Source organism: Chelatococcus sp. CO-6 (assembly GCF_001271345.1).
Lineage (GTDB): Bacteria > Pseudomonadota > Alphaproteobacteria > Rhizobiales > Beijerinckiaceae > Chelatococcus_A > Chelatococcus_A caeni.
The window spans coordinates 1-449461 of the sequence record NZ_CP012398.1 but is presented as its reverse complement, the minus strand read 5'-3'; the positions used below and the strand labels follow the sequence as shown (position 1 = coordinate 449461).

General features: G+C 68.6%; 441 protein-coding genes, 9 tRNA genes, 2 other RNA genes, 2 pseudogenes and 1 riboswitch (1 of these 455 cut by a window edge). Of the genes and pseudogenes, 283 read left to right on the top strand and 171 right to left on the bottom strand.

The annotated features are described in order from the left end of the window. Positions 1-580 carry the 3' portion of a protein-methionine-sulfoxide reductase catalytic subunit MsrP gene (gene msrP / locus AL346_RS02240; protein ID WP_026014813.1) on the top strand. It extends 368 nt beyond the left edge of the window, so only the last 580 of its 948 coding nucleotides appear in the window; its start codon lies off the left edge, out of view; its stop codon occupies positions 578-580. A gap of 119 nt (positions 581-699) precedes the next feature. Then, positions 700-1095, top strand: coding sequence for a hypothetical protein (locus AL346_RS02235; RefSeq protein WP_019400401.1), 396 nt, complete (start codon positions 700-702; stop codon positions 1093-1095). 621 nt (positions 1096-1716) lie between these two features. On the opposite strand, the gene AL346_RS02230 is transcribed toward AL346_RS02235, so the two are convergent. From AL346_RS02230 to AL346_RS02220, 3 genes are all read right to left on the bottom strand, one after another. Continuing rightward, entirely contained in the window at positions 1717-2607 is an 891-nt protein-coding gene (locus AL346_RS02230; RefSeq protein ID WP_019400402.1) for a LysR family transcriptional regulator, read from the bottom strand. A 73-nt stretch (positions 2608-2680) separates the two neighbouring features. Then, on the bottom strand, positions 2681-3643 hold the full coding sequence (gene trxB / locus AL346_RS02225) for a thioredoxin-disulfide reductase (RefSeq protein WP_019400403.1): 963 nt from the start codon (positions 3641-3643) through the stop codon (positions 2681-2683). Positions 3644-3669: 26 nt separating this feature from the next. Further along, positions 3670-4674, bottom strand: a complete 1005-nt coding sequence (locus tag AL346_RS02220; protein ID WP_019400404.1) for a mitochondrial fission ELM1 family protein — start codon at positions 4672-4674, stop codon at positions 3670-3672. Positions 4675-4788: 114 nt separating this feature from the next. Between AL346_RS02220 and AL346_RS02215 the strand changes: the two genes are divergently transcribed. Then, positions 4789-5271, top strand: coding sequence for an Lrp/AsnC family transcriptional regulator (locus AL346_RS02215; protein WP_019400405.1), 483 nt, complete (start codon positions 4789-4791; stop codon positions 5269-5271). Between the two features lie 445 nt (positions 5272-5716). Here AL346_RS02215 and AL346_RS02210 read toward each other — a convergent pair whose 3' ends face one another. From AL346_RS02210 to carA, 4 genes are all read right to left on the bottom strand, one after another. Further along, on the bottom strand, positions 5717-6271 hold the full coding sequence (locus AL346_RS02210) for a hypothetical protein (RefSeq protein WP_019400406.1): 555 nt from the start codon (positions 6269-6271) through the stop codon (positions 5717-5719). 20 nt (positions 6272-6291) lie between these two features. After that, the gene (greA, locus tag AL346_RS02205) at positions 6292-6765 is read right to left on the bottom strand and encodes a transcription elongation factor GreA (RefSeq protein WP_019400407.1); all 474 of its coding nucleotides are present in this window, start codon (positions 6763-6765) and stop codon (positions 6292-6294) included. Between the two features lie 95 nt (positions 6766-6860). Further along, positions 6861-10187 (bottom strand): carbamoyl-phosphate synthase large subunit, encoded by a 3327-nt coding sequence (carB, locus tag AL346_RS02200; protein ID WP_019400408.1) that lies wholly within the window; start codon positions 10185-10187, stop codon positions 6861-6863. A 377-nt stretch (positions 10188-10564) separates the two neighbouring features. Next, positions 10565-11773 (bottom strand): glutamine-hydrolyzing carbamoyl-phosphate synthase small subunit, encoded by a 1209-nt coding sequence (gene carA / locus AL346_RS02195; RefSeq protein WP_026014814.1) that lies wholly within the window; start codon positions 11771-11773, stop codon positions 10565-10567. Between the two features lie 166 nt (positions 11774-11939). On the opposite strand from carA, the gene AL346_RS02190 reads away from it, so the two are divergent. After that, the gene (locus tag AL346_RS02190; protein ID WP_019400410.1) at positions 11940-12392 is read left to right on the top strand and encodes a GatB/YqeY domain-containing protein; all 453 of its coding nucleotides are present in this window, start codon (positions 11940-11942) and stop codon (positions 12390-12392) included. Positions 12393-12396: 4 nt separating this feature from the next. Here AL346_RS02190 and AL346_RS02185 read toward each other — a convergent pair whose 3' ends face one another. Then, positions 12397-12618, bottom strand: coding sequence for a hypothetical protein (locus AL346_RS02185; RefSeq protein WP_019400411.1), 222 nt, complete (start codon positions 12616-12618; stop codon positions 12397-12399). A gap of 213 nt (positions 12619-12831) precedes the next feature. Here AL346_RS02185 and dnaG point away from each other — a divergent pair, with 213 nt between their 5' ends. From dnaG to AL346_RS02170, 3 genes are all read left to right on the top strand, one after another. Beyond that, positions 12832-14796 carry a DNA primase gene (gene dnaG / locus AL346_RS02180; protein WP_053193212.1) on the top strand — a complete coding sequence of 655 codons (1965 nt, stop codon included), beginning with the start codon at positions 12832-12834 and terminating at the stop codon, positions 14794-14796. A 208-nt stretch (positions 14797-15004) separates the two neighbouring features. Continuing rightward, entirely contained in the window at positions 15005-16999 is a 1995-nt protein-coding gene (gene rpoD / locus AL346_RS02175) for an RNA polymerase sigma factor RpoD (protein ID WP_019401671.1), read from the top strand. A gap of 174 nt (positions 17000-17173) precedes the next feature. Then, the gene (locus AL346_RS02170; RefSeq protein WP_019401670.1) at positions 17174-18565 is read left to right on the top strand and encodes an adenylate/guanylate cyclase domain-containing protein; all 1392 of its coding nucleotides are present in this window, start codon (positions 17174-17176) and stop codon (positions 18563-18565) included. Between the two features lie 4 nt (positions 18566-18569). Here the strand turns inward: AL346_RS02170 and AL346_RS02165 are convergent, their stop codons facing one another. Continuing rightward, complete coding sequence (locus AL346_RS02165) at positions 18570-18875, bottom strand: AzlD family protein (protein WP_019401669.1); 306 nt, start codon at positions 18873-18875, stop codon at positions 18570-18572. Continuing rightward, positions 18868-19584: an AzlC family ABC transporter permease gene (locus AL346_RS02160; protein WP_019401668.1), complete on the bottom strand. Its 717-nt coding sequence runs from the start codon at positions 19582-19584 to the stop codon at positions 18868-18870. The genes AL346_RS02165 and AL346_RS02160 overlap by 8 nt, the downstream gene beginning before the upstream one ends. A 215-nt stretch (positions 19585-19799) precedes the next feature. On the opposite strand from AL346_RS02160, the gene AL346_RS02155 reads away from it, so the two are divergent. Continuing rightward, positions 19800-21458: a Tad domain-containing protein gene (locus tag AL346_RS02155; protein WP_019401667.1), complete on the top strand. Its 1659-nt coding sequence runs from the start codon at positions 19800-19802 to the stop codon at positions 21456-21458. A gap of 142 nt (positions 21459-21600) precedes the next feature. Continuing rightward, positions 21601-21676, top strand: a tRNA-Ile gene (locus AL346_RS02150). A gap of 57 nt (positions 21677-21733) precedes the next feature. Here the strand turns inward: AL346_RS02150 and AL346_RS02145 are convergent. Together AL346_RS02145 and AL346_RS02140 are read right to left on the bottom strand one after the other, a co-directional pair. Further along, positions 21734-22156: a RidA family protein gene (locus AL346_RS02145; protein WP_019401666.1), complete on the bottom strand. Its 423-nt coding sequence runs from the start codon at positions 22154-22156 to the stop codon at positions 21734-21736. A 78-nt stretch (positions 22157-22234) separates the two neighbouring features. After that, the gene (locus AL346_RS02140; RefSeq protein WP_019401665.1) at positions 22235-23083 is read right to left on the bottom strand and encodes an SDR family oxidoreductase; all 849 of its coding nucleotides are present in this window, start codon (positions 23081-23083) and stop codon (positions 22235-22237) included. Between the two features lie 97 nt (positions 23084-23180). On the opposite strand from AL346_RS02140, the gene AL346_RS02135 reads away from it, so the two are divergent. Then, positions 23181-24083, top strand: a complete 903-nt coding sequence (locus tag AL346_RS02135) for a LysR family transcriptional regulator (RefSeq protein ID WP_019401664.1) — start codon at positions 23181-23183, stop codon at positions 24081-24083. A gap of 20 nt (positions 24084-24103) precedes the next feature. On the opposite strand, the gene lpdA is transcribed toward AL346_RS02135, so the two are convergent. The 5 genes from lpdA to AL346_RS02110 all read right to left on the bottom strand — a co-directional run bounded on the left by lpdA (position 24104) and on the right by AL346_RS02110 (position 29708). Then, complete coding sequence (gene lpdA / locus AL346_RS02130) at positions 24104-25498, bottom strand: dihydrolipoyl dehydrogenase (protein ID WP_019401663.1); 1395 nt, start codon at positions 25496-25498, stop codon at positions 24104-24106. Between the two features lie 8 nt (positions 25499-25506). Then, positions 25507-26799 (bottom strand): dihydrolipoamide acetyltransferase family protein, encoded by a 1293-nt coding sequence (locus tag AL346_RS02125; protein ID WP_053193209.1) that lies wholly within the window; start codon positions 26797-26799, stop codon positions 25507-25509. Beyond that, complete coding sequence (locus AL346_RS02120) at positions 26800-27813, bottom strand: alpha-ketoacid dehydrogenase subunit beta (protein ID WP_019404513.1); 1014 nt, start codon at positions 27811-27813, stop codon at positions 26800-26802. It abuts the gene before it with no gap. A gap of 3 nt (positions 27814-27816) precedes the next feature. Further along, positions 27817-29049, bottom strand: a complete 1233-nt coding sequence (locus tag AL346_RS02115; RefSeq protein ID WP_026015544.1) for a 3-methyl-2-oxobutanoate dehydrogenase (2-methylpropanoyl-transferring) subunit alpha — start codon at positions 29047-29049, stop codon at positions 27817-27819. 224 nt (positions 29050-29273) lie between these two features. Next, positions 29274-29708 carry an EF-hand domain-containing protein gene (locus tag AL346_RS02110; protein WP_019404511.1) on the bottom strand — a complete coding sequence of 145 codons (435 nt, stop codon included), beginning with the start codon at positions 29706-29708 and terminating at the stop codon, positions 29274-29276. A 243-nt stretch (positions 29709-29951) separates the two neighbouring features. Here AL346_RS02110 and AL346_RS02105 point away from each other — a divergent pair, with 243 nt between their 5' ends. Next, positions 29952-31151 carry an MFS transporter gene (locus AL346_RS02105; RefSeq protein WP_019404510.1) on the top strand — a complete coding sequence of 400 codons (1200 nt, stop codon included), beginning with the start codon at positions 29952-29954 and terminating at the stop codon, positions 31149-31151. Between the two features lie 75 nt (positions 31152-31226). Here AL346_RS02105 and AL346_RS02100 read toward each other — a convergent pair whose 3' ends face one another. Beyond that, positions 31227-32123: a polysaccharide deacetylase family protein gene (locus tag AL346_RS02100; RefSeq protein ID WP_019404509.1), complete on the bottom strand. Its 897-nt coding sequence runs from the start codon at positions 32121-32123 to the stop codon at positions 31227-31229. A gap of 137 nt (positions 32124-32260) precedes the next feature. Here AL346_RS02100 and AL346_RS02095 point away from each other — a divergent pair, with 137 nt between their 5' ends. Beyond that, positions 32261-33142, top strand: a complete 882-nt coding sequence (locus AL346_RS02095; RefSeq protein WP_019404508.1) for a LysR family transcriptional regulator — start codon at positions 32261-32263, stop codon at positions 33140-33142. Positions 33143-33148: 6 nt separating this feature from the next. On the opposite strand, the gene AL346_RS02090 is transcribed toward AL346_RS02095, so the two are convergent. The 4 genes from AL346_RS02090 to AL346_RS02075 all read right to left on the bottom strand — a co-directional run bounded on the left by AL346_RS02090 (position 33149) and on the right by AL346_RS02075 (position 39194). Continuing rightward, positions 33149-34705, bottom strand: a complete 1557-nt coding sequence (locus AL346_RS02090; protein WP_019404507.1) for a SpoVR family protein — start codon at positions 34703-34705, stop codon at positions 33149-33151. A 12-nt stretch (positions 34706-34717) separates the two neighbouring features. Continuing rightward, positions 34718-36031 carry a YeaH/YhbH family protein gene (locus tag AL346_RS02085; RefSeq protein ID WP_019404506.1) on the bottom strand — a complete coding sequence of 438 codons (1314 nt, stop codon included), beginning with the start codon at positions 36029-36031 and terminating at the stop codon, positions 34718-34720. Between the two features lie 24 nt (positions 36032-36055). Continuing rightward, a complete protein-coding gene (locus AL346_RS02080; RefSeq protein ID WP_026015543.1) occupies positions 36056-38005 on the bottom strand; it encodes a PrkA family serine protein kinase in 1950 nt (649 codons plus the stop codon). 265 nt (positions 38006-38270) lie between these two features. Next, positions 38271-39194 (bottom strand): AEC family transporter, encoded by a 924-nt coding sequence (locus AL346_RS02075; RefSeq protein WP_019404504.1) that lies wholly within the window; start codon positions 39192-39194, stop codon positions 38271-38273. Between the two features lie 253 nt (positions 39195-39447). Here AL346_RS02075 and AL346_RS02070 point away from each other — a divergent pair, with 253 nt between their 5' ends. Next, positions 39448-40152: a glutathione S-transferase N-terminal domain-containing protein gene (locus AL346_RS02070; RefSeq protein ID WP_019404503.1), complete on the top strand. Its 705-nt coding sequence runs from the start codon at positions 39448-39450 to the stop codon at positions 40150-40152. A 66-nt stretch (positions 40153-40218) separates the two neighbouring features. Further along, a complete protein-coding gene (locus AL346_RS02065) occupies positions 40219-40695 on the top strand; it encodes a pyridoxamine 5'-phosphate oxidase family protein (protein ID WP_019404502.1) in 477 nt (158 codons plus the stop codon). Between the two features lie 17 nt (positions 40696-40712). Here the strand turns inward: AL346_RS02065 and AL346_RS02060 are convergent, their stop codons facing one another. Beyond that, the gene (locus AL346_RS02060) at positions 40713-41624 is read right to left on the bottom strand and encodes a LysR family transcriptional regulator (protein ID WP_019404501.1); all 912 of its coding nucleotides are present in this window, start codon (positions 41622-41624) and stop codon (positions 40713-40715) included. 104 nt (positions 41625-41728) lie between these two features. On the opposite strand from AL346_RS02060, the gene AL346_RS02055 reads away from it, so the two are divergent. After that, a complete protein-coding gene (locus AL346_RS02055) occupies positions 41729-42595 on the top strand; it encodes an SDR family NAD(P)-dependent oxidoreductase (RefSeq protein ID WP_082312396.1) in 867 nt (288 codons plus the stop codon). 3 nt (positions 42596-42598) lie between these two features. Here the strand turns inward: AL346_RS02055 and AL346_RS02050 are convergent, their stop codons facing one another. The 3 genes from AL346_RS02050 to AL346_RS02040 form a co-directional block, all read right to left on the bottom strand. Next, positions 42599-43552 carry an amidoligase family protein gene (locus AL346_RS02050; protein WP_053193206.1) on the bottom strand — a complete coding sequence of 318 codons (954 nt, stop codon included), beginning with the start codon at positions 43550-43552 and terminating at the stop codon, positions 42599-42601. A 59-nt stretch (positions 43553-43611) separates the two neighbouring features. Further along, complete coding sequence (locus AL346_RS02045) at positions 43612-44787, bottom strand: lytic murein transglycosylase (protein ID WP_019404498.1); 1176 nt, start codon at positions 44785-44787, stop codon at positions 43612-43614. 74 nt (positions 44788-44861) lie between these two features. Continuing rightward, positions 44862-46094: a benzoate/H(+) symporter BenE family transporter gene (locus AL346_RS02040; protein ID WP_019404497.1), complete on the bottom strand. Its 1233-nt coding sequence runs from the start codon at positions 46092-46094 to the stop codon at positions 44862-44864. A 93-nt stretch (positions 46095-46187) separates the two neighbouring features. Between AL346_RS02040 and AL346_RS02035 the strand changes: the two genes are divergently transcribed. Both AL346_RS02035 and AL346_RS02030 read left to right on the top strand, forming a co-directional pair. Then, positions 46188-46907, top strand: coding sequence for a GntR family transcriptional regulator (locus tag AL346_RS02035; RefSeq protein ID WP_245303217.1), 720 nt, complete (start codon positions 46188-46190; stop codon positions 46905-46907). Between the two features lie 76 nt (positions 46908-46983). Continuing rightward, a complete protein-coding gene (locus AL346_RS02030; RefSeq protein WP_053193203.1) occupies positions 46984-48795 on the top strand; it encodes an ABC-F family ATP-binding cassette domain-containing protein in 1812 nt (603 codons plus the stop codon). Positions 48796-48827: 32 nt separating this feature from the next. Here AL346_RS02030 and AL346_RS02025 read toward each other — a convergent pair whose 3' ends face one another. After that, complete coding sequence (locus tag AL346_RS02025) at positions 48828-49265, bottom strand: VOC family protein (RefSeq protein ID WP_019404494.1); 438 nt, start codon at positions 49263-49265, stop codon at positions 48828-48830. Between the two features lie 230 nt (positions 49266-49495). On the opposite strand from AL346_RS02025, the gene AL346_RS02020 reads away from it, so the two are divergent. Continuing rightward, positions 49496-51388, top strand: coding sequence for a heavy metal translocating P-type ATPase (locus AL346_RS02020; protein WP_053194008.1), 1893 nt, complete (start codon positions 49496-49498; stop codon positions 51386-51388). On the opposite strand, the gene AL346_RS02015 is transcribed toward AL346_RS02020, so the two are convergent. Beyond that, positions 51383-51931 carry a MarR family winged helix-turn-helix transcriptional regulator gene (locus AL346_RS02015; RefSeq protein ID WP_245258928.1) on the bottom strand — a complete coding sequence of 183 codons (549 nt, stop codon included), beginning with the start codon at positions 51929-51931 and terminating at the stop codon, positions 51383-51385. The genes AL346_RS02020 and AL346_RS02015 overlap by 6 nt on opposite strands. 117 nt (positions 51932-52048) lie before the next feature. Here AL346_RS02015 and AL346_RS02010 point away from each other — a divergent pair, with 117 nt between their 5' ends. The 9 genes from AL346_RS02010 to AL346_RS24915 all read left to right on the top strand — a co-directional run bounded on the left by AL346_RS02010 (position 52049) and on the right by AL346_RS24915 (position 65928). After that, entirely contained in the window at positions 52049-53824 is a 1776-nt protein-coding gene (locus AL346_RS02010; protein ID WP_026015348.1) for an N-acetylglutaminylglutamine amidotransferase, read from the top strand. A 14-nt stretch (positions 53825-53838) separates the two neighbouring features. Further along, positions 53839-55647: an N-acetylglutaminylglutamine synthetase gene (gene ngg, locus AL346_RS02005; RefSeq protein WP_156332659.1), complete on the top strand. Its 1809-nt coding sequence runs from the start codon at positions 53839-53841 to the stop codon at positions 55645-55647. Next, entirely contained in the window at positions 55635-56804 is a 1170-nt protein-coding gene (locus AL346_RS02000) for an osmoprotectant NAGGN system M42 family peptidase (RefSeq protein WP_019403438.1), read from the top strand. The genes ngg and AL346_RS02000 overlap by 13 nt, the downstream gene beginning before the upstream one ends. A 117-nt stretch (positions 56805-56921) precedes the next feature. Continuing rightward, the gene (locus AL346_RS01995) at positions 56922-57554 is read left to right on the top strand and encodes a 2-dehydro-3-deoxy-6-phosphogalactonate aldolase (protein ID WP_019403437.1); all 633 of its coding nucleotides are present in this window, start codon (positions 56922-56924) and stop codon (positions 57552-57554) included. Positions 57555-57892: 338 nt separating this feature from the next. After that, positions 57893-59224: a hypothetical protein gene (locus tag AL346_RS01990; protein ID WP_053193199.1), complete on the top strand. Its 1332-nt coding sequence runs from the start codon at positions 57893-57895 to the stop codon at positions 59222-59224. An 87-nt stretch (positions 59225-59311) separates the two neighbouring features. After that, the gene (locus AL346_RS01985; RefSeq protein ID WP_019403435.1) at positions 59312-61108 is read left to right on the top strand and encodes a hypothetical protein; all 1797 of its coding nucleotides are present in this window, start codon (positions 59312-59314) and stop codon (positions 61106-61108) included. A 115-nt stretch (positions 61109-61223) separates the two neighbouring features. Next, positions 61224-63215, top strand: coding sequence for a type I secretion system permease/ATPase (locus AL346_RS01980; protein WP_156332658.1), 1992 nt, complete (start codon positions 61224-61226; stop codon positions 63213-63215). 24 nt (positions 63216-63239) lie between these two features. Beyond that, the gene (locus AL346_RS01975) at positions 63240-64577 is read left to right on the top strand and encodes an HlyD family type I secretion periplasmic adaptor subunit (RefSeq protein ID WP_019403433.1); all 1338 of its coding nucleotides are present in this window, start codon (positions 63240-63242) and stop codon (positions 64575-64577) included. Positions 64578-64824: 247 nt separating this feature from the next. Beyond that, entirely contained in the window at positions 64825-65928 is a 1104-nt protein-coding gene (locus AL346_RS24915) for a helix-turn-helix transcriptional regulator (protein WP_183317069.1), read from the top strand. A 12-nt stretch (positions 65929-65940) separates the two neighbouring features. On the opposite strand, the gene AL346_RS01965 is transcribed toward AL346_RS24915, so the two are convergent. After that, positions 65941-66396 (bottom strand): Lrp/AsnC family transcriptional regulator, encoded by a 456-nt coding sequence (locus AL346_RS01965; protein ID WP_019403431.1) that lies wholly within the window; start codon positions 66394-66396, stop codon positions 65941-65943. Between the two features lie 165 nt (positions 66397-66561). Here AL346_RS01965 and AL346_RS01960 point away from each other — a divergent pair, with 165 nt between their 5' ends. Then, the gene (locus tag AL346_RS01960) at positions 66562-67815 is read left to right on the top strand and encodes a D-amino acid dehydrogenase (protein WP_019403430.1); all 1254 of its coding nucleotides are present in this window, start codon (positions 66562-66564) and stop codon (positions 67813-67815) included. An 11-nt stretch (positions 67816-67826) separates the two neighbouring features. Here AL346_RS01960 and AL346_RS01955 read toward each other — a convergent pair whose 3' ends face one another. Both AL346_RS01955 and AL346_RS01950 read right to left on the bottom strand, forming a co-directional pair. Further along, a complete protein-coding gene (locus AL346_RS01955; protein ID WP_040405065.1) occupies positions 67827-68282 on the bottom strand; it encodes an NUDIX hydrolase in 456 nt (151 codons plus the stop codon). 310 nt (positions 68283-68592) lie between these two features. Further along, on the bottom strand, positions 68593-69321 hold the full coding sequence (locus AL346_RS01950; protein WP_019403428.1) for an SGNH/GDSL hydrolase family protein: 729 nt from the start codon (positions 69319-69321) through the stop codon (positions 68593-68595). Between the two features lie 381 nt (positions 69322-69702). Here AL346_RS01950 and AL346_RS01945 point away from each other — a divergent pair, with 381 nt between their 5' ends. Together AL346_RS01945 and AL346_RS01940 are read left to right on the top strand one after the other, a co-directional pair. Then, positions 69703-71169 (top strand): AMP nucleosidase, encoded by a 1467-nt coding sequence (locus AL346_RS01945; protein WP_026015347.1) that lies wholly within the window; start codon positions 69703-69705, stop codon positions 71167-71169. A gap of 90 nt (positions 71170-71259) precedes the next feature. Further along, the gene (locus AL346_RS01940; protein ID WP_053193193.1) at positions 71260-71964 is read left to right on the top strand and encodes a B3/4 domain-containing protein; all 705 of its coding nucleotides are present in this window, start codon (positions 71260-71262) and stop codon (positions 71962-71964) included. Between the two features lie 5 nt (positions 71965-71969). Here AL346_RS01940 and AL346_RS01935 read toward each other — a convergent pair whose 3' ends face one another. Continuing rightward, positions 71970-72818 carry a LysR family transcriptional regulator gene (locus AL346_RS01935; protein ID WP_019403425.1) on the bottom strand — a complete coding sequence of 283 codons (849 nt, stop codon included), beginning with the start codon at positions 72816-72818 and terminating at the stop codon, positions 71970-71972. A 112-nt stretch (positions 72819-72930) separates the two neighbouring features. Between AL346_RS01935 and AL346_RS01930 the strand changes: the two genes are divergently transcribed. The 4 genes from AL346_RS01930 to metH all read left to right on the top strand — a co-directional run bounded on the left by AL346_RS01930 (position 72931) and on the right by metH (position 79401). Then, positions 72931-73350 carry a 4-oxalocrotonate tautomerase family protein gene (locus AL346_RS01930; protein WP_019403424.1) on the top strand — a complete coding sequence of 140 codons (420 nt, stop codon included), beginning with the start codon at positions 72931-72933 and terminating at the stop codon, positions 73348-73350. A gap of 345 nt (positions 73351-73695) precedes the next feature. Beyond that, positions 73696-74709, top strand: coding sequence for a metalloregulator ArsR/SmtB family transcription factor (locus AL346_RS01925; RefSeq protein ID WP_019403423.1), 1014 nt, complete (start codon positions 73696-73698; stop codon positions 74707-74709). Continuing rightward, complete coding sequence (gene metF, locus AL346_RS01920) at positions 74709-75635, top strand: methylenetetrahydrofolate reductase [NAD(P)H] (protein ID WP_040405059.1); 927 nt, start codon at positions 74709-74711, stop codon at positions 75633-75635. The genes AL346_RS01925 and metF overlap by 1 nt, the downstream gene beginning before the upstream one ends. 22 nt (positions 75636-75657) lie before the next feature. Next, the gene (gene metH / locus AL346_RS01915; RefSeq protein WP_019403421.1) at positions 75658-79401 is read left to right on the top strand and encodes a methionine synthase; all 3744 of its coding nucleotides are present in this window, start codon (positions 75658-75660) and stop codon (positions 79399-79401) included. Positions 79402-79593: 192 nt separating this feature from the next. Here the strand turns inward: metH and AL346_RS01910 are convergent, their stop codons facing one another. From AL346_RS01910 to AL346_RS01900, 3 genes are all read right to left on the bottom strand, one after another. After that, positions 79594-80382 carry an N-acetylmuramoyl-L-alanine amidase gene (locus AL346_RS01910; protein ID WP_019403420.1) on the bottom strand — a complete coding sequence of 263 codons (789 nt, stop codon included), beginning with the start codon at positions 80380-80382 and terminating at the stop codon, positions 79594-79596. After that, positions 80379-81134, bottom strand: coding sequence for a molecular chaperone DjiA (locus AL346_RS01905; RefSeq protein WP_019403419.1), 756 nt, complete (start codon positions 81132-81134; stop codon positions 80379-80381). Before AL346_RS01905 ends, AL346_RS01910 begins: the two co-directional genes overlap by 4 nt. A gap of 187 nt (positions 81135-81321) precedes the next feature. Then, on the bottom strand, positions 81322-81591 hold the full coding sequence (locus AL346_RS01900; protein WP_019403418.1) for a hypothetical protein: 270 nt from the start codon (positions 81589-81591) through the stop codon (positions 81322-81324). 327 nt (positions 81592-81918) lie between these two features. On the opposite strand from AL346_RS01900, the gene AL346_RS01895 reads away from it, so the two are divergent. The 22 genes from AL346_RS01895 (at position 81919) to recN (ending at position 107379) form a co-directional block, all read left to right on the top strand. Continuing rightward, a complete protein-coding gene (locus AL346_RS01895; protein ID WP_082312593.1) occupies positions 81919-82479 on the top strand; it encodes a lytic transglycosylase domain-containing protein in 561 nt (186 codons plus the stop codon). 124 nt (positions 82480-82603) lie between these two features. Then, on the top strand, positions 82604-83314 hold the full coding sequence (locus AL346_RS01890) for a lytic transglycosylase domain-containing protein (RefSeq protein WP_245258927.1): 711 nt from the start codon (positions 82604-82606) through the stop codon (positions 83312-83314). 95 nt (positions 83315-83409) lie between these two features. Next, an RNA gene (rnpB, locus tag AL346_RS20490) (RNase P RNA component class A) lies at positions 83410-83809 on the top strand. A gap of 523 nt (positions 83810-84332) precedes the next feature. Then, positions 84333-84839 carry a division/cell wall cluster transcriptional repressor MraZ gene (gene mraZ, locus AL346_RS01885; RefSeq protein ID WP_019403415.1) on the top strand — a complete coding sequence of 169 codons (507 nt, stop codon included), beginning with the start codon at positions 84333-84335 and terminating at the stop codon, positions 84837-84839. Beyond that, positions 84839-85879, top strand: a complete 1041-nt coding sequence (gene rsmH, locus AL346_RS01880; RefSeq protein WP_040405074.1) for a 16S rRNA (cytosine(1402)-N(4))-methyltransferase RsmH — start codon at positions 84839-84841, stop codon at positions 85877-85879. The genes mraZ and rsmH overlap by 1 nt, the downstream gene beginning before the upstream one ends. Continuing rightward, a complete protein-coding gene (locus AL346_RS01875) occupies positions 85876-86268 on the top strand; it encodes a hypothetical protein (protein ID WP_019403413.1) in 393 nt (130 codons plus the stop codon). Before rsmH ends, AL346_RS01875 begins: the two co-directional genes overlap by 4 nt. Then, positions 86268-88049: a penicillin-binding protein 2 gene (locus AL346_RS01870; RefSeq protein WP_019403412.1), complete on the top strand. Its 1782-nt coding sequence runs from the start codon at positions 86268-86270 to the stop codon at positions 88047-88049. Before AL346_RS01875 ends, AL346_RS01870 begins: the two co-directional genes overlap by 1 nt. Further along, positions 88046-89524: a UDP-N-acetylmuramoyl-L-alanyl-D-glutamate--2,6-diaminopimelate ligase gene (locus tag AL346_RS01865; protein ID WP_019403411.1), complete on the top strand. Its 1479-nt coding sequence runs from the start codon at positions 88046-88048 to the stop codon at positions 89522-89524. Before AL346_RS01870 ends, AL346_RS01865 begins: the two co-directional genes overlap by 4 nt. Further along, a complete protein-coding gene (locus AL346_RS01860) occupies positions 89521-90954 on the top strand; it encodes a UDP-N-acetylmuramoylalanyl-D-glutamyl-2,6-diaminopimelate--D-alanyl-D-alanine ligase (RefSeq protein WP_053193191.1) in 1434 nt (477 codons plus the stop codon). The genes AL346_RS01865 and AL346_RS01860 overlap by 4 nt, the downstream gene beginning before the upstream one ends. A gap of 17 nt (positions 90955-90971) precedes the next feature. Beyond that, a complete protein-coding gene (mraY, locus tag AL346_RS01855) occupies positions 90972-92078 on the top strand; it encodes a phospho-N-acetylmuramoyl-pentapeptide-transferase (RefSeq protein ID WP_019403409.1) in 1107 nt (368 codons plus the stop codon). A gap of 4 nt (positions 92079-92082) precedes the next feature. Continuing rightward, complete coding sequence (gene murD / locus AL346_RS01850) at positions 92083-93498, top strand: UDP-N-acetylmuramoyl-L-alanine--D-glutamate ligase (protein WP_053193189.1); 1416 nt, start codon at positions 92083-92085, stop codon at positions 93496-93498. 3 nt (positions 93499-93501) lie between these two features. Beyond that, positions 93502-94650: an FtsW/RodA/SpoVE family cell cycle protein gene (locus AL346_RS01845; protein WP_019403407.1), complete on the top strand. Its 1149-nt coding sequence runs from the start codon at positions 93502-93504 to the stop codon at positions 94648-94650. Beyond that, positions 94647-95783, top strand: a complete 1137-nt coding sequence (gene murG, locus AL346_RS01840; RefSeq protein WP_019403406.1) for an undecaprenyldiphospho-muramoylpentapeptide beta-N-acetylglucosaminyltransferase — start codon at positions 94647-94649, stop codon at positions 95781-95783. The genes AL346_RS01845 and murG overlap by 4 nt, the downstream gene beginning before the upstream one ends. Then, positions 95780-97189 carry a UDP-N-acetylmuramate--L-alanine ligase gene (gene murC / locus AL346_RS01835; protein WP_019403405.1) on the top strand — a complete coding sequence of 470 codons (1410 nt, stop codon included), beginning with the start codon at positions 95780-95782 and terminating at the stop codon, positions 97187-97189. Before murG ends, murC begins: the two co-directional genes overlap by 4 nt. Before the next feature lie 40 nt (positions 97190-97229). After that, positions 97230-98147, top strand: a complete 918-nt coding sequence (gene murB / locus AL346_RS01830; RefSeq protein ID WP_019403404.1) for a UDP-N-acetylmuramate dehydrogenase — start codon at positions 97230-97232, stop codon at positions 98145-98147. Positions 98148-98221: 74 nt separating this feature from the next. After that, positions 98222-99145 carry a D-alanine--D-alanine ligase gene (locus AL346_RS01825; protein WP_019403403.1) on the top strand — a complete coding sequence of 308 codons (924 nt, stop codon included), beginning with the start codon at positions 98222-98224 and terminating at the stop codon, positions 99143-99145. A 41-nt stretch (positions 99146-99186) separates the two neighbouring features. Next, a complete protein-coding gene (locus AL346_RS01820; protein ID WP_019403402.1) occupies positions 99187-100089 on the top strand; it encodes a cell division protein FtsQ/DivIB in 903 nt (300 codons plus the stop codon). Next, on the top strand, positions 100086-101423 hold the full coding sequence (gene ftsA, locus AL346_RS01815; protein WP_019403401.1) for a cell division protein FtsA: 1338 nt from the start codon (positions 100086-100088) through the stop codon (positions 101421-101423). The genes AL346_RS01820 and ftsA overlap by 4 nt, the downstream gene beginning before the upstream one ends. 90 nt (positions 101424-101513) lie before the next feature. Next, entirely contained in the window at positions 101514-103373 is a 1860-nt protein-coding gene (gene ftsZ / locus AL346_RS01810) for a cell division protein FtsZ (RefSeq protein WP_053193188.1), read from the top strand. A 286-nt stretch (positions 103374-103659) separates the two neighbouring features. Then, positions 103660-104607: a UDP-3-O-acyl-N-acetylglucosamine deacetylase gene (lpxC, locus tag AL346_RS01805; RefSeq protein ID WP_019401645.1), complete on the top strand. Its 948-nt coding sequence runs from the start codon at positions 103660-103662 to the stop codon at positions 104605-104607. Positions 104608-104828: 221 nt separating this feature from the next. Continuing rightward, complete coding sequence (locus tag AL346_RS01800; RefSeq protein ID WP_050996525.1) at positions 104829-105695, top strand: outer membrane protein assembly factor BamD; 867 nt, start codon at positions 104829-104831, stop codon at positions 105693-105695. 16 nt (positions 105696-105711) lie between these two features. Next, positions 105712-107379 carry a DNA repair protein RecN gene (gene recN / locus AL346_RS01795; protein WP_019401643.1) on the top strand — a complete coding sequence of 556 codons (1668 nt, stop codon included), beginning with the start codon at positions 105712-105714 and terminating at the stop codon, positions 107377-107379. Positions 107380-107425: 46 nt separating this feature from the next. Here the strand turns inward: recN and AL346_RS01790 are convergent, their stop codons facing one another. After that, positions 107426-108400, bottom strand: coding sequence for a quinone oxidoreductase (locus AL346_RS01790; RefSeq protein ID WP_019401642.1), 975 nt, complete (start codon positions 108398-108400; stop codon positions 107426-107428). Positions 108401-108510: 110 nt separating this feature from the next. Between AL346_RS01790 and AL346_RS01785 the strand changes: the two genes are divergently transcribed. The 3 genes from AL346_RS01785 (at position 108511) to AL346_RS01775 (ending at position 112958) form a co-directional block, all read left to right on the top strand. After that, positions 108511-109443, top strand: a complete 933-nt coding sequence (locus AL346_RS01785; RefSeq protein ID WP_053193181.1) for a LysR substrate-binding domain-containing protein — start codon at positions 108511-108513, stop codon at positions 109441-109443. A gap of 60 nt (positions 109444-109503) precedes the next feature. Then, a complete protein-coding gene (gene ligA, locus AL346_RS01780; protein ID WP_026015041.1) occupies positions 109504-111681 on the top strand; it encodes an NAD-dependent DNA ligase LigA in 2178 nt (725 codons plus the stop codon). Between the two features lie 359 nt (positions 111682-112040). Further along, positions 112041-112958 (top strand): 50S ribosomal protein L11 methyltransferase, encoded by a 918-nt coding sequence (locus AL346_RS01775; RefSeq protein ID WP_053193179.1) that lies wholly within the window; start codon positions 112041-112043, stop codon positions 112956-112958. Between the two features lie 10 nt (positions 112959-112968). Here the strand turns inward: AL346_RS01775 and AL346_RS25775 are convergent, their stop codons facing one another. Together AL346_RS25775 and AL346_RS01770 are read right to left on the bottom strand one after the other, a co-directional pair. After that, on the bottom strand, positions 112969-113091 hold the full coding sequence (locus tag AL346_RS25775) for a hypothetical protein (protein WP_019402720.1): 123 nt from the start codon (positions 113089-113091) through the stop codon (positions 112969-112971). Between the two features lie 47 nt (positions 113092-113138). Continuing rightward, on the bottom strand, positions 113139-113351 hold the full coding sequence (locus AL346_RS01770) for a hypothetical protein (protein ID WP_019402719.1): 213 nt from the start codon (positions 113349-113351) through the stop codon (positions 113139-113141). A gap of 258 nt (positions 113352-113609) precedes the next feature. On the opposite strand from AL346_RS01770, the gene AL346_RS01765 reads away from it, so the two are divergent. Beyond that, on the top strand, positions 113610-115436 hold the full coding sequence (locus tag AL346_RS01765; protein WP_019402718.1) for an aminopeptidase P family protein: 1827 nt from the start codon (positions 113610-113612) through the stop codon (positions 115434-115436). Positions 115437-115679: 243 nt separating this feature from the next. Here AL346_RS01765 and AL346_RS01760 read toward each other — a convergent pair whose 3' ends face one another. From AL346_RS01760 to AL346_RS01740, 5 genes are read right to left on the bottom strand one after another with little or no spacing between them, the layout of a single operon-like run. Further along, positions 115680-115982: an AzlD family protein gene (locus AL346_RS01760; RefSeq protein ID WP_019404387.1), complete on the bottom strand. Its 303-nt coding sequence runs from the start codon at positions 115980-115982 to the stop codon at positions 115680-115682. Then, a complete protein-coding gene (locus tag AL346_RS01755) occupies positions 115979-116710 on the bottom strand; it encodes an AzlC family ABC transporter permease (protein ID WP_019404388.1) in 732 nt (243 codons plus the stop codon). The genes AL346_RS01760 and AL346_RS01755 overlap by 4 nt, the downstream gene beginning before the upstream one ends. Further along, the gene (locus AL346_RS01750) at positions 116707-117570 is read right to left on the bottom strand and encodes an AraC family ligand binding domain-containing protein (protein ID WP_019404389.1); all 864 of its coding nucleotides are present in this window, start codon (positions 117568-117570) and stop codon (positions 116707-116709) included. The genes AL346_RS01755 and AL346_RS01750 overlap by 4 nt, the downstream gene beginning before the upstream one ends. A 60-nt stretch (positions 117571-117630) precedes the next feature. Continuing rightward, the gene (locus AL346_RS01745) at positions 117631-117933 is read right to left on the bottom strand and encodes an HlyU family transcriptional regulator (protein WP_026015517.1); all 303 of its coding nucleotides are present in this window, start codon (positions 117931-117933) and stop codon (positions 117631-117633) included. A gap of 15 nt (positions 117934-117948) precedes the next feature. Next, a complete protein-coding gene (locus AL346_RS01740) occupies positions 117949-120348 on the bottom strand; it encodes an ATP-dependent helicase (protein WP_053193176.1) in 2400 nt (799 codons plus the stop codon). A gap of 114 nt (positions 120349-120462) precedes the next feature. Here AL346_RS01740 and AL346_RS01735 point away from each other — a divergent pair, with 114 nt between their 5' ends. After that, positions 120463-120735 (top strand): hypothetical protein, encoded by a 273-nt coding sequence (locus AL346_RS01735; protein WP_019404392.1) that lies wholly within the window; start codon positions 120463-120465, stop codon positions 120733-120735. Positions 120736-120741: 6 nt separating this feature from the next. On the opposite strand, the gene AL346_RS01730 is transcribed toward AL346_RS01735, so the two are convergent. After that, positions 120742-121293: a thioesterase family protein gene (locus tag AL346_RS01730; protein WP_019404393.1), complete on the bottom strand. Its 552-nt coding sequence runs from the start codon at positions 121291-121293 to the stop codon at positions 120742-120744. A gap of 187 nt (positions 121294-121480) precedes the next feature. Here AL346_RS01730 and AL346_RS01725 point away from each other — a divergent pair, with 187 nt between their 5' ends. From AL346_RS01725 to AL346_RS01715, 3 genes are all read left to right on the top strand, one after another. Then, the gene (locus AL346_RS01725) at positions 121481-122899 is read left to right on the top strand and encodes an FAD-binding oxidoreductase (protein WP_019404394.1); all 1419 of its coding nucleotides are present in this window, start codon (positions 121481-121483) and stop codon (positions 122897-122899) included. 158 nt (positions 122900-123057) lie between these two features. Continuing rightward, entirely contained in the window at positions 123058-123621 is a 564-nt protein-coding gene (locus AL346_RS01720) for a toxin-activating lysine-acyltransferase (protein WP_019404395.1), read from the top strand. A gap of 127 nt (positions 123622-123748) precedes the next feature. Next, positions 123749-127519, top strand: coding sequence for an AsmA family protein (locus AL346_RS01715; protein ID WP_019404396.1), 3771 nt, complete (start codon positions 123749-123751; stop codon positions 127517-127519). Between the two features lie 6 nt (positions 127520-127525). Here the strand turns inward: AL346_RS01715 and AL346_RS01710 are convergent, their stop codons facing one another. From AL346_RS01710 to ssrA, 5 genes are all read right to left on the bottom strand, one after another. Further along, positions 127526-127762 (bottom strand): ribbon-helix-helix domain-containing protein, encoded by a 237-nt coding sequence (locus AL346_RS01710; RefSeq protein WP_019404397.1) that lies wholly within the window; start codon positions 127760-127762, stop codon positions 127526-127528. Further along, complete coding sequence (locus tag AL346_RS01705; RefSeq protein WP_019404398.1) at positions 127759-127950, bottom strand: DUF4169 family protein; 192 nt, start codon at positions 127948-127950, stop codon at positions 127759-127761. Before AL346_RS01705 ends, AL346_RS01710 begins: the two co-directional genes overlap by 4 nt. Before the next feature lie 10 nt (positions 127951-127960). Further along, a complete protein-coding gene (gene fumC / locus AL346_RS01700) occupies positions 127961-129388 on the bottom strand; it encodes a class II fumarate hydratase (protein WP_019404399.1) in 1428 nt (475 codons plus the stop codon). A gap of 88 nt (positions 129389-129476) precedes the next feature. Beyond that, positions 129477-130079 (bottom strand): SspB family protein, encoded by a 603-nt coding sequence (locus tag AL346_RS01695; protein ID WP_019404400.1) that lies wholly within the window; start codon positions 130077-130079, stop codon positions 129477-129479. 42 nt (positions 130080-130121) lie between these two features. Next, positions 130122-130477: a transfer-messenger RNA gene (ssrA, locus tag AL346_RS24455) on the bottom strand. Positions 130478-130958: 481 nt separating this feature from the next. On the opposite strand from ssrA, the gene AL346_RS01690 reads away from it, so the two are divergent. The 7 genes from AL346_RS01690 (at position 130959) to AL346_RS01660 (ending at position 136994) form a co-directional block, all read left to right on the top strand. Continuing rightward, positions 130959-131753 (top strand): thymidylate synthase, encoded by a 795-nt coding sequence (locus AL346_RS01690; RefSeq protein ID WP_019404401.1) that lies wholly within the window; start codon positions 130959-130961, stop codon positions 131751-131753. Positions 131754-131792: 39 nt separating this feature from the next. Continuing rightward, a complete protein-coding gene (locus AL346_RS01685) occupies positions 131793-132278 on the top strand; it encodes a GNAT family N-acetyltransferase (RefSeq protein ID WP_019404402.1) in 486 nt (161 codons plus the stop codon). After that, positions 132275-132838, top strand: coding sequence for a dihydrofolate reductase (locus AL346_RS01680; protein WP_019404403.1), 564 nt, complete (start codon positions 132275-132277; stop codon positions 132836-132838). Before AL346_RS01685 ends, AL346_RS01680 begins: the two co-directional genes overlap by 4 nt. Positions 132839-132962: 124 nt before the next feature. Further along, a complete protein-coding gene (hflK, locus tag AL346_RS01675) occupies positions 132963-134099 on the top strand; it encodes an FtsH protease activity modulator HflK (RefSeq protein ID WP_026015521.1) in 1137 nt (378 codons plus the stop codon). Beyond that, positions 134096-135058 (top strand): protease modulator HflC, encoded by a 963-nt coding sequence (gene hflC / locus AL346_RS01670; RefSeq protein ID WP_019404405.1) that lies wholly within the window; start codon positions 134096-134098, stop codon positions 135056-135058. Before hflK ends, hflC begins: the two co-directional genes overlap by 4 nt. A gap of 27 nt (positions 135059-135085) precedes the next feature. After that, complete coding sequence (locus tag AL346_RS01665; protein ID WP_019404406.1) at positions 135086-135280, top strand: DUF2065 domain-containing protein; 195 nt, start codon at positions 135086-135088, stop codon at positions 135278-135280. A gap of 229 nt (positions 135281-135509) precedes the next feature. After that, the gene (locus tag AL346_RS01660) at positions 135510-136994 is read left to right on the top strand and encodes a DegQ family serine endoprotease (protein ID WP_019404407.1); all 1485 of its coding nucleotides are present in this window, start codon (positions 135510-135512) and stop codon (positions 136992-136994) included. A gap of 61 nt (positions 136995-137055) precedes the next feature. On the opposite strand, the gene serB is transcribed toward AL346_RS01660, so the two are convergent. Beyond that, complete coding sequence (serB, locus tag AL346_RS01655; RefSeq protein WP_019404408.1) at positions 137056-137955, bottom strand: phosphoserine phosphatase SerB; 900 nt, start codon at positions 137953-137955, stop codon at positions 137056-137058. Positions 137956-137981: 26 nt separating this feature from the next. Here serB and miaA point away from each other — a divergent pair, with 26 nt between their 5' ends. The 5 genes from miaA (at position 137982) to AL346_RS01630 (ending at position 143572) form a co-directional block, all read left to right on the top strand. Continuing rightward, positions 137982-138923, top strand: coding sequence for a tRNA (adenosine(37)-N6)-dimethylallyltransferase MiaA (gene miaA / locus AL346_RS01650; protein ID WP_050996763.1), 942 nt, complete (start codon positions 137982-137984; stop codon positions 138921-138923). 212 nt (positions 138924-139135) lie between these two features. Continuing rightward, positions 139136-140896, top strand: a complete 1761-nt coding sequence (locus tag AL346_RS01645; protein ID WP_019404410.1) for an acetolactate synthase 3 large subunit — start codon at positions 139136-139138, stop codon at positions 140894-140896. A 142-nt stretch (positions 140897-141038) separates the two neighbouring features. Then, positions 141039-141731: a glutathione S-transferase family protein gene (locus tag AL346_RS01640; protein ID WP_019404411.1), complete on the top strand. Its 693-nt coding sequence runs from the start codon at positions 141039-141041 to the stop codon at positions 141729-141731. A 44-nt stretch (positions 141732-141775) separates the two neighbouring features. Further along, the gene (gene ilvN / locus AL346_RS01635) at positions 141776-142309 is read left to right on the top strand and encodes an acetolactate synthase small subunit (protein WP_019404412.1); all 534 of its coding nucleotides are present in this window, start codon (positions 141776-141778) and stop codon (positions 142307-142309) included. 18 nt (positions 142310-142327) lie between these two features. Continuing rightward, positions 142328-143572, top strand: a complete 1245-nt coding sequence (locus tag AL346_RS01630; protein WP_053193175.1) for a glycoside hydrolase family 5 protein — start codon at positions 142328-142330, stop codon at positions 143570-143572. Between the two features lie 3 nt (positions 143573-143575). On the opposite strand, the gene AL346_RS01625 is transcribed toward AL346_RS01630, so the two are convergent. After that, positions 143576-144121 (bottom strand): DUF924 family protein, encoded by a 546-nt coding sequence (locus AL346_RS01625; RefSeq protein ID WP_019404414.1) that lies wholly within the window; start codon positions 144119-144121, stop codon positions 143576-143578. A gap of 212 nt (positions 144122-144333) precedes the next feature. On the opposite strand from AL346_RS01625, the gene ilvC reads away from it, so the two are divergent. Continuing rightward, the gene (gene ilvC, locus AL346_RS01620) at positions 144334-145353 is read left to right on the top strand and encodes a ketol-acid reductoisomerase (RefSeq protein WP_019404415.1); all 1020 of its coding nucleotides are present in this window, start codon (positions 144334-144336) and stop codon (positions 145351-145353) included. Positions 145354-145522: 169 nt separating this feature from the next. On the opposite strand, the gene AL346_RS01615 is transcribed toward ilvC, so the two are convergent. Next, positions 145523-146053, bottom strand: coding sequence for a DedA family protein (locus tag AL346_RS01615; RefSeq protein WP_019404416.1), 531 nt, complete (start codon positions 146051-146053; stop codon positions 145523-145525). Between the two features lie 177 nt (positions 146054-146230). Here AL346_RS01615 and AL346_RS01610 point away from each other — a divergent pair, with 177 nt between their 5' ends. From AL346_RS01610 to AL346_RS01570, 9 genes are all read left to right on the top strand, one after another. Then, positions 146231-147067, top strand: coding sequence for an ABC transporter ATP-binding protein (locus AL346_RS01610; protein ID WP_026015525.1), 837 nt, complete (start codon positions 146231-146233; stop codon positions 147065-147067). Continuing rightward, positions 147064-147861 (top strand): ABC transporter permease, encoded by a 798-nt coding sequence (locus AL346_RS01605; protein WP_019404418.1) that lies wholly within the window; start codon positions 147064-147066, stop codon positions 147859-147861. Before AL346_RS01610 ends, AL346_RS01605 begins: the two co-directional genes overlap by 4 nt. Positions 147862-147958: 97 nt before the next feature. Further along, positions 147959-148975, top strand: coding sequence for an ABC transporter substrate-binding protein (locus AL346_RS01600; protein WP_019404419.1), 1017 nt, complete (start codon positions 147959-147961; stop codon positions 148973-148975). A gap of 26 nt (positions 148976-149001) precedes the next feature. Then, positions 149002-149193, top strand: a complete 192-nt coding sequence (locus AL346_RS01595; RefSeq protein ID WP_019404420.1) for a DUF6494 family protein — start codon at positions 149002-149004, stop codon at positions 149191-149193. Positions 149194-149372: 179 nt separating this feature from the next. Beyond that, positions 149373-150221, top strand: coding sequence for a pyridoxal kinase PdxY (gene pdxY, locus AL346_RS01590; protein WP_019404421.1), 849 nt, complete (start codon positions 149373-149375; stop codon positions 150219-150221). A 166-nt stretch (positions 150222-150387) separates the two neighbouring features. Continuing rightward, on the top strand, positions 150388-151512 hold the full coding sequence (locus AL346_RS01585; RefSeq protein WP_156332655.1) for an endonuclease/exonuclease/phosphatase family protein: 1125 nt from the start codon (positions 150388-150390) through the stop codon (positions 151510-151512). Positions 151513-151523: 11 nt separating this feature from the next. Next, positions 151524-152429 carry a PhzF family phenazine biosynthesis protein gene (locus AL346_RS01580; RefSeq protein WP_019404423.1) on the top strand — a complete coding sequence of 302 codons (906 nt, stop codon included), beginning with the start codon at positions 151524-151526 and terminating at the stop codon, positions 152427-152429. After that, positions 152426-153136, top strand: coding sequence for a hypothetical protein (locus AL346_RS01575; protein WP_019404424.1), 711 nt, complete (start codon positions 152426-152428; stop codon positions 153134-153136). Before AL346_RS01580 ends, AL346_RS01575 begins: the two co-directional genes overlap by 4 nt. 66 nt (positions 153137-153202) lie before the next feature. Continuing rightward, positions 153203-153739, top strand: coding sequence for a hypothetical protein (locus tag AL346_RS01570; RefSeq protein ID WP_197286592.1), 537 nt, complete (start codon positions 153203-153205; stop codon positions 153737-153739). Here the strand turns inward: AL346_RS01570 and AL346_RS01565 are convergent. After that, positions 153730-154062 (bottom strand): hypothetical protein, encoded by a 333-nt coding sequence (locus tag AL346_RS01565; protein ID WP_019404426.1) that lies wholly within the window; start codon positions 154060-154062, stop codon positions 153730-153732. The genes AL346_RS01570 and AL346_RS01565 overlap by 10 nt on opposite strands. Positions 154063-154508: 446 nt before the next feature. Between AL346_RS01565 and AL346_RS01560 the strand changes: the two genes are divergently transcribed. The 3 genes from AL346_RS01560 to AL346_RS01550 all read left to right on the top strand — a co-directional run bounded on the left by AL346_RS01560 (position 154509) and on the right by AL346_RS01550 (position 156915). Continuing rightward, entirely contained in the window at positions 154509-156077 is a 1569-nt protein-coding gene (locus AL346_RS01560) for a 2-isopropylmalate synthase (RefSeq protein ID WP_019404427.1), read from the top strand. 164 nt (positions 156078-156241) lie between these two features. Continuing rightward, positions 156242-156317: transfer RNA gene (locus tag AL346_RS01555), tRNA-Lys, on the top strand. Positions 156318-156600: 283 nt separating this feature from the next. Further along, on the top strand, positions 156601-156915 hold the full coding sequence (locus AL346_RS01550) for a BA14K family protein (RefSeq protein ID WP_157672279.1): 315 nt from the start codon (positions 156601-156603) through the stop codon (positions 156913-156915). A 97-nt stretch (positions 156916-157012) separates the two neighbouring features. Here AL346_RS01550 and AL346_RS01545 read toward each other — a convergent pair whose 3' ends face one another. The 3 genes from AL346_RS01545 to AL346_RS01535 form a co-directional block, all read right to left on the bottom strand. Then, positions 157013-157363, bottom strand: coding sequence for a hypothetical protein (locus AL346_RS01545; RefSeq protein ID WP_019404429.1), 351 nt, complete (start codon positions 157361-157363; stop codon positions 157013-157015). A gap of 347 nt (positions 157364-157710) precedes the next feature. After that, positions 157711-157950: a hypothetical protein gene (locus tag AL346_RS01540; protein WP_019404430.1), complete on the bottom strand. Its 240-nt coding sequence runs from the start codon at positions 157948-157950 to the stop codon at positions 157711-157713. An 83-nt stretch (positions 157951-158033) separates the two neighbouring features. Further along, positions 158034-158465: a cyclopropane-fatty-acyl-phospholipid synthase family protein gene (locus AL346_RS01535; protein ID WP_019404431.1), complete on the bottom strand. Its 432-nt coding sequence runs from the start codon at positions 158463-158465 to the stop codon at positions 158034-158036. A 258-nt stretch (positions 158466-158723) separates the two neighbouring features. On the opposite strand from AL346_RS01535, the gene AL346_RS01530 reads away from it, so the two are divergent. The 3 genes from AL346_RS01530 to AL346_RS01520 are packed head-to-tail and all read left to right on the top strand — an operon-like array spanning position 158724 to position 160864. Next, positions 158724-159497, top strand: a complete 774-nt coding sequence (locus AL346_RS01530) for an SDR family NAD(P)-dependent oxidoreductase (RefSeq protein WP_019404432.1) — start codon at positions 158724-158726, stop codon at positions 159495-159497. Positions 159498-159514: 17 nt separating this feature from the next. Then, the gene (locus tag AL346_RS01525; protein WP_019404433.1) at positions 159515-160054 is read left to right on the top strand and encodes a 2,4'-dihydroxyacetophenone dioxygenase family protein; all 540 of its coding nucleotides are present in this window, start codon (positions 159515-159517) and stop codon (positions 160052-160054) included. A 27-nt stretch (positions 160055-160081) separates the two neighbouring features. Beyond that, on the top strand, positions 160082-160864 hold the full coding sequence (locus AL346_RS01520; protein ID WP_019404434.1) for an SDR family oxidoreductase: 783 nt from the start codon (positions 160082-160084) through the stop codon (positions 160862-160864). A gap of 29 nt (positions 160865-160893) precedes the next feature. Here the strand turns inward: AL346_RS01520 and AL346_RS01515 are convergent, their stop codons facing one another. Next, positions 160894-161895 carry a UDP-glucuronic acid decarboxylase family protein gene (locus tag AL346_RS01515; RefSeq protein WP_053193174.1) on the bottom strand — a complete coding sequence of 334 codons (1002 nt, stop codon included), beginning with the start codon at positions 161893-161895 and terminating at the stop codon, positions 160894-160896. Positions 161896-162349: 454 nt separating this feature from the next. Between AL346_RS01515 and AL346_RS01510 the strand changes: the two genes are divergently transcribed. The 3 genes from AL346_RS01510 (at position 162350) to AL346_RS01500 (ending at position 164501) form a co-directional block, all read left to right on the top strand. Beyond that, on the top strand, positions 162350-163069 hold the full coding sequence (locus tag AL346_RS01510; protein WP_019401022.1) for a sugar transferase: 720 nt from the start codon (positions 162350-162352) through the stop codon (positions 163067-163069). Between the two features lie 189 nt (positions 163070-163258). After that, positions 163259-163699, top strand: coding sequence for a hypothetical protein (locus AL346_RS24910; protein WP_019401021.1), 441 nt, complete (start codon positions 163259-163261; stop codon positions 163697-163699). Continuing rightward, positions 163668-164501, top strand: a complete 834-nt coding sequence (locus AL346_RS01500; RefSeq protein ID WP_197286590.1) for a WecB/TagA/CpsF family glycosyltransferase — start codon at positions 163668-163670, stop codon at positions 164499-164501. Before AL346_RS24910 ends, AL346_RS01500 begins: the two co-directional genes overlap by 32 nt. Before the next feature lie 12 nt (positions 164502-164513). On the opposite strand, the gene AL346_RS01495 is transcribed toward AL346_RS01500, so the two are convergent. Beyond that, a complete protein-coding gene (locus AL346_RS01495) occupies positions 164514-165929 on the bottom strand; it encodes an O-antigen ligase (RefSeq protein ID WP_019401019.1) in 1416 nt (471 codons plus the stop codon). A gap of 173 nt (positions 165930-166102) precedes the next feature. On the opposite strand from AL346_RS01495, the gene AL346_RS01490 reads away from it, so the two are divergent. The 5 genes from AL346_RS01490 to AL346_RS01470 all read left to right on the top strand — a co-directional run bounded on the left by AL346_RS01490 (position 166103) and on the right by AL346_RS01470 (position 173139). Beyond that, positions 166103-167362 carry a glycosyltransferase gene (locus AL346_RS01490; RefSeq protein WP_019401018.1) on the top strand — a complete coding sequence of 420 codons (1260 nt, stop codon included), beginning with the start codon at positions 166103-166105 and terminating at the stop codon, positions 167360-167362. A 15-nt stretch (positions 167363-167377) separates the two neighbouring features. Next, positions 167378-168895 (top strand): hypothetical protein, encoded by a 1518-nt coding sequence (locus tag AL346_RS01485; RefSeq protein ID WP_197286589.1) that lies wholly within the window; start codon positions 167378-167380, stop codon positions 168893-168895. After that, the gene (locus AL346_RS01480; RefSeq protein ID WP_019401016.1) at positions 168892-169989 is read left to right on the top strand and encodes a glycosyltransferase family 4 protein; all 1098 of its coding nucleotides are present in this window, start codon (positions 168892-168894) and stop codon (positions 169987-169989) included. The genes AL346_RS01485 and AL346_RS01480 overlap by 4 nt, the downstream gene beginning before the upstream one ends. Beyond that, the gene (locus AL346_RS01475) at positions 169986-170771 is read left to right on the top strand and encodes a metallophosphoesterase (RefSeq protein ID WP_019401015.1); all 786 of its coding nucleotides are present in this window, start codon (positions 169986-169988) and stop codon (positions 170769-170771) included. The genes AL346_RS01480 and AL346_RS01475 overlap by 4 nt, the downstream gene beginning before the upstream one ends. Positions 170772-170997: 226 nt before the next feature. Further along, positions 170998-173139, top strand: coding sequence for an AAA family ATPase (locus AL346_RS01470; RefSeq protein WP_183317022.1), 2142 nt, complete (start codon positions 170998-171000; stop codon positions 173137-173139). A gap of 18 nt (positions 173140-173157) precedes the next feature. Here AL346_RS01470 and AL346_RS01465 read toward each other — a convergent pair whose 3' ends face one another. The 8 genes from AL346_RS01465 to AL346_RS01430 all read right to left on the bottom strand — a co-directional run bounded on the left by AL346_RS01465 (position 173158) and on the right by AL346_RS01430 (position 179716). Next, positions 173158-173709 (bottom strand): transglutaminase-like cysteine peptidase, encoded by a 552-nt coding sequence (locus AL346_RS01465; RefSeq protein ID WP_157672215.1) that lies wholly within the window; start codon positions 173707-173709, stop codon positions 173158-173160. 688 nt (positions 173710-174397) lie between these two features. Beyond that, on the bottom strand, positions 174398-174679 hold the full coding sequence (locus AL346_RS01460; RefSeq protein ID WP_019401012.1) for a hypothetical protein: 282 nt from the start codon (positions 174677-174679) through the stop codon (positions 174398-174400). Between the two features lie 103 nt (positions 174680-174782). After that, positions 174783-175673 carry a BadF/BadG/BcrA/BcrD ATPase family protein gene (locus tag AL346_RS01455; RefSeq protein WP_019401011.1) on the bottom strand — a complete coding sequence of 297 codons (891 nt, stop codon included), beginning with the start codon at positions 175671-175673 and terminating at the stop codon, positions 174783-174785. Positions 175674-175742: 69 nt separating this feature from the next. Then, positions 175743-176603, bottom strand: a complete 861-nt coding sequence (locus AL346_RS01450) for an extracellular solute-binding protein (RefSeq protein WP_019401010.1) — start codon at positions 176601-176603, stop codon at positions 175743-175745. 15 nt (positions 176604-176618) lie between these two features. Beyond that, positions 176619-177356: an ATP-binding cassette domain-containing protein gene (locus AL346_RS01445; protein WP_019401009.1), complete on the bottom strand. Its 738-nt coding sequence runs from the start codon at positions 177354-177356 to the stop codon at positions 176619-176621. 8 nt (positions 177357-177364) lie between these two features. Then, positions 177365-178069: an ABC transporter permease gene (locus tag AL346_RS01440; RefSeq protein ID WP_040403673.1), complete on the bottom strand. Its 705-nt coding sequence runs from the start codon at positions 178067-178069 to the stop codon at positions 177365-177367. A gap of 208 nt (positions 178070-178277) precedes the next feature. After that, positions 178278-178637 (bottom strand): winged helix-turn-helix domain-containing protein, encoded by a 360-nt coding sequence (locus tag AL346_RS01435; protein ID WP_019401007.1) that lies wholly within the window; start codon positions 178635-178637, stop codon positions 178278-178280. A gap of 41 nt (positions 178638-178678) precedes the next feature. Beyond that, positions 178679-179716, bottom strand: a complete 1038-nt coding sequence (locus AL346_RS01430) for a cysteine synthase A (RefSeq protein WP_019401006.1) — start codon at positions 179714-179716, stop codon at positions 178679-178681. 181 nt (positions 179717-179897) lie between these two features. Between AL346_RS01430 and uraH the strand changes: the two genes are divergently transcribed. From uraH to AL346_RS01380, 10 genes are all read left to right on the top strand, one after another. Next, entirely contained in the window at positions 179898-180254 is a 357-nt protein-coding gene (gene uraH / locus AL346_RS01425; protein ID WP_019401005.1) for a hydroxyisourate hydrolase, read from the top strand. Between the two features lie 58 nt (positions 180255-180312). Beyond that, positions 180313-180759 carry a peptidoglycan-binding protein LysM gene (lysM, locus tag AL346_RS01420; RefSeq protein ID WP_019401004.1) on the top strand — a complete coding sequence of 149 codons (447 nt, stop codon included), beginning with the start codon at positions 180313-180315 and terminating at the stop codon, positions 180757-180759. 148 nt (positions 180760-180907) lie between these two features. Then, entirely contained in the window at positions 180908-181225 is a 318-nt protein-coding gene (locus AL346_RS01415) for a rhodanese-like domain-containing protein (protein ID WP_019401003.1), read from the top strand. 330 nt (positions 181226-181555) lie between these two features. Next, positions 181556-182695: an efflux RND transporter periplasmic adaptor subunit gene (locus tag AL346_RS01410; RefSeq protein ID WP_026014929.1), complete on the top strand. Its 1140-nt coding sequence runs from the start codon at positions 181556-181558 to the stop codon at positions 182693-182695. Positions 182696-182759: 64 nt separating this feature from the next. After that, positions 182760-185954 (top strand): efflux RND transporter permease subunit, encoded by a 3195-nt coding sequence (locus AL346_RS01405; protein ID WP_053193168.1) that lies wholly within the window; start codon positions 182760-182762, stop codon positions 185952-185954. A 28-nt stretch (positions 185955-185982) separates the two neighbouring features. After that, positions 185983-188298 (top strand): xanthine dehydrogenase family protein molybdopterin-binding subunit, encoded by a 2316-nt coding sequence (locus AL346_RS01400; protein ID WP_019401000.1) that lies wholly within the window; start codon positions 185983-185985, stop codon positions 188296-188298. A 150-nt stretch (positions 188299-188448) separates the two neighbouring features. After that, positions 188449-188997 (top strand): GyrI-like domain-containing protein, encoded by a 549-nt coding sequence (locus AL346_RS01395; protein ID WP_082312388.1) that lies wholly within the window; start codon positions 188449-188451, stop codon positions 188995-188997. A 46-nt stretch (positions 188998-189043) separates the two neighbouring features. Further along, on the top strand, positions 189044-189469 hold the full coding sequence (locus tag AL346_RS25515) for a hypothetical protein (RefSeq protein WP_053193165.1): 426 nt from the start codon (positions 189044-189046) through the stop codon (positions 189467-189469). Further along, positions 189418-189720 (top strand): cytochrome c, encoded by a 303-nt coding sequence (locus AL346_RS24445; protein ID WP_245303231.1) that lies wholly within the window; start codon positions 189418-189420, stop codon positions 189718-189720. The genes AL346_RS25515 and AL346_RS24445 overlap by 52 nt, the downstream gene beginning before the upstream one ends. A 7-nt stretch (positions 189721-189727) precedes the next feature. Beyond that, the gene (locus AL346_RS01380) at positions 189728-190642 is read left to right on the top strand and encodes a cytochrome c (RefSeq protein ID WP_019400997.1); all 915 of its coding nucleotides are present in this window, start codon (positions 189728-189730) and stop codon (positions 190640-190642) included. 124 nt (positions 190643-190766) lie between these two features. Here AL346_RS01380 and AL346_RS01375 read toward each other — a convergent pair whose 3' ends face one another. The 6 genes from AL346_RS01375 to AL346_RS01350 all read right to left on the bottom strand — a co-directional run bounded on the left by AL346_RS01375 (position 190767) and on the right by AL346_RS01350 (position 195981). Then, positions 190767-191384: a helix-turn-helix domain-containing protein gene (locus tag AL346_RS01375; RefSeq protein ID WP_053193160.1), complete on the bottom strand. Its 618-nt coding sequence runs from the start codon at positions 191382-191384 to the stop codon at positions 190767-190769. A 119-nt stretch (positions 191385-191503) separates the two neighbouring features. After that, the gene (locus AL346_RS01370) at positions 191504-192607 is read right to left on the bottom strand and encodes a TRAP transporter substrate-binding protein (RefSeq protein WP_019400995.1); all 1104 of its coding nucleotides are present in this window, start codon (positions 192605-192607) and stop codon (positions 191504-191506) included. A gap of 2 nt (positions 192608-192609) precedes the next feature. Next, positions 192610-193413, bottom strand: a complete 804-nt coding sequence (gene thiD, locus AL346_RS01365) for a bifunctional hydroxymethylpyrimidine kinase/phosphomethylpyrimidine kinase (RefSeq protein WP_019400994.1) — start codon at positions 193411-193413, stop codon at positions 192610-192612. Between the two features lie 19 nt (positions 193414-193432). Then, entirely contained in the window at positions 193433-194107 is a 675-nt protein-coding gene (gene thiE / locus AL346_RS01360) for a thiamine phosphate synthase (protein ID WP_019400993.1), read from the bottom strand. Continuing rightward, positions 194104-194874: a hydroxyethylthiazole kinase gene (thiM, locus tag AL346_RS01355; RefSeq protein ID WP_026014928.1), complete on the bottom strand. Its 771-nt coding sequence runs from the start codon at positions 194872-194874 to the stop codon at positions 194104-194106. Before thiM ends, thiE begins: the two co-directional genes overlap by 4 nt. Positions 194875-194904: 30 nt before the next feature. Continuing rightward, positions 194905-195011: riboswitch (TPP riboswitch) on the bottom strand. A 40-nt stretch (positions 195012-195051) separates the two neighbouring features. Beyond that, the gene (locus AL346_RS01350; RefSeq protein WP_019400991.1) at positions 195052-195981 is read right to left on the bottom strand and encodes a DMT family transporter; all 930 of its coding nucleotides are present in this window, start codon (positions 195979-195981) and stop codon (positions 195052-195054) included. A gap of 173 nt (positions 195982-196154) precedes the next feature. On the opposite strand from AL346_RS01350, the gene AL346_RS01345 reads away from it, so the two are divergent. Then, on the top strand, positions 196155-196988 hold the full coding sequence (locus AL346_RS01345) for a UDP-2,3-diacylglucosamine diphosphatase (protein WP_050996488.1): 834 nt from the start codon (positions 196155-196157) through the stop codon (positions 196986-196988). Further along, the gene (locus AL346_RS01340) at positions 196988-198022 is read left to right on the top strand and encodes a glycosyltransferase family 1 protein (protein ID WP_026014926.1); all 1035 of its coding nucleotides are present in this window, start codon (positions 196988-196990) and stop codon (positions 198020-198022) included. The genes AL346_RS01345 and AL346_RS01340 overlap by 1 nt, the downstream gene beginning before the upstream one ends. An 8-nt stretch (positions 198023-198030) precedes the next feature. Here the strand turns inward: AL346_RS01340 and AL346_RS01335 are convergent, their stop codons facing one another. Continuing rightward, a complete protein-coding gene (locus AL346_RS01335; protein ID WP_019400988.1) occupies positions 198031-199032 on the bottom strand; it encodes a hypothetical protein in 1002 nt (333 codons plus the stop codon). A gap of 164 nt (positions 199033-199196) precedes the next feature. Here AL346_RS01335 and AL346_RS01330 point away from each other — a divergent pair, with 164 nt between their 5' ends. Continuing rightward, complete coding sequence (locus tag AL346_RS01330; RefSeq protein WP_053193158.1) at positions 199197-200381, top strand: MFS transporter; 1185 nt, start codon at positions 199197-199199, stop codon at positions 200379-200381. Here the strand turns inward: AL346_RS01330 and dgcA are convergent. Then, on the bottom strand, positions 200333-201328 hold the full coding sequence (dgcA, locus tag AL346_RS01325) for an N-acetyl-D-Glu racemase DgcA (RefSeq protein WP_019403565.1): 996 nt from the start codon (positions 201326-201328) through the stop codon (positions 200333-200335). The genes AL346_RS01330 and dgcA overlap by 49 nt on opposite strands. A 171-nt stretch (positions 201329-201499) precedes the next feature. On the opposite strand from dgcA, the gene AL346_RS01320 reads away from it, so the two are divergent. From AL346_RS01320 to AL346_RS01305, 4 genes are read left to right on the top strand one after another with little or no spacing between them, the layout of a single operon-like run. Continuing rightward, entirely contained in the window at positions 201500-202651 is a 1152-nt protein-coding gene (locus tag AL346_RS01320; protein WP_019403566.1) for an MlaE family lipid ABC transporter permease subunit, read from the top strand. A gap of 1 nt (position 202652) precedes the next feature. After that, on the top strand, positions 202653-203459 hold the full coding sequence (locus AL346_RS01315; RefSeq protein WP_019403567.1) for an ABC transporter ATP-binding protein: 807 nt from the start codon (positions 202653-202655) through the stop codon (positions 203457-203459). 19 nt (positions 203460-203478) lie between these two features. Continuing rightward, positions 203479-204591, top strand: coding sequence for an MlaD family protein (locus AL346_RS01310; protein WP_019403568.1), 1113 nt, complete (start codon positions 203479-203481; stop codon positions 204589-204591). 1 nt (position 204592) lies between these two features. After that, on the top strand, positions 204593-205207 hold the full coding sequence (locus AL346_RS01305) for an ABC-type transport auxiliary lipoprotein family protein (RefSeq protein ID WP_026015376.1): 615 nt from the start codon (positions 204593-204595) through the stop codon (positions 205205-205207). A gap of 59 nt (positions 205208-205266) precedes the next feature. Here the strand turns inward: AL346_RS01305 and AL346_RS01300 are convergent, their stop codons facing one another. The 4 genes from AL346_RS01300 to AL346_RS01285 form a co-directional block, all read right to left on the bottom strand. After that, a complete protein-coding gene (locus AL346_RS01300) occupies positions 205267-205665 on the bottom strand; it encodes a PRC-barrel domain-containing protein (RefSeq protein ID WP_019403570.1) in 399 nt (132 codons plus the stop codon). Positions 205666-205883: 218 nt separating this feature from the next. Further along, complete coding sequence (locus AL346_RS01295; protein ID WP_019403571.1) at positions 205884-206309, bottom strand: GNAT family N-acetyltransferase; 426 nt, start codon at positions 206307-206309, stop codon at positions 205884-205886. A 200-nt stretch (positions 206310-206509) separates the two neighbouring features. Continuing rightward, a complete protein-coding gene (locus AL346_RS01290) occupies positions 206510-207535 on the bottom strand; it encodes a hypothetical protein (RefSeq protein WP_026015377.1) in 1026 nt (341 codons plus the stop codon). Between the two features lie 190 nt (positions 207536-207725). Continuing rightward, on the bottom strand, positions 207726-213413 hold the full coding sequence (locus AL346_RS01285) for a hypothetical protein (protein WP_019403573.1): 5688 nt from the start codon (positions 213411-213413) through the stop codon (positions 207726-207728). Positions 213414-213746: 333 nt separating this feature from the next. Between AL346_RS01285 and AL346_RS01280 the strand changes: the two genes are divergently transcribed. Further along, positions 213747-214121, top strand: a complete 375-nt coding sequence (locus tag AL346_RS01280) for an Hpt domain-containing protein (protein ID WP_050996701.1) — start codon at positions 213747-213749, stop codon at positions 214119-214121. A gap of 91 nt (positions 214122-214212) precedes the next feature. Further along, entirely contained in the window at positions 214213-214533 is a 321-nt protein-coding gene (locus tag AL346_RS01275) for a 2Fe-2S iron-sulfur cluster-binding protein (protein ID WP_019403575.1), read from the top strand. Between the two features lie 12 nt (positions 214534-214545). On the opposite strand, the gene AL346_RS01270 is transcribed toward AL346_RS01275, so the two are convergent. After that, entirely contained in the window at positions 214546-215418 is an 873-nt protein-coding gene (locus tag AL346_RS01270) for a GyrI-like domain-containing protein (protein ID WP_019403576.1), read from the bottom strand. 219 nt (positions 215419-215637) lie between these two features. Between AL346_RS01270 and AL346_RS01265 the strand changes: the two genes are divergently transcribed. Further along, positions 215638-216081: a universal stress protein gene (locus AL346_RS01265; protein WP_019403577.1), complete on the top strand. Its 444-nt coding sequence runs from the start codon at positions 215638-215640 to the stop codon at positions 216079-216081. 13 nt (positions 216082-216094) lie between these two features. Here AL346_RS01265 and AL346_RS01260 read toward each other — a convergent pair whose 3' ends face one another. The 6 genes from AL346_RS01260 to AL346_RS01235 form a co-directional block, all read right to left on the bottom strand. Further along, entirely contained in the window at positions 216095-216700 is a 606-nt protein-coding gene (locus tag AL346_RS01260) for a hypothetical protein (RefSeq protein ID WP_019403578.1), read from the bottom strand. 354 nt (positions 216701-217054) lie between these two features. Continuing rightward, the gene (locus tag AL346_RS01255; RefSeq protein ID WP_019403579.1) at positions 217055-218230 is read right to left on the bottom strand and encodes a VWA domain-containing protein; all 1176 of its coding nucleotides are present in this window, start codon (positions 218228-218230) and stop codon (positions 217055-217057) included. Between the two features lie 224 nt (positions 218231-218454). Continuing rightward, complete coding sequence (locus AL346_RS01250) at positions 218455-219009, bottom strand: Spy/CpxP family protein refolding chaperone (RefSeq protein WP_019403580.1); 555 nt, start codon at positions 219007-219009, stop codon at positions 218455-218457. 244 nt (positions 219010-219253) lie between these two features. Further along, positions 219254-219640: a hypothetical protein gene (locus AL346_RS01245; protein ID WP_210289572.1), complete on the bottom strand. Its 387-nt coding sequence runs from the start codon at positions 219638-219640 to the stop codon at positions 219254-219256. 175 nt (positions 219641-219815) lie between these two features. Further along, positions 219816-221573: a cation:proton antiporter gene (locus AL346_RS01240; protein ID WP_026015379.1), complete on the bottom strand. Its 1758-nt coding sequence runs from the start codon at positions 221571-221573 to the stop codon at positions 219816-219818. Between the two features lie 522 nt (positions 221574-222095). Further along, the gene (locus tag AL346_RS01235) at positions 222096-223379 is read right to left on the bottom strand and encodes a cystathionine gamma-synthase family protein (protein ID WP_019403583.1); all 1284 of its coding nucleotides are present in this window, start codon (positions 223377-223379) and stop codon (positions 222096-222098) included. Between the two features lie 155 nt (positions 223380-223534). Here AL346_RS01235 and AL346_RS01230 point away from each other — a divergent pair, with 155 nt between their 5' ends. Together AL346_RS01230 and AL346_RS01225 are read left to right on the top strand one after the other, a co-directional pair. After that, the gene (locus tag AL346_RS01230) at positions 223535-224011 is read left to right on the top strand and encodes an Lrp/AsnC family transcriptional regulator (RefSeq protein WP_019403584.1); all 477 of its coding nucleotides are present in this window, start codon (positions 223535-223537) and stop codon (positions 224009-224011) included. Between the two features lie 516 nt (positions 224012-224527). After that, a complete protein-coding gene (locus tag AL346_RS01225; RefSeq protein WP_019401746.1) occupies positions 224528-225373 on the top strand; it encodes a MoxR family ATPase in 846 nt (281 codons plus the stop codon). A 356-nt stretch (positions 225374-225729) separates the two neighbouring features. Here the strand turns inward: AL346_RS01225 and AL346_RS01220 are convergent, their stop codons facing one another. Then, the gene (locus AL346_RS01220) at positions 225730-226413 is read right to left on the bottom strand and encodes a GntR family transcriptional regulator (RefSeq protein ID WP_019402972.1); all 684 of its coding nucleotides are present in this window, start codon (positions 226411-226413) and stop codon (positions 225730-225732) included. Positions 226414-226493: 80 nt separating this feature from the next. Here AL346_RS01220 and AL346_RS01215 point away from each other — a divergent pair, with 80 nt between their 5' ends. The 8 genes from AL346_RS01215 (at position 226494) to dksA (ending at position 234636) form a co-directional block, all read left to right on the top strand. After that, positions 226494-227423 (top strand): dihydrodipicolinate synthase family protein, encoded by a 930-nt coding sequence (locus AL346_RS01215; protein WP_019402971.1) that lies wholly within the window; start codon positions 226494-226496, stop codon positions 227421-227423. Positions 227424-227439: 16 nt separating this feature from the next. Beyond that, entirely contained in the window at positions 227440-228456 is a 1017-nt protein-coding gene (locus AL346_RS01210; RefSeq protein ID WP_019402970.1) for a 4-hydroxyproline epimerase, read from the top strand. Between the two features lie 59 nt (positions 228457-228515). After that, positions 228516-229043 carry a histidine phosphatase family protein gene (locus AL346_RS01205; protein ID WP_019402969.1) on the top strand — a complete coding sequence of 176 codons (528 nt, stop codon included), beginning with the start codon at positions 228516-228518 and terminating at the stop codon, positions 229041-229043. Between the two features lie 27 nt (positions 229044-229070). Next, positions 229071-230516: a YcjX family protein gene (locus AL346_RS01200; RefSeq protein ID WP_019402968.1), complete on the top strand. Its 1446-nt coding sequence runs from the start codon at positions 229071-229073 to the stop codon at positions 230514-230516. Positions 230517-230520: 4 nt separating this feature from the next. Then, positions 230521-231540: a YcjF family protein gene (locus tag AL346_RS01195; RefSeq protein ID WP_019402967.1), complete on the top strand. Its 1020-nt coding sequence runs from the start codon at positions 230521-230523 to the stop codon at positions 231538-231540. Positions 231541-231679: 139 nt separating this feature from the next. Further along, positions 231680-233053, top strand: a complete 1374-nt coding sequence (locus AL346_RS01190) for an MBOAT family protein (protein WP_053193143.1) — start codon at positions 231680-231682, stop codon at positions 233051-233053. Next, the gene (locus AL346_RS01185; RefSeq protein ID WP_040404825.1) at positions 233019-234047 is read left to right on the top strand and encodes a hypothetical protein; all 1029 of its coding nucleotides are present in this window, start codon (positions 233019-233021) and stop codon (positions 234045-234047) included. Before AL346_RS01190 ends, AL346_RS01185 begins: the two co-directional genes overlap by 35 nt. A 169-nt stretch (positions 234048-234216) precedes the next feature. Next, positions 234217-234636, top strand: a complete 420-nt coding sequence (gene dksA, locus AL346_RS01180; RefSeq protein WP_026015273.1) for an RNA polymerase-binding protein DksA — start codon at positions 234217-234219, stop codon at positions 234634-234636. Positions 234637-234653: 17 nt separating this feature from the next. On the opposite strand, the gene AL346_RS01175 is transcribed toward dksA, so the two are convergent. Next, positions 234654-235106, bottom strand: a complete 453-nt coding sequence (locus tag AL346_RS01175) for a helix-turn-helix domain-containing protein (RefSeq protein ID WP_019402964.1) — start codon at positions 235104-235106, stop codon at positions 234654-234656. Positions 235107-235189: 83 nt separating this feature from the next. On the opposite strand from AL346_RS01175, the gene AL346_RS01170 reads away from it, so the two are divergent. Next, positions 235190-235831 carry a glutathione S-transferase family protein gene (locus AL346_RS01170; RefSeq protein WP_019402963.1) on the top strand — a complete coding sequence of 214 codons (642 nt, stop codon included), beginning with the start codon at positions 235190-235192 and terminating at the stop codon, positions 235829-235831. Positions 235832-235906: 75 nt separating this feature from the next. Here AL346_RS01170 and AL346_RS01165 read toward each other — a convergent pair whose 3' ends face one another. After that, on the bottom strand, positions 235907-237400 hold the full coding sequence (locus AL346_RS01165) for a hypothetical protein (RefSeq protein ID WP_053193139.1): 1494 nt from the start codon (positions 237398-237400) through the stop codon (positions 235907-235909). Between the two features lie 353 nt (positions 237401-237753). Here AL346_RS01165 and cckA point away from each other — a divergent pair, with 353 nt between their 5' ends. From cckA to alaS, 3 genes are all read left to right on the top strand, one after another. Further along, a complete protein-coding gene (gene cckA / locus AL346_RS01160; protein WP_019401685.1) occupies positions 237754-240249 on the top strand; it encodes a cell cycle histidine kinase CckA in 2496 nt (831 codons plus the stop codon). Positions 240250-240383: 134 nt separating this feature from the next. Further along, positions 240384-241469 carry a recombinase RecA gene (recA, locus tag AL346_RS01155; RefSeq protein WP_026015050.1) on the top strand — a complete coding sequence of 362 codons (1086 nt, stop codon included), beginning with the start codon at positions 240384-240386 and terminating at the stop codon, positions 241467-241469. A gap of 338 nt (positions 241470-241807) precedes the next feature. Beyond that, positions 241808-244468, top strand: a complete 2661-nt coding sequence (gene alaS / locus AL346_RS01150; RefSeq protein ID WP_019401687.1) for an alanine--tRNA ligase — start codon at positions 241808-241810, stop codon at positions 244466-244468. 7 nt (positions 244469-244475) lie between these two features. Here alaS and AL346_RS01145 read toward each other — a convergent pair whose 3' ends face one another. Together AL346_RS01145 and AL346_RS01140 are read right to left on the bottom strand one after the other, a co-directional pair. Continuing rightward, the gene (locus tag AL346_RS01145; protein WP_019401688.1) at positions 244476-244949 is read right to left on the bottom strand and encodes a GFA family protein; all 474 of its coding nucleotides are present in this window, start codon (positions 244947-244949) and stop codon (positions 244476-244478) included. Positions 244950-245311: 362 nt separating this feature from the next. Then, entirely contained in the window at positions 245312-246526 is a 1215-nt protein-coding gene (locus AL346_RS01140) for an NADP-dependent isocitrate dehydrogenase (RefSeq protein ID WP_019401689.1), read from the bottom strand. Between the two features lie 201 nt (positions 246527-246727). On the opposite strand from AL346_RS01140, the gene AL346_RS01135 reads away from it, so the two are divergent. The 4 genes from AL346_RS01135 to AL346_RS01120 all read left to right on the top strand — a co-directional run bounded on the left by AL346_RS01135 (position 246728) and on the right by AL346_RS01120 (position 250239). Continuing rightward, entirely contained in the window at positions 246728-247516 is a 789-nt protein-coding gene (locus AL346_RS01135) for an RNA methyltransferase (RefSeq protein WP_019401690.1), read from the top strand. A gap of 270 nt (positions 247517-247786) precedes the next feature. After that, entirely contained in the window at positions 247787-248656 is an 870-nt protein-coding gene (gene murI, locus AL346_RS01130) for a glutamate racemase (RefSeq protein ID WP_019401691.1), read from the top strand. A 191-nt stretch (positions 248657-248847) separates the two neighbouring features. Continuing rightward, positions 248848-249465: a 30S ribosomal protein S4 gene (rpsD, locus tag AL346_RS01125; RefSeq protein WP_026015051.1), complete on the top strand. Its 618-nt coding sequence runs from the start codon at positions 248848-248850 to the stop codon at positions 249463-249465. Positions 249466-249546: 81 nt separating this feature from the next. Next, complete coding sequence (locus AL346_RS01120; RefSeq protein ID WP_019401693.1) at positions 249547-250239, top strand: hypothetical protein; 693 nt, start codon at positions 249547-249549, stop codon at positions 250237-250239. A 6-nt stretch (positions 250240-250245) separates the two neighbouring features. Here AL346_RS01120 and AL346_RS01115 read toward each other — a convergent pair whose 3' ends face one another. The 3 genes from AL346_RS01115 to rpe form a co-directional block, all read right to left on the bottom strand. Continuing rightward, positions 250246-250797, bottom strand: coding sequence for an alpha/beta hydrolase (locus tag AL346_RS01115; RefSeq protein WP_019401694.1), 552 nt, complete (start codon positions 250795-250797; stop codon positions 250246-250248). 109 nt (positions 250798-250906) lie between these two features. After that, positions 250907-252214 carry an adenylosuccinate lyase gene (gene purB, locus AL346_RS01110; protein WP_019401695.1) on the bottom strand — a complete coding sequence of 436 codons (1308 nt, stop codon included), beginning with the start codon at positions 252212-252214 and terminating at the stop codon, positions 250907-250909. A 28-nt stretch (positions 252215-252242) separates the two neighbouring features. Next, positions 252243-252926, bottom strand: a complete 684-nt coding sequence (gene rpe, locus AL346_RS01105) for a ribulose-phosphate 3-epimerase (protein ID WP_055457342.1) — start codon at positions 252924-252926, stop codon at positions 252243-252245. Between the two features lie 234 nt (positions 252927-253160). Between rpe and AL346_RS01100 the strand changes: the two genes are divergently transcribed. After that, complete coding sequence (locus AL346_RS01100) at positions 253161-254432, top strand: glycosyltransferase (protein WP_040404066.1); 1272 nt, start codon at positions 253161-253163, stop codon at positions 254430-254432. Between the two features lie 5 nt (positions 254433-254437). Here the strand turns inward: AL346_RS01100 and AL346_RS25875 are convergent, their stop codons facing one another. Continuing rightward, a complete protein-coding gene (locus tag AL346_RS25875; protein WP_156332652.1) occupies positions 254438-255409 on the bottom strand; it encodes a sodium:proton symporter in 972 nt (323 codons plus the stop codon). A 201-nt stretch (positions 255410-255610) separates the two neighbouring features. On the opposite strand from AL346_RS25875, the gene AL346_RS01090 reads away from it, so the two are divergent. Then, entirely contained in the window at positions 255611-256858 is a 1248-nt protein-coding gene (locus AL346_RS01090) for an FAD-dependent oxidoreductase (protein WP_019401699.1), read from the top strand. Here the strand turns inward: AL346_RS01090 and AL346_RS01085 are convergent. Beyond that, positions 256831-257847: a P1 family peptidase gene (locus AL346_RS01085; RefSeq protein WP_019401700.1), complete on the bottom strand. Its 1017-nt coding sequence runs from the start codon at positions 257845-257847 to the stop codon at positions 256831-256833. The two genes, AL346_RS01090 and AL346_RS01085, sit on opposite strands and share 28 nt — an antisense overlap. Positions 257848-257953: 106 nt before the next feature. Between AL346_RS01085 and AL346_RS01080 the strand changes: the two genes are divergently transcribed. Together AL346_RS01080 and AL346_RS01075 are read left to right on the top strand one after the other, a co-directional pair. Next, positions 257954-258682, top strand: a complete 729-nt coding sequence (locus AL346_RS01080; RefSeq protein ID WP_019401701.1) for a cytochrome c biogenesis CcdA family protein — start codon at positions 257954-257956, stop codon at positions 258680-258682. A gap of 94 nt (positions 258683-258776) precedes the next feature. After that, positions 258777-259247, top strand: a complete 471-nt coding sequence (locus tag AL346_RS01075) for a DUF1203 domain-containing protein (protein ID WP_053193134.1) — start codon at positions 258777-258779, stop codon at positions 259245-259247. A 60-nt stretch (positions 259248-259307) separates the two neighbouring features. Here the strand turns inward: AL346_RS01075 and AL346_RS01070 are convergent, their stop codons facing one another. The 6 genes from AL346_RS01070 to AL346_RS01045 form a co-directional block, all read right to left on the bottom strand. Next, the gene (locus AL346_RS01070; RefSeq protein WP_019401703.1) at positions 259308-260432 is read right to left on the bottom strand and encodes a branched-chain amino acid ABC transporter substrate-binding protein; all 1125 of its coding nucleotides are present in this window, start codon (positions 260430-260432) and stop codon (positions 259308-259310) included. Between the two features lie 116 nt (positions 260433-260548). Further along, positions 260549-260902, bottom strand: a complete 354-nt coding sequence (locus AL346_RS01065) for a DUF6867 family protein (protein ID WP_019401704.1) — start codon at positions 260900-260902, stop codon at positions 260549-260551. Between the two features lie 10 nt (positions 260903-260912). Further along, the gene (locus AL346_RS01060) at positions 260913-261683 is read right to left on the bottom strand and encodes an ABC transporter ATP-binding protein (protein WP_026015053.1); all 771 of its coding nucleotides are present in this window, start codon (positions 261681-261683) and stop codon (positions 260913-260915) included. Further along, positions 261680-262522 carry an ABC transporter ATP-binding protein gene (locus tag AL346_RS01055; RefSeq protein ID WP_019401706.1) on the bottom strand — a complete coding sequence of 281 codons (843 nt, stop codon included), beginning with the start codon at positions 262520-262522 and terminating at the stop codon, positions 261680-261682. The genes AL346_RS01060 and AL346_RS01055 overlap by 4 nt, the downstream gene beginning before the upstream one ends. Next, a complete protein-coding gene (gene livM, locus AL346_RS01050; RefSeq protein ID WP_019401707.1) occupies positions 262522-263925 on the bottom strand; it encodes a high-affinity branched-chain amino acid ABC transporter permease LivM in 1404 nt (467 codons plus the stop codon). Before livM ends, AL346_RS01055 begins: the two co-directional genes overlap by 1 nt. 14 nt (positions 263926-263939) lie before the next feature. Next, entirely contained in the window at positions 263940-264857 is a 918-nt protein-coding gene (locus AL346_RS01045) for a branched-chain amino acid ABC transporter permease (protein WP_019401708.1), read from the bottom strand. A 474-nt stretch (positions 264858-265331) separates the two neighbouring features. Here AL346_RS01045 and AL346_RS01040 point away from each other — a divergent pair, with 474 nt between their 5' ends. Both AL346_RS01040 and AL346_RS01035 read left to right on the top strand, forming a co-directional pair. Beyond that, a complete protein-coding gene (locus tag AL346_RS01040) occupies positions 265332-266063 on the top strand; it encodes a GntR family transcriptional regulator (RefSeq protein WP_019401709.1) in 732 nt (243 codons plus the stop codon). Positions 266064-266147: 84 nt separating this feature from the next. After that, on the top strand, positions 266148-266684 hold the full coding sequence (locus AL346_RS01035; RefSeq protein WP_019401710.1) for a flavin reductase: 537 nt from the start codon (positions 266148-266150) through the stop codon (positions 266682-266684). A gap of 5 nt (positions 266685-266689) precedes the next feature. Here the strand turns inward: AL346_RS01035 and pcaD are convergent, their stop codons facing one another. After that, the gene (gene pcaD, locus AL346_RS01030) at positions 266690-267469 is read right to left on the bottom strand and encodes a 3-oxoadipate enol-lactonase (RefSeq protein WP_019401711.1); all 780 of its coding nucleotides are present in this window, start codon (positions 267467-267469) and stop codon (positions 266690-266692) included. Between the two features lie 191 nt (positions 267470-267660). Between pcaD and AL346_RS01025 the strand changes: the two genes are divergently transcribed. From AL346_RS01025 to AL346_RS00965, 13 genes are all read left to right on the top strand, one after another. Beyond that, complete coding sequence (locus tag AL346_RS01025) at positions 267661-268119, top strand: carbon monoxide dehydrogenase subunit G (protein ID WP_019401712.1); 459 nt, start codon at positions 267661-267663, stop codon at positions 268117-268119. Between the two features lie 238 nt (positions 268120-268357). Continuing rightward, on the top strand, positions 268358-270583 hold the full coding sequence (locus tag AL346_RS01020; RefSeq protein WP_026015097.1) for a hypothetical protein: 2226 nt from the start codon (positions 268358-268360) through the stop codon (positions 270581-270583). A 293-nt stretch (positions 270584-270876) separates the two neighbouring features. Continuing rightward, positions 270877-271371 carry a (2Fe-2S)-binding protein gene (locus tag AL346_RS01015; protein ID WP_019401926.1) on the top strand — a complete coding sequence of 165 codons (495 nt, stop codon included), beginning with the start codon at positions 270877-270879 and terminating at the stop codon, positions 271369-271371. A gap of 114 nt (positions 271372-271485) precedes the next feature. Beyond that, positions 271486-273858: a xanthine dehydrogenase family protein molybdopterin-binding subunit gene (locus AL346_RS01010; protein ID WP_019401927.1), complete on the top strand. Its 2373-nt coding sequence runs from the start codon at positions 271486-271488 to the stop codon at positions 273856-273858. Positions 273859-273920: 62 nt separating this feature from the next. Then, on the top strand, positions 273921-274727 hold the full coding sequence (locus AL346_RS01005; RefSeq protein ID WP_019401928.1) for a xanthine dehydrogenase family protein subunit M: 807 nt from the start codon (positions 273921-273923) through the stop codon (positions 274725-274727). A gap of 816 nt (positions 274728-275543) precedes the next feature. Beyond that, positions 275544-276467: a MoxR family ATPase gene (locus AL346_RS01000; protein ID WP_053193132.1), complete on the top strand. Its 924-nt coding sequence runs from the start codon at positions 275544-275546 to the stop codon at positions 276465-276467. A 104-nt stretch (positions 276468-276571) separates the two neighbouring features. After that, entirely contained in the window at positions 276572-277786 is a 1215-nt protein-coding gene (locus AL346_RS00995; protein WP_019400497.1) for a VWA domain-containing protein, read from the top strand. A gap of 23 nt (positions 277787-277809) precedes the next feature. Beyond that, positions 277810-278133, top strand: coding sequence for an XdhC family protein (locus tag AL346_RS00990; RefSeq protein ID WP_019400496.1), 324 nt, complete (start codon positions 277810-277812; stop codon positions 278131-278133). Positions 278134-278158: 25 nt separating this feature from the next. After that, complete coding sequence (locus AL346_RS00985; RefSeq protein ID WP_019400495.1) at positions 278159-278788, top strand: LysE family translocator; 630 nt, start codon at positions 278159-278161, stop codon at positions 278786-278788. Between the two features lie 20 nt (positions 278789-278808). Further along, a complete protein-coding gene (locus tag AL346_RS00980) occupies positions 278809-279495 on the top strand; it encodes an XdhC family protein (RefSeq protein ID WP_019400494.1) in 687 nt (228 codons plus the stop codon). After that, positions 279492-280529 carry a molybdopterin-binding protein gene (locus AL346_RS25505; protein WP_019400493.1) on the top strand — a complete coding sequence of 346 codons (1038 nt, stop codon included), beginning with the start codon at positions 279492-279494 and terminating at the stop codon, positions 280527-280529. The genes AL346_RS00980 and AL346_RS25505 overlap by 4 nt, the downstream gene beginning before the upstream one ends. After that, a complete protein-coding gene (locus AL346_RS25500; RefSeq protein WP_019400492.1) occupies positions 280526-281122 on the top strand; it encodes an NTP transferase domain-containing protein in 597 nt (198 codons plus the stop codon). The genes AL346_RS25505 and AL346_RS25500 overlap by 4 nt, the downstream gene beginning before the upstream one ends. Before the next feature lie 78 nt (positions 281123-281200). Then, positions 281201-283414 (top strand): esterase-like activity of phytase family protein, encoded by a 2214-nt coding sequence (locus AL346_RS00965; protein WP_026014828.1) that lies wholly within the window; start codon positions 281201-281203, stop codon positions 283412-283414. Between the two features lie 68 nt (positions 283415-283482). Here the strand turns inward: AL346_RS00965 and AL346_RS00960 are convergent, their stop codons facing one another. The 3 genes from AL346_RS00960 to groES all read right to left on the bottom strand — a co-directional run bounded on the left by AL346_RS00960 (position 283483) and on the right by groES (position 286253). Continuing rightward, positions 283483-283866 (bottom strand): DoxX family protein, encoded by a 384-nt coding sequence (locus AL346_RS00960; RefSeq protein ID WP_019400490.1) that lies wholly within the window; start codon positions 283864-283866, stop codon positions 283483-283485. A gap of 367 nt (positions 283867-284233) precedes the next feature. Then, complete coding sequence (gene groL, locus AL346_RS00955; protein ID WP_053193130.1) at positions 284234-285874, bottom strand: chaperonin GroEL; 1641 nt, start codon at positions 285872-285874, stop codon at positions 284234-284236. Positions 285875-285938: 64 nt separating this feature from the next. Next, entirely contained in the window at positions 285939-286253 is a 315-nt protein-coding gene (gene groES / locus AL346_RS00950) for a co-chaperone GroES (protein WP_019401251.1), read from the bottom strand. 291 nt (positions 286254-286544) lie between these two features. On the opposite strand from groES, the gene AL346_RS00945 reads away from it, so the two are divergent. Further along, positions 286545-286814, top strand: a complete 270-nt coding sequence (locus AL346_RS00945) for an usg protein (protein WP_019401249.1) — start codon at positions 286545-286547, stop codon at positions 286812-286814. A 121-nt stretch (positions 286815-286935) separates the two neighbouring features. Next, positions 286936-287541, top strand: a complete 606-nt coding sequence (locus AL346_RS00940) for an exopolysaccharide biosynthesis protein (RefSeq protein ID WP_019401248.1) — start codon at positions 286936-286938, stop codon at positions 287539-287541. Positions 287542-287569: 28 nt separating this feature from the next. Here AL346_RS00940 and AL346_RS00935 read toward each other — a convergent pair whose 3' ends face one another. The 3 genes from AL346_RS00935 to map form a co-directional block, all read right to left on the bottom strand. Further along, a complete protein-coding gene (locus tag AL346_RS00935) occupies positions 287570-289747 on the bottom strand; it encodes a bifunctional diguanylate cyclase/phosphodiesterase (RefSeq protein ID WP_198301020.1) in 2178 nt (725 codons plus the stop codon). A gap of 97 nt (positions 289748-289844) precedes the next feature. Further along, the gene (gene radC, locus AL346_RS00930; protein WP_019401246.1) at positions 289845-290546 is read right to left on the bottom strand and encodes a DNA repair protein RadC; all 702 of its coding nucleotides are present in this window, start codon (positions 290544-290546) and stop codon (positions 289845-289847) included. Beyond that, a complete protein-coding gene (gene map, locus AL346_RS00925) occupies positions 290543-291370 on the bottom strand; it encodes a type I methionyl aminopeptidase (protein ID WP_019401245.1) in 828 nt (275 codons plus the stop codon). Before map ends, radC begins: the two co-directional genes overlap by 4 nt. A gap of 186 nt (positions 291371-291556) precedes the next feature. On the opposite strand from map, the gene AL346_RS00920 reads away from it, so the two are divergent. Then, positions 291557-292396 carry an FkbM family methyltransferase gene (locus AL346_RS00920; protein ID WP_019401243.1) on the top strand — a complete coding sequence of 280 codons (840 nt, stop codon included), beginning with the start codon at positions 291557-291559 and terminating at the stop codon, positions 292394-292396. A gap of 4 nt (positions 292397-292400) precedes the next feature. Here AL346_RS00920 and AL346_RS00915 read toward each other — a convergent pair whose 3' ends face one another. Beyond that, positions 292401-292745 carry a hypothetical protein gene (locus AL346_RS00915; protein WP_019401242.1) on the bottom strand — a complete coding sequence of 115 codons (345 nt, stop codon included), beginning with the start codon at positions 292743-292745 and terminating at the stop codon, positions 292401-292403. Positions 292746-292839: 94 nt separating this feature from the next. After that, positions 292840-293553, bottom strand: coding sequence for a DNA/RNA nuclease SfsA (gene sfsA / locus AL346_RS00910; RefSeq protein WP_019401241.1), 714 nt, complete (start codon positions 293551-293553; stop codon positions 292840-292842). 154 nt (positions 293554-293707) lie between these two features. Here sfsA and AL346_RS00905 point away from each other — a divergent pair, with 154 nt between their 5' ends. Both AL346_RS00905 and gpt read left to right on the top strand, forming a co-directional pair. Then, complete coding sequence (locus tag AL346_RS00905) at positions 293708-294454, top strand: competence/damage-inducible protein A (protein ID WP_019401240.1); 747 nt, start codon at positions 293708-293710, stop codon at positions 294452-294454. 24 nt (positions 294455-294478) lie between these two features. Continuing rightward, positions 294479-294985, top strand: coding sequence for a xanthine phosphoribosyltransferase (gene gpt / locus AL346_RS00900; protein ID WP_019401239.1), 507 nt, complete (start codon positions 294479-294481; stop codon positions 294983-294985). A gap of 3 nt (positions 294986-294988) precedes the next feature. Here gpt and cbiB read toward each other — a convergent pair whose 3' ends face one another. Continuing rightward, positions 294989-295969: an adenosylcobinamide-phosphate synthase CbiB gene (gene cbiB / locus AL346_RS00895; protein WP_019401238.1), complete on the bottom strand. Its 981-nt coding sequence runs from the start codon at positions 295967-295969 to the stop codon at positions 294989-294991. A 19-nt stretch (positions 295970-295988) separates the two neighbouring features. On the opposite strand from cbiB, the gene cobD reads away from it, so the two are divergent. The 4 genes from cobD to msrA all read left to right on the top strand — a co-directional run bounded on the left by cobD (position 295989) and on the right by msrA (position 298429). After that, positions 295989-297032: a threonine-phosphate decarboxylase CobD gene (cobD, locus tag AL346_RS00890; protein WP_245258855.1), complete on the top strand. Its 1044-nt coding sequence runs from the start codon at positions 295989-295991 to the stop codon at positions 297030-297032. A gap of 44 nt (positions 297033-297076) precedes the next feature. Continuing rightward, a tRNA-Leu gene (locus AL346_RS00885) sits at positions 297077-297161 on the top strand. 141 nt (positions 297162-297302) lie between these two features. Beyond that, positions 297303-297791 carry a peptide-methionine (R)-S-oxide reductase MsrB gene (gene msrB / locus AL346_RS00880; protein ID WP_026014974.1) on the top strand — a complete coding sequence of 163 codons (489 nt, stop codon included), beginning with the start codon at positions 297303-297305 and terminating at the stop codon, positions 297789-297791. A gap of 29 nt (positions 297792-297820) precedes the next feature. Next, positions 297821-298429: a peptide-methionine (S)-S-oxide reductase MsrA gene (msrA, locus tag AL346_RS00875; protein ID WP_019401235.1), complete on the top strand. Its 609-nt coding sequence runs from the start codon at positions 297821-297823 to the stop codon at positions 298427-298429. A 4-nt stretch (positions 298430-298433) separates the two neighbouring features. Here the strand turns inward: msrA and AL346_RS00870 are convergent, their stop codons facing one another. Both AL346_RS00870 and AL346_RS00865 read right to left on the bottom strand, forming a co-directional pair. Continuing rightward, complete coding sequence (locus AL346_RS00870) at positions 298434-299657, bottom strand: FAD-dependent monooxygenase (RefSeq protein WP_019401234.1); 1224 nt, start codon at positions 299655-299657, stop codon at positions 298434-298436. Positions 299658-299676: 19 nt separating this feature from the next. Beyond that, entirely contained in the window at positions 299677-299931 is a 255-nt protein-coding gene (locus tag AL346_RS00865; RefSeq protein WP_019401233.1) for a zinc-finger domain-containing protein, read from the bottom strand. Between the two features lie 206 nt (positions 299932-300137). Between AL346_RS00865 and AL346_RS00860 the strand changes: the two genes are divergently transcribed. Next, complete coding sequence (locus tag AL346_RS00860) at positions 300138-300908, top strand: alpha/beta fold hydrolase (RefSeq protein ID WP_019401232.1); 771 nt, start codon at positions 300138-300140, stop codon at positions 300906-300908. A gap of 149 nt (positions 300909-301057) precedes the next feature. On the opposite strand, the gene AL346_RS00855 is transcribed toward AL346_RS00860, so the two are convergent. After that, positions 301058-301489, bottom strand: a complete 432-nt coding sequence (locus tag AL346_RS00855; protein WP_019401231.1) for an NUDIX domain-containing protein — start codon at positions 301487-301489, stop codon at positions 301058-301060. Between the two features lie 13 nt (positions 301490-301502). After that, positions 301503-302303 (bottom strand): enoyl-CoA hydratase, encoded by an 801-nt coding sequence (locus tag AL346_RS00850; protein ID WP_019401230.1) that lies wholly within the window; start codon positions 302301-302303, stop codon positions 301503-301505. Positions 302304-302625: 322 nt separating this feature from the next. On the opposite strand from AL346_RS00850, the gene cysE reads away from it, so the two are divergent. After that, positions 302626-303465 carry a serine O-acetyltransferase gene (gene cysE, locus AL346_RS00845; protein WP_019401229.1) on the top strand — a complete coding sequence of 280 codons (840 nt, stop codon included), beginning with the start codon at positions 302626-302628 and terminating at the stop codon, positions 303463-303465. Positions 303466-303545: 80 nt separating this feature from the next. Then, the gene (locus AL346_RS00840) at positions 303546-303758 is read left to right on the top strand and encodes a DUF3126 family protein (RefSeq protein ID WP_019401228.1); all 213 of its coding nucleotides are present in this window, start codon (positions 303546-303548) and stop codon (positions 303756-303758) included. A 68-nt stretch (positions 303759-303826) separates the two neighbouring features. Here AL346_RS00840 and AL346_RS00835 read toward each other — a convergent pair whose 3' ends face one another. Continuing rightward, positions 303827-304498, bottom strand: coding sequence for a hypothetical protein (locus AL346_RS00835; RefSeq protein ID WP_053193127.1), 672 nt, complete (start codon positions 304496-304498; stop codon positions 303827-303829). 170 nt (positions 304499-304668) lie between these two features. Here AL346_RS00835 and AL346_RS00830 point away from each other — a divergent pair, with 170 nt between their 5' ends. Next, positions 304669-305199 carry a gamma carbonic anhydrase family protein gene (locus tag AL346_RS00830; RefSeq protein WP_019403258.1) on the top strand — a complete coding sequence of 177 codons (531 nt, stop codon included), beginning with the start codon at positions 304669-304671 and terminating at the stop codon, positions 305197-305199. A 6-nt stretch (positions 305200-305205) separates the two neighbouring features. Here AL346_RS00830 and recQ read toward each other — a convergent pair whose 3' ends face one another. From recQ to AL346_RS00805, 5 genes are all read right to left on the bottom strand, one after another. Then, positions 305206-307017 carry a DNA helicase RecQ gene (recQ, locus tag AL346_RS00825; RefSeq protein WP_019403257.1) on the bottom strand — a complete coding sequence of 604 codons (1812 nt, stop codon included), beginning with the start codon at positions 307015-307017 and terminating at the stop codon, positions 305206-305208. A gap of 86 nt (positions 307018-307103) precedes the next feature. Continuing rightward, positions 307104-307769: a transglutaminase-like cysteine peptidase gene (locus AL346_RS00820; protein ID WP_019403256.1), complete on the bottom strand. Its 666-nt coding sequence runs from the start codon at positions 307767-307769 to the stop codon at positions 307104-307106. A 149-nt stretch (positions 307770-307918) separates the two neighbouring features. Further along, entirely contained in the window at positions 307919-308533 is a 615-nt protein-coding gene (locus AL346_RS00815) for a transglutaminase-like cysteine peptidase (RefSeq protein ID WP_019403255.1), read from the bottom strand. Between the two features lie 392 nt (positions 308534-308925). Then, complete coding sequence (locus tag AL346_RS00810; protein WP_040404969.1) at positions 308926-309546, bottom strand: PilZ domain-containing protein; 621 nt, start codon at positions 309544-309546, stop codon at positions 308926-308928. A 170-nt stretch (positions 309547-309716) separates the two neighbouring features. Next, positions 309717-310307 (bottom strand): PAS domain-containing protein, encoded by a 591-nt coding sequence (locus AL346_RS00805; protein WP_026015320.1) that lies wholly within the window; start codon positions 310305-310307, stop codon positions 309717-309719. A 418-nt stretch (positions 310308-310725) separates the two neighbouring features. Between AL346_RS00805 and AL346_RS00800 the strand changes: the two genes are divergently transcribed. Together AL346_RS00800 and AL346_RS00795 are read left to right on the top strand one after the other, a co-directional pair. Next, positions 310726-311601, top strand: a complete 876-nt coding sequence (locus AL346_RS00800) for a rhomboid family intramembrane serine protease (RefSeq protein ID WP_019403252.1) — start codon at positions 310726-310728, stop codon at positions 311599-311601. Between the two features lie 133 nt (positions 311602-311734). Continuing rightward, the gene (locus AL346_RS00795) at positions 311735-312166 is read left to right on the top strand and encodes a CBS domain-containing protein (RefSeq protein WP_026015319.1); all 432 of its coding nucleotides are present in this window, start codon (positions 311735-311737) and stop codon (positions 312164-312166) included. A gap of 16 nt (positions 312167-312182) precedes the next feature. On the opposite strand, the gene AL346_RS00790 is transcribed toward AL346_RS00795, so the two are convergent. From AL346_RS00790 to folE, 3 genes are all read right to left on the bottom strand, one after another. Beyond that, positions 312183-313178 carry a patatin-like phospholipase family protein gene (locus AL346_RS00790; RefSeq protein WP_019403250.1) on the bottom strand — a complete coding sequence of 332 codons (996 nt, stop codon included), beginning with the start codon at positions 313176-313178 and terminating at the stop codon, positions 312183-312185. Between the two features lie 102 nt (positions 313179-313280). Then, entirely contained in the window at positions 313281-313706 is a 426-nt protein-coding gene (gene hisI / locus AL346_RS00785; protein ID WP_019403249.1) for a phosphoribosyl-AMP cyclohydrolase, read from the bottom strand. Positions 313707-313742: 36 nt separating this feature from the next. Then, positions 313743-314399 carry a GTP cyclohydrolase I FolE gene (folE, locus tag AL346_RS00780; protein WP_019403248.1) on the bottom strand — a complete coding sequence of 219 codons (657 nt, stop codon included), beginning with the start codon at positions 314397-314399 and terminating at the stop codon, positions 313743-313745. Between the two features lie 192 nt (positions 314400-314591). Between folE and AL346_RS00775 the strand changes: the two genes are divergently transcribed. Further along, entirely contained in the window at positions 314592-315047 is a 456-nt protein-coding gene (locus AL346_RS00775; protein WP_019403247.1) for an iron-sulfur cluster assembly scaffold protein, read from the top strand. Positions 315048-315072: 25 nt separating this feature from the next. Here AL346_RS00775 and AL346_RS00770 read toward each other — a convergent pair whose 3' ends face one another. Continuing rightward, the gene (locus AL346_RS00770) at positions 315073-315858 is read right to left on the bottom strand and encodes a MipA/OmpV family protein (protein WP_157672263.1); all 786 of its coding nucleotides are present in this window, start codon (positions 315856-315858) and stop codon (positions 315073-315075) included. Positions 315859-316051: 193 nt separating this feature from the next. Here AL346_RS00770 and yidD point away from each other — a divergent pair, with 193 nt between their 5' ends. After that, a complete protein-coding gene (gene yidD, locus AL346_RS00765; RefSeq protein WP_019403245.1) occupies positions 316052-316420 on the top strand; it encodes a membrane protein insertion efficiency factor YidD in 369 nt (122 codons plus the stop codon). Between the two features lie 52 nt (positions 316421-316472). Beyond that, positions 316473-318464, top strand: coding sequence for a threonine--tRNA ligase (thrS, locus tag AL346_RS00760; RefSeq protein WP_019403244.1), 1992 nt, complete (start codon positions 316473-316475; stop codon positions 318462-318464). A gap of 55 nt (positions 318465-318519) precedes the next feature. Here the strand turns inward: thrS and AL346_RS00755 are convergent, their stop codons facing one another. From AL346_RS00755 to AL346_RS00745, 3 genes are all read right to left on the bottom strand, one after another. Further along, a complete protein-coding gene (locus AL346_RS00755; protein ID WP_019403243.1) occupies positions 318520-318903 on the bottom strand; it encodes a type II toxin-antitoxin system VapC family toxin in 384 nt (127 codons plus the stop codon). Beyond that, positions 318900-319097, bottom strand: coding sequence for a type II toxin-antitoxin system VapB family antitoxin (locus tag AL346_RS00750; protein ID WP_019403242.1), 198 nt, complete (start codon positions 319095-319097; stop codon positions 318900-318902). Before AL346_RS00750 ends, AL346_RS00755 begins: the two co-directional genes overlap by 4 nt. A 97-nt stretch (positions 319098-319194) precedes the next feature. Then, positions 319195-320079 (bottom strand): hypothetical protein, encoded by an 885-nt coding sequence (locus AL346_RS00745; protein WP_019403241.1) that lies wholly within the window; start codon positions 320077-320079, stop codon positions 319195-319197. Positions 320080-320331: 252 nt separating this feature from the next. On the opposite strand from AL346_RS00745, the gene AL346_RS00740 reads away from it, so the two are divergent. Both AL346_RS00740 and AL346_RS00735 read left to right on the top strand, forming a co-directional pair. Next, the gene (locus AL346_RS00740) at positions 320332-320904 is read left to right on the top strand and encodes a nitroreductase (protein ID WP_019403240.1); all 573 of its coding nucleotides are present in this window, start codon (positions 320332-320334) and stop codon (positions 320902-320904) included. Positions 320905-320909: 5 nt separating this feature from the next. Then, positions 320910-321518, top strand: a complete 609-nt coding sequence (locus AL346_RS00735; RefSeq protein WP_019403239.1) for a flavin reductase family protein — start codon at positions 320910-320912, stop codon at positions 321516-321518. A gap of 97 nt (positions 321519-321615) precedes the next feature. Here AL346_RS00735 and AL346_RS00730 read toward each other — a convergent pair whose 3' ends face one another. Both AL346_RS00730 and AL346_RS00725 read right to left on the bottom strand, forming a co-directional pair. Then, entirely contained in the window at positions 321616-322491 is an 876-nt protein-coding gene (locus AL346_RS00730; RefSeq protein ID WP_026015318.1) for a CoA ester lyase, read from the bottom strand. A gap of 5 nt (positions 322492-322496) precedes the next feature. Continuing rightward, the gene (locus AL346_RS00725; RefSeq protein WP_019403237.1) at positions 322497-322988 is read right to left on the bottom strand and encodes a MaoC family dehydratase; all 492 of its coding nucleotides are present in this window, start codon (positions 322986-322988) and stop codon (positions 322497-322499) included. 190 nt (positions 322989-323178) lie between these two features. Between AL346_RS00725 and AL346_RS00720 the strand changes: the two genes are divergently transcribed. Continuing rightward, positions 323179-324402 (top strand): DUF2336 domain-containing protein, encoded by a 1224-nt coding sequence (locus AL346_RS00720; protein ID WP_019403236.1) that lies wholly within the window; start codon positions 323179-323181, stop codon positions 324400-324402. A 5-nt stretch (positions 324403-324407) separates the two neighbouring features. On the opposite strand, the gene AL346_RS00715 is transcribed toward AL346_RS00720, so the two are convergent. Then, positions 324408-325181: an NAD kinase gene (locus tag AL346_RS00715; RefSeq protein ID WP_019403235.1), complete on the bottom strand. Its 774-nt coding sequence runs from the start codon at positions 325179-325181 to the stop codon at positions 324408-324410. A 153-nt stretch (positions 325182-325334) separates the two neighbouring features. After that, positions 325335-326264 (bottom strand): MBL fold metallo-hydrolase, encoded by a 930-nt coding sequence (locus tag AL346_RS00710; protein WP_019403234.1) that lies wholly within the window; start codon positions 326262-326264, stop codon positions 325335-325337. 322 nt (positions 326265-326586) lie between these two features. Here AL346_RS00710 and AL346_RS00705 point away from each other — a divergent pair, with 322 nt between their 5' ends. Beyond that, on the top strand, positions 326587-326898 hold the full coding sequence (locus AL346_RS00705; RefSeq protein ID WP_019403233.1) for a hypothetical protein: 312 nt from the start codon (positions 326587-326589) through the stop codon (positions 326896-326898). Between the two features lie 65 nt (positions 326899-326963). Here the strand turns inward: AL346_RS00705 and infA are convergent, their stop codons facing one another. From infA to AL346_RS00690, 3 genes are all read right to left on the bottom strand, one after another. Continuing rightward, positions 326964-327242: a translation initiation factor IF-1 gene (infA, locus tag AL346_RS00700; RefSeq protein ID WP_019403232.1), complete on the bottom strand. Its 279-nt coding sequence runs from the start codon at positions 327240-327242 to the stop codon at positions 326964-326966. 633 nt (positions 327243-327875) lie between these two features. After that, complete coding sequence (locus AL346_RS00695) at positions 327876-328133, bottom strand: glycine zipper domain-containing protein (RefSeq protein WP_019403230.1); 258 nt, start codon at positions 328131-328133, stop codon at positions 327876-327878. Between the two features lie 198 nt (positions 328134-328331). After that, positions 328332-328538, bottom strand: coding sequence for a hypothetical protein (locus AL346_RS00690; protein WP_019403229.1), 207 nt, complete (start codon positions 328536-328538; stop codon positions 328332-328334). A gap of 114 nt (positions 328539-328652) precedes the next feature. Between AL346_RS00690 and AL346_RS00685 the strand changes: the two genes are divergently transcribed. The 3 genes from AL346_RS00685 (at position 328653) to AL346_RS00675 (ending at position 329782) form a co-directional block, all read left to right on the top strand. Further along, positions 328653-328728, top strand: a tRNA-Thr gene (locus tag AL346_RS00685). Positions 328729-328912: 184 nt separating this feature from the next. Next, positions 328913-329215, top strand: a complete 303-nt coding sequence (locus AL346_RS00680) for a hypothetical protein (protein WP_019403228.1) — start codon at positions 328913-328915, stop codon at positions 329213-329215. Positions 329216-329422: 207 nt separating this feature from the next. After that, on the top strand, positions 329423-329782 hold the full coding sequence (locus AL346_RS00675; protein ID WP_019403227.1) for a hypothetical protein: 360 nt from the start codon (positions 329423-329425) through the stop codon (positions 329780-329782). A gap of 84 nt (positions 329783-329866) precedes the next feature. Here AL346_RS00675 and AL346_RS00670 read toward each other — a convergent pair whose 3' ends face one another. Next, the gene (locus AL346_RS00670) at positions 329867-331540 is read right to left on the bottom strand and encodes an MFS transporter (RefSeq protein ID WP_026015314.1); all 1674 of its coding nucleotides are present in this window, start codon (positions 331538-331540) and stop codon (positions 329867-329869) included. A 335-nt stretch (positions 331541-331875) separates the two neighbouring features. Then, on the bottom strand, positions 331876-332742 hold the full coding sequence (locus AL346_RS00665; protein ID WP_019403225.1) for an RNA methyltransferase: 867 nt from the start codon (positions 332740-332742) through the stop codon (positions 331876-331878). Positions 332743-332937: 195 nt separating this feature from the next. On the opposite strand from AL346_RS00665, the gene AL346_RS00660 reads away from it, so the two are divergent. From AL346_RS00660 to AL346_RS00625, 8 genes are all read left to right on the top strand, one after another. After that, positions 332938-333022, top strand: a tRNA-Tyr gene (locus tag AL346_RS00660). A 19-nt stretch (positions 333023-333041) separates the two neighbouring features. Then, positions 333042-333115, top strand: a tRNA-Gly gene (locus tag AL346_RS00655). Between the two features lie 241 nt (positions 333116-333356). Continuing rightward, the gene (gene tuf, locus AL346_RS00650) at positions 333357-334547 is read left to right on the top strand and encodes an elongation factor Tu (RefSeq protein ID WP_053193117.1); all 1191 of its coding nucleotides are present in this window, start codon (positions 333357-333359) and stop codon (positions 334545-334547) included. A 206-nt stretch (positions 334548-334753) separates the two neighbouring features. Continuing rightward, positions 334754-334830: transfer RNA gene (locus AL346_RS00645), tRNA-Trp, on the top strand. Positions 334831-334993: 163 nt separating this feature from the next. Further along, positions 334994-335191, top strand: a complete 198-nt coding sequence (gene secE, locus AL346_RS00640) for a preprotein translocase subunit SecE (RefSeq protein WP_019400034.1) — start codon at positions 334994-334996, stop codon at positions 335189-335191. 12 nt (positions 335192-335203) lie between these two features. Further along, on the top strand, positions 335204-335737 hold the full coding sequence (nusG, locus tag AL346_RS00635; RefSeq protein WP_019400033.1) for a transcription termination/antitermination protein NusG: 534 nt from the start codon (positions 335204-335206) through the stop codon (positions 335735-335737). Between the two features lie 279 nt (positions 335738-336016). After that, on the top strand, positions 336017-336601 hold the full coding sequence (locus tag AL346_RS00630) for a DJ-1/PfpI family protein (protein ID WP_019400032.1): 585 nt from the start codon (positions 336017-336019) through the stop codon (positions 336599-336601). Between the two features lie 95 nt (positions 336602-336696). Next, positions 336697-337077 carry a ribbon-helix-helix domain-containing protein gene (locus AL346_RS00625; RefSeq protein WP_019400031.1) on the top strand — a complete coding sequence of 127 codons (381 nt, stop codon included), beginning with the start codon at positions 336697-336699 and terminating at the stop codon, positions 337075-337077. 47 nt (positions 337078-337124) lie between these two features. Here AL346_RS00625 and AL346_RS00620 read toward each other — a convergent pair whose 3' ends face one another. Then, the gene (locus AL346_RS00620; protein WP_082312381.1) at positions 337125-338963 is read right to left on the bottom strand and encodes an adenylate/guanylate cyclase domain-containing protein; all 1839 of its coding nucleotides are present in this window, start codon (positions 338961-338963) and stop codon (positions 337125-337127) included. A 310-nt stretch (positions 338964-339273) separates the two neighbouring features. Here AL346_RS00620 and rplK point away from each other — a divergent pair, with 310 nt between their 5' ends. The 43 genes from rplK (at position 339274) to AL346_RS00405 (ending at position 377846) form a co-directional block, all read left to right on the top strand. Continuing rightward, positions 339274-339702, top strand: coding sequence for a 50S ribosomal protein L11 (gene rplK, locus AL346_RS00615; protein WP_019400029.1), 429 nt, complete (start codon positions 339274-339276; stop codon positions 339700-339702). Positions 339703-339713: 11 nt separating this feature from the next. After that, entirely contained in the window at positions 339714-340412 is a 699-nt protein-coding gene (gene rplA, locus AL346_RS00610) for a 50S ribosomal protein L1 (protein ID WP_053193122.1), read from the top strand. A gap of 566 nt (positions 340413-340978) precedes the next feature. Next, the gene (rplJ, locus tag AL346_RS00605; protein ID WP_026014754.1) at positions 340979-341497 is read left to right on the top strand and encodes a 50S ribosomal protein L10; all 519 of its coding nucleotides are present in this window, start codon (positions 340979-340981) and stop codon (positions 341495-341497) included. Positions 341498-341545: 48 nt separating this feature from the next. Further along, positions 341546-341926, top strand: a complete 381-nt coding sequence (gene rplL / locus AL346_RS00600; RefSeq protein ID WP_019400026.1) for a 50S ribosomal protein L7/L12 — start codon at positions 341546-341548, stop codon at positions 341924-341926. Between the two features lie 279 nt (positions 341927-342205). After that, a complete protein-coding gene (gene rpoB / locus AL346_RS00595) occupies positions 342206-346327 on the top strand; it encodes a DNA-directed RNA polymerase subunit beta (protein WP_019400025.1) in 4122 nt (1373 codons plus the stop codon). A 176-nt stretch (positions 346328-346503) separates the two neighbouring features. After that, positions 346504-350697: a DNA-directed RNA polymerase subunit beta' gene (gene rpoC / locus AL346_RS00590; RefSeq protein ID WP_053193119.1), complete on the top strand. Its 4194-nt coding sequence runs from the start codon at positions 346504-346506 to the stop codon at positions 350695-350697. A 538-nt stretch (positions 350698-351235) separates the two neighbouring features. Beyond that, positions 351236-351607 (top strand): 30S ribosomal protein S12, encoded by a 372-nt coding sequence (gene rpsL, locus AL346_RS00585; RefSeq protein ID WP_019400023.1) that lies wholly within the window; start codon positions 351236-351238, stop codon positions 351605-351607. A gap of 39 nt (positions 351608-351646) precedes the next feature. Then, positions 351647-352117: a 30S ribosomal protein S7 gene (gene rpsG, locus AL346_RS00580; RefSeq protein ID WP_019400022.1), complete on the top strand. Its 471-nt coding sequence runs from the start codon at positions 351647-351649 to the stop codon at positions 352115-352117. Positions 352118-352146: 29 nt separating this feature from the next. After that, on the top strand, positions 352147-354222 hold the full coding sequence (fusA, locus tag AL346_RS00575) for an elongation factor G (RefSeq protein WP_019400021.1): 2076 nt from the start codon (positions 352147-352149) through the stop codon (positions 354220-354222). Positions 354223-354278: 56 nt separating this feature from the next. Continuing rightward, on the top strand, positions 354279-355469 hold the full coding sequence (tuf, locus tag AL346_RS00570) for an elongation factor Tu (RefSeq protein ID WP_053193117.1): 1191 nt from the start codon (positions 354279-354281) through the stop codon (positions 355467-355469). Between the two features lie 69 nt (positions 355470-355538). Continuing rightward, positions 355539-355847 carry a 30S ribosomal protein S10 gene (rpsJ, locus tag AL346_RS00565; RefSeq protein WP_019403824.1) on the top strand — a complete coding sequence of 103 codons (309 nt, stop codon included), beginning with the start codon at positions 355539-355541 and terminating at the stop codon, positions 355845-355847. Between the two features lie 46 nt (positions 355848-355893). Continuing rightward, the gene (gene rplC, locus AL346_RS00560; RefSeq protein ID WP_019403823.1) at positions 355894-356616 is read left to right on the top strand and encodes a 50S ribosomal protein L3; all 723 of its coding nucleotides are present in this window, start codon (positions 355894-355896) and stop codon (positions 356614-356616) included. Beyond that, positions 356616-357236 (top strand): 50S ribosomal protein L4, encoded by a 621-nt coding sequence (rplD, locus tag AL346_RS00555; protein WP_019403822.1) that lies wholly within the window; start codon positions 356616-356618, stop codon positions 357234-357236. Before rplC ends, rplD begins: the two co-directional genes overlap by 1 nt. Further along, positions 357233-357529 carry a 50S ribosomal protein L23 gene (locus tag AL346_RS00550; RefSeq protein WP_019403821.1) on the top strand — a complete coding sequence of 99 codons (297 nt, stop codon included), beginning with the start codon at positions 357233-357235 and terminating at the stop codon, positions 357527-357529. The genes rplD and AL346_RS00550 overlap by 4 nt, the downstream gene beginning before the upstream one ends. 20 nt (positions 357530-357549) lie before the next feature. Next, a complete protein-coding gene (gene rplB, locus AL346_RS00545; RefSeq protein WP_019403820.1) occupies positions 357550-358389 on the top strand; it encodes a 50S ribosomal protein L2 in 840 nt (279 codons plus the stop codon). A 10-nt stretch (positions 358390-358399) separates the two neighbouring features. Then, on the top strand, positions 358400-358678 hold the full coding sequence (gene rpsS, locus AL346_RS00540; RefSeq protein WP_019403819.1) for a 30S ribosomal protein S19: 279 nt from the start codon (positions 358400-358402) through the stop codon (positions 358676-358678). A 3-nt stretch (positions 358679-358681) separates the two neighbouring features. Then, positions 358682-359062 (top strand): 50S ribosomal protein L22, encoded by a 381-nt coding sequence (rplV, locus tag AL346_RS00535; protein ID WP_019403818.1) that lies wholly within the window; start codon positions 358682-358684, stop codon positions 359060-359062. Positions 359063-359072: 10 nt separating this feature from the next. Next, entirely contained in the window at positions 359073-359780 is a 708-nt protein-coding gene (rpsC, locus tag AL346_RS00530) for a 30S ribosomal protein S3 (protein WP_019403817.1), read from the top strand. A gap of 27 nt (positions 359781-359807) precedes the next feature. Then, positions 359808-360221 (top strand): 50S ribosomal protein L16, encoded by a 414-nt coding sequence (gene rplP / locus AL346_RS00525; RefSeq protein WP_019403816.1) that lies wholly within the window; start codon positions 359808-359810, stop codon positions 360219-360221. 11 nt (positions 360222-360232) lie between these two features. After that, on the top strand, positions 360233-360445 hold the full coding sequence (gene rpmC, locus AL346_RS00520) for a 50S ribosomal protein L29 (RefSeq protein ID WP_019403815.1): 213 nt from the start codon (positions 360233-360235) through the stop codon (positions 360443-360445). A 10-nt stretch (positions 360446-360455) separates the two neighbouring features. Next, positions 360456-360698, top strand: coding sequence for a 30S ribosomal protein S17 (gene rpsQ, locus AL346_RS00515; protein ID WP_019403814.1), 243 nt, complete (start codon positions 360456-360458; stop codon positions 360696-360698). A 219-nt stretch (positions 360699-360917) separates the two neighbouring features. Beyond that, on the top strand, positions 360918-361286 hold the full coding sequence (gene rplN / locus AL346_RS00510; protein ID WP_019403813.1) for a 50S ribosomal protein L14: 369 nt from the start codon (positions 360918-360920) through the stop codon (positions 361284-361286). Beyond that, positions 361286-361603 carry a 50S ribosomal protein L24 gene (rplX, locus tag AL346_RS00505; RefSeq protein WP_019403812.1) on the top strand — a complete coding sequence of 106 codons (318 nt, stop codon included), beginning with the start codon at positions 361286-361288 and terminating at the stop codon, positions 361601-361603. Before rplN ends, rplX begins: the two co-directional genes overlap by 1 nt. Further along, positions 361596-362168 (top strand): 50S ribosomal protein L5, encoded by a 573-nt coding sequence (gene rplE, locus AL346_RS00500; protein WP_019403811.1) that lies wholly within the window; start codon positions 361596-361598, stop codon positions 362166-362168. Before rplX ends, rplE begins: the two co-directional genes overlap by 8 nt. Positions 362169-362205: 37 nt before the next feature. Beyond that, positions 362206-362511, top strand: a complete 306-nt coding sequence (gene rpsN / locus AL346_RS00495) for a 30S ribosomal protein S14 (protein ID WP_019403810.1) — start codon at positions 362206-362208, stop codon at positions 362509-362511. 12 nt (positions 362512-362523) lie between these two features. Next, entirely contained in the window at positions 362524-362922 is a 399-nt protein-coding gene (rpsH, locus tag AL346_RS00490; protein ID WP_019403809.1) for a 30S ribosomal protein S8, read from the top strand. A gap of 36 nt (positions 362923-362958) precedes the next feature. Further along, positions 362959-363492: a 50S ribosomal protein L6 gene (gene rplF / locus AL346_RS00485; RefSeq protein WP_026015418.1), complete on the top strand. Its 534-nt coding sequence runs from the start codon at positions 362959-362961 to the stop codon at positions 363490-363492. A gap of 12 nt (positions 363493-363504) precedes the next feature. Then, positions 363505-363867 carry a 50S ribosomal protein L18 gene (rplR, locus tag AL346_RS00480; RefSeq protein ID WP_019403807.1) on the top strand — a complete coding sequence of 121 codons (363 nt, stop codon included), beginning with the start codon at positions 363505-363507 and terminating at the stop codon, positions 363865-363867. Between the two features lie 233 nt (positions 363868-364100). Beyond that, a complete protein-coding gene (gene rpsE / locus AL346_RS00475) occupies positions 364101-364664 on the top strand; it encodes a 30S ribosomal protein S5 (RefSeq protein WP_019403806.1) in 564 nt (187 codons plus the stop codon). A 14-nt stretch (positions 364665-364678) separates the two neighbouring features. Continuing rightward, positions 364679-364879, top strand: coding sequence for a 50S ribosomal protein L30 (gene rpmD, locus AL346_RS00470; protein WP_019403805.1), 201 nt, complete (start codon positions 364679-364681; stop codon positions 364877-364879). 13 nt (positions 364880-364892) lie between these two features. Then, entirely contained in the window at positions 364893-365369 is a 477-nt protein-coding gene (gene rplO, locus AL346_RS00465) for a 50S ribosomal protein L15 (RefSeq protein WP_019403804.1), read from the top strand. A gap of 87 nt (positions 365370-365456) precedes the next feature. Beyond that, positions 365457-366791 carry a preprotein translocase subunit SecY gene (gene secY, locus AL346_RS00460; protein WP_019403803.1) on the top strand — a complete coding sequence of 445 codons (1335 nt, stop codon included), beginning with the start codon at positions 365457-365459 and terminating at the stop codon, positions 366789-366791. Beyond that, entirely contained in the window at positions 366788-367372 is a 585-nt protein-coding gene (locus AL346_RS00455) for an adenylate kinase (RefSeq protein WP_019403802.1), read from the top strand. Before secY ends, AL346_RS00455 begins: the two co-directional genes overlap by 4 nt. A gap of 193 nt (positions 367373-367565) precedes the next feature. After that, positions 367566-367934 (top strand): 30S ribosomal protein S13, encoded by a 369-nt coding sequence (gene rpsM / locus AL346_RS00450; RefSeq protein ID WP_019403801.1) that lies wholly within the window; start codon positions 367566-367568, stop codon positions 367932-367934. A 99-nt stretch (positions 367935-368033) separates the two neighbouring features. After that, entirely contained in the window at positions 368034-368423 is a 390-nt protein-coding gene (gene rpsK, locus AL346_RS00445) for a 30S ribosomal protein S11 (RefSeq protein WP_019403800.1), read from the top strand. Positions 368424-368518: 95 nt separating this feature from the next. Further along, positions 368519-369535, top strand: coding sequence for a DNA-directed RNA polymerase subunit alpha (locus AL346_RS00440; protein ID WP_019403799.1), 1017 nt, complete (start codon positions 368519-368521; stop codon positions 369533-369535). Positions 369536-369663: 128 nt separating this feature from the next. After that, the gene (rplQ, locus tag AL346_RS00435; protein WP_019403798.1) at positions 369664-370089 is read left to right on the top strand and encodes a 50S ribosomal protein L17; all 426 of its coding nucleotides are present in this window, start codon (positions 369664-369666) and stop codon (positions 370087-370089) included. 192 nt (positions 370090-370281) lie between these two features. Next, positions 370282-371685, top strand: coding sequence for a DegQ family serine endoprotease (locus tag AL346_RS00430; RefSeq protein WP_019403797.1), 1404 nt, complete (start codon positions 370282-370284; stop codon positions 371683-371685). Between the two features lie 9 nt (positions 371686-371694). Continuing rightward, on the top strand, positions 371695-373002 hold the full coding sequence (locus AL346_RS00425) for a replication-associated recombination protein A (protein ID WP_053193114.1): 1308 nt from the start codon (positions 371695-371697) through the stop codon (positions 373000-373002). 73 nt (positions 373003-373075) lie between these two features. Beyond that, positions 373076-374359, top strand: coding sequence for an RluA family pseudouridine synthase (locus AL346_RS00420; RefSeq protein WP_019403795.1), 1284 nt, complete (start codon positions 373076-373078; stop codon positions 374357-374359). A 2-nt stretch (positions 374360-374361) separates the two neighbouring features. Then, positions 374362-375042 (top strand): HAD-IA family hydrolase, encoded by a 681-nt coding sequence (locus AL346_RS00415; protein ID WP_019403794.1) that lies wholly within the window; start codon positions 374362-374364, stop codon positions 375040-375042. Between the two features lie 98 nt (positions 375043-375140). After that, the gene (locus AL346_RS00410; RefSeq protein ID WP_019403793.1) at positions 375141-375932 is read left to right on the top strand and encodes an ATP12 family chaperone protein; all 792 of its coding nucleotides are present in this window, start codon (positions 375141-375143) and stop codon (positions 375930-375932) included. Positions 375933-376313: 381 nt separating this feature from the next. Beyond that, entirely contained in the window at positions 376314-377846 is a 1533-nt protein-coding gene (locus AL346_RS00405; RefSeq protein WP_019401744.1) for an acyl-CoA carboxylase subunit beta, read from the top strand. Between the two features lie 156 nt (positions 377847-378002). Here the strand turns inward: AL346_RS00405 and AL346_RS00400 are convergent, their stop codons facing one another. The 3 genes from AL346_RS00400 to AL346_RS00390 form a co-directional block, all read right to left on the bottom strand. Next, positions 378003-379259 (bottom strand): dipeptidase, encoded by a 1257-nt coding sequence (locus tag AL346_RS00400; RefSeq protein ID WP_019400965.1) that lies wholly within the window; start codon positions 379257-379259, stop codon positions 378003-378005. Positions 379260-379422: 163 nt separating this feature from the next. Then, positions 379423-380028 carry an alpha/beta hydrolase gene (locus tag AL346_RS00395; protein ID WP_019400964.1) on the bottom strand — a complete coding sequence of 202 codons (606 nt, stop codon included), beginning with the start codon at positions 380026-380028 and terminating at the stop codon, positions 379423-379425. Positions 380029-380090: 62 nt separating this feature from the next. After that, complete coding sequence (locus tag AL346_RS00390; RefSeq protein WP_019400963.1) at positions 380091-381023, bottom strand: ring-cleaving dioxygenase; 933 nt, start codon at positions 381021-381023, stop codon at positions 380091-380093. A gap of 291 nt (positions 381024-381314) precedes the next feature. On the opposite strand from AL346_RS00390, the gene AL346_RS00385 reads away from it, so the two are divergent. The 3 genes from AL346_RS00385 to AL346_RS00375 all read left to right on the top strand — a co-directional run bounded on the left by AL346_RS00385 (position 381315) and on the right by AL346_RS00375 (position 385205). Further along, positions 381315-381770 (top strand): hypothetical protein, encoded by a 456-nt coding sequence (locus tag AL346_RS00385; protein ID WP_019400962.1) that lies wholly within the window; start codon positions 381315-381317, stop codon positions 381768-381770. 59 nt (positions 381771-381829) lie between these two features. After that, the gene (locus AL346_RS00380) at positions 381830-383119 is read left to right on the top strand and encodes a DUF4010 domain-containing protein (RefSeq protein WP_053193111.1); all 1290 of its coding nucleotides are present in this window, start codon (positions 381830-381832) and stop codon (positions 383117-383119) included. Between the two features lie 82 nt (positions 383120-383201). Continuing rightward, positions 383202-385205: an acetyl/propionyl/methylcrotonyl-CoA carboxylase subunit alpha gene (locus AL346_RS00375; RefSeq protein WP_053193108.1), complete on the top strand. Its 2004-nt coding sequence runs from the start codon at positions 383202-383204 to the stop codon at positions 385203-385205. A gap of 39 nt (positions 385206-385244) precedes the next feature. On the opposite strand, the gene AL346_RS00370 is transcribed toward AL346_RS00375, so the two are convergent. After that, positions 385245-386354, bottom strand: coding sequence for a TIGR03808 family TAT-translocated repetitive protein (locus AL346_RS00370; RefSeq protein WP_245258848.1), 1110 nt, complete (start codon positions 386352-386354; stop codon positions 385245-385247). Between the two features lie 17 nt (positions 386355-386371). Further along, the gene (locus tag AL346_RS00365; RefSeq protein ID WP_019400958.1) at positions 386372-386644 is read right to left on the bottom strand and encodes a glycosyl hydrolase family 28-related protein; all 273 of its coding nucleotides are present in this window, start codon (positions 386642-386644) and stop codon (positions 386372-386374) included. Positions 386645-386799: 155 nt separating this feature from the next. On the opposite strand from AL346_RS00365, the gene AL346_RS00360 reads away from it, so the two are divergent. Further along, complete coding sequence (locus AL346_RS00360) at positions 386800-387102, top strand: acylphosphatase (RefSeq protein WP_019400957.1); 303 nt, start codon at positions 386800-386802, stop codon at positions 387100-387102. Positions 387103-387114: 12 nt separating this feature from the next. Here the strand turns inward: AL346_RS00360 and AL346_RS00355 are convergent, their stop codons facing one another. Continuing rightward, positions 387115-387693, bottom strand: coding sequence for a TlpA disulfide reductase family protein (locus tag AL346_RS00355; RefSeq protein ID WP_157672214.1), 579 nt, complete (start codon positions 387691-387693; stop codon positions 387115-387117). 136 nt (positions 387694-387829) lie between these two features. On the opposite strand from AL346_RS00355, the gene speB reads away from it, so the two are divergent. Further along, the gene (gene speB / locus AL346_RS00350; protein ID WP_019400955.1) at positions 387830-388792 is read left to right on the top strand and encodes an agmatinase; all 963 of its coding nucleotides are present in this window, start codon (positions 387830-387832) and stop codon (positions 388790-388792) included. A gap of 577 nt (positions 388793-389369) precedes the next feature. Further along, the gene (gene argC, locus AL346_RS00345; protein WP_019402973.1) at positions 389370-390347 is read left to right on the top strand and encodes an N-acetyl-gamma-glutamyl-phosphate reductase; all 978 of its coding nucleotides are present in this window, start codon (positions 389370-389372) and stop codon (positions 390345-390347) included. A gap of 61 nt (positions 390348-390408) precedes the next feature. On the opposite strand, the gene AL346_RS00340 is transcribed toward argC, so the two are convergent. Beyond that, positions 390409-391257 carry a fumarylacetoacetate hydrolase family protein gene (locus AL346_RS00340; RefSeq protein WP_053193106.1) on the bottom strand — a complete coding sequence of 283 codons (849 nt, stop codon included), beginning with the start codon at positions 391255-391257 and terminating at the stop codon, positions 390409-390411. Positions 391258-391693: 436 nt separating this feature from the next. On the opposite strand from AL346_RS00340, the gene AL346_RS00335 reads away from it, so the two are divergent. Continuing rightward, the gene (locus tag AL346_RS00335; RefSeq protein ID WP_026015275.1) at positions 391694-393001 is read left to right on the top strand and encodes an OmpP1/FadL family transporter; all 1308 of its coding nucleotides are present in this window, start codon (positions 391694-391696) and stop codon (positions 392999-393001) included. Between the two features lie 118 nt (positions 393002-393119). On the opposite strand, the gene AL346_RS00330 is transcribed toward AL346_RS00335, so the two are convergent. Further along, positions 393120-394922 carry an alpha/beta hydrolase gene (locus tag AL346_RS00330; RefSeq protein WP_019402976.1) on the bottom strand — a complete coding sequence of 601 codons (1803 nt, stop codon included), beginning with the start codon at positions 394920-394922 and terminating at the stop codon, positions 393120-393122. A gap of 171 nt (positions 394923-395093) precedes the next feature. Here AL346_RS00330 and AL346_RS00325 point away from each other — a divergent pair, with 171 nt between their 5' ends. The 7 genes from AL346_RS00325 (at position 395094) to AL346_RS00295 (ending at position 401901) form a co-directional block, all read left to right on the top strand. Beyond that, complete coding sequence (locus AL346_RS00325) at positions 395094-395456, top strand: hypothetical protein (protein WP_156332651.1); 363 nt, start codon at positions 395094-395096, stop codon at positions 395454-395456. A gap of 120 nt (positions 395457-395576) precedes the next feature. Next, entirely contained in the window at positions 395577-396794 is a 1218-nt protein-coding gene (locus AL346_RS00320) for an LL-diaminopimelate aminotransferase (protein ID WP_019402978.1), read from the top strand. A 54-nt stretch (positions 396795-396848) separates the two neighbouring features. Beyond that, positions 396849-398171, top strand: a complete 1323-nt coding sequence (locus AL346_RS00315; RefSeq protein WP_019402979.1) for a homoserine dehydrogenase — start codon at positions 396849-396851, stop codon at positions 398169-398171. 107 nt (positions 398172-398278) lie between these two features. After that, the gene (gene glpX / locus AL346_RS00310) at positions 398279-399274 is read left to right on the top strand and encodes a class II fructose-bisphosphatase (protein WP_019402980.1); all 996 of its coding nucleotides are present in this window, start codon (positions 398279-398281) and stop codon (positions 399272-399274) included. A gap of 48 nt (positions 399275-399322) precedes the next feature. Continuing rightward, positions 399323-399778 carry a GNAT family N-acetyltransferase gene (locus AL346_RS00305; protein WP_019402981.1) on the top strand — a complete coding sequence of 152 codons (456 nt, stop codon included), beginning with the start codon at positions 399323-399325 and terminating at the stop codon, positions 399776-399778. 194 nt (positions 399779-399972) lie between these two features. Beyond that, positions 399973-401739 carry a single-stranded-DNA-specific exonuclease RecJ gene (gene recJ, locus AL346_RS00300; RefSeq protein WP_245303242.1) on the top strand — a complete coding sequence of 589 codons (1767 nt, stop codon included), beginning with the start codon at positions 399973-399975 and terminating at the stop codon, positions 401737-401739. Positions 401740-401825: 86 nt separating this feature from the next. Next, a tRNA-Glu gene (locus tag AL346_RS00295) sits at positions 401826-401901 on the top strand. Between the two features lie 233 nt (positions 401902-402134). Here the strand turns inward: AL346_RS00295 and AL346_RS00290 are convergent. From AL346_RS00290 to AL346_RS00195, 21 genes are all read right to left on the bottom strand, one after another. Continuing rightward, entirely contained in the window at positions 402135-403445 is a 1311-nt protein-coding gene (locus AL346_RS00290; protein ID WP_026015278.1) for a TROVE domain-containing protein, read from the bottom strand. 281 nt (positions 403446-403726) lie between these two features. After that, positions 403727-403795 (bottom strand) — tRNA-Thr (locus tag AL346_RS24900). A 220-nt stretch (positions 403796-404015) separates the two neighbouring features. Further along, positions 404016-405311, bottom strand: a complete 1296-nt coding sequence (locus AL346_RS00285; protein WP_019402985.1) for a hypothetical protein — start codon at positions 405309-405311, stop codon at positions 404016-404018. Between the two features lie 42 nt (positions 405312-405353). Beyond that, on the bottom strand, positions 405354-407519 hold the full coding sequence (locus tag AL346_RS00280; RefSeq protein WP_019402986.1) for a DNA polymerase: 2166 nt from the start codon (positions 407517-407519) through the stop codon (positions 405354-405356). After that, positions 407516-408160, bottom strand: a complete 645-nt coding sequence (locus AL346_RS00275; RefSeq protein WP_019402987.1) for a hypothetical protein — start codon at positions 408158-408160, stop codon at positions 407516-407518. The genes AL346_RS00280 and AL346_RS00275 overlap by 4 nt, the downstream gene beginning before the upstream one ends. Beyond that, a complete protein-coding gene (locus AL346_RS00270) occupies positions 408148-408699 on the bottom strand; it encodes a hypothetical protein (protein ID WP_019402988.1) in 552 nt (183 codons plus the stop codon). The genes AL346_RS00275 and AL346_RS00270 overlap by 13 nt, the downstream gene beginning before the upstream one ends. A gap of 17 nt (positions 408700-408716) precedes the next feature. Continuing rightward, positions 408717-409349: a hypothetical protein gene (locus AL346_RS00265; protein ID WP_019402989.1), complete on the bottom strand. Its 633-nt coding sequence runs from the start codon at positions 409347-409349 to the stop codon at positions 408717-408719. A 52-nt stretch (positions 409350-409401) separates the two neighbouring features. Continuing rightward, complete coding sequence (locus AL346_RS00260; RefSeq protein WP_019402990.1) at positions 409402-409668, bottom strand: GapR family DNA-binding domain-containing protein; 267 nt, start codon at positions 409666-409668, stop codon at positions 409402-409404. After that, complete coding sequence (locus AL346_RS00255; protein ID WP_019402991.1) at positions 409665-409880, bottom strand: hypothetical protein; 216 nt, start codon at positions 409878-409880, stop codon at positions 409665-409667. Before AL346_RS00255 ends, AL346_RS00260 begins: the two co-directional genes overlap by 4 nt. Positions 409881-409903: 23 nt before the next feature. Further along, positions 409904-410500 (bottom strand): ssDNA-binding protein, encoded by a 597-nt coding sequence (locus AL346_RS00250; protein ID WP_019402992.1) that lies wholly within the window; start codon positions 410498-410500, stop codon positions 409904-409906. Between the two features lie 106 nt (positions 410501-410606). Beyond that, positions 410607-410876 carry a hypothetical protein gene (locus tag AL346_RS00245; protein ID WP_019402993.1) on the bottom strand — a complete coding sequence of 90 codons (270 nt, stop codon included), beginning with the start codon at positions 410874-410876 and terminating at the stop codon, positions 410607-410609. Beyond that, a complete protein-coding gene (locus AL346_RS00240; RefSeq protein ID WP_019402994.1) occupies positions 410877-412127 on the bottom strand; it encodes a DUF2800 domain-containing protein in 1251 nt (416 codons plus the stop codon). Positions 412128-412223: 96 nt separating this feature from the next. After that, positions 412224-412490: a hypothetical protein gene (locus AL346_RS00235; RefSeq protein WP_019402995.1), complete on the bottom strand. Its 267-nt coding sequence runs from the start codon at positions 412488-412490 to the stop codon at positions 412224-412226. Further along, a complete protein-coding gene (locus AL346_RS00230; protein ID WP_019402996.1) occupies positions 412483-412734 on the bottom strand; it encodes a hypothetical protein in 252 nt (83 codons plus the stop codon). Before AL346_RS00230 ends, AL346_RS00235 begins: the two co-directional genes overlap by 8 nt. Beyond that, complete coding sequence (locus tag AL346_RS00225; protein WP_026015281.1) at positions 412731-413291, bottom strand: hypothetical protein; 561 nt, start codon at positions 413289-413291, stop codon at positions 412731-412733. The genes AL346_RS00230 and AL346_RS00225 overlap by 4 nt, the downstream gene beginning before the upstream one ends. Before the next feature lie 31 nt (positions 413292-413322). After that, positions 413323-414609: a DEAD/DEAH box helicase gene (locus AL346_RS00220; RefSeq protein ID WP_197286585.1), complete on the bottom strand. Its 1287-nt coding sequence runs from the start codon at positions 414607-414609 to the stop codon at positions 413323-413325. A gap of 142 nt (positions 414610-414751) precedes the next feature. Then, positions 414752-415018 (bottom strand): hypothetical protein, encoded by a 267-nt coding sequence (locus tag AL346_RS00215; protein WP_019402998.1) that lies wholly within the window; start codon positions 415016-415018, stop codon positions 414752-414754. 39 nt (positions 415019-415057) lie between these two features. After that, positions 415058-415387, bottom strand: coding sequence for a hypothetical protein (locus tag AL346_RS00210; protein WP_019402999.1), 330 nt, complete (start codon positions 415385-415387; stop codon positions 415058-415060). A 15-nt stretch (positions 415388-415402) separates the two neighbouring features. Then, a complete protein-coding gene (locus AL346_RS00205; protein ID WP_019403000.1) occupies positions 415403-415891 on the bottom strand; it encodes a hypothetical protein in 489 nt (162 codons plus the stop codon). Continuing rightward, positions 415888-416640, bottom strand: coding sequence for a DUF6378 domain-containing protein (locus AL346_RS00200; protein ID WP_019403001.1), 753 nt, complete (start codon positions 416638-416640; stop codon positions 415888-415890). Before AL346_RS00200 ends, AL346_RS00205 begins: the two co-directional genes overlap by 4 nt. Positions 416641-416735: 95 nt before the next feature. Beyond that, positions 416736-416936 (bottom strand): hypothetical protein, encoded by a 201-nt coding sequence (locus AL346_RS00195; RefSeq protein ID WP_019403002.1) that lies wholly within the window; start codon positions 416934-416936, stop codon positions 416736-416738. Between the two features lie 459 nt (positions 416937-417395). Here AL346_RS00195 and AL346_RS00190 point away from each other — a divergent pair, with 459 nt between their 5' ends. The 8 genes from AL346_RS00190 to AL346_RS00155 all read left to right on the top strand — a co-directional run bounded on the left by AL346_RS00190 (position 417396) and on the right by AL346_RS00155 (position 422324). Further along, the gene (locus AL346_RS00190) at positions 417396-418250 is read left to right on the top strand and encodes a prohibitin family protein (protein WP_019403004.1); all 855 of its coding nucleotides are present in this window, start codon (positions 417396-417398) and stop codon (positions 418248-418250) included. 12 nt (positions 418251-418262) lie between these two features. Further along, positions 418263-418481: a hypothetical protein gene (locus AL346_RS00185; RefSeq protein WP_019403005.1), complete on the top strand. Its 219-nt coding sequence runs from the start codon at positions 418263-418265 to the stop codon at positions 418479-418481. Then, positions 418478-418747, top strand: coding sequence for a hypothetical protein (locus AL346_RS00180; protein ID WP_019403006.1), 270 nt, complete (start codon positions 418478-418480; stop codon positions 418745-418747). Before AL346_RS00185 ends, AL346_RS00180 begins: the two co-directional genes overlap by 4 nt. Then, positions 418740-419051 carry a hypothetical protein gene (locus tag AL346_RS00175; protein ID WP_019403007.1) on the top strand — a complete coding sequence of 104 codons (312 nt, stop codon included), beginning with the start codon at positions 418740-418742 and terminating at the stop codon, positions 419049-419051. The genes AL346_RS00180 and AL346_RS00175 overlap by 8 nt, the downstream gene beginning before the upstream one ends. A gap of 94 nt (positions 419052-419145) precedes the next feature. Continuing rightward, positions 419146-420141: a bifunctional DNA primase/polymerase gene (locus AL346_RS00170; protein ID WP_053193100.1), complete on the top strand. Its 996-nt coding sequence runs from the start codon at positions 419146-419148 to the stop codon at positions 420139-420141. Further along, positions 420108-421202, top strand: a complete 1095-nt coding sequence (locus AL346_RS00165; RefSeq protein WP_245303241.1) for an AAA family ATPase — start codon at positions 420108-420110, stop codon at positions 421200-421202. Before AL346_RS00170 ends, AL346_RS00165 begins: the two co-directional genes overlap by 34 nt. A gap of 195 nt (positions 421203-421397) precedes the next feature. Then, positions 421398-421916, top strand: coding sequence for a helix-turn-helix domain-containing protein (locus tag AL346_RS00160; RefSeq protein WP_156332650.1), 519 nt, complete (start codon positions 421398-421400; stop codon positions 421914-421916). Between the two features lie 42 nt (positions 421917-421958). Beyond that, complete coding sequence (locus AL346_RS00155) at positions 421959-422324, top strand: hypothetical protein (protein WP_019403010.1); 366 nt, start codon at positions 421959-421961, stop codon at positions 422322-422324. Between the two features lie 202 nt (positions 422325-422526). Here the strand turns inward: AL346_RS00155 and AL346_RS00150 are convergent, their stop codons facing one another. The 4 genes from AL346_RS00150 to AL346_RS00135 form a co-directional block, all read right to left on the bottom strand. Next, positions 422527-422898 carry a hypothetical protein gene (locus AL346_RS00150; protein WP_040404837.1) on the bottom strand — a complete coding sequence of 124 codons (372 nt, stop codon included), beginning with the start codon at positions 422896-422898 and terminating at the stop codon, positions 422527-422529. A 1-nt stretch (position 422899) separates the two neighbouring features. Further along, positions 422900-423217 carry a hypothetical protein gene (locus tag AL346_RS00145; protein ID WP_019403013.1) on the bottom strand — a complete coding sequence of 106 codons (318 nt, stop codon included), beginning with the start codon at positions 423215-423217 and terminating at the stop codon, positions 422900-422902. A gap of 69 nt (positions 423218-423286) precedes the next feature. Beyond that, on the bottom strand, positions 423287-423619 hold the full coding sequence (locus tag AL346_RS00140) for a hypothetical protein (RefSeq protein ID WP_019403014.1): 333 nt from the start codon (positions 423617-423619) through the stop codon (positions 423287-423289). Positions 423620-423705: 86 nt separating this feature from the next. Further along, positions 423706-424563 carry a DUF932 domain-containing protein gene (locus AL346_RS00135; RefSeq protein ID WP_053193094.1) on the bottom strand — a complete coding sequence of 286 codons (858 nt, stop codon included), beginning with the start codon at positions 424561-424563 and terminating at the stop codon, positions 423706-423708. A gap of 205 nt (positions 424564-424768) precedes the next feature. On the opposite strand from AL346_RS00135, the gene AL346_RS00130 reads away from it, so the two are divergent. From AL346_RS00130 to AL346_RS24895, 28 genes and pseudogenes are all read left to right on the top strand, one after another. Further along, complete coding sequence (locus AL346_RS00130) at positions 424769-425245, top strand: terminase small subunit (protein WP_082312375.1); 477 nt, start codon at positions 424769-424771, stop codon at positions 425243-425245. Positions 425246-425539: 294 nt separating this feature from the next. Further along, entirely contained in the window at positions 425540-425866 is a 327-nt protein-coding gene (locus AL346_RS00125; protein ID WP_019403017.1) for a hypothetical protein, read from the top strand. A 53-nt stretch (positions 425867-425919) separates the two neighbouring features. Further along, entirely contained in the window at positions 425920-426090 is a 171-nt protein-coding gene (locus AL346_RS00120; protein WP_156332649.1) for a hypothetical protein, read from the top strand. A 113-nt stretch (positions 426091-426203) separates the two neighbouring features. Then, positions 426204-426335: a hypothetical protein gene (locus tag AL346_RS25770; RefSeq protein WP_019403019.1), complete on the top strand. Its 132-nt coding sequence runs from the start codon at positions 426204-426206 to the stop codon at positions 426333-426335. A gap of 106 nt (positions 426336-426441) precedes the next feature. Continuing rightward, a complete protein-coding gene (locus tag AL346_RS00115; RefSeq protein ID WP_019403020.1) occupies positions 426442-427917 on the top strand; it encodes a phage tail protein in 1476 nt (491 codons plus the stop codon). Position 427918: 1 nt separating this feature from the next. Then, positions 427919-429385 carry a hypothetical protein gene (locus AL346_RS00110; RefSeq protein WP_026015282.1) on the top strand — a complete coding sequence of 489 codons (1467 nt, stop codon included), beginning with the start codon at positions 427919-427921 and terminating at the stop codon, positions 429383-429385. A gap of 5 nt (positions 429386-429390) precedes the next feature. Further along, on the top strand, positions 429391-429687 hold the full coding sequence (locus tag AL346_RS00105) for a DUF1515 domain-containing protein (protein ID WP_019403021.1): 297 nt from the start codon (positions 429391-429393) through the stop codon (positions 429685-429687). Further along, complete coding sequence (gene terL, locus AL346_RS00100; RefSeq protein ID WP_019403022.1) at positions 429684-431321, top strand: phage terminase large subunit; 1638 nt, start codon at positions 429684-429686, stop codon at positions 431319-431321. The genes AL346_RS00105 and terL overlap by 4 nt, the downstream gene beginning before the upstream one ends. Before the next feature lie 3 nt (positions 431322-431324). Then, complete coding sequence (locus AL346_RS00095) at positions 431325-433469, top strand: hypothetical protein (RefSeq protein WP_019403023.1); 2145 nt, start codon at positions 431325-431327, stop codon at positions 433467-433469. Between the two features lie 67 nt (positions 433470-433536). After that, positions 433537-434589 (top strand): hypothetical protein, encoded by a 1053-nt coding sequence (locus AL346_RS00090; protein WP_019403024.1) that lies wholly within the window; start codon positions 433537-433539, stop codon positions 434587-434589. Between the two features lie 28 nt (positions 434590-434617). Then, entirely contained in the window at positions 434618-435667 is a 1050-nt protein-coding gene (locus AL346_RS00085; RefSeq protein ID WP_040404846.1) for a phage major capsid protein, read from the top strand. Positions 435668-435692: 25 nt separating this feature from the next. Beyond that, positions 435693-436088: a hypothetical protein gene (locus AL346_RS00080; RefSeq protein WP_019403026.1), complete on the top strand. Its 396-nt coding sequence runs from the start codon at positions 435693-435695 to the stop codon at positions 436086-436088. Between the two features lie 48 nt (positions 436089-436136). After that, positions 436137-436550 carry a hypothetical protein gene (locus AL346_RS00075; protein ID WP_019403027.1) on the top strand — a complete coding sequence of 138 codons (414 nt, stop codon included), beginning with the start codon at positions 436137-436139 and terminating at the stop codon, positions 436548-436550. Positions 436551-436556: 6 nt separating this feature from the next. Then, a complete protein-coding gene (locus tag AL346_RS00070) occupies positions 436557-437291 on the top strand; it encodes a hypothetical protein (protein ID WP_019403028.1) in 735 nt (244 codons plus the stop codon). A 9-nt stretch (positions 437292-437300) separates the two neighbouring features. Then, on the top strand, positions 437301-439388 hold the full coding sequence (locus AL346_RS00065; RefSeq protein ID WP_019403029.1) for a hypothetical protein: 2088 nt from the start codon (positions 437301-437303) through the stop codon (positions 439386-439388). 35 nt (positions 439389-439423) lie between these two features. Continuing rightward, positions 439424-439870: a hypothetical protein gene (locus AL346_RS00060; protein ID WP_197286584.1), complete on the top strand. Its 447-nt coding sequence runs from the start codon at positions 439424-439426 to the stop codon at positions 439868-439870. Between the two features lie 105 nt (positions 439871-439975). Continuing rightward, positions 439976-440611 carry a hypothetical protein gene (locus tag AL346_RS00055; RefSeq protein ID WP_019403031.1) on the top strand — a complete coding sequence of 212 codons (636 nt, stop codon included), beginning with the start codon at positions 439976-439978 and terminating at the stop codon, positions 440609-440611. Positions 440612-440623: 12 nt separating this feature from the next. Then, positions 440624-441247, top strand: coding sequence for a hypothetical protein (locus AL346_RS00050; protein ID WP_019403032.1), 624 nt, complete (start codon positions 440624-440626; stop codon positions 441245-441247). A gap of 8 nt (positions 441248-441255) precedes the next feature. After that, positions 441256-442656 (top strand): hypothetical protein, encoded by a 1401-nt coding sequence (locus AL346_RS00045; RefSeq protein ID WP_019403033.1) that lies wholly within the window; start codon positions 441256-441258, stop codon positions 442654-442656. Further along, positions 442653-445643, top strand: coding sequence for a hypothetical protein (locus AL346_RS00040; RefSeq protein WP_020424491.1), 2991 nt, complete (start codon positions 442653-442655; stop codon positions 445641-445643). The genes AL346_RS00045 and AL346_RS00040 overlap by 4 nt, the downstream gene beginning before the upstream one ends. A gap of 2 nt (positions 445644-445645) precedes the next feature. Beyond that, positions 445646-446301, top strand: a pseudogene (locus AL346_RS00035) (lysozyme). Continuing rightward, positions 446298-446537 carry a hypothetical protein gene (locus tag AL346_RS00030; RefSeq protein ID WP_019403035.1) on the top strand — a complete coding sequence of 80 codons (240 nt, stop codon included), beginning with the start codon at positions 446298-446300 and terminating at the stop codon, positions 446535-446537. Before AL346_RS00035 ends, AL346_RS00030 begins: the two are co-directional and overlap by 4 nt. A gap of 144 nt (positions 446538-446681) precedes the next feature. After that, positions 446682-447317 carry a M15 family metallopeptidase gene (locus AL346_RS00025; RefSeq protein ID WP_019403037.1) on the top strand — a complete coding sequence of 212 codons (636 nt, stop codon included), beginning with the start codon at positions 446682-446684 and terminating at the stop codon, positions 447315-447317. 87 nt (positions 447318-447404) lie between these two features. Then, a complete protein-coding gene (locus tag AL346_RS24435) occupies positions 447405-447851 on the top strand; it encodes a helix-turn-helix domain-containing protein (protein WP_157672257.1) in 447 nt (148 codons plus the stop codon). Beyond that, positions 447832-447927 (top strand): annotated as a pseudogene (locus AL346_RS25915) (helix-turn-helix domain-containing protein); the annotation flags it as partial. The gene AL346_RS24435 and the pseudogene AL346_RS25915, both read left to right, overlap by 20 nt. Positions 447928-447989: 62 nt before the next feature. After that, positions 447990-448484, top strand: coding sequence for a hypothetical protein (locus AL346_RS25495; RefSeq protein ID WP_245303216.1), 495 nt, complete (start codon positions 447990-447992; stop codon positions 448482-448484). A gap of 31 nt (positions 448485-448515) precedes the next feature. After that, positions 448516-449154 (top strand): site-specific integrase, encoded by a 639-nt coding sequence (locus AL346_RS00005; RefSeq protein WP_082312373.1) that lies wholly within the window; start codon positions 448516-448518, stop codon positions 449152-449154. Then, positions 449129-449290, top strand: coding sequence for a hypothetical protein (locus tag AL346_RS24895; RefSeq protein ID WP_019403040.1), 162 nt, complete (start codon positions 449129-449131; stop codon positions 449288-449290). Before AL346_RS00005 ends, AL346_RS24895 begins: the two co-directional genes overlap by 26 nt. Positions 449291-449461 lie beyond the last annotated feature (171 nt).

The following is a 449461-nucleotide window of genomic DNA, read 5'->3' as shown; positions in this document are numbered from 1 at the left end:
CATGCCGCTGGAGGAGCGGCTCTATCGGCACCGCTGCGTCGAGGCCTGGGCCATGGCCGTGCCGTGGACCGGCTTTGCGCTCAGCGCCCTCGTGGAGCGCGCGCGCCCGCTCGGCTCGGCGAAATACGTCGTCATGCAGACCTTCCACGACCCGAAGATCGCCTCCGGTCAGCGACAGACGTGGTATCCGTGGCCCTACACCGAGGGCCTGACCATGGCCGAGGCGACGAACGAGCTCGCCTTCCTCGTCACCGGCGCCTACGGCAAGCCGCTGCCGAAGGTGATGGGGGCGCCGCTGCGCCTCGCCGTGCCGTGGAAATACGGCTTCAAGTCCATCAAGTCGATCAACCGCATCTCCTTCTCCGAGACGCGGCCGACGAGCTTCTGGGAGGCGCTGCAGCCCTCCGAGTACGGCTTCTGGGCGAATGTGAACCCGCAAGTGCCGCATCCGCGCTGGAGCCAGGCCGCGGAGGAAATGATCGGCACGGGCGAGATGTTCCCCACGCAGATCTACAACGGCTATGGCGAGTTCGTGGCCGGGCTCTATGGCGGCCTCGAGGGCGAAAGGCTCTTCCTCTAGGCGGAGCGCCATTACTCATGCATCTCGTGCAGAAACTGCGAGCGCCCCCGCGCGCGGTCCATGGTGCACGTGCGCATTCTGCCGTTTAAGGTGCGCACGGCTCATGCAGCGGGGAAGCCATGCCGTCCGGTTCACAGACATTCACCGCCACCTTGCGGCGCCCGCGGAAGCAGTTCTGGCGGGATGTCCTCATCTTCGCACTGCTCGGCCCGGTCTTCGGGCTGGTCACCGCCCTATGGGGCATTCCGCTGGCGTTCATTGCCACAGGGAGCCGCATCTTCCACGCTCCCGCGCCCGTCGATCTTGGCGTCCTCAAGTTCCTGCCGCTGGGCTATTATATCGGCCTTCTGCCGGCGCTGGTTGCGGGGTCGTCCATGCGGGGCTCAGCAGGCGAGGGATCCTGCCCCCGCTTCGCCTGGCCATCGTCGTCGTCGGTGTCGGGGCTGTCGCAGGCTATGTCGGCGTCGCCTTGGCGATCGGCGGCATCCGCGGTTTCAACGACTGGCTGGCGTTGAGTGCGGCGGCCGGTGCGGTCGCCGCCACCCTCTGCTTCGCCCTTTGCGAGTTCCTCGACCTGAAGCGGTTGCGGCGGGCAAGGTCACTATAGCCGGCGCGCAAGAAAAAAGGCCGGGTTCCTGAGGGAACCCGGCCTGAAGTCATGTCCGACCGAGGCCGGAACACTTCCAGAGGGGAACGGCCGAAATGGGCTCTACGCCGGGAGGAGGTGCGGAGCCCATCGCCTTCAGCCAAGAGTGATATGGGCCTTTGCCAGCGCTTCCGCAACGCAGCCGGGGACATGTCAGCCATGCATCCAGCGTCGGCATCGCGCAGCGGCGTGGCGCGCGAGGCGCCGGCCGCAAACGGCAAGAAAAAAGGCCGGGTTCCTGAGGGAACCCGGCCTAAGTCATGTCCGACCGAAGTCGGAACACTTCCAGAGGGGAACGGCCGAAATGAGCTCTACGCCGGGAGGAGGTGCGGAGCCCATCGCCTTCAGCCACGACTGATATCGGCCTTTTCCTGCCTTTTTGCAATGCAACATGGGGCATGTCAGCTATGCAGGTGCCGCATGTTTATGCAGGTCATATGTCATAATTCCGCTTTAAAAAGCTGAATATATCCCGCACCGATTCAGCAGCTCAGTAGGTCCAGCGCTGGGCCTTGCTGATCAGGAAGTCGCGGAAGACCTGCACCCGCGCAACGTTCTTCATCTCTTCCGGATAGACGAGATAGCTCTCCAGCGAGGGCATTTCCACATCGGTCAGGATCTGCACCAGACCGAGCCCCGGCTCGACGATGTAATCGGGCAGCACCGCGATGCCCGCGCCGCGCTCGACGGCCTTCTTCAACGCCGTGATATTGTTGACGACGAGATGGTAGGGGCGCGGATCCTTGGGATCGCGGCCCGCCGTCGCAAGCCAGTGCACCGCCAACAGGTAATGCGGCATCGAGCCGCCGAAGGACAAGATGCGGTGGTTGTCCAGGTCCACCAGCTTCTCCGGCTGTCCGAAGCGCTTGAGATATTCGGTGGACGCATAGACGTGGAAGTGCACCGTGAACAGGCGGCGCTGGATGAGGTCGCCCTGCACCGGCTGGCGCAGGCGGATGGCGACGTCGGCCTGGCGCATGGACAGGTCGAGCTCCTCGTCCGACAGGATGAGCTCCACCCGCACCTCGGGGTAATGGTCGAGGAACTCGCCGATGCGCGGCGTCAGCCAGTTGGTGCCGAGGCCGAGCGTCGTCGTCACGCGCAGGGTGCCCGACGGGCGCTCGCGCGACTCGGCGAGGCGCGCGCGCGTCGCGTCGAGCCGCATGGTCATGTCGCGCGCGGCGCGGAAGAGCAGCTCGCCCTGCTCGGTCAGGATGAGGCCCCGGGCATGGCGGTGGAAGAGCGGGGCCTTCAACTCGCGCTCGAGCGCGCTCACCTGCCGGCTGACGGCCGACTGGCTGAGTCCGAGATCATCGCCGGCACGCGTGAAGCTGCCTGCCTCGGCGACAGTGTAGAAAATCCTGATCTTGTCCCAATCCACGGCCGCCCCCGCTGGCCTTCCGCCTGTTGTGCCGGCAGCGCCCGGGGGGCCACCGTCGCGTTTCCTCGTTGATTTATTCGGCCGCTTCGCGCGTGGCCTCGCGGACCGTCAGCCAGCGCTCGGCGTCGAGTGCGGCCATGCAGCCGAGGCCGGCGGCCGTGACCGCCTGCCGGTAGACATCGTCGGTGACGTCGCCCGCGGCGAAGACACCCTCGATGTTCGTGCGCGTCGTGCCCGGCTCGGTCCTGATGTAGCCGCTCGGGCTCATGTCGAGCTGGCCGACGAACAGCTCGCTCGCCGGCTTGTGGCCGATGGCGATGAAGACGCCGTCGGTCCTGCGCTCGCTGACGGCGCCGGTCTTGACGTTCTTCAGGCGCACGTGGGTCACCGAGGCGGGCGTTCCCTCGCCGCAGATCTCCTCGAGCGCCGTGTCCCATACCAGCTCGATCCTGGGATGCTGGAACAGGCGATCCTGCAGGATGCGCTCGGCGCGCAGCTCGTCGCGGCGGTGAACCAGCGTGACCTTGGCGGCGATGTTGGCGAGATAGAGCGCCTCCTCCACGGCCGTGTTGCCGCCGCCGATGACGACGACCTCCTTGCCGCGGAAGAAGAAGCCGTCGCAGGTGGCACAGGCCGAGACGCCGAAGCCCTGGAAGGCCTCCTCCGACGGCAGGCCGAGCCACTTGGCCTGGGCGCCAGTGGCGATGATCAGCGCGTCGCAGCTGTAGGTGTCGCCGCCGTCGCCGGTGAGGCGGAAAGGCCGCTGCGACAGGTCGACGGCGCCGATGTAGTCGCTGACGATGCGCGTGCCGACATGTTCGGCCTGCAGACGCATCTGCTCCATCAGCCAGGGGCCCTGGATGACATCGGCAAAGCCCGGGTAGTTCTCGACGTCGGTCGTGATGGTGAGTTGGCCGCCCTGCTGCAGCCCCGTGACGAGAACGGGCTCCAGCATGGCGCGGGCAGCATAGATGGCAGCGGTATAGCCGGCCGGGCCGGAGCCCAGGATGAGGACCTTAGCATGCGTGTGCGTCATGGCGGACCGATCGACTGTTCGCCCTTTCAGGCGTCTGCGACAGGAGCGTCGCGGGGTGAAGAGAGGAAGCGCCTGCGATGGGCCTCGTAGGCCCGGGCGACAGCCTCTGCAATGCTCGGGGTTGAATCTAAGGGTTGGTATGCGCTTCCTTCAAGTCTCCCCCGAAAGGCGTGCACAATTCCTGCGCGCCTGAGACCTTCCAGCAACGCTTTGAGGCGCGGATGGCCGCCGCTCGGCTCGAAGACGAGCACCGGGCGGCCCGTGACCGCCGCCTCGCCGGCCATGTTGGTCGAATCGGCCGTGACGACGACCGCATCCGCAAGGGCGAGCATGGCGACATAGGGATTGTCGCCGCAGCCGTCCCACAGATAGACGTTCTCCTCCTCGGCGAGCTCGGCAAGCGCCGTGCGCAGCGCCGGCGGCGTGCGCCGCGAGGCCGTGATCATCAGCGAGACGCCGCTGGCCCGCAGCGATTTCAGCGCCGTGACGAAACCGGCGATGTCGGCGGGCGTGAAGGTGTGATGCCGGCTGTCGCCGCCGACGAGGACGGCCGCGCGCGGCAAGGGAAGGGCGGCGAGGCTTGCAGGCGGCGCGGCCCGCGCGGCGGTGATCCGCGCGGCCGAGATGCGGTGCGGCGGCGTCAGCGTCGCCATGACGTTCTCGCCGCGCAACCGGTCGTGCTCGCCGACCCAGATGAAATCGGCGGCGGAGGCCCCCGTGCGGGGATCCTTCAGGAAGACGGTGAAGGTGCGTCCGCCCGAAGCGTGCTTGACGTGGCGCAGATAGGGCACGGCGCGGCGGCCGGAGGCGATGACGAGGTCGGGAAAGGGCGGTGCGATAGGGCTCGCGGGCTGCCCGGACGCCTCGCGCGGATCGATGGGGCCCCACGGCATCAGCCAGGACCAGGGCGCGCGGGGGGCGATGCGGCGCAGCTGCGGCTCGATGCCGAGCGCGGCCGCGAGGCCGAGGCACTGGGTCTCGTCGCCCGCCTTGCCGTCGGTGAGGATCCAGGCGCTGTCAGCGTGCAACATCGTGAGACTCTCTTGCGAACTCGGCGCCCGAATCATACTAAATCAGGCGACCACCGTGCCCGTGCCTCGTCGCATGACGCAATCGTCCGGCACCTGCGAGAAGGATAATCGCGCTTGCGCGTGGAACTCGACGCGACGGACTGGAAGATCCTGAAGGAACTCCAGGCAGACGGCCGCATCACCAATGTGGAGCTGGCGCGCCGCGCCGGACTTTCCGCGCCTCCCTGCCTGCGCCGCGTGCGGGCGCTCGAGGAAGCCGGCATCATCCGGGGCTACCGGGCGATCCTCGACCAGCGGCGCCTGGGCTATGATGTCACCTGCTTCGCCATGGTCAATCTCGCGAGCCAGGCCGAGGCGGACCTCGAGGCCTTCGCCGCGCGCATCCGCCAGATGCCGCTGGTGCGCGAATGCTGGACCCTGTCGGGCGAGACGGACTTCCTCCTCAAATGCGTGGCGCCGGACCTGCGCTCCTTCCAGTCCTTCGTGCTGGAGCTGACGGCGATGCCGAACGTGCGCAACGTGCGCACGGCGCTGACGCTCGACCTCGTCAAGGACGAGCCGATCGTGCCGATGGCGGACGGATCGGGAGCGGGGTAGGGGCGGACCGGCTGGCCGGGCGTTTGGGTTATCAGCCGGTCGCGTCGGGACCGCTGGCCCGATTCTCACCGCCGCCGTGCCCACGCTTGTCGCGGGCATGACGGCCGAGAACGGCGTGCAGGCGTCATGGCCGGGCTTGTCTCGGCCATCCACGCCCTTCCGACCTCGCGCCAGCGCCGCGGCGTGGATGCCCGGGATAAGCGCGGGCATGACGGCTCATGGGGCTGGATGATCTTGTCACGCCATGCATTCGGTCAATGTCCAGACCGCTCACGGCAACCGTTTCCCACGTTCAATCAATGTCTTGAAGCCAGGCGAGGACGTCAATCGGACAGCCGGTACAAGCCCGGCCAAGACGGCGGGGATGTCGGACCGGCGCTGTGGGCGCCGTCTGATCGGCTCGACCGATGCGATGTCGTTGCGTAGGCCAAACAGGTGCGCGGGGCTACCGTCCGACGATCTTGCGCTTGACCCAGTCGGCATAGAGCTGGGCGATGGTGGCGGCGCGGCGCTGTTCGTTGTCGGCGAGATACCACGGGCCGGAATAGCTCGACGGCAGGGCGAAGAGGATCGGGTAGCGCGCCTCGATCTCGCCGCGGCGGCCGACGATGAGCGCCTCGCCGTCGAGATAGTCGCTGTCGGAGCCGCCCTCGGCGAAATCCGTGCCGTTGATGCGGATGGAGGTGCCGCCCGACCAGGCCGACAAGGTGAGGCTCTTGAGGCGCACGACGAGACGCGGCGCCGTGCGGTCGCGCGGAGCGAGCCGGTCGGCGAAGGCGCTCGCGAGCGCCTCCGACAGGCTGTCGCCGACGAGCGTCGCGAAGGGGCCCTGGCCTTGCGCGACGAGGGCCGAGATGTCGACCGAGATGGCCGAGAGGCGCAGCGCCTCGGCCTCGCCCGCCGGCAGCGGCGTCGTCCCCGGCGTGACGCAGGCGCCGAGCGCCAGCGTGCCGGCGAGCGCGGCCATGCCGAGGAGGTGACGACGCGACACCGTTGCCATGGAAGGCCTCCGAATCCGGATCAGCCGAAGCGGACGTTGATGATCTCGTATGACTTGCCGCCGCCGGGGGTCACCACCTCGACGCTGTCGCCGATGGACTTGCCGATGAGGGCGCGGGCAACCGGGGAGGTGACGGAGACGCGGCCGGAATGGACGTCCGCCTCGGGCTCGCCGACGATCTGGTAGACCTTCTCCTCCTCCGTGTCCTCGTCGACGAGGGTCACGGTGGCGCCGAACTTTACGGTGTGGCCATTGAGCTTGCTGAGGTCGATGACGTCGGCGCGCGACAGGAGGCTCTCGAGCTCCTGGATGCGGCCCTCGTTGAGGCTCTGCGCTTCCTTGGCGGCGTGATATTCCGCGTTCTCCGAGAGGTCGCCGAGCGCACGCGCCTCGGCGATCGCCTGGATGATGCGCGGACGCTCCTCCTGCTGGCGGCGCTTGAGCTCCGCTTCGAGGGCCGCATAGCCTGAGGCGGTCATCGGGATCTTTTCCATCGCGTACGTTCTCTCACAACAAAGATGCCGTCCGGGGCCGCAATCGTACCCCGTGACGCGTGATGAAACTCGACGTGTTGCGGCCTGCGTCTCGCCTAGGCGCTCTTCGAGCCGGCCGGCCAGTACTCCTGCAACGCTCGCACCTCGAGGTCGCCGGCGAGATAGGCCTTGATACCTTCGGCGGCGGCGGCCGCACCGGCAAGAGTGGTGTAATAGGGCACCTTATGCAAGAGGGCCGCGCGGCGCAGCTCGCGCGAGTCGTGCAGGGCCTGCGCGCCCTCCGTCGTGTTGAAGACGAGGTGGATCGAGCCGTTCTTGATGGCGTCGACGACGTTCGGCCGGCCTTCCAGAACCTTGTTGATACGCTCGGCCGCCACGCCCTTCTCGGCGAGGAAGCGCTGGGTGCCGCTCGTCGCCACCACGGTAAAGCCGAGGTCGGCGAGCGTCTGCACCACGGGCAGGATCCGGTCCTTGTCGGCGTCGCGGACGGAGACGAAGACCGTGCCGTCCTTCGGCACCTTGGTGCCGCCGCCGAGCTGGCTCTTGGCGAAGGCGACCCCGAAGGAGCGGTCGAGGCCGATGACCTCGCCGGTGGAGCGCATCTCCGGACCAAGCAGCACGTCGACGCCGGGGAAGCGGGCGAAGGGGAACACGGCCTCCTTCACGCCGATATGCGCCAGCTCCTTGGGCCTCAAGCCGAAATCGGCCAGCTTCTCGCCGGCCATGATGCGGGCCGCGATCTTGGCGATGGGCTCGCCGATGACCTTGGCGACGAAGGGCACCGTGCGCGAGGCGCGCGGATTGACCTCGAGCACGTAGATGTCGCCGTTCTTGATGGCGTACTGCACGTTCATGAGGCCGCCGACGTCGAGCGCGAGCGCGAGCGCCTTGGTCTGGCGCTCCAGCTCCTCCAGCGTCTCGGGCGAGAGCGAGCGCGGCGGCAGCGAGCAGGCCGAGTCGCCGGAGTGGATGCCGGCTTCCTCGATGTGCTCCATGATGCCCGCGATGAAGACGTCCTTGCCGTCGCAGAGGCAGTCGACGTCCACCTCGATGGCGTCCGAGAGGTAGCGGTCGAAGAGCAGCGGGTTCTTGCCGAGCAGGGTGTTGATCTGGCCGGTCTTGTCGTTGGGATAGCGCGCCTTGATGTCGTGCGGCACCAAGGCCGGCAGCGTGCCGAGCAGGTAGTCGCCGAAGGTGTCCTCGTCGCGGATGATGGCCATGGCGCGGCCGCCGAGCACGTAGGACGGGCGCACGACGAGCGGCAGGCCGACCTCGGCGGCGACGAGCCGGGCCTGCTCGACGGAATAGGCGATGCCGTTCTTCGGCTGCTTGAGGCCGAGCCGGTCGAGCAGGCGCTTGAAGCGGTCGCGGTCCTCGGCAAGGTCGATGGCATCGGGCGAGGTGCCGAGGATCGGCACCTTGTGCTCCTCCAGCGCGCGGGCGAGCTTCAGGGGCGTCTGCCCGCCGAACTGCACGATGACGCCGTGCAGGGTGCCGTTCTGCCGCTCGGTGTCGATGATCTCGATGACGTCCTCCGCCGTCAGCGGCTCGAAATAGAGCCGGTCGGAGGTGTCGTAGTCGGTCGAGACCGTCTCCGGGTTGCAGTTGACCATGATGGTCTCGTAGCCCGCATCGTCGAGGGCGAAGCAGGCATGGCAGCAGCAATAGTCGAACTCGATGCCCTGGCCGATGCGGTTCGGCCCGCCGCCGAGGATGACGACCTTCTTGGCGTCCGAGGGCTGCGCCTCGTCCGCCGGGGAGCCGGCGAAGGGCGCCGCATAGGTCGAGTACATATAGGCGGTGGGGGAGGCGAATTCGGCCGCGCAGGTGTCGATGCGCTTGAAGACCGGGCGCACGCCGAGCGAGCGGCGCAGGGCCTTGACCTCCTCCTCGCTCTTGCCGGCGAGGACGGCGAGGCGCGCATCCGAGAAGCCCATGGCCTTCAACTGCCGGAAGGCGCCGGGCGTCGTCGGCAGGCCGTACTTGCGGACCTTCGCCTCCGTCTCCACGATCCCCTGCATCTGCGCGATGAACCAGGGATCGATCTTGCAGGTCTCGTGGATCTGCTCGGCATCGACGCCCAGCCGCAGGGCCTGGGCGACGTTGAGGAGGCGCTCCGGCGTCGGCGTGCCGAGGGCGGCCTTGATGGCGTTCTTGTCGTCGCCCTGGCCGAGGCCGGGGATCTCGATCTCGTCGAGGCCGGTGAGGCCCGTCTCCAGCGAGCGCAGCGCCTTCTGCAGGCTCTCCTGGAAGGTGCGGCCGATGGCCATGGCCTCGCCGACCGACTTCATGGCCGTCGTCAGCACCGGCGCGGCGCCGGGGAACTTCTCGAAGGCGAAGCGCGGGATCTTGGTGACGACGTAGTCGATCGTCGGCTCGAAGGAGGCGGGCGTCGCCCCGCCGGTGATGTCGTTGGCGATCTCGTCGAGCGTGTAGCCGACCGCGAGCTTGGCCGCCACCTTGGCGATGGGGAAGCCGGTGGCCTTAGACGCCAGGGCCGACGAGCGCGAGACGCGCGGATTCATCTCGATCACGATCATGCGCCCGTTCGCCGGATTGACGGCGAACTGGACGTTGGAGCCGCCGGTCTCGACGCCGATCTCGCGCAGCACGGCGAGCGAGGCGTCGCGCATGATCTGGTATTCCTTGTCCGTCAGCGTCAGCGCCGGCGCCACCGTGATGGAATCGCCCGTGTGCACGCCCATCGGGTCGATGTTCTCGATGGAGCAGACGATGATGCAGTTGTCCGCCTTGTCGCGGACGACCTCCATCTCGTACTCCTTCCAGCCGAGCACGCTCTCCTCGATCAGCACCTCGTTCGTCGGGGAGGCGTCGATGCCGCGCTCGACGATGTCGATGAACTCTTCCTTGTTGTAGGCGATGCCGCCGCCGGTGCCGCCGAGCGTGAAGGAGGGGCGGATGATGGCCGGCAGGCCGATGTCGTCGAGGGCCTTCAAGGCATCGGCGAGATTGTCGATGTGGTGCGACTTCGGCGTGTCGAGGCCGATCTTGGTCATCGCCTCGCGGAAGAGCTCGCGGTCCTCGGCCTTGTCGATCGCCTCGGCGGTGGCGCCGATCATCTCGACGCCGAATTTCTCGAGCACGCCCATCTTCTTGAGCGACAGGGCGCAGTTGAGCGCCGTCTGGCCGCCCATGGTCGGCAGCAGGGCGTCGGGGCGCTCCTTCTCGATGATCTTCGCCACGATCTCGGGCGTGATCGGCTCGACATAGGTCGCGTCGGCGAGATCGGGATCGGTCATGATCGTCGCCGGGTTCGAATTGACGAGGATGATGCGGTAGCCTTCCGCCTTCAGCGCCTTGCAGGCCTGGGTGCCCGAATAGTCGAACTCGCACGCCTGTCCGATGACGATCGGCCCGGCGCCGATGATGAGGATCGAGGCGATGTCGGTGCGTTTGGGCATGCGTGTCGCTCGCGTCTTCGTCGTGACCTGGGGCGCCCGGCGGGACCGGCCGGGCACATAAAAAAAGGCCGCGCCATCGGCCTTCCATGAGAGCCGGAGCGCGTCCCCGTGTTTGCGTGGCGGGGAGCTTGCTCCGTCCACGTTCCGGCCCTCTTAGACGAGAATCGTCGACGTGGAAAGGGTTGTGCGCCCTGCGCATGGGTGCGCCCGTGCCGGGCGCTCACATGGCCGGCGCAGCGGGCGTTGCCGCAGGCGCCGCGGGGCCCTGATCGCGACCGGGACTAGCCGGCGCGCAGGGTGTGCGGCCGACGAGGCTCCCGAATCGCAGCCGGTGCGGCAATAATCCGTTCGCGGGGGCGCGCCGGGCGCCGGGGCCCTCAGGCCCGCTCGGCGCCGGGCTTGTGCCTGTCCATCATCTCGACGAAGCGGTCGAAGAGGTAATGGCTGTCCTGCGGGCCGGGCGAGGCTTCCGGGTGGTGCTGCACCGAGAAGGCGGGGCGGTCCTTCAGCGCGATGCCGCAATTGGAGCCGTCGAAGAGCGAGACATGCGTCTCCTCGGCGTTCTCCGGCAGGCTGTCGCGGTCGATGGCGAAGCCATGGTTCATGGACACGATCTCGACCTTGCCGGTCGTGTAATCCTTGACCGGATGGTTCGCGCCGTGGTGGCCCTGGTGCATCTTGGCCGTCTTCGCACCCACGGCGAGGCCGAGCATCTGGTGGCCGAGGCAGATGCCGAAGGTCGGCACCTTCCGGTCGAGCAGCGAGCGGATCAGCGGCACGGCATATTCACCGGTGGCGGCGGGGTCGCCCGGGCCGTTGGAGAGGAAGACGCCGTCGGGGGAGAGGGCGAGGACGTCCTCGGCGGTCGCCGTCGCCGGCACCACGGTGACCTTGCAGCCGCGCGCGGCGAGGAGGCGCAGGATGTTGCGCTTGACGCCGTAGTCCACCGCGACGACGTGGTGCCTGGCCTCTCCTTCGCGCCGGCCATAGCCCTCGCCGAGCACCCAGGTCGTCTCGTCCCATTCGTAGCGCTGCGTGGTGCCGACGAGGGGCACGAGGTCGAGCCCGTCCATCGACGGCACCTCGGCGGCGAGCTTCTTCAGGCGCTCGATGTCGAAATTGCCGGCGGGATCATGCGCGATGACGGCATTGGGCATGCCCTTCTCGCGGATGAGGGCGGTGAGCGCACGGGTGTCGATGCCGGAGAGGCCGACGATGCCGCGGGCCTTGAGCCAGGCGTCGAGATGGCGCGTCGCGCGCCAGTTCGAGGGCTCCGTCACGTCGGCGTGGACGATGATGCCGCGCACCTCGGCCGAGGCGGCCATGTTGACCGTCTCGATGTCCTCGTCGTTGACGCCGACATTGCCGATGTGGGGAAAGGTGAAGGTGATGATCTGCCCGGCGTAGGAGGGGTCCGTGAGGATTTCCTCGTAGCCCGTCATCGCCGTGTTGAAGCAGACCTCGCCGGTCGATTCGCCGGTTGCGCCGAGGCCGAAGCCTTCGAGCACGGTGCCGTCCGCCAGGACGAGGACAGCGGTTGCGCGCGGCTCTTGCCAACCGCCCGCCATTGCGTCGTCTTGCAGCATCGCCATGATCAGTTTAAGCCCTCGGCCGACGCCATCACGTCCGGCCATGAAAAACCGGGCCGGCCGCTTGCGGCCGTCCGCGCCACTGGCGGCGGAACCTAAGAAGCGCGGGCGCCGGCGTCAATGTACTTGTCGTGATGGAAGCCATAACAACGAGAGGATCGTCATGCGCGCACGCTTCACAGAGGCCATGAAGGAAGCCATGCGGGCGGGCGACAAGCCGCGGCTCGCGACCGTGCGGCTCATCCAGGCCGCCCTCAAGGACAAGGACATCGAGGCCCGCGGCGCCGGCCGCGGCGAGGCGAGCGAGGAGGAGATCCTCGCCATGCTGCAGAAGATGATCAAGCAGCGCCAGGAATCGGCCGAGATCTACGAGAAGGGCGGCCGGCCGGAACTCGCCGAGCAGGAGCGGGGCGAGATCGCCGTCATCACCTCCTTCCTGCCCCAGCAGATGGACGAGGCCGAGGTCGGCGCGGCGATTGACGCGGCCATCGCCGGGACCGGGGCCGCCGGCATCAAGGACATGGGCAAGGTGATCGGCGCCCTGAAGGCGAAATATGCCGGGCGCATGGATTTCGCCAAGGCGAGCGCGATGGTGAAGGCCAAGCTCGCGGGGTGAGCCGTCAGGCCTCGACGAGATCGAGCCTCTTCTCGATACGGTCGAGGCGGGCCTCGATACGGTCGATGCGGGACAACGAGGCGTATTGCTGCTTGAGCAGCCCGTATCGTTGCTCGAGAAGGCCGAGGCGCTGCTTGATCTCGCGATTGTCCTCGCGTAGCGCATCGACCTTCTCGTCGATGCGCCTCAGGTAGCGCAGGATGATGTTGTCCGGTTCCTCGGCCATGCCAAATTGTCGAGTGGTTGACGGGGCATGTCAATCGATCCCCGCCCGGGCGGGCGCCGCTGCGTGATACTCTGGCGAGCCGGTTGAACCCGGGCCCGGATTCGGAGAAGCCTGTGGATTGCGTTGATAAGCTCGTCCGCCAACTGCTTTGCGCCGGGGCGACACGCACGCGGTGCGCTTTCGGCTAGGATGCGTTAGAGCAAAGGCAGGACGATGCGTTTTCCGCCTTCCATCCTCGAGGAGATCAGGGCGCGGCTGCCGGTGACGGCGGTGGTGGGCAAGCGCGTGCGCCTCGTCAAGGCGGGGCGTGAGTGGAAGGGCCTGTCGCCCTTCAATGCCGAGAAGACGCCGTCCTTCTATGTCAACGACCAGAAGGGCTTCTATCACTGCTTCTCCTCCGGCAAGCACGGCGACATCTTCACCTTTCTCATGGAGGTCGACGGGCTCTCCTTCCCCGAGGCGGTGGAGCGGCTCGCGGCCGAGGCGGGCGTGACGCTGCCGAAGGTCTCGCGCGAGGCGGCTGCCGAGGAGGAGAAGCGCAAGAGCCTGCACGACGTGCTCGAGCTCGCCGCGTCTTTCTTCGAGGCGACGCTCGCCGCGCGCGAGGGGGCGAAGGCGCGGGACTATCTCGCCGGCCGCGGCCTCGGCCCCGACATCCAGCGGCGCTTCCGCATCGGCTATGCGCCGGCCGACCGCTTCGCGCTGCGCGACCACCTCGCGGCCAAGGGCGTGCCGTCGGAGATGATGGTCGAGGCCGGGCTGCTCGTGACGGGCGAGGACGTCGCCGTCCCCTACGACCGCTTCCGCGACCGGGTGATGTTTCCCATCGCGGACGTGCGCGGGCGGGTGATCGCCTTCGGCGGGCGGGCGATGAGCGCCGACATGCCGGCGAAATACCTCAACTCGCCCGAGACCCCGCTCTTCCACAAGGGGCGGCTCCTCTACAACCACCACCACGCCCGCAAGGCGGCGCACGACAGGGGCGCGGTCATCGCCGTCGAGGGCTATGTCGACGTCATCGCCTTGAGCGCAGCGGGCATCCATCACGCCGTCGCGCCGCTCGGCACGGCGCTGACGGAGGAGCAGCTCGCCCTCCTGTGGCGCATGGCCGACGAGCCGATCCTGTGCTTCGACGGCGACAAGGCCGGCCAGCGCGCCGCCTTCCGCGCCATCGACGTGGCGCTGCCGGCCCTGCAGCCGGGCAAGTCGCTGCGCTTCGCCCTCCTGCCGGAGGGGCAGGATCCGGACGACCTCGTGCGCAGCCGCGGGCCGGCGGCGATGGAGGCGGTGCTGGCGCAGGCGCGGCCCCTGTCGGACATGCTGTGGGCGCGCGAACTGGAGGCCGGGCCGCTCGACACGCCGGAGCGGCGGGCCGCGCTGGAGCGGCGCATCGGCGAGGTGCTCGGGCAGGTTCGGGACGAGGTGCTGCGGCGACATTATCGCGCAGATTTGATGGCGCGGCTCGGCGAGATGGCGCCCGCCGGCGCGATGCCGGCAGCGGCAGGCGGCCGTGGCGGTACCTGGCGCGGTCGCGACGGCGGGGGGCAGCGCGGCTACGGCCGCGCGCCCGGCAACTGGCGCGGCGGGGCGGGCCAGCGTGCCGCCGCCGCCTCCGTGCCTAAGGCGAGCCCATTGCTCGCCCGTCATCCGCTGTTCGCCGCCAGCGCACCCGCGGTTTCGCCGCGCGAGGCCTTGATCCTCATGACGCTGCTCGTGCATCCGCGCCTGCTCGAGGAGCATTGCGAGGCCATTGCGACGCTCGACTTTTCCGACGCGCAGGCGGCGCGTCTCAGGGCTGCGCTCGTCGATGCGGCGGCCGAGGGCACGAGCGACGGCGCTGCCATTTCCGCGCGGTTGGAGCGGGCGGGGCTCGGTCCCGTCATCGAGCAGTTCCGCCGTGCGGTGCGGCCCGGTGACGCCTGGGTACTTGAATCCGGCGCCGATTTGTCGGATGTGGAGAATGCCCTGCGTCAGGCCATCATCTTGCAAAGGCGCCGCCGCTCGCTACATAGCGAGTTGAAGGCGGCCGAGCGCGCATTGGCGCAGGACGACAGCGAGGCCAACCTCGTGCTGTTGTGCGATCTGCAGGCGCAGATAACATCGCTCGACGGTGCCGAGGCGGAGGTGGAGGCGGTCCGGACGCAGGCGGGAAACCTCGTACCGGGACGTAGCTCATGATGCGGGCCGCAGGCAAGATGCACCGGCCACGAAAGTTGTGGTCGACAGGTGAAGCCGGGAGATGGTTAACGGTTAGGCAAACGATCTTTGGCTTGATCGGCAGATGAGTGATTTGGGTGGCCCGGCCCGTGCCGGCGCTGCCTTTTCGTCTGTTGCAGCCGGAGAGCCTGCCGGGCGCGATGGACCGGGGCGAGTGGAGCAGTCAAATATGGCGACGAAAACGACGGAACGGGACGAGACGCAGGAAACGGCGGAAACGCAAACCGACAGCCCGCTGCTCGACCTGACCGACGCCGCTGTCAAGCGGATGATCAAGCTCGCCAAGAAGCGCGGCTACGTCACCTATGACGAGTTGAACGAGGTCCTGCCCTCGGAGGAGTTCTCCTCCGAGCAGATCGAGGACGTGCTCGCCCAGCTCAACGAGATGGGCATCAACGTCATCGAGTCGGAAGAGGCGGACGACGCCAACGCCGAGGGCGGCGAGACCGAGGAAGAGGAAGTCGACGGCGGCGACCTCGTCGAGGCGACGCGCTCGGCCCTGCCGGCCAAGGTCGAGACGAAGAGCGAGCCCGCCGAGCGCACCGACGATCCCGTGCGCATGTATCTGCGCGAGATGGGCTCCGTCGAGCTTCTCTCGCGCGAGGGCGAGATCGCCATCGCCAAGCGCATCGAGGCCGGCCGCGAGGCCATGATCGCCGGCCTGTGCGAAAGCCCGCTCACCTTCCAGGCCATCATCATCTGGCGCGACGAGCTCGTCGAGGGCCGCGTCCTGCTGCGCGACATCATCGACCTCGAGGCGACCTATGCCGACCCCGAGGGCAAGGGCACCCCGCGCGTCGCGGAGGACGGCGAGGACAGCGAGGAAACGGCCAGCGAGGACGAGAGCGCCATCGCCGAGGCCGAAGGCGACATGGACGAGGACGACATGGAGAACAACGTCTCCCTGTCGGCCATGGAGGCGGAGCTGAAGCCCCGCGTCCTCGAGACCTTCGACAGCATCGCCGAGAACTACAAGAAGCTGCGCCGCCTGCAGGACCAGGACATCGAGAACCGCCTGCAGAACCTCAAGCTGTCGCCGTCCCAGGAGCGCAAGTACAAGAAGCTCAAGGACGACATCATCGTCGACGTGAAGTCGCTGTCGCTCAACCAGAACCGCATCGATGCGCTGGTTGAGCAGCTCTACGACATCAACAAGCGGCTGATCGGCCTCGAGGGCCGGCTGATGCGCCTTGCCGAAAGCTATGGCGTGGCGCGCGAGGACTTCCTGCGCCAGCACCAGGGCGCCGAGCTCGACCCCAAGTGGGTGCTGCGCGTCTCCAAGCTCGGCACGCGCGGCTGGCGCGACTTCGTCGCCAACGAGAAGGACCGCATCAAGGACCTGCGCCAGGAGATCCAGACGCTCGCCTCCGAGACGGGGCTCGAGATCCTCGAGTTCCGCAAGATCGTCGCCATGGTGCAGAAGGGCGAGCGCGAGGCGCGCCAGGCGAAGAAGGAGATGATCGAGGCGAACCTGAGGCTCGTCATCTCCATCGCCAAGAAGTACACGAACCGCGGCCTGCAGTTCCTGGACCTCATCCAGGAGGGCAACATCGGCCTCATGAAGGCGGTCGACAAGTTCGAGTACCGGCGCGGCTACAAGTTCTCGACCTACGCCACCTGGTGGATCCGCCAGGCCATCACGCGCTCCATCGCGGACCAGGCGCGCACCATCCGCATCCCGGTGCACATGATCGAGACGATCAACAAGATCGTCCGCACCAGCCGGCAGATGCTGCACGAGATCGGCCGCGAGCCGACGCCGGAGGAGCTGGCCGAGAAGCTCGCCATGCCGCTCGAGAAGGTGCGCAAGGTGCTGAAGATCGCCAAGGAGCCGGTGTCGCTCGAGACGCCCATCGGCGACGAGGAGGACAGCCACCTCGGCGACTTCATCGAGGACAAGAACGCCGTCCTGCCCATCGACGCGGCGATCCAGTCCAACCTGCGCGAGACGACGACGCGCGTGCTCGCCTCGCTCACGCCGCGCGAGGAGCGCGTGCTCCGGATGCGCTTCGGCATCGGCATGAACACCGACCACACCCTCGAGGAGGTCGGCCAGCAGTTCTCGGTGACGCGCGAGCGCATCCGCCAGATCGAGGCCAAGGCGCTGCGCAAGCTCAAGCACCCGAGCCGCTCGCGCAAGCTGCGCAGCTTCCTCGACAACTGATCGTCCCGGACGGGAAGACAAGGGCGGCCGAAAGGCCGCCCTTCTTTTTTGAGCTTTTTTGAGCTTTCCGGCACGGCTGCTGTCGTGCCGAAAGATGCGCGCGGACATGGGGCGCGAGATTTTTCAGCTGCCCGCCTCTTGGCGCGGCCTGCGCACAATCACAATATAGGCGGAATGACCACCGAAGAGATCGCTTCAGCGGCGGCGTTGTCGCCCGCGCTCACCGATGCCGGCGTTCGTGTTCCGGGCAGCGCCGAGAGGATCCTGCCCGGTGCCGACGGCCGTGGCGTCGACGGCGCAGTCGCCCCCGTTCCGCAGCGGCGGGACGGCGATGGGAAGGACGGCGCCGCCGGGCCGTTCGACTGCCCGCAGTGCGACAGCACCTACATGCTCGCCGGCCAATTGTCGCCCGACGGCCTGAGGGCGAGCATCGCGCTGCGTGACTGGCTCTTGAGCGAGGCGCGGCAGATGCGCGATTCCGTCGCCATCGTCGCCGGCATGTGCGAGCGCATGCTGGCCGCCGGCCTGCCGATCGACCGGGTGTCGCTCACCATCAAGACCCTGCACTCGCTGCATGCCGCCATTTCGCGCACCTGGATCAAGGGGGCGGGCGTCACCCTGCAGGCGTTCCCCTACCGGGTTGAATCGCACGACGGCTATCTGCGCAGCCCCTTCTATGCCGTGCACCAGGCGCGCCGGCCGTTGCAATTGTGGCTGCCGAAGACCGCGGAGGACTGCTACGGCATCGTGCCGGAGCTGAAGGAGGCCGGCTACACGCACTATCTGTGCTTCCCGGTGTTCTTCGCCAACGGCGATGCGAACGGCATCGCCTTCGCCACCAAGTCCCCCGAAGGCTTCTCGCCTGAGCACCAGGCGCTGATCGAGGCCGTCATGCCGGCCATCGGCGCGGTGATGGAGATCACCGCCGGCTACATCACGCTCGGCCATGTGCTGCGCACCTATATCGGCGACGAGCCGCAGAAGCGCGTGCTGTCGGGAGACGTGCGGCGCGGGGAGGTGACGCGCATCCGTTCGGCCATCCTCTTCGCCGACATGCGCGGCTATACGCGCTTGACCTCGAATCTCGCGCCGGAGGAGACGGTCGACCTGCTCAACGGTTATTTCGACTGCCTCGTGCCGCCCATCGAGAGCGAGGGCGGGGAGGTGCTGAAATACATGGGCGACGGCCTGCTCGCCATCTTCCGCGACCGGGGGGACGACACGGGCGCGGCCGCCCAGTCGGCGCTCGATGCCGCCCAGGCGGGCCTTGCGCGTCTTGCGTCCGCCAATGATGCGGGCGAGCTGCGCGTCCGGCTCGCCGCCGGCATCGCCCTTCACCATGGCGAGGCCGCCTATGGCAATGTCGGCTCGGGCGACCGGCTGGATTTCACGGTCGTGGGACGGGACGTCAACGTGACGAGCCGCGTCGCCAAGCTCAACCGCCAGCTCGGCGAGCCCCTGCTGATGACGCGCGCCTTCGTCGAGCACCTGTGGGCCGATCCGCACCGGCTCGGCCATTACGAGCTCGACGGCCTGAGCGACGCGGTCGAGGTCTACCGGCCCTAAAAGATCAGAGCGGCAGGGCTCTCAGCAGGGCGGCGCAGGCGACGCCGGCCAGCATGGCGCCGACGGCGCTGCGCGTCAGCACCATCACCAGCCCCGCCGTCGCCACCGCCAGCATCGCCGTCGGCCCGCCCTTCACGGCCGCCGGCACCACCAGCGCCACGATGACCGACATGGCAAGATGGCGCAGGAAGGCCTCGATGCGCGGCGTGATCGGCACGAAGCTCATGATGACGACGCCGCCGATGCGGGTGAGGAGGGTGACCGCCGCCATGAGCGCGATGGCGAGGAGGGCGGTGGTCTCGTCAACCATGCCGGAGCGCCCCCGTGATGCCGCCGGCGAGCGCCCCTGCGACGACGTGCCAGCCGAAGGGCAGCACCCAGGCCCCGACGAGGGCGACGGCCGCCGCGACAATCCACGGCACGAGGTCCGGCAGGCCGCGCCACTGGCCGACGACGGCCGCCGTGAAGAACGAGATCATCAGGACGTCGAAGCCGAAACGGGTGAGGTCGCCGAGGTTGGCGCCGAGCACGGCACCGACCGCGGTGGCGAGGATCCAGGCGACCCACATGAGGAGCCCGCTGCCGAGAATGAGGCCGGCGTCGGTCTCGCCGCGCTGCAGGGCGCGGGTGGCCTGGGCCCAGTTGGGGTCGCTCAGCACGCTGAGGACCGCATAGCGCTTCGCCACCGGCAGGTGGAGCAACCAGGGAGCGAGCGCCGCGCCGAGCAGGATGTGGCGGGCGTTCACCGCAAAGACCGTCAGCGCCAGCATCAGATAGGGCATGGGCGAGGCCCACAGGTCGAGCGCGGCGAACTGCGAGGCGCCCGCGAAGACGAGCGCGCTCATGAGGACGGAGAGGGTGGCCGGCAGCCCCTTCTCGATGGCCGCGGCGCCGAAGGCGATGCCGAACGGGATGACGAAGATGGCGACCGGCGCGATCTCACGCGCGCCGTCGACGACCCCGCGCAGGGTCAGTGTCGCTGTTCGGGCCGTCCTTGCGGGCGCGCCGTGCGCGTTCATGACAGGTCCTTCCTGGTGCCGACCGCGAGAAGCCGGCATGGCTCGCCTCCTGTCAACCGGCCCGGGCGCTCGGCAGCTGCGCATCCGCCGCAGGGCCGAGGGGCGCCAACATCGCTAGCGCCGGGTTAAGCCGCTCGGCGAAACACGCGGGTCGGGCGAAACCAGCACTTTACGGCTCTGTGGCATCGTCATCCCGTTGCCATCGAGGTCCGCGGATGACGCCCGACAAGTCCAACCCGCTGCCGCTCCGGTTCTCGGCCGATCAGGGCGGCAACATCGCCATCTGGTTCGCGCTCGCCCTGCTGCCGCTCGTCTTTTCCGTGGGCGTCGCGGTCGATTATTCCCGGGCCGCCACCCTGCGCACCAAACTGCAGCGCGCGACGGACGCGACGATCGTGGCGATCGCCCCGCTCGCCTCGCAGAAATCGAAGGCGGAGCTGCTCACGATCGCGCAGACCTATTTCGACGCCATGATGCGGCCTGACCTGTCCAAGATGGGCGGTTCGGCGGCGCATATCGACGATATCTGGATCAGCAACGCCCAGACGGAGATGAAGCTCTACACCTCGGCGGCCTATCCGCCGATCATCATGAACATCGGGCGGCTCAGCAAGGAGGCGATCCCGATCAGCGCCTATACGCGCACCGTCATCTCCAACGACACCTTCGAGATCGCGCTCGTCATGGACAACTCGGGCTCGATGGGCGCGACCGTGGGCGGGCGCACCAAGATGGCGGCGACGAAGGACGCGGCGAAGAAGCTGGTCGATACGATGTACGCCAGCCCCGCCGTCGCCGAGCGCACCAAGATGTCGGTCGTGCCGTTCACGCTGTCCGTCAAGGTCGGCGCGCAATACTACAACAAGACCAACCCGTCTGCCTCGGCCCCATGGCTGGATCTCGGAGCGAAATCGTCGATCCATTGGGAGAACATCAAGCTCGATACGAGGCCGGGCGCCTGGAACCCGGCATCGCGCTTCGCGCTCTTCAAGGAGCTTGGCGTCGATTGGGCCGGATGTGTCGAAACGCGGCCCGGCGAGCACGGGGTCAAGGACACCCCCGTCAGCCAGAGCGACGGCAACAGCTATTTCGTGCCGCAATTCGCGCCGGACGAACCGGGGGTGAAGGACGGCACCACCACCATCTACAGCGGCCGCTTCTCGAACAGCTACATCGATGACAGCAGCAGCGCATGCCAGCCTTCGTCGCCGAGTTCCGAGGTCGATGCCCAGCAGCGGGTGTGCAAGTACCGTGGCTCAGCGTCCAAGCGCAGCAACTCCCGCGGCCCCAACGCGAGCTGCGACGCGCGCGAGCTGACCCGCCTGACCGGCACCGCGCAGACGATCCGCAGCGCCATCGACCAGATGAACGCCTCGGGCAACACCAATCTGTTCGAGGGCTTCATGTGGGGCTGGCGCACCATCTCGCCCAACACGCCTTTCGCCGAAGGTCGCCCCTATGGCACGGAGAACAACCGCAAGATCATCATCCTGATGACGGACGGCGACAATGTGTGGAACTCGGCGAGCAACACCCTGAACAGGTCGATCTACTCGCCCTTCGGCTACTATACGAACAACCGGCTGGCGACCAACGTGACGACCTCCGCCAAAGCCACCACCGTGATGGACGGCAAGACGCTGGAGGCCTGCACCAACGCCAAGGAGAAGGGCGTCATCGTCTATACGGTGGCCTTTTCCACGCCCAACGACCCCATCAGCAATGCCGGCCTTACGCTCCTGACCAACTGCGCATCCATCGACCCGACCGATTCGAGCCACCGGCTCGCCTATATCGCGGCGACGCCCGACGAGATCATCGCGGTCTTCGAAGAGATCGCGCGCAATATCGGGGCGCTGCGCATTGCCGAGTGAGGAGGGGCGGGCGATGAGAAGCAGCCGGCGGCGGGCGGTATTGTCAGCGCCCGTCGCCTATGCCATGGAAACCCGGCGCCGCGGGAACGTTTCTGTGCGATAGCTGTGCCATGAGACGCGTCGGCGGCGCCAAGTCCTTGATGGGCCAGTAGCTCAATGGTTAGAGCCGGCCGCTCATAACGGTCTGGTTGCAGGTTCGAGTCCTGCCTGGCCCACCATGTATTTCAAGTGCTTAGGCGCTGGGCCTGCGCCGCCAGCGAAATCTCCAACGAAACTCAATGCTCGTCCGCAGCCGGACCGCATGTCGTCGCAGGAATGCGGGCGATGACCTTGATCTCGAAGTCGAAGCCCGCGAGCCAGTTGACGCCGACTGCCGTCCAGTTCGGATAGGGCGGTGCGCCGATCTCCTCCGCCCGCACGGCCAGCACGGTCTCGATCTGTTCGTTCGGCCTCGTGTGGAAGGTGGTGACGTCGACGACGTCGTCGAAGCTGCATCCGGCCGCGGCGAGGACCGCGCGCAGATTGGCGAAGGCGAGCCGGACCTGGTCCTCGAACACGGGTTCCGGCGAGCCGTCCTCACGGCTTCCGACCTGGCCCGAGACGAAGAGAAGATCGCCGGAGCGAATGGCCGCCGAATAGCGGTGAACGTCATACAACGCATGGCGGTTGGCCGGGAAAATGGCGTCACGTCGAGGCATCTTGTGTTCCTTTCTGTCTTGGCAAGAGGGGGCGGCCGGAGCCGGTAGACGTTTGTTTGCGGAACTGCACGGGGCGGGTCACAGCCGCGCCAGCTCCTCTTCCGTGAAATCCGCTGTTTCCGCGATGTGCTTCTGCCGGTCGAGTTCGTCGATGCGTCCCGCGAGAGCCTTGCGGACGCCGGCATAGGCCTCGGCGCCGAGCACCAGCCGCTTCGGCAGGGGAGCGTCCTGGTCGGCAAGGCGGATCATCGCGTCCGTCATTCGGTCGGGGTCGCCCTTGATCACCCAGGACCCGTGCAGCGCCTCGCGGATGCGGTCGGCGGGCGTCCCCTCATAGGCTGCGAGCGGCCGCGTGCGGGCGAGATTGTCGCCGAAGCTGGTCCGGGCCGGCCCCGGTTCGACGAGGGTGAAGGCGATCCCGAAGGGAGCGACCTCCTGCGCCACCGATTCCACGAAGCCCTCGATGCCCCACTTGGTCGCGTGATAGAGGCTGAAGGCGGGGTAGGCGATCTGGCCGCCTTCGCTCGACACCTGCAGGATACGGCCGCCGCCCTGGCTGCGCAGATGCGGCAGGGCCGCCTGGATGAGCGTGATCGAGCCGATGAGATTGGTGTTGATGATGTCCCGGACCTGCGCGTCGCTCGCCTCTTCCGCTGCGCCGAGCAGACCATAGCCCGCGTTGCTGACGACGAGGTCGATGCGAGGGACCGTGCCGAAGGCGCGGTCGACCGCAGCGCGTACCGAGCCTGGATCCTTGAGGTCCATTGCGACGATGCGAAGTGTTTCGCGATGGCGGGCCCGCAGGTCGGCAAGCGCATCCTCGCTGCGGCTCGTGCCGATGACGCGGTCGCCCCTTGTCAGGGCCTTCTCGGCCAAGAGCCGACCGAGACCGGACGACACACCCGTTATGAGCCAGGTCTTCTGCATTTCTCACACCTCCTGATTGACAGAGGAGAAGATAGGGGGGCCGCATTGCGCGCATTAGCCGTTGAAATCGGCATGGGGTGATGCAAAATCCCCATCAATGCCCCGCCCGTCGCTCAATGATCTCACCGCCTTCGTGGCCGTTGCCACGCACCGCAGCTTCCGCCGCGCGGCGGACGAGCTCGGGACGGCGCCTTCCACACTGAGCCATGCGATGCGGGCGCTCGAGGAGCGCATGGGCGTGCGCCTTCTGAACCGCACGACGCGCAGTGTCTCGCCGACGGAGGCCGGCTTCCAGCTGCTCGCCCGGCTTCGGCCGGCGCTCGCCTCGCTCGACGAGGCGCTCGACAGCGTGGCGGACTTCCGGGGCAATGTCGCCGGAACCGTCCGCATCAACGCGCCGCGGCTCGCGGCAGGGCTGCTCGTGCGCGAGGTTCTCCCTCGGGTGGCGGAGCGCCACCCGGATGTGACCGTGGACGTCGTCGTCGAGGGGCGGCTCATCGATATCGTCTCGAGCGGCTTCGATGCCGGCGTGCGCCTGATCGGCTCCGTCCCCAGGGACATGGTCGCCGTGCCGTTTGCCCGTGCGCTGACATTCGTTTGCGTCGCGTCGCCCGCCTATCTCGACCGCTTCGGCGAGCCGGGAACCCCCGAGGACCTGCAACGCCACCATTGCATCGGCCACCGCATGCCCAGCGGCAAGCTCTACCGATGGGAGTTCGAACGCGCCGGCCAGGAACTCGTGATCGACGCGAACGGCCCCGTCGTCCTCGATGACGAGGAGCTGATGGTCGAAGCCGCCATCGAGGGGCTCGGCATCGCCTATGTGGCGGACTGGGCCGCCGAGACGGCGCTGTTGGACGGCCGGCTGCGCAAGGTCCTCACCGCATGGATGCCCGGTCCGGAAGAGATCGCGGTCTACTATCCCGGGCATCGCGCGGTGCCGCCGGCCCTGCGCGCCTTTCTCGACGTCGTCAAGAACCTGCGGAAGACAGAGCCCTAGCCGGTCAGTGAAGCAGCCGGCTAGGCATGCAACGCGTGGCCGAGCGCCTTGAGGGCCGCTTCCTGAAAAGCCTCGCCCTGCGTCGGGTGCGCGTGGATCGTGGCGGCCACGTCCTCGAGCCGCGCCCCCATCTCGATGGCGAGGCCGAAGGCCGTCGCGAGTTCGGACACGCCTTGGCCGACCGCCTGGATGCCGAGCACCAGGTGGTTGTCGGCGCGCGCGACGATGCGCACCAAGCCGTCCTCGGCGAGGCGCGTCATGGCGCGCCCGTTGGCGCTGAAGGGGAACTGGCCGATCTTGATCTCCCGGCCGCCGGCGCGCGCCTCTTCCGGCGACAGCCCGACCGCGACGATCTCGGGATCGGTGAAGCAGATGGCGGGGATGGCGCGGACATCCCAGGTGCGGCGCTTGCCGGCGACGATCTCGGCGACCATCTCGCCCTGGGCCATGGCGCGATGCGCAAGCATCGGCTCGCCGGTCACGTCGCCGATCGCGTAGATGCCGCGCATCGAGGTGCGGCACTGATCGTCGATGCGCGGGAAGCGGCCGGCCATGTCGAGGTCGATCTCCTCGAGGCCCCAGCCGTCGGTGACCGGGCGACGGCCGACCGCCACCAGCACCTTCTCGGCCGGGATGCGCTTCTCGCCGCTCGCGGTCTCGACGATGAGCGCATCCCCCTTGCCCGACAGGCCGCGCGCTTTGGTGCCGGTCAGCACCGAGACGCCGATCTCCTTCAGCCGCTTCACGACCGGCCGCGTCAGCTCGGCGTCGTAAAGCGGCAGGATCCGGGATTCCGCTTCCACCACGGTGACGGCGGTGCCGAGCTTGGCGAAGGCCATGCCCAGTTCGAGGCCGATATAGCCGCCGCCGATGACGACAAGCGTCCTGGGCAGCTTCGTCAGCGCTAACGCTTCGCTGGACGAGATCACCGGGCCGCCGAAGGGCAGGTCCGGCAGCGCGACCGGCTCTGAGCCGGTGGCGATGACGATCGCCTGCGCGCGGATGACCTGCACCCCCGTCTCCGTCTCCACGGCGACGGTCTTGCCGTCCCGGAAGCGGGCTCGGCCGTGGACAGACTTCACGCCGGCCTTCTTGAGGAGGTTCGCGACGCCGTTGTTGAGGCGGCCGACGATATGGTCCTTCCAGGCGATCGTCTTCCTGAGGTCGAGGGCCGGAGCGGAGACGGAGATGCCGAGCGGGGCCGAGGCGCTCGACCAATGGACGGCCTTCTCGAATTCCTCGGCCGCGTGGATCAGCGCCTTGGACGGGATGCAGCCGACGTTGAGGCAGGTGCCGCCGAGCCTGCCGCTCTCGACGATCACCGTATTGATCCCGAGCTGGCCGGCGCGAATCGCACAGACATAGCCGCCGGGACCGGCGCCGATCACGAGCAGCGAGCAAACGATCTCGTTCATCGTCTTCCTCAGCCTTCCACGAAGATCAGGGCGGGCGTCTCCAGGAGCGCCTTGATGCGCTGCACGAAGACGGCGGCGTTCCAGCCGTCGATGATGCGGTGGTCGAACGAGGACGACAGGTTCATGACCTTGCGCGGAACGAATTCCTTGCCGTCCCAGAGCGGCCGGACCGCCATCCTGTTGACGCCGACGATGGCGACCTCCGGCCGGTTGATCACCGGTGTCGTGGCGATGCCGCCGAGCGCGCCGAGGGAGGTGATGGTGATCGTCGAGCCGGCAAGCTCCTCGCGTGTCGCCGTACCCTTGCGTGCTGCTTCCGCGAGGCGGTTCAGCGCGGCTGCGCAGTCCCAGATGTCGCAGGCTTCCACATGCCGGACGACGGGGACCAGCAGGCCGGCCTCGGTCTGCGTCGCGATGCCGATATGGATCCCGCCGAAGCGGCGGACGAGCCCGGCCTCGTCCTCATAGTGGGCGTTGATCATCGGCTGCTCGCGAATGGCCGTGACCATGGCGCGCATGAGGAAGGGCAGGAGCGTCAGGCGCGGACGGTCGGCGCGCTTCTCGGCGTTGAGCTTGGTCCGCAGCTCCTCGAGCGCGGTGACGTCGACCTCTTCCACATAGGTGATCGGCACGATGCGGGCATGCGCGAGCTCCATGCGCTCCGCGATGCGCCGGCGCAGGCCGATGACCTTGATCTCCTCGACCGTATTGTCCGGCGCGAGCCTCGGCCGCGCGGTTCCGGCAGGCCCCTCGCGCAGGAAGGCGTCGATGTCCTCGTGCGTGATGCGGCCGGCGGGCCCCGTCCCCGGCACCTGGCGCAGGTCGATGCCGGCCTCCCGCGCACGGCCGCGCACCGCCGGCGAGGCGACCGGTTTCTCGCCCGAGGGCCTCGGGGCCGCTCCCATGGCGGGCGTGGCGCGCGCCGCGGGTGCCCGGGCGGGCTTCGGCTCCACCTCTTCCGCCACCGTCCCGGTCGCGGGCGGCCGGGACGGCTCCGGCTCAGCCGGCCGCACACCCGGGTCGGTCGATGCCGTTGCCGGCGCGTCGGTGTCGCCCTCACCCGGGGTCCTGAGCCGCACGAGCGGCGCGCCGACGGCCACCTTCTCGCCGATCTCCGCGCCGATCCATGCGACTTCGCCCTCGACGGGCGAGGGAATCTCGACCGTCGCCTTGTCGGTCATCACGGCGGCGAGCACCGCGTCCTCGCGCACCAGATCACCGACCTTCACGTGCCATTCGACGAGTTCCGCCTCCGCGATCCCCTCGCCGACGTCGGGCAGCTTGACGGTGCGTTCGCCCATTCAGGCCTCCATCGCTCGCACCAGCGCCTCGCCGACGCGGGCGGGGCCGGGGAAATAGTCCCATTCCTGGGCGTGGGGGTAGGGCGTGTCCCAGCCGGTGACGCGGCCGACCGGCGCCTCGAGGTGATAGAAGCAATGTTCCTGCACGAGGGCGGCGAGCTCCGCGCCGAAGCCGGAGGTCAGCGTCGCCTCGTGCACGATCACGCAACGCCCCGTCTTGCGGACCGACTCGACGATGCAATCGAGATCGAGCGGCAGCAGCGTCCGCAGGTCGATGATCTCGGCGTCGATGCCGGTCTCCTGCGCGGCGGCCTCCGCCACATAGACCATCGTGCCATAGGCGAGGACCGTGACGCTGCTGCCCTGCCGGCGCACCTCGGCCTTGCCGAGCGGGACGGTGAAATGGCCGGCGTCCACATCGCCGAGCGGATGCCTGGACCATGGCGTCACCGGCCGTTCGTGATGGCCGTCGAACGGGCCATTATAGAGCCGCTTCGGCTCCAGGAAGATGACCGGATCGGGGTCCTCGATCGCGGCGATCAGCAGCCCCTTGGCGTCGCGCGGGTTTGAGGGCACCACCACCTTCAGGCCGCAGACATGCGTGAAGAGCGCTTCGGGGCTCTGGCTGTGGGTCTGGCCGCCGAAGATGCCACCACCGGACGGCATGCGCACGACGATGGGACAGGTGAACTCGCCGTTCGAGCGGTAGCGGATGCGGGCCGCCTCCGAGACGATCTGGTCATAGGCCGGATAGACATAATCGGCGAACTGCACCTCGACGCATGGCCGGAGCCCGTAGGCCGCCATGCCGATGGCGGTGCCGACGATGCCGAGCTCGCTGATGGGCGTGTCGAAGCAGCGGGTCTTGCCGTATTTCTGCTGGAGGCCCGCCGTGCAGCGGAAGACGCCGCCGAAATAGCCGACATCCTCGCCGAAGACGACGACCTTGCCGTCCCGCTCCATGGATATGTCAATGGCCGAGCGGATGGCCTCGATCATGGTCATGCGCGGCATGGCTCAGACTCCGGCCTGATGGCGCTGGCGCCTCAGATGCGGCGGCATCTCGGCATAGACGCCCTCGAACATGTCGCGCACGGACGGCTTGCCGCCCGAATGCAGCGTGCCGTGCTTCTCGGCCTCCTTCTGCGCCACGATGACGCTGTCCATCACCTCGGCCTCCGCCTGCCTGTGCCGCTCCTCGCTCCAGGCGCCGCGCCGGACGAGGTGGTTCTTGAGCCGGATGACGGGATCGCCGAGCGGCCATGCCTCCGATTCGTCCTTGGGCCGGTAGGCCGACGGATCGTCCGAGGTGGAGTGAGCGCCGACGCGGTAGGTGACGTACTCGACGAGTGTGGGGCCGAGATTGCGTCGGGCGCGCTCGGCCGCCCATCTGGCAACGGCGTAGACGGCGAGATAGTCGTTGCCGTCGACCCGTAGCGCCGGGATGCCGAAGCCGAGGCCGCGCGCGGCGAATGTGCCGGCCCCGCCGCGCGCGATGCCCTGGAAGGTCGAGATGGCCCACTGGTTGTTGACGATGTTGAGCACGACCGGCGCCCGGTAGGTCGAGGCGAAGACGAGGGCGGCGTGGAAATCGCTCTCGGCGGTCGACCCGTCGCCGATCCAGCCCGCCGCGATCCGGGTGTCGTTGCTGATCGCCGACGCCATCGCCCAGCCGACGGCCTGCACGAACTGCGTCCCCAGATTGCCGGAGATCGAGAAGAAGCCGTGCTCCTTCGAGGAGTACATGATGGGGAGCTGCCGGCCCTTCAACGGATCGGCCTCGTTGGAGAAGATCTGGTTCATCATGTCGACCATCGGGTAGCCGCCCGCAATCAGGAGGCCGGCCTGCCGATAGGTCGGGAAATTCATGTCACCGGGCTCGAGCGCCTTGCGGAAGGCACAGCTCACGGCCTCCTCGCCCATGTGCTGCATGTAGAAGGAGGTCTTGCCCTGGCGCTGCGCCATCAGCATCCGGGCGTCGAAGGCACGCAGCGTCATCATGTGGCGCAGGCCCTCGAGCAGGGCTTCGTCGGAGAGCAGGCCGCTCCAGGGGCCGACCGCCTCGCCCTCCCGGTTCAGGACGCGAATGATCGAGAAGGCGAGGTCGCGAATGTCGCGCGGGTCGACGTCCACCGGCGGTCGCGGCACCGAGCCGGCCTTCGGGATCGGCACGTTGGAAAAGTCCGGCGTGCCGCCCGGCCGCACTTCCGGTTCGGGGACGTGCAGGCTGAGAGGGGGAAAGTCGTCCATCATGAAAGCCTATGTGCTTGCCGGGACTACCAGAACACGACCGTCGCGGACGCGATGCGCATGGCCGGGCCGCCCGGCCCGACCGAGGGATCGGCGGTGCCGCCCATGCGGGCGACGCAACTGCACGAGCGCCGCCCGCGCCGATCATCGACCGGATCGGGCGCAATTTCCACTGTTGCGTGCATCGGAGAGGAGCGACTGCGGACTGCGCAGACCCTGCGCCGTCAGTCGCAGACCGGCGTCGGCACGATATCGGGCGGAGGCGTCCGTTTCGATTCTGCGAGCGTCATCTGCCCGTCGTCACCGGCCAGCCATTTGAAGACGCGGTCGTTGTAGGTGCGCAGTTCCTCGCGCGACAGCTTGCCGTCGCCGTCGGCATCGATGCCCCTGAAGAAGCATCTGGCCACGGAGAGGGCGACGGGGGCCGGGAAGTCCTGGTCTGCGGCCAGCCACGCGGCATATTCCTTCACCGTCAGCGTGCCGTTGCCGTCGGCATCGATCGCCCGGAGCTCCGCCTCGTCCGCGGCGGCGTGCTCTTCATAGGTGATCACGCCGTCGCCATTCCGGTCGATCTCGGCAAAGCGTTCGTCCTGCGTCTGTGCCAGGGCACCGGACGAGAATGCGAGCACGAGCAGGATGGCGCAGGATGGACGGATCACGGCAAACCTCCGGGCAGGCGGATATCCGTCGTCCAGTAGGCAACAATGGCGGCGGCGTCCAGCCTGCCGATCAGATACGGCCTGTTCGGCTTCCACACTGTGCGTGCGGGTTCGCGGCCCCGGCGGCGGCGCCCTCCGGGGGGCTGACATCGTACCGTCGCTGGAAGGCCACTCGCGTGAAAGGTTGACATCAACAGATATAGGTTGATATCAACCATTCTCCTTCAACAGGATGCCGACCCCATGTCTTTCTATCGCTGGGTGCTCGTCGGGGCAGGGGCCCTGATGTCATGCGTCGCCGTCGGGGCGATGTTCTCGCTCGCCATCTTTCTCGACCCGATGGCGACGGAGACCGGCTGGTCGCGGTCCGGCCTGTCGAGCGCGATGACGCTCAACTTCCTCGTCATGGGTGTCGGCGGCTTCGCCTGGGGCGCGGCGAGCGACCGTTTCGGCACGCGCATCGTGGTGCTCATCGGGGCCGTGGTGCTCGGGCTGGGGCTCGTGCTGGCGAGCCGGGCGACATCGCTCGTCGGCTTCCAGCTCACCTACGGGCTTCTCGTCGGCGTCGCGGCCAGCGCCTTCTTTGCGCCGATGATCGCGGCCGTCTCCGGCTGGTTCGACGAGAACCGGAGCCTTGCCGTCTCGCTCGTCTCGGCCGGCATGGGCGTTGCGCCGATGACCATTTCGCCGCTCGCGCGCTGGCTGATCACGGCCTATGACTGGCGCACGGCGATGCTGCTCATCGGGCTGCTGGCCTGGGCGCTCCTGCTGCCTGCAGCGCTCCTCGTGCGCCGGCCGGCGGCGGACGCCGGTTCCGCAGGAGCCGCCGCATCTGCCGCGGGCGGGGGCGGCCCGTCGGTTGGCGCCGTGTTCCGCTCGCCGCAGTTCCTCGTCCTCGGCCTCACCTTCTTCGCCTGCTGCGCCGCCCATTCCGGGCCCATCTTCCACATGGTGAGCTATGCCATCGTCTGCGGCATCGCCCCGCTGGCGGCGGTGAGCATCTACAGCGTCGAAGGGCTGGCGGGGCTCGGCGGGCGTGTCCTGCTCGGCCTGCTCGGCGACCGCTACGGCGCCAAGCCCGTGCTCGTCGCGGGCCTCATGGTGCAGGCGCTCGCCATCGGCAGCTATACCTTCGTCAGTTCGCTCGGGGAGTTCTATGCGCTCGCCGTGATCTTCGGCACGGCCTATGGCGGGGTGATGCCGCTCTATGCGGTGCTGGCGCGGGATTATTTCGGCCAGCGCATCCTCGGCACCGTCTTCGGCGCCGCGACCATGCTGTCGAGCATCGGCATGGCCATCGGCCCGCTGTTCGGCGGCTGGGTGTTCGACACGTTCGGCAATTACGCCTGGCTGTTCATCGCCTCGAGCGGCCTCGGGCTGGCGGCCGTGGCGATCGCGCTCGCCTTCCCGTCGCCGCGCCGGGAGCGGCTGCAACTGGCCTGAGGTCGCTGGTGGGCGCTGCGGAGCGCCACCGCCCGGGGCAGGGTGGTGGCGCCTGTCGGGCTGCAAGAGTGTTCGTCAACGTGCCCGATGGTGCTGCGCGTACCAGTCGGCGATCTCGCTGCCGGTGGCGAGCCACACCTCCTGTCGCGAGGTGATGTGGGCGAGGGCCCTGTCGAAAGCGCGCATGCGGTGCGGATGGCCGATCAGGAACGGGTGCAGCGCGATGGCCATCACCCGGCCGGTCACGGCGCCATCCTCATAGAGCCCGTCGAACTGGTCGCGGATGGTCTGCGCGAAGTCCTCGCCCGTCTGGGCGCGCTCGATGAAGGCGGCGTAGTCGTTGATCTCGGCGGAATAGGGCAGCGACAGCATGGTGCCGCTCCTGACGCGCATGGGATAGGGCTGCTCGTCGTTGACCCAGTTGGCGACATAGCCGACCCCCGCCTCGGCGAGGAGGTCGAGCGTGCGGTGGGTTTCGCTCAGGCCCGGGCTCAGCCAGCCGCGTGGCCGCGTGCCCGTGGCCTCGGTGATGGTGTCGAGCACCGTCGTGACGAGGTGCCGCTCCTCCTCCTCGGACTGGGCGTTGATCATGGTGGAGTTGTTGGTGCCGTGCCCCATCCACTCCCAGCCGAGCGCCTTGCCGGCTTCCAGGATGCGCGGATAGTGCCCAACGACATCGGCGTTGAGGGCGGCCGTGCCGCGGATGCCGTGCCGCTCCATCACCTCCATCAGCCGCCAGATGCCGACGCGCACGCCATAGTCGCGCCAGGAATAGTTGAGGACGTCGGGCACGAAGGCGGTCGTGGCCGGCACGATCGCCGCGCCCGGCCGATCGAACAGGAAGTGTTCGATGTTCGGGATGACCCAGACGGCGACGCGCGCGCCGTGCGGCCAGCGCAGGGGCGGGCGGTCGACGATGGCCGAATAGGGGAAGCGGCCGTGTTCCTGCGGGATCGCTGCAGCCTGTGACATGGATGGTCTCCTTGCTCGTCTCGACCGATGCCGCGCATCGGCCGGTCGCAAGGGAGATAGAGCCGCTCGCGGAGGAGAAGAATTGGGCTCCAGTGATGAAGACATCGGACTAGAATGTCCGAAATCGAGGATCGTCCATGGACAGCCTGCACGCCTTCAACGCCTTCGTTCGCGCCGCCGAGGCGCGCAGCTTCACGGTCGCCGGCCGGCAGCTCGGCGTGTCCTCCTCCGCCATCGGCAAGGCGATCGCGCGGCTCGAGGAGAAGGTTGGCGTGCGCCTGCTGCATCGCTCGACGCGCGCGGTCACGCTGACGGCGGAGGGGGCGCTCTTCCTGGAGCGTTGCCGCCGCATCTTCAGCGAGATCGAGGCGGCGGAGCTGGAGCTGGCGCAGACGCAGGGCGCGCCGCGCGGCAAGCTGCGCGTCAGCCTCCCCATCGTCGGCATGCTGATGATGCCGACGCTCACGGCCTTCATGCAGGCCTATCCGGACATCGAGCTCGACCTCGACTTCACCGACCGGCTGGTCGACGTCGTGGAGGAGGGCTTCGACGTGGTGGTGCGGGCCGGTGCGGTGAGCGATTCCCGCCTGATGATGCGCGTCCTGGGCGGCTTCCGGCTCGGGCTCGTTGCCTCGCCCGGCTATCTTGCGCAAAGGGGCACGCCGCGCACGCCCGCGGATCTCGCCGGCCATGCCTGCCTGCACCATCGCTATGCGACGAGCGGCAAGCTCGAGCCCTGGCCGCTGCGGCGCGGCGCAGGGGATCCGGAAATTCCGGTAGCGGCCGTCGCCAACACCATCGAGCCGCTGATCGCGATGGTGGAGGCCGGACTCGGCATTGCCTGCCTGCCGGATTTCGCCATTCGCCCGCAGCTCGCCGAAGGGCGGCTCTGCGCGGTGCTCGCCGAGCACACGGAGCACGAAGGCACCTTCCGGCTGCTTTGGCCGTCGAGCCGTTACATGTCGCCCAAATTGCGCGTCTTCGTCGACTTCATGGCGCGACACCTCTTCGCGCAATGAGGTCGCCTATTCGGACAATTGCGCCGTCGAACGCTCGTAGCGGGTTTCGCCCGTCGCGGCATCGACGCCCGCGAGGCTGACGTCGTAGCCCCACAGCCGGCGCACGTGGCGCAACGTGGCATCGCGCTTCTCCTCCTCGAGGAGGACGCCGTTCTTGATGTAATGGGCGAGCCGCAGGTGCCGGTTACCGAGCAGGTCGACGTCGACCACCTGGATGTCGGGCAGGTTGGCGCCGGTCTCGTAATTGCGGGCGAGGGCGGTGCGCACGGCTTCATAGCCGCGCTCATTGTGGATGGACGTCACCTCGCAGAAATTGTCGCCCGCCCTGTCGGACAGCAGGAACAGCCGGAACTTCCGGATCAGCGCCGGGCTCAGATATTGCAGGATGAAGGATTCGTCCCGGTGGTTGGCCCAGGCGTCGATCAGCGTGGCGCGCCAGTCGCCGCTGCCGGCGAGATCGGGAAACCAGTCCCTGTCCTCCGCGGTCGGCTGCGTCGCGATGCGCTCGATGTCCTGCATCAGGGCAAAGCCCAAGGCATAGGGGTTGATGCCGGAAAAGCGCGGGTCGTCGAAATCGGGTTGGAAGACGACGTTGGAGTGGCTTTGCAAAACCTCCAGCATCGTGCCCTCGTTGATCTTCCCCTGATCATAGAGGCGGTTCATGATGAAGTAGTGGACGAAGGTGGCGCAGCCCTCGTTCATCACCTTCGTCTGGCGTTGTGGATAGAAATACTGGGCGATGACGCGCACGATGCGCAGGATCTCGCGTTGCCACGGCTCCAGGATGAGGCTGTTCTTCTCGAGGAAATAAAGAAGATTCTCCTCCGGCAGGTTGAGGGCCTTCTTGCGCTCTGCCGCGTCGCGCTCGGCCTTGGAGGCGCCGTCCTCGTCGCTGGCATCGGTCGAGGAGGGGAGTGTCCGCCACAGGTCGTTGTAGGTCTGCTCCTCGTATTCCAGCCGCTCGCGGGCGCGCTCGCGCTCCTTCTCCGAGGAGAGGCGCGGCGGGCGGCGGTAGCGGAAGACGCCCTGGTCCATGATGGCGTGGGCGGAATCGAGGATCTCCTCGACGGCGGCGGTGCCGTGGCGCTCCTCGCACTTCGTGACGTATTTCTTGGCGAATTCCATGTAGCCGAGGATGGCGTTGGCGTCGGTCCACTGCCGGAAGAGATAGTTGTTCTTGAAGAAGTGGTTGTGCCCGAAGGCCGCATGCGCCGTCACCAGGGCCTGGATGGCCATGGTGTTCTCCTCCATCAGGTAGCTGATGCAGGGATTGGAGTTGATGACGAGCTCGTAGGCGAGGCCGCGCAGCCCCTTGCGGTAGAGATGGTCCTCGAAGACGAAGCGCTTGCCGAAGGACCAGTGCTGGTACATCAGCGGCATGCCCACCGAGGAATAGGCGTCGAGCATCTGCTCGGAGGAAATGATCTCGATCTGGTTGGGGTAGACGTCGAGCCGGAGCTCCTCGAGAGCGATGGTCTCGATGGCGTCGTAGGTGCGCGAGAGGGTGGCGAAGTTCCAGTCGGAGCCGGAAAAGAGGAGCGGTGAGGCTGGCCGTTTCGTCATCCCGATCCCCGTTCACTTGCGCTGCTGCGTCGTGGGCTGGCGGGCGAAGAGCTTGCGGAAGACCGGGTAGATGTCAGCCGGCCGGGCGATCCGCGTCATCTGGAAGTTCGGCCATGCCTCGTTCACCGTGCGGTAGGCCCGCCAGAGCGAGGTGCCGTTGTCGGTCGCGCCGAAGATCTCGGTCTCGCGCTCGTCGATGATCTCGACATAGGCGTAGTACTGGCAAAGGCGCATCAGCGGCCCGTTGAGCAGGGACGAGCAGCGCTCGGAATCGCCGGCGATGTTGTCGCCGTCCGAGGCCTGGGCGGCGTAGATGTTCCAGTCCCGGGCCGGATAACGCTCCTCGATGATGCGCTGCATCTCCTCGAGGGCGGTCGAGACCACGGTGCCGCCGCTCTGGGTGGAATAGAAGAAGGTGTCCTCGTCGACCTCCCGCGCCTCGTCCGTGTGGCGGATGAAGACGATGTCGATGCGGTCGTAGCGGCGCTTGAGGAAGAGGTGCAGCAGCACGAAGAAGCGCTTGGCGAGGTCCTTCTCCCGCTCGCCCATGGAGCTCGACACGTCCATGAGGCAGAACATCACCGCATTGGCGTTCGGCAGCGGCTGCGGCTCGAAGCGGTTGTAGCGGATGTCGACGGGATCGACGTAAGGAATGCGCCGGCGCCGGCGTTCCAGCCGCTCCAGCTCTCCGTGCAGTTCCTCGAGCCGCTGGCCGCTGCCCGGCGCGGGAGGCGTGGCCTCGAGCGTCGCGATCTCCTTTGCGAGCGCCTCGATATCGGCGCGGCGCGGCCGGTGCAGGGCGATGCGGCGGCCGTAGCTGTTGCGCATGGTGCGCCCGACATTGATGTTCGTCGGCGCGCCGCTCGTCGCGAAGCCCGCCCGGCGCGGCTTGTAGGACACGGTCTCCTTCAGGGAGAGCTTGATCATGTCGGGCAGCTCGAGGTCCTCGAAGAACAGGTCGAGCACCTCCTCGCGCGAGAGCACGAACTGGAAGTCGTCCTCCGCCTGGCCGCGGCCAGCGCGGGAGCCGGCACCGCCTGCCCCTCCGCCGGGCTTCGGAATCCGATCGCCCGGCGTGAACTCCTTGTTTCCCGGCAGGATATATTGCCGCTGCCCGCTGGTGCGGGCGGGCTGGAAGGTCGGTTCATCCGTGCCGCGCGCGGGCATTGGCACGCCCTGCTCGGCATCGACATCCGCGATCTTGCCCGCCCTGATCCGCTCCTTGACGACCCGCTTCAGCTCTTCGTGGGCACGCCGCAGGAAGCGCCGCCTGTTCCCGAGGCTCTTGTCCTTCGGGTTGAGGCGGCGATCGATGAAGTTCGGCATCCGCTGACCTCGCCCATTGGCGCCTCATCCCGCCTTGTTGACACGCATGTACCAGTCGACGAGGCGCCGGACCTGCCGCCTGGTATAGCCACGGTCGACCATGCGATGCACGAACTCGTCGTGCTGCTTCTCCGTGGCGCTGTCCTTCTTGGAGCCGAAGCTGATCACCGGCAGCAGGTCCTCCACCTGGGCGAACATGCGCTTCTCGATGACCTCGCGCAGCTTCTCGTAGCTCGTCCACGCGGGATTGCGGCCGTGGTTCCTGGCCCGGGCGCGCAGCGTGAACTTGACCACCTCGTTGCGGAAGTCCTTCGGGTTGGCGATGCCTGCCGGTTTCTCGATCTGCGACAGCTCGCTGTCGAGGATCTCGCGGTTGAGGATCTGCCCCGTGTCGGGGTCCTTGAAGTCCTGGTTCTCCAGCCAGGCGTCGGCATAGGCGATATAGCGGTCGAACAGGTTCTGGCCGTATTCGCTGTAGGATTCGAGATAGGCCTTCTGGATCTCGTGGCCGATGAACTCGGCATAGCGCGAGGCGAGCTCGGATTTGATGAAGTCGAGATAGGCGGTCTCGGTCTCCTTCGGGAACTGCTCGCGCTTGATGGCCTGCTCGAGGATGTACATGAGATGGACGGGGTCGGCCGCGACCTCCTTGGTGTCGTAGTTGAAGGTCTCGGACAGGACCTTGAAGGCAAAGCGCGTGCTCACCCCGGTCATGCCCTCGTCGACGCCGGCGGCGTCGCGGTATTCCTGCACGGGTTTCGCCTTGGGGTCGATGTCCTTCAGGTTCTCGCCGTCATAGACCCGCATCTTGGTATAGAGCGGCGAGTTCTCGTGCTCCGCGAGCCGGGTCGAGACGGTGAAGCGGCTCAGGATCTCCAGAACCTCCGGTGCGCAGGGTGCCTTGGCAAGCGCGCTCTCGCGCAGCAGCTTGTCATAGATCTGCCGCTCCTCGGTCACGCGCAGGCAATAGGGCACCTTGACCACCAGGATGCGATCGAGGAAGGCCTCGTTGTTCTTGTTGTTCTTGAACTGCAGCCATTCCGATTCGTTGGAATGGGCGAGGACGATGCCCTGGTAGGGGAAGGCCCCGAAGTTCTCCGTGCCGTTGTAGTTGCCCTCCTGGGTCGCCGTCAGCAGCGGATGCAGCACCTTGATGGGGGCCTTGAACATCTCGACGAACTCGAGCAGCCCCTGCGTCGTGCGGTTGAGGCCGCCGCTGTAGGAATAGGCGTCAGGATCCGACTGGCTGTAGTTCTCGAGCTGGCGGATGTCGACCTTGCCGACGAGCGAGGATACGTCCTGGTTGTTCTCGTCGCCGGGCTCGGTCTTGGCGATGGCGATCTGTCGCAGGCGCGAGGGCATCAGCCTGACGACACTGAACTTCGAGATGTCGCCCCCGACCTCGTCGAGGCGCTTCGCCGCCCAGGGCGAGATGAGGCCGGTCAGGCGCCTTCGGGCGATGCCGTACTTGTCCTCCAGAAGGTCTGCCATGCGCTCGGGATGAAACAGGCCGAGCGGCGATTCGAAGATCGGGCTGACGGTGCCGTTGATCGCCAGCGTGTAGATGGGGCGTTGCTCCATCAACTTCTTCAACTGTTCGGCGAGCGACGATTTGCCGCCGCCGACAGGACCGAGCAGGTAGAGGATCTGCTTGCGTTCCTCGAGCCCCTGCGCGGCATAGCGAAAGTAGCCCACGATCCGCTCGATCGTGTCTTCCATGCCGTAGAAATCGGCGAAAGTCGGATAAATCTTGATCGTTCTGTTGGAGAATATCCGGCCGAGGCGTTCGTCGGCACTCGTATCGACGAGCGTCGGTTCTCCGATGGCATCAACCATCCGCTCCTGAGCGGTGGCGTACATGCTTTTGTCATCACGGCACGCGAGAAGATAGTCTTGGAGACTCATCTCCTCCTGCGCCGTACTTTTATAAATCTCCGAAAACAGATCGAAGACGTCCGATTCTCTCCTTTGCATAGTGCTCTCCCGCGGCAGGCCCGGTCATTGCGACGGGATGGCCATCGGCTCCTGCTCTCGGAGTGAACCATTTTGCGCACCCACGGTTCCCTTGGGGCAGAACCCTTTGGGAATGGGCACGACAGGCGCCCCAGCAGTCACCTTCGGGCTGTCACATCACACCTCCGGAACGATCGATTGCCGACTCACCTGAGAATAATATAGGGCTCCGCCGCCCTTCTGAAATTGTTCTCTTCCAGAATGTGATCGGAAGCCCTGCCGCCGATCAGGGGATGAGCGCCGTGAGGGCGAGTGCCGCCGGGATGGCGAAGGCTGCGAGCACGGTCTGCGTGGCCGTGATCCCGGCCATCAGCGGCGCGTCGCCGCCGAGCTGCCGGGCGAGGATGTAGGAGGAGGAGGCGGTCGGCAGCGCCTGGAACATCAGCGCGATGGTCGCAGCCGGTGCGCCGAGGCCGGTGAGCCGCACGGCCAGCAGCGTCACCATTGGCATGACAAGGAATTTCGCCACGGAAGAGGCGGCGACCGGGCCGATCCAGGAGCGGGCCGCGCCGAAGTCGAGCGCCGCGCCGACGCACAGGAGGCCGAGCGGCATGGAGGCGGCGCCGAGGGCGCGCAGCGCTGGCTCAATCCCGGCTGGCGGACGCACGCCGAGCCACTGCAGCAGAATTCCGCCGAGGCAGGCGACGACCAGTGGGTTCGTGACAATCAGCCGCAGGACGCCGAGGGCCGCGACCCGCGCCGTGCCGAACCGCGCGAAGACGAGAATGCACAGAAGATTGACCGTGGGCACGATGGCCGCATTGCACACGGCGGCCAGCGCGATGCCCGGCGCGCCGAAGATCCCGGCGGCGAGGCTCACCCCGATGTAGTTGTTGAAGCGGATGCTGCCCTGGAAGATCGAGGTGAAGGCGGCGCCGTCGGTGCGGAACAGGGGGCGGGCGAGGACGACGATGAGGGCCACCGTGACGGTGGCGCCGACGAGCACGAGCGCCAGTTCCCGCACGGGCAGGGCGTCAATGTCCGCCGTCGCGAGGCCGTTGAGGAACAGGGCCGGCAGGAGCACGAAATAGCAGAGCCGCTCGGCCTGCGGCCAGAAGGCCTCGGCGATGAAGCCGGAACGGCGCAGCCCGTAGCCGAGGGCGATCATGAGGGCCACGGGGATGAGGGCGAGTGCGACCGTGCCGGTCACGCGCGTCGCCCCCCGGGCAGCCGTTCACCGACCGGCGGGCGCGGCTGCCTCAGCGGAAAGACCGTCGGGGGCATCGTGATTCGTCCTCTACCCGTGCAATCGCGGATCACTGCGGATAGCGCCTGACGTGCCGGCCAGCAATTCCCTGCCGCGCATACGCCGGCGACCCTTCGCTCATGGCTGCGGCGGGGCTTGAGCGCCGTCGCCCATCGGCTACGGTTGCGGCCCATGCCCGCTGCCGTTGGAGCCGTCGATGCCGGATCTGTCCGCCTTCCCGATCACGAAACGCTGGCCCGCCGCTCACCCCGAGCGCCTGCAGCTCTATTCCGCGCCGACGCCGAACGGAGTGAAGGTATCCATCATGCTGGAGGAGACCGGGCTCCCCTACGAGGCGCACGCCATCGAGCTCGGCGCCGAGGGGACGCGGACGCCCGAATTCCTGTCGCTCAATCCCAACGGCAAGATCCCGGCGATCATCGATCCGGACGGCCCCGGCGGCGCACCGATCGGCCTGTTCGAATCCGGCGCGATCCTGCTCTATCTCGCCGAGAAGACCGGGCAGCTCCTGCCGCAGGATCCGGCGCGGCGCTGGGACACCATCGCGTGGGTCTTCTTCCAGATGGCCGCCGTCGGGCCGATGTTCGGGCAGGTCGGCTACTTCCACAAGTTCGCCGGCCGGGAGATCGCCGACAAGCGCCCGCTCGAGCGCTACGTCCATGAATCGAAGCGCCTGCTCGGTGTCCTCGAGGCCCGGCTCGACGGCCGCTCGTGGATCATGGGCGAGGACTACACCATCGCCGACATTTCCATGCTCGGCTGGGTGCGCAACCTCATCGGCTTCTACGGCGCAGGCGACCTCGTCGGCTTCAGCGGGCTGAAACATGTGCCGGCCTGGCTCGAGCGGGGCCTGGCGCGTCCCGCCGTGCAGAGGGGCCTCGAGATTCCGCGACGATCCTGATCCCGGCCGGAGGGAACTCACGCCCGCCGTCTCCGTTCGTCGGTCATCGCATGAAGGAGTTGAACGATGGCCGATGACGACGTTGCACGCGTATGGGACCTCGTGGAGAAGATCGGCTTCTGCATGCTCGCCACGCATGACGGCGAGGACATCCGCTCGCGCCCCATGGCGGCCTATCCGGACCGGGACGGGCAGGTGATCTATTTCCTCACCGACGCGGCCAGCTGGAAGGACGAGGACATCGACCGCGATCCCAACGTCGGGCTCGCCTTCGCCGATACGGACGGGCAGAAATACGTCTCCCTGACCGGGCGGGCGACCATCTCCAACGACCGCCGCAAGATCCATCAGCTGTGGTCGACGCCGGCCAAGGCCTGGTGGGACAGCCCGGATGATCCCTCCATCCGCGTCCTGATGGTGCGCCCGAAGGACGCCCAGTACTGGGATAGCCCGGGCACCGTCGTGAGCTACATCAAGATGGTCGCCGCGGCCGTCACCGATACCAGGCCGGCGATGGGGGACAACGCCAAGGTCCGGCTGTAGCCGCGGCTTCCGCGCCGCTAGGCCGGCCGCAGCACCTGGCGCGCGACATCGATGAAGGCGCGCAGCTTCGGCTGCGCCCCGGCCCGGCGCGGGAAATAGAGGAAGAGACCCGGACTGCGGGGCAGGAACGGCTGCAGCACCGGCACCAGCCGTCCGGTCCGGATCTCCGCCTCGGCGGCGATGTCGGCGACATAGGCGAGGCCGAGGCCGGCCGTGGCAAAGGCGACGAGCAGGGCGCCGTCGTTGACGAGGAGGCCGCCCGGCGGGTCGACCGTCACCGAGCGGCCCTCGCGCTCGAATTCCCAGCGGTAGACGGCACCCGATGTCGGAAACCGGTAGCGGATGGCCTCGTGCCGGGTCAGGTCTTCGGGCAGGTCCGGCGTGCCGCGGGCGGCGAGATAGGTAGGGCTCGCGACCACCGACCAGGCGATGTCGCGCGTGAGGCGCACCGCCACCATGTCGCGCTCCACGAATTCGCCGATGCGGATGCCGGCGTCATAGCCGCGGGCTGGCAGGTCGACCGTCGCGTCCTCGACGGAGATCTCGACGGACACCTTGGAATGGGTGCGCCGCAGGGCCGGGATCACCGGCTCGACGACGAGCGGCACGGCCATGCGGGGGACGGTGAGACGCAGCAGGCCGGCCGGTTCCTCGCCCATCTCCCCGACAGCCTCGATCGCCTGGGCGATCTCGGCCGCCGCCGGCCCGGCGCGGGCAAGCAGCGTGGCGCCGGCCTCGGTCAGGCCCACCCGCCGGGTGGTGCGCAGGAAGAGCGGTGTGCCGAGGCGCGCCTCGAACGCTTTCACAGCCTGGCTGACCGCTGCGGGCGACACGCCAAGCCGCGCGGCGGCAGCCGTGAAGCCGCCAGTCTCGGCGACGGCGAGGAAGGCGGCAAGGCCTGGGAAGGGATCGGACGAGGTCGCGGACATGGCAAGAATTATAAAGTACTGCTTAAAGGTGCACAAAGCAGATCCGGATTTTTCGTGATAATCCGCGGCGGTAGCCTTCTTCACGCCATAGCGAGGAGAGGGATATGGACAGTCGATCACAGGCGAGCAGGCTGCCACGGCGGCATGTGCTCGGCGGCATGCTGGCGGCCGGCGCGGTCGGAGGCACCGGCATTGCCGCGAGCTCCACGGCAGCAGAGGTCGCAGGCGTGCTGACAGGCAAGGTGGCGATCGTCACGGGCGGCACCTCTGGCATCGGAGCGGTGACGGTCGCCGCCCTTGCGGCGGCCGGCGTCCGGGTGGCCTTCAATGGCCGGCGGGAGGACCTCGGCCGCGTAGTCGAGCAGCGCGTGCGTGAGAGCGGGGGCGAGGCCGTCTATCTCAGGTCGGACGTGCGCGACGCCGGCCAGATGGAGCGGTTCGTCGCCGACACGGTGGCGCGCTACGGTCGTCTCGACATTGCCTTCAACAACGCGGGCATCGATCTGCCGCCGGCTCCGATCGCCCAAACCGACATTGCCGGCTTCGACGACCAGATCGCCACCAACCTGCGCGGGGTCTTCGTATCGATGAAATACGAGCTGCCCCATCTCGTGCGCGCGAAAGGGGCGATGATCAATATGGCGTCCATCGGCGGACGGCATGCCTTTCCCAACATCGTCGCCTATGGCGCCTCCAAGGCAGCGGTCATCCACATGACGCGCGCCGCCGCCCAGGAATATGGACGCGACGTGCGCATCAACGCCATTGCGCCGGGACCGATCGAGAGCCCGATGCTGGAGCGGGTGCGGCGCGACTGGAAGGTAACGACCGAGCAACTGGTCGCTCCCTACCCCATGCGGCGCGTCGGCACGGCGGAGGAAGTGGCCGCCCTGGTGCTGTTCCTGGCCAGCGATGAGAGTTCCTATGTGAGCGGCCACGTCATCGGCATCGACGGCGGCGACCTGCCGTGACGCTCACACATCCGCCGCGAGGACCGGCCTGCCGGCCAGCGCCGTCCGGCACGCGGCGTCGAGTGCAGCCGGGTCGGCGGCGAGCCGCTCGACAGCGACCCAGCGGTTCCAGTCCGCCGCGACGCTCCAGCCGGGCTCGCCGACACAGGCTAGCGGCAGGCGGTAGTGCAGCACCTCGCGCTTGCCGACCTTGTCGGTGAGGCGCGGGGCAATGCCCTCCGGATCGCGGTGCAGGAGGAGCGGCAGGAGATCGAGCGAGCGCCGGCGCGTCGGATTGTCGGCGAGATAGTCCTCGGCGAACGCCTCCTCATCGGGCCAGTAGTCCGGCGACAGTACCTTCTCGACATAGGCCGGCGGATAGGCGGGCGGCGCGAAGAGACGGGCGACGACGTCCGGGTGGGTATCGTCGCGCAATTGCGGTTCGAGAACGAGGAAGGCCTTGAGGAGACACGCCAGGGTGTGGGGGCCGAGATCCGGCAGGGCGATGTTGAAGTGCAAGCCGAGCGCGCCGAAGGGTGTGATGCCGCGCCCGCGGGCGCCGGCTTCCCGCAGGACGCCGACGGCATGATCGACGCGGTGCAACGCGTCGAGCCGCAGGGGAGCGGTGATCAGCTCGCGCGGCACGAAGGGCGAGAGGGCCGCACCGAGCCGCGCCGAAGCGGGCGGCGAAAGGCGGGGCAAGGGGTGCTGCTGCGCGCGGTGCGGATGGACGTGCTGGACGTCGAGCTCGACCGTGAGATCGCCGATGGCGCTCGCCTCGAGATGCCAGGCGTGGGCATCCTCCTCCCGCACCAGGCCGCCGAACGCGGCGGCGAGCGCATCGGCGGCGGCGCGGACCGGCAGCCCGATGAATTCCACTTCTACCCCGACCCTGCGCGGGCGGCCATCGGCCGTCAGCGGAACGGGCGGGGCATGGAAGCGGGGCTCGCGATCGTCCGAAGGGGCGAGGCTCTCCATTCTCCCGATGTGGGCATCGAAGCGGCCGCTCGCCAGAGGCCCTCGCGGTTGGTGGGTCTCTAGCGCCCGCCGAGCGCCCGGTAGATCCTGCTTCCGGCGCGGCCCGTCGGCGGCATGCCGAGGCGCCGTTCGGCGGCGGCGATCGCCTCGCGCGTCGCCGGGCCGATCTTCCCGTCCGCCTCGCCGATATCGTAGCCCTGCGCGATGAGGAGCTTCTGCAGCTGCAGGCGCTGCGCCCGCGACAGGCCCGGATCATCCGTCGGCCAGGGCGTGCGCAGCGGCGGGTAGCCGGCCATGCGATCGGCGAGGTGGGAAATGGCGAGGGCGTAGGATTCCGCCTGGTTGTAGGAATAGATGGCGTCGAAGTTGCGGAAGACGAGGAAGCCCGGGCCGTTGGGGCCCGCCGGCAGCAGCAAGCCGGCCTGCGCCCCGCCGGAGAGCGGCGAGCCGTCGGCGCGGGTAACGCCACGCTGCGCCCAGGTGGACAGCGGCGCCTTGTTGCGCCGGCCCGTGGGGCCGTTGTAGCCGGCCGGCACGCGCACCTCGAACATCCACGACTCGCCCTGGCGCCAGCCCGCCCGCTTGAGATAGTTGGCGGTGGAACCGAGCGCGTCGGCGACCGAACTGACGAGATCGCGGCGTCCGTCGCCGTCGAAGTCGACCGCGAGGCGCTGGTAGGTGGAGGGGATGAACTGCGTCTGGCCGAAGGCGCCGGCCCACGAGCCGTAGAGCTTGTCGAGCGAGAGGTCGCCGCGCTGGACGAGCTTGAGCGCCGCCATCAGCTCGCCCTTCCAGAAGCTCGTGCGCCGGTTGCTGGCACAGGTCAGCGTCGCGAGCGCATGCGGCAGGAAAGAGCTGCCCGCTTCCTGGCCGAAGTCGGTCTCGACCCCCCAGACGGCCGCGATGACGAAGCGGTCGACGCCGAACTGGCGCTCGGCGGCGCGCAGGATGTTGTCGTAGCGGCGCATCATGGCGCGCCCCTGGGTGACACGCTCCTCGTCGACGAGGAAGGCGAGATAGTCCCAGATCGGCGTCTTGAACTCGGGCTGGACCGTCGACAGACGCAGCACCTTCTCGTCCGGGGCGGAGATGTCGAGTGCGCGGTCGAGGATGGCGCGGCTGACGCCTTGCTGTGCCGCCTCCTGCTTCAGGCCGGCGACGCAGGACTGGAACGAGGCGGCCGCGGGGCTGGCCAGTGTCACGGCGAGTGCGGCCCCGAGCAGCATCGATCGCATGCGTCTTCCTCCTGTGCGTGTCCTGTCTCTTCGGCGGAGTCTAACCGATTCTTCGTCGGAGCCGACCCGCACGGTCAGCGGTGCCGCCGCATCAGCAGCATCAGGGCGCCGCCGGCGATGAGCGCCCAGAAGGCGGCGCCGATGCCGAGGAAGGCCGTGCCCGAGGCGGCGGTGACGAAGGTCACGATCGCCGGCAGGCGCTCGTTCTCGCCGGAGAGGGCGGCGACGAGCGCGCCGGCGAGGCTGGCGAGGAGGGCGAGGCCGGCCACCGCCTCGATGAGCAGCGGCGGCGAGGCGGCGATGAAGGCCGCGGCAAAGCCCGCGCCGAGGCCGAGCACGACATAGGTCGCACCGGCGACGGCCGCGGCGATGTAGCGCCGGCGTGGATCGGGATGGGCCTCGGGCCCGGCGCACAGGGCGGCCGTGATGGCGGCGAGGTTGACGAGATGGCCGCCGAAGAAGGCGATGACGCCGCTCGCGAGGCCGGTCGACACGAAGATCGGCTTCACGTCCGGCTGGTAGCCGTTGGTGCGCAGCACGGCGAGGCCGGGGATGTTCTGCGAGGCCATGGTGACGATGAAGAGCGGCAGGGCGATGCCGACGAGGGCGTCAAGCGTAAAGGCGGGCACGACAAAGACCGGCCGTGGCCAGATGTCGGCAAGCGCGCCGTCGGGGATCGGCGTCGCGAAGACGACGATGAGCGCGGTGACGACGACCGCGACCGGCACGGCATAGAGCCGGGCGACGCGCATCGTCACCGCCCAGGCGAGGATGATGGGCAGGGCGAGCAGCGGCATCGCGCCGACCGCGCGCACCGGCGCGAGGCACAGGTCCATGAGGACGCCGGCGAGCATGGCGCTCGCCAGCGACACGGGGATGGCGGCGACGGCGCGGCCGAAGGCGCGCCACAGGCCGGCGACCACGACGAGGCCCGCGGCGACGAGGAAGGCGCCCGTCGCGGCGGCATAGCCGCCGTGCATGGCTCCCGTGGCGACGAGGAGCGCCGCGCCGGGCGTCGACCAGGCGATGCTGATCGGCAGGCGCGTGCGCAGGGAGAGGAAGGCTCCGAGCAGCCCCTTGACGACGCAGAGTGCGAGGAGGCCAGAGGCGGCCTCGGCCGGCGTCGCGCCGGCGGCGGCAAAACCCTGCAACACGATGGCGAAGGACGAGGCAAAGCCGACCACGGCGGCGAGGGCGCCGGCGAAGACCGGTTGGACCGCAGAACCGCTCGCCGGCGCTGATGCGGCAGCAACGGAATGGACGGGTTCGACGCCGTCGCCGGCGGTGGTGGCGGTTTCGGTGCGCATGGCGGAGCTTCTGCGGCGATGGACTTTGCGGTTGAAGCGCGGGCCGGAGTATTGCTAAATTGGATCCAATCGACAAGTGGATATTGGATGCGAATGACGATGGACGGTGGACGACGCGCCGTGGCGGCTGAAGGGAGCGAGGCGGTTGCGGCCCTCGTGGCCGATGTCGGCCCGCGCTATCGCACCGCGACGGAGTTCGTGGAGGCGACCCTGCGCCAGGGCATCCTGAGCGGTCGGCTGTCCGGCGGCACGCCGCTCCGGCAGGAGGAGCTGGCGCGGCTCTTCAACGTCAGCCGCATGCCGGTGCGCGAGGCGCTGCGGCAGCTCGAAGCCCAGGCCCTCATCGATTTCGTGCCGCACAAGGGCGCCGTCGTCACCGACATCTCGGCCGAGGACGCCGCCGACAACTACGCCATCCGTCGGGCGCTCGAACCGGCGGCGCTCACCCTCTCCATTCCCCATCTCGACGCGCAGGACTTCGCGCGCGCCGAGGAGCTGATCACCGAGATGGATGCCGAGACGGAGCCCGGCCGCATGGGCGAGCTCAACCGGCGCTTCCACATGTCGCTCTATGCCCGCGCCGGGCGGCCGAGGCTGCTCGCGCTCACCGAGCAGCAGCTCGCCTCGGCCGACCGCTACGTGCGCTTCCACCTCGCCGCCAAGGGGCAGGAGCACATGGCCCAGGAGGACCACCTCGCGATGCTGGCGGCGGCGCGTGAGCGCGATGCGGCGCGGGCGGTTGCCGTCCTCCTCGGCCATCTCGACACGGCGGCGGTGACGATCGACGCCTTCTTCCGCGAGCGGGCCGGCTGACCGTCGCATTTGGCAGCGGCGCCCGGCTGCGCTAGATGGCGGGCGAACCATCCCGCGCCGAAAGCATTTGAGCACCATGGCCCCGCCGCTCCTGCAACTGACCGACATCCACCTGACCTTCGGCGGCACGCCGCTCCTGACGGGCGCCGAGCTCAGCGTCGGCGAGGGCGAGCGGCTCTGCCTCGTCGGCCGCAACGGCTCGGGCAAGTCGACGCTGCTCAAGATCGCCGCCGGGCTCGTGGAAGAGGACCGGGGCGAGCGCTTCGCCCAGCCCACGGCGACGATCCGCTACCTGCCGCAGGAGCCGGACCTGTCGGCCTTCGCGACGACGCTCGCCTATGTGGAGGCGGGGCTGGCGCCGGGCGACGAGGCCTATCGCGCGCGCTACCTCCTCGAGCAACTCGGCCTCACCGGCGAGGAGGCACCCGCTAACCTCTCGGGCGGGGAGGCGCGCCGGGCGGCGCTGGCGCGCGTGCTCGCGCCGGAGCCGGACATCCTCCTCCTCGACGAGCCGACCAACCACCTCGACCTGCCGGCCATCGAATGGCTGGAGAGCGAGCTCAAGGGCATGCGCTCGGCGCTGGTGCTCATCAGCCACGACCGGCGCTTCCTCGAAAGCCTGTCGCGCGCCACCGTCTGGCTCGACCGCGGCGTCACCCGGCGGCTCGACAAGGGCTTTGCCGCCTTCGAAGCCTGGCGCGACGAGGTGCTGGAGCAGGAGGAGCGCGAGCGCCACAAGCTCGACCGCAAGATCGCCATGGAGCTGGACTGGCTGCGCTACGGCGTCACCGCCCGGCGCAAGCGCAACCAGCGCCGCCTGGGCGAACTCGGTGCCATGCGCAGGGAGCGGCGCGAGCAGCGCCGCGTGCTCGGCAATGTCGACATGACGGTGAGCGAGGCGGAGCTGTCCGGCACCCTGGTCGTCGAGGCCAAGCACATCGCGAAGGCCTACGACGAGCGCCGCATCGTCGAGGACTTCTCCATCCGTATCTTCCGTGGCGAACGCGTCGCCATCGTCGGCGCGAATGGCGCCGGCAAGACGACGCTCGTCGAGATGCTGACCGGCCGGCTCGCGCCCGACGCAGGCACGGTGCGGCTCGGGGCGAACGTCGCCATGGCGCGGCTCGACCAGACGCGCTCGGCCCTCGACCCGGAGGCGAGCCTGACGGAGGTGCTGACCGACGGAGCGGGCGACAGCGTTGTCGTCAACGGGCAGTCGCGGCACGTCGTCAGCTACATGAAGGACTTCCTGTTCTCGCCGGAGCAGGCGCGCACGCCGGTCAAGGTGCTCTCCGGCGGCGAGCGGGCGCGGCTCTTGCTCGCCAAGGCCCTCGCCAGCCCCTCGAACCTCCTCGTGCTCGACGAGCCGACCAACGACCTCGACCTTGAAACCCTCGACCTCCTGCAGGAGATGCTGGCCGACTATGCCGGCACGGTCCTCCTCGTCAGCCACGATCGCGATTTCCTCGACCGGGCGGCGACATCCGTCCTGATGGCGGAGGGGCAGGGGCGCTTCGTCGAATATGCCGGCGGCTACAGCGACATGGTCGCCCAGCGCGGCAGCGGCGTCGGCGCGCGCGCGGTGGAGAAGGCGAAGGTCCAGAAGGCGCCGAAGCCGGCGGCCGAGAAAGCGGCGGCGCCGGCGCCCCGGAAGAAGCTGAGCTTCAAGGACAAGCACGCGCTGGTGACCCTGCCCGCCCGCATCACCGAACTGGAGAAGACGGTCGCCGAACTGGCCGGAAGGCTCTCCGACGAGGCGCTCTATGCCCGCGATCCTGACGGCTTCGCGCGGGTGAGCGCGAAGCTCGCCGAGGTGCAGGGCGAGCTCTCGGCGGCGGAGGAGCGCTGGCTGGAGCTGGAGATGCTGCGCGAGGAGCTGGAGGGCTAGACGGGGCGCAGGCCGACGACCTGCAGGCGCGCTCAGCTGAGTTCCTGGGCGAGTCCGATGAGAAGCCCTTCAGGCCCGCGGATGTAGCAGAGCCGATACGCGTCTTTGTACTGGACGACTTCACCGACGAGCTGCACGCCGCGGTTGCGAAGCTTTTCAAGCGTCTCGTCGATATCGTCCACGGCGAACATGACGCGGAGATAGCCTAGAGCGTTGACCGGAGCGGTCCGGTGATCCGCGGCCACAGGCGGCGAGAGGAAGCGGGATAGCTCGAGCCGGTTGTGGCCGTCCGGCGTGCGCATCATGGCAATCTCGACACGCTGACCGGCGAGCCCAGTGACACGTCCGGCCCATTCTCCTTCGATCGTGGCCCGCCCTTCGAGCGCGAGACCGAGCTCGCGAAAGAAATCGATTGCTCCGCCGAGGTCTTCGACGACGATTCCTACGTTGTCCATCCGTTTGAGCGCCATATGTGCAATCTACAAGGTGTGATCTGGGCCGTAAACTCATCGATCTGCTTTCCAGGTGAGCAAGCGGTTGATAGAGGGGGGCGGAAGGGAGCCCTGCGATGCGTGGCAGCTCTTCGCGGCTCGTCTCCCGATAGAAAGCTTGCGGTTCGGACGGTTTGCCGCGCTTGTCCTTGATGCATCGCGCTGCATAGTGGTGCTGCCGCGCCGTGCGGCGGTGCCGGGCCTTCGCCTTGTCCGAGAGCGTTGCCAGACTGCGTCCGTTCCTCGTGCTTCTCGCCGTGCTCGGGCTCGCCGGCGGGTTCGCGCTGCGCATGGCCGGCCATGGCGCGGCTGCGCCCTACGTCTGGGCGGCGGCGACGGCGCCGGTGCTCGCGGCGCTCGTCGTCGAGATCATCACCAGCCTGCGCCGCGGCGACGTCGGGCTCGACATCGTCGCCGCCTTGTCCATGTCGGGGGCGCTCGTTCTCGGCGAGACGCTCGCCGGCGCCGTCGTGGCGCTGATGTATGCCGGCGGGCAGTATCTCGAATTCTACGCGGAAGGCCGGGCCCGGCGGGAGATGCGGGCGCTGCTCTCGCGCGTGCCGCGCAGCGCCCTGCGCTACGACGGGGAGGGACGCATCACCGAGGTGCCGCTCGCCGACATCCACCCCGGCGAGCGCCTCCTGATCCGCCAGGGTGACGTGCTGCCGGTGGACGGGCGCGTCGTCGACGAGCCGGCGATGGTCGACCAGTCCGCCATCACGGGCGAATCCGTGCCGGTGCGGCTGTTGCCGGGGCGGGAGGCGCTGAGCGGCACGACGAATATCGGCGCCGCCTTCGATCTCCTCGTGCTGAGGCCGGCGGCCGAGAGCACCTATGCCGGCATCGTCCGCCTTGTCGAGGAGGCGCAGAAGGCCAAGGCGCCGATGGCGCGCCTCGCCGACCGCTATGCCATCGCATTCCTCGCCGTGACCGTGCTGCTCGCCGGCGCCGCCTGGCTCGTCAGCGGCGATCCGGTGCGGGCGCTCGCCGTGCTCGTCGTGGCGACGCCGTGCCCGCTCATCCTCGCCGTGCCCGTCGCGCTGGTCGCCGGCCTGTCGCAGGCGGCGCGGCATGGCGTGCTCATCAAGGGCGGCGGGGCGCTGGAAGCCCTGTCGCAGGCGCGCACCGCCGTGCTCGACAAGACGGGGACGCTGACCTTCGGCCGCGCCCGCCTCGTCGATGCTCGGGTCTTCGCCGGTGCGAACGGGGACGACGATGTCGATGCCGACGAGGCGCTGCGGCTCGCCGCCTCGCTCGACCAGGCCTCCGCGCATGTCGTCGCCGAGGCGCTGATCGAGGCGGCGGGGGAGCGCGGACTCACTCTGTCGGCCCCGCATGACGTGAGCGAGACGGCGGGGCGGGGGCTCGCGGGGCGGGTGGAGGGGCGGGCGGTCGCCGTCGGCAGCCTGTCCTATATCGGCGAATATCTCGACGGGGCCGTGCCGCCGATCGACGGGATGGACGGCAGCACGGCGGCTGTCGCCGTCGCGGTGGACGGACGCCTCGCGGTGGTGCTGCTGCTTGCCGATCTCCTGCGGCCGGATGCTGCGGGCCTGCTCGTCCGCCTCGAGCAGGAGGGTGTCTCCCGGCTCATCCTCGCCTCCGGCGACCGCAGCGACATCGTCGCCGAGATCGGCGCCGGCCTGCCGCTGGCGGAGGCCCGCGGCGACCTGTCCCCGCAGGACAAGCTCGCCATCGTGCGGCAGGAGCGCCGCAGCGCCACGGGTGCGGTCATGATGATCGGCGACGGCATCAACGATGCGCCGGCCCTCGCGGAGGCGGATGTCGGCATCGCTGTCGGCGCGCGCGGGGCGAGCGCCTCGGCGGAGGCGGCCAATGTCGTGCTGCTGGTGGAAGGGCTTGCGCCTGTGGCGGATGCGCTCGTCATCGCCCGGCGCTCGCGGCGCATCGCGCTTCAGAGCGTCTATGTCGGCATCGGCCTGTCGGGTCTCGGCATGCTCGCGGCCGCCGCCGGCTTCCTCGCGCCGGTGCAGGGGGCGCTGCTGCAGGAGGTGATCGACGTCGCCGCCATCATGAACGCGCTCAGGGCGCTCGCGCCGGCACCGGGCATGAGCGCGCCGGGGACGGCCAAGGGCTCATGAGCCGGTGGGCGCGGGCAGCACGCTTCCCGTCGCTTCCATCATGTCGGCGAGGTTGCGCACGGCGCTGACGAGACCGGCGCGTTCACCGGCGGGCAGGGCCGCGAGCATGGCCGCCGCCTCGTCGGGCAGGAGGGACGGGGCTGCCGCGAGCACGTCCCGCCCTGCCGGCGTCAGCCGGGTGTGGACGATGCGCCGGTCGACGACGTTGCGGTAGCGCTCGACGAGGCCGCGCCCCTCGAGCTTCTCCAGGGTCACGACGACGGTCGCCGGCGTCAAGTCGGCATAGCGGGAGAGGGCGTTCGTCGTCACCTCGCCGAGGTCGGCGACGCCTTGCAGGATGACGATCTGCGACGTGGTGAGGCCCACCGAGCGCGAGATCGCCTTCGAGCGCGTCTCCATCACATGCACGATGCGGCGGATGGCCTTCGACAGGGCCTGCAGGTCGTCCTGCGCCGGCAGGATGCGCATGGAACCACCGGCGCTCGATCCGGCTTCCCCCAGCCCGGAACCCACCGGGACTGTCTGACGTTCATCAACTTTCATGGCTTGCTCCGCCATTGATTTGACATCAAAACATTCGCCATGTAAAGATTAGATATCAAATTATCTATCGTGAGGCGCCGGCCTGAAGCGCCGGTCATCGGGGAGATCGACGGATCGATGTGCGGAATTTGTGGTGAGCTGAGGTTCGACGGACGCTCTGCGGACATCGCCATGCTGGAGCGGATGACGGGGGTGATGACACCGCGCGGCCCCGATTCCGGCGGCGTCGTGGCGCGCGGCCCGGTCGGCTTCGGCCACCGGCGCCTCAAGATCATCGATCTCACCAACAAGGCCGAACAGCCGATGGTCGACGCCGACCTCGGCCTGACGATTGCCTTCAACGGCTGCATCTACAACTACCCCGAACTGCGCGAGGAACTCGCCGGCCTCGGCTACCGCTTCTTCTCGCACGGCGACACCGAGGTGATCCTCAAGGCCTATCACGCCTGGGGCATCGATTGCGTCAAGCGCTTCAACGGCATGTTCGCCTTCGCCATCCACGAGCGCGACAGCGGCCGTGTCGTCCTGGCCCGCGATCGCTTCGGCATCAAGCCGCTCTATCTCGCCGAGGCGGACGGCGCGCTGCTGTTCGCCTCCTCGCTGCCGGCGCTGGTGGCGACGGGCAAGGTGGACGTGACGATCGACCGGGTGGCGCTGCAGCATTACATGACCTTCCACGCCGTGGTGCCGGCGCCGCGCACGATGCTCAAGGGCGTGCGCAAGCTGCCGCCCGCGACCGTGCGGGTGATCGAGCCGGACGGCGCGCAGAAGGACACCCAGTTCTGGCGCCTCGATTTCACGCGCACGCCCGCGGACGTCGCGCGCTCGGCCGAGGAGTGGCGCGACATGGTGCTCGCCTCCGTGCGGCAGGCCGTGAGGCGGCGCATGGTGGCGGACGTGCCGGTAGGCGTGCTGCTCTCGGGCGGCGTCGATTCCAGCGTCATCGTCGGCCTCCTTGCCGAGGAGGGGCAGAAGGGGCTGATGACCTTCTCCATCGGCTTCGAGGAGGCGAACGGCGAGAAGGGCGACGAGTTCGTCTATTCCGATCTCATCGCCCGGCACTACGACACCGACCACCACAAGATCTTCATCCCCTCCGCGCGCATGCTGGAGGCGCTGCCGGCGACCATCGGCGCCATGTCCGAGCCGATGGTGTCCTATGACAATGTCGGCTTCTTCCTCCTGTCGCAGGAGGTGGCGAAGCACATCAAGGTGGTGCAGTCGGGGCAGGGGGCGGACGAGATCTTCGGCGGCTATCACTGGTATCCGCCGCTCGCCAGCTCCAACGCGCCGGTCGACGACTATGCCCGCCATTTCTTCGACCGGGACAACGGGCGGCTCGGCACTCATCTCAATCCCGAGTGGCACCTGACGCGGGACGAGGCGCGCGCCTTCGTCGAAGAGCACTTCGCCATGCCCGGCGCGGACGATCCTGTCGACAAGGCGCTGAGGCTCGATTCCACCGTGATGCTGGTCGACGATCCGGTGAAGCGCGTCGACAACATGACGATGGCCTGGGGCCTTGAGGCGCGGGTGCCCTTCCTCGACTACGAGCTGGCGGAGCTCGCCGCGCGCATCCCGTCCGAGCACAAGCTCAGCCAGGGCGGCAAGGGCGTCCTCAAGGAGGCGGCGCGGCAGGTCATCCCGCACGAGGTCATCGACCGCAAGAAGGGCTATTTTCCGGTGCCGGCCCTCAAATACATCGAGGGGCCGACGCTCGAGATGGTGGAAGCCGCGCTCACCTCGCAGAAGGCGCGCGAGCGCGGCCTGTTCGACCAGCGCTATCTCGAACGGCTGTTCGCCGATCCCAAGAGCGCCATCACGCCCCTTCGGGGCTCCGAGCTGTGGCAGGTCGCCCTGCTCGAGATGTGGCTGCAGACGCACGGCCTTTGACCGGGGAGACAGGCATGACGGGTTCGACATCGCGGCGCGGGCGCGGCGCCTATGCCCACCGCCTCGAGCGCATGCGCAACCAGGCCATGGTGCCGCCCTTCGGCGAGGGGCGCGAGAGCGATACGCAACAGACGAAGACAGGGGCCGCGGTCGACTGCGGCTGGGGGCGCCTCCTCTTCGGCCAGACCTTCGAGAGTGCCGAGGCGCTGGTCGAGACGATGCGCGCCGAGGCGCCGGAGCGGCGCGACATCGCCGTCTACGTGCGCGACCCGCACGTGGTGCTGTCGCTTGCGCCGCAGGAGATGTTCCTCGATCCCTCGCACACCTACCGGCTCGACCTCGCGACCTACAAGACGGCGCGCCGGCGCCCGGCCGGCTTCTTCATCCGGCGCCTCGCCTCGGCCGCCGATGCCGATGCGGTCAACCGCATCTATGCGACGCGCGGCATGGTGCCGGTGCGGCCCGACTTCTTCTGGTCGCAGCGCGACAGCCGCGCCGTGACCTGCTTCGTCGTCGAGGACGAACTCACCGGCAACGTCATCGGCACGGTGATGGGCGTCGACCACGGCCGGGCCTTCGGCGATCCGGCCCGCGGCTCGTCGCTCTGGTGCCTCGCGGTCGATCCCCAGGCGACTCGGCCCGGCATCGGCGAGGCGCTGGTGCGCCACATCGTCGAATATTTCAAGGCGCGCGGCGCCGCCTTCACCGACCTGTCCGTGCTGCACGACAACGAGCAGGCCATCGCGCTCTACGAGAAGCTCGGCTTCTATCGCGTGCCGTTCTTCACCCTGAAGCGCAAGAACCAGATCAACGAGCGGCTGTTCGTCGGCCCCGGGCCCGAGGCGGAGCTCAACCCCTACGCCCGCATCATCGTCGACGAGGCGCGCCGCCGCGGCATCGACGTGCAGGTGACGGATGCGCCGGGCGGCTTCTTCCGCCTCTCCTACGGCGGGCGCACGGTGCATTGCCGCGAGAGCCTGTCCGAGCTGACGACCGGCGTCGCCATGTCCATCTGCGACGACAAGGCCGTTACCCGCCGGGTCGTCGAGCGGGCGGGGCTCACCGTTCCGGCGCAGATCGAGGCCGACGGCCGGGAGGCGCTGGAGGCCTTCCTCGCCGAGCATGGCTCGCTGGTCGTCAAGCCGGCGCGCGGCGAGCAGGGCCGGGGCATCGCCGTCGGCGTGGAGACGATGGAGCACCTCGAAGAGGCCATCGCGACGGCCAAGCTCTATTGCGACCGCGTGCTGGTGGAACAGCGCGTCGCCGGCGAGGACCTGCGCCTCGTCGTCATCGACTATCGTCTCGTCGCCGCCGCCGTACGGCGGCCGGCCCGGATCGTCGGGGACGGGCGCGCCACCATCCGCGAGCTGATCGAACGCCAGAGCCGCCGGCGCGCGGCGGCGACGGGCGGGGAATCCACCATCCCCCTCGATGCCGAGACGGAGCGCTGCGTGGCGGCGGCCGGCTACGGTCTCGACGATGTCGCTGACCAGGGCGAGGAGATCGCCGTGCGGCGCACCGCGAACCTGCACACCGGCGGCACCATCCACGACGTGACCGGCGAGGTGCACCCGCGCCTCGTCGCGGCGGCGGTGGCGGCGGCGCGGGCCATCGAGATCCCCGTCGTCGGCATCGACCTCATGGTGCGCTCGCCGCGCGAGCCCGACTATGCCTTCATCGAGGCGAACGAGCGGCCCGGCCTCGCCAACCACGAGCCGCAGCCCACGGCCGAGCGCTTCGTCGACCTGCTGTTCCCGCTCTCGGTGCCGGCGGCGGTGCGGCAGGCGGCGCTTCTCGACGGGCGGGACCGATGCAGCGCCTGACCATCGACACGGCCTATCTCGCCGCCGTGCTGGCACGGCTCCTGAACATCCCGAGCCCGACCGGCTACACCGATACGATCGTGCGCGAGGTCTGCCTGGAGATCGAGCGGCTCGGCCTGTCCTACGAGCTGACGCGCCGCGGCGCCATCCGCGCCGTCCTGCCGGGGCGTGAGAGCAAGCCGGCGCGGGCGCTCATCGCCCATGTCGACACGCTCGGTGCGCAGGTGAAGCGGCTGAAGGAGAACGGCCGGCTCGAGCTCGTGCCGATCGGCACCTGGTCGGCGCGTTTCGCCGAAGGCGCGCGCGCGACGATCTTTGCCGAGAAGGGCGCCTATCGCGGCACCATTCTGCCGCTCAAGGCCTCGGGCCACATCTTCAACGACGAGGTCGACAGCCAGCCCACCGGCTGGCCCTACGTGGAGCTGCGCGTCGACGCGCTGGCGCGCAACCCGCGCGACCTCGCCCATCTCGGCATCGACGCCGGCGACACGGTCGCCATCGACCCGCAGCCGGAGTTCCTGCACAACGGCTTCATCGTCTCGCGCCACCTCGACGACAAGGCCGGGGTCGCGATCCTTCTCGCCGCGCTCAAGGCCCTGAAGGCCGAAGGCGCCGAGCCGGAGGTGGACACCCACTGGGTCTTCACCATCGCGGAGGAGACGGGGGTCGGTGCCTCGGCGGCGCTCGCCAACGACGTCGCATCGATCGTCGCCATCGACAACGGGACGACGGGGCCGGGGCAGAATTCGGACGAGTTCGGCGTCACCATCGCCATGGCGGACCAGACCGGCCCGTTCGACTTCCACCTGACGCAGAAGCTGGTGCGCCTGTGCCGTGACAACGACATCCGCTACCAGAAGGACATCTTCCGCTTCTACAGGTCGGATTCCGCCTCGGCGGTGGTCGCGGGGCACGATGTGCGCGCGGCCCTCGTCACCTTCGGCATCGACGCCTCGCACGGCTACGAGCGCATCCACATGCACGCGCTGCGCTCCATCGCCGAGCTGCTGACGGCCTATGTGCTGAGCCCGGTCGAGATCCGTCGCGATGCCGAGGAGACGAGCCCGACGGTGCGCGGCTTCACCCGCCAGCCCATGGACGAGGCCGAGCAGGAGCCGGGGCTCGTCGATACCCCCGACCCGGGCGGAGAGTCGTGAGAGTGGAACGTCAGCGCATGAGCGGCCCGGCATGATCGGCATGGCTCGCGGCGCCGGTCTGCGCTAAACGGGGCGGCATGAAGCGGCAGATCCGCCGCCGGCCCCCGGGAGGAAGCGATGCGTCTCGTCGAAGCTCTGGCAACCCGCCCGCTCGTCGCCATTCTGCGCGGCGTGACGCCGGACGAGGCCGTCGCCGTCGGGCAGGTGCTGGTCGATGCGGGCTTTTCCATCGTCGAGGTTCCCCTCAACTCGCCCCAACCGCTCGACAGCATCGCGCGCCTCGCGCAGGCCTTCGGCGAGCGCGTGCTGATCGGCGCCGGTACGGTGACGACGACGGCGGAGGTCAAGGGCGTGGCGGAGGCGGGCGGGCGCATCATCGTCAGCCCCCATTTCGACGAGGCGGTGGTGACGATGGCGCTCGGGCGCGGGCTCGATGTCCTGCCCGGCTGCATGACGCCGTCGGAGATCTTCGCGGCGCGCCGGGCCGGTGCCGAGGCGGTGAAGATATTCCCGGCGGAAGTCGTCGGCATGGCGGGGGTCAAGGCGCTGCGCTCGGTCCTGCCGCGGGATCTGAAGATCTTGCCCGTCGGGGGCATCTCGCCGGAGAATATGGCCGAATTCGCGCGGGCCGGCGCCGACGGCTTCGGCATCGGCTCGGCCCTTTACAAGCCGGGCATGACGCTTGAGCAGATCGCCCGCGCGGGCGAACGCTTCGTGGCCGCGGGCGCGGCGGCCTTCGGCGCGAAGTAGCGCCGGTGCGGCCTTAATTTTTTCACGTCCGCTCGGATGCTTCTTCCTCGCGCGAGCGGGGCCGGCAGCGCATGGCTGCGCCGGGACCTTGAGCCGTTGCGCCGTTCCGGACCGTCTTGGATTCTTCTCCCCTGCTAATCGAAACGCATTAGTTGATAGGCTTCTCCTCCTCTCCGGGAATGACATACTCGCAGGGTTAAGAAGAAGCGACATAATGGCTTGGTTGAATCCTGCGGGGTTCGACAACCATGGTGCCATTCGTCGACGCTCAATGATCGCACCTGTCTCGTTTCCGTAGAGAAGTGTTCTGCGTTTCTATTCTGCGAGGGAGAGACGATATGCCCCTGAACGACAATGACACCTTTGAAGTCGACCAAAGTAACGGCTTGAACGATTCCGACTTCAACATGAACGTCGGCACGGCGAACCAGGTCGGCTTCTTCAATTTCGGCGGGGCCGCTCAGGGCATCAGCAGCGGCGGCAACGGGCAGAGCAACACGTCCTGGATCACCGACACCGGCGGCGCCGGCGGCTGGTTCAACGGAAACGACTATTATTCCGTCGACCAGGGCAACGAGATGCTCGACAGCGACGCCAATGCCAATGTCGGCACTCTCAACCAGGCCGGGCTGTTCAATTTCGGCGGCCTGTCGCAGACCACGACGAGCGGGGGCAACGGACAGTCCAACACGTCCGCCATTGAGGACGGTGGCTTCGCCGGCGGCTGGTTCAACAACAACGACGACTATCGCGTCGACCAGTTCAACGGCATGGCCGACAACGACGAGAACATGCAGGTCGGCAACATCGCCCAGATCGGCGGGCTGAACTTCGCCGGCGTCGGACAGAGCATCGACAGTGGTGGCAACGGCCAGAGCAACACCACCTGGATCGGCGACACCGGCTTCTCGTTCGGCCTCGGCAACGGCAACGACAGCTATTTGATCGGCCAGTCCAACAACATGTTCGACAACGATGCCAATGCCAACGGCGTGGGCATCTCCCAGTTCGGCGGCCTCAACATCGCCGGGGTGGGACAGAGCATCTCGAGCGGCGGCAACGGCCAGTCCAACACGTCCAATATCTCCGACTTCAGCCTCGGCTTCGGGGCCTTCAGCGACAACGACAGCTATGAGGTCAGCCAGTTCAACGGCCTCTACGACAACGACCAGAACATGAACCTGACCACCCTCCAGCAGGCCGGGTTCGGGAATGTCGCAGGCGTGGGCCAGAGCATCGTCAGTGGCGGCAACGGGCAGTCGAACACGTCCGACATCAGCGACTTTGGCCTCGGCTTCGGCGCCGGCAGCAACAATGACGAGTTCAACGTCGGCCAGCAGAACATCATGTTCGACAACGACATCAACACGAATGTCGGCGTGGTGGCTCAGCTCGGCTTCGGCAATGTCGCCGCGATCGACCAGAGCATCGACAGTGGCGGCAACGGCCAGAGCAACACGTCCTGGATCGGTGACACCGGCTTCGGCGGCTTCGGCAACAACAACGACAGCTACAGTGTCACCCAGGCCAATTACCTCATGGACAACGACAGCAACACCAACGCTGCCAGTGTCTCGCAGTCGTTCGCCTTCAACTTCGCCGGCTTCGACCAGGATATCGTCAGCGGCGGCAACGGCCAGAGCAACACGAGCGCGATCGACGACGCGTAGTCCGACGAACCGACGGATGCGGACGGGGTGCGGACCCGGCAGGCCAGCCGGGCCCGCACTGCCGGCGCCAGCGGAAGGGACGGGACGATGCCGGTCGATCGCATTACCGAGTTGCTGTGGAACTATCTCAGGGTGCCTGTCGCGCACGAGGGGGAGCAGCCGAGCGTGTCCCTCGCCTATGTGCGCGCCGACGGCGAGGAGCCGGAGGTGGTGCAGCTCGGCCCCGATCCCGTCTTCGCCGCCCGCATCGGCGAGCTCGATGCCGCGAGGGTGAGCAGCCTTCCGGTCGAGCCGGCGTTCCTGGGTGGCCTCCATCTTCTTGCCGGGACGGTCGATCTGCCGCATTCGTGGCTCGATATCCATGTCGGCGCCGGGAGCCTCACCGCTCAGGCGGCGGTGCAGGGCGGCGATGCCGGCGACGTCGGCGTCGGTGGCGCGGCCGGCGGCAACCATGGCGCGGGTTCGCTGGCGCCGTCCCCAACGCCCGCCACACCTCACAAGGCGCTCGTGGCCCACGGCACCGCCGCGCCGGTGGATGCCGAAGAGGATGCTGATACGCTGAGCAGCCGGCCCGACCTGCCCGACCTCACGGACGCGGAGGCGCAGCAGGTGGTGAAGAGCGGCCAGAACGTCCAGATCAACGAAGTCGTCATCGACGTGCCCGGCACGGTCGACAATGCCGCGAGCGGCAACCTGTCGACGTTCGGGCCGATCGGCGAGCTGTTCGAGACGCTGAGCAGCCAGCAATTTCTGCAGGGGTTCTCCGTCGACAGCCATCTCGGCGGTGCGCTGTCGCAGACGGCCGTTCTGCAGTTCAACGGCCTCGTCGACCGCGACGCCAACGTGCAGGCGGCGCGCCTTTCCATGGCCGAAGCGGGGCCCGACAGCGTCGGGACAGTGACCCAGCAGACGACGAGCGGGGGCAACAGCCTGAGCAACGAGGCCGTGCTGGTGTCCGGCAGCGACGGCTACGACCTCATCGTCGTCAGCGGCAATTACTACGAATACAACATCATCCTGCAGTTCAACCTGATCATCGACCGCGATCTCAACCAGGCTTTCGTGCAGGCGGTGATCGGCGATGGCGAGGCTTCGCAGCAGGTGCTGTCGAGCGGCGGCAATCTGCAGGTCAACGAGGCCGCCATCGTCGACACCAACAGCGGCGGCGGGTTGCAACTGATCGGCGGCGTCTACAGCGAGCATTTCATCGCGGTCCAGTCGTCGATCCTGTTCGACGGCGACGTCAACGCGCTCATCGCCCTGCTCGGACCCGAGGGGATTGCCGCGGCCGTCTCCGGCCAGTTCGTTTCCAGTGGCGGCAACGTCCAGATCAACATGGCGCGGTTCGGCTTCGAGGAGGGGGAGGGCGCCTGCGACGACGTGGCCGCGTGGCTCGACTTCCTGGCCAATCCCTTCGCCGGCGGCGCCTATGCCGTGCAACTCGTCGACGCCGACGGCAAGCCGATCAACGTGCTCTTCGTCGACGGCGACTTCCACGACATCAATCTCATCGTGCAGGTGAACATCATCGACGACAGCGACAGCAACATCGTCGATGCCACGGCGACCGGCGCGCACAACCTGTCCGGCGACGGCTTCGGCGCCTTCGACTTCGACCAGTTCGCCGGCTCCGGCAGCAACACGACCGTCAACCACGCCGTCATTCTCGACGACAACGGTGGCTTCGGCGCCCAGGTCGTGGCCGGCAACTACACCGAGTTCAACGTCATCGTGCAGCAGAACGTGCTCTTCGACGGAGACGCCAATGTAGTGACCCAGGTCGCTGGCGCCGTCGAACAGATGGCTCACGACGAACTGACGGAGGCGCTCGCCCACGCACCGGCGGCGGCGAGCGGCGACGCACTACACACGCTGACGGGCTGACCAGCGACGCGACACGGCATCAGACGAAGCCGGGAGGCGGCAGATGCGAGATCCGACGCGTGATGATACGACGGCCTCCGGCGCCGCTGCCGGGCGTCCACGGAATCTCGGCGACATGCCGAGACCATCCGAGGGAGAAGCCTTGCGGCTGCCGCGGGCCACCTGGCCGCCGGTCTTCACGACGGAGCGTCCGGGCGCTGCCTCCACGGCCCGCAAGGCCGCACCGGATGCCGGCGCCTCCCCGCAGAAGGCGCCGCCGCCGGTCGGTCTTGCCGGCCGGCAACAGGCGCGCGACCAGATCATTGCGCCGAAGCCCCTTGCCGGCGGCAAGGGAGGCGGTGCAGGCACGGGCAAGAGCACCAGCCGGCGTGCCTACCAGCCGCGGGCCGACGTCATCCGCAACGGCCTGCACGCATGCAGCCGCGGCATCCTGCAGGTCGGCGCCTTCTCCGTCGTCATCAACATCCTGATGCTGACGGTGCCGCTCTATCTCTTCCAGCTGTCGGACCGCGTCCTGACGAGCCGCAGCATCGACACGCTCGCCATGCTGTCGATCATCGCCGTCGGCGCGCTGACCCTGCTCGTCCTGCTCGACGCCCTGCGCCGCTTCGTCCTGACGCGCATCGCCGTGCAGCTCGAGAGCCTGCTCGGCGCTCCCGTGATGTCCGCTGCGCTGCGCTCGGCCGATGTCGGGGCGACGCGCGACATCCAGGCCCTGCGTGATCTGCAGCAGGTGCGCTCCTTCATCAACGGGCCGGTGATGCTCGTGATGTTCGATGCGCCGATGGCGCCCCTCTACTTCCTCGCCGTCTTCCTCATCCATCCGGCGCTCGGCGTCATCGCGACCGCCGCGGGCGTGGTGCTCTTCGGCATCGCCGTGCTCAACGAGCGCATGACGGCAAAGGAATATGGCGTTGCGGGCAATTTCGCCATGCGCGCCAACATCCAGGCCTCGGCCCAGGCGCGCAACGCGCAGGTCATCGGCGCGATGGGCATGCTGGAGGAGGCGATCCTGCTGTGGGGGCGGGAGAATGCCGCTTCCATGAAGGCGCAGGTCCACGCCAACGACCGCAACATCTATCTGGCCAGCGTGTCGCGCTACGTGCGGCTCGTGACGCAGATCGGCATCCTCGGCTGGGGCGCCTATCTCGCCGTGCAGGGCAGCGTCACCGGCGGCATGATGATCGCCGCCTCGCTCATCGCCAGCCGCGCTCTGGCGCCGATCGAGGGCGCCATCGACGGCTGGCGCGGCTTCGTGCAGGCGAAGTCCGCCTACCGGCGCGTCCGCTCGCTCCTCGACATGCCGGCGAACGACACCGAGCGCATGCTGCTGCCGAAGCCGGAAGGGCGGGTGCAAGCGGACAAACTGCTCTACATCCCGCCCGGCACGCGGCGCACGGTGCTCAACGGCGTCTCCTTCACGCTCGAGGCGGGGGATTCGCTCGCCGTCATCGGCCCCTCGGGCGGCGGCAAGTCGATGCTGGCGCGCATGCTCGTCGGCTGCATCGCGCCCACGGCCGGCAGCGTGCGCCTCGATTTCATGGACCTGCGCAACTGGGACCGGCGCCAGCTCGGCGAGAGCATCGGCTACCTGCCGCAGGACATCGAGCTCTTCCCCGGCACGATCAAGGCCAATATCGCCCGCATGCGGGAAGACGCCACCGACGAGGAGATCGCCAAGGCGGCCGCCCTCGCCGGCGTGCACGAGATGATCTCCGGCTTCCAGGACGGCTACGAGACGGAGATCGCGGTGGACGGCAGCCCGCTCTCGGGTGGGCAGAAGCAGCAGATCGCGCTCGCCCGGGCCTTCTTCGGCGAGCCGCGGCTCATCGTGCTCGACGAGCCCAACGCCAATCTCGACACCATGGGCGAGCGGGCACTCGCAGCGGCGCTCGCCCGCGCCAGGCGCCAGGGCATCACGGTCGTGCTCGTCACGCAGCGGCCTGCGGTCCTGCAGAGCGTCAGCAAGATCCTGATCCTGCGCGAGGGGCAGGTGGCGGCCTTCGGCGAGCGCGACCAGATCCTGCCGCGCCTCATGGCGCAGACGCAGGACGAGGCGCTCGCCGCCGCCCGGGCACCGGGCGTGCCGGCGCAGCCGCAGGCATAGGCCGGGGACATTCGGGAGGACACGATGCCCCATGCGATCATCACCGGTGAGGAGTGGTGCGAGGACGTGCCGCGCGCCACGCGCTGGCCGCTGCTGCTCGGCTCACTGGTCCTCGTCTTCGGGGTCTTCGGCTTCGGCGTCTGGGCGAGCGTCGCGCCCATCGACGGGGCGGTGGTCGCGTCCGGCACCTTCGTCGCCACGGGCCAGAACAAGATCATTCAGCACCTCGAGGGCGGCATCATCTCGAAGATCATGGTGCGGGAGGGCGACATCGTGGAAGCCGGGCAGCCGCTGGTGCTGCTCGACGACACCGACGCCAAGGCCAACCTGCGGCGCCTCACCCTCCGGCACGACCGCCTGCTCGCCATCCAGGCGCGGCTGGAGGCCGAGGTCGCCGGCGCGCAGGAGCTGCAGTTCGATCCCGATCTGCTCGCCCGCGCCGCCGATCCGGAGGTCGCGGCCATCCTCGAGGGCCAGAAGATCGAGTTCAAGGCACGGCGGGAGCGGGTGACGAGCGAGGTCGCCATCCTCGAACAGGGCATCGCCGCGTTGCGCGAGAACATCAACGGCGGGCGGGCGCAGCTTCGCGCGGTCCAGGTACAGCTCGGCCTCGTGGCGCAGGAGCTGGAGGGCAAGCGCGAGCTCCTGAAGAAGGGCTACGTCCGCAAGCCGGACGTGCTGGCGCTCGAACGCGCGCAGGCGGGCCTCGAGGGCCAGATCGGCCAGCTCACGGCCGGCATCAGCGACGCGCGCGAGCGCATCAGCCGCGAGCAGCAGAAGATCTCGCACGTGCGCTCCCAGCTCATCCAGTCGGCGACCGAGCAGTTGCGGAACACCCAGAGCGAGCTCGACGACGTGCGCGAGCGGACGCGGATGGCCGAAGGGGTCAGCGAGCGCGTGACGATCGAGGCGCCGGTGAAGGGCATCGTCGTCAAGCTCATGTTCCATACCGCCGGCGGCGTCGTTGCGCCCGGCAAGGACATCCTCGAGCTCCTGCCGGCCAACGACGAGCTCATCATCGAGGCACGCGTGCGCCCGCAGGACATCGACAGCCTGCACAGCGGCCAGACGGCCCTGGTGCGGCTCACCGCGTTGAACCAGCGCATCACGCCGATGATCCCGGGCGAAGTCGTCTACGTCTCGGCCGATGCGCTGCCGGATGAGCAGCGCGGCACGACCCACAGCAGCGCCTATATCGCCCGGATCTCCCTCGACAAGGCGGCGGCGTCCGAGCTGCCGAAGTTCCGGCCGACGCCGGGCATGCCGGCGGAGGTCTTCATCAAGACCGGCGAGCGGACGTTCTTCGCCTATCTGCTGCGGCCGCTGACCGACAGTTTCGTAAGGGCCTTCCGGGAGCGCTAGGGGGCGGCGGTCGAAAAAGCACCGTTACACGCGCAGGTATTGGCGAGCACATGAACGTTTCGCATTTGGAGAATTTTAATCAAAAATATTGCGAAAATTTTCTATTTAATGTAATTTCCCTGATGCTCGTCGCCGTTCTCGGGTTGGGGCGGGGGTAATTTTGTCCTGTTGAAGGTGAACGTCAGTAAACACCAAAACGGGGGCGTCGATGCATTCAAGCCAGACTTCAAGAGGCGGCCGGGAGGCCGTGGAGCGAAGATCGGCCGGGACGCTGCCGGAGGGCATGGCGGCACTGCCGCAGCCGTCGGCCGCGCGCGGCATGAAGCGCGGGCGCGAGATCGTCACCAGCATGGTCGACGTGTTCTGTCGCCTCTCGGGTGCGCGGAGCAGCATCGCCGCGCAGCTCAACGCGGCGAGCCGCACGGCGGCCCCGTTGCACGTGGCAGGGCCCGAGGCGAGCGCGATCGCGAGCCACTGCCAGGCCCTGCTTCAGCCGGTGGCGAGCGATGTCGGCGTCAGGGAATCCTCCCTGCTGAGCACCCCGTCGGACGGGCCGCTGGTCATCCTGGAGCGGTTTCTCGACGGGCGCCTCCTGACCGGCACCATGCGGATCGCCCCCGATCCGACGGCTTTCGCCCTCGCCTCGGTGTTGCTGCCGGCGCGGCAGGACCTCATCGTCCTCGAGCAGGAGCGCCGCGCCTTCGGGGCACTGCTCCAGGGGATCGCCGACACCTTGCGGGAGCAGGCGCTGCCGCCGCGCCCGCCGGGCGCCTTCATGAGCGCCGCGGTCGTCGACCGGTGCGTGCCCTGGGGCTACGTGGTGGTCGACGAGGAGGGCTTCATCCTCTTCGCCAACCAACGGGCGCGGGCGGCGATCGTCGCCGGCTGCGGCATCGAGGGCCGCGGCGGCCGTCTGCGGGCCCTGCGCTCGGTCGTGGACCGCACGCTCGCGGCCACCGTCAGCGAGATGGCCAAGGCCGCCCTCGCGGGCGCCACGCCCCCTTCGCGGGTCATCGCCGTTCCCAACGCCGACGGAGAATGCCGCTTCGCGCTCAAGATCGCGCCGTGCGGGCGTGGCGAGGGCACCGGCATGGGCACCGCCTATGTCTTCATCATCGACCTGAAGAGCCGGCTGCGCGCCAATCACGAGGAACTCGCCTGCCTGTTCTCGCTGTCGGACAAGGAATCGCGCTTTGCCGAGCTCTTCTGCTCCGGCCTGCGGCTGAACGAGATCGCCGCGATGATGGGCATCACGGCGAATACGGCGCGCGTGCACCTGCACAACCTGTTCAAGAAGACCGGCACCTCGAGCCAGGTCGAACTGGCCTGGAAGCTGGCCCGCGTACTGTAGCCGGCCGTCCCCTCACGGGCGGGCGGCACGGACGACGCTGCGGATGGCGAAGGCCGACTGGATGCGCGCGACCCCGGGTAGCCGCGACAGGACGTCCGTATGGATGCGCTCGTAGTCGGCGGCATCCTTGGCCGAGACGCGCAGGTGGTAATCGGCGAGGCCGGTCATCAGGTAGCACTCCTGCACCTCGGGACACTTGCGCACCGCGGCCTCGAAACGGCGGAGGAACTCCTCGGTCTGACGCTCGAGCGATATCTGCACGATGACCACCGTCGCGTCGCTGCGCGGCCCCTCGTCGACGATGGCAGCATAGCCGCGGATGACGCCGCTTTCCTCGAGGTTGTGCAGGCGCCGCAGGCAGGCCGACTGCGACAGGCCCACCTCGGTGGCGAGCTTGGCATTGCTCATCCGGCCGTCCTGACGCAGGAGGCGCACCATGCGCAGGTCTGTCGCATCAAGCTCGCGCATGCAATTTTCCTCTAAAACATGAACATAATTTGCAATGATCCGGCTAATATTCGCATATAGTTCGATATCATGCAAGGAAATGAGGGGATCATTGCGTGTATCCTGCGCCTCAGGCATCGCCTGCCGCTGATGCGGCGGGGCTGATCCGGTGAGCGGAGGAATGTCGTGAAGGTGCTCGTTCTCGGCAGCGGCGTGATCGGCGTCGCCAGCGCGTATTACCTCGCCAAGGCTGGGCATGAGGTCACGGTCGTCGACCGGCAGCCGGCGCCTGCGCTCGAGACGAGCTATGCCAATGCCGGCGAGGTCTCGCCCGGCTATTCCGCGCCGTGGGCCGGGCCCGGCGTGCCGGTCAAGGCGGTCAAGTGGCTCCTGATGAAGCATGGGCCGCTCGTCGTGCGGCCGCGGCTCGATCCCGCGATGTGGGTCTGGATGGCGCAGATGCTCGCCAACTGCACGAGCGCGCGCTACGCGGTCAACAAAGCCCGCATGGTGCGGCTCGCCGAATACAGCCGCGACCTGCTGCGGGCCCTGCGCGCCGAGACGGGCATCGCCTATGACGAGCGCAGCCGCGGCACCTTGCAGCTCTTCCGCGAGGCGGCGCAGCTGGAGGCGACGGCGAAGGATGCGGCCATCCTCGCCGAGTCAGGCGTGCCCTACGAGGTGCTGGACGTCGAGGGCTGCATCCGGGCCGAGCCGGCCCTTGCGAGGGTGCGCGAGAAGTTCGTCGGCGGGTTCCGCCTGCCCGACGACGAGACGGGCGATTGCCACCTGTTCACGCAGAAGCTCGCGGCGCTGTGCGCCGACATGGGCGTGGTCTTCCGCCAGGGCGTCAACGTCAAGGCCCTGTCAGTGGAGGGCGGGCGGCTTGCCGGCGCGTCGACCGATGCGGGCTTCCTCACGGCCGATGCCTATGTCCTGGCGCTGGGCAGCTTTTCGCCGCTGCTGCTGCGCCCGCTCGGCCTGTCGATCCCGGTCTATCCGGTGAAGGGCTATTCGATCACCGCGCCGGTCGTCGACGAGGCGGCCGCACCGGTGTCGACGGTGATGGACGAGACCTACAAGGTGGCGATCACCCGCCTCGGCGACCGCATCCGCGTCGGCGGCACGGCGGAGGTCTGCGGCTATGACATGACGCTGCGGCCGGCCCGGCGCGCGACGCTCGATCATTCCGTCGGCGACCTGTTCCCGGACGGGGGCGATCTGACGAAGGCGAGCTTCTGGTGCGGCCTGAGGCCCATGACGCCGGACGGCACGCCGGTGATCGGGCCGACGCGCCTGTCCAACCTCTATCTCAACACGGGTCACGGTACGCTGGGCTGGACGATGGCCTGCGGCTCCGGCCGCGTCATCGCCGACATCGTCGGAGGGCGCAAGGCCGAGATCGAGACGGCGGACCTTGCCATGAGCCGCTACAGCTGAGCGAGCCGGCGTCAGCCGGGCTGGCCGGAGCCCAAGGTGTCGGGCAACTTCTCGATGATGCTGGCGAGATCTTCCTCGTCGACGAGCTGTGCCGCCTCGTCGGGAGAGAACCAGCGCCGTTCGCGCTCGTCCATCTCCGGCCAGCGGCGGCGCTCCTTCTCGACCGTCAGCGGGAAGAGCTCGACCTCGCAGTCGACGGTCGCGTTGCGCTTCAACCGCTTGGCATAGACATAGGAGCCGATGGGGTGGGCTGCGATGGAGCCGGCCACGCCCGCCTCCTCAAAGGCCTCGCGTGCCGCCGTGTCATGGCCGTCGAGGCCCTTCATCGGCCATCCCTTGGGCACGATCCAGCGGCGCGTCTGGCGCGAGGTGATCAGCATGATCTCGAGCTGGCCCTCCGGGGTGAAACGCACCGGGATGGCACCGAACTGCTTGCGGCGGGACTTGCCCATGGGCTCCTGATACATCGTTTTTTGTTGTGAACCTCGCTGGTCTTAACGGGCCTGCCCGGTTTCCGCCACTCCGCAAAACGAAAACGCCGCCCCTTCGCGAAGGGGCGCTGCTCAATCGAAGCGGCGGGAGCAAGCGGCGCTTATGGCAGCGCCATAACAGTCATACGCCCCTTTGTGCGGACTGTCATGTCGGCTACGGCTGCCACGCTCGCGCCTGCCGCAAGTTTGCTGCGGAAGCGAAACGAAAACCGAACGAATCGAATATACCATAACCGGCTAACAATTCGAGCGCCGACTTGTTCCGTAAAAAAGCTTCAGGAGAGCTTCAGAAGCCGCTCGCCCCGCCGGCCGTCAGGACGATCTGGGGGGCGGGCGACGGGACCAGCCGGGTGTGGGTCGCCGCCGCGACGTCCGGCGTGCGGGCGGCGTCCATGATCTCCCGGGCGAGGCTGCCGGCGAGGCAGGCATAGCCCCGGTCACTCATGTGGAAGCCGTCTGCCGCCAGCATCGGGCGCAGGCCGCCCGGCGCATGGAGGGCCCAGGTCTTCATGAGCCCGTAGCGGGAGAAGACGCAGGCCTTCATGCGCGTGCCGACGTCGTCGACGATGGACACGAAGCGTTCGTAGCGCGCCGGCCGCGAGATGGTGGGGTAGAACTGCTGGTCGATCAGGACAAGGTCGGCGCCGGTGGCGAGAACGCTCGTGACGCCGCGCTCGATCAGCTCCCGGAAGGCATCCTCGTGCACGTCGGCAAGGGCGTCATTGGTTCCGACCTGCCAGAGCACGAGGTCCGGCTGCACGATGGCGAGCTGCTGCTCGAGGCGAACGAGCGTCTGCGCCGCCGTCTCGCCGCCGACGCCCGACACGTGCATGCGCACCTCGATGCCCGGCAGGGCGGCTTCGACGAGCCGTTCGAGCTGCAGCGGGTAGCCGGCGCCCGGAGCGGATGCGCCGACGCCGGCCGTCGTCGAGGAGCCGATGGCGAGGATGGTGAGCGGAGCCCCGGTCGCGATGCGCTCGGCCGTCCGCTCCAGCGTGTCGTTGACCTTCAGCATCGGCTGATGGGCGGCGCAGCCCGGGCCGGCGTCCGCTGCCGCCGCAGGGGAGGGGATCCGGACATTCTCCTGCGCGCGTGGCGCGGCGGGCGACAGGAGAAGCCCGGCCGCGGCGAGAAGGATGCACCCCAGGCGGCCAGGCGCACGACGCACTGCTGCCGACGTCAGTCGCAACACATTGTGCAAGATGATACGCCCCCTCGGCGCGACGCGCCGCTACAGATATGCTCTCAAATAGCACGGCGGCGAGGTCGGCAAAAGATGCCCGGTTTTGGCAAATGCGGCCGCCCGGCTGGACGAGTGGTTGCGCAAGCGCCACCTTGATCAGAGGGCCCGCTACGGGCCGAGACCGCGGGCCAAGGGAGACGGCGCGTGAACGTGATGAAGGCAGGCGGGTTCGAGCAGGTCGCGAGCGCGAGCGAAGCGGTCGATCGGCTCGCGGCACTGCATGGGGCGGCCTGCCAGTCCCTGCGCGGCGCGCTCGAGCGCTATCTGAAGGAGCACAAGCCGCCGACGCCGGCCGAGCGGGCCACCTTCCGCTATCCCGAAGTGCGCGTGACCTATCGCCCGGAGGGCGTCATGCCGGTCTCGGCGCGCGCCTATGCCAAGTTCCAGGGCCCGGGCGTCTATTCGACGACGGTGACGCAGCCCGAGGCCTTCCGGCCTTATCTCGTCGAGCAACTCGGCCTCCTGATGCAGGATTTCGACGCCCGCGTGGAGGTGGGCGTCAGCGGGCTCGACATTCCCTATCCCTATATCGTCGACCGGGGGGACGAACTCGCGGGGCAGGGCGTGAGCGCGGCCGAGCTCGCGCGCTTCTTCCCGACGCCCATGCTGGCCGCGGTCGGTGACGAGATCGCCGACGGACTGTGGGAGGTCGAGGAGGGCAGGGCGCGCCCGCTCGCCCTCTTCGATGCGGTCCGCGTCGATTTCTCGCTCAGGCGGCTCGTGCACTACACCGGGACCGACTGGCGCCTCATCCAGCCCTGGGTGCTGCTCACCAACTATCACCGCTACGTCGACCAGTTCGTGCGCTGGGCACTGGCGCGGCTCAACGACGACGACCGCTATGAGCGTCTGGTGCTGCCGGGCAATGTCGTCATCCCGCGCGGGCTCGCGGAGGACGAGGCCATCGCGCGCGTCACCGGCGTCGCCTGGCACCGCTTCCAGATGCCGGCCTATCACCTCGTGGCGCGCGACGGCCATGGCGTGACGCTCGTCAACATCGGCGTCGGGCCGGCGAACGCCAAGAACATCACCGACCATCTCGCCGTGCTGCGCCCGCACTGCTGGCTGATGATCGGCCACTGCGGCGGCCTGCGCCAGTCGCAGATGATCGGCGACTACGTGCTCGCCCACGCCTATCTCAGGCAGGACCGCATCCTCGACGAGGCGGTGCCGACGCATGTGCCGATCCCGGCCCTTGCCGAGGTGCAGGTCGCCCTGCAGGAGGCGGCGGCCATCGTGACCGGCGACAAGGGCGAGGCGCTGAAGCGGCGCCTGCGCACCGGCACCGTCCTCACCAACGACGACCGCAACTGGGAGCTGCGCTGGTCGCAGGAGCGGCGGGTCATCAACCTCTCGCGCGCCATCGCGGTGGACATGGAGAGCGGCACCATCGCCGCCCAGGGCTATCGCCTGCGCGTGCCCTACGGCACCCTGCTCTGCGTCTCCGACAAACCGCTGCACGGCGAGATCAAGCTGCCCGGCGCGGCCAACGCCTTCTACGAGCGGGCGGTGGGAGAGCATCTCGAGATCGGCCTCAAGGCGCTCGACCTCCTGCGCAGCCAGCGGGCACAGCTGCATTCACGCAAGCTGCGCAGCTTCGACGAACCCCCCTTCCGCTGATCCCGCGCAGACCCGCGATGCGCCACCGGCATGGCATCGGCTGCGGCAATTGGTGCAGGCTCGCGGCCCCGACCAGCAGCGAGGCCTCCCATGCATCTGTCGATCGCCGACATCACAGCGGCTTTTCCCAAATTCCGCGTGGCGGTGGTGGCGGTCGACGATCTTGCGATCACCGGTGCGCGCCCGCCCGCCCTCGATGCGCTCATCGCCGAGCGCGAGGCCGAGTGCCGGCAGCGCTGGGGCCAGCGCGAACTGTCGCAGGTGCCGGGCATCGCCGCCTGGCGCGAGGCCTACAAGGGCTTCGGCATCAAGAAGACGAGCTACCGCTCCTCGGTCGAGCGGCTCGTCAAGCGCGTCACCGCCGGCGAGCGGCTGCCCGTCGTCAACAGCTTCGTCGACCTCTACAACGTCGTGTCGCTGACCCACGTCTTCTGCTGCGGGGCGGACGACCGCGACAAGGTCGCCCCGCCGCTCGCCTTCCGCTACGCTCGCGAGGGCGACAGCTTTCGCGATATGGCGGCCGCCGCCGATGCGGATCCGGAGGACCCGCCGAAGCCCGGCGAGGTGGTCTATGCCGATGCCCGCCACGTGCTGTGCCGGCGCTGGAACTGGCGGCAGGATGCACGCACCGGCATCGATCCCAACACCACGCGCGCCGTCGCCACCATACAGGCGAACGGCGTCGGCGACCTCGAGGCGGCGGTCGCCGATTTCGTCGCCCTCGTCGCCGCCCATTGCGGCGGCCATTGCCGCGTCGCCGTCGCCGACCATGCGACGCCGGTGGTGACGCTCTGATCCCGTCATCGGCGCGCGCGAAAAGCCGCGGCGAGGGTGCGCAGGGCCGTGCGCGTGCGTGGATCGCTCGCCCGGCTGTGCAGCACGACGGGCGAGGAGGGAAAGGCCGGCAGGCCCCAGTCCGGCCCGATGTCGACGGCGCCGGGCGGCGCGATGCGACCGGCGAGCGGCGCGACGGCGAGGCCGGCCTCGACGGCCGCGGTGACCGCGGCGATGCCGCTGCCGACGAAGGCCTCGGTCCAGGCGATCCCGGCCGCATCGAGCAGGCGCAGCGCATGCCCCCGCACGCCGCAGGGCGGCGCCAGCGAGGCGAGCGGCAGGGGATCCACCGGCGCGCTGCCCGCGAGGCTTTCGGCGGCGAACCAGCCGAAATCGTCGATGAACAGCGCCTCGCCGTCGCGCCGGTCCGCCTCGCGCCGCACGATCGCGGCATCGAGCTCGCCCGCGTCGAAGGCCTGAAGCAGCGGCCGCGAGAAGCCCGAGCGGATCTCGATGCGCAGAGCCGGGTCGCTCGCGCCGAGGCGGGCGAGGAGGCGGGGCAGGTCGGGCCCGGCGACATGGTCGCTGATGCCGAGCACGAGGCGCCGCTCCTGCGGTGCCTCGCAGGCGAGGGCGCGTTCGTGGGCGGCGAGCAGGTCGCGCGCCGGCTGCAGGAAGGCCGCACCCTCGGGCGAGAGGCGGACGAGACGGGGCGTGCGCTCCAGCAGGCGTCGGCCGAGGCGCTCCTCCAGCCGGCGCAGTTTCAGGCTCACGACCGATTGCGTGGTGCCCAGCACTTCGGCCGCGCGGGTGAAGCTGCGCAGATCGGCCGTGAGAACGAAGGCCTCAACGGCGTCGATGTCGAGAGCCGCCATGGTGATTCCGCGAGTCATTTCATTTCGCAATCATTGTTATCTCTGATGATGCGATTTTTCAATCTATGCCGCCGCGGTAGCCTGCTGCATCCGAAAATGCAGGAGACGAACCATGCCGATCATCGAGGTGAAGTTTGCCGCGGCGCCGGGGCGCCGCGTCGCCAGGCGCGAGATTGCAGGGACGGCGAGCGCCCTTGCGGCCGACATTCTGGGCAAGTCCCCCGCCGTCACGGCTGTGGTGGTGGAGGAGATCGCGGCGGAGGACTGGTTCTGCGGCGGCCATGCGCTCGCCGAGAGCGGGCTTGCGAGCTTCTGGCTGTCCATCCGCATCACGGAGGGCACGAACACGCGCGCGGAGACGGCGGAATTCATCGCCGCGACCTTCGCCGCCATGGGCCGCCTGCTCGGGCCGCTGCACGAGGAAAGCTACGTCCATGTGACGGAGGCGCGCGGCTTCGCCTACGGCTACGGCGGCCGCACGCAGGACGAGCGGGCGATGGCGGCGAGGATGAAGGCGCCGGTGCCGGCCTGAACGGCGACGGGATGCGCTGAGGCAACCGGGCTTGATGCCCGTATCCTGGAAGGGAAGGGCTATCGCACGTGAAAGAGCGCTATTGATCCCTCCCCTGCAGGGGAGGGTGGATCGGTCCGCAGGACCGAGACGGGTGGGGTGAGGGCCGGGAACGGTGTTCACAATCTCAGCCGTGCGGCCCCCTCCGTCACCGCTTCGCGGTGCCACCTCCCCCGGTGCGGGGGAGGATCGCGGCCGCCCTCATGCTTGCTGCCCGTATGCGTTTTGTCTGCGTCGAACCGTGTTCGTTCTTGCATCTCTCTCAGGTTCATATAAACATATGTTTATATCTGTCGGACAAGAGCGATGCGCCAGCCGCTGTCACTGCCATTCACGACCTTGCTCGCCGGGCTCAAGGCCGCGGCGGAGGAGACGCGCCTGCGCATCCTGGCGCTGCTCGCGGATGGCGAGCTCAACGTTTCCGATCTCACCGACATCCTCGGCCAGTCGCAGCCGCGCATCTCGCGGCATCTGAAGCTGCTCACCGAGGCGGGGCTCGTCGAGCGCCATCGCGAGGGGGCTTGGGCCTTCTTTCGCCTCGATCACCGCAACGGGGCCGCGGCGGCGATCCGGGCGGTTCTGGAAAGCCTCGATCACGACGACCAGCAGCTCGCCGCCGACCGGGCGCGGCTCGCCGCGGTGCGCAAGGCGCGCGCCGAGAGCGCGCAGGCCTTCTTCGCGCGTCTTGCCGCGGACTGGGACCGCATCCGCTCGCTGCACGTCTCGGAAGAGGCGGTGGAGGAGGCGGTGCGCGAGGCCATCGGCGAGAAGCCGCTCAACGCCTTCCTCGACCTCGGCACCGGCACCGGGCGCATGCTGCAGCTCGTCGCGCCGCTCGCCCGCCGGGCGGTCGCCGTCGATGCCAATCATGCCATGCTGTCGGTGGCCCGGGCCAATATCGAGCGGGCCGGGCTCTCCGGCATCGAGCTGCGCCAGGGCGACATCTATGCCCTGCCGGTCGAGCGCAACGCCTTCGACCTCGTGCTCGTGCACCAGGTGCTGCACTACCTCGACGATCCCGCGCGGGCCATCCGCGAGGCGGCGGCGGTGCTGGCACCGGGCGGGCGCCTGCTCGTGGTCGATTTCGCGCCGCACGAGCTCGAGTTCCTGCGCGCCGAGCACGCCCACCGTCGCCTCGGCTTCGCCCATGAGCAGATCGCCCAGTGGTTCGCCGAAGCGGGGCTCGATCTCGTGGCGACGCGCGAACTGAAGCCGCCGCGCAGCGACGCCGACAAGCTCACCGTCTGCCTGTGGCTGGCGCGCGACAGGCGCGTCGTCACGGACTGGCCCTTGCAAGCACCCGAGAAAGAGGTCGCCTGATGTCGCACGCTCCCTTCCGCCCCAGTCGTCGCGGCGCGTGCCCGGTGCGCGTCTCCTTCGAATTCTTCCCGCCGAAGACGCCGGAGATGGAGGCGACGCTGTGGGCCTCCATCGAGCGGCTGGCGCCGCTCGGGCCGCATTTCGTCTCCGTCACCTACGGGGCCGGCGGCTCGACGCGCGAGCGCACGCACAGCACGGTGAAGCGCCTCGTCGAGGAGACGCCGCTCGCGCCGGCCGCGCATCTCACCTGCGTCTCGGCGACCCGCCCGGAGGTGGACGAGGTCGTCCGCGCCTATTGGGCGGCGGGCGTGCGCCACATCGTGGCCCTGCGCGGCGACCCGGCCGAGGGCATCGGCGCCGCCTACACGCCGCATCCCGGCGGCTATGACGGCTCGCCCGAGCTCGTCGCCGGCATCCGCGCCGTCGCCGATTTCGAGGTCTCCGTCTCGGCCTATCCGGAAAAGCACCCGGAGAGCGTCTCCATCGACGCCGACATCGAGCTTCTGAAGCGCAAGGTGGATGCAGGCGCGACGCGCGCCATCACCCAGTTCTTCTTCGACAACGACGTCTATTTCCGCTACCTCGACAAGGTCCGGGCCCGCGGCATCGACATTCCCATCGTCCCGGGCATCCTGCCGGTGCAGAACTTCAAGCAGGCGGCCAATTTCGCCGCGCGCGCGGGGGCGAGCATCCCGGCCTGGCTCGCGGGCCGCTTCGACGGCCTCGACCAGGACGTGGAGACGCGGCGCCTCATCGCGGCGGCGGTCGCGGCCGAGCAGGTCATCGACCTCGTCGACCGCGGCGTGACGGACCTGCACTTCTACACGATGAACCGCGCCGACCTCGTCTATGCCATCTGCCATCTGCTCGGCCTCAGGGCCGGGACGGCGGTGGCCGAGCCCGTGGCCGCCGCGGCGGTGGCGTAACCCATTCAAAGGTCGTTTTGACATGACAGACGTTCGCCCCGCCGATGGCGCCGAGGTGCGCAAGGCCCTCACCGAAGCCGCGCGCCAGCGCATCCTCGTGCTCGACGGGGCCATGGGCACCGAGCTGCAGGCCTACAAGTTCTCGGAGGAGGACTTTCGCGGCGACCGCTTCCGCAGCCACAACCGGGAGCTGCGGGGCAACAACGACCTCCTCATCCTCACCCAGCCGGACGCGGTGCGCGACGTGCACCTCGCCTATTTCCGCGCCGGGGCCGACATCGTCGAGACGAACACCTTCTCGGGCACCTCGATCGCCCAGGCGGACTATGCGCTGCAGGCGATCGTCTACGAGCTCAATGTCGAAGGCGCGCGCCTCGCCCGCGCGGCCGCCCGCATCGCCGAGGCGGAGGACGGACGGCGCCGCTTCGTCGCCGGTGCCGTCGGGCCGACCAACCGTACGCTCTCCATCTCGCCCGACGTCAACAACCCCGGCTTCCGCGCCGTGACCTTCGACGAGGTGTGCGACGCCTATGCCGAGCAGGTGCGGGGCCTCGTCGACGGCGGCTCGGACATCATCCTCATCGAGACGATCTTCGACACGCTCAACGCCAAGGCGGCCATCGTCGCAGCCAAGCGCGTCTTCGCCGAGAAGGGCGTCGACCTGCCCGTCATGATCTCGGGCACGATCACGGACCTCTCGGGCCGCACGCTCTCGGGCCAGACGCCGGAGGCCTTCTGGTATTCGGTGCGCCATGCCGAGCCCTTCTCGGTCGGCCTCAACTGTGCCCTCGGCGCGCGCGAGATGCGCGCCCACATCCAGGAAATCGGCAAGGTCGCGGACACCTTCGTCTGCGCCTATCCGAACGCCGGCCTGCCCAACGAATTCGGCCTCTACGACGAGAGCCCGGAAGCGATGGCGGCGATGATCGCGGAATTCGCCGAGGCCGGCCTCGTCAACCTCGTCGGCGGCTGCTGCGGCTCGACGCCGGCGCATATCCGGGCGATCGCCGAGGCGGTCGACGGCAAGGCCCCGCGTGCCATCCCCGAGATCGCGCCGCGCATGCGCCTCGCCGGGCTCGAGCCCTTCGTGCTCACGCCCGACATTCCCTTCGTCAATGTCGGCGAGCGCACCAACGTCACCGGCTCGGCCCGGTTCCGCAAGCTGATCACGGCCGGCGACTACGCCGCGGCGCTGGACGTCGCGCGCGACCAGGTGGCGAACGGCGCGCAGGTCATCGACGTCAACATGGACGAGGGCCTGCTCGACAGCCAGAAGGCCATGGTCGAGTTCCTCAATCTCATCGCAGCCGAGCCCGACATCGCCCGCGTGCCGGTGATGATCGATTCCTCGAAGTTCGAGGTGATCGAGGCCGGGCTCAAATGCGTGCAGGGCAAGGCCATCGTCAATTCCATCTCGCTCAAGGAGGGCGAGGAGAAGTTCCTCGCCGAGGCACGCATCTGCCGGGCCTTCGGCGCCGCGGTCGTCGTCATGGCCTTCGACGAGACGGGGCAGGCCGATACGGAAGACCGCAAGGTCGCGATCTCGACGCGCGCCTACAAGCTGCTGACCGAGAAGGTCGGCTTCCCGCCCGAGGACATCATCTTCGATCCCAACGTCTTCGCCGTGGCGACCGGCATCGAGGAGCACGACAACTACGGCGTCGATTTCATCAACGCCACGCGCCGCATCCGCGAGAGCCTGCCGCACGCGCATGTCTCCGGAGGCGTCTCGAACCTCTCCTTCTCCTTCCGCGGCAACGAGCCGGTGCGCGAGGCGATGCACGCCGTCTTCCTCTACCACGCCATCGGGGTGGGGATGGACATGGGCATCGTCAACGCCGGCCAGCTCGCCGTCTATGACGAGATCGAGCCGGAGCTGCGCGAGGCCTGCGAGGATGTCGTCCTCAACCGCCGCAAGGACGCGACCGAGCGGCTGCTGGCGCTCGCCGAGAACTTCAAGGGCAAGGGCAAGCAAGCCAGGGAGCAGGACCTCACCTGGCGCACCTGGCCGGTCGACAAGCGGCTGGAGCACGCGCTCGTCAACGGCATCACGGACTATATCGAGGAGGACGTCGAGGAGGCGCGCCTTGCCGCCGCGCGGCCGCTGCACGTCATCGAAGGCCCGTTGATGGCCGGCATGAACGTGGTCGGCGACCTCTTCGGCGCGGGCAAGATGTTCCTGCCGCAGGTGGTGAAGTCCGCTCGCGTCATGAAGCAGGCGGTCGCCTATCTCATGCCCTACATGGAACAGGAGAAGGAGGCCGAGGGCATCACCGACCGGCCCGCCGCCGGCAAGGTGCTGATGGCGACGGTGAAGGGCGACGTGCACGACATCGGCAAGAACATCGTCGGCGTGGTCCTGCAGTGCAACAACTATGAGGTCATCGACCTCGGCGTCATGGTGCCGGCCCAGAAGATCCTCGACACCGCGCGCAAGGAGAAGGTCGACATCATTGGCCTCTCCGGCCTCATCACGCCGTCGCTCGACGAGATGTGCTTCGTCGCCTCGGAGATGGAGCGCGAGGGCTTCGACATCCCGCTCCTCATCGGCGGCGCGACGACCAGCCGCGTGCACACGGCGGTGAAGATCCACCCCAACTATGCCCGTGGGCAGGCGGTGCACGTCAATGACGCGAGCCGCGCCGTCGGCGTCGTCTCGGCCCTCCTGTCGTCGGAGCAGCGCGGCCCCTATATCGAGACGGTGCGCGGCGAATATGCCAAGGTCGCCAGTGCCCATGCGCGCAGCGAGGCCGACAAGCAGCGCGTGCCGCTGGAGAAGGCCCGCGCCAACGCGGTCAAGATCGACTGGGCGGGCTATGCGCCGCCGAAGCCGACCTTCCTCGGCACGCGCGTGTTCCGCTCCTACGACGTCGGGGAACTCGTCCGCTGCATCGACTGGACGCCCTTCTTCCAGACCTGGGAGCTGAAGGGCCGCTTCCCGGCGATCCTCGAGGACGAGGAGCAGGGCGCGGCGGCGCGCCAGCTCTACGAGGATGCGCAGGCGATGCTGAAGCGCATCGTCGAGGAGCGCTGGTTCAACCCGAAGGCCGTCATCGGCTTCTGGCCGGCGAACGCGGTCGGCGACGACATCGCGCTCTATACGGGCGAGAGCCGGCAGGAGAAGCTCGCCACCTTCTTCACGTTGCGCCAGCAGCTCACGCGGCGTGACGGGCGGCCCAATGTGGCGCTCGCCGATTTCGTGGCACCCGAGGGGGTGAAGCCCGATTATGTCGGCGGCTTCGTGGTGACGGCGGGCATCGAGGAGGAGCGCATCGCCCGGCGCTTCGAGCGCGCCAACGACGACTATGCCTCCATCATGGTCAAGGCGCTTGCCGACCGCATCGCCGAGGCCTTCGCCGAGCGCATGCACCAGCGCGTGCGCAAGGAGTTCTGGGCCTATGCCCCGGACGAGGCGCTCGACAACGACGCGCTGATCCGGGAGGAATATGCGGGCATCCGCCCGGCGCCGGGCTATCCGGCCCAGCCGGACCATACGGAGAAGGACACGCTCTTCCGCCTGCTCGAGGCGGAGCGGCGCATCGGCGTGAAGCTCACCGAGAGCTTCGCCATGTGGCCGGGCTCGTCCGTCTCCGGGCTCTACATCGCCCATCCGGACGCCTTCTACTTCGGCGTCGCCAAGGTGGAGCGCGACCAGGTGGAGGACTATGCCCTGCGCAAGGGCATGGAGATCGCCGAGGTGGAGCGCTGGCTCGCCCCCATCCTCAACTACGACCCGGCGACCTACGCGCGCCAGGCGGCGGAGTAATCAGCAGACCAGAAGCATCGCTCCTCGCCGTCATGCCCGCGCTTGTCGCGGGCATCCACGCCTTGACATGTCGAGCAACCTCAAAGGCGTGGATGGCCGGGACGAGCCCGGCCATGACGACGGAAAGGGGCAGCCTGGAAGCACCAACGCCGTTTGGGTCTCGTGCTACCGGCAGCTATTTCGCATGCCCACTCACACGATCACGGTTGCCGCCGGCCGGCCGGCGATGAGGTCGCGCAGGGTGGTGATGGTCGAGGCATCGGCGATGCCGTCGATGCGCTCGGGGCGGAAATGGCGCTGGAAGGCGGCGACGACGGCGGTGGTCGCCTCGTCGTAGCGGCCGGTGAGCGCGATGTCGTAGCCGTACATGGCGAGCATCGCCTGCAGCGCCTCGACCGGCTGGCCGCTCTCGCCGGGGCTGAGGAAGCGCCCGCCGCGCACCGGTGCCGGGCGCACGAAATGGCCGATGCCGGCGCGGTTGAGCTCCTCCCAGGGGAAAAGTTCACCAGGATCCAGCTTGCGCTCAGGCGCGACGTCGGAATGGCCGAGGACGCGGTCGGCCGGGATCGACCAACGGGAGACGATGTCACGGCTGAGCGCGATGACGGCGGCGATCTGCGCCGCGGGATAGGGCGGAAGGCCACCGTCATGGCCCGGGTTGGCGATCTCGATGCCGATCGAGGCCGAGTTGATGTCGCGCTCGCCGGCCCATGAGGCCTTGCCCGCATGCCAGGCGCGGCGCCCCTCCGGCACGAGCTGCAGCACGTGGCCGTTCTCGAAGACGAAATAATGCGCGGAGACCTCGGCCGCGGGGTTGCACAGGCGCTGCAGCGCCTCGCCCGCGTCCGGCATGCCGGTGTAGTGCAGCACCAGCATGTCGGGACGGCGCGGCATGCCGTCCGCGCCCAAGCGCTCGCCGTGGTTCGGGGAGGGGAAGACCTTGGCGGCGACGGGGCTGTCGGGTTTGGGCTGCTCGCTCATGACGTGACCTTTGCGGGCTCTTTCTCGTTCATCCGTCGCTGGCGCACGATCTCGTCCCAGGCGGCATTGAGGGCGGCAGTGCGGTCGGTGGCGATGCGCACGGCCTCGGGCGGCAGGCCGCGGGCGATCTCCCGGTCGGGATGGCTCTCGGCGATGCGCCGGCGGTAGAGACGGCGCAGCTCCGCGTCGCTCATGCCGCGGTCCGCGCCGAGGATGACATAGGGATCGTCCGTGCGGTGTACGTGACGGGCCTCGATGCGCGCGAAGTCCGCTTCGCTCAGGCCGAAGATGCGGGCGACGGTCGCGAGATAGGCGAGTTCGTGCTCGTGCAGGGCGCCGTCGGCCGCGGCGATGAGGAAGAGGCCGTCGAGCACGTCCTCGAGCAGCGCCGGCTCGTCGGCGAGGAGGGCGGCCAGCTGGCGGGCATAGGCCTCGAAGCCGGCCGTGGTCGCCTTGGCGAGGTTGAACAGGCGTGCGATCTGGGCGAATTCCTCGGCCGGCGCTTCGATGATGGCATGGAAGGCGCGGATCTCGGAGCCCGTGACGACGCCGTCCGCCTTCGCCATCTTGGCGGCGAGCGCGACGAGCCCGGTCGTGAACACGACCTGCCGCGGTGGCGGCCGGAAGAGGGCGTTGGCGTCATCGATGAGGAGATGGCCGGCAAGTGCGCCGAGAAGAGCGCCGAGCGGGCCGCCGATGGCCAGTCCGATGCCGGCGCCGCCGAGCTTGCCCCAGCCGAATTTGCCCCACATGGGTCGAGACCGCTTCCCTGCCACCGCTGCCCCGATGCTGCGCCCGCGCGCTTGTTCCGCGCCGGGGCGGCGCGACGCCGGCCTCAACAGACAAGGCAGGAGAGAGCTAGCGGGGCAGGGGGTTCTTGGCAAGGCGGGAAAGGCGGCCGGGAGCGTGCGCGCGGCCGGTCCGGCCGCGCGCAGATCTTCAGTAGCACTCGCGATAGCGGCGGCCGCGATAGTAATAGTAGTCGCAGCGCGGAGCAGTGGCCGCGCCGACCACGGCACCTCCGGCGGCACCGATGGCGCCGCCGACGAGCGCTCCGCCGACGTCACCGGTCGCTACGCCGCCGATGGCGGCTCCGGCCGCACCGCCGATCAGCGCGCCGCCGACAGCCCGGTCCTGCGGGGTGTTGCAGGCGGCAAGGCCGAGCGCAACCAGTCCAAGTACGGCGCCCTGCCTGAGATGACGCTTCATGGTATTGCTCCTGTTCCACTGGGCCGGCCGGTATCCGGCGCGGCCGAGATTGCCATTCTACGCGCGGCTTGTTGCCACGACAATTTCTGCTCGCTACAAGGCGGTTTCTTTGTGTCGCTCCATGTGCGCGGACTTTCCTGTTGATAATTTCTTGTTATAGAAAATAATAGTATATCACATCCATGTATTTGGCAATTTTTCCTTCAGAAAAAGTGTATATCTTTTACTTTAACATTCAAATTCCCTGCCGCCGCCCGATATGTGCCTCATTCTTGGGTGAAGTCCTCCGTCTATTCAATGGCTGTTGCCTCGGGGATGGGGGCGATCATGGTAGGACGACTGGCGGTCTGTTGCGTCGCTCTGGCGGTGTCGGCCTCGGCCTGCGCCCAGACGGGAGACGGGGATAAGGTATCGGCCGCGGGCGAGACCGTTGCGGCGGCGGCGATGCCGGTTCCACGCCCCGCGGGCCTCGGCGAGCGCGCGGCCGGGCGGACCGTTCCGGCGCCGGACAACCGGTCCCGCGTGCGGATCCTCATCGCCCGCCACGCGGCCGAGCGGGGCGTCCCGGCCGATCTCGCCGACGCGGTCGTCCGGCTCGAGAGCAACTACAATCCGCAGGCGCGCAACGGCGGCAACCTGGGGCTGACGCAGATCAGCTTCGCCACGGCGCGGGCCTATGGCTACAGCGGCTCGCGCGAGGGTCTGTTCGATCCCGAGACCAATCTGACCTTCGGAATTCGCTATCTCGCCGAGGCCTATCGCCTCGCGGGCGGGGACACCTGCGGCACGATCCTCCGTTATCAGGCCGGCCATCGCGCCCGGTCGATGACGGCTGCCGCGCGGCGCTATTGCGCCAAGGTGAGGCCCCTGTTGGCGGCTCGATCTTGAGGAGAAACAGCAGGACGAGCCGGTAACGGACGTATCCCGAAACAGTGCCGAGCGAAGCATGGCCGGGGCGCCAGCCCCGGACGGGATGTCCTTTTGTGTGTGTAAGGGTCAAGGAGTACGCGTTTTGAAGAGTTTGCGTTCCGCCGCTTTCGGCATTTCTTCCATCCTCATCGTTTCCGCCACGCCGGCTCTGGCCGATCAGTCCGACCAGTACGAGGTATTGTTCCAGCCGCGCGCCGACATCACCAAGATCGACCAGACCGCGTCGGAGCCCTCCCGCGAGGCTGCCCGCAAGACCGTGAAGGCGCGTGCGCGCTCGCACGAGGCGGCGGTCGCCCGGACCGAAGCTGCGCGGGACAAGGTGGCTGCGCGGGACAAGGCGCCGGTCAAAGCCGAGCGCGGCAAGGTGGTCAAGAACGGCCGCGCGCTGGGCTATGTCCATTCGACCCGCGAGCGTTACCGCGACCTCATCGCCAAGCACGCCAAGGAGCATGGCCTGCCGTTCGCCCTCGTCGACGCGGTCGTGCGTGTCGAGAGCCGCTACAATCCGCGTGCCTACAACGGTGGCGCCTACGGCCTCATGCAGATCAAGCACCAGACCGCCCGCGGTCTCGGCTACGGCGGTTCGGCGGCCGGGCTCTACGATCCGGACACCAACCTGCGCTATGCCGTGAAGTACCTCGCCCAGGCCTACCAGATGTCGGGCGGCGACACCTGCACCACCGTGATGCGCTACCAGAGCGGCCACTACGCCAAGCGCATGAACGGCGCGAACCGCGCCTATTGCTCCAAGGTGCGCACGATCGTCGCGAGCCTCGGCTCGCAGGAATCCTGATCGATCTCCGCTCCTTCGATCTCCTGATGCACGCCGCCGGGTGTCTTGCGCGTGACGCTTGACCCCGGCGGGCGCAATCCCATATGCCGGGTGCGCCAGTCGGCCGGACGGCCGCCGCATGCGGGGCGACCCATGTGCGGAGGAAAGTCCGGGCTCCCAGGAAACACGGTGCCGGATAACGTCCGGCGGGGGCGACCCCAGGGACAGTGCCACAGAAAGCAAACCGCCCTTCGAAGCCCCGGCGGAGAAGGGCAAGGGTGAAAGGGTGCGGTAAGAGCGCACCGCGCCGGCGGCAACGTCGGCGGCACGGCAAACCCCACCGGGAGCAAAACCGAATAGGGACGACGGGGGCGCGCAAGCGTCCGGGCCGGTTTCCAGGCCTGTCGTCCGGGTTGGTTGCTCGAGGCGGTCGGCAACGACCGTCCCAGATGAATGGCCGTCACGTCCGGGGCGACCCGGGCCATACAGAACCCGGCTTACAGGCCGACTGGCATTTTCTTTCTCCTGATTCATGAACGGCATCGGACGGCGGGATGGGCCGCGTCCGATCTGCTGCCGCATGCTTGCATTGCCGTGCCTCGTCCGGCCGCACGCACGAGCACGGGCGCTGGAGCGCCGCCGCTCCCCCTCGTCATGCCCGCGCTTGTCGCGGGCATTTGCATGTCGGCTTTGCCGCCGCCTGTCGCCTGTCTGGCGGAAGCCGTTGCCTCAATTGCGAAAATTCGCGGTGTCAGGCGGTGCTTTCCGGGCCCCCGAAACCCTTCGTTAACCATGTCGCGCTGTCATCGTAGCTGCTTCGACGCTTGCCGCCGGGGCGTCCGATTCCGTTGACGACCATGATTTCCCATGCTATCCCAAATCATCCCGTCGCTGGACGTCTGTTTCGAGCTTCGCGGGGCCGGCACCAGGGCGGTGCGGGGCTCGCGGCCGGTCGGATTCAATGGTGGCGATGGGGTGGGGTGCGGCGGTGCGGCCGTGGCTCCGGTGGAAGCGAACGGTGCCGCAAGGGCAGGGGGCCATGGACCGCTTCGTGTCCAACTTCACGAACCGGGTGGACGCGAAGGGGCGTGTGTCGATCCCCGCGTCGTTCCGGGCCGTGCTGGCGCGGGACGGTTTCGAGGGGCTCTATGTTCATCCGGCGCTCGATGCGCCGGCGCTCGATGCGGGCGGCAACGCATTGCTGGCGGAGATCGACGGGCTTCTGTCGACGCTTTCGCCCTATTCGGAGGAGCGCGATCATCTCTCGACCGCACTCTTGGGCACCAGCGAGGTGCTCAAGGTCGATCCGGAGGGGCGCGTGATCCTCACCGACACGCTCAGGGAGCATGCGGGTCTGGCCGATACGGTCACCTTCGTGGGTCATGGGCACAAGTTTCAGCTTTGGGAGCCGGAGCGCTTCCGTGCGCATCTCGAAGAGGCGCGCGCCAAGGTCCGGGATCTCAAGAAGTCGCTCGGCGCGGCGAGGGGGTTGGCCACGCCTCTCGCATCGAGGCCGGGCGGCATGCCTCCCGGAGCACGGGAATGATGACGGGCCGCGGCGACGGCTCGGCCGACGCCGCTGGCGGACCGGCCCGTCATGTTCCCGTGCTCCTGGGGGAGGTGATGGCGCATCTTTCGCCGCGCGGCGGCGGCGCCTATGTCGACGGCACCTTCGGGGCGGGCGGCTATACGCGCGCCATCCTGGCGGCGGCGCCCGACCTTCGCGTTCTCGGCATCGACCGTGATCCCGACGCCATTGCCGGCGGGGCCGATCTCATGGCGGCGAGCGGCGGGCGGCTGGTGCTCGCCCATGGCCGTTTCGGCGATCTCGACGTGCTGGCGGAGGACGCGGGTTTTGCGCCGGCCGACGGCGTCGTCCTCGACATCGGCGTCTCCTCCATGCAGCTCGACGAGGCCGGGCGGGGCTTCTCCTTCCGCTTCGACGGCCCTCTCGACATGCGCATGGAGCAGAGCGGCGAGAGCGCGGCGGACCTCGTCAACACGGCGGACGAGCAGGTGCTCGCCGACATCATCTATCACTACGGCGAGGAGCGGCGCTCCCGCGCCGTGGCGCGCGCCATCGTCGCGGCGCGCAAAAGCGCCCCCATCGAGACGACGCGTCGGCTCGCGGAACTCGTCGCTGGCGTCGTCAGGGCCGATCCCCATGGCCCGCATCCGGCGACGCGGACGTTCCAGGCGCTCAGGATCGCCGTCAACGACGAGCTCGGCGAACTGGTGCGAGCGCTCGTCGCGGCCGAGCGCATCCTGAAGCCGGGCGGCCGGCTCGTCGTGGTCACCTTCCATTCGCTGGAAGACCGCATCGTCAAGCAGTTCCTGGCGCGGCGCAGCGGCCGCGCCGGCGGCGGCTCGCGGCACGTGCCGGGGCTCGCCGGGCCGGAGCCGTCCTTCACGCTCGTTGCGCGCGGCGCCGTCGCGCCCGGGGCGGCGGAGGTGGCGGCGAACCCGCGCGCCCGGTCGGCCAAGCTGCGCGCCGGCGAGCGGACGGAGGCGCCGCCGCAGGGCGAGGACGAGGCGCTCGCGCTGCTCGCGAGCCTGCCGGCGCCGAAACGGAGGGGCGGGCGATGATTGTCCGGTTTCTGCACATCGCCGCCATCGGCGCGCTCGTCGCCTCGGCGGGCTACGCCTATTCGATCAAGTACGACACGATCTACCTGTCGGAGCAGGTGGCCAAGCTCAAGGCCCAGGTGCAGCGCGAGAAGGACGCGATCGCCGTGATGCGGGCCGAGTGGCAGCTGCTCAGCCGGCCGGACCGCGTGCAGGCGCTCGCCGCCAGCCATCTCGACCTGCAGCCGCTCCAGGTGCAGCAGATCGTGCGCCTGCAGGATGTGCCGGAGCGCAAGGCGCAGGTCGACGCCATCGGGCGCAAGCTCGAAGACCTCGGCCTCTCGGCGCCGACCGCGACCCCCGGTGCCGGCGATGCCGACGCACGCACGCCCTCGACCTCCAGCCGGTGATGGATGCCATGCACGACACGGATCCGACCGCCCCGCAGCAGAAACCCAGTCAGAAGGCCGCCACCGAGACGCGGGCGGCGCGCCTGCGCCGTTTCCTCGCGGGTGTCTTCAGCCTGAGGGTCGAGAAGTCGCAGGCGCGGGTCGGCGTCGTGACCCTCGCCTTCGCCGGCCTGTTCGTCGTCATCACCGGCCGCCTCGTCCTGCTGGCGGTGGCGCCCGATGCGCCGGGCGACCTGCGCCGCGCCTCGGCCGAGATTTCCATCGCCCGGCCGGACATCGTCGACCGCAACGGCATCCTGCTCGCGACCGACGTGAAGACCGTGTCGGTCTATGCCGAGCCGCGCAACATCATCGACAAGGACGAGGCGACCGAGCTCCTGACGGCGGTGCTGCCCGACCTCAACGCCCGCGAGCTGCGCGAGAAGCTCGGCACCCGGCGCGGCTTCGTCTGGGTCAAGCGCGAGATCACGCCGCGCCAGCAGGTCGAGGTGCACCGCCTCGGCATCCCCGGCGTCGGCTTCCTCACGGAGAACAAGCGCGTCTATCCGAACGGGCCCATCGCCTCGCACGTGCTCGGCTTCGCCAATGTCGACAACGAGGGCATCGCCGGCATCGAGAAATATATCGACGGCCTCGGCCTGCGGGCGCTGGCGGGGGCGGGTTTCGCGACCCGGGCGACCGACCTCGAGCCCATCAAGCTCTCGATCGACCTGCGCGCGACGCACGCGCTGCGCGACGAGCTCGTCAAGGGCATGGAGAAATTCAAGGCCAAGGCCACCGCCGGGCTCATCCTCGACGTGAAGACGGGCGAGGTCGTCGCGCTCGCCTCCCTGCCGGATTTCGACCCGAACAACCCCGTCGAGGCGCTCGATCCCGACCGGATCAACCGCATCAATGTCGGCGTCTACGAGATGGGCTCGACCTTCAAGGCCATCACCACGGCGATGGCGCTCGATTCCGGCAAGGTCAACATCAACTCCACCTTCGACGCCCGCGGCGTCATGCGCTACGGCCGCTTCACGATCCGCGACTATCACGGCCAGAACCGCATCCTCTCCGTGCCGGAGATCTTCATCCACTCGTCCAACATCGGCACGGCCAAGATGGCCCTGACGGTCGGCGTCGAGGGTCACAAGGCGACGCTCAGGAAGTTCGGCCAGCTCGACCGCCTGCGCACGGAGCTGCCGGAGAGCGCGGAGCCGATCCTTCCCCCGCGCTGGGGCGAGCTCAACACCATCACCATCTCCTACGGTCACGGCCTCGCGGTGGCGCCGATCCAGGCCGCGGCGGGCACGGCGGCGCTGATCAACGGCGGTCATTTCATCACCCCGACCTTCCTCAAGCGGGACGAGGAGGAGGCGCTTGCGGGCGCCCGCCAGGTGGTGAGCCCGAAGACGAGCGAGGCCATGCGCTACATCATGCGCCTCAATGCCGAGCGCGGCTCGGCCCGCAAGGCGGCGGTGCGCGGCTACTACATCGGCGGCAAGACCGGCACCGCCGAAAAGGTCATCAACGGCCGCTACGACCGCAACAAGAACTTCACCACCTTCATGGCCATCGCGCCGGCGGACGACCCGAAGTATCTTTTCGTGGTGCTGTACGACGAGCCGCAGGGCCTGCCGGAGACCTACGGCTATTCCACGGCCGCCTGGAATGCCGGCGTGACGACCGGCAAGGTGATCGAGCGCGTCGCGCCGCTGCTCGGCCTGCCGCCGCGGTTCGAGAAGCCGTACCGGCCATTCCCGGCCATGGCGCAGGCCGGCGCCTGGGGCATCCAATGACGGACGCTGCACGCACCGACGGTTTTGCACTAGGCGACATCCTGCCCGATGCCTTCGCCGGAACGCTCCATGCACCCGTGCGCGTGCGCGGCGTTGCCTTCGATTCGCGCAAGGTGCAGCCGGGCGACGTCTTCGTCGCGCTCGCGGGCGCGCGCGAGGACGGGCGGCGCTATATCGCGGATGCGCTGGCGCGCGGCACCGCCGCCGTGGTGGCGGAGGGAGGCCGGCCCGAGGACTTTCCGCGGGAGGTGATCTTCGGCTCCGTCATCGACGCCCGCCGGGCGCTGGCGCTGGCCGCAGCGCGGGTCTTTCCCCACCAGCCCGGCACGATCGTCGCCGTCACGGGCACGAGCGGCAAGAGCTCCGTCGCCGAATTCGCGCGCCAGCTCTTCGCGGCCTGCGGCCATGAGGCGGCGAGCCTCGGCACCATCGGCGTGGTCGCGCCGTCGGGTGCCCACTACGGCTCCCTGACCACGCCGGATCCGATCGCCCTGCACCAGACGCTCGACCGCCTCGCCGGCGAGGGCGTGACGCACCTTGCCATGGAGGCGTCTTCGCACGGGCTCGACCAGCGGCGGCTCGATGGCGTGCGCCTCGCGGCTGCCGCCTTCACCAATCTCGGCCGCGACCACCTCGACTATCACCCGACCGTCGAGGCCTATCTCACGGCCAAGCTCCGGCTCTTCGAGCGCCTCCTGCCCGAAGGGGCGATCGCCGTCGTCAATGCCGACGCGCCGGAGGCCGCGCGGATCGAGGCGATTGCCGAGGCGCGGGGGCTCGATGTCATCAGCGTCGGCCGGGCCGGCCGCGACATCGCCATCGCCGACGTTGCGCGCGAGGGCTTTTCGCAGCGCCTCAAGCTGGCGCATGAAGGCCATTTCCACGAGGTGCTGCTGCCGCTCGCCGGCGACTTCCAGGCGGCGAACGCCGTCGTCGCGGCCGGGCTCGCGCTCGCGGCCGGCTGCGTGATGGAGGACATCGTCCGCGGGCTTGCCGGCATTGCCGGCGTCAAGGGGCGCCTCGAGCGGGTGGCAGAGGTCAACGGCGCGCTCGTCGTCGTCGACTATGCGCACAAGCCCGATGCGCTCGCCCATGTGCTCGATGCGCTGCGGCCCTATGCCACCGGGCGGCTCTTCGTCGTCGTCGGCGCGGGCGGCGACCGCGATCCGGGCAAGCGGCCGATGATGGGCGCCATCGCCAGCGAGAAGGCCGACGTCGTCATCGTCACCGACGACAATCCACGCTCCGAGGACCCCGCGACGATCCGCGCCGCCATTCTCGCCGCGGCCCCCGATGCACGCGAGATCGGCGACCGCGCCGAGGCGATCCGCACGGCGGTTGCCGAGCTCGGACCTGGGGATGTTCTCGTCGTCGCCGGAAAAGGTCATGAAACGGGCCAGATCGTCGGGTCAACGACCATACCGTTTTCCGATCACGAGGCCGTGCTCGCGGCCGTTGCGGACCTTGAACGATGAACGACGCCCTCTGGACAGGCCTCGAAATCCTCGGCGCGCTCGGCGCCCGGGCGCACGGCGGCCTGCCCGACACCATCTCCGGCGTGTCGATCGACACGCGCACGCTCGCGCCGGGCGATCTCTTCTGCGCGCTCGCCGGCAGCCGCGACGGGCATGAATTCGTCGCCGATGCGCTCGCCAAGGGCGCGGCAGCGGCGCTCGTCGACGAGGCGCATTTCGATGCCCTGTCGCACCTCGGGCCGCTGCTGGTGGTGCCCGACGTGCTTGCGGCCATGGGCGCGGCTGCGCGCGCCGCGCGCGCACGCACGAAGGCGCAGGTCGTCGCCGTCACGGGATCGGTCGGCAAGACCGGCACCAAGGAGGCGCTGCGCCTCGCCCTCGGCAAGCAGGGCAGGACGCATGCGGCCGTCGCCTCCTACAACAACCACTGGGGCGTGCCGCTGACGCTGATGCGCATGCCGCGCGACAGCGCCTACGGCATCTTCGAGATCGGCATGAACGCGCCGGGCGAGATCGCCGCGCTCGTGGCGCAGGTGCGCCCTCACGTCGCCATCATCACCACCGTCGGGCCCGTGCATCTCGAATTCTTCCCCTCGGTCGAAGCGATTGCCGATGCCAAGGGCGAGATCTTCTCCGGCATCGAGCCGGGCGGCACGGCCATCATCAACCGCGACAATCCCCATTTCGAGCGGCTGAAGCTGCACGCGGCGGCCTCTCCGGCCGGCCGCATCGTCTCCTTCGGCGAGCAGGAGGGGGCGGACGTGCGGGCCGAGCGCATCCTTCTCAAGTCCGACATGACGATCGTCGAGGCCCGGGTCTTCGGCGAGGCCATCACCTACCGGCTCGGCAGCCCGGGCCGGCACGTCGCGCTCAACAGCCTCGCCGTCATGGCGGCGGTCAAGGCGCTCGGGGCCGACATCGCCCTTGCCGGGCTCGGCCTCGGCGAGCTCCAGCCGATCATCGGGCGCGGCGAGCGCACGTCGATGAAGGGGCCGGGCGGCACGATCACGCTCGTCGACGAGAGCTTCAACGCCAATCCCGCCTCCATGCGGGCGGCGGTCGACACGCTCGCCGAGGCGGACGTGGGGCTGCGCGGCCGGCGCATCGCGGTTCTCGCCGACATGCTGGAGCTCGGGCCGGACGGGCCGGCGCTGCACCGCGCCCTCGGCGAGTTCGTGGCGCAAAGCGGCGTCAATCTGGTCTTCGCCTGCGGTCCGCTGATGAAAAACCTGTGGCAGGCCCTTCCGCAGGAAATGCGCGGGCGCTATGCGCAGACACCTGCGGAGCTCGAGCCGGAACTCGTCGGCGCGCTGCGCGGCGGCGACGTCGTCATGGTCAAGGGCTCCAAGAGCACGTACGTCTCGCGCATCGTCGCCACCCTCAAGGATCGCTACCCCCGTGAAGCGGCGCGTGCCGAAGCGGACATGTAAGCGGAGAAGACAAGAACATGTTCGTCTGGCTCGCCGAATTCAGCGACATCATCCCGGGGCTCAACGTCTTCCGGTACATCACCTTCCGCACGGGCGCCGCGACGGCGACGGCGCTGTTCTTCGTCTTCATGTTCGGCCCGGCCATCATCGCCGCCTTGCGCATCAAGCAGGGCAAGGGCCAGCCGATCCGCGAGGACGGGCCCCAGTCGCACCTGCTGACGAAGAAGGGCACGCCCACCATGGGCGGGCTGATGATCCTGTCCGGGCTCGTCGTCTCCACCCTGCTGTGGGCCAATCTCGCCAACCCCTATGTGTGGGTCGTGCTCCTGGTGACGCTCGGCTTCGGGGCCATCGGCTTCTACGACGACTATCTCAAGGTCACCAAGCAGTCCCACAAGGGCTTTTCCGGCCGCTCGCGCCTCGCCATCGAGGCGCTGATCGCCGGCATCGCCTGCATCGCCATCGTCCTCGTGGCGCGGGCGGACCTGCCGCCGACGCGCGATCTCCTCGCCACCTCGGTCGCCATCCCCTTCTTCAAGGACCTGCTCCTCGACCTCGGCTGGTTCTTCATCGCCTTCGGCGTCTTCGTCATCGTCGCCGCGGGCAATGCGGTGAACCTGACCGACGGGCTCGACGGCCTCGCCATCGTGCCGGTGATGATCGCGGCCGCGACCTTCGGTTTCATCGCCTATCTCGTCGGCAACGCCATCTTCTCCAACTACCTGCAGATCAATTTCGTGCCGGGCACGGGCGAGCTCGCCGTCATCTGCGGCGCCGTCATGGGCGCGGGCATCGGTTTTCTGTGGTTCAACGCCCCGCCGGCGCAGATCTTCATGGGCGACACGGGCTCGCTCGCCCTCGGCGGCCTCATCGGCACCATCGCGGTCGCGACCAAGCACGAGATCGTGCTCGCCATCGTCGGCGGCCTCTTCGTCGTGGAGGCGCTGTCGGTCATCATCCAGGTCGCCTCCTTCAAGCTCACCGGCAAGCGCGTCTTCAAGATGGCGCCGATCCACCATCATTTCGAGCAGCTCGGCTGGACGGAGCCGCAGGTGGTGATCCGCTTCTGGATCATCTCGGTGGTGCTCGCGCTCATCGGCCTGTCGACCCTGAAGCTGAGGTGAGGCGATGATCCCCGTCACCTCCTTCGCCGGCAGACGGGTCGCGCTCTTCGGGCTCGGCGGCTCGGGGCTCGCCACGGCCGAGGCGCTGGTGGCTGGCGGGGCCGACGTCGTCGCCTACGATGACGGGGAGATGGCGCGCGTCACCGCGGCCGCGAGGGGCATCGCCGTCGAGGACCTGCGCGACATCGCCTGGGACGGCGTCGCCGCGCTCGTGCTCTCGCCGGGCGTGCCGCTGACCCATCCCGAGCCGCACTGGACGGTGCCGCTCGCGCGTGCGGCCGGCGTCGAGATCATCGGCGACGTCGAGCTCTTCTGCCGTGAGCGGGCGAGGCTCATGCCCGAGGCGCCGTTCATCGCCGTCACCGGCACCAACGGCAAGTCGACGACGACGGCGCTCGTCGCCCATCTCCTCAAGGTCGGCGGGCTCGACGTGCAGACGGGCGGCAACATCGGCACGCCGGTGCTGGCGCTGGAGCCTTTCGCGGCCGGCCGCGCCTATGTCGTCGAGTGCTCGTCCTTCCAGATCGACCTTGCGCCCTCGCTCGCGCCGAGCGTCGGCATTCTCCTCAACATTACGCCCGACCATCTCGACCGGCACGGCACGATGGCGAACTACGCCGCCATCAAGGAGCGGCTCGTCGCCGGCTCCGGGCTCGCCGTGATCAGCGTGGACGACGACTTCTGCCGCGCCATCGCCGGCCGGCGCGTCGCGCTCGGGCGGCCGCTCGAGACCATCTCGGTGGAGCGCATGCTCGAGGAAGGCTGGTCCTGGGAGCCGCATCGCCTGACGCTGCGGGCGGCGGGCCCCGACGATGCCATCGCCGTCGCGGCGTGCATCGACCTTGCCGGCATCGGCTCCCTGCGCGGGGCGCACAATGCCCAGAACGCGGCGGCGGCGGCCGCCGCCGCGATGGCGACGGGGATCGACCTCGGCGTCATCCGCGCGGGCCTTGCGCGCTTCCCCGGCCTCGCCCACCGCATGGAGCAGGTCGGGCGGGCCGGCAAGGTGCTGTTCGTCAACGATTCCAAGGCGACCAATGCCGATGCGGCGGAGAAGGCGCTCTCGGCCTTCGACGGCGGCATCCACTGGATCGCCGGAGGCAAGGCGAAGGAGGGCGGCATCACGCCGCTCGCGCCGCTCTTCCCGCGCATCGCCAGGGCCTATCTGATCGGCGCGGCGAGCGATGATTTCGCCGCGACGCTCGACGGGCGGGTGCCTTATGAGCGCTGCGGCACGCTCGATGTCGCCGTGGCACGGGCGGCGGAAGATGCGGCCGCCTCGGCGGAGGCCGAGCCGGTGGTCCTGCTGTCGCCGGCCTGTGCGTCCTATGACCAGTTCCGCAATTTCGAGATACGCGGCGACCGGTTCCGCGATCTCGTCCTGGCCCTGCCCGGCCTCGTGCCTTTCGCGAAGGAGTGAGCCATGGTGTCGCGCGCAGAACGGACGGTGCTCGCCGACTGGTGGTGGACGGTCGACCGCTTCACCCTCGGCGCGCTCGGCGTGCTCATGGTGGCGGGCATCGTCTTCCTCATGGGCGGCGCGCCGCCGGTCGCCGAGCGGCTCGGGCTGCCGACCTTCCACTTCATCAACCGGCAGGTCTTCTATCTGCTGCCGGCCATTCTCCTGCTCATCGGGACGTCGCTGCTGACGCCGCGCCAGGTGAGGCGCGTCGCGCTCCTCGTCTTCATCGTCGGCATGGCGCTCATCGTCGCGGCGCTCTACGTCGGTCCGGAGGTCAAGGGCTCGCGCCGCTGGATCTCGCTCGCCGGCATCACCGTGCAGCCGTCGGAATTCGTGAAGCCGGCCTTCGTCGTGCTCATCGCCTGGCTCTTCGCGGAGGGCGGGCGCCGCCGCGACATGCCGGGAACGATCTTCGCCATCCTCATCCTGCCCGCGACCATCGTGCCGCTCATCCTGCAGCCGGACATCGGCCAGACCATGCTCGTGACGCTGGTGTGGGCGGCCGTGTTCTTCGCGGCGGGGCTGCATATCTTCTGGGTGGCGGGCATCGGCGGCATGGGCCTTGCCGGGCTCGTCGCGGCCTATGAGTTCATCCCGCACGTGCGCGGCCGCATCGAGCGCTTCCTCAACGACGATGTCGGCGACACGTTCCAGGTGGACATGGCGATGGAATCCTTCGCGCAGGGCGGCTGGCTGGGCAAGGGGCCGGGCGAGGGCACGGTCAAGCGCATCCTGCCGGACGCCCATACGGACTTCATCTTCGCCGCCACGGCGGAGGAATTCGGCATCGTCGTGTGCATCGCCATCGTGCTGCTGTTCGCCTTCATCGTCATCCGCAGCCTCATTCTCGCCCAGCGCAACGACGATCCTTTCTGCCGCCTCGCGGTGACGGGGCTTGCGACGCTCTTCGGCATCCAGGCCTCCATCAACATGATGGTGAACGTGCACCTGCTGCCGGCGAAGGGCATGACGCTGCCCTTCATCTCCTATGGCGGCTCCTCGCTCTTCTCGCTCGCCATCGGCATGGGCTTCCTCATCGCCCTGACGCGCCGCAGGCCGCGAGCCGAGATCTACGACGCCGGGCCACGGCGCTGGGGCGAGGCGCGATGAGCAAGGAGCGCTTCGTCCTCCTCGCCGCCGGCGGCACCGGCGGCCATCTCTTCCCGGCCGAGGCGCTGGCGGCGGCGCTCGGCCGGCGCGGAGTCGCGGTGGCGCTCGCGACCGACGAGCGTGCGGCCGCCTATGCCCATCATTTCCCGGCCAGCGAGCGTTTCGTCATCCCTTCGGCAACGCCGTCGCGGCGCTCGCCCTTCGCCGCCGTGCAGTCCTTCGTCACGCTGGCGCGGGGCGTCTGGCGGGCGCGCCGCCTGATGCGCGAGCGCCGGCCGGCCGTCGTCGTCGGCTTCGGCGGCTATCCGACGGTGCCGCCGGTGCTCGCCGCCACCATGGCGATGGTGCCGAGCGTCATCCACGAGCAGAACGCCGTCGTCGGCCGCGCCAACCGCTTCCTCATGGGCCGCGTCACGGCCATCGCCACCGGCTTCGCCGCTGTGAAGGGCCTGAGCGAGGCGGCGCGCGCCAAGACGACGCATACCGGCAACCCGGTGCGCCCCAGCGTCATCGAGGCCGCGGCCGTGCCCTTCCGGCCGCTTGCGGCCGGCGAGCGCCTGTCGCTCCTCGTCTTCGGCGGCAGCCAGGGCGCGCGGGTGATGAGCGACGTGGTGCCGGTTGCGGTCGAGCAGCTCGGCGAAGCGGCGCGCGCGCGCCTCCACATCGTCCAGCAGGCCCGGCCGGAGGATCTGGAGCGGGTGCGCGGCATCTATGCGCGCCTCGGCGTCTCCTGCGAGATCGAGCCCTTCTTCAACGACCTGCCGCGCCGCATGGCCGCGGCGCATCTCGTGGTCTCGCGCGCCGGCGCCTCCACAGTGGCCGAGCTTTCCGTCATCGGCCGCCCGTCCATCCTCGTGCCGCTGCCCGGCGCGCTCGACCAGGACCAGGCGGCCAATGCCGCGAGCCTCGGGGCGATCGGCGCGGCCAGCGTCATTGCGCAGGGCGAATTCACGCCCGCCCGCCTCGCGGCGGAGATCGAGGCGCGCCTCGATGCGCCCGAGGCATTGACGCAGGCGGCCGAAGCAGCCAAGAGCGCGGGCATCGTCGACGCGGCGGAGCGTCTCGCCGCGCTCGTCATACGCATCGGCAAACTCGCCCAAGAAGAAGCCTCGCAAACGGAGACGACGACATGAAGCTGCCGCGCGAGCTCGGCCCCATCCACTTCATCGGCATCGGCGGCATCGGCATGTCGGGCATCGCCGAGGTGCTCCTCAACCTCGGCTACACGGTGCAGGGCTCGGATGCGAGCGACAACGCCAATGTGAAGCGCCTGCGCGAGAAGGGGGCTTCCATTTCCGTCGGCCATGCGGCCGAGAACCTCGGCGATGCCGAGGTCGTCGTCGTGTCCACCGCCATCAAGCGCGACAATCCGGAGCTCGCCGCCGCGCGCGAAAAGCGCCTGCCGGTGGTGCGCCGGGCCGAGATGCTGGCCGAGCTGATGCGGCTCAAGACCTGCGTCGCGATCGCCGGCACGCACGGCAAGACGACGACGACCTCGATCGTCGCGACGCTGCTCGATGCCGGCAGCTTCGACCCCACCGTCATCAACGGCGGCATCATCAACGCCTATGGCACCAACGCCCGCCTCGGGGCCGGCGACTGGATGGTGGTGGAGGCGGACGAGTCCGACGGCACCTTCCTCAAGCTGCCGGCTGATGTCGCGATCGTCACCAACATCGACCCCGAGCACCTCGACCATTTCAAGACCTTCGACGCCATCAAGGCGGCCTTCCGCTCCTTCGTCGAGAACCTGCCGTTCTACGGCTTTGCGGTGATGTGTATCGACCATCCGACGGTGCAGGACCTCGTCGGCCAGATCGAGGACCGGCGCGTCATCACCTACGGCGAGAACCCGCAGGCGGACGTGCGCCTCATCGATATCGACCTCAACGGCGGCAAGAGCTGCTTCAAGGTGCTGATCCGCGACCGCAAGACAGGCGCCGAGACGGTGATCCCGGACCTCGTCATGCCCATGCCCGGTCACCACAACGCGCTCAACGCCACGGCGGCGATCGCCGTCGCGCACGAGCTCGGCATGAGCGCCGAGGCGATCCGCAAGGCGCTCGCCGGCTTCGGCGGCGTCAAGCGGCGCTTCACCCGCACTGGCGAGTGGAACGGCGTCACCATTTTCGACGATTACGGCCACCACCCGGTCGAGATCGCCGCCGTCCTGCGCGCCGCCCGCGCCTCGACGAAGGGGCAGGTGATCGCGGTGATGCAGCCGCATCGCTATACGCGGCTCAAGGCCCTGTTCAACGACTTCTGCACCTGCTTCAACGATGCCGACGCCGTCATCGTCGCCCCGGTCTATGCCGCGGGAGAGCAGCCGATCGCGGGCGCCGAGCGCGACGATCTCATCGCCGGCCTCAAGGCCCGCGGCCACCGCCAGGCGATCGCCCTCGACGGACCGCAGGCGCTCGCCTCCATCGTGCGCCGCCTCGCCCGGCCCGGCGACTATGTCGTGTGCCTCGGCGCCGGCACGATCACCAACTGGGCCTATGCCCTGCCCGGTGAACTCGAGGCAGGGGAGGGAGCGTGACAGGGGAGCGCCCCGTCCACGATCCCCATGAGGCGACGCCATGAGCTTTCCCGACATCACCGCCGAGCTTGCCGCCGCGATGCCGGGCCTGCGCGGTGCTCTCGTGGCCAATGCGCCGCTTGCGCCGCTCAGCTGGTTCCGCACCGGCGGGCCGGCGCAGGTGCTGTTCACGCCGGCGGACGAGGACGATCTCGCGCTCTTTCTCGCCAACCTGCCCGAGGAGGTGCCGCTCACCGTCATCGGCCTCGGCTCGAACCTCCTCGTGCGTGACGGCGGCGTGCCGGGCGTCGTCCTGCGCCTCGGCAAGGCCTTCGCCGAGGTGAGCGTGGAGGAGGGCAGCCGGGTGCGGGCAGGGGCCGGGGCGCCGGACGTCAAGGTGGCGCGCGCCGCGGCCGAGGCCGGCATCGACGGGCTCGCCTTCCTGCGCGGCATCCCCGGCGCCGTCGGCGGGGCCCTGCGCATGAACGGCGGCGCCTATGGCGGGGAGGTCAAGGATGTGCTCGTCGCGGCGCGGGCGCTCGACCGCAAGGGCCGGCGCCACGTGCTCTCCTGCGCGGACATGAAATTCTCCTATCGCCACGCCGGCGTGCCGGAGGACCTCGTCTTCGTCGAGGCGCTGTTCGCCGGCCGGCCCGGCGATCCGGCGGCAATCCTCGCCCGCATGAACGAGATCACCGAGGCGCGGGCGGCGACCCAGCCGGTAAACACACGCACCGGCGGCTCCACCTTCAAGAACCCGGACGGGGCGAAGGCGTGGCAGCTGGTCGACGCCGCCGGCTGCCGCGGGCTCAGGATCGGCCAGGCGCAGGTGTCCGAGATGCACTGCAACTTCCTGGTCAATCTCGGTGGCGCCACGGCAACAGAGATCGAGAACCTCGGCGAGGAAGTGCGCCGGCGTGTGCAGGCGCACTCCGGCGTGATGCTCGCGTGGGAGATCAAGCGGGTGGGCGTGGCCTGACGCTGCGCCGACCCGCGGCCCGGCGCTCCATTGGCGAGCCGGTGCCGCACCTCGTTGGATAAGGATGCGGGAACATGACCAAACACGTTGCGGTGCTGATGGGCGGCCTGTCCGCCGAGCGCGAAGTGTCCCTCAACTCGGGCAAGGCCTGCGCCGATGCGCTCGAGGGGGAGGGCTACCGCGTGACGCGCATCGACGTGGGCCGCGACATCGCCGCCGTGCTCGACCGGCTGAGGCCCGACGTCGTCTTCAACGCCCTGCACGGCAGTCCGGGGGAGGACGGCACCATCCAGGGCATCCTCGAGATCATGCGCCTGCCCTACACCCATTCCGGCGTGCTGGCCTCGGCGCTCGCCATGGACAAGGCCAAGGCGAAGCTCGTGATGGCGGCCGCCGGCGTGCCGGTGGCGCACGGCGTCGTGGTGCACCGGCGCGAGGCGGCCGAGCGCCATGTGCTGCCGCCGCCCTACGTGCTGAAGCCGGTCAACGAGGGCTCGTCGGTCGGCGTCATCATCGTGCGCGAGGAGCGCTCGCATCCGCCGCAAGAGTTAACGCGGCCCGACTGGCCGCACACCGACTGGCTGCTCGCCGAGGAATATGTCGCCGGGCGCGAACTCACCTGCGCCGTGATGGGCGGCAAAGCCTTGGGTGTCATAGACATCCGGCCGGCGGCCGGCGTCTTTTACGACTATGATGCAAAATATGCGAAAGGTGGCTCGATCCACATCCTCCCGGCAAAAATTAAACCAAAAATTTACCAACAGATCGAAGAGTTGGCGTTAACGGCGCATCAAGCACTCGGCTGTCGTGGCGTCTCCCGCGCCGACTTCCGGTACGACGACCGGCCAGAGGGATCTGGCAAGCTCGTCTGCCTCGAGGTCAACACGCAGCCCGGCATGACCGAGACCAGCTTGGTGCCCGAACTAGCCGCGCATGCGGGGTATTCATTCGGCGAGCTAATGCGATGGATGGTGGAGGACGCCTCCTGCGACCGGTAGGAACGAGAAGCCCCCGCGGGGCGATCTCGGCCGCTGCGGCCATGCCCGCCGGCGCGCTGTTCGCCGCGCCGGAATGGCCACGCCTGCGGCTGTTCCGGGCATTGCGCCGGCGCGGCTACGTGCGCGTCGGCGGCCGCCGGCGGCTGCCGCGCGGCCTCGGCAGCGCGCTCACCATCGCTCTTTTCGCGGGCATCGGTCTCTATGGCGCCTTCGCCGGCGGGCACGTCGACCGTTTCAGAGCCGAGAACGGCACCCTGAGCGACGCCGTCGCCCGCGCTTTCGGCTTCGGCATCAGGCAGGTCGTCATCTCCGGCCTCGCCGAGCTCAGGCCGGCGGAAATCCTCGCCGCGGGCGGCATTTCGCCGAACAGTTCGGTGCTGTTCATCGATCCCGCGGCGGTGCGGCAGAACCTCGAGGCTGTGCCGATGATCCGCGAGGCGTCGGTGCGCAAGCTCTATCCGAACGAACTCGCCATCACGATCACCGAGCGGGAGCCCTTCGCGCTCTGGCAGCGCAACGGCGAGGTCTTCGTCGTCGCCGCCGACGGGACGGTCATCGATTTCCTGAACGATGCGCGCTACACGCGCCTGCCGCTCGTCGTCGGCGACCGCGCCAACGTGCACTCGGCCGACTATCTCGAACTCCTGGACGCCGCAGGCTCCCTGCGCGAGCGAATCAGGGCGGGCTCGCTCATCGCCGGCCGGCGCTGGAACCTCATCCTCGACAACGGCCTCGAGGTGCGCCTGCCCGAGGCGAACCCGACGGCGGCGGTCGCCCGGCTGGCGGAGCTCGAGGAGAGCGACCGCATCCTGGAGCGGGACATTCTCGTCATCGACATGCGCCTGTCCGACAGGGTGGTGATGCGGCTCGGCGTCGAGGCCGCGGCCGCCCGCGCCGAGGCGGCGAAGAAGAAGCCCGCGAGCGGCAAGGAGGCGGACATATGAGCTCCTTGCGCAATGGCCTGACGCCGCGCCTGAAGCCGCTGTCCGCCCGCAAGAGCACCCTCCTGTCGGTGCTCGACGTCGGCACCAGCAAGGTGGTCTGTCTCATCGCCCAGCTGCTGCCGGCGAGCGACAGCGACGTGCTGCGCCGCCGCACGCACCAGGTGCGCGTGCTCGGCATCGGCCACCAGCGCTCGCTCGGCCTCAAGGGCGGCATCGTCGTCGATCTCGAGGCGGCCGAACAGGCGATCCGCCAGGCCGTCGATGCGGCCGAGCGGATGGCCAAGGTCGAGGTGCAGTCGGTCATCGTGAACCTGACCGGCGGGCGGCTCGCCGCCCAGAGCTTCGCCGCCAATGTCGCGACCCGCGGCACGGTGACGAGCGCGGACGTGCATCGCGTGCTCGATGCCGCGAGCGCCCACAGCCTGAAGCCGGGCCGCGTCGTGCTGCACGCCCTGCCAACGGGCTATGCGCTCGATGGGCAGAAGGGCGTGCTCGACCCGGTCGGCATGATCGGCGAGAACCTCGGCGTCGACCTCAGCGTCGTGACGAGCGAAGCTTCCGCCGCGCGCAACCTGATGCTGGCCGTCGAGCGCTGCCATCTCGACGTCGAGGCGATCGTAGCGAGCCCCTATGCGGCGGGCATCGCCACGCTCGTCGACGACGAGGCGGAGATGGGCGGGCTCGTCATCGACCTCGGCGGCGGCACGACGAGCTTCGGCGCCTTCTTCGCCGGCCATCTCGTCCATGCCGACGCGGTCGCCGTCGGCGGCCATCATGTCACCATGGACGTGGCGCGGGGCCTGTCGACGCACCTCGCCGCGGCCGAGCGCCTCAAGACGCTCTACGGCGGCGCGCTCCCCTCCGCGTCGGACGAGCGCGAGATCATCGCGGTGCCGCTCGTCGACGAGAGCGAGCGGGACGTGCCGAACCACATGCCGAAGTCGCATCTGGTGCGGATCATCCGCCCGCGTGTCGAAGAAATCCTGGAGCTGGTGCGCGACCGGCTGAAGGCCGCGGGCTTCGCCCCGGCCGACGGGCGGCGCGTCATCCTGACCGGCGGGGCCTCGCAGTTGACGGGCCTGCCGGAAGTCGCCAGGCGCATCCTGGCCGGTCCGAAAGGCTCGGCCCAGGTGCGCATCGGCCGGCCGCTCGGCATCAAGGGGCTGCCGGAAGCCGCGAAGGGACCCGCCTTTGCGGCGGCGGTCGGTCTGCTGGTCTACCCGCAGGTCGCCCATATCGAGCATTTCGAGCCCAAGGCGGCCCGGACCATGCTCGCGACAGGCACGGATGGTTACCTGTCCCGAATGGGACGATGGTTCAGGGAGAGCTTCTGAGATTGGAGCGGCGCGGCGGCCGCGACAGTCTGGAACCGGAGTGAGAGGGGCGCGCAGCCGGGCGCCGTTTGAGAAGAAGAGGCCACGACCATGGCGATCAATCTGCAAGCCCCGGACATCCGGGAACTGAAGCCCCACATCACGGTGTTCGGCGTCGGCGGCGCCGGCGGCAACGCCGTCAACAACATGATCGAGTCGGGGCTGATGGGCGTCGAGTTCGTCTGCGCGAACACCGATGCCCAGGCGCTCACCAGCGCCCGCGCCCAGCGCATCGTGCAGATGGGTCTGCAGGTGACGGAAGGCCTCGGCGCCGGCTCGCAGCCGGAGGTGGGCCGCGCGGCCGCCGAGGAGGTGATCGACGAGATCCGCGATCAGCTGTCGGGTGCGCACATGGTGTTCATCACCGCCGGCATGGGCGGCGGCACCGGCACCGGGGCGGCTCCCGTCATCGCCCGCGCCGCGCGCGACATGGGCATCCTGACCGTCGGCGTCGTGACCAAGCCCTTCCACTTCGAGGGCCAGCGCCGCATGCGGGTGGCGGAAGCCGGCATTGGCGAGTTGCAGCAGGCCGTCGACACGCTGATCGTCATCCCCAACCAGAACCTCTTCCGCGTCGCCAACGAGAAGACCACCTTCGCCGATGCCTTCGCCATGGCGGACCAGGTGCTCTACTCGGGTGTCGCCTGCATCACCGACCTCATGGTGAAGGAAGGCCTCATCAACCTCGATTTCGCCGACGTGCGTGCAATAATGCGCGGCATGGGCAAGGCGATGATGGGCACGGGCGAAGCCTCCGGCGACGGCCGCGCCATCACGGCGGCCGAGGCCGCCATCGCCAACCCGCTCCTCGACGACGTGTCGATGAAGGGGGCACGCGGCCTGCTCATCTCCATCACGGGCGGCCCGGACCTGACGCTCTACGAGGTGGACGAAGCCGCGACGCGCATTCGCGAGGAGGTCGATTCCGAGGCCAACATCATCCTCGGCGCCACCTTCGACGAGAGCCTCGAGGGCACGATCCGCGTCTCGGTCGTCGCCACCGGCATCGACCAGGAGCTGATTCACAACGCGCAGGACCTGTCGCTGACGGAGCAGCGCATCGCCGAGGTCGCCGAGCGCCTGCGCTCGGAGGCGCGCCAGCGGGCGACGCATCCGGCCGTGGCGCCGCGCCCCGCGGCCATCGAGACGGCGCCGCGCGTCGCCGCCGCGCCGGTCGCGCCCGAGCCGATGCCGGCTCCCGCGCCGGTCGCTGCCCCGGCTCCCGTGGCGGCGCCGGTGGAGCCGATGCCGGCTCCGCAGGCTCCGGCCGCCGAGTTCGTCCAGCCGGTCGCCGAGCCGGCGCCGGCGCCGGCCGCCGCCCCGGTTGCGGCTCCCGTCGCTGCGCCCGTTCGCCAGGAGATGCCGCGTGCGGAACACGTGCGGCACGACGTCATGATCGCGCCGGCCGCCGCGCCGCGCGCTGCCATGGCGGCGGCGATGGCCCCGGCTCCGGCCCCGGTCATGCACGAGCCGGCGCCGCATGAGATGCAGGAGCATTTCATCCCGCCGCAGCCCGAGCGGGCCGTGGTGCGCCCGACGCGCATGCCGCGCGTCGACGAGCTGCCGCTGCCGGTGCAGAACCAGATCCGCGCCGCGCGGCCGGAGCATCAGGACCACGGCGCCGACCACAAGCGCATGTCCCTGCTGCAGCGCATCGCCTCGGTCGGCCTCGGCCGCCGCGACGACCACCAGCCGGCCGCCCCGGCGCCCGCGCCGCAGCCGGTGCGCCAGCAGGCGCCGCAGCCGGCTCCCTCGCCGGTGCACGCCGAATATGCCAAGCGCCCGCAGGCGCAGGGCTACCGGCCGGCACAGGGCGCGCTCGACCCACACGGCCGCGCCCCCGCGCCGAACCGGACGATCGACGACGACCAGCTCGAGATCCCGGCCTTCCTGCGCCGTCAGGCCAACTGAGCGCCGCCTTCTCGAGGCCATGATCCGACCCCGGGGGCGCGAGCTCCCGGGGTTTTTCTTTCGTTAATATTTTTCAAAGGTTTACATGTATCGTGAGGGCCCGACGATCAGTGTAACAGACAGTAAGAAAGCGTGATTTGGTCGCTTTTGGCGGCACGACTATGTTCCACGCAACTCGCGCGGGATTCGAAACGTCGATGTCGCGAATCACGTGCCTCGGCAAGAGTCGCAAGCCTTGCACTGTCTTGAGTACATCCGCCCGCTCCGGGCGACGGGACCGAAAAGAATGAAAGCCAACGGGCAGACGACGCTTCGTGATACCGTGACCCTGACGGGCAACGGCGTTCATTCCGGCAAGCCGGTGCGGCTCACCGTTCATCCTGCGGACGTCAACCACGGCATCGTCTTCCTGCGGACCGGGCTCACCAACGGCCGCGAGCGGCTGATCGAGGCGCGCCACATCGCCGTGAGCGCGACGGAGCTCTGCACCGTCATCGGCGAAAGCGACTCGGGCGCGGTCGCCACCATCGAGCATCTCATGTCGGCGCTCGCCGGCCTCGGCATCGACAATGCGCTGATCGAGGTCGATGGTCCGGAGATCCCGATTCTCGACGGCAGCGCCGCCCTCTTCGTCGAGGCCTTCGACCGCGTCGGCCTCGCCTCCCAGTCGGCGGCGCGCCGCTACGTGAAGGTACTGCGCCCGGTGCGCGTGCAGCAGGGCAAGGCCTTCGCCGAGCTCAAGCCGCGCGACAAGGGCTTCCGCCTCGATGTCGAGATCGATTTCGACACGCCGCTGATCGGCCGCCAGCGCAAGATCGTCGACCTGTCGGCGACGGTCTACCGGCGCGAGATCGCCAATGCCCGCACCTTCGGCTTCATGCGCGACGTGGAGCGGCTGTGGAAGGCGGGCTTTGCCCTCGGCGCCTCCCTCGACAACACGGTGGCGCTCGGCGAGGACCGCATCCTCAACGAGGAGGGCCTGCGCCATCCCGACGAGTTCGTGCGCCACAAGCTGCTCGACGCGATCGGCGACCTCGCCCTCTCCGGCCTGCCGCTGATCGGCAACTATCACTCCTATTGCGGCGGGCACCGGCTGAACTTCATGGTTCTCGACGCCCTGTTCTCGGACCGCGCGAACTACGCGATCGTCGAGGGCGAGCCCCGGCGCGAGCAGGGCCATGCGGAGATCGCGGGCGGCATCGCCGTGCCGGCCTACGCGCCCGACATCCACTGACGTCCGCTTGCGGCGCCATCGAAACGCCGTTTTCAGCCCCGCAGGTTGCCGCCGTCGAAATCGGCTCGCAATGCTTTTCCAGACCTTGGCGGAAGCGGTGGCTTTGGGTTAAACAGCCCAACCGTCGAGCGATGGTGAGCCGTGGCCGTGGGGCCGCAGTGGAGGAAGGTGAGGTAATGCGCTCTGCATTTTCGTCCAAGACCGCCCGGACCGGCGCGCTGATGCCGAATATCGGCAGGCTGCTCGCATGCGCGGCGCTGGGCCTTTCTCTGACGGCGTGCGACACGCTCTCCTCGCTCAATCCCTTCGAGAAGGACGACAAGTACAAGCCCGAGCTCGTCCCCGACGTGCCGGCCGCGAACCTCTACAACGAAGGCCTCGGCCTGCTCGCCAAGAGCGAGTATCCGGATGCCTCGAAGAAGTTCGACCAGATCGACAAGACCTATCCGCGCAGCGAATGGGCGCGCAAGGCGTTGATCATGAAGACCTACGCCTCCTATGAGGGCGGGGAGTTCAGCGAATCGGTCAACGACGCCCGGCGCTACCTGACGCTCTATCCCAATGGCGAGGATGCGGCCTACGCGCAGTATCTGCTCGCCATGTCCTACTACCGCGAAGTGCCGGACGTGACGCGCGACCAGGAGCGCACGGAAAAGGCGCTCGAGGCCTTCCAGGAGCTCGTCGAGCGCTATCCCCGCTCCGAATATGCCGAGGACGGCAAGTTCAAGCTGCAGGTGGTTCGCGACCAGCTGGCCGGCAAGGAGATGGAGGTCGGCCGCTATTACCTGCAGCGGCGCAACTACACCGGCGCCATCAACCGTTTCCGCGACGTCGTCAGCAAGTACCAGACGACGCGCCACGTGGAGGAGGCGCTGGAGCGCCTGACGGAGGCCTATCTCGCCCTCGGCGTCGTCAGCGAGGCGCAGACCGCGGCGGCCGTGCTCGGCCACAACTTCCCCGACAGCCCCTGGTACAAGGACGCGTACAAGCTGCTGCAGAGCGGCGGGCATGAGCCGCGCGAGGACACGGGCTCGTGGATCAGCCGGGCTTTCCGCGGCTTCACGCGTTCCGTGGGGCTCGGCGGCTGATCGCGGCGCGGACGGCATGCTCGTCCAGCTCGCCATCCGCGACATCGTCCTGATCGACAGGCTCGATCTCGCCTTCGATCGCGGCCTCAGCGTCCTCACCGGCGAGACCGGTGCCGGCAAATCCATCCTGCTCGACGCCTTCGCGCTCGCCCTCGGCGGGCGCGGCGACGGCGGCCTCGTGCGCCACGGCGAGGCGCAGGGGCAGGTCACCGCCGTCTTCGAGGTGCCGGGCGAGCATCCCGCCTGGCAGGCGGCACGCGGCTATGACATCGCCGAGGACGGCGCGCTCATCCTGCGCCGGGTCCAGCATGCGGACGGGCGCACGCGCGCCTTCGTCAACGACCAGCCGGTCAGCGTCCAGGCGCTGAGGGCGATCGGCGCCGCGCTCGTCGAGATCCACGGCCAGCACGACGACCGGGCGCTCGTCGACGCGGCCACCCACCGCGCCATTCTCGATGTCTTCGGCGAATTGCAGCCCGAGGCTGCGGCGGTCGAAGCGGCCCATGCGCGCCTGCGCGAGGCGCGGGCGGCGCTCGTGCGCCACCGCGCCCGCGTCGAGACCGCGCGCAAGGAGGCCGATTTCCTGCGCCATGCGGCCGAGGAGCTCGAGGCGCTCAATCCGGAAGCCGGCGAGGAGGAGGCTCTCGCCGAGCGGCGCCAGCTCATGATGCAGGCGGAGAAGGTGGCGAGCGACCTCAACGAGGCCTTCGATGCCGTTGCCGGCAATGCCTCGCCCGTGCCGGTCCTCTCCGCCGCCGTGCGCCGGCTGGAGCGGCGCACGCAACAGGCGCCGAGCCTCGTCGAGCCGAGCGTCGCAGCCCTCGATGCGGCCCTCGTCGCGCTCGACGATGCGCGGGCCGCGCTGGAGGAGGCGCTGCGTGCGGCCGCCTTCGATCCGCGCGAGCTGGAGCGGGTGGAGGAGCGGCTGTTCGCCTTGCGGGCCGCGACGCGCAAATACGACGTGCCGGCGGACGACCTCGCGCCCCTGCGCCAGCGCTTCCTGGCCGATCTCGCCGCCATCGATGCCGGCGAGGCGGAGCTCGGCCGGCTCACTGCGGCGGTCGACGAGGCGAGCGCCGTCTATCGCGCGGCGGCGGCGCGCCTCAGCGCCGGGCGCGCGCAGGCGGCGGCCCAGCTCGAAGCGGCCGTCAACGCGGAATTGCCGCCGCTCAAGCTGGAGCGGGCGCGCTTCATCGCCCGCATCGACACCGACGACAGCATCGAGGCGGCGGAAGGCTTCGATAGGCTGGAGTTCTGGGTGCAGACCAATCCCGGCACGCGGCCGGGCCCGCTGATGAAGGTCGCGTCCGGCGGCGAGCTGTCGCGCTTCATGCTGGCGCTCAAGGTGGTGCTGGCGGACAAGGGCTCGGCGCCGACGCTGATCTTCGACGAGATCGACACAGGTGTCGGCGGCGCCGTGGCCGATGCCATCGGCCAGCGCCTGAAGCGCCTCGCGGCGCGGGTGCAGGTCGTCGCCGTCACCCACGCCCCGCAGGTCGCCGCGCGCGCCGCCAACCATCTCCTCATCGCCAAGGAAGCGGCGACCGCCGACAAGGTGGCGACGCGCGTGACGCCGCTCGCCGAGCGCATGCGCCAGGAGGAGATCGCCCGCATGCTCGCCGGGGCGACCATCACGGACGAGGCGCGCGCCGCCGCGGCGCGGCTGCTGGAGACGGAAAGCTGAGCGCCTGAAGGCCAGGCGCGCAGCCGCTCCAATCCCTCCCGCAAGCTTAAGGCAGCAGCACCGTGGCGCCGGTCGTCTGACGGGCCTCGAGCCGGTGATGGGCCTCTGCGGCCTCGCTCAAGGGCAGGCGGGCGTGGACCGGGATGGTGACCGCGCCGCTCGCCACCACCTCGAACAGCTCCCGGCTCATGGCGAGCACATCCTCGCGCGTCGCGAGATGGTCCGGCAGCAGCGGCCAGGTGGTGAAGAGCGAACCCTTCCGCGCCAGGAGCATGATGTCGAAGGGCTCGATCGGCCCCGAGGCGGTGCCGAAGCTGACGAAGGTGCCGAAGCGCCGCAGGCAGTCGAGCGACAGGGGAAAGGTCGCCTGGCCGATGCCGTCGTAGACGACGTCGCAGCCGCGGCCGCCGGTGATCTCCCTGACGCGAGCCGCGAAATCCTCGCGGCGGTAGTCGATGACGTGGTCGCAGCCGTTGGTCCGCGCGAGTTCCGCCTTCTCCGGCGAGCCGACGGTGCCGATGACCGTCGCGCCGAGATGCTTCGCCCATTGGCCAAGGATGAGCCCGACGCCGCCAGCCGCGGCATGGACGAGCACCGTATCGCCGGGCGCGACGCGGAAGGTACGGCGCAGCAGATATTGCGCCGTCAGGCCCTTCAGCATCATCGCCGCGCCCGTCTCGTAGCCGATCGCCTCGGGCAGGTGCACGAGGAGGCGTGCCGGCACGATGCTCTCCTCGGCATAGGCGCGCGGCGTGTCGACGTAATAGGCGACGCGGTCGCCGGGGGTGAATTCGCCGACACCCTCGCCGACGGCGACCACCTCGCCGGCGCCCTCATTGCCCGGCGTGAACGGCAGCGCGGGCGGGGGATAGGCGCCGGAGCGGTAGTAGACGTCGGTGAAGTTGAGGCCGACGGCGCGGTTGCGCACGCGCACCTCGCCGGGGCCCGGCAGGCCGATATCGACTTCCTCACGGGTGAGCACCTCAGGCCCGCCGTGGCGGTGGACACGGATCGCTTGCATCGTTCTGTCTCGTCTGGTTGCGCTGAAGCTTCGCCCGGGCTCGACAGCGAGATAGCGTGACGCGAGCCATCATTGTAGAGTGATGACGATGAGATCAGAGTTCAGCCGGAATGATACCTGAGCAAATCGGCCTCGACCTGCTGCGCACCTATGTCGCCGTGTGCCGGCAGGGCAGCCTCAGCAAGGTCGCGGCGCAGATGGGGCGCGCCCAGTCGGCGCTCAGCATGCAGATGCGCCGGCTCGAGAGCCTCGTCGGACGGCAGCTGTTCCAGCGCACCGGCCGCGGCGTGGTGCCCACCGCCGAGGGCGAGGTGCTCCTCGGCTACGCCACCCGCATCCTCGCCCTGAGCGAGGAGGCCCTGTCGCGCCTGCGGCAGGCGGAGATCAGCGGCGCCGTGCGCATCGGCCTCGCCGAGGAGGTCGCGACCGCGACGCTGCCCGCAGCGCTCGGCCGGCTCAACCGGGCCTATCCCGACATACGCCTCGACGTGGTGGTCGAGCATGCGCTCGCGCTCGGCCGGCTCTGGGGGGAGGGGGAGCTCGACGTCGCCATCGCGCCGACCTCCGCCGTCGCCGGCGATGCCGCGGTCACGTGGAACGTCGCGCTCGAATGGATGTGCGCCGTGGATTGCACCCCGGATTCGTCGCGCCCGCTCGATCTCGTCGCCTTCGCGGCGCCGTGCCTGTGGCGCCAGCGCATGCTGGAGGCCCTGGTCGCCCTCGGCAGGGAGCATCGCATCACCTTCACCAGCCAGAGCATCACGGCCCTTGCGGCGGCGGTCGAGAACGGGCTCGGCATCGGCCTCCTGCCGCCGGAGAGCCTGCGCACGGGCGCGCTCAGGGTGCTGAAGCCCGCCGCCGGCGTGCCGGAGCCGCTGACGGTCCAGTACGGCCTCTATGCCCGCGACCGGCGCTCGGCGGTCGTGGACGCCGCGGTGGGCGTGCTTGTGGAGGGTCTGCCCGTGCTGCCGGTACGGACGAGCGGTGCGAATGGTCCTGCGGGCGGACTGAACGGCGAAGGGCGGGTGGCGATGACGAGGTAGGTGAAGACGGCCCGCTTTGTCATATAGTCTGCGCTCCCCGAATCCATGAGCGCGACGCCCATGTCCGAACGTTCTTCGTCCTCCACAGCGGGTGCTTCCCTGCGCGACGTCGCCGTCGAGGTATTGACGCCGCGGGAGGCGAAGCGCGAGCACGCGATGCTCGCTACCGAGATCGCCGAGCACGACCGCCGCTATTTCGGCGAGGATGCACCTACCATCTCCGATGCCGACTACGACGCCCTGCGGCGCCGCTATGAGGCGCTGGAGGCACGCTTTCCCGACCTCGCCACCGACGAGAGCCTGACGAAGAAGGTCGGCACCCGGCCGAGCGAGAAATTCGCCAAGGTGCGCCATCGCGTGCCCATGCTGTCGCTGTCGAATGCCTTCGCCGACGAGGACGTCGCGGAATTCGTCGTGCGCATCCGCCGCTTCCTGGGCCTCGCCCCCGACGCGCCGCTCGCCATCACGGCCGAGCCGAAGATCGACGGCCTGTCCATCAGCCTGCGCTACGAGAAGGGCCGCCTCGTCACGGCCGCGACGCGCGGCGACGGTGAGGAGGGGGAGGACGTGACGGCGAATGCCCGCGTCGTCGACGCCATCCCCAAGGAGATCGACGCCGCCGACATGCCCGAGGTGTTCGAGGTGCGCGGCGAGGTCTACATGCGCCATGTGGATTTCGCGGCGATCAACGAACGCCAGGCCGAGGCCGGCAAGCCGCTCTTCGCCAATCCGCGCAATGCCGCTGCCGGTTCGCTGCGCCAGCTCGACCCCGCCGTCACCATGCGGCGGCCGCTCGCCTTCTTCGCCTATGCCTGGGGCGACGTGTCGGCCCTGCCGGCCGACACGCAGATGGGGGTGGTCGAGGCGCTGGGGCGCTGGGGCTTTCCCGTCAACCCGCTGATGAAGCGCTGCGACGGCGTCGAGGATCTGCTCGCCCGTTATCACGCCATCGAGGCCGACCGGGCCAATCTCGGCTACGACATCGACGGCGTCGTCTACAAGGTCGACAGCCTCGCCCTGCAGCAGCGCCTCGGCTTCGTCTCGCGCTCGCCGCGCTGGGCCATCGCCCACAAGTTTCCGGCCGAGCGGGCGATGACGGAACTCATCGACATCGAGATCCAGGTGGGCCGCACCGGTGCCATGACGCCGGTGGCGAAGCTGAAGCCCGTCACGGTGGGCGGCGTCGTCGTCGCCAACGCGACGCTGCACAACGAGGACTACATCCGCGGCATCGGCGGCGACGGCCAGCCGATCCGCGGCGGCATCGACATCCGCATCGGCGACACGGTCGAGATCCAGCGCGCCGGCGACGTCATCCCGCAGGTGCTCAGCGTCGTCATGGACAAGCGCCCGGCCGGCTCCGAGCCCTACCGCTTCCCGACCACGTGCCCGGCCTGCGGCAGCCATGCGGTGCGCGAGATCAACCCCCGCACGGGGCGGGAGGACGCGGTGCGGCGCTGCACGGGCGGGCTCACCTGCCCGGCGCAGGCCATGGAGCGGCTGAAGCATTTCGTGTCGCGCAACGCGCTCGACATCGACGGCCTCGGCGACAAGCAGATCGAGCTCTTCTTCCGCGAGGGGCTGGTGCACGGCCCGCAGGACATCTTCACCCTGGCCGAGCGCGACGCGACGGGCCTGAAGAAGCTGAAGGACCGCGAGGGCTTCGGCGAGACGAGCGTGCGCAACCTCTTCGCCGCCATCGAGGCGCGCCGGCAGGTGCCGCTCAACCGCTTCGTCTTCGCGCTCGGCATCCGCCACGTGGGCGAGACGACCGCGAAGCTCCTCGCCCGCCACTACGGCACCTTCGAGGCGCTGCGCGCAGCCCTGATCGCCGCCCGCGACCAAGCCTCGGAAGCCTGGGCGGAGCTCAACGCCATCGACGGCATCGGCGAGGTGGTGGCGGAGGCGCTGGTGCAGTTCTTCGCCGAGCCGCACAACGAGACGACGCTCGATGCGCTGCTTGCGCAAGTGACGCCGCAGGAGATGGAGCGGACGGCGACCATCGAGAGCCCCGTCGCGGGCAAGACGGTGGTCTTCACCGGCACGCTCGTGCGCATGTCGCGCGACGAGGCCAAGGCCATGGCCGAGCGCTACGGCGCCAAGGTGGCGGGCTCCGTATCGAAGAAGACCGACCTCGTGGTGGCTGGGCCGGGGGCCGGTTCCAAGCTCGCCAAGGCGCAGGAGTTCGGTGTCGAGGTCATCGACGAGGACGGCTGGTTCACGCTGGTGGGGGCGTGAATCGCGCCCTTTCGTCGCTCGGCATATGAACATCGAGGCCTTGATCCTCCCCCGCATGGGGGAGGTGGCGCTGCGTAGCAGCGACGGAGGGGGCGAGCGGCAGATATCAAGAGCGCCGTCCCCGGCCTCGCCCCCACCCGTCTCGCGCGGTCGAACTCGGGCTTGTCCGAGTTCGACACCTGAGGAAGCCGAAGTCGGATAGATCCGACTTCGGACGGCGCGATCCACCCTCCCCTCAAGGGGAGGGATCAATTGCGCTCGTTCATATGCGAGTACCTTGGCGTGAACCGCTCCCGCCCTTTCCTCGGGCGGCGACACGGTCTAAGACACGCGCCATTCTCCATCTGAAAGCCAGCCCCATGCTCGAAGGCCTGCCGCCACACAAGCCCACCCATTCCATGCGCCTTGCCGCGGACGAGAGATCCGCCAAGGCCATGGTCGAGCTCCTCGGGGAGTTCTTCGATCCGGCCGAGACGGCGGTGGCGGCCTTCGAGGCGGCCGACGGGCGCTGGCACCTGGAAGTCTATTTTTCGAGCGCGCCGGACCAGGCGGCGATCCTGAGCCTGCTGCGCCCCATCGTCGGCGATGCGGTGGACGCGGCGGTTTTCGCGCCGATCGAGGTGAAGGACTGGGTGAGGGCGAGCCTCGAGGGCCTGAAGCCCGTGCGGGCCGGGCGCTTCCTCGTCCACGGCAGCCATGACCGGGAGGTCGTGCGGGCGAACGACATCGCCATCGAGATCGACGCGGCGCTCGCCTTCGGCACCGGCCATCACGGCACGACGCTCGGCTGCCTCCTGGAGCTTGTTGCGGAGCTGAAGCGCGGGCGCCCGCGCCATGTGCTCGACGTCGGCACCGGCACTGGCATCCTTGCCATCGCCGCGGCGCGGGCGCTGCACGAGCCGGTGGTGGCGGGGGACATCGATCCGGTGGCCGTCGCGGTCGCGCGCGCCAACGCGAGACTGAACGGCGCGCGCGACCACGTGCGGCTTTACGCAGCGCCGGGCGTGCAGCATCGTCTTGCCGCCCGCGCGGGTCACTACGATCTCGTCTTTGCGAATATCCTTGCCCGGCCGCTCAGGCTTCTCGCGCCGTCCCTGCGCAAAGTGCTTGCCCCGCAGGGCACCTTGGTGCTCTCGGGGCTGCTCGTCCGCGATGTGCCGGGGGTCGTCAGCGCCTATGCCTCGCAGGGGCTGGCGCTCGTCAGGCGTGCCGAGCGTGAAGGCTGGGCGACGCTGGTTCTGAGGCGGGGAGGCGCTGCCCCCCGCCCGAGTCGATGAAAGGCCGCTGTCAGTAATCGATGGCCGGGTAGCGGCGACGCATCTCGCGGCGCATGGCCTGCGCCTCAGCGACGATCTCGGCCATCGTGACCGTAAAACGGCCGATTGCCCTCAGGATGGTCACGATGAACATGTCTGTTGCCTTTCGATCGATGTGAACCGGCTGCGCAGTCCCTCGCCTCAGCGGGCGAAGGGCAGGGCGCCGGACTTGCCGAGGCTGACCTTGTCGAGGTCCGCGTCCTTCAGGGTCAGCGGGCCGTAGATCGCCTCGAGGCGGCGGATTTCCCGGTCGGCAGCGCGCATGCGCGCCTCGACGAGGGCATTGAGGATGCGCTTGAAGACACCGGTCTTCTTGGGCGCTACATAAGCGATGTCGGTCGTAACGTAAGCCATGGGTCCATCTCCGCACGTTGGAGGACAGCCCGGGAACGCTTCCTCGCGTGTTTATGGTCGCAATATAGGGAATGCTGCAGGTGCGAAGAAGATGGGTCAGCGCATATGACCTATGCATGCTGAGCGGGCCTGTTCGCGGGATGCTTGCCAGAGCAGCGTGAGGTGCATGACAATTGTGCGACGCTGCCGCCGCATTGGGCGCGCGAAGCCCAAAAACCGGTTACATATGAAACATTTGCATGAGGGAGCCCGAAGCTGATGAGGCAGAGCCGCTTTCAGGCCTTCGACAACGATCGCGACCCGGCGGCCTGCGGGCCGCGTCTTGCTGCGCTGCGGCATGAATTGCGCCGCCGGGGCCTCGACGGCTTCGTCGTGCCGCGCGCCGACGAGCACCAGGGCGAATACGTGCCGCCCCATGCGGAGCGGCTCGCCTGGCTCACGGGCTTCGCCGGTTCGGCCGGCACGGCGGTGGTGCTCCTGGACAAGGCGGCGATCTTCGTCGACGGGCGCTATACGCTGCAGGTGCGCGAGCAGGTCGACACCGAACTCTTCGGGCCGGTCGCGAGCAACGAAACGCCGCCTTCGGCCTGGATCGGCGAGAACCTGCCGGAGGGGGCGAAACTCGGCTACGACCCATGGCTGCACACGCCGGCGGCGGTGGACAGGCTCGCCCGGGCGGCCGAGGAGGCGGGCGGCACGCTGGTGCCGGTGGCCGACAACCCCGTCGATGCCATCTGGAGCGACCGCCCCGCGCCGCCGCGCGCACCGGCGCGGCCCTATCCGCTCGTCTTCGCCGGCATCTCCGCGGCCGACAAGCTGTCGCAGCTCAACGAGAAGCTCGCCAAGGCGCGCAGCGATGCCCTCGTCGTCAGCGACCCGCATAATCTCGCCTGGCTCTTCAACCTGCGGGGGGCGGACGTCACCCATACGCCGCTGGCCCTCGGCTATGCGCTCGTGCCGCGCGAGGGCAGGGCGACGATCTTCATGGACGAGGGCAAGATCGGGGCGGAGCTGCGCGAGGCGCTGGCGCCGCTCGCCGATATCGCCCCTCCTGACACTTTTCCCGCCGCGCTCGCCACGGCGGCGGCCGGCGGACGGCGTGTGCGGCTCGACGCGGCGACGGCGGCGGCGGCCTTGCGCGAGACGGTGAGCGCGGCCGGTGGCACGGCCGATGTCGGCGATGACCCGATCAGCCTCATGAAGGCGGTCAAGAACGAGGCGGAGAAGGCCGGGGCCCGCGCCGCACAGCGTCGCGACGCCGTGGCCATCGCCCGCTTCCTCGCCTGGTTCGCCCGCGAGGCGCCCGGCGGTGGCCTCACCGAGATCGACGCCGCGGTCGCGCTGGAGAATTTCCGCGCCGAGACGAATGCGCTCGTCGACATCTCCTTCGACACCATCGCCGGCGCCGGGCCGAATGCGGCCCTGCCGCATTACCATGTCACGATGGCGAGCAACCGCCGCATCGGCGAGGGCATCTTCCTCATCGATTCCGGCGCGCAATACGAGGACGGCACGACGGACATCACGCGCACGCTCGCCGTGGGCACGCCGAGCGCCGAGATGCGCGAGCGCTTCACCCGCGTGCTCAAGGGTCACATCGCCATCGCCACGGCGGTCTTCCCCAAGGGCACCAGCGGCGCGCAGCTCGACAGCTTCGCCCGCCGGCCGCTGTGGGAGGCGGGGCTCGACTTCGATCACGGCACGGGCCACGGCGTCGGCGCCTTCCTCTCGGTGCACGAGGGGCCGCACCGCATCTCCAAGCTCGGCACGACGCCGCTCGAGCCGGGCGTCATCCTCTCCAACGAGCCAGGTTACTACAAGGAAGGCGAATACGGCATCCGCATCGAGAACCTCGTCCTCGTCGAGGAGCGGGACATGCCCGGTGCCGACCGGCCGATGCTCGGCTTCGAGACGCTGACGCTGGCACCGATCGACCTCGCGCTTGTCGAGCCTTCGCTGCTCACCGACGAGGAGCGTTCCTGGCTCGACGCCTACCACGTCCGCGTGCGCGAGGCGCTGACGCCGGCGCTGGAAGGCGCGGACCGGGAGTGGCTGGAAGAGGCGACGCGGGCGATCGGGGGCTGACCCTGCCTTGAGCAGGGCTGCCCGGCTCCGAGCTTCCCCTCCCCCCGCTTGCGGCGGGGAGGGGGTAGGGGTGGGGGGCGTCGCCGCCCATTGCCACGCCAGACGTTCGAGCCGGCGCGCCCAAGCTTCCGGGCCTCCTGCCTGCGGCACCGCCCCCCACCCCGACCCTCCCCGCCGCAAGCGGGGGGAGGGAGGAGCGGTGCTCTGCTGTCTCGGTACCGCCTGGTGCGAAGCCAGCCGATACTATCCCGCGACCATCCGCAGCAGGACCACGCTCGCGACACCCACGGCGATGGTGGCGAGGAGGGGCAGGCGCGTCGCGGCCACGGCGGTGACGAGGGCGGCGAGCGTCTCCGGCCAGCCGGTGGCGAGCGCGGTCGGTGCGATGACGGCGACGAGCACAGCCGGCGGGATGGCGTCGAAGGCCGCCTTGGCGCGGCCGGAGAGGGCGAGCCGTCCGACGAGGAAGATGCCGGCGATGCGCGTGAGGTAGGTGATCACCGCCATCGCGAGGATGGCGGCGAGCGTGGTCGGGTCGATGGTCATGCGGCCTCCGGCGCGTCCTCGCCGGCGGGGGCGGCGACATAGGCGGCGGCGATGCCGGTGAGTGCGCCGGCCGCCACGTGCCACGGCGGGCCGAAGGCGAAATAGGTGGCGGCCGAGGCGGCGGCGCTCGCGCCGATGGCGGCGGCGCTGACGCGGCCGTTCCAGAAGCCGGCGATGAGGCCGATGAAAAGCGCGGTGAAGGCGAAATCCGCGCCGATGCGCGCCGGATCGCCCAGGAACGAGCCGAGGACGGCCCCGGCGATGGTTGCGCCCACCCAGGAGAGGGGCAGCAGTCCCGCGACGGCGAACCAGTAGGCCGGGGTGAGCGGCCTGTCCTTCGCCCGCCGCTCGGCCAGCGCCCAGGATTCATCGGTGAGGACGTAGAAGCCGGCGAGCTTCTGGCCGAGGGAGAAGCCGCGCATCTTCGGCGCCAGCGAGGCGCCCATGAGGATGTGGCGGGCGTTGATGAGCAAGGTCGAGAAGGCGAGCGTGGCGATGGGCACCGGCCATGTCCACAGTTCGAGCGCCGCGAACTGGGCCCCGCCGGCGAAGACGAGGACGGACATGAGGCCGGCCTCGGCCGGGCTCAGGCCCTTGCCGGCGCACAGGGCGCCGAACAGGAGGCCGATGGGCGCGGCGGCGATCATCACGGGCATGATGTCGCGAATGCCGGCCGCGCGCTCGCGCGCCATGTCGACCGGCGCCGAGGGCGCAAAGGGCTTGTTCATCGGGCAAAGGCCATGCGGTAGGCGCCGGGCGTAACGCCGCGGCGCAGCTTGAAGGCGCGGGTGAGGTGGCTCTGGTCGGCAAAGCCCGTCGCCTGCGCCACCTCGGCCGGCGAGAGCCCGGCGCGCAGCAGGGTTTCGGCGGCATTGATGCGGCGATTGACGAGGAAGGCGTGCGGGGTCATTCCCGTCTCGCGCGCGAAGGCGCGGATGAGATGATGGCGCGACAGGCGCGCCTCCGCCGCCAGGTCTTCCAGCGTGAAGGGCTCGGCGAAACGCTCGCCGAGCAGCGCCTTGATGCGCGCGACGGGGCCGTGCTCACGCCCGGGCTCGCGCGCGGGCAGGCGGGCATGGCGCACGATGGCGAGGGACAGGAACCTGTAGAGGAGCTCGGCGCCCTTGAGGGCGTCCTCCTCCTCTTGCAGGGCCACGTGGGCCTCCACGAAGAGGGCGAAGCCGGCCGGATCGTGCACCACGGGCTGGGGGAAGAAGGGGATGCCCAAATCGGAGCGCCCGCTCACCTCGGCGGCGACGGCGCTCAGCGTCTCGATGGAGGGGTAGCTCATGCGGTAGGCATAGCCGCCGTCGTGCGGGGCGCCGTCGTGCACCTCGTGCGGGTTCATGAAGACGAGTTCGCCCGGTCCCGCATAGCCGCGCCCCCGGCGGCTGGAGAAGGTCTCGCAGCCGGCGAGGATGGCGCCGACGGCATAGGTCTCGTGCGCATGCGGAGCGTAGCGGTGCGAGCGGAAGGTGGCGGTCAGGCACTCCAGCCCGCCGAAGGGCGAGGCCGCGAAGAAACGCGCCCGCTCGTCATCCGCGAGCGGCGTCGCCGCAAAAGCCTCTTCCTGTGTCACCGTATCCATGCCGCCATCATACGCGAAAGCGCCCGAGGCCGGTCTTGAACAAAAGTGATGCGAGCGATCTCAATCCTTGAAGATACGCTCGCCCTGCTCGTCGACGATCTGCCGGCCCTTGGTGAGCGCGAAATTCTCCGCGTCGCTGCGGCTCGCGTGGGTCTCGGCGCGCACGAAGCGATATTCCTTGATCTCGCCGCCGATGTCCTTCTCGATGATGCCGGCGGTCTGGAACTGGCCGCCGGCGGGGTAGGGCGCGGGGCGGATGCGGAAGCCCTTGTATTCCACGGCCTCGCCCGCAGGCGCCTCCTCGGCCGAGGCCTCCCGCCCGCCGCCGAAGAGCCCGCCCAAAAGTCCCTTTAGAAAGCTCATTGGCTCATCTCCCCCTCAGCTGCCGCGCTCAACGAAACTGTCGAGCACCATCTTGCGGCCGGCCTTGTCGAAATCGACGGTGAGCTTGTTGCCGTCCACAGCCGTGACCGTGCCGGGGCCGAACTTGAGATGGAACACGCGGTCGCCCGTGCCGAAGGCCGATGCCGTGCCCGTCGACTTGGCGACGAGCTCGCCCTCGATCATCAGCGGTCCGCCGCGCCTCGCGCCGGCACCGCGCCCCGACGCGAAGCTGCCCGACTGGCCGCCGCGTCCGCCGGCCCAGCCGGCGCTGTTGGCCTGCGCGCGCTGCCAGCCCGGCGTCGCATAGGAGGAGCGGAAGGGCTCGGCCATGTCGAAGCGGCTCTGGCCGTAGCTGCCGTAGGTATAGGCAGCCGGCGCCTCGGTCACCTCGACGCTCGCCTCCGGCAATTCATCGATGAAGCGGCTCGGGATGGTCGAGTTCCACAGGCCGTGGATGCGGCGGTTGGAGGCGAAATAGAGCTTGGCCCGGCGCCGCGCCCGCGTGAGGCCGACATGGGCGAGGCGCCGCTCCTCCTCGAGGCCGGCACGGCCGCTCTCGTCGAGGGCGCGCTGGTTCGGGAACAGCCCTTCCTCCCAGCCGGGCAGGAAGACGGTGTCGAACTCGAGCCCCTTGGCGGCGTGCAGGGTCATGATGCTGACGCGGTCGTCGCTGTCGCTCTCGACCGCGTCCATGACGAGCGAGACATGTTCGAGGAAGCTCTGCAGGTCGGGGAACTCCTCGAGCGAACGGACGAGCTCCTTGAGGTTCTCCAGCCGGCCCGCGGCCTCGGCCGAACGGTCCTTCTGCCACATCTCGGTGTAGCCGGATTCCTCCAGCACCACCTCGGCGAGCTCGGTGTGGGGCGTCGCCTCGAGGCTCTGCGACCAGCGCGAGAAGCTGGCGAGGAGGTCGCGCAGCGTCCTGCGGGGCTTCGGCTTCAGCTCCTCGGTCTCGACGATGAAGCGCGCCGCCTCCATGAGCGGGATGCGCGCGGCGCGGGCATGGGCGTGCAGCACCTGCAGCGTGGCGTCGCCGAGGCCGCGCTTCGGCGTATTGACGATGCGCTCGAAGGCGAGGTCGTCGGCCGGCTGCACGACGCAGCGCAGATAGGCGAGGGCGTCGCGGATCTCCATGCGCTCGTAGAAGCGCGGGCCGCCGATGACGCGGTAGGGCAGGCCGAGCTGGACGAAGCGGTCCTCGATCTCGCGCATCTGCGCCGAGATGCGCACGAGCACGGCCATTTCGGAGAGCGGATGGCCCTTTCTCTGCAAGGCCTCGATCTCCTCGCCGATGAGGCGGGCCTCCTCTTCGGAATCCCAGGCACCGGTGACGGTGACCTTCTCGCCCGGCTCGTCCTCGGTGCGCAGGGTCTTGCCGAGACGACCCTCGTTATGGGCGATGAGATGCGAGGCGGCGGCGAGGATATGGCCGGTGGAGCGGTAGTTGCGCTCGAGCCGCACCACGGTGGCGCCGGGGAAGTCGTGCTCGAAGCGCAGGATGTTGTCCACCTCCGCGCCGCGCCAGCCGTAGATGGACTGGTCATCGTCGCCGACGCAGCACAGGTTGCGGTGCGCCTGGGCGACGAGGCGCAGCCACAGGTACTGGGCGACGTTGGTGTCCTGGTACTCGTCGACGAGGATGTAGCGGAAGCGGCGTTGGTAGTCGGCGAGGACGTCGGGATGCTCCTGGAAGAGCCGGATCGATTCCAGCAGCAGGTCGCCGAAGTCCGCCGCGTTGAGGATCTTCAGCCGCTCCTCATAGAGCGCATAGAGTTCCGCGCCGCGCCCGTGGGCGAAGGCGGCGGCCTCGCCGTGCGGCACCTTCGAGGGCTGCAGGGCGCGGTTCTTCCAGCCGTCGATGAGGCTGGCGAGCTGGCGGGCCGGCCAGCGCTTGTCGTCGATATTCTCGGCCTGCAGCACCTGTTTCAGCAGCCGGATCTGGTCGTCGACGTCGAGGATGGTGAAGTCGGATTTGAGGCCGACGAGCTCGGCGTGGCGGCGCAGGATCTTGGTGCCGATGGCGTGGAAGGTGCCGAGCCAGGGCATGCCCTCCGCCGCGGGGCCGACGAGGTGCGCGACGCGCTCCTTCATCTCGCGCGCGGCCTTGTTGGTGAAGGTCACGGCGAGGATGCCGGACGGCCAGGCGAGCCCGGTGGCGATGAGATGGGCGATGCGCGTCGTCAGGACGCGCGTCTTGCCCGTTCCGGCCCCGGCGAGCACGAGGACCGGGCCTTCGGTCGCCTCCACCGCCCGGCGCTGCTCGGCATTGAGACCGGAGAGATAGGGCGTCGGCGCGGCGGCCGCGCGCGCCCGTGCGGCGAGCGAGCCGGGGCGGGGCGTGTGGGCGAGATCGTCGGGGCCGGACGCAGGGCCCTGTGGGGGTACGCGAGTCATCGGTCGGACCATGGACCAAAAGGCGAACGGCGTCGAGTGTCGAGGACGCCTGCCGGCCTAGGATGGGAGGCACGCAGCCCCTATATAAGGGGCATGACGAGAGGAGTGGACAGAATGCCCCGCAGGATGGTGTTGCTCGCGCCGGCCCTTGCCGCGGGCGCGGCGCTGATGGTCGGTCTTGCCGGCCCGCTGCCGGCGCACGGCCAGGAAGGGGCGCTCAACCGCGTGGAGCGGCAATACCGCCAGTCCGATCGCGACGTGACACGCGAGTTGCAGCGCTCGCAGGACCGGCAGCAGCAGCAGTTCGAATTCAACCAGATGCGGCAGCAGCAGCAGATCGACCGCTTCCAGCAGCCCCTGCGCTCCCTGGAATGCCCGCGCTGCTGATCGCGGTCAGTGGCGGGTGCCGGAGGCGAGTTGCGGCTCGTGCTCTTCCTCGCCCCGGTCGGGCACGGCGATGGACCTGCCGGCGTCTTCCGGATGCGGAAGGCGGGCATGCGCCGCGCGCATGACGGCGAGGTTCGCCAGGATGTCCGGCGGGAAGGCCGCTACCTTGCGCGTGCGCATGTCGACATGCAGCGACAGGTTCTCGCAGGAGGCCGCCAGCCAGCCCTCGGCGGCGTGATGCAGCTCCATGAAATAGTGGATGCGCTTCTCGTCGAAGGCGAGGAGCTGCAGCGTCACGCGGACCGGGTCGTTCTCGCGCAGTTCGCGCCGGTAGCGGATGTGGCTCTCGACCACGAAGAACGAGGCCTTGCGCTCCTCGACATAGCCGGGGCCGAGCCCGACGAGCCCGAAGGCCTCATCCACCGCCCGGTCGAAGAAGACGTTGTAATAGGCGGCGTTGAGGTGGCCGTTGTAGTCGATCCAGTGCGCCTCCGCCCGCATGGTCGAGGAGACGAAGGGGGCAAAGAACAGGGCCGGTGCGTCTGCCGGGTTGCGCAAGGAACCTCTCCGGATCGTGCTGGCTGTCGGGCGCCGGGCGAGGCACCCCAGGGTCAAAGTTTAAGCATTCCAACCTGAATGCAAACCTAATGAATCGTGTCGCCTTGCGACGAATGCGCACTTGTGCGCGGCGCAAGGGCATAGAAGATGCGCTCGAGCCCATGAGCAACAGCCCGAGGATTCGAGAATGACCACCGTCGCAGAACGGCCGGCAAGGCCCGACGAGACGACCGTGGCGGCCGTCGTCGCCGCGCTCGCCGAGCGCTTCGGCAACCGCCTCGTCACGAGCCAGGCCGTGCGCGAGCAGCACGGCCATACCCTCACATGGATCCCGAACCAGCCGCCGGACGCCGTGGTCTTCCCCGAGAGCACCGAGGAGGTTGCGGAGATCGTGCGGCTGTGCGCCGCGCACCGCATGCCGGTCATCCCCTTCGGCACGGGCACCTCGCTCGAAGGGCATGTCAACGCGCCCTACGGAGGCGTGTCCATCGACATGAGCCGCATGAAGCGCATCGTCGCCGTCCATGCGGAGGACCTCGACTGCACGGTGGAGGCGGGCGTCACGCGCAAGGAGCTCAACGAGCACCTGCGCGACCAGGGGCTCTTCTTCCCCATCGATCCGGGGGCGGATGCCTCCCTCGGCGGCATGGCGGCGACGCGGGCCTCCGGCACCAATGCGGTCCGCTACGGCACGATGAAGGACAATGTGCTGGCGCTCACGGTGGTCACGCCGGCGGGCGAGATCGTCAAGACCTCGACGCGCGCCCGCAAGACCTCGGCGGGCTATGATCTCACGCGGCTCTACGTGGGCTCCGAGGGCACGCTCGGCGTCATCACCGAGGTCACGCTGAAGCTCTCCGGCATTCCCGAGGCGGTGTCGGCCGGCGTGTGCCCGTTCCCCTCGGTCAAGGCCGCGTGCGACACCGTCATCGCCACCATCCAGATGGGCCTGCCGGTCGCCCGCATCGAGCTGCTCGACGAGGTGATGATTCGCGGCGTCAACCTGCACGCCAAGCTCGGCCTCCAGGAGACGCCGATGCTCTTCGTCGAGTTCCACGGCACGGAAGCGGGCGTGAAGGAGCAGGCGGAGCGCTTCGGCGAGATCGCGGCGGAGTTCGAAGGCGGCGCCTTCGACTGGGCGACCCAGCCCGAGGATCGCTCCCGCCTCTGGCAGGCGCGGCACGACGCCTATTGGGCGGCGCTGGCGCTGCGGCCCGGCGCCCGCTCCGTCGCCACCGACGTGTGCGTGCCGATCTCCCGCCTTGCCGAATGCGTCGACGAGACCAAGCGCGACATCGAGGCGAGCGGCCTCATCTCGCCGATCGCCGGCCACGTGGGCGACGGCAATTTCCATTGCCAGCCCCTCCTCGACCTCGACAATGCGGACGAGGTCGAGCGGGTGAAGGGCTTCATCGACCGGCTCGTGCGCCGCGCCATCGCCATGGGCGGCACCTGCACCGGCGAGCATGGCGTCGGTCAGAAGAAGATGGTCTATCTCGTCGAGGAGCACGGCGCGCCGGCGCTTGAGGTGATGCACACGCTCAAGGCCGCGCTTGACCCCCTCAACATCATGAATCCCGGCAAGACGCTGCCGCCGCGGGCGTGAAGACCCGGGGTGGAGAGGCGGCTTGCTTCTCCGCCCCGCCCCGGCGGCAATCACAAGGCCGGGAGCCGACATTCTGCTTCTTCTTTATGTGATCCGGTTGGGCTATAGAGGCGCGCATTGCGATCGCCTCCATATTTTCAAAGCAAGATCATTTTCAGATGAATGCAACCCGTTTCTGGGAGCAGCAGGCGCTCGGCGCCGCGGTTTCCCTGCTGCCGCGCTCGCCCCGGTATCGCGACATGCGCCTCGAGGATGTCGAGCGGCGCCTCGTGCCGGCCATCTCGCGCGGGCAGATCAAATTCTACCTTGCCGACGGGGAGCCGCAGGCCTTCGCCACCTGGGCCTATCTGACGCGAGAGGCGGCCGATGGGCTCCTGACCGGCGAGCGCGAGCTCCTCGATGCGGATTTCGATGCGGGTGAAGAGACCTGGCTGGTCGATCTCGTGGCAGCGCCGGGCAAGGCGCTGCCCGTCGTCCGCGACCTGCGTGGCACCGTCTTCTCCGGCCGCAGCCTGCGCCGCCTGCGTCGGGGGCTGGGCGGGGGCTGGCGTTGCGTGCACATGTGGAAGGTGCAGGAAGCCGGGAAGGCGCAACCGGGACCCGGCGAAGCGCTCGCCGCGCTCGCTGCGCGCCACGCCCGCTTCATGGCGGGGGATGCCGCGAGGCGGTGGCTGCCGCCCGGCGGCACCGGCGAAGCCATCGGCCGGCGCCCGGTCCATTGAGCTTGCCCGGCCGACGTGCCAGAGATGAAAGGGCCGAGCCGCGGTTGGCGACGCAAGGCTCGCCACAGCCGTGCCGTCAAATCCGCTAAAGTGAGGTGAAAACCTCGATCAGCCGAGCCCGACGAGCGTGCGCGACTTTCTGACGGTCATTGCCATCCTCCTCATCCTTGTGCTGAGCGCGGCTCTCGCGGTGCCCTATTTCATCGATTGGGAGGCGCGCCGCGGCGAGGTGGAGGGCGTGCTGGGCGAGGCCCTCGGGCTGCCGGTGCGCACCGGCGGGGTCATCGAGCTGCGCCTCCTGCCGACGCCGGAGATCGTGCTGAGCGACGTCAGCCTCGGCGAAGCCGGCGGGGCCATGCTTGCCGCCCGGCGGCTCTCGGTCGAGGTCGCGCCGATGCCCCTCATCAAGGGCGAGGTGCGGGTGATCGAGGCGGGCCTCGACGCGCCCGTTCTTGCCGTACGCGTAACCGACGACGGAACCCTTGTCCTGCCGCGCCCCGGTTCTGTCTCGGCCGCCAATGTCGCGATCGCCATCGAACGCCTCGGCATCACGCGCGGTGAGATCAGGGTGGAGGATGCCGCCGGCGCCGAGATCGCGCGAATCGGCGAGATCGAGGCCGAGATCGTGGCGGCGAGCCTCGCCGGGCCCTGGCGCATCGAGGGCGAGGCGAACGGCGTTCCGCTGCGCGTGTCGACGGGGGTGCGTGAAGCCGGCGGCGACATGCGGCTGAAGGCCGTGCTCGGCCGCGCCGCAGGTGGAGGCCTGCTCGACGTCGATGGCGTGCTGAAGCTCGCCGACGGGCCCGGCGGGAGATTGCTGCCCGGCCTTGCGGCCGCCGTGCGATACACCGAACCCTTGGCCGGCGCCGGCGAACCTCGCCAGATCATTCTCTCCGGCGCCGTGGAAGGCGACATCCGCAGCCTTTCGGCGCGCGACCTCACGCTCGACCTCACGCACGGCGAGGGCAGCAAGGACCTTGCGCTGACGGGCACGGCGACGCTCGACCTCGGCGGCCGGCCGGCCCTCCGGGCGAGCCTCGGCGGCCGGCGCGTCGACCTCGACGTGCTGCGCGAGCGGATCGACGAAGGCGCGCTCGGGCTCCGCGCGGCCGGCTTGCTTGCGCGGCTGCCGCTCCGCCTCGACCTGTCGCTCGAGGCATTGGCGATCGCGGGCGAGGAGTTCGGCCCGCTCACGGCCGGATTGCATCGCGACGGGGACGTCCTCGCCCTGTCCCGGTTCGATCTCGGCCTGCCGGGGGAAACCCGCATCGCGGCACGCGGCGAGGGGCTCATCCCGCTCGGCGGGCCGAAGGACGACATCTCGGGAACGGGGTCCATTTCGCTCGACAGCGGCCAGCCGCTGGTGTTCGCGCGGGCGCTGGTGCGCATGGGGGCGTCGCAGTCGCTGGCCGAAGCGCTCGCGGGCCTGCCGCGATTGTCCGCCAGCGCCGAGCTCGCGCTCGATCACGGCAGCATCGGCGCGCGCAACATCGCCGTGAAGGCGGGTGAGGCGGAGGTCGGCGGCGCGATCCGTTTCATGCCCGCGGATGGCAGCGGCGGGCGCCCGCGCTACGAGGCCGAGGTGACGGCGAGCAGGGTCGACATCGCCGCCCTGCCGCAATTCGACGGGCTGCTCGCCCTTGCTTCCGGCGCCGACATCGGCCTGTCGCTCGATGCGCGCGACCTCGGCCTCGGGGCGTCCGGCCGTGACGCGCTGGGGCGCCTCAGCGCCCTCGTGGAGGCCGGATCGCAGGGCATCGTCGTCGAATATCTCAATGCGTCGGGCTTCGGCGGCGCGCAGATCGAGGCGCAAGGGCGCATCGATGCCGCTGGCGGGCGGCTGGGCGCGACCATCGACGCCGACCATCCGCAGGCGCTCGCCGCGCTCGCCTCCCGTTTCCTGCCGGCGCGCGCCGCGGCGGCGCTGACGCGGGCGGTCGCAGACGGCGGGGCGCTCCGCCTCACGCTCGAGGCGGGGCGCGTGGACGCCGGTGCGCCGCTCTTCGTCAAGGCCGACGGCAGGATCGGCGACACCGAGGTGGACATGGGGCTGTCGCTGCCGCCCGCTTCAGGGGTGGGGGCGGAGCTCGAGGTCAGCCTCGGGGCCGGCGACGGGGCGCAACTGCTCGGGCAGCTCGGCTTCGATGTCCTGCCGCTGCCGGACGGCGAGGGGGGCCGCCTGTCGATCTCGGCGCGGGGCGCTGCGCTCGACGACATGGCCGGGCGCTTCTCGCTCGCGGCCGCCGGAGCGAGCCTCGCCGGCGAGGGAACCTTCAGCTTTTCCGAAACGGCGCCGCTCTTCGCCGGGCGGGTAACGATGACGGCGGGCGACCTCGGCCGCCTCGCGGAGGTGCTGGCGCGGCCGTTGCCGGGCGCAGGGGCATTGCCGCTCGAACTGACCGCCGATGCGACGCTCGGCGGCAGGGGGCTGTCGCTCGTCAATCTTGCGGCGACGGCGGGCGGCGTTCCGCTGCACGGGCGCCTGACCGTGGGCGAGGGCGGCCGTGTCGAGGGGGCGGTCCATTTCGAGCGCCTGGCGCTCGCCAATGTCGCGGCGCTCGCGCTGGGCCCCCTTCCCATGGCGCCCGAGGGGCGCGTATGGTCCGGCGAGCGCCTTGGTGCCGCCGCCCCGCCTGTCGACGGTGCCCTGACGCTGACCGCCGGCAGCCTGGCCCTGACGCCGACGCTCACTTTGCGCGATGCGGCGCTGCGATTGTCGCTGCATCCGGCCGGGCTCGCCATCGACGATCTCAATGGCGAGCTCTCGGGCGGCCGCATCGAGACCAGTCTGACGATGCGCCGCGAAGGCTCCCTCGCCGCGATCTCGGCGCGCGGCAAGCTCACGACCATTCCGCTTTCGAGCATCGCCGGCAGCGGGCTTCCTGGCACCCTCAGCGGCGATTTCGAGATCGGCACGGCCGGGGAAAGCCCGGCGCGGCTCGTCGCCAACCTTGCCGGCGGCGCCACCCTGTCGGTGGCGGATGCGTCGATCCCTGGGCTCGATCCATCGGCCGTCACCCGCATGGTGGCGCAGGCACTCGCCGCCGACACGCTGCGGCCGGACCTGCCGATCGTGACGGCCGCGCTTGCCGAGGAGCTCGACGAGGGCACGTGGCCCTTGCCGCAGCTGTCCGGCCCCGTCAGCCTGTCCGGCGGCGTCCTGCGCTTCGGCCCGCTGACGATGCCGGCGCAGGCCGGGGTGGCCGAGGGATCGCTCTCGGGCACGCTCGACCTGCGCAGCCTCACCGTCGACCTGCGGGCGACCGTCATCGCGGCGACGTCGCCGAAAGGCTGGACAGGGCCGTCGCCCCAGGCGGTGGCCATCTGGTCCGGGCCGGTCGATGCGCCGAAGCGCAGCCTCGATGCGGGCAGCCTCGCCAATGGCCTCGCCGCCATCGGCATCGTGCGTGAACTCGAGCGCATCGAGGCGATGGAAGCCGACGCGCGCGAGCGCGCCTTCCACAACCGCCGTCTCAGGGCGGAGCGCGAGCAGCGCGCCCGCGAGGCCGAGCGCCGCGCGGCGGAGGAGGCGAGGCGACGCGAGGAGGAGGCGCAGCGGCAGCAGGACTTGCAGCGGCAGCAGGACTTGCAGCGCCAGGAGGATCAGAGGCGGCTGGAGGAGTTGCTGCGCGAGGAAAGCCAGCGGCAGGAGCAGGCGCCTGTCCCACCCGAGACCCCGTTCCGGCTGCAGCCGCAGTCGCAGGAGGGGCGCGGGCCGACGCAGCTGCAGCTTCCGGCCATCCACCGCCTGCCGGAGTTCGAGCCGGATGGGGCAGGGGAGCCGACGGTGTCGCCGACGGGCGGCAGCGGGGGCTCGCCCGAGGCTCCGACGGCGCCAAGCGGCCGCACGCCGCCTTCTCCGGGCGGACCGCTCGATATCCGGCCGACGGCCCGCTGACGCAGCTCAGCCGCGCGCCGCGGCGCGCACATAGGCGAGCACGGCAACGCGAATGGCGGAGGACAGGTTCTGCTCGCCACGCTCCTCGTCGATGGCGGCGACCGCTTGGGCGACGGAGATGCCGCGCGCCGCAGCCATCTCCTTGAGCGCTGCCCAGAACGGCTCTTCCAGCGACACGCTGGTGCTGTGGCCGGCGATGACCAGCGAGCGCTTGACGATGCCGGCGCGGCCGGGCGGCGTCATGTCTCCTCGTCGGGCGCGGCCAGCCGGTGGCCCTCATGCGCCCGCGCCGCCCGCTCCTCCTCGCGCTCCGTCTTGAGGCGCTCGGCCTTCGGCCGGCCGAAGCGGGCCCGGTTGGCTTCGGCCTCGGCCTCCTTCCGGCTGCGGGCCTTGGCCTTGCGCGCCATGCGCAGGTTCACGATCTCGGCCATGGCGCCCTCCTCACCGCGGGCCGAGCATGCCCGACGGGTCGACCCAGCGGTCGAAATCCTCGGCGCCGACGAGGCCGGAGGCGAGCGCTTCCTCACGCAGCGTCGTGCCGTTCCTGTGCGCCGTCTTGGCGATCTTCGCCGCATTGTCGTAGCCGATATGCGGGGCGAGCGCGGTGACGAGCATCAGCGAGCGGCCCATGAGCTCGCCGATGCGCGCCTCGTTGGCCGTGATGCCGGCGACGCAGTTGTCGGCGAAGCTCGTCGCCGCATCGCCGAGGAGACGGATCGACTGCAGCAGGGCATGGGCGATGACCGGCTTGAAGACGTTGAGCTCGAAATGGCCCTGGCTCGCCGCGAAGGCGACGGTGGTGTTGTTGCCCAGCACCTGGGCGCAGACCATGGTCATGGCCTCGGCCTGGGTGGGGTTGACCTTGCCGGGCATGATCGACGAGCCGGGCTCGTTCTCGGGCAGCGACAGCTCGCCCAGGCCCGAGCGCGGCCCGGAGCCGAGCAGGCGGATGTCGTTGGCGATCTTGAACAGGGCGGTCGCGGTGCTCGCCAGGGCGCCGTGGGCGAACACGGCGGCCTCATGGCCGGCGAGGGCGGCGAACTTGTTCGGCGCCGAGGTGAAGGCGAGCCCCGTGTGCTCGGCGACGCGGGCCGCGAAACGCGCGGCGAAGTCGCGATGGGCATTGAGCCCGGTGCCCACGGCGGTGCCGCCCTGGGCGAGGGAGAGGAGGCCCGGCTGGGCGGCGCGGATCTGGTCCATGGCGAGCGCGATCTGCGCCGCATAGCCCGAGAATTCCTGGCCGAGCGTGACCGGCGTCGCATCCTGCAGGTGCGTGCGGCCGATCTTGATGATGTCGACGAAGGCGCGGGCCTTGGCATCGATGACGCCGCCGAGATGGGCGAGGGCAGGCAGAAGGTGGCGCTCGATCTCGATGGCGGCCGCGATGTGGATCGCCGTCGGGAAGGTGTCGTTGGACGACTGGCCGAGATTGACGTGGTCGTTGGGATGGACCGGGCTCTTGCCGCCGCGGCCGGCGCCGAGAATCTCGTTGGCCCGGCCTGCGATCACCTCGTTGACGTTCATGTTCGTCTGGGTGCCCGAGCCGGTCTGCCAGATGACGAGGGGGAACTCCTCGTCATGCCGCCCCTCGAGGACCTCGTCCGCGGCGGTGGCGATGGCCTGCGCGAGGCGCGGCTCGAGAAGGCCCAATTCGCCGTTGGTCTCGGCCGCGATGCGCTTGATGAGGGCGAGGGCGCGGATGAGCGGCAGCGGCATGCGCTCGCCGCCGATGCGGAAGTTCTGGATCGACCGTTGGGTCTGGGCGCCCCAGTACCGGGCGGCGGAAACGGCGATGGGGCCGAAGCTGTCCTCTTCCTGCCGGACGGCACCGCCCTTGGCCTCAGTCTTCGTTCCGGATGCGTCGGACATGGCAGTCGCCTTTCATCTCAAAGGGCGAACAGGCGCGGGTCGCGTCGCAGCGGCCGAAGGTACCGCGCAGCAGGAGCGGCCCGGCCCGTCAGGTCTTCTTGCGGAAGGCATCGAGGCTGACCACCTGGGCGCCCTTGCCATCCGCATTGTCCTCGGGCTTGGGCTCCTCGGCCGGCATGTCGGTGGCGGCGGGAGCCTTGTCCTTGGGCTTGGGCGTCTCGGCAGGGGGCTCCGCCTTTGCCGCCGCGGGCATCGCCTCGGCCGGCTCGGGAAAGGCGTCGTGTGCGTCCCCCGCGAGCGGCGGCGGTCCACCGCCTTCGGCCTCGCCCGCCTCGCCGTCCTGGCCGAACTTCAGACCGAACTGGACCGAGGGGTCGTAGAAGCCGACCACGGCCTCGAAGGGGATCATCAGCCGCTCGGGCACGCCCTGAAAGGACAGGCCCACCTCGAAGGCCTGGTCCGTGACGGCGAGGTCCCAGAACTGGTGCTGGAGCACGATCGTCATCTCGTGCGGGTAGCGCTCGCGCTGGCGGCTCGACAGCCGCACGCCCGGATGATCGGTGCGGAAGGAGATGTAGAAGTAGTGGTCGCCGGGCAGGCCGTCGCGCACGGCATCGGCCAGCAGCTTGCGCACGACGCCCCTGAGCGCCTCCTGGACGAGCAGGTCGTAGCGGATGAGATCCTTCGCCATGTGTTCCGGAGCGATGCCTTCTAGGCCAGCGATTGACAAGAAAGTGGAGGCTTCTGTTGCCAGGTGCCTCCGAACCCCGCCTGCCGGGGCTAACCGTCAGGACTTTGGATCGGTAACCTAAGCTGCGTTACGCAGCCGCGGCGACCGGAGCATAGTTGTCGTTGGCAACTATAAGTTCGGCCCGATAACGGCGGAACCATGCCGAGCGAAAGCGCACCCTTTACACCCTCGTCGATCCTATTTCGCCCCCGCCGAAACGCGAGGCCCGCTCGCGTTTGGGTGGAGGCGCCGGGTACCGCCCCCGGGTCCGATGGGTTTATTGCGATGGCCGTTTATCGCCATAGCCGCCTTGCGACGGCACCCAGAATATAGGGACCTTCTCGGCCCGATGGAAGGCCTTCACCGCCATTCTCGCGCAGTTGCCGACAGGCAAGGGAGGGCCGGCGGCATGCCATCCGAACGGCGGCTTGCCGCGCCCTCCCGGCAGCACTGTGGCCTGCAGCCATTGCGATGCGACATGTAGAAGATATGTTGCTGTCGTTCTATTTATAAATAAATTCCAATTATGAAAGTTTATGTCTGTTGACATGGCGTATGGAGGAAGCATTATTGGAGCGCCGTTTGGCACTCGGTGTGTATACTGCTTAAACAATAATAATCATGCGATTTGCGGTCGGGCCGGATCGCTGTCGTGGCGGCCATTCGTGCATTGCGGCGTCACGGCTTCATTGTGAAAGACAGTTGCCTCCGAGCGCAGACGGATGAACGTCTGCGCTCGTCCTTTCGTGGCCTGCGACGCGCCTTCGCCGGCGCCGGAGGCATTCACCGGCGCCGTTGCCGATGCTATGCCTCGACGGGACGGAATCACGTGAGGCGACGATGCGCGCTTATCTCGACCTGCTGCGCCGCGTGCTCGACGAGGGCGTGCGCAAGAGCGACCGGACCGGGACGGGCACCTTGTCCGTCTTCGGCCACCAGATGCGTTTCGACCTCGCCGAGGGCTTCCCGCTCGTCACGACGAAGAAGCTCCATCTGCGCTCCATCGTGCACGAGCTGCTGTGGTTCCTGAAGGGCGACACCAACGTGCGCTACCTTCAGGAGAACAAGGTCAGCATCTGGGACGAGTGGGCGGACGAGAACGGCGATCTCGGCCCCGTCTATGGCAAGCAGTGGCGCGCGTGGGAAGGCGCCGACGGGCGCACGGTGGACCAGATCGCCTGGGTGGTGGACGAAATCCGCCGCAACCCCGATTCGCGGCGCCTTGTCGTGTCGGCCTGGAACCCGGCCGAGATCGACAGGATGGCGCTGGCGCCCTGCCATTGCCTCTTCCAGTTCCATGTCGCCGACGGCCGCCTGTCCTGCCAGCTCTACCAGCGCTCGGCGGATGTCTTCCTCGGCGTGCCCTTCAACATCGCGAGCTATGCGCTGCTGACGCAGATGATGGCGCAGGTCACGGGCCTCGTGCCCGGCGACTTCGTCCATTCCTTCGGCGATGCGCATCTCTATCTCAACCATCTCGACCAGGCGCGCCAGCAGCTTTCGCGCGAACCGCGGCCGCTGCCGCGCCTCGTGCTCAACCCTGCGGTGCGCTCGATCTTCGATTTCACCTTCGAGGACATCGTGATCGAGGACTATGATCCCCATCCCGCCATCAAGGCGCCCGTCGCCGTTTGAGGGCTCCCGCCCCGGAAGGCTCACCGAAGAAGACCCGCGATGTCGCTCGTCATCCGTCCTGCACAACCGGCCGATCTCGGCCTCGTCGCCGCGCTCGTGCGCGAGCTTGCCGAATACGAGAAGCTGGCCCACGAGGTCGAAGCGACCGAGGGCGATCTCGAAACTGCGCTCTTCGGCGCCAATCCGCGCGTCTTCTGCGATATCGCCGAATGGCGGGGCGAGCCGGCGGGCTTTGCCCTGTGGTTCTACAATTTCTCCACCTTCCTCGGCCGCCACGGCCTCTATCTCGAGGACCTCTTCGTGCGTCCGGCCTTCCGTGGCGAGGGCATCGGCAAGGCGCTCCTCGCCCATCTCGCCCGGCGCTGCGTCGAGGAGGGGCTCGGGCGGCTCGAGTGGTGGGTGCTCGACTGGAACGAGCCCGCGATCGGCTTCTACAAGCGCCAGGGCGCGCGCATGATGGACGAATGGACCGTCTGCCGCGTCACGGGCGACGCGCTGACGAAACTGGCGGAGGCGGCGCCGTGAGCGGGGAGGGTTCGCCCGTTTCGCTCGCCATCATCGTTGCGGCGGCGGACAACGACGTCATCGGCCGGGACAACCGGCTGCTCTGGCGGCTGCGCACGGACATGCGGCGCTTCCGCAGCCTGACGATGGGCCATCCGGTGCTGATGGGGCGCAAGACCTTCGAATCGATCGGCAAGCCGCTCGCCGGCCGCGAGACGATCGTGCTGACGCGCGGGGGCGGCGAGCTGCCGCCGGGCATCGTGCGGGCGACGAGCCTCGACGAGGCACTGGCGCTCGGGCGGGAGGCGGCGCGCCGCCTCGGCGTCGGGCGGCTGATGGTCGCCGGGGGTGCGCAGGTCTATGCCGAGTGCCTGCCGCTCGCGGACGAGATCCTGCTCACCCGCGTCCATGCCGCTCCCGCCGGCGATGCCGTGTTCCCGGTGATCGACCCCGAATTCTTCGCGGAGACGGGCCGCGAGGCGCACCCGGCCGGCGCCGAGGACGAGCACGCGTTCACCTTCATCAACTACAAGCGCAAACGTGAACGGTCGCAAGGGGCTCCAACCGTCGAAAACCGTTGACGTTCAGCGATTCATTCCCCACTTCCGCCCTTGACAGGTCGGGGATGGACAACCCATCAACGCTGGCGGATCGTTGCAACGCTGCGGCTGCGGCCGCTCCGAAACAGGTGAGGAACGTCTCAGCATGCCTTGGAGCAACCAGAGCGGCGGACCGTGGGGCCAGAAGCCCGGCGGTCCGTGGGGTACAGGACCGCAGGGCGGGGGAGGCAACACGCCTCCGGACCTCGAGGAATTGCTCCGGCGCAGCCAGGACCGCCTGAAGACCATGCTGCCCGGCGGCGGCATGGGCGGCCGGGGCGTCGCCTTCATCGTGCTCGGCGCCGTCCTCCTCTGGCTCGCGACGGGCTTCTACACCGTCCGGCCCAACGAGGTCGGCCTCAACCTCATCTTCGGCAAGTACGTCGGCAAGACCAACGAGGGCCTGCGCTACAACCTGCCGTATCCGATCGGCACGGTGGTGAAGCCCGAGGTCACGACGGTCAACACCATCGAGGTCGGCATGCGCACGGGCGACACGACGCGCCGCGTCGTGGCCGGCCGCGAAGTGCCGGAAGAAAGCCTGATGCTGACCGGCGACGAGAACATCGTCGACATCAACTTCGCCGTGCAGTGGCAGATCGACCCGGCGAGGCCCGAGGACTACGTCTTCAACCTGCAGAACCCTGATGCCGCCATCAAGGCCGTGGCCGAGAGCGCCATGCGCGAGGTCGTGGGCCGGCGCAACATCCAGACCGTGCTGACGACGGACCGTGTCGCCATCGAGGGCGAGGTGCGGCAGCTCATGCAGGAGACCCTCGACAGCTACGGCGCCGGCGTGCAGATCCGGCTCGTGCAGCTGCAGAAGGTCGATCCGCCGCAGCAGGTCATCGACGCCTTCCGCGACGTGCAGGCGGCCCGGCAGGACCAGGACCGCATGCGCAACGAGGCCGAGACCTACGCGAGCCGCATCGTGCCCGAGGCCCGCGGCCAGGCGGCGCAGATCCTGCAGTCCGCCGAGGCCTATCGCGAGCGCGTGGTCGCCGAGGCGCAGGGTGCGGCGTCCCGCTTCACCCAGGTCTACGAGACCTATCGCGCCGCGCCCGAGCTGACGCGCGAGCGCATCTTCCTCGAGACCATGGAGCGCGTGCTCGGCGGCATGGAGAAGGTGATCATCGACCAGAAGGAAGGGGGCCAGGGCGTGTTGCCGTACCTGCCGCTGAACGAACTCACCAGGCCGCAGCAGCAGCCGCGCGGCAACGCACAGCAGGGAGCGGCCCGATGAACGGCAACGTCTGGAAGATGGGCGGCCTCATCCTCGTCGCCGCGGCCCTCATTCTCGCCTACGCCTCGACCTTTATCGTCTATCAGACGCAGTCGGCGCTGGTGCTGCGCTTCGGCGGCGTGCGCAAGGTCGTCATGGAGCCGGGCCTCTACTTCAAGGTGCCGATGGTCGAGAACGTCGTCTACGTCGACAAGCGCGTGCTCGACCTCGACCTGTCGGAGCAGGAGGTCATCGCCGCCGACCAGAAGCGTCTCGTCGTCGACGCCTTCACGCGCTACCGCATTACCGATCCCGTGCGCTTCTACCAGACGGTGAACAATGTCGCCGGCGCCAACCTGAGGCTGGGCAACATCGTCAACTCGACGGCCCGCGCCGTGCTGGCGGATGCGACCTTCACCGACATCGTGCGCGAGCAGCGCGCCAGGCTGATGCGCTCGATCCGCGACGACGTGAACACGCAGGCGCAGGGCTTCGGCATCACCGTCGTCGACGTGCGGCTGCGCCGGGTCGACCTGCCGCAGGCCAACAGCCAGGCGGTCTACCAGCGCATGCAGACGGAGCGCCAGCGCGAGGCGGCGGATATCCGCGCCAACGGCTCGCAGATCGCCCAGAGCATCCGGGCGCGTGCCGACCGCGATGTGACGGTGATCAAGGCCGATGCCGACCGCAGGGCACAGGAACTGCGCGGTGAGGGCGACGCCGAGAGCAACCGCGTCTTCGCCGACGCCTACGGGCGCGACCCCGACTTCTTCGCGTTCTATCGCTCCATGCAGGCTTACGAGACGAGCCTGCAGGCTTCGGACACGCGGCTCGTGCTGGCGCCGGAAACGGACTTCTTCCGGTACTTCGGCAACGCCTTCGGTCGCAACTCCAACTCGGCTCCGGCCGGGGGCGGCCGGCCGTCGGCGCCGCAGCAGCAGCCCGCTCCGGGGCCGCAGTCGGGCCTGGCGACGCCCTGACGGCGCGAGCGAGGGGGGCGCTGGCGTATGATGGATTTTCTCGCGGCGCTCGGCCTCGTCCTGGCCATTGAAGGGCTCATCTTCGCGGCCTTTCCGAGCGCGGCCAAGAGGGCGCTGGCGGAGGCCTCCGAGGCGCCCATCGAGCGCATGCGCATCGTCGGCGTCGTCTCGGCGGTGCTCGGCGTCATCATCATCTGGTACGTGCGGTGGGGCGGCGCCTGAGGCGGGGCTGTCCGACGCCGGCCGGGACCGTCCGTTCCGGCACCCCGCTCTGCGCCGGGCGCCTTGCGGCAGCGGGCACGATCACGCACAGTTGCGTGTGCAAGCCGCCGTTCCGCCGTATTTGAAGAATGAAACCTCGGAAGACCGGAAGGTTCGGCGGTGCGGGCCGCTGCCGGGGCAACCAGCGACACGGTGGCGCGAGCCTGCGCCCCAGGGAACGAGGATTACAATGACATTTCTTCCGCCCATTCCACGCGCTCTCGGCGGCACGGGGCTGCGGCGCGCGTTCTCGGCCTTTGCGGTGGCGGCCGTCATGGCCGTCCAGCTTCCGGCCGCTGCCTTGGCGCGCGGGCCGGAATCGCTGGCCGATGTCGCCCAGGATGTCATCGATGCCGTGGTGAACATCTCGGCCTCGACCACCGTGGAGGCGCGCAGCCCGTCCTTTCCGCAGCTGCCGCCCGGCACTCCGTTCGAAGACCTGTTCGAGGAATTCTTCAACCGCCGCGGTCAGGGCGACAACGCGCCACGCCAGCAGCGCCGCTCCAATTCGCTCGGCTCGGGCTTCGTCATCGATGCCGAGGGCATCATCGTCACCAACAACCACGTCATCGGCGAAGCCAACGACATCACGGTCGTCTTCACCGACGGCAGCAAGCTCAAGGCCGAGATCGTCGGCAAGGATTCGAAGCTCGACCTCGCCGTGCTCAGGGTGAAGCCGGACCGGCCGCTCAAGGCCGTGCGCTTCGGCGATTCCGAGGCGCTGCGCATCGGCGACTGGGTGCTCGCCATCGGCAATCCCTTCGGCCTCGGCGGCTCGGTGTCGGCCGGCATCGTCTCGGCCAACAAGCGCGACATCGATTCCTCGGCCTTCGGCAACTACATCCAGACCGACGCCGCCATCAACAAGGGCAATTCGGGCGGCCCGCTGTTCAACATGAACGGCGAGGTCATCGGCATCAACACCGCCATCCTGTCGCCCACCGGCGGCTCGGTCGGCATCGGCTTCGCCGTGCCGTCCTCGCTCGCCGAGCCGACGATCCGCCAGCTCATCGACTTCGGCGAGACGCGCCGCGGCTGGCTCGGCGTGCGCATCCAGAACGTCGACGACGCGACCGCCGAAGCGCTCGGCCTCGACAAGGCGCGCGGCGCGCTCGTCGCCGGCGTCGACGACAAGGGCCCCTCCAAGGCCGGCGGCATCGAGGTCGGCGACGTCATCGTCTCCTTCGACGGCAAGCCGGTGGCCCAATCGCGCGACCTGCCGCTGATGGTGGCGCAGACGCCGGTCGGCAAGGAGGTCGAGGTCATCATCATCCGCAAGGGCAAGGAAGAGACGAAGCGCATCGCCCTCGGCCGCCTCGAGGAGGCGACGGACGAGACCACGCCCGGCCAGAGCGGCCAGAGCGACAAGCCGGCGGTCAGCCAGGCGCTCGGCCTCGAGATGTCGGCCCTCAACGGCATGCTGCGCCAGCGCTACAACATCAAGGAAGACATCAAGGGCGTCGTCGTCACCAGCGTCGACCCCAACTCGGCCGCAGCCGACAAGCGCATCCAGGCCGGCGACGTCATCGTCGAGGTCAACCAGGAGCAGGTGGCGAACCCGCAGGACGTGACCAAGCGCATCGACGCCGTGAAGAAGGAGGGAAAGAAGTCCGTGCTTCTGCTCGTCTCTTCCGCCCAGGGCGAAGTGCGTTTCGTGGCGCTCAGCCTGCAGTGAGCCCTGTCGCACGCAACGAAAAAGGGCGGCCCTCGGGCCGCCCTTTCTGTTTGGGGCGCGCTCAGGCGACGAAGTCGTCGCGGCGATAGCCCTGGAGATAGAGCAGGGCGCTCAGGTCGCCATGGTCGATGCGGGCATGGGCGGCGGCCGCGACCGCCGGCTTGGCGTGATAGGCGACGCCGAGGCCCGCTTCGGCGAGCATGGCGAGGTCATTGGCGCCGTCGCCGACGGCCAGCGTGTCGCTGTCGGCGAGGTTGAGACGGGTCCGCAGCTCGCGCAGCGTCGCCAGCTTGGCCTCGCGCCCGAGAATGGGCTCCTCCACCCGCCCGGCGAGGGTGCCGTTCTCCTCGATGAGGAGATTGGAGCGGTGCTCGTGGAAGCCGATGCGGGCCGCGATGGGGCCGGTGAACAGGGTGAAGCCGCCGGATACCAGGCAGGTATAGGCCCCCTGCGCGCGCATGGTGCGCACGAGTTCGGTGCCGCCCGGCGTCAAGGTGATGCGCTCGGCGATGATGCGGTCGACCACCGAGACCGGCAGGCCGCCGAGGAGGGCGACGCGCTCGCGCAACGCCGGCTCGAACGGCAGCTCGCCGCGCATGGCGCGCTCGGTGATGGCCGACACCTCGGCCTTCAGCCCGACCAGATCGGCGAGCTCGTCGATGCATTCCTGCCCGATCATGGTCGAATCCATGTCGGCGAGGAACAGGCGCTTGCGCCGGCCGGCGAGCGGCTGCACGACGATGTCGACGGGCGCATCGCCCAGCGCCTCGCGCAGTCTTTCGTGGGCAGACACGCCGTCGCGGGGCGAGAAGCGGATGTCGGCCGCCACGCCTTCGTCCAGCCAGGCCGGCACCGGGACCGCCTCGAGGCTTCTGGCCGCCGCCTCGACCAGATCTTGGCTGAGGACGGGCGCGGCCGGATTGGTTATGAGAGTAGCGACGTGGGTCAAGGTCTCAGTCATTGCCGGAGAAGATCGTGACGGAAAGGATGCGAGCCGTCCTCATCGCAGGGCCGACGGCTTCCGGCAAGTCCGCATTGGCGATTGCGCTCGCGCAGGAGCATGACGGCATCGTCGTCAATGCCGATTCCATGCAGGTCTACCGCGACCTCCGCACCATCACCGCGCGGCCGAGCGAGGCCGAGGAGGCGACGGTGCCGCACCGGCTCTACGGGCATGTGGACGGCGCGGTGAACTATTCCGTCGGGCGCTATCTCGCCGATGCCGCCACGGTGCTCGCCGAGGCGCAGGCGAAGGGGAGGCTGCCCATCTTCGTCGGCGGCACGGGCCTCTATTTCAAGGCGCTGTGCGAGGGGCTGTCGGAGATTCCGCCGGTGCCGGAAGAGGTGCGGGCGGCCGTGCGCGCGGCCGCCGAGGGCCGGGGGACGCCGCTGCTCTATGCCGATCTCGCCGCGCGCGATCCCGTCACCGCGGCCCGGCTCAACCCGACCGACCGGCTGCGCATCCTGCGCGCCATGGAGGTCTTCGCGGCGACGGGCAAGCCGATCGCGAGCTTCCACGGCCGGCGCAGCCGGCCTCTCCTCGCCGGCTGGCGCCTCTACAAGTACTTTCTCGCGCCGGAGCGGGCGACGCTCTTCGCCCGCATCGACAGCCGCTTTGCGGCGATGATGGCGGCGGGCGCGCTCGAGGAGGTGAGGGCGCTCGCGGCGCGGGGGCTCGATCCCACGCTGCCGGTGATGCGGGCCCATGGCGTGCCCTGGCTCATCCGCCATATCCGCGGGGAGATCGACCTTGCGGAAGCGATCGAGAAGGCGCAGGCCGACACGCGCCACTATGCCAAGCGGCAGTTCACCTGGGTGCGCCATCAGCTGCCGGATTTCTCGTGGCTCGCCCCGGAAGCCGCTCATGAGGCGATCGGCGAGGCCCTGCGGACCGCCGCGGGCGACGTGCAGGAGCGATCTTCCGCTTGACCGCCCGGCGGGCCTCGGCTAGCGTGCCCGCCACAGACGTGGAAGGAACGTGCGGCTTATGCGCGCAATTCTTATTGTAACGGGGGCGCCATCGACGGAGCGGAGATGATCCGCAGGTCCGGCTGGTGGCGCATGCAGGGTCCTTCGGGGCCCTTTTTTGTTGCCCCGGTCCGGTCCCGTCCGGCCACGCCGACGAGGGAACGGAGAAGACGATGAGCGAGACGATGACCGGCGCCGAAATGGTGGTTCGCGCGCTGCAGGACCAGGGGGTCGAACATATCTTCGGCTATCCCGGCGGTGCCGTGCTGCCGATCTATGACGCACTGTTCCACCAGGACAAGGTCAAGCACGTGCTCGTGCGGCACGAGCAGGGCGCCGTGCATGCGGCCGAGGGCTATGCGCGCTCCTCCGGCAAGGTCGGCGTCGTGCTGGTGACGTCGGGCCCGGGCGCGACCAATGCGGTCACCGGCCTCACCGACGCGCTGATGGATTCGATCCCGCTCGTCTGCCTCACCGGGCAGGTGCCGACGCATCTCATCGGCTCGGACGCCTTCCAGGAGGCGGACACCGTCGGCATCACGCGGCACTGCACGAAGCACAACTATCTCGTCAAGCGCATCGAGGACCTGCCGCGCATCATGCACGAGGCCTTCTATGTCGCGGCGAACGGCCGGCCCGGCCCGGTCGTCATCGACCTGCCGAAGGACATCCAGTTCGCCAGCGGCACCTATGCGCGCCCGGCGAGCAACCAGCACAAGACCTATCGCCCGCAGGTGCAGGGCGACATGGAGAAGATCAAGGCCGCGATCGCCCTGATGGCTTCGGCCAAGCGGCCGGTGTTCTACACCGGCGGCGGCGTCGTCAACGCCGGGCCGCAGGCCGCGGCGCTGCTGCGCGAACTCGTGCGCCTCACGGGCTTTCCCGTCACCTCGACGCTGATGGGTCTCGGCGCCTATCCGGCCTCCGACCCGCAGTTCCTGGGCATGCTCGGGATGCACGGCACCTACGAGGCCAACCTCGCGATGCACGGCTGCGACGTGATGATCAACATCGGCGCGCGCTTCGACGACCGCATCACGGGGCGGCTCGATGCCTTCTCGCCGCATTCGCGCAAGATCCACGTCGACATCGACCCCTCGTCGATCAACAAGAACGTCAAGGTCGATATCGGCATCGTCGGCGACTGCGCCCACGTGCTCGAGGACATGGTGCGCCTGTGGCGCTCCACGGCGCCGCAGGTGGACAAGGCCGCGCTCAAGGGCTGGTGGGACGACATCACCGGCTGGCGGAGCCGCAACTGCCTCGCCTATCGCAAGTCGAGCGACGTCATCAAGCCGCAGTACGCCATCGAGCGGCTGTACGAACTGAGCAAGGACCGGGAGGTCTACGTCACCACCGAGGTCGGCCAGCACCAGATGTGGGCCGCCCAGTTCTTCAAGTTCGAGGAGCCGAACCGGTGGATGACCTCCGGCGGGCTCGGCACCATGGGCTACGGCCTGCCGGCGGCCATCGGGGCGCAGCTCGCGCATCCGAACGCGCTCGTCGTCGACATCGCGGGCGAAGCCTCCATCCTCATGAACATGCAGGAGATGTCGACGGCGCTGCAGTACCGCCTGCCGGTCAAGGTCTTCATCCTCAACAACCAGTACATGGGGATGGTGCGCCAGTGGCAGGAGCTGCTGCACGGCGGGCGCTATTCGGAGAGCTACTCGCACTCGCTGCCGGATTTCGTGAAGCTGGCCGAGGCCTATGGCGGCGTCGGCATCCGCTGCGACAAGCCGGACGAGCTCGACGATGCCATCCGCGAGATGATCGACACGCCCCGTCCCGTCATCTTCGACTGCGTGGTCGACAAGAGCGAGAACTGCTTCCCCATGATCCCCTCGGGCAAGGCGCACAACGAGATGATCCTGGGCGACGCGGCCGAGGACATCGGCTCGGTCATCGACGCCAAGGGCAAGATGCTGGTGTGAGGTGAGGCACCGCACCCCCCCCGGGGGGAGGGTGCGCTGTGTGCGCGTCAACCGTGATCGTTTCCCTCACATGCCTTGATTGGACGGGCGCCGGCTGCCGCGGCAGTCTCGGCGCCCCACAGTCGAAATCGGACGAAGGCCCATGAAGCTCGTCATCGCCAACAAGTGCTATTCCTCCTGGTCGCTGCGCCCGTGGCTCCTCATGCGCCACTTCGGCATCCCCTTCGAGGAGGTGAAGGTGCCCTTCGGCCCGACCTTCGACGATCCGGCGTGGAAGGCCGAGGTTGCCCGCTTTACGCCGGCCGGCAAGGTGCCGGCCCTCGTCGACGGCGACATCGCCGTCTGGGAATCGCTCGCCATCATCGACTATCTCGCCGACACGCACCCCGACCTCCCGATCTGGCCGCGCGAGCGGGCGGCGCGGGCCATGGCGCGCGCGATGGCGGCCGAGATGCATGCCGGTTTCTCGGCCCTGCGCGCGGCCTGCCCGATGAACCTCGGCAAGAAGTATGCGGCCATGGATCTCGGCCCGCAGGTCGCGCGCGACGTGGCGCGCGCCGCCTTCGCCTGGCGCGAGGCGCGGGAGCGCTTCGGCGCCGGCGGCCCGTTCCTCTTCGGCGCCTTCACGGCGGCTGACGCGATGTACGCGCCGGTCGTCACCCGTCTCGAGACCTATTCCTTCCCCGTCGATGCGGCGACACGCGCCTATATGGACGCGGTCCTCGACCTGCCGGCCTTCCGCGCGTGGCGCGAGGATGCGCTGGCCGAGCCCTGGATCGTCGCCGAAGACGAGGTGGACGCAGAGCCCATCGCGAATTATCGCAAGAGTGCGTGAGGACAATCATGCAGCATGTTCAGCCCCCCTTCGCAGGTCCGCCGATGAAGTCCCACTATTCAGATGCTCCCGCCGCCGAGCCCATCGCGCGCCATACGCTCGCGGTGATCGTCGACAACGAGCCGGGCGTGCTGGCGCGCATCGCCGGCCTGTTCTCCGGCCGGGGCTACAATATCGAGAGCCTCACGGTTTCCGAGACCGAGCACGAGAAGCATCTGTCGCGCATCACCATCGTGACGACGGGCACGGCGCATGTCATCGAGCAGATCAAGGCCCAACTCTCGCGCCTCGTGCCGGTGCACCGGGTGGACGACCTGACGGTCAACGGCGATGCCATCGAGCGCGAGTTGGTGCTCGTCAAGGTGGTGGGCAAGGGCGAGGCTCGCGTGGAGGCGATGCGGCTCGCCCAGGCCTTCGGCGCCCGCACGGTCGATGCGACGCTCTCGTCCTTCATCTTCGAGCTGACGGGGACCAGCGACGAGACGGAGCGTTTCATCAGCCTGATGACGGCCTGCGGGCTGACGGAAGTGGCCCGCACCGGCATCGCGGCCATCGGCCGCGGCGCCGAGTCCATGTGAGAGCCATGTGAGAGCCATGTGAGACAGGCGCGGCGAGCGGGCCGGGGTTCATTCAGCCGTCGGGGACGGGCGCGCCTGGCACTGGCGGCCGGGCTCCTGGCCGCGTTCCTGGCCGGGCTTGTCACCGGACTTGTCGCCCTGCCGGCCGCGGCCGGCGAGGCGGGCGGCTTCTGGGGCGAGCAGCGGCGCGGCGCCAATTTCTTCAACAAGGTCGAGACGCGCGCCCGGCTCGACGCCGCGAGGGACTTCGGCGTCGATTTCGTGCGCCTGACCTTCGACAAGTGGCGGGGCGAGCGGCGCGATTTCCTCGCCGGCAGTCTCGATGCCTACGCGGGGCTCGTGCCGGCCGATCTGGCGCGGCTCAAGCGGGTGCTCGACGACGCTGCCACCGCCGGCGTCAAGGTGGTGCTGACGCCGCTCGGCCTGCCCGGCGCCCGCTGGGTGCAGCTCAACGGCCGTCGCCACGACGGCCGGCTCTGGCGCGACAAGGCCTATTGGGATGAGGCGGCCGCCTACTGGCGCGACATCGCGACAGCCTTCAAGGGCCACCCCGCCATCGCGGCCTACAACGTCGTCAACGAGCCGGTGCCGGAGAGGGGCCATCGTCTGCCCGAGGACGACCTTGCCGCACGCGACCGCTGGTGCGCGGCGGCGAGGGACACGGCGCGGGACCTCGATGCCTTCTATCGCCACATGGTCGCGGCCATCCGCGCCGTCGACGCCACGGTGCCGATCGTCCTCGACACCGGCTTCTACGGCCAGCCGGCGGCGGTGCGCTGCCTTGCGCCGATCGCGGACGACAACGTCATCTATTCGGTGCATCTCTACGCGCCCTATGATTTCACCAGTCACGAGAACCGGGGGCGCTTCACCTACCCCGGCGTCGTGCGGGCCCATGGCAGGGCGGAGTACTGGGACAGGGCGCGCGTTGCGCGGCACCTGTCGCCGTTCCTGGAATGGGCCGAGGCGAGAAGGATCCCGCGCTCACGCCTGATGGTGGGCGAATTCGGCTGCGTGCGCTGGAACAGGGGCTGCAGCGCCTATCTCGCCGACGTCGTCTCGCTCGTCGAGGAGGCTGGCCTGCACTGGGCCTTCTATTCCTTCCGGGAGGATGCCTGGGACGGCTACGACTACGAGCTCGGGACCGGGAGGCCGAAGGCCGCCGTCCGCGCTGCGCTGCGGCGTGGGGAGCGGCCGCGCGGGGCGGAGCGTGACGAGCCGTTCATGGCCATCCTGCGCAGGGCGCTCGCGGGGCGTTCGTGAGTGTCATCCCGAGAAGCCGCCGTCGGCGAGGAAGGCGGCCTCCTCCTCCGTCGTGGCGCGTCCGAGGATGGGGTTGCGATGCGGAAAGCGGCCGAAGCGGGCGATGATGTCGCGGTGCTCGACGGCATAGGGCAGGCCCTTCTCGTCGCCCGCCGCCTCGTAAAGCGCGACGCAGCGCTCCTGGTCGACGAGGTTCTCAGAATGCATGAACGGCAGGTAGAAGAAGCCCTTCAGCTCCGGCGGCACCTTCTGGTCGAAACCCTTGGTCAGCGCCCGGTCGGCGATGGTGCGGGCCAGCGCGTCCGTGGCGAAGGCGCGCGGCGTGCCGCGGAAGAGGTTGCGGGGAAACTGGTCGAGCAGGATGAGCAGGGCGAGGACGCCTTCCGGCGTCTCCTCCCACCGGTTCAGCGCACCGGCGGCCGCTGCCTCGTGGGTGGCGAGAAAGCGCGTGCGGATTTCCTCGTCGAAGGCCTCGTCGCGCGTGAACCAGCGCTCGTAGCCGGCCTCGCGCCAGAAGGCGATGACCTCATCGGCATTCGCTGCAACCATGGTGCGACCTCCCTTTCAAATCGTTCCATATTACGGATCGTTAGGACGCATGCCGGAACTCTCTTGATCCCCCGCGCCGGATTTTACTTGACCCACAGCGCTTCTCGGGCTTTACCGCCGTCACAGAAACGTTCCACGACACGACCCGCACCCCGCATGATGGTGTGGGCCAGCGTGCCATCATAACCACCTTGCCAAGGAAAGGGCCCATCATGCGTGTGTATTACGATCGCGACGCCGATCTCAATCTGATCAAGGGCAAGAAGGTGGCCGTCGTCGGCTATGGCAGCCAGGGCCACGCCCATGCGCTCAACCTGCGTGACAGCGGCGTCAAGGACGTGGCGGTCGCCCTGCGCAAGGGCTCGGGCTCGGCGAAGAAGGCCGAGGCCGAGGGCTTCAAGGTGATGGAGGTGGCCGAGGCCGCCAAGTGGGCCGACGTCATCATGATGCTGACGCCGGACGAGCTGCAGGCCGACATCTACCGCGAGCACCTCGCCGACAACATGAAGAACGGCGCTGCACTGCTCTTCGCGCACGGCCTCAACGTGCACTTCAACCTCATCGAGCCGCGCGCCGACCTCGACGTGCTCATGGTGGCGCCGAAGGGCCCCGGCCACACGGTGCGTTCGGAGTACCAGCGCGGCGGCGGCGTGCCCTCGCTCATCGCCATCCATCAGGACGCCTCGGGCAACGCCCATGACCTCGGCCTCTCCTATGCCTCCGCCATCGGCGGCGGCCGCGCGGGCATCATCGAGACGACCTTCAAGGAAGAGTGCGAGACCGACCTCTTCGGCGAGCAGGTGGTGCTGTGCGGCGGCCTCGTCGAGCTGATCCGCGCCGGCTTCGAGACGCTGGTCGAGGCGGGCTACGCCCCCGAGATGGCCTATTTCGAGTGCCTGCACGAGGTGAAGCTGATCGTCGACCTCATCTACGAGGGCGGCATCGCCAACATGAACTACTCGATCTCGAACACGGCCGAGTACGGCGAGTACGTCACCGGCCCGCGCATCATCACGCCGGAGACGAAGGCGGAGATGAAGCGCGTGCTGACGGACATCCAGTCCGGCAAGTTCACGCGCGACTGGATGCTCGAGAACAAGGTCAACCAGACCTCGTTCAAGGCGACCCGCGCGCGCGTCAACGCCCACCAGATCGAGGAAGTCGGCGAGAAGCTGCGCGCCATGATGCCGTGGATCAAGGCCAAGGCGCTGGTCGACAAGTCGAAGAACTGACGACCTGGGCCGCTGCGTCGTCATGGCCGGGCTTGTCCCGGCCATCCACGCCTCTCAGCCCGGCGCTGCTGGCGATACGTGGATACCCGGGACGAACCCGGGCATGACGGTGAACGGGATCCTCCTTGCGCTCCCAATCAAAGCCCCGGTGCATCGCGCCGGGGCTTTTTCACATGAACGCCGGCCAGAGCTTCTGCAACGCGAAGGCACCGGGGGCGAGCAGGACGAAGGCCCAGACCATGGCGGAGGAGATGTTGGCCATCTGGAACAGGAACTGCGGCATGGCGAAGATGCCCGCGATGAGCGGGACGACCGCCCTGAGCGGCCCGAAGAAACGGCCGATGAAGATGCTCCAGGGGCCCCAGCGCATGAAGAACAGGTGGCCGCGCGCCACCATCTGGGGATAGCGCGACAGGGGCCACACGCGCGTGGCCGCATCCTTGAAATAGAAGCCGATCAGGTAGGAGACCCAGTCGCCGAGGCTCGCGCCCGCGGCGGCGCCCAGCCAGATCGGCCAGAATTCGAGGCCGCTGACGCCGATGAGGGCGCCGATGCCGACGAGAATGCCCCAGGCCGGCACCAGGAGCGAAAGGAAGGCGAAGGATTCCGCGAAGGCGAGCCCGAAGACGATGGCCGGGGCCCATTCGCCGTGATCGCGGACGAAGGCCACGGTGCCGGAAACGAAACTGTCAAAGGTCATCAGGGGCCCGGGTGGAAGGAACGGCTCCATATGTCGGAAGCCAACAGGAGAGTGCAAGTGGCGGACCGGCAGGTGCTGCCGCGGGTCCGCGGCGGTTGCGTCGCAGGCCCTATCGGGTAACGTCTCCTGCTTCAAACGAAGACAAGGAATCGGGGGACGCTCAATGATGGGACGGGCATGCACGCTCCGGCACAGGTGAGGGAGGCGGACAGCCCGGCGGTTAGGTTGTCGCAGGTGGCGATCACCTTCGCGCTCAAGGGCGGCGGCACCTACCAGGCCGTGCGCGACATTGACCTTGCCGTCGGCGCCAGCGAGTTCGTCGCCATCGTCGGGCCGACGGGCTGTGGCAAGTCGACCCTGCTCAACGCGGCGGCGGGGCTGCTCAAGCCCTCGGCCGGCGGGGCGGACATCTTCGGCGAGCGGTTGTCCGGGCTCAATGCCCGCGCCGGCTATCTCTTCCAGCAGGACGCGCTCATGCCCTGGAAGACGGCCATCGACAATGTCGCCGTGGCGCTGGAGCCGAAGGGCGTGCCGCGGGCCGAGGCGCTGGCGAGGAGCCGTGAATGGCTTAGCCGTGTCGGCCTCTCGGCCTTTGCCGACCGCTATCCGCACATGCTGTCGGGCGGCCAGCGCAAGCGCGTCGCGCTGGCGCAGATGCTGATCCGCAACCCGCAGATCCTGCTGATGGACGAGCCGTTCGGGCCGCTCGACGCGCAGACGCGGCAGATCATGGGCAACCTGCTGCTCGACCTGTGGGCGCAGGACCGAAAGGCGGTGATGTTCGTCACGCACGACCTCGAGGAAGCGATCGCGCTCGCGGACCGGGTGGTGGTGATGTCGGCGGGACCGGCGGCGCGGATCGTCGGCGATTATCCCGTCTCCCTGCCGCGGCCGCGCGACATCGCGGAGATCCGCCTCGATCCGGCCTTCCACGCCATTCACAAGGCCATCTGGGGGACCCTGCGCGTCGAGGTGCAGAAGGCCTACGCACAGGGCGAAGGGGGTAACGCATGAGACGCGTGACGCTTCTTGCCATGCAGGTGGGCGTCGGGCTCGCCTTCCTTCTCGTCTGGCATCTCCTCACCGCCGTGCCCATGAGCGGCGGCAAGCCGCTGTTCGACCCCTTCTTCTTCTCGACGCCGCTCGATGTCCTCGCCCGCACGTGGAAGGATCTCGCCTCGGGCGAACTGTGGTACCACCTCGGCATCACCCTGACCGAGACGGTGCTCGCCTTCACCTTCGGCGCCATCGGCGGCATCGCCTTCGGCTTCCTCTTCGCGCGGCGCGAGATCCTCGCCAGCGTGTTCGACCCTTACATCAAGGCGGCGAACGCCCTGCCGCGCGTGGTGCTGGCGCCGATCTTTGCCCTGTGGTTCGGCCTCGGCATCTGGTCGAAGGTGGCGCTCGGCTTCACGCTCGTCTTCTTCATCGTGTTCTTCAACGTCTATCAGGGCGTGCGCGAGGTGAGCCCCGTGGTGCTCGCCAATGCCCGCATGCTGGGCATGAACGAGCGCCAGCTCTTGCGCCACGTCTACTGGCCGGCGGCGCTCACCTGGATGTTCTCCTCGCTGCACACCTCGGTCGGCTTCGCGCTCGTCGGGGCCGTGGTCGGCGAATATCTCGGCTCCTCGGCCGGACTCGGCTACAAGATCCACGAGGCCGAGAGCGTCTTCGACGTCACCGGCGTGTTCTCGGGCATGCTGGTGCTCGCCATCTTCGTCATCGTCATCGACACCTTCGTCACGGCCATCGAGAAGCGGCTCACCGTCTGGCAGCCGGGCACCGGGGCGGCGACGGCGCAGGGGTGAGCGTAGAGGCGGACCAGAAGGCGGGCGAACGCCGCAAGAACCCTCTCCCCGCAGACGGGGCGAGGGAACACAAATGACAACAGGTGGGAGGAAACCGATGACATTCTGGAAGACGATCGCGGCAGCGGCCCTGATGGCGGTTGCCGGCAGCGCGGCCCATGCGGCGGATGTGGAGAAGCCGAAGCTGGCGCTCGGCGTCGGCGGCAAGCCGCTGCTCTACTACCTGCCCCTGACCATCGCGGAGCGGAAGGGCTTCTTCAAGGAGGAGGGGCTCGAGGTCGAGATCAACGATTTCGGCGGCGGCGCCAAGTCCCTGCAGGCACTCGTCGGCGGGTCGGTGGACGTCGTGACCGGTGCCTATGAGCACACCATCCGCATGCAGGCCAAGGGCCAGGACATCCGGGCCGTCATCGAGCTCGGGCGCTTCCCGGGCATCGTGCTCGCGGTGAAGAAGGAGAAGGCCGACGCCATCAAGTCGCCGGCGGACCTCAAGGGCGCCAAGGTCGGCGTCACGGCGCCGGGCTCGTCCACCAACTTCTTCGTCAACTATCTCATCGCCAAGGCCGGTGGCAATCCGAAGGATGCGGCCTATATCGGCGTCGGCGGCGGCGCGGGCGCGGTGGCGGCCATGAAGAAGGGCGAGATCGAGGCCATCTCGAACCTCGACCCGGTCATCTCCAAGCTCGAGGCGGACGGCGACGTCGTCGTCATCGCGGATTCGCGCACGGAGCAGGGGACCAAGGAGATCTTCGGCGGCTCCAACCCGGCGGCGGTCGTCTATCTGAAGCAGGACTTCATCGAGAAGAACCCCAACACGGTGCAGGCCATCGTCAACGCCTTCCACAAGTCGCTGAAGTGGCTGGAGACGGCGAGCGCCGACGACATCGTCGCGACCGTTCCCGAGGCCTATTACCTCGGTGACCGCTCGCTCTACGAGCGCGCCGTCGAGGCCTCGCGCGAGACCTATTCGCGCACTGGCATCATCCCTGAGGACGGCATGAAGAGCGCGCTCGACATGCTGGTGCAGTTCGACGAGGAACTCGCCAAGGCCAATGTCGACCTGTCGAAGACCTTCACCGACACCTTCGTGAAGAAGGCCGCCGGCGGCAGCTGAGCCGGGGCGTAGGAGAGGAGGCAGCCATGGACGAAGAGAAGTTCAACATGGCCTTGCGCAAGTTCCTGAAGCAGGTGGGCGTCACGTCGCAGCGCGAGATCGAGCGCGTGGTGCGCGAGGGGGCGGTGCCCGGCGGCCGGCTGAAGCTGCGCATGCAGCTCACGGCCGAGGGCGTGCCGCTCGACCACGTCATCGAGGAGACGATCGAGCTGAAGTGACGGGGCCGCGGCGTGCTTCAACCTGTTGCAAGTCGGGCAAGCCCGACTTGCAATGACAGGCCCGACAAAGAGCAACCGCTCGATCCATCTCGTGGGCGTGGGGCACTCCTCACGCCTTTTCATTTCTCCTTCGCGTCCTGCGCCGCTAAACCGAGGCTCTGCGCTCGGGAGGGCTTGGGATGAACGTTCTTTCCATTCAGTCGCACGTCGCCTTCGGCCATGTCGGCAATGCCTCGGCCGTGTTCCCCATGCAGCGCCTGGGCGTCGAGGTATGGCCGATCCATACGGTGCAGTTCTCCAACCACACCGGCTACGGCGCCTGGAAAGGGCGCGTGTTCGACGCGCCGATGATCGAGGAACTCGTCGACGGCATTGCCGAGCGCGGCGTGCTGCCGGTCTGTGATGGCGTCCTGTCCGGCTACATGGGCTCGGCCGACATCGGCAACGGCATCCTCTCGGCCGTCGGGCGGGTAAAGGAGGCCAATGCGGCCGCACTTTACTGCTGCGATCCGGTCATCGGTGATGTGGGGCGCGGCGTCTTCGTGCGTCCGGGCATTCCCGAGTTCATGCGCGACCAGGCGGTGCCGGCGGCCGACATCATCACGCCGAATCAATTCGAACTCGACTTCCTGTCCGGCCGCAGCTCGGCGACGCTTGCCGAGGCGAAGGCGGCGGTTGCGGCGGTGCGCGCCACCGGGCCGCGCGTGGTGCTGGTCACCTCCCTCCATACCGAGGAGACGCCGGCAGACGCCATCGACCTCCTGGCGGCCGACGGGGAGGGCACCTGGCGCGTGCGCACGCCGCGCCTGTCCCTCGGCATCAATGGGGCGGGGGACGCGATCGCGGCGCTCTTCTTCGTCCATTTCCTGCGCAGCCGCTCGGCGGCCAAGGCGCTCGGCGCGGCGGCGGCCTCCGTCTACGGCCTGCTCAAGCGCACGCAGGAGGCGGGCTCGCGCGAGATCCTCACCGTCGCGGCGCAGGACGAGTTCGTGACGCCGAGCCACAGTTTTCCGGTGGAAGCCGTCTAGAGCCCGTTTAGATCAGCTTGCCCCGCAAGGAGATCGGTGAATCCGTCTCCAGGGGCTTCACACCGCGGGCGGCCGGGCGCCTAATAGGGCGTTGCGGCAGCTTCGTCGCGCGGGGCCAAGCGGGCGAGGCCGGAAGGGGCGAGGGTTGGGGCGGATGCGGCTGCGCGTGGCGACGTTCAATGTCGAGAACCTCATTGCGCGCCACCGCTTCGGCACGGCGGCGCGCATCGAGACGGCGGCCGCCATGTCGCTGTTCGAGTTCGCCTCCAAGGAGCATCGCGAGGCGGTGGAGCGCTCGGTCGCGGTGGCGCTCGAGGACGACAAGCGGCAGATGACGGCGCTCGCCATCGCCGAGACCCATGCCGACATCCTGTGCCTGCAGGAGGTGGACAGCCTCTCGGTGCTGGAGGCCTTCTTCGCCAATTACGTGCACCGCCTCGCCGACAAGCGCTACGGCCATTTCCGCCTCAAGCACGGCAACGACGTGCGCGGCATCGATGTCGCCTGCGCCATGCGGCGGGATCTCGTCGCCGGGCCCGGCGCGGTGCGCGCCACCTCGCACGCCGAGCTGACCTTCCGCGACCTCGACGTGTTCGACGACGACCTCGCCGCGATGGGGCGCCTCGAGACGGACCGGCTCTTCCAGCGCGACTGCCTCATGGTCGACGTCGATCTCGGCGAGGCGACGCTCACGCTTTTCGTTTGCCATTTCAAGTCCATGAGCAACGGCCGCGACGACGGGCGCATCGCCACGCGCCCCCTGCGGCGGGCAGAGGCGCGGGCCGTGCGCCGCCTCGTCGAGGCGCGTTTCGGACCCGCCGTCGCCGAGGCGAACTGGCTCGTCATCGGCGATCTCAACGGCTGCGAGGAGACGATCGGTCCCGGCGCCCGCGTGATCGCGGAAGGGGAAAGCGGGCTCGAGCCGCTGACGCACGGCTTTGCCGTCAACCCGCTCTCGGCCCTGCCGGCGCACGAGCGGTGGACGCATTTCCGCCGCGCCTGGTCGGAGAGCGAGGGGCATATCGTCGAGCGGCACATGGAGCTCGATTACATCCTCCTCTCGCCGGCGCTCGCCGCGGCCAATCCCGCACCCGAGGTCGAGATTGTGCGCCGCGGGCTGCCCTATCGCGTGCCGCTCGATCCGCGGCAGGAAAATCGCTCGCTGGCGGCACTTGCAACGTCCTGCGATCGTTATCCCCGTGTCGGCTGGGACCGGCCGAAGGCGAGCGATCATTGTCCGCTCGTCGTCGGGATCGACCTGCCGGCCCGACGCAACCCGCCGCAAGCATAGGAACTGAGACGATGGGACGCCGTTTCTTCACGCTCGACGTCTTCACCGACACCGCGCTCGGTGGCAATCCGCTTGCCGTCGTGCTCGACGGGCAGGGGCTCGGCGATGCCGGCATGCAGGCCATCGCCAAGGAGTTCAACCTGTCCGAGACGGTCTTCGTGCTGCCGCCCGAGGATGCGCACCATCGTGCCGGCCTGCGCATCTTCACGCCGACGGCGGAACTGCCTTTCGCGGGCCATCCCACCGTCGGCACGGCGGTGCTGCTCGGGCTCATCGACCACGGGCCAAGCCCCGGCGCCCTTGCCTTCACGCTCGAGGAGAAGGTCGGCCTCGTTCCCTGCGCCGTCGAGATCGCCGGCAAGGGCAACGGGCGGGCGACCTTCACCTTGCCGCGCCTGCCGGAGCGGCTGAGCGAGCTTGCCTCGCCCGCAGCCCTTGCCGCGGCGCTCGACCTCGCCGTCGAGGACATCGGCTTCGGCATGCATCAGCCGGCCAAATACTCCGCCGGCGTGCCCTATGCCATCGTGCCGGTGGCGGGGCGGGCGGCGGTCGACCGGGCGCGGCGGCGCGTCTCCGCCTGGGACGCCGCCTTCGGCGACGGGCCGCGCGCCAATGCCTTCATCTATTGCCGCGAGCCGGTGGACGCCGGCCATGCCTATTATGCGCGCATGTTCGCGCCGGACCTCGGCATCGGCGAGGATCCGGCGACGGGCTCGGCGGTGGCAGCCTTCGCCGGCGCGATCATGGACTACGACACGCCGGCGGACGGGGAACACATCCTCGTCATCGAGCAGGGCTATGCCATGGGGCGCCCCTCCCAGATCGAGCTGACGCTGACGGTCGAGGGCGGGGCGCTCGTCAAGGCCGCCATCGGCGGCACGGCCGTCGTCGTCAGCGAGGGAGCGCTGTTCCTGTGATCGAAGAGCCCATGATCCTGCCGCTCGCCGGCGTCGAGGCCTGGTGCGAAGAGGGGGCCTGGCCCTGGGCGCAGGAGCACAGGGCGGCGATCGACGCGCACTGGGCGCGCCGGACGGCCGAGAGCCCGGCGCTCTACAACGGGCGCGTGCTGATCTGCTGCGAACGGCGGGTGGAGGACGGCATCCTCAAGGTGCGCTACCGGGAAAGCGACTATGCGAGCTTCCTCGCCATGCGCGACCTCGACTTTCCTCCCGGCAGCGCGGGCAACTGCTTCGCCATGGCGGCGCTGCAGGCGGCCGACGGGCCCTATCTCCTCGGCATCATGGGCGACCATACGGCGAACCCCGGGCGCATCTATTTCCCCGCCGGGACGCCGGATCCGGGCGATGTCCTGCCCGACGGGCGCGTGGACCTTGCCGGCAGCGTCAGCCGGGAACTCCTCGAGGAGACGGGGCTCGGCGAGGGCGAGGTCACGGTCGAGGAAACCTGGACCGCCGTCATCCACGGTGCCCGCATCGCGCTCATGCGCCCGGTGCGCTCGCCCCTGCCGGCGGAGGTGCTTCACGCGCAGATCAATGCGTGGCTGGCGCGGCAGGAGCAGCCGGAACTGGCGGGAATGCACGTCGTGCGTGCACCGGCCGACATCGACTCGGTGCGGATGCCCTATTTCACGCAGGTCTTCCTGCGGCACCTGCTGCAGCGCTGAGCCTGCCCGTTTCCGGGAAGCATGCTCTTCAAGGCCGACATACTGGGGAAGATCGCGCAGGGAGACGTGACGCTCGCGTTCCGGCGCTGGACGCGCCCGAGCGTCAAGGTCGGAACGCGGCTGCATACGCCGTGCGGCGTGGTGGAGATCCTGTCGCTCACCTCATGCACGGAGGAGGCGCTGACCACCGACGATGCCGTTCGCGCCGGATACCGCGACCTTGCCGCGCTCAGGAAGGACCTTGCGCGCCGCAGCACGGGTGAACTGGTGCGCATCGCATTTCGCTATGCCGGAGCCGATCCGCGCAGGGCCCTCGCGCAGGAGAGCGCCTTGTCCGAAGGGGATGCGGAGGCGATCGCGAAGCGGCTCGATGCGCTCGACAGCCGGAGCCGGCGCGGTCCCTGGACGCGCCGGGCGCTGGCGCTCGTTGCGCAGTCGCCGGGCGTGCCGGCGCGCCGGCTCGCCGAGGAGACCGGCTGCGCCATGCCCTTGTTCAAGACGGACATGCGCAAGCTCGGCGCCCTCGGCCTCACGACCAGCCTCGCCGTCGGCTACCGGTTGTCGGCGCGCGGCGAGGCCTTTCTCGCGCGCGATCAGCGGTAGCCGTAGCGCGACTTGGTGGCTGCCAGCATGGCGACCGCGTCGCGGTCGGCGCCGCTCGTGCAGGTGCTCGCGGCCTTGTCCACTTCCGGCGTCATCTTGGCGTAGACGGTGGGGCTGAGATAGCCGGTGTCCACGTCGCGGCGGGTGATCTCGCGGAAGGTGTTGATCTCGCGGGCGCAGGCGCTGTCGCCCGGCAACTGCGGCACGGCGGGGGTGGCGGCGGCCTGCTGCTGCGTCGGGGTTCCGCCCGTCGTGTTGCAGGCGGCGAGGGAAAGTGCCAGCACGGTTGCGCCGAAAAGCGTCGGCAGCGCGCGGATCGTCATGTCTCAACCTCTCCATTCTGGTGTGGAATCGCGACACGGCAGCCTTGGCGGGCAATTGGGACGCGTCAATGGCAAGAGCCGGATCGACCGGCCCTGCCGTGCATTCGCCGATAAAGTGTTGCTTGTCAGCACGGGGTGTCGTCGTTTAAAAGCAATCTGGACATGTCGCCAGCGCGTCGGGTGCGCTGGGCGAGCGCGAGGGGAACGGGCCGTGGTCATTTCCGGCTCCAGCATGACGATGGCAGACGCGGCATCCGCCGCCGCATCGTCGCGCGCGCTCGGCGTTCTTCGTCTTTCCGGTCTGCTTCTTCTCCTTAGCCGCCCCTGAGCGCCGGCTGGGCACGCGTGCCTGGGCACTCAGGGGACGACACCAAGACCGCGATCACCGACGAATATCGACGACACGCCGGCCGCTGCGCCGTGCCGCCCGAAGAGGACAGCTCACCATGACCCATCCCACGACCGACGCCGCGAAGAAGGCGAGCGACCGCGTCATCATCTTCGACACGACGCTGCGCGACGGCGAGCAGTGCCCCGGCGCCTCCATGACCTTCGAGGAGAAGCTGGAGGTCGCGGAGCTCCTCGACACGATGGGGGTGGACGTCATCGAGGCGGGCTTCCCCATCGCCTCGGTCGGCGACTTCGAATCCGTCTCTGAGATCGCGCGGCGCACCAAGCGCGCCGTGATCGCCGGCCTCGCCCGCGCCATCCCCGGCGACATCGCCCGGGCGGGGGAGGCGGTGCGCCATGCGCAGCGCGGCCGCATCCACACCTTCGTATCGACCTCGCCGATCCACCTCGCCCACCAGATGCGCAAATCCGAGGAGGAGGTGCTGGAGATCATCACCACGACGGTGGCCCAGGCGCGCAACCTCGTCGAGGACGTCGAGTGGTCGGCCATGGACGCGACGCGCACGCCGATCGAGTACCTGTGCCGCTGCGTGGAGGCCGCCATCAAGGCCGGCGCCACCACCATCAACCTGCCGGACACGGTGGGCTACGCGACGCCCGACGAATACCGCACCATGTTCCGGACCATCCGCGAGCGGGTGCCGAATGCCGACAAGGCCATCTTTTCGGTGCATTGCCACGACGACCTCGGCCTCGCGGTCGCCAATTCGCTGGCCGGCGTCGAGGGCGGCGCGCGCCAGGTCGAGTGCACCATCAACGGCCTCGGCGAGCGCGCCGGCAATGCGGCGCTGGAAGAGATCGTCATGGCCATCCGGACGCGCCGCGACATCCTGCCCTACGAGACCGGTATCGACGCAACGATGCTGACGCGGGCCTCCAAGCTCGTCTCGGCGGTGACGTCCTTCCCGGTGCAGTACAACAAGGCGATCGTCGGGCGGAACGCCTTCGCGCACGAGAGCGGCATCCACCAGGACGGCATGCTGAAGAACGCCTCGACCTACGAGATCATGACGCCCGAATCCGTCGGCGTGAACAAGACCTCGCTGGTGATGGGCAAGCATTCGGGCCGCCACGCCTTCCGCGAGAAGCTGAAGGCGCTGGGCTACGACCTCGGCGAGAACGCGCTGGAGGACGCCTTCCGCCGTTTCAAGGACCTCGCCGACCGCAAGAAGAACGTCTACGACGAGGACATCGAGGCGCTCGTCGACGAGGAGATCCTGACGGCGCACGACCGCGTCAAGCTGGTGTCGCTGTCGATCATCGCCGGCACGCGCGGCCCGCAGCGGGCGACCATGAAGCTCGACGTCGGCGGCGAGATCCGCACCGAGGAGGCGGAAGGCAACGGCCCGGTCGACGCCACCTTCAACGCCATCAAGGCGCTGGTGCCGCACGAGGCCGTGCTCGACCTCTATCAGGTGCACGCGGTGACCGAGGGCACCGATGCCCAGGCCGAGGTTTCGGTGCGGCTCTCGGCGCAGGGCTCGTCCGTGACCGGCCGGGGCGCCGATCCCGACACGCTGGTCGCCTCGGCACGCGCCTATCTCGCGGCGCTCAACAAGCTGCTGATGCGCGGCGAGCGGCTGCACGCCCACGCCGCCGAATGAGGAAAGGCGGCCCGGCACTGCCGGGCCGCACCTGTCCCGGCCCGCGGCTATCCACAGCCGCGAGGTCCGTGACGGAAAAATGAACAGGACCTGCTGGACAAGCCCCGCGGTCTTTGCTACTTCCCCGCTCGTTCCGCTGGCGATGACCGGCGCGACATGTTGATGGGCGCATAGCTCAGTTGGTAGAGCAGCTGACTCTTAATCAGCGGGTCCTAGGTTCGAGCCCTAGTGCGCCCACCATCAACTCCCTGAAGATAATCGGCATTTCGAGCGGCGTGCGAAACGGGAAGCTGTCCGGTTTCGCCTCTTGGGCCGTTGGTGGCCAACGTCCGTTCTGCTCGCTGCTGCGGCAATGCTGCGGGATTCTAAGCCTCCCTAACACCGCCGGCGTGCGGCCTTTCCGGCGTCGTTGACGGCTGGGGAACAGGGCCTAGTCCCGTGCCGAGGGGCCGGTGTTCCGGGAACAATGGGCAGCAAAAGGCCGTTGGCTGTTCCTCGGCTGGGGTGGCTGAGGAGAGCCACCATGAAACGAATGCTCATTGGCATCGCCGCCCTTGCGCTCAGCGCCGGTGCGGTCCTCGCCCAGGATCTCGTCTGCTACGACATGCGCGCGGGTGGCGCACCCTATCCACCGGGCAGGGCCGTGGCTACGAGCGCGACCTTCTATGACGGCGGCGCGGTCGCAGTCGCGCCCGGTCCCGTCGTGGTCGCGGAGCCTGCTGTTGCTCCCGTGCGCAGGAACTGGGCCTGGGAAAGCTGCGCGAGGCTGTACCCCTCCTTCGATCCGGCAACGGGCACCTTCGTCGGTGAGGACGGGCTCGTCCATCTTTGCCAGTGAGGAGGGGCAATCCGCCGGACGTTCGACAAGCGCCCGGCAACAGCCCGGTCGAGGCAAGGCGGGCCCGCGCTGAACGGGCCCGCCTCGAGACGTCACATTACTGGCAGATCACCCGGCCGTACGCGTCCTCGAAGCAAGCCGTTGCCGGCTCTCGGTAGACGCGGCGGCGTTCCACATAGGTGGTCGTGCTTGGAGCCGGTTCCACATAGACCCTCCGCGGCGGCGGGGTCGACACGGCGCCGGTCGTCGCACCGCTGGCGACGCCGATCCCGGCGCCCACCGCCGCGCCGACGGGCCCGCCGACGATGAAGCCGACACCAGCCCCGGTCAGGCCACCGGCGACGGCACCGCCCGCGGTGGCATTGGCCTGGGCGTTCTGCGCCGAGGCGGCCACCGGCAGGCCGATCAAGGTGACTGCGGTCGCAATCGCGAAAATCGTCTTGCGCATGCTCTCCTCCTTTCGCGAACGATGGTAAACAAACCGTAAGAAGAGCCGCTTGTTCCGGGCTGGCGCGCCGTTGCGGTCACAAACTGTTTCAAAGGATTGCATGGTATGTAGATGAACGTGGAGGGGTGGCGTTCATCTGTTGCTTATGCGTTGTGAATTTCTTCCGATATTCTGTGGGCGAGGCGCCGAATAACAAGGGCAGACGATACGATCGTTCTCGCCGGCCTGGCCAAGCCGTGTCGAGGCGTCGGGCGGCGGGGCCGGGCCGTTTGGCCGTCAGCGAGCCCGGCCCTGGCTCTGCCGAGGTGCGGTCCTTGCTCGCAAGAGATGTGGCGGAGTGGCGCGTCTCACATCCACTGCCGGCCGTCCGCGACGGCGCAGCCGTGCGGGGGCAGGACATTGCCGAAGGTGGCGTGCAGCCTGTCGCAGCCCCACTTGCGCAACGGCGGCGGCATCAGCGTGTTGAGGGTGATGCCTACTTCGTCATAAGGGCTCGTGGTGTTGCTGACGTAGCGATACCAGCGGCTGCCGGCAACGCCGACCATGGCGAGGACGACGATCAGCATCACCTGGGCAAGTTTCTGCATATGCTCCGAATCCCGATCGGCCAGGGGAGGTGGCCCTCTATCAGCCAGATTGCGGCGCGCCAATGGCGCAATGGCCGATCGGCTCAGTCGCCGAGCGCGATCTCACGCAGGGGATCGCCGCCGTCGATGAACAGCCGCCCCTGCGGGGACAGGGCTGCGACAAGGCGGCGCCTCACCCTGCGGCCGGTCTCGGGATGGCGGCCGTCCAGCGCGCCGACGCGGATGGCGACGGCGATGTCGTAGGGCGCTTCGCCGGGTGCGAGTTCGAATTCCTCGGCCGCCATCTGGCGCAGGCTCAGGCGTCCCGAGGCGATCGCCTCCCGCGACAGCGCCCGCGCCCGTGCGATGGCCTGCGCCGAGCGGTCGATCGCCAGCACATGTCCGTCGCCGATGCGTTGCGCGATGGCGCGGGCCATCGCGCCGGGCCCGCAGCCGATTTCCAGTACGCGAAGGCCATTGGACAGTGGAAGGGCATCCACAATGGCGCGCAGGCGCGGCGAGAGTTCCGTCCCCATGCGATTTCCCGGTCGATAGCCCCGTCGGCGGAAGCCGGCCGGTGGGCGTCATGGAATTCTGGCAAGCGCCCGAGACAGTCGCAAGCCAAGCGCGCGGAGCGCGGCAACGGGCGAGCTGCCGCGCCAGCACAACCCGCGCCTGCATCCCGCGAATGGCGTTCGGCGCCGACATGGTCGATGTTAGGGCCAAGGGCTGCGAGCCCGCGCAACAATCGGCCCAAAGAGGCCTCCGCGCCGGCGGCGCGGCATGGAGGAAACATGACGGCAACGACACCGGGCTCGGGCCCGGCGATCACTCAGGCTTTCGCGGCCGATCTCTTCGCCGGCCGGTCCGTGCTGGTCACGGGTGGCACGAGCGGCATCGGCCTCGGCTGCGCCAGGGCCTTTGCGGCTCTCGGCGCGCGCGTCGTCGCGACGGGCGCGACGGCCGCCGAATGCGAGCGTGCAGTGGAGACGGGCGGGGAGCGGCTCACCTTCGTGCCGCTCGACGTGCGCGACAATGAAGCTATCAGTGGCCTCCTTGCGGGCTTCGAGCGCCTCGACGTGCTGGTGAATGCGGCCGGCGTCATTCGCCGCGATGTCGAGTTCGAGCCCGAGGCCTTCGCCGACGTGGTCGACATCAATCTCAACGGCACGATGCGCATGTGCGCCGGTGCGAAGGCGAAGCTCGCGCAGAGCGGCGGCGCCATCGTGAACGTCGCCTCCATGCTGTCCTTCTTCGGCGGCCCGCGCGTGCCGGCCTACAGCGCCTCCAAGGGCGGCATCGCCCAGCTCACGAAGAGCCTCGCCGCCGCCTGGGCCGCCGAGGGCATCCGCGTCAACGCGGTCGCGCCCGGCTGGATCGCGACGCCGCTGACCGAGACGCTGCAGAAGGATAAGGAGCGCAGCGGCGCCATCCTTTCCCGCACGCCGATGGGGCGCTGGGGCACGCCGGAGGAGGTGGCGGGCGGCGCCGTCTTCCTCGCGTCGCCCGCGGCGCGCTTCATCACCGGCGCCATTCTCGCCATCGATGGCGGCTATCTCACGGTCTGATTTCGGGAGGACAAGACATGAACGGGCAAGATCCCGCCGCCGGCGGCATCGACGAGAAGTGGCTGCCCTATCGCCATCCGCAGCCTAGGGAATCGCCGCCGGAGCTCGTCATCCCCAATGCCATTCCCAACGACGAGCGCATCTGGGTGCCGGTGGAGGAGAACGTCTGGTTCCGGCCGCTGCTGATGGCCGCCTCGCGCGGCTACTGGATGAACCTGCTCAAGGTGCGCAAGTCGGGCGTGCTCTCGCGCCACCGCCATCCGCAGCCGGTGCACGCCTTCGTGCTGAAGGGCGAGTGGCGCTATCTGGAGCACGACTGGGTGGCGCGCGAGGGCTCCTATGCCTACGAGGCGCCGGGCGAGACGCACACGCTCGTCGTCGACCCGCATGTGGAGGAGATGATCACCCTGTTCCAGGTCAACGGGGCGATGATCTACGTCGATCCGGACGGCAAGACCGTGGGTTACGACGACGTCTTCACGCGCATCGACAAGTGCCGGGCCCATTATGCCAAGAACGGCCTCGGCGCCGACTACATCGACCAGTTCATCCGCTGAGCGGACCGACCACGAGGGAAAAGAGCAATGGATTTCGGCATCGCAGGGCGCAACGCCCTCGTCTGTGCGGCGAGCAAGGGTCTCGGCAAGGGCTGCGCCCTTGCCCTGGCGCGTGAAGGCGTCAATGTCACCATCACGGCGCGCACCGCCGCGGACCTGGAGAGAACGGCGGACGAGATCCGCCGTGCGGCGCCGGGCGTGAGCGTGCAGACGGTCGCAGGCGACATCGCGACGCCGGAAGGGCGTGCGGCCGCGCTCGCCGCCTGCCCGGCACCCGACATCCTCGTCAACAATGCCGGGGGTCCGCCGCCCGGCGACTTCCGCGACTGGTCGCGCGAGGACTGGATCAAGGCGCTTGACGCCAACATGCTGACGCCGATCGCGCTCATCCAGGCGACGGTCGACGGCATGATGGAGCGCGGCTTCGGCCGCGTGGTGAACATCACGTCGAGCGCGGTGAAGGCGCCGATCGATATCCTCGGCCTCTCCAACGGCGCGCGCTCCGGCCTCACCGGCTTCATCGCCGGCCTGTCGCGCAAGACCGTGCGGCGCGGCGTCACCATCAACAACCTGCTGCCGGGGCCGTTCGAGACGGACAGGCTGCGCGGCACGGCGGCGGCGCGCGCCGCCCAGAGCGGACGGGCACCGGAGGAGGAGATCGCGGCCATGGCGGCGGCCAACCCGGCCGGGCGCCTCGGCACGGCCGACGAATTCGGCGCCGCCTGCGCATTCCTCTGCAGCGTCCACGCCGGCTACATCACCGGCCAGAACTGGCTGATGGACGGCGGCGCCTATCCGGGCACCTTCTGAGCGCCTGCGCCGCGCGCCGGCCGGTCTTTTTACGGGAAGACCGCCGGCGCGCGGTGCGACAAGAGGGCGTCGAAATAATCGATGGTGCGGCCGAGGCCGATCTTCACCGGCACCGTGGGGCGCCAGTCGAGCACCTCGTCGGCCAGCGAGATGTCGGGACGGCGCTGGCGGGGATCGTCCGCCGCCGGCGGGCGGCGGACGATGTGCGAGCGCGAGCCGGTGAGGGAAAGGACGAGGTCCGCCAATTCGATCATCGACACTTCCTCGGGGTTGCCGAGGTTGACCGGCCCGGTGACGCCGCCGTCGGTCTCCATCAGGCTGACGAGGCCGCGGATGAGATCGTCGACGTAGCACAGCGAGCGCGTCTGGCTGCCGTCGCCGAAAATCGTCAGGTCCTGTCCGGTCAGCGCCTGCACGATGAAGGTCGAGACCACGCGCCCGTCGTTGGGATGCATGCGCGGCCCGTAGGTGTTGAAGATGCGGGCCACCTTGATCGGCACGCCGTGGGCGCGGTGATAGTCGAAGAACAGCGTTTCCGCGCAGCGCTTGCCCTCATCGTAGCAGGCGCGCGACCCGATGGGGTTGACGTTGCCCCAGTAGCTCTCCCGCTGGGGGTGCTCGGCCGGGTCGCCGTAGACCTCCGAGGTCGAGGCCTGGAGAATCCTGACACCGAGGCGGCGGGCGAGGTCCAGCATGTTGATGGCGCCGAGCACGCTCGTCTTCGTCGTTTCCACCGGCGAGGCCTGGTAGTGCAGGGGCGAGGCCGGGCAGGCGAGATTGTAGATCTCGTTCGCCTCGATCTGGATCGGTACCGTCACGTCGTGGCGCACGATCTCGAACTTGCCGCCGTGCAGCAGGCCCTCGACGTTGCTGCGGTCGCCGGTGAAGAAGTTGTCGAGACAGATGACGTTGTACTTCTTCTTCAGCAGCGCCTCGCACAGGTGCGAGCCGAGAAAGCCGGCACCGCCCGTGACGAGGGCGGTGCGCGATGCGCGAGAGGGCAAACGATCTGCGATATCGATGTGACGCATGGGACGCCTCGTCCGGCCGTGGCCGTCGTGCCCAAATTGGGCCCGACGGGAAAGAAGATATCAAGTCAAATTGATTCTGAAGGTGAACGCGGGTGGAGGAGGAGCCTTGGAATTCCGTCGAGAAGAACGCTACTCTTCTCAACGTGAACGCAGCTTCCCCGGTGGGAGGCAACGGCTCGCCCTGTGCTTGGCGGTAAACCGGCCGCTGCAGTTATGCTGCGTCATTCTTCCATTCAAGTTAACGATATTCGTTGGTGGATCAGGTTTCTGCGACGGCAAGAACTTTCCGTAGTTTCCCCTTTTGAGATAGTCTAGGGTGATCTTTGGGTGAGCAAAGGCCCGTCCCGTGGGGGAGGGCGTCGCTTCGAATGGCACATGAGTCCTGTTCATGCGGTTGTCGACGTGGACCGGCGCCCAGAGGGCGACGTTGGGGCAGGGAGCGTCGGGGGAGGGCGTGAAGGCGCCGTCCTGGCTGGATCAGTTTCTGACCGCGCGGTGTGGCGGGCACGAGCCGGCTGACCTCGCGGCGCTGGCCGAGGACCTTTCGGAGCAGGGCGCGCGCTGGCCAAGGACGGCCCGGGCCTGCAAGCGCGGCATCGACATCGCCGGCGCGCTCGGCGGCCTTCTTCTGCTGCTACCCATCCTCCTCGTCATCGCCTTCCTCATCAAGGCGACGAGCCGGGGGCCCGTCTTCTTCGGCTCGCCGCGCGTCGGCCGCGGCGGCAAGCCGTTCTTCATGTTGAAGTTCCGGACGATGTATGCCGACCGCGGCGATCCGACCGGGGTGAGGCATACCGTCGCCAACGATCCACGCGTGACGCCTCTGGGGGCCGTGCTGCGCCAGCGCAGCCTCGACGAGCTTCCCCAGCTTCTCAACGTGCTGCGGGGAGACATGTCGCTCGTGGGACCGCGCGCCCATCCCGTCGGCATGCTGGTCAACGGCGAGCTCTACGAGAAGGCGGTGCCCGCCTATCCGCTGCGTCATCTTGTGCGGCCCGGCATGACGGGCCTTGCGCAGCTGGCGGGCTGGCGGGGCGCGGTGACGGACCAGACCCACGCCACACGGCGCGTCGTCTGCGATCTCGCCTACATTCGCCACTTCTCCCTCTCGCTCGACATCGTCATCCTCGTCGTGACGGCCGCGCGGGAGTTCTGGGCCGGCTCGGGGACGTGACGACATGCGGCCATCATGCATCGCGGCGGACAGGGCGGAACGAAACGCTTTCTTTGCAGTTCGGCGCGAGACTGGAGCCGCATGCAAGTCAATGGTAGGATTTCGTCCGCTGAATCAGATGCCTGAATGCGCTCCGGCAGAGATGTCCTGCCCGAGTGTTCCGTTCCCAGAACCGTGGAACGTATCGCCATGCTGATCATCATCGCTCTCGGGGCACTGGTTCTCGGTCTCTTCGCCGGCCGACGCGGCAAGGCCGTGGCCTGGGCCGGCGGATCCCTTCTCGCCGCGGTCGCGGGTGGCATTGCGGGCGGCGCGTCCGGCGGATGGTCCGGCCTTGCGGCCGGCGCCGGAACGGCCGTCCTTGCCTTCAACATGGGCCTCATGCTCGTCCTGCTGCTGGAGCTGGCACGTGCGCAGCGGGGGGGCCTCACCACGCGGCATGCAGCGGCCGGCGGACCGGACGACGTCGCCGAGCGCCTCGGCGAGGTGGATATCGCCGCCTCGGCCCTCGCGCGCACGGCGGCCATGATGAAGGAGCGCGACGGCCGGCAGGGCGGTGAGGCGGCTCGCAAGCCGTCGGACAAGGCAGAGAGCCAAGGTGCCCACAGGCCCGTCCGCAAGTCCCGCTGAGGTGGCGCGCGAGCCGCTCGCCGCACCGCGGGTCACCTTTCTTGGTGCTCCCTTCGATCTCCTGCCCAAGGATGCGGTGCTCGACCGGTTGAAGGATTGCAGCTCGGCGGAGCCCTTCGCCTATGTGGCGACGCCGAATGTCGACCATGTGGTGCGCCTGTCGCGCCAGCCGGACCTTCTGAGCGTCTATGAAGCGGCCTGGATGAGCTGGTGCGACAGCCACCAGATCGAGCGTCTCGGCAAGCTCGTGGGGCTCGACCTGCCCCATCTCAACGGGACCGACGTGATGGAGCGGCTGTTCGCCGAGGTGCTCGCACCGGGCGACACGCTCGCCGTGGTCGGCGCGGATGCGGCGCTGGGCGAGGCGTTGCGGCAGCGTTTTCCCCAGTACCGCTGGCACTTCCATGCGCCGCCCATGGGGCTGGCCCACAATCCGCAGGCGTGGCGGGCCGCGCTCGACTTCGTGGCGGCGCATCCGGCGCGCTTCGTCTTCCTCGCCGTCGGCTCGCCGCAATCGGAGCGCCTCGCCCTTGCGATCGTGGAGGAGGGGCGCAGTTGCGGCACGGCCTTCTGCATCGGCGCGGCGCTCGAGTTCCTCACCGGCCGTAAGCAGCGGGCGCCAGTTCTGATGCAGACGCTCGGGCTCGAATGGCTGCACCGCCTCCTGCAGGAGCCGCGTCGCCTCTGGCGCCGCTATGCCGGCTCGCTCCTTCCCTTGATGCTTCTCTTTCTGCGCGAGGTCCGGGAAAACGGCCTGCGCCGTGCGCAGAAAGTGATTCCGGAACGGCAGGCAAGGGGCTGATTTCTATCGGCTTTAGCGTGGTCGTGCTGGTCCGCTCGCCGGCTTGGCCGCACCGGCGATCCCCATGGCGAGGGCGGCGGCGGCGGTCAAGGTGATCGCCTGGTACTGGAGCGCGAAATCGACGAGACCCTGGACCGCGAGCAGGAGCCAGCTCGTCAGGGCGAAGAGCGCGACGTGCCAGCCGCCCTCGGAGCGGCGCAGCGCGCGGGCGCACATCAGCATGAGCAGCATGACGAGCAGGAGCATGGCCGCCGCGGCCGGCAGGCCGAGCTCGACGGCGAGTTCCAGGTAGATGTTATGGGCCTGCGCCCAGATGAGGAACATCTCCTGCCCCGGCTCGCGCCAGGCCGGGAAGACGAGCTGGAAGGTGCCGGCGCCGGTGCCGGTGAGCGGCCGGGCCGCGATCATCTCGGCGACCGTGCGGTAGAGCCACAGGCGCGACTGGCCCGATCCACCGTCGGCCTCGATGCGCGCCATGAGATGGGCGCCGCTGACGTGCAGGGTCGCCAGCGCAAGGCCGATGAGCATGACGGCGAGGAGCGGGACGATCAGGATAGGAGCGCGTCGGACGCTGACGAGGAGCAGCAGGCCGACGCCCGCCGCAAGGGCCGTTGCGGCCGCGCCGGAGCGCGAGCCGGTGAGGACGATGGCATTGGCCAGGATGGCGAGCGGCACGAGGAGCAGCAGCAGATAGGCGAGCGAAGCGGCCGACCGCCGCCGGATGGCGGAGATCGCTTCCGCGAGCGCGGCGAGAAGGCCGATGCCGAAATAGGCTGCGGCGGCATTCCGGTTGACGAAGGTGGCGGTCAGCGAATCGCGATAGGCCCATTTCTCGAACCAGAGGATGGTGCTGGATCCCATGAGGTCGAGCACCAGGCCGTAGAGGGCATAGCCGGCGCTCGCCCACATGAGCCAGCGCAGGAGGGCTGCGGCGCCGCCCGGGTGCGTGGCGAGCCGCAAGGTCACCCAGAAGACGGCGGCTGCCGTGGCGAAGCGCAGCGCCGCGAGCAGCGTCTGCCAGGGCGCCGCGGTGATGCGGGCCGTCAGCGGTTCGCCAAGGGCCTCCGCAGCCGCCGCCCAGATCGGGTCGGCCAGGGGGGAGCCGGGCGCGAGGGGCATGAGCGCCTGTACCAGCATCCAGCCGAGAAGGGCGGCAGCGAGCATGGCGCACAGGGCAAGTCCGGTGCGAATCAGGCCATCGAAGCGCAGGGGCACGGGGCGCAGCAGGGCGACGGCCGCGACGAAGCAGCCCGCGACGACGGCGTTGATGCACCAGAACAGCGGGCGGTTCGACGCGAGCGGCAGAGGCAGCAGGCCGAGAAACACGCCCCAAGCGCCGGTGAGGAGGCGCGCCGGGACGGAGAGCGCGGCGTGCGACGCCGTGATCGTGCGGTCGCCTCCCGCATGGCCGGCAACGCTTGCTGTCATGGCTGTTTCGTCACCCGCCCGTGGTCTTCCCGCGCCGCGATCCTAGTCCAGCCCTCCCGCTCCGGTCCATGGTGCTGCCGCAATCGTCCCCCTTGCCGCCGGGCAAGGCCGGCCCGACAATGATGCAGGCGTACAGGGGGCAGGGGCGTCCGTCCCACGCCGGAGGAGACGCGTTGGGGCAGGCGGGGCCGAGGATCCTCATCGTCATGCGGCGGGTGCCGACCCATGCGCGTGTCGGCAACACGGCCGTTCTCGTCGCGTTGGCCGAAGCGCTGCGGGGCAAGGGGGCGCGTGTCGACCTCCTCGTCGTCTCCGCGCGCGCCTTCGGGCGCCGGCCGGTGGAGCGCATCGACCTGCCCGCCGGCAGCTTCGACCGCCTCCATTGCGCGGAGGCCTTGCGGCTGGGCCGCTGGGTCGTGGCGGCGCGGCCCGGCCCGTGGATCGGCGCCCTCGGGGCGTTCGCCGGGCGGATCCTGCGCGGCGGGCGGGGCTCGCCCGGCGTCTGGCCGGCCACCCTGCCGGTGACGGCGGGGGAGATCGCAACGGTCGAGGCCGAGCTTGCGCGCGAGCCGTGCCGTGCCGTCATCGCGGACTATGTCTTCCTTGCGCCGCTCGCCCGCCTTGCCATGGCTCATGGCGCGCGCGGCATCGTCTATCTTCACGACCTCATGTCGCAGCGCCACCGCCGCTTCGTGGAGCAGGGGCGCGCGCCCGACGTGCCGGCGATGACGCTCGACGAAGAGGTGGGTCTCATCGGCGGTCTCGATGCCGCCGTGGCGATCCAGGAGGAGGAAGCGCGGCAGCTCGCCGCCCATCCCGCTGCCCCGCCCGTGCTCGTCGCGTCGATGCCGCGCAGGGCGGTGCGTGTTGCGCAGGCGGTCGCCGATCCCGACCGGCTCGTCTTCGTCGGTTCGGACAATCCGGCCAATGTCGATGCCCTCGAATGGTTTTTGGGCGACGTCTGGCCGCGCCTGCAGGCGCTGCGGCCGAATGTTCGCCTCGATGTCGTCGGCGCCATCGGCACGGCTTTCCCCGATCTGCCGCGGGGCGTGGAGCGGCATGGCGCCGTGGCCGATCTTGCGCCGTACCTGTCGCGCGCGGCGCTCGCCATCGCGCCGCAGCGCATCGGCAGCGGGCTCAACGTCAAGCTCCTCGACTATCTGGCGCACGGACTGCCGGTGGTGGCGAGCCCGCTTGCACGCGCCGGCCTGAAGGAGGAGGCCGCGGCCTGCGTGCTCGAGGCCGCCGACGGCGAGGCCTTCGCCGCCGGCATCGAGGGGCTTCTGGCCGATGACGGAAAGAGGGCCGCGTGCCGGGCGGCGGCCTTCGCCTATATCGAACGCCATCATTCGCCCGAGGCGGTGTATCAAGGCCTCTTCCGCGTCATCGGCCTCGACCGTCGGCCGGTGCCGTCGGCCGTCGCGGGGGACTGATCCGTGCATGCGCCCGTGAGCCTCGGCAGCAGCCTCCTCGTCTTCGCCAGCGGGCGCCTCGCCGCCGTCGCGCTCGGCTTTGCCTTCCAGCTCCTCGTCGTGCGCGTGCTGCCGCTCGCCGATTATGCCGGCTATGCGGTGGGGATGGCGGCGGCGCTCCTGGCGCAGTCGCTCCTGCTCTTCGGCGTGCCGACGGTGCTCGCCTACGAGGCGAGCGCGCGTCATCACGCGGGCGACGGTCCCGGCCTGCGGCGCCTGCTGGGCCGCGTCGCGGCGGTGCGGCTCGGCGTGCTCGCCCTGTTCGCCCTCGCCGCCTTCCTGGCGTCGGTCGGCGGCCTCCTGCCGGCATCGGCCGACGGCGTGCTGGTCACCGCCGCGGTGGTCTGGGCGGCGGGGCTCCTCCTCGCGAGCGACGCCGAAAGCATCTGCCAGATCCTCGGGCAACAGCGGCTGAGCCGCGCCGTCGCCGCCGGGGAGCCCCTCGTACGGCTTGCCGTCCTCGTGACGTGGCTCGGGCTCGGCCGGCACATGGATGCAGCGACCGTCGTCACGCTTTGCGCCGCAACGGCAGCCCTTGCCGGGCTCGCCCTCGTCGGCGCGGCAGCGGTGGGTGTTGCCCGGCTCGGCGCGACGGCCGGGGACGGGCAGGCGCCGCGGCAGAACCTCGCGGCGCTTGCCGGCGCAAGCTATCTCAGCACGGCCGGGGCCATGGTCATGAGCCCGCCCGCCGTGCGCCTCGCGGTATCGGGGGTGATGCCGGTCGAGCTCCTCGCGGCCTTCTCCTTCATGCAGGGACTGATGCTGAGCTTCCTGCGCCTGACATCGGGCATCGTGCTGTCGCCCTTCATCGAGCCGGCGGTGATGGGCCATGCGGCGCGCGCCGGCTCGCAGGCCCGAATGGCGGCGGCGCTGTCGCTCGTGTTCAAGCTCGACCTCGTCGTCTTCTCCACGGCTGTCGTCGGCCTGCTTGCCGGCGGGCCGGCGGTGCTGGCGCTGCTCGCCGGCGGGCGTTTTGCGGGTCTCGACTGGCTGCTGCCGGTGCTCTTCGTCCTGCCGCCGCTCTATGGCTTCTATCGCAGCCTGGAGACGGCGGCTGCCGTGATGGCGCGCCGGAGGGCGCTCGCCACCATCCTGCCCATCGGTCTCTTCTGGCTCGGGATGCTCATCCTCACCGGTCTGGTGGCGCCGCTCGCCGCCGCCCTCGTCGTCCCGATTCTCGACATCGGCGCGCGTCTCCTCCTGCTCGGGGCGAGCCTCAGGAGGAGCGGCGTGCGCGGCATCTGCGATCTGCCCTTCCTCCTCGTCGTCGTCGCGAGCGCGCTCATTGTCGGCATGGGCGCGCGTCTGATGGCGGCGGATGTGATGCCGGCCATGCAGATCCTCGTCGCGGGGCTGGCGGCGCTCGTGCACCTTGCCGTGGTGCTCGGCCGGGCGCGGCGGCTGCCAGCGGCGGAGCATGACATCGTGGCCGCGTCGATGCCGCGGTTGCTGCGCTTCCTCCCCGCGTCCGTGAAGCGCGAGGCCGTGCCATGACCGCCACCGCCGCCGGACCGGCCCTCACCGTCGTCGTCACCCGCCTCGGCATCGACGGGGGCATGGATCGGGTCGTCGAGGCGATGGCCGCCGCGCTCGCCGACCGGGGCGAGGACGATGTGCAACTCGTCTGCGTGACGACGCGCGGGCGCCTGGGCAAGCTGTTGTCGCCCCTCGTCTTCGCCGGCGCGCTGGCGCGCTGCCTCGTCCTCGGCCTCAGCGGCCGGGCGGATGTCGCGCATCTCAACCTCGCCACCCGCGGCAGCGTGCTGCGCAAGGCGCTGATGGAGCGCGTCCTGTCGCTTGCGGGCGTGCCCGTGGTCGTGCATCTGCACGGGGCCAATTTCGACGATTATTACGCGGCCTGCGGCCCCCTGATGCAGGCGGCCATCCGTGGGCTCTTCCGCCGCGCGGCCTGTGTCGTGGTGCTCGGCAGCCACTGGCAGGATTTCGTCACGCGCATCGCCGGTCCCGAGGTGATGACCGCGATCGTCTACAATGCCGTGCCGCGCGTGGCGGCTGCGACGGAGCGCGAGGACGGCAATGTGCATCTTGTCGTGCTCGGCGAGGTGGGAGAGCGCAAGGGCACCGACGTGCTGCTCGACGCGCTGTCCCTGCTGCGCGGGCGCGGCATCGGCGGCTGGCGCTGCACGATCGCCGGCAACGGGGCGGTGGAGCGTTTTCGCGCCCGGGCGGAAAGCCTCGGCCTGTCGGGGCTCGTCACCTTTCCCGGCTGGCTCGATGCGGGCGCGGCGAAGATGCTCGCCGGGCGGGCCGATGTCGTCGTCCTGCCGTCCCGGGCCGAGAACCTGCCGATGAGCATCGTGGAGGCCATGGCGGCGGGCAAGCCGGTGGTGGCGACGCCCGTCGGCGCCGTCGCCGAGATCCTCCACGACGGGGTCGAAGGCCGGCTCGTGCCCGTGGGCGATGCAGCAGCCCTGGCCGATGCACTTGCCGGGCTCATCGGCGACCGGGAGGCGCGCCGGCGCATGGGAGAAGCCGCGGCAGCCCGCCATGCGGCCGACCTCGACAGCGGCGTCTTCATCGAGCGGCTGGTGGCCGTCTGGCGCAAAGCGGCGGGGAGGGCGGCATGATCGCGGCGCTGCGCAACCGCTGGCCTGGGCTGTTTTCAGGGCGTGGCCGGCCGCGCACCATCAGCCTCGGTCATGCGGCGATGCCGGAGGGCCTGCGCGTCTATTGCATCGGCGACATCCACGGGCGGGCGGATCTGCTTGCCCGTGTGCTCGCCGCCGTTGCTGAGGACCTGCGCGGCCATGACGGCGAGGTGGCGCTGGTAACGCTCGGGGACTATGTCGACCGCGGCCCGGATACGGCGCAGGTGCTCGACATGCTGGCGGCCGGCCCGCTGCCGGGCATCACCTTCCATCCGCTCATCGGCAACCACGAGGTCATGCTCCTTTCCGCGCGGATGGGCAGTGGCGATGCCATGGCCTGGCTGACGAACGGCGGGGACGCGACGCTCGCGTCCTACGGCATCGACTGGCGCAGCCTCGCGCCGGAGCGCGGCTTTCCCGAGCTCGCGGACGTCCTTCGGCGTCGCATGCCGCAGGGCCATGTGGACTTCCTGAGGCGTTGCGCGCTGACCCATGCCGCCGGCGATTATCTCTTCGTGCATGCCGGCATCCGGCCGGGCGTGCCGCTGGCGCAGCAGCGGCCGGAGGATCTCGTCGGCATCCGCCGGCCGTTCCTCGATGCGGCTCAATTGCACGAGAAGGTCGTGGTCCACGGCCATACCATCGTCGAGACGCCCGAGGTCTGCCGCAACCGCATCGGCATCGACACGGGGGCCTATGCGTCGGACGTGCTGACCTGCCTGTGCCTCGAGGGGCGGGGTTATCGTTTCCTCGCCTCGTAGGCGGTTCGGGCGGCTTTCGTGCGCGTTGTCGCCTACCCCTTCAGCGTGCTAGCTTTTTTCCGATCAGTGTGTCCCGTTCGGGATGAGGAGACTTCATGGCGTTCGTGCGTCTTCCGCATTCGCGTCGCAACGCCATCTCCGCTGCGGTCTTCCGGAAGCTGCCACCTTGGTCGATGGGTCCCGTGCCGCTGCCCGATGGGCCGGCGGGCCGGGGGGAGGGGCATCTTTGAACGAGTTCGATCTTCAGTCGCTTATGGGCCTGCTGCGCCGCCAGCGCCTCGCCATCGCCGTCACCGTCGCCGCCATTCTCGGCCTCGTCGTCCTCGCGCTGTCGCAGGTCCCCTCGCGCTATTCCGCGACGACGCTGGTCATGATCGACCCGCGCGAGCAGAGGCTGGTCAGCCTTGACAATGCGGCGCCCGCTCCGCCCAACATCGGCGCCGTCGACGGCGAGGTGGAGATCATGGCGTCGCCGGTGATCGCGCGGCGCGTCATCGCCAGGCTCAACCTGCAGGACGACGAGGAATTCAACCGGCCGGATCTCCTGGCCCAGATTGCCGCGGGCCTCTGGCCGGCCGCCGTCGACGGGGCCGAGGGGCAGTTGCAGCCGGGCCAGCCGCTCTCACCGCGCGTCGAGCGGCGAATCATCGACCGGCTGGCGCGGCGCGTCGACATCTCCCGCCGCGGCGTCACCTCGATCATCGCCGTCGAAGCCTCCTCGCGCGATCCGGACAAGGCGGCCCGCATCGCCAATGCCTATGCCCAGGCCTATATCGACGACCAGATCGCGAGCCGGCTGCGGCTCGTGGCCAATGCCGAACGTGTCCTCGCCAGCCGGGTGACGGATCTCGGCGAGGAACTGCGCCGGGCTGAAGCCGAGCTCGACCGCTACACGCTGGAGCAGATGATGGAGCGGGCCGGGGAGGACGGCCGCAACCGGCTGCTCTCCCTGCGCACGACACTCGAGGAGGACATCGCCGCGCGGACCGACGCGCTCACCCGGTTGCGGGCGCTCGAGGCGCTGGTGCAGGCGGGGGATGCGGCCGGCATCGCCAGGGTGCTGGCGGGGGGCGAGAGCGAGCAGCTCACCGAGGAGCGCCGGGAGATCGAGCGCCAGCTGTCGGCCAGGCTGCCGGCGGCGCGGGCGGCGGCGCTGCGCACGCGGCTCACCGCCATCGATGCGCGCATCGTGGCGCTCGGCAGTGCCCGCGCCGAGGAGCTGCAGCGGACGGCGGACGTGTCCGAGCAGCGGGCGCAGCAGGTTCGCCGCGACCTCGACATGCTCGTCAATGCATCCGACCTGCCGGCCGATGCGTCGGTCCAGCTCTACAAGCTCCGCGAGGAAGTGGCGGCGACCCGTGCGCTCTACCAGAACTACCTCGGCCGCCTCAGGCAGGTGAGCCAGCAGCGCGGCCTCGTGCTGGCCGACAGCCGCGTCGTCGCAGAGGCGATGGCCGCGGTGCGGCCGAGCTTCCCGCCGACGGTGCCGATCCTGTTCGCCTCGCTGTTCCTCGCCTTCGGAGCGGGGTTCGGCATCGCCTGGGTCCGCGACACCTACGGCCGCGGCTTCCTCAGGGCGGACGAGGTGGAGGAGGCGACGGGGCTCGACGTCGTCGCGAGCATGCCGCAGGTCGAGGCAGCCAAGGGCGGTGTGCCGGTGCAGGACAAGGTGGTGCGCGAGCCCGGCTCGGCCTATGCCGAAGCGATTCGCCGTCTGCGCCTGGGGCTCGACATCCTGATGAGCGCCGGCGAGGGCGAGGCGGCGGGGAAGGTCGTGCTCGTCACCTCGACGAAGCCGGGGGAGGGCAAGTCCGTCACGGCCGTCGCGCTCGGGCGGGCGGCGGCCCTCGCCGGCCGCAGGACGCTCGTCATCGACTGCGACCTGCGCAAGCCGAGCGTGCATCGCCTGCTCAAGGCCAAGGTCAAGACGAGCCTCGTCGACATCCTCGCCGACCGGGCGACAACCGCCCATGTCAACGACATGCGGGTGGTCGACGCGCTCAGCGACATGTCGGCCTTCGTCAGCGGCGATGCGCAGTATTTCCCGGCCGAGAGCATCCTCGATTCGGCGCGCTTCCGGGCGTTGCTGGAGGGTTGCCGCAAGGCCTTCGACGTCATCATCCTCGATGCGCCGCCGCTGGCCGTCGTCTCCGACCCGCTGCTGCTCGCCGTCTATGCCGACGTTGTGCTCTATGTCGTGCACTGGAAGACGACGACGCAGCGCGAGGTGCTGCAGAGCCTCAAGGAACTGCGCCGGGTCAAGGGCGAGACAGTCTATGTCGCGCTGAACGGTGTCGATGCCTCGTCGGGAGAAGAGAGCTACTATCCCTATACGACCAACGGACGAAAGCCGGGCGAGGCCTCGTAAGGTTCGCCCGGGTCCTCGTCAGACGCTGTGCCAGACCCACATCTGGGTGGGGGACTGGACCTTTTCCCACCAGTAGGGGGTGCTGCGCCAGGGCCTGACGGCCTCGGACAGATTGTCGAGGACGTAGTCGCCCCTGTCCGTCCGCACCACGAGAACGGCGTGCTGCTCGCCGCCCGGGATGCGCACGATAGCCATCAGCAGGGCGCTGGAAGGCCAGCCCTGGGCGATGAGGCGCTGGCGCTTCGTCAGGGCGTAGTCCTTGCAGTTGCCCGCGGCCGGAGCCACGCGCCACCTGTCGAGCACGCCCATCCGGTTGAGGCCGGCCACGGGGCGAATGGAGCTGTTGACGGCAGTATTGACGGCGAGCATCTGCTGCAGCCGCTTGGACGAGAGCCTGATCTGCCCGTCACCCGTCACATCTCCTGCGCCCGCGCGCGGCCGGCATACGGCGGGCTGATTGATGCAAAGGTCGTAATAGCCCTCGGGGATCGGCACGGATGTGCCGAGACTGATATGCGTCGACCGGCGGAGCCCGAACGCCTCGAGCGGGTCGACGGAGGGGGCTGTCATGGCAGGCGCCGCAGAAACGCACAGCATTGCGGCGACGGCGATAGCAAGCTCTCTCGTTTTCATGATGGGACGCCTCTTATTGTCTTGAATAAGGCAATTCTGCGTCCCTTCTTATAAATATCTCCTGCCGATAAAAGTGCAATTGTACGTATTCATGACCGTGGACTATCGTCCTAAGCGCATTTCAACTTATGGTAAAATTTATTAAAACTTTTAACTATAAGGTTTTATGGGTTTTGTTGGCTATTTGGAACGGGTAGGGTGGTGTTCCTTTCCGCAACGCTGGCGCCTTTGCGCGTCGCCGGGTCTTCTCTGCGGCTCAAGGGCGCCGCTATGCGTGCGAAATGCCTGCGGCGCCGTCGAAGGACGGCGTCCGCGGCCCATGCGCAGGCCGAGGGCTAGATTCCTGTCTCGGGCAGGAAAGTCCTGATCGGATTTTTTTCGCGCGGCCGGGATGCGGCAGGCGGTTGGGGCCCTGCCGCCGGCGCCCTCAAGCTGGGCGCCGTCGCGAAATCCGGGAACGCGTTACCCGAACATTCCGGCCGGAGCGCGTGGCAGTCGGGCGGGGGAAGTCGCCTTCCTGCGAGCGGCCTGAGGCGGGATGCAAAAAACAAAACCCGCAGAAGACCTGCGGGTTTCCAGAGGATATCAATGAACGCTGTCTCGTCCGCGTTTCTTCTTCTGCCGCTCAGCCGCTGCTGCCGGAATTGTCGGAGAGCGCGGCGGGCGTGTCGACTGCGGCAGGCCGGTCAGCCACGACAGCGACGAAGCCGATGGGGCACAGGCCGCCACGTTCCAAGATGAAAGCCGGGGCCGTGTTCGGCGGAACAGGCTGGCACACGATGGCCTGGAATGGGCCGTTATTGATCGTCGGGGCCTGCTGGGCACCCGCCGGGACGAAAGACAAAGCAAAGGCACCTGCGGCGGCCAGCGCCGCCAAACCATAACGAGACCGAATGAGCGGCAACATAGCCCGCGCCCTCCACAAGAGATCGATAAAAATTTATCAGTTTTTTAGTAAAAGCGGAAGCGGTCTTATCGAACCAAGTTTTGCAAAGTCGAGAAGCGCTGTTTCAGGCGTTGGCCGCCGCCTGGCAGGCCATGAGGATGGCGCCTTCGGTGGCGTCCGCCGCGGCCGGAACGACCCTGTCCGTCACGTAGGGAGGCAGCCACGGCTGCAGTGCGCCGGCCACGCCGCCCATCAGGCAGAGCCGCGGAGCACCGGCGCCAAGGAGGCGCTCGGCGATGCGCGCGACATCGCGGGCGGCCGCCTCGACGAGACTCACGGCCAGGGCGTCGCGCTGGCTCGCATAGTCGAAGACGAGCGGCGCCAGGCGCGCGAAATCGGCCGGCCGGGCAGAGCGCGCCCAGTCGATGATCATCTCGGGATTGCGGCCGAAGCCGTCGAGCAGCGTCTCCGCGAGCGCGGTCATCGCCGCCCGCCCGTCATAGGCCCAGAGCGCCCGCCGGATCGCCTCACGGCCGATGGCGAGGCCGCTGCCCTCGTCGGAGATCTCGGCGCCCCAGCCGCCTACGTAAGTGCGCTCGCCGTTGACGATCGACAGCCCGCAGGAGCCGGTGCCGACGATGAGGATGGCCCCGTTCTCGCCGCCGAAGGCGCCGAGCCAGGCGGCATAGGCGTCCGTGTCGAGCGAGATCGAGCAGAAGGGCATCCGGCTCGCCAAGAACTGCTCGCGGGCGGAGGTCTGGGCCGCCCCGGCGAGGCCGAAGCCGGCGTGGATGAGCGACGTCGTCTCGCGCGGAAGACCGGCGCGGTCGAGGATCGCGTAGCAGCCGGCGAGGATGGAGCGGGCCACCGTCTCGGGATCGAAGCGGATGTTGGAGGGCCCGCCGCTCGCCTCGCCGACGAGGGTGCCGTCGCCGGAGCGCAGGCGCAGGCGGCACTGGGTGCCGCCGCCGTCGACGCCGAGAAGGAAGGTGTCTGCCGCGCCCGATACGAACATCACGCGAGTATAGACGGATTCGGGCGCGGCGCAGGAAGCGGCGTTGCGGCGCAGGCTGCAATCGGGCCGTCAGGCGCCCCTCTTGCTGGCGTTGGGGAAGAAGAGCTGCTCGCCCTCGATCCTGTAGCTGGCGATGGCGGCCTGGCCTTCGGGCGAGATGACCCAGTCGATGAAGGCGCGGGCCTCCTTCTCCTTCACATGCGCATGGCGCGCCGGATTGACGAGGATGATGCCGTATTGGTTGAAGAGCCGGTCGTCGCCCTCGACGAGGATGGCGAGATCGCCGCGGTTCTTGAAGCTCAGCCACGTGCCGCGGTCGGCGAGGATGTAGGCATCCATGCCCGCCGCGGTGTTGAGGGCGGGCCCCATGCCCGAGCCCGTCTCGCGATACCAGTTGCCGCCGGCCTTCGGGTCGAGCGCCGCGAGCTTCCACAGGTCGAGCTCGGCCTTGTGGGTGCCGCTGTCGTCGCCGCGCGAGACGAAGGGCGCCTTCTTCCCGGCGATGGCCTGCAGCGCCTTGACGGCATCGCGGCTGCCCTTGACGCCGGCCGGGTCGCTCTTCGGCCCGACGAGGACGAAGTCGTTGTACATCACGTCGGAGCGGCCGACGCCGAAGCCCTTGGCGACGAAATCCTCCTCCGCGCTCCTGGCGTGGACGAAAACGACGTCGGCATCGCCGCGCTCGCCGATCTTCAGCGCCTGGCCGGTGCCCACCGCGACGACGCGCACCTCGATGCCGGTCTTTTCGGTGAACTGCGGCAGGAGATGCTTGAAGAGGCCGGACTGCTCGGTGGAGGTCGTGGAGGCGACGGTGATGAAGGGCTTTTCCGTCGTCTGCGCCCCGGCCGGGGCGGCAAATCCCCAGATCGCTGCGCCCATGGCTGCGGCCATGACGGCGCGGCGGGTCGTTTCGAACAGCCTCATGATCATCTCCCGTCCAATCGTTCAGCCCACGATGTCGCCGCGCAGGAAGGCGGCCGCCTGCGGCGTGCGCGGGCGCTCGAAGAATTCCCCGGCCGGCGTGTGCTCCATGAGCCGGCCGCGACAGAGGAACAGCACCTCGTCGGCGAGGCGCCGGGCCTGGCCGAGATCGTGCGTCGTCATGATGATCTTGGTGCCGGCGGCATCGATGGCGCGGATGGCGTCCTCGATCGCGCGGCAGGCGCCGGGATCGAGGCTGGCCGTCGGCTCGTCGAGAAAGAGCACGTCCGGTTTCAGGGCTGCCGCGCGGGCAATGGCGAGGCGCTGCTGCTCGCCGCCGGAGAGCACGCGCGCCGGCCGCTCGGCGACATGGGCGAGGCCGACGCTCGCGAGCGCGTCGCGGGCACGCGCCGGGCGCTCGCCGCGTCCGAGGCGGCCCTGCAGCGACAGGGCATAGGTGATGTTGGCGAGGGCCGAGCGGCGCAGCAGCACCGGCCGCTGGAACACCATCGCCTGCCGCCGGGCGACGTCCTGGCGCCCGAAGGCGTCGGCGCCGGCCCAGCGCACGGCGCCGTCCGTCGGCGCGATGAGGCCGTGGCACAGGCGCAGCAGCAGGCTCTTGCCGGCGCCGTTGGGGCCGAGGACGACGGTGCGGCTCGACGGGCCAATGGTGGCCGAGATGCCGTCGATGAGCGTCTCGCCGCCGCGCGCATAGGTCAGCCGGTCGAGGGTGAGGGGAAGGATGGTGGCCCGGGCATGCATCGGTGGCCTCATCCCGCTGCGCGGCGGGCCGTGGCGCCGAACAGGTGGGCGGCGGCGTTGATGACGAGCACGATGACGAGCAGCACGATGCCGAGGCCGAGCGCCAGCGGCAGGTCGCCCTTGCTCGTCTCGAGCGCGATGGCCGTCGTCATGGTGCGCGTGACGCCGTCGATGTTGCCGCCGACGACGAGGATGGCGCCGACCTCCGCCATGGCGCGGCCGAGCCCGGCGAGGATCGCCGTGACGAGGCTGAAGCGCGCGTCCCACAGAAGCGTCGGCACGGCCCGCAGCCGGCCGGCACCGAGGGAGGTGAGCTGCTCGCTGTATTCCGTCCACAGGTCGGCGACAACCTGACGGGTCAGCGCCGCGATGATCGGCGTCACCAGCAGCGTCTGGGCGATGACCATGGCCGTCGGGGTGAACAGGAGGCCATAGGGGCCGAGCGGGCCGGCCCGCGAGAGGAGGAGATAGACGAGCAGCCCCGCGACCACCGGCGGCAGGCCCATCAGGGCATTGATGACGACGATGACGGCGCCGCGACCGGGAAAGCGGGCGAGCGCCAGCGCAGCGCCAAGCGGCAGGCCGATCAGGGCGGCGCAGAAGACGGCGGTGAGGCTGACCTTCAGCGAGAGGGCGGCAATCTCGACGAGGGCCGTATCGCCCGTGACGATCAGCCGCCACGCTGCCGCCAATGCTTCGTCGAACCCCTGCAATCTCGCCTCTCATCCGGCCACGATCGTTCCCGCACGACCGTGCCTCATGCCCCATGATGCACGGCTGCGCCGTGAAACCGATATGATATCTGAAGCATATCGGGGATAGGCGGGGCCTATCCCCGTTCCGCCATTGGCGCCGCGAGGGAGGTGAAGCTCCGGCGCGCCTGCGTCGACATGAGCCGAGCCAGCGCCTTTGCCGGACGAATCACTCCTCCGGCGCGTCGCGCATCATGGCGCGCAGCCCGGCGGCTTCGCCGGCAATGGACTGCAGCGCCTTGCGTTCCATTTCCTCGTAGAGGGTGAGGACGCGCAGGCCCGCGTCGGTGAGGCGCGCGCCGCCGCCGCCGGAGCCGCCCTTGGCCGCATCGACGAGCGGCTCGCGAAAGCAGGTGTTCATGGTGCGCACCAGGAGCCAGCTGCGCCGGTAGCTCATGTTCATGCGCCGGCCCGCGGCCGCGATGGAGCCGGTGTCGCGAATGCCGCGCAGCAGCTCGGCCTTGCCGGGGCCGATGGCGATGGACGAGCCCAGCAGGAGGCGCAGGCGTACCTCGACGTGCTCCTCCATGGCGGTGCGGCTGCCTCCTCCTCGCTGCGGGATCGAGGAGATTATACGGCGACGAGCGGCGCTTTCACCTGCGGGCCGCGATCGAGCCAGGCCGGCACCGGCAGGCCCTTCTCGCGCAGGAACGCGGGGTTGAACAGCTTCGACTGGTAGCGCGTGCCGTAGTCGGCGAGCACCGTCACGATGGTGTGGCCGGGGCCGAGATGCCGGGCGAGGCGAATGGCGCCGGCGACGTTGATGCCGGACGAGCCGCCGAGGCACAGGCCCTCGTGCTCCAGCAGCTCGAAAACGAGGGGAATGGCCTCCTCGTCCGGGATCTGGAAGGCGACGTCGACCGGCGCCCCTTCGATGTTCTTGGTGATGCGGCCCTGGCCGATGCCCTCGGTGATGGACGAGCCCTCGGCCTTGAGGCTGCCGTGGGCGTAGTAGTGGTAGAGGGCGGCGCCCATGGGATCGGCGAGGCCGACGGTGATCTTCGGGTTGCGCTCCTTCAGCGCCATGGCGACGCCGGCGAGCGTGCCGCCGGTGCCGACGGCGCAGATGAAGCCGTCGACCTTGCCGCCCGTCTCGTCCCAGATCTCGGGGCCGGTGGTCTCGATATGCGCCTGCCGGTTGGCGACATTGTCGAACTGGTTGGCCCAGACCGCGCCCCTGGGGTCGCTCGCCGCGATCTCCTCAGCGAGGCGGCCGGAGACCTTCACGTAGTTGTTGGGATTGGCATAGGGGACGGCCGGCACCTCGACGAGTTCGGCCCCCAGAAGACGAAGGGTGTCCTTCTTCTCCTGCGACTGGGTGTCGGGAATGACGATGACGGTGCGGAAGCCCATCGCATTGCCGACGAGCGCGAGGCCGATGCCCGTATTGCCGGCCGTGCCCTCGACGATGGTGCCGCCGGGCTTCAGGGTGCCTTTCGCCAGCGCGTCCTTGATGATGAACAGCGCCGCCCGGTCCTTGACGGACTGGCCGGGGTTCATGAACTCGGCCTTGCCGAGAATCTCGCAGCCCGTCATCTCGGAGGCCCGCTCGAGGCGGATGAGGGGGGTGTTGCCGATGGCTTCGACGACACTTGGCTTGATGCTCATGGGCGGGCTCCGTTGCAGCTCATGACCGGCTGCCGCAGGCATTAAGGCATGGCGGATGAATTGTCCAACGATCCCGCGGCGCCCGCGTCAAAGCACGTTTTCCGGCGGGTTTTACGTGGCCGCGGGCACGGTTGACGCGGTCCGCCCCTTGCCCGAAAAATGCGGCCGGCAGGAGGGGCTGATGGGCCGGCTGACCACACATGTGCTCGACACCGCCGCCGGCCGACCGGCCGAGGGCATTCGCATCATGCTCTTCCGGCTCGAGGCGGACGGGAAACGGACTCTGGTCGCCGAGGCCGTGACGAATGCCGACGGGCGGACCGATGCGCCGCTCCTCGCCGGGGCCGACTACCGGCCCGGGCGCTACGAACTCGTCTTCCACGTGGGCGCCTATTTCCGGCGCGACGGGCGCGGCGGGACGGTCCTGCCTTTCCTCGACGAGGTGCCGGTGCGGTGTGGCCTCGCCGAGGCCGACGGCCACTACCACGTGCCGCTGCTCGTTTCTCCCTGGAGCTATGCGACCTACCGCGGCAGTTGATGCCGCCGATCCGCGCGGATCGGGTGGCCCCAAGTTTTTTCGAAGAGGAGTTGATGTCATGGGATTGTTCAGCTTCATCAAGGAAGCCGGAGAGAAGCTCTTCGGCGCGAGCGAGGCGAAGGCGGCGACGCCGGAGGAACTGAAGAAGGAAGTCGCCAAGCACGGCCTCAAGGTCGACGGGCTCGACATCGCCGTGTCCGGCGACACCGTGAAGGTGTCCGGCAAGGCGCTGTCGACGGAGGAGGCCGAGAAGGTCATCCTCGCGCTCGGCAACACCGTCGGCGTCGCAGCGGTGGACGATGCGCTTATCGTGGAGCAGGAAGCGCCCAAGGCGACGATGTACACCGTGGTGAAGGGCGACACGCTGTGGAAGATCGCCGAAAGCCACTACGGCAAGGGCAACGGCGCCAAGCACACCGTGATCTTCGAGGCCAACAGGCCGATGCTGACGCATCCCGACAAGATCTATCCGGGCCAGGTGCTGCGCATTCCGCCCGTCTCCTGAAGCCTTGGCCGAACCCCTGTCTCCCGGCGGGCCGGGAGACAGGTTGCTCCAGTGTCACCGCTCTTGTCTTGTCCGCCGGGAGGCGACAATCTCCGCGTCCGCCTCCGAATCGCCGGAGGCGGAAGAGCGGTGACGGCGAGGACAGGACATGACGACGGTGATCGACCTCGATCGCGAGACCGTGGCGGCGGGTCTTGCCGACGGCTCAGTCGTGCTCGTCGATGTGCGCGAGCCGCATGAATTTGCCGCCGGGCACATTCCCGGGAGCGTTTCCCTGCCGCTTTCCAGCTTCGATCCCGGCGCTCTCGCCGCCTATGCGGGACGGCGAATCGTATTTTCCTGCGCAGCAGGAGTGCGCTCCCAGCAGGCGCTGATGCTGAGCCAGGCAGCAGGCCTCGATCTGTCGGAGCACTATCGCGGCGGCTTCAAGGACTGGATCCTGAGCGGCGGCCCTGTCGAGGTCTAGGCCCTTGCGCCTCGACGGACGCCGGTCCGGCGCAGAGGCAAATATCCTCGCCGGCGGAAATGCACTATCATCAGAACGATAGGCGCCTTTCCGCCTGAATTGAATCAAACGCCGCCAAAGTCGTCTTGCTGCGCGAATGGGGCTGCCGCGCGGCGGAAAGACGGCCTTCATGCCACGGTGTCAGTGTTGCATTGCGGCAACCATGGCAATTCGGTGGCGAATGTTGCACCTGCTGCCCTTGTTATCCCGGGGCACGCACTCGATATAGGCCCCTGCCAAACGTCCTCGAACGGTAGCGTCTCCTTCTCCCTTGCTGAACTGGTGGATTTCATGCGCGCGATGCGACCCCTATTCCTTTCGCTCATCGTCGCTGGGCTGGCGGCATGTTCCGACACCGGCGAGCAGCAGGCCGGGCAGGGCGCGCCGCCGCCTTCGCCGGTGACGGTGGCCAAGCCCCTCGTCAAGGAAGTGGTCGAGCGCGACGACTTCACGGGCCGCTTCGCCGCTGTCGACGCAGTCGAGGTGCGCTCACGCGTCTCGGGCTATCTCGAGCGCGTGGACTTCGAGGACGGCGCCAACGTCAAGGCTGGCGACGTGCTGTTCGTCATCGACCGACGGCAGTACAAGGCCGCTCTCGACCAGGCCCAGGCGACGCTGGTCTCCGCCCAGGCACGGCTGAACTTCGCCGAGAGCGACCTCGACCGCGCCGAGTCGCTGCGCCGCACCGGCAACATCTCCGACCAGCTGCTCGACCAGCGGCGCCAGAACTTCCTCACCGCCAAGGCCGAGCTCGACCGGGCGCAGGCGGCGATGCAGGAGGCGAGCCTCAACTACGAGTTCAGTGAGGTGAAGGCGCCGATTTCCGGCCGCATCAGCCGCCGCTTCATCAGCACCGGCAACCTCGTCAACGCCAACGACACGCTGCTGACCACCATCGTCAGCCTCGACCCGATCTACTTCTATTTCGACGTCGATGAGCGTTCGTTCCTCGCCTACAACCGCGTCTTCAACCTCGATGCCCCCAACGGCTCGGGCGAGCCGGTCGCGGTCCAGATCGCGCTGACGGACGAGACGAAGCCCGCCCGCGAGGGCAAGCTCGACTTCGTCGACAACCGGCTCGACGAGGCGAGCGGCACCATGCGCCTGCGCGCCATCGTGCCGAATGCGGAGCTGTTCATCACGCCGGGTCTCTTCGGCCGCGTCTCGGTGCCCGGCTCGCCTCCCTATCAGGGCGTGCTCGTGCCCGACGAGGCGATCGCCACCGACCAGGAGCGCCGGCTCGTCTGGGTCGTCGGCGAGGACAACACGGTCAAGGCGCAGCTCGTGCGCCCCGGTCCGCGCATCGACGGCTACCGCCTGATCCGCGAGGGCCTGAAGGGCGACGAGACCATCGTCGTCAACGGCCTGCAGCGCGTGCGTCCCGGCGCGGCGGTGGCGCCCGAGATGACGACGCTGCCGCCGACGCGCTGACGTTCCCTTCTTTACGCTGCGGCCGCCGGCACGGCCGCCCGCACTGCCGCTGGAGTTCTCCGCGATGAAGTTCCCGCATTTCTTCGTCGACCGGCCGATTTTCGCCTCCGTGCTGTCGATCGTGACGCTGCTCGTCGGCTTCATCGCCTACGTCAACCTGCCGGTCGCGCAATATCCCGACATCGCCCCGCCGACCATCGTCGTCAGCGCGCAGTATCCGGGCGCCGACGCCAAGACGGTGGCCGAGACGGTGGCGACGCCGATCGAGCAGGAGGTCAACGGCGTCGAGGGCATGCTCTACATGTCCTCGTACTCGACGGCCGACGGGACGATGCAGCTCACGATCACCTTCAACATCGGCACCGATCTCGACCAGGCGAACGTGCTCGTGCAGAACCGCGTGTCCGTCGCCTTGCCGCGGCTGCCGGAAGAGGTGCGCCAGCTCGGCGTGACGACGCGCAAGAGCTCGCCGAACTTCCTCATGGTGGTCCACCTCCTGTCGCCGGACAACACCTTCGACGAGCTCTACCTCTCGAACTACGCCCTCATCCGGGTGCGTGACCAGCTTCTGCGCGTCGAAGGTGTCGGCGACATTACCGTCTTCGGCGTGCGCGAATATTCGCTGCGCGTCTGGCTCGATCCCAACCGCCTGTCGTCCTACGGCCTGTCGGCGGGCGACATCGTGCAGGCGCTGCGCGAGCAGAACGTGCAGGTCTCGGGCGGCGCGCTCGGCCAGCAGCCGGCGCCGGCGGACCAGGCCTTCCAGATCACCGTGCAGACACAGGGGCGCTTCAGCGACGTACGCCAGTTCCGCGACATCATCGTCAAGGCGGGCGAGGGCGGGCGGCTGGTGCGCCTGCAGGACGTGGCACGGGTGGAGTTCGGCGCGCGCGACTACGTGACGAACTCCTATCTCGACAACAAGCAGGCCGTGGCCATCGGCATCTTCCAGCGCCCGGGCACCAATGCCTTGCAGGCGTCGGAAGACATCATCGCCAAGATGGAGGAGATCAAGAAGGATTTCCCGCCCGGCATCGACTACACCATCGTCTACAACCCGACGGAATATATCGCGGCATCGGTCAACGAGGTCTACAAGACCCTCTTTGAAGCCGTCCTGCTCGTCATCATCGTGGTCGTCGTCTTCCTGCAGTCGTGGCGCACGGCGATCATCCCCATCGTCGCCATTCCGGTGTCGCTCGTCGGCACCTTCGCGGTGATGGCGCTGATGGGCTTCTCGCTCAACACGCTGACGCTGTTCGGCCTCGTGCTCGCCATCGGCATCGTGGTCGACGACGCCATCGTCGTGGTCGAGAACGTCGAGCGCAACATCGCCCTCGGCATGTCGCCGCGCGACGCCGCGCACGAGACGATGGACGAGGTGGGCACGGCGCTCGTCTCGATCGCCCTGGTGCTGTCGGCGGTGTTCATCCCGACGGCGTTCATCCCGGGCATTTCCGGGCGCTTCTATCAGCAGTTCGCGCTGACCATCGCCGTCTCGACGATCATCTCGGCCTTCAATTCGTTGACGCTGTCGCCGGCCCTGTGCGCGCTCCTCTTGAAGCCGCACGACCCGCACCACCAGCCGCGCTCGCTCCTCGCGCGCATCGGCAACCGGCTCGCGGGCGGCTTCAACCGGGGCTTCGACAAGGCTTCCACCGGCTATGCGCGCTCGGTGCGCGGGCTGGTCGGGCGCAAGTCGGTGCTCGCCCTGGCGCTCGTCGTCTACGGCGGCCTCGTCGCGGCGACCGTCGGTATCACCCAGCGCGTGCCGACGGGCTTCATTCCGGCGCAGGACCAGGGCTACCTCATCGTCGTGCTGCAGCTGCCGGACGGCGCGTCCCTGTCGCGCACGGATGCGGTCGCCAAGCGCGCCAGCGACATCGCCATGCAGGTGCCGGGCGTCGCGCATGCGGTCGGCATCGTCGGCCTCAACGGCGCCACCTTCACGACCAACTCGAACTCGGCCGTGATCTTCGCGACGCTGACCCCCTTCGAGGAGCGCCTGCCTCAGGGGCTCAACGCCAATGCCATCGCCGGCCAGCTCATGGGCCAGCTGCAGCAGATCCAGGAGGCGTTCACCATCGCCATCCCGCCGCCGCCCGTGCAGGGCCTCGGCAATGCCGGCGGCTTCAAGCTGCAGCTGCAGGACCGCATCGGGCTCGGGATCGAGCAGCTGCTCGCGGTGACGCAGGAGGTGATGATCGCGGCCAACCAGAACCCGAACGTGACCCGCGTGTTCACGACCTTCGGGGCCAATACGCCGCAGATCTACCTCGACATCGACCGCACCAAGGCGCGCATGCTCGACGTGCCGCTGGCGAACGTGTTCGAGGCGCTGCAGATCAACCTCGGCTCCGCCTATGCGAACGACTTCAATGCCTTCGGCCGCATCTACCAGGTGCGCGTGCAGGCGGACGAGCGTTTCCGCATCGAGCGGTCGGACATCGAGCGCCTGAAGGTGCGCAGCGCCAACGGGGCGCTCGTGCCGCTCGGCTCGCTGGTGCGGATCCGCGACGTCGCGGGGCCGGTGCTGATCCAGCGCTACAACATGTTCACCAGCGTGCCGCTGCAGGGTGACGCGGCGCCGGGCGTGTCGACGGGTGCGGCGCTCGATGCCATGGAGCAGGTGACGAACACCACCGTGCCGCCGGGCGTCGGCTTCGAGTGGACGGACCTCGCCTTCCAGGAGAAGGCGACGGGCAACACGGCGATCTTCATCTTCGCGCTCGCCGTCGTCTTCGTGTTCCTGGTGCTGGCCGCCCAGTACGAGAGCTGGGCCCTGCCGCTCGCCATCGTGCTCATCGTGCCGATGAGCGTGCTGGCCGCCATGATCGGCGTGACGCTGCGGGGGATGGACAACAACATCCTGACGCAGATCGGCCTCGTGGTGCTCATCGGCCTTGCGGCGAAGAACGCGATTCTCATCGTCGAGTTCGCCAAACAGGCGGAGGAGCAGGGCAAGAAGCCCGTGGAGGCGGTGGTGGAGGCGGCGCGCCTGCGTCTGCGGCCCATCCTGATGACGGCCTTCGCCTTCATTCTCGGCGTCGTGCCGCTCGTCATCGCCAGCGGCCCCGGCGCCGAGATGCGCCAGGCACTGGGCACGGCCGTCTTCTCGGGTATGCTGGGGGTGACGTTCTTCGGCCTCTTCCTGACCCCGGTCTTCTACATCGTGCTGCGCTATCTCGTGATCGCGCTGCGCGGCGGCCGCCGGGGCCTCAGGGAAGCCTCGCAGCCGGCGGGGGGCGAGGCCAGCTGACCGAAACGACCGACGAAAGGACCATGCGATGCGTGCGATGAAGTTCGGTGTGGGGCAGGCAGTGCGGCGCGTCGAGGACGCGCGTTTCGTGACGGGGACCGGACGCTACACGTCCGACATCGCTGCCGAAGGCATGGCCCACGCCGTCGTCGTGCGCAGCCCGCACGCCCACGCGCGCTTCGCGATCGAGAACGTGGCCGAGGTGCGCGCCATGCCCGGCGTGCTCGCGGTCTACACGGCGCAGGACGTCGCCCATCTGGGCGACATCCCCTGCCTCGGGCCGGTCAAGAACAGCGACGGCAAGCGCATGGTGCTGCCGCCGAACCCGGTGCTGCCGAAGGACACCGTGCGCCACATCGGCGAGGCCGTGGCCTTCATCGTGGCCGAGACGGAAGCGGCCGGGCGGGATGCGGCGGAAGCGCTCGCCATCGACTGGGAGCCGCTGCCGGTCGCCGTCGGCATGGAGGCCGCGCTCGCCGAGGGCGCGCCGCTGGTCTGGCCCGAGGTGCCGGGCAACGTCGCCTTCGACACGCACCACGGCGACAAGGCGAAGACCGACAAGGCCTTCGCCAAGGCCGACCGCGTCGTCTCGCTGACGCTCGTCAACAACCGCCTCGTCGCCAATTATCTCGAAACGCGCGCCTGTCTCGCCGAATATGACGCCGGCAAGAGCCGCTGGACCCTGACGCTCGGCAGCCAGGGCAGCCACGACATCCGCGACATTCTCGCGAGGCACATCTTCAAGGTCGAGCCCGGCAATATCCGCGTCGTCACGCCGGACGTCGGCGGCGGCTTCGGCACCAAGATCTTCATGTATCGCGAATATCCGCTGACGATGTTCGCGGCCGAGCAGCTCGGGCGGCCCGTGCGCTGGGTGGCCGAGCGCTCCGAGCATTTCCTGGGCGACACGCAGGGGCGCGACAACGTCACGACGCTCGAGATGGCGCTCGACCGGCGCGGCCGTTTCCTTGCCATGCGCGTCGACCTCAAGGCCGATCTCGGCGCCTATGCCTCGCAGTTCGGGCCCTATGTGCCTGCCGCCGGAGCGACCATGTCGCCGGGCTGCTACGACATTCCCGTGATCGACGTGCGTGTGCGCGGCATCTACACCAACACGGTGCCGGTGGACGCCTATCGCGGGGCCGGCCGTCCCGAGGCCGCCTATGCCATCGAGCGCTTCGTCGACTACATCGCCCACACCATCGGCAAGGCGCCGGATGCGCTGAGAGCGCTCAACTTCATCAAGCCCGAGAAGATGCCCTACAGAACCTCGACCGGCCGGGTCTACGACAGCGGCGAGTTCGAGGGGCACCTGCGCCGGGCGCTCGAGGTGGCGGACCAGGGCGGCTTCAAGGAGCGGCTCCGCGCCTCGCGCAAGAAGGGGCTGCTGCGCGGCATCGGCATGGCCTCCTATATCGAGGCCTGCGCCGGCGGCGGGCCCGAGGCCGCCGAGGTGCGGATCGAGGAAGACGGGTCCGCGACGGTGCTGATCGGCACCCAGTCGACGGGGCAGGGGCACCTGACGGCCTATGCCCAGCTCGCCTCGCAGCAGCTCGACTTGCCGATGGACAGGATCCGCGTCCTCCAGGGTGATACGGACGCCATCGCGACCGGCAGCGGCACGGGCGGCTCGCGCTCCATCCCCGTCGGCGGCGCCGCCGTGCAGAAGGCCTCGGTCAGCCTCGTCGAGAAGCTCAAGCAGCTCGCTTCGGAGGCGCTGGAGGCGGGGCCGGCGGATCTCGAGATCGCGGCCGGCGGCGTGCGCATCGCCGGCACCGACCGCAGCCTCTCTTTCGCCGAGGTCGCGAAGCTGCCCGGCGCGAGCGCGGACATGCTCAAGGCGCGCGAGGACTGGACGCCTCCGGCCGATACCTATCCCAACGGCACCCATGTCGCCGAGGTGGAGGTCGACCCCGATACGGGCACGGTCACCATCGCGCGCTACACGGTCGTCGACGATTTCGGCGTCACGCTGAACCCGCTGCTGCTCGCCGGGCAGGTGCATGGCGGCGCCGTTCAGGGCATCGGTCAGGCGCTGCACGAGCGCGTCGTCTATGACGAGGGCGGCCAGCTCGTCACCGCCTCGCTCATGGACTATCGCCTGCCGCGGGCCGACGACCTGCCGTCCTTCACCTTCGAGACGCGCAACGTGCCGTCGACGACGAATGTGATGGGCATGAAGGGCGCAGGCGAGGCCGGCGCCATCGGCGCGACGCCCGCGACGATGAATGCGGTGGTCGATGCGCTCCATCGGGCCCACGGCATCGCGCATATCGACATGCCGGCAACGCCCGACCGCATCTTCGCCGCCATCCGCGAGGCCGAGGCGAAGCGGGCGGCGTGAGGTTTCCGGCCTCGGAGCCATCGGCCCGATCGACGGCAGGGGCGGCCTCACCGCCGTGCGCTTCCAGGCGAACCTAATCGTCACGGCGCGCCGGGGCGGGCTGCCCGCTCGTCGGCACCGCCTGGCTGCACCACGAATCCGGCGGGAGCCATGGCGACGGGCGCGGTACGGCTCCCGTCATCTTTCGGCCGTACGGGATGCGTTTGCGTCGCCCAATCTCCCAAAGGCATCATCATGTACCCAGTCCACATTCGCGAGCTTGCGCCGGTCAGGGTCGTAGCCATCCGCCACGTCGGCCCTTACGAAGCTGCCGGCTCCGCCTTCGACCAGCTCTGGGCCTGGGCCCACGCACATGGCCCCATCCCCGCCGTCCTGCGCGTTTTCAGCATCTATCACGACGATCCCGCATGCGTGCCGGCGGATCGTCTGCGCTGCGATGCCGCGATGTACGTCGGCCCGGATGCGGAGAGCGACGGCGTCGTCACGGTCCGCGAGATCCCTGGCGGACGCCATGCCGTGCTGGCCCTGAAGGGACCTTATTCCCTCGTTCCGCAAGCCTCGCGATGGCTGCTTGAAACATGGCTGCCGCAGCACGGCGAGCGGCCGGCAAGGGCCCCGTTCGACGAATATCTCAACAACCCGGCCACCGTACCGCCGGAAGAACTGCGGACCGATATCTGCCTGCCCCTGGCTGGCTGAGCGCCGCCCGCGCCACGCCAGCGCCGGCAACCGTCACGTTTCCGAGATGGCTCTGGCAGAAACCGCCTCGCCGCTGATCGCCTCGATGAGGCGCTTTGAGATTGCGACCACCGCCTCGGACGAGATGCTCGACGCCGGGATTTGGGAAAGCCATCAGCTGAAACGGGCGGGGAGAACGCCGCCCGTTCACGACCTCGTCATTGGAACGAGTCCAGAGCATGCGCTTTCTATCCGCCGAGTCTGGCGGGCTGACTGCTGGCGAATCGTTTGGACGAGGGAGACAGGACGCATGAAGCTGATCGCTACGGCTGTCGCCGTTGCCATGATCGGGGCCACGGCCGCGCTGGCGCAGGAAAACGTCATCGGGCAGCGCCAGCAGCTGATGAAGGATGCGGGGCCGCAACGCGGACGGGTGCCGCCATCGCCAAGGGCGAGGCGCCGTTCGAGCTCGAGAAGGCGCGACAGGTGCTGACGACCTACGTCACGGTCGCGGAAAAGGCGGTGACGCTGTTCCCCGCCGGCAGCGACGTGGGCGAGACGACGGCCGCGCCGGCGGTGTGGCAGGACAATGCGGGCTTCAAGGCGGCCTTCGCCAAGTTCGAGGCGGATGCGCAGCAAGGCCTGTCGTCGACCAGCGACCTCGACAGCTTCAAGGTCGCGTTCGGCACCGTCACGAAGAACTGCGGCGGCTGCCACGAGACCTTCCGCATCAAGAAGAACTGAGGCTGGCATGCGGCGGGCGCTCTCGGCCGTTGTCGGGCTCGCGATCATCGGCGCCGGGGCCTTCTGGGTCGCGACGAGCCCGGCGCTGACCGCCTCCGGGGCCGACGAGACGCCCGGCGGGGCGCCCGATCTCGCCAATGGCGAGGCGATGTTCTACGCCGGCGGCTGCACCTCCTGCCATGCGACGCCGGGGCAGGACGACAAGCTGCGCCTCGGCGGCGGCCATGCGCTCGAGACGACGTTCGGCACCTTCCATGTGCCGAATATCTCGCCGCATCCCCGCGACGGCATCGGGGCCTGGAGCGAGGCGGACTTCATCCGCGCCATGCGCCAGGGCGTGTCGCCCGACGGCGAGCACTATTATCCGGCCTTCCCCTACACCTCCTACCAGCGCATGACGGCCGCGGACCTGCGCGACATGTTCGCCTTCATCCGCACGCTGGCGCCCGTGGAGGGCGAGGCGCCGGCACACGACCTTGCCTTCCCCTACAACATCCGCCGCGGCATCGGGCTGTGGAAGCTCGCCTTCCTCGATGGCGAGGCCTTCCAGCCGGATACGTCCAGGAGTGAGGCGTGGAACCGGGGGGCCTATCTCGTCGAGGGGCCGGGGCACTGCGCCGAATGCCACAGCCCGCGCAATTTCCTGGGCGGCATCGTCGCAGAGGCGCGCTTCGCCGGCGGCCCGTCGCCGGAGGGCAAGGGCACCGTGCCCAACATCACGCCGTCGCCCGACGGCATCGGCAGCTGGTCGAAGGGCGAGGTGGTCGAGCTCCTGACGAGCGGCTTCACGCCGGAGTTCGACTCCGTCGGCTCCACCATGGCACCGGTCGTCGGCAACACGGCCAAGCTGCCGCAGGCCGACCGCGAGGCGATGGCGGAATATCTTCTGTCCCTGCCGCCACGGCCGAAAGCGACGCAGTAGGCCCGACCGGCGCGACTTGGCAGCTGTCATGCCCGCGCTTGTCGCGGGCATCCACCTCGCGACGACGGCACGAGGTCGAAGGCCTCGATGGCAACGGCAGCGAGCGGGCGGGGTGCGCCCGCCCTCAGTCCATCACCGCGGCCTTGAGGATACAGACCATCACCGCACGGCCGGGGGCGTTGCCGATGCAGCGCACGGTATGCGGCCGGTCGCAGCGGTAGCGCAGGCTCTCTCCGGTCCTCGCCTGCTGCACCACGCCGCCAACCTCGACCTCGAACTCGCCCTCGAGCACGGACAGGCACTCGACGGAGCCGCGCTGGTGGCTGTCCGAGTCGAGAACGGCGCCGGGCTCCGCCTGCACGTCGTACCACTGCAGCCATTCCACCGTCTTGATCCAGCCGATGATGGCGAGCCGCATCTTGCCGTCGTCGGAGACGAGGATGGGCGTGTCGGCGCGGGAGGACTTCTGGATGAAGGGCTCGTCGTCGGCGCTCGACAGCACGCGGTCGATGGAGATGTCGAGCGCCTGGCTCAAGCGCCAGATGGTGGCGAGCGTCGGGTTGGTCTCGTTGCGCTCGATCTGGCTGATGATCGACTTGGCGACGCCGGACTGCTCGGCGAGCTCCGACAGCGACAGGTTGTAGGCCTTGCGCAGGCGCTGCACCGTCTTGCCGAGCTGGCCCGAGAGTATCTGGGCGCCAGCCTCCAGAGCCTTGCTGCGATCCTTGCCTTCGACGGCCATGCGACAGGTCCTTGCGTTCCGCTAAAGCGGACGGATGTTTGAAAGGTCGGACGCAATGTGGCCGACCGGAGGCGGCGGATCAAGCGCCGACTGCATCCGGGCCGTCAACGTGTGGGTGATCAGTGCGTCGCGAGTGCTGCTGCCATGCCGGCGGCAAGGCCGGCCCAGGCGCGGCCGCCTTCCTGCGCGGCGGCGTAGCTCTGGGCGATCCTGCCGGCGAGCGGGCTCGTCGCGGCGATGCTCGCGAGGATGTCGCCGGTCGCATCGCGCGCTGCATCGAGCACCGGCTTGGGGAACAGCGGCGTGCGCACGCCGTGCCGCTCGACGAGCACCTTGAGCGCCTCGCCGTTGAGGCGCGCGGCGTCGGCCAGGGCCTCGGCATGTTCGGCGCGGCAGGCGTCGCGGACGATGGCGCGCAGATCGTCGGGCAGGTCGTTCCACGCCTTGAGCGAGACGAGGCATTCGCCGGCGCCGTTCGGCTTGTTGAAGCCCGGCGCGTAATAGAGCTGCGTGGCCCGGTGCAGCCCGAGGGCAAGGTCGCTCGACGGGGCGAGGAATTCCACCGCATCGATGGCCCCGGTCGACAGGCTGGTCGCGATCTCGCCGGGCGGCAGCGTCACGGGCGTCGCGCCGAGGCGGCGGAAGACATCGCCGCCGAGGCCCTGGACGCGGATGCGCAGGCCGTTGAGGTCGTCGGGGCTGTCGATCGCCCTGCGGAACCAGCCGCCCATCGAGGGGCCGGTGTTGCCCGCGAGGAAGGCGCGCACGCCGGAAGGCGCATAGAGCTCGTCCCACAGCGCCTGGCCGCCGCCGATCTCGATCCAGGCCAGATGCTCGATCGGCCCGAGGCCGAAGGGCACGCTGGTGAAGAAGACGGCAGCCGGCATCTTGCCCTGCCAGTAGAAGGCGGCCGTGTGGGCCATCTCCACCACGCCGCCCGCCACCGCGTCGAAGACCTCGAAGGCGGGCACGATCTCGCCGGCGGCGAAGACATCGATCACGAGGCGCCCGCCGCTGGCGGCGCCGATGCGGTCGGCGAGGCGCTGGGCCGAGATGCCGGGGCCGGGCAGGTTGCGCGGCCAGGAGGTGGCCATGCGCCAGCGCCGGCGTGTCTCGGCCCGCACGACGGCTGGGGCCGACAGGATGCCGACGGCCATAAGGCCGCTGCCGGCGAGGAGCCGGCGGCGGTTGGTCCGCATGGCGTTGCCCTTGTCCTTGCTCATGTTCAGTCGCCCCACCACTGGTGGAAGTGGTGGACGGGGCCGTGGCCGGCGCCGATGGCGAGCCGCTCGCTCGCCGCGATCGCCGCGCTGACATAGGCCTTGCCGCCGGCCACCGCTTCTTCGAGCGTCGCGCCGCGGGCGAGCTGGGCGGCGATGGCGGAGGAGAGGGTGCAGCCGGTGCCGTGCGTGTTCTTGGTCGCCACGCGCGGTGCCGAGAAGCGGTGCACACCATCGGGCGTGACGAGAAGGTCGGTGCTGTCGGCGCCGTAGCCGTGGCCGCCCTTGACGAGTACGGCCTTCGGGCCGAGCGCCAGGATGCGCTCGCCCACGGCCCGCATCGCCGCCTCGTCGTGCGGCACCGGCATGTCGACGAGCGCGGCTGCCTCGGGCAGGTTGGGCGTGACGAGGAGGGCACGGGGCAGCAGCAGGCTGCGCAGGTTGTCGACGGCGGCCGGCGCCAGCAGCCGGTCACCGCTCGTCGCCACCATGACGGGATCGACGACGATGCGCGTCGCGCCGTGGCGGTCGAGCCCCTCGGCGACGGCGGCGATGACGTCGGGCTGCGACAGCATGCCGATCTTCACCGCGCGCACGAAAAGGTCGGAGAAAACCGAATCGATCTGCTGCGCCACGAAGGCGGCGGGCACGTCGTGGATCGCCTGCACGCCGAGCGTGTTCTGCGCCGTCAGCGCCGTGATCACGCTGGCGCCATAGACCCCGAGCGCCGAGAAGGTCTTGAGATCGGCCTGAATGCCGGCGCCGCCGCTCGAATCGGAGCCGGCGATGGTCACAGCGATCGCTGCCATGGTTCCGTGTTTCCTTCCCTCAGCGTCCGGCGTCGGTCGCGCCGCGAGCCGCAAGCGCCCCGTCGACGATGCTGCGCAGGTTGCGCGCCGCCGCCTCCACGTCCTCCGCCATGAAGACGGCCGAGATCACGGCGATGCCGTCGGCGCCCGCGCCGATGACGGCGGCGGCGTTGGTCGCATCGATGCCGGCGATCGCGCCGACGGGCAGGCCGGGCCGTGCTCCGCGGGCGCTGTCGACGAGCCGCGCGAGACCGGCGAGGCCGACCGGCGGATCGGGATTGTCCTTGCTCCTGGTGGCGAAGACCCCGCCGATGCAGCCGTAGTCGACCGGCAGGGTGGCGAGCTCCGCGACATGTGCCGGCGCCTTCAGCGTGACGCCGACGATGGCCTGCGGACCGAGCAGGCGGCGGGCGTCCTCGGCCTGCATGTCGTCCTGGCCGACATGGACGCCGTCCGCGCCGGCGGCGAGCGCGACGTCGACCCGGTCGTTGACGAGGAGCGGCACGCCGGTGCCCGCGAGGGCCGCCCCGATCGCGCGGGTGCGGGCGACGAGGTCGCGCGTGCCGGCGTGCTTGTCGCGGTACTGGACGAGGGTTGCGCCGCCCGCGGCCGCCGCACGGGCGAGGTCGGCCAGGTCCCGGCCGCGCGTGCGCTCCGGATCGAGGATGGCATAGAGCCTGAGGTCGACCTTCATTGCTCGCACCTCAGCCGGGCGGCGATGGCTGCGTCGTCCAGCGTGTCGAGCGCGTCGAGCAGCAGGGGCGGGAAGGTGCCGGGCCCGCCGGCCTTCTCGCCGGCGACCTCGCCGGCGATGCCCATGATGGCGAGTCCCGAGGCCGTGGCGAGAAGCGCATCGTCGCTCACGGCGAGGCAGGCGGCGACCACGGCGGTGGCCGCGCAGCCCATGGCCGTGACCCGGGCCATGAGCCGATGTCCGTTGGCGATGGTGATCGAGCGCCGGCCGTCGGTCACGATGTCCGTCGGCCCGGTCAGGGCGACGATGCAGCCGCGCTCGCGGGCAAGATCCATGGCGCCCTTGCGGTCCGCGGGCCGGCGCGCCAGGGCCTCGAACTCGGAGGCGTTCGCGCGCAGCACCTTCGGCTTGCGGGCGAGAAGCTGCTGGGCGATGGCGAGGCGACGGGGCGAGGCGTCGACGAAGACCGGGTCGAGCAGCCAGGGCAGGGCCGCGTCCTCGGCCGCCGCGATGGCGAGCGGGATGGCGGCGCGGCGCTCCGTATCGAGGGTGCCGAGGTTGACGAGCAGCGCATCGGCGCGGCGCGTGAAGTCGGCGACCTCGTCGGCGACGACGGTCATCGACGGGACGGCACCGGCTGCGAGCAGCATGTTGGCGGTGAAGTTCTTTGCCACCGCGTTGGTGATGGCGTGGACGCGGGGCTGCCGCTCGCGCAGCCGCACGAGGATCTCGTGGGCGACGTGGGCGGAGAAATCGCCGGATCGCATGGTCCTGTCCGTCCGCCCGGGCGGGGGCCCGTCGTTTCGCATCTCGCATTCCTCCGCCGGCACGACCCGGTTCAGGTTCGGTGGGTTGACGCGTTGCGCCTCTCAGCCCGGCCTTATGGGCACCCCAAGGAGATCAGTGTGGCTTTAAGGCGGCTCACCGCGCAATGCAAGCGCGGCTCAGGTGGCGCGCGGCGGGGCCGCGGCGTTGGCGCGGCGGCGCTCGAGGCCGAGGCGATGCTCGCGCCAGATGACGAAGAGGCCGGAGCCCATGACGATGGACGAGCCGGCGATGACGGCCGGCACCGGCAGTTCGCCGAAGACGAACCAGCCGATGAGGATGGCCCAGATCATCGTCGTGTATTCGAACGGGGCGACCAGCGAGGCGTCGGCATAGCGGTAGCTCTGCGTCAGCAGGATCTGCCCGAGGCCGCCGAGGATGCCGATGCCGACGAGGATGCAGAACTCGGTGAAGGTCGGGGCATTCCAGCCGAGCACGATGGTGGACAGGCCGAGCAGCGTCGTCAGCATGGAGAAGTAGAAGACGACCGCGCCGGTCTTCTCCGTGCTGATGAGCCGGCGCACCTCCACCGTCGCCCCCGCCGCGCAGCAGGCCCCGACCAGCGCGAAGACGGCACCGATGGCCGCGCCATCGCCGAAGCCGTTGACGAGCACGCTCGACTGGAAATGTGGGGCGAGCATGATGAGGACGCCGACGAAGCCGACGGCGACCGCCGTCCAGCGGTAGACCCGCACCGTTTCCTTCAGCACGAGTGCCGCGAGGATGACGACGATGAGCGGGGCCGTGTAGCCGATCGAGATGGCATCGGGCAGGGGCAGGAACGACAGGGCGAAGAAGCCGCAGAACATGCCCGTGGAGCCGATGACGCCGCGGCGGGCATGGCCGAGGATGTTCTTCGTGCGCACCGCGTCGATCAGCTCGCCGCGCCAGCCGAGCCACAGGAGGAGCGGCACCAGCGCGAAGGCGGAGCGGAAGAAGACGAGCTCCCCGGTCGGAAACTCTGTGCTGACGATCTTGATGCCAGCGGACATCAGGGTGAACGAAAGCGCCGAGAGGACCTTGAGGCCGATACCTAGGAGGGGATTCACGACTGTCTGCCGCCTTGGATGCAGGTGTAACCAAACCACGAAACAGGGGCTTGCCCAAGGCCGTCCGGGGCAAGCCTGTCATGCGCAGGGGGCACGGGAACAGGGCGCGTCATCAAAGTGAGATGTGAATCGGCTCTTTAGGGCCAACGCGATCAGACGGACGGATCTGCCCCGTGTCCCAAGAAAGCGACGCTGTCCGCGTCCGGACCTTGTTCATCTCGGACGTCCACCTCGGCACCAAGGGCTGCCAGGCGGAGCTGCTGATCGATTTCCTGCGCCACTATGATGCCGACACGGTCTTCCTCGTCGGCGACATCATCGACGGCTGGCGGCTGAAGTCGGGCTGGTACTGGCCGCAGGCCCACAACGACGTGGTGCAGAAGCTGCTACGCAAGGTGCGCAAGGGCGCGCGCCTCATCTATGTGCCCGGCAACCACGACGAGTTCCTGCGCGACTATGTGGGCAGCAATTTCGGCGGCATCGACATCGTCGAGCACGCCATCCACGAGACCGCGGACGGCAAGCGCTATCTCGTCATCCACGGCGATCACTTCGACCTCGTGGTACGCCACGCCAAGTGGCTCGCGCTTCTCGGCGACTGGGCCTACGGGGCGGCGCTGACGATCAACACCTATCTCAACGTCGTCAGGCGGCGGCTCGGCCTGACCTACTGGTCGCTATCGGCCTGGGCCAAGCTCAAGGTCAAGAACGCCGTGAACTACATCGGCCGCTTCGAGGAACTGCTCGCTTCCGAAGCGCGGCGGCACGAGGTGGACGGGGTCATCTGCGGCCACATCCACCACGCCGCGATGCACGACGATTTCGGCGTGCGCTACGTGAACACCGGCGATTGGGTGGAATCCTGCACCGCGCTCGTCGAGCATTACGACGGAAGCCTCGAGATCCTCAACTGGTCCGGACGGATGCCGCAGCGCGCCGCCATGGCGGGCGAACCGGTTACCGAGCAGCCCCCGCGCACCGCGAAGGCGGCGAGGGTGGCGGCATGATGCGCGTCGTCATCGCCAGCGACGCCTGGCGCCCGCAGGTCAACGGCGTGGTGCGCTCCCTGGAGAACGTGGCGGCCCATGCCTGCTCGCTCGGGGCGGACGTGCATTTCGTCACGCCCGACGCCTTCACGACCGTGCCCCTGCCGTCCTACGGCGAAATCCGCCTCGCGCTCGCCGGCACCCGCCGGCTGCGCCGCATGCTCGCCGAGCTGAAACCGGACTTCGTCCATATCGCGACGGAGGGGCCGATCGGGCTCGCCATGCGGCGCGTCTGCCTCGCCGAGGGGCGCGGCTTCACGACGAGCTACCATACGCGTTTTCCGGAGTATCTGGCGGCGCGCCTGCCGGTCCCCGAGCGCTGGAGCTATGCCGCCCTGCGCCGCTTCCACAATGCCGGCGCGGGCGTCATGGTGAGCACGCCGACGCTCGAGCGGGAGCTCGGCGCGCGCGGCTTCGCCAATATCATGCGCTGGTCGCGCGGTGTCGATGCCGACCTCTTCCGCCCGCGCGCGGACATGCGCGGCGCGCTCGGCGTGCCCGGGCCCGTCTTCCTCTATGTCGGCCGCGTCGCGGTGGAGAAGAACATCGAGGCCTTCCTCAAGCTCGACCTGCCGGGCACGAAGGTGGTGGTGGGCGACGGGCCGGCGCGCGCGCGCCTACAGCAGAGCTTCCCGCAGGCGCGCTTCCTCGGCACGCTGACGGGCGAGAAGCTGGCGGAGGTCTATGCGGCGAGCGACGTCTTCGTCTTCCCGAGCCTGACGGATACCTTCGGCATCGTGCTTCTGGAGGCGCTCGCGAGCGGGCTGCCCGTCGCGGCCTTCCCCGTCACCGGCCCGCTCGATGTCGTGGGCGGCACCGGCTGCGGCGTCCTCGACATGGACCTGCGCAACGCGGCGCTCGCGGCGCTCGACATCGACCGCGGGCTCTGCCGCGATCTGGCGCTCACCTACAGCTGGCAGGCGAGCGCGGGCCAGTTCTTCGACAACATCGTGCGGGCGAACGCCTCGGCGGGCGGCGTGCTGCTCGCTGCCTGATTACACGCTCAGGTGAAGCGACGCAGCTTCTCCTGCCAGCTCAGGGCGTCGAAGGCGGCGAGCACCGACGGCTCGAAGCGCGGCTCGTCGCTCTTCTGGGCGGCGTCCTGCCGCTGCGGAACAGGCCGTGGCGCCTCGTCCCGGGCAAGCGCCGCGCTGCCGCGGCGCGTGTTGCCGGGATCGACGAAGACGACATTGCCGGCATAGCGCCGCACCCGTGCGGGCTGCACCTCTCCGAGGCCCGGCGCGGCCCGCGCGACGGGCGGCTCGTCCGACGGCGACGCCTCCTGCGCCGGTTGAGCCGGATGGCTCGCTGCATCGTTCGGGCGTGTGTCCGAGGTCCTCTCCGGCGTGGCGGCGGGGGCGGGCGCGTCGGTGCGCCGGCGACGCAGGCCGTTGTCGCTTCCACCGGGAAGGCTCACGACGACGTCGGGCTTGTCGCGTCCGGCGCGGGGCGCTTCCTCGCGCGGGGCGAGGCCGCGCAGGCGATGCTCGACACTGGCGAGGAGCGCGAGCGCCTGGCCGAGGCGGCGCACGGTGATGTCCTGCATCAGGCCGAGGGTGTGCAGGTCGCCGGCATGCTTCTCCAGCGCGGTGCACAGCGCCTCCTCGGCGCCACGCTCGCGCAGCGCCCAGGCGAGGTCCTGGATCTGCTCGGTGGCGTTCGCCATGCCGTCGGCGGCGGCGCGGGCCGTGCGCAGCACGGGATCGGTGCTCTCGTCCGCCTCAGGCAGGGGATCGTCCCGCCGGGTGGCCGCGATCGCGGCCTGCCCGGCCGCGACGAGCGCGGCGACATCCGCGATCTCGGATTCGAGATAGACGAGCCGGGGCGAGCGCCCGGGGATGGCGCCCTGCATCTTCTCGATCGCCCGCAGCACGGACAGCGTGTCGCTGTTGCGGTTGCGGCGCGCGAACTCGTTGAGGAACCAGCGCCCGCGCTCGCTCTCCATCACCGCGGCCTCGATGGCCTCGTAGCTCGCATCGTCGAGCGGCTTGTCGCTTTCGGTCATGCGGCCCGTCCGTACTCGTTTCACTCACGCAGCGCCGCCGCTCAGCGCAGCGACGACGGGCGACAGGCTAGTGCAAGCATCTGAACGATCCCTTACGGCTCGATTGCGGCCGATGCCGCGATTCGCCGTTCGACGCGCCGGGTGCCGGCGCGGGGAGCCTTCCGATGGATGGCCTCGTTCGCCTGTGCCTGCTCAATGCCGTCATCTTCGTCGGCACCGGCCTCTATCTGCCGTTCTTCCCCGTCTGGCTCGAAAGCCGCGGGCTCGATGCGGCAGCCATCGGTCTCGTCCTCGCCATCCCGATGGTGGTGCGCATCCTCGCGACGCCCTTCATCACCGGGCTGGCCGACCGGCACCTGCCGGCCGGCGTGCTGCTCGCCATTGTAAACGCCGGCCTCCTCGCTGCCTACGCCTTGCTGGCTGAGACCGGCGGGCCTGCCGGCATCATGGCCGTGATGGTCTTCGTCGGCTTGTGCATGGCGCCGCTCATCCCGCTGACCGACGTCACCACTACGGCCTACCTGCACGGGCGGCCGCGGCTGAGCTACGGCGGCATCCGGCTCTGGGGCTCGGTCGCCTTCCTCGTCACCAATCTCGTCGGCGGGGGCCTGCTCACGGTCCTCAAGGCGGATGCCTTCGTCTGGCTGCTGGCGGCGGTGGCGGGCCTCGGGGCCGTGGCGGCGCTCGCCGCGCCGAGGGGCGAGCGGGAGTTGCCGGTCGACACCTCGCCCGCCATTGCTCATGCGGTGCGCCGGCAGCGCGGGGCGCTGCTGACCCTCGTCATGGCCGCGGCCAGCGTGCAGGCGAGCCACGCCATGATCTACGCCTTCGGCACCCTGCACTGGCGCGGGCAGGGGCTTTCGGGCAATGCCATCGGCCTGTTGTGGTCGCTCGGCGTCCTCGCCGAGATCGTTCTCTTCGCGCGCCTCGGGCCGTTCGTCGGCACGGTGGGGCGGGGGCTCGCCTGCGTCGCCCTCGGCGGCGGGGCGGCGCTCGTCCGCTTCGCGCTGATGGGGCTCGATCCCGGCTTCGCCGGGACGCTGGCGCTGCAGCTTCTGCACGGCCTCAGCTTCGGCGCCACGCATCTCGGCACCATCGCCGCCATCACCGGGCTCGCGCCGCGCGGCGCGCGGGCGCGCTGGCAGGGCATCCTGACGGCCTGCAACGCCGGCGCCATGGCCGCGGCGACCATGGCGACCGGTCCGCTCTACGGCGCTTTCGGCGCCGGCGGCTACTTTGCCATGGCGGGGCTCGGCGCGCTCGGCATGCTGCTCGCCCTCCTCGCCGCGCGGCGGATTTCTCAGCCCCAGAGCAGGGAGGAGGGCGGCGAGACCGTGCTGCCGTCGTAGGCGAGGCCGTGCGGCCGGTCGCGCGCCAGCAGCAGCGGCCCGTCGAGATCGACGAAGCGGGCGCGCGGCGTCAGCAGCATCGCCGGAGCCATGGCGAGCGACGTGCCCACCATGCAGCCGACCATGATGGCGAAGCCCTGCGCCTCGGCCTCGGCGGTGAGCCTGAGGGCCTCGGTCAATCCGCCCGTCTTGTCGAGCTTGATGTTGACCGCATCGTAGAGCGGCCTGAGCCTCGGCAGGTCCGCCCGGGTGTGCAGGCTCTCGTCGGCGCAGACCGGCACGGGGCGGGCGATATCTGCGAGCACGGCGTCTTCGCCTGCCGGCAACGGTTGCTCGACGAGGGCGACGCCGTTGTCGGCTGAGGCCTGCATCAGGTCCGCCAGCAGGTGGGGCCGCCAGCCCTCGTTGGCGTCCACGATGAGCGTCGCATCGGGCGCGGCGGCGCGCACGGCTTCGAGACGCCGGATGTCGTCCTCCGGCTTGCCGAGCTTGATCTTGAGGATGGCGCGCTCCCGTGCCGCACGCGCCGCCTCGGCCATCGCCGCCGGCTCGGCGAGGCTGATGGTATAGGCCGTCGTCGCCTTGCCGAGGCGGTCGATGCCGGCGAGGACGTGGGCGGGCACGCCGGCACGCTTGGCCTCGAGGTCCCACAGGGCGCAGTCGAGCGCGTTGCGGGCGGCGCCCGCCGGCATCGCCTCCTGCAGGGCATCGCGGTCGAGACCGGCGGCGATCGCCGGGGCGAGCGCCTCGATGGCGGCGGCGACGCCCTCGACGGTCTCGCCATAGCGGGCATAGGGCACGCATTCGCCGCGCCCGGTGAGACGCGCCTCGGTGATGGCGGCAGTGACGACGACCGCCTCCGTGCGGCTGCCGCGGGCGATCGAGAAGACGCCGGCGATGGGAAAACGCTCGATCGTGACGGAGAGCTTGCGGTCGGTCGTGGACATTTCTTCTTCCCGGCGAGGACACGGCAGGGTTGCGATAAAGCCACAACCGCCGGCGCAAGGCACGCGCAATGGCCGCCGGGCAGGAATTCCGCGGCGCTTTTGTCGACAGTCACGGTTCCGGCGCGTTATCACGGTGCCTGGATTCGACGGGGAGCGCACCCTGGGCGAGGCATGGCAGGCATCGAGGCGATGAATTCCGGACCGGCGATCGCCGTCGACGAGCGCGGCGGCGATATGCGCTTCGTCGTGTCCGGACGCTGGACGGCGCCGCATGCCGCCGAGGTGGAGCGGCTCGCCGCGATGCTTCTGGAGGAGGCCCGCGGCGGCGGCAGCGTGCGCATCGACATTTCGGGGATCGAGCGGCTCGACACGCTGGGCGCCTGGGTGCTCGACCGGACGCGGCACGAGCTGGGCGACCGGGGCCAGCGGGCCGATTTCGTCGGCGCCCGCCCGGAGCATCAGACGCTGCTCGACGAGATCGCCTACCGCGGCTTCCAGGAGCCGACCCGCAGGAAGAGCTCGCGCATCGTCGACTTCCTGGTCGACGTCGGCCGCACGGTCGTCGAGGTGGGCAAGGACTTCATGCGCGGCGTCAGCTTCCTCGGCGAGGTGGTGGCGGCGCTCATCGGGGTGCTGCTCAACCCCCGCCGCTTCCGCTTTCCGGCCCTTGTGCACCAACTCGAGCACATCGCCTTCCGCGGCGTGCCCATCATCGCGCTCATCTCGTTCCTCGTCGGCGCCATCGTAGCGCAGCAGGGCATCTTCCAGCTGCAGCGCTTCGGCGCGACGCCCTTCGTGGTCGACCTCGTCGGCATCCTCATCCTGCGCGAACTCGCGGTACTCCTCACCTCGATCATGATCGCCGGCCGCTCGGGCAGCGCGTTCACGGCCGAGATCGGCTCGATGAAGATGCGCGAGGAGGTGGACGCGCTGCGCGTGATGGGGCTCGACCCCGTGCAGGTGCTGATCGTGCCGCGCGTGCTGGCGCTCATCATCGGGCTGCCGCTGCTGACCTTTCTGTCGATGATGTCGGCGCTGCTCGGCGGCGGGCTCGTCGCCTGGGTCTATGGCGGCATCAGCCCGGAGATCTTCCTCGCCCGCCTGCAGGGGGCGATCGCGCTCTCCACCTTCCTCGTCGGCCTGATCAAGGCGCCGTTCATGGCCCTCGTCATCGGCCTCATCGCCTCGCTCGAGGGGCTTGCCGTGCAGGGCTCGGCGGAGTCGCTCGGCCGGCAGGTGACTTCATCGGTGGTGAAGGCCATCTTCATGGTGATCGTGGTCGACGGTCTCTTCGCCATGTTCTTCGCGGCCATCGATTACTGACATGGACGACACGCCCCAAGCCCCCGCCAGAACCGCCGACGAGCGCGAGCGCGAGGTCGTCATCCGCGTCCGCGGGCTCGAGGTCGGCTTCGGCGAGAAGACGATCATGAAGGGGCTCGATCTCGACGTCTATCGCGGCGAGATCCTCGGCTTCGTCGGCGCTTCGGGCACCGGCAAGTCGGTGCTGACGCGCGCGATCCTCGGCCTCGTGCCGAAGCGGGCCGGCACCATCGAGGTCTTCGGCGAGGATCTCGACGGCCTCAATCCGGCTTCGCGCAGGGCCATCGAGCGGCGCTGGGGCGTGCTGTTCCAGCACGGGGCGCTGTTCTCCTCGCTGACGGTGAAGCAGAACGTGCAGGTGCCGATGCGCGAGTACCTCGACATGTCGGACCGGCTGCTCGAGGAACTCGCCATGCTCAAGATCGAGATGGTGGGCCTTAGCCCCGACGCGGCGGACAAATATCCCTCCGACCTGTCGGGCGGCATGATCAAGCGTGCCGCGCTCGCCCGCGCGCTCGCCCTCGATCCCGAAATTGTGTTCCTCGACGAACCGACGTCAGGCCTCGACCCTATCGGGGCGGGCGACTTCGACGACCTCATCGCCACCCTGCAGAAGACTTTGGGGCTCACGGTTTTCATGGTAACCCACGACCTCGACAGCCTCCATTCGGTCTGCGACCGTATCGCGGCGCTCGGGGAGGGGCGAATCATCGCATCGGGAACGATCGAGGATATGCTGGCCTCGGATCACCCCTGGGTGAAGGCCTATTTCCACGGCAAGAGAGCCCGGGCCGTGATGGCCGAGTGAGAAAGAGACGACAGGCGGTATGGAGACACGGGCCAATTACGCTCTGATCGGATTGTTCACGCTGGTGGTCATCGCCGGCGCCTTCCTGTTCGTCTACTGGTTCGCCGGGGCGGACGTGCGCGCCAACCGCGTGGGCTACCGCATCGTCTTCTCGGGCTCCGTCTCCGGCCTGTCGCGCGGCTCCCTCGTGCTGTTCAACGGCCTCAGGGTCGGCGAGGTGTCGACCATCGAACTACTGCCCGAGGACCCGCGCCGCGTGGTCGCGCGCGTCGACGTCGACCGCACGACGCCGATCAATACCGATACGAAGGCGAGGCTCGAATACCAGGGCCTGACCGGCGTCGCCAACATCCAGCTCACCGGCGGCGATCCCGCCGCGCCGCCGCTGGAGGCGGGCCCCGGCCAGCCGCTGCCGACCATCTTCGCCGACCGCTCGGATTTCCAGGACCTCTTGGAGACGGCGCAGCGGCTCGCGGGCAAGGCGGACGATGTGCTGACCAAGTTCGACCGCATCGTCGGCCAGGCCGAGGATCCGATCACCCGCACGGTGCAGAACGTCGAGCGGTTCTCCAGCGCCCTCGCCGACAACGCTCCCGGCCTCGAGCGGCTCCTCAGCAACGCCGCCGACCTGTCGAAGCGGCTGGACACGCTCGCGGCAAATCTCGACGAGGTGGTGAAGGCGGTGCCGCCGGACCGCGTCACGCGCATCGTCGACAACGTCGACCGCTTCACCGCGGCGCTCGGCGATTCGAGCGGCGACATCGAGTCGACGCTGAAGGACATCGCCTCGATCTCGAAGAAGCTCGACGTCGCGGCGGACCGTGTCGACGGCGTCCTGAAGGCGGCGGAAGGCTTCCTCTCCTCGCCGGAGGGCAAGGGCGCCTTCGAGGAGGTGGCGGAGGCCGCCCGTTCCATCCGCGTGCTGGCCGACAACCTCGACAAGCGCACGGCCGAGATCACGACCGGCATCAACCGCTTCACCGGCCCCGGCCTGCGCGATTACGAGGCGCTGGCGAGCGAAGGGCGCCGGACCCTCAACGAGATCAACCGCGTCCTGCGCAGCGTCGAGCGCAACCCCCAGCAGTTCATCTTCGGCAGCAAGCCGGGATTGCCAGCCTACAGTGGTCGCTGACATGAACCGCAGATCGTCTGCCGCTTCTTCCGGCGGCTCCGTTCGCCCCGACGCTTGCGCGCTGTTCGCGGCGGCGCTCGTCCTCGCCGGCTGCGCCGGCCCGGCGCCCGCGACCTTCGATCTCTCGGCGCCGCGCGAGGTGACGGGGGCGGCCCGCATCGGCGGCGACCAGCTCATCGTGACGGAGCCCGCGGCGCTGCAGACGCTCGACGGCAACGCCATCATCGTCAAGAGTGAGGGCGGCGCCGTCTCGCAGCTCGACGGGGTGCAATGGGCCGACCGGCTGCCCAAGCTGGTGCAGACGCGCCTGATTCAGACCTTCGAGAACGGCAGCCGCCTCGGCCGCGTGGCGCGCCCGGGCGAGGGCGTCGTCGCCAATTACGCGCTCGGCAGCGAAATCCGCCGCTTCGAGGTGTCGAGCACCTCGTCCGAGGCGGTGGTCGAGATCTCGGCGCGCCTCATCGAGACGGTCAGCGGCCGCGTGGTCTCGGCCAAGATCTTCTCGGCGCGCGTGCCGGTCGCCGGCATCACCGGGCCGGGAGCAGCGCGCGCGCTCGACGAAGCGCTGTCGTCCGTGCTGCTGCAGATCGTGCGCTGGTCACCGGCACGGGTGTGACCGGTGTGCTACTCGGCAAGGAAGAGAGGAGCCGCAAGGTGCGGCTCCTGCAACCGCCGTCAGATCCCGCCATACGGCGGCACGCCGTAATAATCGTCGATGCTGCGGGTGTAGCCGCGATCCTGCCAATTCGGCTCATCGTTGACGCCGTAGCTGGGCGCCCCTTCGAGCCGGCTCTTGTCGAGATCGACGACGTAGCCGCCCATGCCGGTGTCGTAGGTCAGGACGCGCCACGGCAGGGGATGGTAGCTTTCGCCCATGCCGAGAAAGCCGCCGAACGACATGATCGCATAGGCGACCTGGCCAGAGCGCTTGTCGATCATGACGTCGTAGATCGAGCCGAGATGCTCGCTCTGACGGTTGTAGACGTCCGTGCCTTCGACCTTGCTCGCCGCGATGAGGCTGCTGGTTTCCTCGGTGGCGACGCCGGAGCTGGAGCTGGAGCTGTAGTCGGTCATGCTGGCCTCCCTCGCAGGTTGGGGCAGAACAACCAACAATTCGGCGTTCTGTTCCAGCGCCGGGGCACGATGGCGCGGACCGGGCGGGGCGATCGACGCTGCATCGCCATCCGCGGGGCGCGAGGGGCGCGCCGGTCAGCGCCTGAGCCATGTTCAAGAGTTCGGTATCCCGAAGCTCGTGCCAGCCGTCTTTCCGCGGCACAGCCCGAGCCCGGCTGTTACCGCTCCCGCCGATACCAGAAGGCATCGGCGATGCGCGCCATGCCGGCGCGTTCATAGAAACCGACCGCATCAGGTACCGAGGCGAGCATCAGGCTGACCTGCGGGCCGATCAGGCGGCGGGTTTCGTCGAGAAGCCCCTTGCCGATGCCGAGGCCCTGGGCCGAACGCGACACGGCGAGGTCGGACAGGTAGCAGCACCAGCTGAAATCGGTGACGCAGCGCGCGACGCCGAGAAGCGGCCGGCCAGGCTCGTCGCGGCGCGCCGTGACGATGAGATCGGCGCCGGAGAGCATCGCCTCCAGCCGCGCTTCATCGTCGACGGGGCGGATCGCGCCGAGGCCGGATTCGATCAGCACCCGCCGGAACTCGGCGCGGTCGAGGCTGTCTTCCCGGCCATAGAGGATGGGGCGAGAGGCGGTCATGGCGGGCGAGCAGGGTCCTTCGATCTGTCGTCGCGACGCGGGCCGGCCGACGCCACTGCGCAGCGGATCCCGGCGCGGGAAAATTGCTCCCTCTCGCGTGCAAATGCAAAGGGTGAACTTCCATGAGCGGAGCAGCTGCTCGACCGCTGCAAAAGGCCGGCCCCTGCCGGACGCGTGGCGCTTCCCGCTGTGGCCGCTATTCAATAGCGATCCCAGAAGCCCGGCTGGGTCTGGCTGTACTTGGTGAAGGCTCCGTACAGCGTGTTGGGATCATAGAGCCGCTTCTTCAGATCCTTGAGGAACGGGGCGAGGCTGCGGAAGCGCCTTTCAGGCGAGCCGGTGATCGAGCCGGGGCGTGGATCCAGGGTCTGGGCCGGCCCGCTCTTGGCGAGCGTCCTGTAGATGTCGTCGATCTGGCTGAAGATGTCCCGCTCCGCCTGCGCCAGCTGGTTGGCGACATGGGCGTAGCAGTCGTCGACGCTGGTCTTCTTCTTGCATTCGGCCATCGCCATGCGGAAGGGATAGACGCGCCAGTCCATCCCCCGGTAATGGCCGTCGAAGGGCGGGTCGCGGTGTCCCGTCATCTCCCCGCGCTCGTTCTCGAACTGGACCTGGACATAGAGTGCGACGAGGCCACGGTCGTAGTACCAGAGGTCGAGGAAGCCTGGAAAACCGATCTTCCTGGCGAGGTCCACCCAGTCTCCGAGGCGCTTCTTGCGGTCTCCGGCCCAGCTCGGCTCGTTCGCAGCCTGGGCCGCGAAGTCGAGGATGCGCTCCGCCAGGTTGCGCTCCGACTGGAGCGTGACCTGCGGCGAGGCGGTGATCGCCATCGCTTCGTCCGCGGTGATGCTCACCCGGGCGAACTTGATGCTCATCATCCACCGGCTCGTCGGTTCGCGATGCGAGCGCCGGTAGAGGGCGGCGGCGATGGTGATCTTCTGGCCAGGGGGATAGCCCTCGCCCTTGAGTTCGGCATGAAGACCCTGCAGCTCCTGCGTGGCGCGGACGAGGCCGCGGGCAAAGTAGCCGCCATCGGATCTGTAGACGATGTAGTGGCGTAGCTCGTAGGCGACGTTGGCTGCGAACCTGTCGAAGTCCAGGTCGAAGGTCGGGGTCAGGAGGACGACGGGCTTCGGCAGGATCGGCGTCCACCCGCCGAGCTCATGCTCGTTGGCGCGCCTGCGGAACTCTTCGATGGGCATGTAGTCCGTGCGCTGAGATGCCATGGCCGGCCTCGCACGAAAGAATGGCGGGCTGTGCGGCTGACCGCCTTCGCTCCGCATCCACGCAGCTGCGTGACTGCTTTTGATAATATCACCGGCACGCCCCCCACGGAACGACGGCGCTCCGCGCCGCGAGGAAGAAAGAAAAAGGCGCGGACGGAGCCGCGCCTTTTTCTTCCGAGCCGGGCCGCGATCAGTCGAAGCGGCCGGTGGCGTGCGCCAGCATGGTGTAGACCTTGCCGGTCTCCGACGTGAGGTAGGTCTTGGCCATCATCGAGTCGCGGTCCTGGCGCGAGACCTCGGCGAGCAGGCGCTCGAACTCGTCGATGTAGCGGTCCACCGTCTCACGGAACTCCGCGTCCTGACGGTACTTGCGGCGGATCTCCTCGAAGGTCTGCTGGCCCTGCAGCGTATAGAGCCGGCGGGTGAAGACGTTGCGCTCGCCGCGCTTGTAGCGGTCCCACAGCTCCACCGCCGCATCGTGATCGATCATCCGGGCGATATCGACCGAGATGGAATCGAGCAGCTCGATGGTGCGGCGCTGGCTGGCGGGCGCGCCGGCCACGGCCTGCGCGGCGGGGGCTGCGGGCTTCGCCGGCTCGCCCTCGTCGCGCGAGGCGCGCACGAGGAGATCCGAGAGCCAGCCGCGGCCGCCGGCCTGCTGCGGCGCGGCCTCGCGCTGCGGGGCAGGGGCGGGTGCACGCGGCGCCGGTTGCGGGGCGGGAGCCGCAGCCGGCTGGGCAGCCTGCGGTGCCGGCTGGGGCCGCGGCGCCGGGGCGGCCGGGCGCTCGGCAACCGGACGCTCGGCGGCCGAACGCTCGGCAGTCGAACGCTCGGCTTGGGCCGGACGACGCGGCTGGGCCGCTTCCACCACGTCGACGGCGCGGCCCGACCGGGTGACGATCTCGGTCAGCTCGTTGAGCGCCTTGATCTGGTCGGCGACGACGCGGCGCATGGCGGCGGTCGTCTCCTGCGTCTCGCGCGGCATCTCGATCACGCCGCGCTTCAGCTCGCCGCGCGTCGCCTCCAGCTCCTCGTGGATGCGGGCCGTCATGCCGCGCATGTCGTTGGCGACGGAGTGGAAGCGCTCGGTGGCCTGGCTGAGCCCCTGGCTCATCTCGGCGATGACCTGCTCGTAGGCCTGGCGCAGGGCAGCCGCCGTGCGCTCGCGCTCCTTGCCGGTCGTCGTGCGGATGAGGTCGAACTGCTCGCCGATGGCCTGGGTGGCCGACTGGGCGTTCTCGGCCAGCACGGAGCCGATCTGGCGCGCCTTGCGCTCCGCCTCCTGCAGCGTCTCCGAGAGGAGGGCGCTGAAGGACCGGGTGATCGATTCCATGTCGTCGGCCCGCTCGCCGACAACCGAGACGAGGTTCTCCAGCGTCTGGCGGCGCTCGTCAAGGGCGACGCCCACGCGGGATTCGACGCCTTCGAGCAGACGCGTCGCCTCGGCGATGGCCTTGATGTGCTCGTTCGTGACCTCGGCGACGGCCCGGCCCTGCTGGCCGAGCTTCTCGGCGAGGCCGGCGGCCTGCGTCAGCGTCTGGCCGGAGATGGCACGCAGCGCCTCGACCTGGGCGGCGACGTCGCCCGCCGCGCGGCCGGTCTCCTCCTTCACCGCGCCGAGCACCTCCTGCAATTCGCCGACGCGGCTCGTCAGCCCGTCCTCGACCTGGGCGAGGTTGGCGCTGGCGCTCGCCGTCATCTGCTGCAGCAGGCGGTTGGCCTCGGACAGGCGGTCGAGCACGCCCGACAGCTCGCCCTTCAGGCGGTCGTTGGTGGACATCAGCGTCTCGATGGAGCGGCTGGTGCCGTCCTCGATGACCCGGCGCAGCGATTCGCTCGACGAGCCGAACAGGTCGGTGAGCTCCTGCGAGCGCTCCTGCACCGCATCGACGATGGAGCGGCCGCGCGTCTCCAGCGTGCGCACCACCGCCTCGCCGACCGAGGCGACCTCGCGGGCGATGCTCTCGCCGCGGTCGGCGATGGCGCCGACGAGGCCGAGGCCCTTGTCGTCGAAGAGGCGCTCCAGCTCCTGGGCGCGGTTGCCGAGGGTGGCGTTGATCGCCTCGGCGCGGGCGGCGAGGTTCTCGGAGATCGCCTGGCCGCGCTCGTCGAGCGTGGCGCTGACGGTGTCGAGCCGGTCGACGACCCGCTCCTCGAAGCGGGCGACGCGCTGGTCGAGCGTCGCCGCGATGTCGAGGGCGCGGCCGCCCAGCGTCTCGTTGATCTCCTGCGCCTTGCCCGAGAGCACCTCGGTGAGCTGCGCGCTCTTCGTCGAGATGACGCCGCTGATCTCGTCGACCTTGGAGGCGAGCGCCTGGGTGACGTCGCGGCCGCCCTCGGCCATGACGCGGGCGATCTCCTTGGTGCGCTCGACGAGGGCGTCGTTGAGGGCACTGGCGCGGGAGCCGAGATTGTCGTCGATGCGCACGATGAGCCCGTCGAGCGACTTCGCGATCTCCTGGCTCTTGGTGGCCGAACGTTCCTCGAAGCGCGCGATGTGCGCTTCCATGACGTCGCCGGCCTCCTTGGTGCGCTCGGCGAGCGCGTCGGCAAGCTGGGTGCCGTGGGTCGTCAGCAGGTTCTCGACATCAGCGAGGCGGGCCGTGACGGTCGTCGTGAAGCCCGACGTGTCGTTGGCGATGCGCTCGGCGAGCGCCTGGCCCTTGGTGACGATGACATCCTCGAAGCCGGCGAGGCGCATGGACAGCGCCGCGTCGAGCCGGTGGCCGCGCTGCTCGATGGTCTCCTCGAGCGCCGCGAGGCGCGCGCCGAGGGTGGCATCGAGCGTGCGGGCGCCGCTCTCCACGAGCTGCTGGAAGGAGCCGAGGCGGGCCGACAGCGTCTCGTCGAGCGAGCCGGCGCGCGCATCCACCGTGCGCTCGAAGCTGGAGAGCTTCTCCGACAGGCTCGCGTCGAGGGTCGACGTGCGGCTCTCGATGGCATTCTCGAACGCGGAGAGGCGCGTGTCGAGCGTGCTGTCGAGGCTGACCGCGCGGCTCTCGATGGCGTTCTCGAAGGCCGAGAGGCGCGCGTTGAGCGTGTTGTCCAGGCTGAGGGCCCGGTTCTCGATGGTCTCCTCGAAGGCCGACAGGCGGGCGTAGAGCGTCATCTCCAGCTTGTCGCCGCCGGTCTCCATCGTCTTCTCGAAGGCGGCGAGGCGCTCGCCCAGCTTCTCGTCGACGAGGCGGCCGCGGGTGTCGATGGTCTCGGCGAGGGCCTCGGCGTTGCGCGCCAGGGCCTCGTTGACGCGCGAGGCCTGCGTCGCAATGGCGAGCACGACGTCCTTGCCGGTGCCGGCCATGAGGGCGCGGGTCTCGTCCGTCTGGCTGGCGAGCATGTCGCGCAGCTCGGAGGTGCGGCCGGCGAATTCCTCGGCGAGCGTCCGCGCGCTCTCCTCGAAGGTGACGCGGGCGCTCGCGGTGCGCTCCTCGAGCAGGGAGGCCATGTGCGTGCCGGTGGTCGAGAGCGTGGTCTCGAGCGAGCGGGCGCTGTCCTCGAAGGCGGTGCGCACGAGGTTGGTGCGGTCCTCGACCAGCGAGGCGAGGCGGTCGCCGACCGTCCCGAGGCTCTCCTCGATGCCGCGGGTGCCGTTCTCGAAGACGGCGCGGACGTTCTCGGCGCGGGTCTCGAGGAGGTCGGCGAGGCGCTCGCCGGTGCTGGAGAGGCTGTCATCGAGCGCGCGCGTGCCGTTCTCGAAGGCAAGGCGGATGCTCTCGGAGCGGCTGTCGAGCAGGCTCGACAGGTGCCCGCTCGTGCTCGACAGGCTTTCGTCGAGGGTGCGGGTGCCGTTCTCGAAGGCGAGGCGGATGGCTTCCGAGCGGCTCTCAAGCAGGCCGGACAGCTGCTCGCCGGTGTTGGCGAGGCTGCGGTCGAGGGCCTGCGTGCCGGTCTCGAAGGCGCGGCGCACGTCGTCCGAGCGGCTCTCGAGCAGCGCCGCGAGGCGCTCGCCGGTGGTCGACAGGCTCTCGTCGAGCGTGCGGGTGCTGTTCTCGAACAGCTCGCGGGCGACGCTGGTGCGATCCTCGACGAGGCCGGCGATCCGCTCGCCCGCCGTGTTGAGGGTCATCTCCAGCGCCTGGGCGCCGTCCTCGAAGAAGCTGCAGGCGGCGTTGGCGCGCTCGGAGATGAGGGCGGCCATGCGCTCGCTGGTGCTGGTGAGGGTCGTCTCCAGCTCCGTCGCGCTCTGCGAGAAGACGGTGCGGGCGGTGCTGGTGCGTTCCTCGATGAGGCCGGCGAGGCGGTCGCCCGTTTCGGCGAGCGTCTGCTCGAGGGAACGGCCGTTGACGTTGATGACCTCGTGGATGCGCTCGCCCGTCTCGGCGAGGCGCACGGCGAGGCCCTCGCCGCGCGAGGCGATGGTGTCGGCGATCTCGCGGCCGGTGATCTCGATGCGCTGCGTCACCTCCTCGCCGCGGGCGCCGATGGCGACGCTGAGCGTCTCGCCCGTGGAGCGCAGGGTGTCGTTGACCTCCATGGCGCGCTGGGCGATCTGCTCGGCGACGCTCGTGCCGGTCTCGGCGAGGGTGCGGGTGAGATCGGCGGCGCCTTCGTTGAGGCCTGTGGTGAGCACCTGGCCGGTGCGCTCGATGGCTTCGGTGATCTCGCGTGCCTTGCCGTCGAGCGTCGAGGTGACGTCGGCGCTGGCGCTGGCGAGGCGGGCGCCGACGGCGTCGCTGGTGGAGCCGAGGCGCTCGACGAGGTCGCCGCCGCGCGAGGTGATCTCGTCGATCATCCGGTCGCCGGCGCGGCCGAGGGCGAGCGTGATCTGCTCGCCCTTCGAGCCGAGCTGCTCGGTCACGCGCGTGCCGGCGGAGGCGACGGCCTCGGCGATGACGCGGCTCGCACCCTCGAGCTCCTGGGCGAAATGCTCGTGCGCGCCGGAGATGGCGGTCTTCACCCGCTCGCCATTGCTGATGATGGCCTCGCGCTGGGCGACGAGCTCGTCGAGCAGCGAGCGGATGCGGATCTCGTTGTCGCCGTAGGCGCGCTCCAGCGTGGAAATCTCGGTGCGCACCAGCGTCTCGAGCTCGCCGGCACGGGCGAGCGCCCGCTCGAGGCCGTCGCCCATCGCGGCCACCTCGCGGCGCACGGCCTGGGAGAGGTTCACGACGGAATCGGCGGCCAGGTTCTCGGGCTGGGCGAGGCGCACGGCAACGCCCGTCATGGCGCGGGCGACGAGGCGCATCTCCTGCGCGCGGGTGTGCAGCGTCGCGAGGACGAAGAACAGCACGACGGGGCCGAAGACCGTCAGGGCGAGCAGGGCGCCCTCGACGGCGCCGATGGCCCCGATGGCGCCATCGATGCCGACGGCGCCGAGGTTGTAGCGCTGCCAGATGCCGGCCCCGGTGAGGCCGAGCCACACGAGCGAGGCGAGGAGGGCGAGCCAGTAGGCGCGGGAGGAGGGCCGGGCCTGCAGGGCCTGCAGAAGGGCCCCCACCGTCTCCTTGTCGTCGTTGGCGACGCGGGAGGGATCGGGCGCGACGACACCGGCCGGCTTCTGGCCGGCCGGGCGGGCGGCTGAATCAGGGGCGGCTTTTTCGGCGGGGCGGGCGCTCATCGGCTTCCCATCGTCCGTGGCAGGCGCGGTGTCCCGGGTGCCGGGCTTCGGTGCCGGCATCTTGAGGGACGGCTTGGCAGGCGAGAGCTGGCTCGCCTTGGGCATCTCGGGGGTGCCTTCGGCCGGCTTCTCGGCCGGGGCACCCGTAACGGAGGCGAAAAAGGCCTGTTCGTCGATCTCGGGCAGGCGCGGCTCCTCCGCCGGATCGGGCAGCTTGCGCGCCGTCGCCGCCCGACTGTCGAGCGCCGTCAGGTTCAACGCCTGCTCGATAGCCGACAGGGCTGCTTCCGTCGGGTCTTTTGCCTGATTGTCCTTGGCCATGATCGCCGCCTCACTCACGCCACACCACGGGTCCGCCGCCGCTGCCTGTTCCGGCAACGGCGGCCTGCGTCCGGACGGGGCCTCCTCGCTTGCGCAAGACCGCCCGGCCGCAAGGACCGCCATTTACCAAAACAGTCTATCGTTCGGTTCCGGTGAAAGAAACCCGACCGGACGGCCACTTGAATGTTTCGTTAACGCCTTGTTTACCATTTGAAACGTCAAAGACTTATGGCGGGAGAGTGGCATGGTTGACGGACGGCGCGCGAAGCGGCTCTCTTCCATGTGGACAAGCCCGATCGCCGGCCCTGCCGGCTCGCCGCCGGGACGAGGATCATGATGGCTGCCCGCGAGACGGATGATGCCGCTTCGCCTTTGGACGAGGAATTCCTGCTGCGCCAGGCCGCCGGTGACGAGGCCCTGATGCGCGAGGTGGCCCAGCTCTTCCGCGAGCAGCTCAAGGGCCAGATGGCCGTCATCGCCGGCAATGGCGCGGCCGCGCTGCGCTACGAAGCCGCCCACACGCTCAAGGGGGCTTCGCTCGCCATCGGCGCCCGCCCCCTCGCCGAGGCGGCAAGGCGGATCGAGGCCGAGCTGCGGCGCGCCACCGAAGGCGGTGAGCAGGCCGGGCTCGACGATCTCCTCCCGCCGCTCGAGGCGGCCGCCGCCGATTGCGACATCGCCCTCGCCGAACTCCTGACACGCGGCTGATCCGGGGGCGGGTGGCGGCTGCGACGCACCGCCGGTGTTCACATCGCCTGCAAATGTTCTAAAGAGGGCGGGAATCGCCACGGAGCAGGGCATGCCCAAGATCACTTTCATCGATGCCGACGATACCGCCCGCACGGTGGAGGCCGAGGTCGGCGCCACCGTGATGGAGACGGCCATCCGCAACGGCGTGCCGGGCATTGAGGCCGAGTGCGGCGGGGCCTGCGCCTGCGCCACCTGCCACGTCTATGTGGACGAGGCCTGGCGCGAGGCGGTGGGCGAGCCCGAGCCGATGGAGGAGGACATGCTCGACTTCGCCTTCGACGTCAGGCCCAGCTCGCGCCTGTCCTGCCAGATCCGCGTGCGGCCGGAGCTCGACGGCCTCGTGGTGCGCACGCCCGAGCGGCAGGGCTGAGCCGGCTTTCGCTCACCCCTCGGCGAGCGGCAGGCAGATGTCCGTGACGAGATCCTGCGCCGGCACCTCGCGCGGGTCGTTGCGATAGATCTCGTAGGGCGGGCGGTCCGCCGGTTCGTGCCCGCTCGCGGGCAGCCAGGCGCGGTAGAGCCAGTCGTAGGCGCGCTCCAGTTCGGCATAGGGCCCGCGGTGGCGCAGCACGGCGTGCGTGCCGGCAGCGATGGGGACGATGTGGACGGTGGCGTCGCCCTCGATCCCGGGCTCGACGGCGATGCCGGCGTCGGAGCGCAGGTCCTTGGCTGCGACGCTGCCCGGGTCGTCGTAATAGACGCCGACGGTGACGGCGCCCGGACCGAGGAGGCCGCGCGCCGCCGCCCAGGGCATCAGCCGGTCGAAGGCACGGCCGATCTCCATGTAGGGTCCCACATGGCGGATGGCGGCGAGGCGCAGCGCCGGCATGGGCTCAAGGGTGACGGTCCAGGGACTGGTCATGGTTCCATCCTCTTCGTGGGTGCGCCCGGCGCCCGGCAGCAGTCGGCCGCGGCGCCGGTAGGCTGCGGGGGCATGGCCGTAGGAGGCCGCGAAGGCGCGCGTGAAGGCGGCGACGCTGCCGTAGCCGGCCCGGGCGGCGATGCGCGCGATGGGCGATTGCGAGGCGACGAGGCCATGGGCGGCGCGGTGCAGCCTGAGGCGCCGCGCCGTCTCCGCCGTCGTCTCGCCCGTCATCGCCCGGTAGATGCGGTGAAAGTGGTAGGGCGAGAGACAGGCGATGCCGGCGAGACGCTCGAGCGACAGGTCGCCGTCGAGGTGGCCGGCGATATGCGTGGCGACCCGGGCGATCCGCTCGGCGTAGTCGAGGCGTGTCTGCGACTTCAGGCCGATCATGTCTCCGTTCCGCTCCCTCGCGCGTCGCGCCGGTCCTTCCGGCGCCGGTGGAGAGTACCGATAGCGGCTTGATCGGCGTTGCGCATTTTCCGTGCCGGACGGCGTGCGCTCCATGCCACCGACGCCGCGGTCGTCCGCGCCGGGGGCGGTTGACCTCGATCAACGCCGCGGCGAGGCTGGGCGACTAGGTTTCATCGTCTCGATGACAAGGGGGTTTCGATGTTCAAGTCCATCCTGGTGCCGGTCGATCTCGCCGAGGTCGAGGTCTCGCGCGCGGCCATCGACAAGGCGGTGGCCTTCGCCAATGCCTCCGGCGGTCAGGTGCGCCTCATCTATGTGCGCTCGATCCTTCCCGTGACCTTCATGGAGTTCGTGCCGCCGGATTTCGACGCCGAGCAGCAGACCGACAGCGAGGCCAAGCTCAAGGAAGTCGCCGAATCCGTGCCGCTGCCGAGGGAGCGCGTCTCCACGGCGGTCCATATGGGCGCCGTCTACAACGAGGTGCTCGAGGAGGCGGCGAAGATGAACGCCGACCTCATCGTCGTCGGCTCCCACCGCCCCGCCATGGCGACCTATCTCCTCGGCTCCAACGCCTCCACCATCGTCCGGCATGCGCCGTGCTCGGTGCTCGTGGTGCGCGAGAATCACACCGGCGAGGGCTAAAGCGGCAGGGGCTTCAGCTTCGCGGCAGGAGGTCGGCCGGCAGATCGTCCGCGGTCGCCGGCCGCGGACGGTTGCGCAAGACGAGCGGGGCGAGCTGCCAATAGGCGAGGGCGAGCACGGCAAGGCCGATGAGAGCCGTCGTGCCTGCGCCCTGGCTGACGGCCTGGTATGCGAAGCCGGCCAAGCCGAAGATCGTGACGAGGCCGATGGCCGCCAGCAGCAGCCAGGCGGCGTGGGAGCGGCCGCAGCGGATGGCGACGCCCGGATTGGCCGCCGCCACCGCGGCGACGAGAGCCCGCACGAAGGCGGAATAATCGCCGTTCTGCGTCTGCGCGCCGGAGAGGCCCCAGTTGACATTAGTGAGCGACAGGCTGCGGCCGTCCGCCATGCGCAGGGTCGTGCGGTAGACCTCGCGCACCGCCGTCTTCGATTCGAACGTCAGGCGAATCTCCCTGATCGCTGACAGCGCGACGGTGTCGACGCGTCGCCCGGCATCGGCCACCAGCCGGTCGCCCTCGAGCCGGTAGGTGACCTCGAAGCCGACGGGCCGGGGCTTCTGGCGATAGACGTGGCCGGGCGGGTTCCTGGAGTCTTCTGCGATGTCGTCCTGATCCTGCATGGCTGTCTTGTCGGCGAAGGCGGGCGCGGAGGCAAGGGGGCGGAGGCGAGAGGGCCGGGCGAGGAGGTGGAGGCGAGCGGTGCGCGTAAAGGCGCGCTCGTGCCCCGAACGCACCGCAGCACGTGAGTGATGCGGTGCAGATCCGGGGCCCATTCGCCGCGGGGTATATGGCGCCTTCGGCAGGTTCTTGCGCTGGATCCCGGCCCGCATTCCGCTTCGCTGCATGCGTCCGGGATACGAGCTTGCGCCGGGGTGCGGCGGTCTGCAATTCCCCCGACTGCCGACTGCCGACTGCCGACTGCCGACTGCCGACTGCCGACTGCCGACTGCCGACTGCCGACTGGCGCCGCCGCCTCACCGCATCAGCGCGCGCATCGCCCGGTCGAGGCCGTCGAGCGTCAGCGGGAACATGCGGTCGCCGATCAGCTGGCGCACCATGGCGATGGAGCGGGTGTAGCCCCAGCGCTCCTCGGGCACCGGGTTGAGCCACACGCTCTTCGGGAATTGCGTGAACAGCCGCTGCAGCCAGACCTCGCCCGCCTCCTCGTTCCAGTGCTCCACGGAGCCGCCGGGCATGGCGATCTCGTAGGGGCTCATCGAGGCATCGCCGACGAAGACGGCGCGATAGTCCGACGGGAAGGTGCGGATGACGTCGAGGGTGGGGATCGTCTCCTCGAAGCGGCGGCGGTTCTCCTTCCACAACTGCTCGTAGGGGCAATTGTGGAAATAGAAGTGGTCGAAGTGCTTGAACTCGGAGCGCGCGGCGGAAAAGAGCTCCTCCGCCTTCTCGACGTGCCAGTCCATGGAGCCGCCGACATCGAGGAAGAGCAGCACCTTCACCGCATTGTGCCGCTCCGGCACCAGCCTCACGTCGAGATAGCCCTTGTGGGCCGTGGCGCGGATGGTGTCGTCGAGGTCGAGCACCTCGGCGGCGCCCGTGCGGGCGAAGCGGCGCAGGCGCCGGAGCGCCACCTTGATGTTGCGCGTGCCGAGCTCGACCGTGTCGTCGAGGTCCCTGAACTCGCGCTTGTCCCACACCTTGATGGCGCGGAAGTTGCGGTTGCCGTCCTGGCCGATGCGGATGCCTTCGGGATTGTAGCCGTAGGCGCCGTAGGGCGAGGTGCCGGCGGTGCCGATCCACTTGCTGCCGCCCTGATGCCGCTCCTTCTGCTCGGCGAGGCGCTGGCGCAGCGTCTCGAACAGCTTGTCCCAGCCCATGGCCTCGACCTGCCGCTTCTCCTCCTCGGTCAGATAGCGCTCGGCGAGCCTGCGCAGCCATTCCTCGGGAATGGCGGCCTTTTCGACAACCGGACCGAGGGTCTCCAGACCCTTGAAGACGGTGGCGAAGACGCGGTCGAACTTGTCGAGGTTGCGCTCGTCCTTCACGAGGCAGGTGCGGGCGAGATAGTAGAAGTCCTCCACCTTCTTGTCGGCGAGGTCCGCCTCCAGCGCGCCGAGCAGGGTGAGATATTCCCGCAAGGTGACGGGGATCGTCGCGGCGCGCAGGGCGGTGAAGAAGTCGAGGAACATGCCGGCAATCTAGAGCATTTTCCACCGAAGTGGATGCCGGTCCGGCGAAGAAAATGCTCTATTCTCTGAAAGATAGACGCTCTTTCCGATTCAGGTACATCGCAAAGCGCTAATGCAGCCCTCGCAGCACCGCGCGACGGCATCAAAAAAAGGGCCGCCGGGCATGCCGGCGGCCAAGGTGCTGGGTTGACGGGTCTCGAAACGACCGACCGAGGGCCGGGCGCTTACTGCTGCTGAGCCGGCGGAGCCGGCGGAGCGCCACGGTGGTGGAAACCGGCGTGACGCATGCGATGGCCGTGACCGCGCTGCATGCCAGCGCGCATCAGCACGTCGAAGCGGCCCTTCTGCGCCTCGTCGAGGCTTTCGTAGAGCGGCTTGGCGGCTTCGGCCAACTTCTTCATCTCGGTAGCGCGCTTCTCCATGAAGTCGGCGCGCATCTCAAGACGCTCGATGGCGCCCCGGCGTTCCGTGCGCTCGGTCCGGCTCTCGCGCCGCTCCTGCATGGCGTCGGCGCGGGCCTTGGCCATGTCGCGCAGGGCGGTCTCGAGGGCAGGCCAGTTCTTCTCCTGGTCGGCGGTGAGCTTGAGGCCAGCCTTGAGGCCGGCGATGCGCGCGTCGAGGAACGCCGCCCGGTCGGCTTCGCTGAAGCGGGGGCCGCGCTTCTCCGCCTGCTCGGCACGCGGGCCGGCGCCGGGCTGCGCGCCATTCTGGGCCATGGCCATGAGGGGAGTGACGGCAACGCCCGCCGCAAGGGCCGCTGCAACGATCGCTTTCTTCATCGTGGTCCTCCATTCGATGTGGACCAAGGATGGGCTCCCCGATATCCGATTTCAAATTAAACTTCCGCAATGTTCATGTTATCAGAATGTTTACAAAAATGAATACCTGTTCATGTTTCCGTGTATTGCGTAGTTCAACGTCAATCCATCCGTTTATATAATAATCGATGCATGGGCCGGCGCGGGGTTTTGTCTGGCTTCCGGTATCCGATGCTTGTGCCGCGCCGGCAGTCTCCATGTTATGTCAGTACCATCCGGGGCCCCAGACGCCCCAGTCCCAGTTCATCGCGGCCTGCTGGTTCATCATCGCCGTCATCTGCTGCTCGTCGGCGAGGTTCTGCTGGAAGACCATCTGCCGGTAGTTGCCGTAGGCCGTCTGGTCGCCATAGTACAGGCAGCGGCAGATGCTGGGGTCGGCGTAGAGATAGAGGACATTGCCGTTCTGCGCCTGCTGGACGAACTTGTGCGCCGGCAGCGCCTTGAGCGAGGCGAGCTTGTCGGGCGTATCCGCCGGCTTGATCTTGAAGCCGGCCGCCGACAGCATGTCTTCCTTGTTCTGGATCGACGAGACGCACCCTGCGACGGCAAGTGAAGCCGCAACGGCAGAGACGATAATGGCTGTCCTTCTCATGCCACTCCCCCCTATATGAACGGTCGATCTTCCCCGTTTTCGTGTGGGGAGCACGCTGGCCGACAGGCCAATAATTCCAAACAGCTTTAAAATTCAACGGGGATTACTGTCGGTACGTCGGTGGAATAAGTCAACCGGCGCGAAGCACTTTTCCGGCTTGGCGCTGTCGCGGTGGTCACTGCCCCCCGCTTTCGCGCATGGCGCGCAGTTCGTTGCGGAAGAGGTCGCGCCGGTCGTGCACGGCGGCGATGGCCAGTCCCATGGGCACGCCGAGATGGACGAGGGAGGCTTCCGAGAGCTGGAGGCTCGCCTCGATGGTCTCGGGGACCGCATGCGTCACGCCGAGGCCGTAGAGATGCCGCGCGTGGCGTGCGTCGCGGGCCCGCGCGATGATCTTGATGCCGGGCTTCAGGGCCTTCGCCTGAAGGACGATCTCGTCGACGGCCGTGGAGGCATCGACGGTGATGATCAGGCCGGCGGCATCGGCGATGCCGCACAGGCGCAGGTATTCGCGCCGGGTCGCGTCGCCGTAGAAGACGTTGCGGCCCTGGCGGCGCTCCGCGGTGACGGTCGCGACGTCCCGGTCGACCACGAGATGGTCGATCGCCTGGGCCGCCAGCATGTCGGAGACGAGGCGGCCGACGCGGCCGCAGCCGATGATGATGGCGTGCCCGTGCTCGCCCGGCTCCGGCTGCACCTGCGCCTCCGGAGGCAGGGCTCCGGGACGGTCGAAACGCCCGGCGGCGATGGCGCCGAGGCGCGCGAGCAGGGGAATGAACACCATCGTCACGGCCGTGGCCGCGATGGCGATGTCGCTCACCGGGCGGGGGATGACGGCGAGGGCGGCGGCATGGGTGAGCAGGACGAACGCGAACTCGCCGCCGGGGCCGAGCAGCAGGGCGCTCTCGGCCGCCGCCGCGTGGCCGCCGGAGAAGAGACGCACGAGGCCGTAGACGATGAGCGTCTTCACGAGGACCGCCGCGGCGGCTGCGCCGAGGATGATGCCGGGCTGGCGCGCGATGCCGCCGATGTCCACCATCATGCCGACACTGATGAAGAAGACGCCGAGGAGCAGCCCCTTGAAGGGCGCGATCATCACCTCGATCTCCCGGCGATATTCCGTCTCGGCCAGCAGCAGCCCGGCGATGAAGGCGCCTAGCGGCATGGACAGGCCGGCCGCGCCGGTCGCGAGCGCGGTGCCGACGACGACGAGGAGGGCCGCCGCCATGAACAGCTCGGGGCTGTCGGCGGCCGCGACGAGGCGGAAGAAGGGGCGCAGCGCCCGCCGGCCGATCAGCACGATGACCGCGATGGCGAAGACCGCCTGGCCGATGGCGATGACGAAGCCCGTCGCCACGGAGCCTTCCTCGCGCGCGCCGAGCACGCCGACGAGGAAGAGGAGCGGCACCACCGCAAGGTCCTGGAACAGGAGGACGGCGAAGCTCGTGCGCCCGGCGGAGGTGCCGAGGCGCCGGCGCTCGGCGAGCGATTCAAGCACGATCGCTGTGGAGGACAGGGCAAGGGCGCTGCCGATGACGAGCGCCTCCGCCGCCGCGCCGCCCGCGAGCGCGACGCCGAGACCGAGCGCGGTGGCGCAGGCCACGACCTGGGCGAAGCCGAGCCCGAAGACGAGGCGGCGCAACGTCCACAGGCGGGCCCAGGACAATTCGATGCCGATCACGAAGAGCAGGAACACGACGCCGAATTCCGCGATGCGCGCCATCAGCTCCTGATCGGAGATGGTGAGGTAGCGCAGCACCGGCACCTCGCCGACGAGGTTGCCGAGACCGTGCGGCCCGAGCACGGCCCCCACGCCGAGGAAGCCGAGAACCGGGCTGATGCGGAGGAGCTTGATCATCGGCACGGCCGCGCCGGCCGCGGCAAGAACGAGGAGGGCGTCCTTGTAGGTCTCGACTGGTACTGTCGCTGTCATCGCCCGTCCGTGCGCGCCGCGGCGCAGAATCCGCATCCGCTCGCGGCATCATGGGCGAGCGGCAGCCGCCGAGGCAATCGCGGATATGGGCGCTCCGCGGCGAGTGACCGGCTGTCGCGGCGCAGGCTCGTCACCGGGAGGGGCCGCAGCATGAAACGGTGCGGTGCAGGGCCAGGGCCAGACGGTGCAGGCCGTGCGGCGCCTGCGGCGAGTCGCCAGCGCTGGTTCCCGGGTCGCATTCCGCTCACGCTGCATGCGCCCGGGAGACGATGTCGTACGCGGGGAGGGGGCGATCCCTCCGGCGCAGGCGCGTTCCCCGGACGCGCCGCAGCACGCAGTGATGCGGTGCAGATCCGGGGTCCATGCCTCTCAGGTGGTTCGGGGCCTTCGGCGAGTCTTGTGCTGGTGCCCGGGTCGCATTCCGCTTCGCTGCATGCGCCCGGGAAACGAGGTTGCTCCCCGTATGGGACGGCTGCCTTTTCCCCGACTGCCGACTGCCGACCGCCGACTGCCGACGCCTGGCTAAGCCACCGACAGCGCCTGCGTCAGGTCGGCGATGAGGTCGTCCGAGTGCTCGATGCCGATGGACATGCGGATGGTGGCGTCGCTGATGCCGATGCGCTCGCGCGTTTCCTTCGGCACGCCGGAATGGACGGTCGTCGCCGGATGGCAGACGAGCGATTCCGTGCCGCCGAGGCTCACCGCCAGCTTGAAGATGCGCAGCGCGTTGAGGAAGCGGAAGGCCGCCGCCTCGCCACCGCGGATGTCGAAGGAGAAGGTGGTGCCGGCCGCATCGCACTGGCGCGCGAAGGTGCGCCGGGCCGGGCTCTCGGCGGGCAGCAGCGTCGGGTAATAGACGCGCGCCACCTTCTCGTGGCCGGCGAGGAAGGCGGTGACCGCCTCGGCGTTACGGCAGGCGGCGCTCATGCGCAGGCTGAGCGTCTCCAGCGAGCGGGCGATCATCCAGGCCGAATGCGGGTCGAGCTGGGTGCCGATGGCGCCGCGCAGCAGCTTGATCGGCTTCACCAGCTCGCGCCGGCCGAGCACCGCCCCTGCCACGAGGTCGGAGTGGCCGCCGACGTACTTCGTCAGCGAATAGACCGACAGGTCCATGCCGTGGGCGAGCGGCTTCTGGAACAGCGGTCCGAGCAGCGTGTTGTCGCAGGCGACGATCGGGCGGTGGCCCTGCCTGTCGCCGATCTCGTCGGCGACACGGCGCACGAGCGCGAGGTCGACGAGGCTGTTGAGGGGGTTCGACGGCGTCTCGACGAAGACGACGCTGACGCGGCCCTTCGCCATCGCCGCCTCGGCCGCGGCGCGCACGGCCGCCTCGTCGACGCCGTCGATGAAGCCGACCGCATCGATGCCGAAGGGCTTCATCGTCCTGGCGATCAGCGTTTCGGTGCCGCCGTAGAGCGGCTGCGAATGCAGGATGACGTCACCCGGCCGGGCGAAGGCGAGCAGCGTCGTGGCGATGGCCGACATGCCGCTCGAGAAGATGGCGCCCATCTCGGCGCCCTCGAAGATGGCGAGGCGATCCTCGACGATCTCGCTGTTGGGGTGGTTGAAGCGCGAATAGACGAGGCCTGGCTCGGTGCCCGGCTCCGGCTCGCGCCGGCCCGCGGTGAAATCGAAGAAGTCGCGCCCTTCCTCCGCCGAGCGAAAGACGAAGGTGGAGGTCAGGAAGACCGGCTGCTTCACCGCTCCTTCCGAGAGGGCGGGGTCGTAGCCGTAGCCCAGCATCAGCGTCTCGGGATGGAGCTTGTGATTGCCGATCTTGTCCTTGTGGTAGTCAGACGATGCCATGACAAGCGTTCCCTCGATTGGCGGTTTGCCCGTCCCGCCGGCCGCGAGGCCATGCGGAGCTGTCTCAACGCTAGTGTGCGCCCTTTGGCATTGCTCGGCCAATCGGATCGCGCAAATGTGCTCGCAAGGGCAGGAACTGCCAGAATGGAGGGGGAATGGGGCAGATATCGCTCGACTCGACCGACCGCCGCATGTTGCGCCTGCTGCAGGGCAACGGGCGCATGACCAACCAGGAGCTGTCGGAGCGCATCGGCCTGTCGCCATCGCCGTGCCTCAGGCGCCTGCGCCGGCTGGAGGAGGCGGGCGTCATCCGCGGCTATGCGGCCAAGGTCGACCAGAAGGCCTACGGCCTGCCCGTCACCGTCTTCGTCTCGGTGCGGCTGACACGCCAGAACGAGGAGGAGATCGCCGCCTTCGAGCAGGCGGTCGCCGGCTGGGACGAGGTGAGCGCCTGCTATCTGATGACCGGCACGCAGGACTATCTCCTACACGTGGTCGGCGAGGGCATCGAGGACTACGAGCGCTTCGTCAAGACGCGGCTGACGCGCCTCAGGTGCATCGCCGCCATCGAATCGAACTTCGTGATGGGCGTCGTGAAGGAGGGGGCCGTCTTTCCGGAGGTGGCGGGGTAGGGACCCGTCATGGCCCGGCTTGTCCCGACGGCTGCCCGATCGACGCCCTCCACCTGGCCTCAAGCCATTGATCGAACGTGGAAGACCGTTGCTGCGAGCGGCCCGGCCTGACGCCTGCACGCCGTTTCTTCGCCGTCATGCCCGCGCCCGTCCCGGGCATCCACGCCGCGACGCTGGCGTGGGGTCGAAGGCGTGGATGGCCGGGACGAGCCCGGCCATGACGAACGGGGAGGTTGTGCCATTCTTCCCGTTCCATTCGCATAACTGTCTCCGCCGTCATGCCCGCGCCTGTCGCGGGCATCCACGCCGCGACGTGGGCGCGGGGGCGAAGGACGTGGATGGCCGGGACGAGCCCGGCCATGACGGGTGTGCGCCGTTTTCTGCCGTCACGCCCGCGACAGTCGCGGGCATGACGGCGGGGCGGGCTTTCGTCGAGAGGCGTGCCCCGCTTGCCCCGTCCCCGTCCGCTCCCTACTGTCGCCGGCGAGGCTGCGCCCCCCGGTTTCAGGAGACGACATGCGGTTTGACGGCACCGATACCTATGTGGCCACGGAGGATCTCAAGGTCGCGGTCAATGCGGCCATCGTGCTGGAGCGTCCGCTCCTCGTGAAGGGCGAGCCCGGCACCGGCAAGACCGTGCTCGCCGAGGAGATCGCGCGGGCCGTCGGCGCGCCGCTCATCACCTGGCACGTCAAGTCCACCACCAAGGCGCAGCAGGGGCTCTACGAATACGACGCCGTCTCGCGCCTGCGCGACAGCCAGCTGGGCGACCCGCGCGTCTCCGACATCGCCAACTACATCAAGCGCGGCAAGCTGTGGGAGGCCTTCGTGTCCGAGCGGCGCCCGGTGCTGCTCATCGACGAGATCGACAAGGCCGATATCGAGTTCCCCAACGACCTCCTGCTCGAGATCGACCGCATGGAGTTCCACGTCTACGAGACGGGCGCGACCGTGCGGGCACGCCAGCGGCCCATCGTCGTCATCACCTCCAACAACGAGAAGGAGCTGCCGGACGCCTTCCTGCGCCGCTGCTTCTTCCACTACATCCGCTTTCCCGACCACGAGACCATGGCCCGGATCGTCGAGGTGCACTATCCCGGCATCAAGAAGCGCCTCGTCGCGGAGGCCCTGCGCCTCTTCTTCGACATCCGCGACGTCCCGGGCCTCAAGAAGAAGCCCTCGACCTCGGAGCTGATCGACTGGCTCAAGCTCCTCATGGCCGAGGACATCGACGCCGACACCCTGCGCGAGCGCGACACGCGCAAGCTCATCCCGCCGCTCCACGGCGCGCTCCTCAAGAACGAGCAGGACGTCGGGCTTTTCGAGAAGCTGGCCTTCATGAGCCGGCGCGAGGGGCGGTAGGCGCACCGAGATGCCCGCGCCAGCAGATTAGTATGATGACTTGAAATTGGTGTGCACGTCGATCCTCCCCCGCATGGGGGAGGTGGCGCCGCGAAGCGGCGACGGAGGGGCCTGCGGGTGGCATTTACGCGCGCCGTGCCCGGACTTGACCCCACCCGTCTCGCGCCTTTGGCGCGATCCACCCTCCCCTTGAGGGGAGGGATCAAGGCAAGTGACTTGCGCCGACTTGAATGCATAATGCTGTGGGCTCGCTGGCAATCCCTGGGATCTCAAGCGATCTGAGCGGGGCGTCCGGAAGGCGGAGCCGCCCCCACCTCTAACCCCTCCCCGCCGCAAGCGGGGGAGGGGAATTGCATTCAGCGCTCCTCCAAAAACCGCCGCAGCGCGCGGCCGACGTTCTCGATGTGGGCGCGCAGCAGTTCGCAGGCGTCGTCGATGCGCCCCGCGCGGCAGAGGTGGACGAGCTCGGCGTGCTCGGCCTCGGCTCGCTCCATGCCGCCGGTCAGGGACAGCTGCAGGCGCGTGTGGCGGTCGCAGTCCTGCAGGAGGTTGGCGACGATGCCGGCGGTGCGCGGCTTCTCGGCACGGCTGTAGAGCAAGAGGTGGAACGCGCGGTTGAGCTCGCCCCAGCGGCTGACGTGCCGGGCGCGCAATTCGTCGCTGTATTCCTCCAGGATGCGGTCGAGGCGGGTGTAGTCGTCGTCCGACAGCTGCGGGGCAGAGGCGGCGAGGAGGCGCGGCTCGAGGAGGAGGCGCAGTTCGAACAGCTCCTCGATCTCGGCGAGCGACAGTTCCGGCACCACCGCGCCGCGGTGCGGATGGATCTTTACGAGCCCCTCTGCTTCGAGCTGTATCAGCGCCTCGCGCACGGGAATGCGGCTGACGGCGAATTCGGCGGCGAGCGCATCCTGCCTCAGCTGGCTGCCGGCCGGCACCTCCCCGTCGAGGATGCGCCGGCGCAGCTCGGCGGCCACGGCCGCCGAGATGGTGCGGTGCTGGACCGTCTTGCGGAGCGGAGAGGAGAGGGCGGGGTCGTTCATCGGGGTCCTGGTGCGTGCTTGACAGCATTGATTTTATACAATCTACAATTCATGGCAATCTCACCATCCGGAGAACGGCCATGGCAGCGCGCATCGGCTGGGAAGGCGTCTTCCCCGCAGTCACCACGCAGTTCCGCGCGGATTTCAGCCTCGACATCGAGGCGACGCGCAAGGTGATGGCCGGGCTGATCGACGACGGGGTGTCCGGCCTCATCGTGTGCGGCACGGTGGGCGAGAACACCTCGCTGTCGCGGCCCGAGAAGGTGGCGGTGATGGAGGCGGCGAAGGATGTCGCCCAAGGGCGCGTGCCGGTCATCGCCGGCATCGCCGAGTTCACCACCGCCTTCGCCGCCGAGACGGCGCGGGAGGCGGCGCGTGTCGGGCTCGACGGCATCATGGTGATGCCGGCGCTCGTCTATTCGGCCAAGCCACACGAGACGGCAGCGCATTTCCGCGGCGTCGCCGGGGCCACCGACCTGCCGGTGATGGTCTACAACAATCCGCCGATCTACAAGAACGACGTCACGCCCGACATCCTCGCTTCGCTCGCCGATTGCGACACCATCGTCTGCATCAAGGATTCCTCCGGCGACACGCGCCGCTTCACCGACATGCGCAACATGGTGGGCGAGCGCTTCGTGCTCTTCGCCGGGCTCGACGACGTGGTGGTGGAGAGCGTGATGCTGGGGGCCGCCGGCTGGGTGTCGGGCATGTCGAACGCCTTCCCGCGCGAGGGCGAGACCCTGTTCCGCCTGGCGCGCGCCGGGCGCTTCGAGGAGCTGCGGCCGCTGTACGACTGGTTCATGCCGCTGCTCCATCTCGATGCGCGGCCCGACCTCGTCCAGTGCATCAAGCTGTGCGAGGAGATCATGGGTCGGGGCTCCGCCCTGACTCGGCCGCCGCGGCTGCCGCTCACGGGCGAGGAGCGCCGGGCGGTCGAGGACGTCGTGCGGAAGGCGCTCGCCTCGCGCCCGGCGCTGCCGGACGTCGGGCTGAAGAGCGCGGCCTGACAAACGGGGGCGGACCATGGCGCGCCACACGTTCTTCTGCATCGACGGGCACACCTGCGGCAATCCGGTTCGCGTCGTTGCCGGCGGCAGCATTCCGCAGCTTACGGGCGAGACCATGTTCGCCCGCCGGCAGCATTTCCTCGCCGAATACGACTTCATCCGCACCGGCCTCATGTTCGAGCCGCGCGGGCACGACATGATGTCGGGGTCCATCCTCTATCCGCCGACGCGGGAGGACTGCGACGTCGGCATCCTCTTCATCGAGACCTCCGGTTGCCTGCCCATGTGCGGCCACGGCACCATCGGCACGGTAACGATCGCGCTCGAGAACGGCCTCGTCCGCCCGAAGACGCCGGGCGTGCTGAGGCTCGACACGCCGGCCGGCCTGGTCGAGGCCCGCTATGTCGAGAACGGGCCGTTCATCGAGCGGGTGCGCATCACCAACGTGCCGTCCTTCCTCCTCGGCACGGGCTACGACGTTGCGGTGGAGGGGCTCGGGCCGCTCAAGGTGGACGTCGCCTACGGCGGTAATTTCTACGCCATCGTCGAGCCGCAGGACGGGCACGGCGACCTTGGGGAGGTGAACCCGTCCGACATCCTGCGCTGGAGCCCGAAGCTCAGGCAGGATTTCAACGCCCGCCACCGCATCGCCCATCCCGAGAACCCGGCCATCGACCGGCTGACCCATGTCATGTGGACGGGGCGGCCGAAGACGGAGGAGGGGACCGCGCGCAACGCCGTGTTCTACGGCGACAAGGCCATCGACCGCTCGCCCTGCGGCACCGGCACGTCGGCGCGCATGGCGCAGCTCGCGGCGCGCGGGTCCTTACGCGAAGGGGATGTCTTCGTCCACGAGAGCATCATCGGCTCGACCTTCTCCGGCCGCATCGAGGCAAGGGCGAAGGTCGGCGGGCACGATGCGATCGTCCCCTCCATCGAGGGCTGGGCGCGCGTCACCGGCTTCAACACCATCGTCATCGACGACCGCGACCCCTTCGCCCACGGATTCCAGGTGGTCGACGGCATCGGCTGAGGGGAGCACAGGGGCGGCTGCCCTTGCGTGGCCGGGGCGGGATGCCTAGCTTGGCGCCCATGCTTCGCCTCATGCTCCTCCGTCACGCCAAATCCGCCTGGCCCGCCGGCGCCGCCGATCACGAACGGCCACTCGCGCCGCGGGGGCGCGAGGCCGCGCCGCTCATGGGGCGCTACCTTGCCGGCGAGCATCTGGTGCCCGACCTCGCCGTGGTCTCGACGGCCAAGCGCACGCAGGAGACATGGGCCCTCGTCGCGCCCGCCTTCGCCGAGGAGGTGCCGAAGCGCGACGAGCGGCGCATCTACGAGGCGAAGACGGACGCTATCCTCGCCGCCATCCGCTCGACCGGGCCGGACGTGCGCACGCTGCTCGTCATCGGTCACAATCCGGGCTTTGCCGATCTCGCGACGCGGCTCGTCGGCCACGGCGACCGCTATGCCTTTGCCCGCCTGCGCCAGAAATATCCGACGGCGGGGCTCGCGGTGATCGATTTCGACGTCGCGTCCTGGGCTGACGTGGCCGAGCACGGCGGGCGGCTCGACCGCTTCGTCACGCCGAAGATGATCGGGGGCGAGGATGAGGACTGAGGCCGGCTCGGACGCGGAGCGCGCCTGATGCCGCCGTCCTTCCTCGACGGCACAGTCGATGCGCTGAAGAGCCTCGCCGAATATGCGGCAGGCGCGGTGCGGCCGACGCTGCGCCTCGGCGTCACTGGCCTCGCGCGTTCGGGCAAGACGGTCTTCACCACGGCGCTCGTGCATCACCTCACGGGCGTGACGCCCATGCCCGTGTTCCGTGCCTCGTCCGAGGGGCGCATCCGCCGCGCAAGGCTGGCGCCGCAGCCGGACGACACGGTGCCGCGCTTCACCTACGAGGACCATCTCGCGGCGCTGACGGGCCCCGGCCGGCAATGGCCGCAGTCGACCAACCGCATCTGCGAGCTGCGCGTCGAGATCGACTACGAGCGTCCGCCCGGCTGGCGGTCCGGCCCGGCGACGCTGGCGCTCGACATCGTCGACTATCCCGGCGAGTGGCTGCTCGACCTCGGCCTGCTCGACCTTTCCTATGCCGAGTGGTCGCGCGCGACGCTGGAGGCGAGCCGGCGGCCGGAGCGGGCGCCGCTCGCTGCGGCCTGGCACGCGCATCTGGCGACGCTCGCGCCCGACAAGCCGGCCGTCGAGGCCGAGATGGTGGCCGCGAGCGATCTCTTCAAACAGTACCTCTCGGCGCTGCGTGCCGGCCCCGAGGCGGTGGCGACGACCCCGCCGGGCCGTTTCCTGATGCCCGGCGACCTTGCCGGCTCGCCGGCGCTGACCTTCGCGCCGCTCGACGTCAGGCCCGGCGCGCCGCATGCGCCGGCGAGCCTCGCGAGCCAGATGGAGCGGCGCTTCGAGGCCTACAAGAACCATGTGGCGCGGCCGTTCTTCCGCGAGCATTTCTCGCGGCTCGACCGGCAGATCGTGCTCGTCGACGTGCTGGCGGCGCTCGATGCCGGCGCGCGGGCGGTCGGCGAGCTCGAAGGGGCGCTCGACCAGGTGCTCGGCGCCTTCCGGGCCGGGCGCAACACGCTCGTCAGCAGCCTCTTCGCCCCGCGCATCGACAAGGTGCTCTTCGCCGCCACGAAGGCCGACCATCTGCATCGCAGCGACCATGCGCGCCTCGACGCCATCCTGCGGCTTCTCGTCGAGCGCGCCATCCGCCGCTCGGAAGGGGCGGGGGCGCGCGTCGACACGCTGGCACTCGCCTCGGTGCGGGCGACGCGCGAGGCAAGCGTGCGCGAGGGCGGCGAGCGGCTGCCGGCCATCGTCGGCGTGCCGTGCGCGGGCGAACGCGTGGGCAACGAGGTCTTCGACGGCGAGGGCGAGGCGGCCATCTTCCCCGGCGAACTGCCGGATGACCCGAAGGCGATCTTCTCCGGCGCCGTCGTTCCCGGCAGCCTGCGCTTCCCGCGCTTCCGCCCGCCGCTCAGGGTGCCGGATGCCGCCGGCCGCATGCCGCCGCTGCCGCACATCCGCCTCGACCGGGCGCTCGAATTCCTCATCGGCGACCGATTGGCCTGACGACATGAGCAAGGGACCGCGCGCCTTCCGCCTCGACGAAATGCCGCCCGACCGGGAGCGGCAGACGATCGAGCTTTCGCCCGGCATCGTCGTCGAGCACGAGCCGGAGGAGGCCATCGCCGACGAGGAGGCGGTGACGGCACGTCCGCCGCGGCGCCGGCGCCTACCGTGGCTCGGCATGCTGCTCTCCGCGCTCGGCGGGCTGCTGCTGCTCGCGCTGGGGCTCGGCGTCGAGCGGCTCGTGCGCGATCTCATGGCGAGCTACCCGGCCCTCGGCTGGTTGGCCCTCGCGCTGGCAGCGCTGGCGCTCGCCGGCCTCCTCGGCATCGTCGTGCGCGAAATGCTCGGCATGCTGCGCGAACGGCGCATCGAGGGCCTGCAGAAGGAGGCCGCGCGCATCCTCGCCGACAAGGACGAGGTGGGAGCGCGCAAGCTCGTCGCCGATGTCGCCGCCCTCTATGCCGGGCGGCCGGAGACGGCGCGCGCCCGCGGGCGCCTCGCCGATCTCGGCGATGCGGTGATCGACGCGCCGGAGCTTATCGGCCTTGCCGAGCGGGAGCTGCTCGCGTCGCTCGACAGGCGGGCGCGGCGGCTGGTGGCGGAGGCGGCGCAGCAGGTTTCGGTCGTCACCGCGCTCAGCCCGCGCGCCATCGTCGATGTCGCCTTCGTGCTCTATTCCGTCATGCGGCTGATGCGGCGCATCGCGGCCCTCTATGGCGGGCGGCCGGGCACGCTCGGATTCTTGCGCCTTGCCGGCAACGTGCTGTCGCATCTCACCCTGACGAGCGGCATCGCCATGGGCGACAGCCTGCTGCAGCAGGTGATGGGGCTCGGGCTCGCCGCGCGCGTCTCGGCCAAACTCGGCGAGGGGGTCGTCAACGGCCTCCTGACGGCGCGCGTCGGCCTTTCAGCCATCGCCGTCTGCCGCCCCCTGCCGTTCACGGCGCTCGAGCCGCCGGTCCTCGGGGACGTGGCCTCGAGCCTCTTCGACCGCTCGGCAGCGAAGCCTCCGGAAGGGCAGTAAAGGTCGCCGTCCGAAGGCCGCCGGCGCAAGGCGCATTGACGTTGCGGGAACGATTTCCCACAACGGGCGCGGTTCGCAACGCCGATCGTGCAGCCTCCCCGCTGCGCCGGCGCGTGGCGGGGGCTGTGGACACCGATCTATGCTGTTCAATTCCTTTGCGTTTCTTCTGGCGTTCCTGCCGCTGGCGCTCGCCCTGCACTGGCTCGCCGAGCGATTCGCGCCGGCCGCCCGGCTGCCGCTGCTGCTCGTCCTGTCCTTCATCTTCTACGGCTACTGGGATGTGCGCTTCGTCCCGCTGCTCGCGTTGTCGATCCTCATCAACTGGGTGATGGCGCAGCTCTTCGTCAGGACCCGCCTCGCCACGCTCATCGTCGCGGCCATCGCCGCCAACCTGACCGTGCTCGGCATCTTCAAATATGCGGCCTTCTTCGCCGACCTGGCCAATGCGGCGGCGGACCTCGGCCTGCCGCGCTACGAGTTCGCGCTGCCGCTCGGCATCTCCTTCTTCACCTTTCATCACGTGATGTACCTGGTCGACCTGAGGGCCGGGCGGGCGCCGCGGTTCGACCTCATCCGCTACGGGCTCTACATCGGCTTCTTCCCGCAGGTGCTGGCGGGGCCGCTGGTGCGCTGGACCGAGCTGATGCACCAACTCGACGAGCGGCCCTATCTGCGCAGCGATGCCGCCCAGCGTTTCGCGCAGGGGCTGATGCTGCTCACCGTCGGCCTCGCGAAGAAGGTGCTGATCGGCGATCCGCTCGCGGGCTACGCCAATCCCGTCTTCGAGGCCGCCGCGAACGGCGGCGCGCTCACGACGCTGCAGGCTTGGCAGGGCACGCTCGCCTTCACCTTCCAGATCTATTTCGACTTCTCCGGCTACACCGACATGGCGCTCGGCATCGCGCTGATGTTCGGCGTCGTGCTGCCCCAGAACTTCGAGGTGCCCTACCGCGCCGTCTCGCTGCAGGATTTCTGGCGGCGCTGGCACATGACGCTGTCGCGCTTCCTGCGCGACTATCTCTACATCCCGCTCGGCGGCAACCGGCATGGCCTGTCCATCCAGCTCTTCGCGCTGTTCGCCACCATGACGCTCGGCGGCCTGTGGCACGGGGCCGGCCTCACCTTCGTCTTCTGGGGCATCGCCCACGGCCTCGGCCTTTGCGCGGGCATTCTCTGGCGGCGCACGGGCGTCGTCATGCCGGCAGTGCTCGGCTGGGCGCTGACCTTCCTGTTCGTGGCGCTGACGTGGGTGCTGTTCCGCGCCACCAGTTTCGACGCGGCGATGCGGCTCTATGAGGCGATGTTCGGCTTCGCCCCCTTCGGCTCGGGCTTCAAATGGCGTGCGCTGGTGATCGCGGCGCTCGTCGCCATGATCGGGCCCACCGCCTGGGCGGCCGTTCACCGCCTGCCGCCCAACCGCTGGCTCGCGGTGGCCTTCGCCCTCCTTTTCGTGGTCATCCTTCTCAAGATCGGCGACGATGCCAACTACGAGTTCATCTACTTCCAGTTCTGAGGCGGGCGACGCGGCGCCGTGGCGCCGCTTCGCCGCGACCTTCGTCGGGGCCGCGGTCCTGACCGTCGGCATCGTGCTCGGCGCGGTCGTCGTGCTCGATCCGTATGACACGGGGCGCGGCCCGGTCGACTGGGGCGTCGGCGTCTCTCCCCAGGGGCCGCGCACGGCCAATGCGAGCCGGGGCCGCGACCCGTCCTTCAATGCCGCCGTCATCGGCAATTCGCACGTCCAGCTTCTCTCGCCCGAGCGGCTGTCGGCCGGGACGGGGCTGTCCTTCGTCTCGCTGATCGTGCCGGGCACCGGCGCGCGCGAGCAGGTCGCCATGCTCGACTGGTTCGTCAGGCATCACGAGGGAACGGCGCGGGCGGTCGTGCTCGGCATCGACGAGTTCTGGTGCGAGGGCGATCCCGCGCTGCCGCTGCGCCATCCCTTTCCGTTCTGGCTCTACGACGCGGACGTCCTGTCCCACCTCAAGGGGCTGCTGCGCTTCGATGTCGTGGAACGCCTCGGCGAACGCGTGGCCTTCCTCGCCGGCTACGGCGAGCGGGCGCGGCCGGACGGCTACTGGGACTACGCGCCGGAATATCTCGGCATGGGCTATGACGGGCCCGACAAGGTGAAGGACCTGTCCGTGCCGCGGCCGACCATGCAGGCAGACCCCACGGGACGGTTCCCGGCGGCCGTGCTGTTGCGGAAGGTTCTTGCAGGGCTGCCGCCCGATCTCGTCGTCGTCCTCATTTCGCCGCCGGTCTTCATCGCCGGGCTGCCGGCCGCCGGCAGCGAGGAGGCGGCCAACGAGGGCCGCTGCATGGCGGCCTTCGCGGCCCTCGCGGCCGGGCGCCCGCGGACCGCGTGGCTCGACTGGCGCAGCGACAGGCCGGAGAATCGCGACCCCGCCAACTTCTTCGACAAGACCCACTATCGGGCGTCGCTGGCGCACGAAGTCGAGCGGGCTGTCGCGCAGGAGGTGAGCAAAATGACAGCGGCCGAGTGAGAAGGCAGGCCTTCGGCACGATGTCATCTCGAAAAGCGGGCCAAGTCGCAAAACTTCGACAAAAGGAGAGTGTCAAACCGCGTTGTCGGGACTTGTCCGGCCCGCTATATAGGCGCCACTCCGGGGGGAATGCCTCGGGCTGGTCACGGGATGAGAGCAGAAGCCACGCATGCCTGAAATCGAACTCGAGGAAGGCTACCGGCCATCTGAAGACGAGCCTTTCATGAACGAGCGACAGCGGGACTATTTCCGCCGGAAGCTCAACGCCTGGAAGGACGAAATTCTACGAGAGAGCCGCGAGACGCTGGCGGCCTTGCAGAACGAGAGTGAGAACCACCCCGACATTGCCGACCGCGCCTCGTCCGAGACGGATCGCGCCATCGAGCTTCGGGCGCGCGACCGGCAGCGCAAGCTGATCGCCAAGATCGATGCGGCGCTGCAGCGCATCGAGGACGGCACCTACGGCTATTGCGAGGAGACGGGCGAGCCCATCTCCCTGCGTCGTCTGGAGGCGCGGCCGATCGCCACTTTGTCGCTCGAGGCGCAGGAGCGGCACGAGCGCAACGAGCGCGTCTACCGCGACGACTGACGGTCATTGCAGCGTTGTTATCGCGACGGCGGCGCGGGCTCCTGCGGGTCCGCGCCGTCTGCGTTCTTGCGCGCCATGAACTGCGCCTGGTTGTCGGCGACGACGTTGCCGTAGGTCGCCGCCCAGCGGGCGAGCGCATCGAGCACCGGATCGAGCGACCAGCCGAGTTCCGTCAGCGTATATTCCACCTTCGGCGGCACGACCGGATAGACCTTGCGCCGGACGAGGCCGGCAGCCTCCATCTCGCGCAGCTGCTTGGTCAGCTCCTTCTGCGTGATGCCGGGAATGGCGCGGGCGAGCCGCGTGAAGCGCAGCGGCTCACCCTCTGCGCGCACGAGCTCGATGAGGACCGGCACGGCCCATTTGTTGGCGATGACGTCGAGCGTGCTGCGAATGCGACGCTGGCAGGCGCAAGGGCCGAGGTCCTCACGCAGGAAAGCGGCTTTGGCGCTGCGGGTTACAGTATCCATTTGGCATGTATAGCACAAAAAGCTGCCTTCTTGCACAAGGATACCGTTCAGGCGATACGGGCCTCCCCAACTGGAGGAACCTGATGATCACCCTTCACTATGCGCCCGGCGCCTGTTCCATCGCGGCCCATATCATCCTCGAGGAAATCGGCCGGCCCTTCGAGGCGCGGCCGGTCTCGCTGCGCAAGGGCCAGCAGTACGAGCCGGGCTATCTCGCCATCAATCCGCGCGGCAAGGTGCCGGCGCTGACGACGGCCGACGGCATCGTGACGGAGAATGTCGCGATCCTCACCTATCTCGCCGATCTCGCACCGGAGAAGGGCCTCCTGCCGCGCGACGGCTTCGCCCGCGCGCAGGCCCTGTCCTGGCTCGGCTTCCTGACCAGCGAGCTGCACGGCAGCTACGGGCCGCTCTTCGCGCCGCAGCGGTTCATCGACGGGGACGAGGTGCAGGCCGCCCTCAAGGAGAAGGCACGCACCCGCCTTGCCGGCAATCTTGCCGATGTCGACGGCCGGCTGGCGGGGCGTGACTGGGCGCTCGGCGAGTTCTCGGTGGTGGACGCCTATCTCTATCCCTTCTTCCACTGGGCGAAGACCTACATGGGCTTCGACATGGCGCCCTACGCGAACTACTCCGCCCATCATGCCCGCATGCAGGCGCGGGCCTCCGTGCAGCGGGTTCTCGCCCGCGAAGAGGCGGGCCAGGCGCTGCTCGATGCCGCCTGACAGCGGCGGGAACGGCAAAAAAGAAACGGCCCGGGTCAGCCCGGGCCGTTTCGCATTCCGCCCAGGCGGCGCTGTCTACTTGTCCTTCGCGGGCTCGCCGCGTCCGAGCAGGCGGGCGAACTCGGCCTCGATGCTCTCCACGGAGAACGGATCGGGCTTGTCGCTGTCCGGCTTCGGCGCAGGCCGCTCCGCGGGCTTCACCTCGAGCGGCGCGGCGCTCTTGGCCGGCGCCTGGGATGCAGGCTCGGCGGGGGCCGGTGCAGGAGGAGCCGCCGCTTCCGGCCGTGCCTCGGGGGCCTTGGGGGGCTCCCGGCGGACGGGCTGGGGCGGCGGCGATACAGGGCGAGGCGGGGCGGGCGCAGGCTCGACGGCCGGTCCCTGCGAAGAAACCTGCGGCGCAGCCGGCGCCTTGGCGGGGGCCGATGGCGGTGCGCTGCTGGCGGGCCTGTCCTCACGACGCATCGACCAGGCGTTGGCCGGCCGGGCGGGAGGCGTCAGGCCGCCTCCGGCCGGTGCGCCGGCCGATGCCGGGGCCGGGGTGGCGCGCGGGGCGGCCGGCGGGGGGGCGGCGGGCGTTGCCGGGCGTGGAGCGAAGGTGCTCGCGGGTGGCGCGGCCGGGGTCTCCGGACGGGCCGGCGGCGCCGCCTTGGTCAGTTCCCGCGCCAGCTCTTCGGCCAGCTGGGCGGAAAGATCCGGGGCGGGCGCCTGCAGAGGCGCCGCGGAGGGGGCCTGCGGCTGGGGCGGCACGGCGGTCTCCCGCGGCGCCGGACGCGGGGCCGCGGGGGGCGGTGTCGGCGTTGCGGGCTGGGTCGTCGCGGCGGTCGACGGCCGGGCGGCCGAGAAGGGGCGCTTCAGGGCCTCCTCGAGCTGTCGCGCCATCGAGGACAGGGCCTTGTCCTCGGCGGGCTTGGCCGGCGCGGGAGGAACCTCCACGCCCGGCGCGGCGGGCGTCTCGCCGCGCGAGGCGGAGAAAGCGCCGGCGCTGGCAGCGGCCGGTTGAGCAGGGGGTGGAACAGGCCTCGACGGCTGCGCGGCGGGGGCCGGCGGAAAAGCCGGGGGCGCAGGCATCACGGGAGCCGCGGGCGCGGCCGGCGCAGGTGCCGGGGCCTGGACGGGCGGGGCAGGAACCGGCTGGCGAGGCTCGTCGAATTCATCGCCGTCGAAATCGTCGCGCGGCTCGACCACGGCCGGGCGCAGGGGCGCCTGCGCCTCGAGGCCGGGGATGACCGGGGCGAGGGCCGCCTCGAAGCCCGGCAGCGGCGCACCGGCGCGCGCCGCGCCGCGGACGATGCTGCCCTCGATCAGCACGTCCGTCGGCCCGCCGATCATGACGAGATGTTCGACATTGTCGCGCCTGACGAGGACGAGCTGGCGCTGGCGGTCGAGATCGAAGACATCGACGATGCCGAGCCGCGGCTGGCGGGCGCGCGGAGAGGAGGAGCCGGCGACGCGGCTGCGCCCGGACGTCGCCCGCCGGACGGCGAGCGCCACCAGTGCCACGACGCCGAAGATGATCGCGAATGCGATGAGATATTGGCCTGCGTTCGAGATTTCCATGCCGAACAACATGCGCGTGGCATGTTTCCCAAGTCATTCCACCACCGGACCCCTCCGGCAGTATCCCACATGGCGCGCAGCGTAAAGCGCTTTGCCGCAAAGGTTAATGCCGGAATGGCGCCAATGGCCTCAGAAATACGCCATTTCAGCGGCATTTACGGTCCGTTTACCATAAAGGCGGCAATTTTTTCCGCCCTCCTGCGGGCCGCCAGGAGCGCGAGGGTGGCGCGCGTCTTGTCGCGACGCGCCAAAAGGGAGGCGCCTGCGGCGTGGATCATCTATGTCTTGCGGCAATTGGGCCTCGGGACAGACGCGAGAATCTGGCAATAGTCATGCACCAATCGCCGCAGGAGAGGCCGCAAGGCATGAGCGAGACGACCGCCGCGACCACGCTCGACCGCTCGGAACGGTCCGGCCACGCCGGACTGCTGCTGCTGCTCGCCGGGCTCCTCGTCGCCGCCGTGCTGTCGCTGAGCCTCCTGTCGGACGAGAAGGCGCAGGTCTTCATCGTCGCCTTCCTGGCGATCCTCGCGGTCGCCGGCATCTTCTGCCTCTTCGGCCTCGCCGTCGGCGTGCTGCAGTTCGCCGGCCGCGTCGCCCGCAACGACCTCACCAAGCTGATGGCCGACACCGCGGCCGAGGGTCTCATCGTCGTCGAGAGCGACGGGCGCGTGATCTATGCCAACGGCGCCTTCCTTACTTTGAGCGGCTGCCGCACGGCGGCCGAGGTGCGCACGGTCGAGCGGCTGTTCACCGGCGCGCCGGAGGTGTCGGAGGCGATCTACCGCCTGTCGCAGGCTGTGCGCGAGGGAAGGGCGGCCGGCGAGGAGATCCGCCTCGCGCCGGCGCTGAACGGGGCGGAGGCCGCCTGGTACCGTGTGCGCGTGCGCCCGCTCGCCCGCCCCGGCGGGCGCAATGCCGCGCTCTGGACCATCGCCGACGTGACGCGGGATCGCGAGCGCCAGGAAAACGTCTTCCAGGAGCTGCAGCACGCCATCGACTATCTCGACCATGCGCCGGCCGGGTTCCTGTCCATCGATCCGGCGGGCGAGATCGTCTACATGAACGCGACGCTCGCCGGCTGGCTCGACCACGACCTCGCGCAGGTGGGCTCGGGCGGCCTCAGCGTGGCCGACGTCGTGCCGCCGAACGCGGCGGCCCTGATCGGCGCCGTCACCGGCGGCCCCGGCGAGGTGCGCACCGAGATCATCGACATCGACCTGCGCCGGCGCGGCGGCCAGTCGCTGCCCGTGCGTCTCTTCCACCGCGTCGCCTTCGGCGCCGACGGGCGGCCCGGCGCCTCGCGCACGCTCGTGCTCAACCGCTCGCCGGGCGAGGACGTGGCCGAAGGCCAGCGCGCCGCCGAGGTGCGCTTCGCCCGTTTCTTCAACGACACGCCCGTGGCGATCGCCGCTGTCGGCCGGCGCGGCGAGATCCTGCGCAGCAACGCCGCCTTCGCCCGTCTGTTCGGCGCGCCGGGCGAGCGCACCATCACCGGCGTCGTCGCCGAGCGGGACGAGGATGCGCTGGGCAATGCCCTTGCCGCCGCCGGGGAAGGGCGCGGCGACATCGTGCCGCTCGACGTCGCCATCCGCGGCGCGGAGGACCGCTCGGCCCGCATCTACGTCAGCGGCGTGGCGGATGCGGAGGGCGACGGCGAGGCGGCCATCGTCTACGCGCTCGAGACGACCGAGCAGCGGGCGCTCGAGGCGCAGTTCGCCCAGGCCCAGAAGATGCAGGCGGTGGGCCAGCTCGCCGGCGGCGTGGCGCACGACTTCAACAACGTGCTGCAGGCCATCATCGGCTATTCGGACCTGCTGCTCGCCAACCACCGGCCGACGGATCCGTCCTTCCAGGACATCATGCAGATCAAGCAGAATGCCAACCGGGCGGCGAGCCTGGTGCGGCAGCTGCTCGCCTTCTCGCGCCGGCAGACCCTGCGGCCGCAGGTCATCCAGCTCTCCGACAGCCTGTCCGACCTGTCGCTGCTCCTCAAGCGCCTCATCGGCGAGCGCATCGAGCTCGAGCTGCGCCACGGGCGCGACATGTGGCTGACCAAGGCGGACGTCAACCAGTTCGAGCAGGTCATCGTCAACCTCGCCGTCAATGCGCGCGATGCCATGCCCGACGGCGGCAAGCTGTCGATCCGCACGCAAAACGTGCCGGCGCACGAGGTGGCGGCCTACGGCTACAAGGCGGTGCCCGAGGCCGATTTCGTGCTCGTCGAGGTGTCGGATACCGGCACCGGCATTCCGCCGCACGTGCTCGACAAGATCTTCGAGCCCTTCTTCACGACGAAGGACGTCGGCAAAGGCACGGGCCTCGGCCTCTCCACCGTCTATGGCATCGTCAAGCAGACCGGCGGCTTCATCTTCTGCGACAGTTCCGTGGGCGAAGGCACCACCTTCCGCATCTTCCTGCCGCGCCACGTGCCGCTGGAGCAGGAGGCCGCGCCCAAGCCCGGGGCGGCGAAGACGCTCGCGGCCGATCTCACGGGTCGCGGCACGATCCTGCTCGTCGAGGACGAGGAGGCGGTGCGCGCCTTCGGCGCCCGCGCGCTCACCTCGCGCGGCTATACCGTGCTCGAGGCGAGCTCCGGCACGGAGGCTATGGCCATCGTCGACGGGCTCGACCAGCCGGTCGACCTCGTCGTGTCGGACGTTGTGATGCCCGAGATGGACGGGCCGACCCTGCTGCGCGCCCTGCGCGAGCGCTTCCCCAGCCTCAAGATCATCTTCGTGTCCGGCTATGCCGAGGACGCCTTCAAGAAGAACCTGCCCGAAGGCGAGCAATTCACCTTCCTGCCCAAGCCCTTCAGCCTCAAGCAGCTCGTCGAGGCGGTGAAGACGCAGCTGAAGTGACGGCTCCGCCGGGCCTGGAGCCCGGCGGACGGGGTGCGAACAAAAAAAGAACTTGTGAACGGGAACAAAACAGGTACATTGACTGCGGCGCGCATTGAGAATCCTTCGTTTCCCGTGCATAAGGACGAGCATTCATGTCTCAGCCCACATTGCGACTCGTAGAAGGTAGTTCCATGGACAAGGCGAAAGCCCTCGATGCCGCGCTGTCACAGATCGAGCGCGCCTTCGGCAAAGGCTCGATCATGCGTCTCGGGCAGAACGACAAGGCGATCGAGATCGAGACGATCTCGACCGGCTCGCTCGGGCTCGACATTGCCCTCGGCGTCGGCGGCCTGCCGCGCGGCCGTGTGATCGAGATCTACGGGCCGGAATCGTCGGGCAAGACGACGCTCGCCCTGCACACCGTCGCCGAGGCGCAGAAGAAGGGCGGCGTCTGCGGCTTCATCGACGCCGAACATGCGCTCGACCCCGTCTATGCCCGCAAGCTGGGCGTCAAGCTCGACGACCTGCTCATCTCCCAGCCCGACACGGGCGAGCAGGCGCTCGAGATCGCCGACACGCTGGTGCGCTCCGGCGCCATCGACGTGCTGGTGGTCGATTCGGTGGCCGCGCTCACGCCGCGGGCCGAGATCGAGGGCGAGATGGGCGATGTGCAGCCCGGCATGCAGGCGCGCCTCATGAGCCAGGCGCTGCGCAAGCTCACGGCATCGATCTCGCGCTCGAACTGCATGGTGATCTTCATCAACCAGATCCGCATGAAGATCGGCGTGATGTACGGCAGCCCGGAGACGACGACGGGCGGCAACGCCCTCAAGTTCTACGCCTCGGTGCGCCTCGACATCCGCCGCGTCGGCTCCATCAAGGACCGCGACGAGGTGATCGGCAACACGACGCGCGTGAAGGTGGTGAAGAACAAGGTCGCGCCGCCGTTCAAGCAGGTCGAGTTCGACATCATGTACGGCGAAGGCGTGTCGAAGATGGGCGAGCTCATCGACCTCGGCGTCAAGGCCGGCATCGTGGAGAAGTCCGGTTCCTGGTTCTCCCACGACAGCCAGCGCCTCGGCCAGGGACGCGAGAACGCCAAGCAGTTCCTGCGCGACAATCCCGACGTGTCGGCGCGCATCGAGGCGGCCATCCGGCAGAACGCCGGCCTCCTCGCCGAACGCATCCTCGACAATATCGACCCGACCGCCGAGGACCTCGACGAGGGTGAGGCGTGATCAGGGACGTGTCATAGGATTTTATCGTGACGGGGCCCTTGGGGCCCCGTTTCCATGTCCGGGGTCGCCGGCCGGGAAGCGGCCGCGTTTTTATCGGCTCGTGCCGGGCCCGGTCCGGCGCCGGACGGGCTTCCTCCGCCGCAACGGATTCATCCTCTCGACAAGAGCTTGGCCCCTCTCTAGAAAACAGCGCTGAATTCCCATTTTCCGGCTGCGGCTCCTGTTCCCGCGTCCGGCTGAACGGGTGAGGGAGGGGCGAGGCCGGATCTCCGCAGCTGCGGGGAGCGGGCGAGCCGGAACCGGCGGCCATGCCGCATATCGAACGAAGTGTGGGCTCTATGAGCGGCGTCAACGAGATCAGAACAACGTTTCTCGACTATTTCGCGAAGAACGGCCACGAGATCGTGCCGTCGAGCCCGCTGGTGCCGCGCAACGACCCGACGTTGATGTTCACCAACGCCGGCATGGTGCAGTTCAAGAACGTCTTCACCGGCTCGGAGAAGCGGCCCTATGCCCGCGCCACGACCTCGCAGAAATGCGTGCGCGCCGGCGGCAAGCACAACGACCTCGACAATGTCGGCTACACGGCGCGGCACCACACCTTCTTCGAGATGCTCGGCAACTTCTCGTTCGGCGACTATTTCAAGGACCGCGCCATCGAGCTCGCCTGGAACCTCGTGACGAAGGAATTCGGCCTGCCGGTCGACAAGCTCCTCGTCACGGTCTTCGCCGAGGATGACGAGGCCTTCGGCCTGTGGCGGAAGATCGCCGGCCTGAGCGAATCCAAGATCATCCGCATCCCGACCTCGGACAATTTCTGGCAGATGGGCGACACGGGCCCGTGCGGCCCGTGCTCGGAGATCTTCTACGACCACGGCGACCACATCCCCGGCGGCCCGCCCGGCAGCCCGGACGAGGACGGCGACCGCTTCATCGAGATCTGGAACCTCGTCTTCATGCAGTACGAGCAGCTCTCGCCCGGCGAGCGCATCGCGCTGCCGCGCCCGTCGATCGACACGGGCATGGGGCTGGAGCGCGTCTCTGCCGTGCTGCAGGGCACGCACGACAACTACGCCACCGACCTGATGCGCGCGCTCATCATGGCCGTGGCGAACGCGACCGGTGTCGATCCGGACGGGGCGCAGAAGGCGAGCCACCGCGTCATCGCCGACCACCTGCGCGCTTCGGCCTTCCTCGTCGCCGACGGCGTGCTGCCGTCGAACGAAGGGCGCGGCTACGTCCTGCGCCGCATCATGCGGCGCGCCATGCGCCATGCCCAGCTGCTCGGCGCGCGCGATCCGCTGATGTGGCGGCTCGTGCCGGCCCTGGTGCGCGAGATGGGGCAGGCCTATCCCGAACTCACGCGGGCGGAGGCGCTCGTCACCGAGACGCTGAAGCTCGAGGAGACGCGCTTCCGCAAGACCCTGGCGCGCGGCCTCGCCATCCTCGACGAGGAGACGCGCGGGCTCACCGCCGGTGCGAAGCTGCCCGGCGAGACGGCCTTCACGCTTTACGACACCTACGGCTTCCCGCTCGACCTGACGCAGGACGCGCTGCGCGCGCGCGGCATCGGCGTCGATACGGATGCCTTCGCCAAGGCGATGGAGCGCCAGCGCGAGCTCGCGCGCGCCTCCTGGGCCGGCTCGGGCGAGGCGGCCACGGAGACGGTGTGGTTCGGCCTGCGCGAGAAGGTCGGCGCCACCGAGTTCCTCGGCTACGACACCGAGACGGCGGAGGGCGTGGTCGCCGCCATCGTGCGCGACGGCGCCGAGGTCGCGAAGCTCGAGGCGGGCGAGGAAGGCTTCGTCATCCTCAACCAGACCCCGTTCTATGGCGAATCCGGCGGCCAGGTGGGCGACAGCGGCGTCATCCGCGCCCCCGGCACCTCCGTCACCGTGCGCGACACGCAGAAGAAGCTCGGCGATCTCTTCGTCCATGCGGCGAAGGTCGAGGCTGGCACGCTCACGGTGGGGCAGGCGGTCGAGCTCGCCGTCGACCATGGCCGGCGCAGCGCCATCCGCGCCAACCATTCCGCGACCCACCTCCTGCACGAGGCCCTGCGCGAGGTGCTGGGCGATCACGTGGCGCAGAAGGGTTCGCTCGTCGCCCCCGATCGCCTCAGGTTCGACTTCAGCCATCCGAAGCCCATCGCCGAGGAGGAACTGGAGACGATCGAGGCCATTGCCAACCGCGTCGTGCTGCAGAACGAGCCGGTGGTGACGCATCTGATGGCGGTCGACGAGGCGATCGCCTCGGGCGCCCGGGCGCTCTTCGGCGAGAAATACGGCGACGAGGTGCGGGTCGTCTCCATGGGCACGCGGCCGGAGGAGGGCGGCAAGACCTTCTCCATCGAGCTGTGCGGCGGCACGCATGCGGCGCGCACCGGCGACATCGGCCTCGTCACCGTCGTCTCGGAGGGCGCGGTCGCTGCCGGCGTGCGCCGCATCGAGGCGATGACCGGCGAGGCGGCCCGCCGCCACCTCGCGGCGGAGAGCCGGCGCCTGCGCGATCTTGCGGCCATCCTCAAGGTGCCTTCGGCGGAGGCCGCGGCGCGGCTCGAGGCGCTCGTCGAGGAGCGCCGCAAGCTCGAGCGGGATCTTGCCGATACGCGCCGCAAGCTGGCCATGGGCGGCGGCTCGGGCGACGGGGATGCGGCGGCCGTCAAGGAGGTGGCCGGCGTCAAGCTCTTCGCGCGGTCGGTCTCCGGCGTCGCCATGAAGGATCTCAAGGCGCTCGCGGACGAGGGCAAGAAGCGCGTCGGCTCCGGCGTCGTCGCCATCGTCAGCGTCGATGAGGAGGGCAAGGCCGGCGTCGTCGTCGGCGTGACCGACGACCTCACGGAGCGCTTCGATTCGGTCGCCCTCGTGCGCGCCGCTTCCGAGCGGCTCGGCGGCAAGGGCGGCGGCGGCCGGCGCGATCTCGCCCAGGCCGGCGGGCCGGACGGCGCCAAGGCGGCCGACGCGCTCGCGGCGATCGAGACGATGGTGGCCGGAGCCTGAACGGGCTCTACGGCCAGCGCTCGGTGTCGCGGTCCGGGTGCTGGCGCGAGGCGAAGGCCTCAGGGTCGTTCTGCCAGGAACTCGTCGGCACCTCTTCCAGCCGCACCAGCTCGGCCGCGAAGGCGGGGCGGTTCTCGGGCACCAGCTGCCGCTCGGGCGGCCAGCGCGTCGGCTCGTCGAAGCTGCCGGCGGTCATCGCATAGCGATGGCCGCTACGGTAGTGGTAGAAGAGGGGCGTGCCGCAGGCGGAGCAGAAGCCGCGCTCGGCCGCCTCAGAGGACCGGAAGCGCGACGGCTCGCCGCGCGTCCAGACGAGGTCGTCGTCCTTGACGTCGACGAAGGCGCCGAAGAGGCCGCCGGTCGCCTTCTGGCACATGCGGCACCAGCAGATGCTGGGCTCGAAGGGCTCGCCATAGACGGCATAGCGCACGGCGCCGCACTGGCAGCCACCGCTCGTGACATATCTGCGTTCGTCGGCCATCGCTTCGTCCTTTCGTCGCGTGAGTGTGCCATCGCTGCGCCGAAACGGAAAACCGGCCATTATGATCCCGCCCACCGCATGCTCGATGGCGGCGATGCCGGCTGCAGCGTCGCCATCCGCTCGGACCATCGTGACGCCCAGTCTGCCTGTCCGTCAGAGCCAGGCCCGACCCGCATGCCCGTCTTTCGACCGGGCGCAGGTGTCGCGGCGTGGATGCCCGCGGCAAGCGCGGGCATGACGGTGGAAAGGGACAGCTGTCGGAGAAGAGCCTGGGCGCGCTCTCGAAGCTTCGGCGCAAGTCCAAAGCAAAACGCCCGGGCGGCGAGCCCGGGCGTCATTGCGCGTGGCAAAGACGGACGCCGTCAGGCGGCCATCGCCTTCTTCAGGTTCTCGTCGATCTTGTCGAGGAAGCCGGTGGTCGACAGCCACTTCTGGTCGGCGCCGACGAGGAGGGCGAGGTCCTTCGTCATGAAGCCGGCTTCGACCGTGTCGATGCAGACCTTCTCGAGCGTGTCGGCGAAGCGCTTGAGCTCGGCGTTGTCGTCGAGCTTGGCCCGGTGGGCGAGGCCGCGCGTCCAGGCGAAGATGGAGGCGATCGAGTTGGTCGAGGTCTCCTTGCCCTTCTGGTGCTCGCGGTAGTGGCGCGTCACCGTGCCGTGGGCGGCCTCGGCCTCGACGGTCTGGCCGTCCGGCGTCATCAGCACCGAGGTCATCAGGCCGAGCGAGCCGAAGCCCTGGGCCACGGTGTCGGACTGCACGTCGCCGTCATAGTTCTTGCAGGCCCAGACATAGCCACCCGACCACTTGAGCGCCGAGGCGACCATGTCGTCGATGAGGCGGTGCTCGTAGTGGATGCCGGCGGCGTCGAACTTGGCCTTGAACTCGTTCTCGTAGACCTCCTGGAACAGGTCCTTGAAGCGCCCGTCATAGGCCTTGAGGATCGTGTTCTTGGTGGAGAGGTAGACCGGGAACTTGCGGGCGAGGCCGTAGTTCAGCGAGGCGCGGGCGAAATCGCGGATCGAATCGTCGAGGTTGTACATCGCCATGGCGACGCCGGCGCCGGGGAACTTGAACACCTCCTTCTCGATGACCGAGCCATCCTCGCCCTCGAACTTGATGGTGAGGCGGCCCTTGCCCGGCACCTTGAAGTCGGTGGCGCGGTACTGGTCGCCGAAGGCATGGCGGCCGACGATGATCGGCTGGGTCCAGCCCGGCACGAGGCGCGGCACGTTCTTGCAGATGATGGGCTCGCGGAAGATGACGCCGCCGAGGATGTTGCGGATGGTGCCGTTGGGCGACTTCCACATCTCCTTGAGGCCGAATTCCTTCACGCGCGCCTCGTCCGGCGTGATCGTGGCGCATTTGACGCCGACGCCGTACTTCTTGATGGCCTCGGCCGCCTCGATCGTCACCTGGTCGTTGGTCGCGTCGCGGTGCTCGACGCCGAGGTCGTAGTATTTCAGGTCGATGTCGAGATAGGGGTGGATCAGCTTGTCCTTGATGTACTGCCAGATGATCCGGGTCATCTCGTCGCCGTCGAGCTCGACGACCGGATTGGCAACCTTGATCTTGCCCATGTGTCTCACCTCGCACGGGTTGAAGCGTAGTGGGGCCTCGGCGCGCGTCCGTGCGATGCACGCGCCGGCGCCTGCGTGATACATCGCAACGGCTGCAGTTTGAAGGCCGGCTTTCGCATCAGTGGCGCCCCTCCCGTCCCTCCGCCCCTTGCGGCAGGCGCCGCGGCGGCTAAAACCCCGGGGGTCAAGGAGAACGAGTTCATGTCCGAGAGTGCAGCCGTGCGCGGCCCCGTCATCATCCTGGTCGAGCCGCAGATGGGCGAGAACATCGGCATGGCCGCGCGGGCGATGGCCAATTTCGGGCTCGCCGAGATGCGCATCGTCAACCCGCGCGACGGCTGGCCGAACGAGAAGGCGGAGGCGGCCTCGGCGGGGGCGCTGCACGTGCTGTCCGGCGCCCGGGTGTTCGGCACCGTCGCGGAGGCGGTCGCCGACCTCAATGTCGTCTTCGCCACCACGGCGCGCGAGCGGGGGCAGCAGAAGCGCGTCTTCGGCGCCGACGGGGCCATGGCCGAGACGGTTGCGCAGGCCGCCGCCGGGGCCGGCGTCGGCGTGCTCTTCGGCCGCGAGCGCACCGGGCTCGACAATGACGCCGTCGCGCTCGCCGATGCGATCATCACCTTTCCGGTCAACCCGGCCCATGCCTCGCTCAACCTCGCCCAGGCGGTGCTGCTCGTCGGCTACGAGTGGTTCAAGGCGAGCGGCGGGGGCCTGCCCTTTTCCGCCGGCGAGCGGCCGGTGCCGGCGACGCGCGAGGCCGTGCTGTCGTTCTTCGACTATCTCGAAGGCGAGCTTGATGCGGTCGGGTTCTTCATGCCGCCGGAGAAGCGCTCGATCATGGTGCGCAACCTGCGCAACATCTTCCACCGGCTCACGATGACCGACCAGGACGTGCGCACCCTGCGCGGCGCCGTCGTCGCCCTGGTGCAGGGCCGGCGCGGCGGACGCAACCTGCCGCGCAAGGGACGGGCGGGGGAGGATGGGGAATGATCCGACGGATAGTCGGGCAGTGAAGATCAACCGTTCCGTGTCATGGCCGGGCTCGTCATCGCAAGTCGGCTCGCCCGACTTGCGACATGTCAAAGAAACGCAGCACGCATGCGCGTTGCTGCAGCCATCCACGCTTTGAGCTTATACCGCCTTCCAGAGGCGTGGATGCCCGCGACAAGCGCGGGCATGACGGCGGAACGGGCGTTCTCAACCCTCTGTTAACCCGCCCGGCCGCTTCATTGCCGTTCGGATCAAGCGAGCCGCAGTGCCATGCGTATCGACCTTCTCGCCGGAACGGTCTATCACCCCGCCGTCATGCCGCCGCACGTGCCGACCATCCTCGCCTTCGATTCGGGCCTCGGCGGCCTGACGGTCTATGCCGAACTCATCAAGGCGCGGCCGGACGCGCGCTTCGTCTATGCCGCGGATGATGCGGCCTTTCCCTATGGCCGGCTGTCGGAGGCGGCGCTCGTTACGCGCGTCCTTGCCGTGATGGAGGCGCTCGTCGCCGCCCATGCGCCGGAGATCGTGGTCATCGCCTGCAACACGGCCTCGACGCTCGTGCTGCCGCATCTGAGGGCGCGCTTTTCCATTCCCTTCGTCGGTACGGTGCCCGCCATCAAGCCGGCGGCGGCGCGGTCGGCGAGCCGCATGGTGAGCGTGCTCGCGACGCCGGGCACCGTGGCGCGGGACTATACGCAGGACCTGGTGCGGGCCTATGCCGGGGACTGCGCGGTGGAACTCGTCGGCTCGACGCGGCTCGCGGCCATCGCGGAGGCGGAGCTGGCCGGCGCGCCCGCGAGCGACGCCGAGATCATGGCGGAGATCACCCCCTGCTTCCGCGAGGCGGCGGACGGGCGGCGGACGGACACCGTCGTCCTCGCCTGCACGCATTATCCGCTGCTGCTGCCGCGCCTCGAAAGGCTGGCGCCGTGGCCGGTCAGCTTCCTCGACCCCGCCCCGGCGATCGCGCGGCGCATGGTCGAGCTCATCGGCGCGCCGCTCCTCGGCCATGAGGGGGAGGAGGAGGCCCGCGCCGTCTTCACCGGCACGGGCGCGGGTGACACGTTGAAGGCGGCGCTCGCCGCGCGCGGCTTCACGCGCATCGACACCGGGGCGCTCGCCTTCGCCATGGCCTGAACGCCGCTGCGCGATGCTGAGCCGATTGACAAACCGCCTCCTTGTCGCGTAAGGACCCCCATCGCTCGCGGGCTCGCAAGGCCCGCGTTCGTATTTCGTGCGCACCCGCGGACCGGCAATGTCCGGCCCTGTCGCCCGCAAGGGAGAGGAGGGCGCGTTCCTCACTGTTGTTCCGTTCTAGAGGACACGCGATGTCAAAGAGAATTTCGGCGAAGTACAAGATCGATCGCCGTATGGGCCAGAACATCTGGGGCCGCCCGAAGAGCCCCGTGAACCGCCGCGAATATGGCCCGGGCCAGCACGGCCAGCGCCGCAAGGGCAAGCTGTCGGACTTCGGCACCCAGCTGCGCGCCAAGCAGAAGCTCAAGGGCTACTACGGCAACATTTCCGAGAAGCAGTTCCGCCGCTACTACCAGGAGGCCATCCGCCTGCGTGGTGACTCGGGCGAGAACCTCATCGGCCTTCTCGAGCGTCGCCTGGACGCCGTCGTCTACCGCGCCAAGTTCGTGCCGACGGTCTTCGCCGCCCGCCAGTTCGTCAACCACGGCCACGTGCGCGTGAACGGCCGCCGCGTCAATATCGCGAGCTACCTCGTCAAGCCGGGCGACGTCATCGAGGTCAAGGACGCCTCGAAGCAGCTCGCCATCGTGCTCGAGGCGGTTGCCCTCGGCGAGCGTGACGTGCCGGACTACATCGACGCCGACCACGCCAAGATGAAGGCCACCTACGTGCGCGTGCCGACCCTGTCGGACGTGCCCTATGCGGTCCAGATGGAGCCGAACCTGGTCGTCGAGTTCTACTCGCGCTGACCGGTTCCGGAACCGATCGAGACGAAAAGGCCGCAGCGATGCGGCCTTTTTCATGGCTTTTTCCGTGAGCTGGGGGGCTCCATGAAGAAGATCGGTGCGGCGCTTCTGGCGCTGCTCGTTACGGCCGGCTGCGTGCAGACCGTCCAACTCAACCAGCAGGCGGCCGACGTTAACGGCCGGCCCGTGGCCGTCCTGCGCAATCCGCCAATCGCCTTCGGCAGGATGCTGGCAAACGCCGGCAGCGGCAATCTGCTCTACGATGTTCTGAACACAACCCTCCAGGGCGTGACCGAGGCCCACAAGGAGTTGTTCGGCATTGCGGCTCCGACCACCGATCCTGCTCGTATCACAGAAGGCCTGATCGCCGGTCACTTGACGGGCTCTCTCGGCGCCGTCGCGCACGCCGATCTCGCCGGAGCGATTCCCGCCGGTGGAGAGGGCGAGGAGCGTGTGGCGAAGATCGTCTCCCTCGCCCGTGACAAGAAGTTCACCGGGCTCGTCATCGATCTCCCGCCGGAGAAGTTCCGGGTGATCTATCACGATCATCCCTGGGCCATCGGTGGCGGCAAGGTGCAGATGTCCTTTGCCGCGCAGTTCCGGCTGATCGATGTCTCGACCGGCAAAGTGCTGGCGGCTGGCGAATGCGCTGAGTCGGATGTCCGCGTGACACCCGCCAAGACCGCGCTCGAGCAGGGCCAAGCCTTCACGAACGGCAAGGCCGAGGAACTCGGCCGCAAATGCGCCGAGGCCATCATCCGCCGGGCGCTGGGTTGAGGCGGCTCAGAGCCGCTTCAGCATCCCCGCAAAGCGCATCAGCCCCTCCGGCCAGGGCCCGTGGCCGCTGGCCGAATTGAGGTGGCCGGCATCGCCGGCGTCGACCAGCGCCGAGCCCCAGGCGAGGGCGAGATCGGCCGCTTCGTCATAGGGGCAATATTGATCCGTGCGGCTGGCGACGAGCACGGATGGGAAGGGCAGGGGCTCGCGCGGGAAGGGCGTGAAGGCGGCGTCCGTGCCAGGAATGGCGCGGATGGCGCGCTCGCTCGGCGTCGCCACGAGGAAGGCCGCGCGCACCTTTCCCCCCGGCAGGTTCGGTGCCGCATGGGCGATCAGCGGCACGCCGGCACTGTGCGCGACGAGGACGACCGGGCGCTGCGCGGCATCAACCTCCGCGACGAGGCGGGCTTCCCACTCCGGCCGGTCGATGCGGTACCAGTCGTCCTGCACCACCCGGCGGGCCGTGGAGAGCTTCTCCTCCCAGCGGGTCTGCCAGTGGTCCGGCCCGGAGCCGGACCAGCCGGGCACGATGAGGATGTCGCAGTCGGACGTGCGCATGGCGGTCCCGTTACTGTCCCATATTCGCCCGGCGCCATGCCCCGCGCCTGTCGCGGGCATCCACGCCTTGGAGCCTTAGGCAAGGCCGGCCATGGCCGGCGTGGAGAGGTCACGCCTCTCCGAACACCCGGCGGAAGATGGTGTCGACGTGCTTGAGATGGTAGCCGAGGTCGAACTTTTCCTCGAGCTCGGCGTCGGAGAGGTGCTTGTTCACCTCAGGGTCGGCCTTGAGCAGGGAGAGGAAGTCGCCCTCGCCGCGCCAGACGGGCATGGCGTTGCGCTGCACGAGGCGGTAGGCGTCCTCGCGGCTGACACCCTTCTGGGTAAGCGCCAGCAGCACGCGCTGGGAATGGACGAGGCCGCCGAGCCGGTCGAGGTTCTTCTGCATGTTCTCGGGATAGATGAGCAGCTTGTCGACGACGCCGGTGAGGCGCGCGAGGGCGAAGTCCAGCGTCACCGTGGCGTCGGGGCCGATCATGCGCTCGACGGAGGAGTGGGAGATGTCGCGCTCGTGCCACAGCGCCACGTTTTCCATGGCGGGCATGGCATAGGCGCGCACCATGCGGGCGAGGCCGGTGAGGTTCTCGGTGAGCACCGGGTTGCGCTTGTGCGGCATGGCCGAGGAGCCCTTCTGCCCCTCGGAGAAGAATTCCTCCGCCTCGTAGACCTCGCTGCGCTGCAGATGGCGGACCTCGGTCGCCAGGCGCTCGATGGAAGAGGCGACGACGCCGAGGGTGGCGAAATACATGGCGTGCCGGTCACGCGGGATGACCTGGGTCGACACGGGCTCGACGGCGAGGCCGAGCTTTTCGGCGACGTATTCTTCCACGCGCGGGTCGATGTTGGCGAAGGTGCCGACGGCGCCGGAGATGGCGCAGGTCGCGATCTCCCTGCGCGCATTGACGAGACGCTCGCGGCAGCGGTCGAATTCGGCATAGGCCTGGGCGAGCTTGAGGCCGAAGGTCACCGGCTCGGCATGGATGCCGTGCGAGCGGCCGATGGTCGGCGTCATCTTGTGCTCGAAGGCGCGGCGCCGGATGGCGGCGAGGAGCGCATCCATGTCGGCGAGGAGGAGGTCGGTCGCGCGCACCAGCTGCACGTTGAAGCAGGTGTCGAGCACGTCGGACGAGGTCATGCCCTGGTGCACGAAGCGCGCCTCGGGGCCGACGATCTCGGCAAGATGCGTCAGGAAGGCGATGACGTCGTGCTTCACCTCGCGCTCGATCTCGTCGATGCGCGCCACGTCGAAGACGGCCTTGGAGCCCTTGTCCCAGACGATCGCGGCGGCCTCCTTCGGGACGACGCCGAGCTCGGCGAGGGCACTCGTCGCGTGGGCCTCGATCTCGAACCAGATGCGGAATTTCGCCTCAGGCGACCAGATGGCGGTCATCTCGGGGCGGCTGTAGCGCGGGATCATCCTCGCCTCCTGGCTGAACGGTTGAAAATCAGACGAGTTCGCCGCGCGCCCGCTCGGCGGCGCTGCGGATGGCGGCGATGTTGCCGGCATAGGCGCTCTCGCCGCCCTTGAAGACGGCCGAGCCGGCCACGAGGGCGTTCGCCCCGGCCTTTGCCAGCGCGCCGGCGTTGTCGGCGGTGACGCCGCCATCGACTTCGAGGTCGATGGGCCGGTCGCCGATCATCGCCTTGATCCGCGCCACCTTGTCCAGCGCCGAGGGGATGAAGGCCTGCCCGCCGAAGCCGGGGTTGACGCTCATGACGAGCACGAGGTCGACGAGGTCGAGCACATAGTCGATGGCGCTCTCGGGTGTGCCGGGATTGAGCGACACGCCGGCTTTCTTGCCGAGCGCGCGGATGGCCTGCAGCGACCGGTGCAGATGCGGCCCCGCCTCGGCGTGGACGGTGATGATGTCGGCGCCCGCGGCCGCGAATTCGGCGAGATAGGGGTCGGCCGGCGCGATCATCAGGTGCACGTCGAGCACCTTCTTCGTGTGCGGGCGGATGGCGCGCACCACCTGGGGACCGAAGGAGATGTTGGGCACGAAATGCCCGTCCATCACGTCCACATGCACCCAGTCGGCCCCGCCGGCGTCGATGGCGCGCACCTCCTCGCCGAAACGGGCGAAATCGGCCGCGAGGATGGAGGGGGCGATGGCGAGGGCGCGCTGCATGGGAACCGTCCGCTTGAACATGCTGCAGGGGCGAAGGGCCCCGCGCGTGCCGCCTAGCACGGAGGGCGGGGCGGGGCAACGGGTGGGCGCACGGGGAAGCCGCGCCCGGGCTGCCCGACTGTATGCACGCCGTGCAACCGGCTGCCGGTGGGCGGCAGGCGCCATGATCTGAAATATTGAACGTTCATTGTCGCCGAACTGGGTCGTTCGATAAGCAGATCGGATGTTTTCTGGATGAGATTATTATTTTTGCACAATAATTTCCCGGGGCAATACGCGCGCATCATCAAGCATCTCAATGGCCGGAAGGGCATCGACATCCTCGCCGTGTCGCGGGCCGGCAACCGCCAGCCGTCGCCCGTGCGGCGCATCGACTACGAGCCGCATCGGAGCGTCAGCGAGCAGGTGCATCCCGCCCTGCGCTACACCGAAGAGGCCGTCATCCGCGGTCAGGCGGTCTACAAGGCGCTCGCGCCCGCGCGGGCGAAGGGCTGGCGGCCGGACGTGATGCTGGCCCACAGCGGCTTCGGCGACGGGCTCTTCCTGAAGGACCTGTGGCCCGATGCGCGCTACATGCCGTATCTCGAGTGGTACTACCGCGCCTACGGCTCCGATGCCTCCTTCTTCGATGAAAGGGCCAAGGATCCGAATGTCGAGCTGCGCATCCGGATGAAGAACACCGTCATCCTGCAGGATCTTGCGGCGATGGACTGGGGCCAGTCGCCGACGCAGTACCAGAAGTCCCAGTTTCCCGGCGTCTTCCATGGGCGGATGTCGGTTCTCCACGACGGGGTCGACACCGACTATTTCGCGCCCGACCCGCGCGAGACCCTCACCATCGGCAGCCACGTCTTCCGGCGCGGCGATCCGCTCGTCACCTATATCGCGCGCGGCATGGAGCCCTATCGCGGCTTTCCCCAGTTCATCGAGGCGGTGTCGCTGCTCCAGAGGATGCACGCCGGCGTCCATGCGGTCGTCATCGGCGAGGACCGCATCGCCTACGGTCCGAAGGACAAGGCCTCCTACAAGCAATGGGCGCTGGAGACCTTCAGGCCCGACCTCGGGCGCCTCCACTTCCTCGGCCGTCAGCCGCTCTCCGTGCTGCGGCAGGTGCTGCGCGTATCGGCGGCGCATGTCTATCTCACCGCGCCCTTCGTGCTCTCCTGGTCGATGATGGAGGCGATGGCGACGGGCGCGCTCATCGTCGGCTCGGATACGGAGCCGGTGCGGGAGGTCGTCGACGACGGCCGGACCGGGGTGCTCGTGCCCTTCTTCGAGCCGCCGCGCCTGGCGCAGCGCCTGCTGGAGGTCCTCGCGGCGCCGCAGCGTTACGAAGATATCCGTCGCAGGGCGCGCGCGCTGATGCTGCAGCGCTATGACGAGCGTGAGCTGTGCGCGCGCTATGTCCGGTTGATCGAGACCGTCGCTGCCGGAGGACGGCCGGGACCGGCCGGCCATGGCCCGGTCAGGGAGAGCGTGCGGATGCCGGAGGCGGCCGTCATCTGAGCGCTTCAGCGCCGGGCGGGCAGGGGCGTGCGCAGCATGCGGCGGGCGAGCGGCTCCAGCACGAGCGGCATGAGGTAGATGGGAAACTGGGCCATGGCGAAATAGAGCCAGGTGCCGTCCGGCACCGCGCCGGCCATGGCGGCGACGAGGAGCCCCATGTTGCGGTGGCCGGTGGCATAGCCGATGACGAAGGCCTCGCGGGCGCCGAAGCGCGCGGCCAGCACGAAGAGGCTGGCGGCGATGCCGGCGAAGGCCACTACGAAGACGATCAGCGCATCGGTGGCGACGGCGAGCGGGTTGGCGATCATCGCCTCCGCTACCCCGTCCATCGCCCCGACCGCGAAGATGAAGAAGAAGACCACGTTGAGGCCGTCGAGGGCGGCGCGCCGGCGCGCGATCCGCGCCAGGCCGACGAGCCGGCGCAGCACCAGGGCGAGCACCGCCGCCCCGCCGAGGAGGAGGGCGAGGCGCAGGGCGAGGACCGAGGTTTCGATCGGCACGGCGGCCCCGGCGATCACCTCGGCCACGAGCGGCGCGGTCAGCGGCGTCGTCACCATGCTGGCGACGAGCACGGTGACGAGGAAGGAGGCATCGAAGCCGAGCAGCGTCGCCACGGCGGGTGCCGAGAGGATCGGCGGGGCGGCCGCCATCAGGGCAAGGCCGAGGGCGAGCTCCGGGCCGACGAGATCGTGTCCGAGGGCGAGGACGATGCCGCCGAGGGCGATCGGCAGGGAGGCGACGATCCAGAACCAGGCAAGCAGGATACGCCCCGGCTGCCGCAGGAGGGCGCGTATGGCGCCGAAATCGGCGCGCAGGAAGGTGAAGACGAGGAAGAAGAAGACGCAGGTGCCGATCAGCGGCCGGGCGAGACTCGCGAACTGCGGCAGCGCCAGGCCGATGAAGATGGAAGCGGCGAGGGCCTTGGTGCCCTGGCGGCCGAGCAGGGCCAGGGGCTTGAGGAGAATGGTCTGCAACACGTCCCTGGCCTTCCTTCCGTATTTCCCCGGCCGTTCTTCATGTGGTCCGGGTCCGCATCCCTCATCGAGAAAGAAGCGTCCGGCCCCCTTGCGCCGATGGCAGGCGTCGTGCTTTCGCCATGCGGGTGCCGGCGTTGTCCGCGACGGGCCGCCATCCCAGAATGCGCCGCCGGGTTCGGCATCAGCAAGAAGGTCAAATGCATGCAAACGGACGTCGTCGTGCTCGGAGCGGGTATCATCGGGGTGTCGGCGGCGTTGCATCTGCAGGCGCGCGGGCGGTCTGTCGTGCTTCTCGACAGGCGCGGGGCGGGGGAGGAGACGAGCCACGGCAACGCCGGGCTCATCGAGCGCGCCAGCGTCGTGCCCTACGGCTTTCCGCGCGATCTCGCCTCGCTCTTCCGCTACGGCCTCAACCGCTCGGCGGAGGCGCACTACCATCTCGCCTTCCTGCCCAAGGTGGCGCCCTGGCTGGCGCAATACTGGTGGCACTCCTCGCCCCGGCGCCATGCCGTCGCGGCCAGGGCGATGCTGCCGCTGATCGAGCGCTGCGTCACCGAGCACGAGGCGCTGATGCGCGAGGCCGACATCCTGCCCATGCTGCGGCGGATCGGCTGGATCAAGGGTTTCCGCGACAAGGCCGAGTTCCAGCTGGCGGAGGAGGAGGCCCGGGCGAGCGCCGCGCTCTACGGCCTCAAGCTCGAGGTGCTCAGCGGCGCGGACCTGCGTGCCAAGGAGCCGCACCTCACCGGCGACTTCGCGGGCGGGCTGCACTGGCTCGATCCCGCCAGCGTGCCGGACCCGGGCGCCGTCACGCGGGCCTATGCCGAGCTCTTCGAAAAGCGCGGCGGGCGCTTCCTGCGCGGCGACGCCCGTTCTCTCGTCGCCTCCGGCAGCGGCTGGACCGTGGCGGCGGAAGAGGGGCCTGTCACGGCGCGCGAGGTGGTCGTGGCGCTCGGCCCGTGGTCGGGCGAGATCTTCCGCCCCCTGGGGTACCGCATCCCGCTCGCGGTCAAGCGCGGCTACCACATGCACTACCGCCCCGCGGGCAATGCGGTGCTCAACCACCCGCTCTACGATGTCTCGGGCGGCTACCTCATCGTGCCGATGACGCGCGGCATCCGCCTCACCACGGGGGCCGAATTCGCCGACCGCGACGCGGCGCCGAGCCCGGTGCAGCTAGCCCAGGTGGAGCCCGAGGCGCGTCGCGTCTTCCCCCTCGGTGAGCGGGTGGATCCGGAGCCGTGGATCGGCGCACGGCCCTGCCTGCCGGACATGCGGCCCGTCATCGGCGAGGCGCCGCGCCACAAGGGGCTGTGGTTCGCCTTCGGCCACAATCACCACGGCTTCACGCTCGGCCCCGTCACCGGCCATCTCCTGGCGCAGATGATGGCCGGGGAGGCTACGCTGACCGATCCTGCGCCCTATGCCGTCGGGCGCTTCGGCCGATAGAGGTCGCGCCAGGCTGGCAGGGCGCCGGGCAGGGGGAGCGCCGTCGCCTCGTAGACGCCGCGGGCGATGGCGCGGGCAAGGCAATCGGCCGCGACGGCACCGAGATCGGCGAAGGCATAGATGTCGTCTTCCGGCAGCGGCTTGAGGCCGGTCGCCGCAGCGAAGACGAGGTCCCCGTCGAGCGGCGCATGGGCCGGGCGCAGCGCGCGGCCCATGCCGTCGTGGGCGACCATGGCGAGGCGCTTGGCCATGGCCTTATCGAGGACGGCGTCGGTGGCGACGAGGGCGATCGTCGTGTTCTGGCCCGGGCCGCCCTTGTAGCGCGGCACGAGGGCCTGGCGGTCGAAATCCACCGGCAGGCCGCAGTTGCCGAATTCGCCGCCTTCCTCGTAGGGCGCGGCCCAGAAATGCGGCCCGTCACCGACAGTCGCCGAGCCGACGGCATTGACGGCGACGAGGGCGCCGACGGTGTGGCCGGTGCGGGTGACGGCGCTCGCCGAGCCCAGCCCGCCTTTCAGGTTGACCGTCGTCGCGCCATAGCCGGCACCCACCGAGCCGAGCGGAAAATCTTTCCTCGCCGCCGCGACAGCCGCCATGGCGAGGGCGCGATGGGGCGGCTCGCCCTCGCCGCGTGCCCAGGGCTTGTCGCCGCCATTGAGGAGATCGAAGAGAATCGCCTGCGGCACGATGGGCACGCGCACGTCGCGGATGGCAAAGCCGCGGCCCTGTGCCGCAAGCGCCTGCATGACGCCGCCGGCCGCATCGAGCCCGTAGGCCGAGCCGCCGGACAGGACGATGGCGTCCACCGCCGCCACCGTCGTCTCCGGTTCGAGCAGCGCGCTCTCGCGCGTGCCCGGCGCACCGCCCATGACGGCGAGGCTCGCCGTCGCCGGCTTGTCGAAGACGGCGACCGTGAGGCCGGTTGCGGCGGTTGCATCGTGGGCATTGCCGATGCGGATGCCCGAAACGTCGGTGATGAGGTTGAGCATTGTGGTCATGGTGCGATGGTTGCCGTGAAGGGCGGCGCTTCACAAGGGGGCGAGGCGGCATTTCACCGCCTTTCGCCGGGCCGGCGCTGCGGCTAAGAGCAGCCCCATGACCGACGTCTCCACTTCCGCCGCGGTTCTTGCCGGGCTCGTCAGCTTCCTCAGCCCCTGCGTGCTGCCGCTGGTGCCGCCTTACCTGTGCTATCTCGCGGGCACGACGCTCGACCAGCTGACGGAGCGGCGCGAGCCGCGCGTCAGCCGCAAGGCGCTGTTCGCCGCCTTCTTCTTCGTGCTCGGCTTCGCGACGGTCTTCGTCATGCTGGGTGCGACGGCCTCGGTCTTCGGCCAGCTGCTGCGCCGCTATGTCGACGTGCTCGGCACCGTAGCCGGCATCGCCATCATCGTCATGGGGCTGCACTTCCTCGGCGTCTTCCGCCTGTCCTTCCTCTACCGGGAGGCGCGGCTCGACGTCGCCAAGCCGGCCGGCATCGGCGGCGCCTATGTCATGGGTCTCGCCTTCGCCTTCGGCTGGACGCCTTGCATCGGCCCCATCCTCGCCGCGATCCTCGCCGTCGCCGGCACGGAGGAGAGCGTCGGGCGCGGCGCCTTTCTGCTCGCCGCCTATTCGGCGGGCCTCGGCATCCCCTTCCTCCTCGCGGCGCTCGCCATGAAGCCGTTCGTCGCGCTCCTGCGCGGCATGCGCTCGAAGTTCCACCTCGTCGAGAAGGTGATGGGCGGTCTCCTCGTGCTGACGGGTATCGCCTTCCTCACCGGCGCGCTGACGGACATGTCCTTCTGGCTGCTCGAGACCTTCCCGGCGCTCGGGGCGCTCGGCTGAGCAACGGCGGCCCCGCAGGAAACGGGTGGGCAAAACGGGTCGCCAGACGCGATCCGGCGATGAGGATGGATGCTCCTCAACAGGGAGCACCCCGATGGCGTACCGCATCCGCGGCCTCGATCCGCGTCTCTTCGACGATTTGTTCCGGCTGGATGAAGCCTCGCTCGCGCGCCGCGGCATCGTCCGGCGGCGCGTCACGGCATCCGGCACCAGCCCGTGCCGCGTTAGCCTGCAGGACGCGCAGCCGGGCGAGGAGGTGCTGCTGCTCGCCTTCGCCCACCACACCGAGGAGACGTCGCCCTACCGCGCGTCGGGGCCCATCTTCGTGCGCCGCGCGGCCGAGGAGGCTTACGATGCCGTGGACGCGGTGCCGCCGATCCTGCCGGCGCGGCTGATCTCGCTGCGCGCCTATGACGCCGCGGGCATGATCGTCGATGCCGGGGTCGTGCCGGGCGTCGAGATCGAGAGCCACATCTACCGCTTCCTGGCCCGGCCGGATATCGCCCACGTCGACGCGCATTTTGCGGCCCGCGGCTGCTTCGCCTGCCGCATCGAGCGCAGCTGACGCCAAAAGGAAGGGCCCGCCTCGGGGGAGGCGGGCCCGTTGTCTTCCAGTGCTGCGAGATCAGTTGATCTCGTTGCCGGCGTAGTCGATCTTGCCGTCGGAGCCCTTCTTCCAGACGTACATGACGTAGTCCGGACGGGTGATGTCACCCTTCTTGTCGAAGGAGAGGTCGCCCAGCACCGTCTTGAAGACCTTGCCGGAGTGGATCACCTCGGCCACCTTCTTGGGCTCGAGGGACTTCGCCTCTTCCGCCGCCTGCTTGACGATCTCGACCGCCGCATAGCTGTAGAGCGTGTAGGCCTCGGGATCGTAGTTCTTCTTCAGGAAGCGCTCGACGACCTCCTTGGCCGCCGGGTTCTTGCGCGGATCGGGCGCGAAGGTCATGAGCGTGCCCTCGGCGCCGGGGCCGGCGATGGAGACGAACTCGCTCGAGACGATGCCGTCACCCGACATCAGCGGCGCCTGCAGGCCCTGGTCGCGCATCTGGCGGATGATGAGGCCGGCCTCCGTGTGCAGGCCGCCGAAATAGACGACGTCGACATTCGCGGCCTTGAGCTTGGAGACGAGGGCCGAATAGTCCTTCTCGCCCGGGTTGACGCCCTCGTAGAGGACTTCCTTGAGGCCCTTGGCGTTCATCGACTTCATGGTCTCGTCGGCGAGGCCTTTGCCGTACGGCGTCTTGTCGTGGATGATGGCGACCTTCTTGTCCGCGAAATTCTTGGACAGGTAGTCGCCCGCCACCTGGCCCTGCTGGTCGTCGCGGCCGCAGATGCGGATGGTGTTCCACAGCCCGCGCTCGGTGAACTGCGGATTGGTGGAGGCCGGCGTCAGCTGCAGGATGCCGGATTCCTCGTAGACCTCCGAGGCCGGGATCGACACGCCCGAGTTGAAGTGACCGACCACGTACTGCACGCCGTCGCTGGCGAGCTTGTTGGCGACGGATACGCCCTGCTTGGGATCGGAGACGTCGTCGCCCACGCTGACCACGATCTTCTGGCCGAGGATGCCGCCGGCGGCGTTGATGTCCTCCGCCGCCTGCTCGGCGCCGTTCTTCATCTGGGTGCCGAAGCTTGCGTTCGGTCCCGTGATGGGGGCGCCGACCGCGATCTTCACCTGGGCGTTGGCAGCGCTGGTGAAGGCGAGGCCAAGACCGAGCGCAATCCCGGTCAACAGCACTTTCTTCATCTGGTACTCCCCTGGTTTTTGTTGGGCCCCGCTCCGGGGCTCCGGTCGGCGAGCCTCTCGCCTTGGGCGCAATCTTGCGCCATTTGCGGCGAGAGTCACTCGCAAACGGTGGTGTCTCAGCCGCTGCCCTTCTCGCGCCAGGTCAGGGGACCCGTCCGCTCGTAGAGCCAGCGATACTGCGTCGTCATCTGCCGCGTGCGCGTGTAGCGGAAGCCGGTGAGGCCGATGACGAGGAGCACGATCGCGTCCACGATGTAATAGTGGAGCGACAGCAGCGTGCCGTGAAAGAGGGCGAAGTGGATGAAGCGTACCCCCCCGGCGAGCACGAGCAGATAGAACACCGCCTGCCACACCGGCGCCCAGATGAGCGCCACCGCCCGCCCCGTCATCCAGGCGGCCCAGCCACCCATGATGCAGGTGACGAGGAGGAAGAGGAGGAACGAGCTTTCTTCGTAGAGGATGCCCTGCATCGTGTGTTCCTCAGTGGGCCCCGCCTTCGAGATAGGCGGCGCGGACCTGCGGGTTCTCGAGCAATTCCTTGCCGGTACCCTGCAGGGTGATCGATCCCGTCACCATCACGTAGCCGCGGTGGGCGAGCTTGAGCGCGTGATAGGCGTTCTGCTCGACGAGGAAGACGGTCATGCCGTCGCGCTCGTTGAGCTCGCGGATGACGTTGAAGATCTGCTTGACGACGAGCGGGGCAAGGCCGAGCGAGGGCTCGTCGAGCAGCAGGAGCCGCGGCCGGCTCATCAGCGCGCGGGCGATGGCCAGCATCTGCTGCTCGCCGCCGGAGAGGGTGCCGCCGCGCTGGTTGAGCCGCTCCTTGAGGCGCGGGAACATGGTGCAGACCCGCTCGAGATCCTCGTCGAAATGGGCGAAATCCTTGATGGACGCACCCATCTGCAGGTTCTCGAACACCGTCATGCGCGGGAAGATGCGCCGGCCTTCGGGGGATTGCGCGATGCCGAGATGGGCGATCTCGTGCGTCGGCATCTGGGTGATGTCCCGCCCGCCGTAGGTGATCGAGCCTTCGCGGCAGCGCGGGTTGCCGAAGATCGTCATCATCAGCGTGGACTTGCCGGCACCGTTGGCGCCGATCATCGTCACGATCTCGCCCTCGTGCACGTCAAGGTCGACGCCCTTGAGGGCGATGATGTTGCCGTAATAGGTCTTGACCCCGCGCACCGAGAGAAGGGGCGCCCGCCCGGCCGCGGCCTGAGCCGGCGCGGGCATCATTGCTGCGTCGCTCATAGGCCGACCTCCGCTTCCACGTGCTCCACTTCTTCGTCCTCGACGCCGAGATAGGCGGCGATGACGCTCTGGTCGTTGCGCACCTCCTCGGGCGTCCCGTCCGCGATCTTGGTGCCGTAGTCGAGCACCACGACATGGTCGGAGATGCCCATCACCACCGACATGTCGTGCTCGATGAGCAGGATGGAGGTGCCGTGATCCTGCCGGATGGACAGGAGCAATTCGTTGAGCTCGTGGCTCTCGCGCGGGTTGAGGCCGGCGGCCGGCTCGTCGAGGCACAGGAGGATCGGGTCCGTGCACATGGCGCGGGCGATCTCCAGGCGGCGCTGGGCGCCGTAGGGCAGGTCGCCGGCGGGATCGTCGGCCCGGTCGATGAGGTTGATCTTCTCCAGCCAGAACTTCGCCTGCTCGACCGCCTGGCGCTCCGCATCCCGGAAGCCGGGCAGGCCGAGGAGGCCGAAGACGGTGAAGCCGGAGGCGAGCATCAGCGGATTGTGGCGGGCGACGAGGAGGTTCTCCAGCACCGTCATGCCGGTGAACAGGCGGATGTTCTGGAAGGTGCGGGCGACCTTGGCCTTCCAGGAGATGGAATGGCCCGGCAACCGCTCGAGCAGGAGGGTGGAGCCGTCGCCATGGCGCAGCGACAGCATGCCCTCGCTCGGCCGGTAGAAGCCGGTGATGCAGTTGAACACCGTCGTCTTGCCGGCGCCGTTGGGGCCGATGAGGGCGGTGATGTCGCCGCGGCCGACGCTGAAGGAGAGATCGTTGACGGCGACGAGGCCGCCGAAGCGCATCTTCAGATGCTCGACCTCGAGTACGGGATCGTCTTGCCAGCGCATCAGCCGTGCCCCTCCTTGACGAGCGAGCCCGAGATGGCCTTGCGCTCGGTGAGTACGATCGACGGCTCGCGGTGACCGACGAGCCCGCGCGGACGCCAGACCATCATCGCCACCATCGCGAGGCCGAAGATGAGCAGGCGATATTCGTTGGGATCGAAGCCCGCGCCGAAGACCTGCTTGAGGAAGTCGAGATTGCGCAGGAGCTCGGGCGCGCCGACCATGAGCACGGCCGCGATGGCGACGCCCACCTGCGAGCCCATGCCGCCGAGGACGACGATCGACAGGATGATCGCCGATTCGAGGAAGTTGAAGCTCTCGGGCGACACGAAGCCCTGGCGCACGGCGAAGAACGACCCCGCGAAGCCGCCGAACATGGCGCCGATGGCGAAGGCCGTGAGCTTGGTGTTGCGGGTGTTGATGCCGAGCGAGCGGCAGGCGATCTCGTCCTCGCGCAGCGCCTCCCAGGCCCGGCCCACGGGCAGGCGGCGCAGGCGGATGGTGACGAGGTTGGTGATCAGCGCCAGCATCAGGATGAGATAGTAGAGGAAGATCATCCGGTGCATGGGGCTGAAGGGGATGCCGAACAGCGAGGCGAAGCCGCCCTCGCTCGAATCGAACGGCACGCCGAAGAAGGTGACGCGCGGGATGGAGGAGATGCCCGCCCCGCCGTTGGTCAGGTCCACCCAGTTGATGAGCACGAGGCGGATGATCTCGCCGAAGGCGAGGGTGACGATGGCGAGATAGTCGCCGCGCAGGCGCAGCACCGGAAAGCCGAGGATGATGCCCCAGAAGGCGGCGAGGATGCCGGCAAGCGGCAGGCACAGCCAGAAGGACCAGCCGAACGTCGTCGACAGCAGCGCATAGGAATAGGCGCCGACCGCATAGAAGGCGACGTAGCCGAGATCGAGCAGCCCGGCGAGGCCGACGACGATGTTGAGGCCCCAGCCGAGCATCACATAGGTGAGGATGAGGATGCCGAGGTCGACCCAGTAGCGCGCGCCGCCGAGCCCGCCCGAGGCGAGGGTGGCGAGCACCGGATAGGCGACGGCGACGCCGAGGAAGAGCGGCACGGCGATGCCGAACAGCTTCTGCAGGGCGGGGCTCGCCGGCGCCTTGAGCCGCGGCGGGGCGGCAGCGCGGCGCGCGGCGCGCAGGCAGAGCACGAAGCGCAGCGCGAAGATCAGCGCGCAGGCGACCGCCACGACGCCCCAGCGGGGCTGCAGGTAGAGCGCGTTCGCCTGGTTCTGCTCGGTCTTGAAGGCGAGGATCGGGATGGACAGCCCGAGCGTCAGCAGCGCGGCGATGCCGGCCTCGCGCAGCGCGGCGGCAATCTGCGCGCCCGTTGCGGAGGAGGTGGCTTCGGCGGTGGCGATGGCGGGGGCGTGCGGTGTGTTCAGGGCCATGGTCCGCGCCTCCCTCAGACCTTCTCGACCTCAGGCCGTCCGAGAATGCCGGACGGCATGAAGACGAGGACGATGGCGAGCAGCGAGAAGGCCGCGACATCCTTGTATTCGATGGAGAAATAGGCCGACCACAGGGTCTCCACCAGGCCGATGATGAGGCCGCCGAGCACGGCGCCCGGCAGCGAGCCGATGCCGCCGAGGACGGCCGCGGTGAAGGCCTTCACCCCCGGCACGAAGCCGTCGGCGAAGCTCACGACGCCATAATAGAGGAGGTACATGGTGCCGGCGACGGCCGCGAGCGCGGCGCCCATCACGAAAGTGAGCGAGATCGTCCGGTCGACGTTGATGCCGATGAGGGCGGCCATGCGCCGGTCCTGCTCGCAGGCGCGCTGGGCGCGCCCGAGCGACGTCTTCTGCACCACGTACCAGAAGACGGCGAGGAGGATCGCGGTCGTGACCATGATGATGATCTGCTTGTAGGACAGCGCCACGGCATAGCCGTCACGCTCGAAGAGCACGATCACGTCACGCACCATGGGCGGGATCGGCTTGTTGCGCGCGCCCTGCGAGACCTGGACGAAGTTGGACAGGAAGATCGACACGCCGATGGCCGAGATCAGCGGCGCGAGGCGGAAGGAGCCGCGCAGCGGCCTGTAGGCCATGCGCTCCAGCGTCCAGCCCCACAGGGACGTCAGCAGCATGGCACCGATCATGACGATGATCAGCGCAATCATGATCGAGCCGATGCCGAGCCAGGCCGTGACGAAGAGGAAGAGCATGAGCGCGATGAACGCGCTGAGCATGAAGACGTCGCCGTGGGCGAAATTGATCATGCCGATGATGCCGAAAACCATCGTGTAGCCGATGGCAATGAGGCCATAGATCGACCCCAGCGTCAGCCCGTTGATGAGCTGCTGTACGAAAACTTCCATAATCTACCGTTCCCCTGATGGGCGGGCCCTTATTGTTTTTGTCGTCCGCAGCGTGTCGGCGAAAACACGGCGCGGAAAGAGTCCACCGGAACAACACTGTGCTTAGCAACGGGGATCGGTCAAGACAATTGCCGAGGCCGGGGCGACCGGCAAAAAAGCAACGGATGCACCGTCGGCGCCCGGGCATGCGACCAAAAATTGCGCGCCACGGGCTTCGCTCCGCCGCAGTCGGCGTGGCTTCGATGCCGGCCGCCCAACGCCCGGGCGGATCGTCCCGGTGCCGGTGCCTGCGAACTCCAATGATGATTCGATGAGGCTGGCCGGCGTTGTATATTATTGATATAGTATAAAATATTTATTGCTTCCCGGTTAATAAATATATTGTACGCAAGAAATCTATTGTGGCGGTGGTGTTGCCTGCTTCTTCTCCCTGCGAGGGGGCAGCGCCAACGTAGGTTTCTGACGATGAGTTCTGTGGACAATGATATAGGTGCATCCTGCGGTGCCGAGGCCCAGTCGCTTGCCGAGCAGGCCTATCGTGCCATCGAGGACATGGTCGTGCGGCTCGATCTGCCTCCAGGCTCCCGCCTGACCGAGAACGACCTGTCGCAGCGCGTCGGCTTCGGCCGCACGCCGGTGCGAGAGGCGCTGCAGCGGCTGCATTACGACGGGCTCGTGCGTGTCTTTCCCCGCAAGGGCATTGCCGTATCCGAGATCAATCCGCTCGACGTGCTCGTGGCGCTCGATGTCTGTGTCGGCATCGAGCGGCTGGTGGCCGTGAGTGCCGCCCGCCGCGTCGCCGGGGGCGCGTGGGCGGTGACGGAGCGGCTGGCCGGCGCGCAGGCCGGGGCGGCCGGCGCCGCCGGCGGACCGGCCGTGGCGGCGCAGTTGGCGGCCGCGATGGCGGAGGCGGCCGGGACGGGCGACATCGTCGGTTTCGTCGAGGCCGACAAGGCGATCGACAGGATGCTCGCGGAGCTGTCGGGAAATCCCTATGCCGCTCGGGCGCTGATGCCGCTGCAGGCGATGGCGCGGCGGGCATGGCTGTTCTTCCGGCGCGCGTCCGACCTCGTGCCCGCGGCGCAGCGGCACGAGGACCTGCTGCGTGCCGTCTGCGCGGCCGAGGTCGCCGCCGCCGATGCGGCTGCGGAGGCTCTCATCGCCCACGTGCGCGAGAGCATCAAGGAGGCCGTCAGCCGCCTCTAGCGTGGCCTGTCCCGGTCTCCGCCCCTGCTTCCGGTTGCTTCGCAGATCACGCCGGGCCATATGAAAAGGCCGCAGGAGGCCTTGATGCACCGGGTTTTCATCGACGACGCATTCGGCGATACGCATGACGACCATGCCGCGACGCCGACCGAGCAGGCGTTTCGCGAGGCCATGAGCCGCGTGCCCGGCGCCGTGCATGTCGTCACGACGGCCGGTCCCGCCGGGCGCATGGGCTTCACGGCAACATCCGTGGCGCCGGTGTCCGATGCGCCGCCGACGGTGCTCGTGTGCCTCAACCGGGCCAGCCAGGTCCTGCCGGTTCTGGAGGCCAACGGGGTCTTCTGCGTCAATACGCTGGCCGGCGGCGAGGGGCCGCTCGCCGATGTCTTCGCCGGCCGCACCGGCCTGTTCGGCGCCGAGCGCTTCCGGTCCGGCGGCTGGACGAGGCTGGAAACGGGCGCGCCGGCCCTCGTCACCGCGAGGGCGGCCATGGATTGCCGCCTGACCGAGACGATCGATGCCGCGACCCATCGCATCCTCATCGGCGAGGTGCGGGCGCTCGCCATCGGCGCCGAGGGGGACAGCCTCGTCTACAAGGGGCGTCGCTACCACGCCCTGTGACGGCCTCAGCTGCGCAGGAAGTCGCCCGCCAGCCTGCTGAACTCGGCCTCCGCCTCGACATTGGAGATATGCGCCGCATCGAGGGCCACCAGCGACGAGCCGGCGATGGCCTCGTGGATCTGGCGGCCGGCGGCGGGCGGCGTGGCCGGATCATGCGCGCCGACGACGACCAGCACGGGGTTTTCCGCCGCGCGGATCGTCCAGCGCTGGTCCATGTCGCGGATGGCGGCGCAGCACCCGGCATAGCCGTGGGCGGGCGTCGTCAGGATCATCTCGCACATGGCGGCGGTCGTTTCCGGGGCTCGCCCGCGGAAGCCGGCCGTGAACCAGCGCTCGACGGTCGCATCCGCGAGGGCGGCCATGCCGCCGTGCCGCGCGGTGCGGATGCGGCCGTTCCAAAGGTCGGGCGGCCCCATGTGCGCGGCCGTATTGGCGAGGACGACCCGCCCGAGCCGCTCCGGCGCGTGGGTCATGAGCCACATGCCGACCATGCCGCCCTTCGAGACGCCGCACCAATGGGCTTTGGCGATGCCGAAATGGTCGAGAATCGCCAGGGCATCGCGGCCGAGCTCTTCGATGGAATAGGGCCTGTCCGGCGCGACCGAGGCGCCGTGCCCGCGCGAATCATAGCGCAGGATGCGGAAGTGCGATTGCCAGGCGCGGACCTGCGCGTCCCACATCGACATGTTGGACGACAGCGAGTTGGACAGCATGAGAACCGGGGCGTTTTCCGGTCCGTCCATGCGCACGTTGAACGGCTCGCCGGCGATGTCGATGATCGTCATGTATCCCGCTCCTCCTCCTTGGATCCCCTGCATCTCGCGCAGGTTGCGCCACCGGCGCAAGGGGGCAGAGGGGACAACGGCGGCCCGTCATGCTTCTGAGGGGCTGGCCGCGCGTGCGTTCTTGCGTAGATTGGAGGGCATCGAACCGGCCCGCTCGCACCAGGCGGCGATGACGACGAGGGAGGCAACCCATGGCCATGACGATGACGGGCGAGAACATCCTGCCGGCGGACCGGGCCACGGTCTGGGACAAGCTCAACGATCCGGAGGTGCTCAAGGCCTGCATCCCGGGCTGCGAGGAACTGGAGCGGACGGAGGACAACGGCTTCCGCGCGGTGGCGAAGGTAAAGGTCGGGCCGGTGAAGGCGACCTTCAAGGGCAAGGTCGTGCTCTCGGACATCGACGCGCCGAACGGCTATACCATCACCGGCGAAGGCGAGGGGGGCGTCGCCGGCTTCGCCAAGGGCGGGGCCAAGGTGCAGCTCGCCGACGTGCCGGAGGGCACGAAGCTGACCTATGACGTCGAGGCGCAGATCGGCGGCAAGCTCGCCCAGCTCGGCGGCCGGCTGATCAACGGCGTCGCCAAGAAATACGCCGACGAGTTCTTCGCCAATTTCGCCAAGGTGGTGGGAGCGGAGGAGGCGGCCTGACGGGCCGGCGAGCGACGCGCGGCGGGAGGCGAGCTCCACCCGCCGCATCCAGCGACATCTCACGATTTCTGTGGCACCGCGACGTGATCCCGCTCCCGGGCCGTCGCCATCCGGGCGCATCGGGACCGGCAAACCCATCGGAACTGTGAATTGACCGTCTGCCTGCTGGCACCGCGAAACCGGATGCCGGACAAGGGCGGATTATTTTTAAGTCATTCATTCATTCGAGGGTTTTCAGATGGGCCGAGTCTCATCGTTTCGCCCGCCCGTCGCCGGCAAGACACGGGCGGAGGATTTCGACCAGCAGCGGCGCGCCGTCGGGACGAGCGCGCAATGGGTGGCCGAGCACGGGCGACCCCAGCGGCACGGCAAGCTGCCGCTGCCCGGTTCGCCCGGCGCGCCGGGCCTGGCTCTTGTCGCCGCGATCCTGCTGGCCGTCGAGTACGGGGCCAATGCGGAGCAGGTTCTCCGCACGCGGGGCGAGCGGATGCCCCATGGCGGTCCCCGGCCGAACCTGCAGCCGCAGCGGGATGGCCGCGGCAGCGGGGCGACACAGGCGGCCAGGAACGCCACCGCCCTTTCGCCGGCGCCGGCACGACCTGCGGGCGTGCCTCCATCCGGTCCTGCCCCTGCCGGCGGCGGGCCGCCGCACCCCGTCGTTCCCGGTCTGCGGCCGAGCCCGGCATCCCGCCATCCGAGGGCTGCCGGGCCGGCGCGCACGGCCGCGACGGCCTCGGTGAAATGCAAGGACGGCCACAGCAAGCAGATCCACGACGCCATACAGGCTCCGCCCAGCCGACGCGGCGTCGGCGAGGAGGTGATCCGGCGGGAGGGGCACGACCCGCACGAGGAGGTGAGCGTCACCGACCATATGCCGCTCGGCGTCGGCGGCGCGAGCATCCCCGCCAAGATGAGCCGGATCGATGTCTACCTCGACGACCAGATATCGGTGTTTCCGTTCTTCCATCGGGACGTGCCCGACGAGATCAAGAAGCTTCCGGATCTGAACAAGCTCTTCGATCAGCGGTTTTCCGAGTACGTCGGCGAGGTCGCGGCCTCCTTCTCCGAGGCGGTGTCCGACAAGCTGTCGCAGATGGGCATCGCAGCAGGCGACGACGCGTCCATCCTCACCGTGCACGGCCGGGTGATGGCCAGCAAGGGCGGGCATTTCGAGATGCTCTATCCCCAGGGCCAGCAGGGCTATCTTCTGAAGATCACCCAAGGCGGCGAGCCGCGTTATTTCGCGCTGTCGAACAAGCTGTGCGGCCTCGTCGCCCCGGTTCCCGCGGATGAGGCCGGCCGTAACGCCTGGCTCGCTCAACATGCCGATCTGTTCTTCGAGGCAGGTGTGCAGAACACGATGCTGCCGGCCGCTTCGTATTCCGCACGCCCTCACAAGGAGGGGCTCGATGCCAACAGTGCCGTGCAGGAAAGCGCCCTCGACATCGTCTCACATGCCATCCTGCCCCTGAAGGACGAGGCGTTCGGCGAGACCGATCTCGAAGCCGCCATTCATCTGGCACGCAGCGCCATCCTGCCCTACTACGAAGCGGGCCGGGAGCTGAGCGACGGCGAGATCAAGGAGGCGCTGAAGTCCGCCGGGCTCGAGACCCTGGTCCTCGCCGGAGGGCGCGTCATCAAGGGGGGAGCGCAAACCCTCACCAAGGGCGTGCGAAAGGCCTTCGGCAAGGGCAAGTCGGCGCTGAAAGGGGCCGCCGACGCCGTCGGGGATGCTCTTGGCAGGCGGGCGGGACCGGGCGGCCGCAGCGGGAAGGCGTCGGGCCTGTCGACCGGCTTGGGGTCGGTCCGGTCGGGCCGGTTGAAGCACGCCTCGAGCGAAGTCGTCAGGACCTTCCGTGCCGGGGCGCAGGAACTGCGCTCGCCGTCCGTCACGAAGGACCTGAAGGAGATCGGGGCTCTGGTGAAGGGCGACCGGCAGATCCAGAAATTCCTGTCCTGCCCGAAGGAGGGCTGCGAAGCGGCGCTCGAACCCGTCATCGCCGCGCTGAAGGGTGCAGGCTACGAAACGCGCGTCCGCGGCATGTATCTGTGGAGCAACGCGAATATCGACGCCCCCAAGAACCACTTCCTTGTCCTCGCGAAGAAGGACGGCGTCGAATACGCGGTCGACGTGACCGCGGGGCAGTTCAGCGAGTTCGGCTTCTCGGGCGCCCTCATCGACACGGAGGAGGCCTGGGCGCGGATGCTCCATGACGCAGCCAGGCGCACGCTGATCAAGTACAGGGATTTCAACACGCCGCAGGCCGCCCGGTCGGCCTTCCACCCGCTCAAGGCCGTCGGGCCGACCGATGCGCTCGAGGGGTCGATCATCCTGTCCAGCCCGCGCTGGTACGGTGTCGCCAAGAAGACCGTGGAGATCTACAAGGTCATCGACAGGAAGAGCGGCATCTACAGGAAGGCGAGGGTGACGCGATATCACGTCACGCGGCAGCGCAAGGGCTGACGCTTGGGTCGCTCCCTGCGCGGGTACCGAAGGGCGCGACGCGGCACCGCCGCGTCCGCCGACGTACTTCGCACCAGACGCCGCTATCGCGAAAATTTTGCGGCGCAAAGCGCGAAAAACGACGATCCGCCGGTTCTCATTCAGCGCTTGACCCCCGATTCCGGCCGGTTCAGACTGGATTTCGACCAGTTCCAGGGTAGGGGTCTCGATCCTGGTATCCCGTGTCCGATGTCGCCGTAAGCGACCATCGCAACGAGCCGCACGCCCGTGCGCGCCTAAGGGGAGGGTTCCGAATGACCACCGTGACGATGACGGTGAACGGCAAGACCGTGAGCGCGGACGTCGAGCCGCGCACGCTGCTCGTACAGTTCCTGCGCGAAAACCTGAAGCTCACCGGCACGCATGTGGGCTGCGACACCAGCCAGTGCGGCGCCTGCGTCGTCCATCTCGACGGCGTCGCGGTCAAGAGCTGCACCACGCTCGCGGTCAGCTGCGAGGGCGCGTCGGTCACGACGATCGAGGGCCTCGCCGCCGGCGGCAAGCTGCACCCCATGCAGGAGGCCTTCCGCGACAACCACGGCCTGCAGTGCGGCTTCTGCACGCCGGGCATGATCATGGCCGCCATCGACATCGTGAACAGGTGCGGGCACGACCTTGCCGAGCACACCATCCGCGAGGAGCTCGAGGGCAACATCTGCCGCTGCACCGGCTATCACAACATCGTCAAGGCCGTCGCCGCCGGCGCGGCGGCGATGGGAACGACATCGCTGCAGCAGGCCGCCGAATAGCGTGCCCAACGGCCCGGCGGAGCGAGGCTCCGTCCGCGGCCGGACCAACGGATCGCGCGTCGAGCCGGCCGTCCGAGAGCCTGTGCCGCGCGCTGCAGTTTCTGGGAGGAAACGATGTCCGTGACGCATATTGGCGCTGCCGTGCGCCGCAAGGAAGACCAGCGTTTCATCACCGGCCGCGGCCAATATACCGACGACCTGTCGCGCCCGGGCCAGACCTACGCCTATTTCCTGCGCTCTCCCCACGCCCACGCGAAGATCCGCTCGATCGACACCGCGAAGGCGGCGGCGATGCCGGGCGTCGTCGCCGTGCTGACGGGCGAGGATCTCGCCAAGGACAACGTCGGCGGGCTGATCTGCGGCTGGATGATCCATTCCAAGGACGGCACGCCGATGAAGGCGGGGCCGCATCCGGCGCTGGCGCAGGGCAAGGTGCGCTATGTCGGCGACCATGTGGCCGTCGTGATCGCCGAAAGCCTCGCCGAGGCCAAGGATGCGGCCGAGGCCGTCGAGGTCGACTACGAGGTGCTCCCCGCCGTCGTCGATCCCGCCGTGGCGCAGAAGGCGATGAACGGCGCCGAGCCGGTGCACGAGGTGGCGCCGGACAACACGGTCTTCGCCTGGCATCTCGGCGACAAGGCCGCCACCGATGCGGCCTTCAAGGGGGCCAGGCACGTCACGACGATCGACCTCGTCAACAACCGGCTCGTCCCCAACGCGCTCGAGCCGCGGGCGGCGATCGGCGACTACGATCCGGGCACGGACGGCTATACGCTCTACACCACGAGCCAGAACCCGCATGTGGCGCGGCTCGTGCTCTCGGCCTTCGTCGGCATCGCGCCCGAGCACAAGCTGCGCGTCATCGCGCCGGATGTCGGCGGCGGCTTCGGCTCCAAGATCTTCATCTATGCCGAGGAGACGGTCTGCGTCTGGGCGGCGAAGAAGGTCGGGCGGCCGGTGAAGTGGACGGCCGAGCGCACCGAGGCCTTCCTCGCCGACGCGCATGGACGCGACCACGTCTCCCATGCCGAGCTCGCCACGGACGACAAGGGCAGGATCCTCGGCCTTCGGGTGAAGACCACCGCCAATCTCGGTGCCTACCTCTCCACCTTCGCCTCCTCGGTGCCGACCTATCTCTATGCCCCGCTCCTGTCCGGGCAGTACGACATCCCGGCGATCTATTGCGAGGTCGACGGCGTCTACACCAACACCGCGCCGGTCGATGCCTATCGCGGTGCCGGCCGGCCGGAGGCGACCTTCGTCATCGAGCGCCTCATGGAGGTGGCGGCGCGGGAGCTCGGCATAGACCCGGCGCAGTTCCGCAAGCGCAACTACATCAAGAAGTTCCCGCACCAGACGCCGGTCATCATGAACTATGACGTCGGCGATTATCACGCCTCGCTGCAGAAGGCGCTGGAGCTCGCCGACTACAAGAACTTCGGCAGGCGCAAGCGCGAGAGCGCGCGGCGCGGCAAGCTGCGCGGCATCGGCTTCTCGTCCTACATCGAGGCCTGCGGCATCGCCCCCTCGCAGGCGGTGGGCTCGCTCGGCGCGGGCGTCGGGCTGTGGGAATCGGCCGAGGTGCGCGTCAACCCGACCGGCTCCGTCGAGGTGCTGACCGGCTCGCACAGCCACGGCCAGGGCCACGAGACGACCTTCGCCCAGCTGGTATCGGACAGGCTCGGCATCTCCATCGACCAGGTGACGGTGGTGCACGGCGATACCGACAAGGTGCAGTTCGGCATGGGCACCTATGGCTCGCGCTCCGGCGCGGTGGGCATGTCGGCTATCGTCAAGGCGCTCGACAAGGTCGTCGCCAAGGGCAAGAAGGTGGCCGCCCACGTGCTCGAGGCCGCGGAAGGCGACATCGAGTTCAAGGACGGCAAGTTCTCCGTCGCCGGCACGGACAAGGCGCTCGGCTTCGGCGACGTGGCGCTGCAGGCCTATATCGCCCACAAGTTCTCGGGCCAGGAGCTGGAGCCGGGGCTGAAGGAGGGGGCGTTCTACGACCCGACCAACTTCACCTTCCCGGCGGGCGTGCACATCTGCGAGGTCGAGGTCGACCCGCAGACGGGCATCACGCGCATCGAGCGCTGGACGGCGGTGGACGATTTCGGCGTCGTCATCAACCCGATGATCGTCGAGGGCCAGGTGCACGGCGGCATCGCCCAGGGCGTCGGCCAGGCGCTGCTCGAGGGCGCGCGCTACGACAAGGACGGCCAGCTCGTGACGGCGAGCTTCATGGACTACTGCATGCCGCGCGCTGACGACCTGCCGTCGTTCAACGTGGGCATGACGTCGACGCCGTGCCCGTCGAACCCGCTCGGCATCAAGGGTTGCGGCGAGGCGGGCGCCATCGCCGCCCCGGCCGCCGTCGTCAATGCCATCACGGATGCGCTCGGCCATGAGGACATCGCCATGCCGGCGACGCCGCAGGCCGTCTGGCGCGCCTGCCGCAAGGCGCCGATGCGCATGGCGGCGGAATAGGCCTCAGGATCGGGACAGGCCCCGCCGCCCGGCGGCGGGGATTTCGGAACGGGGAGAAACCCATGTACGCCTTCGACTACCACCGGCCGACGAGCCTGAGGCAGGCGGCCAACATGCTGGCGAAGAACGAGGACGCCAAGCTGCTCGCCGGCGGCCACACGCTGCTGCCGACCATGAAGCAGCGGCTCGCTGCGCCTTCGGCCATCATCGACCTCAACGCCGTCGCGGAGCTGTCGGGCATCGAGCTCAAGGGCCGCTCGCTCGTCATCGGCGCCATGACGCGGCACGCGGCCGTCGCCGCCTCGCCCGTGGTGCGGGAGGCGCTGCCGGCGCTCTGCGAGCTCGCCGAGGGCATCGGCGACCCGCATGTGCGCAACCGCGGCACCATCGGCGGCTCCATCGCCAACAACGACCCGGCGGCGGATTACCCGGCGGCGTGCCTTGCGCTCGGCGCGACCATCGTCACCAACAAGCGCAAGATCCCGGCCGAGGAGTTCTTCACGGGACTGTTCGAGACGGCGCTGGAGGAGGGGGAGATCGTGACGAAGATCTCGTTCCCCCTCGTCGGCAAGGCGGCCTATGAGAAGTTCCCCAACCCCGCCTCGCGCTACGCGCTCGTCGGCGTCTTCGTCGCCAAGCGCGGCAGCGACATCCGCGTCGCGGTGACGGGAGCGGGCGCCGACGGCGTCTTCCGCGTGCCGGCGATGGAGGAGGCGCTGAAGAAGCGCTTCTCGCCGAAGTCCCTCGAAGGCGTGTCGGTGCCGGCCGACGGGCTCAACAGCGACATTCATGCGGATGCGGAATACCGCGCCCACCTCATCGGCGTCATGGCCCGCCGGGCGGTGGCAAAGGCGACGAGCCGGGGGTAACGGCGGGGCAGAGCTGTCGCGCTTTCTGAAAGGACGCGCCCTCCTCTTGTCATGCCCGGCCTTCTCGGCCGTCATGCCCGCGCTCGTCGCGGGCATCCACGCGGTGCCGCCGGGCACCCGGTTGCAGGACGTGGATGGCCGGGACAAGCCCGGCCATGACAAGCGGGGAGGGTATGCGCCATGTCCGGCGATGACGGACGGGGAGGGGCTGCGCCATGCCGGGCCATGACGGGCGGAGAGGCCGTGCGCCACGCCCGGCGATGACATCGGCACGCCGCTCCCCGGCCGTCATGCCCGCGCTCATCGCGGGCATCCACGCCGCGCCGCCGGGCACCCGGTTGCAGGACGTGGATGGCCGGGACAAGCCCGGCCATGACGGTGGAGAGGTTGTGCGCTACGCCCGGCGATGACGGACGGGGAGGGGCTGCGCCATGCCGGCCATGACAAGCGGGGAGGGTATGCGCTACGCCGGGCCATGACGGGTGGAGAGGCCGTGCGCCACGCCCGGCCATGACACCGGCACGCCGCTCCCCAGCCGTCATGCCCGCGCTCGTCGCGGGCATCCACGCCGCGCCGCGGGCACCCGGTTGCAGGACGTGGATGGCCGGGACAAGCCCGGCCATGACGGGCGGGGAGGTTGTGCGCTACGCGCTGGCCATGACGGGCGGAGAGGCCGTGCGCCATGTCCGGCCATGTCCGGCCACGTCCGGCCATGGCCGCGGGAAGCCGCGTGGGCGATTACGGGCGGCTTCCGGCTTTCTTCTCTCTGCGGCTGTGCGTAACCTGCGCTCCGATCACCCATTCACGAAGGACCGCATGACCCAGCCCCTTCAGCTCCCCACCTCCATCGACGAGACGGTCAAGCTCCTCAAATCGGCCGGCTATGTCAGCGACAGGCCGCTGGCGACGGTGCTGTTCCTGGCGCTGAAGATGGAGCGGCCGCTCTTCCTCGAGGGTGAGGCGGGCGTGGGCAAGACCGAAATCGCCAAGGTGCTCGCGGCCTCGCTCGGCCGCCGGCTGGTGCGGCTGCAGTGCTACGAGGGGCTCGACGTCGCCTCCGCCGTCTACGAATGGAGCTATGCGGCGCAGATGATGGCGATCCGCCTCGCCGAGGCGGCGGGCACCGTCGACCGCGAGCAGCTCGAGCACGACATCTTCTCCGAGCGCTACCTGCTGCGCCGGCCGCTGCTGCAGGCGCTCGAGGGCGACACCGCGGGCCCGCCGGTGCTCCTCATCGATGAGCTCGACCGGGCGGACGAGGCCTTCGAGGCCTTTCTCCTCGAGGTGCTGGCGGATTCCCAGGTCACGGTGCCGGAGCTCGGCACCATCCGGGCGGAGCGCCCGCCCATCGTCGTCATCACCTCCAACCGCACGCGTGAGATCCACGACGCCCTGAAGCGGCGCTGCCTCTACCACTGGGTCGACTATCCGACGGCGGTGCGCGAGCTCGCCATCCTCAAGGCCAAGGTGCCGCAGGCGCCGGCCCGCCTGTCGAAGGAGGTGGTGGCCTTCGTGCAGGCGCTCCGGCGCGAGGAGGTGTTCAAGGTGCCGGGCGTCGCCGAGACGCTCGACTGGGCGACGGCGCTCGTCGAGCTCGACGCCGTGGCGCTCGATCCGGCCATCGTGTCCGACACCCTCGGCGTGCTGCTGAAATACCAGGACGACATCCAGAAGCTGCAGGGCTCGAAGGTCAAGGAGATGCTCGATGCCGTGCACGCCGACCTGAGGGCGGCGGAGTAGCCGGCGCTTCGCCAGGAAAGCGACGATCACCTTCCCTTGAGTCGAGGGGCGGGCGGCCGGCGGCGGCTCGTGCATCGCAGCACGAGAGCCTATATGGTACCGGGATGCAGGGGATCGATGCCGCCATGGACGGCAAGCTCACCGAGAACATTGCCTATTTCGCCCGGGCACTGCGCGCCGCCGGTCTGCCGGTCGGGTCGGGCAGCGTCGTGGACGCCGTGCAGGCCGTCGCCGCCGCCGGCATCGGCGGGCGGGATGACTTCTACTGGATCCTGCATGCCGTCTTCGTGAAGAAGCACGAGCACAGCGCGCTCTTCGACCAGGCCTTCCGCCTGTTCTGGCGCCGGCGGGCCCTCGTCGAGAAGCTCATCGCCATGATGAGCCCCATCGCGCCGGGAAGCCCGGCCGAGGACAAGCCGCCGCCGGGCGCGGCGCGTATCGCCGATGCCATGGCCCCGCCGGTCCGCCCGCCCGAAGAGGTGCGCGAGGAGGTCGAGTTCTCCGCCCGTCTCACCGTCTCCGATCGCGAGGTGCTGCGGGCCAAGGACTTCGCCCAGATGAGCGCGGCCGAGATCGCCCGCGCCCGCCAACTCATCGCCAGGCTGCGCCTGCCGGCCGACCGGGTGAAGACGCGCCGCTATATCGCCGATCCGCATGGCAGCCGCATCGATGCGCGCCGGAGCCTGCGCCGCACCTTGCGGGCCGGCGGCGGCCTCATCGAGCTCGCCGTGCGCGAGCGGGCCGAGAAGCACCCGCCGGTGGTGGCGCTGGTCGACATCTCGGGCTCGATGGCCGAGTACAGCCGCATCTTCCTGCATTTCCTGCATGCGCTCACCGAGAGCCGCCGGCGGGTGACGAGCTTCGTCTTCGGCACGCGGCTCACCAACATCACGCGCGAGCTCAAGGCGCGCGACCCGGACGAGGCGCTGGCGCGGGCCGGCGCGCTGGTGCGCGACTGGGAGGGCGGCACGCGCATCGCCACCTCGCTCGCGGCCTTCAACCGGCACTGGTCGCGGCGCGTGCTGGGGCAGGGCGCGGTCGTTCTCCTGTTCACCGACGGGCTGGAACGTGACGTGGCCGACGATCTCCCCTTCGAGATGGACCGCCTGCACCGCTCCTGCCGCCGGCTGGTGTGGCTCAACCCGCTCCTGCGCTTCGACGGGTTCGAGGCGCGGGCGCGCGGCATCAGGGCCATGCTGCCGCATGTGGACGATTTCAGGACGCTGCATAATCTTGCCGCCATGGAAGAGCTGTGCGCGGCGCTCGCCGGGCCGGCGCGCCGGGCGGAGGATCCGCGGCGCTGGCTGGCGGCGGCCTGAGGCCGCCGGAAAGGGACGAACCGATGTTCGCGAACGAGGAAGACATCCTGAAACAGGCGGAGAAGTGGAAGCACGAGGGCCGCGAGGTCGCCATCGCCACGGTGGTCGAGACCTGGGGCTCGGCGCCGCGGCCGGTCGGCAGCCATCTCGTCATCGACGGGGAGGGCAATTTCCTCGGCTCCGTCTCCGGCGGCTGCGTCGAGGGCGCGGTGGTGACCGAGGCGCTCGAGGTCATCGACGAGGGCAGCCCGCGCATGCTGGAATTCGGCGTCGCCGACGAGACGGCCTGGAAGGTGGGCCTGTCCTGTGGCGGGCGCATCAGGGTGTATCTCGAACCGCTCGATTGACGGGCTGGCAGCAGGGGAAGGGAACATGCCGCCGATCGAAACACTCATCGCCTTTGCCGCAGCGACCGCGGTCTTCGCCTATATGCCGGGGCCGGCGATGCTCTATGCCGCGGCGCAGACCTTCGCGCGCGGCCGGCGCGCCGGCTTCATGGCGGCGCTCGGCATCCATCTCGGCTGCTATGCGCATGTGCTGGCGGCGGCCTTCGGCCTGTCGGCGCTGCTCGCGCTCGTGCCCGTCGCCTTCACGGTCATCAAGGTGCTCGGCGCCGCCTATCTCGTCTGGCTCGGCCTCAGGATGATCCTGCAGAAGGCAGACGCCGGGGCGTCGGAGGCGGCGGCACCGAAATCGGCCCGCCGGGCCTTTGCCGAAAGCGTCATGGTGGAGGTGCTCAACCCCAAGGCGGCGCTGTTCTTCCTCGCCTTCCTGCCGCAGTTCGTCGATGCCGGGGCGGGGCTGCCGGTCTGGCAGCAGCTGCTCATCCTCGGCACGATCGTCAATTTCGCCTTCTCCTCGGCGGATATCGCGGTCGTGCTGACGGCCTCGGCGGTGATGCGGCGCCTCGGGCGGGGCGGCTGGGGCGAAAGGCTGACGCGGATCGCGGGCGGTTCGCTGCTGGTCGGGCTCGGCGTCAAGCTGGCGACGGACAAGAGTTGAGGGGCTGAAGGGCGGACGGCATGAAGCTCGACATACTGGCGGCGATGAACGCGGAACGCGCCGCGCGGCGCGCCTGCGTGCTGGTGAGCGACCTCGACAGCGGCGAGCAGCGGCTGGTGGTCGAGGCGGCGCTCGGCGAGGATCCGCTGGCGCCGCTCCTCCTCGCGCAGCTGCGCTCGGGCAAGAGCGGCATGGTGGAGAGTGGAGGGCGCCGTCTGTTCCTGACGGTGCAGGCGCCGCCCATCCGCCTCGTCATCACCGGCGCCGTGCACATCAGCCAGGCGATGGTGCCGATGGCGCGCCAGCTCGGGCTCGATGCGGTGATCATCGATCCGCGCACCGCCTTCGCGACGCCGGAGCGCTTCCCCAATGTCCGTCTCGTGCCGGAATGGCCTGACGAAGCCCTGCTCCGGATCGGGCTCGACCGCTACACGGCCTTCGTCGCCCTGACGCATGATCCGAAGATCGACGACCCGGCGCTGTCGGCCGCGCTGCGCAGCGACTGCTTCTACATCGGCGCGCTCGGCTCGCGGAAGACGCATGCCCGGCGTGTCGAGCGGCTGACAGAGGCCGGGTTCACCCCCGCCGACATCGGGCGCATCCACGCCCCCATCGGCCTGTCCATCGGCGCTGTCAGCCCGGCGGAGATCGCGCTCGCCATCCTCGCCGAGGTGGTGGCGAGCCTCAGGCAGGGGGACGGGGCATGAGGTTCGGCCCGCTTCCCGTCGCCGAGGCGGTCGGTGCCGTCGCCGCCCACAGCGTGCGTGCCGGCGATGTCGTGATCCGCAAGGGGCATCGCCTGACGCGGGAGGACGCGCAGCGCCTCGCGGCCGCCGGCGTTTCGTCCCTGACGGTCGCGATGATGGAGCCCGGTGACGTCGGCGAGGACGAGGCGGCCCACAGGCTCGCCTGCGTGGTCGCCGGGGAGGGGGTGCGTGTCGAGCATCCCTTCACCGGCCGGTCCAACCTCTTCGCCGAATGGCCGGGCGTCTTCGTCGTCGAGGCCGAGGGGGTCGATGCCATCAATGCGGTCAGCGAGGAGGTGACGCTGGCGACGCTGCCCGCCTTCAAGCCCGTGGTGGCGGGCGAGATGCTGGCGACGGTCAAGATCATTCCCTATGCGATTTCCGGCAACCTCCTGGAGCGGGCCGAGGCCGCCGCGCGCCACATCGCGCCGATCCTCAAGGTGCTGCCCTATCGGCTGACCGCCGTCGGCGTCATCTCCACGCGCCTGCCGGGGCTCAAGGAGAGCGTCATCGACAAGACGCTGCGCGTCCTCGCCGCGCGGCTGGCGCCCACCGGGGCCGTCGTCGCATCGGACGAGCGCGTGGCGCATGACGAGGCGGCGCTGCGCGAGACAGTGGCCGCTGTCGCCGGGCGGCCGGACATCGACATGGTCATCGTCTTCGGCGCCTCGGCCGTCGCCGACCGGCGCGACGTGGTGCCGGCGGCGATCACCGGTGCCGGCGGGATGGTCGACCATCTCGGCATGCCGGTCGATCCCGGCAACCTGCTGCTCGTCGGCCGGCTCGCCGGCAAGCCCGTCCTCGGCGCACCGGGCTGCGCCCGCTCGCCGAAGGAGAACGGCTTCGACTGGGTGCTCCACCGCCTGCTCGCCGGCCTCTCCGTCACCTCCGCCGACATCATGCGGCTCGGCGTTGGCGGCCTCCTGATGGAGATCGTCTCGCGGCCGCAGCCGCGCGAGGGCGGCGAGCCGCAGCCCGAGGACAACGGCGCATGAGCCTTGTGGCGGCCATCGTGCTCGCGGCCGGCCGCTCCACCCGCATGGGCGCGGCGAACAAGCTGCTGTGCCCGGTCGATGGCGAGCCGATGGTGGCGCATGCCGTCGCCGCCGCGCTCTCCTCGCGCGCCCGCCCGGTCATCGTGGTGACGGGGCACGAGGCCGACGAAGTCGAAGCCGTGCTGCCGCAGGGCGTCACGGTCGTGCGCAACGCTGACCACGCGAGCGGCATCGCCTCTTCGCTGCGTCGTGGCCTTGCGGCGGTGCCGGATGGGGCGCAGGCGGCCGTCGTGCTGCTCGGCGACATGCCGCGCGTCGGCGCCGCCGCCATCGACAGGCTGATCGCCCTCTTCGCGGAGGCGCCGCAGGTCGCCGCCGTGGCACCTACCTGGCAGGGGCAGCCCGGCAATCCGGTGCTGCTCGCGCGGCGGCTCTTCGCCGACGTGATGCAGCTCAACGGCGATGAGGGCGCGCGCCGGCTGTTTGCGGGCCGCAGTGATGTCATGAGTGTGGCGATGGACGATCCCGCCGTCGCCATCGACATCGACACGCCCGAGGCGCTGGCCGGATTGGCGGCGACGGACGGCAGGTAGCCGGACCTGTCACGCGAGTGTCATCGAAAAGAAGTGCATTGCGGTGCCTTACACCCGAGCGCTTCAATCGAGGACAACATGCGCCGACAGATGTTTCTCACGGCTCTTGCCGCCGTCCTGATGGCCGGCACGAGCGCGGCTGCCCTGGCCGAGCAGAGCTTCAACCGCATCGCCACCTTCCCGGTCGTCGCCAACCTGCCGGCGGACCGCGATGCGCAGAAGGAGACGGTGGCCGAGATCATCGCCGCCTCCGAGGACGGCGACCTGCTCGTCTATACCGACTCGCCGCAGAACGCCGTCGGCTTCGTCGACATCACCGATCCGCGCCAGCCCAAGGCGGCCGGTTTCCTGCCCGTTGGCGGCGAGCCCACCTCGGTGACGGTGATCGGCGGCAAGGCCTTCGTCGCCGTCAACACGTCGAAGTCCTACAAGGAGCCGGACGGCGTCCTCGCCGTCGTCGACCTCGCTGCGAAAAGCATCGAGGCGACCTGCGCCCTTGGCGGCCAGCCGGATTCGATCGCGGCGAGCCCGGACAAGGCCTTCCTCGCCATCGCCATCGAGAACGAGCGCGACGAGGAGCTGAACAAGGGCAAGCTGCCCCAGCTGCCGGCCGGCAATCTCACCATCCTGCCGGTGAAGGGCGGGGCGGTCGACTGCGCGGGCAAGAAGACGGTTGACCTCACCGGCCTTGCCGCGGTGGCGCCGGAGGATCCGGAGCCCGAGTTCGTCGCCGTCAACGGCCGCAACGAGGTGGTCGTCACCCTGCAAGAGAACAACCACATCGCCGTTGTCGATCTCGCGACGGCGAAGGTCGTCGGGCACTTCCCGGCCGGCGCCGTGACGCTCGAGGCGATCGACACCAAGCGCGACAAGATCATCGCCGCCACCGGCCGGCTTGAGAACGCGAAGCGCGAGCCCGACGCGGTGAAGTGGATCGACGACGAGCGCTTCGTCACCGCCAACGAGGGTGACTACGAAGGCGGCTCGCGCGGCTTCACCATCTTCCGCAAGGACGGCACGGTGGAATACGACAGCGGCAATGCGCTCGAGCATCTCGCCATGCGCATCGGCCACTTCCCCGAGAAGCGCGCCGACAAGAAGGGCGTCGAGCCCGAGGGCATCGAGGTCGCGCGCTACGGCGACGAGACGCTGATCTTCGTCGGCACCGAGCGGTCGTCCTTCGTCGCGGTCTATCGCGACGCCGGGCCGGGGCAGGCGCCGCAGTTCCTGCAGGTGCTGCCGTCGGGCATCGGCCCCGAGGGGCTGCTCGCCATCCCGCAGCGCAACCTCTTCGTCACGGCGAACGAGACCGACCTCGTCGAGGACGGCGGTCCGCGGGCGACGGTCATGATCTACGAACGCGGCGAGGGGGCGCCGGTCTATCCGATGATCGCCTCTGCCGACGACACGAAGGGCCTGCCGATCGCCTGGGGCGCGCTGTCGGGCCTCGCGGCGGACGGCGCGCAGCCGGGCAAGCTCTTTGCCGTGACGGACAGCGCCTATGCCGAGGCGCGCATCCTCGAGATCGACGCTGCGAAGAAGCCGGCGGTGATCACGCGCGCCATCACGGTGACGCGCGACGGGGCGCCGGCCAAGGGGCTCGACCTCGAGGGCATCGCCTGGCGTGCCGCCGGCGGGTTCTGGCTCGCGTCCGAGGGCAACCCCGAGAAGAAGGACGCTCCCACGCACAGCAGCCTCGTGCGCGTCGATGCCGAGGGCGCGGTCGTCGAGGAGGTGGCGCTGCCGGAGACGCTCGCCGCGGCCGCCACGCGGTTCGGCTTCGAGGGTGTCGCGGTCGTCGGCGAAGGCGCCGAGGAGACGGTCTATGTCGCCGTGCAGCGCGAGTGGAAGGACGATCCCAAGGGCTTCGTGAAGATCCTCACCTACAAGCCGGCGACGAAGGCGTGGGGTGTCCTGCGCTACCCGCTCGATGCCGCGCCGAAGGGCTGGATGGGCCTGTCGGAACTCACCTATGTCGGCAACGACACCTTCGTCGTCATCGAGCGCGACAACCAGTTCGGCGACAAGGCCGCCAAGGCGCTGCAGGCCTTCTCCGTCAAGGGGCTGACGCCGGCGGCGGTCGGCGAGAAGGATGCGCCCGTGGTCGAGAAGCGCAAGCTGCGCGATCTCGTGCCGGATCTCGCGTCGGCCAGGGGTTATGTGCTCGACAAGATCGAGAGCTTCGCGGTCGATGCGGCGGGCGACGCCTTCATCATCACCGACAACGACGGCGTGGACGGCGCCTCGGGCGAGACGGTGTTCCTCAACCTCGGCCGCTTCACGGTCAACTGACCAGACTTTCTCGAAACGGAAAAGGCGCGGGACAGGTCCCGCGCCTTTTTGCATTCACGTATTTGCGGTCAGGCGGCGCGGCCGTCGACCGAGATGCGGCCGGCGCCGGCCGAGGCGATGGCAAGCAGGCCGCCGGTGATCGCGACGTTCTTCCAGAAATTGATCATCTGGGCGGGATCGACCCAGAACTGGTGGAAGAGGAGGGCGGACAAAGCCGTGAAGCCGGCCAGCGCGAGCGCGACGAGACGCGTCTGCCAGCCGATGAGCAGCAGAAGGCCGCCGCCGAGTTCGATGAGGATGACGAGCGGGAGAAGAATGCCCGGCACGCCGGCCGATTCCATGTATCCCGCGGTGCCGGCGTAACCGGTGATCTTGTTGAACCCCGCCGGAATGTAGAGGACTGCCAGCAGCACGCGTGCCAAAAGCAGCCCGAGCGCGTTCAACGATCCCATGTGTGGTTCCTTTCTGTTCGTCCGATTCTGTCGGAAAACGCGACGCCGACGGGTGCGACAATAGCTCACCTTGCGGGCGCTGAGCAGATGGACGCTGCAAGCCCTGCCTTGCGGCAATGCAAAAGTGAACGGAGGCGCGCGGGCAAAGAAAAGGCGCGGGAGCCGAAGTCCCGCGCCTTCCCGAAGCACCATTCGCAACTTGGGCGGATGGACGTCCTTGGAAGTCCATGCCGCCACTTCGGCCGACCAGGTCGGCCGAAGCACTTTTTGCAACGTGGGCGGATGGACCTCCTCAGAAGTCCATGCCGCCACTTCGGCCGACCAAGTCGGCCGAAGCACTTTTTGCAACGTGGGCGGATGGACTTCCTCAGAAGTCCATGCCGCCCATGCCGCCGCCGCCCGGCATGGCGGGCGCGGCCGCTTCCTTCTTCGGCTTCTCGGCGACCATGGCCTCGGTCGTGATCAGCAGGGCGGCGACGGAGGCCGCGTCCTGCAGGGCCGTGCGCACCACCTTGGCGGGGTCGATGATTCCCTTCTTGAACATGTCGCCGTATTCGCCGCCCTGGGCATCGAAGCCGAAGGCGTAGTCGTCCTTCTCCAGCACCTTGCCGACGATGAGCGAGCCGTCCTCGCCGGCGTTGACGGCGATCTGGCGGGCAGGGGCCTGGATCGCCCGGCGGACGATCTCGATGCCGGTGCGCTGGTCGTCATTGGCCGGCGTCAGACCGTCGAGCGCCTTGACCGAGCGCAGCAGTGCCACGCCGCCGCCGGGCAGGACGCCTTCCTCGACCGCGGCCTTGGTGGCGTGCATGGCGTCGTCGACGCGGTCCTTCTTCTCCTTGACCTCGACCTCGGTGGCGCCGCCGACGCGGATGACGGCCACGCCGCCCGCCAGCTTGGCGAGACGCTCCTGCAGCTTCTCACGGTCGTAGTCCGAGGTGGTCTCCTCGATCTGCGCCTTGATCTGCTGCACGCGGGCCTCGATGTCGGCCCTCGAGCCGGCACCGTCGACGATGGTGGTGTTCTCCTTCTCGATCACCACCTTCTTGGCCCGGCCGAGCATGTTGAGGGTGACGTTCTCGAGCTTGATGCCGAGATCCTCGGAGATGGCCGTGCCGCCCGTCAGGATGGCGATATCCTGCAGCATGGCCTTGCGGCGGTCGCCGAAGCCCGGCGCCTTGACGGCCGCGACCTTGAGGCCGCCGCGCAGCTTGTTGACGACGAGCGTGGCGAGCGCCTCGCCCTCGACGTCCTCGGCCACGATCAAGAGCGGCTTGGTGGACTGGACGACGGCTTCGAGGACCGGGAGCAGCTCGTTGAGCGAGGAGAGCTTCTTCTCGTGGATGAGGATGTAGGGATCCTCCAGCTCCGCGCGCATCTTCTCGGCGTTGGTGACGAAATAGGGCGAGAGATAGCCGCGGTCGAACTGCATGCCCTCGACGACGTCGAGTTCGGTGGCGAGGCTCTTGGCCTCCTCGACCGTGATGACGCCCTCATTGCCGACCTTCTGCATCGCCTCGGCAAGGAAGCGGCCGATCTCCGTGTCGCCGTTGGCCGAGATGGTGCCGACCTGGGCGATCTCGTCGTTGCTCGAGATCTTGCGGGCGTTCTTCCTGAGGTCGGCGACGATGGCCTCCACCGCCATGTCGATGCCGCGCTTGAGGTCCATCGGGTTCATGCCGGCGGCGACCGACTTGGCGCCTTCCTTCACGATCGCCTGGGCGAGGACGGTGGCCGTCGTGGTGCCGTCGCCGGCGATGTCGCTCGTCTTCGAGGCGACCTCGCGCACCATCTGCGCGCCCATGTTCTCGAACTTGTCCTCAAGCTCGATTTCCTTGGCGACCGTCACGCCGTCCTTGGTGATGCGCGGAGCGCCGAACGACTTCTCGATGACCACGTTGCGGCCCTTCGGGCCCAGCGTCACCTTCACCGCATTGGCGAGAATGTCCACGCCGCGCAGCATCTTCTCGCGCGCGTCAGCCGAAAATTTTACGTCCTTGGCAGCCATAATCGTCACTCCCTGATAGACATGACTTCAGGCATCAGATGGGTTCTTGCCGGAAGGGCCCCGTTCAGGCGGCCTTCCTGCTCTGCGCGGTGCTCTCGATCACGCCCATGATGTCGCTCTCCTTCATGATGAGGAGATCCTGGCCGTCGATCTTCACCTCGGTGCCCGACCATTTGCCGAACAGCACGCGATCGCCGACCTTAACATCCGGGGCGACGATCTTGCCGTTGTCGTCGCGCGCGCCGGGACCGACGGCGACGACCTCCCCCTCCTGCGGCTTTTCCTTGGCCGTGTCGGGAATGATGATGCCGCCCTTGGTTTTCTCCTCGCTGTCGAGGCGACGAACGACCACGCGGTCGTGCAGCGGACGGAACTTCATCGCGAACCTCCTGAAATGGCTGATTCATTTATCGATGTCGCCCGACGGCCCCGGATGGCAGCCGCCCGGCGCATGGGCGAGATAGGTGCGCAGACGCAGGCCCGCAAGGGCCATAATGCAAAATTTTGGCAGTCTCGTCATGAGAGTGCCAACGCACTGGCGCCCGGCTGTCAGCAGTCCGTCATGACTGCTGCTAACGCATTGGAACTAAACGTATAATTCACGAATTATGCTTGAAAGTGGATGCTGCCATCGTCCACCATTCAGGTCCTTTGCGACGAAGGAGGAGCCATGGTTTCGAGCGACTTCGTGAAGCAGGTGGCCGGTTATGGCCTGACCACCGCGACCATCCTTTACCGCATGCCCGATCACCCGCGCCTGCTGCAGACCTACATCTGGCAGGAATACGACATGGCGCCGCGCTTTCCGGAGCTGCACCGGTTCCTGGAGTTCTGGCAGAAGAAGCTGGAGGGGCCGCTCCATTCGGTGACCGTCGCCCACAGCCGGCTCATCAAGCCGGCCGAGCTCAAGCTCGTGGACGGCATGGTGAGCCTGCACTGAGGAGGAGGGCGGCTGCGCGGACCGCATGCCTGCGGGCCGCGCCCCCTTCTCGGGCCCCCTTGGCCGGGGGCGGCAGTGAGATAGGAATGCGGCCTCACAAACTGAGGCCCGGTCCTACCTCGTGTCGACGCTGCCCCGTACCTCCGCCGTCCTCAATGCACTCACGGTCGGCGAGGGCGAATACCTGACTGTCGACGAGATCCTGCAGACATTGCGCCAGCAGGCCTTCGCGCTGCTCGTCGTGGTGCTCGGCCTGCCGAACTGCCTGCCGATGCCGCCGCCGATCCCGCTCATCTGCGGCTTCGTGCTCGCCTTCGTGGCGCTGCAGATGGCGCTCGGCCGGCAGGCGCCGTGGCTGCCGCGCCGGCTGCTGCGCAAGTCCGTCGCGCGGGCCGATGTTTCTCGAGCGGTCGAACGGGCCATGCCCGTCCTGCGCCGGCTGGAGCGCATGTCGCGGCCGCGCCTGCAGTTCTTCGCCACGCAGCCCGGCATGCGGGCGATGGGGCTCATCCTGCTCGTCGTGGCGCTCGGGCTGCTCGTCTCGGCCCCGTTCATCGGCCAGATACCGCTCGGCCTCGCGGCCTGCCTCATCGGGCTCGGTCTCGTCGAGCGTGACGGTCTCGTCATCATTCTCGGCATGACCGCAGGCGTCTTCGGCATCGGCCTCAGCCTCGGCTTCATCGTCGCGATCGTCAGCGGCATCGCCGCGCTCGTCGGCTACGCCTGACGTCCGGCAGGCGAGGGCCGCCGCGCCCTCAGGCGACGGCGCCGGTGCGGCCCTTGTCGGGCTCGATGCCGAGCAGCCGGTCGATCGCATCGGCCGGGACGGGCCTCGAGAACAGGTAGCCCTGCAGTTCGTGGCAGCCGAGCGCCTGCAGGAAGCGGTGCTGCTCGCTCGTCTCCACCCCTTCCGCCGTCACGGTGAGGCCGAGCGCGCGGCCGAGATGGACGACGGAGTGCACGAGGATGGCCGATTCCCCCGTCGTCTCCATGCTCTCGAGGAAGGAGCGGTCGATCTTGATCTTGTCGAAGGCGAAGCGGCGCAGATAGATCAAGCTCGAATAGCCGGTGCCGAAATCGTCGAGGGCGAGGCGTACGCCGCGCGCCCTCAGCTCCATCATCGCGTCCTCGGCAGCGTCCGCATCGTCCATGACGACGCCTTCGGTGACCTCCAGCTCGACGCGCGTCGGGTCGATGTCCGCCGTCTCGATGATGTTCATGACGCTGGAGACGAAGTCGCGCTGACGGAACTGGATGGGCGAGACGTTGACGGCGATGCGCAGGCCCGGCCAGCGCTTGGCGTCCTCGCAGGCCTTGCGCAACACCCATTCGCCGAGCGGGATGATGAGGCCGCGCTCCTCCGCGATGGCGATGAACTGCTGCGGCGGGATCATGCCGTGCTGGGGATGCGGCCAGCGCACCAGGGCCTCGACGCCGACGATCTCCTCGCCGTTCGCCTTGTACTGGGGCTGGTAGTGCAGCTCGAGCTCGTCGGCGAGGATGGCCGCGCGCAGGTCGTCCTCCACCACCTTGCGCAGGCGCAGCGCCTCGTCCATCTGGCGCTCGAAGAAACTGTAGCGGTTGCGGCCGCCGTTCTTGGCCTGGTAGAGCGCCGTGTCGGCGAGCCGCATCAGCGTCTCGCGCTCGGTCCCGTTGCGGGGGCTCAGGGCCACGCCGATCGACACGCCGATGGTGACGGAGCCGCCGGGCACCTCGCAGGGCATGGTCAGGGCGTCGAGAATGCGCCGCGCCAGCGCTTCCGCATCGCGCGGGTCCTTGACGTCCGTCTGGATGATGGCGAATTCGTCGCCGCCGAAGCGGGCGAGCGTGTCGGCGCCGCGCAGGAGGTTGGACAGGCGCCGCGCCACGATGCGGATGAGCATGTCCCCCGCCTCGTGGCCGTAGGCGTCGTTGACGTCCTTGAACCGGTCGAGGTCGAGGAACATCACGGCGAGGCCCTCGTCGGAGCGCTTGATGCGTGCGAGCTCCTGGTCGAGCCGCATGCCGAAGAGCAGGCGGTTGGGCAGGCCGGAGAGGGAATCGTGGCCGGCGAGCCGCTGCACCTGCTCCTGGCGCCGGCTGAGCTCGATCAGCTGGCCGCGGACGTGCAGCAGGATGCCGGCGGCAAAGGCCAGCGTCAGCAGCGCGATGGCGCCGATCGCCGTCAGCGCCTGGCTGTTGATGAGGGCGCTCGGCAGGGACGATTGCCAGACGAGGAAGGCGGGACCTCGGTCCGTGGCGTCGTCGACGGCGATGGCGCCGTCGTGGTGCTGCCCGTCGTTCGCCGCCAGGCGCAGCTCCTGAAGGCCGAGCGGGCCGGCGATCTCCGACAGGGCGCGCGCGTCGAGCTCGCTGGCGCCGACGACGATGTGCGGACTTTCGTTGCTGATCGTCGTCGCGGCCACCACATAGGCGCCCCAACCGTCGTGGACGATGCGGGTCGCGCCGCTCGTCACGGCCGTGCCGGCGTGGAGCGGCAGCTCGCTGATCTCCTTCTGGCGCACGTCACGGGCGACGGCGTCGAAGATCACGCGCCGCGCATCGAACTCCTGCTGGCCGGCCACTCGCCCGCCGACGCTGCCGAAGAGCACGGAATTATCCGTGTCGAGCAGGAAGATGGCCCATTGCCGGGTGAGGCCCTTGCTCTCGGAGGTGAGAATGGCCGCCGTGCCGACCGGGTCGACCGGGCGATGGCTCACCTTGTCCTCGCCCACCGTCGTCGCGAAGGTGCGCACATGTTCGAGGGTGTGCTGGCGCAGATCGTTCAGCGCGAGGGTCACGCGGGCGCGCTCGTCCTGCATGGCCGCCTGGTCGAGCGTGCGGCTCATCCACCAGAACACGCTGCCCGAGAGCAGCAGGATCAAGAGGATCAGCGCTGCCATCGGCCACACGAGGCGCGTGGCGACGGTCGTGGGGGAGGGGAAGCCTTTCACGGGCAAGCGTGCAGATCCTCGCGCTCGAAGCGGGTGCCCCACCCTGCCGCACGTTCCTTTAAATGAAGTTTCCTTTTCTGTCGCCCGCGCGGCTTTCTCACTCCATCAGCCCCAGCCCGCGAAAGCTCGCGTGGCCGTCGCGGCCGACGATGATGTGGTCGTGCACCAGGACGCCGAGCGGCTCGGCGATCTCGCCGATGGTCCGCGTCATCTTGATGTCGGCGGAGGAGGGCGTCGGATCGCCGGACGGATGGTTGTGGACGAGGATGATGGCGGTCGCCGAGAGTTCGAGCGCCCGCTTGACGACCTCGCGCGGGTAGACGGGCGTGTGGTCGACGGTGCCGGTCTGCTGCAATTCGTCGGCGATCAGCCCGTTGCGCTTGTCGAGGAAGAGGACGCGGAAATGCTCCTTGTCCGCGAAGGCCATGGCGGTGCGGCAATAGTCGATGACGGCGTTCCAGGACGAGAGCACGGGGCGCTTGGCGACGGCGCCGCGCGTGATGCGCCGGGCGGCCGCCTCGACGATCTTGAGATCGGTGACGACGCTGTCGCCGATGCCTTCGACCTCGGCAAGGCGCGAGGGCGGCGCCGCGAGCACCTCGGCGAAGGACCCGAAGCGCCGGATCAGCTCCTTCGCCAGTGCCTTCACATCCCGCCGCGGGATCGAGCGGAACAGCACGAGCTCGAGCAGTTCGTAGTCGGCGAGCGCGGCCTCGCCGGCCTCCCGGAAGCGGCTGCGCAGCCGCTCGCGGTGGCCATGGTAGTGGGGCGTGTCCTCGGCGTCGCCGACGTTGGTCATGCAGGCGTCTTGTAGGGAGGCTGATGATAGCCCTTGGGGGAGAGCGTGAAGATCTCGACGCCGGTTTCGGTGACGCCGACGGTATGTTCGAACTGCGCCGAGAGCGAACGGTCGCGCGTGACCGCGGTCCACCCGTCGGACAGGACCTTCACGTGCGGACGGCCGAGATTGATCATCGGCTCGATGGTGAAGATCATGCCCGGCTTCAGCGGCACGCCTTCGCCGCGCCGGCCGAAGTGCAGGATGCTCGGCTGCTCGTGGAAGGAGCGGCCGACGCCATGGCCGCAGAAGTCGCGCACCACGGAGCAGCGCTCGCCCTCGGCATATTCCTGGATGACCGCGCCGATGTCGCCCGTCGTCGCCCCGGGGCGCACGACGGCGATGCCGCGCATCATGGCCTCGTAGGTCACCTCCATAAGGCGCTGGGCCCGGCGCGGCACCTCGCCGACCGGGTACATGCGGCTCGAATCGCCGTACCAGCCGTCGACGATGAAGGTCACGTCGATGTTGACGATGTCGCCTTCGCGCAGCGGCTTCTCGTCGGGCTGGCCGTGGCATACGACGTGGTTGATCGAGGTGCAGCACGAATAGCGGTAGCCGCGATACATCAGCGTCGCCGACAGGGCGCCGTGGTCCATGGCGAACTGGAAGACCATGCGGTCGATCTCGGCGGTCGTGACGCCGGGGGCCACGTGGTCGGCCAGCATGTCGAGGCACTCGGCGACGAGGCGGCCGGCCTTGCGCATGCCCTCGAAACCCTCGGGGCCGTAGTAGACGATGTTGTTGGCGCGGCGCGGCGCAAGTTCGCTGTCGAGATCTATCATGTCGCTTGTCCGGGGCGCCCCCGCGCCCGATCACTGCCCCAATCTATTGATCAAAGCCGCCGACGCAAGGGATGGCGCGAAAGGCGCGGGTGATCTCGGCGCTGGCGCCGGCGGGCGGTGACGTGTATGGCAAGAGCAAGACGAAACGGGCGGCGCCCTTCGCGGATGCGTCGTGACCCTAGGACGATGACGATCAGCTCCTTCAACGATACTGAACCCTTCGGCCGCTTCGCGCCCAGGTCGCTGGCCCGGACGGTGATCGAGATGACGCGCAGCCTGCCGGACAGCTGGCTCGGCAAGCGCACCGCCTATGGCCTCAGGCGGCTCGTGATCAACCATCTCGACGGCGCGCCGGTCGATGTCGAGACGCTCGGGGCGCGCATGCGCCTCTATCCCTACGACAACGTCTGCGAAAAGAAGATCCTGTTCACGCCGCAGTTCTTCGACCGGCAGGAGCGCGCGCTGCTCGCCGAGCGCATCGGTGACGGCTTCGTCTTCATGGACGTGGGGGCGAATGTCGGCGCCTATTCGCTCTTCGTGGCGGCGCTCGCGGGGCCGCGCGCGCGCATCCTCGCCGTCGAGCCACAGCCCGACGTCTTCGAGCGTCTCGTCTTCAACATCAGCCTCAATCCCTTCGGCACCATCAAGGCGGTGGCCTGCGCCGTCGCCGACCGGGCGGGGGAACTGACCCTCTTCCTCGACCACGAGAACCGCGGCGAGTCGAGCGTCAAGATCGTCGGCTCCGGCACCGCCAAGTCGGTGCGCGTGCCGGCGACGACGCTGGCCGACCTCGCGCGCGAGGAGGGCTTCGAGCGCATCGATGCCATCAAGCTCGACGTCGAGGGAGCGGAGGATCTGATCCTCGAGCCGTTCCTGCAGCATGCGCCGCCGTCGCTCTTCCCGCGCCTCGTCATCCTGGAGGACGGCAGCGGGCGCTGGCAGATCGACCTGCCGGCGCTCCTGCGCGAGAAGGGCTACAAGCTGCTCGCCAAGACAAGGATGAATTTCGTCTTCGAGCGGGCGTGAGCCCTCACTTCTTCCCGCGCGTCTCCTGGTCGAGCTGCAGGCATTCGTAGAGCTCGACATAGCTCGGCAGGCCGGCGCCGCGCGTCTCGGAGAGGCACTCGTCGCGCTGGGCCGCGGGGAAGCCCGCCCATTCCTTCTCCAGGGTGGCGCGGGTGCCGTTCTCCTGCGCCATGCAGCCGTCGAAGGCGGCCTTGTCGAACTGCCGGCTCTGGCCGAGCGCGTCGGTGGTGGCGGCGTCGCGGCAGCTGCGCTCGACGTCGAGTGCCGGTGGCCCGTCCGCCGCGAGGCTCTGCTGCAGGCCGGCGACGAGGAGTGGAACAGCAAGGATTGCGAGACGGGCGAGCGGCATCGTTGACCCCCAGCAAGACGGCCGTCGGCGCAAGCGCGACGACCCGGACGCCGCAGCATAGCGCAACAGGGGGGACGGCCGTTAGTCCGGCTGATCAGACGAGGACGGGCAGCGGCGTCTCGGCGGCGATGCCGGCCGGCGTCACGCGGCAGGCGAAGGCATAAGCCTCGACGCCGCGTGCGCGGGCCCGCTCGAAGGCGCGGGCATAGGCGGGGTCGAGATCGGCGGCGAGCGTGAAGGCCTCCGCCTCCATCTGCACGATGAACAGCATCGCGGCGCGCGCGCCGGCTTCCACCATGTCGCCGAGCTCCTCGAGATGCTTGGCGCCGCGGGCGGTGACGCAATCCGGGAATTCGGCGAGGCCGGGCCGGCGCATCAGATGGACGTTCTTGACCTCGACGTAGCAGGGCGGGCGCCCGTCCGCCTCGAGCAGGATGTCGACGCGGCTCGCCCGGCCGTACTTCACCTCGCGCCGCAGGCGCTCGTAGCCGGCGAGCTGCGGAATGAGCCCGGCCGTGATCGCCTCGGCGGCGATGAGGTTGGGATGGCCCGTGTTGATGCCGACGAGCTGCGGCCCGCGCCAGCCGAAATCGACCTCGACCAGCTCCCAGGACAGCGGCAGCTTGCGCGCCGGATTGGCCGAGCGCGAGAGGAAGACGCGGCTCGCCGGCGCGACGAGGCCGAGCATGGCGCCGGGATTGGCGCAATGGACGGTGACGACGTCCCCCTCCGCGGTCACGATATCGGCGAGAAAGCGCTTGTAGCGGCGCAGGAGGCGCCCTTCGGCGAGGGGGCTGGGAAACTGCATCGGCTCCTCCGGCTGGACGGCCGGCAGGTAGCAGTGCCATGCCGCGGCGGCAAGCCGGGGCGGCAGCTTTGCTCTTGATCTTGCCCGGCCATGCCGCGAAAACCCCTTCCCACGGCGGCGGGTGATGCCATAAAGCCGGGCGAGGGAGAGGTGCATGACAGCAGCAGCGCAGGGCCCGGTGACCGCGGCGGTCCTCGTCATCGGTGACGAGATCCTGTCCGGGCGGACCAAGGACAAGAACATCGGCTATATCGCCGACTATCTCACCGCCATCGGCATCGACCTGCGCGAGGTGCGCGTCGTGCCCGACGTGGAGGAGGAGATCGTCGCCGCGGTCAACGCGCTCAGGGCCCGCTACGACTATCTCTTCACCACCGGCGGCATCGGTCCGACGCATGACGACATCACGGCGGACAGCGTCGCCAAGGCCTTCGGCGTCGGCATCGGCGAGGACCCGCGGGCCATAAGCATGCTGCTCGAGCGCATCAGGCCGGAGGACCTCAACGAGGCGCGCCGGCGCATGGCGCGCATCCCGCACGGGGCCGAGCTCATCGCCAATCCCGTCTCCAAGGCGCCGGGCTTCCGCATCGGCAACGTCATCGTCATGGCGGGCGTGCCCGCCATCATGCAGGCGATGCTCGACGAGGTGGCGCCGACGCTGAGCACCGGGCGGCGCATGCTCTCGGCCACCATCCGTGCCGACGCGAAGGAGGGCGACATCGCCGCGCCGCTGAAGGCGATCGCCGACGCGCATCCCGACGTCTCCATCGGCAGCTATCCCTTCTCCGAGGATGGCCGCTTCAACACCAACATCGTCGTGCGCAGCCGCGATGCGGAGCGCCTCGAGGCCGTCCGCACCGCCGTGGCCGAGATGGTCGCGCGGCTCCACGCGGCGTCCTGACGTTCGACACCAGAGGCAAGACCCATGTCGCCCACCTCCGAAAAAGCCTTCCCGGTCTCCTGGGACCAGTTCCACCGCGATGCGCGCGCGCTCGCCTGGCGCCTGCACGGCGCGGGGCCCTTCGAGGCCATCGTCTGCATCACGCGCGGCGGCCTCGTGCCTGCAGCGGTCGTGGCGCGCGAGCTCGAGATCCGCCTCATCGAGACGGTCTGCATCGCGAGCTACCACGACTATCAGAACCAGGGCGAGTTGATGGTCCTCAAGGAGATCGACCCGAAGATCCGCGCGCTCGGCGACGGCAGCGGCGCGGGCGTGCTCGTGGTGGACGACCTCGTCGACACGGGCAAGACGGCGCGCATGGTGCGGCAGATGCTGCCGAAGGCGCATTTCGCCACCGTCTATGCCAAGCCGCAGGGCCGGCCGGTGGTCGATACCTTCGTCACCGAGGTGTCGCAGGACACCTGGATCTACTTCCCCTGGGACATGGGCCTCACCTTCCAGCCGCCGATCCGCAACGGCGCGTCCGGCTGAGCCTCAGGCGAGCACCAGCGCCGCAAGGGCGGCGAGGACGAGCCACTGCAGCATCGAGGCGCGCCGGAAGAGCGCGAGCGCGCGGCGAATGTCGGCGGCCGTCGCCTCGGCGCGGCCGTTCCCCATGAAGGCGTCCTCGACGCGCGTCGAGCCGTAGATGCGCGGGCCGGCGAGCCTGAGGCCGAGCGCGCCGGCCATGGCCGCTTCCGGCCAGCCGGCATTGGGCGAGCGATGGCGATGGGCGTCGCGGCGCACGGCGGCGATCGCAGCGCGCGCATCGGCGCCGCGCGCCAGCGCCGCCGCGAGCACGAGAAAGAGAGCCGTCAGGCGTGAGGCCGGCAGGTTGACGAGGTCGTCGAGGCGGGCCGCGGCCCAGCCGAAGGCGGCATGTCTCTCGGTCTTGTGGCCGATCATGCTGTCGGCCGTGTTGACGGCCTTGTAGGCCGCGGCCCCGGGCAGCCCCGCCACGGCCAGCCAGAAGACCGGCGCGACGATGCCGTCCGAAAAATTCTCGGCGAGGCTTTCGATGGCGGCGCGGGCGACGCCCGCCTCGTCGAGCGTCTCGGGGTTGCGGCCGACAATCATGGCCACCGCCCGGCGCCCGCCATGGAGCCCTTCCGTCTCCAGCCCGGTGGCGACGGCCGCGACATGGTCGTGAAGGCTGCGCTGCGCAACGAGGCTCGACGCGAGGATCGCGACAGGAACGAGCGCGAGCGGACCCAGCAGGCTCAGCAGCCCCTCCTGCAGGAGGAGGGCGGGGATGGCCGCCGCCGCGACGATGACGAGAAGGGCGATAACGCCCCCGGACCGCCGCGTGGTAAATGATTCGTTCTGCCTGTTGAGATGCCGGTCGAGCCATGCGATGAGCAGTCCCAGCCAGGTCACGGGATGGCCGGCGACACGGAAGAGGGCGCGCGGATAACCGGCAATCGCCTCAAGAGCGACGGTCAGCGCGGCGAGGGGAAGGGCAAACGTGAGATCCATGACGGAGCATGCCGATAGCATGGCTCAGCCCGGCAGCCGAGACGGCATTGTGCACGGCGGGGACCTCGGTGCGGCGCGCCGGCTGTTTCCGGCCGCGCCGCAGCCGTGGCTCGACCTGTCGACGGGCATCAATCCGCACGCCTTTCCGCTGCCGGCGCTGGCGCCCGGCTGCTGGACGCGCCTGCCGGAGGAGGGGGAGCGGCGGCGCGTCGAAATGCAGGCGGCTGCGGCCTATGGCGCCGTGCCGCAGGCCCGTTGCGTCGCGGCGCCGGGTACGCAGGCGCTCATCCAGCTGCTGCCGCGCCTGCGCCCGCGCGGCCGCGTCGCCGTTCTCGGCCCGACCTATGGCGAGCATGTCACCGCCTGGCAGGCGGCGGGGCACGACGTGCGCGTCACCGCGAGCGTGGACGATCTCGCCGCCTCGGACGTGGCGGTGATCGTCAATCCCAACAACCCGGACGGGCGCACGCTGCCGGCGGCCGAGATCCTCGCCCTTGCCGGGCGCATGCGCCACTGGGACGGCCTCGTCATCGTCGACGAGGCCTTTGCCGACGTGATGCCGCAGGTGAGCTGTGCCGGGCTGCTCGACGCCGTCGCGCCGATCCTGCTGTTGCGCTCCTTCGGCAAGGCCTATGGCCTCGCCGGCGTGCGCCTCGGCTTTGCCATCACCGCCGACGAGGCGCTGGCCGGGCAGATCCGGCAGGAGCTCGGCCCCTGGGCCGTTCCCGGCCCGACGCTCGCCGTGGGGCTCGCCGCACTCGGCGACCGCGTCTGGATCGAGGCCATGCGGCACCGGCTCGCGAGCGATGCGGCCCGGCTCGACACGCTGCTGGCCGGCCCGGAGCTTGCCGTCGTCGGCGGCACGCCGCTCTTCCGGCTGGTCGAGACGAGCCGCGCCGAGGCGCTGTTCGAGCATCTGGGCGCACGCGGCATCTACGTCCGCCGCTTCGACCACGCGCCGAACCGCCTGCGCTTCGGCCTGCCGGGGGACGAAGCGGCCTGGACGCGCCTTGCCACCGCCCTTGCACAATTTCCGCAGCGAAGGGCCTCCAAGCGGGCCTGACCCGGGTTGCGCCCGCTCCCGGCGGGCGGTAACCCTCGCCGCATGCGGACGTGGCGAAACTGGTAGACGCAAGGGACTTAAAATCCCTCGGGCTTGCCCGTGCGGGTTCGATCCCCGCCGTCCGCACCAAGCCGGCCCGCCCTCACACGGGCGTGACATCGCGCCTTCGTGACAGCCGGTCCGTCCCCGCCGGCCTATCCTTGCGCCGCACGATCCGACAGCGGCCGTGTCCCGCCTCGTGGGGCCGGCCGGAACCTGGGTGGGACGATGATGAGCCGCAGGAACATTCTGGGGGGCGGCGCGCTGGCCGCGGGAGCGGCTGCGGTCGGACGCCTGTTCGGCGCCCGCGAGGAAGCGAAGGCCGCGGGGCGCTTTCCCGTCGAGAAGAGTGATGCGGAGTGGCGGGCGGCGCTGACGCCGGCGCAGTACAACGTCCTGCGCAAGCATGGTACGGAGCGGGCCGGAACGAGCCCGCTCAACGGCGAGAAGCGGGCCGGCATCTATCATTGCGCCGGTTGCGAGCAGGCCGTGTTCTCCTCCTCGACCAAGTTCGAGAGCGGCACGGGCTGGCCGAGCTTCTACGCACCGCTTGCGGGGGCCGTCGGCACGTCCGAGGACAGCAGCTTCTTCATGACGCGCACCGAGGTGCATTGCAGCCGTTGCGGCGGCCATCTCGGCCATGTCTTCGACGACGGGCCGCCGCCGACGGGCCTGCGCTATTGCATGAACGGTGTCGCCATGACGTTCACGCCGTCGTAGGCTTCGTCATTCTGACCGGCGGACCCGACATGCGCGCCTTTGCTCTCGGCTCTCTTCTCCTCGGCCTCGCCCTGATCCTCGGCGGCCCGGCACCGGCTGCCGCTCAAGAGGGGGAGGGCGGCGCGAGCGCCATCTTCGCCGGCGGCTGCTTCTGGTGCATGGAGCCGCCCTTCGATGCCGTGCCGGGCGTGACGGCGACGATCTCCGGCTATACCGGCGGGCGAACGCAGAACCCGACCTACAACGAAGTCTCCTCGGGCCGGACCGGCCACAAGGAGGTGGTGAAGGTCGTCTACGATCCCTCGCGCGTCACCTACGAGCAGTTGCTCGCCATCTTCTGGCGCAACATCGATCCCCATGACGCGCGGGGCCAGTTCTGCGACAAGGGCGACCAGTACACCTCGGCGATCTTCGTCGCCTCGCCCGAGCAGCGCCAGGCGGCCGAGGCCTCGCTCAAGGCGGTGAGCGGGCAGCTCAAGGGGCGCGTCGTCACCGAGATCCTGCCGGCCGCGACCTTCTATCCGGCCGAGGAATACCACCAGAACTATTACCGCAAGAGCGCGGCGAAATATAAGTACTACCGCTTCGCCTGCGGCCGCGACCGGCGGCTCGAGGAGGTGTGGGGCCCGGCCTCCTGATAGATCAGGCCGCGCTCAGCCGGGCGTCGCGCCGCTGCGGCGGCTCCCATCCGTAGAGCCAGGCGTAACGCGCCAGCATCGCCTCGCCGCTCAGGCGCGACATGACGAGGTTGCGCATGAGCGAGAGCGGGGCCGCCATGTGGTAGACCCGGCCGTTCTCGCGCGCCGCCTGCTGCACGTGCACGGCGCGCGGCTGCCGGGCCGCCTCGTAGGCGCGCAGGGCCGCGGGTACGTCGTTTGGCTCACCGGCGAGCGTATCGGCGAGGACCGCCGCATCCTCGATGGCGAGCGCACCGCCCTGGGCAAGGAAGGGCAGCACGGGATGGGCGGCATCTCCGAGGAGCGTGACCGGCCCAAGCCCCCAGGGGCGCGGCGGCGGCAGGTCGAAGAGGGACCAGACGCGCCAGTCGAGCGACCGGTCGGCGAGGGCGCTGAGCGCAGGCACGGCGCGGGCGAGGTGCCGCGCGACATCAGCCTCATGGGCCTTGCTGTTCCACTCGCTCACCGAGCCTTCCGCCCGCGCGACGAGGACGATGTTGATCAGCCGGCCGCGGCTGACCGGGTAGTGCACGAGGTGCATGCCGCGGCCGAGCCACAGGCCCGTGATGTTGCCGGCCATCTCCTCCGGCGCCTCGCCGGCGGCGATGGTGGCGCGCCAGGCGGCATAGCCGCGGTAGACGGGCTTGCGGGCATCCCCGAGCGCCGGGCGCACCGACGACCAGATGCCGTCGGCGCCGACGACGAGGCCGGCCTCGCGCTCCTCGCTCGCGCCGCCGGCGGTCTCGACGGCGAGGCGCGCCTTGTCCCCGTCGACCGTGACCCCGGTGACCTTGCGGCCGACGGCCATGCGGATGTTCGGCTCGCCGCGCGCGGCGTCGAGCAGCAGGGTGTGCAGGTCGGCCCGGTGGATCACCCAGTAGGGCGCGCCGAAGCGCGCGCGCATCGTCTCGCCGAGGGGCATCGTCGCCAGCCGGCGGCCGGATGACAGCGAGCGGACGACGAGCTCGTCGGGCGTCACCGCCTGACGCGTGAGCGCCGGGGCGAGGCCAAGGGCGACGAGCACGCGGCTGGCGTTGGGCGAGAGCTGGATGCCGGCGCCGGCCTCCTCGAGCGTGGTGCGCCGCTCGAGCAGCGTGACGGCCCGGCCCTGGCGGGCGAGAAGGAGTGCCGTGGTCAGGCCGCCGATGCCGGCGCCGACGACGACGGCCGGTGGCGTGCTCTGAGGCATGATCGGGCTCCGCCGGCCCTCAGGCGGCCGTGGCGGCTTCCGCGTGCCACAGGCAGTCGGCCGGCTCGCTCTCCTCGGCCCTGAGCGTCGCCTTGTAGCGGTAGAGCGTCGAGCAATAGGGGCAGACGATCTCGTTGTCGTCGCCCATGTCGAGGAAGACGTGGGGATGGTCGAAGGGCGGCTTGGCCCCGATGCACATGAACTCGTGCACGCCGACGTGGATGACGGCGACGCCCGCATCGTTGTGGAAGTGGGGGACGGATTTCGCGGCCATTGCCATTGACCTCATCTTGGCGGATCAGCGATTTGCGGCGCACCATAGAGCATGGCGCGAAAAAGTGGAGACCGGTTTTTCGCCTGCGGCTGCGACAAATGAATAACCTCACGCTTGCCCGGCGCTGGCCGGCCTCAGCCCCGGGCATGTATTCACCCGATGGAAACCCGCAGCCCCTAGCGTCGGGCTGCACGAGCGAGAGAGACATGCATTTCTTCAGTTCCGACGGCGTCCGCCTCGCCTATGTCGACGTTCCCGCGCACGAGGGTGAGGGGCGCCCCGTCATCCTGGTGCACGGCTTCGCCTCGAACCACGCGGTCAACTGGGCGAACACGCTGTGGACGACGACGCTGGCGCGCGCCGGGCGGCGCGTCATCGCGCTCGACAACCGCGGCCACGGGCAGAGCGAGAAGCTCTACGAGCCGTCCGCCTATCATTCCGACGTGATGGCCGAGGACGTGCGGCGGCTGATGGACCATCTCGACCTCGCCGAGGCGGATGTCGTCGGCTATTCCATGGGCGCGCGCATCACGGCGCATCTCGCCCTGCGTCACCCGGGCCGCGTGCGGTCGGCCGTGCTCGGCGGGCTCGGCATTCATCTCATCCAGGGCGTCGGCCTGCCGCTCGGCATCGCCGATGCGATGGAGGCGCCGTCGCTCGATGGGCTGACGGATCCGATGCAGCGCATGTTCCGCGCCTTCGCCGAGCAGACGAAGAGCGACCTTGAGGCGCTCGCCGCCTGCATCCGCGGCTCGCGCCAGACGCTGACGCGCGAGGAGGTGGGGACGATCGCCGTGCCGGTGCTCGTCGCCGTCGGCACCAACGACCCCATCGCCGGCTCGCCGCACGAGCTCGCCGCTCTCCTGCCCAACGGGCGGGCGCTCGACATTCCCGGCCGGGACCACAACCTCGCCGTGGGCGACAAGGTGCACAAACAGGGCGTCATCGCCTTCCTCGCCGAGCAGGACGAGGCGTGAGGGCGAAAAGCGGAATCGCCTGAATCGCTTGCTGGTGAAAGCTCGAGCGATGATTCCGGCGCTTGAGAAACAGATTCAGCGACTTCGCGTGCCGAATCCGCCAGTTGAGAAACTGATTCAACGGATACCCGTGCGTTTCGCGAACTGATTCAGCGCGCGCTGCCAAGCTCCTGAGCGGGAATCGCTTTTGCAAGCAGCGGCAGGACCGTGTCACGGATCAGGCTGGCGAGGCGCCAGCGATCGGCCTCGTGCAAGGGGAGCCATGCCAGTTCCGCGATCTCGGCAGCGGCATGCGGCGTGCCGGCAAGGCGCGCGGCAAAGAGATGGGCGAGGACATCGGTATCCGGCTCGTTGGCGGCGGGCGCCGTGAAGACGCCGAGCGGGCGGAGCGTGCCGGGCTGCGGCGCGACGCCGAGCTCCTCGGCGAGTTCGCGCGCGAGGGCGGCCTCGGGCGCTTCTCCCTCCTCGATCTTGCCACCGGGCTGGATGAAGACGTCGCTGCCGTGCTTGCGCACGACGAGGAGGCGCCCCTTTTCGTCGCGCACGGCCGCGACGGCGATCCTGAGACGCTTGCGTTCCATCACCGTCCTCACCTCATCGCCCGGTGAAGCGGGGCGTGCGTTTGCCGAGGAAGGCGGCGCAGCCTTCCGCATAATCGGCGCTGGCGAAGCAGGCATCGGCCAGGGCCTGGAGGTCGTCCGGCGTGCCAGCGCCGGGCAGGCCCGCGGCCGTGGCGATGGCCGCCTTGGCGGCGCGGATGGTCAGCGGCGCATTCGCGGCGATGGTCGTGGCAAGGCTGGCGGCTGCGCGCTCGATATCGTCGGCGGGCACCACCTTCTGGACGAGGCCGAGGGCGAGCGCCTCCGCCGCCTCGATGCGGCGGGCGGTGAAGATGAGGTCCTTGGCGGCGGCCGCGCCGATGGCGGCGACGATCATGCCCATGCCGGCCGGCGGATAACCGACGCCGAGCCGCGCGGCGGGAATAGCGAAGACGGCATCGTCGGCGGCGATGCGCAGGTCGCAGGCCAGCGCGATGCCGAGCCCTCCGCCGAGGCAGAAGCCCCGGATCAGGGCGAGCACCGGCTTCGGACAGGCGGCGACGGCCTCGAAGGCGGCGAGATTCGCCGCCTCGTAGGCGCGCCCGCCCTCCGGGCTCGCCCTGAGCGAGCCGAACTCGCCGATGTCAGCGCCGGCCGTGAAGGCGACCTCGCCCGCGCCGCGGATGACGACGACGCGTACGTCTTCGTTTGCGCCCAGGGTTGCCATGACCTGCGGAAAGGCGCGCCAGGTGGCGAAATCGATGGCGTTGCGGCGTGCCTCGTTGTCGATGGTCAGCGTCGCCACGCCGGAGGCGACGGACAGGCGCAGGCTGTGGGAGGCGGCGGGGGCGGGCATCGGCAGGTCTCGCTCACTGATCCTGGCTCATTGAATCCTGGCTTGCTGATCGCGCCGACTCGGCACGACCGGTCGATCATATACGGCGACAAGTGCATGGTGCGACCCGGCCGCCGGCGCGTGAGGGCCGCGGGATGGCCGCCACAAGCGGGTCGTGCGGCGAACGGGCGATCTGCCGCTCAGGGGTCGGCGACGGCACGATCTGCCGCAAGACCGTCCCGGGTGCCCCCTTGGCGCGCCGGCCACGGCGCCCTAACTTAGGCGGACCTTGCGGTGGGGCCGAACCGTCCGGCCGTGGGCGCGCAATGACGAGGAGACGAGCATGGCCCCCGGTCAGACGAAGGCGAGCGAGCACAGGCGCCACGGCCTCGAGGCGGTCGATCCGGTGTGGACGCGACTGCGTGAGGAAGCCGAGGCGGTGGTGACGCGTGAGCCGGAGCTCGCCGGCTTCGTCATCGCCACCATCCTCAACCACGACACGCTGGAATCGGCCATCATCCACCGCGTCGCCTCGCGGCTCGACCACGATGTCGTCTCCAGCGAGCTGGTCAGCCAGGCGTTCAGCGCCGCGGTCGCCCATTCGCCCGAGATCGGCGAGGCCTTCCGGGCGGACATCGTCGCCGTCGCCGACCGTGACCCGGCCTGCACGCGGCTCATCGAGCCGGTGCTCTACTTCAAGGGCTTCCACGCCATCCAGACCTACCGGCTGGCGCACTGGCTGTGGCAGCAGGGGCGGCGCGACTTCGCGCTCTACCTGCAGAGCCGCTCGTCCGAGGTGTTCCAGACGGACATCAACCCCGCGGCCCGCATCGGCAAGGGCATCTTCCTCGACCATGCCACGGGGCTCGTCGTCGGCCAGACCGCCGTCGTCGAGGACAATGTCTCGATCCTGCAGGGCGTCACCCTCGGGGGCACGGGCAAGGAGCGGGGCGACCGCCATCCCAAGATCCGCCAGGGCGTGCTGATCGGCGCCGGCGCCAAGATCCTCGGCAATATCGAGGTGGGGCAGTGCGCCCGCGTCGCGGCCGGCTCGGTCGTGCTGCACGCGGTGCCGCGCAACACGACGGTCGCGGGCGTGCCGGCGCGGGTCGTCGGCACGGCCGGCTGCGCCGAGCCGGCGCGCAGCATGGACCAGATCCTCGCCGAGAAGTTGGGGGATTGAGGACCTTCGCTCTTGCCCGTGGGCCTCGTTCCGTGGCAAGCGGGGGCCCTTCCGAAGACCCGAACACGAGAGGCGGCGCCATGGACAAGAACGAACTTGCCAAAGTCGAGCGGTTTCTGCGCCGCACCTTCGCCAATGCCGGCATCCGCGTCGTTGCGCGTCCGCGCAAGACCGACTCGGCGGAGGTCTATATCGGGGAAGAGTTCATTGGTGTGCTCTTCCTCGACGACGAGGACGGCGACAAGTCCTACAGCTTCCAGATGGCGATCCTCGACGCCGATCTCGAGGACTGAGCCGACAAGGCATCCATCGAAAAGGGGCGCGCCCGGCGACGGGCGCGCCCCTTTTTCGTTGCCGGCCGTCATTGCGGCTCGGGCGGCGCCATGATCGCGATGAGCCGTTCGGCGCCCGCGCCGAGCCGCGCCCACTCGGCGAGCCGTTCCGGGCCGAAGCGCAGCATGACGTCGATGCCCGCAAGGCGCATCACCGTGGTGCAGAGCGGCGCGACGACACCTGTCGCGGCCTGGCGCGTGCAGCGGGCGAAGAAGCGCCGCCCGTCGGGCGGGGCGAGATAAAGCTCCTCGCCCTCATAGGGCGTGCCGGGGCGGAAGCGGCGCAGGACGAGGCCGCCGGGCGTGGACCAGGTCTCGGGCGTGAGGAAGCGCATATAGAGCTTCGCCGGCCGCTCGGCCGGGTCGAGCGCCGCGTCCGCCGGGACGAGGGTGACGGCGACGATCTCGGCCTCGCCGTCGGCCGCGGCGCCCGGCCAGGGAATGGCGAGATCGAGCCGGGGCACCGTGCCGCCCGAGCGATCCATCGTCTCGCGCAGCCAGGATGCGGGCACGCTCAGCGGGTGGCCGGCGAGTTCGTAGTCGATGCGGGCAGGGGCAGGCTTCTGCGGCGCTGCGGGACGCAGGAAGGCGGTGCCCGCCAGGGCGGCGGCGCCGGCGGCCGCCGCGGCGAGCGACAGCCGCAGCAGGACCGAAGGCCGCCGGGCAACGACAGAGAAGAGCCTTTCCGCTGCGAGGACCATGGTTGACGTGATCTCCAGACCGCCGGACGGCGGCTGCGGCCAAATTGCGCCATCTTGCCTAAAGCCGCGTTAACCAAGCGGGGTGGCGCGGGGCTTTCTGAAGAAGAAAGGTGCACTTGACGCGAGCCCGCCGGCGGGCCCTCCTTGCGCAATCGACTGTGGAGACCGTGATGCCCGTCTATGCCCTTGGCGATCTCAGCCCCGAATTGCCCGCCGCCGACCGCTTCTGGATAGCGCCCGATGCGCATGTGATCGGCCGTGTCCGGCTCGGCGACGAGGTCGGGGTCTGGTTCGGCGCCGTGCTGCGTGGCGACAACGAGCTGATCGACATCGGCGACCGCTCCAACATCCAGGAAGGCGCCATGCTGCACACGGACATGGGCTTTCCGCTCACCGTGGGGCCGGATTGCACCATCGGCCACCATGCGATCCTGCACGGCTGCCGCATCGGCGCCTCCACGCTCATTGGCATGGGCGCCACGGTGCTCAACGGCGCGCGCATCGGCAACAATTGCCTCGTCGGCGCCAATGCGCTCGTCACCGAGGGCAAGGAGTTTCCCGACGGCTCGCTCGTCGTCGGGGCGCCGGCCCGGGCTGTGCGCGCCCTCGACGAGAAGGCCCTCGCCGGCCTCAAGCTGTCGGCCATGGGCTATGTCGGCAACTGGCGCCGGTTCGCGGCGGGGCTGAAGCGGCTCGACTGAGCGTGTTCAGCGAGCGTCGTCCGCATGCGTCGTGATGACCTCGAGAAAGGCCTCGGCATAGCGGGTGAGCTTCGACTCGCCGACGCCGGAGATGGCCGCGAGGTCGGAGCGGGTGCGCGGCGTGCGCGCCGCCATTTCCTGCAGCGTGCGGTCGTGGAAGATGACGTAGGGCGGCACGTTCTGCTCCTTCGCCAGTTCGAGGCGCCGCGCGCGCAGCTTCTCGAAGAGCTCGCGGTCGCCCTCCGGCAGCGCCTCGACCGCCTGCCGGCGCGCCGCCTTCCGGCCGCCGGGCTTCGGCTTCTTCAGCGCCCGCAGCATGATCGAGGACCGCTCGCGCAGGAAGCTCGCCCCCTTGGCGGAGATGGAGAGGCTGCCGTGCCCGGCGACGTCGACGATCACCAGACCGTGGGCGACGAGCTGCCGGATGATGGAGCGCCACTGGCTGCGGTCGAACTCCCGGCCGATGCCGTAGGTGGAGAGCTTGTCGTGCCCGAGCCGCTCGATGCGCTCGTCCTCCTCGCCCAGGAGCACGGCGACGACATGGCCCTGGCCGAAGCGCTCGCCCGTGCGGTGGATGCATGACAGCAGCTTCTGGGCGGCGATGGTGCCGTCGAAGGTCTCCGGCGGGTCGAGGCAGACGTCGCAATTGCCGCAGGGCGGGCCATCGTCGCCGAAATAGCGCAGCAGCACCTGACGGCGGCACTGGCAGGATTCGGCGAAGCCGAGCAGCGCATCGAGCTTGCGGTGCTCCATGCGCTTGCGCTCGGCGGGAGCGTCCGATTCGTCGATGAAACGGCGGCGCAGCGCCATGTCCTCGGCGCCATAGAGCATCAGCGTCTCGGCGGGCAGCCCGTCCCGGCCGGCGCGGCCGGTCTCCTGGTAGTAGGCCTCGATGCTGGCCGGCAGGTCGACATGCAGCACGAAGCGCACGTCCGGCTTGTCGATGCCCATGCCGAAGGCGATCGTGGCCACCATGACGAGGCCCTCGCCGTGCTGGAAGCGGCGCTGGTTGGCCTCCCGCGCCGCCATATCCATGCCGGCGTGATAGGCGAGGGCGGTGAAGCCGTGGGCGTTGAGCGTCGCGGCCACCTCCTCGGTCTTGCGCTTCGACAGGCAGTAGACGATGCCGCTCTCGCCCTTGCGGGTGCTGAGAAAGCGCAGCAGCTGCTGGGTCGTGCCCTGCTTCTCGGCGACGCCGTAGCGGATGTTGGGCCGGTCGAAGCCGGCGACGAAGCTGTTTTCCGTGCCGATGGCGAGATGGGCGACGATCTCCTCGCGCGTCGGGGCGTCGGCCGTGGCCGTCAGCGCCATGCGCGGCACGTCGGGAAAGAGGTCGACCAGCACGTCGAGCGCGCGGTACTCGGGCCGGAAGTCGTGCCCCCATTGCGAGAGGCAATGGGCCTCGTCGATGGCGATGAGGGACAGGGGAACGGACTTCAGCCGCTCGAGCGTCTCGGGCCTGAGCAGGGTCTCCGGCGCCATGTAGAGGAGATCGATCTCGCCACGTCCCACCTCGCGCCAGAGCTCGTCCTTCTCCGCGCCCCAGATGCGCGAGTTGAGCGCCGCCGCGCGCACGCCCGCCTGGCGCAGCGTCGCGACCTGGTCCTCCATCAGGGCGATGAGGGGCGAGACGACGAGCCCGGTGCCGCGGCGCACCAGCGCCGGGATCTGGTAGCACAACGACTTGCCGCCGCCGGTGGGCATCAGCACGAAGGCGTGCCGGCCGGCGATCACGTGGTCGATGATCTCCGCCTGGCGTCCGCGGAAGGCGCCATAGCCATAGACGGTCTTGAGGATATCGAGGGGCTGGGCTGACAAGGCTCGAGTCGCTGGAGGCGAGAGGGAGGTGCCTTGCTAGCCGATTTTCACCGGCGGCGCACGTGGCCGCCGGCCTTCAGGCCGCGTCAGCGCGCCGCGGCGGTGGCCGTGCCGGCGTCGGGCTGGCCGAGGGCGACCCACTGCATCGTGTCCTGCTGCGACTGGCGCTTGATGAAGCGGTAGCCGGTCGCCGTCCACGAGAGGATCGAATCGCGCTTGTTGTCGAGGATGAAGTCGCCGCGGGTGGTGCGCACGGTCAGCACCGCATGGCCGTCGCCGACCTCGTCCCGCACCACGGTGATCAGCAGGGCGCGGGCGGGGAAGCCCCGCTCGATGAGGAGCTTGCGCTTCATGAGGACGTAGTCCTCGCAGTCGCCCTTGCCGTCGACCGGCAGGTCCCACGATTCCTCGACGCCCCAGTGCTCCAGGTCGGTCACGGGCGTGATCGAGTGGTTCACGTCGAGGTTGACGCGGACGATGTCGTGCCAGTCCGACCGGTCGAGGTCGATGACGCTGGGGCCGTCCGCGTCGTCGGTGCATTCGCTCCAGTTCGTGCGGCAGAAGGCAAGCCAGCCGACCGGCGGGCGGGCCATCGTGCGCTCGATGGCAGAAGAAGCGTCGGGGAGATTGACTTCGAGCTGGTGAGCCTGGGAAACGGAAGCCGTCTTGCGCGTATCCGCCTCGGCCGTTGCGGCCAGCGAAACGAGGCACAAGCCTGCAAGCGCCAGAATGACGGAGGTACGCGAACCCATTTACCGCCCCAACCCCTTTAAGATTTCATTTACCTTTTCATAGGCGCGGGTGATGCCGCAAGGCGGCGCGGGCGTCAACGTCTCATCAAGGTTAACATTTGTTCATAGATGTGGTTTTCGAGGCACGCCCTGCCTAGTCCGCGGGCGGTTCAGCGCGGGCTCGCGGTCATCTCGCCGCCCTGGTGGCCGAGAGAGGCCCAGCCGGCGAAATCCTGGCTCTCGCGCTTCACGAAGACATAGCCGGTGGCGAGCCAGGGCAGGACGGCGTCGCGCTTGTTGTCGAGGATCAGGTCGCCCCGGTCGGTGCGCACCATCAGCACGGCATGGCCCTCGCCGTTCTCGTCGATGACGACGGCAAGGCGCAGCGCCCGCCGGGGCAGGCCGGCCTCGGCGAGCAGCCGGCGCTTCAGCAGCGCGTAGTCCTCGCAATCGCCCTTGCCGCTGTCGGGGTAGTTCCAGCTCTCGACGACGCCCCACTGCTCCTCGTCGGTCTGCGGCACGATGGCGCCGTTGACCTTGCGGTTGATGGCCGTCAGCAGCCGCCAGCGGCGGGCATCGAGGCTGACCAGCGCATCTTCCTGCGGGTCGACGGCGCAATCGGCCGGGTGCACGCTGCAGAACTGCAGCCAGCCGACCGGCGCACGGGCAAGGCCGTGCTCGGCCGCCGCCGGCGTCGGCTCCGGCCGCTGCCCGTATGCCAGGGCACCGTCCGCCGCGACGGCGCCGGTGAGGATGAGGACCAATGCGACGATCGGATTTTTCATTGTCGCCTCCCAATTCGTCGGGAGACATCATAGGGCGGCAAAATCCATCGACGTTGAATAAAACAAGCGTAATTTGACAGATATACGGGCCGTTAACGCATGATTTATTAAGTAAATTAAAGCTGAACTTAGATGCGGCGCATTTTAGCGAGGCCGTCCACCCGACGGTGACGATGGGAGAGCGCCCTTTTCCAGCGTCCTGGCCGGGTTTATCCCGGCCATCCACGTCTCCCGGCGTGTGCGCGATTTCATGGCGTGGATGCCCGCGACGAGCGCGGGCATGACGGCGGGGAGGGTTGCGCCAGGTCGTGACCTGTGCCGCCGCGTGTCTGGTTGTCGCGCTGGCTGATCGCCTCCGCTTTCGCCGGGCTGACCCGGGCGACCAGGCGGTTTCAGAGCTCGATCGTCTCGTCGAAGTCCTGTTCGGGCAGCGGTGCCAGGAATTCGACGGCGAAGCCGCCCTCGAAATGGCGCGTCACGCGGCCCTCGGTGCGGCCGAGGGTGACCATCGTCCCGGACGCCGGGGCGGAGGCGGACGAGACGGCGGCGCCGGACAGCGAAATGTCGATGATGCGCACCGTCTGGCGCTCGCCGCCGGCGATTTCCATCGTCGTCAGCTGCCGGTTCGGCACGATGCGGTCGTGGCGGCGGTCTTCGGGCAGCCCGAGGGTGTCGCGGTGCACCAGCCACATCAGCTGGGTGGCGATCTTCTCGCGCTTGCGCGGCGTCGCTGTGAAGCGCACGGCAAAGCCGTTGTCGATATGGCGGGTGATCTCGCCCTCGAGGCGGCCGATCTGCTCGAGATAGATGATGACCCGGTCACCGATGGCGCCGGGCGTCGGAGCAACGAGGCTGACGCCGCCGGGCGACATGTCGAGCGTCTGGCACGGATATTCCTGCTTGTCCGGCAGCATGTAGCGGCCGACGAGCGTCACCGGCACCCGCTGATGGCGTCGGCGGTCCGGCTTGCTGGCACGCAAGGCAATATTTGTCGGTGAAATCGGCCGCGCCATCGTGTCGAAATACCAAGCTGCAGAGAATCAGCCATTGGACAAGTACAATAGATACTTGATCCCCGACGATCCATGAAGCGCTGAAAGCGCATGGACAGTCATGCGCTCTTGCCTTGCGTGGGGCTTTTCCTTCAGGAGGCCGCCGGCGCGGCCCGGCTTCGGCAGGGCGATCAGCCCCGGCCGCCGCGAAACACCATGAGATGGCCGCGGCGGTCCTGCAGGGCGCCTGCCGTGGCTGGCCGGTCGGCCCCTTCAGGCCAGAGGACCCGCGCGGAGGTGAAGGTGAGGGGAGACAGCGGAGCGAGGCCGAGCCAGTCGGGCGGTGCCGCGGGCGAGAGCGCGCCGAGCATGCGGGCGTGGGTCTTGCCGCGGCAGCGCAGCGGCAGCAGCATGAGCTCGAGGTCGATCTGCTCCGCTGCAGGCGCAGTCGCTGCAAGGATTTCCGGGCGAGCCTCGGCGCCGGCGACCACGCCCGCCTGGTTGTCGAGCACGAGGGCGACGGCACGGGCGCTCTCGCGCCGGCTGGCCTCCTGCCACAACGAGGCGAAGGCGCGGCCCTTCAAGTCTCCCCCGACGAGGGTACACAGTCGCGTGCCGGCCAGACGGAAGCGGGGCTCGCCGCCGTCGATGTCCAGGATGAAGGTGTCGCCGAGGATGTGGCGGATCTCGCCGGGCGCGATCTCTCCCCGCTCGGGCGCCGCCCGCTCCCCGCGCAGGCGGTTCCAGTAGTCGTAGAGTGCGCGGCTCGTCACATGTTTCATTTTGATCCGCTGTCGTCCCGGCTCCATGCGCAACCGTGCGGCGCGCCGGTGGGAGAGGGCGGCACGCGGCGCGTGATTGTGCCGTTTCCTCCCAGCCCGGCACGGTTGCCGACATTATGTCCTTGAGAATGCAGCAGCCGTGCCAGGGATGGGGAGGGGCAACGGGCGTTTACCTTTCATTAGGGTTAATATTTTCTTGCCGTTGCCCCTGGCGGGCGGCCACGCCATGCTCCTGAGCATACGGCAAGGGGCCTTTCGGCCCTGCCGGCAGGGAACGTCGAACAAGACGGCCGGGCCGTGGCGCCACGGCCAGGAACAGGATGCCGCGGGGGGAGGGGCGACATGCCTCTCCCCCTTCGCGTTCGCGTGAGCGGTCCCGCGCGCGCGTGACGAGCGGATTGACGCGGCGGGGAAACTGTTGCCTGTTGCCGCGGCGGCGGCCGAGGCGGGCGTCGTGGCCACCTTCGACGCTTGCCTTTCGGAGCCCATGTCGCACCAGCCTTCCTCCGGCCCCTCGCGTGAGCCGATGTTCAACGCCCCGGCGGTCGTCGTCGGGTCGATCGCCGTCATCGTCGCCATCCATATCCTGCGTTCCGTCATCGGCGAGGAGACGGATTTCCGCATTCTCGTGGACTTCGGCTTCATCCCGGCGCGGCTCGTCGTCGGCCTCGGCTTCGAGAGCCTCGATGCCATCGTGGCCCGGGCGGCGGCGATGCCCGACGGCGGCTACTGGCAGATGTTCGCCCGCCTCGTCCTCGGCGACGGCGCCGCGCCGTGGGCCCTCGTCACCTATGCGCTGCTCCATGGCTCGTGGGCGCATCTCGGGGCCAATTCCCTGTGGCTGCTCGCCTTCGGCAGCGCCGTCGCGCGGCGCTTCGGCGCGGTGCGCTTCCTCGTCCTGTGCCTTGTCTGCGCCATTGCAGGGGCGCTGGCGCATCTGGCGAGCCGGCCCTTCGACGTCGTGCCGATGATCGGCGCCTCGGGCGCCATCTCGGGCGTGATGGCGGCGGCCGCGCGTTTCGTCTTCCGGCCGGACTGGGGCCACATGTTCGGCATCGACCTCAGCGCCCACCGCATGCCGGCCGAGAGCCTCGGCCAGCTCATGCGCAACCGCCGTGCCCTTGCCTTCATCGGCATCTGGTTCGTCGTCAATCTCGCCTTCGGCGTCGCCGCCCTGCCGCTCGGCCTGGCCGAGGGCGGCATCGCCTGGGAGGCGCATATCGGCGGCTTCGTCGCGGGCCTGCTGCTGTTTCCGCTCTTCGACCGGGCTCATTCGCGCGAGCGCGCGGACTGAGCCGCGGCATCTCTCCGGCCGCCTTGCGCTTGCCGGCGAGTGCAACCACTATGGGCCGAGTGGGTGAATCGCAGGCGTCCGGTGCCGTTGCGATCGCACGGGACCGGCGCCTCGATCTGGCATGGAGGAGCTGATGACCGTTGCCCAGATCCTGGCGGCCAAGGGCCGCAGCGTCGTGACCATTCCTCCGAACAAGACGCTCATGGAGGCAGCCCAGCTTCTCGCCGAGCGGCGCATCGGCGCCGTCGTCGTGGTCGACGAGGGCGGCAAGGTCCTCGGCATCCTCTCGGAGCGCGACATCGTCCGCGAGATCGCCAAGGCCGGGCTCGACGCCCTGAAGGAAGGCGTGAGCCGGCACATGACCGAGAAGGTCGTGACCTGCACGAGCGCCTCGGCGATTACCGACATCATGGGCATCATGACCGAGGGCAAGTTCCGCCACCTGCCGGTGGTGGAGGACGGCAAGCTGACGGGCCTCGTTTCCATCGGCGACGTGGTCAAGTACCGGGTGGCGGAGATCGAGGCCGAGCACAAGGCCATGCGCGAATATATCGCCATGGCCTAGAAGGGAGGCGGCGGGCTCAGCCCTGCTCGGCGAGCGGGACCTCCAGCATCTCGCGCAGCTCGTCCAGCGCGCGCTCGGCAGCTTCCATGCCGAGCGCGATGGCTTCGTCGGCCCGGTGGAAGTCGAACAGGCCCATGCGGCCGAGGCGTGGCGACACCATCACGTCCGGCGGGTCTCCGGCGAGGCGCGAGCGGGCGATGCGGTCCTGCGTGATGTTGAAGGCATCGACCATCACGGCGCCGATGCCCGGAGCCCCGTCCGAGCGCCGGCCGAACTGGCGCATGCGCATCGCCGCTCCGCGCACGGGGGCGAAGAGGCCGCGGGCGGCCTGGGCCTCCTCCTCGATGAGGTCTTCGTCCGTGCCGTGCGCGGGAATGACGGCGCCGCGGCCGCGCGTGTCGCTGCCGTTGAGGTTGACGCAGAGCACGATCTCGGCCCCGAGCGCGCGTGCCGCCGTCACCGGGATCGGGTTGACGAGGGCGCCGTCCATCAGCCAGCGGCCGCCGAGCCGCACGGCGTCGAAGATGCCGGGCAGGGCATAGGAGGCGCGCAGGGCCTCGGTGATGGAGCCGCGCGTCAGCCAGATCTCGTGGCCGCTGCCGAGCTCGGTGGCGATAGCGACGAAGCGGGGCGCAAGCGCCTCGATGCGAATGTCGCCGAGGTGGTGCGAGAGCATGCGCCGGAGGCGCTGGCCGGCGATGAGGCCGGAGCCGTTGAGGTGAAAATCCATCAGCCCCATCACGCGCCGCTTGGTCAGCGAGCGCGCGAATTCCTCGAGCTCGTCCAGCTTGTCGCAGGCGAAGCAGCCACCGACCACGGCGCCGATGGAGGTGCCGGCGATAACGTGCGGGACGAGGCCCTCGCGTGCGAGGACGCGCATGATGCCGATATGCGCCCAGCCGCGCGCCGCCCCGCCCCCGAGCGCGATGCCGAACGGGCGCCGCTTCAGCGGCAGGGTGGGGTCGGGCTCAACGGCCATGGTCGCCGCGAGCGATGCGATGTCTTCGAACATCCGGTCGCCCTCTGCAGGAACAACGCAGCCTGGCAGGATGAAGTTGCAGCGGAATGAATGAAAGAGGCTTGTGTCGCCTTTTTGGCCCGGCGGTCGTCTGTGTCACTCCGTGGCGTCGAAGGCGAGGCGTCCGCGCCCGTCAGGCTCGGTGATGACGCGCCGGTAGAAGCAGGAGCGACGCCCGGTGTGGCAGCAGCCGCCGTCGCCGCCGACCTCGACCTTGAGGACGATGGCGTCCTGGTCGCAGTCGATGCGCATCTCGACGACGCTCTGGATCTGGCCCGAGGTATCGCCCTTGTGCCAGAGGCTGGCACGCGAGCGGGACCAGTACCAGGCTTCGCCCGTCTCGACGGTGCGGGCGAGGGCCTCCGCGTTCATGTGGGCGACCATGAGCACCTCGCCGGTCGCCGCGTCGGTCGTCACGCAGGTCAGGAGCCCGTTCGCGTCGAAGGCCGGCATCAGCCGATCGCCCTCCTCGACGTCCGCCTTGCTGCCGCGCGCGGCGATGAAGTCACAGCGTTCGCACATGTCCTGTCTCTTGGTTCGAAGTCCCGCCCCGAGGCATCATCCTGCCGTCCGGTCGCGTCCGCAGCGCAGCAGCGTGAAGAAGCGCACCTGCTCGGCCGGATCGTCGCGGAAGACGCCGCCGAAGCGGGTCGTCACCGTGAGCGAGCCCTGTTTCTGCACGCCGCGCATGGACATGCACATGTGCTCGGCCTCGATCATCACCGCCGTGCCGCGCGGGGAAAGGTGCGTCTCGATGGCGTCGGCGATCTGGGCCGTCAGCGCCTCCTGCGTCTGCAGGCGCTTGGCATAGGCATCGACCAGGCGGGCGAACTTCGACAGGCCGACGACGCCGCCCGCGGGGTAATAGGCGATGTGCGCGCGGCCGACGAAGGGCACCATGTGGTGCTCGCAGTGGGAATGGAAGGGGATGTCCCGCACCAGGACCATGTCGTCGTAGCCGCCGACATCCGTGAAGATGCTGTCGAGCAGCTCGCCCGGGTTCTCGCGATAGCCGGCGTAGACCTCCTCGAAGGTGCGCACGACGCGCTCGGGCGTCTCGACGAGGCCTTCACGATCCGGATCGTCGCCGGCCCAGCGGATGAGCGTGCGCACGGCGGCTTCCGCCTCGGCGCGGCTCGGCCGGACGGCGGCGGCGTCCTTGCCGCAGCCGTTCCGGACGGTACCCGTGTTCGAAGATCTTGCGGCGGTCTTCATCCGGCCTCTCCCGATCGGCCATGGTGCCGCCGGCCGAAACGCATCCCCGCCGCGCGTCGGCCGCATGTCGCGGGCACCTGCCGCATCTTCCGCAGGCCGTCATCTCGGGCGGGCCTGCTTTTGCATCCATGCATCGGGCCTTATATAGGGGACCGGCACGGATGGAACCAAATCCGTCAGGTTGGAGCGGATATGCTCTCGGATATCTACAACAGGCGCATTCTGGAACTGGCGGCGGACATTCCGCGGCTCGGGCGGCTTGCCGCGCCGCATGGCAGCGCCACCGCCCATTCCAAGCTCTGCGGGTCGACGGTCACCGTCGACGTGTTGCTCGACGACGGGCGCGTCAGCGACTTCGCCCATGACGTGAAGGCCTGCGCCCTCGGCCAGGCGTCGTCGTCCATCATGGCGCGCAACGTCATCGGGGCGGATGCGGCGGAACTGCGCGAATTGCGCGAGACGATGCGGCGCATGCTCAAGGACAACGGCCCGCCGCCGGGCGGGCGCTGGGCGGAGCTCGCCGTGCTCGAGCCGGTGCGCGACTACAAGGCCCGGCACGCCTCGACGCTGCTGACCTTCGATGCCGTCGTCGAGGCCGTCGACAAGGCTCTGGCGGCGAAAGCCGAAGCGCCGGCCGCCGGGGCCTGATATCCCCGGCGCCGTTGCGCCCTGCTCACCAGGTGGTCTTGAACGAATAGGCGGCGGTGACGCCGACGCTGAACTGGTTGCGCGAGCCGAAGGCGCGCACGATCGGGCTCTTGCCCGCGTCGCCGGTCAGATAGTCGTAGCGGCCGAAGACGGTGGCGTTCCACTCGTCGCTCCAGTCGTAGGACACGGCGGCCGCCGCGCCGACGGAGCGTACGCCGCCGTCGGCCTTGAAGGGCCAGACCCGGCCGTTGATCGCGGCCTCGTAGGGCGTCACGCCGTAGTATTTGTCCATGTAGCCGCTGTCGGCGAGGACGACGCGCGGGCCACCGGAGATGGTGAAGCGATCGATCTTCTGCACCCAGTCGAGGCCGACGCTGCCGACGAAGCCGCTGCCGTTGAGGCCGTGGCGGATCTCGAAGCGGGCGCGCAGCTGCTCGGTCGGCCACAGCTCGACGAAGACGCCGGGCTCGATCGTCCAGTTGATCTTCGACAGGCCGTAGAGGCGCCGGTCGTCCTGGTAGTAGCGGCCGCCCTGATAGGCGGCGACGACGCCGAAGCTGACGAGCGGGTTGCCGTAGAAGGTGAGGCTCACTCCGTCGTCCGGCGCCGCGAAGCGCTTGGGCTCGGTAGCGCGGCGGATGGTGAAGGAGGGAAAAGCGACGAAGCTCGACTTGTCGGATCCCTGGTATTGGGGCGTGACCTGGGCATTGCCCTTGATCGTGAGGATCCAGTCGTTGGGTCCCACCGGTTCGCCGGCGAAGGTCGTCTCATAGGGGCGGGACGACTGGGCGAGGGCGGAGGTGGACGACAATGCGAAAACGCCGAGGGCCGAAGCGGCCAGGGTGGCGGCAAAAGCGACGCGGCTGCCAGACAATGTGCTACTCCTGAACGAATGCCGGCACTCTCGCGCAGCGCAGTTAACGTTTCGTGGCGAAAACGACGCGAAACGTGGCGCCTGCTCCGAGCGTAACCATATGGAAGGCGATTCCCCAGCGGCGAGAGACATGAATCCCGGTCAGTGGATAGCGCATCTTATCATCCGTGGCTACCAGCTCACGCTGTCGGCTTTCGTCGGGCGCCAGTGCCGGCACTGGCCGAGCTGCTCGGCCTATACGGACGAGGCGATCCAGGCGCACGGCTTGTGGGCCGGCGGGTGGATGGGTTTCGCCCGGATCTGCCGCTGCACGCCGCTCGGCACGAGCGGCATCGATCTGGTGCCGGAGGCGTTGCCGCCGGCAAGCGCCTGGTATAAGCCGTGGACCTATGGGCGCTGGCGCGGCGTCAATGCGCCGCCGGCCTTCGCCTGCGAGGCCGTCGAACCGGACGGCGACGGTGCCTCGCCGCCGCAAGGAACCCCGTCCGGACAACCTTGAGACGAGAAACGCTTACCTGCCGTCGTTTGCAGGAGTGAGCGGGAGACTGTTGATGATTACGCTGACCTTTCCCGACGGCGCCGCGCGCCAGTTCCCCCAAGGCATTTCCGGGCGCGAAGTCGCCGAAGGCATCGCCAAGTCGCTCGCCAAGCGCACGGTGGCCATGGCGCTCGACGGCAACCTCGCCGACCTTGCCGACCCGATCACGCGCGACGCCAGGATCGAGTTCGTCTCGCGTGACGATCCGCGCGCGCTCGAGCTCATCCGGCACGACTGCGCCCACGTGCTCGCCGAGGCGGTGCAGACGCTCTTTCCCGGCACGCAGGTGACCATCGGCCCCGTCATCGAGAACGGCTTCTACTACGACTTCTATCGCGAGAAGCCCTTCACGCCGGAGGACTTCCCGGTGATCGAGGCGAAGATGCGCGAGATCATCGCGCGCGATGCCGCCTTCACCAAGGAGGAATGGTCACGCGAGCAGGCGCGGTCGCATTTCGAGACGAAGGGCGAGGCCTTCAAGGTCGAGCTGGTCGATGCCATCCCGCCCGGCGAGACGCTGAAGATCTACCGGCAGGGCGAATGGCTGGATCTCTGCCGCGGGCCGCACATGACGAGCGTGGGCAAGGTCGGGTCCGCCTTCAAGCTGATGAAGGTGGCCGGCGCCTATTGGCGCGGCGATTCGAACAATCCGATGCTGACCCGCATCTACGGCACCGCCTGGGCAAGCCAGGAGGACCTCGACGCCTATCTCAGGCAGCTCGAAGAAGCCGAGAAGCGCGACCATCGCCGCCTCGGGCGGGAGATGGACCTGTTCCACTTCCAGGAGGAGGGGCCGGGCACCGTCTTCTGGCATCCGAAGGGCTGGACGCTGTTCCAGAGCCTCATCAGCTACATGCGCCGGCGCCTCGCCGCCGACTATGAGGAGGTGAACGCGCCGCAGCTCCTCGACAAGTCGCTGTGGGAGATCTCGGGCCACTGGGGCTGGTATCGCGAGAACATGTTCGCGGCGACCTCGGCCGGCGACGAGACGGAGGACGAGCGCGTCTTCGCCATCAAGCCCATGAACTGCCCGGGTCACGTGCAGATCTTCAAGCACGGGCTCAAGTCCTACCGCGACCTGCCGCTGCGGCTCGCCGAATTCGGCGCCGTGCACCGCTACGAGCCGTCGGGCGCGCTGCACGGGCTGATGCGCGTGCGCGCCTTCACGCAGGACGATGCGCATGTCTTCTGCACGGAGGACCAGCTCGCCGAGGAGTGCCTGAAGATCAACGATCTCATCTTGTCGACCTATGCCGACTTCGGCTTCGACGAGATCGTGGTCAAGCTCTCCACCCGGCCGGAGAAGCGCGTCGGCTCCGACGCCCTGTGGGACCACGCCGAGGAGGTGATGGGCAAGGTGCTCGAGCAGATCGCCGCCCAGTCGGGCAACCGCATCAGGACGAGCATCAACCCGGGCGAGGGCGCCTTCTACGGGCCGAAGTTCGAATATGTGCTGCGTGACGCCATCGGCCGCGACTGGCAGTGCGGCACGACGCAGGTGGACTTCAACCTGCCGGAGCGCTTCGGCGCCTTCTACGTCGACCAGGACGGGCAGAAGAAGACGCCGGTCATGGTGCACCGGGCCATCTGCGGCTCGATGGAGCGCTTCGCCGGCATCCTCATCGAGCATTTCGCCGGACACTTTCCGCTGTGGCTGGCGCCGCAGCAGCTGATGGTGTGCACCATCACCTCGGAGGCGGACGACTATGCGCTCGAGGTGCTGAAGGCGGCGAAGAAGGCCGGCCTGCGCGGTGACGTCGATCTGCGCAACGAGAAGATCACCTACAAGGTGCGCGAGCACTCGCTCGCCAAGGTGCCGGTGCTCCTCGTCGTCGGCAAGAAGGAGGCGGCGGAGCGCACGGTTTCCATCCGCCGGCTCGGTTCGCAGCAGCAGGTGTCGATGACGCTCGACGAGGCGCTCGCCTCGCTGGTGGACGAGGCCGTGCCGCCGGACCTCCGCCGCGAGCGCGCCGAGACGCCGGCGCTCAAGCAGGCCGTGGCCTGATCGGCTGGCTCCCTCTCCTTGCAGAAGGAGAGGGAGCTTGCGCCCGCCTGCTGCATCAAGGGGGCGGCAAAAGTCCACCCTGCCAGGCCAGTTCCAGTCGCTCGGCAACGCGGGCAAGCCGCTTGTCACGGCTCCAGAGGGTCGATCCGGCGGTCAGCCGAGTGGACGCCAGCAAGTGGGCATCGACATAGCCGATGCCGAGTCCAGCCAGCGCGTGCTCGTCGATGAACGCCAGCACTTCGGCATCGGTGGCGAGACTTGCGTGCGGTAGCCCTTGAAGCGCCGGGAGGATTGCCTGGCGCTGGCGCAGGAAGCCGAGTGCCAGCTCCCCGATGACAAACGGATGCGTCAACACGCGGCCATGATCGAGCAAGGCGGCAAGCGTTTCCTCGCCGGTGCGCAGGTGATCGACCCAAACCGACGTATCGACGAGGATCATCGGGGCGTCATACGCCGCCGCGGTGCAATCTCAAGATCAGGTTCGGTGCCGCCGAGACGGGCGAGACGGCGTGCGCTTTCCCGCTCGATCAGCGCCTTGAGCGCCTCTCGCATGAGGGCGGACGTTTCCTTGAGGCCGGTGAAGGCCTGAGCCTTCGCCAGAAGATCATCATCAAGGGCCACGGTCATGCGCATGGTGCTGTCATCCTCAGGAGAGGCCGACGATAGCATCATTCGACGGGCCTAACCATGCGCGGCCCGTTTCTTCCCGGCATGTTGCCGAGCCGATCCCTTACCGCGCCACCACCTCGATGTCGCGGTCCTGGCCGCTCTCGACGGTGAATTCGCGCGTGTAGACCTGCCCCTCATGGCGGGCGATGACGACGTATTCGCCTTCGGCCAGGATGAAGGACGGGAAGGCGCCGATCTCCTCGCGGATGACGTCGCCGCCCGGCGTCAGCACGCTGAAGGCCGTGCCGGCGAAGGCTTCGCCGCCCGCGGCGCGGACGAGCTTCAGCGTCACCGTGGCGGCGCGGTGGTTGAGCGTGGCGTCGGTGAGCTTGCCGTTCTCGACCTTGAGGTCGGCCCGCATGAGGGCGTTGGAATCGCCGTAGCTGGAGACGACGTGGTAGGTCCCCTCCGGCAGGCGCACGACCGAGCCGGAGCGCGCCTTCTCGACGACGAGGCGTCCTTCGTCGTTGTTGCCCACGGGCACGAAGACCGAAAAGGTCATCTTCTCGGGTGGGATGGGGTTCGCGCCGATGGCGCCGTGGATGCGCAGGCCGCCGGCCGAGATGGTCAGCCGTTCGACGGTGTCGCGCGTCAGGGAGACGCGGCGCGTGGCGCTGGCGAATCCGTAGGCCGCGTGGATGCGGTAGTCGCCCTTGGGCAGGGTGACGGAGGGCGAAGCGTCCTCCGACTTGATCACGATCTTGAAGTCCTCGCCGTCCGGCGCATCGGCATAGACGCGCCAGACGAGCCCTTCCCCGATCGGCTTGGTCTCGCCGGAGAAGACGGCGCTCAGATAGAGGGTCGCGGTGCCTTGCGTGTCCTGGAGCTGCGGCGGCGGCGCGTTCTGCAGCCGCGGGGGCACCTGCGCAAGGGCGCCGGCCGCGAGGAAAGGCAGCCCGAACGCCATCAGGGCAAGTGCGCTCCAGCGATTGAAGACCTTGATCACGTTGCTGGTTTTCCGTTCGTGCCGGGAGCCGGAGAGATCTTTCCATAAGCGCCCCGGCGAGCAGTTGCCACCCAATTGTGAATGGAAGGTGGCATCGCGCCTTGGCACGGCCTCGCGCCGGAGGCATCGCCGCGCAGGCGGCCATGCGCGCGACGGCGTTGACGCAGGGCGGCGGAGCCGCGATGACAACGGCGGGCACGAGGCGCCGAAACGACGCTTTTTCAAACAGTTCCAGCCTGGAGCGAAGAGCCGATGTCGAATGCAACGATCGAACTCCTCAGCGCGCGCCGGTCCGTGGCCGCCCGCCAGATGCAGGCCCCGGCGCCGAGCGAGGACGAACTCAACACGCTCCTGACCCTCGCCGCGCGGGTGCCCGACCACGGCAAGCTCGTCCCCTGGCGCTTCATCGTCTTTTCGGGCGAGGCCCGTGTGAAGGCCGGGGAGATCATCGCGGCCGCCTTCGCCGCCGACAATCCGGAGGCGGACGAGAAGCGGCTCGCCGCCGAGCGCGAGCGCCTGACGGGCGCGCCGCTCGTCGTCGCGGTCGTCTCGCGCGCCGCGCCGCATGCGAAGATCCCCGAGTGGGAACAGGTGCTGTCGTCCGGCGCGGTGTGCATGAACCTCGTCGTCGCCGCCAATGCGATGGGCTTCGCCACGAGCTGGATCACCGAGTGGTACGCCTATGACCGGCGCGTGCTCGAGGCGCTCGGCCTTGCCGCCAGCGAGCGCATCGCCGGCTTCGTCCACATCGGCACGGCCAGCGAGAAGCCGGCGGACCGGCCGCGGCCGGAGCTTGCCTCCATCGTCACCCGTTTCGGCGAGTAGGGCCCATGATCTACGACGCCGTCGCCCGCGACCACGGGCTGCCGCACGACCCCTTCAAGGCGCTCGTGGCGCCGCGGCCGATCGGCTGGATCTCGTCGCTCAACGAGCGGGGAGAGGCCAATCTCGCGCCCTACAGCTTCTTCAACGCCTTCTCGACCTATCCGGCCATCGTCGGCTTCTCCAGTGAGGGGCAAAAGGATTCCGTCGCCTTCATCGCCGAGACGGGCGAGTTCGTCTGCAACATCGCGACCTATCCGCTGCGCGACGCGATGAACGCGACCTCGGCGCCGCTGCCGCGCGGCGTCAGCGAGTTCGAGGCGGCGGGGCTCGCGCCGGAGCCGTCGCGCTTCGTCAAGCCGCCGCGCGTGCGCGGCATCGCGGCGGCGCTCGAGTGCAAGCGCCTGCAGATCATCCGGCTCGAGGATATGGACGGGCGTGCGCTCGACCGCTGGCTGGTGCTCGGCCAGGTGGTCGGCATCTATATCGACGACCGCTACCTCAGGGACGGGCTCGTCGACACCGCCGCCATGCAGCCCATCGCCCGGCTCGGCTACCACGACTACAGCGTCGTGGACGAGGTGTTCTCCCTCGTGCGGCCGAAGGGCGGGAACTAGGGGCGGCCGGTTCCGCAGTGCGACTGCTCCCTCTCCCCGTTGACGGGGAGAGGGGACACGCCGCGCTGTCGGACCCGCCGTCTGCAGGGTTTGAGCTTCACCCCTCCTTCGGCGCACGCGCCAGCACGCGCTCGGCGCGCTTCAGGTGCGGACGGTCGACCATCTCGCCGCCGACGGCGAGGACGCCGGCCTGCGGATTGGCCGCGAAGGCGTCGACGATGGCGCGGGCCTCGGCCATCGCCTCGGGCGTCGGCGTGAAGGCGGCATTGATGACCGGCACCTGGGCGGGGTGGATGGCCATCTTGGCGACGAAGCCGTCGCGTCGCGCCGCCTCGCATTCGGCGGCGAGCCCGTCGAGATCGCGGAAATTGGTGAAGACGGCGTCGACCGCATCGACGCCAGCCGCCGCGGCACCCATGAGGGTCAGCGAACGGGCGAGGCGATAGGGCTCGGCGTAGCGGCCGTCGGGCAGGCGGTTCGTCTCGGCCCCAAGGTCGGCGGAGAGATCCTCGCCGCCCCAGGCAAGGCCCGTGAGGCGGTGGCTCGCGCCGGCATAGGTGCCGAGGGCGAAGACGCCGCGGGCCGTCTCCGTGCCGATGGCGAGAATGCGGGTCTTGCCGTCGGCGAGGCCGAATTCGGCCTCGCGCACGGCGATCTTGGCGCCGAGATGCGACACGTCGGTGCCGCCGGCGGCCTTCGGCAGCATGATGCCGTCTGGCCCCGCCGCCATGACGGCGTCGAGATCCCCTTCGCTCAGGCCGCTGTCGAGGGCGTTGATGCGCACGTAGAGCAGCGGCCGTGCCGGCTGGTTGCCGACATCGCGCAGGAAGTCGGCGGTGACGCGCCGGGCGGTTTCCTTCTCCGACAGCGCGACGGAATCCTCGAGGTCGAGGATCAGGGCGTCCGCCCCGGCCGTCAGCCCCTTGTCGAGCTTCCTGCGGCTGTCGCCGGGGACGAAGAGCAGCGAGCGCATGGCCGTCACACCGCCGGGCGCTTGCGCATGAAGGCCTGCCGCCGGCATTCGGCGACGAGCGTGCCGTCCTGCTTGTAGGCGCGGTGCAGGAAGTCGACGATGCCGGCGTCGGGACGCGACTGCGAGGAGCGCACGGCGACCACCTCAGTCGTCACGTTGATGGTGTCGCCCTCGAAGAGGGGCGCGGGGAAGCGCACGTCCGTCATGCCGAGATTGGCGATGGTGGTGCCGACCGTGGTGTCGTTGACCGAAATGCCGATCATCAGGCCGAGGGTGAACAGCGAGTTCATCAGCGGGCGGCCCCATTCGGTCTCGGTGGCGCAGAAATGCGCATCGATGTGCAGCGGCTGGGGATTGAGCGTCATGTTGGAGAACAGCATGTTGTCCATCTGCGTCACGGTTCGCGTGAGGCGATGGCGGATGAGCTGGCCGACGCTGAAGTCTTCGAAGTAGAGCCCGCCGCGTGGATGCGGACTGCCGTTTGCCTGCGCCGTCATGGAGTAGAGGTCCCCTCCGGTTGCCGTGTTCAGACTTCGTTTACCATAACCGCCCCATGCTGCGAGGCGAGCCATATCGCACTCTTCCCCGTTCCCGTGCCTCGGGGAAAACCGCGATATGCACATATGGCTTTGGTGGATGTGCGGACCGGCGGGGCTCCGGCCGCGCCCGCCGCTTGGGATTGGGGCAATGATCATCCGCCGCTTTCTGCTCTGGGTTCGCTCCGCCGCGGCGAGCGAACGGGCGCGAGGGGCGGGGGCGCTCGCCCGTGCCTACGTCTCGGCCCGGCTCTCGCCCGAGGAGCGGCGGGAGGCGGAGGCGGCGCTGCTCAGCCTCCTCGACGACACCTCCTCGGCCGTGCGGCGCGCCCTTGCGCGCGAACTCGGATCCGAGCTCGACATTCCGCGCCATCTCCTGCTGGCGCTCGCGCGCGACCAGAGCGACGTCGCGGCGCTCGTCCTCGCCCGCTCGCCGCTGCTCATGGCCTCCGACCTCGTCGATTGCGTGGAGGCGGGAGATGCCCTCGCCCAGACGGCCGTTGCGGTCCGCCCCGGGCTGCCGCTCGCCGTCGCCACGGCGCTGGTCGCGGTCGGCGCGCCGGATGCGCTCGTCGCGCTGGCCGAGAACCACAGCGCGGCCCTGCCCGAATTCCTGATGCACCGCATGCTCGAGCGCCATGCGAAGCTGCCGGTGCTGCGCGAGGCGTTGCTGGCGCGCCCGGACCTGCCGGCCGCCGTGCGCCAGCGGATCGCGGTGGCCGTCGCCGAGCAGCTGACGGCCTTCGTTACCGGGCGCCGCTGGCTCGGCACGGAACGCGCGGAAGGCGCCGCACGCGAAGCGGGCGAACGGACGGTGCTGACCATCGCCGCGACGGCGCCGGACGAGCCCTCTCTCGCGGCGCTCGTGCGGCAGCTGCGGCAGGAGGGCCGGCTGACGCCGCGACTGCTGCTGCGCGGGCTCCTCAGCGGCGAGGAGCGGCTGTTCGCCTGTGCGCTGGCGGAACTCGCCGAGGTGCCGCCGGGACGGGTGGCGGCGCTCGCCGGAGACGAGCGCGGACGGGGGCGCGAGGCCCTGCTGGAACGGGCCGGTATCCCCGGTGCCCTGCGGCCGGCCTTTCTCGCCGCCTGGTCCGCCTGCCGGGCGTGCTCCGGCCACCGGTGGGAGGAAGGTGGTTCCGTCGGCCTGTCCCGTCCGATCCTGGAGCGCGTGATCGCCGCCTGCACGTCGCGCGGCGATGCAGACGGGGATGCATTGACGGCGCTGCTGCGGCGCTTCGAGGCCGAGGTCGCGCGGGAGGAGGCGCGGGGCATGGCGGCGCGCCTTGCGGAGAATGCGGCGCTCGGCGCCCTGATCGAGGCGGACCGCGCCGTCATCGACGGGCAGCGGCCGGCATCGCGGCTCATCGCCGCCTGAGGCGGTCAGTAGCCGAACTGCTCGCGCAGGATGCGCTCGTCCAGGCTGTGGCCGGGGTCGTGCAGCATGACGAGGTCGACGCTGCGGTCCATGGCGATGTCGACCCGCGTCACGGAGCGGAACTCCGTGTGGTCGGCCACGGCGCTGACCGGGCGCTTGTCGGCTTCGAGCACGTCGACGCGTACACGCGCATGGTCCGGCAGCAGGGCGCCGCGCCAGCGCCGTGGGCGGAAGGCGGAAATCGGGGTCAGTGCGAGAAGCGTGGCGTTGAGCGGCAGGATCGGCCCGTTCGCCGACAGGTTGTAGGCCGTCGAGCCGGCCGGTGTGGCGACCAGCAGGCCGTCCGCCGTCAGCTCCTCGAGCCGCACGAGGCCGTCAACATAGACGCGCAGCTTCGCCGCCTGGAAGGTCTGGCGCAGCATGGAGACCTCGTTGATGGCGCGCGCCTGGTGCGGCATGCCGGCCGCATCGTGCGCGATCATCAGCAGAGGGTGCACCACGCTGCGCTCGGCCTCCTCCAGCCGGTCCACGAGGTCGTTCTCGTGGAACTCGTTCATCAGGAAGCCAACCGAGCCGCGGTTCATGCCGTAGATCGGCTTGCCGGTGCCCATGAAGCGGTGCAGCGTCTGCAGCATGAGACCGTCGCCGCCGAGCGCGACGATCGCGTCGGCCTCGTCCGGGGGGTGCGTGCCGTAGCGGGAGACGAGATTGGCCGCGGCCTTCTGCGCCTCGGGCGCGTCGCTCGCGACGATGGCGATCTTACCGAATCGGCGGGCCATGGGCGCCCCTGTCCTGGCAGGCCGAAACAGCGCGGGCGGGCGCCCGACGCATCCATCGGCGGGGAGGAGACCCATAGCCGCAATCGGGGCGTCCCGTCCAGCAAGGATGCCGGAGGGGACGCGGCGCGGAGGACGCCGCGTCGGCCCGTCTGTTCAGATGATGGGGCTCCAGGCCACCGGCACGAAGGCGAAGCTGTCGCCGTCGCGGGCGATATGGCCGGTCGCCGGGAAGGGAGCGTGGTAGAAGGCCACCTGCATCTTCTCGCTCGCCGCCATGTCGAGCAGGCGCTTGCGCGTCTCGCGGGCCATGTCCCCGTCCATGTCGAAGATGGCCTGCCACTCGGGATTGCGGACGAAGAGGGCGGGGTGGTTGGTGGTGTCGCTCATCACCATGAGCCGCCCCTCGCCGGCGGTGACGGCGAAGGCCGTGTGGCCCGGCGTGTGGCCGTAGGCGGCGACGGCCGTCACGTTGGGCACAACCTCGCTGTCGGCCTTGAACTGCTTCACCTCGCCGGCGATGGGGCCGAAGACGCGGCGCACGTTCTGGAACGCGCCCTTCATGCCGTCGGGGGCCGCGGCCATCTTGGCGTCATCCATCCAGAAGGCCCATTCGGCTTCCGGCACCAGCACCTCGGCGCTCGGGAAGACGGCCGTGCCGTCCTTGAGCCTCAGCCCGTTGATGTGGTCGCCGTGGAAGTGGCTGATGACGATGGTCTCGACGGCGGCGGGGTCGAAGCCGGCGGCGCGGAAGTTCGCCATCCAGAGGCCGCTCGTCGGCGCGCCCGAATCGCCGTTGCCCGCGTCGATCAGCGTCAGCTTGCCGCCCCGGTCGATGACGAGCGTGGTAAAGGGAATGGTGATGCTGTCGCGTGGCAGGAAGGCGGCATCGAGCGCGCCCCGCACGTCGTCGATCTCCGCATTGCGGATGAAGCCGTCGATCGGGCGGCGGCCGACGCCATCATTGACCGCGGTGATCATCAGGTCGCCGACCTTGTAGCGATAGAAGCCGGGCGCCTGTCGGTCGGGCTCGACCGGCGAGGTGGCGGGAAGCGTCTGGGCGGAGGCAGAGGCAGGAATGGTCATGGCGCTGCCGGCCGCGGCGGCCGAAACGAGTAGACTGCGACGATCTAGCATGGCTGCCTGTTCCTCCTCGTGTCGATGACATTTTTCCGGCGCTTCCCCGGCCCGGAGGGCACTTGCAAGCCCGTCGGACCTGGCCAGCGCGGCACGTCGATATGGGCCACAGGCCGCGCCGAGGGTCGATCCGCATCTGCGTCACAAGTGTGTGACCCTGGGTTGTGTCGGGGGAAAATGCCGCGCCACTGGCACGGGCGGCATCGCGACATCATATTCTCGCCCGGTGGGCGTGATGTGTTCGCGGCCAGAGGTGGAGAAGGATCAGATCATGCAGGGGTATGACCCCCGTTTCGGCCCGCAGATGCGCATCGTGCGCCTGTCCCGCTGGCAGCTTTGGCTCGCCGCGGCGGTGGGGCTGGCGCTCGTCGTCACGCTCGCCATCGTGGCAGCCGGCGTTTTTCTCGTCGTGCTGCCGGTCGTCGTCGTCGCCGGGCTCGGCTATCACCTGTGGATGAAGTGGCGCGGGCAGCGCCCCGGGGGGCGCGCCGACGACATGGTGATCGATGCCGAATACTCGATCGTGCGCCGCGAGGACGAGCGGCACATCGAAGGGCGCGGCGTGCCCAGGGACCACAGATAGCAGAAGCCACGCCGTGAGCGGCGCGGCGCCGGCCTTCGGGCCGGGACGAAGCCGATCGCGCCCGCTCAGCGCCGCCGTGGCGGAGGGCCGCGCCGTGCCGCACCGGGGCCGGGTCCACCGCCGTCGGTCTTGTGACGGAAGGTGATGCGGCCCTTGTCCATGTCGTAGGGCGTCATCTCGACGGTCACACGATCACCGGCGAGGGTGCGGATGCGGTGACGCTTCATGCGGCCCGCGATATAGGCCAGAATTTCGTGGTCGTTCTCGAGGACGACGCGAAACTTGCCGTCGGGCAGCACGTCGACAACAGTGCCTTCAAACTCGATGGTATCTTCTTTCGACAACAGCTCTTCCTTTCAGAACGCGGACGATCCGCTTCATTGCCGCACGGCCATGCGCTCCAACGAGGCCGGACACACGTCCCGGAGGACGTCCGTCGGGCTCACGAGATGAGCCGGCCAACGATCGCCCGCCGTTCGGACCGCCTTTGAACAGGCCTTTGGACTGTGCGGCATGCCATGGCGGCGCCACCGGTACGGTCGGGGAACACGGCCGAGGCGTCCGGGGTGCCTTTGCGGGCACGAGGCCGGCCGGAACGGCGCCACCGGCGGGGCTCATAGCACACTTTGTGCCCTCAGTGCCAACAAAAGCAGTCCGGCCGACGCGGGCAGGCCATCACGTCCGCGCTACAGGAAGAGCCATGCGAGCACCGCCAGGGCGAGGCTCGAGAGCAGGATGATCAGGACCGGCAATCCGAGCCGACCCTGCCGGGCTTCGCGGGGGTGAGTTCCGGTTCATCGGCCATCTCTCGCCTCCGTTGTTCTGATGGGATGGCCTCCCTGCGGAGACCACCAGTCGCCGAGGGCTACGCGATCCCCGGTGCTCCTTCAGCGGCGTCCTGCCTCAAAGCGACGTCGCCCGCAGCGGCTCGTGCGTGCGGGCGACGGTCGCGGGGCCCGTCACCGGGCCGGGCTGGCTCAGTAGCACTCGCGGTAACGGCGGCCGCGGTAGTAATAATACTCGCACTGCTGGCCCGTGGCGGCCCCGACCATGGCGCCGCCGGCCGCGCCGATCGCGCCGCCCACGACCGCACCACCGGTCGTTCCCGTCGTCGCTCCGCCGACGGCCGCACCGGCCGCACCGCCGATCAGCGCGCCGCCAACAGCCCTTTCCTCCGGGGTGTTGCACGCAGCAAGGGTGAGGGCCACAGCGGCGCAGACAATATATTTCGTCATGTGGTCATCCTTTCGGATTTTCGTCTTCCTGGTGCTTCTGGAAGGGCATCTCGTCGCGCAGTCGCCAGGAGTGCTTCCGCCATGAGTGCTTCCGCAAAGCAAAACGCACCATCTGCGCGTTGGTTCCAAGGCGCGACGCTTTCTCTCCACCGCCTCAACTCGGGTGCACGCTACCTGAACGTGCAAAGCGCCGGCTGTTCATCTTCGATCGTCGCGGTGGAGACGGATCAGCTTCTTGCCCCTGTCGCTGATCACGATGCGCGACGGCCGCTCGACCGCCAGGCCGAGTTCAAGGAGGAGGTGCCGCATGAGCGGAGGGATGAGGTCTGCCTCCGGCGCGCCGCGGTTGAGGCGCTGCAGGGCTTCCCATTCCTCCTCCGACAGGTCCGACCGATCGATGCCCATGGCTTTCCCGAATTCCGTCCTCTTTGATGCGGCGTTGCTCCTGCCGGCATTCCCGGCAGGCATTGCCTCTTGCGGCCGCGGGCGAAGCCTGTTAGCCGAAATGCGTGGACCGGCGCCGGTTTAGCTCAGTTGGTAGAGCAACCGCCTTGTAAGCGGTAGGTCGTCAGTTCGAGTCTGACAACCGGCACCATCTTGCTCATCCGGCCGGCCCGCTTCTTTTCCACGTCAACTGCATCGTCGATCGCCCGGACCCGCCCCGAATGCGTCGTGTGGCGGCGCACGGCGTCATGGCGGGCGCGGGAGCACAGTTCCATCACATCCGACATCCGCAGTCCCCGGGCGGGATGCGGCGGGTGCAACCGGAGGATGGAACGATGAGCCGCATGAGCCTGAAGATCCTTGCTATCCCGCTCGCCTGCGCCACGATCGGCGCGAGCTTCGTCGCCACGACCGGCGAGGCCGAGGCCCGGTGGCGCGGCCGCTATTACGGCGGCGCCGTCGCCGCCGGCGTCATCGGCGGCCTTGCCATCGGTGCGCTCGCCGCCTCGGCGGCGCGGCCGGCCTACGGCTACCCGGGCCCGGTCTATGTGGCCGACCCCTATTGCTACAAGGTCCGCGAACGCGTGTTCGTGCCCGGCTACGGCTGGACCACACGCCGTACCACCGTTTGCGACTGAGGTCGCAGCTCCACCGTCCCGATCTGGCAGCGCGAAGGCCGGCGAGAATCCCCCGCCGGCCTTCGCATTTGTCCGCAAATTGCCGCAGTGCGGGTGACGAATAGGGAACAGGGATGGTTCATCCGGCGTTCAGCCACAGGAGAATAGCATCCCCACGATGACGCTGAAGGGGGAGTGCGGGGCGCTCCCCGGTTTGGGAGAAGAACCATGATGTTCCCGCTCAAGGCTAGAAAGGTCGCCGCACTCGGCCTTGCCGGCTTGACCCTGGCCGGGGCCTTTGCCGCGACCACCGGAGAGGCCGAGGCGCGCTACCGCCGCGGTGGCAACGCCGGGGCCGCCGTGGCCGCCGGCATCATCGGCGGCCTCGCCGTCGGCGCGCTGGCCGCTTCCGCTGCGCGGCCTGCCTACGGCTATCCCGCGCCCGTCTATGACTACGGCCCGCCGCCCTACGCCTACGGACCCGGCCCGGCCTACTACGACTACGGGCCGGAGTGCTTCGTGCAGACCCGCCGGGTGTGGGTGGACGGCTGGGGCTGGCGCGTTCGCCGGTTCACGGTCTGCGACTGACCTTCGCCTGCCGCCAATAGCGAAAAGGCCCCGCCGGGAGACCGGCGGGGCCTTTCGTTTCGGAGCCGTCAGGCTCGGGCTCTGTCAGCCTTCGTACTTGAAGATGTCGCGGTCCTTCGTCTCCGGCACGAAGAGCAGGCCGACGACGAAGGTCATGAGGGCGACCACGATCGGGTACCAGAGGCCGTAGTAGATATCGCCCGTCGCAGCCACCATGGCGAAGGCCGTCGTGGGCAGGAAGCCGCCGAACCAGCCGTTGCCGATGTGGTAGGGCAGCGACATGCCCGAGTAGCGGATGCGCGTCGGGAAGAGCTCGACGAGCTGGGCGGCGATCGGGCCGTACACCATCGTCACGAAGAGGACGAGCAGCGTCAGGATGGCGACGATGGCAACCGTGTTCATCTTCGCCGGGTCGGCCTTGGCCGGATAGCCGGCGGCGCGGATGACCTCGGTCAGCTTGGTGTTGAAGGCCGCGCTCTGCTCCTTGAAGGCGCCGGCGTCGAGCGCCTTGCCGTCGAAGGAGGCGATGACCTGGTCGCCGACCTTGACCTGCGCCACCGTGCCGGCGGGAGCCGTCTCGTTCGCATAGTTCACCGAGTTGCGGGCGAGGAAGCTCTTGGCGATGTCGCACGAGGAGCGGAACTGCGCCGTGCCGACCGGGTTGAACTGGAACGAGCATTCCGACGGGTCGGCGACGACCGTCACCGGGGCGCTCGCCTGCGCCGCCGCGAGGTCGGGATTGGCGAACTTGGTTAGGCCGTTGAACAGCGGGAAATAGGCGATCGCCGCGATAAGGCAGCCGCCGAGGATGATCGGCTTGCGGCCCACTTTGTCCGACAGCCAGCCGAAGAAGATGAAGAACGGCGTGCCGATGGCGAGCGAGATGGCGATGAGGATGTTCGCCGTGGCGGCATCGACCTTCAGCGTCTGGGTGAGGAAGAAGAGGGCGTAGAACTGGCCCGTGTACCAGACGACAGCCTGGCCCGACGTGCTGCCGAAGAGGGCGAGCAGGCCGACCTTGGCATTCTTCCAGGTGCCGAAGGCCTCCGTCAGCGGCGCCTTGGACTGGGTGCCGTCCTCCTTCATCTGCTTGAAGGCCGGCGATTCCTGCAGCTGCAGCCGGATCCAGATCGAGATGCCGAGCAGCACGATGGAGATCAGGAACGGAATGCGCCAGCCCCAGGCCGCGAAGGCTTCCTCGCCGAGATAGGTGCGGGTGCCGAGGATGACGATGAGCGACAGGAAGAGGCCGAGCGTCGCCGTCGTCTGGATGAAGCTGGTGTAATAGCCGCGCCGGCCCTGGGGCGCGTGTTCGGCGACGTAGGTCGCCGCGCCGCCGTATTCGCCGCCGAGCGCCAGGCCCTGCACGAGGCGCAGGATGATGAGGATGACGGGCGCAAGGATGCCCCACGTCGCATAGGTGGGCAGGATGCCGACGATGAAGGTCGACAGGCCCATCAGCACGATGGTGACGAGGAAGGTATACTTGCGGCCGACGAGGTCGCCGAGGCGGCCGAAGACGAGCGCGCCGAAGGGCCGCACAGCAAAGCCGGCGGCGAAGGCCATCAGCGCGAAGATGAAGCCTGCGGTCGGATTGACGCCGGAGAAGAACTGCGCGGCGATGATCGCCGACAGCGAGCCGTAGAGATAGAAATCATACCACTCGAATACGGTGCCGAGCGAGGAGGCGAAGATGACCTTCTTCTCCTCCCGGGTCATCGGCCGGGCCTTGACACCCGTCGCCGTTGCGTTTGCCATGCTCATGGCCGAGGCTCCTTGGAATGTTCCATGACCTGCAGCCGGCCGAGGCGACGAGCGAACGCCGCACGGCAGCCGGACCTCCGGCCCTCTGCCGCGCGGTCTTGCGATCGACGAGACGATCGGTGGATCTGGCGCCCACGGCCGCCCGACAACGGGCTGTTTCCCTCATTCGGCACGGGGAGTGCCCCGCGCCGCTTTCGCGACTGATCACAGCCGGGAAGGTGAGTGAAAGCTTAAGAGCGGCCTTCTAATCTGTCGCTCGACAATTGGTCGTCATTCCAAAGTCTTAAGTGCGCCGCAATAGTGCGGCGCAGCATGTTCAGCCGCCCAGGTCAGCCGGCAGCGCGGCTCGCCGCATAGAGGGCGATGGCGGCGGCGTTGGAGACATTGAGGCTCTTGATGGCGCCGGGCATGTCGAGGCGGGCGAGATCGCTGCAGCGCTCGCGGGTCAGCTGGCGCAGCCCCTTGCCCTCGGCGCCGAGGACGAGGCCGAGCGGGCGTGCGAGGGGGATGTCGCCGAGCGGCGCCGGCCCAGCCGAATCGAGGCCGACGAGCTGGAAGCCGCGCTCGCGCAGGGCGAGCATGGCCTCGGCGAGATTGCGCACCACGATGAAGGGCACGTGCTCGAGCCCGCCCGAGGCCGACTTGGCGAGCACGCCCGTCGCCGCCGGGCTGTGGCGGGCCGTGGTGACGATGGCCGCGACGGAGAAGGCGGCCGCCGTGCGGACGATGGCGCCGACGTTGTGCGGATCCGTGATCTGGTCGAGCACGAGGACGAGCGCATCGGCCGGCAGCGAATCGATGGCCGGGGAGGGAAGCGGATCGACCTCGAGCAGCAGGCCCTGGTGGACGGCATCGGGCTCCAGCAGCCGGTCGATCTCGCCGGGCCGGACGATCTCGGGCGCGATCGGCAGGTGCTCGAATCGCTCCAGCAGCCGCTTGTGGGCGTTCTCGGTGGCCATCAGGCGGCGCGGGCGGCGCTGTGGATTGCCGAGGGCCTCCACGACGGGATGCCAGCCGTAGAGGATCGCGACATCGATGGCGCCCGGCGGCCCGGCGCGGCGCGGCGCGCCCCGGCCGCCCCCCGGCTTGCCGGCCTTGCCGAAGCGCGGGCCGCGGCCGCCCGTCGTGGGCGGCTTTCCCTTGCGGGCTGGTTTCCTGGTCGTCTGTCCGGCCGGCGGGGCCTTGTCGCTGGTCATGGATCTTGGGTCCGGGATTGGCTGAACCCCGTGTGGCACGAGAGAGCCGTGGATGCCAGTTGGTTTTGTGTTGACACCGGGGATCGGCCTCACCATAAGAGGCCCCGCGCTGTCGGCGTCGTCGCGTTCCGAAGGTTTTCGTGAAGCATGCGGCGGCTCGGCGCGCCGCCCGGCGGTGCTTCCGAGGATTGAGTCGGAGGGGTGCCCGAGTGGTTAAAGGGGACGGACTGTAAATCCGTTGGCTACGCCTACGTTGGTTCGAATCCAACCCCCTCCACCATTCCCGAAGCAGCCAGTGCGCGGGTGTAGCTCAATGGTAGAGCAGCAGCCTTCCAAGCTGATGACGAGGGTTCGATTCCCTTCACCCGCTCCACCGCCTTCCGCATCGTTTCGATCAGAGCTCTCCTGCGGTCGAAGCCGGCAGATGGCGCGCGGCCGGACGGGGACTCGACAATCTCGACCGGCTCGGGATAAAGGCTCGCCCACCTGTTCCTCGGGGCCCGATGGGGAAAATTCTCGGGTCCGAGGCAAATTCGCTCTTGAAGTATGGGGCGAAGGGTCTTAATCGACCGCAACCCAAAAGCCACACGTGCAGAGGCGTCTAGGATCCTACGATGGCGAAGGAAAAGTTTGAGCGCACGAAGCCGCACTGCAACATCGGGACGATTGGTCACGTTGACCATGGCAAGACGTCTCTGACGGCGGCGATCACGAAGGTTCTTGCGGAGAAGGGCGGGGCGTCGTTCACGGCGTACGACCAGATCGACAAGGCGCCGGAGGAGAAGGCGCGCGGCATCACGATCTCGACGTCGCACGTCGAGTACGAGACGGACAAGCGCCACTACGCGCACGTGGACTGCCCCGGCCACGCGGACTACGTGAAGAACATGATCACGGGCGCGGCGCAGATGGACGGCGCGATCCTGGTGGTGTCTTCGGCGGACGGCCCGATGCCGCAGACGCGCGAGCACATCCTGCTTGCGCGCCAGGTGGGCGTGCCGGCGCTCGTCGTGTTCATGAACAAGGTCGACATGGTGGACGACCCCGAGCTTCTCGACCTTGTCGAGCTCGAGGTGCGCGAGCTTCTGTCGAAGTACGACTTCCCCGGCGACGACATTCCGATCGTCAAGGGCTCGGCGCTGTGCGCGCTCGAGGACCGCAGCCCGGAGATCGGGCGCGACGCGGTGCTGCAGCTGATGGACGCGGTTGACGCGTACATTCCGCAGCCGGAGCGTCCGAAGGACCAGCCGTTCCTGATGCCGGTCGAGGACGTGTTCTCGATCTCGGGCCGCGGCACGGTTGTGACGGGTCGCGTCGAGCGCGGCGTGGTCAAGGTCGGCGAGGAAGTCGAGATCGTTGGCCTGCGTCCGACGCAGAAGACGACGGTGACGGGCGTCGAGATGTTCCGCAAGCTGCTCGACCAGGGCGAGGCGGGCGACAACATCGGCGCGCTGCTGCGCGGCACGAAGCGCGAGGACGTCGAGCGCGGCCAGGTGCTGTGCAAGCCGGGCTCGGTGAAGCCGCACACGAAGTTCAAGGCCGAGGCGTACATCCTGACGAAGGAAGAGGGTGGCCGCCACACGCCGTTCTTCAACAACTACCGTCCGCAGTTCTACTTCCGCACGACGGACGTGACGGGGATGGTGAAGCTGCCCGAGGGCACCGAGATGGTGATGCCGGGCGACAACGTGGCGATGGAGGTCGAGCTGATCGTCCCGATCGCCATGGAGGAGAAGCTGCGCTTCGCCATCCGCGAGGGTGGCCGCACGGTCGGCGCCGGCGTCGTCGCCTCCATCATCGAGTAAGCAAGGCACAAGGCCGCGCGCCGCATCACGCGGCGCCGGTCTCTTCGGGGACCTTCCCGAAGTGATTTCCACCGCCTCGCGAAGCGGCTTTGCTGAGCGGCGGCGATGGGATATAGGAGGCGGCGGTCGCGTCGCCTCTGCCGCAGCGGGTGGTTTCCATCCGATGCGGCATAGCCGGTGGGCGACGTCGATCCGCCGGTTCCGCTAGGAGTGTAGCTCAACTGGTTAGAGCACCGGTCTCCAAAACCGGGGGTTGGGGGTTCGAGTCCCTCCACTCCTGCCAGCGGATCTTTCGAGTGGCTCTTGTCCCAGTGTCAAGAAGGCTGCTTGTGCCGGGACCGATTGACGGCGTGTGACCGCAACGGCACGCGCCGCGTTGTGATTCGAGGCGGTCGCGCGCGCTGTTGCGACGAGAGGCGGGGGCGAAGCCCGCGGACGTGAGGACGATGGCAAAGACGAACCCGTTCGAATTCCTGCAGCAGGTCCGCAACGAGGCGGCCAAGGTCACCTGGCCGACGCGCAAGGAGACCATGGTCACGACCGCCATGGTCTTTGTCATGGTGATCATTGCAGCGCTGTTCTTCCTCGCTGCCGACCAGATCATCCGCTTCGGCGTCGGCCTGATCCTCGGTGTCGGACGCTGAGGGGAGAAAGTCATGAGCTATCGCTGGTACATCGTCCACGCCTATTCCAACTTTGAGAACAAGGTGGCGCAGTCGCTGCGCGACCAGGCGCAGCAGCGTGGGCTCGAAGACAAGTTCGAGGAGATCCTCGTCCCGACCGAGAAGGTCGTCGAGGTGCGCCGCGGCCGCAAGATCGACACCGAGCGCAAGTTCTTCCCCGGCTACGTGCTGGTGAAGTGCGATCTCACCGACGAGGTCTACCACCTCATCAAGAACACGCCGAAGGTCACGGGCTTCCTCGGCGCCGACAAGTCGAAGCCGCTGCCGATCCCGGACCACGAGGCCGAGCGCATCAAGGGCCAGGTCGCCGAGGGCGTCGAGCGGCCGAAGTCGTCGCTTCACTTCGAGGTGGGCGAGCAGGTGCGCGTCGCCGACGGCCCCTTCGCCTCGTTCAGCGGCGTGGTGGAAGAGGTGGACGAGGGCCGTGCCCGGCTCAAGGTGGCGGTGTCCATCTTCGGCCGCGCGACGCCGGTCGAGCTCGAATACGGGCAGGTCGAGAAGGTCTGACCGAAGGCTCGCGTTCTGTCAGCGTCATGGCCGGGCTCGTCCCGGCCATCTGCGTTTTTGATGTTACCCGACTTTCCCGGGCATGACGGCTTGTGGAGCCGGGCCGCCCAGCTCTTTGCCGCCCAGCCCTTTGCTACCCAGCCCTTTGCCACCTCGCGCTTCGCCGCCTTGCCACCCTCACGGGCCGCGCGTCGCCGTTCTTTTCGTGTTATCGGGATAACACCCTCGCATCGCCTCGCGCCTGTAGCCTTCCTGCTTGCGACAGCAAGGGAGGAAACAATGGCAGGCAAGCGCATCCTGATGATCGTCGGCGATTTCGGCGAGGATTACGAGATCATGGTGCCGTTCCAGGCGCTGCTCGCCGTCGGCCACACCGTGCATGCCGTCTGCCCGGGCAAGAAGGCGGGCGAGGCGGTCGCCACGGCCATCCATGATTTCGAGGGCCAGCAGACCTATTCGGAAAAGCGCGGCCACAATTTCGCGCTCAACGCCACCTTCGCCGAGGTCGAGCCCGCGTCCTACGACGCCCTCGTCATCCCCGGCGGCCGCGCACCCGAATATCTGCGCCTCAACGACACGGTCGTGTCCTGCGTGCGGCACTTCTTCGAGGCGGGCAAGCCGGTGGCGGCCATCTGCCACGGTGCGCAGCTCCTCGCGGGGGCCGGCGTGCTGAAGGGGCGTACCTGCTCCGCCTATCCGGCCTGCAGGGCGGAGGTCGAGCTTGCGGGCGGCACCTATGCCGATATCGCCATCGACGCGGCCGTGACGGACGGCAACCTCGTCTCCGCGCCGGCCTGGCCGGCCCATCCGGCCTTCATCGCGCAGTTCCTCGCCGTGCTGGGCACCGAGATCCGCCACGGCTGAGGTGCGGAATCGGCCGCGGCCCCGCGCTGCCGTCTTGCGTTCCGCCCCGCCGGTCGCGCTAGACTGCCGGCGCCGACAGGAGGGGAGGGAAGGCCATGTGCAAGCTCTTCGTGAGCGCCGATCCGCAGCTGTGGGAGACGCGGCTGCGGTCGATCAGGCTCAACGGCTTCTCGACCAGTGTGCGCCTGGAAAATCTCTACTGGCGCGTGCTCGAGGAGATCGCCGGGCGAGACGGCATGAGCGTGGCGCAGCTGCTCGGCCGCCTCTATGAGGAATTGCTGGAGGCGCGGGGCGAAGTCGAGAACTTCGCCTCGTTTCTCAGGGTCTGCTGCGGTCGCTATCTCATGCTGCAGCTCGCGGGCGAGGTGCCGCGCGATCCGGGGCAGCCGATCGCCGGGCTCGATGCCGACGCCATCCTCACGCGCGAGGCACGTAGACTTGGCGGCGAGCCACGCCGCTTCATGCCGGCCGCCTGAAGGCGGCATCCGTCCGCTGCGCCGCGTTTCGATGGCGGGGCTGAAGCCTAGCTGCAGCTGTCCGGCGGCGTCGGGGTCTGGCTGATGCCCGCGGGTTTGGGCGGCGGCATGGCGGCACCGCGTGCGCCTGCCGAACCCATCGGCCCGGCGTGAGCCGCTTCAGCGGTCGCCAAACCTTCCCTGACGTGTTCCAGATCATCCTCGCGCGCATAGTGCAGCGTGGCGAGGAAAGCCTCGGCCGTCAGGTCCGGTGCGAGCTTCGCCATCCGGGCGTAATGGGCGGCTGCCGCGGTGTGATCCCCCAACCAGGCGTAGGTTGCGGCCACAAAAGCGTGCTGGCCGGCATCCATCTTGGACAGGTGCATGAAGGCTTCGATCGCGTCGGTGTAGTCCCGGGCGGTGAAGTGCGCCTTGCCGAGGTGGCTCCAGAAGCGCTCGGGGTGATGCGGGTTCAGCCGCATCGCCCGCCCGATCCAGTCGGCTCCTTCCTTCGGGCGGCCAAGCCAGGTCAGGAACTCGCCTTGCTGGACCACCACGAGATCGTAGTTCGGATTGAGCGCCAGGGCCCGTTCCTGGTGGTAGCGCGCCTTGTCGAGGTCGTTGCGGCTGATGTCGATGGCCGCCAATATCCGGTGCACGTCCGCATCGTTGTCATCCAGCGTCTGAGCCGTCTCCAGCTCGCGGACGACCTCCTCGAAGGTGGCCTCCTTGTCGGCGCACCAGCCGTAGACCCAGGCCTGGCCCAGGATGCAGCCCCGCCAGGCGTGGGCATGGGCATAGTCGGGGTCGAGCTCCACCGCCCGGGTCACGAGCTTCAGCGCCTCCTCGTTTTCGGCGCGATCGCTCTTGTGGTGGCGAACCTTGGCGGCAAGCACGCACTCGTAGGCGGCGAGGCTCGCCGGCGTCTTGCGCGCGAGCAGATCCTGCTGCGCGGCTTCGACGCGACCCGGCAGCGTGGCGACGATGGCAGCGGTCAGCTCGTCCTGGATGGCAAAGACGTCGTCGAGCTTGCGGTCGTACCGCTCGGCCCAGATATGCGTGTCGCTCGAGGTGTCGATCAGCTGGGCGGTGACGCGCAGGTGCTCGCCCGCTTTGCGGACGCTGCCCTCCACCAGATATTGGGCTCCCAGCTTCTGCGCGACCTCGCGCAGGTTCACCGGCTGGCTCTTGTAGACGAAGGTGGAGTTGCGCGAGATGACGAACAGTTCGTGCCGGCGCGACAGCTCGGTGATGATGTCCTCGGTCAGGCCGTCGACGAAATATTCCTGCTCGGGATCATCGCTCATGTTGGAGAAGGGCATGACCGCGATCGACGGCTTGACGACGCTCCGGCGCGCCGGTTCCATCCCGGCCCCGAGGCTCGCCGTCCCCTCGTCGAGCATGGCGCGCCAGACCCGGACCGGGCGTGAAATATTCTTGAGCGATTTCTCGCCCAGGTCCTCGAACCTGATCTCGACCCGATCGGAAACCTGTTCGTAGACGGCCTGCGTAACGTAGATCCCGCCTACCTCGGCCAGTTGCTCGAGCCGGGCGGCAACGTTCACGCCGTCGCCATAGATGTCGTCTTCGTCGAAGATGATGTCGCCGAGATTGATGCCGATGCGGAATTGGATGCGCCGGCTTTCCGGCACGTCGGTGTTGCGCCGGCGCATGCGGAGCTGCACCTCGGCCGCGCAGCGCACGGCGTCGGCCACGCTGCGGAATTCAACCAGCATGCCGTCGCCGGTGGTCTTGATGATGCGGCCCTTGTTCTTGGCGATTGCGGGGTCGATGAGCTCGATCCGGTGTGTGCGAAGCCGCGCGAGCGTTCCCGCCTCATCGGCCTCCATGAGCCGAGAATATCCGGCCATATCGGCTGCCAGCACCGCCGCGAGCCTGTGTTCCATGCTCAACCTCTTGGGCTCAGTGCCATATTAGCACGGACACCGGGCAAGCAAAGGCGATTGCGTCCGCCCTGTCGCGAGGCGTCTGTCGCTCCTGCGGCGTCTAGGCCCTTTTCTTTCTGGCCCGGATGGTGTAGGCGACCGCTCGTTCCCTTGCTGGAACAACCATCCGCGGGAGGCGCGTCCGGTTCGCCAGCCGGAGCAAACGGGCCGCAACCGCGATCACCAACCATCCGCCGCCTGCGGTCTTTCGTGGCGCGGCGGACTTTGCGTTGCACGCCATGGCAGGCGGGCGACGCCGAGTGAGCATCCCATGGCGAAGAAAATCACGGGTTACGTGAAGCTTCAGGTGCCGGCGGGCGCGGCCAATCCGTCGCCGCCGATCGGCCCGGCGCTCGGCCAGCGCGGCCTCAACATTATGGAATTCTGCAAGGCCTTCAACGCGAAGACCGCGCAGATGGAGAAGGGCATGCCGATCCCGGTGGTCATCACCGTGTATCAGGACCGCTCCTTCACCTTCGACATGAAGCAGCCGCCGGTCTCCTACTTCCTGAAGAAGGCCGCCAAGCTGGACAAGGGTTCCAAGACCCCCGGCCGCGGCACCGTCGGCAAGGTCACGCGCGAGGCGCTGCGCGACATCGCCGAGAAGAAGATGGCGGACCTCAACTGCGACACCGTCGATTCCGCGGTGGCGATGATCGAAGGCTCGGCCCGTTCGATGGGCCTCGAGGTCGTGGGCTGAGGAGAGCGATCATGGCTAAGATTGCAAAGCGCGTGGCCGCAAGCCGCACCGGCATCGACCGCATCAAGCTCTACGGGCTCGAGGAGGCCGTGAAGCTCGTCAAGGAGCGGGCCACGGCCAAGTTCGACGAGACGATCGAGGTGGCGATGAACCTCGGCGTCGATCCGCGTCACGCCGACCAGATGGTGCGCGGCGTGTGCAACCTGCCGAACGGCTCGGGCCGCACGGTGCGCGTCGCCGTGTTCGCCCGCGGCCCGAAGGCCGACGAAGCCAAGGCCGCCGGTGCCGACATCGTCGGCGCGGAGGACCTGCTCGAGCGCATCCAGGGCGGCACGATCGACTTCGACCGCTGCATCGCGACGCCGGACCTGATGCCGCTCGTCGGCCGCCTCGGCAAGGTGCTCGGCCCGCGCGGCCTGATGCCGAACCCGAAGGTCGGCACGGTGACCATGGACGTCGCCGGCGCGGTGAAGGCCGCCAAGGGCGGCGCGGTCGAGTTCCGCGTCGAGAAGGCGGGCATCGTCCACGCCGGCATCGGCAAGGCCTCGTTCGACGCGGACAAGCTCGTCGAGAACATCAAGGCCTTCGCCGACGCGGTCGCCAAGGCGAAGCCCTCGGGCGCCAAGGGCACCTACATCCAGCGCATCGCCATCTCCTCGACGATGGGCCCGGGCGTGAAGGTGGAGCCGTCGACGGTCGTCGGCGCCTGAGATTGCGGGCCGCGGTGCTTCGCCGCGGTCCGAGCCCTGCCGCGGGGCGGGTCCATTGCGGGCCGGCCGCGCGTCGGGGCGGTGCCGGGCACGATCCGTTTCGCGCGTCTCCTTGCGGCATGCCCCTTGGCAAACCGCCTGCGAGGCGTTAAATACCGGGTCGTGTCTGGTGAGACCGGTGCGGGGGAACAGGGTTCTGCCCGTATTCATCATCGAATTCCGTCTGGGTCACCAGGCGGTGGAAGGCCGGCAGGCCAAGGGGTAACCCTTTGCCTGCGCGGCCTTATGTCCTGTCCGAGACTGCAGGTGCCGAACGGATTTTCCGGGCGGCGTAATTTCGCTCCGATGCCTGCATAGACGGGGGAAGACTGGTTCGTATTGCCGCCGGCACGTCCGGCGGCGGTGTGGTCGGTTCGAACCTACTCGCCGGTTGCGTTTCTGGCGCATCCGGTTGGACAGGGCTCACGAGCGCCGTCCGGCGATCGTGGCCTTTGGCCGGGGTCGCATTCGGGCGGCATGTGCAGCCGGCGGCGGGCGAGTGCTCGCCGTCAACCGGAGAGAGCAAGGTGGACAGAGCGGCAAAAGCTGATCTCGTCGCGACGCTCAACGATGTGTTCAAGAGCACGGGCGTTGTCGTCGTGGCCCACTATGCGGGCCTCACGGTTGCCGACATGCAGAAGCTTCGTCGCGAGATGAAGCAGGTCGGCGCCACCGTGAAGGTTGCGAAGAACCGCCTCGCGAAGATCGCTCTCGAAGGCACGGATGTCGCTTCCATCGGTCCCCTTCTCAAGGGGCCGACGTTGCTGGCCTTTTCCAGCGACCCGGTAGCGGCGCCGAAGGTCGCGGTGGATTTCGCCAAGGCGAACGACAAGTTCGTCATCCTCGGCGGGGCCATGGGTGCGACTGCCCTGAATACGGACGGTGTGAAGGCGCTTGCCTCGCTGCCGTCCCTCGACGAACTGCGCGCCAAGCTGGTCGGCCTCATCCAGGCTCCGGCCACGAAGATCGCTCAGGTCGTCAACGCGCCTGCCGCCAAGGTGGCGCGCGTTTTCGGGGCCTATGCCAAGCGAGACGAAGCGGCGTGAGGCCGCGTGAAAACCGAACCCAAATCGAACCGATCCAGGAATTGAACAATGGCTGATCTTGCGAAACTCGTCGACGAGCTGTCGAACCTCACGGTCCTCGAGGCGGCCGAGCTCGCCAAGCTGCTCGAAGAGAAGTGGGGCGTCTCCGCGGCTGCCGCCGTGGCCGTCGCCGCTGCTCCGGGCGCTGGTGGCGCCGCTGCCCCGGCCGCCGAGGAGAAGACCGAATTCGACGTCATTCTTGCCGCCGCCGGCGACAAGAAGATCGAGGTCATCAAGGAAGTGCGCGCCATCACGGGCCTCGGCCTGAAGGAGGCGAAGGACCTCGTCGAGGGCGCCCCGAAGCCGCTGAAGGAAGGCGCGCCGAAGGACGAGGCCGAGAAGATCAAGGCTGCCCTCGAGAAGGTCGGCGCCAAGGTCGAGCTCAAGTGATGTCCCGGGGCCGCGTCCTGCGGCTCCGCATCGCAGATTGCGGCGGTCCCGGGGGAGTTTTCCCCGGGGCCGTCGCGTCGTCGCTGGCAGGGCATCCGGCCTGACGGCGACGGTGGGCCGGAAGGTCCACGAGAAACGGCGGGAACCCGCCGTCAACCGCGCGACGGCTAGCGCGGTCTACATGAAGTTCCGCCGAGGGGCGGAGCGGCTGACCCGGCGGCCAGGTGGCCGCACGACCGGACCGCCCGGTCAGCCGTGCGTGAGGAGCGAGAACCGAACATGGCCCAGACGATCACCGGCCGGAAACGCGTCCGCAAGTTCTTCGGCAAGATCCGGGAAGTGGCGGAGATGCCCAACCTCATCGAGGTTCAGAAGGCGTCCTACGACCAGTTCCTGATGGTCGACGAGCCGAAGGGCGGGCGTCCCGAGGAGGGGCTTCAGGCGGTCTTCAAGTCCGTTTTCCCGATCTCGGACTTTTCCAACACCTCCCTGCTGGAATTCGTCAAATATACGTTCGAGCCGCCGAAGTATGACGTCGACGAGTGCCGCCAGCGCGGCATGACCTTTGCTGCGCCGCTCAAGGTGACGCTGCGCCTCATCGTGTTCGATGTCGACCAGGATACCGGCGCCAAGTCCGTCAAGGACATCAAGGAGCAGGACGTCTACATGGGCGACATGCCGCTCATGACGGACAACGGCACCTTCATCGTCAATGGTACCGAGCGCGTCATCGTCTCGCAGATGCACCGTTCGCCGGGCGTGTTCTTCGACCACGACAAGGGCAAGACGCATTCGAGCGGTAAGCTGCTGTTCGCAGCCCGCATCATTCCCTATCGTGGCTCGTGGCTCGACATCGAGTTCGACGCCAAGGACATCGTCTATGCGCGCATCGACCGGCGCCGGAAGATTCCGGTGACGTCGCTGCTCTATGCGCTCGGCCTCGACGGCGAGGAAATCCTCGACACGTTCTACGGCAAGGTCCCCTACGCGAAGGACAAGGACGGCTGGCGCATGCCGTTCGACGCCGGCCGCATGAAGGGCTTCAAGGCGGTCAGCGACCTCATCGACGCCGACAGCGGCGAAGTCGTCCTCGAGGCCGGCAAGAAGCTGACGGCCCGCGCCGCCCGCCTCATCGAGGAGAAGGGCGTCAAGGCCCTGCGCGCCAGCGACGAGGACCTCTACGGCCAGTACATCGCCGAGGATCTGGTCGACCCGTCGACGGGCGAGATCTACGCCGAGGCTGGTGAGGAGATCACGGCCAAGCTGCTCACGGCGCTCGTCGAGCAGGGCTTCACCGAGATCCCGGTGCTCGACATCGACCACGTCAACATCGGCCCGTACATCCGCAACACGCTCGCCGTCGACAAGAACTCCTCGCGCGAGGAGGCCCTGTTCGACATCTACCGCGTGATGCGCCCGGGCGAGCCGCCGACGCTGGAGACGGCGGAGGCGATGTTCCACTCGCTGTTCTTCGACGCCGAGCGCTACGACCTCTCCGCGGTCGGCCGCGTGAAGATGAACATGCGGCTCGACCTCGACTGCCCGGACACGGTCAGGACGCTGCGCCGCGAGGACATGCTCGCGGTGGTGAAGGCGCTCGTCGACCTGCGCGACGGCCGCGGCGAGATCGACGACATCGACCATCTCGGCAACCGCCGCGTGCGCTCGGTGGGCGAGCTCATGGAGAACCAGTATCGCCTGGGTCTCCTCAGGATGGAGCGCGCCATCAAGGAGCGCATGTCCTCGGTCGACATCGACACGGTGATGCCGCAGGACCTCATCAACGCCAAGCCGGCGGCGGCGGCGGTGCGCGAGTTCTTCGGCTCCTCGCAGCTGTCGCAGTTCATGGACCAGACCAACCCGCTGTCGGAAGTGACGCACAAGCGTCGCCTCTCGGCGCTGGGCCCGGGTGGTCTCACCCGCGAGCGCGCCGGCTTCGAGGTGCGCGACGTGCACCCGACGCACTACGGCCGCATCTGCCCGATCGAGACGCCGGAAGGCCCGAACATCGGCCTCATCAACTCGCTCGCCACCTTCGCGCGCGTCAACAAGTACGGCTTCATCGAGGCACCGTACCGCAAGGTGAAGGACGGGCGCGTCACCGAGGAGGTGGTCTACCTCTCGGCGATGGAGGAGCAGAAGTACAACGTCGCCCAGGCGAATGCGGCCATCGACGGCGAAGGCCGCCTGACGGAGGACCTCGTGGTCTGCCGCCGCGCCGGCGACGTCGTGGTCATGCCGCCGGACCGCGTCGACTACATGGACGTGTCGCCGAAGCAGCTCGTCTCGGTCGCCGCGGCGCTCATCCCGTTCCTCGAGAACGACGACGCCAACCGCGCCCTCATGGGCTCGAACATGCAGCGCCAGGCCGTGCCGCTGGTGAAGGCGGATGCGCCCTTCGTCGGCACCGGCATGGAGGCGGTCGTCGCCCGTGACTCCGGCGCCGCGATCGCGGCCCGCCGTACCGGCATCGTCGACCAGGTGGACGCGACGCGTATCGTCATCCGCGCCACGCAGGATCTCGACCCGACCAAGTCGGGCGTCGACATCTACCGGCTGCAGAAGTTCCAGCGCTCCAACCAGTCGACCTGCATCAACCAGCGTCCGCTGGTGAAGGTGGGCGACATGGTCAAGCGGGGCGACATCATCGCCGACGGTCCCTCGACCGATCTCGGCGAGCTGGCGCTCGGCCGCAACGTGCTCGTCGCGTTCATGCCGTGGAACGGCTACAACTTCGAGGACTCCATCCTCCTCTCCGAGCGCATCGTGAAGGACGACGTGTTCACGTCGATCCACATCGAGGAGTTCGAGGTCAGCGCCCGTGACACCAAGCTCGGGCCGGAGGAGATCACGCGCGACATTCCGAACGTGTCGGAAGAGGCGCTGAAGAACCTCGACGAGGCCGGCATCGTCTATATCGGCGCCGAGGTCCACGCCGGCGACATCCTCGTCGGCAAGATCACGCCGAAGGGCGAGAGCCCGATGACGCCGGAGGAGAAGCTCCTGCGCGCCATCTTCGGCGAGAAGGCCTCGGACGTGCGCGACACCTCGCTGCGCGTGCCGCCGGGCGTCACCGGCACCATCGTCGAGGTGCGCGTCTTCAACCGCCACGGTGTCGACAAGGACGAGCGCGCCCAGGCCATCGAGCGCGAGGAGATCGAGCGCCTGGCCAAGGACCGCGACGACGAGCAGGCGATCCTCGACCGCAACGTCTACGCCCGCCTCGCCGAGGTGTTGACGGGCCAGACGGCGATCGCGGGTCCCAAGGGCTTCAAGCGCGACGCCGAGCTGACCCGCGAGGCGCTCAACGAATATCCGCGTTCGCAGTGGTGGCAGTTCGCCGTCGCCGACGACGCGGTGATGAGCGAGCTCGAGGCGATGCGCAAGCAGTACGACGAGTCGAAGAAGCGCCTCGAGCAGCGCTTCCTCGACAAGGTCGAGAAGCTGCAGCGCGGCGACGAGCTGCCGCCCGGCGTCATGAAGCAGGTCAAGGTCTTCATCGCGGTCAAGCGCAAGATCCAGCCGGGCGACAAGATGGCCGGCCGGCACGGCAACAAGGGTGTCGTGTCGAAGATCGTGCCCATCGAGGACATGCCGTTCCTCGACGACGGCACGCATGTCGACATCGTCCTCAATCCGCTCGGCGTGCCGAGCCGCATGAACGTCGGCCAGATCCTGGAGACGCACCTCGGCTGGGCCTGCGCGGGTCTCGGCCGGCAGGTGGGCGAGGCCTACGACGCCTACATGAAGACGCAGAGCATCGAACAGCTGCGTCAGAAGCTCGGCGAGGTCTACGGCGACAACGGCGAAGTGGCGTCGATGTCGGGCGACGAGCTCGTCGAGATGAGCGCCAACCTCAGGCGCGGCGTGCCGATCGCGACGCCGGTCTTCGACGGCGCCAAGGAGGCCGACATCGAGCAGATGCTGGAGCAGGCGGGTCTTCACCGCTCGGCCCAGTCGACGCTGTTCGACGGCCGCACGGGCGAGGCGTTCGACCGCAAGGTGACCGTGGGCTACATCTACATGCTGAAGCTCCACCACCTCGTCGACGACAAGATCCACGCCCGCTCGATCGGCCCCTATTCGCTCGTCACGCAGCAGCCGCTGGGCGGCAAGGCCCAGTTCGGCGGCCAGCGTTTCGGCGAGATGGAGGTCTGGGCGCTCGAGGCCTACGGCGCGGCCTACACGCTGCAGGAGATGCTGACGGTCAAGTCGGACGACGTCGCCGGCCGCACCAAGGTCTACGAGGCCATCGTGCGCGGGGACGACACCTTCGAGGCCGGCATCCCGGAGAGCTTCAACGTGCTCGTCAAGGAGATGCGCTCGCTCGGCCTCAACGTCGAGCTCATCTCGACGAAGAAGCCGTCCGCGGAGCTGCCGCCGTCGGAGGCTGCGGAGTGACCGGCGCCTCTGGCGCCGCGTTGCCCGCGCGAGGGTGAGGGACAAGGGGCCGCGGACGGCATGAGCCCGCGGCCCATCGTAACAAGCGTCGATGTCGGGGGACGCCCCGATGTCCGCATGAAATGCCGGCGGAGACGGGTCGCCCAGGCGGCGCCTCCGCAACCGAGGAGACGGCGATGAATCAAGAGGTCATGAATCTCTTCAATACCCAGGCTCCGGCGCAGACCTTCGACCAGATCAAGATCTCGCTCGCCAGCCCGGAGAAGATTCTGTCCTGGTCCTACGGCGAGATCAAGAAGCCGGAGACGATCAACTACCGCACGTTCAAGCCCGAGCGTGACGGCCTGTTCTGCGCGCGGATCTTCGGCCCGATCAAGGACTACGAGTGCTTGTGCGGCAAGTACAAGCGCATGAAGTATAAGGGCGTCATCTGCGAGAAGTGCGGCGTCGAGGTGACGCTGGCGCGCGTCCGGCGCGAGCGCATGGGCCATATCGAGCTCGCGGCGCCCGTCGCGCACATCTGGTTCCTGAAGTCGCTGCCCTCGCGCATCGGCCTGCTGCTCGACATGACGCTCAAGGATCTCGAGCGGATCCTCTATTTCGAGTACTACGTCGTCATCGAGCCGGGCATCACCCCCCTCAAGGAGCGTCAGCTCCTGTCGGAGGAGGAGTACCTGCGCGCGCAGGACGAGTACGGCGAGGACAGCTTCACGGCGATGATCGGCGCCGAGGCGATCCGCGAGATCCTCCGGAGCCTCGACCTCGAGAAGATCGCGGCGGACCTGCGCCAGGAGATCGCCACGACGACCTCCGAGCTGAAGCCGAAGAAGCTGATGAAGCGCCTCAAGATCATCGAGGCCTTCATCCAGTCCGGCAACAAGCCCGAGTGGATGATCCTGACGGTCGTGCCGGTGATCCCGCCGGACCTGCGCCCGCTCGTCCCGCTCGACGGCGGCCGCTTCGCGACGTCGGATCTCAACGATCTCTACCGCCGCGTCATCAACCGCAACAACCGCCTGAAGCGGCTCATCGAGCTCAGGGCGCCCGACATCATCATCCGCAACGAGAAGCGGATGCTGCAGGAGGCCGTCGACGCGCTGTTCGACAACGGCCGGCGCGGCCGCGTCATCACGGGTGCCAACAAGCGCCCGCTGAAGTCGCTCGCCGACATGCTGAAGGGCAAGCAGGGCCGCTTCCGCCAGAACCTGCTCGGCAAGCGCGTCGACTATTCCGGCCGCTCGGTGATCGTCGTCGGTCCGGAGCTCAAGCTGCACCAGTGCGGCCTGCCGAAGAAGATGGCGCTCGAACTGTTCAAGCCGTTCATCTATGCGCGGCTCGACGCCAAGGGCCTCTCGGCCACGGTGAAGCAGGCGAAGAAGCTCGTCGAGAAGGAGAAGCCCGAGGTCTGGGACATCCTCGACGAGGTGATCCGCGAGCATCCCGTGATGCTCAACCGCGCGCCGACGCTGCACCGCCTCGGCATCCAGGCCTTCGAGCCGACCCTCATCGAGGGCAAGGCCATCCAGCTGCATCCGCTCGTCTGCGCGGCGTTCAACGCCGACTTCGACGGTGACCAGATGGCGGTGCACGTGCCTCTCTCGCTGGAAGCCCAGCTCGAGGCGCGCGTGCTGATGATGTCGACGAACAACATCCTGCACCCGGCCAACGGTCAGCCGATCATCGTGCCGTCGCAGGACATCGTTCTCGGCCTCTACTACCTCTCGATCCTGGCCGAGGGCGAGCCGGGCGAGGGCAAGGTGTTCGCCGACATGGGCGAGCTCGAGCACGCGCTCGCGGCCAAGGTCGTCACCCTGCACTCGAAGATCAAGTACCGCTGGACGGGCGTGGCCGAGGACGGCTCCACCTATTCCAAGGTCTACGAGACGACGCCGGGCCGCGTGATCCTGTCGCGCGTCCTGCCCAAGCACCCCGCCGTTCCCTTCGACGTCGTGAACAAGCTCATGACGAAGAAGGAGATCTCGAACATGATCGACACCGTCTACCGCAACTGCGGGCAGAAGGAATCGGTCATCTTCTGCGATCGCATCATGGGCCTCGGCTTCTACCACGCGTTCAAGGCCGGCATCTCGTTCGGCAAGGACGACATGGTGGTGCCCGAGAACAAGTGGTCGATCGTCGACGAGACGCGCGCGCTCGTGAAGGACTACGAGCAGCAGTACCAGGACGGTCTCATCACCCAGGGCGAGAAGTACAACAAGGTGGTCGACGCCTGGGCCAAGTGCTCGGATCGCCTCGCCGGCGAGATGATGGCGCGCATCTCGGCCGTGCAGAAGGACGAGAGCGGCCGCGACAAGCCGGTGAACTCCATCTACATGATGGCCCACTCCGGCGCCCGCGGCTCGCCGGCGCAGATGAAGCAGCTCGCGGCCATGCGCGGCCTGATGGCCAAGCCCTCCGGCGAGATCATCGAGAGCCCGATCATCTCGAACTTCAAGGAAGGCCTCGACGTGCTCGAGTACTTCAACTCGACGCACGGCGCCCGCAAGGGCCTTGCCGACACGGCGCTCAAGACGGCGAACTCGGGTTATCTCACCCGCCGTCTCGTCGACGTGGCGCAGGACGCGGTCATCCGCGAGCCGGACTGCGGCACCGACAAGGGCATCCGCATGCGGGCCATCGTCGATGCCGGCCAGATCGTCGCCTCGCTCGCCTCGCGCATCCTCGGCCGCACGGCGGCGGAGGATCTCGTGGACACGGACGGCAAGGTCATCGTGCCGGCCGGCACCATGATCGAGGAATGGCACATCGAGCCGATCACCACCGCCGGCATCCAGGAGGTGAAGATCCGCTCGGTGCTGACCTGCGAGGCCAAGAACGGCGTCTGCGCCACCTGCTACGGGCGTGACCTCGCGCGCGGCACGCCGGTGAACTACGGCGAGGCCGTCGGCGTCATCGCGGCGCAGTCGATCGGCGAGCCGGGCACGCAGCTCACGATGCGCACGTTCCACATCGGCGGCGCCGCGCAGATCGCCGACCAGTCCTTCGTCGAGTCCAACTTCGAGGGCACGGTCAAGATCCGCAACCGCAACGTGGCGCGCAACTCGGACGGCGACCTCATCGCCATGGGCCGCAACCTCGCCGTGCTCATCGTGGGGCCGGACGGGCAGGAGCGGGCGGTGCACCGCATCCAGTACGGCGCGCGCCTCAAGGTCGACGAGGGCGACACCATCAAGCGCGGCCAGCGCATCGCCGAGTGGGATCCCTACACCCGGCCGATCCTGACAGAGGTCGACGGTGTGGTCGGCTTCGAGGACCTCGTCGAGGGTGCCTCGATGTCGGAGCAGATCGACGAGTCGACCGGCATCGCCAAGCGCGTCGTCATCGACTGGCGCGGCTCGGCCCGCACGTCGGACCTCCGGCCCGCCATCGTCATCCACGACGAAAACGGCAAGATCGCCAAGCTCGCCCGTGGCGGCGAGGCCCGTTCGCTGCTCGCGGTCGAGGCCATCATCGGCGTCGACCCGGGGGCGAAGGTCAAGGCCGGCGACGTGCTCGCCCGTATCCCGATGGAGAGCGCCAAGACGCGCGACATCACCGGCGGTCTGCCGCGGGTGGCGGAGCTGTTCGAGGCGCGCCGGCCGAAGGATGCGGCGATCATCGCCGAGAAGTCCGGCACGATCCAGTTCGGGCGCGACTACAAGAACAAGCGCCGCCTGACGCTGATCCCGCATGACGGCTCGGATTCGGTCGAGTACCTCATCCCGAAGGGCAAGCACATCCACCTTCAGGATGGCGACGTGGTGGAGGTCGGCGACTTCATCGTCGACGGCAACCCGGCGCCGCACGACATCCTCGCCATCAAGGGCGTCGAGGAACTGGCCGCCTATCTCGTCAACGAGATCCAGGAGGTGTACCGCCTGCAGGGCGTGAACATCAACGACAAGCACATCGAGGTGATCGTTCGCCAGATGCTGCAGAAGGTCGAGATCCAGGAGGCGGGCGACAGCGAGTTCCTGCAGGGCGAGCAGGTCGACCGGCTGGAGATGGAGGAGGCGAACGAGACGCTGGTCGCCGAAGGCAAGAAGCCGGCTTCCGGCACGCCGGTCCTGCTCGGCATCACCAAGGCGAGCCTGCAGACCCGCTCGTTCATCTCTGCCGCCTCCTTCCAGGAGACGACGCGCGTCCTCACCGAGGCCGCCGTCAACGGCAAGACGGACACGCTCGAGGGTCTCAAGGAGAACGTCATCGTCGGCTCGCTCATCCCGGCCGGCACCGGGGCGGTGGCCGCCCGCCTGCGCGAGATCGCGCAGCGTCGCGACGAGCTCATCCTGGCGCAGAAGGCGAACGAATCCGGCCAGGCCGCCGCGGCGGCCGTGGGCGGGGAGTTGCCGCCGGCTGCGGCCGAGTAAGGCGCTTCGCCAACGACAAGGAAAGGGCCGCCCCGCCGGGCGGCCCTTTCGCTTTTTCGGATATGTCGCGGATGCCCGCCTCCGGTTCCCGAATGTTGCCGGGGGAGGGCGCCGCCTTGGCAGATCGTGCGAGGCAGCCGCAGCGGGCGCTCGCCAGCCGGAAATCGAAGGCTGCAAACGAGAAAGACATTGACGAAGGGCGACTCAAAGGTTAAAACCCGCCCACTTCCGGCAGGCCGTAGGTCTCTCTGTCGGGGCAACAGCCCTGACCTTTAGGTCCTAAACGCTGTCGAATTCAGCACCGACTGGCAGCAAGTCAGGCTTGTAGAGTCAGATCAGGAGCATGACCGCGGCCCGCCGTGGTCCTCTGCGGGCTAACGCGCCGGAGGCATTCCGCCGAAGGCGCGGATTTGTTTTGCTTGCGGCCGAGCGTTCGCGCTTGCCGCATCAACGGGAAGGTCGCACGGCTTCTTTCGGTGCTGTGCGGTTGGAGCAGTCTAGGCAAGCGGCCGGAAGGCCGAAGCGAAGAGAGCGAAGCATGCCGACGATCAGCCAGCTGATCCGCAAGCCGCGGACGGCGCAGAAGAGCCGGAACAAGGTTCCTGCACTCGAGGCCTGCCCGCAGAAGCGGGGTGTGTGCACGCGCGTCTACACGACGACGCCGAAGAAGCCGAACTCGGCTCTGCGTAAGGTTGCCAAGGTGCGCCTGACGAACGGTTTCGAGGTCATCGGCTACATCCCGGGCGAGGGTCACAACCTCCAGGAGCACTCCGTGGTCATGATCCGCGGCGGCCGCGTCAAGGATCTTCCGGGTGTGCGCTACCACGTTCTGCGCGGTGTCCTCGACACCCAGGGCGTCAAGAACCGTAAGCAGCGCCGTTCGAAGTACGGTGCCAAGCGTCCGAAGTAATTCGGGCGCTTTCCGAAATTTCAAGGCGGAGCGGAGCATATGTCCCGTCGTCACAGTGCCGAGAAGCGCGAGATCATCCCGGACGCCAAGTTCGGTGACGTGGTCCTCACGAAGTTCATGAACTCCGTGATGCGCGATGGCAAGAAATCGGCTGCCGAGGCCATCGTCTACGGCGCGTTCGACATCATCGAGCAGAAGATGAAGGCTGATCCTCTCGAGGTCTTCCGTCAGGCGCTCGACAACGTGTCGCCGGCCATCGAGGTGCGGTCCCGCCGCGTCGGCGGCGCCACCTACCAGGTGCCCGTCGAGGTGCGTTCGGAGCGCCGTCAGGCGCTCGCCATCCGCTGGCTGATCCAGGCCGCGCGTTCGCGCAACGACCGCACCATGGTCGACCGCCTGTCGGCCGAACTCATCGATGCCGCGAACAACCGCGGCAGCGCAGTGAAGAAGCGCGAAGACACGCACCGCATGGCGGAAGCGAACCGCGCCTTCTCGCACTACCGCTGGTAATCGGCGCAAGATCGGACGGAGCTCGTACAATGCCCCGCAGTCATGCCATCGAGAACTACCGCAATTTCGGCATCATGGCCCACATCGATGCCGGAAAGACGACGACGACCGAGCGGATTCTCTACTACACCGGCAAGAGCCACAAGATCGGCGAAGTCCATGACGGCGCAGCCACCATGGACTGGATGACGCAGGAGCAGGAGCGCGGCATCACCATCACGTCGGCCGCGACGACCTGCTTCTGGCGCGAGAACCGTCTGAACATCATCGACACGCCCGGCCACGTCGACTTCACCATCGAGGTGGAGCGTTCGCTGCGCGTGCTCGACGGCGCCGTGTGCGTGCTCGACGGCAGCCAGGGCGTGGAGCCGCAGACCGAGACCGTGTGGCGCCAGGCCGACAAGTACGACGTGCCGCGCATCGTGTTCGTCAACAAGATGGACAAGGTGGGCGCCGACCTCTACCGCTGCGTCGATTCCATCATCGATCGCGTCGCCGGCAAGCCGGTCTGCCTGCAGCTGCCGATCGGCTCCGAGGGCGGCTTCAAGGGCGTCGTCGACCTCGTCGCCATGAAGGCGCTCGTCTGGGAAGACGACGTCCTCGGCGCGAAGTTCAACGTCACCGACATCCCGGCCGATCTCGCCGACAAGGCTGCCGAGTACCGCACCAAGCTGGTCGAGGCCGCCGTCGAGCTCGACGACGACGCCATGGGCGCCTATCTCGAGGGGCAGGAGCCGGACGAGGCCACCCTGCGCAAGCTGATCCGCATGGCGGTGCAGCAGCGCGCCTTCCACCCGGTGCTGTGCGGCACGGCCTTCAAGAACAAGGGCGTGCAGCCCCTGCTCGATGCGGTCGTCGACTACCTGCCGTCGCCGCTCGACCGCGGCGCGATCAAGGGCATCGACGTCAACACGGAAGAGCCGATCGAGCGCAAGCCGTCGGACGACGAGCCGTTCTCCATGCTCGCCTTCAAGATCATGGACGACCCCTTCGTCGGCACCATCACCTTCTGCCGCGTCTATTCGGGTAAGGTGGAATCGGGCTCCTCGATCGTCAACTCGACGCGCGAGAAGAAGGAGCGCGTCGGCCGCATGCTCCTGATGCACGCGAACAACCGCGAGGACATCAAGGAAGCCTATGCCGGTGACATCGTGGCGCTCGCGGGCCTCAAGGAAGTCCGCACCGGCGACACGCTGTGCGACCCGCTGAAGCCCGTCATCCTCGAGAAGATGGAATTCCCGGCGCCGGTCATCGAGATCGCCATCGAGCCGAAGTCGAAGGCTGATCAGGAGAAGCTCGGCATCGCGCTGTCCAAGCTCGCCGCCGAGGACCCGTCCTTCCAGGTGTCGACGGACCAGGAGTCCGGCCAGACCATCCTCAAGGGCATGGGCGAGCTCCACCTCGACATCAAGGTCGACATCCTGCGCCGCACCTACAAGGTCGACGCCAATGTCGGCGCGCCGCAGGTGGCCTATCGCGAGCGCATCTCCAAGCGCGTCGAGGTGGACTACACGCACAAGAAGCAGACCGGCGGTTCGGGCCAGTTCGCGCGCGTCAAGATCGTCGCCGAGCCGACCGAGGCGGGCACGGGCTACGCGTTCGAGTCCAAGATCATCGGCGGCGTGGTGCCGAAGGAGTACATCCCGGGTGTCGAGAAGGGCCTCGAGTCCGTCCTCGGCGCGGGCGTGCTCGCCGGCTTCCCGGTCGTCGACCTCAAGGTCGAGCTGATCGACGGCGCCTACCACGAGGTCGACTCCTCGGCGCTTGCCTTCGAGATCGCGGCCCGTGCCGCGCTGCGCGAGGCGCTGCAGAAGGGCGGTGCCGTCCTCCTCGAGCCGATCATGAAGGTCGAGGTGGTGACGCCGGAGGACTACACCGGTTCGGTCATCGGCGACCTCAACTCCCGCCGTGGCCAGATCCAGGGCCAGGACATGCGCGGCAACGCCGTTGTCGTGAATGCCATGGTGCCGCTGGCCAACATGTTCGGTTACGTGAACACGCTGCGCTCGATGAGCCAGGGTCGCGCGACCTACACGATGCAGTTCGACCACTACGAGCAAGTGCCGCAAGCGGTCGCCGCCGAGGTTCAGGCCAAGTACGCCTGAACCTGAAACGAGAACGAGACACGACTGACGTCGAGTTCCTTTGAAGGAGCCCTACGATGGCGAAGGAAAAGTTTGAGCGCACGAAGCCGCACTGCAACATCGGGACGATTGGTCACGTTGACCATGGCAAGACGTCTCTGACGGCGGCGATCACGAAGGTTCTTGCGGAGAAGGGCGGGGCGTCGTTCACGGCGTACGACCAGATCGACAAGGCGCCGGAGGAGAAGGCGCGCGGCATCACGATCTCGACGTCGCACGTCGAGTACGAGACGGACAAGCGCCACTACGCGCACGTGGACTGCCCCGGCCACGCGGACTACGTGAAGAACATGATCACGGGCGCGGCGCAGATGGACGGCGCGATCCTGGTGGTGTCTTCGGCGGACGGCCCGATGCCGCAGACGCGCGAGCACATCCTGCTTGCGCGCCAGGTGGGCGTGCCGGCGCTCGTCGTGTTCATGAACAAGGTCGACATGGTGGACGACCCCGAGCTTCTCGACCTTGTCGAGCTCGAGGTGCGCGAGCTTCTGTCGAAGTACGACTTCCCCGGCGACGACATTCCGATCGTCAAGGGCTCGGCGCTGTGCGCGCTCGAGGACCGCAGCCCGGAGATCGGGCGCGACGCGGTGCTGCAGCTGATGGACGCGGTTGACGCGTACATTCCGCAGCCGGAGCGTCCGAAGGACCAGCCGTTCCTGATGCCGGTCGAGGACGTGTTCTCGATCTCGGGCCGCGGCACGGTTGTGACGGGTCGCGTCGAGCGCGGCGTGGTCAAGGTCGGCGAGGAAGTCGAGATCGTTGGCCTGCGTCCGACGCAGAAGACGACGGTGACGGGCGTCGAGATGTTCCGCAAGCTGCTCGACCAGGGCGAGGCGGGCGACAACATCGGCGCGCTGCTGCGCGGCACGAAGCGCGAGGACGTCGAGCGCGGCCAGGTGCTGTGCAAGCCGGGCTCGGTGAAGCCGCACACGAAGTTCAAGGCCGAGGCGTACATCCTGACGAAGGAAGAGGGTGGCCGCCACACGCCGTTCTTCAACAACTACCGTCCGCAGTTCTACTTCCGCACGACGGACGTGACGGGGATGGTGAAGCTGCCCGAGGGCACCGAGATGGTGATGCCGGGCGACAACGTGGCGATGGAGGTCGAGCTGATCGTCCCGATCGCCATGGAGGAGAAGCTGCGCTTCGCCATCCGCGAGGGTGGCCGCACGGTCGGCGCCGGCGTCGTCGCCTCCATCATCGAGTAAGCAAGGCACAAGGCCGCGCGCCGCATCACGCGGCGCCGGTCTCTTCGGGGTCGGCCCAAGGGGTCTGTTATGAACGGTCAGAATATTCGAATCCGCCTGAAGGCGTTCGACCATGGCATTCTCGACGCGTCGACGCGCGAGATCGTGTCGACCGCGAAGCGGACGGGCGCGGAGGTCCGGGGCCCTATCCCGCTGCCGACGCGCATCAAGAAGTTCACGGTCAACCGCTCGCCGCACATCGACAAGAAGTCGCGCGAGCAGTTCGAGATGCGCACGCACATGCGTGTCCTCGACATCGTTGAGCCGACTCCGCAGACGGTCGATGCGCTGATGAAGCTCGACCTCGCCGCGGGCGTCGATGTGGAAATCAGGCTCTGATGGGCTTTTGCCCATCAGCCTCGGGAACGCCTTAGAGGATACGCTCATGCGCTCTGGCGTCATTGCAAAGAAGGTCGGCATGACCCGCGTCTTCACGGACGCCGGGGAACATGTTCCGGTCACGGTCCTGAAGGTCGACAATTGCCAGGTTGTCGCGCACCGGACGATGGAAAAGAACGGCTACACCGCGCTGCAGGTCGGCGTCGGCACGGCCAAGGTCAAGAACGTGTCGAAGGCCGAGCGCGGCCGTTTCGCGGCTGCCGAAGTGGAGCCGAAGAAGCGTCTCGCCGAGTTCCGGGTCGACCCGCAGCACGTCATCCCCGTGGGTGCCGAGATCACGGCTGACCACTTCGTCGTCGGCCAGTTCGTCGACGTGACGGGCGTGACGACCGGCAAGGGCTTCGCCGGCGGCATGAAGCGCTGGAACTTCGGTGGTCTGCGCGCCTCGCACGGCGTGTCGATCTCGCACCGCTCCATCGGTTCGACCGGCGGCCGCCAGGATCCGGGCAAGACCTTCAAGAACAAGAAGATGCCCGGCCATCTCGGCAGCGAGCGCGTCACGACCCAGAACCTGCGCGTCGTCCAGACGGACGTCGAGCGCGGTCTGATCCTGGTGCAGGGCGCGGTCCCCGGCGTTGCCGGCGGCTGGATCATGGTTCGCGACGCGGTCAAGCGCGCGCTGCCGAAGGACGCCCCGGTTCCGGGCGCGTTCCGCGAGCGCGGCAACGGCGAGGCCGCTGCGGCGATCGAAGGTGAGGAGCGCGCGTGATGAAGCTCGACGTGACGACGCTCGACGGCGGCAAGGCCGGCTCGATCGAGCTCAACGAGGCGATCTTCGGCCTTGAGCCGCGGGCCGACCTCATCCACCGTTACGTGCGCTGGCAGCTGGCGAAGCGCCAGGCCGGCACGCACAAGACGCTCGGCCGCTCCGAGATCAGCCGAACGACCAAGAAGCTCTACCGCCAGAAGGGCACGGGCAACGCCCGCCATGGCGCGGCCTCCGCGCCCCAGTTCCGCGGCGGTGGCAAGGCCTTCGGCCCGGTCGTGCGCGATCACGACCACGACCTGCCGAAGCGGGTGCGACAGCTCGCGCTGCGCCACGCCCTCTCGGCGAAGGCCAAGGACGGATCGATCGTCGTTCTCGACGCTGCGGCGGTGAACGAGCCGAAGACCAAGGCGCTCAAGGAGCGTTTCGGCAAGCTCGGCCTGACCAACGCGCTGATCGTCGACGGCGCGGCGGTGGACGGCAATTTCGGCCTGGCGGCCCGCAACATCCCGAATGTGGACGTGCTGCCGGTCCAGGGCATCAACGTCTACGACATCCTGCGGCGGGACAAGCTGGTCCTGACCAAGGCCGCCGTGGACGCGCTGGAGGCACGCTTCAAATGAGCATCGATCCGCGCCATTACGACGTCATCGTCGCTCCGGTGATCACCGAGAAGGCGACCTCTGCCTCCGAGCAGAACAAGGTCGTGTTCAAGGTCGCCAAGACGGCGACGAAGCCGCAGATCAAGGCGGCCGTCGAGAAACTGTTCGACGTGAAGGTGACGGGCGTCAACACGCTCGTCACGAAGGGCAAGGTCAAGCGCTTCCGCGGCATGGTCGGTCAGCGCTCCGACGTCAAGAAGGCGGTCGTCACCCTCGCCGAGGGCCAGACGATCGACGTGACGACGGGTCTTTGAGCAGGTGAGGGAGTGAGCCGATGGCTCTGAAGACATTCAAACCGGTCACGCCGGGCCTGCGCCAGCTCGTCATCGTCGACCGTTCGGAGCTCTACAAGGGCAAGCCGATCAAGACGCTGACCGAGGGCAAGTCCGGTTCGGGTGGCCGCAACAACAACGGTCGCGTGACCGTGCGGTTCCGTGGCGGTGGCCACAAGCAGAGCTACCGGCTCGTCGACTTCAAGCGTCGCGAGAAGCTGGGCGTGCCCGCCACCGTCGAGCGCATCGAGTACGATCCGAACCGCTCGGCCTTCATCGCGCTGGTGAAGTACGAGGACGGCGCGCTGTCGTACATCCTCGCGCCGCAGCGCCTGTCGGTGAGCGACGTGGTGATGTCCGGCGAGCAGGCCGACATCAAGCCCGGCAACGCGATGCCGCTCGGCAACATCCCGGTCGGCACGATCGTGCACAACGTCGAGCTGAAGATCGGCAAGGGTGGCGCGCTGGCCCGTTCGGCCGGCACCTACGCGCAGATCGTCGGCCGTGACCAGGGCTACGTCATCCTGCGTCTCAACTCGGGCGAGCAGCGCCTGGTCCATGGCCAGTGCTTCGCGACCGTGGGCGCGGTGTCGAACCCGGACCACATGAACACCTCGATCGGCAAGGCGGGCCGCTCGCGCTGGCTCGGCCGCCGGCCGCACAACCGCGGCGTGACGATGAACCCGATCGACCACCCGCACGGTGGTGGTGAGGGTCGCACCTCCGGTGGTCGCCATCCGGTGACCCCGTGGGGCAAGCCGACGAAGGGCAAGAGGACCCGCTCGAACAAGCGGACGGACGATTTCATCGTCACGAGCCGCCACCAGCGGAAGAAGAAGTAAGGGGCGCGCGATGGCACGTTCGGTTTGGAAGGGCCCGTTCGTCGACGGCTACCTCCTCAAGAAGGCCGAGGCCGCTCGCGGTTCCGGTCGCTCTGAGGTGATCAAGATCTGGAGCCGTCGCTCCACGATCCTGCCGCAGTTCGTCGGCCTGACGTTTGGCGTCTACAACGGTCAGAAGCATGTCCCGGTCCTGGTGACCGAGGAGATGGTCGGCCACAAGTTTGGCGAATTCTCTCCGACGCGGACCTTCTACGGGCACGCGGCGGACAAGAAGTCGAAGAGGAGGTGAGCCATGGGTAAGCAGTCCGCTACCCGCGCGCTCAACGACAACGAGGCCAAGGCGGTGGCGCGCAACCTGCGCGTCTCCCCGCAGAAGCTCAACCTCGTTGCCGCTTTGATCCGCGGCAAGAAGGTCTCGACCGCGCTCGCCGACCTCGAGTTCAGCCGCAAGCGCATTGCCATCGACGTGAAGAAGGCGCTCGAGAGCGCCATCGCCAACGCCGAGAACAACCATGACCTCGACGTCGACGACCTCGTCGTCGCCGAGGCCCATGTCGGCAAGTCGCTTGTCATGAAGCGCTTCCATGCCCGCGCCCGCGGCCGCGGGGCGCGCATCGAGAAGCCGTTCTCGAACCTGACCATCGTGGTTCGGGAAGTCGCTGCGGAAGCGTGAGGAGCAACTGATGGGACAGAAAGTCAACCCGATCGGTCTGCGGCTCGGCATCAACCGGACCTGGGATTCGCGCTGGTTCGCCGACAAGGGCGAGTACGGCAAGCTCCTGCACGAGGACATCGCGATCCGCGAAGCCCTGATGAAGCAGCTCAAACAGGCGGCCGTGTCGAAGATCGTCATCGAGCGTCCGCACAAGAAGTGCCGGGTCACGATCTACTCCGCCCGCCCGGGCGTGGTGATCGGCAAGAAGGGCGCCGACATCGACAAGCTGCGCAAGACCGTGGCCAAGATGACGGACGCGGACGTCGCGATCAACATCGTCGAGGTGCGCAAGCCGGAGATCGACGCGACGCTCGTCGCCGAGTCGATCGCCCAGCAGCTCGAGCGTCGCGTCGCCTTCCGCCGCGCGATGAAGCGCGCCGTGCAGTCGGCGATGCGTCTCGGGGCCGAGGGCATCCGCATCAACTGCTCGGGCCGCCTCGGCGGCGCCGAGATCGCCCGGATGGAATGGTACCGCGAGGGCCGCGTGCCGCTGCACACGCTGCGCGCCGATGTCGACTACGGCACGGCCACGGCGTTCACCACGTACGGCACGTGCGGCATCAAGGTGTGGATCTTCAAGGGCGAGATCCTCGAACACGATCCGATGGCGCAGGACAAGCGGCTTGCCGATGAAGGCGGGCAGCGCTCCGGCGGCCGTCGCGAGGCCGCGGCGTAAGGCCGCCGGCGGTCAGGAGGCAGGATAATGCTGCAGCCCAAGAAGACGAAATTCCGTAAGCAGTTCAAGGGGCGCATCCATGGCGTCGCCAAGGGCGGCACGGACCTGAATTTCGGCCAGTTCGGCCTCAAGGCCCTCGAGCCGGAGCGCATCACCGCGCGCCAGATCGAGGCCGCGCGCCGCGCCATCACGCGTCACATGAAGCGTGCCGGCCGCGTGTGGATCCGGATCTTCCCGGACGTGCCCGTGACCGACAAGCCGACCGAAGTGCGTATGGGTAAGGGCAAGGGCGCGCCGGAATACTGGGCGTGCCGCGTGAAGCCCGGCCGCATCATGTTCGAGCTCGACGGCGTCGCCGAGGACATCGCCCGCGAGGCGCTGCGTCTCGGTGCAGCCAAGCTGCCGATCAAGACGCGCTTCATCCAGCGCATTGCCGAGTGAGGGAGCGGGAGATGAAGACCAAGCAGCGGCTCTCCGACCTCAAGACCATGACGGTCGATCAGCTCCAGGACGAGCTCGTGAAGTTGAAGAAAGAGCAGTTCAATCTTCGCTTCCAGCGTGCTACGGGGCAGCTTGAGAACACCGCCCGCGTCGATGAGGTCCGCAAGGACATCGCGCGCGTGCGCACGTTGCAGCGGGCCAAGCTCGCTGAAGCGAAGGCTTGAGGAGGCGACTATGCCGAAACGTGTATTGCAGGGCGTCGTCGTCAGCGACAAGCAGGACAAGACCGTCGTGGTCAAGGTCGAGCGCCGGTTCACGCATCCGCTCTTCAAGAAGACGGTGCGCCGGACGAAGAACTACCACGCCCACGACGAGAACAACCAGTTCAAGGTCGGCGACATCGTCTGGATCGAGGAGTCGCGGCCGTTGTCGAAGCTCAAGTCCTGGATTGTCCTCGAAGAGGCGACCAAGGGCTGAGGATCTGGACGGGCCGCGCGGGCGAGAATCCGCCGGCCGTTCCACGATTATCTGGTTGCACGAGCATTTCCGAGCGTCCGCCCCCTTTCCCCGGGGCGGACATTCGGTTATGGAGCGTGCGCTAATGCGTAGGCGAGGGGACGGGAGATCCCCGTCAGGCGTAGTCCGGCAGGCAGGGCCGAGCCGGAAACCGCTTGAGACAGAGAAAGGATCGTTGCCATGATCCAGATGCAAACCAATCTCGACGTCGCCGACAATTCCGGCGCCCGTCGCGTGATGTGCATCAAGGTATTGGGTGGTTCGAAGCGTAAGTATGCCGGCGTCGGCGACATCATCGTCGTCTCCGTGAAGGAAGCCATCCCGCGCGGGCGCGTGAAGAAGGGCGACGTCATGAAAGCGGTCGTCGTGCGCACCGCCAAGGACATCCGCCGGGCCGACGGCTCGGTCATCCGCTTCGACCGCAATGCGGCCGTTCTGATCAACAATCAGAAGGAGCCCGTCGGCACCCGCATCTTCGGGCCCGTGCCGCGTGAGCTGCGCGCGAAGAACCACATGAAGATCATTTCGCTGGCGCCCGAGGTGCTGTGATGGCTGCGAAGATCAAGAAGGGCGACAAGGTCGTCGTGCTGACCGGTCGCGACAAGGGCCGTTCCGGCGAGGTCGTCCAGGTCATGCCGAAGGAGGAGCGTGCGCTCGTCCGCGGCGTCAACATCGTCAAGCGCCACCAGCGCCAGACGGCAAACCAGGAAGGCGGCATCATCTCCAAGGAGCTGCCGGTGCACCTGTCCAACCTCGCCGTTGCCGACCCCAAGGACGGCAAGCCGACCCGCGTCGGTTTCAAGGTGCTCGAGGACGGGCGCAAGGTTCGGTTCGCCAAGCGCTCGGGAGATCTGATCGATGGCTGAGACGGCGAAGATGGACGCGGCCTACACGCCGCGGATGAAGAAGCATTACGACGAGGTCGTGCGGCCGAAGCTCATCGAGGAGTTCGGCTACAAGAACCCCATGCAGGTTCCGGCCATCGAGAAGATCGTGATCAACATGGGCGTCGGCGAGTCGGTCAACGATTCCAAGAAGGCGTCCGTGGCGGCCGAGGATCTCGGCCTCATCGCCGGCCAGAAGCCGGTGATCACGCGTGCCCGCAAGGCCATCGCAGGCTTCAAGGTGCGCGAGAACATGCCGATCGGCACGAAGGTCACGCTGCGCAAGACCCGCATGTACGAGTTCGTCGACCGTCTCATCACGGTGGCGCTGCCGCGCGTGCGCGACTTCCGCGGCCTCAACCCGAAGTCGTTCGACGGGCGTGGCAACTTTGCTCTCGGGATCAAGGAGCACCTGGTGTTCCCCGAGATCAACTACGACAAGGCCGAGGCGATCTGGGGCATGGACATCATCGTCTGCACCACCGCCAAGACCGACGAGGAGGCGCGTGCCCTCCTCAAGCACTTCAACTTCCCGTTCCGGCAGTGAGAGCCTTCTCTCTCAAACGCGGACACCGGAGATAGACATGGCGAAGAAGAGTTCAGTCGAGAAGAACAAGCGGCGCGAGCGGCTTGTGAAGAAGTATGCGGGCCGGCGCGAGCGTCTGCTCGCCATCGCCAACGACGAGTCGATGTCGATGGAGGAGCGCTTCGAGGCGCGCCTGAAGCTGGCGGAAGTTCCGCGCAACGCGAACCCCACGCGCATCCGCAACCGGTGCGAGGTGACGGGCCGTCCTCGCGCCTACTACCGCAAGCTGAAGATGTCGCGTGTCGCGCTGCGCGAGCTCGGGTCGAAGGGTCTCATCCCCGGCCTTGTGAAGTCGAGCTGGTAAGGAGGATCCCCCATGGCGATCAATGATCCGCTCGGCGATATGCTGACCCGCATCCGCAACGCGCAGATGCGCCGTCGCGGCAAGGTTTCCACCCCCGGCTCGAAGCTGCGTGCGCGCGTCCTCGACGTGCTGCAGTCCGAAGGCTACATCCGCGGCTATTCGACGACCGAGTACGGCAACGGCCGCACCGAGTTCGAGATCGAGCTGAAGTACTACGACGGCGAGCCGGTCATCCGCTCGATCGAGCGTGTATCGAAGCCCGGCCGTCGCGTGTACGCCTCGGTCGACACCATGCCGCGCGTGGCCGACGGCCTCGGCATCACCATTCTCTCGACGCCGCGTGGGGTCATGGCCGACCACCTGGCGCGCGAGACGAACGTGGGCGGCGAAGTGCTCTGCAAGGTCTTCTGATCTTCAGGGCACGGACTAGAACCACGGAGAGGCCAAATGTCTCGTATCGGTAAGAAGCCTGTTGCGGTGCCGTCCGGCGTGACGGCCAACCTCGACGGCCAGACGGTCAAGGTGAAGGGCGCCAAGGGCGAGCTGTCCTTCGTCGTTCCCGACGACGTTGCCGTCGTCCTGGAAGATGGGGCGATCAAGGTCGACCCGCGCGATGAGACGAAGCGTGCGCGTGCCCTGTGGGGCATGTCGCGCTCGCAGGTGTCGAACATCGTCGAGGGCGTATCGAAGGGCTTCGAGAAGAAGCTCGAGATCAGCGGCGTCGGCTACAAGGCCGCCGTTGCCGGCAAGGTGCTGAAGCTGTCGCTCGGCTACAGCCACGACATCGACTTCGAGATCCCGCAGGGGATCACGATCACGACCCCCAAGCCGACGGAAATCATCGTCGCTGGCATCGACAAGCAGCAGGTCGGCCAGACGGCGTCGGAGATCCGCAGGTTCCGCGGTCCCGAGCCCTACAAGGGCAAGGGTGTGAAGTACGCGGACGAGTTCATCTTCCGCAAGGAAGGCAAGAAGAAGTAAGGAGCGGATGAGATGGGCAAGCACCTCAACGCGACGGAACGCCGCACGGCGCGCGTGCGTCGCGCGATCCGCGCCGCCGCCAATGGCCGCCCGCGGCTGAGCGTTTTCCGGTCGTCGAAGCAGATCTACGCGCAGATCATCGATGACGCCGCCGGCCGTACGCTGGCTGCGGCCTCGACGATGGAGAAGGACATGCGCGAGCAGCTCAAGACGGGCGCGACGGTCGAGGCCGCCGCCGCCGTCGGCAAGCTGATCGCCGAGCGCGCCGTCAAGGCGGGCGTGAAGGAAGTCGTGTTCGACCGCGGACCGTTCATCTATCACGGCCGCGTGAAGGCCCTGGCTGACGCGGCCCGTGAGGGCGGCCTCAGCTTCTGAGGCTCGAGGATTGGGGGCGGGCGGAGTGCCGGAGACGGCACTTCGCCCGTTTCCGTCGCCGGAACGGCCTGTGAAACGCAAAGGCGCGCAACCGCTTTTGCGTTTCAGAGTCTGGTTGGGCTCTTGTCATCGGCGCTCGTGCGTTGCATGTGTGTCCCACATTGCAGGCACGAGTCTGCCACAGGCGGCATGTTTTGCGAGCGGAGCCGCCCCGCGTCAGTCGAGAAGAAGATATGGCTAGAGAACGTCAACCGCGTGAGCGCGAGGAGCGCGACAGCGAGTTCGTGGATCGCCTGGTCCACATCAACCGCGTCGCCAAGGTCGTGAAGGGTGGCCGTCGCTTCGGCTTCGCCGCCCTCGTCGTCGTCGGCGACCAGAAGGGCCGCGTGGGCTTCGGCCACGGCAAGGCCCGCGAGGTGCCGGAGGCCATCCGCAAGGCCACCGATGCCGCCAAGCGCGGCATGGTCCGCGTGCCGCTGAAGGAAGGCCGCACGCTGCATCACGACGTCGCCGGGCGCTGGGGCGCCGGTCGCGTCGTCCTGCGCGCCGCGCCGGCCGGTACCGGCATCATCGCCGGCGGCCCGATGCGCGCCGTGTTCGAGACGCTCGGCATGCACGACGTCGTGGCGAAGTCGCTCGGCTCGTCGAACCCGTACAACCTCGTGCGGGCCACCTTCGACGCGCTGAAGCGCGAGGACAGCCCGCGTTCGGTGGCTGCCCGCCGCGGCCTCAAGGTCTCCACTCTCCAGGCCCGTCGTCGCGATGGCGACGCCGAGGCCGCCGGCGCCGACGCGTGAGGGGAGGGCTGGTGATGACTGACAAGAAGTCCGCCAAGACCGTCACGGTCGTGCAGATCGGCAGCCCGCTGCGCCGTCCCGGCGTGCAGCGCCAGACGCTGATCGGCCTCGGCCTCAACAAGCTCCATCGCCGCTCGACCCTCGAGGACACGCCCGCCGTGCGCGGCATGATCGCGAGCGTCAAGCACCTCGTGCGCGTCGTCGACGAGCAGTGAGGAGGGAAGACCCATGAAACTCACTGACATTCGCGATAACGAAGGCGCGACCAAGAAGCGCATGCGCGTCGGCCGGGGCATCGGCTCCGGCAAGGGCAAGACCGGCGGGCGTGGCGTCAAGGGCCAGACCTCCCGCTCGGGCGTGCGCATCAAGGGCTTCGAGGGTGGCCAGATGCCGCTCTACCGGCGCCTGCCGAAGCGCGGCTTCTGGAACCCCTTCTCGCGTGATCTCAACGAGGTCAACGTGGGCCGCGTCCAGGAGGCCGTCGATGCCGGCAAGCTCGACGCCGCGGCTCCGGTCACGGTCGAGGCGCTCGTCGCCGCCGGCATCTGCGCCCGTGCGCGCGACGGCGTGAAGATCCTCGGCCAGGGCGAGCTCACCGCCAAGCTCGTGTTCGAGGTTGCCGGCGCGTCCAAGAACGCGGTCTCGGCCATCGAGAAGGCCGGCGGTTCGGTGAAGATTCTCGCGCAGCCCGTGGCGGAAGCGTGAGCTAGATCCCACTTGAGCAACGGTGCGGCGGCTGGGGCCTTCTCCGGCCGCCGCGTCCATGCGGGGGATCGTAAGGGATGAAGCGATATGGCATCGGCAGCTGAACAGCTCGCAGCGAATCTGAATTTCGGGGCCTTGGCCAAGGCCGAGGAACTCAAGAAGCGGATCTGGTTCACGCTCGCCGCCCTCGTCGTCTATCGCGTCGGCACCTACATTCCCCTGCCCGGGATCGATCCCAACGCCGTGGCGGACATCTTCCGCCAGGCGCAGGCCGGCGTGCTCGGCCTCTTCAACATGTTCGCGGGTGGCGCGGTCGGCCGCATGGCCATCTTCGCCCTCAACATCATGCCGTACATCTCGGCATCGATCATCGTGCAGCTGCTGACCAGCGTCGTGCCGACGCTCGAGGCCCTCAAGAAGGAGGGCGAGCAGGGCCGCAAGGTGATCAACCAGTACACGCGCTATCTGACCGTGCTCCTGGCCGTGTTCCAGGCCTATGGCATCGCGATCGGGCTCGAGAGCTCGGGCAACGTGGTGCAGGACCCGGGCATGTTCTTCCGCATCTCGACGGTGATCACGCTCACGGGCGGCACCATGTTCCTGATGTGGCTCGGCGAGCAGATCACCTCGCGCGGCATCGGCAACGGCATTTCGCTCATCATCTTCGCCGGCATCGTGGCGGAGCTGCCGTCGGCGGTCGCCGGCACGCTCGAGCTCGGCCGGCAGGGCGCGGTCTCGACCGGCCTCATCCTCGGCGTGATCGTGATGGCGATCGGCGTCATCGCCTTCATCGTCTTCATGGAGCGCGCCCAGCGCCGGCTCCTGATCAACTATCCCAAGCGCCAGGTCGGCAACCGCATGTACGAGGGGCAGACGTCGTTCCTGCCGCTCAAGCTCAACACGGCCGGCGTCATCCCGCCGATCTTCGCTTCCTCGCTGCTGCTCCTGCCGACGACCATCGCCACCTTCTCGCAGGACCAGGGCACCGGCATCCTGTCGACGATCTCGGCCTATATCGGCCACGGCCGGCCGGCGTACATGATCCTCTACGTGGCGCTGATCGTCTTCTTCGCGTTCTTCTACACGGCCATCGTCTTCAATCCGACGGAGACCGCGGACAACCTCAAGAAGCACGGCGGCTTCATTCCGGGCATCCGGCCCGGCGAGCGCACCGCTGACTATATCGACACGGTCCTGACGCGCATCACGGTGATCGGCGCGGCCTATCTGGCGCTGATCTGCCTCATTCCGGAGATTCTCATCTCCTATGCCGCATTGCCGTTCTATTTCGGTGGCACATCGCTCCTGATTGTCGTGAGCGTGACCATGGATACGGTCGCGCAGGTACATGGGCATCTTCTCGCCCATCAGTACGAAGGGTTGGTGAAGAAGGCCAAGTTGCGGGGGGCAAGGCGCAAATGAGGCTCATTCTGTTGGGGCCGCCGGGAGCGGGCAAGGGCACGCAGGCCAAGCGGCTGGTCGCCCGCTACGGCATTCCGCAGCTTTCGACGGGCGACATGCTGCGCGCCGCGGTGGCCGCGGGCACGCCGATCGGCTTGAAGGCCCGGGCGGTCATGGATGCCGGACAGCTCGTCTCCGACGACATCGTGATCGGCATCGTCGCCGAGCGGCTGGACGAGCCGGACGCGCGCAAGGGCTTCATCCTCGACGGCTTTCCGCGGACCGTCGCCCAGGCGAAGGCGCTCGACGGCCTGCTCGAGAGCAAGGGCCTCAAGCTCGACGCCGTGGTCGAGCTCAAGGTTGACCAGGACGAACTCGTCGGCCGCATCGTGAAGCGGGCCGAGGAGACGAAGGCCCGAGGCGAAGCCGTGCGCAAGGACGACGATCCGGAGGTCTTCAAGACCCGGCTCGCGGCCTACAACCGCGATACGGCGGTCGTCGCGCCCTACTATGCGGAGCGGGGCCAGCTCGCCGTGATCGACGGCATGCAGGACATCGACAAGGTCTCGGCGGACATCGAGCGCGTGCTCGTCGCGGCCTGACGGATTTTCCCGGGTGGGTTGACTTTGCCTCGACAAGGCGTTAGTGGACGCGCCCTACGTTCATGAGCGATGCTGCTTCCTCCGCGAGGGGAGGCGGTGTCGCTCGTCTTATTGACGCCTGCAGGGGCCGGGCTCCACCGGACGCAGGCCACAACGCCCGGTCGGGTTGTCCGACCGGCACATGGAGACGGCAATGGCCCGTATCGCTGGTGTAAACATTCCGACGAGCAAGCGCGTCGTCATCGCGCTGCAGTACATCCACGGCATCGGCCCGAAGAATGCGGGCGAGATCTGCGAGAAGGTCGGCATCCCGGCCGAGCGCCGCGTCAACGAGCTGACCGACCAGGAAGTGCTGCAGATCCGCGAGACGATCGACCGCGACTACCTCGTCGAAGGCGACCTGCGCCGCGAAGTGTCGATGAACATCAAGCGGCTCATGGACCTCGGCAGCTACCGCGGCCTGCGTCACCGCCGCAACCTGCCGGTCCGCGGCCAGCGCACGCATACGAATGCGCGCACCCGCAAGGGCAAGTCCAAGCCGATCGCCGGCAAGAAGAAGTGATCTCGCGGGCCCGCCATGTGCGGGCTCGTGTCGTACGTCCCCTCGGGGACATCATCCCGAGCGCCTGGTGTGACGGGCGCGCTTGAAGGATCCTGAAGAATGGCAAGAGAAGCCACCCGCGTTCGCCGCCGTGAACGCAAGAACATCGTGTCGGGCGTCGCCCACGTGAACGCCTCGTTCAACAACACGATGATCACCATCACCGACGCGCAGGGCAACACGATCTCCTGGTCGTCCGCCGGCGCCATGGGCTTCAAGGGCTCGCGCAAGTCGACCCCCTATGCGGCCCAGGTCGCGGCCGAGGATGCCGCGCGCAAGGCGGCCGAGCACGGTATGCGCACGCTCGAGGTCGAGGTGTCCGGCCCGGGTTCGGGTCGTGAATCGGCCCTGCGCGCGCTTCAGGCGGCGGGTTTCACGGTGACGTCGATCCGCGACGTGACGCCGATCCCGCACAACGGCTGCCGCCCGCGCAAGCGCCGGCGCGTCTGATGCCTTGCCGGCACGGCTTAGCCGCCGTGCCGCGCCTGTAGCGGGCGAGGCTGTCGTGCCCCGCCCGACGTTTGAGACACGCATGAGGTGCGGTCGTGATCCAGAAGAACTGGCAAGAGCTCATCAAGCCGAACAAGCTCGAGGTGTCGCCGGGTGACGATGCCAGGCGCGTGGCGACGGTCGTCGCCGAGCCGCTGGAGCGCGGGTTCGGCCTGACGCTCGGCAACGCGCTGAGGCGCGTGCTGCTGTCGTCGCTGCAGGGCGCGGCGGTGACGGCCGTGCACATCGACGGCGTCCTGCACGAGTTCTCGTCCATTCCCGGCGTGCGGGAGGACGTGACGGACATCGTGCTCAACATCAAGACCATCGCGGTCAAGATGCAGGGCGACGGCCCCAAGCGCATGACGCTGCGCAAGCAGGGCCCGGGCGTCGTCACCGCGGGCGATATCGCCACGGTCGGCGATGTGGAGATCCTCAACCCGGAGCTGGCCCTGTGCACGCTCGACGAGGGCGCGGAGATCCGCATGGAGTTCACGGTCAACACGGGCAAGGGCTACGTGGCGGCCGAGCACAACCGTCCCGAGGATGCGCCGATCGGCCTCATCGCCGTCGACAGCCTCTACAGCCCGGTCAAGAAGGTCTCCTACCGCGTGGAGAACACGCGTGAGGGCCAGATCCTCGACTACGACAAGCTGACGATGACGGTCGAGACGAACGGGGCCGTCAGCCCGGAGGACGCGGTGGCCTATGCCGCGCGCATCCTGCAGGACCAGCTCGCCGTGTTCGTCAACTTCGAGGAGCCCCGCCGCGAGGAGGCTGCCGTCTCGACGCCGCAGCTGCCCTTCAACCCGGCGCTGCTCAAGAAGGTGGACGAGCTCGAGCTCTCGGTGCGTTCGGCCAACTGCCTCAAGAACGACAACATCGTCTACATCGGCGACCTCATCCAGAAGACGGAAGCCGAGATGCTGCGCACGCCGAACTTCGGCCGCAAGTCGCTCAACGAGATCAAGGAAGTGCTCGCCTCCATGGGCCTGCACCTCGGCATGGAAGTGAGCGGCTGGCCGCCGGACAACATCGACGAGCTCGCCAAGCGCTTCGAGGAACACTACTGAGTGGCAATAGGCAGTTGGCATTAGGCAGTCGGAGTTGGGTTCCGATTGCCGACTGCCCACTGCCGACTGCCTCAAGAACAATGGACGGCCGTACCTTGGCACGGCGGCCGTGAGACAAGGAGAGAGCCATGCGTCACGGTTTCGCGCATCGTCGTTTCAACCGCTCGTCCGAGCACCGCAAGGCGATGTTCGCCAATATGGCCGGTGCGCTGATCAAGCACGAGCAGATCGTCACCACGCTGCCCAAGGCGAAGGACCTGCGCCCGGTGGTCGAGAAGCTCGTCACCCTCGGCAAGCGCGGCGACCTGCACGCCCGCCGCCAGGCGATCGCCCAGATCCGCGACGTCGCCCTCGTCAAGAAGCTCTTCGACGTGCTCGGCCCGCGCTACAAGGAGCGCAACGGCGGCTACACGCGCGTGCTGAAGGCCGGCTTCCGCTACGGCGACAACGCGCCGATGGCCGTGATCGAGTTCGTCGACCGCGACGTCGATGCCAAGGGCCAGGATTCCGGCCCGACGCAGAAGGAAGAGGTCGTCGAGGCCAGCGAGAGCTGAGCCTTTGCCTCGTCTGCGTTGAAGGAGGGCGGCTTCGGCCGCCCTTTTGTTTTGCGCCGCTGCGGTCCAGCTCCCTGGAGGAAAGGCGGGCGCGGGGGACGCGCCCCGCTTTGCGCGCAATCGCGCGGGAAACTATATCTGCCGGTGAGAACTTTCCGGATCTGTCCACGGCAGCACAGCGAGACACCATCGATGCATCGTTCGCTTGTCCTTCCTGCCCTCGTCGCGGCCCTCATCGCAGCAGGGCCGGCGCCGGCGCAGGAGCGCCAGGTGCCCGCCGACAGGGCGCAGGTACAGCTCTCGCTCGCGCCGGTCGTCAAAAAGACGGCGCCGAGCGTCGTCAACGTCTATGGCGCGCGCGTCGAGAAGCGGCCGTCCAATCCCTTCTTCGAAGATCCTTTCTTCCGCCGCTTCTTCGGGGACGGCGGCTTCGGCGTACCGCGCGAGCGGGTGCAGCGCTCGCTCGGCTCGGGCGTCATCGTCGACCCGTCCGGCCTCGTCGTCACCAACAACCACGTCATCGAGGGCATGACGGAGGTGAAGGTGGCGCTCGCCGACCGGCGCGAATTCGCCGCCGACATCGTGCTGCGCGACCCGCGGACGGACCTCGCCGTTCTTCGCCTTGCGGAGAAGGGGCCGTTCCCGGCGCTCGCCTTCGGGGATTCCGAAGGGCTCGAGGTCGGCGATTTCGTCATCGCCATCGGCAATCCGTTCGGGGTCGGGCAGACGGTGACGCAGGGCATTGTGTCGGCGCTCGCCCGCACCCAGGTCGGCATCAGCGACTTCCAGTCCTTCATCCAGACGGATGCGGCGATCAACCCGGGCAACTCGGGCGGGGCGCTCGTCAACATGCGCGGCGAGGTCGTGGGCATCAACACGGCCATCTTCTCGCGTTCCGGCGGCAGCCACGGCATCGGCTTCGCCATTCCCTCGGCCATGGTGCGCGTCGTCGTCGAATCGGCGCGCAACGGCGGCGCCGCCGTGCGCCGGCCCTGGTTCGGCGCGCGGCTGCAGCAGGTCACCAGCGACATCGCGGAGAGCCTCGGCCTGCCGCGGCCGGCGGGGGCGCTGGTGGCCTCGGTCGACGAGCGCGGGCCGGCGGCCAAGGCCGGGCTCAGGCGCGGCGACCTCATCACGGCCGTCGGCGGGCAGCCGATCGACGACCCGGACGGCTTCGGCTACCGCTTCGCGACCCGGCCGATCGGCGGCACCCTGCCGCTGACGGTGCTGCGCGGCGGCAAGGAGGAGGTGCTCTCGGTTTCGCTCGTCGCCGCGCCGGAGGATCCGCCGCGCGATCCGGTCACGGTCGGTGGGCGTACGCCGCTGACGGGCATCACGGCGGTCAACCTGTCGCCCGCCGTGGTCGAGGAGCTGTATCTCGAGCAGGCGGAGAACGGCGCCGTCGTCTCGGAGCTCGCGGAGGGCAGCCCGGCGGCGCAGTTCGGCTTCCAGAAGGGCGACGTCATCATGGCGATCAATGGCGCGAAGATCGCCTCTTCGCGGGATCTCGCCCGCGCGACGAGCCAGCGCGCCCGCTACTGGGAGCTGACCATCAACCGCAAGGGCCAGGTCTTCACCACGGTGCTCGGGGGCTGAGCGGGCGCGATGAGCGATCTTTTCGGGGCTGCGGGGCTGGACAAGGAGGCGCCGCGACCGCTCGCCGACCGGCTGCGGCCGCAGCGCCTCGCCGAGGTCGTGGGGCAGGACCATCTCGTCGGGCCGGACGGGGCGCTGACGCGCCTGTTGCGCTCCGGGTCGGTGGGCTCGCTCGTCTTCTGGGGACCGCCGGGAACCGGCAAGACGACCGTCGCGCGGCTGCTCGCCGGCGAGACGAAGCTCGTCTTCGAGCCGATGTCGGCCATCTTCTCCGGCGTCGCCGACCTCAAGAAGGCCTTCGAGACGGCCCGCGGCCGCCGCGCCGCGGGGCAGGGCACCCTGCTCTTCGTCGACGAGATCCACCGCTTCAACCGGGCGCAGCTCGATGCCTTCCTGCCGGTGATGGAGGACGGCACCATCACGCTCGTCGGCGCGACGACGGAGAACCCGTCCTTCTCGCTCAACGCCGCGCTCCTCTCCCGCGCCCGGGTGATGACCTTCAAGGCCCTCGATGAGGAAGCGATTCAGAAGCTCCTCGCAAGGGCCGAGGAAATCGAGGGAAAACCGCTGCCGCTCGATGCGGAGGCGCGGCTGTCGCTCGTGCGCATGGCCGACGGGGACGGGCGCGCCTCACTGACGCTCGCGGAAGAGATCTGGCGTGCCGCGGGCGAGGGCGAGGTCTTCGACACGGCCAAGCTGCAGGACATCGTGCAGCGGCGGGCGCCGATCTACGACAAGGCGCAGGACGGGCACTACAACCTCATCTCGGCCCTGCACAAGACGATCCGCGGCTCCGATCCCGACGCCGCGCTCTATTATCTCGCCCGCATGCTGGACGCGGGCGAGGACCCGCTGTTCCTCGCCCGCCGCCTCGTGCGCATGGCGGTGGAGGACATCGGCCTCGCCGACCCGCAGGCCCTCGTCGTCGCCAATGCGGCGAAGGAGGCCTACGACTTCCTCGGCACGCCGGAAGGGGAACTGGCGCTGGCGCAGGCGGTGATCTATCTCGCCACCGCGCCGAAGTCGAACGCGGCCTACGTCGCCTTCAAGGCAGCGAGCCGCGCGGCCAAGGAGGGTGGCTCCCTCATGCCGCCGATGACCATCCTCAACGCGCCGACGCGCTTCATGAAGAACGAGGGCTACGGCGCCGGCTACGCCTACGACCACGACGAGCCGGACGCCTTCTCGGGGCAGGATTACTGGCCGGAGAAGCTCGGGCGCCAGCATTTCTACGAGCCGGTGGGACGCGGCTTCGAGCGCGAGATCCGCAAGCGGCTGGAGTGGTGGGAAAAGCTGAGGGCCGAGCGGCGGCGGTGACTTTGCCCGCTGAAGAGGCTATCGACGGGGCAGGGCGCGACGACGCCAGGCCCGGCTGCATTCGGAGCATCGCATGAAGAACACGAGAACCGGCTCCGGCGGCTCAGGCCCGCGCTCCGGCCCGTCGACGCGCAACGGCCGCGGGCAGGCGCGCGCGGGCCGGCCGGCGGCTCAGGGCGCCGGCAAGGCGCCGGGCACAGCGAAGGGTGCGGGCAAGGGGCCTGCGCGCGGCACGCGCGGTCCCGAGCGCGCGAAGGCGGCGACCCCCGCCAAGACGCCCCGCGCAGGGCAGGCGCCGGCATCTTCGGTCAAGGCGGGCACCAAGGCGGCGGCCAAGGCGGCAGCGACCGAGACGCTCGTTACCGGCGTGCAGACCCTGACGGTCGCGCCGGATGAAGCGGGCATGCGCCTCGACCGCTTCCTCGTCGCCCGTTTCCCGCAGCTCGCCTTCACCCATATCCAGCGCATCGTGCGCAAGGGCGAGTTGCGCATCGACATGAAGCGCGCCAAGCCGAACGAGCGGCTCGAGGCGGGCCAGAGCGTGCGCGTGCCGCCGCTCAAGCTCGAGGAGAAGAAGCCCGCCGCCCGCACCCCGGCGAAGGACGAGAGCGACGCCACCTTCCTCAAGTCCATCACGCTCTATGAGGACAAGGATGTCCTCGTGCTCAACAAGCCCATGGGCCTTGCGGTGCAGGGCGGCTCGGGCACGACGCGCCATGTCGACGGCATGCTGGAGGCGTTGCGCGATGCCGAGGGCCAGAAGCCGCGCCTGGTGCACCGGCTCGACAAGGACACGGCCGGCTGCCTCGTCATCGCCAAGACGCGTTTTGCCGCGACGACGCTCGCCAAGTCCTTCCGCTCGCGCTCGGCGCGCAAGATCTACTGGGCGCTGGTCGCCGGCGTGCCGCGCGTGCGGCAGGGCCGCGTCTCGACCTATCTCGCCAAGGAGGAGGCGCTCGACGGCGATGCCCGCATGCGCGTCGCCCTGCACGGGGACGAGGGGGCGAGCCATGCCGTCACCTATTACGCCGTCGTGGACACGGCGGCGCAGAAGCTCTCCTGGCTCTCGCTGAAGCCGGTGACCGGGCGCACGCACCAGCTGCGCGCGCACACCGCCCATATCGGCCACCCGATCGTCGGCGACCCGAAATATTTCAACGTCGAGAACTGGGAACTGCCCGGCGGCATCCAGAACCGCCTGCATCTGCTGGCGCGGCGCATCGTCATCCCGCATCCGCGCACGGGCAAGCCCATCGACGTGACGGCGCCGCTGCCGCCGCACATGCAGCAGTCGTGGAACCTGCTGGGCTTCGATACGGGCGGCTACGATCCGATCGTCGAGGCGCCGGAGGAGTAGCCGTGCGCTTCCTCGTCTTCGACATCGACGGCACGCTGGTCGACAGCCAGAACCTGCTCGTGGCCGCGCAGGAGGCGACCTTTGCCGCGCATGGCCTGCCGGCGCCGAGCCGGGAGCAGGTGCTCTCGGCCGTCGGCCTGTCGCTCGCCGAGACCTTTCGCGCGCTTGCCGGGCCGGACGGGCCGCATACGGCGCTGGAGGCGACCTATCGGTTGACCTTCCCGCGGCTTCTCGCCGAGCCGGCGCTCGCCTCACCGCTCTTTGCCGGGGCCGATGCGCTGGTGCGCGACCTTGCGGGGCGGCAGGATCATCTCCTCGGCATCGCCACGGGCAAGTCGCAGCGCGGCGTGCGCCGGCTGTTCGACGCCCACGGCTGGCACAGGTTCTTCGCCAGCGTGCAGACGGCGGACGATGCGCCATCAAAACCCCATCCCGCCATGCTCGAACAGGCGATGGGGGAGGTGGGTGCCGCGCCGGCCGAAACCGTGATGATCGGCGACAGCACCTATGACATGCAGATGGCGCGGGCCGCCGGTTGCCGCGCCGTCGGCGTCGCTTGGGGCTATTGCCGGGTCGATGCCCTGCGGGAGGCGGGGGCGCAGGTGATTGTGGAGTCGATTGAAGAACTTGCGGCCGTTCTTGCCCATTCTGATTCAGCCCGGGCCTTCGGCGCGGCGGTGTGACCGGCGGCTCGGTCGCAGATTCCGCTTTTGCCTGCAAGTCATTGGCGTGGAATCGCTTCCGCGTCGCCGCGCCGGCTTCTTCGTGTTAAGGACGCATCATGCGTGACGAACTGACCAGCGACTGGTTTCCCAAGGACGGCGAGACCGTGCGCGACCCGATGCGGGTGGCCCAGCAGTCGATGAAGGCGAACCTGCCGCGCCGCTTCTACAAGGAGGCGGCGGTGGAGGGGCGCGCGGAGGGTTTCGTCCTCGTGCTCGACGGGCGTCCGGCCCGCACGCCCGGCAGGGCGCTCCTGGCGCTGCCGACGCGGGCGGCCGGCGAAGCCGTGGCGGCCGAATGGGCGGCGCAGGGCGAGCAGATCGACCCCGCGACGATGCCGCTGACGCGGCTCGCCAATTCCGCCATCGACGGCGTGGCGCGCGAGATGGCGGCGGTGGCGGCCGATGTCGTCAAATATGCCGGCTCGGACCTCCTGTGCTACCGCGCCGAGGGGCCGGAGCGGCTCGTCGCGCGCCAAAGGGAGATCTGGGACCCGATCCTCGCCTGGGCGCGGGAAGCGCTCGGCGCGCGCTTCGTGCTCGTCGAGGGGGTGATGTTCGTGGCCCAGCCCGAGGCATCGCTTTCCGCCACGGCCGCCGCGGTGGCCCGGTTCGACATTCCCCTGGCGCTCGCCGCGCTCCATGTGCTGACGACGCTCAGCGGCTCCGCCGTCATTGCGCTCGCCGTCGCCCGCGGTCACCTGACGGCGGAGGCGGGCTGGCGGGCCGCGCATCTCGACGAAGAGGTGCAGATGGAGATCTGGGGTGAGGACGAGGAGGCGCTCGCCCGCCGGGCCGTGCGCTGGCGCGACTTCGCCGCGGCGGCGCGTATGCTCGAGGCGATCCACTGAAATCCCGCATGGCAGCCCTCACCCACGTCAGGGCGAGCTGATCCCTCCCCTTCAGGGGAGGGTGGATCGGTCCACAGGACCGAGACGGGTGGGGTCAAGGCTGGGAGCGGGGCTTGCAATCTGAGCCCCGCGGCCCCCTCCGTCGCTGCTGCGCAGCGCCACCTCCCCCATGCGGGGGAGGATCAAGGTACCGGGTTCTTCTGCGATAATGCCGCCATCGGCGGGGAGAGGAAGGTTCGGCCGTCCCCGCGCCGGTGCTTCGGACGTCCCGAGCCTCTCGCCTAAGCGGCCTTGCACTTATCCGCCTACCGTATCGGTTCCTGCGGCTTTGCCGGCGTGCTAATCACGCAGGCGACAAGGAACCGACCGTGGGGGAGGCGCATGAAGGACATCCTCGAGAGGCTCGAAGAACGGCGCGCCGGGGCGCGCCTCGGCGGCGGCGAGAAGCGCATCGCCGCCCAGCATGCGCGCGGCAAGCTCACGGCGCGCGAGCGCATCGCCCTGCTGCTCGACACGGGCTCGTTCGAGGAGTTCGACATGTTCGTCGAGCACCGCTGCGTCGACTTCGGCATGGAGGGGACGAAGTTCCCGGGCGACGGCGTCGTCACCGGCTGGGGCACCATCAACGGCCGCACCGTCTTCGTCTTCGCCAAGGACTTCACCGTCTTCGGCGGCTCGCTCTCCGAGACGCACGCGCAGAAGATCACCAAGATCCAGGACATGGCGGTGAAGATGCGCGCGCCGGTCATCGGCCTGTTCGATGCCGGCGGCGCCCGCATCCAGGAGGGGGTCGCGGCGCTCGGCGGCTATGGCGAGGTCTTCAAGCGCAACGTGGTCGCCTCGGGCGTCATCCCGCAGATCTCGGTGATCATGGGTCCCTGCGCCGGCGGCGACGTCTATTCCCCGGCGATGACCGACTTCATCTTCATGGTGCGCGACACGAGCTACATGTTCGTGACCGGGCCGGACGTGGTGAAGACCGTGACCAACGAGACGGTCACGTCGGAGGAGCTCGGCGGCGCCAAGGTGCACACGACGAAGTCCTCCGTCGCCGACGGGGCCTGGGACAACGACGTCGAGGCGCTCTTGCAGATCCGCAGGCTGATGGACTTCCTGCCCGCCAACAACACCGAGGGCGTGCCGGAATGGCCGACCGAGGACGAGGCGGACCGGGTGGAGATGTCGCTCGACACGCTCGTGCCGGACAACCCGAACAAGCCCTACGACATGAAGGAACTCGTCCTGAAGATTGCGGACGAGGGCGATTTCTTCGAGATCCAAGAGGCTTACGCCAGGAACATCATCACCGGATTCATCCGGCTCGAGGGGCGCACCGTCGGCGTCGTGGCCAACCAGCCGATGGTGCTCGCCGGCGTGCTCGACGCGGATGCCTCGCGCAAGGCGGCGCGGTTCGTGCGCTTCTGCGACGCCTTCGAGATCCCGATCCTGACCCTTGTCGACGTGCCCGGCTTCCTGCCCGGCACGGCGCAGGAATACGGCGGGCTCATCAAGCACGGGGCGAAGCTGCTCTATGCCTATTCCGAGGCGACCGTGCCGCTCGTCACCGTCATCACGCGCAAGGCCTTCGGCGGCGCCTATGACGTCATGGCCTCGAAGCATGTGGGCGGGGACGTGAACTACGCCTGGCCGACGGCGCAGATCGCGGTGATGGGGGCCAAGGGTGCGGTCGAGATCATCTTCCGGCAGGACATCGGCGATGCGGAGAAGATCGCGGCGCGCACGAAGCAATACGAGGACCGCTTCATGTCACCCTTCGTCGCCGCGGAGCGCGGCTATATCGACGAGGTGATCATGCCGCACTCGACGCGCCGGCGCGTGGCCCGCGCCTTCGCCATGCTGCGCGCCAAGAAGGCGGAGCAGCCCTGGCGCAAGCACGACAACATTCCGTTGTGAGGGGATCGTACAGTTCCCGTCGTCATGCCCGCGCTTGTCGCGGGCATCCACGCCGCGACGCTCGCGCTCGGCTGAAAAGGCGTGGATGGCCGGGACAAGCCCGGCCATGACGGGCGGAAACGGTTCGCGCGAAACGGTTACCTCGGGGCGTAGCGCCTATCGCCTGTCGATCTCCTCCACCGTACCCAGTGCCGGCTTCTCGCTCTTGCGCAATTCGCGCCCGATGCGCTCGACAGTGCGGAAGACGCGCAGGAAGTTGCGCGAGGCGATGCCGGCGATGGCGTCGTCGGACCAGCCGCGGCGGATGAGCTCGGCGAGGAGGTGCGGGAACCGGCTCGCGTCCTCCAGGCCCGGCGGCGTCGGGCCGCCGAAGAAGTCGGAGCCGATGCCCACGTGCCGGAGGCCGGCCTTGCCGGCGATATATTCGATGTGATCGCAGAGCTGCTCGAGCGTGCCGCGCGGCCACGGGCCCGCCTCGCGCGCGCGGGCCGCAACCGCCGCCGCCATGTCGATGTCATGGCGGCTCTTGCCGAATTCGTCCTTGAGCGGGCGCATCCAGTCGCGCGACTGCTGGCCGATGAAGTCCGGCACGAAGGTCGCCATGACGATGCCGCCGTTGCCCTTGACGCGGGCGAGCACGTCGTCGGGCACGTTGCGCGGGTGGTCGCACAAGGCGAAGGCATTCGAGTGGGAGAAGACCACCGGCGCGCGCGAGACGTCGAGCACCTGGCGCATGACGTTGTGCGAGACATGGGCGCAGTCGACGATCATGCCGAGGCGGTTGAGCTCCCGCACGACGGCGTGGCCGAAGGCGGTGAGGCCGCCGTGGCGCGGCGCATCCGTGGCGGAATCGACCCAGTCCAGCGTCTCGTTGTGGCAGAGCGTCATCAGCCGCGCGCCGGCGGCGTGCCAGACGCGCAGCGGCGCCAGGCTGTTCTCGAGGCCGACGCCGCCCTCCACGGCGATGAAGGAGGCGATCTTGCCGAGCTTCTTGGCCCTCGCGATGTCGCTCGCCTTCGTCGCAGGCATGAAGACGTCGGGATGTGCCTCCTGCAAGCGCAGGATGACGTCGATCTGCTCCAGCGTGGTGCGGCCGGGGTGGGCCACATAGGTCGGGATGAAGGCGGCCCAGAACTGGGCGCTGACGCGGCCGGCGAGGAGGCGGGGGATGTCGGTGTCGCCGTCCTGATGCTCGCGCGTCAGGTCATAGGCGATGACGTCGCCGCGGGCCCGGGTGTCCTCGCGAATCACCCACGGCAGGTCGTTGTGGCCGTCGACCAGCGGCAGTGTTTCGAGAAGCCGGAGCGCCCTGTCGAGTGCATCGTCGCGCGCTGGCGACCTGCGTGCCGCAACCTGTGCCAATTCTTCTTCCCCCTCGGTGGAGCGCCCGGCCGTCAGGGCCGGCCGCCACACACTCCGTCCCTCCTTGTCGCTTGGCAAGCGGGCGCGGATCAGGGCTGCCGGGCGAGCCTTGCAGGGGATGCGCGGCTGCGGGCGACGGACGGGGGGCACGAAAGGCAAGGCCCGGAGCGGGGCGATCCGCGCTTCGGGCCTTCCCTGTCCTCCGGGATGTTCTTCAACCGGCCTCGGCCAGCCAGCGTGCGGAGAGATTGATGTCCGCCTGCGTCAGGCCGTGCCCGGCCGGTAGCACCTCATGCTGCACCGTCGCGCCCGCCTCGCGCAGCAGGCCGGCGAGCCACGCCGCATCGTCGGCCGGGACGATCGGATCGGCCGACCCCGACAGCATCAGCACGGGTTTGCCGGCAAGGTCCGGCAGCACATCCGGCACCAGCGGCGTCATGACCCTCAAGAGGACGGCCCCGGCGAGCGCCTCCGGCGCGAGCAGCAGCATCGCCGCGGCGATGTTGGCGCCGTTGGAGAAGCCCACCGCGAGCGGCTGCGCGATGCCGTAGCGCTCGCGCGCCTCCTCGACAAAGGCGGCGAGTTCGGCCGCCCGGAGCTTGATGTCCTCGACGTCGAACCGCCCCTCGCCGAAGCGGCGGAAGAAGCGCGGCATGCCGTTCTCCAGCACCTTGCCGCGTGGCGACAGGAGCGCCGCCCCGGGGACGAGCGTGCGGCCGAGCGGCACGAGGTCATGTTCGTCGCCGCCGGTGCCGTGCAGCAGGAGGAGCGGCGGGCGCTCAGTGCCGCCGGCTTCGTAGTGATGGATGAAGTCGCTCATCGCAATTGTCCCTGCCGTGCCCGCGCGAGGGCGGGCACGGCTCACGGGGTTGATGGTCCGGCTCAGTCGAGCGCCGGCAGGACGGCCTCGATCCGCTCCCGGTCCTTCTCGTAGGAGGGCGGCAGCTTGAGGGAGGTGCCGAGCGCCTCGAGGCTCTCGTCGATGGCAAAGCCCGGATCGTCGGTGGCGATCTCGAAGATGACGCCGCCGGGCTCGCGGAAATAGACGGAGCGGAAATAGTTGCGCTCCTTCTGCTCCGTCGCGGCGATGCCGAGCTTCTCGCGCAGCGCCTTCGCCATCGCCGCCTGGTCCGCGTCGTCCGCGGCCCGGAAGGCGACATGGTGCACCGAGCCGGCGCCCATAGTGCCGGGCAGGAAGCCGCCGGCGATGCGCAGGTCCACATAGCCGCCGACCTCGGCCTCGCCCCGGTAGCGGACGAGGTTCTCCGTGCGGCCGGCTTCCACGAAGCCGAAGACCTCGGTCAAGACCGCCGCCGTCGGCTCCGGCCGGTCGACGAGCAGAGTCACGCCCGCGAAGCCGCGGATGGCGACCTCGGCCGGGATGTCGGCCGTCGTCCAGGCCTTCGATCCGACGAGGCCAGGCGTCGCGACGAGCGCCAGGCGCATGCCGTCGGGATCCCGGAACGGCAGGACCGTGCGGTCGAAGCGCCTCGTGGGTGCCTCGTGCGTGACGCCGAGGGTGATGAGCCGCTCCGTCCAGAAGCCGAGGGCTTCCTCGGGGATGAGGAAGGCGGTTTCCAGCGTCTGGCCGACGCCCGGCCGTCCCGGCGCCACGTGCGACCACGGGAAGAAGGTGAGGATGGTGCCGGGGTTGCCCTCCTCGTCGCCGAAATAGAAGTGGTAGGTGCTGGGATCGTCGAAATTCACCGTCTTCTTGACGAAGCGCAGCCCGAGAACGCGGGTGTAGAAGTCGAGGTTGCGCCGCGGGTCGCTCGCGATCGCGGTGACGTGGTGGATGCCTGCCGAACGTGCCATGGCTCTGCTCCCTGGCTGCTGTTGCCGCTCTTGCTGCCAGATGGCGACGGCAGCGCAAATCCCTAGCCGCGCAAATGCCTCTTGCACCGCTGCAAGCCGGGAACCTCGGCATGATGGCGACAGTTGCACCGATGACGGTGATTTTCCGTCAACCACGGGCCGTCAACAACGCTTAACCTGAACAAAGATTCACGATTGGCCGTTAAGAACTTGGCGAGTGGTTGGGCGCAGGATCGTTCGTGACAGGAAGCAATCACACCGGCGCAAAGAATGCCGGGGAGGCGTCAAACAATGCTCAACAAGAACTTCTTCCGTTTCGTCGACGAGATCCTCGACCGTCAGCGCATTACCGCGAAGGACGTGACGCATCTTCAGCGTGAGATCTTGCCGGATGGCATTGCATTCCGCGAAGAAGCCGATGTGCTGATCGCGCTCGACCGCGCGGTGAAGGATCAGGATGCATCCTTCGCCGATTGCCTCGTGGCGATGGTGGTGGATTTCGTCGTGTGGGGCGAGCGTCCCACCGGCATCGTGCGCGGCGAGGATGCGCACTGGCTGGTCACCTCTCTCGGCGCCGGCGGCGGGCCGACGGTCAACGCCCTGCGCATCGGCATGGAGGTCGTGCGCGAGGCCCAGCAGGTGGACGAGGTTCTGCTCGCCTTCCTGCTGCGCGGCCAGGGCAACCGCCTGCGCCGGGCCGCGGGCGAGCCGGCGAAGGCCATGCCGCGCCGCTTCGCCGCGGCCTGAACGGCAGCGTGCGCATCATTTTCCTTTACAATCCATGCGCGCAATGACGCAGTCTGCGCATGGACCTCACCGATCTCTTCTACAGGCTCGCGGTGTCCCTCGCCGTGGGCCTTCTTGTCGGAATCGAGCGCCACTGGCGCGAGCGTGACGCGCCGGCCGGCAGTCGCACCGCGGGCGTGCGCACCTTCGCGCTGTTCGGCTTCTTCGGCGGCATCACGGCGATCATGGCGCAGGCGCTGGCGCCGCAGAACGCGCCGGTGGCGGCGATCGTCCTCGTCGCCGCGCTCGCCGTCCTGTCGGTCGCGCTCATCACGTTCAAGCGCCGCGAGGCCGAGGCCGACGCCAATTTCAGCGTCACGGGCGTCGTCGCCGGGCAGGCGACCTTCGTGCTCGGGGCACTCGCCGTCCTCGGCGACCCCGCCTTCGCCGGGGCCGCGGCCGTCGTCATGACGGCGCTTCTCGCCAGCCGCGAGGTGCTGCACGCGCTGCTGCGGCGCATGCGCTGGAGCGAGCTTCGCTCCGCCATCGTGCTCGCCGTCATGACCTTCGTCGCGCTACCGCTCATCCCGGACGAGCCGTTGCCGCAGCTCATGGGGCTCAACCCGGCGCGGGTCTGGCTGCTCGCCATCATCCTCGCCGGCGTGTCCTTTCTGGGCTATGTCGCGGTGCAGCTCTTCGGCGCGGAACGCGGCCGGCTCGTCGCCGGCGCGACCGGCGGGCTCGTGTCCTCCACGGCGGTGACGCTCGCCAATGCCCGGCTCGCCCGGGCGGGGGAGGCGGCGCTGCCGCTCGCCGCCGGCGCGCTCGCGGCGGGGGCGGTGTCCTTCATCCGCACGGCCGTCATCGTCACGGCGGTCGCGCCTGAACTCGGCCGGCTGCTGGTGCCGGGCCTCGGGCTCGGAGCGGCCGTGCTCGTCGCCGGCGCCTGGCTGCTCGCCCGTCGGGAGGGGGCGCCGGCGCAATCGGCCGCCCCCGAGGGCGGCAACCCGTTCGAGCTCGGCGAGGTGCTGAAGCTCGCCGCGCTACTCGCCTTCGTGCGCGTGGTGGGCGACCTGGCGGCCGAGCATCTCGGCGCCGTCGGCGTCTATGCCGTCGCCGCCGTCTCGGGCCTTGCCGACGTCGATGCGGTGTCGCTCGGCGTCTCCAGCCTCGTGCCCGACCGGCTCGCCCTCGGCGCGGGGGCGATCGCGATTGCCATCGCCGTCGGCAGCAACACGATCGCCAAATGCGTCTATGCCGCGATGCTGGGCGGGAGGGCCTATGCCGGGCGCTTCAGCCTCGTGTCCCTTCTCGCGCTTGCCGCGCTCGCCGCCGGGCTGCTTGCCGCCTCTGCACAAATGCCCGGATGAGCATCCGTCTTTCGCCGCAATTGTCGCCCCCGGCGCTCTCGTCTAGAAGCGGAGAGGGGAAACGGTCACCAGGGGAGCGTCCATGTTCTCGAAGATCCTGATTGCCAATCGCGGCGAGATCGCCTGCCGGGTCATCAAGACGGCGCGTCGCATGGGCATCGGGACGGTGGCGGTGTTCTCCGAAGCGGACAGGGACGCGCTGCATGTGGAGATGGCGGACGAGGCCGTCTTCGTCGGGCCGGCGCCCGCCGCCCAGTCCTATCTCGTCATCGAGAAGATCGTCGAGGCCTGCCGGCAGACCGGGGCGGAGGCGGTGCATCCGGGCTACGGCTTCCTGTCCGAGCGGGCGGCCTTCGCCGAGGCGCTGGCAAGCGCCGGCATCACCTTCATCGGGCCCAACCCCAAGGCCATCGAGGCCATGGGCGACAAGATCGAATCGAAGAAATTCGCCAATGCCGCCGAGGTCTCGACCGTGCCGGGCTTTCTCGGCGTCATCGAGAGCCCGGAGGAGGCGGTGAGGATCGCCGACGACATCGGCTATCCGGTCATGATCAAGGCCTCGGCGGGCGGCGGCGGCAAGGGCATGCGCATCGCCTATTCGGCGGCCGAGGTGGCGGAGGGCTTCGCCCGCGCCCGCTCGGAGGCGGCATCCTCCTTCGGCGACGACCGGGTGTTCGTGGAGAAATTCATCACCGATCCGCGCCATGTCGAGATCCAGGTCATCGGCGACAAGCACGGCAACGTGGTCTATCTCGGCGAGCGCGAGTGCTCCATCCAGCGCCGCAACCAGAAGGTCATCGAGGAGGCGCCCTCGCCGCTGCTCGACGAGGCGACGCGCCGCAGGATGGGCGAGCAGGCGGTGGCGCTCGCCAAGGCGGTGAACTACGACTCGGCCGGCACGGTCGAGTTCGTGGCGGGCCAGGACCGCTCCTTCTACTTCCTCGAGATGAACACCCGCCTGCAGGTGGAGCATCCGGTGACCGAGATGGTCACCGGCATCGACCTCGTCGAGGAGATGATCCGCATCGCCGCCGGCGAGAAGCTGCGCTTTTCGCAGGAAGACATCCGGCTCGACGGCTGGGCCGTCGAGAGCCGCGTCTATGCCGAGGACCCGACGCGCGGCTTCCTGCCCTCGACGGGCCGGCTCGTCACCTATCGCCCGCCGGCCGAGGGCGAGGCGGACGGGGCGCGGGTGCGCAACGACACGGGCGTCGTGGAGGGGGGTGAGATCTCCATCTACTACGACCCGATGATCGCCAAGCTGATCACCCACGCGCCGACGCGCGCGGCCGCCATCGCGGCCCAGCAGCGGGCGCTCGATGCCTTCGCCATCGACGGCATCCGCCACAACATCCCCTTCCTCTCGGCGCTGATGGCCCATCCGCGCTGGCAGGAGGGGCACCTGTCGACAGGCTTCATCGCCGAGGAGTTTCCCGAGGGTTTCGCCATGCCGAAGCCGGAAGGGGAGGTCGCCATCCATCTTGCGGCGGTGGCGGCGGCCATTGACCATCTGTTCAACGAGCGCAAGCGCCGCATCTCGGGCCAGCTGCGCTCGGCCAAGCCCGTCAGGTTCGAGCGCGAGCGGGTGGTGATGCTGGGCCGCGAGGCCGTCCCGCTCACCATCGACGACAGGGACGGAGCTCTCGTTCTCGCCTTCGCCGACGGGCGCACGGTTGCCGTCGCCTCGTCCTGGCGCCCCGGCGAGCCGGTGTGGCAGGGCCGCGTCGACGGCAAGGCGATCGCGGTGCAGGTGCGGCCGATCCTCAACGGCGTGGCGCTCGCCCATGCGGGCACGGCGACGGAGGCGCGCGTCTATACCCGGCGCGAGGCCGAGCTTGCCGCCCTGATGCCGGAAAAGGTGGCGGCCGACACCTCGAAGCAGCTGCTCTGCCCCATGCCCGGCCTCGTCAAGGCCATCGCCGTCGCCGAGGGCCAGGAGGTCAAGGCCGGCGAGACGCTCGCCATCGTCGAGGCGATGAAGATGGAGAACGTGCTCAAGGCCGAGCGCGACGGCACCGTCGCGAAGATCCACGCCAAGGAGGGCGACAGCCTCGCGGTGGATGCGGTGATTCTGGAGTTTTCGTGAGGGGCGCATGGGCTGCAGAGCAGCCCATGCGCAAGTCCATCAGTTGAAGGCGTAGTTGCGGTAAAGGACGACGTTGCTCAAGCTCGACGTCGTGTCATTTCCGAGATCCGGCGAACCGGGAACCCGCTGCACGCTGTCCGTCGCGCCATTATAGGTAGCCCGAACGATGGCGCCGGACACACCACTGCCGTCGGTCTTGTAATCGTTGATGATATTGCCGCCGACCAGAATGCGTCCATGGTTGGCATCGCTGTTGACCAGTGCAATGCCACCGCCGCACTTCTTGACCGTATTGCCCGTGACCGAATCGAAGATCTTCTGGTTGCCGAGCTTCCCGCTGTTGACGTTGGTCGGGAACACCGAGATTCCGAAGGCCTCCACATCCTCGACCATATTGCCGGTGATCAGTACGTCGCCTTGGCCGCCGATGCCTTTTCCATAGGTCTGATATGAACCGCCCGGATAGGTAATCGTGTTGTTGCGCGCCCGGGTCACCTGATTGTTGGCGACGACGGCACGGCGGCCGCCGGCATCCACATTGGTGACGGAAATGCCGACCCCGCAGAGATCGACGATATTGCCCGACACGATGCCTCCGTCATAGACGATGGCGGGATTGCTGGAGCCGTTCGGTGCCTCGACATAGATCGCGACCTCCGGTGCATCGAAGCACTGGTTGTTGATCACCTGGCTGGCGCTGCAGCTGTTCAGCCGGATGGCGGAAAAAGCGGAGGAGGTGATTTCGTTTTCCGCGACGATTAGATTGTTGGCGCGGTAGGATGAGAATCCGTTCCCATACTGACCGGTGCCGCCCGAGACGTTGCCGGTGTTGCGGATCCGATTGCCGCGCACGATGGTGCCGTCCCGACCGATGCTGTACCGCCAGACGGCGATGCCATTGTCCTGATTGCCGTCGAGGCGGTTGGACAGAATGCTGAGCCCCGTGGCATCGACGGAGAAAATGCCGCGCGAAGCGTTGCCGTTGGCTTCACAGCCTTGGACGCGTCCGCCGCATTGCCAGAGGAAGAGGCCACTGGCACCGGAGTTGACGACCTGGCAATCAATGATCTGCAGGCGATCGCACTTGCTTGCGTTGATCAGGCCGGGAGTGCCGTATCCGTTCGGAAATGGTGCGTGCTGGCCGTCGATCCGCAGGCCTCGCAGCGTTACATCGGCGAGCGGCCGGATGCGGGTGCGATGGCAAAGCGGCAGGTCTCGCTCCCGCTGACCGGGATGAAGGCCGCGCTGCCCGATTGGGCATAGATCTCGACCGCCTTGTCGACCACAGCTTCGGTGATCCGATAGGTGCCGGCCGGGATGAACAGCGGTAGCCGCTGCGTGGCAGCTGCATCAATGGCTGTGTTCAGAATATTCGACTGATCGGAGGAGGCGCCGGGCGTGAGGCCGAAATCGGCAGCGTTCAAGGACGTGGCGGTCATGAAGCAACTCCTGTTTGGATGGCGATAGGAACATATAGGGAACAAATTTGGCCGGTCAATGAAAAAAATCCTACGCTGCGAGGTGATGGCGGGATTGGTGCCGCAAGGAGCGCCTGCTACGCTGTGACGATGCAGACGAGATCGAGCCGAGAGCCATGACCTCCCGCGTCATCGTCCATGCCGTTATCAAGGGTCGCGTGCAGGGCGTCGGCTATCGGGCTTGGACGGCGCGCGAGGCGGGGGCGCGGGGGCTTGCGGGCTGGGTGCGCAACCGGCGCGAGGGCTTCGTCGAGGCGGTCTTCGCCGGGCCGGCCGATGCCGTGGAGGCGATGCTCGCGGCCTGCCGCGCGGGGCCGCTCGGTGCGCGGGTCGAGGCCATCGAGCGCTATGACGAAACGGGGAGCGCGCTCGCGCCCGGGGGCGCGGCGGATGGGTTCACGGTGCTGCCGACGGTGTAGGCGCGGCGCAGGTCAGGCCATGAAGGCGGCGAGGAAGGCCTCGGCGTCGGGCTGCAGCCAGTCCACCGCGCCGGAGATGTAGCCGACGATGTCGCCGTTGCGGTCGACGAGGTAGGTGATGGGCATGCCGTAGAGGGCGAATGGTGCGCCCTTGCGGTTGCCGGCGTCCGAATAGGCGACGTCCCCCTCGGGATCGACGAAGACGGGGAGCTTCTCGATGCCGTGGCGCTTCAGGAAGGGCGCGACGGCCCTTGTGCCGTCCCGGTCGAAGGAGATGGCGGCGACGTTGAGGCGCTGCGCATCGATCGTCCGCACGAAGGCCTCGAGGCGCGGCATCTCCTCCCGGCACGGCGGGCACCAGCTCGCCCAGAAATTGAGGAGATGGACGCGCCCGTCCGGCGCGAGCGTGTGCCGGCGGCCCCGGACATCGGTCAGGGCGAGCGCCGGCATCTGCCGGCGCGGCTCCAGCCAGACGAACTGGCTGCCGCCCTGCCGGAGCGAGGGGGCGGCGCGGGCGGGCAGAGCAGGGGCGGCGAGGGCTGCGAGGCCGCCGATGAGGGAGCGGCGGGAGAGGGAGCGTGCGCACGTCATCGCACCGCCCATAGCTCGACGGGGCGGGCCTGCCAATGGCGTCTCGCGCCGATGTGAGGCACTGCGTGTCGCCGCCCCACGCTTGATGCGGCGCGGGTGCCGGCTATCCTTCGGCAAAATGCTGCGAGGAGACGCCGTGAGCCGCAACGATTCGATCCGCCCGCGCCCGACGGACAACGCCTTTCTCGGTCCGCTCGACGGCGGCTCGCTCGAGCCGACCTATTCGGGGGCGCTGTCCTTCATGCGCCGGCGCTACAGCCGCGATCTGTCGGCGGCGGATGTCGTCGTGTGGGGCGTGCCGTTCGATTGCGCCACGTCCAACCGGCCGGGCGCGCGCTTCGGGCCGCAGGCGCTGCGCCGCGCCTCCGCGATCTTCGACGGCGATCCGCAGTTTCCCTCCGGGCTCGATCCCTTCGAGGCGCTCACGGTGATCGACTGGGGCGACTGCTCGTTCGACTATCGCCGGCTCGACCAGGTGCACGGCCTCGTCGAGGCGCAGGCGGCGGAGATCGTCGCGGCCGGATGCCATCTCGTGACGCTCGGCGGCGATCATTCCATCACGCTGCCGCTGCTGCGCGCCCATGTGGCCGAGCACGGGCCGCTGGCGCTGGTGCAGTTCGACGCCCACCAGGACACCTGGGAGGACGATGGCGAGGGCGTCTCGCACGGCACCTTCGTCACCCGCGCCGAGATGGAGGGGCTGATCGACTGCTCGCGCTCCATCCAGATCGGCATCCGCACCGTGGCGCCGGATGATTTCGGCATCGCCATCGTCGATGCCTACGAGGCGCGCGGGCTCGGCGTCGCCGGCATCGCCCAGCGCATCCGCGAGCGGGTGGGCGAGGGGCCGGCGTATCTGTCGTTCGACATCGATGCGCTCGATCCCGCCTTCGCGCCCGGCACGGGCACCCCGGTCGCCGGCGGCCTTTCGAGCGCCGAGGCGCTGATGGTGCTGTGGAGCCTGCGCGACATCGACTGGCGCGGCATGGACCTCGTCGAGGTGGCGCCGCCCTACGACCATGCCGACATCACCGCGATCGCCGGTGCGACGGTGGTGCAGCACTACCTGCAGATCCTCGCCGAGCGGGCGCGGGGGTGAATGTTTTCCCTCCCCCTTGCGGGGAGGGATAGGGTGGGGGGTGGTGCCGCATGCGGGAGGCCGTGTTCTTGCGTCACGTCCCCGCCCCGACCCCCTCCCTGCAAGGGAAGGGGAATTGATGTGGACGAGCGATGTTGATCCCTCCCCTTCAGGGGAGGGTGGATCGGTCCGCAGGACCGAGACGGGTGGGGTCAAGACCGGAGACGGTGTTCCCAATCTGAGCCCCGCGGCCCCCTCCGTCGCTGCTGCGCAGCGCCACCTCCCCCATGCGGGGGAGGATCATGACCTCGACCTTGATGTGCGATAACCCTCCCCGCGAACGGGAGAGACTGGCCGGGTCGTCATTGACACCGGCGCCCCTTTCCCGGATAAGCGTGCCCCATGATCACCGTCGCGCACATCACGCTGAACCGACGCCGCCGCGCCGCCCTTGCGCGCGTGCGATGACGCGACCTCGCGTGTCGTGATCGGAGCCGCGCCCGGAGCGCGGCTTTTTTGTTGCAATTTCGTCCCCATCTTCTGTTACCACCGGCAAACGCTCGAAAACCGTCGCCCGGACAATCGTCAGGAGCCGTCCATGAACGACACCTCGCTTCTCAACCCCGCCCGGGCCAAGGCTGCGGGTGCGCGGGCGCCGCGCGTCTTCATCGACGGCGAGGCCGGCACCACGGGCCTCGGCATCCGCGAGCGGCTCTCGGCGCTGCCGCAGGTCGAGCTCAGGTCCATCGCGCCGGAGCTGCGCAAGGACGTGGAGGCGAAGAAGGCGCTGCTCGCCGACGTCGACCTCGTCGTGCTCTGCCTGCCAGACGCGGCCGCCAAGGAGACGGTGGCGCTCGTCGAGGCCTTGGGAGAGGCCGGTCCGCGCGTGCTCGATGCGAGCACCGCCCACCGGGTGGCGCCGGGCTGGGTCTACGGCTTCGCCGAAATGACGCCGGGCCAGCGCGCGGCGATCGCCGGGGCGCGCATGGTGTCCAATCCGGGCTGCTATCCGACGGGGGCGATCGCGCTTCTGAGGCCGCTCGTCGACGCCGGGCTCGTGCCGGCGGACTATCCCGTCACCGTCAATGCGGTCAGCGGCTATTCCGGCGGCGGCCGCACGATGATCGAGGCCTACGAGGCGGGCACGGCGCCGTCCTTCGAGCTCTACGGCCTCGGCCTCGAGCACAAGCACCTGCCGGAGCTGCAGGCCTATTGCGGCCTCTCGCGGCGGCCGATCTTCGTGCCTTCGGTCGGCAACTTCCGCCAGGGCATGCTGGTGTCGATCCCGCTGCACCTCGACACCCTGCCGGAGCGGCCGACGGGAGCCGACCTGCAGGCGGTGCTCGCCACGCGCTATGCGGTGAGCGAGCTCGTCTCGGTGGCCCGGCAGGACGATGCGAGCGTCACGGGCGGCAAGATCGAGCCCGAGGCGCTCAACGACACCGACCGGCTGGAGCTCAGGGTCTATGCCAACGAGGCGCGGCGGCAGGCGGTGCTCGTCGCCCGGCTCGACAATCTCGGCAAGGGCGCCTCGGGCGCGGCGGTGCAGAACATCCGGCTGATGCTGGGAGTCTAGGCCGTCGGCAGATCGGCAGTCGACACATCTCACGACTGCCGACTGCCGACTGCCGATTGCCTTAGCCCTCGTAAGCCCGCACCTGCTGCTTCTGCGTGCCGAGGCCCTCGATGCCGAGCGCCACGACCTCGCCGCCCTTGAGGAAGCGCGGCGGCTTCATGCCCATGCCGACGCCGGGAGGCGTGCCGGTGGTGATGACGTCGCCCGGCTCGAGCTTCATGAATTGCGAGATGTAGGACACGAGGAAGGGAACGGCGAAGATCATGGTCTTCGTCGAGCCGTCCTGCACGCGTTCGCCGTTCACCTCGAGCCACATGGAAAGGTTCTGCACGTCCTTGATCTCGTCGGTGGTGACGAGCCAGGGGCCGAGCGGACCGAAGGTGGGGCAGCCCTTGCCCTTGGCCCACTGGCCACCGCGCTCGATCTGGTATTCGCGCTCCGAGACGTCGTTGCAGACGCAGTAGCCGGCCACGTAGTCGAGCGCGTCCTTCTCCTCGACGTAGGACGCCTCCTCGCCGATGACGATGGCGAGCTCGACCTCCCAGTCGGTCTTCTGCGAGCCGCGCGGCACGATCACGTCGTCATTTGGGCCGACGATGCAGGACGGGGCCTTGTTGAAGAGGATCGGCTCCTTCGGGATCGGCGAGTTCGTCTCCGCCGCGTGGTCGGCATAGTTGAGGCCCACCGCGATGAAGTTGCGCACGTTGCCGACGCAGGGGCCGAGGCGCGTGCCGGCCGGCACGGCGGGAAGGGTCTTCGGGTCGACGGCGGCGATGCGCGCCAGCGAGGCCTTGGTGAGAGCCTTGCCGGCGAGGTCGGGGACGATGCCGGAGATGTCGCGGACCGTGCCCTCGGCGTCGACGATGCCCGGCTTTTCCGCGCCCGGATTGCCGTAGCGCACCAACTTCATGGGGTATCCTCCAATTGAAACGTTTCAAGCGGGGCGGAGTGTGCTGCGCCCGGGCGTCGATCGCAAGCCGGATCGGTGCAGGTCCGATGCGCGCGGCGCGTAACCGATGCTTGTTGCGGTAATGTCACATCGGGCGAAAAGTCGCCAGCCGCACGCTTTTTCCGCAGGCGAGAAGGACCTGTGGGCGGACGGAAAAACCATTATGGTTTCCATGTGAACTATATCGGGGACGGCCGAGTTCGTGTTGTGCGCTGCAGCAATCGGCGCATTTCGGCATGGTTTTCCCGGGCCTCTCACTGAAATGTCAGTTTGCAAACAAACTGTCCGGGAGCTTGTCACTATATTGATTGTCCAAGTTGGCCTTGGCAGCATGCGAATCAAGGGCGCTCGCAAGTAACAGACGCCTCCGTGGGACGTATGGGTCAGGGGAACATCCATGAGGGATTCTCAGAAATTTCTTGCGTGGACGGCCATTTGTTCAGTTTCATTGATCGTTGCTGCGGCCGAAGCGCAGGCCGGCTCGTTCGCCATCCGTGAGCAGAGCGCCACCGGGCAGGGCATGTCATTCTCCGGCGTTGCGGCCGGTTCTGCCGGTCTCTCGTCGATGTTCTGGAACCCGGCGACGATCACCATGAGCCCCGGCTTCCGCTTCGAGGGCCATGCGTCGGTGATCTTCCCCGAGGCGAAGATCAATCCGGACCTGCCGACCCTCGGCCTCGTCGGCGCGCTCGGGGGCACCCCCGTCGGGTCCGGCAATATCGGCCAGACGGCCGTCGTGCCCGCGACCTATGCGAGCTATCAGGTCAACGACCGGCTCTGGCTCGGCGTGTCGATCAATTCGCCCTACGGCTTCATCACCAAGCCGGACCAGAACTGGGCCGGCCAGACCTATGGGCGTTCGTCGAAGGCCTTCTCCATCAACGTCACGCCGACGATCGGCTACAAGGTCACCGACTGGCTGTCGATCGGTGTCGGGCTGCAGGTGCAGTATCTCGACGTGACGTTGAAGCGCGCGCTCGGCCTGTCGCCGCTGGCGCCGGCCGCCATCCTCGAGGGCGATGCCTATGGCGTCGGCTATACGCTCGGCCTCACCCTCACGCCGCTCGAGGGCACCGAGATCGGCCTCGGCTTCCGATCCTCGATCCGCCACCAGCTCGATGGCAACATGCGGCTGGGGCCGACCACGGTCGCCCCCATCAAGGCCAACGTGAACCTGCCCGAAGTGCTGACCTTCGGCGTTTCGCAGCGCCTGTCGCCACAGTGGAAGGTGATGGCGGGCGTCGAGTGGACCAACTGGAGCCGGCTCAACATCGTTCCCGTCACCAGCGCGATCACCGGCGCCGCCGTGACGGCGCTCCCCTTCAGCTACCGGGATGGCTGGTTCTTCTCGGTCGGCGCCGAATACCAGATGACGGAGCAGCTCGCCCTCAGGGCCGGCCTCGGCTACGAGCTCTCGCCGATCACCGACCGCACGCGTGACGTGCGCATCCCGGACAACGACCGCCTGTGGGCCTCGATCGGCGCCACCTACCAGTGGAACGAGCAGCTGTCGTTCGACATCGGCTACACGCATATCTTCGTCAAGGACACGGACATCCGCCTGGTGCCGGGCAATCCGCAGTTCGCGGCGCTGCCCTTCGTCGCGGAGGTCAAGCCGTCGGTCGATATCGTCTCCGTGGCGCTCAAGTACCGCTGGGACGAGCCGGCCAAGCCGATCCCCGCGCCGATCGTGCGCAAGTACTGATCGCTTTTCCCGGATTGCCCATGCGAAGGCCCGGGCCGGTCGCCGGCTCGGGCAAGAAGCTCGGGCAAGAGGAAAGGCCGGCGGGCGACCGCCGGCCTTTGCGCGTCGGCGTCCCGCCTCAGTCCCGCATCTTCACATAGGTGCCGGGGGCGTCGCACAGGGGCTCGAGCGGCCCCTCGGCGGGGTCGCGCGCCTTGACCCGTTCGGGGCTCTGGGCGGCGATCCAGTCGATCCAGTCCGGCCACCAGGAGCCGGGCACCTCCTGCGCCTCCTTCAGCCAGTCGTCGAGCTCGCCGCGCGGCTTGCCGTTGACCCAGTGCTGGTACTTGGGCTTGGCCGGCGGATTGACGACACCGGCGATGTGGCCTGAGCCGGCAAGCACGAAGCGGATGCGCCCGCCGAAGAGCTGCGAGCCGAGGAAGACCGACCGGGCAGGGGCGATGTGGTCCTCGCGCGTGGCGAGGTGATAGGTCGGAATGGTGACGTCCGACAATTCCAGCCGCGTGTTGCCGAAGTTCATCCGGCCCTTGGCAAGGTTGTTCCTCAGATAGCACTCGCGCATGTAGAACGAGTGGTTGGCTGCCGGCATGCGCGTGGAATCGGAGTTCCAGTAGAGCAGGTCGAACGGCAGCGGGGAGACGCCGCGCACGTAGTTGTTGACGATATAGGGCCAGATCAGGTCGTTCGGCCGCAGCATGTTGAAGGCGGTGGCCATGCGCGAGCCCTCGAGATAGCCGCGCTTGGCCATCTCCTGCTCGATGGCCTTGATCTGGTCCTCGTCGACGAAGACCTTGAGATCGCCGGCATGGGTGAAGTCCACCTGGGTGGTCAGGAAGGTGGCGCCCGCGATGCGCGTGTCGCCGTTCGCCGCCATGAAGGCGAGCGTCGCCGCGAGCAGGGTGCCGCCGACGCAATAGCCGACGGCCGAGACCTCCTCCTCGCCCGTGTTGCGGGCGACGGCGTCGAGGGCGGCGAAGATGCCCTCGCGCATGTAGTCCTCGAAGCTCTTCTCGGCCAGCTGCTCGTTCGGGTTGACCCAGGAGATGCAGAAGACGGTGAGCCCCTGCGCCACCGCCCAGCGGATGAAGGACTTATCGGGGTTGAGATCGAGGATGTAGTACTTGTTGATCCACGGCGGCACGATGAGAAGCGGCCGGCGCAGCACCTTCTCGGTCGTCGGGCTGTACTGGATGAGCTCCATGAGCTCGTTGCGGAAGACGACCTTGCCCGGCGTGTTGGCGAGGTTGGTGCCGACCTCGAACCGGTGCGGGTCCGACTGGCGCACCTTGAGCTGGCCGCCGCCGGCCTCCACGTCCTCGGCCAGCATCTGCATGCCGCGCACAAGGTTGGCGCCGCTCTCGCGCAAGGTGGTGCGGATGAGCTCCGGATTGGTCGCGATGAAGTTCGACGGGGCGAGCGCGCTCGCGATCTGGCGCACGTAGAACTGCGCCTTGTGCCGCGTGTGGTCGTCGAGGCCCTCCGCATCGGCGGCGAGTCGGTCGGCCCAGTCGGTCGTCAAGAGGTAGGCCTGCTTGATGAAATCGAAGAGCGGGTTCTCCTCCCATTCGGGGTCGGCGAAGCGCCGGTCCTTGGGATCGGGCGCGATGACCGGCTCGGCCTGTTCCCCCTGCATGCGCCTCAGGGTCGACGCCCACAGGTCGAGGAAGCGCGAGGTGAGGGCGGACTGGGCCTCGATCGCCTTCTGCGGATCGGACATCCACTTCTCGGCGACATTGCCGAGCGTCTTGACGATGTCGCCCACCTCGTCGGCGGCTCCGCCCTTTGCGCGGCCTTCCTCGTATGGCTTGAGATAGGCGGCCGCCACCCGGCCGGCCTCCTCCACGAACTGGGCCATGTTGCGCGACAGGGCCTCGAAATCCGGCATCGGCGTGCCGGGTCGCTGGTCGCCCTTATCAGTCATGCGCCCTCCGCCTCTTTCCTCGACGGCATGTCTCGATCCGTTCCCTTTTTCCTCATATTAACCGACAATCTGTGACATGGGCATCATCGACGGGCATCATTGCCGGCATGGGCATCGCGCATGTGGATGAGAGACTTGTCGCAGATGGTCCTTTCACAAGAGTTCATACCGATGAGACGTTCTTTGCGAGGCCTTTTCCAGTCTGCGCCCGCGAGCCGCGCCTGCCGGGCGCTGCCCGTGCTGCTGCCGCTCGTCCTTGCCGCCTGCACGAGCGGCGGCGAGGCTGTGCGGGGCGTCGCCGTCGCCACCGGGCTTCGCGCCGAGGCGCCGCAGTCGGCCGAATTCGTCACGCAGTCGCGCCCCGAGGACCTCAGCTACATGCCCATCGGCGTACAGCCGCCGGCCCGCGCGATACGGCCGCGGACCGCCGACGAGGCCGAACGGCTGAAGCAGGAGCTGGAGGCGCGGCGGCGGGCGAACGAGGCGGCCGCCTCGGAGGCCAAGGCGCTGTCGGCGACGCCGGGAGCGCAATAGCGCGGCGGCCATGCCGCAGGCGCGAAAAAACATTCTGCCTTTGGCCGGCCGGGTGCTAAATCAAAGCTGCCGCGCCGGAAGGATTGTGATGCGCGGCCCGATCCAGGGACTCGAGTAGCCATGACCGATTTTCACCGCATCAAGCGTCTGCCGCCCTATGTTTTCGAGCAGGTGAACCGGATCAAGGCCGCCGCCCGAGCTAACGGGGCCGACATCATCGACCTCGGCATGGGCAATCCCGATCTGCCGGCGCCGCGCCACGTCATCGAGAAGCTGGTCGAGACCGCCGGCAAGCCGCGCACCGACCGCTATTCGGCCTCCAAGGGCATCGGCGGGCTGCGCCGGGCCCAGGCGGGCTATTACGAGCGCCGCTTCGGCGTGAAGCTCGATCCCGACACCCAGGTGGTCGCCACGCTCGGCTCGAAGGAGGGCTTCGCCAACATGGCGCAGGCCATCACCGGGCCCGGCGACGTCGTGCTCGTGCCCAATCCGAGCTATCCGATCCACGCCTTCGGCTTCCTGATGGCCGGCGGCGCCATCCGCTCCGTGCCGGCCGAGCCGACGCCGGCCTTCTTCCCCGCGCTCGAGCGGGCGGTGGTGCATTCGATCCCCAAGCCCATCGCGGTCGTCGTCTGCTATCCGTCGAACCCCACGGCCTATGTGGCCTCGCTCGACTTCTACAAGGACCTCGTGGCCTTTGCGAAGAAGCACGAGCTCATCGTCCTGTCCGACCTCGCCTATGCCGAGGTCTATTTCGACGGCGAGCCGCCGCCGTCGGTGCTGCAGGTGCCGGGCGCCATGGACGTCACGGTCGAGTTCACCTCGATGTCGAAGACCTATTCCATGGCCGGCTGGCGCATGGGCTTTGCCGTGGGCAACGAGCGGCTGCTGGCGGCGCTCGCCCGCGTGAAGTCCTATCTCGACTACGGCGCCTATACGCCCGTGCAGGTGGCGGCCACGGCCGCCCTCAACGGGCCGGACGACTGTATCGTCGAGATGCGCGACATCTATCGCCGGCGCCGCGACGCGCTGGTCGATTCCTTCGGCCGCGCCGGCTGGCAGATCCCGGCGCCGAGCGCCTCGATGTTCGCCTGGGTGCCCATTCCGGAGCCCTTCCGCGGCCTCGGCAGCCTCGAATTCTCGAAGCTGCTCGTCGAGAAGGCGGATGTCGCGGTCGCGCCGGGCATCGGCTTCGGCGAGCACGGCGACGAATATGTGCGGATCGCCATTGTGGAGAACGAGCAGCGCATCCGCCAGGCCGCCCGCAATATCCGCCGCTTCCTTGAAACGGCGGACAAAACGTTGCACAACGTGGTCCCGCTCGCGGCCCGGCGCTGAGGCGCCGACCGCGCCGGATCTCGTTGCCTTTCGTTCCCGCGAGTCTGGTTCACCATGTCGCATGATTTCAGGGTCGGCATCGCCGGCCTCGGCACGGTCGGCGCTTCCGCCGTGCGCATGCTTGCCCGTCAGGACGAGCAGCTTACCGCCCGTCTCGGACGCCGGGTGAGGGTGACCGCCGTGACCGCGCGCGACCGCACGCGCGAGCGTGGCTTCGATCTCGCGACGCTCACGTGGTTCGACGATCCGGTCGCGCTCGCCCGCAGCGGCGACATCGACTGTTTCGTCGAGCTCATCGGCGGGGAGGACGGCCCGGCGCTCGAGGCCGTCACCGCGGCGTTGGAGACCGGCAAGCACGTCGTCACCGCCAACAAGGCGCTGCTCGCCCGGCACGGCGTGACGCTCGCCGCGCTCGCCGAGAAGAAGGGCGTGTCGCTCGCCTTCGAGGCTTCGGTCGCCGGCGGCATTCCCGTCATCAAGACGCTGCGCGAGGCGCTCGGCGGCAACAGCGTCAGCCGCGTCTACGGCATCCTCAACGGCACCTGCAACTACATCCTCTCGCGCATGGAGGCGGAGGGCCTTTCCTTCGACGAATGCCTCAAGGACGCGCAGAGGCTCGGCTATGCCGAGGCGGATCCGACCTTCGACATCGGCGGCTTCGACACGGCGCACAAGCTGTCGATCCTCACGAGCCTCGCCTTCGGCACCGAGATCGACGCCGAGGCGATCTATGTCGAGGGCATCTCCTCGATCAGCCCCATCGACATCCGCATGGCCGACGAGCTCGGCTACCGCATCAAGCTGCTCGGCGTCGCCGAGCGAACGAAGACGGGCATCGAGCAGCGCGTCCACCCCACGATGGTGCCGAAATCCTCCGCCATCGCGCAGGTGATGGGCGTGACCAATGCCGTCACCATCGACGCCGATGCGGTGCGCGAGGTCACGCTCGTCGGCCCGGGGGCGGGGGGCGACGCGACCGCCTCTGCCGTCGTCGCCGACATCTGCGACCTTGCCGCGGGCGGTGCAGGGCCGGCCTTCGGCGTGCCCGTCGGCGCGCTGCGCAAGCCCGAGCGCGCGGCGATGCGCATGCATACCGGCGGCTATTACGTGCGCCTCACCGCCTATGACAGGCCGGGCGCCGCGGCCTCCATCGTCACCCGCATGGCGGAGGCGGACATCTCGCTGGAGAGCATCGTCCAGCACCGGTCGGAAGATGCCGCCCAGCGGGATCCCTCCGGGCGCTCCGGCGCGCCGGTGCCGGTGGTGCTCATCACCTATGCGACGACGGAAGCAGCCATCCGCAAGGCGGTGGACAAGGTGATCGGCGACGGGCATGTCGCCGAGGCGCCACAAGTTATCCGTATTGAACGGGAGTGAGCTGCGGCTGATCGTGCCGCGCCAGCGAACAGGCTCGCACCTTGAATGATCCAGACGGCCGTTCCGGCCCCGCTGATCTGAACGGCCTTTAGGGAGATCCGACCGCGATGAGCGAGATTACCGTCAAGCCGAACCAGCTGATCGAACGCATCCTCACGCTGGAGCTCGTGCGCGTGACCGAGCGTGCCGCCGTCGCCGCGGCGCGGCTGCGCGGGCGCGGCAACGAGAAGGCGGCCGACCAGGCCGCGGTCGACGCCATGCGCCGCGAGCTCAACCGCCTGCCGATCGACGGCACCGTCGTCATCGGCGAGGGCGAGCGCGACGAGGCGCCGATGCTGTTCATCGGCGAGAAGGTCGGCAACACCAAGGGGCCGAAGGTCGACATCGCGGTCGATCCGCTCGAGGGCACGACGCTCTGCGCCAAGGACATGCCGGGTGCCATCACCGTCATGGCCATGGCCGAGGCGGGCACGCTGCTCGGCGCGCCCGACGTCTACATGCAGAAGATCGCCGTCGGTCCCGGCTATCCGGACGGGGTGATCGACCTCGACGCCTCGCCGGTGGACAACATCAACGCCCTCGCCAAGGCCAAGGGCGTCAAGCCGAACGAGATCAACGTGATGATGCTCGACCGGCCGCGCCACGCCGACATGATCGCGGCCGTGCGCAAGACGGGCGCCGGCATCCGCCTCATCACCGACGGCGACGTCGCCGGCGTCATCTTCACGGCGAATCCGGAAGAGACCGGCATCGACATGTATCTCGGCATCGGCGCCGCCCCGGAGGGCGTGCTCGCGGCCGGGGCGCTGCGCTGCGTCGGCGGCCAGATGCAGGCCCGCCTCATCCTCGACACGGCCGAGAAGCTCGACCGCGCGGCCAAGATGGGCGTCGACGACCCGAACCGGAAGTACCATCTGCTCGACCTCGCCTCGGGTGACGTCATCGTCGCCGCCACGGGCGTTACCAACGGCGCCCTTCTCTCGGGCGTGCGCTTCCGCAAGGACGTGATCGAGACGGAGACGGTGGTCTACCGCTCGGCCACGGGCACCGTGCGCCGCATCAAGGCCGAGCACCGGGAACTCGCCAAGTTCCATCTGGATTGATCGTTCTCCGGATCGGCTCACACGGCAGCCGCCGGGAGGGGAGGCGCGATGTCGGAGGATGGCATTGTCGTGCGGCCGCTCGCAGCCGCGGACCGGGCGGCATGGGAGCCGCTGTGGCAGGGCTACCAAGCCTTCTACCGCATCTCCCTGCCGCCGGCGGTGACGGACGGCACCTTCGCGCGCATGCTCGATCCCGCCGAGCCGATCCATGGCCTCGGCGCCTTCGTCGACGGCGAGCTCGCGGCCATCGCGCATTACGTCTTCCATGCCACGACGTGGAGCCTCGCGCCGCGCTGCTACCTCAACGACCTCTTCACGGCCGAGGCGCAGCGGGGGCGCGGCCTGGGGCGGCGGCTCATCGAGGCGGTCTATGACGCGGCGCGCGCCGTCGGGGCGGAGCGCGTCTACTGGCTGACGCACAAGGACAATGCGGCCGGCCGGGCACTCTACGACCGCGTGGCGGAAGATGCCGGCTTCATCCAGTACCGCAAGTCGCTGCCCTGATGCGCTCTTCCCTGATGCTTTCTTCCCCGGTGCTTCTACCCTGAGGCGGTTGGCCCCGCGGTGGCGCCGTGAATAATCGGGCCATGAGCGAATCATCCCTCGCGCGGGCCCCCATCGATTCCGTAGACAGTCCCGCGGCGGCGTCCCACGCGCCGCGCCCCTTTCTCGGTGTCCAACGCTCGGCCCTCGGCCGCATGTGGCGCGACCGATGCGACGAGACGCAGGCGCTGCAGGCTCTCGCCATGGTGCAGCAGCACGGCCTGCCGGACATGGTGGCGCGCGTGCTCGCCGCGCGCGGCGTCGCCGCGGGCGATGCCGTGCCGTTCCTCGAGCCGCGCCTGCGCGATCTCTTGCCGGACCCTTCCGTGCTGCGCGACATGGATGCCGCCGTCGCGCGGCTCGTCGCCGCGGCGGAGCGGGGCGAGCAGGTCGCGATCTTCGGCGACTACGACGTGGACGGCGCCTGTTCGGCCGCCCTCATCGGCGGCTTTCTCGGCCGCTGCGGCGTTCCCTACGTCATTCACATCCCGGACCGGCTGACGGAGGGCTACGGGCCCAATACGGCGGCCGTTACCGCGCTGCGGGAGGCGGGGGCGCGCCTTCTCGTCACCGTCGACTGCGGCACCGCGAGCCATGCGGTCTTCGCCCATGCGCGCGAGCTCGGCATGGATGTGGTCGTCATCGATCACCACCAGGCGCCGGCGGACCTGCCGCGCGTCGAGGCCCTGGTCAATCCGAACCGGCAGGACGATCTCTCCGGCCTCGGCCATCTCGCTGCGGCCGGGGTGGTCTTCCTCGTGCTCGTCGCGCTCAATCGCGCGCTAAGGGAGGCCGGCTTCTGGCGGGCGGATCGGCCGCAGCCCGATCTCCTCGCCGAGCTCGACCTCGTGGCGCTGGCGACCGTGGCCGACGTCGTGCCGCTCAAGGGCCTCAACCGCGCCTTCGTGCGCCAGGGGCTCGCCGTCATGCGCCGGCGCGGCCGGGCGGGGCTGACGGCGCTGATGGACACGGCCGCCCTGTCTGGACCACCCGAGGCCTGGCATCTCGGTTTCCTGCTCGGGCCGCGCATCAATGCCGGCGGGCGCATCGGCGATGCGGCGCTCGGCGCCCGGCTGCTCCTGACGCTGGACGATGCGGTGGCGCGGGGGACCGCGGCGGAGCTCGACCGGCTCAACAAGGAGCGACAGGCCATCGAGCTCATCGCCGTCGAGGAGGCGATGGCGCAGGCGGACATGGCGCTCACGGCCGATCCCGACCGGGCGGTGCTCGTGGTGCACGCGCCGGACTGGCACCCGGGCGTCGTCGGCCTCGTCGCCGCGCGGGTGAAGGAGCGTTTCCAGAAACCCGCCTTCGCCTTTGCGGCGAACGGCGACGGCGGCCTCACCGGCTCCGGCCGCTCGATCCCCGGGGTCGATCTCGGCGCTGCGGTGCGCCGGCTGGTCGAGGCGGGGCAGGTGGCGAAGGGCGGCGGCCATGCCATGGCGGCCGGCGTGACGCTCAACGGTGACAGCCTGCCGGCCTTCACCGAGGCCATCGACGCCCTGCTGCGCGACAGCGTCGCGGTGGCGGGAGCGGACACGGCCCTCCTGGTCGACGGGGCGATGACGGCCGCCTCCGCCACGGCGGAGCTGATGGCGCGGCTTGCCGGGGCAGGGCCCTTCGGCTCCGGCCACCCGGAGCCGGTCTTCGCCTTCCCGCATCACATCCTCACGGAGGCGGCCGTCGTCGGTAACGGCCATGTGCGCCTCAAGCTGCGTGCCGGCGACGGCAGCCAGGTCGGCGGCATCGCCTTCCGCGCCGCCGACCAGCCGCTCGGCCGCGCGCTCCTTGCGGCGCGCGGCGAGCGTATCCACGCTGCCGGCAGCCTCGCCATCGACCGCTGGGGCGGGGCGGAGCGCGTCGACCTGCGGGTCACGGACGTGGCGCCAGCGACGCCGGGCAAGGCTGTGGATGGGAACTGATCCACCGTTCTTCCCCGGCGGTTGTGCTTGCCGCGGCCGGCGAACCGCTCTATATGTCGCGCCGCTACCTCGCCTCGCGAGGCCGTGCGCCCATCGTCTAGCGGTCTAGGACGTCGCCCTTTCACGGCGAAAACAGGGGTTCGAGTCCCCTTGGGCGCGCCACCTAAATTCCCATAAAAATCAATATCTTAGGGTTGCGGGCGGGCTGCAAAATCGCAGAACACAACGCGAACTGGCCAGTTAAACTGGCCAGTTAAAACCGGCCAGCGGCCCACCAAGGCACCCGGTCCTCGGCCACCCACCGACGAATCGTCGAGACGTCGACGCGAAGAAGCGCGGCCAGCTCCTTCTGCCAGCCGCGCCTCCCGAAGCGGGCGATCGCCCGCGCTTTGAACTCAGCCCCGCTCATACTCGGCGATGAACCGGAGCACCTGCTCGGAGAAGCCGTCGAGGTGGACCCACCGGCCGCCGTAGCCGACGCCGTTCCGGTTCGACGCGACATTGATCATGTACGCGTGCCTGGCGATCGGATCCGGCACGCGGTCGTGGCTCTGCTCGTCGGTGATGACGATGAGCCGGTCGTGCGGGGTCTTGTTGGCCGCGGCGACCGCCTGCCCCAGGTAGGTGCCCCCGTGGTTCTGCGACCGGATGATAGCGTCGATGCCTGCCATACCGCGGCGCGGGGGAACCTGGACGACATTGTAGGAGAAGGTCACGACCGCAAGCTGGTCGGCCCTGATGATCGAGGCCAATGCCGCCGCAGCGTCCATCCTCGTGAGGTCGGATTTGGCCGACAGGCGCGCGTTCATCGAACCCGAGACGTCGACCAACACGACCGTCTTGCCCGGCAGCGGCTCGGCTTCGCCGATAGCCTCGAGGAGCGCCGTGTCGATCCAGGGCTCCCACTGCGGAACGGCGCGCGCCGCGGCGATGTAGCGGAACGGCAGCACTCGATCGGCACCCTTGCGGGCGAGGATGGCCTGGCGCACCAGGCGCTCATCCACGCCGGCCTGCGCCATGTTCCGCAGGTTGCGGAGCAAGGCAAGGTAGCCGAGCTTGCCCTCGCGGAGCAGTCGCTCGAACGTCTCGCGCTTGTCGGCGCCGCCGGAGAGGGCGACCTCCCACGTGTCCGGTGCCGGCAGCGTGCCGTCGACGAGCTGACGCCAGGTCTCGGCCTGCCGGTCGTTGTCCGGCTTCGGGTGGACGAGGAACATCACGTCGCGGAGCTTGATCGCGCTGTCGCGGTTGTACTTCGCGAGCTGGTAGGCGTCGAACTTCCTGAACGCCTTGGCCAACCCCCTCTTCATCTGTGCCGAGAGGGGCCGCTTGCCGTCCTTCCAGTAGAGCGCCAGGAGCTCGGCCAACTCGTCCGGCCGCTTGATGACGGCCGCGACAGTGTCGCCGGTCCACGGATCGCCGGCACCGCGGGCGACCAAGGCCTTGAGCAGGAGCAACGGCACGTGGCGGAGGTTGAACCGCGTGCGCGCCTCGACGGCCAGATTGCGGAGTTCGCTGGTCGGCACCTTGGCCGCCGTCTCCTCGATCCGCTGTGCGATCGTGCGGCCGTCCTCGTAGAACTCGCTCTCCCACAGGAGGCACGAGAGCACCGAACGGCGGAGCTGCTGAATGGGGGTGAGGTGGGGAAAAGCCGGCGCCCCCTCGTGGGTGCGAACCGGAGACATGCGAGCGCGTGCGTTGAGACGCATGAGGCCCTCCTTCGTGCGGGAAAGGAGGGCCTCGGAGGAGATGAGGAACTGGCGGGCTCGGAACTGTGACGTTGCTCTACCCCTGAGCTACGGCGAGGATTGCCCCCGCCGGCTGGATTCGAACCAGCGACCCACGGCTCCCAAAGCGAAGTAACCGATCCCTACACCATCATCTCCACCGAGACCCTCCGGCGGAGGCCCGTGGCGCTTCTAGGCTGTGTCGAGGAACTAGCGGGCTCGGAGCACAGTGCTCTACCCCTGAGCTACTCGCCGCCGCAAGGACGACAAGGCTGGATTCGAACCAGCGACCTCTCGATTACAAGTCGAAGGAACCGATCCCTTCACCATCGACACAGACTAGAAGCCTGGGAACAAACGGACGCGGGTTCATTCACCAATCGAAGTAACCGCGACCTTCACCACAGGCCGAAAGCTGTCGGGGAACAGGCGAAAACGGAACGTAGGTGCTTCCGTCAGCGAAGTAACCGTTCTCTTCACCACCGACGATGTTGTTATCGCGCATTCTGCGCGGAATGTCAACTGTCGATTTTTCGTATTTTTCGCAACTCGCTACACGCCGCCCACGCTGCGAGGCACCTGGGCCACCGGCCCGTGGTGCGACCACTGATCCCGGCCGGCGTAGTAGCCCCGGTTGAAGTAGCGGATCATGCCGGGGTTGAAACCGATGATCGCGCCGGTGGCTGGATCCTGTTCAATCTCGACGATAGCGCCGCCGACGTGCGCCTCGATCGACTTCTTGCGCATGAACGGGGTCTGGTCCTGGCAGCATCCGGTCTGGAGATACCAGACGTTCCGCACCAGGCCGGGGTCGAGCTTGTGGTAGTGGCCGAGCAGGATGATGGCCGGCTTCGTGCCGCCTTCCAGCGATTCGATGATCTTCTGCGGCCGATAGGAGAGGGCGTAGGCAGTGCCGCCGCCGGGGTGCACAACGGCCATGATGACCGACTTCCCGGTGTTGGCGTTCACGATCTCGACGTGCGCCTCCATGAAGCCGAGGTCATGCCAGTCCTCGCGCCCCGCCTGGCGGAACGTCGACTGGCAGTAGCGGCCGACGTCGACGCCCTCGCGCTGCGCATACCAGCCCTCGTGATCGTCGCCCCACACGGCGTAGGTCGAGATGCCCTCCCGCTCCGGCCACCGGTTCGCCAGCTCGCGGCACTGGTTGTCGAGTCCCGCCGTGTCGATATCGTATTTGTTGAACCGCGCCTCGCCGTCGATCCAGTTGCCCGTGTGGAACACATGCTCGACGCCGGCCGCGGCGAACCGGTCGTAGAGGTCGTCGACCACATCCCACCGGCTGTACTTCGATCCGGCGTGATTGTCGCCGATGGCGCCGAAGACGAGGCGGTTGTTGGCGTCGGTGTAGATGCGCAGCGGCTCGCCGGCCGTCCATGCCGGCTGATGCTGCCGCGCCACCTCGAAGCGCTCGCCGACCAGCATGACCGACACGCCGGTGCTGCGGAGCGTCTCGACCGCCGAGAGAGCCTGCGCGGCCGTGATGCCGAACCGCGACGACAGCTCCTCCAGCGAGGCGGGCGCGGTGCGTAGCGCCGCGGCCACCTTGGCGGCGAGATCCTCGCGCGGCTGCGCGGCCACAGCGCCGGATCGGAAGAGGCTCCAGTCGGGCTCGAAGTTCGGCTTGCCGGCCTCGGCAAGCTGCCGCTGGCGCCGGACCCAATTGGTAAGCGTCGCATCGTGGATCCCGAGCATCCTGGCCGCGACCTGCACCGCGGAACCCCGGCCGCCCATGTCGACGTTGAAGGGGTTGGCGCCGCCCCGGAGCGCCGCCTCGATGGCCTCCTTCCGGCGCCGGGACTCGTTCTCGTTGATCGGAGGTGTCGGCATTGCGTCTTTCCTTTCTTCCCAACTCACAACACTTCGGGCGCGCTACTTGCGGTAGCGCGTGCCTTCCCATCCCTCGACGGCGATCGGCAGGCCGGCGGCCCATGCCGGCACCTCGCCCATGATGCGCTCGAACTCCTCCAGCGAGCCCTCACCGAGGGCGCGCTCGGCGACAACCTCGTCGTGGACCGTGAGCACGATCGGATAACCGGCGGCCTCCAGGCGCACCATGGAATCGGCGAGCACGTCGCGAGCGATAGCCTGCGTCACGTTCTCGGCGAGCTTGCCGCCGTAGGTGTACTGCTCGCCCCATTTGTGGGTGCGGCTGTCGACGCCCATGTACTGGAGCGTCCGCTTTGTCGTGCCCCACGACGTCGCCTTCTCGACAAGCTTCGGGTAGGGGTAGCAGAGCGGCCGTCCGCTCGGCAGGAGCAGCCACAGGAACGAGCCGGCCACGCGGAACTTGACCGGAGCGGCGTAGGGGTCGCCGTATTCGTCGAGAACCGGAACGACCTTGCCGGGATGCTCGACCGCTTCGATGGCCGCGTTTTCGAGATCCTGCCAGTAGCACACGATCCGCGGGTGCTTGTGGCGCCACGCGCGCTTGACGACCTCGGCCGGAAGCCACGCCCGCTTGGCGATGCCCGAGGACTTGCCGTAGGCATCCCATGCCTCGTGCGCCTCGTCGACGAACCGCGGGTCGGCCGCCTCCATGACGATGTCGAAATACTCCTCGATCTTGAGGCCGTAGGTCTTTGCCATGGTGCGGAAAGCCGCCGGGCCGCCCTGGTAGCCGAGCGCCAGCTCGGAGACCTTGCCGATCTGGCGCCGGCTGTCCTTGCCGATCTCGCTCGGTGGCACGCCGAAGATGCCGCCGGCCGCGACCTTGTAGAGGTCCGGGCCGGTGCCGGCGTCATATGCCCGGAATGCGTCGAGCTTCCAGCGCTCCCCGGCCAGCCACGCGATGCCGCGCCCTTCGATGTTCGCGAAGTCGGCCGTGACGAACCGGGTGCCCGGCGCGGAGATGACGGTGCCGCGGATGCAATTCGCCACCGCCGAGATGGGCTCCTCGTACATCATGTCCATGACGTCGAGGTCGCCGACGAGGATGGCCTCGACGGCCTGGTCGACGTCGAAGCCGTCTTCCGGCCGCATGAGGTTCTGCGGCTGGAATCGCCGGCCGGCCCACCGCCCGGTGGACGCGGCGTGGAACTGGAGCATCATCTTCGAGCGGCCGTCGCTGCTCTTGCCGGCCATGAGCGCGTTGATCTTCGACACGCTGGCCTTGGCCGCCTGCCGGCGCAGTTCCAGCGCGCGGCGCACGTCGGCCGGCAGGTCGTCGCGCACTAGGATGTCGGTGAGCGTGTCCTTCGACAGGCTCGTCGCGTCGACGCCGCGCAGCTTCACGAACTCAAGGAGCTTCTGAACCTGCGAGCATGCAGTCACGCGCTGCTCGGTGACGCGCGCCATTTCCTTGTCGAGGCGCTCGGCCGTGGCCTTCACGATGCGCTTGGCGCTCTCGCACATGGCGACGTCGACATAGACGCCGCGATCGTTGATGCTCTGGTCGAGGTGCCACAGCGCCAGCTCGGACGGGGTGAGGGGCACAAGGCGCTTGTGAAGGGAGCGCTCGACCTCGACGTCATGCTGGCAATAGGTGTAGAGGCGCTCGCGTTTCTCCGGCTCATCCCACCACTGGATGCAGCCGCAGGCGAGGCCGAGGTTGCCGTAGAACTCACCGGTGCCGTCGCAGTAGGAGCACTTCGGGTCCGGTCCCTTCCGCGGCCGGCACATCTGGAGCATGAGTGCGCGGCCCTTGGTGTCCTTCTGGACGTCGAGCCCGAGCGCGCGGGCAGCGTTCTCCAGCGAGCCCGGCAACGCCATCGCGTGCGCCATCACCATCGTGCAGCGCTGCCGCTCCAGCGGGATTTCCGGCCAGCCGTAGCGCGGGGCCATGATGTAGTGCTCGGCGAGGCGTTCAAACGCCGCGTTGTGGGCATACGCCAGCCAATCCGGGTTTTCGGCGGCTTCGACAAACTCGTCGGGCACCGGATCGCCGGGCACCCACAGCTTCACCGGCCCTTCGTCGACGGCGTAGGCGCAGCACCAGACGTCGGTTGTGGCGTGCTCCATGTAGGCGTGGGTGCCGGCGGCCTGGAGATCGACGACGGATCGGGTCTCGTAGTCGCGGTGGAGGATGTGCTTCGTCATGCGAGCATGTCCTCCAGCGCCACAGCCGGCTCGGACTCCTTCCAGTCGAACCAATGCAGCGTTGTCGGCGCGACGCGGCGCACATCCCACACGAACCAGGCGAAGCAGACGGCCGAGCCCATGACGCGCGGGCCGTCCCACCCGCCGCGGTGCATCATCGGCAGGCGTCGGGACGCCACATGCACGCGGGCCGGCGGGAACTCCTCCAGCCACGGCTTGCGGCGGAAGCCTTCAAGAAACCCGAGGCGCAGGAGCATCGCGACGTAGGGCGCAAAGCCGAGTGCGCGTTCGATGAAGCGCTGCGCGTTCTTGTACGGTGGGTTGGTGATGATGGCCGAAATGTCGCCCGGCGGTTCCGTCGCAAAGAAATCGCCGACGCTGGCGTCGGGGCATCCGCGGTCGATCAGGTCCGACGCGATGACGTGGTAGCCGGCGGCGCGTAGCGGCAAGACAATGGCGCCGTCGCCGCAGGCCGGCTCGAACACCTTGCCCGGCGGGATCTGATGCCGCTCGATGTCGAGGAAAGCGTCCACCGCCTCGCGCGGGGTAGCGTAGAAGTCCTCGCCGCGCTCCGCGAGCGGGGCGCGCATGCTGCCGGTGCCGGCCCGGCCCCGACCGCCATAGGTCTTCACGCCAGCCATGACTGCGGCGCCCCGTTCACGAGCCGGTAGAACATGAGCTTGAAGTGCGCCGCGGCGGCCTTCGGCCTCCACAGGTGCAGCGTCACGCCGAGGGGTTCGCCCGGCAGGCGCCACGGGGCCGGCTCCGGCCTCATGAGCTGCGCCTTCTCGTCGTGCAGGATCCGGTTATCGAGATCCTTGACCTCGGCCGGCCACGGGTGGGGCACGCCGAACTTCGCGGCGATCGCCCGCTCGACGGCCTCCTCGGCCTCGGCGTAGCCGCTGACGCTCCGCTTCACGGGCCGCGGCAGGTCGCACAGATAGGCCTCGGCCGCGTCGTGCAGCAGCGCGGCCAGCTTGTTCGGCGGCGATGCGCGCTCGGCGACGAGGACGCTGTGCTCGGCGACGCTGTAGAAGGCGCGGCAGTGGCCGTTGTAGCGGCACAGATTCCCGAGCGCGTGAGCGATATCGTCGATGTCGACGTCGTCGGGGCGGGGATCGAGTGGCCAGAACTGGCGGCCCGTGTAGGTCTGCATCCAGTCGCCTTTGCGGGTGTCCATTTTCGCAACTCGCAACATCAGGGGCGAAGTGAGCCCCATTGGTCAGCCATGGCCTCGGCGATGCCGGGAAACGTTCGGGACCGCTCTTTCCATCGGTCGGGGCCTGGGGGCGCCCGATGCACGCGCGACCACGCGCGGTGCTCCGGGGTGCCCGGCTTCGGAGGGATCAGTCGTTTGGTGGGGACGAGCGGGGGAAGCCCTTTGAGGTAGAAGCTCGTTGCCTTGAAGAAGGGGTCTCCGAACCACCAGGGCTGCACCGTTTGCGCCGGCGGCTGATAGTTGCGGATGCGCTCCTTCGCGTACCGGTGCATGACCGGGTTCTCGACCGCGATCCGGGGGATGGGCGCATTCCAGCAGGCCGAGAAGAGGTCGGCGCCTTCATCCAGCTCCCGCCACATCTCCTCGGCCGTGCGGCCAGGCGGGGGCACTTTGAGCCAACGGACGCCGGAGTTGCACAGACGGGTGCACGGCGGGTGCGCGACCATGAGCAGATCCCACCCGTCGTTGAGGTAGTTCCGCACGTCGCCGACAAGGTGCTTGTTGCTTCGGTCCTCGGCCGGTAGCAGGTCGCACGACCATGCGTCGTGTCCGCGGGCGGCGAACGCCCGGCGCACGATGCCCGAGAACTCGCAAGCGATGAGGACTCTCATTTTCGCAACTCGCAACAAAGAGGGCGGACGGGGGCCGTAGCCCCCGTCACGTTCAGGCCAGCATCTCGGAGAGGAGGTGCTCCTCGTACAGCTCGACGACCGCTTGGAAGTCCGATTCCTGCTTCTGGCGGCGCCGGGCTTCCTTGAACGCCTTCACGTCGAACCCGCGGGCCTTCATCTCGGCGTAGACCTCCTTCATGTCGTCACGAACCGATTTGGCCTCTTCCTCCAGCCGTTCGATGCGCTGCTGATAGCTGCGCAGCTCCTCGGTCGCGACGGCGCCGGAGTTGTGCCCGATCGAGGGGGTTCCTTCGCTCATGCCAGGAGCCCCTTGATCTTGTCGGCCGTTGCCTTCGCACGGTCGGCCTCACGGTTGTGGGCCTCGTGCTCGGCCATCAGCCGACCGCTCTCGACGAGCTTGCGCTGGCCTTCGGTCTTCTCCCTGTCGGCGAACGCCAGCAGGTCATCGACCATCTTCGAGAGTCCGGCCGTGATGCTCTCGAAGGTCTTCTTGCGCGGAATGACCTTCATTTTCGCAACTCCCAACAAGCGGGTCACACGAAAAGCGACGCCGCGTCCTCGCTGTCGTCCCCGCCGATGCCCTCGACCGGCTCGAACTCGCTCGACGCGGCCACGCGACCGCCGCCGATGGGCTCGTCGTCCTCGAGGAGCTGGACGTTCTGGAGGCCGAAGCTGACGCCCTTGCCGCCGGTCGGGTGCTTCCACGCATACGGCCGCAGCGACACGAACGCCCACCGGCCGCCGTAGACCTCGTCGGCGCGGTCCTCGAAGACGTCCTTGCCCTCGCGGTCGGCCACGCCCGGCCGCTCGTTCGAACGGGCGCGGATCATGGTCGGGTACTCGTCCGCGTAGTCGGCGAACCGCTCCTGCTCCTCGGTCTTGATGAACGGCGTCTTCACCCCCTTGGCGTCCTTGCCGAACTCGGCAAACGCGGCGTCCTGGGCGCCATTCTTGAGGAGGGCGATGTCGGCCGCCTTGGGGATGAGGATCGTGAGCTGGAACTTCGGTTCCTGGTCGCTCCCGCGAGGCGCCCACGGCTTGAACAGCGCCGGGTACACCATGCGAATGCGCGGCGTGATGATGTTGCCGGTCTTCTGGCTGATGCGGCAGACCAACGGATTGATAGCCATGCGAATTTTCCCTTTTCTCAATTCACAACATCGATCTCACACTTTGAGCACGGCTCCGGCACGTGAGCGCCGATTCCAAGGGCTGGCGGGGATGTCGAGGGATATGCTAGTTCGCGCGCACCCCGGTGATGCATCCGCTTTCGCGGAAGGCCTCTTCCATGCCGGCGAGCGCATCGGCGACGGCTGAAGAGTCACCGGCCACGGTGGTAGCGATCTCCCGTTCGTTCAGGAGCAGCAGGACGATATCGCCGTTGTGCAGGACGACGACGGGAACCTCCAGCCCCTCAAGGTTTCCCATCACCACATGCGAGAACGCCCATGCCTTCTGCCGCAGGACAGCCTCGATCGTCGCCAGGATCGGTTCTGTGTTGCGCATCTATGCCTCCGCAAACTCGGTCTTCGCGTCCACACGAACCGCCGGCCTTTTATCGTCTTCTGGAACCAGGTTCGTGCCGGATGATTTGCTGACGACAAGGTGCTTAATGTCGTCTTTATTTTTCTTCCCGATTACTGTCTCGACCTTGGCCGGGGACAGCATCTTGCGCTCGTACAGCGCGTCATCGTCGAGCCCGTGGACCATCGACAGATAGCTCGCCGCCTCGTCCTCGTCGCGCCACCGGCGCGTGGCGCGCTTGGCCACCAACTTGAACCCCGGCGGCAGGCGGCCCTCGGTAGCCTCGGCGTGGGCGAACTCCTCGACGCGACGGAACCAGTCCTTGAAGAGGTGCGCCTCCCGCAGGATGGCGGCCAACCGCTCCGGGGCGATCGTCGAAGGCTCGGACAACTTCAGCTCTCCATCCTCGGCGAACTCGATCCGCGCCAGCTCGGCGCGGCGCGCCCGGTTGGCCGGGCAGTCGGGGAGAGCGGGACAGAACTTGCACCACTCGCCGGCCTGGAGCGGCGCGTCCGGCTCCTCGGTCGCCTTGGCGGCGGCCTCCAACTCGAACCGCCATTCGAGGAGGGTGACGGCGTCGGTCTTCCACGTCTTGACCTCGTCGCCCTCGGCGCGCGGCTGCACGACGATAAGCTCGACCTCGTCGATGCCGCGGTTGTGGTAGCGGAGCGCCGCGCCCACCGCGTAGGTCATGAGCTGCTTGTTCTCGCGCGGATCGACCGCGACGCCCTTGCCGTGCTTGTAGTCGACGATGACGAGCTTGTGCGTCGACGGCCGGTAGAGCAGGAAGTCGCCCGTGCCGAAGATGTCCGGGTGCACCGACGACAGGTCGAGCCGCTGCTCGGTCTCGTACTCGTCGCCCTCCTGCACGAGGCTGCGCACGAGGTCGAGGTAGACTTGGACCGCCCCTGCCATCTCCTCGTCGATGGCGAACACGCGAGGCTTGCCTTCGAGCTGCGGCGGCATGGTCTCGTGCACCCTGCCGGTGTTGACGTCGACGCATCCGTCGAGGAAGCGGTCGGCGTCGAAGCCGGTGTTGAGGCACATCTCCGCCAGCGTATGCGCCGCGGTGCCCTCATCGGCCCAAATCGACGACCGGGACTCGATGCCGGCCGACAGCCGAACGGAGCCGGGGCAGTTCACCCAACGGCTGGCGGCGGACGGCGCGAGCTTCGCGTGCGCGCGGTCAGCATGCGCCTGGCCTCCGGCGTGTTTGTCCTTCGCTTTGGTCATGGAGCACCGTGAACGAATAGAGAACATTTAGGATCACGGACCTATGCCGCGTCAAGCAACTTGTCTGCTGTCCCTCGACATGTGCATATCGTCCTATCACCGATGGGTCTTGCGGATTTCCCGCAGCGCCGCGCCCGAGTAGCGGGAGCGGCGATGCCCCGGCGGCTGCGGCTCGTACTTGACCGGCACCGCAACGAGCCTGACATGCCGCCGGGGCACGTACTGGCGGTGCAGGACGTGGCCGACGACCGGCAGCGGGTTCTCCGCCATGAACTTCTGGCGACGTGTCGGGACGGTCTTCGCCGCCGCGATCATGGTCGCGGCAGCGACGAGCCCGAGCGCGATGGGGTTCGGCTCACGCATTGTCCGGCATGTCCTGGATGCCAAGGAGGAGGGCCTGCTGGTCCGGCCCGGACGCATCGTCCTGACACAGCGCGTTCCGCTCGACGTAGGCGAGCAGATCCTTCGCGACCTGCTTCGCCCGATCCTCGTCGAGGTAGACCGAGACCGTCCCCTGGTTGAGGATGAGGTAGCCGTCGAAAAAGAACGCCATCACGTCGCCGCGGGTGCTCTCGATGACGGCCATCTCGCTCGTGCGGAATGTCACTGGATGGCCTCCTTCGCCGCCGCGATGACCTTCGGCCGCGCGGACTCGTCGACGTCAGCGAGCGACTCCGCGCCCACCTCGGCGAGCGCTTCGAGCGCCTTGTCCGCGTCGCCGATGAAATCGGCGTACTGCCCCGGCGCGAGCGCCGAGATGTTCGGCTTCTCGACCTTCGGAAGGTGCTTCTTGAAGAGGGCGACGCCGATGTCGGGCGCCAGGCGCTTGCACACCTCCATGAGCTTCGCCCGGCAGTCGTCGGCGGTGTAGGCCGTCGCTTCTTCGGGCTCCGCGGCGGGCGCCTCGAACTTCTCCTCGGGCTTGGCTTCGGCCTCCGGCACGGGCTCGGCCACGGCGGCCTCGTCCTTCGGCTTGCGCGTGCGGCGCGGCTTGGCCTCTTCGGCCGTCTCGGGCGCCGGAGCGCTCTGTGCCGGCTCGGCCGCCTGCGGGGGCGGCGTGACACGCGCCTCACGGCCGGCGAAGGCAAACGCACCGAGGGTGCCGAGCAGCTTCTGCGCCAGCTCGGGGCCTTCCGCGGCGGTGATTTCGAGCTTGATCGTCATGCGATTTTCCTCTTTTTGCAAAACGCAACAATCAGGACCAAAGAGAACGGATGTCCTGCATCTTCCGCAGGACCGCCTTCTGGACGTCCTCGTCGATCGATCCGGCGAGGGTGGCCACACGCACAAGGCAGGCGTTGCGCTGGCCGATACGGTGGATGCGCATGGCGGCCTGCTGGTTCTCCGCCGGCACCCACGAGGTTTCGACGAACAGGAGGTCGCTGGCGGCCGTCAGCGTAAGGCCGGTGCCGGCCGCCTGGAGCTGGCCGATGAAGACGCGGGTGTTCGGGTCGTTCTGGAAACTGTCGACGGCCGCTTGCCGCACCGCCGGAGTGGTCGAGCCCGTGACCACGACAGCGCGGTCGAATGCATCGGACAGGGCCGCGATGACTTCCTTGTGGTGAGCGAACAGGACGATCTTCGAACCGCCCGCGTCGAGCCAGTCACGCACCCACTCGACCACGGGGCCGACCTTGGCGAGCCCGGTGATGCGGCGCAGCGAAGCAACATGCGGCGCGATCTCGGCGAGACCGCCAACGCCCTTCTCGGCGAGCGTCTTCCGAATGATCTCAGCTTCGACCTTCCCGGCATCATTGAGCACCACTGGCAACCGGATGCCTTCGAGCGGCAGCGTGTCGAACCGGATCGGCGGGAGATCGGTGAGCACCTCCTCCTTCCGGCGTCGGAGCACGTAGGGGGCAATGCGCTCGCGCAGCTCCTTGAGGTTCTTGCCGCCGGTGATCTTGATGCCGAAGCCGTTGTCGAACGTCTTGCAGTAGCGGCCGACGAACGGCCAGTAGGCCAGCGGCTTGCCGGGAATCTTCGGGTTGAGGATCGCATCGGGGAACACGGCGCGCGCCAGCGGCCACAGCTCCGCGGGGTTGTTCGGCGTCGGCGTGCCGGTGAGCAGGAAGACCTGCTTCGCCCGCTCGACCAGGCCACCCTTGCCGTCGCACCTCGGGCCGAAGATCGCCCTGGTGCGCTTGGCGTCCTTGTTCTTGAGGTAGTGTGCCTCGTCGAGAATGAGGACGTCGCACGTAGTCGCGCCGCCGAAGTCGTCCACCTTGTTGTAGGATTTGACGAACAGCTCTCCGGGGAAATCCGGCCAGAACCTCTTGAACTCGCGTCGCCAATTCTCGCACAGCGACGCGGGGCACACGATTATGACGCGGCGCGCGGCAATCTTCCTCGCCGCCGCAATCGCCTGGGCCGTCTTGCCCAAGCCCATGTCGTCCGCTAGCAACCCGCGGCCGACGCGCGCAAGGAAGGCGGCACCTTCCTCCTGGTAGGGGAACAAGCCTGCGTCTTCTGCAACCTTCATCTTTCGCAACTCTCGACAATCAAGACGCATTTGTGGCGGCCTTCCTCCGATTTCCGGTCATGTCCTCCCCGAAGGGGAGCGCCGGCCCCGGATCGGAAGTGGCACGGACGGGCCGCCGGGCGCCCGCTGGACCGGCCGGCGCTCAGTTGAGCGGGGTGGCGGTGTCCTTGCCGGCGGCGAGCACCTCCTGACGCTTCGCCGCGACCTCGTTGCGGACCCACCGCACGTTGCTGCGCACGACGGGGTTGTCGAAGAGGTCGTCGTGGCCGGCGCCCGCCAGACAGGCGACGACGCCGTAGAAGGTGAGCATCAGATCCTTGACGGCCGCATCCGTCATCTTCCCGTTCTGCGCGAGGTTGAGTTCCTGCGCCCGGTCAAAGATCTCGCGCTCTTCGATATGGAACTGCATTGGCTTTACCTTTGCCGGCTGGCGTGAGGGGCGGGGCCGTTACGCGTGGCCCGCGGTGGCGGCGAGGGAAGCCTTGAGCTTCTCCGCCAGCTCCTCGTTGGAGGCGCCGGGGTTCTCCGCCTTGATCTTCTCCACCTTGTCGCGGAGGATGCCGACCTCGGTGCGCGCAGCGAGGATCGCCATGTTCTTCGTCACCTCGATCAGCATGTTCGTGGCGCGCGCGGAGGCGATGACATGCGTTGCGCCATAGATGTCGAGGATCGCCTGCTTGATAACGTCGGATTCGGAGCGGTCGCCCATCTTGGCGGCGTAAACCTTGCCGTACTCGACGGCCTCGTCGAACCCGATTTCGACCTCGATATTCTTCATCTCTGGTCTCCTTGGCTACTTCAAAAGCTCTTCGATTTCGGATGACGAGGCCTGGTGCTCCGTCACGTACCAATGCGCGAGAGCCAACGCATCGATCTCGTTCTCGTCGCCGGAATGCGCGTATCCGCGCTCGTCGGCGGCGGCTCGCATGTGGTCCTTCGAGGCGTTGCCCTTCCCGGCCCAATGCTTCTTGATGGTGCCAACCGGCACGCCTTCGCAGGGCACCCCGCGCGTCTCGCACCAGCGGAGGAGGGTGGCCTGGAGACCGCCGTAGATGTGCGCGGCGTCTGTGCCGCGGTGCTTGCGCACTTCCTCGTAAACGACGTGCCGGAAGCCCACGAGCTTGTGCAACTCGTCGAGGTGCCGCTCGAACCGGACGTAGCGCATGCTGACGGTGTCGTAGCGGCCGACCTTGAGGCGCCAGAAGCCGCAGCGCAGGTCGCGCTCATCGGCACCGCAGGCCCACCCGGTCGTCGTCCCGAGGTCGAGCGCAAGGACCGTCACTCGACGATCTCCTCGACGTTGTCGTTATGAACCCACCCGAAGCCCCGGACAGCTACTCGCCATCGGTCGCCTGGGGTGTCGTCGACCTCGCTAACCTCGCCGGAACGAAGGTCGCAGCCGGCGCGGAACCGCACCACATCGCCGACCTTGGCACGTTTCCAGGCGGGTTCTTCGACAACCTCCAGAACGTCCGGCGAACACCACCAGCAATGGCCGTCTTTGCCGCGCACGTCTCTGTCGTGGCCGTCGTGGCCGTTGAAATCCTCGTCAAACTCGACCAGAACATGCATGCTACCGTACTCGCGGGCACGGAGCACACGACCGAGAAAGCCGATGCGCATGCCCGGATGGGCATCGGGCGGCAGATTACTCAGCCGGACCCGATCGCCGACCTTGAACTTCGGCGCTGGCCCCTCCTGCGCGGTCGTTGTCGTTTCGGCACTCGCCGCAACTCGCGCAACTTCGGCGCCGCAAGCGCCGTAGCCGGCCACGTCGACCCACGAGTCTTCGTGGTCCGGGGTCTCCTCCAGCCGTGCGAGCTTGAGGTCGACGCTCATCGTCGCAACGTCGACCGCGTCGAGCGCGACCGGCGCGCCGTTACTGTCGCACAGCGTGAGGCCGCGGTTCTGGAGATGGACGTTCCAGCGGCGCGCGATGCGCTCGAAATTCTCGGCCGGTGGGCCGTAGGCCTTGGGCCGCTTGTTCACGGCGTCGAGCGCCTTTTCCAGGATTTCCTTGCGGGTGTTCATTCGCAACTGCCTCTAGTCACGGAAGAAATCGGCGCAGAGGTGGAGCGCCAGCCATACGCAGAACACAGCGGCCAGCAGCTCCACCAGAAACTGCGTCACGAGAGATCGTCCTCTCCCCGCGTGAACCAGCACGCGGCGCCGAGCCCGACCATGCCGAGCAGGTAGCAACCGAGGGCGAGGAATACCTCAGCCCATCCGGTGAGTGCGCCGAGGACAATACCGGGAACGGCGAACGTCGCCAGCGTTCCCCAAAAGATGAAGTCGTTACGGGCCGAGGTGCTTTTGAATGCGGCCATCGTAATTCTCCATGAATGATCGAATCTTTTGCTCAGTCTTCGGCCGCGGTTTACGTCCGCGCTCAAGCTCACGGACCAGGTCGGGATCACCGGCGCAGAGATGCCCGAAGCGTGCCCGGCCCATGCCGTGGCTCCGCAGGAAGCTCTCGATCTCGGTCAAAAGCGACGTGGTCGTCATGTCCTTACGATTGACAATCCTGTAGGGTTTTGTCAATCCTATTTTTGCAACTCGCGCAATTTGCGCAGAACGCACCCGCACCAAGGAGAGCCCTCATGAAGCTCCTATTGCTTATCGGCGGCCTCGTGGTCGCCGGCCTGCTGGCGCTCGGCATCTACCGGGCGCTCCAACTCCTCGACCGCAAACCGCCAAGGAAACGCTGACATGCGCCGAGACCCGTTCGACCCCTTCGAGTCCGCCCCTCGAGGCGATCGTTTTCCCCCTCTCAGAAAGGATTCTACATGCGTGCCCCCGCAATCGCGGCTCTTGCCGTCGCGGCATTCTTCACCGCCGTCACGACCCTCTTCGGCTCCTGGTACACCATCGACCAGGGCGAGCGCGGCGTCCTGCTGCGCAACGGTGCGGTCACCGGCGTGGCCGGCCCCGGCCTCGGCTTCAAGATGCCGATCGTCGACGACATCGTGACGTTCAGCGTGCAGGACCGCATCGTCACCTACGAGCGCCTCGCGGCCTACAGCCGGGACCAGCAGCCGGCCGACATGCAGGTCTCGGTCAACTACCGACTCGTGCCCGAGCAGGTCGTGGACATCTACTCGCGTTTCGGCAGCGAGGAGGCCGTCGTCGCCCGGCTCATCCAGCCGCGTGTCATGTCGGAGCTCAAGACGGTCTTCGGCCGCTTCAATGCCGTCACGGCGATTCAGGAGCGCGAGCGCCTCAACGCCGAGGTGCGGGTGGCCATCGCCGAGGCCGTCGCCGGCCCCGTGGTCATCACCGGCGTGCAGATCGAGAACCTCGATTTCAGCGACGCCTACGAGGCCAGCATCGAGCAGCGCATGCTTGCCGAGGTCGAGGTGCAGCGGCTCCGCCAGAACGCCGAGCGCGAGAAGGTGCAGGCCGAGATCACCGTCACCCAGGCAACCGCCAAGGCCGACGCCGTCCGTGCGCAGGCGCAGGCCGATGCGGATGCGATCAAGCTGCGCGGCGAGGCCGAGGCGCAGGCCATCCGCGCCCGCGGCGAGGCGCTGCGCGACAACCCGAACCTCGTCGGCCTGGTGCAGGCGGAGCGCTGGAACGGCCAGCTCCCGACCACGATGGTGCCCGGCGGCGCCGTGCCCATGCTCGGCCTCAACCGGTAACGGCCGCCTGCAATGACCGAACCGACACTGGAGCGCACGTTCTACGTGCTCGTGCGCAAGGACACCGGCGGATTCCTCCGGCGCAGGCTGCGCGATGGAAGCGCCGGCAACACCCCGCAGCTCTACGAAGGCCCGAGCACGGCAATCTCGGCGGCGAAGAGGTCGCCCGACGTTGAAGACGTCGACGATTGGGAGGTCGTGCCGGTGCGCGTCCAAAGGCTCGAACAATGACCATCCGCCGGAGCGACGCCAATTCCGCCAACACGCAGGTGTCGATCTCGCACCGGTTGAAGTTGCCCCGGTCGCACATCGACGCCCTGGCCGCGCACGCCGCGCGGCTCCGCGAAGACCCCGAATACCTCGCGCAGAAGCGCCGCAAGGCCGCCTTCGTCGGCGGCCTCACCCGCCGGCGCAACATTCCCGTCACGTTGCCCCGCGTGGGCTTCGCCGAAGGAGGCGACGCCGCCGCACCCACGGAGGCGGGACGAGATGAGTGACGGCTCGCGTCATCCCGTCCAACGGAAGCTACTCGCCGCGTTCGCGGCGCGTGGCTGGTGCGGGAACGTCCGGGCGCACGAGCTGCCCCCGGACAGCCCGTACATCGCCTATGTATCCGTGACGCTCGGCGATCGCCCCGACAAGCAGGTGCACGGCGGCGTTGCCATCGCGAAGGAAATGGCTGACCGCCCGGACATAGACGCCTGCATCGAGCGGCGTGTTGCCGCGCTCGCGCGGATCATGGGAAGGCTGCGCGAATCGCGTCCGAAGGAATCGCCGCCTCTCGCATCTCGCAACAGTTGACGGCATATAAAAAGAGCCCGATGGTCGACCCATCGGGCTCTTCCCCTTCCCGCCAAGGAGATCCAGGCACTCGCCCGCCTAGACGGTTCAAGATATGGCACACATCGACTTGGACGACAAGCTCTCCGCAGCGCTGGACATCGCCGGCCGCGGCTTCCGCGTGTTCCCCCTCCGCGAGCGCGACAAGCTGCCAGCCATTTCCCGATTCCCGACGCGCGCCACGCAAGACACAACACAGATTCGCGAGTGGTGGGTCGACCCCGCCGGGCTCGTGCAGCCGAACAACATCGGCATCGCGACCGGCAACGGCCTGCTCGTGCTCGACATCGACCAGAAGCCCGGCAAGCGCGGCGCCGACAGCCTCGACATGCTGCTCATGGCTTACGGCGAGCTGCCGGCGACCGTCGAGGCCCTCACGCCGTCCGGCGGCCGGCATCTCTACTTCCGCACGCCGCGCGACGTGGCCAACAGCCAGGGCGATCGCGGCGGCATCGCCGCCGGCATCGACGTGCGCTGCCATCACGGCTATGTCGTCGCCCCCGGCAGCGTCACCGCCGCCGGCAGCTATGAATGGGCGATCGGCCGCAGCCCCAAAGACCTGCCCATCGCCGACGCGCCGGATTGGCTCCTGTCATTGTGCGAAGCGCCTCGAGAGCGCAAGGAGACCGACGACACGCCGCTCGTCGACCTCGACACCGACGACGCCATTCGCCGCGCCGAGCGATGGCTCGCCGAATCCGCGCCCATCGCGATCGAGGGAGAGGGCGGGGACGTCACAACCTACCGCGTCGCCGCGCGGCTCAAGGACTTCGGCATCTCGCCCCCGCTCGCGTTCGAGATGCTCGCGAACCAGTGGAACGACCGGTGCCAGCCGCCGTGGCAACCCGACGAGCTGATGCGCAAGGTCGACAACGCCTATGCCTACGGCACCAGCCCGCCCGGCGTGCGCACGCCGCAGGCCGATTTCGGCCCCGCCGACTACGAGCCCCCGCCGCCAGCCCCGAAGCCCTACTTCACCGCCGAGGCCTTCACCGGCGAGCCCCCGAGCGCCGCTGGATCGTCGAGGACTGGATCCCCGCCGGCACCGTGACGTCGATCTACGGTGACGGCGGCCTCGGCAAGACGCTCCTCGCGCAGCAGCTCATCTATGCGTCTTCCACCGGCCGCCGATGGCTCGGCATGGACGCGGCGCCACGCAAGTGCCTCGCCGTGTTCTGTGAGGACGACCGCGATGAGCTGCACCGCCGCCACGCGGCGATTGTCGGCGGCCTCGGCTACGAGTTTGCCGATGGCCTGGCCAACGCGCTCATCTGGCCCCGCGTCGGCGAGGACAATCTCCTCGTGACGTTCGACGCGGCCGGGAAGCCAACCCGCACCCCGTTCCTTCGCCAGCTCGCGAAAGCCGTGCTCGACGAGCGCGTCGAGCTTCTCGTGCTCGACACCGTCGCTGACATGTTCGGCGGCAACGAGAGCCTGCGCGCGCAGGTCAATTACTTCGTGAAGACGGTTTGCGGCGGCCTCATCAAGGCCGCGGCGCAACGCGGCGTCGAGCTTACCGTCATCATCCTGGCGCACCCGTCGCTCGCCGGCATGGCCACGGGGACGGGCTCCTCGGGCTCGACGGCCTGGAACAACGCCGTTCGCTCGCGCCTCTACCTCACCCGACCGGAAGACGGCCGCGGCGACGAGCGCATCCTGTCCCGCAAAAAAGCGAACTATGCGGCGGCCGGCGACGACACGGCCATTCGCCTGCGGTGGGATGGCGGCGTGCTGCGGCCCCGTGATGAGGGCGACAACGATTGGCCCGCGCCTCACGAGCTGGCGGCCGTGGCGTCTGTCTTCGGGGAGGCTTGGGAGGCGGGCGCCCCGCTCTCTCCGCACCCGCAGACGAGAGCGACGGGCCGGTTCGCTCCTCGCGTGCTGCACCAGCGCCTCGGGATGGATGCGACAGAGGCGGCGCGCCTGGTCGACGATTGGCTCGGCAAAGGCATCCTCAAATACGAAGAATGCGACAAACGCTCGAAGCTCAAAGGGCTCCGCGTCGTCAAATCCGTCGACGAGATATTCGCGATTGTCGGGGTTGCGGAGGTTGCGGAAGTCGCGCCGGAGACTTCCGCGGAACTTCCGCAGACGGAGGGGAACACCAGCTAAGTCATTGAAATCATTATGCGGAAGTCGGTTTGCGGAAGTCTTGCGGAAGTTGCGGGACTACAGGTGCTAAGTCATTGAAATCATTATGCGGAAGTCTTGCGGAAGTTGAGTGCGGAAGTCAGTCCCCCCTAAAGGGGGGAGGACTGACTTCCGCTGACGTCGCCGAGACGGGGAGACAGGCGGAGGTTTGCGGGGGTGGCCAGAAGACGCAAAGCGTGGTGGCTCGACCTGGTTGCACTCGACCCGACACCGGTTGGCCTCGACACCTGGAGGCCGCCGATGCGGCGAGGCGACAAGCACACCCCGACCGCGATCGAGCGCATGAAGCGGGCGCAGCGTGCGCGGTGGCGTCGGGAGAAGCTGGAGCAGCGGCGCGCGGCGAAAGAGCGACGCCGGCAGCGCGGGAAGGCGCGGACGACGAGGCCGGTCGTCACGCTGGAGATGAAGATCGCGGCGAGACTCGAGCCGGGGCGGCGTTATTCGCAGCCGGAGGTTATCGAGGCGACAGGGCTCAAGCGGGGCTCGGTGGTCATGCGGCTCAAGACGATGCGCGAGCGCGGACTGTTGGAGCGGGAGCGTAATCCGGCCTGGAGGCCGCACGTCTACGTGAAGGGGTTGCCCATCAGCGTGCAGGCGAAGCGCGCGCCCGAATGGCTATACCGGCTGACGCCGGCCGGCGAGGAACTGCACGAGGCCGCCCGGCTTGTGATCTGAGGGTCGGTTGCGGTATCTCTTCGGCGGGCGGAGGGCTCGACGATGAGGATTGCGATTGTCGCGTGCGCCGTGCTCGTCGGCGGTTGCGTGTCGGCGCAGCAGACCAAACCGGTTTGGTTCGACATGAAGCCGGGCGGCGTGCGCAGGAGCATCGATCAAAACGAGATGGATCTCGCGGCATGCCGGTTTGCGGCGCAGTCGGCGATGCAGGGAAGGGCGCCGTTTGTGCCGTCGACGGCCGGCGGCGTGCGAGCCGGGACGTCGGATCTCATCGGCGCGATGAGCATGCCGGAGGCGCCGTCGATCCCCGATTGCATGCTGGCGAAGGGATGGCGCTACCTTGGCCAGGCGTCGAGCGAGCAAGAGGCCGACAGGCTCGTTGAGCAGTACCAGACAGGCAGGAGGTGAAACCCCGCGGGCGGGGCTTCACATGAAGGCGGCCGATATCCAGACGGCCAGGATGGCGGCACCGGCAGCGGCGCGCAGGGCGGATGCGAGCAGGGCGATCATTCGAGCCATCCCATCCATTGAGCGAAGAAGCCGATTGCCAGCACGACGGATAGCGCCAGCATGGGCGAGGCGGCGATGAGGGCGCCGAACTGATATTCGTTCATGCCCTGGTGCTCCCTTGCAGGATGGCGCGGCCCGCGTTGGTGATGCAGAAGCGCCGGGGCTGACAGCGGCGGGCGAGTCCCTTGGCGACGAGGCGCCCGCAGGTTTGGACGTCGTAAGGTTCGCTCGCCTCGGCATGCCCTGCCGACGCCATGCGCGCGAGCCAGCGGAGCTGACGCGGGCCGACGTGGCGGTTGTTTTCGAGGACGGCCAGGAAGTCGATAGCTTCGAAGACGTCGAGGCGCCCAATCTCTTCGCCGGAGGCGAGCGAGAAGAGCACGCGCCGGCCATCGTTCGCGGTGCGGTCGTCGCGCCGATGCCCAAAGCCGAGCCGCTCCAAGCGCCGGCTGATAGTCTCATTCGCGGCCATGTCAGCGGCCCTCCAAACGGGCGATGATCTCAGCAGCGCGCATGAACGAGTTGGCGTTCTGCGGCATGCCGTACATGAGCGAGCCGGCAGCGAGCGTCTTGAGCGCTTCGAGCACCTCGGCTCGTGTCGGCTCAGGACAGCCGGGCGCGGTACCGGCCGCTTCGGCCTCGGCGATGAGGGCGCGAAGGGTTCCTAGCGTGCCGTCGTCGTGCGTGCCCTGGCAGGCGTTCGACAGCGACTCCTCGGCAACGCGAAGGGCTATCAGCATGCGACGCTCGCGCGTCGTCAGCGGTGGATTGGTGAGGTACATCGAGGACATGGCGGGTTCTCCTGGTGTCGGGCAACGGCGCCCGCTCATGCCGGCGGCGCGCGCCGGCATTGGCTGGCGTCATGCGGTGAGGCCGGCGGCGCGCTTTTGGTCGTCGGACAGCCAGCAGCCGCGCCGGTTCAGTTCGTCGAGCGCTTCGGCTTGTTCCGGCCCGCGGCACCACACGGCGCGCGAGATGACGGCGTAGGTCTCGACCGATCGGACAGGGGCGAGTTGCGGTTTCGGCCCGTGCCAGCCGAGGAAGCGGCCAGACACGCGGCACAACAGGGCGATGCGCCATTTGCGGCAGCCTTTCGGCTTGGCGGGCACGTACCAACGCGCGGCGTCTTCGCGTTCCATCGTGAGGGCGACGGACTCGGCTGCGGCCTGGGAGGTGTAGAGCGTGGCGGGCATTGCGGGACTCCTGGCAGGGTTGGGGTGATTGGGATTGCGCAACTCGCGCAGGTCGGGGCGAGCGAAAGCCCGCCCCGTGCGCTTGCTCAGGCGGCTTTGCGCAGCTCAGCCATGCGTTCGGCGAGAACCCACAGCGCTTTGTTGAGCTTGACGTCTTGATCGATGCCGTTGACGGCTCGCGTCGAGACGCGGCGGGGGCGATTGTTGGCGTCGCGGGCGATGCCGCGCAGCCCGCCACGAATGACGTTCTCCTGCACGACGTTGAACGTCATCCAAAGGTCGCTCTTGTTCGCGTCGTCATAGCGACGCGGCAGCAGGAGCTTTTCGGGCTGGATCGGCGTGTTGATCTCGCCTTCGGCATCGGCGAAGCGCAGGACATGCGCGGCCTCGGCGAAGGCCTGGCGCTCCGGCGGGGAAAGCTGGAGCTGCGACCACTCGACGGGCGCTTCGAGTGTCTTTTCGGCCTCGCCAAGCACGCGATAGGTGCCCTCGATTACCTTTGACGTGACGTCGCCCGAATGACGAACCTTCACGCTGTCAATCGTGCTCGTCTGAGCGACGAGGCTATTCAGGCAACGGATACGGAAGAGGCCTGCCATAAGGTCATAGGCCGACGTGCCGTCGTTCGCGTTCTTGAGCAAGATTTCGCAAACCGTGTCGCCGACCTGATAGCGCCGGCCGTCATCCATCCGGCGCAGGCGGATAAGGTGCTTGGTGAAATCGCGCTTTGATACGTCACGCGAGCGCGATTGCTTGGCGCCGACAGGCAAGAAACCTTCCTTAGCGAGCCCGCGCAGCACTTCGATGGTGGGAATCGGCTTGAAGCGCTCAGAGCGGCTTTCGTGCGCCGTGGTCGCGAAGATGGAAGGCGCGAGCCGGAAAAGCTCGTCTTCCGTGAGAGCGCGGCCGGTATCGAAGCGGGCGGTTTGGGCATAGACAGTCATGATCGGACTCCTTGGCGGGTTGAGTGCGGAGCGCTTGTTGCGTTCTGCAAAATTACGATATGTGCGACTCGCGACATGAGTCAATCGCTTTTTGCGTGTTTTGCGCGTTTGTCGTCTTTCGCATGTTGCGACAATCGGCTAGAGCTGCTATATCCTTGCGCAAACGCAAGCAAAATGGGGCGATCTTGTGCGCAGCATTGCGAAAATGCAATTGACAGAGAAGCAGCGAATCTTTGTCGAGCGTGTGGGCGCTGGGGACACGCCGCAAGCTGCTGCCAAAATGGCAGGGTATTCCAGCCACCAGCAAGAAGGATGGCGGAATCTGCAATCTCCAGTCGTGCAAATTGCGCTGCGCCAGGAGATGCAGCGGCGCCTAGCCGTGGCCGCGCCGTTGGCGCTCAAGGTGCTCGTCGATATCCTCGAAAGCCCTAAGGCGCAGCACCGCGACAAGGTAGCCGCTGCGAAAACCGTGCTCGACCGGGCCGGATTCATCGCGCCGGCCGCCACAAAGCCCACAAACAGCGACGACAAGCCGTTGCATGAGGCATCCACGGCCGAGCTTCGCGAACGTGCCGAGAGGCTGGCGCGCGAGCTAGCGGAGCGCGCGACGCCAGTGCTGGAAGGGGTTAGCGTGCCAGTTTCGCCAACGGATGACGATCAAGTCATTGATATGCTTAGGTAGTTCGAGCCTATGACAGGCGGCAACCACCGCAGGGGAGGGCCGTACACCCCCCGGCGGGGGGCCGGCGCGCGGAGTCCGAAATGCGCAGGGCTTTTCGGCTAATTTGCAGGTAGGCAAAAATCACGCGGCGCGAGTTGCGCTTGACAAATCGCGCAACTTCCTACAGCATTCGCGTCATGGTGCGGTGGATGGGTTGCGCCGCTTGGGGCTAGTGGCAGGTCTCAATGCTCCCCATCCCGAAAGCCACCCCGAGGGCCGCACCTCCCCGTTCCCCACCCCCGAGGATCCCCACCCATGGACGCCGAAATCAAAGCCCGTTGGCTCGAAGCGCTCCGCTCCGGCCGCTACAAGCAGGGCAAATACCGACTGCGCACGCACGACGACCAGTTTTGCTGCCTCGGCGTGCTCTGCGACCTGGTCGAACCGGAGAGGTGGATTCCGGCGGAGGATGGGGGAGAACCCGTCTACGCTCATGGGCACAGCCACTTCATCGGCTTCCCTGCCCTCGACATGCTCGGTGGGGGCGGCCTCAGCTCCGGCACCGCATCCACACTCATCAAACTGAACGATGCCGGCGCTTCCTTCCCCGAGATCGCCGACTACATCGAGGCGAACCTCTGATGCGCCGGCTTCGCCGCCTCCCGCCTCGGCCGCCGGAGCCGCCGGAAGGCTTCGTGACGCTCACCGCCCGGTTGGTCGACGCGGAGCGGTTCGCCAGAGTCAAGCAGGACATCATGGCGAAATACGACGCGCTCCCCCGGCACATTCGCGACCTCTTGAAAGATCCCGAGGGCCTCTACTACGGCACCGGATTGACAAAACGCGCAACTCGCAACACGATGTGAACTAATCGAACGCCCCGGCAGCGTTTCAGGACTTTGCGCCGCCGGGCATTGAGGCCACCCGCTCAGTCAGGCGGGGAATAGGGCGGGTGGCCTCCTCCACAAGAGGTTTTGCGATGGCCGAGCCTTACGCAATCCTGCTCGCCGGACTGGTCCAAATCGCCATTGAGGCGCTCAAAGTCTTCGGCATCGGCCTCCTGGGAGGCGCCGGTTTCTGGCTTGCGGCGCGGCTACTGCGCACCTCTTGATTTTGCAACTCGCAACGTGATAGTTTCGGCCCGTTCCGGGCTGTAAGGCCGCCTCGCCAGCGGCATCCGAATGGCTTCACGACTGCTGTCGTGGATGAGGGCCAGGATGCCGCAGCCGCAAAAATACTTCCCCTCGTTCAGCTTCACGAATTTCTCGACGCTCAGTCCGACGAAGCAACAGCCGGGCCAGCAGCTCGACGCGCAGTTCAACGCGCTCAAGCTCACGACTGACGAGATCATCACGAACCTGGGGCTCATCCAGCGCGACGACGGCTTGCTGGCCAATCGCACGGTCGGCCGCGAGCAGCTCCGCGAGGACATCACGCTCGGCTTCAACGCGCCTTCGCCGTGGGAGCCGAACACGGTCTACACCGACTTCGACACGGTCTTCTACGACAGCAAGTTCTACGAGGCGCGCGCCACCCACACCTCGGGTGAGGTGTTCGACCCGGCGCAGTGGAACCTCATCGCCGACTTCACCGTCGCGACCGCCGAGGCGCAGGCCTGGGCGGATAAAGCGCAGGAATGGGCCGAGAAGACGGACGGCCCGGTCGAGCCCGGCCAGTTCTCGGCGAAATATTGGGCGACCTCGCCTGATGTGGCGACGGTGGCCGGGAACATCGCCGCTGTTCAGACGGTGGCCGATAACATCCAGGCGGTCATCGACGTCCCCGACAATATCGAGTTGGCGGCCTTCTACGCCGTGCGGGCGCAGGAATGGGCCGAGAAGACGGACGGCCCGGTCGAGCCCGGCCAGTTCTCGGCGAAGTATTGGGCAGGCGTCGCGAACGAGGTCGCGATCCCCAACGGCAGCATCACTGCGGTCAAGCTGGCCAACAGCGCCGTCACCGAAACCAAACTTGCCAACAGCGCCGTCACCGAGGCGAAGCTAGCCGATAACGCGGTCTCGGCGCGGACGCTGGCCACCGGCGCGGCGACGCGGCCCAAAATCGCCAACGACGCGATCGACGCCGCGAAGATCGACGCCGCTGCGTCCGCGGCGATCCTCGACAAGCTCATTCCAGCCGGCGTCATCTGGCCGTTCGGCTTGCCCGAAAACGAGATCCCGGCTGGCTGGATCGCGCCTTACGGCCAGCAGATCACCACCGCGTATCCGGTCCTGCGCCAGAAGCTGCTCGACGCCGGCTCGCCCTACGGGACGGCCGGCGGCAACCCGCTGGCGCCGGATTATCGCGGCCGTGTCCTCGTCGGCAGGGACAACATGGGCGGCGTCACCGCCGGCCGCATCACGGCGGCCGGCTCGGGCATCGACGGGACGGTCCTTGGTGCCGCGGGCGGCGCGCAGAACGTCACGCTGAGCGAAGCGCAGATGCCGGTGCACAATCACACGGCGAGTTCGGTTGTGAACGATCCGGGGCACTCTCACTCGGATGTTCGCACCGACTATTGGGGCGTCGCGAACGGGATCGTCGGGGGCTCGACGCCTCCCTACACGGGGTCCGGCGGCTCGGCGTTCACCGGCATCACAGTGACGACCACCATCCAGAACAAGGGCGGCGGCCAGGCGCACCCGAACGTGCAGCCGGCGGCGATCGTCAACGTCATCATGAAGGCGCACTAGAATGCCGTACCCGCAGCCCTACGAGCCGGATTACAGCTTCTTCGGGTTCCAGAACGCGAACCCGCAGAGCCCGTTGCCGGGTGACAGGCTCGACGCGCAGCTTGAGGACGTCGCGTTCTCGCTGGAGCAGGTGATTGCGTTCCTGCAAGGGTTCACGACGGCCGAGGGCAAGCTCGCGCCCGGCAGCGTCGGCCCCGACCAGCTCGCCCCGTCCATCAGCCTGTCGTTCGAGCCGCCGGCCCCGTGGCAGCCGAACACGACCTACACGACGCGCTCGACGGTCTTCTACGCCAACGACTTCTACATCGCGAAGAAGGACCACGTGTCGGGGGCGGTATTCGACCCGAGCAATTGGAACCTCCTGGCGGACTTTTCGCAGATCCTTGTCGGGGCTGAAGCGGCGAAGGTCGCGGCCGAAGCGGCGGCCGTGTCGGCCGCAGGCTCGGCGAGCGCCGCCGGAGGCTCCGCTACCGCCGCAGCAACAGCGGCCAGCAACGCAGGCAACAGCGCGACGGCGGCAGCGGCATCGGAATCGGCCGCCGCCACCTCGGAGACCAACGCTGCCGCCAGTGCGGCGACGGCGTCGGACGCTGCGGCAGTGGCGCAGACGGCCGCCGTGCAGGCGTCGGACGCGGCAACGGCGGCGGCCACATCGGCAGTCGTCGCGGAGCAATGGGCGGAGGCGGCGCAGGAGGGTGCGCTGCCGGACGGCAGTGTGACGACGGCGAAGCTGGCGCTCGGGGCTGTCGACAGCGACCGGCTTGCGGATGGCAGCGTGACAACGGCGAAGCTGGCGATGGAATCTGTCGACAGCGACAGGCTCGGGAACGGGAGCGTCACCGCAAGCAAGCTGGCGCTCGGCGCCGTTGGCAACGGGCAGCTCGCCGACATGGCCGAGGGCACGATCAAGGCGCGTGCTGCCGGGGGCGATTCCGGTCCCCCGCAGGATCTGTCGGTCTCCGACGTGCTGAACATGATCGGCACGACCCACGGGGATCTCATTTTCCGGGGGGAGCATGGTTGGGAGAGGCTCGCGCCGGGCGGCGTGGGGCAGGTCCTGGCGACATTCGGCGAAGGTGGCAATCCGGCGTGGATCGACCCGCCTTCCGGCGGCGGGAAGCTCGACGGCGTCGGCAACATTGACGTCATCACCGGCGGGACAACGCTCCTGCGTCCTCAAAGCGACGACCAGTTCCTCCGCATTCGCGCGCTCGAAGGCTTCGGGGGCTTCCCCTACACCCACAACTTCGACCTCGAAACCGGCGTCGCTGAGGAAGGCGACTTTTTCTTTATTCACCTGACGCTCAACTCCGGCGAGGACACCGCCACGGTGAACTTCCGCAACGGCACCGGCGGCGCGGTGCTTTGGGGTGTGACGTATTCCGGCTCGATCGCCCGGTACTCGCTTTGCGTCGTCTACGACGGCGCCGCCTGGCGCGTGGCCTGGGTGATCCAAAGTCTGGCGTGAGGCACATGAACCAGCTCGACGAAATCTCCCGCGCCATCGGCGAACTCTCGGCCAAAGTGTCGGGAGTTGAGAAAACGGTTGCGCGCATCGACGGCAAGATCGGCGACGTGGTGGAGCGTGTCGTCAAGGTCGAGAGCACTGTCAGCGAGCACGAGGAGCGCATCGACGGCGCCGAGGCGGTGGCCAAGCGCGTAGAGCGCTACGAGCAGCGCGCCGTGGGAGGCGTGGCGCTCATGACCCTCGCTGCCGGCGGTTTGGGCGCGATGGCCTGGGCCAAGATTCGGGAGTGGCTCGGGGTATGAGCGACGACTTCCGCATCAAGGAGCAGCTCCTCAAGGCGACGCGCCGCGAGATTGCAATTCGCGAGGGACGCGACGACCTGCTCCGTTACATGCAGCTTACGATGCCGGACCCGGAAGATCCCGAGGACGCCGACCGGAGCGCGTATATCGTCACGCCGCAAGCGCGAATGCTCTGCCAGATCGTCGAGAAGGTCTACGCAGGGGAGATCCCGCGCGCGGCCGTCTCCATCGGCCCGCAGCTCGGCAAGTCGCAGATCCTCACGCGTGCCGGTCCCGCGTGGATGAGCGGCAAGAACCCCCGCATGAACGTGATGGTGGGGGCCTACAACCAGGACTTCGCCAACGACTTCGGCAACGACGTCAAGACGATCGTCGAGAGCCCGGTGCACAGCCAGGTCTTTCCCGGCTACGGCCTCCTGAAATCGGCAGTCGACCAGCTCATCACGCACCGCGGGGGCAAGCTGTCATTCGTCGGCGTCGGCGGTTCCGGCACCGGTAAGCCGGCCGACCTTTTCATCGTCGACGATCCTATTCGCAACGACGACGACGCGCAGTCGGAGACCTACCGCGAGAAGGTCTGGAAATGGTTCACGAGCGTGGCATTCTCGCGTGCCCGGACGGGCTTCCGCACCATCGTCGTGCACACCCGCTGGCACGAGGACGACCTCATCGGCCGGCTGTGCGACCCCGACCACCCCGAGCGCAACAAGCGCTTCAAGGGGATCGCCGACAACTGGAAGTACTACAACCTGCCGGCGGTCGTCGATGACCCCAAGCTCGCCAACGCGCTCGGCCTGACGCTGGAGCCGCAGTCGGACAAGCTCATCGTGTCGATGTTCGGCACGAAGCCGATTGCCGCGCTCGCGCCGGAAATGAAAGACCTGCGCCTGCTTGCCGAGGCGAAGAATCTCGACTCGCGCACCTTCGGCGCCCTCTACATGGGCAAGCCGGCGCCCGAGGATGGTGATTATTTTAAGGAGGCGGACCTCGTCCCCTATTACAGCGAGGACGAGCTGCCGCTGGTGCTTGAGATCTTCGGCGCGTCCGACCATGCCGTGTCCGAGAAGCAGCGCGCCGACTACACGGTGCTCGGCTGCGTCGGTGTAGACTCGAGGGGCGATATTTGGGTGCTCCCCGACCTCGTTTGGGAGCGCATGGAGACCGACGACACCGTCGAGGCCCTCCTCAACCTCTTCAAGACGCGCAAGCCGTTGCTCTGGTGGATGGAGAGCGACCTCATCTCGAAGTCGTTCGGGCCGTTCCTCTACAAGCGCATGGAGGAAGAGAACCTATACTGCACCATCGACCCGGTGACGGTCTCTCAGGACAAGCGCAAGAGGGCGCGCGCCATCCAGGGCCTCATGCGCCGGAAGAAGGTGCATTTCCCCGCCTTCGCAAGCTGGTGGCCGCAGGCCAAGCAGCAGCTCCTCAAGTTCCCTTACGCCACCCACGACGATTTCGTCGACTGGCTGGCGCACATCGGGCTCGGCCGCGTCAAGGAGACCGAGCCGAGCGAAGCCCGCAAGGCCGCCAACTCCAACGAGCCCCCAAGCGGCTCCATTGCGTGGGTGCTGCGGCAAACCGAACAGGCCGAGCGCGCGGCGAAACGCCGTGCCGCGACGGCGGGATGGTAGCGTATGGACGATTTCGCCGAAACCGTATGGCTCGACAAGACCGAGGAGGGGAGCCAGTACGGCTCTACCCCGGTCAAAGTGCCGGATGACGCCGAGAAGGCTGCGCCGGCTCAGCTCGCGCTCATTGAGCAGTGGATCGAGCGCGTCAAGCACGCCAAGCGCTATTTCGAAAAAGACTTCGAGCGCATGGACAAGTGCGAGCAGCTCGCTACGGACGGTGCCGACCAGGAGTGGATCGCCGGCAACAACTACACCGTGCCGGTGACGAACCGCCACATCAACCTGGCGGTGGCAGCGCTCTACGCACGCAATCCCACCATCGTGGCCAAGCGCCGGAAGCGGCTCCAGTTCGCGCTGTGGGATGGGGACCCCGAGTCGCTCGTCGCCGCGATGCAGGCGGCGCAGGGCGGCATCGACCCGACGACGGGCATGGTCCAGATCCCCGACCCGAACGCGATCGCGCTCATTCAGGAAGTGCAGCAGGCGAAGCAGTACAACCAGATGGTCGAGCGCATGGGGAAGACCATGGAGATCCTCTCCATGTATTTCTTCAACGAGCAGACGCACGGCTACAAGGAGGAGTTCAAGCAGCTCGTCCGTCGTGCGAAGACGACCGGCGTCGGCTACGTGAAGCTCGGGTTCCAGCGCATCCTCCAGAAGCGGCCCGACGTCGTCGGCAAGATCCAGGACATCACCGACGAGATGGCCGCCATCGACGCGGCCATGCAGGACGCAGCCGAGGGTAAGCTGGAGGCCGATTCCGCGCGGCTCGGCGAGCTGGAGACCATGCTCCAGGCGCTCCAGCAGGAGCCCGACCTTATTGTGCGGGAGGGGCCGGTCTTCGACTTCCCCCGCTCGAAAGAGATCATCATCGACCCGAAGTGCCGGAACCTGCGCACGCTTGCCGGCGCCCGGTGGCTGGCGCACGAGTTCGAGATGACGCCGGAGGAGATCAAGGAGACCTACGGCATCGACGTCGGCACGGCGTACACCTCGTATGACCCCGCCGGGAACGGCATCAACATCGACTCCACCGCCGGCAAGGACTGCCGAGGCGTGGCGAAGGTGTGGGAGGTGCAGGACAGCCGGACGCAAACCGTTTTCACCATCTGCGACGGCTATCCGAACTGGCTCAAGGCGCCGGCACCGCCGGATGTGAAGATCGACCGCTTCTTCACCGTGTTCCCGTTGGTGTTCAACCAGGTCGAGAACTCGAAGAAGCTCTATCCGCCGTCCGACGTGTGGCTGATGCGCCATCCGCAGCAGGAATACAACCGGGCGCGGCAGGGGCTCCGCGAGCATCGGCAGGCGAACCGGCCGAAATATGCGGTGGCCAAGGGCAAGTTCGAGGAGACGGATCTCCAGAAGCTGGAGAACCATCCGTCGAGCGCCATCCTGGCGCTCAAGGGTCTCGGCATCAACGACAAGGTCGAGAATTACATCCAGCGCATTCCGTTGGTGAGCATCGACCCGAGCCAATACGAGGTCGAAGGCGTCTTCTCCGACATCCTGCGCGTCGTCGGCTCGCAGGAGGCGAATTTCGGAGCTACGCAGCGGGACGTCACCGCGACGCAGTCGTCGATCGCCGAGCAGAGCAGGACGGCGACCATTGCCGACTACGTCGACGACCTCGACGATATGCTGACGCAGCTTTCCCGCGGCCTCGGGCAGCTCATGCTCTTGGAGATGAGCAAGGAGAAGGTCGTCGAGATCGTGGGGCCGGGGGCCGTGTGGCCGGAGCAGATGCTCACGCGCGAGCAGGTCGTGCAAGACCTCTTCCTCGACATCCAGGCAGGCTCTTCCGGTCGGCCGAACCAGGCCGCCGAGCTGGCGAAGTGGGAACGTGCGACGCCGCTCCTCATCCAGATTCCTGGCATCGGGCCGAAGCCGATCGCGCGCAAGCTGTCCGAGCTGCTCGATATCGATCTCGACGAGCTGTACATCGAGGGCCTGCCGTCCATCATGGCGCTCAACGCGATGGCCGGAAAGCAGGCGCAGCCGGGCACCGGCGACCCCGCAAACGACCCGAACGCGCAGGGCGACCAGGGCGCGCAGAACGCGAGAAGGCCGCCGCAGAACGAGCCGGGACCGCAGCCGGCCTACCCGGCGCCGGCCTCCGGGCTTGCACCAATGCAAAATGCGGCTTGACCTGAGCTGCTAGTTTTGCGAAAAAGCAAAGAGCGCAAAACGCGCAACTCTCGCAAGGAGTGACCGTATGCCGGGTTCGTCGCCGGAAGATTTCGACCGTATGCCGGGTTCGTCGCCGGCCGAGGAGCCGGCCACGGCGCCGGTGTCTGGTGAAGGCGGAAACGACGCGGGTTCGCCGACCGCAGCAGCCGAGGACGGTAAGTCCCTTCTGGATGTTCTTGAGGGCGTCCTGGGGACCGGGAAGTCGTCCACCCCGGAAGGTGGTGAGGGCTCGGAACCCGAGGCCGAGCCGGCGGCCGAAGCGAAGGAAGGCGCGCAGCCATCCGACGACGAGGACGACGGTGCAGACCTTGGGCCTGTGACCGAGGAAGAACTCGCCAAGTATCACTCGAAGACGCGCAGGCGTATTCGCGGGCTTGTTCAGAACGTCGAGGCGCTCGGCCAAGAGGTGGAAACCCTCAAGCCGCACGCCGAGATCGGGCAGAAGCTCTCCGCGTATATGGAGACCACGGGTCTCGACCAGAACGACGTCAATCTCGCGATGGGTATTGCGAACCTCATTCGCAACGACCCGGAGAAGGCGCTCGGAGCACTGGTCCCGATCGTCCAGCACTTGCAGCAGAACCTCGGGTTCGTCATCCCGCAGGATCTCCAGCAGCAGGTGCAGCAGGGCCTCCTTACCGAGGAGCACGCCGCGGAGCTGGCGCGCACCAGGGCACGGGAGCGGATTGCGACTGAGAGGGCTGCACGCTCGACCGAAGCGGTAGTCCGCCAGAATCAGGCGCACCAGACCGAGAGGCTGACGGAAGCGATCACGGGTGCTGCGAAGGCGTGGGAAGCCAACTGGTCCAAGACCGACCCTGACTATGGGTTGAAGCAGGGCCGCGTGCGCGAGCTGATCGAACTCGACCTTTATCGGAACGGGCCGCCGGGTTCGCCCCAAGACGCTGTTTCCCGCCTGGAAAGGGTGAAGAAGCAGGTCGAGGAAGAACTCAAGAGGTTCGCCCCTCCGAGGCGAGAGATCAAGCACGTGACTGGCCAGGCTTCGAGTGGCGCAGCGCCGAAGCCCAAGTCCTTTGAGGAAGCCGTCGATTTGGTTCTCGGGCAAGGGATCGGTTGAGCGCCTTCGGTGAAGGCACACGCAAGCGATGGCAACGTTCCCTCTCCAGGTGTGGGAGAACCTGGTTAACACCACGCTCGATTGGTTCATGGACACTCCGAATGTCCATGTCCAGAGCATCCACGAGCGTCCTCTGTACGACTGGCTGATGGCCAAGCAGAAGACGTTCCCCGGCTCGAAAGAGTTCCTCCAGGTCCGCGTGCAGGGCGACTTTCCGCCCATTATCGAGGGCTGGTCCGGCGACCAGACGGTCGGCTACGACAACCCGGCCTACGTGAAGGTCGCGTCGTATCCGTACAAGAGGATTCACGCCGGCATCAGCTTCACCGCGGACGAACTCATCCGCAACGGCATCAGCATCGTCGACACCACGACCGGGCAGGGCGATTCCGTCCACAGCCGGGCCGACAAGCTCCAGCTCGTCAACCTGCTGGAGAACAAGGTCATGACGATGCGGGAGTCGATGAAGAACGACATGAACGAGATGTTTTGGGGCGACGGCACGCTCGACCCCGAGCTGGTGCCCGGCCTGCGCTCGTTCATCGTCGACGATCCGACCGCACCCCTCGTGGTCGGCGGCATTGACCAGGGCGCCCCGGAAAACTGGTGGTGGCGCAACCGGGCCAACCTGGCCATCGATCTCGGCACCGACCCGAAGGAGCAGCGTCTCCTCCGGTACATGGACAACGAGATCGTCCAGCTCTCCAAATACCGCGCGCGGCCTGACCGTGCCTTCGCCGGCTCGGACATGCTCCAGCGGTTCAAGGACGAGATGCGCCTCGGCGGCTACTTCTCGATGGATGGCTTCCGCGGCAACAAGGATCTCGGCACCGGCGGGATCTACTTCAACGGCATCGAGATCCACTACGATCCGACGCTCGACGACCTGGGTTACTCGAAGCGCCTCTACCTGCTCGACAGCAAGCACATCCGGCCGCTGGTCGTGCAGGGCGAGAACATGAAGCGCCACAACCCGGCTCGTCCGCCCGAGAAGTACGTCTACTACCGGGCCGTTACGTGGGTCGGCGGGCTCGTGTGCGACCAGCGCAACAGCTCCGGCGTCTACGCGTTCGCGTGACCGGATTGTTGGGAGTTGCGAAAACATGGATACCGCACTTTTCTCCGACCTCCTCTCGGTGACGACCTCGGCGCCGGTCGCGACCAACGGGACGCTTACGTTCCCGTATCCGTCCGGCAAGGCCGCCGCCGACTATGTCGCCGACAAGGGCAGGATCTTCGCCCGTGGCCTGATGGCCTACTTCGACGCGGCGGATGACGGCATCGACATCGCGTTCGGTGCCAGCATCACCGTCACCTACAAGGGTGAGACGTCGATCCCGGCCAACACACAGGTCCAGCTCGAAGTCTTCCACGCCAACGGCGGCGTGGCGACGCTGACGCCGATCGCCGACCCGTCCGCGGCCACCGCCGAGGATGTGGCGAACAAGGTCAACCAGATCATCGCGGCCCTCCAGGCCAACGAGCCTCCGCTCGTCTGATGCAGACGGCGGCCTACGGGCCGCCGTTCCCTTCTTCACGAGGTTCAGATGCAGCTCTACGACATCAAGATCCGCTTCTCCGAAAACGACGGCATCGTCTTCACGGAGGTGCTCAAGAAGGATGTGCCCGCCTCGGAGGTCATGTTCCTTCAGGCGCTCCACGGGCCGGGCCGCGTGCATGTGCTCAAGGCGTCGGGCGAGAAGCAGGTCCACGGCGGCGCCGAGCGGGCTCGTCTCCGCGACCTCTACGCCCGCGGTCGGGAGACCGGCCGGAAGGTCGCGCTCATGCAGCAGGTTTTCGGGCCGGCCCATGTGCCGCTGCCCGAGTTCGTGCCCGGCTACGAGCCCGCCCCGGCCGTCGAGGCCGAGGGACCGGCGGCGGCCGAGGTGAAGCCGAAGCGGACCCGCGCCAAGCAGGCGTCCGAGCCGGCGGAGCCCGCGGCCGAGGATATGCTCGGGTAACGCCCGATGCCGCGCGGCACGCAGCTCATTGAACTCGTCGGGTTTCTCCGCGAGGAGATCGGCCGATCGACGGACATGTCGGTCGGCAACGACGACGTGCCGGCGCTCAAGCGCATCATCCGGCGCACGCAGAACACGCTCTACGCAAAGTGGGACTGGCCGTTCCTCATGGTCAAGCCCACGATCCAGCTCCAGCAGGGCCAGCGCTACTACGATTTCCCCGAGGGGCTCTCCTACGACAAGATCCAGGAGATCGTCGTCTGGTGGAACGAGCAGCCCATGCCGCTGATCCGCGGTATCGGGCCGGCGCAATACCTCATCCTCAACAGCGAGAAGGGCCAGCGCGTCGACCCCGTCCGCCGGTGGGACGTTTACGATTCCGAGTTTGGCATCCCGCAGATGGAGGTGTGGCCAGTCCCGGCCAGCAATCACCAGCGGATCCAGATGTGGGGCAAGCGCAACCTGCGGCCCCTCGTCAAGGATAGCGACCGCGCCGATCTCGACGACGACCTTATCGTCCTCTTCGCGGCGGCCGAGATGCTCATGCGGCAGGAGGACAAGGACGCCGAGGCGAAGCTCGCCGCCGCGCGAGACCTCTTCGAGGCCCTCAAGGCGGACTCCAAGAGCGAGCAGCGCACCTACGCCATGGGCCGTGGCAGCGGCGCCGGCAGCGGGTGGCCGAACATCACCAACCGGGCAATCGTCATTGTCGGCGGTGGCGGCTCGGGCCACGGCACGTGAGGTGCCCCGGTGGCCTACCTCGCGGTTGAAGACTTCAAGCTCGGACTAGACCGCCGCAGGCCGCGCAAGGCCGGCGTGCCGGGCACGCTCTGGCTCCTCGTCAACGGGCACATCAGCCGCGGCGGCGACATCGAGCGCCGGAAGGAGTTCGTTCCCTTCTACGCCTTGCCGCCCGGCACCTTCGGGATGGCGTCCGTCTACACGCAGCTCTTCGTTTTCGGATCCCTCGACCTGGCCGGCGCAATGCCCATCGGCGTCCAGTATCAGCGCTGCGAGGCGACCGGCGCGAACATGGTCGAGGTGCTCGATGTTCAGACGTTCGACGGCAAGTTCTATGTGATCGCCGAGTTCGACGACGGCAACGTCTATCACTTCTACGACGGCGCGCGCGTGGCTGATTGGGATGTGATCGCGGACGCCAACACCAACTTCGCGGCGCTCGCCGGCCTCCTGGCCGAGAAGGTGTCGGCGGATGATGCCGTCCAGGTCGCGTCGGCCGGCCAGACGATCACGCTCCAGGCGCGGGTGCCGGGGGTGCCGTTCACGGTCTCGGGCAGTGCCGTCGACCGGGGGAGCACCGACGACCAGACGGTCACCATCACGACGGTGCAGCCGAACGTGTCGGAGGTGCCCGAAGTCCGCGCATCGGCCGCGATCGAGATCATCGACGGGGTGAACGACACCGACAACGCGGTCACGTCGGTGACGGTCGACGGCGTCGAGCTGCTGTCGGAGCCCGTGCCGTGGACGGCGACCAGGGAGGCGACGGCTATCCGCCTCCAGCAGGTCATCACGAGCGCGGCGGCGCAGACGGGCTATGATGCGACCGTCGCCGGGGCGGTCGTTACGATCCATGCGGCGCCCGGCACCGGTGCTGCGCCCAACGGTCTCCCCGTGGCCGTGACCCACGGGACGAACATCCAGCTCAGCCATGATCCGGTCCTTGGTGGCGGCGTCACGCATGTGGACCCCGTCCGGCAGGTCGTGACCGCCACGCTCGGCGGCACGTTTGAGCCCGTCGACATGTTCTCGTTGACGGTCAACGGTGTCGAGTACCGGGCAACCGGTCGCGCCGCCGGCACGGGCCGGACCTGTTGGGTGTTCAAGCAGCGGCTCTGGAGCACGTCGCGGAGCCTGCTGCGCTATTGCATGCTCAACAATCCGTCCGTGTGGGATCCTGCTAACACGACCGAGGACAACGACGCCGGCTTCATCAACCTCGCGAACCAGAACGAGGGGCAGGACAACCTCGTCTGCGTCGCCGAGTACAACGGCCGGGCCGCCATCTTCAGCCGCAACAGCATCAGGATTTGGGAGCTGGCCGTCGACCCGGCGCAGAACTCGTTCGTCCACACGCTGGAGAACAGCGGCACCATGGCGCCGCACTCCGTTGTCTCCTACGGCAACAACGACGTCTTCTACCTGAACGACACGGGTCTGCGGTCGGTGCGCGCCCGCGCGGCCACTGACAACGCCGCCGTCGCCGACGTCGGCAACGCCATCGACCCCTATGTCCGCCAGTGGCTCGACGCCGTCTCCTCCGACACGGCGCGCCGCGCGGTGGCCGTCATCGAGCCGATCGACGGCCGGTACTGGCTCGCTGTCGGCGAGCGCATCTTTGTCCTCAGCTACTTCCCCGGCGGCGGCCAGAACAACATCAGTGCGTGGAGCGTGTACGAGCCCGGCTTTGTCGTCAGTGACTTCACCCGCATCCACAATCAGCTCTACGCGCGCAGCGGCGACACGATCTATCTCTACGGCGGCTTGAACGGCGACACCTACCCGGACGAGGGGCAGGGTGTCGTGCAGGCCTGGCTCCCGTTCCTCTCGGCCCGGAACCTCGGGCAGATCAAGGGCATCATCGGTTTCGACATCGCATGCGAAGGCTTGTGGGAGGTCGAGGTCTGCATCAACCCGAACGACGAACGCCAGGTGATTCTCGCTGGCCAGCTCGAAGGGTCGACCTATTCGGAGCCGAACATCGCCCTCAACGGGCGTGCGGCTGTATTCGCGCCGAAGTTCGAATGCCGCTCGGCCGGCCCGGCGACGCTCTCGTCGTTCGCCCTCTACTTCAAGAACGCGGAGCCCGCGAAGTGAGGGTGCGCCCGCTCACCACGGAGGCCCTCCGGTTCGTGCTCGCCAACATGAGGGCCGCCGACCGCGGGGAGATCGGCATGCTCCGGCATGCCAGCGGAGCGGAGGCGCTTCAGGCGGAGCTTGAGGTCGTCCTGCAACCGCCGCTCGGGGCCGGCTGGTCCTTTCATCTCGACGACGGCACGCCGGTGGCCATCGGCGGCGGTTACGAAAAACATCCCGGCGTGGCGTTCATCTTCCTGGTAGCCACCGACGACCTGCCGAAGTTGCGCGTGCCGATCGCCAAATGGGCGCGCCGCGTCATCCCCTTCGCCTTCAAGAAGATGCCGATCCACCGCTTCGAGACGACGTCGTTCGCCGGCCGGCGTGACGCGCACCGATGGCTCCGGTTCCTCGGGGCCGAGCGCGAGGCCGTCCTCAGCCGTTACGGCCGCAACGGGGAGGACTTCTACGTCTATCGCTGGCTGCGTGAGTTGCAAAATTGAAACCTCGACAAAATGGACAGCCGGTGCTAGGTTCCCGATCGGGCGGCCGTACTAGGTCGGAGATCGCCGCACCGACGCGTGTCCTGACGATGAAGGAGTCTCAGGATGGGCCTCGGTGGCAGTGGGAAGGCGGCGCGTAACGCCGAAATCGCCCGCAACGTGAAACTGGACGAGGAAGAGCGCGCCCGGCAGGATCGCATCCGGCAGGGGCAGTCGACGATCGACCAGAATTTCTCGCAGTTCAACGACGACTACTACGGCAAGCTCCAGCAGGACTACCTCGATTACTACAACCCGCAGATTGACAAGCAGTACGAGGAAGCCCGCAAGAAGCTGATCTACAGCCTGGCGGAGTCGGGCGGCCTTGAGAGCACGGCGGGGGCGAAGGCGCTTGCCGACCTGCAAGAGGCGCTCAACACGCAGCGCACGAGCCTCGGGCGCTCGGCGCAGGGGCTCGTCGACGAGCGTCGAGGGGCGATCGAGCAGTCGAAGTCGGACCTCTACGGCCTGAACACGTCCGCGGCTGACCCGTCGCTGGCCTCCGCACGGGCGCTCGCCAGTGTCGGCTCGCTCAACACGCCGCTGGCCACGTCGCCGATCGGCGACCTCTTCGGCTCGTTCCTCAGCAACTACGCGGCGTATCAGGGCGGCAAGAACCAGAACAACATGAAGGGCTTCGGCGGCGGGGGCTTCTCGCCCGGATCTGCGTCGGGGTCGTCTTCGAGCTACGTGCGAGGGTGATGAGCCATGGGAATGGAGATCGTCCTCCCGCTGCTCGCCTCCGCGGCCCTCAGCGGCGCGGGCACCGTCATGTCGGCTCGCGAGCAGAACAGCGCGCGCCAGCGTGACGCGATGGCGCGCCTCGCCGCGACGGACCAGGAGATACAGAAGCAGCGCAAGTTCCAGCAGGAAGCGGCCGACATCTTCGGCAACACGATGCAGCGCTTCACGCCGGAACAGCAGCAGGCGACGCAGCAGGGCGAGACCGACAAGCGCACGCAGGCGCTCGTCGACAACCTGGAATCCAACGCGCCGAACTACACGCCGCCGATCTCCGGTTCGGCGCCGACCATCGTCGGGCAGACCCTTGCCGACGCCATGACGAAGGCCATGGACCGCAGCAAGGCGGATGCGACGCGCCTCGGAAAGCTCCTCGGCAGCGAAGGAACCATGCTGTCGAACAGCCTCGGCCTCACGCAGGGCGCCCGCGGCATCAGCACCGTGAACGACTTCTCCAACGTGTCGGCGAGCCTCTTCCCGACCCGCATGGAGTCCATAAGGAACGCAGCCTTCAAGCAGCCGTCCGGCTTCGGCGACGTGCTCCGCTCCGGCGGCCAGCTCTTCGCTTACGGCGCCGGCCGCGGCTGGTTCGGGTGAGGTAACAGATGCCGTCGCAGCGCATTCCCGGTGTCCTCTCGCCGGTGGCTGATTCCATGAGCAGCCTGCTCAAGGTGCTCATGTCGGCGCCGGACGACGCCACGGTGGCCGCGAAGCGCGGTACGGCCGAGAAGCTGATGCGCGAGAACGAGGCCGCGGCGGCCCTCGGCACGCTCATGTCCGGCTTCAAGCCCGGCGGCAGCGTGGCCGACCTTTACGGAACCGCACTGCGCGGCGGCATCAACCCGCAGCACGTCGGCGACGCCATTCGCGGCGTCACGGCGGTGGCCCCCGACGTTGACGACCTGATGCGGTCGCGCGCCTTCCTCGGTGCGGGAGGCGCCTGGAGCAGCACGCCGACCGGCTTCGCGCAGGGGCAGGCGACCGAGATCCAGAAGCAGCGGTTGGCCAACGACGCCGCGATGGCGCGAGCGCAATTCGAGCTGAACAACAAGCCGACCGAGATCATGACGCCGGAAGGGCCGCGCATTGCTCGGACGCAGGACGCTATCGGGCAGATGCCGCTCGCGGCCGAGTCCAACGTGCGGGGCGGCTTCCTCGCGCAGAACTTCGGCAACGTCGGCGCGCTGCCGCCGGCCGAGCAGCGCATCCTTGGCGCGGAGAGCAAGACGCAGCCGACGCCGCGGAACTACGTCGCCGGGGGCCAAAGCTTCATCACTTACGACGGCGTCACCGACGCGCGCAGCGGCCAGCCGCTGCCGGCCGGCGGCTATATCGCCAACGCGCAGGGCACCGCGAACGACGTCGGGCTGCGGCCGAACGTGCAGGGCGACCTCCAGACGCGCGTCATCAACGCGAACTCGGCGCTGGAGGTCGGCAACCAGATCCTCGGCATTCTCGCAAAAGACCCCGCGGTGGTCGGCCCGACCGGCAACACGCGCCGCCTATTGCAGGACGCGACCGACGTCTTCGGCTCGGTGGCGACGGTGTTCGGGGGGCAACAGCAGCTCGTCGGGGAGATCGACCGGGCGCGCCAGGATCTCGTGCAGACGCTCGGCCCGCAGGCGCAGACGCTGCTCCCCGAACTGTTCAACCCGAACCTCAACAGCATCGAGACGCTCAACGGCTTCCTCGTCTACAAGGTTGCCGAGGCCCTCGGGCAGTCCGGGCGGGGCGCCAGCGACCAAGACATCCAGCGTGTCATTCAGATGGTCGGCTCGCCGTCGAGCTGGCTCACCGGCCCGACCACCTACGAGAACAAGATCCGCACGATCCTCGACCTGGTCACGTCCAGTCGTGATGCGGCGCAGCGGGCGCTGTCCGGCGGAGCCGGCGCCTCGGCCGGTGCGGCACCCGCAGGCGACCCCACGGTCGGCACAACCCCGGCGCCGGCCGGCGATCAGCCGCGCCGTCGCCGCTACAACCCGGCAACGGGGCAGATCGAATGATCGAGATCGAGGCCCCTGACGGCAGCATCGTCGAGTTTCCCGATGGCACGCCGGACGACGTGATCACCGACGCCATGCGGCGCGCCTTCGGCGGCCCGCAACAGAGCGGCACGCCCGTGGCGCAGGCCCCGGCGGCTGCGCCGCAACCGGCGCCGGGCGCTCAGCCCGCGCCGCCGATCTCCCTCGGCGACTCGCAGGTCAACTGGCAGGACCAGGTGCCCCCGCCTGCGGCGGCGCAGGCTCCCATTGAGCCGCCGGGCGCGGCCAAGTCGCTTCTGTTCGGCACGCAGGCGGTCGGCCGTGGCCTCGCCGACGCGGCGGGCGCACTGCCGGACCTGTCGAATTTCGCAGCCAACATCCTGCTCGGCGGCGCGGACCTCGCAGCCCGGCCGTTCGGTGGCAGCGTGGACTTCCGCTTTGGCCCGAGCCCGATCGGGTCGAACGCCATCGCCGACAGGGCGTCGCAGCTTGTCGAGAGCGCGGGCATAGACTTGGTGGACCCGCAGGAGATGCCGGCCGGTCAGCGTGTCCTGTACGATGCGGCCCGAGGCGGCACCGCCGCGGCGGCGACCGCCGCGCCGCTCGCCCGCGCGGCGCCCACCCTCGTGGCGGCGCGGGAAGGCGGTCAGCGCATCGCGCCCCCGGCGGCCGAGCGGCTGATCGAACCCTACGTCTCGAGTCCGGCCCGGACGATCGTCGGCGACATCGCGGGGGGCGCCGGTGCGCAGACCGCCGCCGGCCAGGTGGAGCGCAGCGAGACAGTTCAGGATGCCCCGCCGTGGTTGAAGGGTATTGTTCAGATCCTCGCGCCGTTCGTCGGTGCCGTTGGCGGAGTCGGCCTCACCGAGGGCGTAGGCGGCCTCGGCAGCGCCGCACGGACTGCGGCATTGCGCCGGTCGACTGACACGAACCTCGCGCCCGATCCGTTCACCGGCCAGTCGTTCAACCGGGCCGACGTCGAGCAGGTGGCGCGCGAGGTGCAGGACGCCAGCCGGCAGGGGCTCCCGATGCGCCAGGCTGGTGCAGCGCCGGAGCGCGCCGCGCAGACGATCGAGGATCGGGCAAACGAGTTCCGCGCTGCCGGCCTGCCGGTGCCGACAACCGGGCTCATCGCCGACAACGTCGGATTGGCCGGCCTGGAAGGGCAGCAGCGCGTCACGAATCGCGCGCCCTTCATCAACAGGGATGACACGGTCTCGGGCGCCGCGAGCGAGCGTGTGCGCTCCATCCGCGACGAGACGGCCGACCCGCAGGCCGCGCGGGAGTATGCACAGCGCTATGGCGAGACGCGTCTCGACCAGGCACAACGGGAGGTGGACCGCGAGCGCGGCCGGCTGCGGGAAGTCGAGACGGCGCAGGCCGCCGACCGCGGTGCGCAGGTGCCGCTGGCCTCGCGCGCGGCCCGCGATGAGGCCAGCGGCCGGCTGCACCAGTCGGTCGTCGAGGACTACACCGCCGCGCGCGCCGAGAAGAACCGCCAGTTCGACGAGGCGCCGGGGCGCGTTGAGCAACTCCCAGCCGACAGCGTGACTGCCGCTGCGCAGCGCGTGCGGGAGCGTGTCAATGCGCTCAATCCCCGCCAACGTGAGGAACTTCCCGGCGATTTCGTCGAGCGGCTGGAGGCTCTCGCACCGGACATTCGACAGCGGACGGTTACAAGCCCGGTCCTCGATGAGAGCGGCCGGCCGATCACCCGCGTAGAGGAGGTGAATGTCGGCGGTCCCGGCACGGCAGCAGGTGGCGACTTGGCCGAGCTGCGTAAGACGCTCAGCACTGCCGAGGAGGTTGCGCGCACGCGGGGCAACTTCAAGCTGGCCGATGGCATCCGCGATCTGCGCGGCGCCATCAACCGGACCATCGAGGAGGCGCCCGGCTACGCCGAGGCCAACCAAACGTACCGCGAGTTCGCCGGCCGCTACCGGCCGACTCCGACCGACGAGATGGCGAAGTTCACGCGCGAGATTGATCGGGGGCGCGAACCGCCGCCGTCGCAGACCGCGTCGCGCTTCCTCGGCAGCGGCCCCGAGAAGGTCGCGTCGCTCCGGCGCGTCATCAGCGAGCGGGGGGAGGGCGCCGCGACGGATTACCTGCTCGGCGAGGTGGCGAACATCGCCCTGTCCGGCAGCAACCGTCTCAACTGGCAGGCCGTGTCGAATTGGGCTTCGCGTAATGCCTCGGTGCTGCGCGAGTTCCCGGCCGCGCAGCGGGAGGTCAACAGCATCATCGCGCGGGCGCGCCGCGGCGACCAGCTCTCGACGGAGCAGCTCGACCGCCTCCGGCAGGCCGAGCGCCAGCTCGGCGCAACGCAGCGCGACCTCGATCGGAGCGCCGCCGGCATCCTGATGGACAAGGATCCGCAGCGTGCCGCGCGCGCCATCCTTAACGACAGCGACGACCCGGTTGGGAGGATGCGCGAGGCCGTCAAGCTCCTCGGCCGCAACGAGAAGGCGCTCCGTGGCTTCCGGGCGGCGGTGGCCGACGAGATGCTTGAGCGTGTCACGACCACCAAGCCGGATGCGCTCAAGCCGGACGAGTTCGCGACCACCTACGCGCAGCTCACGCGGAACTTCGAGAAGAACCGCGCAGCGCTGGCCGAGGTGCTGACGCCGGAGCAGATGAACGCGCTCCAGCAGGCGCACAGCCTGCTCAAGAGCTTCACGACCATGGGCAAGCAGGCGCTCCCCGGCTCGCAGACGGGCGAGCGCTTCGGGAACTTCCTCCGGCCGCTCGAAATGGCCGTGCGCATCCGCTACGGCGCCCTCCAGGGCGGCAGCATCATGAAAAAGGCGCGGCTGCTCCTGTCGAACATCCCGACCAACGAGGAGAGCGTCAACGCCCTCAAGCTCATGATGGCCACCGACCCTGATGTGGCCGTCTACCTGCTCCGCAAGGACGTGCGGAACTTCGACGCCCCGGCGGCCAACGGCCGCCTGCAACGCCTTCTCGCCACCGCCAGCGCCGCCCGTGCCACCAACGAAGAGGATTGAGGATGGCACGTAGGGTCAATGCGGAAGGGCTCCGGCTCATCAAACAGTGGGAGGCCTGCGGCTGCGGGCCTATCGGGATTCGGGCGGTATCTGGACGATCGGCTACGGCCACACGTCGGACGAGAAGCTCACCGTTCGCGAGGGGCTCACTATCACGGAGGCGATGGCCGAGGAGATGCTCGTGCACGACCTGCGCGAGGCCGAGGCCGCCGTCGAGCGCCTGGTGAAGGTGCCTCTCACCGACAACCAGTTCGCCGTTCTGGTGTCCTTCGTCTTCAATATCGGCGTCGGGGCTTTCGAGAAGTCGACCCTGCTCAGGAAGCTCAATGCCGGGCAGCACGACGCCGTGCCGGGCGAGCTGGCCCGGTGGGTGCACGTCAAGGGGCAGCGCGTGCAGGGGCTCGTCAACCGCCGGGCGGCCGAGGCCGGGTTGTGGGCCAAGGGCTCGTTCGTCTGCTCGAACACCGTCGAGCCGCAGCCCGACAAGCCGCCGGTCGTGGACAAGGAGACGGTGTCGTGGGGCGCCGGCATCCTGTCGACCCTTGGCGCGCTCTTCGCCGGCAGCGGGCCGGTGCAGTGGGCGCTTGCGGTCGTCATCGTTGCGAGCTTCGGCGTCGGGCTCTGGTTCTTCATCAGGAAGCGGGTGAGGGCGGCATGACGGCGGCGCTGGCGTGGTTGTGGGGCAAGGCGAAGGACTTCGCCATCTGGATCGGAATCGCTGTCGCGCTGCTCGTCACCATTGTGGTCGAGGCGCGTCGGGCCGGCGCCTACAAGGAGCGCCTCGCGCAGCGCGAGAAGACGGATGCGATGCGGGAGAAGTGGGATGAGGTTGATCGCGAGCGTGTTGATTTTGACGCTTCCCTTGGCCGCCTGCGCGACAGGTCGAAGCGTTGAGTGCCCGCCGCTTGCCGGCCCGCCCTCCGCGGTGGTCGACGCTCTGGAGAGCGCTGGCCGCACGGATCCGAGCGCGGCGGCGTGGGTGATCGATCTCGACCGCCACTACCAGAAGCTCGACGCGTGCCGGTGAGGAGGTAGACCGTGGCCAACATCGACCTCGCCAACTTCCTCGCTCCTGGGCAGGACGTCAGCCACCTCCGGCTGCAAGAGGCGCTGATGCGCGGCCTCACGGGATTGCTCGCCGAGGCGCCGGACATTGTCCGGCAGAACCTCCGCATCAACAGCGGCTATCGAAGCCCCGAGCGCCAGGCGCAGCTCTTTGACCAGGCGCTCGCCAAGTACGGCTCGGAGCAGGCGGCGCGGAAGTGGGTCGCACCGCCCGGCCGCAGCCGGCACAACTTCGGCATGGCGGTCGACCTCGGCTACGGCCAGAAGGGGACGCCGATCTACGACGAGGTTCGGCAGTGGGTCCACCAGAACGCCAATCGCTTCGGCCTGCACTTCCCGATGGCTCATGAGCCGTGGCATGTCGAGCCGATAGGCTCCCGCCGCGAGATTCCGGGTAGCGCTCCTGTTGCAGTTTTCGCACATAATTCTCAATTCCCGACATCCGCAAGCGGATACGCGCCCGAATCGACGCCCGCGCCGCAGGAGAACCTCGGCTTCTTCCTGCGCAACGCGTATCTGCAAAAGGATTTGGGATCAGGCGCTTACCTCGATCCGAAGAAGGCGGAGATGGCGCTGGCCGAACTTGCGAGGCTCGGCCCCTTCGGTTGAGCGGCTCAGTTGTGCCCGTGCGCGTTAATGTCTATATTCGCGTTTGTCGCGAAAACGCGATTTTTGACATTTCCGCACGAGGAGAGGATGGCCAAACACTACATAAACCCGCCCCCGACGAGTGAACCGTCCGAGGGGGTATCGTCCCTGGATGCGCGTAAGGAGTTCGCTCGGCGCCTCCAGGCGCTTCGCAGCGCCAAGGGATGGAACCAGTCGGAGCTTGCCCGTCATGCGTCCAAGCACATGACGGCGGGAACCGACTTCAACCGCAGCAACATCTCAGCCTACGAGCGCGCAGTGACCCTGCCGCGCACCGAGCATCTGCACGCGCTGGCGAAGACGCTCGGTGTCAACCCGGCCGATCTTATCCCGGCCCGCGGCGTCGCGTCGGTCAACACCAAAGCCTCGCCGGTGTCGATGCAAGATCTCGGCGACGGTCGCGTTTGGTTGCGCGTCAACAGCACGGTGCCGTGGGAGACGGCGCTGGAGATCATTCGAAAGGTGAAAGAGTCGGATGAGCCTACTGACAAGTAAGGACGTCGCCGCCGCGCTCGGGGTTGACACTCGCACGGTGCAGTCGTGGGTCCGCAGGGGTGCCCTCGTGCCGGATTCCATCACCCTCGGCGGCCACGCTCGATACTCGCCCGAGACCGTTGAGGAGCTGAAATCCAAATGTCTAGAGCGAAACGGGATCTCCCCTGGGTCGACACCAGGGGCGGTGTCTACTACGTCCTCTGGAGCGTCAGCAGCGTCGATGCTGCCGGCCGGAAGCGGACGTCAGTTGAGCGCCTCAGCCTTCGCACGCGCGACCCGGACGAAGCGCAAACTCGCTTCGCTGCCTTCCTCGCGGAAGGGCAAGACGTCCTGCGCCCCGCTGCCGAGCGTCGAGGAAATGCTGGCCTGACGATCAAGCAGGCACTCGACGACTATTGGCGCGAGCACGTCAACGCGCTGGACGACCGGGGGCGGCCGAACGTCGCCGACCCGACCCGCCAGGAGAATGCCATCCGTCACCTCAAGGCCTTCTTCAAGGAAGACCTCGTGACGGACATCGACATCCCGAAGTGCCGGGCCTACACGGCGGCCGCCGGGCAGGGACGATCGGCGGCGGCAAGCGGCGCAAGAACAAGAAGGGCAGCGACAGCACCATTCGGCGCGAGCTGGTAACTCTGCATGCGGCGGTCGAGCACGCCATCAAATGGAAGCGGCTTACCGGCATCACCGTCGACCAGCTCCCGCAATTCGAATACCCGTCCGATCGTCGCGACACAGAGGAGAGCGGGAGGCCCCGTGGCTGACGCATGCGGAGCTGGCGATGCTGCGCGCCGCAGCCACTGGTCGGCTCGCCGACTTCATCGAGATCGCCTACTACACGGCCAGCCGCAAGCGCGCCGTCGAGACGCTCCAATGGTCGCAGGTGAGGCTCGCCGAGGGCAAGATCCATCTGGCCAAGGTGGGCGAGCGGAAGACCAAGAAGCGGCGCCCCATCGTGCCTATTGATGCAGAGCTACGGCCGACACTGGAGCGTCTGCACCAGGAGCACGTCGCAGAGAAGAGGGCGACCGATTGGGTGCTCGGCACCCCGACTTCGCTCTATCGCCCTTTCGTGAAGCTGTGCGCGAGCCTCGGCATCAAGGCGAGCCCGCACATTCTGCGTCACACCCGCGCGACGCATCTCCTCATGGACGGGGTGTCGATCTACGACGTGGCGCGCCTGCTCGGCGACACGGTGCCGACTGTCGAACGGGTCTACGGCCACCACTCGGCCGAGTACCTCGCGAAGTCGATCGAGAAGAAGAAGGGGAAGCGAAATGGAGAAGGCCGAGAAGCTGCTTGAGACGACCGCCGCAGCGGTCGGCGCGTTCGAGTGGACCGACATTGGGGCTGCGTGGGGCTGGTTCGGAATCGCGGTCGCGCTGTCGCTGGGAATCATCCAGATCGGCGACCGGATCCTGGCGAAGTTTGGCTTGTGATACTGGCCATTGATTGTCGCGTTTTGCGCGTTTCAGTTATGGCAGATTGTTGATTTATAAGGCGAAAATGCGTTTTTGCAACTTGCACGCAGCCCTTTCACGGCGAAAACAGGGGTTCGAGTCCCCTTGGGCGCGCCACCTAAATTCCCATAAAAATCAATATCTTAGGGT

Excerpts from the sequence above, each read along its gene's own strand:
- rplE (WP_019403811.1), top strand. The coding sequence starts at position 361,596 with ATGGCTGAGACGGCGAAGATGGACGCGGCCTACACGCCGCGGATGAAG.
- AL346_RS00985 (WP_019400495.1), top strand. The coding sequence starts at position 278,159 with ATGCCGCCGATCGAAACACTCATCGCCTTTGCCGCAGCGACCGCGGTC.
- AL346_RS24435 (WP_157672257.1), top strand. The coding sequence starts at position 447,405 with ATGGCCAAACACTACATAAACCCGCCCCCGACGAGTGAACCGTCCGAG.
- AL346_RS01270 (WP_019403576.1), bottom strand. The coding sequence starts at position 215,418 with ATGATCGGCCTGAAGTCGCAGACACGCCTCGACTACGCCGAGCGGATC.
- AL346_RS01520 (WP_019404434.1), top strand. The coding sequence starts at position 160,082 with ATGGATTTCGGCATCGCAGGGCGCAACGCCCTCGTCTGTGCGGCGAGC.
- AL346_RS01410 (WP_026014929.1), top strand. The coding sequence starts at position 181,556 with ATGCGCGCGATGCGACCCCTATTCCTTTCGCTCATCGTCGCTGGGCTG.
- lysM (WP_019401004.1), top strand. The coding sequence starts at position 180,313 with ATGGGATTGTTCAGCTTCATCAAGGAAGCCGGAGAGAAGCTCTTCGGC.
- rplN (WP_019403813.1), top strand. The coding sequence starts at position 360,918 with ATGATCCAGATGCAAACCAATCTCGACGTCGCCGACAATTCCGGCGCC.
- dgcA (WP_019403565.1), bottom strand. The coding sequence starts at position 201,328 with ATGTCCACGACCGACCGCAAGCTCTCCGTCACGATCGAGCGTTTTCCC.
- AL346_RS01435 (WP_019401007.1), bottom strand. The coding sequence starts at position 178,637 with ATGGAGGAGCACGTCGAGGTACGCCTGCGCCTCCTGCTGGGCTCGTCC.
- AL346_RS01980 (WP_156332658.1), top strand. The coding sequence starts at position 61,224 with ATGCCGAGACCATCCGAGGGAGAAGCCTTGCGGCTGCCGCGGGCCACC.
- uraH (WP_019401005.1), top strand. The coding sequence starts at position 179,898 with ATGGGCCGGCTGACCACACATGTGCTCGACACCGCCGCCGGCCGACCG.
- AL346_RS00220 (WP_197286585.1), bottom strand. The coding sequence starts at position 414,609 with ATGAAGGTTGCAGAAGACGCAGGCTTGTTCCCCTACCAGGAGGAAGGT.
- AL346_RS02000 (WP_019403438.1), top strand. The coding sequence starts at position 55,635 with ATGCAGCGCCTGACCATCGACACGGCCTATCTCGCCGCCGTGCTGGCA.
- AL346_RS01005 (WP_019401928.1), top strand. The coding sequence starts at position 273,921 with ATGTACGCCTTCGACTACCACCGGCCGACGAGCCTGAGGCAGGCGGCC.
- AL346_RS00840 (WP_019401228.1), top strand. The coding sequence starts at position 303,546 with ATGGACAAGAACGAACTTGCCAAAGTCGAGCGGTTTCTGCGCCGCACC.
- AL346_RS01925 (WP_019403423.1), top strand. The coding sequence starts at position 73,696 with ATGCGCCAGCCGCTGTCACTGCCATTCACGACCTTGCTCGCCGGGCTC.
- AL346_RS01015 (WP_019401926.1), top strand. The coding sequence starts at position 270,877 with ATGACCACCGTGACGATGACGGTGAACGGCAAGACCGTGAGCGCGGAC.
- AL346_RS01080 (WP_019401701.1), top strand. The coding sequence starts at position 257,954 with ATGACCGACGTCTCCACTTCCGCCGCGGTTCTTGCCGGGCTCGTCAGC.
- AL346_RS02025 (WP_019404494.1), bottom strand. The coding sequence starts at position 49,265 with ATGGCGCTCAAACGGATGGACAACGTAGGAATCGTCGTCGAAGACCTC.
- AL346_RS01935 (WP_019403425.1), bottom strand. The coding sequence starts at position 72,818 with ATGGCGGCTCTCGACATCGACGCCGTTGAGGCCTTCGTTCTCACGGCC.
- AL346_RS02220 (WP_019400404.1), bottom strand. The coding sequence starts at position 4,674 with ATGTTGCACGCTGACAGCGCCTGGATCCTCACCGACGGCAAGGCGGGC.
- cobD (WP_245258855.1), top strand. The coding sequence starts at position 295,989 with ATGGCTCAGCCCGGCAGCCGAGACGGCATTGTGCACGGCGGGGACCTC.
- AL346_RS01560 (WP_019404427.1), top strand. The coding sequence starts at position 154,509 with ATGACCCATCCCACGACCGACGCCGCGAAGAAGGCGAGCGACCGCGTC.
- AL346_RS00180 (WP_019403006.1), top strand. The coding sequence starts at position 418,478 with ATGACCATCCGCCGGAGCGACGCCAATTCCGCCAACACGCAGGTGTCG.
- thiE (WP_019400993.1), bottom strand. The coding sequence starts at position 194,107 with ATGAAGGTCGACCTCAGGCTCTATGCCATCCTCGATCCGGAGCGCACG.
- rsmH (WP_040405074.1), top strand. The coding sequence starts at position 84,839 with ATGACGGGCCGCGGCGACGGCTCGGCCGACGCCGCTGGCGGACCGGCC.
- AL346_RS01900 (WP_019403418.1), bottom strand. The coding sequence starts at position 81,591 with ATGAAGCGTCATCTCAGGCAGGGCGCCGTACTTGGACTGGTTGCGCTC.
- AL346_RS25770 (WP_019403019.1), top strand. The coding sequence starts at position 426,204 with ATGGCCGAGCCTTACGCAATCCTGCTCGCCGGACTGGTCCAAATCGCC.
- AL346_RS00280 (WP_019402986.1), bottom strand. The coding sequence starts at position 407,519 with ATGACGAAGCACATCCTCCACCGCGACTACGAGACCCGATCCGTCGTC.
- AL346_RS00305 (WP_019402981.1), top strand. The coding sequence starts at position 399,323 with ATGTCGGAGGATGGCATTGTCGTGCGGCCGCTCGCAGCCGCGGACCGG.
- AL346_RS01950 (WP_019403428.1), bottom strand. The coding sequence starts at position 69,321 with ATGCTGAAGGTCAACGACACGCTGGAGCGGACGGCCGAGCGCATCGCG.
- AL346_RS02095 (WP_019404508.1), top strand. The coding sequence starts at position 32,261 with ATGGACAGCCTGCACGCCTTCAACGCCTTCGTTCGCGCCGCCGAGGCG.
- AL346_RS01750 (WP_019404389.1), bottom strand. The coding sequence starts at position 117,570 with ATGGATACGGTGACACAGGAAGAGGCTTTTGCGGCGACGCCGCTCGCG.
- AL346_RS00665 (WP_019403225.1), bottom strand. The coding sequence starts at position 332,742 with ATGACCAGCGACAAGGCCCCGCCGGCCGGACAGACGACCAGGAAACCA.
- AL346_RS01565 (WP_019404426.1), bottom strand. The coding sequence starts at position 154,062 with ATGACGATCCGCGCGCTGCCGACGCTTTTCGGCGCAACCGTGCTGGCA.
- AL346_RS02065 (WP_019404502.1), top strand. The coding sequence starts at position 40,219 with ATGGCCGATGACGACGTTGCACGCGTATGGGACCTCGTGGAGAAGATC.
- AL346_RS01875 (WP_019403413.1), top strand. The coding sequence starts at position 85,876 with ATGATTGTCCGGTTTCTGCACATCGCCGCCATCGGCGCGCTCGTCGCC.
- AL346_RS00965 (WP_026014828.1), top strand. The coding sequence starts at position 281,201 with ATGCGCCGACAGATGTTTCTCACGGCTCTTGCCGCCGTCCTGATGGCC.
- livM (WP_019401707.1), bottom strand. The coding sequence starts at position 263,925 with ATGGCCCTGAACACACCGCACGCCCCCGCCATCGCCACCGCCGAAGCC.
- AL346_RS00320 (WP_019402978.1), top strand. The coding sequence starts at position 395,577 with ATGACCGATTTTCACCGCATCAAGCGTCTGCCGCCCTATGTTTTCGAG.
- AL346_RS00030 (WP_019403035.1), top strand. The coding sequence starts at position 446,298 with ATGACGGCGGCGCTGGCGTGGTTGTGGGGCAAGGCGAAGGACTTCGCC.
- AL346_RS01375 (WP_053193160.1), bottom strand. The coding sequence starts at position 191,384 with ATGGCCGTCGAAGGCAAGGATCGCAGCAAGGCTCTGGAGGCTGGCGCC.
- rpoB (WP_019400025.1), top strand. The coding sequence starts at position 342,206 with ATGGCCCAGACGATCACCGGCCGGAAACGCGTCCGCAAGTTCTTCGGC.
- AL346_RS00550 (WP_019403821.1), top strand. The coding sequence starts at position 357,233 with ATGAGCATCGATCCGCGCCATTACGACGTCATCGTCGCTCCGGTGATC.
- hflC (WP_019404405.1), top strand. The coding sequence starts at position 134,096 with ATGAACGGCAACGTCTGGAAGATGGGCGGCCTCATCCTCGTCGCCGCG.
- msrB (WP_026014974.1), top strand. The coding sequence starts at position 297,303 with ATGAGCCGCAGGAACATTCTGGGGGGCGGCGCGCTGGCCGCGGGAGCG.
- AL346_RS01455 (WP_019401011.1), bottom strand. The coding sequence starts at position 175,673 with ATGTTCGTATCGGGCGCGGCAGACACCTTCCTTCTCGGCGTCGACGGC.
- AL346_RS01865 (WP_019403411.1), top strand. The coding sequence starts at position 88,046 with ATGACGGACGCTGCACGCACCGACGGTTTTGCACTAGGCGACATCCTG.
- AL346_RS00860 (WP_019401232.1), top strand. The coding sequence starts at position 300,138 with ATGCATTTCTTCAGTTCCGACGGCGTCCGCCTCGCCTATGTCGACGTT.
- metF (WP_040405059.1), top strand. The coding sequence starts at position 74,709 with ATGTCGCACGCTCCCTTCCGCCCCAGTCGTCGCGGCGCGTGCCCGGTG.
- AL346_RS00050 (WP_019403032.1), top strand. The coding sequence starts at position 440,624 with ATGGAGATCGTCCTCCCGCTGCTCGCCTCCGCGGCCCTCAGCGGCGCG.
- cysE (WP_019401229.1), top strand. The coding sequence starts at position 302,626 with ATGGCCCCCGGTCAGACGAAGGCGAGCGAGCACAGGCGCCACGGCCTC.
- AL346_RS00945 (WP_019401249.1), top strand. The coding sequence starts at position 286,545 with ATGGTTTCGAGCGACTTCGTGAAGCAGGTGGCCGGTTATGGCCTGACC.
- AL346_RS01235 (WP_019403583.1), bottom strand. The coding sequence starts at position 223,379 with ATGGCATCGTCTGACTACCACAAGGACAAGATCGGCAATCACAAGCTC.
- AL346_RS01495 (WP_019401019.1), bottom strand. The coding sequence starts at position 165,929 with ATGACAGCAAGCGTTGCCGGCCATGCGGGAGGCGACCGCACGATCACG.
- AL346_RS01800 (WP_050996525.1), top strand. The coding sequence starts at position 104,829 with ATGCCGAATATCGGCAGGCTGCTCGCATGCGCGGCGCTGGGCCTTTCT.
- AL346_RS01735 (WP_019404392.1), top strand. The coding sequence starts at position 120,463 with ATGCCCCGCAGGATGGTGTTGCTCGCGCCGGCCCTTGCCGCGGGCGCG.
- rplQ (WP_019403798.1), top strand. The coding sequence starts at position 369,664 with ATGCGTCACGGTTTCGCGCATCGTCGTTTCAACCGCTCGTCCGAGCAC.
- rpsD (WP_026015051.1), top strand. The coding sequence starts at position 248,848 with ATGTCAAAGAGAATTTCGGCGAAGTACAAGATCGATCGCCGTATGGGC.
- AL346_RS01340 (WP_026014926.1), top strand. The coding sequence starts at position 196,988 with ATGCGCGTCGTCATCGCCAGCGACGCCTGGCGCCCGCAGGTCAACGGC.
- AL346_RS01605 (WP_019404418.1), top strand. The coding sequence starts at position 147,064 with ATGAGACGCGTGACGCTTCTTGCCATGCAGGTGGGCGTCGGGCTCGCC.
- rplA (WP_053193122.1), top strand. The coding sequence starts at position 339,714 with ATGGCTAAGATTGCAAAGCGCGTGGCCGCAAGCCGCACCGGCATCGAC.
- AL346_RS00095 (WP_019403023.1), top strand. The coding sequence starts at position 431,325 with ATGGACGATTTCGCCGAAACCGTATGGCTCGACAAGACCGAGGAGGGG.
- AL346_RS02040 (WP_019404497.1), bottom strand. The coding sequence starts at position 46,094 with ATGCGCACCGAAACCGCCACCACCGCCGGCGACGGCGTCGAACCCGTC.
- AL346_RS00130 (WP_082312375.1), top strand. The coding sequence starts at position 424,769 with ATGCAATTGACAGAGAAGCAGCGAATCTTTGTCGAGCGTGTGGGCGCT.
- AL346_RS01290 (WP_026015377.1), bottom strand. The coding sequence starts at position 207,535 with ATGGCATCTCAGCGCACGGACTACATGCCCATCGAAGAGTTCCGCAGG.
- AL346_RS01540 (WP_019404430.1), bottom strand. The coding sequence starts at position 157,950 with ATGCAGAAACTTGCCCAGGTGATGCTGATCGTCGTCCTCGCCATGGTC.
- AL346_RS01335 (WP_019400988.1), bottom strand. The coding sequence starts at position 199,032 with ATGACCGAAAGCGACAAGCCGCTCGACGATGCGAGCTACGAGGCCATC.
- AL346_RS01785 (WP_053193181.1), top strand. The coding sequence starts at position 108,511 with ATGATACCTGAGCAAATCGGCCTCGACCTGCTGCGCACCTATGTCGCC.
- AL346_RS02105 (WP_019404510.1), top strand. The coding sequence starts at position 29,952 with ATGTCTTTCTATCGCTGGGTGCTCGTCGGGGCAGGGGCCCTGATGTCA.
- AL346_RS00365 (WP_019400958.1), bottom strand. The coding sequence starts at position 386,644 with ATGACCGCCACGTCCTTGAACGCTGCCGATTTCGGCCTCACGCCCGGC.
- AL346_RS01310 (WP_019403568.1), top strand. The coding sequence starts at position 203,479 with ATGGAGACACGGGCCAATTACGCTCTGATCGGATTGTTCACGCTGGTG.
- AL346_RS00190 (WP_019403004.1), top strand. The coding sequence starts at position 417,396 with ATGCGTGCCCCCGCAATCGCGGCTCTTGCCGTCGCGGCATTCTTCACC.
- AL346_RS02165 (WP_019401669.1), bottom strand. The coding sequence starts at position 18,875 with ATGGTTGACGAGACCACCGCCCTCCTCGCCATCGCGCTCATGGCGGCG.
- AL346_RS00805 (WP_026015320.1), bottom strand. The coding sequence starts at position 310,307 with ATGAAACATGTGACGAGCCGCGCACTCTACGACTACTGGAACCGCCTG.
- AL346_RS01725 (WP_019404394.1), top strand. The coding sequence starts at position 121,481 with ATGACCACCGTCGCAGAACGGCCGGCAAGGCCCGACGAGACGACCGTG.
- AL346_RS00325 (WP_156332651.1), top strand. The coding sequence starts at position 395,094 with ATGAGACGTTCTTTGCGAGGCCTTTTCCAGTCTGCGCCCGCGAGCCGC.
- AL346_RS01460 (WP_019401012.1), bottom strand. The coding sequence starts at position 174,679 with ATGTTGCCGCTCATTCGGTCTCGTTATGGTTTGGCGGCGCTGGCCGCC.
- AL346_RS01955 (WP_040405065.1), bottom strand. The coding sequence starts at position 68,282 with ATGTATCAGGAGCCCATGGGCAAGTCCCGCCGCAAGCAGTTCGGTGCC.
- AL346_RS01000 (WP_053193132.1), top strand. The coding sequence starts at position 275,544 with ATGACCCAGCCCCTTCAGCTCCCCACCTCCATCGACGAGACGGTCAAG.
- AL346_RS01065 (WP_019401704.1), bottom strand. The coding sequence starts at position 260,902 with ATGCAGGGCATCCTCTACGAAGAAAGCTCGTTCCTCCTCTTCCTCCTC.
- AL346_RS00315 (WP_019402979.1), top strand. The coding sequence starts at position 396,849 with ATGTCGCATGATTTCAGGGTCGGCATCGCCGGCCTCGGCACGGTCGGC.
- tuf (WP_053193117.1), top strand. The coding sequence starts at position 354,279 with ATGGCGAAGGAAAAGTTTGAGCGCACGAAGCCGCACTGCAACATCGGG.
- AL346_RS00055 (WP_019403031.1), top strand. The coding sequence starts at position 439,976 with ATGGGCCTCGGTGGCAGTGGGAAGGCGGCGCGTAACGCCGAAATCGCC.
- cbiB (WP_019401238.1), bottom strand. The coding sequence starts at position 295,969 with ATGGATCTCACGTTTGCCCTTCCCCTCGCCGCGCTGACCGTCGCTCTT.
- AL346_RS00330 (WP_019402976.1), bottom strand. The coding sequence starts at position 394,922 with ATGACTGATAAGGGCGACCAGCGACCCGGCACGCCGATGCCGGATTTC.
- AL346_RS01720 (WP_019404395.1), top strand. The coding sequence starts at position 123,058 with ATGAATGCAACCCGTTTCTGGGAGCAGCAGGCGCTCGGCGCCGCGGTT.
- rplL (WP_019400026.1), top strand. The coding sequence starts at position 341,546 with ATGGCTGATCTTGCGAAACTCGTCGACGAGCTGTCGAACCTCACGGTC.
- secY (WP_019403803.1), top strand. The coding sequence starts at position 365,457 with ATGGCATCGGCAGCTGAACAGCTCGCAGCGAATCTGAATTTCGGGGCC.
- AL346_RS00410 (WP_019403793.1), top strand. The coding sequence starts at position 375,141 with ATGCGTGACGAACTGACCAGCGACTGGTTTCCCAAGGACGGCGAGACC.
- rpoC (WP_053193119.1), top strand. The coding sequence starts at position 346,504 with ATGAATCAAGAGGTCATGAATCTCTTCAATACCCAGGCTCCGGCGCAG.
- rplK (WP_019400029.1), top strand. The coding sequence starts at position 339,274 with ATGGCGAAGAAAATCACGGGTTACGTGAAGCTTCAGGTGCCGGCGGGC.
- AL346_RS02155 (WP_019401667.1), top strand. The coding sequence starts at position 19,800 with ATGACGCCCGACAAGTCCAACCCGCTGCCGCTCCGGTTCTCGGCCGAT.
- AL346_RS01990 (WP_053193199.1), top strand. The coding sequence starts at position 57,893 with ATGCCCCTGAACGACAATGACACCTTTGAAGTCGACCAAAGTAACGGC.
- carA (WP_026014814.1), bottom strand. The coding sequence starts at position 11,773 with ATGCTGCAAGACGACGCAATGGCGGGCGGTTGGCAAGAGCCGCGCGCA.
- AL346_RS00075 (WP_019403027.1), top strand. The coding sequence starts at position 436,137 with ATGCAGCTCTACGACATCAAGATCCGCTTCTCCGAAAACGACGGCATC.
- secE (WP_019400034.1), top strand. The coding sequence starts at position 334,994 with ATGGCAAAGACGAACCCGTTCGAATTCCTGCAGCAGGTCCGCAACGAG.
- AL346_RS01595 (WP_019404420.1), top strand. The coding sequence starts at position 149,002 with ATGGACGAAGAGAAGTTCAACATGGCCTTGCGCAAGTTCCTGAAGCAG.
- AL346_RS01710 (WP_019404397.1), bottom strand. The coding sequence starts at position 127,762 with ATGACGCCGCCCGGCCGCGCCGGCATCGTCAAGCGCTCGCTGGTCATC.
- AL346_RS01200 (WP_019402968.1), top strand. The coding sequence starts at position 229,071 with ATGCCGCCGTCCTTCCTCGACGGCACAGTCGATGCGCTGAAGAGCCTC.
- AL346_RS00360 (WP_019400957.1), top strand. The coding sequence starts at position 386,800 with ATGACCTCCCGCGTCATCGTCCATGCCGTTATCAAGGGTCGCGTGCAG.
- AL346_RS01790 (WP_019401642.1), bottom strand. The coding sequence starts at position 108,400 with ATGCAAGCGATCCGTGTCCACCGCCACGGCGGGCCTGAGGTGCTCACC.
- rpmD (WP_019403805.1), top strand. The coding sequence starts at position 364,679 with ATGACTGACAAGAAGTCCGCCAAGACCGTCACGGTCGTGCAGATCGGC.
- AL346_RS00960 (WP_019400490.1), bottom strand. The coding sequence starts at position 283,866 with ATGGGATCGTTGAACGCGCTCGGGCTGCTTTTGGCACGCGTGCTGCTG.
- AL346_RS00200 (WP_019403001.1), bottom strand. The coding sequence starts at position 416,640 with ATGAACACCCGCAAGGAAATCCTGGAAAAGGCGCTCGACGCCGTGAAC.
- AL346_RS01740 (WP_053193176.1), bottom strand. The coding sequence starts at position 120,348 with ATGACTCGCGTACCCCCACAGGGCCCTGCGTCCGGCCCCGACGATCTC.
- AL346_RS01895 (WP_082312593.1), top strand. The coding sequence starts at position 81,919 with ATGGTAGGACGACTGGCGGTCTGTTGCGTCGCTCTGGCGGTGTCGGCC.
- AL346_RS02140 (WP_019401665.1), bottom strand. The coding sequence starts at position 23,083 with ATGCAGAAGACCTGGCTCATAACGGGTGTGTCGTCCGGTCTCGGTCGG.
- AL346_RS01535 (WP_019404431.1), bottom strand. The coding sequence starts at position 158,465 with ATGGGGACGGAACTCTCGCCGCGCCTGCGCGCCATTGTGGATGCCCTT.
- AL346_RS00750 (WP_019403242.1), bottom strand. The coding sequence starts at position 319,097 with ATGCGCATGACCGTGGCCCTTGATGATGATCTTCTGGCGAAGGCTCAG.
- AL346_RS01775 (WP_053193179.1), top strand. The coding sequence starts at position 112,041 with ATGCTCGAAGGCCTGCCGCCACACAAGCCCACCCATTCCATGCGCCTT.
- AL346_RS00790 (WP_019403250.1), bottom strand. The coding sequence starts at position 313,178 with ATGTTCGAAGACATCGCATCGCTCGCGGCGACCATGGCCGTTGAGCCC.
- AL346_RS00420 (WP_019403795.1), top strand. The coding sequence starts at position 373,076 with ATGAAGAACACGAGAACCGGCTCCGGCGGCTCAGGCCCGCGCTCCGGC.
- rpsE (WP_019403806.1), top strand. The coding sequence starts at position 364,101 with ATGGCTAGAGAACGTCAACCGCGTGAGCGCGAGGAGCGCGACAGCGAG.
- AL346_RS02135 (WP_019401664.1), top strand. The coding sequence starts at position 23,181 with ATGCCCCGCCCGTCGCTCAATGATCTCACCGCCTTCGTGGCCGTTGCC.
- AL346_RS00275 (WP_019402987.1), bottom strand. The coding sequence starts at position 408,160 with ATGGCTGGCGTGAAGACCTATGGCGGTCGGGGCCGGGCCGGCACCGGC.
- AL346_RS01025 (WP_019401712.1), top strand. The coding sequence starts at position 267,661 with ATGGCCATGACGATGACGGGCGAGAACATCCTGCCGGCGGACCGGGCC.
- AL346_RS00255 (WP_019402991.1), bottom strand. The coding sequence starts at position 409,880 with ATGAAGGTCATTCCGCGCAAGAAGACCTTCGAGAGCATCACGGCCGGA.
- msrA (WP_019401235.1), top strand. The coding sequence starts at position 297,821 with ATGCGCGCCTTTGCTCTCGGCTCTCTTCTCCTCGGCCTCGCCCTGATC.
- AL346_RS02210 (WP_019400406.1), bottom strand. The coding sequence starts at position 6,271 with ATGGCAACGGTGTCGCGTCGTCACCTCCTCGGCATGGCCGCGCTCGCC.
- AL346_RS01515 (WP_053193174.1), bottom strand. The coding sequence starts at position 161,895 with ATGCGTCACATCGATATCGCAGATCGTTTGCCCTCTCGCGCATCGCGC.
- AL346_RS01250 (WP_019403580.1), bottom strand. The coding sequence starts at position 219,009 with ATGAAGAAAGCGATCGTTGCAGCGGCCCTTGCGGCGGGCGTTGCCGTC.
- dnaG (WP_053193212.1), top strand. The coding sequence starts at position 12,832 with ATGCGTTTTCCGCCTTCCATCCTCGAGGAGATCAGGGCGCGGCTGCCG.
- AL346_RS01705 (WP_019404398.1), bottom strand. The coding sequence starts at position 127,950 with ATGGCCGAGATCGTGAACCTGCGCATGGCGCGCAAGGCCAAGGCCCGC.
- AL346_RS01070 (WP_019401703.1), bottom strand. The coding sequence starts at position 260,432 with ATGAAGAAAGTGCTGTTGACCGGGATTGCGCTCGGTCTTGGCCTCGCC.
- AL346_RS00145 (WP_019403013.1), bottom strand. The coding sequence starts at position 423,217 with ATGTCCTCGATGTACCTCACCAATCCACCGCTGACGACGCGCGAGCGT.
- AL346_RS00235 (WP_019402995.1), bottom strand. The coding sequence starts at position 412,490 with ATGCGTGAGCCGAACCCCATCGCGCTCGGGCTCGTCGCTGCCGCGACC.
- AL346_RS00150 (WP_040404837.1), bottom strand. The coding sequence starts at position 422,898 with ATGGCCGCGAATGAGACTATCAGCCGGCGCTTGGAGCGGCTCGGCTTT.
- rplO (WP_019403804.1), top strand. The coding sequence starts at position 364,893 with ATGAAACTCACTGACATTCGCGATAACGAAGGCGCGACCAAGAAGCGC.
- AL346_RS00040 (WP_020424491.1), top strand. The coding sequence starts at position 442,653 with ATGATCGAGATCGAGGCCCCTGACGGCAGCATCGTCGAGTTTCCCGAT.
- AL346_RS00215 (WP_019402998.1), bottom strand. The coding sequence starts at position 415,018 with ATGCAGTTCCATATCGAAGAGCGCGAGATCTTTGACCGGGCGCAGGAA.
- AL346_RS00835 (WP_053193127.1), bottom strand. The coding sequence starts at position 304,498 with ATGGTCCTCGCAGCGGAAAGGCTCTTCTCTGTCGTTGCCCGGCGGCCT.
- AL346_RS02160 (WP_019401668.1), bottom strand. The coding sequence starts at position 19,584 with ATGAACGCGCACGGCGCGCCCGCAAGGACGGCCCGAACAGCGACACTG.
- AL346_RS00115 (WP_019403020.1), top strand. The coding sequence starts at position 426,442 with ATGCCGCAGCCGCAAAAATACTTCCCCTCGTTCAGCTTCACGAATTTC.
- glpX (WP_019402980.1), top strand. The coding sequence starts at position 398,279 with ATGAGCGAGATTACCGTCAAGCCGAACCAGCTGATCGAACGCATCCTC.
- AL346_RS00620 (WP_082312381.1), bottom strand. The coding sequence starts at position 338,963 with ATGGAACACAGGCTCGCGGCGGTGCTGGCAGCCGATATGGCCGGATAT.
- AL346_RS01100 (WP_040404066.1), top strand. The coding sequence starts at position 253,161 with ATGAGATTATTATTTTTGCACAATAATTTCCCGGGGCAATACGCGCGC.
- carB (WP_019400408.1), bottom strand. The coding sequence starts at position 10,187 with ATGCCCAAACGCACCGACATCGCCTCGATCCTCATCATCGGCGCCGGG.
- sfsA (WP_019401241.1), bottom strand. The coding sequence starts at position 293,553 with ATGCAGTTTCCCAGCCCCCTCGCCGAAGGGCGCCTCCTGCGCCGCTAC.
- AL346_RS01665 (WP_019404406.1), top strand. The coding sequence starts at position 135,086 with ATGATGGATTTTCTCGCGGCGCTCGGCCTCGTCCTGGCCATTGAAGGG.
- AL346_RS01945 (WP_026015347.1), top strand. The coding sequence starts at position 69,703 with ATGAAGGCAGGCGGGTTCGAGCAGGTCGCGAGCGCGAGCGAAGCGGTC.
- AL346_RS00185 (WP_019403005.1), top strand. The coding sequence starts at position 418,263 with ATGACCGAACCGACACTGGAGCGCACGTTCTACGTGCTCGTGCGCAAG.
- AL346_RS01220 (WP_019402972.1), bottom strand. The coding sequence starts at position 226,413 with ATGAACGACCCCGCCCTCTCCTCTCCGCTCCGCAAGACGGTCCAGCAC.
- AL346_RS01640 (WP_019404411.1), top strand. The coding sequence starts at position 141,039 with ATGAAGCTCGTCATCGCCAACAAGTGCTATTCCTCCTGGTCGCTGCGC.
- recA (WP_026015050.1), top strand. The coding sequence starts at position 240,384 with ATGTCTCAGCCCACATTGCGACTCGTAGAAGGTAGTTCCATGGACAAG.
- AL346_RS00085 (WP_040404846.1), top strand. The coding sequence starts at position 434,618 with ATGGCAACGTTCCCTCTCCAGGTGTGGGAGAACCTGGTTAACACCACG.
- AL346_RS01760 (WP_019404387.1), bottom strand. The coding sequence starts at position 115,982 with ATGACCATCGACCCGACCACGCTCGCCGCCATCCTCGCGATGGCGGTG.
- AL346_RS01465 (WP_157672215.1), bottom strand. The coding sequence starts at position 173,709 with ATGACAGCCCCCTCCGTCGACCCGCTCGAGGCGTTCGGGCTCCGCCGG.
- AL346_RS00375 (WP_053193108.1), top strand. The coding sequence starts at position 383,202 with ATGTTCTCGAAGATCCTGATTGCCAATCGCGGCGAGATCGCCTGCCGG.
- AL346_RS01280 (WP_050996701.1), top strand. The coding sequence starts at position 213,747 with ATGATGGCTGCCCGCGAGACGGATGATGCCGCTTCGCCTTTGGACGAG.
- rplC (WP_019403823.1), top strand. The coding sequence starts at position 355,894 with ATGCGCTCTGGCGTCATTGCAAAGAAGGTCGGCATGACCCGCGTCTTC.
- AL346_RS01660 (WP_019404407.1), top strand. The coding sequence starts at position 135,510 with ATGACATTTCTTCCGCCCATTCCACGCGCTCTCGGCGGCACGGGGCTG.
- AL346_RS00395 (WP_019400964.1), bottom strand. The coding sequence starts at position 380,028 with ATGAGCGACTTCATCCATCACTACGAAGCCGGCGGCACTGAGCGCCCG.
- AL346_RS01165 (WP_053193139.1), bottom strand. The coding sequence starts at position 237,400 with ATGTTGTTCGGCATGGAAATCTCGAACGCAGGCCAATATCTCATCGCA.
- rpsK (WP_019403800.1), top strand. The coding sequence starts at position 368,034 with ATGGCAAGAGAAGCCACCCGCGTTCGCCGCCGTGAACGCAAGAACATC.
- AL346_RS01295 (WP_019403571.1), bottom strand. The coding sequence starts at position 206,309 with ATGACCGCCTCTCGCCCCATCCTCTATGGCCGGGAAGACAGCCTCGAC.
- AL346_RS01145 (WP_019401688.1), bottom strand. The coding sequence starts at position 244,949 with ATGGCCGACGAACGCAGATATGTCACGAGCGGTGGCTGCCAGTGCGGC.
- AL346_RS01370 (WP_019400995.1), bottom strand. The coding sequence starts at position 192,607 with ATGAGCAAGGACAAGGGCAACGCCATGCGGACCAACCGCCGCCGGCTC.
- AL346_RS00405 (WP_019401744.1), top strand. The coding sequence starts at position 376,314 with ATGAAGGACATCCTCGAGAGGCTCGAAGAACGGCGCGCCGGGGCGCGC.
- AL346_RS02050 (WP_053193206.1), bottom strand. The coding sequence starts at position 43,552 with ATGGAGAGCCTCGCCCCTTCGGACGATCGCGAGCCCCGCTTCCATGCC.
- AL346_RS00090 (WP_019403024.1), top strand. The coding sequence starts at position 433,537 with ATGCCGGGTTCGTCGCCGGAAGATTTCGACCGTATGCCGGGTTCGTCG.
- AL346_RS01860 (WP_053193191.1), top strand. The coding sequence starts at position 89,521 with ATGAACGACGCCCTCTGGACAGGCCTCGAAATCCTCGGCGCGCTCGGC.
- AL346_RS00270 (WP_019402988.1), bottom strand. The coding sequence starts at position 408,699 with ATGGACACCCGCAAAGGCGACTGGATGCAGACCTACACGGGCCGCCAG.
- AL346_RS00670 (WP_026015314.1), bottom strand. The coding sequence starts at position 331,540 with ATGGCAAACGCAACGGCGACGGGTGTCAAGGCCCGGCCGATGACCCGG.
- AL346_RS01045 (WP_019401708.1), bottom strand. The coding sequence starts at position 264,857 with ATGGAAGTTTTCGTACAGCAGCTCATCAACGGGCTGACGCTGGGGTCG.
- radC (WP_019401246.1), bottom strand. The coding sequence starts at position 290,546 with ATGACCAACGTCGGCGACGCCGAGGACACGCCCCACTACCATGGCCAC.
- mraZ (WP_019403415.1), top strand. The coding sequence starts at position 84,333 with ATGGACCGCTTCGTGTCCAACTTCACGAACCGGGTGGACGCGAAGGGG.
- AL346_RS01745 (WP_026015517.1), bottom strand. The coding sequence starts at position 117,933 with ATGAGCTTTCTAAAGGGACTTTTGGGCGGGCTCTTCGGCGGCGGGCGG.
- hisI (WP_019403249.1), bottom strand. The coding sequence starts at position 313,706 with ATGTGCGAACGCTGTGACTTCATCGCCGCGCGCGGCAGCAAGGCGGAC.
- groES (WP_019401251.1), bottom strand. The coding sequence starts at position 286,253 with ATGAAGTTCCGTCCGCTGCACGACCGCGTGGTCGTTCGTCGCCTCGAC.
- AL346_RS00175 (WP_019403007.1), top strand. The coding sequence starts at position 418,740 with ATGAGTGACGGCTCGCGTCATCCCGTCCAACGGAAGCTACTCGCCGCG.
- AL346_RS02055 (WP_082312396.1), top strand. The coding sequence starts at position 41,729 with ATGGACAGTCGATCACAGGCGAGCAGGCTGCCACGGCGGCATGTGCTC.
- alaS (WP_019401687.1), top strand. The coding sequence starts at position 241,808 with ATGAGCGGCGTCAACGAGATCAGAACAACGTTTCTCGACTATTTCGCG.
- AL346_RS01430 (WP_019401006.1), bottom strand. The coding sequence starts at position 179,716 with ATGAGCATCAAGCCAAGTGTCGTCGAAGCCATCGGCAACACCCCCCTC.
- rplP (WP_019403816.1), top strand. The coding sequence starts at position 359,808 with ATGCTGCAGCCCAAGAAGACGAAATTCCGTAAGCAGTTCAAGGGGCGC.
- AL346_RS02090 (WP_019404507.1), bottom strand. The coding sequence starts at position 34,705 with ATGACGAAACGGCCAGCCTCACCGCTCCTCTTTTCCGGCTCCGACTGG.
- AL346_RS01275 (WP_019403575.1), top strand. The coding sequence starts at position 214,213 with ATGCCCAAGATCACTTTCATCGATGCCGACGATACCGCCCGCACGGTG.
- AL346_RS01085 (WP_019401700.1), bottom strand. The coding sequence starts at position 257,847 with ATGCTCAACCTCATCACCGACGTTTCGGGCATCCGCATCGGCAATGCC.
- AL346_RS01450 (WP_019401010.1), bottom strand. The coding sequence starts at position 176,603 with ATGATCATGAGGCTGTTCGAAACGACCCGCCGCGCCGTCATGGCCGCA.
- miaA (WP_050996763.1), top strand. The coding sequence starts at position 137,982 with ATGCGAGCCGTCCTCATCGCAGGGCCGACGGCTTCCGGCAAGTCCGCA.
- AL346_RS01265 (WP_019403577.1), top strand. The coding sequence starts at position 215,638 with ATGTTCAAGTCCATCCTGGTGCCGGTCGATCTCGCCGAGGTCGAGGTC.
- rplR (WP_019403807.1), top strand. The coding sequence starts at position 363,505 with ATGGGCAAGCACCTCAACGCGACGGAACGCCGCACGGCGCGCGTGCGT.
- AL346_RS00225 (WP_026015281.1), bottom strand. The coding sequence starts at position 413,291 with ATGACGATCAAGCTCGAAATCACCGCCGCGGAAGGCCCCGAGCTGGCG.
- murB (WP_019403404.1), top strand. The coding sequence starts at position 97,230 with ATGAGCTTTCCCGACATCACCGCCGAGCTTGCCGCCGCGATGCCGGGC.
- AL346_RS02145 (WP_019401666.1), bottom strand. The coding sequence starts at position 22,156 with ATGCCTCGACGTGACGCCATTTTCCCGGCCAACCGCCATGCGTTGTAT.
- AL346_RS02015 (WP_245258928.1), bottom strand. The coding sequence starts at position 51,931 with ATGAAAGTTGATGAACGTCAGACAGTCCCGGTGGGTTCCGGGCTGGGG.
- AL346_RS01305 (WP_026015376.1), top strand. The coding sequence starts at position 204,593 with ATGAACCGCAGATCGTCTGCCGCTTCTTCCGGCGGCTCCGTTCGCCCC.
- gpt (WP_019401239.1), top strand. The coding sequence starts at position 294,479 with ATGTCGCCCACCTCCGAAAAAGCCTTCCCGGTCTCCTGGGACCAGTTC.
- tuf (WP_053193117.1), top strand. The coding sequence starts at position 333,357 with ATGGCGAAGGAAAAGTTTGAGCGCACGAAGCCGCACTGCAACATCGGG.
- AL346_RS01185 (WP_040404825.1), top strand. The coding sequence starts at position 233,019 with ATGCCAACTACGAGTTCATCTACTTCCAGTTCTGAGGCGGGCGACGCG.
- AL346_RS02185 (WP_019400411.1), bottom strand. The coding sequence starts at position 12,618 with ATGGCCGAGGAACCGGACAACATCATCCTGCGCTACCTGAGGCGCATC.
- AL346_RS02120 (WP_019404513.1), bottom strand. The coding sequence starts at position 27,813 with ATGCCGCGCATGACCATGATCGAGGCCATCCGCTCGGCCATTGACATA.
- AL346_RS01140 (WP_019401689.1), bottom strand. The coding sequence starts at position 246,526 with ATGGGCAAGATCAAGGTTGCCAATCCGGTCGTCGAGCTCGACGGCGAC.
- AL346_RS01135 (WP_019401690.1), top strand. The coding sequence starts at position 246,728 with ATGTCCGAGAGTGCAGCCGTGCGCGGCCCCGTCATCATCCTGGTCGAG.
- AL346_RS00675 (WP_019403227.1), top strand. The coding sequence starts at position 329,423 with ATGATGTTCCCGCTCAAGGCTAGAAAGGTCGCCGCACTCGGCCTTGCC.
- AL346_RS01820 (WP_019403402.1), top strand. The coding sequence starts at position 99,187 with ATGCCCGCCGGCGCGCTGTTCGCCGCGCCGGAATGGCCACGCCTGCGG.
- rplX (WP_019403812.1), top strand. The coding sequence starts at position 361,286 with ATGGCTGCGAAGATCAAGAAGGGCGACAAGGTCGTCGTGCTGACCGGT.
- fusA (WP_019400021.1), top strand. The coding sequence starts at position 352,147 with ATGCCCCGCAGTCATGCCATCGAGAACTACCGCAATTTCGGCATCATG.
- AL346_RS01055 (WP_019401706.1), bottom strand. The coding sequence starts at position 262,522 with ATGCGCTGGCAAGACGATCCCGTACTCGAGGTCGAGCATCTGAAGATG.
- AL346_RS00630 (WP_019400032.1), top strand. The coding sequence starts at position 336,017 with ATGGCAGGCAAGCGCATCCTGATGATCGTCGGCGATTTCGGCGAGGAT.
- AL346_RS00140 (WP_019403014.1), bottom strand. The coding sequence starts at position 423,619 with ATGCCCGCCACGCTCTACACCTCCCAGGCCGCAGCCGAGTCCGTCGCC.
- rpsM (WP_019403801.1), top strand. The coding sequence starts at position 367,566 with ATGGCCCGTATCGCTGGTGTAAACATTCCGACGAGCAAGCGCGTCGTC.
- AL346_RS00455 (WP_019403802.1), top strand. The coding sequence starts at position 366,788 with ATGAGGCTCATTCTGTTGGGGCCGCCGGGAGCGGGCAAGGGCACGCAG.
- ftsZ (WP_053193188.1), top strand. The coding sequence starts at position 101,514 with ATGGCGATCAATCTGCAAGCCCCGGACATCCGGGAACTGAAGCCCCAC.
- AL346_RS00210 (WP_019402999.1), bottom strand. The coding sequence starts at position 415,387 with ATGAAGAATATCGAGGTCGAAATCGGGTTCGACGAGGCCGTCGAGTAC.
- AL346_RS01380 (WP_019400997.1), top strand. The coding sequence starts at position 189,728 with ATGCGGCGGGCGCTCTCGGCCGTTGTCGGGCTCGCGATCATCGGCGCC.
- ilvN (WP_019404412.1), top strand. The coding sequence starts at position 141,776 with ATGAAGTCCCACTATTCAGATGCTCCCGCCGCCGAGCCCATCGCGCGC.
- AL346_RS00385 (WP_019400962.1), top strand. The coding sequence starts at position 381,315 with ATGCTCAACAAGAACTTCTTCCGTTTCGTCGACGAGATCCTCGACCGT.
- AL346_RS02045 (WP_019404498.1), bottom strand. The coding sequence starts at position 44,787 with ATGCGATCGATGCTGCTCGGGGCCGCACTCGCCGTGACACTGGCCAGC.
- AL346_RS01940 (WP_053193193.1), top strand. The coding sequence starts at position 71,260 with ATGCATCTGTCGATCGCCGACATCACAGCGGCTTTTCCCAAATTCCGC.
- AL346_RS01240 (WP_026015379.1), bottom strand. The coding sequence starts at position 221,573 with ATGACAGCGACAGTACCAGTCGAGACCTACAAGGACGCCCTCCTCGTT.
- AL346_RS00755 (WP_019403243.1), bottom strand. The coding sequence starts at position 318,903 with ATGATCCTCGTCGATACGTCGGTTTGGGTCGATCACCTGCGCACCGGC.
- AL346_RS01225 (WP_019401746.1), top strand. The coding sequence starts at position 224,528 with ATGCGGTTTGACGGCACCGATACCTATGTGGCCACGGAGGATCTCAAG.
- AL346_RS01905 (WP_019403419.1), bottom strand. The coding sequence starts at position 81,134 with ATGTGGGGCAAATTCGGCTGGGGCAAGCTCGGCGGCGCCGGCATCGGA.
- nusG (WP_019400033.1), top strand. The coding sequence starts at position 335,204 with ATGAGCTATCGCTGGTACATCGTCCACGCCTATTCCAACTTTGAGAAC.
- rplD (WP_019403822.1), top strand. The coding sequence starts at position 356,616 with ATGAAGCTCGACGTGACGACGCTCGACGGCGGCAAGGCCGGCTCGATC.
- AL346_RS00195 (WP_019403002.1), bottom strand. The coding sequence starts at position 416,936 with ATGGCCGCATTCAAAAGCACCTCGGCCCGTAACGACTTCATCTTTTGG.
- AL346_RS00425 (WP_053193114.1), top strand. The coding sequence starts at position 371,695 with ATGAGCGATCTTTTCGGGGCTGCGGGGCTGGACAAGGAGGCGCCGCGA.
- rpsN (WP_019403810.1), top strand. The coding sequence starts at position 362,206 with ATGGCGAAGAAGAGTTCAGTCGAGAAGAACAAGCGGCGCGAGCGGCTT.
- rpsL (WP_019400023.1), top strand. The coding sequence starts at position 351,236 with ATGCCGACGATCAGCCAGCTGATCCGCAAGCCGCGGACGGCGCAGAAG.
- AL346_RS00740 (WP_019403240.1), top strand. The coding sequence starts at position 320,332 with ATGTCGAATGCAACGATCGAACTCCTCAGCGCGCGCCGGTCCGTGGCC.
- AL346_RS02035 (WP_245303217.1), top strand. The coding sequence starts at position 46,188 with ATGACGATGGACGGTGGACGACGCGCCGTGGCGGCTGAAGGGAGCGAG.
- AL346_RS02125 (WP_053193209.1), bottom strand. The coding sequence starts at position 26,799 with ATGGGCGAACGCACCGTCAAGCTGCCCGACGTCGGCGAGGGGATCGCG.
- AL346_RS01995 (WP_019403437.1), top strand. The coding sequence starts at position 56,922 with ATGCGTCTCGTCGAAGCTCTGGCAACCCGCCCGCTCGTCGCCATTCTG.
- AL346_RS01320 (WP_019403566.1), top strand. The coding sequence starts at position 201,500 with ATGGCAGGCATCGAGGCGATGAATTCCGGACCGGCGATCGCCGTCGAC.
- AL346_RS01690 (WP_019404401.1), top strand. The coding sequence starts at position 130,959 with ATGCGCGCTTATCTCGACCTGCTGCGCCGCGTGCTCGACGAGGGCGTG.
- rplB (WP_019403820.1), top strand. The coding sequence starts at position 357,550 with ATGGCTCTGAAGACATTCAAACCGGTCACGCCGGGCCTGCGCCAGCTC.
- AL346_RS02060 (WP_019404501.1), bottom strand. The coding sequence starts at position 41,624 with ATGTCCGCGACCTCGTCCGATCCCTTCCCAGGCCTTGCCGCCTTCCTC.
- AL346_RS00870 (WP_019401234.1), bottom strand. The coding sequence starts at position 299,657 with ATGCCTCAGAGCACGCCACCGGCCGTCGTCGTCGGCGCCGGCATCGGC.
- AL346_RS00265 (WP_019402989.1), bottom strand. The coding sequence starts at position 409,349 with ATGAGAGTCCTCATCGCTTGCGAGTTCTCGGGCATCGTGCGCCGGGCG.
- AL346_RS00390 (WP_019400963.1), bottom strand. The coding sequence starts at position 381,023 with ATGGCACGTTCGGCAGGCATCCACCACGTCACCGCGATCGCGAGCGAC.
- AL346_RS25775 (WP_019402720.1), bottom strand. The coding sequence starts at position 113,091 with ATGTTCATCGTGACCATCCTGAGGGCAATCGGCCGTTTTACGGTCACG.
- AL346_RS00625 (WP_019400031.1), top strand. The coding sequence starts at position 336,697 with ATGTGCAAGCTCTTCGTGAGCGCCGATCCGCAGCTGTGGGAGACGCGG.
- AL346_RS00290 (WP_026015278.1), bottom strand. The coding sequence starts at position 403,445 with ATGCGTCTCAACGCACGCGCTCGCATGTCTCCGGTTCGCACCCACGAG.
- AL346_RS01245 (WP_210289572.1), bottom strand. The coding sequence starts at position 219,640 with ATGAGAAGGACAGCCATTATCGTCTCTGCCGTTGCGGCTTCACTTGCC.
- AL346_RS00715 (WP_019403235.1), bottom strand. The coding sequence starts at position 325,181 with ATGGCCCGCCGATTCGGTAAGATCGCCATCGTCGCGAGCGACGCGCCC.
- AL346_RS01195 (WP_019402967.1), top strand. The coding sequence starts at position 230,521 with ATGAGCAAGGGACCGCGCGCCTTCCGCCTCGACGAAATGCCGCCCGAC.
- AL346_RS00905 (WP_019401240.1), top strand. The coding sequence starts at position 293,708 with ATGACAGCAGCAGCGCAGGGCCCGGTGACCGCGGCGGTCCTCGTCATC.
- yidD (WP_019403245.1), top strand. The coding sequence starts at position 316,052 with ATGAATCCCGGTCAGTGGATAGCGCATCTTATCATCCGTGGCTACCAG.
- AL346_RS25515 (WP_053193165.1), top strand. The coding sequence starts at position 189,044 with ATGGCTCTGGCAGAAACCGCCTCGCCGCTGATCGCCTCGATGAGGCGC.
- AL346_RS01405 (WP_053193168.1), top strand. The coding sequence starts at position 182,760 with ATGAAGTTCCCGCATTTCTTCGTCGACCGGCCGATTTTCGCCTCCGTG.
- AL346_RS01480 (WP_019401016.1), top strand. The coding sequence starts at position 168,892 with ATGACCGCCACCGCCGCCGGACCGGCCCTCACCGTCGTCGTCACCCGC.
- pcaD (WP_019401711.1), bottom strand. The coding sequence starts at position 267,469 with ATGACGATCATCGACATCGCCGGCGAGCCGTTCAACGTGCGCATGGAC.
- AL346_RS00730 (WP_026015318.1), bottom strand. The coding sequence starts at position 322,491 with ATGCGCTCGCTGCTCTTCGTCCCCGGCGACAGCCGCAGGAAGCTCGAC.
- AL346_RS01985 (WP_019403435.1), top strand. The coding sequence starts at position 59,312 with ATGCCGGTCGATCGCATTACCGAGTTGCTGTGGAACTATCTCAGGGTG.
- AL346_RS02085 (WP_019404506.1), bottom strand. The coding sequence starts at position 36,031 with ATGCCGAACTTCATCGATCGCCGCCTCAACCCGAAGGACAAGAGCCTC.
- hflK (WP_026015521.1), top strand. The coding sequence starts at position 132,963 with ATGCCTTGGAGCAACCAGAGCGGCGGACCGTGGGGCCAGAAGCCCGGC.
- AL346_RS00705 (WP_019403233.1), top strand. The coding sequence starts at position 326,587 with ATGCAGGGGTATGACCCCCGTTTCGGCCCGCAGATGCGCATCGTGCGC.
- AL346_RS00990 (WP_019400496.1), top strand. The coding sequence starts at position 277,810 with ATGTTCGCGAACGAGGAAGACATCCTGAAACAGGCGGAGAAGTGGAAG.
- AL346_RS01580 (WP_019404423.1), top strand. The coding sequence starts at position 151,524 with ATGGGACGCCGTTTCTTCACGCTCGACGTCTTCACCGACACCGCGCTC.
- AL346_RS01075 (WP_053193134.1), top strand. The coding sequence starts at position 258,777 with ATGGCGTACCGCATCCGCGGCCTCGATCCGCGTCTCTTCGACGATTTG.
- AL346_RS24910 (WP_019401021.1), top strand. The coding sequence starts at position 163,259 with ATGCTGATCATCATCGCTCTCGGGGCACTGGTTCTCGGTCTCTTCGCC.
- AL346_RS00980 (WP_019400494.1), top strand. The coding sequence starts at position 278,809 with ATGAAGCTCGACATACTGGCGGCGATGAACGCGGAACGCGCCGCGCGG.
- thiM (WP_026014928.1), bottom strand. The coding sequence starts at position 194,874 with ATGCGATCCGGCGATTTCTCCGCCCACGTCGCCCACGAGATCCTCGTG.
- AL346_RS02100 (WP_019404509.1), bottom strand. The coding sequence starts at position 32,123 with ATGTCACAGGCTGCAGCGATCCCGCAGGAACACGGCCGCTTCCCCTAT.
- AL346_RS01625 (WP_019404414.1), bottom strand. The coding sequence starts at position 144,121 with ATGGTTGCAGCGAATGCCGATGAGGTCATCGCCTTCTGGCGCGAGGCC.
- AL346_RS00920 (WP_019401243.1), top strand. The coding sequence starts at position 291,557 with ATGACGATCAGCTCCTTCAACGATACTGAACCCTTCGGCCGCTTCGCG.
- AL346_RS01550 (WP_157672279.1), top strand. The coding sequence starts at position 156,601 with ATGAAACGAATGCTCATTGGCATCGCCGCCCTTGCGCTCAGCGCCGGT.
- AL346_RS01010 (WP_019401927.1), top strand. The coding sequence starts at position 271,486 with ATGTCCGTGACGCATATTGGCGCTGCCGTGCGCCGCAAGGAAGACCAG.
- AL346_RS00285 (WP_019402985.1), bottom strand. The coding sequence starts at position 405,311 with ATGCCGACACCTCCGATCAACGAGAACGAGTCCCGGCGCCGGAAGGAG.
- AL346_RS01260 (WP_019403578.1), bottom strand. The coding sequence starts at position 216,700 with ATGCAGGATCAGGACGACATCGCAGAAGACTCCAGGAACCCGCCCGGC.
- AL346_RS00380 (WP_053193111.1), top strand. The coding sequence starts at position 381,830 with ATGGACCTCACCGATCTCTTCTACAGGCTCGCGGTGTCCCTCGCCGTG.
- thiD (WP_019400994.1), bottom strand. The coding sequence starts at position 193,413 with ATGGCAGCGATCGCTGTGACCATCGCCGGCTCCGATTCGAGCGGCGGC.
- metH (WP_019403421.1), top strand. The coding sequence starts at position 75,658 with ATGACAGACGTTCGCCCCGCCGATGGCGCCGAGGTGCGCAAGGCCCTC.
- rpsC (WP_019403817.1), top strand. The coding sequence starts at position 359,073 with ATGGGACAGAAAGTCAACCCGATCGGTCTGCGGCTCGGCATCAACCGG.
- AL346_RS00155 (WP_019403010.1), top strand. The coding sequence starts at position 421,959 with ATGAGGATTGCGATTGTCGCGTGCGCCGTGCTCGTCGGCGGTTGCGTG.
- murG (WP_019403406.1), top strand. The coding sequence starts at position 94,647 with ATGAGCAAGGAGCGCTTCGTCCTCCTCGCCGCCGGCGGCACCGGCGGC.
- rpoD (WP_019401671.1), top strand. The coding sequence starts at position 15,005 with ATGGCGACGAAAACGACGGAACGGGACGAGACGCAGGAAACGGCGGAA.
- groL (WP_053193130.1), bottom strand. The coding sequence starts at position 285,874 with ATGGCTGCCAAGGACGTAAAATTTTCGGCTGACGCGCGCGAGAAGATG.
- argC (WP_019402973.1), top strand. The coding sequence starts at position 389,370 with ATGAACGACACCTCGCTTCTCAACCCCGCCCGGGCCAAGGCTGCGGGT.
- AL346_RS01215 (WP_019402971.1), top strand. The coding sequence starts at position 226,494 with ATGGCAGCGCGCATCGGCTGGGAAGGCGTCTTCCCCGCAGTCACCACG.
- AL346_RS01210 (WP_019402970.1), top strand. The coding sequence starts at position 227,440 with ATGGCGCGCCACACGTTCTTCTGCATCGACGGGCACACCTGCGGCAAT.
- rpsQ (WP_019403814.1), top strand. The coding sequence starts at position 360,456 with ATGCCGAAACGTGTATTGCAGGGCGTCGTCGTCAGCGACAAGCAGGAC.
- AL346_RS01845 (WP_019403407.1), top strand. The coding sequence starts at position 93,502 with ATGGTGTCGCGCGCAGAACGGACGGTGCTCGCCGACTGGTGGTGGACG.
- AL346_RS01175 (WP_019402964.1), bottom strand. The coding sequence starts at position 235,106 with ATGGATACTGTAACCCGCAGCGCCAAAGCCGCTTTCCTGCGTGAGGAC.
- rpsG (WP_019400022.1), top strand. The coding sequence starts at position 351,647 with ATGTCCCGTCGTCACAGTGCCGAGAAGCGCGAGATCATCCCGGACGCC.
- AL346_RS01610 (WP_026015525.1), top strand. The coding sequence starts at position 146,231 with ATGCACGCTCCGGCACAGGTGAGGGAGGCGGACAGCCCGGCGGTTAGG.
- AL346_RS25505 (WP_019400493.1), top strand. The coding sequence starts at position 279,492 with ATGAGGTTCGGCCCGCTTCCCGTCGCCGAGGCGGTCGGTGCCGTCGCC.
- AL346_RS01545 (WP_019404429.1), bottom strand. The coding sequence starts at position 157,363 with ATGCGCAAGACGATTTTCGCGATTGCGACCGCAGTCACCTTGATCGGC.
- rpmC (WP_019403815.1), top strand. The coding sequence starts at position 360,233 with ATGAAGACCAAGCAGCGGCTCTCCGACCTCAAGACCATGACGGTCGAT.
- ligA (WP_026015041.1), top strand. The coding sequence starts at position 109,504 with ATGTCCGAACGTTCTTCGTCCTCCACAGCGGGTGCTTCCCTGCGCGAC.
- mraY (WP_019403409.1), top strand. The coding sequence starts at position 90,972 with ATGTTCGTCTGGCTCGCCGAATTCAGCGACATCATCCCGGGGCTCAAC.
- AL346_RS00005 (WP_082312373.1), top strand. The coding sequence starts at position 448,516 with ATGGAAGCGGCTTACCGGCATCACCGTCGACCAGCTCCCGCAATTCGA.
- AL346_RS00125 (WP_019403017.1), top strand. The coding sequence starts at position 425,540 with ATGGACGCCGAAATCAAAGCCCGTTGGCTCGAAGCGCTCCGCTCCGGC.
- AL346_RS00335 (WP_026015275.1), top strand. The coding sequence starts at position 391,694 with ATGAGGGATTCTCAGAAATTTCTTGCGTGGACGGCCATTTGTTCAGTT.
- AL346_RS01685 (WP_019404402.1), top strand. The coding sequence starts at position 131,793 with ATGTCGCTCGTCATCCGTCCTGCACAACCGGCCGATCTCGGCCTCGTC.
- folE (WP_019403248.1), bottom strand. The coding sequence starts at position 314,399 with ATGAAGACCGCCGCAAGATCTTCGAACACGGGTACCGTCCGGAACGGC.
- thrS (WP_019403244.1), top strand. The coding sequence starts at position 316,473 with ATGATTACGCTGACCTTTCCCGACGGCGCCGCGCGCCAGTTCCCCCAA.
- AL346_RS01285 (WP_019403573.1), bottom strand. The coding sequence starts at position 213,413 with ATGGCCAAGGACAATCAGGCAAAAGACCCGACGGAAGCAGCCCTGTCG.
- AL346_RS01255 (WP_019403579.1), bottom strand. The coding sequence starts at position 218,230 with ATGTTCCTCGACTTCTTCACCGCCCTGCGCGCCGCGACGATCCCCGTC.
- ngg (WP_156332659.1), top strand. The coding sequence starts at position 53,839 with ATGACGGGTTCGACATCGCGGCGCGGGCGCGGCGCCTATGCCCACCGC.
- rpe (WP_055457342.1), bottom strand. The coding sequence starts at position 252,926 with ATGCAGCGCGCCCTCGCCATCGCCCCCTCCATCCTCGCGGCCGATTTC.
- AL346_RS00245 (WP_019402993.1), bottom strand. The coding sequence starts at position 410,876 with ATGCGCAACACAGAACCGATCCTGGCGACGATCGAGGCTGTCCTGCGG.
- murD (WP_053193189.1), top strand. The coding sequence starts at position 92,083 with ATGATCCCCGTCACCTCCTTCGCCGGCAGACGGGTCGCGCTCTTCGGG.
- AL346_RS00430 (WP_019403797.1), top strand. The coding sequence starts at position 370,282 with ATGCATCGTTCGCTTGTCCTTCCTGCCCTCGTCGCGGCCCTCATCGCA.
- AL346_RS01330 (WP_053193158.1), top strand. The coding sequence starts at position 199,197 with ATGGATGGCCTCGTTCGCCTGTGCCTGCTCAATGCCGTCATCTTCGTC.
- terL (WP_019403022.1), top strand. The coding sequence starts at position 429,684 with ATGAGCGACGACTTCCGCATCAAGGAGCAGCTCCTCAAGGCGACGCGC.
- dksA (WP_026015273.1), top strand. The coding sequence starts at position 234,217 with ATGCCTGAAATCGAACTCGAGGAAGGCTACCGGCCATCTGAAGACGAG.
- fumC (WP_019404399.1), bottom strand. The coding sequence starts at position 129,388 with ATGTCCGACGCATCCGGAACGAAGACTGAGGCCAAGGGCGGTGCCGTC.
- AL346_RS00135 (WP_053193094.1), bottom strand. The coding sequence starts at position 424,563 with ATGACTGTCTATGCCCAAACCGCCCGCTTCGATACCGGCCGCGCTCTC.
- AL346_RS02010 (WP_026015348.1), top strand. The coding sequence starts at position 52,049 with ATGTGCGGAATTTGTGGTGAGCTGAGGTTCGACGGACGCTCTGCGGAC.
- AL346_RS01115 (WP_019401694.1), bottom strand. The coding sequence starts at position 250,797 with ATGCGCACGTCCGACTGCGACATCCTCATCGTGCCCGGCTGGTCCGGC.
- AL346_RS01910 (WP_019403420.1), bottom strand. The coding sequence starts at position 80,382 with ATGAGCGAGCAGCCCAAACCCGACAGCCCCGTCGCCGCCAAGGTCTTC.
- pdxY (WP_019404421.1), top strand. The coding sequence starts at position 149,373 with ATGAACGTTCTTTCCATTCAGTCGCACGTCGCCTTCGGCCATGTCGGC.
- rpsJ (WP_019403824.1), top strand. The coding sequence starts at position 355,539 with ATGAACGGTCAGAATATTCGAATCCGCCTGAAGGCGTTCGACCATGGC.
- AL346_RS01395 (WP_082312388.1), top strand. The coding sequence starts at position 188,449 with ATGGCGACGGGCGCGGTACGGCTCCCGTCATCTTTCGGCCGTACGGGA.
- AL346_RS00865 (WP_019401233.1), bottom strand. The coding sequence starts at position 299,931 with ATGGCCGCGAAATCCGTCCCCCACTTCCACAACGATGCGGGCGTCGCC.
- AL346_RS02190 (WP_019400410.1), top strand. The coding sequence starts at position 11,940 with ATGCGCGCACGCTTCACAGAGGCCATGAAGGAAGCCATGCGGGCGGGC.
- AL346_RS01060 (WP_026015053.1), bottom strand. The coding sequence starts at position 261,683 with ATGAGCGACGCAGCAATGATGCCCGCGCCGGCTCAGGCCGCGGCCGGG.
- AL346_RS01530 (WP_019404432.1), top strand. The coding sequence starts at position 158,724 with ATGACGGCAACGACACCGGGCTCGGGCCCGGCGATCACTCAGGCTTTC.
- AL346_RS01400 (WP_019401000.1), top strand. The coding sequence starts at position 185,983 with ATGCGTGCGATGAAGTTCGGTGTGGGGCAGGCAGTGCGGCGCGTCGAG.
- AL346_RS01600 (WP_019404419.1), top strand. The coding sequence starts at position 147,959 with ATGACATTCTGGAAGACGATCGCGGCAGCGGCCCTGATGGCGGTTGCC.
- serB (WP_019404408.1), bottom strand. The coding sequence starts at position 137,955 with ATGACTGAGACCTTGACCCACGTCGCTACTCTCATAACCAATCCGGCC.
- AL346_RS00340 (WP_053193106.1), bottom strand. The coding sequence starts at position 391,257 with ATGAAGTTGGTGCGCTACGGCAATCCGGGCGCGGAAAAGCCGGGCATC.
- AL346_RS00995 (WP_019400497.1), top strand. The coding sequence starts at position 276,572 with ATGCAGGGGATCGATGCCGCCATGGACGGCAAGCTCACCGAGAACATT.
- murI (WP_019401691.1), top strand. The coding sequence starts at position 247,787 with ATGCGTATCGACCTTCTCGCCGGAACGGTCTATCACCCCGCCGTCATG.
- greA (WP_019400407.1), bottom strand. The coding sequence starts at position 6,765 with ATGGAAAAGATCCCGATGACCGCCTCAGGCTATGCGGCCCTCGAAGCG.
- AL346_RS02070 (WP_019404503.1), top strand. The coding sequence starts at position 39,448 with ATGCCGGATCTGTCCGCCTTCCCGATCACGAAACGCTGGCCCGCCGCT.
- AL346_RS01020 (WP_026015097.1), top strand. The coding sequence starts at position 268,358 with ATGGGCCGAGTCTCATCGTTTCGCCCGCCCGTCGCCGGCAAGACACGG.
- AL346_RS01765 (WP_019402718.1), top strand. The coding sequence starts at position 113,610 with ATGAGGCAGAGCCGCTTTCAGGCCTTCGACAACGATCGCGACCCGGCG.
- lpdA (WP_019401663.1), bottom strand. The coding sequence starts at position 25,498 with ATGAACGAGATCGTTTGCTCGCTGCTCGTGATCGGCGCCGGTCCCGGC.
- AL346_RS00725 (WP_019403237.1), bottom strand. The coding sequence starts at position 322,988 with ATGACGGCGCAGGCAAACGGCAGTCCGCATCCACGCGGCGGGCTCTAC.
- AL346_RS01645 (WP_019404410.1), top strand. The coding sequence starts at position 139,136 with ATGAGCGAGACGATGACCGGCGCCGAAATGGTGGTTCGCGCGCTGCAG.
- AL346_RS00775 (WP_019403247.1), top strand. The coding sequence starts at position 314,592 with ATGCTCTCGGATATCTACAACAGGCGCATTCTGGAACTGGCGGCGGAC.
- AL346_RS00045 (WP_019403033.1), top strand. The coding sequence starts at position 441,256 with ATGCCGTCGCAGCGCATTCCCGGTGTCCTCTCGCCGGTGGCTGATTCC.
- ftsA (WP_019403401.1), top strand. The coding sequence starts at position 100,086 with ATGAGCTCCTTGCGCAATGGCCTGACGCCGCGCCTGAAGCCGCTGTCC.
- AL346_RS01930 (WP_019403424.1), top strand. The coding sequence starts at position 72,931 with ATGCCGATCATCGAGGTGAAGTTTGCCGCGGCGCCGGGGCGCCGCGTC.
- AL346_RS01825 (WP_019403403.1), top strand. The coding sequence starts at position 98,222 with ATGACCAAACACGTTGCGGTGCTGATGGGCGGCCTGTCCGCCGAGCGC.
- AL346_RS00710 (WP_019403234.1), bottom strand. The coding sequence starts at position 326,264 with ATGACCATTCCTGCCTCTGCCTCCGCCCAGACGCTTCCCGCCACCTCG.
- AL346_RS01445 (WP_019401009.1), bottom strand. The coding sequence starts at position 177,356 with ATGCATGCCCGGGCCACCATCCTTCCCCTCACCCTCGACCGGCTGACC.
- AL346_RS01035 (WP_019401710.1), top strand. The coding sequence starts at position 266,148 with ATGCACCGGGTTTTCATCGACGACGCATTCGGCGATACGCATGACGAC.
- AL346_RS00810 (WP_040404969.1), bottom strand. The coding sequence starts at position 309,546 with ATGGCGCGGCCGATTTCACCGACAAATATTGCCTTGCGTGCCAGCAAG.
- AL346_RS01315 (WP_019403567.1), top strand. The coding sequence starts at position 202,653 with ATGGACGACACGCCCCAAGCCCCCGCCAGAACCGCCGACGAGCGCGAG.
- AL346_RS01415 (WP_019401003.1), top strand. The coding sequence starts at position 180,908 with ATGACGACGGTGATCGACCTCGATCGCGAGACCGTGGCGGCGGGTCTT.
- AL346_RS00855 (WP_019401231.1), bottom strand. The coding sequence starts at position 301,489 with ATGGAACGCAAGCGTCTCAGGATCGCCGTCGCGGCCGTGCGCGACGAA.
- AL346_RS02080 (WP_026015543.1), bottom strand. The coding sequence starts at position 38,005 with ATGCAAAGGAGAGAATCGGACGTCTTCGATCTGTTTTCGGAGATTTAT.
- AL346_RS01870 (WP_019403412.1), top strand. The coding sequence starts at position 86,268 with ATGGATGCCATGCACGACACGGATCCGACCGCCCCGCAGCAGAAACCC.
- AL346_RS00830 (WP_019403258.1), top strand. The coding sequence starts at position 304,669 with ATGCCCGTCTATGCCCTTGGCGATCTCAGCCCCGAATTGCCCGCCGCC.
- AL346_RS00720 (WP_019403236.1), top strand. The coding sequence starts at position 323,179 with ATGATCATCCGCCGCTTTCTGCTCTGGGTTCGCTCCGCCGCGGCGAGC.
- lpxC (WP_019401645.1), top strand. The coding sequence starts at position 103,660 with ATGAAAGCCAACGGGCAGACGACGCTTCGTGATACCGTGACCCTGACG.
- AL346_RS24895 (WP_019403040.1), top strand. The coding sequence starts at position 449,129 with ATGGAGAAGGCCGAGAAGCTGCTTGAGACGACCGCCGCAGCGGTCGGC.
- AL346_RS00260 (WP_019402990.1), bottom strand. The coding sequence starts at position 409,668 with ATGAGCGAAGGAACCCCCTCGATCGGGCACAACTCCGGCGCCGTCGCG.
- AL346_RS01525 (WP_019404433.1), top strand. The coding sequence starts at position 159,515 with ATGAACGGGCAAGATCCCGCCGCCGGCGGCATCGACGAGAAGTGGCTG.
- AL346_RS01205 (WP_019402969.1), top strand. The coding sequence starts at position 228,516 with ATGCTTCGCCTCATGCTCCTCCGTCACGCCAAATCCGCCTGGCCCGCC.
- AL346_RS01695 (WP_019404400.1), bottom strand. The coding sequence starts at position 130,079 with ATGGCGAAGGATCTCATCCGCTACGACCTGCTCGTCCAGGAGGCGCTC.
- AL346_RS01755 (WP_019404388.1), bottom strand. The coding sequence starts at position 116,710 with ATGAACAAGCCCTTTGCGCCCTCGGCGCCGGTCGACATGGCGCGCGAG.
- map (WP_019401245.1), bottom strand. The coding sequence starts at position 291,370 with ATGATAGATCTCGACAGCGAACTTGCGCCGCGCCGCGCCAACAACATC.
- rplV (WP_019403818.1), top strand. The coding sequence starts at position 358,682 with ATGGGTAAGCAGTCCGCTACCCGCGCGCTCAACGACAACGAGGCCAAG.
- AL346_RS01615 (WP_019404416.1), bottom strand. The coding sequence starts at position 146,053 with ATGACCTTTGACAGTTTCGTTTCCGGCACCGTGGCCTTCGTCCGCGAT.
- AL346_RS01120 (WP_019401693.1), top strand. The coding sequence starts at position 249,547 with ATGAAGAAGATCGGTGCGGCGCTTCTGGCGCTGCTCGTTACGGCCGGC.
- AL346_RS02030 (WP_053193203.1), top strand. The coding sequence starts at position 46,984 with ATGGCCCCGCCGCTCCTGCAACTGACCGACATCCACCTGACCTTCGGC.
- AL346_RS00850 (WP_019401230.1), bottom strand. The coding sequence starts at position 302,303 with ATGCCCGCCCCCGCCGCCTCCCACAGCCTGCGCCTGTCCGTCGCCTCC.
- AL346_RS01230 (WP_019403584.1), top strand. The coding sequence starts at position 223,535 with ATGGGGCAGATATCGCTCGACTCGACCGACCGCCGCATGTTGCGCCTG.
- rplF (WP_026015418.1), top strand. The coding sequence starts at position 362,959 with ATGTCTCGTATCGGTAAGAAGCCTGTTGCGGTGCCGTCCGGCGTGACG.
- AL346_RS00070 (WP_019403028.1), top strand. The coding sequence starts at position 436,557 with ATGCCGCGCGGCACGCAGCTCATTGAACTCGTCGGGTTTCTCCGCGAG.
- AL346_RS00105 (WP_019403021.1), top strand. The coding sequence starts at position 429,391 with ATGAACCAGCTCGACGAAATCTCCCGCGCCATCGGCGAACTCTCGGCC.
- AL346_RS01090 (WP_019401699.1), top strand. The coding sequence starts at position 255,611 with ATGCAAACGGACGTCGTCGTGCTCGGAGCGGGTATCATCGGGGTGTCG.
- AL346_RS00250 (WP_019402992.1), bottom strand. The coding sequence starts at position 410,500 with ATGGCTATCAATCCGTTGGTCTGCCGCATCAGCCAGAAGACCGGCAAC.
- cckA (WP_019401685.1), top strand. The coding sequence starts at position 237,754 with ATGAGCGAGACGACCGCCGCGACCACGCTCGACCGCTCGGAACGGTCC.
- AL346_RS01975 (WP_019403433.1), top strand. The coding sequence starts at position 63,240 with ATGCCCCATGCGATCATCACCGGTGAGGAGTGGTGCGAGGACGTGCCG.
- AL346_RS01770 (WP_019402719.1), bottom strand. The coding sequence starts at position 113,351 with ATGGCTTACGTTACGACCGACATCGCTTATGTAGCGCCCAAGAAGACC.
- AL346_RS02235 (WP_019400401.1), top strand. The coding sequence starts at position 700 with ATGCCGTCCGGTTCACAGACATTCACCGCCACCTTGCGGCGCCCGCGG.
- AL346_RS25500 (WP_019400492.1), top strand. The coding sequence starts at position 280,526 with ATGAGCCTTGTGGCGGCCATCGTGCTCGCGGCCGGCCGCTCCACCCGC.
- AL346_RS00680 (WP_019403228.1), top strand. The coding sequence starts at position 328,913 with ATGAGCCGCATGAGCCTGAAGATCCTTGCTATCCCGCTCGCCTGCGCC.
- AL346_RS00795 (WP_026015319.1), top strand. The coding sequence starts at position 311,735 with ATGACCGTTGCCCAGATCCTGGCGGCCAAGGGCCGCAGCGTCGTGACC.
- AL346_RS01170 (WP_019402963.1), top strand. The coding sequence starts at position 235,190 with ATGATCACCCTTCACTATGCGCCCGGCGCCTGTTCCATCGCGGCCCAT.
- AL346_RS01300 (WP_019403570.1), bottom strand. The coding sequence starts at position 205,665 with ATGACCGACTACAGCTCCAGCTCCAGCTCCGGCGTCGCCACCGAGGAA.
- AL346_RS00915 (WP_019401242.1), bottom strand. The coding sequence starts at position 292,745 with ATGCCGCTCGCCCGTCTCGCAATCCTTGCTGTTCCACTCCTCGTCGCC.
- recN (WP_019401643.1), top strand. The coding sequence starts at position 105,712 with ATGCTCGTCCAGCTCGCCATCCGCGACATCGTCCTGATCGACAGGCTC.
- AL346_RS00170 (WP_053193100.1), top strand. The coding sequence starts at position 419,146 with ATGGCACACATCGACTTGGACGACAAGCTCTCCGCAGCGCTGGACATC.
- AL346_RS00735 (WP_019403239.1), top strand. The coding sequence starts at position 320,910 with ATGATCTACGACGCCGTCGCCCGCGACCACGGGCTGCCGCACGACCCC.
- AL346_RS00820 (WP_019403256.1), bottom strand. The coding sequence starts at position 307,769 with ATGGGTTCGCGTACCTCCGTCATTCTGGCGCTTGCAGGCTTGTGCCTC.
- AL346_RS01190 (WP_053193143.1), top strand. The coding sequence starts at position 231,680 with ATGCTGTTCAATTCCTTTGCGTTTCTTCTGGCGTTCCTGCCGCTGGCG.
- AL346_RS00815 (WP_019403255.1), bottom strand. The coding sequence starts at position 308,533 with ATGAAAAATCCGATCGTCGCATTGGTCCTCATCCTCACCGGCGCCGTC.
- AL346_RS00110 (WP_026015282.1), top strand. The coding sequence starts at position 427,919 with ATGCCGTACCCGCAGCCCTACGAGCCGGATTACAGCTTCTTCGGGTTC.
- trxB (WP_019400403.1), bottom strand. The coding sequence starts at position 3,643 with ATGACGCACACGCATGCTAAGGTCCTCATCCTGGGCTCCGGCCCGGCC.
- AL346_RS00690 (WP_019403229.1), bottom strand. The coding sequence starts at position 328,538 with ATGGGCATCGATCGGTCGGACCTGTCGGAGGAGGAATGGGAAGCCCTG.
- AL346_RS00240 (WP_019402994.1), bottom strand. The coding sequence starts at position 412,127 with ATGACCAAAGCGAAGGACAAACACGCCGGAGGCCAGGCGCATGCTGAC.
- murC (WP_019403405.1), top strand. The coding sequence starts at position 95,780 with ATGAAGCTGCCGCGCGAGCTCGGCCCCATCCACTTCATCGGCATCGGC.
- AL346_RS02115 (WP_026015544.1), bottom strand. The coding sequence starts at position 29,049 with ATGGACGACTTTCCCCCTCTCAGCCTGCACGTCCCCGAACCGGAAGTG.
- AL346_RS00355 (WP_157672214.1), bottom strand. The coding sequence starts at position 387,693 with ATGACGTGCGCACGCTCCCTCTCCCGCCGCTCCCTCATCGGCGGCCTC.
- ilvC (WP_019404415.1), top strand. The coding sequence starts at position 144,334 with ATGCGTGTGTATTACGATCGCGACGCCGATCTCAATCTGATCAAGGGC.
- AL346_RS01965 (WP_019403431.1), bottom strand. The coding sequence starts at position 66,396 with ATGCGCGAGCTTGATGCGACAGACCTGCGCATGGTGCGCCTCCTGCGT.
- purB (WP_019401695.1), bottom strand. The coding sequence starts at position 252,214 with ATGATCCCGCGCTACAGCCGCCCCGAGATGACCGCCATCTGGTCGCCT.
- AL346_RS00080 (WP_019403026.1), top strand. The coding sequence starts at position 435,693 with ATGGATACCGCACTTTTCTCCGACCTCCTCTCGGTGACGACCTCGGCG.
- AL346_RS25495 (WP_245303216.1), top strand. The coding sequence starts at position 447,990 with ATGTCTAGAGCGAAACGGGATCTCCCCTGGGTCGACACCAGGGGCGGT.
- recJ (WP_245303242.1), top strand. The coding sequence starts at position 399,973 with ATGTGGCGCGACCGATGCGACGAGACGCAGGCGCTGCAGGCTCTCGCC.
- AL346_RS01475 (WP_019401015.1), top strand. The coding sequence starts at position 169,986 with ATGATCGCGGCGCTGCGCAACCGCTGGCCTGGGCTGTTTTCAGGGCGT.
- AL346_RS02170 (WP_019401670.1), top strand. The coding sequence starts at position 17,174 with ATGACCACCGAAGAGATCGCTTCAGCGGCGGCGTTGTCGCCCGCGCTC.
- AL346_RS00695 (WP_019403230.1), bottom strand. The coding sequence starts at position 328,133 with ATGACGAAATATATTGTCTGCGCCGCTGTGGCCCTCACCCTTGCTGCG.
- rpsS (WP_019403819.1), top strand. The coding sequence starts at position 358,400 with ATGGCACGTTCGGTTTGGAAGGGCCCGTTCGTCGACGGCTACCTCCTC.
- rpsH (WP_019403809.1), top strand. The coding sequence starts at position 362,524 with ATGGCGATCAATGATCCGCTCGGCGATATGCTGACCCGCATCCGCAAC.